Origin of the sequence: Lichenicoccus sp. (genome assembly GCF_965277665.1) — a bacterium.
Lineage (GTDB): Bacteria > Pseudomonadota > Alphaproteobacteria > Acetobacterales > Acetobacteraceae > Lichenicoccus.
This window is the reverse complement of sequence record NZ_OZ255835.1, coordinates 1,205,968-1,656,973: the sequence shown is the minus strand read 5'-3', so window position 1 is coordinate 1,656,973 and position 451,006 is coordinate 1,205,968. Positions and strand designations below refer to the sequence as shown.

Here is a 451,006-nt window from a genome sequence, read left to right as displayed (position 1 = left end):
GGCTTGCAGTTCCTGTCGGCCGGCCAGGCGGAGTGACCGTCCAGGCGTCCGGCGGCCTGACGAGAGGCACGCCGGCTCTGGGCTCTGGGCTTTAGGCTCGACCCTGAAACCTCAATGCTCACCATTCTGTGATTACGATAACGAGATAAGGTTGCGTTATTTCAATGATGCGCGTCGTCCCGGAGGTCGGCTCGGCCGCAGGTGCCACCGACAAGGGTGCTACCGGCTGCGATGTCGCCGGCCGCATGCCTTGTCTGGACGAGGGGAATGTCGATGAGCGAGCAGATGGAGGCGGTAGCTGCGATGCAGTTCAAGGTCGGCAATGCCGTCCGGGCCTGCCGCGACATCCCGCCCAATGTCGAGAAGGGTGACATCGGTTTCGTCGTCGCGGTGTATGCGGAGAAGCGCGACTACGTCGTCGATTTCGGGCATGGCCCGCTGAATGACCTGCGTGTGGAAGAGGACGCCGTGATGGCCGTGATCGACGAGCCGGGTACCGTCGCACCTGCGGACCCGCTCGCCGGCTTCGCCGAGCCTGCGCCGCCGGCTGCAAGGACCGGCAGTGAAGCCTCCGAGGGCAAGGCCCTGACCTATCTCAAGACCCGGCTGCTGAGCAATTTCTCCGGCGATCCGGGCCATATCGCGACCTATCGGATGGCCCTCACCGACATGCTGGAAGCGGTCTATAACCTGCGCTACATCCCGCCGGTCGAAGCCTGGTTCAAGCCGATCGATCCGTCCGAGCAGGCTGCGGTGTCCGCGTCGCGGCAGGCCGCTCCGGCCTGGGCCGGTTCGCCCGGTGGATCGTCCGGCGGATCGCCGGCGGTGCCCTCGCCCGGCGGATAGCCGGCGCTTCCCGCGCGGTACGCGTCGGCTTCGTAGAGCACGTTCCGATCGCGCTGCGCCATCGAGCGCCAGGCAGCGCCGGCGCCCGGTTGCCCGAGGTGGCCAAGGTCTCGTAGCGATAGCCGCCTGATCGCGTGCGAGGCGTGCCCGATGTTCATTGCCGGCAAGCTGCTGACCATGGCGCTGCTGCCGACCGCGCTGCTGGTCGAGTGCGTGGTGCTCGGCCTGCTGCTCAGGCGCTGGCGCGCCGGGCGGGTGCTTGCGGCGCTGGGCGCCGCGGGGCTCGCCGCCTGCCTGCTGCTGCCGGTCGATGGCTGGGCGATCCGCCCGCTCGAGGACCGCTTCCCGCAGGTTGCGCGGCCGCCGCCGACCATCGACGGCATCGTGGTGCTTGGCGGCGGCATCGACGACCTGACCAGCCTGGATCGCGGCACCCCGGTCCTGACCTCCGCCGGCAACCGGATCACCAGCTTCGTGATCCTGGCGAACCGCTACCCGAAGGCACGGCTGGTGTTCACCGGCGGCTCGGGCAGCATCGTGCAGGGCGTGAGCAACGAGGCACGCTATGCACGCGAGATGTTCGACCAGCTCGGCCTGGCGCCCGAGCGCGTCACCTTCGAGAACCGCTCCCGCACCACCTGGGAGAACGCCGTCATGACCGCCGCCCTGGTGCATCCCAGGCCCGGCGAGCGCTGGGTGCTGCTCACCTCCGCCGCCCACATGCCGCGCGCCGTGGGCGTGTTCCGCCGCGCCGGCTGGAGCGTGTTGCCGTGGCCGGTCGGCTACCTGTCGCGGGACCGGATCGCGGCCTGGCCGCAATCGCTCGGCGGCAAGCTGGCGACGCTCGACTGGGCGGTGCACGAGTGGATCGGCCTCGTCGCCTACCGGCTCGAAGGACACAGCAGCGCCCTGTTTCCGGCGCCGGTTCCCGGGCCGGCGGCGGGATGATCCCATGAGCCTGCGCGAACGCCGTCCCGCAGAGGCGCCGCCGGAAGCCGTTGCGCGCGAGGCCGGCGAAAACCAGGACGGGCTCGGCTTCCCGCGCCGGGCCTGGGCGATGCTCACGGTCGGGCTCGCGGTCAGCATGGCGGTGCTCGACGGGTCGATCTCCAATGTGGCGCTGCCCACCATCGCCGCCGGCCTGCATGCGCGCCCGGCCGCCTCGATCTGGGTGGTCAACGCCTATCAGCTCGCCATCACGGTCAGCCTGCTGCCGCTCGCCTCGCTCGGCGAGATCCTTGGCTACCAGCGCATCTATCGCGCGGGCCTTGCCTTGTTCGTCGCAGCCTCGCTCGCCTGCGCGCTGTCGCACTCGCTGCTGACCCTGGCGCTGGCGCGCGTCCTGCAAGGTTTCGGCGCCGCCGGGGTGATGAGCGTGAATGGCGCGCTGATCCGCTTCATCTTTCCGCACCGGATGCTGGGCCGGGCGGTCGGCTACAACACCATGGTGGTGGCGATCTCCTCGGCCGCGGGTCCGACCGCCGCCGCCGCCATCCTCTCGGTCGCGACGTGGCCCTGGCTGTTTGCGATCAACCTGCCGATCGGCGCCCTGGCGCTGGCGGTGGCCCTCGGCAGCCTGCCGGCGACCCCGCGCGCCGACCGCCGCTTCGATGCGCCAAGTGCCGCCCTGAGTGCGGCCACCTTCGGCCTGCTGATTGCGGCGATCGACGGCGTCGGCCATGCCGCCGACATCCGGCCGGTGCTCGCCCTGCTGGGCCTGACCGCGATCTGCGGCACCCTGCTGGTGCGCCGCCAGCTCGCGCGGCCGGCGCCGCTGCTGCCGGTGGACCTGCTGCGCATCCCGATCTTCGCGCTGTCCATCCTGACCTCGATCGCCTCGTTCGCCGCGCAGATGCTCGCCTTCGTCTCGCTGCCGTTCTACATCCAGGACACGCTCGGGCGCTCCGCGGTGCAGACCGGCCTGCTGCTCACGCCTTGGCCGCTCACCCTCGCGGTGGTGGCACCACTGGCCGGCCGGCTGTCCGAGCGCTACCCCGCCGGACTGCTCGGCGGCCTCGGATTACTGACGCTCGCCGCCGGCCTGCTGCTGCTGGCCGGCCTGCCGGCCCATCCGCACGATATCGCCCTGGCCTGGCGACTGGCTCTGTGCGGCGCCGGCTTCGGGCTGTTCCAGTCGCCCAACAACCGGACCCTCCTGCAGGCAGCCCCACGCGACCGCGCCGGGGGTGCGAGCGGGATGCTGTCGACTGCCCGCCTGCTCGGACAGACCTGCGGCGCGGCCCTGGTCGCGATGATCTTGGCACTCGCGCCCTCCACCGGAACCCGGCTGTCGGTCGAGGTCGCGGCCGGCTTCGCGCTGGTCGCCGCCCTGGTCAGCAGCCTGCGCATCATGACCCGGCCGGCACCGGCCGGGGCGTAGAGCGTGATCCATCCCCTATGGGACGCACGCAGGCCAAGGGCTTCGCCCCTGGACCCCAGCAAAGGCTTGCCTTTGCAATCTTTTTTTGAGGGGCGGGTCGGGGGGTGCCGGGCTCGGCACCTTGGCTGGTGCGCGTTTTGACCTTCGCTTCAGGGTATCGTGGGCGGCTGACGCAGGTTCCACAGACGCTGGTGCGTCACGACCAGGCCCTCCATGAGATGCCGGCGCGCCACGGTGGACTCGGTCTGGTCGCTGCTGAGCACGGTCTCTGCCAGTTCGAGCAGTCGCTGCGCGACGTCGAGTTCACCCTGCTCGCAGGCCTGATGCGCTGCGCCGAGGATGCGTTCGGAGAGTTGTCGCCCTTGCCTCGTGGTCGAGACGATGTGAGTGCCGGTCTGCGTCGCCATGCCCGGCTACGGAGCACGCAGCGCATCGGATGCGGCGCCGGCAGCCGGCGAACCTTACACCTGGTTCAGGCTTGGCCTTCGTTCAGGCAGCCAGGCGGCTGAAGGCGACCGGCTGCTGGTAGGGCAGGGTGTTCACCACGCGCACCTCGACGAAGGTGTCGGCGCTGCTCGCCGCGGGCAGATCCAGTCGCGCGGCGCCGTCGGTCCAGCGTAGCCCGCCCTCGGCGGCGTGCCAGCCTTCGAGCTGGATCGCCTCGGCCGGCATGACCGTATCGAGCAGGCCGTTCCAGTGCACGACGGTGCTGACCTGCACGCCGAGCGCACGGCGATCATCGACGAAGGGGCCGATGTTGATGGCCGGGATCGAGACGCGCGACAGCAGCTGGACTGGCCGGGCGCCGACCGGGATGTGGAAGATGTGGCGACCGCCATCGTTCCAGAGTGCCGCGATCTGCCGGCCGCCTTCCAGCCGCAGCCGCAGCCGCGGATCGCCGGTCAGTTCGAGCACCGGGCGCTGGTCCGGCCACCCGCGCGCGGCGGCGCGTCCATCCAGGCGTTGCCAGAGCGGCTCGACGGCGGCCCGGCTTGTCTGCACCGGCGCGCAGGACTGATGCCGCCTTGTGCTCTGGTCGTGGCTCTGGACCAGATCCGCGAGCGGCACCACGTCGGCTGCAGCCGCAGGTGCGAAGATGCAGCGGTTGCCGGTGTCCAGGTAGCTCTCGGTGGTCAGGCCCTCGGCGATCAGGATGCCATGCTGCTCGAGTTCGACGTGGTGGAAGCTGAACGCGCCGACCGAGTGGTCGACGAAGATGCTGCGGCCGTTGACCAGCATGCGGGCCGGCACCAGACCGCCATCGACCAGGATGCAATGCTCGGGGGTGACCAGCAGGTCGCGGTGCGGCACGCCGTCCGACAACGCGCCGGCGCGGAAGCGGACCGGGTGGGCGCCGGTGCGCCGTATCGCCGATCTGTCCAGGGTCCGGCTGCCGATCCACCGGATCGGCCGATACACGATGCGGCCGCCGGTCAGGGTCGCGACCATGTCGCGAACAGCGAGCTCCTCGACCGCCACCTCGCCCTGGTCGGTCAGGATGCGCGTGCCGGCGAGAAAGCAGGTGTAGAGCTCGGTGCCGCCGTTACCATCGCTTTCGACGCGAACTTTGCCGGGGCTGTTGAAGTCGTTGAAGGTGAAGACCGTCTTGCCGCCGCTGCTGATCGTCAGCGCCGTGCCGTTGACGCTGACGGTCTCGCCGCGGGTCCAGGCGAGCGACCCGATATCGATGGTGTCGGCCGCCCCGAACCCGGTGATCGATGCGCCGAAGGCAGTGCCGGCCACGTTCAGGTTGAGCGAGATCGGGCTGGTGTCACCGAAGACGATCGCGCCGGATCCGCCGGCGCTGTCGGTGATGGTCATGTTGGCGGAGCCGGTCAGGTCGTAGGTGTTGATGCCGGAGATGGTGTTGATGAACAGGCTGCCGCCCTCAACGTCGACCGTGCCGCTGCCACTGGCGGTTCCGCTAATCGTCAGCAGCCCCTGGTCGATGACCGTCACCCCGGTGAGATCCAGCGACGAGGCGCTGACGCTACCGGTGGTGCCGATATCGAGCGCACTGCCGCCGGCCGCGGTGATGCCGTTGGTGACGCTGAGCCGGCCCAGGACCTGCAGCGTCGGGCTGCTGCCCGTCCCGCCAAGGCTGAGGCTGTTGATCGCATAGGCCCGGTCGGTGTTGGTGATCACCACCGAGAACGGTCCCGTTCCCAGGATGGAGAGATTGCTGCCGGCGCCCGGCACGACGCCCGTCGACCAGTTGCCCGCGAGATCCCAGTAGTTGGTTCCGGTCGTGTTGCCGGTCCATGTGGTCGTCATGCTAAGCCCCTGGGACGCGAGCGGCCAGCGCGCGGCCTCGCCGCACGAGGGCGGCCGGGCCTGCGAATACAACCACGACACCAGACCCTAGCAGGACCCACGCCATTCTGCTACCGAAACATCCCGATCAGTCTGCGACCCGGGCCGGGCTGTTGAGCGCCTGTGACAGCATCGTCTGCATCGCGGCCAGAATCGCCACGGGGTCGCTCGCCTGGAAGACGTTGGCAGGATAGGGCGCACAGGCCTGCAGCGCCGCGAGCTCCTTGCTGGAAGCAGGCGGCTCCACATACTGCTTATCATTGGAGAGATAGAACGGGTTCGGCAGCGGCAAATATGGAGTGTATGGAACGAAGACGTTGAAGCCCTTGTTCCAAAACTGCGTGCAGACCTGCTCGTTGCCGGCACTCGTCATCGGGCCCATGACCCTGCTGCCGGGCGTATCCTCCATCCCGTCGGTCACGATGAACAGGTTCTTGCGCGCGGTGGCGGCGGTGGTGCCGTCACCGGCTGCGGCGACGTCGGCATTGAGCGCGCTTGCTGCCGAGGGAAAGTCGGTGTTGCCACCATTCGGCGCGAGATTGGGCGGCACGTTCTGCACCGCTGTCAGCGCCGTCGCGAGATCGTTGCCGGCTTCCCCGGATCCTGCTGCCGGATAGAGCGGCTGCATCGTGCTGTTGAACTGGTAGATGCCGACCAGGAACTGTCCCGGCGCCTGCTGCCTGGTCTGCAACGTCGTCACCACCTGGGCGGCAGCCTGCTGGACCACATCCAGCCGCAACGTGATGGCCGGCTTGAGCGAACGCGCCAGGCCGTAATAGTCGTTGCTGGGTTTGCTGGCATCGTTGTGACAGGCGAACGCGCACGGTGCGTTCGGCACGCTGCCATTGGAGCAGATCGCGGGATTGGTCCTGGAGATCCCGACGAAGCTGGCAGGCTCGATGCAGGCCGCCCCGGTATAGGCCGGATCGCAGACGCCGTTCGACTAGGCATAGGCCGACATCGGTTGCGCCTCGTTGGCACTCTGCGTGCTGCATGGCGTCGCTCGTTCGAGCCCCACAATATCGGTGGTGGTCGCGCCGATCAGCATCGAGGACGAGGTGTCGAGCAGCATCAGGACCTCGACATAGGAGTTCGAGATCACCGCGGTCGCGGTGCCACTGATCGGCCAGGTGCCGAGGTTCAACGGTCCGAGGAACGGCACGGTGACCGTTCCGGCATAGGTCGCAAGCGCGGTGAAGCTGCTCGGCGAGGGATTGTAGGTCACCGTGACCGTCGCCGATGCGCTGCCATGCACGGGGATTCCGAGCTGTGCTGCGAACCAGGCCTCCCGCCTGCTGCAGCGCCGCCGTCGAGACATTGCCGCCGCCATAGGCCGAGGCCGCTGCGCGCACCGCCTGCATCGCGCTAGCATCGACGGCAAGATCGGCCTGCGCGCGGGTCTGGCTGTAGATGCTGTAGTCGATGGCGAGCCCGACGATCATGGCGATCGGCGGCAGGGCAAGGGCTGCGATGACGGCGACGCTGCCGCGGTCCTGCCAAGCCATCAGTTGTAGCCGGCGCATTTGCCCGCGCCGCCGGCCTGGTTGGCGATATCGTACCGGGTGTACTGGTCGGTGTCGGCCGAACCCGGAGCGGCGCTGCGGATCGGCCAGTACCCGGAGGCCCAGAAGTCGAACGGACCGGATGCGACACCGAAGAACATTGGCGTGAACTGGTAGTCGACATCGACGACCAGGATCGGCGTGGATGTCGCGATGCCCAGCACCGGCAGCGAGATCAGGCTGGCGGCCGCACTGTTCGCGGAGGCAACCGCGATGGGGGCCGGACTGCAGCTTCGGGTGACCGGCAGGAAGTTGCCAAGGCCGTGCCCGGCATAGGCGACGCTCCAGACCAGCTGCGGTGTCTTGCTGCATGGCGATGCCGGTGATCCCACGCAGGCAGGGTCGATCGGCACGAAGTTCACCGAGGACATGACGACGTAGGTCTTGCCGGTCAGGCCGCCGCTGCGCAGCCAGGGCCGAAGCGGGATCGCTGGCGAGATGCAGCCGGGCCAGCGCGAAGCCGGCCTCCAGGTTCTGCGGCGCGTCGGCCAGCGCCCGGCGGAAGCTGGCTCCGGTGTGGGGCGGGCAGCCGCGCGCTCGGCCTCGATGGCGTCGTCGACAGCCGGAAGGTCGCGATGAACGCGGCGGCGAGGCAACCCCGCATGTCACTTTGGATGCCCCGATCTCCCAACCGTGCGGGAAGGTCATAATCTGGATTGCGCGCGGCCCGCGACATTCCGGCGCCGGGCAGGCGCACCGCCATGTCGCGGCAGGCCCCCACAACCTCAAGGTGTAAAACCCATCGCTTGACCAGATATGGTGCGAAGTGCAGCCAGGCTACCTATATATAGCTGGTCCCGCCAGCGAGTCGGGGCGGCTGACCGTGGATCCTTGGAGTGCCTGCATGGACGGACATCTTGCGACCCGACTGCATCCGGCGGCTGACCGGCCCGACCTGTCGCTGTCCCGGCTGGATGGTGCGTTCGGCGTGGCACCGCTGCAGGGCCGGGCGCTCGATCGCGGCATGGGCGAGGCCGTCGGCCGTCGCACGGTGTTCCGGCCGGAGGATGCGGACAGCTTCGGCCGTGTCGCCGACCGCGTGGCCGCGGGCAATGTCGCGCTGGTGGACCATGTCGGTGCGTCCGAACAGGCGCAGCTGCGCAATGCCATCGCCACCGGCGCATTGCTGACGTCGGGCCGCCACCTGCAGCATGGCGACGCGCAGCAGCCGACGCGCAACATGGAGGTGTTCACCAACTGCGCCACGGCGATCACCTCGTTTGCCAAGTTCTATCTGCTGCTGAACGGTTCGGGTGTCGGACGCGCCTATGACGACGAGCTGTGCGCGGTCGACTGGGCGCAGGCGCCGACGCTCCTGCTGCATCTCTCGCCCGACCATCCGGACTTTCCGCGCGGACGCGCCGGGCTGCACCGCTTCGGCGTCGAGATGCAGCTGCTGCCCTGGGGCATGGGCCTCGCGGCCTTCGACGCCGTGGCCGAGGCCCTGGTGCAGGACGTGCTGGCCTCCTGCCTGCTGACCGACCTTGCGCAAGCGCCCTCGGATGCGGTGCGGCACGTCATCGCCGACAGCCGCGAAGGGTGGGCGAAGGCGGTCGAGATCCTCGAGGCAATGGCATTCCGCGGTGAGGCGGACCGGACGCTGCTGCTCGATCTGTCGATCATCCGACGTGCCGGCAGTCCGATCGCCGGCATGCAGGGACGTCCGGCGTCCGGCCCGATCTCGCTGCTGCGCGGCCTGATGAACATACGCCGCCACGTCATCGAGCCCTCCCGCCGCAGGACGCAAGCGGCCGGCCAGGCTGGGCTGCAGCCCGAGCCCATACTAGAGCCGTGGGAGCAGGCGCTGCTGGTCGATCATTATCTCTCCGTCGAGGTGCAGGTCGGCGGCGCGCGCCGGGCCGCGCGCATGGCCACCAAGTCCTGGCGGGATGCCGGGGTGCTGCGCTTCGTGCGCTCGAAATCCGATGGCGGATTATGGACCGCGAACCACTCGGTGATGGTGGACCGCACCTTCTGGTCGTTGCTCGAGCCGACCGCGCCAGATGCGCAGGACAGCGCCCAGGACAGCGCACTTGCCGAGCACGCCGGCGCGGTGTTCGCCGAGGTGACGCGCTGCGCCTATGTCAACGGCGAGCCCGGCTTCATCAACGGCGACCTGCTGGAGGACCATCGCACCGGCACCGCCTGGGACAAGCCGGTGCATGCCGACGGGCGCGACTTCAGCTCGATCCGCTACCAGGCGGATGCGGCGGCGGACCTGCTCGCCGAGCTGTCGGCGCGGGCCAGCCGCTCGCGCTTCCCGGTCACCACCAATCCGTGCGGCGAGATCACCCTGCACGTCACCGGCGGCTATTGCGTGATCGCCGACTTCGCGCCGCTGCTGGCCTGTCCGGTCGGGCTCGGCGACATCGCACCCGGCGCGCCCGCGGCCGAGGTCGCGGCGCTTTGGGACGAGCGGGTCGCGGACTCGGTGCGGCTCGGCGTGCGCTTCCTGCTGCGGGCCAACCGCATGGATGCGCTCTATGCGGAGGAGGTGGCGCGCACCAACCGCATCGGCATCGGTCCCACCGGCCTGCACGAGTGGGCCTGGGTGCGTTTCGGCCTGGGCTTCCGCGACCTGCTGGACGAGGACCGGGCGGCGCCGTTCTGGCGCATGCTGGCCACGCTGTCGGCAATCGCCAAGGCCGAGGCCAACGCCTATGCCGCGGAGCTCGGCACCGCGCGTCCGGTCACGGTGACCACGGTGAAGCCGGCCGGCACCACGTCGAAGCTGTTCGGCCTGACCGAGGGCGCGCACCTGCCGGCGCGGCGGCAGTATCTGCGCTGGGTGCAGTTCCGGGGCACCCGCGATGCGAGCGCAGAGGGCGCCGGCGGCTGGCTCGATGGCACCGACCCGCTGCTGCCGGAATACGAGCGGCGCGGCTATCCGGTCCGTACGCTGCGCTCGTTTCCGGGCATGAGCATCGTCGGCTTTCCGACCGTGTCGCTGATCCAGCGCCTCGGGCTCGGCGATACGCTGGTCACCGCGCCGGAAGCCTCGCCGCAGGAGCAGTACCAGTGGCTGCGGCTCCTGGAGCGGCACTGGATCGGGCCTGTTCAGGGCAACCAGGTTTCCTACACGCTCAAGATCTATACGGACCGCATCGACCTTGCCGCGTTCCGCGAGATCGTCGCTCGCGAGCAGCCGCTGGTGCGCTGCTGTTCGGTGCTGCCGAGTCGCCCCGACAGCGAGCTCGGCTACGAATACCTGCCCGAGGAGGAGGTCTCGGCCGCGCGCTTCGCCGCCATCGCCGACGCGATCCATGACGAGGCGGCGCAGGAGGTGGTGGACTGGGCGCATCTGCAATGCGCCAGCGGCGCCTGCCCGATCTGATTTCCGCCGTCGGCCGATACAATCGGCAACGTGCATCCGGTGGTGTCTTGCTGCTTATGTCTCGCCGCTGAACCGGCGCCCGCGACCGGGCCGGCGTCATGGGGTAACACTCCAACGGCAGAGGGACGGTCGGACCGCTAGATGGACAAGCAGGCAGAACCAGTGGGGCGCGCAGAACCGGTGGGGCGGACCAGCACCGGGCTGCTGGATCGTCCGCCCGTGCGCAGCACCGGCTGGCTGCGGCCGGTGCTGCTGGTGGCGGCGCTGCTGCTGTCCGCTCTGCTGGTCTGGTGGTTCGCGGTCGGCCGTACTTCCTCCGGGCCGCAAGCCGGGCACGCCGCAGCCGCGGCTCAGCCGGTCGGCGCCGCCACTATCGCCACGGGCGCGTTGCCGGTCACCCTGTCGGGGCTGGGCACCGTCACGCCGCTGGCCACCATCACCGTGCAGACGCAGATCAACGGGCAGCTGCTGTCGGTCGGCTTCCACGAAGGCCAGATCGTACAAAAGGGCGACTTCCTGGCCCAGATCGACCCGCGCCCCTACCAGGCCGCGGTCGAGCAGGACCAGGGCACCCTGGCGCACGATACCGGCCTGCTGCACCAGGCCGTCTCCGACCTCGCCCGCTACAAGCTGTTGCTGGCCCAGCACAGCATCGCAGTGCAGCAGGAGGTCGACCAGGAGTATCTGGTCGAGCAGGACCGCGGCACCGTGCTGGCCGACCAGGGCATTCTCGCCACCGCGCAGGTCAACCTGTTCTATTGCCATATCGTGGCGCCGGTGACCGGCCGGGTCGGCCTGCGCCTGGTCGACCCCGGCAACTATGTGCAGACCACGAGCACTACCGGGCTGGTGGTGCTGACCCAGCTGCAGCCGATCTCGGTGATCTTCGTTCTGCCGGAGGACGACCTTGCCCCGGTCTGGCAGCAGCTCCGCGCCGGCCATACCCTGTCGGTGACCGCCTTCAACCGTACCAACCAGACGGCAATCGCCACCGGCACTTTGGACAGTGTCGATAACGAGGTCGACACCACCACCGGGACGGTCAAGCTGCGCGCCAACTTCCCCAACGCCGACCAGGCGCTGTTCCCGAACGAGTTCGTCAATGCCGAGCTGCTGGTGGACACGCTGACGGGCGCGGTGGTGGCGCCGGTCGCCGCCATCCAGCATGGCGCGCCGGGGGACTTCGTCTATCTGATCAAGCCCGACAAGAGCGTTGCCGTCACCGTGGTCAAGACCGGTGTCACCAGCGACGACAAGGTGCAGATCGTGTCCGGGCTGAAGGCAGGCGACCTGGTGGTGGTCGATGGTGCCGACCGGCTGCGCGACGGCGTCCCTGTCCGCATCACCGCGGACAGTTCCAACCCGTCATCGAACGTCAATCCCGGCAACGTCAATCCCGGCAACGTCAATCCAGGTCCGGGCGCGCCACCCGGTCAGGAGCCGGCGACGGCGACGCCCAAGGCCCCCGGACCTCACGCGCATCACAAGAAGCCGTCAGGTGGCGCACCGGCTGATGGCTCGGGTAGCCAGGCGCCAGGTGGCCAGTAGGCGCCGGCCATGAGCCCGTCGCGCCTGTTCATCCTGCGGCCGGTCGGGACCACGCTGCTGATGCTGGCGATCCTGCTGATCGGCATCGTCGGCTACCAGTTCCTGCCGATCTCGGCGCTGCCGCAGGTGGACTACCCGACCATCCAGGTCTCCACCTTCTATCCGGGCGCCAGCCCCGATGTGATGACCACGGCGGTGACGGCGCCGCTCGAGCGGCAGTTCGGCGAGATGCCGGGCCTCGACCAGATGAGCTCGAGCAGCTCGGCCGGCGCCTCGGTGATCACGCTGCAGTTCAATCTCGACCTGTCGCTCGATATCGCCGAGCAGGAGGTGCAGGCGGCGATCAACGCGGCCACCAGCCTGCTGCCGACCGGCCTGCCGGCGCCGCCGGTCTATGCCAAGATCAACCCGGCCGACACGCCGGTGATGACGCTGGCGGTCACCTCGAAGACGCTGTCGCTGACCCAGCTCGAGGATCTGGCCGATGTCCGCGTGGCCCAGAAACTGTCGCAGCTCTCCGGCGTCGGGCAGGTGTCGCTGGCCGGCGGCGAACGCCCGGCGGTGCAGATCAGGGTCAATCCACGCGCACTCGCCTCCTTCGGGATTGCGATCGACGACATACGCACCGACATCACCAACCAGAATACCGACCTGCCGAAGGGCAATTTCGACGGTCCCTCGCAGGACAGCACGATCAACAACAACGACCAGTTGCAGAGTGCGGAGGAATACCGGCGCCTGATCGTCGCCTACAAGAACAACGGCCCGGTGCGGCTCTCCGATATCGCCTCGGTGATCGACGGCGCCGAGAACACCGAGCTCGCCGCGTGGGCCAACCAGACGCCTGCGATCATCATCAATATCCAGCGCCAGCCCGGCTCGAACGTCATCGCCGTCGTCGCCGGGATCAAGGCGCTGCTTCCGAAGCTCAAGCTGTCGCTGCCGAGCGCGCTCGACATCCAGGTGCTGTCCGACCAGACCACCACGATCCGCGCCTCGGTGCGTGATGTCGAGTTCGAGCTCGGGATGTCGGTCGTGCTCGTGGTGCTAGTGATCTTCGCCTTTTTGCGCAACCTGCCGGCGACGCTGATCCCGAGCCTGTCGGTGCCGCTGTCGCTGGTCGGCACGCTCGCCGGGATGTACCTGTTCGGCTTCTCGCTCGACACGCTCTCGCTGATGTCGCTCACCATCGCCACCGGCTTCGTGGTCGACGACGCCATCGTCATGATCGAGAACATCGCGCGCTACGTCGAGGCGGGCGAGGCACCGCTGCAGGCGGCGCTGCGCGGTTCCAGCGAGATCGGCTTTACCATCATCTCGCTGACAGTCTCGCTGATTGCGGTGCTGATCCCGCTGCTGTTCATGGGCGACGTGGTCGGCCGGCTGTTCCACGAGTTCGCGATCACCCTTGCCACGACCATCATCCTCTCCGCCGTGGTGTCGCTCACCCTGGTGCCGATGCTGTGCGCGCTGCTCGTGCGCCACCGCCCGGACAGCACCCGCAACCGGCTCGACCTCGCCGCCGAACGCGGCTTCGACTGGGTGATCGGCCGCTACGACCGGGCACTCGGCTGGGTGCTGAACCACCAGGGGCTGACGCTGGTCGTCGCCACCGTCACCGTCGTGCTGACCTGCATCCAGTACATCGAAATCCCCAAGGGCTTCTTTCCGCAGCAGGATACCGGCGCCATCCAGGGGGTGACGGTGGCCGCCCAGGATATCTCCTTCGGGGCGATGGCGGAGCAGCAGCAGCGCCTCGCCGACATCATCCTGCGCGATCCCGACGTGGTGAACCTCTCATCGTTCATCGGCGTCGACGGCACCGATAAGACGCTGAACAGCGGCCGCATGCTGATCACGCTCAAGCCGTTCGGGCAGCGCACCGCCACGGCGACGCAGATCATCCGCCGGCTGAACCAGGAAACGCAGTCGCTCGCGGGGATCTCGGTGGCGCTGCAGCCGGTGCAGAACCTGACCATCGACAGCACCGTAGGGCGCGCGCAATACCTGTTCTTCCTGGAGAACCCGAACGGCGCGTTGTTCACCGAATGGGCGCCGCGCCTGGTGGATCAACTGGCGCAGAACCCGCTGTTCCGCGACGTGTCGAGCGACCTCTCCGCGAATGGCCGCCAGTTGCAGATGACCATCGACCGGCAGACCGCGGCGCGCTTCGGCATCACCCCGGCCTCGATCGACAACGCGCTCTACGACGCCTTCGGGCAGCGCATCGCCTCCACCCTGTACACGCAATCCAACCAGTACCGGGTGATCCTGAACGCCGACATGCGCGACGTGCGCAGCCTGCGAAGCGCCATATCGGCGATCTACCTGCCATCCTCGACCGCGACCGCGACCGGCGGCGTGGCACCGTCCCAGGTCCCGCTCGGCGCGATGGTGAGCCTGTCGGAGACCAACGGCCCGCTGCAGATCGAGCATCTCGGACAGTTCCCGACGATCTCGATCTCGTTCAACCTCGCCGACGGCGCGTCGCTCGACCGCGTTGTGGCGGCCATCGAGCAAGCCAAGCAGGCAATCGGACTGCCGGCGAGCTTCTCGACCGCCTACCAGGGCGCGCTGTCGGCCTTCCAGAAATCGCTCGGCAACGAGCTGCTGCTGATCCTGGCCGCAGTGGTTGCGGTCTATATCGTGCTCGGCGTGCTCTACGAGAGCTTCCTGCACCCGCTCACCATCCTGTCCACGCTGCCGTCTGCCGGCGTCGGCGCGCTGCTGTTCCTTCGCCTCGGAGGCTACGATCTCGACATCATCGGCATCATCGGCATCATCCTGCTGATCGGCATCGTGAAGAAGAACGCGATCATGATCATCGACTTCGCGCTCGAGGCCGAGCGCGTCGAGGGCAAGTCGCCACGCGACGCCATCCACCAGGCCTGCCTGCTGCGGTTCCGTCCGATCCTGATGACCACGCTGGCCGCCATGTTCGGCGCCATGCCGCTGATGCTGGCGACCGGCGCCGGCGAGGAGCTGCGCCGCCCGCTAGGCATCTGCATCGTCGGCGGCCTGCTGGCGAGCCAGCTGCTGACCCTGTTCACCACGCCGGTGATCTACCTCGCGGTCGACCGCGTCGGGGTCCGGCTGTTCGGAATGCACGCCAATCGCAATACCGGTGAGGCTCCGGCGGAATGACGGCAGGCCGTAGGCCAGGGGCTTTGCCCCTGGACCCCAGCAAAGGCTCGCCTTTGCAAACCGGGGTCTGGGGCCTGCGGTCCCAGTGGGTCAAGGGCAACGCCCTTGCGCTGACGTGAACATCTCCGCCCCCTTTATCAGCCGTCCAGTGGCGACCACGCTGCTGACGATCGCGATCGCGCTGGCCGGCATTCTTGGCTACAGCAAGCTGCCGGTCTCGCCGCTGCCGCAGATCGATTTCCCGACCATCATGGTGCAGGCGCAGCTTCCCGGTGCCAGTCCCGAGGTGGTGGCGACCAGTCTCGCGGCGCCGCTGGAGCGCCATCTCGGGCAGATTGCCGATGTCACCGAGATGACGTCGCAGAGCCAGACCGGGCAGGTGCGCATCACGCTGCAGTTCGGGCTCAACCGCGACATCAATGGTGCCGCGCGCGACGTGCAGGCCGCAATCAACGCGGCGCAGGCCGACCTGCCGACCAACCTGCTGTCGCAGCCGACCTACCGCAAGGTCAATCCGGCGGATGCGCCGGTGCTGATCCTGGCGCTGACGTCCAAGACGCTGACCCGCGGCCAGATGTACGATGCGGCCAGCACCGTGATGCAGCAGCAGCTGTCGCAGCTGTCCGGTGTCGGAGAGGTGGTCATCGGCGGTGCCGCGCTGCCGGCGGTGCGCGTCGAGCTGGATCCGCTGGCGCTGTTTCATTATGGAATCGGACTCGAGGATATCCGCTCGTCGCTGTCGAACAGCAATGCCAACACGCCCAAGGGCAGCATCGATCTCGGCGGCCATCGCTGGCAGATCACCGACAACGACCAGTCCAACCATGCCGAGGATTACAAGCCGCTGATCGTGGCCTATCGCAACGGCGACGCGGTGCGCCTGTCGGACGTGGCGCAGCTGCAGGATTCCGTGCAGGACCTGCGCAATCTCGGGCTGGCCAACGGCAAGCCGGCGGTGCTGGTGATCATCTTCCGCGAGCCCGGCGCCAATATCATCTCGACGATCGACGGCGTGCGCGCCGCGGTGCCGAGGCTGCAGGCGGCGCTGCCGCGCGATCTCGACATCACCTTCGCGATCGACCGCTCGACCACCATCCGCGCGTCGCTGGCAGACACGCAGCGTACGCTGATCATCGCGGTGCTGCTGGTGATCGCCGTGGTCTATGTGTTCCTGCGCAGCGGCCGCGCCACCCTGATCCCGGCGATTGCCGTGCCGGTCTCGATCATCGGCACCTTCGGGGTGATGTACCTGTTCGGCTACTCGCTGGACAACCTGTCGCTGATGGCGCTGACGATCGCCACCGGCTTCGTGGTCGATGATGCGATCGTGGTACTGGAGAATATCTCGCGGCATCTGGAGGACGGCATGCCGCGGGTGCAGGCGGCGCTGGTGGGGGCGCGCGATGTCGGCTTCACCGTGGTGTCGATCACGCTGTCGCTGATCGCGGTGTTCCTGCCGATCCTGCTCATGGGCGGCCTGGTCGGGCGGTTGTTCCGCGAGTTCGCGGTCACGCTGTCGGTTGCGATCCTGGTGTCGATGCTGATCTCGCTGACGACCACGCCGATGATGTGCGCGCTGTTTCTTCGTCCGGAGAAGGCGCGTACGGACGGCCGGGGGGGGTCGCTCAGGCTGGGCAGCCGCAGCCTGTTCCAGCGCGTGCAGGATGGCTATGCGCGGACGCTCGCGGTCGCCCTCGATCACGGCGTGCTGGTCCTGCTGCTGCTGGCGGGCACGGTGGCGCTGAATGTCTGGCTGCTGGTGATCATTCCGAAGGGCTTCTTTCCGGACCAGGATACCGGCCGGCTGATGGGCTCGCTGCAGGCCGACCAGAGCATCTCGTTCCAGCTGATGAGCAAGAAGTTCACGCAGATGATGTCGATCGTGCAGCACGATCCGGCGGTGCAGGACGTGGTCGGCACCACCGGGGCGGGCAGCGGCGGCGCGTCGGCGCAGACCAACACCGCCACCGTCTATGTCTCGCTCAAGCCGTTGCGCCAGCGTGACCGCATGCCGCAGGTGCTGGCCAGGCTGCGGCGCGAACTCGCCCACGTGTCGGGCGGCAGGCTGTACATGCAGGCTGTGCAGGATATCCGGGTCGGCGGCCGGCAGAGCAATGCCGCCTACCAGTACACGCTGCTCGGCGACGATGCCGACGAGGTGAACCAGTGGGGCCCGAGACTGCTTGCGGCGCTGCAGAAGAGCCGGGTGCTGGTCGATGTCAATTCCGACCAGCAGCAGGGCGGTCTGGAGACCAACGTGGTCGTCGATCGCGACACCGCCTCGCGGCTCGGCCTGACCATGTACCAGGTGGACAACACGCTCTACGACGCCTTCGGGCAGCGCTCGGTCTCGACCATCTACGACGCCGAGAACCAGTATCACGTGGTCATGGAGGTGGCGCCGCAATACTGGCAGCGTCCGTCGATCCTCAGGCAGATCTGGATCAGCACCTCGGGCGCGCAGGCGAGCGGTTCGGCCACCACCGCGCTGGCCGCAGGGTCGGTGACCGCCGGAAGCGCCACCGGGATTACCGCGGCCTCGGTGGCGTCCACGCCGCCGGTGTCGGCGTCGCTGTCGTCGAACTACGCCTCGTCGTCCAACAGCAGTGCTGCGCTGTCGAACAACGTCGTCTCGCTCGCCGCCACCACGAGTGCCACCAGCAGCACCGGTACTGCCAACGGCACCAGCACGGCGGCCAACAACGCGGTGCGAACCGCGGCGCAGGCGTCCCTCACCAGCACCGGCAACAGCAGTTCCTCATCCGGATCGGCGGTGGCGACCGCGGCGGAAACCATGATCCCGCTCTCGGCGGTGGCGCACTCGATCGCCGACCACACGCCGCTCGCGGTCAATCACCAGAGCGAGTATGTGGCGACCACGATCTCGTTCAACCTGGCACCGGGCAAGTCGCTGAGCGACGCCACCAGCGAGATCGACCAGGCGGTGCAGGGGATCCGGCTGCCGGCCGACCTTGCCGTCGGCTTTGCCGGGACCGCGCTGACCTACCAGCAATCGCTGGCCTCCGAGCCGATCCTGGTGCTGGCGGCGCTGACCGCGATCTACATCGTGCTCGGCGTGCTGTACGAGAGTTTCATGCATCCGCTGACCATCCTGTCGACGATCCCGTCGGCCGGCGTGGGCGCGGTGCTGGCGCTGATGCTGTTCGGCATTCCGTTCACCATCATTGCGCTGATCGGCATGATCCTGCTCATCGGCATCGTGAAGAAGAATGCCATCCTGATGATCGACTTCGCGCTCGCCGCCGAGCGCGAGGACGGGCTGGACAGCCGGGAGGCGATCTTCCAGGCGGCGGTGATGCGCTTCAGGCCGATCATGATGACGACGTTCGCCGCCCTGCTCGGGGCGCTCCCGCTCTGCTTCAGTTTCGGCGAGGGCAGCGAATTGCGCCAGCCGCTCGGCATTTCCATCGTCGGCGGCCTGATCGTGAGCCAGGCGCTGACGCTGTTCACCACCCCGGTGGTGTATCTGGCGCTCGACCGGCTGCGACTGCGCGGCCGGCACCCGCAGCCGGGACGGCTGCCGGCGGAATAGTTGCCTGATCAACGGGTTCCGGTTCGAGCGTCAGGGCCGGCTCGCGGCGCCGGCGCCTGTCCCGCCACGTCTGGCAGGGGACACCCCGCTCAGGCTTTAAGCCGTTACAGCGTAATAACAAACCAAACTGGTCAAGTAGTTCAGGCCTATCGTCAGCAAGTCGGTCTCGATTAAAAGACATTTCCGCGCAGTTTTCACATAAATATACCTTGAGGTGTCGGCTGCGTTCCATTACCAGTCTTTTTACGGCGAGTGCCGGACCACCCGAACATTAAATTGGAATCAACACATGGCTGGTGTAACAGTATCCGGCGGCGCCGGCGATACCATTACTTTGCCATTCGCATCGGGTCAGAATGCCGTACTGGCGCAGGCGCTGGCCGATGCAGTCACCCAGGCGGTCTCCGCCGGAACGCTGACGCCGGTGACCTACACGGGTGCCGGTCTCGCGCCGGGGATCGCCGGAACAGAGGACGAGGTCGTCATCAAGGCGAGCGGTCCGCTGTCGCTGTCGCCCGAGGCGGTCGCGGTGGTGGACACGGCGGCGAACTCGGTGCTGTTCGGCAGCGGCGCGCTCAACGAGACGGTGCTGTCGGGTTCCGGCGCGCTCACCTTCTTCACCCGCGGCGGCTCGGGCACGATCGCGACCGGCGACGGCAACAACCGCATCATCCAGAGCGGCACCAGCCCGTGGAGCATCAATACGGGCGCCGGCAACGACCAGATCTCGATCGCGGGTGGCCTGAATACGATCTCGGCCGGCACCGGCCACAACACGATCCTGCTCAACGGCGGCAACAACCTGGTCAACTCGACCGGCAGCGACACGATCACCGCCAATATCGGCAGTGACACGATCGCGGCCAGCGGCAACGGCCCGGTACGCGTCAGCGCCACCAACGCCGATATCACCTTCATCGGCGGCAATGGGGCAGCCACCGTGCTCGGCGGCGCCGGCACCGATACCATCTTCGCCACCGCGGGCGGCTACTTCCAGGGCGGCACCGCTGGCAACAACCTGATCGTCGGCGGCAACGGCCCGACCACCATCCTCGGCGGCGGCGGCGGCGACGTGCTGGATGCGACCGGCAGTGCCGGGACCAGCCTCTATGCCGCGAGCGGCAACGAGACGCTGGACGGCTCGCTCTCGTCGGGCAACGACCTGCTGCAGGCCGGCTCCGGTTCGGACCAGCTGACCGGCGGCTTCGGCCGCGACACCCTGATCGGGGGCACCGGCATGGACACCATGCAGGGCGGCTTCGGCAAGGACGTGTTCCAGTTCATCAACGGGGACGCCTCCAACGCCCTGATCGTGGACTTCTCCGACGTGAAGGGCGACAGCCTCAACCTCAAGGGCTTCGGCAGCGGCGAGGTCGGCTACGCCTTGCAGCATGTCCAGTACAGCCCGACCGGCGCGGTCGTCACCCTGTCCGACAACACCAAGATCACGCTGACCAACGTCTCCGACCTCACCAAGAGCAGCTTCTCCTGATGCGTGGGCAGCAGACTGTCTCGGCGACGGCGAGGGACTGAGGCATGGACGGTGGCATCGCCCTGGATGCTGCCGTCGACGCCGAAGCGGCTGCGTGCTTCGGCCGGGCGGACCCGGTCGAGAGCGCCGAGATCACCGGATGGTTCGTGGCGCCGGGCCACGGCCTGGTCAACGCCTTCATCGACGGCGAGAGCGCCGGCCGGGCGACGGTGTCGCCCCGGCCCGCATCCTCCGACGATGCCGCTCCGCAATGCGCCAGGGGCTTCACCTATCCGATCCCCTGGCACTTCCAGGACGGGCGCTCGCATGTGCTGTCGCTGGTGCTCGGCGACGGCACGCCGATCGAATGTCCGGCGCGTGGCGGCGTCACCCGATCGAACCTCCGCTTCCGGTTCGAGGAACCGAGTGGCGCGCGCCTGTCGCAGGGCCGCGACCTCGAGCAGGAACGCCGGCCGGAGCCGGAGCTGGAGCGTTCCGGGGAGCGCGCCGCGAACGCCGGGCTCGCCGATCCGTTTTCCGGCACCACCATCACCGGCTGGGCGGTCTGCCGGCAGTCGCCGCAGGACACGATGCGGTTGCGCGTCTTCGTCGACGGCCATGCCGCCGGCATCGCTACCTGCGATCGCCCGCATCCGGGCCTGCGCGCGCTCGGATTGCCGACAGAGACCGGCGGCTTCGCCTTCGAGATCCCGACGCGCTACCTCGACGGGCTGACCCACGCGCTGTCGATCCTGTTCGAGGATGGCAGCACCCTGTGCTTCATGGACAGCCACGGCCAGACCCGCGGCAAGCTCGACTTCACCGCCGAGCCGGTGACCTCGATCATGGGTGTCGTCGACGGCCTGCACGGCGACAGCATCAAGGGCTGGGCGGTGCGCCGGCACCACATGACCGGCGACCTGGAAGGCCATATCCAGATCCAGGTGCTGTGCAACGGCATCATCGTCAGCGAGATCACCGCCGAGCAGCAGCGAATGGATGTGGCCCGCGAGAACCGGTGCGATCCCGCGGTCGGCTTCGAGTTCAGACTGCCGGCGCAGTGCCGCCGCGGCCAGGAGTTCGAGTTCGTCTTCCGCGCCCTGCCCGAGAGCCAGGAGCTCGCCGGCAGCCCGCTGCTGGTCAAGCACCGCCCGGACGAGAATGCGGACGAATTGCGCGCGCTGATGCAGACCGTCGAGGATTTGTGCGCCAAGACCTTCAAGCTGCAGCGGCAGTTGCACGCCATGCTGCCGGTCGCGGAAGCCACCGTCGGCAACTACGACAACTGGGCACGACGCAACCTGGCCCGCCTGCGCGCCCGTGTCGCGGGCGCCACGGCACTCCCCGACGATGCGCCGCTGGTCTCGATCATCATGCCGACGCATCGCACCAATCTCGCGCACCTGACCGCCGCCATCGACTCCGTGCGCGAGCAGACCTACCGCCACTGGGAGCTCATCATCGTCGATGACGGTAGCGGACAGGCAGCGCTCGGCGCCTGCCTGCGTACCTACGCCGCGGCCGATCCGCGCATCACCTGCGTGCTCAGCAAGCGCAATCGCGGGATCAGCATGGCCAGCAACGTGGCCCTGCGCCGGGCCCGCGGCGCCTTCGTGGTGCTGTTCGACCATGACGACCTGATGGTCGACGTGGCGCTGGAGGAGCTGGTGCGCGAGGCGCTGCGCACCGGCGCGCGCATCGTCTATTCCGACGAGGACAAGATCGACGGGTTCGGGGTGCTCAGCGAGCCGAACCTGAAGCCCGACTGGAACTACCGCCTGCTGCTCGGCAACAACTATATCTGCCACCTGCTGATGATCGACCGGCTGCTGCTGCTGCGCGCAGGCCTGCTGCGCGCCGAGTATGACGGTGCGCAGGATCATGACCTGCTGCTAAGGCTCTCGGAGGCCTGCGATCCGGCGCAGATCGTGCACCTGCCGGAGATCCTGTATCACTGGCGCAAGAGCGCCTCCTCGACGGCGGAGTCCGGCAGCGCCAAGCCCTATGCGATCGAGGCCGGCCGGCGCGCCGTCGCCGACCATCTCGCGCGACGCGGCTTTGCGCACGGCACGGTCGCACCCAGCAGCAGCAGCACCAGCTACAGCGTCGACTGGGGGATCGCAGACGAGCCCGGCGTCACCATCATCGTGCCGTTCAAGGACCAGGTCGCAACCACCCGGCGCTGCCTCGAATGCCTGCTCGAGAACACCAGCTGGGCCGACTGGCGCGTCATTCTGGTCGATAACGGCTCGGTCACGCCGGAGGCGGCTGCGTTCTGTCGCGAGGCGGCGCTCGATCCGCACGTGGTCGTCCGGCATGTCCGCGAACCGTTCAACTACTCCCGCCTGAACAACCTCATGGCGCGCGAATTCCCCGCCGAGTTCTATGTGTTCCTCAACAACGACGTGTTCCTGACGCAGCCGGACTGGCTGCGCGTGATGGTCGGCGAGGCGATGGCCGACCCGAAGGCGGCGATCGTCGGCGCCAAGCTGATCTACCCGAACGGCACCGTGCAGCATGCCGGCGTGGTGCTGGGGGTGGGCGGCATCGCGGACCATGTCTTCCGCGGCATCCCGGCCGACCATGGCGGCTATCTCTATCGGGCCCGCTGCGCGCAGCGCTATTCGGCGGTGACCGGCGCCTGCATGCTCTGTCGCGGCGACGTGTTCCTCGATGTCGGCGGCTTCGACGAGCAGGAACTCAAGGTCGCCTTCAACGATGTCGACCTCTGCCTCAAGGTCGGAGCAGCCGGCTGGCATGTCATCTGGACCCCGGACCTGGTCGCCGAGCATCACGAGAGCCTCAGCCGTGGCGACGACATCTCGGCCGGCAAGGCGCAGCGTTTCTTCTACGAGAACCATGTCATGCTCGAGCGCTGGCACGACGTGCTGGCGGTCGACCCGTTCTACAATCCGCATTTCTCGCGCGACCACGGCATCTTTTCCAGCCTGCGGTAGAGCATCGATGGAGATGCTCGCCAAAACAAAGAGCTAGAGCTTTGTCTGTGAACCAGTGTGAACGGACAAGGCTCTAGCGGGAGCTTCCGCGCGCCAACTGAAAGGGCCACAGCCTATGGCAAAAGTCGCCTGCATGGTGATGCTGAAGAACGAGCGCACCCTGACCTCGCTGTTCATCGGCTACCACGCCGCCCTGTTCCGCCCGGAGAACATGTTCGTCTTCGATAATGGCAGCACCGATCCCGAGGTGCTGGCGGCGCTGGAGCGCCTCGAGGCGCAGGGCGGCCATGTCGAGCGCCGCTTCACCAGCGCCGGCGACTTCCGGCGCAAGGGCACGGTGCTCGGCGACCTGATCAAGCAGCTCGACCACGAGAGCGACTATGATTTCTACGTCCCGCTCGACTGCGACGAGTTCGTGGTGCTGCGCACCGGGGACGGCTTCACCGCCGAGCCGGACCGCATCCACGCCTATCTGGACGCACAGCGCGGTGCACGCGACATCCTGCACGTCACGCTCAACCTGTCCAACCTGCTCGGCACGCCGGACGGCTTCCGCCCGGCGCTGTACTCGAAGACGATCTACCCGCGCGACAGCTTCCTGCACATGGACCACGGCTATCATACCGGCGTCGTGCATGACGGCAGTTCGCCATATCGCGACTGCGACCTGGTCTATGCGCATTTCCACTACCGCCCGTACGAGGAGGTGGTCGAATTCGCGCGTCAGAAGCTGCGCATGGAGCTGACCGACGCGCAGATCAACGACCACGCGTTCCTGCAGGAATTCCGCGGCATGGGGCGCCACATGGTGCCCTACATCATCGGCGGCGCCGAGGCCTATTACCGCCAGTTCCGCAACGCCTCGCGGACGGTCGACTTTCCCGAACTCGAGCAGCATTTCGAGATCCTCGGGCTGGGCTCGCCGTTTCGCAGCTTCCGGCTGCCGGCGCCCTCGGTGGCGCCGGTGGTGATCGCGCCGGCGCCTCCGCTGCTGGTCGTGGACGAGGCCAGTATCGGCCGCGTGCGCGGCTGGGCGATGGATGCCGCGGCGCCCGAGCAGCCGTTGTTCCTGCGCTTCCTGGTGGACGGCACGCCGGTCTGGGAAGGACCGTGCGATCAGCCCCGCAAGGACGTGCGCGACGGTGGCCATCCGAGCGAGCGCGTCGGCTTCAGCTTCGCCATCCCCGCGGCGGCGCTCGGCCAGGGCAGCGATGGCGGCCACCGGCTCACGATCCAGGATCGCCGCGGTGCGCCGGTGCGCATGTCGTTCGAGCGCTGCGCGCAGTTCGAGATCGCGCTGCGCGACGCACCGAAGCCGGTCGTCGTGCTGCCGCCGATCGAGAGCCATATCGACGTCTTCCGCAACGGCCGCATCCAGGGCTGGGTGTTGCGCAATGCGGGCACGCCGGAGGGAGGCCGCCGATCCGGCGGATGCACCGTGGCCCTGGTGCACGAGGACCGCGTCGTGGCGCAGGTGAAGGCCGATCTGGTGCGACGCGATGTCGCGCGCGCCATGCTGGGCGAGGCGGAGTGCGGCTTCGTGATCGAGGTGCCGGGCTCGCTGCTGGCGCTGAACCGCAAGACCGTGCTGCGGCTGTTCCTGATGCCGGAATGGCTGGAGCTGAGCGGCAGTCCGTGTGTCGCAGCACCGAGCTTCGCCAACGCCGCCCAGGCCAGGGCTTAGGCGTGCCAGGGCTTGGACGGCACAAGGCTTGGGCGTAGCGGGGCTCGGGCGTAGCAGGGCTGGGGCATGACAGACACGCAGCAGGCTGCCATCGGCATCGGCATCATCACCTACAACCGGCTGGACAAGCTGAAGCGGGCGATGGAGGCGGTGCGGCGGCACACCTCGATGCCGTTCAGCCTGGTGGTCGCGGATGACGGATCGAGCGACGGCACCGCTTCATTCCTGGAAGCCGATGGCGTGGCGCGCATCACCGGCCGCAACATGGGCGTGTCGTGGAACAAGAACCGGCTGCTCTGGTTCATGACCAACACGCTCGCCTGCGACGGCGTGCTGTTGCTGGAGGATGACTGCCATCCGCAGGCGGATGGCTGGCAGCGGGACTGGATGGAGGCGGTGCGGCGGCATGGCCACATCAACCTGGCGGGCGGCTGGTTCGAGCAGCATTTCCGGTCCGGCAGCGGCCGCCCGGACGATCCGGTCGAGTGCCGCATGATCTCCGGCCAGTGTGTCGGCTACAGCCGGCGCGCGATCCAGCGCGTCGGCTATTTCGACACCCGCTATCGTGGCTACGGGCTGGGCCATGTCGAGCATTCCTGGCGCATGGTGTGCGCGGGCTTCGGCGGCCGGACCGACCCGGCCGACGCCGACACGCCGACCTATTTCCTGCTGCGCAGCGCGATCGGTGTGGATGGCGAGGTCAGCTCGCGCGACGATGGCTCGGTTGCGCGCAACCACGCGCTGTTCCATCGCATACGCCATGACGGCATGCATCGTTGGGCGTGGCGGACCGATGACGAGATGCGGCAGTTCCTGGCCGAGATGGATGCCGCCGAGGCGACGCTGCCCGAGATCAGCCCGTTCGACGCGGCACAAGTCACGCGGCACGGAGATCGGCATCGGCCGCACCGGGACGCCGCGTCGCTCCAAGACGGGGCGGGTCAAGACGGGTCGCTCCGGGCGACGCCAGCGCACCTGGTGGTGGACGAGGCGACCACGGCGCGGGTGCGCGGCTGGGCGATGGATCTGGAGCATCCGGCGGTGCCGCTGTTCCTGCGCTTCCTGGTCGACGGCGTCACCGTCTGGCAGGGCCCGTGCGGCCAGCCGCGGCCGGATGTGCAGAGGCTGGGACATCCGAGCCAGGCGGTGGGCTTCGACTTCGCCCTGCCGGCCAGCATCGCCGTCAAGGGACAGCGCGTGCTGACCATACGCAACGCTGCCGGCGCGTTGCAGCGCATGCTGGTGGACGCGCGGGCCTGCAGCGAGACCGTCCTGAGCCTGCCGGCGCCGCCTGGCCTGCCGCAGGCGTTCGGGCCGCCGCACGGGGCCGCGACCGGTGCGTGACCCCGGATTGCTGCGCTGGAGCCGCCGCCTGCTGCTCGGCACCGGAGGCTGGCTGGCGGCCTGCTCGACGGTCGCCGGGCGCATCGCGGCCCGGGCCGACACGCCCGCCGCGACCCCGATTTCGACACCAGGGGAGACTCCGCTGCCGGCGGCCCTGTCGATCGCCCCGCCCGGCGAGCGTCGGGTCGGCATCGGCTATGCCCTGTGGCATCAGGACGACCAGTGGCAGCGCGGCACGCACAAGAGCTGGGGCACGCCCGTCGAGGGTTACTATCGCTCGGACGATCCGGCGGTGCTGACCCGCCATGCCGGCGTGCTGTCGGGCGCAGGGGTCGATTTCATCGTCGTCGACTGGTCCAACGATCTCGCCATGGATGTCCGGCGCGCGGGCGGCCCGGCGACGCAGCGCTTCATCGAGCAGGCGACGGTCAGGCTGTTCGACACCTGGCGAACGCTGCCCCACGCGCCGCGCGTGGTGCTGATGATCGGCAATCCCGGCGCGCCGGCCGCGGTGCATGACGGCTCGCTCGCGGCCAAGGCGGACGAGGTGCATGCGCTGTTCGCGGCCGATCCGGCGCGCCGGGGCCTGCTGCTCGGCTATCTCGGCAGGCCGCTGCTGCTGGTCTATGTCAACACGCCGACGCCCTGGGGTCATTCCCTGCCGCCCTGGCAGGATGACCGATTCACGGTGCGCTTCGTGACCGGGTTCGTGACCCAGCAGCAGAGCCTGATCGCGGCGCCCGACGTGAGCCGCTACGGCTACTGGTCATGGGAGGATCGCGGCGATCCGACCTACTCGGTCTATGCGGGGCATCCGGAATGCATGACGGTGGTCGCATCGTGGCGCGGCACCGGCAGCCGCGGCCGCGACGGCGGCCGAACCTATCTCGGGCAGTGGAGCGACGCGCGCCGGATCGGCCCGCGCTTCGTGCTGGCGGGCACCTTCAACGAGTGGTGGGTCAGCGAACAGATCGACCCGCTGCACAGCAAGGATGTCGAGCCGTCACGCGAACTCGGCGCCGGCACCCTCAACATCCTTCGCCGGCAATCCGCGCTGTTCAAGCAGGGCGCATAGTCGGTCGTCGCTGGCTCAAGCCTGGCCGGTCACGCCTCCGCGGCCTCGAACATCGCGACGATGCGCGGCGCGAGGAAGATCCGGTTGCGGTCGTGGCGCTGGTACTGGGCCAGGATGTCGTGGCGCACCAGCGTCTGCACCGCCGTGTTGGCGGTCTGGAACGAAACACCGAGCATCTTCTGCGCCTGGCCGACGGTCACCACCGGCTGGTCGAGCACGAGTTCCGCGAGACGGTGCGCCTGGCTGTCCGAGCGAACCTGGGCGAGCCTGGTGTGCCAGGCGCGTGCCGTCTGCGTCATGTGGCCGATGCGACGCTCCGCCGCGGCACAGCTTTCCACCACCGCCTGCAGGAAGAAGGTGAGCCAGGCGTCCCAGTCGCCGCCGAGCAAAGCCGAGGACAGGCTTTCGCGAAAGCGCACGCGGTTGGCCAGGAAGATGTCCGAGAGGAACAGCGGCGGATAGCCGGCATTCAGGCTGATCACCGAAGGCAGCAGGAACGTAATGAACTCGTTGCCGTCGTCGAACGGCGCGATCGCCTCGATCTGCGCGCAGGCCAGCGCCGCGCGGACCAGCATCGGCAAGGTGCCTGTGCCGACCAGGAAACTTTCCAGATCCTGCAGCGCGTTGCCGATTTCCTGCGGCGGCGGCGGCACGACGCGCCACGGCCCGAGCCGGTAGCCGCCCAGCGTGATCGGCCTGCTGCGCAGCATGCCGGCATGCGCGGTGATGCGCTCGTTCAGTCGCCGGTGCATGCTGCACAGGGTCTCGATGGTGGGCTCGTGCTGCGTGCGGAGGTTCCCGTCATGCTGCTCGAGCAGGTTGAAGTAGTAGCCGACATGGTTCTCGGCCTGGCGCAGGTCGCGGGCGGGCGACGGGCTCGCATCGGCCTCGCGCGCCAGCAGCATCGCCAGCGTGGCGCTGGTGCCGATCAGCTGGCTCGCCGCGATCGCGTCGCGGCGGGCGTGCAGCTGGTGCAGCCGAAGCGGCGAGGGCAACGTATCGGCCTTGGCCTTCAACTGACCCAGCGCCCAGGCCGCCTGTTCGAGTTCCGGCAGCCATCCGCCGGGCGGCAGGGTGCGCGGCAGCGGTCCGGGCAACAAGGTGACCATGTTGTCCGAGACGCCCGCCGTCCTGACGAAGCGGCGGTCGTCGAGCTTGCGCTCGTCGAAGCCTGCATCGGTGCGCCTGGCGGTGTCGGGTGCTGCCTTATCGGGCAGGCGGCGCTCGGGCGAAAGATCGTCCCGCCGCCGGTCATCGAGCCGCATGGGGTTGGTCTGTGCAGGTCTTTGCTGCAGTGGCATCACGGTCATCCCGTTCTGTGGCCAGCCGCTGATGATGTCGTCGTCAAGACACTAATACGGTATTCTACAAAGTTGAACGTGATCCGACCTGCATCGCCGGATCAGGCTCGCCAATCGGCGGCGATATACTTTCGTTAATTGCAGGGCGGCCACGGATTACTGTGACTAACGGCCATGTCTTCGCAGGCCTGAACGCGAAATCCTGAATATCGCCAGCGCGGCCCGCTTGATACCTGCCGACAGCTTAGCCGCGAGAGACTGTAACTTTTTCGTGAGTCCAGACACGAAACGTTCTCGTTGGGAGAGTGGGGTGGGAGAGCAGGGGGCTGGGCGTCGGCAAGGGCAGGCTTACTTGACATCCTTCGCTGACGCCGCACCATCCGGCCCATGAGACGCATACCCTCCTGGCCGGCCGCCGCGGTCGTGGCCTGCCTCGCGGTTGCGCCCGCCATGACGCTCCCCGCCGCCCTGGCGCCAGCACGGGCGGCGTCGGTCCCGGCAGCACCGCCCGGTGGTGCCGTGCCGCCGATCCGGCTTGACTATGCGCTATACGGGCACGGCTTCCACGTCATGGATGTCACGGTCGACCTGCTGCTCACGCCGGACGCTTACAGCTTGCGCTTGAACGACCACACGGTCGGGCTGCTCGGCTTCATGCTGCGCGCCAACGTCACCAGCACGGCGCAGGGCCGGTTCGTCGGCGACGGCGTGCGGCCGGTGCGCTTCACCAGCATCGGCTATTCGCGTGGCGCGCAGCGGCAGACGCAGCTCGACTATGTCGACGGCAATCCCTCGGTGACGGTGCTGGCGCCGCCGGAGACACGGCGTGACCCGGTGCCGATCGCCCAGGCCCGAGGCAGCGTCGACACCCTCAGCGCGATCGCCGACCTGATGCGCAGGGTCGAGCGCAGCGGACGCTGCGACGGCAACGCCTTGGTGTTCGACGGCCTGCGGCTGACCCGGGCGCGTTCGCAGACCACCGGCCAGCAGACCGTGCCGCAGGATCATGGCGCGGCCTATGGCGGCACCGCGCTGCGCTGCGATTTCGTCAGCCAGCAGGTCGCGGGCTTCCTGCACAACGACGACGAGGCACAGCTGCACCGGCCGCAGCACGGCACCGCCTGGATCAACCGGGTGGTGGCGGGCGCGCCACCGCTGCCGGTGCGCATCATGTTCGAGCATCCCAAGCTCGGCCTGGCGACGATGGTGCTGACCCGCGTCGAGGCGGGGCCGCCCAGCCCGCCGTCACCGGGCGGCTAGAAGAGCCCGGGCGTGCCCCGGCGCAGCCGCGGTGCAGGCATGGGCCACCCCTCCAAAACGAGCAGTATACCGTAACGCATTGTGAAAGACGGCAAGCAGCCGGTGTTTGACACTCGCGCCCGGGGCCGGCTACCCGCAACGGGCCATGCACGCCACCGCCATCCTGCTCGCCGCCGGCCTCGGAACCCGGATGCAGTCCGCGCGTCCGAAGGCGGCGCACGCGTTGGCCGGTCGCCCGATGCTGCGGCATCTGATCGAGAGCTGTAGCGCCGTGTTCGACCGCATCGTGGTCGTGGTGGGGCCGGGGATGCAGGAGCTCGAGGCGATCGCGGCGCCGCATGCGGTGGTGGTGCAGCACGAGCGGCTCGGCACCGCGCACGCGGCGTTGCAGGCCGAGCCGCTGTTCGGCGACGGCGATGTCGCAGTGCTCTATGCCGACAACCCGCTGGTCACGCCGGCCACGCTGCAGCGCCTGCTCGAGGCGCGGCGCGCGGGTGGTACGCGCCTCGCGCTGCTGGCGATGCGGCCGGCCGATCCGGGGCGCTACGGCCGCGTGGTGCAGCAAGACGGGCAGGTCGAGCGCATCGTCGAGTGGGCCGACGCCGGGCAAGCCGAGCGCGCGATCGGGCTGTGCAATGCGGGTGTGCTGTGCGCCGCCGCCGCCGACTTCGCCGGCTGGCTGCGGGCGGTGCGTGCCGACAACGCGCGCGGCGAGTACTACCTGACCGATGTCGTGGCGCTGGCGGCGGCGGGCCGTGGCGGCCGCACCGGCGTGCGTGCCGTCGAGGCGCCGGAGGCCGAGCTGCGCGGCATCAACAGCCGGGCCGAGCTCGCCGAGGCGGAGGCCGCCATCCAGCACCGCCTGCGCCAGGCCGCGATGGCGGCGGGCGCCACGCTTGTGGCACCCGACACCGTGTTCCTCAGCGCCGACACGGTGCTGGCACCGGACGTCGTGGTGCATCCGCACGTGGTGTTCGGCCCCGGTGTCTCGGTCGGCGCCGGCAGCGAGATACGCGCCTTCAGCCACCTGGAGGGCTGCACGGTGGGCGAGGGCGCGCAGATCGGGCCGTACGCCCGGCTGCGCCCCGGCACGCGCGTTGGCGATGCGGCGCATGTCGGCAATTTCGTCGAGCTGAAGGCGGCCGATCTTGGCATCGGTGCGAAGGCGAACCATCTTAGCTATATCGGGGATGCCAGCATCGGGCCCGGCAGCAATATCGGGGCCGGCACCATCACCTGCAACTATGACGGCGTGTCCAAGCATCGCACCGAGATCGGCGCAGGCGCCTTTGTCGGCTCGAACGCGATCCTGGTGGCGCCGGTGCGCATCGGCGACGGCGCGCTGGTTGCCGCCGGCAGCGTCATCACCAGCGACGTCGAGGCCGATGCGCTCGCCCTCGGGCGGTCGCGCCAGGTCAACAAGCCGGGCCAGGCGGCGATGTTTCGCGAGAAGCTCGCGCGCGACAAGAAGAATAGGGAAACTCGCTGATGTGCGGCATCGTCGGCGTCATCGGGACGAATGTCGCGGCCCCCATCCTCTACGAGGCGCTGCGCCGGCTGGAATATCGCGGCTACGACTCGGCGGGCATCGCGACGCTGGTGAACGGCCATATCGAGCGCCGCCGCGCCGAGGGCAAGCTGGTGAACCTGGGTGCCGCCCTGGAGCGCGCGCCGCTGTCGGGCACCACCGGTATCGGCCACACGCGCTGGGCGACGCACGGCGCGCCGACCGAGGGCAATGCGCATCCGCACGGCACCGCGCTGGTCTCCATCGTGCATAACGGCATCATCGAGAACCACGCCGAGCTGCGCGCCGAGCTCGAGGCCGAGGGGCAGGTGTTCACCACCGAGACCGACACCGAGACGGTGGCGCAGCTGGTCGATCGCAACCTGCGCGCCGGCATGGCGCCGCGCGAGGCGGCGCACGCAGCCCTCGGGCGGCTGCACGGCGCCTATGCGATCGCGATGATCTTCGCCGGGCACGCCGAGCTGATGATCGGCGCGCGGCATGGCGCGCCGCTGGTGGTGGGCTTCGGCGAGGACGAGATGTTCCTCGGCTCCGACAGCCTGGCGCTGTCGCCGCTGACCCGGCGCATCGCCTATCTGCGCGACGGCGACTGGGTGGTGGTGAGCCGCACCGGCGCCGAGATGTTCGATCCCGAGGGGTGCGCGGTGCCGTTCGAGATACGCCGGACCGCGCTCGCCGGCGGCTCGATCGGCAAGGACGGCTACCGGCACTACATGGACAAGGAGCTGCACGAGCATCCGCTGGTGATCGGGCAGACGCTGCGCCGGATGATCGACCCTGCGACCCGCCGCGTGGTGATGCCGCCGCTGCCGTTCGACCTCGCGACCATTCCGCGCGCGACCATCACCGCCTGCGGCTCGGCGTTCTATGCCGGGTTGCTCGGGCGGCACTGGCTGGAAAGCGAGGCGCGGCTGCCAGTCGATGCGGACGTCGCCAGCGAACTGCGCTACCGCGACGCGCCGCTGGCCCCGGGCGGGCTGGCGCTGCTGATCAGCCAGTCCGGCGAGACCGCGGACACGCTGGCGGCGCTGCGTGCGCTGCGGGCCGGTGGCCAGCACATCCTGTCGGTGCTCAACGTGCCGGAGAGCAGCATGGCGCGCGACAGCGACATGGTGCTGGAGACGGTGGCCGGCCCGGAGATCTGCGTCGCCAGCACCAAGGCGTTCACCGCGCAGCTGTCGGTGCTGGCGTGCCTGGCGATCGCCACCGGACGCGCCCGTGGCAGCCTCACCGCCGAGCGCGAACTCGAGCTGGTGCAGGCGCTGCTCGACCTGCCGGGCAAGGCGGCCGAGCTGTTCGACCTGCGGGCCGACATCCAGCGCGCCGCCGCGATCGTCGCCGAGGCGCGCGACGTGCTGTATCTCGGGCGCGGCGCCTACTTCCCGGTGGCGCTCGAAGGTGCCCTGAAGCTCAAGGAGATCTCCTACATCCACGCCGAGGCCTATGCCGCCGGCGAGATGAAGCACGGCCCGATCGCACTCATCGACCGCACGGTGCCGGTGGTGGCGATCGCGCCGTCCGGGCGGCTGTTCGGCAAGACCGCGTCCAACCTGCAGGAGGCGCGGGCGCGTGGCGGCAGGCTGCTGGCATTCACCGATGCCGAGGGGGCGGCCGGGCTGCGCGGCATCGTCGAGGCGATGGTGGTGCTGCCGGAGGCGGACGCCTTCACCGCGCCGATCCTGCACAGCATCGCGGTGCAGATGCTGGCCTACGAGGTGGCGCTGCTCAAGGGCACCGACGTCGACCAGCCGCGCAACCTCGCGAAATCGGTGACGGTGGAATAGTGCCCGGCGGCATGCCGCCTGCCTTGCATCCAGTCGGTACGCCGTCGTCCCTGGTCATAGATCGGCTGGCCTGGCGCGACGGTGGCTTCACGCCGGGGACGCGCTGCATCCCCGAGGAGATGCCGGTGGCATTCTCCTACAACCGGCTGTCGCACGCGGTGATGATGGCGACGCCCGCCGACCTCGAGGATTTCGCCCGCGGCTTCTCGCTCAACGAGCGCATCGTGTCGGATCTCGCCGAGATCGAGGAGATCGAGCGCGTTGACCTGCCGGCGGGCGTCGGCATCGAGATGCGCCTGTGGATCGATCCCGGCCGCATGGCGGGGCTGGAGAGCAGGCGGCGGCGGATCGCCGGGCCGACCGGCTGCGGGCTGTGCGGCATCGAGAGCCTGAAGGAGGCGATCGCCGTGCCGGGTGATCCGGTGCCGGCCGGCCACGCGGTCGAGGCCGCCGAGATCATGGCGGCGATGGCGGCGATGCGGCCGGCCCAGGCGTTGAACCGCGAGACCCGGGCGGTGCATGCGGCGGGGTTCTTCCGGCCGGGGTCCGGCCTGCTCGCGCTGCGCGAGGATGTCGGCCGGCACAATGCGCTCGACAAGCTGGCGGGCGCCTTGAGCGTTGCCGGACAGGACGCGGCGGACGGCATCCTGGTGATGAGCAGCCGCATCTCGGTCGAGCTGGTGCAGAAGGCGCAGCGCATGGGGGCGACCATCCTGGCCGCCGTCTCGGCGCCGACCGCACTCGCGATCCGGACCGCGCAGGCGGCCGGGCTGACCCTGATCGCCGTCGGACGCGAGGACGGCTTCGAGCTGTGCACGCATCCGCAACGGATCCTCGGATCCGGCGGCACTTGAGCATGGTGCCCCGGGTGCCGGTGCCCCAGGTTCTGGTCCGGGGCGCCGGCGTGGCCGGGCTGGTCACCTCGGTCACCCTGGCCGAGCGCGGCGCCGATGTGACCTTGGCCGAGCAGGGGCCGCGCATCGGGTCGGGTGCGTCGTGGCAGGCCGGCGGCATGCTCGCACCCTGGTGCGAGGCCGAGACGGCGCCGGTGGAGATCATGCTGCATGGCGAGGCTGCGATCGACTGGTGGCTGGCGCACGTGCCGGACGCGGTGCGCGCCGGCAGCCTGGTACTGGCGCCGGCACGCGACCAGGGCGAACTGCTGCGGTTCGCGCGTCGCACCGACGGGCACGAGTGGCTCGATGCGGAGGCGATCGCAGCACTCGAGCCGGCGCTCATCGGGCGGTTCGGCCGTGCGCTGCTGTATCCGCGCGAGGCGCATCTCGACCCGCGCGCAGCACTCGCGGCCCTGGCGGCAAGGCTGCAGGCCACGGGCGGCAGCCTGCAGCTCGATGCCGGTGACTATGACCGGGCCGCGTTCACCCACGTCGTCGACTGCCGCGGCTTTGCGGCCCGGGCGACGGTCGCCGCCCTGCGCGGCGTGCGCGGCGAGATGCTGCTGCTGCGCTGCCCGGATTTTGCCCTGCGGCGGCCGGTGCGGCTGCTGCACCCGCGGCATCCGGTCTATCTGGTGCCGCGCGCGGACCATGTCTTCATGCTCGGGGCCACCATGGTGGAGAGCGAGCAGCAGGGCGGCATCACCGCGCGTGCGGCGATGGAACTGCTCGGCGCCGCCTATACGTTGCATCCGGCGCTGGCCGAGGCGGAGATCATCGAGACCGGCGCCGGGCTGCGGCCGTCCTATCCGGACAACATGCCACGCGTGCGCGTGCAGGAGGACGGCACCATCAGCGTCAACGGCATGCACCGGCACGGCTACCTGCTGGCGCCGGTGCTCGCCGCCGAGGTGGCCGGGATCCTTGGCTTGCAGGCATCCCTGGGACTGCATACTTGAGAGGCATATGCAGAGCCTGGAGACCGTGCATGCGCATCTTGGTCAACGGCGCGCCGCACGAGGTCGCGTCCACCACCCTGGAGACTGTCCTGGTCGAGCTCGGCTACACCCAGCCGCGGCTCGCGACCGCGTTGAACGGCGACTTCGTGCCGGCTGTGCGCCGGGCGACCCAGGCCCTGAATGACGGCATGCGGCTCGAGATCGTCTCGCCGATGCAGGGAGGCTGAACGGTGCGGCTCTATGGCGCCGCGTTCGCCTCGCGGCTGCTGCTCGGCACCGCGCAGTATCCGTCGCCCGACATCCTCGCCGAGTGCGTGCGGGCGGCCCAGCCGGCGCTGGTCACCGTCTCGCTGCGTCGCGAGGGCGCCGGGCCGGGTGCGAGCCGGGGCGCCGGCGAGGCGTTCTGGTCGCTGATCCGCGACCTCGGCGTGCCGGTGCTGCCGAACACCGCGGGCTGCCACACCGCGCGCGAGGCGGTCACCACGGCGCAGATGGCGCGCGAGGTGTTCGCCACCGACTGGATCAAGCTCGAGGTGATCGGCGACAGCGACACGCTGCAGCCGGACGTGTTCGGGCTGGTCGAGGCGGCCCGCATCCTGTCCGGGGACGGCTTCAAGGTGCTGCCGTACACCACGGAGGACCTTGTCGTGGCTGAGCGCCTGCTCGGGGCCGGATGCGAGGTGCTGATGCCCTGGGGCGCGCCGATCGGTTCGGGCAAGGGGCTCAACAACCTGTTCGGCCTGCGCGCCTTGCGCGCCCATTTTCCCGAGGTGCCGCTGGTGGTGGATGCCGGGATCGGGCTGCCCTCGCACGCGGCGGCGGCGATGGAGCTCGGCTACGACGCCATCCTGCTCAACACCGCGGTCGCCAGGGCGGGCGATCCGCCGGCGATGGCGCACGCCTTTGCGCAGGCGATCGAGGCCGGCCGCGCCGCCTTCCTGTCCGACCCGATGGCAAGCCGCGACATGGCGTCGCCCTCTACGCCGGTGTTCGGCCGGCCCCTGCTTGCATGAGCGGGCCTTGCACGAGCGTGCTGGCTTGAGCCTGCCGTCGCGCGCCTACCCGGTGGTGGACAGCGCCGCCTGGGTGCAGCGCCTGGTCGAGCACGGCGCGCGGCTGATCCAGCTCCGGGTCAAGTCGTCCGACACCGCCCATCTGCGGCAGCAGATACGCGCTTCCCGGCTGGCCTGCGTCGCCGCCGGCGCCACGCTGGTGGTCAACGACCATTGGCAACTGGCGATCGAGCAGGGGGTCGGCTGCATCCATCTCGGACAGGAGGATCTGGACGAGGCGGACCGCGAGGCGATCCGCGGCAGCGGCGCGCGGCTCGGCATCAGCACCCATTCGGACGCCGAGCTCGAGCGCGCGCTGGTGCTGGCTCCCGACTATGTCGCCCTCGGGCCGGTCTATCCGACGACGCTGAAACTCATGCCCTGGGCGCCACAGGGGCTCGACCGGATCGGCGAATGGCGCCGGCGCATCGGCTCGCTGCCGCTGGTGGCGATCGGCGGCATCACCCTGGAACGTGCCCCGTTGTGCCTGGCCGCCGGCGCCGACTGCGTCGCGGTGGTCTCGGACATCGTGGGACACCCCGATCCGCAGGCGCGTATGTCGGCCTGGGTGCGGATCCTCGATGACGAAACTCAGGAGGCCGGCACGTGGTCGTAGGTCGGGTCCAGCCGCGAGCGGAGGAAGTCGGCACCGGTGGTGGCCCGATAGCGTGCCACCATGCCGGGCTGCGTCAGCACCGGCACCACGGCGGCGTCCGGATTGGGATCGAGAAAGAACGCGATCGAGTAGCGCTCGCTGGCGGGCTGGCTGACGCGGTGCGGCGTCGAGACATAGACATCGTTACTCCAGCGCATCAGGCAGTCGCCGATGTTGCAGACGAAGCTGCCCGCAATGTGCGGCGCGTCGAGCCACGCGCCGTCGCGCCGCTGCACCTGCAGCCCGGCAACCCCGTCGACCGCGAGGATGGTCAGGTTGCCGTAGTCGGTATGGGTTCCGGCACCCGGAGCCGACTTGTCCGCGGTGCTGGCAGGATAATGCAGCAACCGCAGCGTCGCCATCGGCAGGTCCAGGGCGCTGTCGAAGAAATGTTCGGGCAGGCCGAGATCGAGCGCCAGCCCGCGATGGATCAGCGTGCCCAGCGACAGGCAGGAATCGTAGTACGACAGCATCAGCCGTCGGAAGTCCGGCTGGTCCGGCCACGCATTGTCACCACGGAACGGCTGCGCGCGCGCGGGATGCGCCGGTGGCAGCTCGAGCCCGATATTGAACGCCTCCTTCCGGTCCGGCGCCGCGCTCATGTCGAGCCGCTCGAGACCGAGTTCCACATAGCCGCGATTGTTGCCGGTGCGGCTATGCGCGAGCCGCCGCTTCTCCTCGATCGGCAGGGCGAAGAACGTCCGCGACGCGCCGAACATCGCCTGCATGGTGGGCTCTGCGATGCCGTGCCCGGTGACGTAGAAGAACCCGACCTCGCGGCAGGCGCGCCCGAGAGAAGCGGCGACGGCCCGGCGCTTGCTCTCGTCCGGCGACCGCAGCGGCGCGATGTCGATGACCGGGAGGGTCGCCGCCTGGTCCTGCGTCATGACCCGGTGACCAGCCTGCGCTGCTTCCAGTCGAACCGCATCGTGTCGAACAGGGTCGGCACCTGGTCCCAGGGCTCCTGCGGCCGCGGCACCGTATAGGCCGACACCGCGATCTCGTTTGGCGACACCTCGAGGCGCAGGAAGCCGAAGCGGTCGTCGTAGTAGCTGTTGAGCGTGACCCCGGACTGGCCGGGCACCGCATAGGGCGTGATCAGCGGCTGGCCGTTGATCTTCGCGACCTTGTGCAGGTTGTGGTAGCCGCCTTGCCCGGCCACGAAATACGGCGTCACGCCGCCGCCATCCACGTCGGCGATGCTGAAGCGCTGGTAGTTGTGCACATGCGCGGTGAACACCATGTCCGCACTCCGCCCGGCGCTGGCGAAGGAGTTCGCGAGCAGCGTCGCCATCGGCTTGCTGCCGGAATGGTACGTGTCGAGCGAGTAGATCGGATGGTGCAGGGCCACGATCAGCGCCCGGTCCGTCGGCGCCGCCTGCAGCTCGCCCACGAACCAGGCCGCCTGGTCGGCCTCGACGACGCCGCCTTCCGGAACGTTCGTGTACAGGCCGATGATCGTCGCGAACGGCGTGTTCAGTGTCCAGTACACGTTCGGCTGGATCATTGCCGTGCGCGACGCCTCGCCGGCGTCCGGCGAATGCGTGCCCGGCGTGGCCGCGCAGAAATTGCGCACGAAGGTGGCCAGCGACGGCAGCGGGTTGGTGCGGGTGCCGTCATCGAACACGTCGCCGTCATGGTTGCCGGGAATGCCGATGATCGGCAGCGGGTAGTGCGCGTAGGGATCGTAGAACTGCGGTACGTATTGCTCGGCCTGGCCGTCGAAATAGACCACGTCGCCCAGATGGTAGAAGAACGCCGGGACGCCGTACTGTCCCGAAACGCCGGCATCATGCTCCATCCCTGCGGCCACCAGCGTCTGCGGGTTGGGGTCCAGCACGCCACCGGTGTCGCCCACGACATGGAACGCCATGCCGCCGGCCTTTCGCGCGGCAGCGACCGCCTTCGGCACGATTGCCTCGAGGTCGAGCCGGAACGGCGACGCGCCCGTAGGCGCGGGCAGCGGCTGGAACGGGCTGCCCTTGAACAGGGGCGATTGCTGCGGATGCGGCGGGGCCTGCGAGGGACGGCGCTGGCCGAAGCCGTGCCCCGGATTTGGATGACGCGCCATGGTCGACCTCCGTGCAGATGCTGGCCGTCGGCGCCGCAGGCCGCGGCATTGACAGCGCAATCAGGCGCTCCATACCCTGTCCCTAACTAGGTAGCGAACGCCCGGCGGGCGCAGCAAGCCTGAACCGGAGGAAGTCATGTCCCACACCCTGCTGCGCCGCGCAGCCGTCGCCACATCTGTGATTGCGTCCCTGGCACTCCCCGCCCTCTCGGCCGGCCCCGCCTCGGCCCAGCAGCCTGCTGTGGTCGGCTACAGCGTCTCCACCCTGGCCAACCCGTTCTTCCAGGGCATGTCCAACGGTGTCGTGACCGGCATCAAGGCGCATCCCGACCTCTCCCTGATCGACACCAGCGCCAACGGCGACGCCAACACCCAGGCGACCCAGGTGCTCGACCTGATCAACCAGCACGTTGCCGCCCTGATCCTGAACCCGATCAACGCCAACGCGATCGTGCCGGTGGTCCGCCAGGCCAACAAGCGCCACATCCCGGTCTTCACGCTCGATCGGGGGGCTGCCTGCGGCAAGTGCCAGGTCAACTTCCTCGAGACCGACAACGTGGCCCTCGGCAAGGAAGGTGCGGACTTCATCGCAGCCCAGCTCCGCGCCCGCTACGGCGCGATCAAGGGCAACGTGGTGGACCTCGAAGGCCTGCTCGGCACTACCGCCGGCGACGATCGCGAACGCGGCTTCGCCACCGAGTTCGCGACATTGTCGTCCGCCAATCCTGGGCTGAAGCTGGTGGCCAGGCAGGCCGCCGACTTCGATGCCGACAAGGGCTTCAACATCACCACCCAGCTGCTGGCCGCGCACAACGACATCGACGCGATCTTCAACGGCAACGACGACAACGCGATCGGCGCGGTGCGCGCGATCCGCCAGGCCAATCGGTTCGTGCCGATCGGCGATCCGAAGCATATCGTGGTGATCGGCATCGACGGCACCGAGCAGGGCCTCAGCGCCATACGCAAGGGCCAGATGGACGCCACCCTGTCGCAGAACCCGCTCACCATGGCGGCACAGACGGTGAACTACATCGACCAGTACCTGCATGGCGACAAGTCGAAGATCCCGGCACACCAGTTCTGGCCGCACGTGCTGCTGACCAAGGCCAACCTCGACAGCCCGGACGTCAAGCAGTACGGCCTGTGGGGCGACCAGGTCGCGGCCCAGTAGAAGCGGCCCGGTAGAATAGGCGGCGACCGGGGGCGCCCGCACCGTGGCGACGCTGCTGGAGATGCGCGGCATCAGCAAGTCGTTCCCCGGCGTGCGTGCGCTGGCCGACGTTTCGATCACGCTCAAACGCGGCGAGGTGCTCGGCATCGTCGGCGAGAACGGCGCCGGCAAGTCCACCCTGATGAAGGTGCTGGCCGGCGCCTACCGCGCCGATGCGGGCCACGTGCTGCTGGACGGCGCCGAATTCACGCCGCGTGGTCCGCGCGACGCGCTCGATGCCGGGATCGTGGTGATCCACCAGGAACTCAGCCTGGTGCCGGACCAGACGGTCGCCGAGAACATCTATCTCGGCAACCTGCCGCGCAATCCGTTCGGCGTGGTGCGGCGCGCGCTGCTGTATCGCAACAGCCGCGCGCTGCTCGCCCGCGTCGGGCTCGACGTCGCACCCGCAACACCGGTGCGCCGCCTCGGCATCGCCCAGCAGCAGCTCGTCGAGATCGCCCGCGCCCTGTCCCGCGAGGCGCGCGTGATCGTCATGGACGAGCCGACCGCGACGCTCACCATCGCCGAGCAGCGCATCCTGTATGCAACGGTCGCCGCCCTGCGCCAGGCCGGCATCGGCATCGTCTTCATCAGCCACCATCTCGAGGAGATCTTCGAGATCTGCGACCGCGTCACCGTGATGCGCGACGGCGTCACCGTGGCGACCCGGCCGGTGGGCCAATGGGACGAGGCCGGCCTGATCCAGGCCATGGTCAACCGGCCGATCTCGGCGCTGTTCCCGCAACGGGTGGCCAGCATCGGCGCCCCGATGCTCGACGTCGAGAACCTCTCCTCGACCGGCCGCTTCTCCGGCGTGTCGCTCACGGTCCGCGCCGGCGAGGTCGTGGGCGTCGGCGGCCTGATGGGGGCCGGACGCACCGAGGTGCTCAAGGCGATCTACGGCGCGCTGCCCGACACCACCGGTAGCATCCGCATCGGCGGCAACATCGTGCGCATACGCAGCCCGCGCGAGGCGATCGCCGCCGGCATCGCCTTCGTGCCCGAGGACCGCAAGGGCGAAGGCCTGGTGCTGCCGTTTCCGGTGCGCGCCAACGTGGCACTCTCCACCCTCGGCAGGCTCGCCTGGCTGCGCGTGTTCAGCGCCGCCGGCCGCACCGACCGCCTCGCCGCCAACGCCGTGGACGAGCTGCGCATACGCACCCCGGGGATCGGCACCGTGGTCTCCAGCCTCTCCGGCGGCAACCAGCAGAAGGTCGTGCTGGCGCGGGCGCTGACCACCCACCCGCGCGTGTTCCTGCTCGACGAGCCGACGCGCGGCATCGATGTCGGCGCCAAGGTCGAGGTCTATCGCCTGATCGGGGAACTCGCGGCAGCGGGCGGCGCGGTGCTGGTGGTCTCGTCCGACATGCTGGAGCTGCTCGGACTCTGCGATCGCATCCTGGTGATGCGCTCCGGCCGGCTTGCGGGAGGCATCGAGCGCGAGGCGTTTAGCCAGGAGCGGATCATGGCGCTGGCGGCTTTGGGGTGATGGTGGCCAGTGAAGCCAAGGGGCGCTGCCCCTTTGACCCCGTCAAAGGCTTGCCTTTGAAATCCATTCTAGAAGGCTGACATGTCATCTACCGAGACGAAAAACTCGAAGGCGGCGCGCTTCAGCCTTGGCGGGGTTGGCCGGGCTCTGAACGAGCTGACCATCGTGGTCGGGTTCGTGGCGATCTCGCTGTACCTCGCGATCACCACGCCGGCATTTCTCAGCACCGCCAATATCCTCTCGATCCTGCTGGCAAGCTCGCTGATCGGCATCGTCGCGGTCGGCGAGACCTTCGTCATCGTCACCAGCGGCATCGATCTTTCGGTGGGCTCCGTGGTGGCGTTCACCGGCGTGATGACCGGCCTTGCCATCCACGCGCATGTCCCGGTGCCGCTCGCCGTGCTCACCGGCATCGGTATCGGCGCCTGCTGCGGCGCGTTCATCGCCTTTGCCATCACCGTGCTCAACATGAGCCCGTTCATCGTGACGCTGGCCGTCCTGGCGATGGCGCGCGGCCTCGCCTTCATCGTCACCAGCGGCAACACGATCTTCGACTTCCCCGACAGCTTCGACAATATCGGCGGCGGCAATCTCGGGCCGGTGCCGATCGCCGCCCTCATCGCGGCGGCCGTGTTCCTGCTCGCCTGGGTGGTGCTGTCGCGTACCGTGCTGGGTGCGGAGATCTACGCCGTCGGCGGCAACCGGGAAGCAGCCCGCCTCGCCGGCATCCCGGTCAACCGCACGCTCGCCATCGTCTATATCATCAGCGGCGCGCTCGCCGGCCTCGGCGGCGTGGTGCTGGCGGGACGGCTCGACAGCGCGCAGCCGATCGCCGCCGTCGGCCTGGAGCTCAACGCGATCGCCGCCGTGGTGATCGGGGGCGCCTCCTTGTTCGGCGGCAAGGGCAGCATGCTCGGCACCCTGCTCGGCGTGCTGATCATCGGCCTGATCAATAACGGCCTGACGCTCAAGAACGTGCAGCCGTTCTGGGTGCAGTTCATCCAGGGCGCGGTGATCTTCGGCGCCGTGCTGATCGACAGCCTCAACCAGAAGCGCCGCGGCCGGGTCTGACCGGCGCGGCCCCTCTTATTGGGTCGACGCCGGCGGCTTGCCGCCCGCAAGCTGCTTCGCGATGAACGCCCCCGGCGTCAGGCCCGCCGCCGCCGCTGCCTGGTTGATCTGCGCCACCGCATCGGGCGGCAGTGGGGCGTTGACCAGCACCTTGGACACGTCGGGCGGCACCAGGCGGGCGAACTGTCGGCCGGCCTGGTTCGAGAACGCGATCAGGGTGGCGCGCTTCTCCGCCCGCGTGAGGTCGGCGCGCGTGGCGACCACCGGGCAGTAGGCGGCGTTCAGCGCGGTCACCACGTCCGAAGCGGCCGCATCGGGGTTGTCGCGTCGCACCCGCGCGATCACGCCGGTGATGCCGTTCTGCAGGTTGCTGCGATCGGCGGTCGCCAGCATGCTGACGTCGGCTTCGGTGGCGAGCGCGCCGGGGATGGTGCCTTCGCCGATCTTCGGGCAGCCGAAGCTGCGGGCCGCGATGCTGCCGCCGAGCCCGACAGGGGCCGTGGCACGCAGGTCGCGCACGAAGCTCGATGTCGCGTTCGCGGGGGCGCCGTTGTGCCAGGCGGTGCGGATGTAGTTGGCGAGGTCGGCGAGCTCCTGGTCGCCCAGCGCGCCGCCGAAGCGCGGCATCGCGCCGTAGTTGCCCTGGCCCTCGAGCCCGGCCAGCACCGGGGTGATCGCATTGCCCGGATCGTCGCTGCGTATTGCGTCGTTGCCGGCGAGGTTCGGGATCGAGCCCTTGACCCCCAGGCCGCTCTCCTGGTGGCACTGCGCGCAGTTGGCGACATAGACCGCATGGCCGCGCGCGACTGACGGCCCGCGCTCCGCCTTGGCCAGCGCCGGGGCCGGACGGCCCGGGCGCGCCGGCGTGTTCTTGAGGTAGAAGACGATCGCGCGCACGTCGTCGCCGGTCAGGTGCGCCATGCTCTCATGCACGACGTCGCTCATCGGGCCGAACACCACGCCCCGGTGGGTGCTGCCGGTCTGCAGGAACTCTACCAGCTCGTCCTCGCTCCAGGCGCCGATGCCCCAGCGCGCATCGGACGAGATGTTCGGCGCCCAGAAGCTGTCGATGCGCGCACCGGCCAGGCTGCTTGCGTCGATGATGCCGCCCATGACGTTGCGCGGCGAGTGGCACTCGCCGCAATGGCCGGGACCCTCGACGAGGTAGGCGCCGCGGTTCCACTCGGCGGATTTCGACGCGTCGGGCTTGAAGTAGGCGGCGCGGAAGAACAGCGTGCGCCAGGCGAGCAGGCTCTCGCGTATGCTGAAGGGGAAGTTCAGCGAGACGTCGAGCCGCGGTGCATAGACCGGCTGCAGCGACATCAGGTAGGCGTGCACCGCATCCACGTCGCCACGCGGCATCCTGGTGTACGAGGTGAAGGTCATCGTCGGATAGACATACTCGCCGTGCTCGCCGAGACCCCGGTGCAGCACGTCCCAGAACTGCTCCTCGGTCCAGGCGCCGATGCCGGTCTGCTTGTCCGGCGTGATGTTCGGCGTCGCCATCCGGCCGAACGGCGTGTTCAGGATCAGGCCGCCCGCATAGGGCCGGCCGCCGATGGCGCTGTGGCACGGCATGCAGTCGGCCGCCTGCACAAGATAGGCACCCTTCCGGATCAGCGCCGCCGCCTGCGGATCCGACGGCATCGGCCTGGTCAGGATCGGGCCGTAGGTCGAGGACCCGGCGTTTGCCCCCTGGGGCGCGGCGGCTGCCACCTGCGGCGGCCCCGCCTGGGCCGATGCGGCCTGCGGTGGCGCGGGCGGATTGGCCGGCGGGCGCGTGTCGGGCCCGTGGCCGGGCGGCAGCGGCGGCGGGGCGTTCGCGGCGGCGGGGCCTGCGGCCGCATTGCCGTGCGCGCTTTGGTCCGGCTTGGCCACGGTGGCAGGCGCCGCCTGTGCCGGATCGGGCGTCAGAGTGTCGCCCTGGGTGGCATGCTGCGCCCGCGCCGCCTGCCACGGCAGCATGGCAAGCGTCGAGACGCCGCTGAAGAGGACGGTCAGCGCGCCCGGCAGCAGCAGCAGAGCGGACGCCGCGCGCCTGGCTCGCGTCAGCATGCTGGGCAGCTTTGCAGGCATCCGGAACTCCAAACCGACCCGGGCACGGCCTTTCGGACGCCCCGGTTAACGGATCAAGCTGCCACGAAACCCGGCCGGCCGCCATCCCGGGCCGCCGGGAGTGGCAGATCCGCTGCCGATCCGGGCCGCCGCTATGCTAGATCTTGAACATGCCGTGAAAACAGTGCGCTGGACGGAGATCGTGCATGGTGGTGACGGGTCTGGCGGCGATCCTGCTGGCGATCGCGGTGCTGCTGGTGATCGTGAGTGCGGTGCAGCCGCTAGCGGCCCGGCTGCACCTCCCCGAGACCGTGCTGCTGGCGCTGGTCGGCATCCTGATCGGGGGCGCCGCCGACCTGCTGCTGCGCACGAGCCTCACCAACGTCTTCGACGGTGCCGCGCGCACGGTGCTGAACTTCCCGGTCAACAGCCAGGCCTTCCTGCTGATCTTCCTGCCGATCCTGGTGTTCCAGGGCGCGCTGGCGATCGACGTGCGCCGGCTGTCGCACGAGATCGGCACCGTGCTGCTGCTCGCCGTGCTCGCCGTGGTGGTCAGCACCGCCACCATCGGGCTCGCCTTGTTCCCGTTCGCTGGCATGCCGCTTGCGGTCTGCCTGCTGCTCGGCGCCATCGTGGCCACCACCGATCCCTCCGCGGTGGTCGGCATCTTCCGCAGCATCGGCGCCGCGACGAGGCTGACCCGGCTGGTCGAGGGCGAGGCGCTGCTCAACGATGCCGCCGCGATCTCGATCTTCTCGATCCTGCTGGGTGCCATCACCGCCCACCACCCGGTGCATGCGGGAGCGGCCTGCTACGAATTCGCGTGCGCCTTCATCGGCGGGATGGGGGTCGGCGCGCTGCTCGGCCGGCTTACTTTGTTGATGATCTCGGCCCTTGGCGGCACGCCGGCGGGCGAGGTGACGCTGACCATCGCGCTGCCGTACATCGCCTACATCCTGTGCGACGACGCGCTCGGGCTGTCCGGCGTTGTCGCCACCGCGGCGGCCGGGCTCACCTTCTCGCTCTACGGCCCCTCGACGCTGCGGCCCTCGACCTGGCGGTTCCTCGGCGAATTGTGGGAACAGCTGGTGTTCTGGGCCGGCTCGCTGGTGTTCGTGCTGGCCTCGATGCTGATCCCGCGCCTGCTGGTCGGCCTGACCCGGTGGGACTGCGTGCTGATCGCGATCGCACTCGCCGCCGGGTTGTTTGCGCGCTTCGCGGTCGTGTTCGGCATGCTGCCGCTGCTGGCGGCAACCCGGCTCTCGCCGCCGGTGCCGCTGCCGTTCAAGGTCACCATGGTCTGGGGCGGACTGCGCGGCGCGATCACCCTGGCTTTGGCGCTGGCGGTGACCGAGAACCCGGACGTGCCGGTGCCGATCGCGCACTTCATCGGCATCCTGGCGACCGGCTTCGTGCTGACCACGCTGCTGGTCAACGGCACCACGCTGCGCTGGATGGTGGTGTATTTCGGCCTGCACCGCTTGTCCGCGATCGACGAGGCGCTGCGCCACCAGATCCTCGGCATCGGCCTGCGCGAGGTGCGCGACCGCGCGCGCAGGCTCGCCGGCGATTTCGGCTTCTCCGGCGACGCCACCCGCCCGGTGCTGGAAGCGCTCGATCGCCGCGTCGAGGAGGAGCGCGAGGCCAACACCTTCGATGTGGCACTCGGCGACCGCCAGCGGGTGACGCTCGCGCTGATCACCATCGCCAACCAGGAGCGCTCGATCCTGCTCGACCTGTTCCGCATACGCGGCCTGTCGCGCGGCGTGATGGAGACGCTGCTGCGCGGAGCCGACGCGATGGTCGACGGCGCCCGGCTGGAGGGGCGCTTCGGCTACGTGCGGGCGATCCGGCGCCAGTTGCGGCCGTCCTGGCGCTTCAAGCTGGCGCAATGGGTGCACCGCACGCTGGGTTTCGACCAGCCGCTGATGTACGCGATGATGGAGCGCTTCGAGCGGCTGCTGATCCAGCACCTGGTCTCGCTGGCGCTCACCCGCTTCATGCGCCGCAGGATCGAGCCGACGCTGGGCATGCGCGTCGCCGACATCGTCTCCGAGGTGCTGGAGCGGCGGCAGAAGCTGCTGCAGGACGCCATCGAGACCATGCGCCTGCACTATCTCGGCTACTCCGAGGCGCTGGAGAGCCGCATGCTGCGCCAGGTGGCGATCCGCCTGGAGGGCGAGGAATACGACATCCTGCTGGGCGAGAGCCTGATCAGCGAGGAGCTGCACCGCGAACTCGGGCGCGATGCCGAGCAGCGCCGTAAGCGCCTCGATCGCAGGCTCAAGTTCAACCTCAAGAGCGGCATCGAGGCGCGCATCAAGAGCGTGCCGGCGCTGCGCGGGGTGCCGGACGCGGTGGTGCACGACGTGGCGATGATGCTGTCGATCCGCTTCGTGGCCCCCGGCGAGGTGCTGTACCGGCGCGGCGCGCGCGTCGGCATGGTGTATTTCATCAGCGCCGGCGTGCTCGAGAGCCACGTCGCCGAGCACGACATCCGCTATGTCGAGGGCGACGTGATCGGCGCCGAGGAACTGCTGGCCGGGCGGCGGCTGCCGGCGACCGTGCGCGGCCTGCGCTTCGGCCATCTGCTGGCGATCCGGGCCCGCGAATTCGAGCGGCTGGTTGACGAGCATCCGGTCATCCGCCGCAACATCGAGCGGCTGGCGCGGCTGCGCGCCGGCGAGCCGGAGGCGCCGACATTGCTGCTGGCCCCGCCGGAGCGGCGGATCATTAAGGTCATAGCCATGCCACCAGCAGCGTGATGCTGGCGACCGAGAGCAGCGTCGAAATCAGGATGACGCGGCTGATGCTGGCCGCCTCGCGGTCGTAGAGCTTGGCCAGCATGAACGGGCCGGTGCCGGTCGGCAGGGCCGCGATCAGGAGCGCGCTGGTGCTCCAGGCCGGCGGCAGCACGATGCCCCGCCAGCGTTCGAGACCCAGCAGGCACAGCCAGGTCAGGCCCGGCTGCAGCAGCAGCTTGATGGCGACCTGCCGCACGATGCTGCCCGTCTCGGCCGGCTGATCGCCGGGAACGTGCGCCGGATCGGGCCGATGCGCCAGGAACAGCCCGATGGTGACCAGCGCGCACGGGCTGGCGGCATCGCCGAGCAGGGTCATGAAGTGCAGGATCGCCGGCGGCAGGTCGAGGCCGGCGAGGTCGAGCGCGAAGCCGGCCAGCGGCGCCGCCACCAGCGGGTTGCGGGCGAGCGCCCGGCCGACCCGGAGCAGGGTGGTGGCGAGGCCGGGTGCCGCTTGCAGATCGAACTCGATCAAGCCCAGGGCGATCGCAAACAGGCCGCTGATGGTCAGCAGGCTCGACATCAGCGCCGGCTGCAGTCCGGGTTGGCCGAACAAGGCGAGACAGAGCGGAATGCCCATGAAGCCGGTATTGGCGTAGCCGCCACCGAGGCCGGCGATGGCGCAGTCGGCGATGCGGTGGCCGGCCCGGCGCTCGAGCCCGAACGAGAGCGCGAAGCTCGCCAGCATTGCGGCCGCGAAGGCGTACAGGAAGCCGGGCGGCCCGGCGGTGGCGCGGGTGACGTGCGCGGCACCCACGAACAGCACGGCGGGGAGTGCGAGATAGACCACGAAGCGGTTCAGGCTGTCGGTGGCGCCGGCGCCCAGCGTGCCGCGGCGGCCGCACACATAGCCCGCCAGGATCAGGCCGAAGATCGGCAGCACCGCCGAGAGCACCAGTTCCATGCGGGTGCGCTCAGGACGCCTGTTGGCCGGCTGCGTTGGAGGCGTCCAGCAGGTCGAGCACCTCGCGTGCGGCCATCTCCGCCGGCGTGCCCGAGGGCGGCCGCAGCATCGCCAGGACCGCATCGAAGCCGCGGCGCTGGGCGCCTGCCGCCGCCGGATCGGTCAGCAGGTGCCGCACCACCCCGGCCAGCCGGTCAGCCCGGCACTCCTGCTGCAGCAGCTCGGGGACCAGCCTCTGCCCGGCCAGCAGGTTGACCATGGCGACATGCGGCACCCGGATCAGCCGCCGGGCGATGGCGGCGGTGAGCGGATTGACCCGGTAGGTCACCGCCATCGGCACGCCCGCCAGGGCGAGCTCGAGCGTCGAGGTGCCGGACTTGGTGAGGGCCGCGCCGCTGGCGGCGAACGCGTCGTGCTTGTCGTCGAGGTCGGTCACCAGCACCGGCTGCAACGGCCAGCGCCGCGCCGCCCGCCGCACCTGTTCGGCCACCACCGGCGAGGCCGCGACCACCGGCACCAGGTTGGGCATGTCGCGCGCGAGCAGGGCGAGCGTGCGGCCGAATACCGGCAGCAGCCGCGGCGCCTCGCTGCGTCGGCTGCCGGGCATCAGCATCAGCACCGGCGCGTCGGCGGCGATACCGTGGCGCGTACGAAAGCGCCCGGCGTTGCCGGTGGCGGCGCCCGACTGCAGCACCGGATGGCCGACGAAGCGCGCTTCCAGCCCGTGCCGCTGGAAGAAGGCCGGCTCGAACGGCAGCAGGCAGAGCAGCCGCTCCCACAGGCCGGGGAACTCGCGCACCCGGTGCTCGCGCCAGGCCCAGACCTGGGGTGCGACGTAGTGCAGGCGGGGAATGCCGAGCGGCGCGATCCGGCGCAGCAGCCGCAGCGTGAAGCCGGGGCTGTCGATCGTCACCACCAGGTCGGGGCGGCTCGCGGTGATCGCCCGCACCGTCTCGTCGAGCCTGCGCGACAGGGCGCGTAGGCGCGGCAGCACTTCCGCCAGGCCCATCACCGCGAGGTCGCGCATCGGGAAGAGGCTGTCCAGGCCCTGCTCGGTCATGCGCACGCCGCCGATGCCGGCAAAGCGCAGTCCCGGACGCCGGGCCCGCAGCGCCTGCATCAGGCGCGCGCCGAGCACGTCGCCGCTGGCCTCGCCGGCGACGATGAAAAGGGTGGTGTCCTGCACCCTCAGTGATCGCCGTACAGCTTGTCCGGCGAGATCAGTGGCCGGGTGATCTCGGCCAGGCCATCCGGCGTGGCTTCGAGGTAGAAGCAGCTGCGACGCCCGGTATGGCAGGCGACGCCGGTCTGCTCGACCAGCAGCAGCACCGCGTCCTGGTCGCAGTCGAAGCGCACCGCGACGACCCGCTGGGTCTGGCCGGAGCTCTCGCCCTTGCGCCACAGGCAGTTGCGGCTGCGGCTGAAGTAGCAGGCCTGACCGCTGGCGAGCGTCTCGGACAGCGCCTCGCGGTTCATCCAGGCCAGCATCAGCACCTCGCCGGTATCGTGCTGCTGGGCGATGGCGGCGATCAGCCCATCGGGGTTGAAGGCGACGCGGTCGAGGATCGGCCCGGGCGTCGTCACGCCGGTTCGACCGGCAGGCGCATCCAGTCGGGGATCCGGGTGTGCAGCGCGGTGCCGTCGGCCTGCAGGCCGGAATGCAGGTGCTCCAGGCGCAGCAGCGCGATGCCGAACCGGTCGCGCGAGGACCGCATCGCGCCGACCGCGACGCCGTCATGGGTGAGCACGGTGCCGGGCGCGGGCAGGGCGGTGTCCGACATCACCGGCACCAGCCGGCGCTTGAGCAGGCCGCGATAGCGGGTGCGCGCGGTGAGCTCCTGGCCCATGTAGCAGCCCTTGGTCCAGGAGATGCCGCCCAGCTCGTCGAAGCCGGCCTCGAGCAGCACGGTCTTCTCGCCCTCGCAGTCGCGTGAGCCGTCGGGCAGGCCGAGCAGCAGGCGGTGCCGGTCCCAGTCGGCGGCGTCCGCTTCCCACTCGCGCTCATTGGGCGACAGGATGCGCCAGCCGGCCTCGGGCAGCCGTGGATCGGGGGCGGCGATGCTGCCCGGGTCGAGCGGCAGCCGCCCGTCCCAGGCCGCCCCGTCCCAGGCTCCCACGTCCCAGGCCACGTGTACGTGCAGGTCGGTCAGCGACAGCGCGGCATCGGCGCGCAGCCGGTAGCGTGACAGCCGCTGCAGCAGCATCGGCGCCTGGGCGCGTTCGCAATCGAGCAGCAGCCTCTCGCCGTCCGAGAGGATGAAGAAATCCGCCAGCCACTTGCCCTGCGGCGTCAGCAACGCCGCCCATACTGCCGTCGCGGGTCCTGCCGTCGCGGGCATGGCCAGGGCCACGTCGTTGGAGACCAGCCCCTGCAGGAACGGGACGCGGTCGGGGCCGGTGACGGCGATCACCGCCCGATCGGCAAGGTGGGCCAGCTTGAGCATGTGCGTGAACTTGGCCTGCCTCCCGTGATGCGGCAAGGGCGCGTCCGGGCTGGCAGCCGCGCCGGATTGGCGCCCGGCTGGCCAAGCCCCCCGCTGGCTAAACATCGGGCGATGCAATAGAGCGACCCGGATGCGCGTCCTGTTCATCACCGCAACCCGGCTCGGCGATGCCGTGCTGTCGACCGGGCTGCTCGACCATCTGGTGCGGAGCTGGCCGCAGGCGCGCTTCACCATCGCCTGCGGCCCGGTCGCGGCCGGCCTGTTCGAGCGTCTGCCACGGCGCGAGCGCACGCTGGTGATGGCGAAGCAGCGGTTCGACCTGCACTGGCTGCGTCTGTGGCTGCGCTGCGTCACCACCCGCTGGGACCTCGCCATCGATCTGCGCGGCTCCGCGGTGACGCTGCTGCTGCCGGCGCGGCGGCGCAGGGTCATGCGCGGCGGCCGCCGGCCGGGCCACCGCACCCGGCATCTGGCCGCGGTGCTCGGCCTCGATCCGCCGCCGCTGCCGGTGGTCTGGACGGGCCAGGCCGACGAAGCGGCGGCCGCGGCCCTGCTGCCTGCGTCCCCTGTCGGGCCGCCCTTCATCGCCCTGGGACCGACCGCCAACTGGTCCGGCAAGGTCTGGCCGGCGCGGCACTTCGTCGCGCTGTTCCGGGAGATCGAGGCGGCGTTGCCCGGTGCGGTGCCGGTCATCGTGGCGGGGCCGGGCGAGGCCGAGCGCGCCATGGCGACGCGTGTGCTCGAGGCGCTGCCCGAGGCGATCGATCTCTGCGGCCGGCTGCCGCTCGCCGGGGTCGCCGCGGCGCTCAGGCGGTGCGCGCTCTTCGTCGGCAACGATTCCGGCCTGATGCATCTCGCGGCTGCAGCCGGAACGCCGACGCTCGGGTTGTTCGGGCCGTCCCGGGCCGAGGAGTATGGGCCGGCCGGCCGCTGCACCGGCTTCGTGCAGGCGCCGGGACCGTCCGGCACCGCCCCGATCGCCGACCTCTCGGTGGCGGCGGTGGCCGAGGCCGCCTTGTTGCTGCTCGAGCGCGCGGGCATGCTGGCCCCGGCGCTGGCCGCCCGGTGATGAAGATCGCCCACATCATGGCGGGCGCCGACGCCGGAGGTGCGGAGTTGTTCTACGAGAGGCTGGCCGCCGCCCAGCACGCCGCCGGCCATCAGGTGCTGCCGGTGATGCGCGCCAACCCTGCCAGGGCGCGCCGCCTGCGTGCCGAGCGCCTGGAGCCGTGCGAATTGCGCTTCGGTGGCCGTCTCGACCTGCTCACCGGACCACGCCTGCGCCGGGCGCTGCGACGCTTCCAGCCCCGGGTCGCAGTGGCCTGGATGAACCGGGCGGCCCGGCTGGCGCCTGCCGGGGACTGGGTGCTCGCCGGCCGGCTCGGCGGCTACTACGACCTCTCGTACTACCGGAGCTGCGACCACCTGATCGGCAACACGCTCGGAATCGTCGACTGGATACGCGCGCAGGGCTGGCCGGCCGCGCGGGTGCACCATCTGCCGAATTTCGCCGACGACCATGCGATGCTGGCGCGTGTCCGCCCGGACTGGCTGGCGCCCGGCAGCAAGCTGGTGCTGGCGCTGGGCCGGCTGCACCGCAACAAGGCGTTCGACGTGCTGATCCGTGCGCTGGCCGGTGTGCCGGACGCCGTCCTGGTGATCGCCGGCGAGGGCCCGGAGCGCGGCGCGCTGGAGGCGCTCGCGCGGCAGATCGGGGTGGCATCGCGGCTGCGCATGCCCGGCTGGTCCGATGATCCGCGCGCGCTGCTGGCCGGCGCCGACCTGCTGGTATGCCCGTCGCGGCACGAGCCGCTCGGCAACGTGGTGATCGAGGCGTTCTCGGCACGGCTGCCGGTGGTGGCGGCGTCGGTGGCCGGTCCGGTGGAGCTGATCAGCAGCGGCGAGGACGGCATCCTGGTGCCGCCGGAGGATGTGCCGGCCCTGGCAGCGGCGATCGGCGCGGTGCTGGGCGATGCCGGGCTGGCCGCACGGCTGGCCGCGGCCGGACGACGCAAGTTCGAGCGTAACTTCGCCCGCGCCCCGGTGCTGGCGCGCTGGGATGCGGTGCTGTCCGGCCTGGAGCACGCCTGATGTGCGGCATTGCCGGCTTCGTGTTCGCCGCCGACGCGCCGCGTCCGGACAGCGCAGCACTTGCCGCGATGACGCAGGCGCTGGCGCATCGCGGACCGGACGGCGACGGACATGCGATGGTGGGAAGGGTGGCCCTGGTGCACACCCGGCTTGCGATCATCGACATCGCGGGCGGCGACCAGCCGATCTTCGCGGGGCCTGCGGCCCTGATCGCCAACGGCGAGATCTACAACGACCTGGCGCTGCGCGCAGCACTTCCGGAGGTGCGTTTCGCGACCGGCAGCGATTGCGAGCCGCCGCTGCATCTGTGGCTGCGCGACGGCGCCGCCTCCATCGCGCAGCTGCGCGGCATGTATGCGATTGCGATCCACGAGCGCGGCACCAGCAACCTCACGCTGTCGCGCGATCCGTTCGGCATCAAGCCGCTCTACATCGCCGAACTCGAGCACGGGCTGGCATTCGCGTCCGAGCCGCGGGCGCTGCTGGAGTCAGGTCTCGTGGCGCGCCGTGGCGTGCGAGAGCAGGCGCGCGACGAGTTGCTGCAGCTGCAATTCACCACCGGACGCGAGACGATCTTTCCCGGGATCAGCCGCGTGCTGCCGGGCGAGACGATACGCATCGCCGGCGGACGCGTGCTCGACCGCACGCGCATCAGCGCCTTGCCGGAGGGACGCGTCGAGAGCATCGCCGAGCCGGCGGCGCTGGCGCGCCTCGATGCGGCGCTGGAGGACAGCGTGGCGCTGCACTGCCGCAGCGATGTGCCGTACGCGATGTTCCTGTCCGGCGGCATCGACAGTGCGACCGTGCTGCGCATGATGCAGCGGGTGTCGGACCAGCCGGTGCGCGCCTTCACCGCCGCCTTCGACGTGCGTGGCGCCGCCGACGAGACTGCCCGGGCCGAGGTGCTGGCGCGTGCGTGCGGCGCGCGCCACGAGGTGCTGCGCATCGACGAGGCGATGGTCTGGCGTCACCTGCCGGAGATCGTGGCCGCTTTCGACGATCCGGTCGCCGACTACGCGGCGATCCCGACCTGGCTGCTGGCGCGCCGCGCGTCGCGCGAGGTCAAGGTGATCCTGAGCGGCGAGGGCGGCGACGAGCTGTTCGCCGGCTACGGCCGGTACCGCCACGCCATGCGTTCGTGGTGGCGCGGCGGTCGCGGCATGCGCCGGCAGGGCACCTTCGACGGGCTCGGCGTGCTGCGCCAGCCGCCGCCGCACTGGCGCGACGGCATCGCCGCGATCGAGCTGCGGGTGCCGGCGCGCGGCTCGCGGCTGGCGGCAGCGCAGGAGAGCGACATCGCCGAGTGGCTGCCGCACGACCTGCTGCTCAAGCTCGATCGCGGCCTGATGGCGCATGGCGTGGAAGGGCGCACGCCGCTGCTCGATCCGGCGGTGGCGGCGGCGTCTTTCCTGTTGCCGGACGATCTCAAGGTGCGCGGCCGGATGGGCAAGTGGCTGCTGCGGCGCTGGCTGCAGACGCAGCTGCCGCAGGCGCAGCCGTTCGCGCCCAAGCAGGGCTTCACGGTGCCTGTCGGCGCCTGGATCGCCGGCAGCGGGGAGCGGCTGGCGGCCCTGGTGGCACGCCAGCCGGGCATCGCCGAGATCGCGGCACCCGAGGCGGTGCAGCGGCTGTTCCGGCACGCGACCGGCCGCCGCGAGCAGCACGCGGCCTGGACCCTGCTGTTCTATGCGCTCTGGCACCGCACCCACGTGCTGGACCTGCCCCCGGCGGGCGACGTGTTCGAGACGCTCGCGGCGTGATCAGCCGACAAATCCGGCCAGCCAGAAGCACAGCGCGCCCACCGCGGCAGAGGCCGGCAGCGTCACCACCCAGGCCACTACGATGCTGCGCGCGATCCCCCAGCGCACCGCCGACGCCCGTCGCGCGGCGCCGACGCCGACCACCGCGCCGATCACGGTATGGGTGGTGGAGACCGGCACCCCGAGCCAGGTCGCACCGAACAGCGCCAAGGCACCGCCGGTCTCGGCGCAAAAACCCTGGATCGGCTTGAGGTCGGTGATGCGCGAGCCGACCGTGCGCACGATGCGCCAGCCGCCGCTGAAGGTGCCGAGCGCCATCGCCGCCTGGCAGGACAGGATCACCCAGAGCGGCACGTGGAAGCCGCCGGCCAGCCGGCCCTGCGAGACCAGCAGCACGGTGATGATGCCCATCGTCTTCTGCGCGTCGTTGCCGCCATGTCCGAGGCTGAGCAGCGACGAGGAGACCAGCTGCAGCAGCCGGTAGCGCCGGTCGGCGGCGAACGGCGTCTCGCGCAGCGACAGCCACGCCGTTGCCAGTACCAGCCCGACCGCGAGCAGGAAGCCGATCAGCGGCGACAGCAGGATCGCGGCCGCCACCGTGTCCAGGCCGCTCCAGTGGATCGCCGCGGGTCCCGCCTTGGCCATCGCGGCGCCGACCAGGCCGCCGATCAAGGCGTGGCTGCTGCTCGACGGAATGCCGAAGATCCAGGTGATGACGTTCCAGGCAATGGCGCCGGCCAGCGCGCCGAACACCACGCGGGCATCGATGACGCCGTGCATCACCAGGCCGTTGCCGACGGTGTTGGCGACGTGCAGGCCGAACACCAGGAAGGCGATGAAGTTGAAGAACGCCGCCCAGAACACCGCGGTGACCGGACGCAGCACGCGGGTGGAGACCACGGTGGCGATCGAATTGGCGGAATCGTGCAGGCCGTTGAGGAAGTCGAACAGCAGCGCGGTGCCGACCAGCGCGACCAGGGCGACCGGTGGCAGCGATCCTGGATGCATGGCCGGCGTCAGACCTGCTCGACGACGATGCTCTCGAGCACGTCGGCCACGTCCTCGCAGCGGTCGACCACGCTTTCGATCAGGTCATACACCTTCTCCACCAGCAGCTTGTCGCCGGCGGAGGTGTCCGACGCGAACAGCCGGCGCAGCCCGAGGTCGCAGAGATCATCCGCCTCGCCCTCGGCCTCGCGCACCTTGACCTGCATGGCATTCAGCGGCTCGACATTGCGCGCGATCGCGTTCAGCAGCGGCAGGCTGTCGCGTATTTCGGTGGTGGCCCGCACCGCGCATTCGGCCATCGCGGTCATCTCCGGGCTCGGTGCCACGCCATAGAGCCGGATGCGTCGGCCGGCCTCCTTCATCAGGTCGATGGTGTCGTCCAGCGCCGTGGTCAGCTCCAGGATCTGGCTGCGGTCGAACGGCGTGATGAAGCTGCGGTGGATCGCCTGGATGGTCTGCCGGGTGACGTCGTCAGCGGCCTCCTCGAAGCGGCAGATATCGGCATAGTGCGCCTCGAGGTCGCCGCCGGAGAGCAGGTCCCGGAAGGCGATGGCGCCCTCCACCACATGCCGCGAATGCTCGCACAGCCGGGCGACGAACTGCTCGTCATGCGGCATCAGCGCGCGGAACGAGCGCAGGACGCGGGCCACCGCTCCCTGCCTGGCGGTCACGGCTCGGATCGTCCGGTCAAGGTCACGACATCCTGATCATGCGTCCACCTACGATAGCGGCCGGCCTTCCGCAAACCCTGCCTCAAGCACGGACAGCGCCCCGCTTGCACAGCACTGGCGTCATCGGATAAAACCGGTTAAACGTTTCACTTGGTTCCGGGGCCGATGGCTGTCCTCAAGCCCGCATCCATCCGCGAGGTCGCCGCTCGTGCCGGCGTCTCGGTCGCGACGGTCTCCAATGCGGTCCGCGGCCGCAAGCGGGTGACCCCCGAGGTGGCGGCCCGTGTTCACGAGGCCGTCGCGGCCCTGCACTACCAGGCCGATCGTGCCGCCGCGCAACTGCGAAGCGGCAAGGCGCGTGTGGTCGCCATCCTCGTGCCCAGCCTGGAGAACCCGTTCTTCACCTCGCTGATCGCCATCCTCGAGAGGCGGGCCCAGGCAGCCGGCTACGACATCATCGTCGCGAGCGCCGGGGACGACGTCGGCACCGAGCGCACCCGCCTGCTGGCCCTGTTTTCCTGGCGTCCTGCCGGCATCGTCATCCTGCCCTGCTCGGACACCTTCCCCTCGCGGCCCATCCTTGAGGCGGCCCATGTTCCATACGTCGTCGTCGACCGCCTCGCCGACGAGCCGGGCGCCGACCTGATCGCGGTCGACAACCATGCCGCCGCCGCCGCCGCCGCCCACCACCTGCTCGCCCTCGGCCACCGCCGGCTGCTGGTTGTCGCGAGTTCGCTCGCGCTGGCCAATATCCGGGAGCGCTGGGACGGAATACGCGCCCAGTGCCTCGATGCCGGAATCGGCGCACCCGAACTGCTCGAAGTCGGGCTCACCTTCGAGACCGTCAGCGGCGAACTCGAGCAATGGCTCGGCCGCCATGAGCGCCCCACCGCGATCATCGCGTTGACCAATTTCACGACGCTCGGCGTCATGGCCGCGTTGCGCGACACCGGTCTCGCCGTGCCGGGCGACGTCTCGCTGGTCGGGTATGACGACTATGCGTGGATGCGTGCCGCCTCGCCGCCGATCACCGCCGTACGCCAGCCGGTCGAGCTGATGGGCGGGCAGGCCTGGTCCTGCCTGATGCGGCGCATCGAGGGCGATACCGCACCATTCCAATCCATCCGTCTGGCCGGTGAACTGCAGCTTCGGCTTTCCACCGCACCCCTGCGCACGCGGGGCAATAACCGCAATCACAGGAAGAAGACATGAACAAGCTAGGGCTGCACGCGTTCGTCTGGACCGCCGGATGGAACGCCGATGACGCCACGCGCGCCATCGGTCGAACCGCCGAGCTCGGCTTCGACCTGATCGAGGCATCCGCCATGGATTATGCCGCCTTCGATGTCGCCGCGACCCGGCGCGCCCTGGAAGCGAACAGGATCGGCATCACCATGTCCTTCGGCCTGACCGACGACATGGACGTCTCGTCGGGCGATCCCGGACGGGTGGCGCATGGCGAGCGGCATCTTCTCGACGGAATCTCGCTCGCCCGCGACGTCGGCGCGACCCATGTCTGCGGCATCCTGTATTCCGCGTTCCGCAAGTACGACACCCCGCCGACGCAGGACGGCATCGCGGGGTCGGTCGAGGTGGTTCGCCGGGTTGCCGAAAAGGCGCAGGCGAGCGGCATCACGCTTGGCATGGAGGTTGTCAACCGGTACGAGTCCAACGTGCTCAACACCGCCCGCCAGGCCGTTCGGTTCTGCGACCGCGTCGGCATGCCGAACGTCAAGGTGCATCTCGACTGCTACCACATGAATATCGAGGAAGCCGACATTGCCGCTGCGATCACGCAAACTGGCGATCGGCTCGGCTATTTCCACACCGGCGACTCCCACCGCGGTTATCTCGGTTCTGGATCGATCGATTTCGGCTGTGTCTTCCGCGCCCTCGTGGCGTCCGGCTATGCCGGGCCGATCACCTTCGAGAGCTTCTCGTCGGCCGTCGTCGGCCAACCCCTCGAGGGCATCCTCGGCATCTGGCGTACCCTCTGGGACGACAGCCGCGACCTTGCTGCCCATGCCAAGCTGTTCACCGATGCACACCTGCACGCCGCCCGGCAGGCCTGGCGTCACGTCCCCGACGCCATCGATCCGGATTGACTCGGCCGCCGGCACGGTGCGAGATAATTGGTAAAACGTTTAATCAAACGGGAAACGGCCAAACTCCATGATCACCAGACGCACCCTTCTCGGCACCGCCGCCGGGGCCGCCTCGCTCGCGACGCTAGCGGGACGCCTTCCGGCGGTAATGCCGTGGTCGCCTTCGTCCCGGTGCCGTTCCTCGTCTTCGTGGTCGTCGCCGTGATCCTCGCGATCGTGCTGCGCCGCACGCCGTTCGGCATCTCGCTCAAGCTGACCGGTTCCAACCCCGAGGCGACGCGCTACTCCGCTTTCGACGTCGATGGTGTTCTCGTACGCGTCTATGCCGCCTCCGGCCTCCTTTGCTTTCTTGCCGCGACCCTGATGGTCGCCCGTTTCAATTCGGCCAGTGCGGTCTATGCAAAATCCTACCTGCTGGTCATCGTGCTCGCCTCGGTCCTGGGCGGCGTCGACCCGTTCGGCGGCTTCGGCGAAGTCAGCGGCCCGGTCCTTGGCCTCTTCGTGCTGCAGATGATCGCCACCGGCTGCAACCTCATGGGGTTCAGCGACTACCCAAGCTCGCAATCTGGGGCCTGATCCTGATAGCTGTCACCGCCCTGGGCGCCCTGCGTCGACGGTGACCGCCGGGCGATGGATTGCATACCGACAATCAACAAGCTCGTATGGAGGAAAACATGAAACGTCTTTTGCTGCTGGCGGCACTGGGAACCGTGTGGGCTCCCGCGGTCAAAGCTGCGACCATAACGGTAGCGACCGTCAATAACGCGCAGATGATCGTGATGCAGAAGCTCTCCCCGAACTGGGAGAAGCAGACCGGCAACCATGTGAGATGGGTGGTTCTTGAAGAGAACACGCTTCGGCAGCGCGTGACCGCCGACATCGCCACCAGGAGCGGCCAGTTCGACGTCATGACCATCGGTTCCTACGAGGCGCCGATCTGGGGAAAGCTACAATGGCTGGCTCCGTTGAGCGACCTTCCGGATCGCTACGACTACTCCGACATCTTCCAGCCGGTACGGGATGCCGTTTCATCGGGTGGCAAGATGTATGCCGTTCCATTCTACGCCGAGAGCTCGATGACCTTCTATCGGAAGGATCTTTTCGATGCGGCGCACGTGACGATGCCGGCGCAACCGACCTACGGCTTCATCGAAAAGGCAGCCGCGGCGCTGACCGATCGAAGCAAGCAGATCTACGGTATCTGCCTTCGAGGGCAGCCGGGGTGGGGCGAGAACATGGCCTATGTCAGCACGCTGGTGAACACGTTCGGCGGGCGGTGGTTCAACGAGAAATGGCAGCCGCAGCTCGAGACCCCGGCATGGCATCAGGCGGTCGAGTTGTACAAGACGCTTCTCACGAAATACGGCCCACCTGGGCTGGCCTCGAATGGCCATAACGAGAACCAAGCCCTCTACGGTTCCGGTCACTGTGCCATATGGATCGACGCAACCGCGGCCGCGGGCTACGTGTTCGATAAGAAGACCAGCAGTGTTTCCGACCAGACGGGTTTCGCGCCTTCCCCGGTCGGCAAATGGAGCGGCGGAACCGGATGGTTCTGGTCGTGGAACCTGGCGGTCCCGGCTTCGACCAAGAACATCGAAGCTGCGAAGTCGTTCGTCGCCTGGGCAACCTCGAAGGACTATATCGCGCTGGTCGGCAAAGAAGAAGGATGGGTCAATCTGCCTCCCGGCACGCGCAAATCGACCTATCAACATCCTGAATACATCGCCGCCGCGCCTTTTGCCGGAGTCACGGAAAAGGCCATCGAGTCGGCAAACCTGACGCGTCCCTCGGAACAACCGGTTCCCTATACCGGCATCCAATACGTTGCGATTCCGCAATTCCAGGCCATCGGCACGGCCGTCGGGCAGAATATGGCCGCTGTCCTGACAGGACAGATGACGGTCGACGGTGCCCTGGCAAAGTCGCAGAGCCAGACCAGATCGATCATGCGGCAAGCAGGATACAGGCAATAGAGCCGACCGGCGGATGGTCCCTCCATCCGTCGGATTGTCCCTTTTGATGGACCCTCCGATCGATGCCAGAATACCTGAAAAAGCTTTCGCTGACTGGACGTCTTGCCGTGGTCACCGGGGGAGTTCAGGGAATTGGTCTCGCCTGCGTCCAAGCATTGCTGGAGGCGGGGGCGCGGGTCGTCATAGCCGATCTCCCCTCGCCACGTCTCGCTGACGCCCAAGAGTCTTTCAAGGCGCTCGGTGCGCCGGTCGAGGCAGTGGCGATGGATGTCACCGATTCGTCCATGATCGAGGATGTGGCGGAGAGACTTTCCCGGGAGTTCGGAGAGCTTGACATCCTTGTCAACTCGGCCGGGATTGGCGCGAGTTCTCCAGGTGCGGAAGCCGTGACCGACGAGTTGTGGCGACGCCATATGCAGGTCAACCTCGACGGGACCTTCTATTGCTGCAGGAGTTTCGGAAAAAGGATGCTGGCGAGGCAGGCCGGGTCCATCATCAATATCGGCTCGATGTCCGGCGTCATTGTCAACAAGCCGCAGGCGCAGTCGTTCTACAACGCCTCGAAAGCTGCGGTCCATCACCTGACCAGGTCGCTCGCCGGCGAATGGGCGTCGCGAGGCGTTCGCGTGAATGCGGTCGCACCAACCTACATCGAGACGCCCCTGACGCTTCAGGGCGCGGAAAACCCGGCCATGATGTCGACATGGCTGGAGATGACGCCGATGCACCGGATGGGACAGCCCTGGGAGATCGCATCGGTCGTGCTCTTCCTGGCGAGCGACGCATCGAGTCTGCTCACCGGTGCAATCGTCATGGCCGATGGTGGATACTCTTGCTGGTAAGCGACCGGGCGCTCTATGGCGTGGCCGCGCAGCGAGGGGACGGCGATGCACTATGACCTGATCATCGAAGGCGGCGCCTGCATGCTGCCCTGGGGTGAGGTCGAGACCGGGATCGGCGTGCGCGACGGCCGCATCGCCAGCCTGTCGGCGGGTGCCGCGGACGCGGCGACCGAACGGATCGACGCGCGCGGCCTGCATGTGCTGCCGGGCCTGATCGACCCACACGTGCATCTGCGCGACCCCGGTGACGCTGCCATCGAGAGCATCCCGACCGGCACGAAGGCGGCGGCACTCGGCGGCATCACCACGGTGTTCGACATGCCGAACACCGCGCCCGCGATCACCAATGCCGCGATGCTGTTGTGGAAGCAGCACTACGCGTCGCGCGCGAGCTGGACCGATTTTGCGCTCTATGTCGGGGCCACCCGTGCCAACACCGAGGCGCTCTGCGAGTACGAGCGGCTCGACGGGGTGTGCGCGGTCAAGCTGTTCGCGGGCTCCTCCACCGGCGACCTGATGATCGAGGACGACGAAGGCATCGAGCGGGTGATGCGCCACGGGCGGCGCCGCATCGCCTTCCACAGCGAGGACGAATACCGGCTGCAGGAGCGCCGCAAGCTGTTCCAAACCGGCGATCCGTATGACAGCCACAGGCTCTGGCGCGACGAGGAGTGCGCCTTCCTCGGCACCAGGCGGATCATGGCGTTGGCCCGGCGCACGCGGCGTCCGGCGCATATCCTGCACGTCTCGACCGCCGAGGAGCTCGAATACCTGGAGGGCTACCGCGACATCGCCACCATCGAGGTGCTGGTGAACCACCTGACCCAGGTGGCGCCCGAATGCTACGAACGATTGGCCGGGCTTGGGGTGATGAACCCGCCGATCCGTGATGCGCGGCACTACGCGGCGAGCTGGCGGGCGGTGCGCGACGGCACCGTGGACACCATCGGCTCGGACCATGCCCCCCACTCGCTGGCCGCCAAGGCGAAGCCGTGGCCGGACTGTCCGGCCGGGCTGCCGGGGGTGCAGACGCTGGTGCCGCTGATGCTGGACCATGTGAATGCCGGCCGGCTGACGCTCGGGCGTCTGGTCGACCTGATGGCGGCGGGGCCGGCGCGGGTCTATGACCTGGTCGGCAAGGGCCGCATCGCCGCCGGCAACGATGCCGACTTCACGCTGGTGGACATGCGGGCGCGCCGGCGCATCGAGAACAGCTGGATCGTCTCGCCGATCGGCTGGACCCCGTTCGACGGCATGCTGGTGACCGGCTGGCCGGTGGCGACCATCGTGCGCGGCGAGGCGGTGATGCGCGACGACGAGATCATCGGCGCGCCACGCGGCCGGCTGGCGCATTTCGCCTCGTGAGGGTGGCCGCTGCCCTCGTGCTGGCGGCCTTGTGGACACTGGTGCCGCGGCCGGTTTCGGCGGCGCCCCCCGATCTGGGCGGGCTGGGCTACGCGCAGCGCCCGGGCAGCACGCTGCCGCTCGCGGCGCGGCTCGCCGAGAGCGACGGGCGCCCGACCACGCTGGGCGCGATGATCGGCCAGGCGCCGACCCTGCTGGTGCTGGGCTACTATACCTGCCCGAGCCTGTGCGGGGTGATCCGCGACGACCTGTTCGCGGCCCTGTCGGCGTCCGGGCTCGCGACTCCGCGCGACTACCATCTGGTGTTCCTCAGCATCGACCCGGCGGAGCGGCCCCGTGACGCGGCCCGGGCCCTGGCCGCCGATCTGTCCCGCGCGCCGACCCCGGGTGCGGCGTTGGGCTGGCATTTCGCAACCGCCGACGTGTCGGCGATCGGCTCGGTCAGCCGGGCGGTCGGCTATCACAGCCGCTACGACGTGTCGCTCAAGCAGTTCCTGCACCCGGCCGGCGTGGTGGTGCTGACGCCGGCGGGGCGGGTGTCGTCGTATCTGCTCGGGGTCGGCTACCAGCCGGCCGCCTTGCGCGCAGCCCTCGGCACCGCGCGCGAGGACGAGATCGGCGCGCGCGCCTCGCCGGTGCTGCTGCTGTGCTTCCATTACGACCCCGCGACCGGGCGCTACAGCCTCGCCATCGTCAAGCTGCTGCGGATCATGGGCGGCGTCACGATGCTGACGATCCTGGGTCTGCTGGCGCTGCTGTATCGCCGGCGCCCCAGCCCGGGACCTGAGCCGGGCGATCAGCGTGGCGCCTGATCCGCTTGACGAAAGCGGGCGGCTCCATTCGGATGCCGCGCCTGTTGATTGGGAGAAACCGATGGTGACGACAACTTGGCGCGCTTCAAGGTGGTGCGCGTTCGCCGTGCTGGTGCCCCTGGCCGGCCTCATCGTCCCGTCGCCGTCGCACGCCGCGCCATCCGGCTGGACGGCGTCGGGGTGCGGCCATGAGCCGGCGCCGCCGATGGTGGAGTCGGAGTCGGTCGAGAAGTACAACGCCAGCATCGACAGGGTCGGCGCCTACGACCGCGCGGCGCGCGCCTATAGCGCCTGCGTCAACCACCAGGCCGGCGGCGAGCAAACGGCGATCAGCAACGACGCCCGGGCGCGCATGGCGGTGATCAATGCCGGCGCCGCCTCGGTGCAGAAGCGCATCGCGGGCAACTTCGCTGCCCTGTCGGCCCAGTTGCACAGCGCCGGGCAGAAGCTCGGCGCGAAGTAGGAGGCGAGCCTGCTGCTACTGCAGGTCTGCCGGCCAGCGGGCGAGACGGTTGCGGTTCTGCTCCTCGCTCAACTGCTGTGAACCGTCATGCGGCCCCTGGGCCACCTGCGGCGGCAGGTTGGCCACCAGCTCCGGATGCGCCCAGCAATCGACGCGCCCGAGGCTGCGGGTGCAGTACAGCGGCGGCTTCGGCGGCAGCGCCACCGGCGCGCAGTAGCTGTCGCCCTCGTCGAGGCGCACCACCGAGCAGTCCCGGCCGGTGATGCCGGAATAGATCAGGTCCGGCACGCTGCGATGGAAGATCGCGACATCGACGCAGCCGCTCAGGCTTGACAGCACGGCAGCGCATCCGGCGCCCAGCCCGATGCAATGCAGGAGCCGTTGGATCGGGGTGCGGTGCGGCAGCGTCATCATCCGCCCATTTGCGCATCGGAAGGTAAAGGAAGCGTTGGCGGCCGCCCCGCGCGGGGTTCGGTTGCCGCCCTGGTGCCTCGCCGCTATGGTCCGCCGCGCCGCGGCGCGAGCGTGGCGCCGCGCGGGCAACGGGGATACGGCGACATTGGCCGACGACATCTTCAAGGAGATCGACGAGGAGTTGCGCGCGGAGCGGCTGCGCGCAACCGGGCGCCGCTACGGCGCCGCCGCGATCGCGGCGGTGCTCGTGGTCGCGGCCGGCGTCGGCTTCTGGCAGTTCCAGCTCTGGCGGCAGGGGCAGGCGGCGCAGGCCACCGCCTCGGTGTTCTTCGCGGCGATGCAGCAGGCCGATAGCAGCCGCGCCGCGGGTGGCAGTGCGGCGATGCGGGCGGTGCCGCTGTTCGAGCAGGTGCAGCGCGACGGGCCGGAAGGCTTCCGCACCCTGGCGCGCTTCCGGCAGGCGCAGATCGTCTGGGACGCGGGCGACCACAAGGCGGCGCTCGCCCTGTGGAGTGCTATAGACCAGGATGCCGCAGCCGATCCGGACCTGCGTGGCCTGGCCGACCTGCTGTGGGTGCAGCACCAGGTCGATGACGGCGATCCGGCCCTGCTGGAGTCGCATCTCGGCACGTTGAGCCGCCCCGGGGCGCCGTGGCGTCCGATGGCGCAGGAACTCGACGCGCTGATCGACCTGCGCACCGGCCATGTCGCGGAAGCGAGACGCACGCTCGCGATGCTGGGCGAGGATGGCGCCGCCTCCGAGGATCTGCGCAACCGGGCTGCCGGCCTGAACGAGACACTGGACGACACCAGGCCCGCGGACGCGACCGGGCCTGCCCCGAAGAAGAGCCCTGGATGAGCAGCCGCTGATGAGAAATATGGCCGATACCCGGGTTCTGTTGAGCCGCCGTCGTGCGCTGCTGGGCGGCGCGGCCCTGGCGCTGGCAGCGCCTGCCGCCGGCTGCGGCCTGTTCGACGAGGACGCGAAGCCGATCCTGGTCGGCCGCCGCGAGAACGTGCTGAGCGTCGGTGCCGGCCTCACCGTGGATCCCGCCGATACGCGTACCATCAGCCTGCCGGCGCCGGTTCCGGTCCCGTCCTGGCCGCAGCCCGGCCGGGTGCCGAGCCATGAGAGCGTGAATGCCGCCGTGTCGGGCATGCGGCCGGTCTGGTCGGCCAGGATCGGCGTGGGCGCGAACGGCGCCGGCGTGCTGGCGGCACAACCGGTGGTCGATGGCGGCCGGGTGTTCACCATGGATGGCGCCGGCGTTATCACGGCGTTCGCGCTCGAGAGCGGCGAGCAGATCTGGCGCACCCCGACCAAGCCGCGCAAGATGCGCTCGTCGAACATCGGCGGCGGCCTGACGGTCGCGGACGGCACCGTCTATGTGGTCGATGGCGTGGCCGAGAGCCTGGCGCTCGCGGCCCATGACGGCACCGTCAAGTGGCGCGTCGATGTCGGCACGCCGGGACGCTCGGCGCCCACCGTGGTGAACGGGCGCATGGTGTTCGGGACCATCGACGAGCGCTTGATCGCGCTGGAGACCGGCAGCGGGCGGCAGCTCTGGAACTACACGGCGACGCCGTCCGCGACCATCGTGTTCGGCCAGCCGGCCCCTGCGGTGGTGGAGAATGTGGTGCTGGCCGGTTTCGGCTCCGGCGACATCGCCGCGGTGCGGCTCGAGACCGGCGAGGCGGTCTGGAGCGATACGCTGGGTGCTGCCGGCGGCCGCAACTCGATCATGGATTTCTCCTCGATCCACGGCCTGCCGGTGATCACCGACGGCACCGCCTACGTCATCAGCATCGGACGCGTGCTCACCGCGCTCGACATGCGCTCCGGGCGGCGGCTGTGGGAGCGCACGGTCAGCGGCAAGGACGGGCTGGTGGTGGTCGGCGACTGGCTGTTCCTGCTGTCGACGGACGCGCAGCTCGCCTGTCTCGACCGCATCTCGGGACACGTCCGCTGGGTCAGCCAGTTGCCGCGCTTTCGCAACACCAAGACCCAGAAGGGCGCCATCGTCTGGAGCGGGCCGGTGCTGGCCAACGGCCGCCTGATCTGTGTCAGCGACTTCAGCAAGCAGACGATGATCAGCGTTGATGCCCTCAGCGGCGCGGTCGGGCCGGCCACCAAGCTGAAATCGACGACGGGGCTGACGCCGACGGTGGCCGCCGGCAAGCTGCTGCTGATCACCGATGACGGCCGATTGACCGCCTATGGCTGAAAGCCACGCCCCCGGCAGTGGGGGCGCACCCGGCAGTAAGGAGGCACCCGGCGGCGAGGCTGCGGGCCCGTCCCTGCCGGTGGTGGTCATCGTCGGGCGTCCCAATGTCGGCAAGTCGACCTTGTTCAACCGGCTGGCCGGTCGTCGTCATGCCCTGGTCGCCGACACCCCCGGGGTCACCCGCGACCGCAAGGATGCGCAGGCCATGCTGCGTGGCCGGCTGGTGCGGCTGATCGATACCGCGGGGCTCGAGGAGGCGGCGCCGGAGAGCCTGTATGGGCGCATGCGTGCCTCCTCGGAACTGGCGGTGGCGCAGGCCGACCTGATCCTGTTCTGCATCGACGCGCGCTCCGGCATCACGCCGGCGGACCAGCATTTTGCCAATTGGTTGCGTCGCCAGGGCCGCCCGGTGCTGCTGATCGCCAACAAGACCGAGGGCCGCGCCGGCGCCGCCGCTGCGATGGAGGGCTACAGCCTCGGCCTCGGCAGTCCGCTGGCCATCTCGGCCGAGCATGGCGAGGGCATCTCCGACCTGATGGGCGAGATCGCCGACCGGGTGCCCCCGGAGGTCGTGCCGGACGCGTCCGAGGACGTGCAGGAGCCGGAGGAGGGCGACGAGGCGCACGAACTGCCACCGCGTCCGCCGGGTCCGCTGAAGCTGGCGATCATCGGGCGTCCGAATGCCGGCAAGTCGACCCTGCTGAACCGGCTGCTCGGCGAGGAGCGCATGATCACGGGCCCGGAGGCGGGCCTCACCCGCGACAGCGTGGCGGTGCGGTTTGCCGACGCGATCGGGCCGATCGAGCTGGTCGATACGCCCGGCATGAGGAAGAAGGCGCGGGTGGATCTGCCGCTCGAGAAGATGTCGGTGTCGGCCTCGATCGAGGCGTTGAAGATGGCCGAGATCGTGGTGCTGACGCTGGACGCCACACTCGGCGTGCACGAGCAGGATTTGCAGATCGCCCGCCTGATCGAACGCGAGGGCCGCGGCTGCGTGCTGGCACTGAACAAGTGGGACGCGGTCGAGGACCGCATCACGACGCGCCGCGCGATCTCGGACCGCATCGAGTTCTCGCTGTCGCAGATGCGCGGCATCCCGGTGGTGGCGTTCTCGGCGCTGACCGGGGCCGGCATCAAGCGGCTGCTGCCGACGATCCGCGCCGCGCACGAGGTCTGGAACAAGCGGGTGCCGACCGGCGAGCTCAACCGCTGGTTCGAGGCGGCACTCGAGCGGCACACGCCGCCGCTGGTGGAGGGTAGGCGGCTCAAGCTGCGCTACATCACCCAGGCCAAGGCGCGACCGCCGACCTTCATCATCTTCGGCACGCGGGCGGAGATGCTGCCCGAGGACTACCAGCGCTACCTGGTGAACGGCCTGCGCGAGCACTTCAAGCTGCCCGGCACGCCGATCCGGCTGCTGTTGCGCGGCACCAAGAACCCGTACGCGGACAGCTGAGCCAGTCGCCCCTCAAGGCCGCAGGGCGCGCACGCTTCGCGGTGTCGATCACCTTCGCTGCGCACGGCATGCTGTTCGGCACCTGGGCGACGCTGATCCCGCTGGTCAAGGAGCGGCTGCGGCTCAGCCCTGGCGTGCTCGGCGTGGCGCTGATCTGCGGCGCGGTCGGCGGCGTGATCGCCATGCAGCTGGCCCCGCGCGCCATGCGCGTCATCGGTCCCCCGACCCTGCAGCGCACGGCCATGCTGCTGGGCTGCCTGATGCTGCCGGTGGCCGTGATGGCGCCGGGCGCCTGGCGACTGGGGGGCGCCCTGCTGCTGATGGGGGCCGGGATCGGGACGGTCGACCTGGTGATGAACGCGCAGGCGGTGCAGGTCGAGGCGCGCATGGGCCGCCCGGTGATGTCGGGTCTGCATGGGCTGTGGAGCCTCGGGGCGCTGCTGGGTGCGGCGATCGGCGCGCTGCTGCTGACGCTGCTGCCGCCGCCCTGGCAGGCGACGCTGCTGGCCGGCACCGCGTTCGTCGCGGTCCTGCTGGTGTCGGGGGTGATGCTGCCGATGCAGGACGACGCCCGGCCTCGCCAGGCCGCGAAGGCCCCGAGGCTGCTGTTGCGTCCGGTGCTGATCCTGACCGGGGCGATGATGGGTCTGGCGTTCGGCATCGAGGGGGCGCTGCTCGACTGGAGTGCGATCTTCCTGCGCGAGTATCACCATGTTGCAAAGGCGGCCGCCGGCCTCGGCTATGCGGCCTTCGCCGGTGCCACCCTGGGCGGCCGCCTCTGCGGCGACCGGGTGCGCGCGCGCCTGGGCGACCGGACGGTCCTGGCCGGGGTGACGCTCGGAGGCGGCTGTCTCGGCGTTGCCGTGCTGGCGCCGGTCGCCTGGCTCAGCGTGCTCGGCTTCGCCCTGACCGGGCTGGCGCTGTGCAACGCGGCTCCAATCCTGTTCAACGTGGCCGGCCGTCTCGGCGCCGATCTCGGATCGGCCGGCTCGACGCGCGCGGTCGGCGGCGTGGTCACGCTGGCCTATGCCGGCGTGATGGCCGCACCGCCCCTGATCGGCCTGGTGGCGCAGCAGAGTTCGCTGGCGGCGGCACTCGGCCTGGTGGCGTGCATGGCGCTCCTGCTGGGGGCCGCGGCGTTCACGCTGCCGGCGCGCGTCGCGTCCGGTTCTTGACACACTGCGCCCCGGCTTCTAAGTCCGCCTCCACCAGACACGTCGCTCCGCGAGGCTCGCGCAGCGGCGCATTGACCATTGGCCTTCCTCCGGAGGGCTGCGATTGAGGTAGTGGCACATGTTCGACAGCCTGTCGGGCAGGATGACCGGAGTGTTCGACCGCCTCCGCACGCGCGGCGCGTTGTCCGAGGCCGACGTGGCCGAGGCGATGCGCGAAGTGCGCCTGGCGATGCTGGACTCCGACGTGGCGCTGCCGGTGGTCAAGGACTTCATCAACCGGGTGCGCGAGCGCGCAATCGGGTCCGAGGTGCTGGAAAGCATCTCGCCCGGCCAGGCGGTCGCCAAGATCGTCAACGACGCCCTGGTCGAGGCGCTCGGCGGCGCCGGCGCGGTCCCGCTGAACCTCAATGCAGCCGCACCGGTGCCGATCCTGATGGTCGGGCTGCAGGGTTCCGGCAAGACCACGACGGCCGGCAAGCTCGGGTTGCGCCTCGGGGGCCTCGGCAGCCGCGAGCGCCGGCGGGTGTTGCTGGCGAGCCTCGATACCCAGCGTCCGGCGGCGCAGCTGCAGCTCGCGCAACTGGCGCAGCGCGCGGGGGTGGCCTCGCTGGCCATCGTGCCGGGCCAGACGCCGGTGCAGATCGCCGAGCGCGCGATGGAGACCGGGCGGCGCGAAGGCTACGACGTCGTCATCCTCGACACCGCCGGGCGGCTGTCGATCGACGAGGCGCTGATGGAGGAGGTGCGGCAGATACGCGCCGTCACCACGCCCGCCGAGACGCTGCTGGTGGTCGATGCGATGACCGGCCAGGACGCGGTGAACACCGCGCGCGCCTTCAACGAGGCGGTCGGCGTGACCGGCATCGTGATGACCCGCATGGATGGCGATGCGCGCGGCGGTGCGGCGCTGTCGATGCGCCACATCACCGGGGCGCCGATCAAGCTGACCGGTTCGGGCGAGAAGCTCGACGCGCTGGAGGATTTCCACCCCGAGCGGGTCGCCGGGCGCATCCTCGGCCTCGGCGATCTCGCCGGCCTGGTCGAAAAGGCGTCCGACACGCTCGACCAGGAGGAGAGCGAGAAGCTCGCCCTGAAGATGCTCCGCGGCAAGTTCGACCTTGACGATTATGCCGGCCAGATCAGGCAGATCAACAAGATGGGCTCGATCTCCGGCATTCTCGACATGCTGCCCGGCATGGGACAGATGAAGAGCCAGCTCGCGGGCCGCGATCTCGACACCTCGGTGCTCAAGCGTCACACGGCGATCATCTCGTCGATGACCAAGTCCGAGCGCCGCACCCCGGACATCATCAAGGCGAGCCGCAAGAAGCGTATCGCGGCGGGGGCCGGCGCCACGGTGCAGGAGGTCAACCGCCTGCTCAAGCAGTTCGACGACATGTCGACGATGATGAAGCGCATCAACAAGCTCGGCGCCAAGGGGCTGATGCGCCAGGGGCTGGGTGCGCTGATGCCGAAGGGCATGATGCCGCAAGGTGGACCGGGTCAGCGCCCGCCGCATCGTCCGCATTGATCGCCAAGTTCCCCGCACAGCCTTCCAAGTTTCAGGAGCCAACAGACCGATGAGCCTCAAGATCCGCCTTGCCCGCGCCGGTGCGAAGAAGCGCCCGTACTACCACATCGTCGTTGCCGACAGCCGTTCGCCGCGCGACGGCCGCTTCATCGAGAAGGTCGGCAGCTACAACCCGATGCTGCCCGCCGAGCACGAGGACCGGGTGCGCCTGGTCGGCGAGCGCATCAGCTACTGGCTGTCCGAGGGTGCGCAGGCGACCGACCGTGTCGCCCGCTTCCTCGGCAATGCCGGCCTGGCCGACAAGCCGGCCTTTCGCGAGCAGACCAAGCAGCCGCTGCCGAAGAAGAAGGCGCAGGAGCGCGCCGCCGCCAACGCCAGCGCCCCCGCTTGATGCACACCCCCTGATCCAGACCGGAGACACCAGAGAAGCGCAATGGGCGGGCAGCGTATCCTAATGGGCGTGGTGGGACGGCCGCACGGCGTGCGCGGGCTGGTGCATGTGCACAGCTACGCCACGGTGCCGGCCGACCTCGCCGCCTATGGCACGCTGCATGATGATCGCGGCGACGCCTGGACGCTGCGCTGGCAAGGCCGCGGCATCGGCGAGCTGACCGGAGCGGACGGGCAGGTGCTGCGCGACCGCGATGCGGCGCAGGCGCTGGTCAACCGCCGCTTGCATGTCGAGCGCGACCGTCTGCCGGCGCCGGCGCCGGACGAGTTCTACCTGGCCGACCTGGTCGGGCTCGCCGTCTTCGAGCCAGGTGGTCCGGCCGCGATCGGCACGGTGCGCGCGGTGCATGATTACGGGGCTGGATCGAGCCTGGAGATCGGTGGCGGCGACCAGGGCTTTCTGCTGCCGTTCACCCGCGCCTGCGTGCCGGCAATCGATATCGCGGCGGGCCGCCTGGTGATCGTGCGTCCGGACGAGATCGAGATACGCCCGGACGGCGACGAGTTCGGGGAGGCGGCCGAATGAGCTGGCGTGCCGCCGTCCTGACCCTGTTCCCGGAGATGTTCCCCGGTCCGCTCGGCCTCTCTTTGGCCGGGCGCGCGCTAGAGCGCGGCGACTGGTCGCTGCAGACGCACAACCTGCGCGACCATGGCCTCGGCCGGCATCGCGCGGTGGACGATACCCCGTTCGGCGGCGGCGCCGGGCTGGTGATGCGTCCGGACGTGGTGGACGCGGCGCTGTCGCAGGCGTTGCCGCCAGGCGACCGGCGCGCGGTGATCTACCTCACGCCGCGCGGCCGCCGGCTGACCCAGGCGGATGCCGGGCGCTATGCCGAGGGTGAGGGGGTCGTGCTGCTGTGCGGCCGCTACGAAGGCATCGACGAGCGGGTGCTCGACGCGCGCGGCATCGAGCAGGTCTCGATCGGCGACTACGTGCTGTCGGGCGGCGAGCCGGCGGCGCTGGTGCTGCTGGACAGCGTCGTGCGGCTGCTGCCCGGCGTCATGGGCAGCGAGCGCAGCGGCCTGGAGGAGAGTTTTGCCGACGGGCTGCTCGAATACCCGCACTACACCAAGCCGGCCGACTGGCAGGGCCGTGCCGCGCCCGAAATGCTGCTGTCGGGCAACCATGCGGCGATTGCGGCCTGGCGACGCGCCGCCGCCGAGGCCGACACCCGCGCCCGCCGGCCCGACCTGTGGGAGCAGTACGCCTCCCGCACCCGATTCAGCGCCTTGCCGATCACGGCTGCGCACCGTAACTGACCCTCGCGAGAAGGACCTTAGAGATGAACGTGATCCAGCAATACGAGGCGGAGCAGATCGCCCGCCTGACTGCCGCCCGCGCGGTGCCCGAGTTCGATCCCGGCGATACCGTGCGCGTGATGGTGCGTGTCGTCGAGGGCGAGCGGTCGCGTCTGCAGGCTTATGAGGGCGTGGTGATCGCGCGCTCCAACAAGGCGCTGGGCAGCAACTTCACCGTGCGCAAGATCTCCTACGGCGAGGGCGTCGAGCGGGTGTTCCCGCTCTATGCGCCGACGATCGCCGAGATCGTGGTGGTGCGCCGGGGCGATGTGCGTCGCGCCAAGCTCTATTACCTGCGCGGCCGCCGCGGCAAGTCGGCCCGTATCGCCGAGCGGGCGCGCGAAGTGCCCGCGCCTGCCGCCGCCAAGTAACGAGTGAAGGCCAGGGGCTTTGCCCCCTCGATCCGCTTCGCGGCTCAAGCCCATCAAAGGCTAGCCTTTGAAATCCTAGAATTTAAAGAATCGGGGTCTGGGGCCTGCGGCCCCAGCGGGACCAGGGCAGAGCCCTGGCCTTGCTTTTTCAGCCCCCCGCTAGCTTCGCTCCCAAGCGCAGCATGATGCCTGCATCAGGCTGGGCGCGGCCCCTGGAGGATCTGCCACGATGTCCGGCCCAGCCGAGACCCCGCTGACCCTGTTCGACAAGATCTGGCAGAGCCATGTCGTCGAGCGGCTGGGGGACGGCACCGCCATCCTCTATATCGACCGCCACCTCGTGCATGAGGTGACCAGCCCGCAGGCCTTCGAGGGGCTGCGGTTGAGCGGGCGCCGGGTGCGGCGGCCGGACGCGACCATCGCGGTTGCCGACCACAACGTGCCGACCAGCGATCGCAACCGGCCGATCGAGGAGCCGGAGAGCCGGCTGCAGATCGAGACGCTGGAGCGCAACGTCGCCGAGTTCGGGGTGCCGTACTTCCCGCTGCTGTCGGCGCGCCAGGGCATCGTGCATATCGTGGGGCCGGAGCAGGGGATCTCGCTGCCCGGCATGACCATCGTCTGCGGCGACAGCCACACCTCGACGCATGGTGCGCTGGGCGCGCTCGCCTTCGGCATCGGCACCTCGGAGGTCGAGCATGTGCTGGCCACCCAGACGCTGCTGCAGCGGCCGGCGAAGAACATGCTGGTTCAGGTCGAGGGCGCGCTTGGTCCAGGGGTGACCGCCAAGGACGTGATGCTGGCGATCATCGGCACCATCGGCACCGCCGGGGGCACCGGGCACGTCATCGAATTTGCCGGCTCCGCCATACGCGGCCTCGACATGGCCGGCCGGATGACGATCTGCAACATGTCGATCGAGGCCGGCGCGCGGGCCGGTCTGGTGGCGCCGGACGAGACCACCTTCGCCTATGTCGAGGGACGTCCGTTTGCCCCCAAGGGTGCCGCGTTCGCGCAGGCGGTCGCCTGGTGGCGCACGCTGCCGTCCGATGCGGGCGCGATCTATGACCGTGTGGTCGCGCTGCGCGCCGAGGCGATCGCACCGCTGGTCACCTGGGGCACCAGTCCCGAGGACGTCGTCGCCATCACCGGCGTCGTCCCGGACCCGGCGAGCGCGCCCGACGCGGCCAGGCGGGCGCAGATGCAGCGCATGCTCGACTATATGGGCCTGTCGGCCGGCCAGTTGATGACCGATGTGGCGGTCGATGCCGTGTTCATCGGCTCCTGCACCAACGGCCGCATCGAGGACATGCGCGCCGCCGCCGGCGTGGCCGCCGGACGCAGGGTGGCGCCCGGCGTGCGGGCGATGGTGGTGCCCGGCTCGGGCATCGTGAAGCAGCAGGCCGAAGCCGAGGGGCTGGACCGCATCTTCCGCAACGCCGGCTTCGAGTGGCGCGAGGCCGGCTGCTCGATGTGCCTCGGCATGAACCCGGACAAGCTCGCGCCCGGGCAGCGCTGCGCCTCGACCTCGAACCGCAATTTCGAGGGCCGGCAGGGTCCGGGCGGCCGCACGCATTTGCTGTCGCCGGCGATGGCGGCGGCGGCGGCGGTCACCGGGCGTCTGACCGATATCAGGGAGCTGATTACAGCCATGCCGTCATAGCCATGCAGCCATTCATCACCCTGACCGCGGTGGCGGCGCCGTTGCCGGAAGCCAACATCGACACCGACAAGATCATCCCGTCGCGGTTCCTCAAGACCATCAAGCGGTCCGGGCTCGGCCTGAACCTGTTCGACCCGCTGCGCTATCAGGACGGGGTCGAGCGGCCGGACTTCGTGCTCAACCGCGAGCCCTATCGCCAGGCCGGCATCCTGATCGCGCACGAGAATTTCGGCTGCGGCTCGTCGCGCGAGCATGCGCCCTGGGCGCTGCTGGATTTCGGCATACGCTGCGTGATCGCGCCGTCGTTCGCCGACATCTTCCACAGCAACTGCTTCAAGAACGGCATCCTGCCGATCCGGCTGCCGCGCGAGGTCTGCGACCTGCTGATGCAGGACGCGGCCCGGGGTGCCAACAGCCGGCTGACCATCGACCTCGAGCGCCAGGTGGTGGTGCGGCCGGACGGGCAGGAGATCGGCTTCGAGGTCGATGCGCTGCGCCGGCACCGGCTGCTCGAAGGCCTGGACGATATCGGCCAGACCTTGCAGCATGACGCCGCGATCGACGGCTTCGAGCGGCAGCGGCAAGCGTCGCAACCCTGGCTGCCCGCGATAGCCGTCTCCTGAGAGCTGGGCCGTCTCCTGACAACTGGAACCGCAATGGCCTCGAACAAGAAGCTGCTCGTGCTCCCGGGCGACGGTGTCGGCCCGGAGGTGATGCGCGAGGTCGGGCGGCTGGTCGGCTGGCTTGGGCGGCGGCGCGGCATCAGCTTCGAGATCACCGAGGACCTGGTCGGGGGCGCCTCGATCGACGCGTTTGGGGTGCCGATCCGGCCGCAGGTGGTGCAGGCGGCGCGCGACGCGGATGCGGTGCTGTTCGGCGCCGTCGGCGGACCGCAATGGGACCATGTCGGCTTCGAGCGGCGCCCGGAGCTGGCCATCCTGACCTTGCGGCGCGAGCTCGGCCTGTTCGCCAACCTGCGGCCGGCCCTGGTGCAGGATCCGCTGGTCGATGCGAGCACGCTCAAGGCCGACGTGGTGCGCGGCCTCGACATCATGATCGTGCGCGAGACCACAGGCGGCATCTATTTCGGCGAGCCGCGCGGCATCGAGACGCTGGCGGACGGCAGCAGGCTGGGCGTCAACACCGAGGTCTACAGCACCCACGAGATCGAGCGGGTGGCGCGTGTGGCGTTCGAGCTTGCCCGGAAGCGGCGGGGCGCGGTGTGCTCGGTCGAGAAGAGCAACGTGATGGAGAGCGGGCTGCTCTGGCGCGAGGTCGTCACCGACCTGCACCGGCGCGACTACGCCGACGTGAAGCTGTCGCACATGCTGGCGGACAGCTGCGCCATGCAGCTGGTGCGCAACCCGCGCCAGTTCGACGTCATCGTCACCGGCAACCTGTTCGGCGACCTCTTGTCGGATCTGGCCTCGATGCTGACCGGCAGCCTCGGCATGCTGCCCTCGGCGACGCTGGGTGCGGCGGATGCCTCCGGCCGCCGCCCGGCGCTGTACGAGCCGATCCACGGCAGCGCGCCCGACATCGCCGGACGCGGGCTCGCCAATCCGCTGGCGCAGATCCTCAGCTTCGCGATGCTGCTGCGCTATTCGTTCGAGCTCGAGGGCGAGGCGCGGATCATCGAGGAGGCCTGCAGCCGGGTGCTGGCGAGCGGCCTGCGCACCGCCGACATCATGAGCCCGGGCATGGCCCGGGTCGGCACCGCGGTGATGGGCGAGGCGGTGCAGCGGGAGCTCGAGAAACTGGCAGACTGACCCCGCGTGCCACCCGTCGCCGTCGACCGCCCGATGCATGACCACGCCATCCTCGCCCTCGGCCTGATCCTGCTGGTGGCTTCGGTGGTCGCCATGCTCTCGCGCCGAGCGCACCTGCCCTATAGCGTCGGGCTGGTGCTGGCCGGCATCGCGCTGACCCTGGCGCCGACCGGCATCGAACTCAGGCTGACCCGCGACCTGATCTTCGAGGTGCTGCTGCCGCCGCTGGTGTTCGAGGCGGCGCTGCAGTTGCGCTGGCAGCCGTTCCGCGCGGCGTTGCCGGTCACGCTGACACTGGCGTTCGCAGGGGTCGCGATCGCTGCCCTGGCGGTGGCCTGGGGCCTGCACATGCTGCTTGGCTGGCGCTGGATCGCGGCCGGGCTGTTTGGGGTCCTGATCGCGGCGACCGATCCGGTCTCGGTGATCGCCGCCTTCAAGGAGATGCGGGTGGAGCCGCGTCTCGGCACGCTGGTCGCGAGCGAGAGCCTGCTCAATGACGGGGCGGCGGCGGTCGGGTTCAGCGTGCTGCTGGCCATCCAGGGCGGGGCGTCCGGCGGGGTGCTGGCCGTCGCCGGCTCGCTGCTCTGGACGGTGGCGGGGGGTGTGGCGGCAGGCGCTCTGGTCGGGGGTGCGGCGCTGCTGCTTGCCGGCCGCACCGAGGAGCATCTGGTCGAGACGACGCTGACCGCGATCGCGGCCTATGGCTCGTTCATGCTGGCCGAACATCTCGGCACGTCCGGCGTGCTCGCAAGCCTCACGGCGGGACTGGTGGTCGGCAATGTCGGCCAGACCGGACCGATTTCGGCATCGACGCGCGAATGGCTGTTCGATGTCTGGGAGTTCGCGGCCTTCCTGGCCAACTCGGTGGTGTTCATCCTGATCGGCGCGCAGGGCGCTCGGCATCCGGGCGCGCTGTTGACCGGCGCCGCCGGCATTGCGATTGCCGTGGTGCTGCTGGGCCGGATGCTCGCGGTCTATCCGATCTGCCTGCTGTTCAGCGGCACCAGGTTGCGGGTCGATCCGCGGCACCAGCATGTGCTGGTCTGGGGCGGCTTGCGCGGTGCGCTCGCCCTGGCCCTGGCGCTTGCCCTGCCGGAGACGCTGCCCGAGCGCGGCGCGCTGGTGGCGGCGGCGTTCGCCGTGGTGGCGTTCTCGATCTTCGTGCAGGGCATGACGATGCCGTGGCTGATCCGGCGTCTGCACCTGCGTGCCGAGGAAGCCGCTTAGCCGAGGGTATCTCGAGGGACGGACATGAAAAAGGCCGGCGCTCCGGGGAGCCCGGCCCGTTCCGGCTGCGGCGGCCCTATTAGAACCCTTCGCGCTCCAGGCGCTTGCGCTCCATCTTGCGGGCGCGGCGAACCGCCTCGGCGGCCTCGCGGGCGCGCCGCTCGGAGGGCTTCTCGTAGTGCCGGCGGAGCTTCATCTCGCGGAAGATGCCCTCGCGCTGCATCTTCTTTTTCAGCGCCTTCAGCGCCTGGTCGACATTGTTATCCCGGACGAGAACCTGCACTGCGCCGTAAACTCCTTGATGCACGGCCGGCGGTCCGGTCGCGGTCGTAAACCGTCGCCCGCCGGATCGCGGGCTCCCTAAGAGGGCGGCGCTATAGCACACGGCTCCATCGTTGCACAAATCCTTCCCCGGCCTTATCCGCCCGGGTCGGGCCCGGCTGCAGGCGCGCGCCCGAGAGGCCGGGTTCATCGGACCAGGCGGCCAGGGCCCGGACCGGGGAACGCGGACCCGGGGAACGCGGACCCGGGAGACGCGGAACCGGGAGACGCGGGCCGGGAGGCGCGGAAATGAAGCAGCCGATGCTGACGGATCCTCACGACGAGGTAGGCGTGAGCACCGGGCCCTTCCGCCTTGATGAGAGCATCCCCGGAACACTGCGTGTGCAGACCGGACGCCCGCAGCTCACGATCGGGCTGCATGGCCTGGCCTGCCGCTGGGCGGTGCGGCTGGACGACGTCTGGGTGGAGGCGATGCGCGACCGGCCGACCCAATCCTACAATTTCGGCTGGTGGGACGCGCAGGTACGGCATTACGTGGCGCGCCCGACCACCGAGCAGTATTTCGGCCTCGGGGAGCGGTCGGGCGGAATGGATCGCGCCGGCCGGCGCTACCGGCTCAGCAATATCGATGCGCTCGGCTACGACGCGCGGAGCTCGGACCCGCTCTACAAGCACATGCCGTTCTTCATCACGCGCAAACCGGGGATCGGATCCTCCGCCGCCGGCCTCTGCTTCGGCGTCTTCTACGATACCTTGTCAGACTGCGTCTTCGACTTCGGCTGAGAGCACAGCAATTATCACGGCCCGTATCGGTATTTCGCGGCCTAGCATGGCGACCTCGATCTCTACGTGATCGCCGGCCCGACCCTGCCGGAGGTCGTGCGCCGCGTCACCTGGCTCACCGGCCGGCCGGCCGAGACCCCCGACTGGGCCCTCGGCTATTCCGGCTCTGCCATGCGCTACACCGACGCGCCCGATGCGCAGGCGCGCATGGCCGGCTTCCTTGCCGACCTGCGGCGTCACCGCATTCCCTGCAGTTCCTTCCACCTGTCCTCCGGCTACACCTCCATCGGCGACAGGCGCTACGTCTTCACCTGGAACCGGGACAAGTTCCCGGATCCGGAGGCCTTCATCGCCGGCTATGCGCAGGCGGGGGTGCGGCTGATCGCCAACATCAAGCCGGCGCTGCTGCAGGACCATCCGGCCTTCGGCACGGCGGCGGCGGCGGCCCTGCTGCTGTCGGATGCTAATGGCGTGCCGGTACTCGAGCAGTTCTGGGACGCGGCCGGCGCCTATCTCGACTTCACCAACCCGGCGACCATCACCTGGTGGCAGGGGCAGGTGACCGGGCAGCTGCTGGCGCGCGGCATCGCGGCGACCTGGAACGACAACAACGAGTTCGAGATCCGCAACCCGCGGGCGCTCGCGCACGGCTTCGGCCGACCGTTTCCCGCGCAGGAGATGAAACCGCTGCAGACCCTGCTGATGCTGCGCGCCTCACGCGCGGCCCAGGCCGCGCATGCGCCGGACGAGCCACCCTTCCTGATCTCGCGCGCCGGCGCCGCCGGGATGCAGCGCTACGCCCAGACCTGGTCCGGGGACAACGCCACCTCGTGCGAGACGCTGAAATGGAACATCCCCATGGGGCTTGGCCTGGCGCTGTCGGGCGTCTCCAACACCGGTCATGATGTGGGCGGCTTCGCGGGACCGCGCCCGGATGCCGAGCTGTTCATCCGCTGGGTCGGCTTCGGCATTTTCATGCCGCGGTTTTCCATCCATTCGTGGAACGACGACGGCACTGTGAACGAACCGTGGATGCATCCGGAGGTGCTGGAGGATGTGCGGCAGCTGCTGGCGCTGCGCAGCCGCCTGACGCCCTATCTCGCCGCCTGCCTGGCGCGCTACCGTAACGCCTACGATCCGGTGATTCGTCCGCTCTTCTACGAATTCCCCGATGACGCCCGGGCCTGGGAGGCGACGGACAGCTTCAGGCTGGGGGGTGCCCTGCTGGTGGCGCCGGTCGTGGCACCAGGGGTGCAGGCGTGCTCGGTCTATCTTCCCGCCGGCACCACTTGGCGCGATGGCTGGAGCGGTGAACGCTTCGGCGGCGGCATTTGCGTGCGCCGCGAGGCTCCGTTTGCGAAGCCGCCCTTCTTCATGCGCCACGGTGCCGCACCCGTATTGGAACAGGCGCTCCTGTCACACTAGATAACAGTGCTGATTGGAGAACGCATGGCTCTGCTCAAGATCGCCCGCATGGGGCATCCCGTCCTGCTCGGCCGCGCCGAACCGGTGGCCGACCCGACGGCACCGGAACTGCGCCGCCTGGTCCTCGACATGATCGAGACGATGATGGACGCGAGGGGCGCAGGCCTGGCCGCGCCCCAGGTGCATGTGCCGCAGCGGCTGTTCGTCTATCGGGTTCCGGCGGAGCGGAGTGCCGGCGCGGACGATCCGCCGCGCGAGACGCAGGTGCTGATCAACCCGGTGATCACGCCGGTGGGCGACGAGGAGGCACTAGCGGTCGAAGGCTGCCTGTCGATCCCCGGCCTGCGCGGCGCGGTGCCGCGCCCGGCGCGCGTGCATTATGCCGGACTCGACGGCGACGGCCGCCCGGTCGAGGGCGAGGCGAGCGGCTTCCTCGCCGTCGTGCTGCAGCACGAGAACGACCATCTCGACGGCGTGCTCTATCCGATGCGGATGCGCGACTTCACGCGGTTCGCGTTCGAGGACGAGATGATGCGGCACGGGATGCCGTCCGACGGAACGCCGGCCCAGGAGGTAGAGGCCCGGGAAGTAGAAGAATGAACCCGTTCGAGAGCGGCCTGCGCCTGTTGCCCGGTCTGTTCGCGCGTCAGCTGCCGGGACTGGTGGACGGCGCGTCGCGCGCCGCCGTCAGCGAGTTTCCCGGCCCGCTCGAGCGCAGTCCCGAGCGCGATGCGGCCCTGCTGGCGGTGGTGCCGCTGGTGGGCCGGCTTGGATGGACACCGGCCGCACTGCGGCAGGCGGCGGGTCCGGATGCCGATCTGCTGTTTCCGGGCGGCGCCGCGGAGATGGTCGAAGCGCACGCGGACCTCGGCGACCGGCGCATGGAGGCAGAAGCCGGCACACTCACCGAGACCCGGCCGAGCCGGCGCGTGCGTGCGCTGATCCTGCTGCGGCTGCAGCAGTCGGAAGCGGAGCGCGATGCGATCCGGCGCGGACTGGCCGTGCTGGCGCTGCCGGGCCACCGGCTGGCGTCTCTGCGCTCGATCGCGCGCACCGTCGATACGATCTGGCACGCCGCCGGCGACGTGTCGGTCGACCAGAGCTGGTACAGCAAGCGCGCGATCCTGGCCGCGGTCTATGCCGCGACGCTGCTGTTCTGGCTCCGCGACGGCAGCGGCGGGCCGGCGACCGAGTCGTTCCTGGACCGCCGGCTGGAGGGCGTCGCCCGCATCGGCCGCCTCAGGCGGGCGGTCAGCCTGGACCGGCTGCGACCCAGGGCGGCCTGACGCGGCGCCGCCCTGGGCTCAGGCGGCCAGGCGCGCCGCGACTTCTGCCGGGGGCATGCGTACCAGCGCCTCGTAGTCGGTGAGCAGCATTTCGGTGATCGGGCCCGGGGTGAACTGCAGCCCGTCGATCTCGCGCACCGGCGTGATCTCGGCGGCCGAACCGGCGAGAAACACCTCGTCGGCCTGCTGCATCTCGTCGGGCATGATCACCCGCTCGACCACCTGCAGGCCGCACTTGCGGGCCAGCGCGATGACCGTGCGCCTTGTGATGCCGTCGAGGAAGCAGTCCGGAATCGGGGTATGCAGCGCGCCGTCCATGACAAAGAAGATGTTGGCGCCGGTCGCCTCCGACACCTGGCCGCGCCAGTCCAGCATCAGCGCATCGTTGAAGCCACGCGCCTCGGCGGCGTGCTTGGACATGGTGCCGATCATGTAGAGCCCGGCCGCCTTGGAGCGGGTCGGGGCGGTCTCGGGATGCGGCCGCTTCCAGTCGGCCATGCCGAGCCGCACGCCCTTCATGCGGTCGTCGCCGAACAGATTAGGCCACGACCACGCGGCGATCATCAGGTGGATCCTGGTCTGCTGGGCGGAGACCGAAAGCTGCTCGGCGCCACGCCAGGCCAGCGGGCGGATGTAGCCATCGGTCAGTCCGTTCACCGCCAGCACCTGCCGGCAGGCCGCGTCGATGGCGTCCATCCCGAACGGGATCTCGAAGCCGAGGATGCGTCCGCTCTCGACCAGGCGCTCGGTGTGCTCGCGCAGCTTGAAGATGTTGCCGTTGTAGGACCGCTCGCCCTCGAACACCGCGCTCGCATAGTGCAGGCCGTGCGACAGCACGTGCAGCCGGGCGTCGCGCCAGGGGATCAGGTCGCCGTCCCACCAGATCTGTCCATCGCGGTCGTCGAACGGCACCAGCGCCATAAGTGTTGTCCTTGCGTCAAGGTGGGAGCTCGTCGGAACTAGAAGCCCCCTTCCATTAAGTCAATGAAGCTGTCTTAACTCGCGCATGGATTCCAAGCCGCACGGCCGCCTGCTGCCACCCTCCGCTGCTGTCTCGCGTGCCCACCCGCCAGCCGATCAGCCATCCGGCAACGGCGCCGGCACGGCGCTGCTGTTCCTGCGCGAGGAGCAGATGCGGCTGGCGCAGGACCTGTTCTTCCTGGCCTATCGCGACCTGACCGCGTCCGCCGACATCGTCCTGGAAGGGCTCGGACTGGGACGGGCGCATCATCGCGCGCTGCATTTCATCGGCCGGCGTCCGGAGCTGCCGGTCAGCGACCTGCTCGTCCTGCTGCGCATCACCAAGCAGAGCCTGGCGCGGGTGCTGGGCGAGCTGGTGCGGCGCGGCCATGTCCACCAGAAGACCGGCGCGCGTGACCGGCGCCAGCGTCTGCTCAGCCTGACCGAGAGCGGACGGCTGCTGGAGCGCCAGCTGTTCAACCGCCAGCGCGAGCGCATCCTGGACGCCTATCGCGAGGCCGGTGGACCGGCGGTGGAGGGCTTCCGCCGGGTCATGCATGCCATGATGGACGAGCAGACCCGCGCGCAGCTTGACCCGCGCGCGCCCGACATCATGCCGGCGGCGCATCCCGCCGTGCCTGCGCGCCCCCGCGACGTGCGCCGCGTATGAGTCTCTATACCTCGCCGGCGCCGGGTGCGGACGCGCATGTGCTGGTGGTGGATGACGATGCGCGCCTGCGCAAGCTGCTGCAGCGCTACCTCTCGACGCAGGGCTTCAGGATCAGCGTCGCCTCAGGCGCCGGCGAGGCACGGCAGATCCTGGGCTTCATGCAGCCCGACGCGATGGTGCTCGACGTGACCATGCCGGGCGAGACCGGGCTCGACCTGACCCGCGCGCTCAGGCTGGTCGGACAGACGCTGCCGATCCTGCTGCTGACCGCGCGCGGCGAGCCAGAGGACCGCATTGCCGGCCTGGAGAGCGGTGCCGACGACTATCTCGGCAAGCCGTTCGAGCCTAGAGAGCTGCTGCTGCGGCTGCGCGCGCTGCTGCGCCGGGTCGGTCCGCCGCAGCCCTCCGACAACCAGCGCCCGGTCGAACTCGGCAACCTGGAGTTCGATCCGGTGCGCGGCCTGCTGAGCGGGCCGGACGGCAATGTCCACCTGACCGGCGGCGAGAGCGCCCTGCTCGCGGTCCTGGCAAGGCGGCCTGGCGAGGTGCTGTCGCGCGAGGCGATCGCGCGGACCTTGGAAATGGACGAGGCCGGCGAGCGCGCCATCGACGTGCAGGTCACCCGCCTGCGCCGGCGCATCGAGCCCGACCCGCGCGAGCCGCGCTACCTGCACACCGTGCGCGGGCGTGGCTACGTCCTGAAGCCGGGCAACTGAGCGGCGATCGTCATGTCCGCCATCCAGGAGCCGGCCGGCGCCGCCAGGCTGACGGGCCAAGCGCCGCCGGAGCGGCGGCAGGGGCGCCGGCGGTGGCTCGGTGGGCTGGAGCGGCCGCTGCGCCGGGTGCTGCCGCGCTCGCTGCTCGGGCGGTCGCTGCTGATCGTGCTGATCCCGCTGGTGGTGACACAGGGCGTGTCGCTGCAGCTGTTCTATGGCAGCCATCTGGACATCGTCTCGCGCCGGCTCTCGACCAGTGTCGCCGGCGAGGTCAGCCAGACCCTGCTGCTGCTGGACCGCTACCGTCGCCCGGCGGATCAGGCCTGGATCATGGCGACCGCGTCGGACCAGTACCAGCTGGCCATGCGCCTTCGGCCGCGCGCGACGCTGGAGCGGCCGAAGCTGTTCAACATCATCGGGCCGATGGACGAGGAGCTGTCCGCGGCGCTGCAGGTGATCCGGCGGCCGTTCACCATGGACTGGCACTCCGACCCGCACGTCGTGAAGATCCATGTGCAGCTGCAGGGCGGCGTGCTGGATATCGATGCGCCGCGCAAGCGGCTCGATGTCGGGCCGATCTACCTGTTCGTCGCCTGGAACGCCGGCAGCGCGCTGCTGCTGTTCCTGGTGGCTGCGCTGTTCATGCGCATCCAGGTGCGCGCGATCCGCCGATTGGCGCGCGCCGCCGAGGCGTTCGGCATGGGCCAGGAGCAGGGCACGATCCGCCCCGAGGGCGCGCAGGAGGTGCGCAAGGCCGCCTCCGCCTTCAACCGCATGCAGGAGCGCATCCTGCGTTTCGTGGCGCAGCGCACCGCGATGCTGGCCGGGGTCTCCCACGACCTGCGCACGCCGCTGACCCGGCTGCGGCTGTCGCTGGCGATGGTGCCGCAGCATGGCGCCCTGCACGCGGAAGAGCTGGCGCCCGAGATTAGCGAGATGATCGCCGATGTCGAGGAGATGGAGCGGATGATCGAGGGCTATCTCGGCTTCGCGCGCGGCGAGGGCAGCGAGCAGTCGCGCCTGATCGACCTGCCGGCGCTGCTCGACGAGGTGGCGCTGTCGGCGAGCCGGGCGGGTGCGCTGTTCGTCCGGGTGCTGAGCACGCCAATGCCGGAGCTGATGCTCAGGCCGATGGCGATCCGCCGCGTGCTCGCCAACCTGCTCGACAATGCCCGCCGGCACGGCGGCCGGATCTCGCTGGTGGCGATGCTGGAGGAGCGGGCGGTGCAGATCGTGGTCGATGATGACGGGCCGGGGATTCCCGGCGACCGCCGCGAGACGGTGTTCCGGCCGTTCGAGAGCGGTGCGACCGGGGGCACCGGGCTTGGGCTGACGATCGCACGCGACATCGTGCGCGCGCATGGCGGCGAGCTGTCGCTGGAGAATTCGCCGATGGGGGGGTTGCGGGCCCGCATCAGGCTACCTCTACAAAACAGCCTTTGAATGCGCGGACCACGCGGGCCGCCGTTACGAGCCGGTTCCGCCGACTGTGTTGCCGGTGCCGCCGTGGCCGTAACCGTTGTTGGTGTTGCCGAGGCCGCCGCCGCCGAGGCTGCCACCGCCCATGCTGCCGAGCGGGGAGTAGCGGCCGACATTGCCGATCAGCTGCTGCATGAACGAGGTCTCGCTGCCGGGGGTCGGCGTCTTGCCGGACGCCATGGCGATCTCGCGGCCGTCCGCCTTGTCCAGCAGGCGCCGGCTGCGCAGCGTGCCGCCGGCATCGAAGCTGAGCACGACCACTTCCTGGCTCTCGACGCGCGGCAGCGCGGTCGGCACCGGTGCGGTCACCTCGCCGATATAGATCCAGGTATTGTCGTCGAATGTCGCGTGCGTCGTCGGCGAGCCGATCAGGGTGGCGACGTCGGCCTTGGTCGTGGTGCCGGGCACCAGCTTATTATAATCGACGCTCTCGATGATGATGCCGCGATTGGTCGGGATCGGCGCGAACAATCCACATCCGGCGAGCGGCAGGGCAAGCAGGGCCAGGGTGGCGAGATGCCGGGCGGCGAGAGACCGGGCGGCGAGAGACCGGGCGGCGAGAGACCGGGCGGCTTGGCTGGCCGGGACTTGCTTGGCGAACGGCCGCATGGCGATGTCTTCGTCCTGTACTGGAAGCTGCTGTGCGGTGCCTGATCGGCCGGGTGGTGTCAACACGGGGCCGTGCGAACGGCCGGCATGGCAAGCACCTGTCTTGCGACGAGCGCCGGTCTTGCGGCAAGCATTACGCATGTGGGCCAACAGGGGCGACCGGTCGCTGGCGCTGCAGCCGGATGCGGCGCTGCTGGATGCCCAATAGAGGTGTCACGCAAGAGGAGCGCTTGATGAGCCGGCCCGAATTTTCCCGCCGCGTGCCGCTCAACCGGATCGGCGCGCACGGCCTGGAGCAGGAGATCGAGGCGAGCGATGCCGAGCGGCTGGCGCTGGCGGCGCGGCTGCAGATCCCGGCGGTGATCTCGCTGCGCTGCCGCTACCGGCTCGCAGCACCTCTGGGTGGCGTGGTCGAAGCGCAGGGGGAGCTGCGCGCCGAGGTGACGCAGGTCTGCGTGGTGACGATGGAGCCGTTCGAGGCGGTCGTGCTGGAGCGCTTCACGCTGCGCTTCGTGCCCGAAGGCACCGAGGATGACGGCGTCGATCCCGAGGCGCCGGACGAGCTGCCCTATCTGGATGACGGGATCGATCTCGGCGAGACCGCCGCCGAGCAGCTCGCTTTGGGGCTCGATCCCTATCCGCGCCAGCCCGGCCTGCCGTCCGCGGCGCTGACCGAGGCCGATGCAGCGGCCGGCTTGGCGGGTGATCCCGGCGCGGAGCTCGCCGGCACCGGTCGCCCGCACCCGTTCGCGGCGCTGGCCCGGCGCGGGCCGGGGGATTCCGGCAGCGGCAACGACGCGTGACCGGCCGCCTGCTTGCGGAGCCGGACGCCGTCTGCTAGAGCCCGCGCCTCATCTTCGGCCGCAAGGTCGCCGAACGGCTGTCCGTGATGCCGTGCTGTTTCATCTCGTTCGGAGGGGCTCACCCCCATGGCTGTTCCCAAGAGAAAGACCTCGCCCTCCCGTGCCGGCATGCGGCGAAGCCACGAGGCGCTGCGCGTCGAGGCCCATGCCGAGTGCGGCAGCTGCGGCGAGCTGAAGCGTCCGCATCATGTCTGCGGCCATTGCGGCCATTACGACGGACGCGAAGTGGTCCAGGCCGGCAAGCCGCTGAAGGGCACCATTCGGATCTGACCGGAGGCAGGGTTGTCGGGCGCCATATCCTCGGGTGCTGCGGGCAACAGCCCGGGCGGCGTCCTGAACGGGGCGACAGGCCCGGCACCTTGTGTGTTCGATCTTGCCGTCGACGGCATGGGTGGCGACGGGGCTCCGGACATCGTCATCAAGGGCCTGGCGATCACCGCCGAGCGGCATCCCAGGGCGCGCATCCTGCTGATCGGCGACGAGGCGTTACTGGGTCCGATGCTGGCGCGCTCGCGGCGCGCGGCGTCGATCTGCACGCTCCGCCATGCGGGCAACGCCATCAGCATGGACGCCAAACCGACGCTGGCGTTGCGCGTGCGCAACTCTTCGATGCGGCTGGCCATGGATGCGGTGGCCGCCCGCGAGGCGCGGGGTGTGGTGTCGGCGGGCAACAGCGGTGCCATGCTGGCGCTGGCCAAGGTGGTCGTAAAGACGATGCCGGGCATCGACCGGCCGGCACTGGCGGCGCTCAGCCCGTCGGCGCGCGGCGATGTCGTGATGCTCGATCTCGGCGCCAACGTGGTGTGCGACTGGCGCAACCTGGTCGAGTTCGCGGTCATGGGCGAGGCGTTCGCGCGCACGGTGCTCGGCCTGCCGCAGCCCACGATCGGGCTGCTCAATGTCGGCGCCGAGCAGCTGAAGGGTGACGAGCGGGTGCGCCAGGCGGCGGACGTGCTGCGGTCCAGTCCGCTGGCGGCGCAGTTCCGCGGCTTCGTTGAGGGGCACGACATCACCGCCGGCACGACGGATGTCGTGGTGACCGACGGGTTCACCGGCAACATCGCACTCAAGACCGGCGAGGGGGCGATGCGCCTGGTCGGCGAGATGCTCAAGCAGGTGTTCAGCGCCAGCGCGGCGTCGAAGCTCGGCTACATCCTGGCCCGTCCGGGCCTGGAGCGGATGCGGGAATGGCTCAATCCGGCGCGCTACAACGGCGCCGTGCTGGTCGGGCTGAACGGGGTCGTGGTGAAGTCGCATGGCGGCGCCGACGCCGAGGGCTTCGCGCATGCGGTCGACGTCGCGATGGACATGGTGACGCACGGCTTCAACGAGCGCATCCGCGAGGGCCTGCAACGGATCGACCTGCAGGCCGGCCACGCCGCCACGTCGGCCGTGGCGCCGATCGCGGCAGCCGGCTGAGGCGGCGCGCGGCATGAACGGCCAGCCTCGCCTGGGTGTGCATCTGGTCGGCGTCGGCGGCTACCTGCCCGAGCGCATCGTCAGCAACCACGACCTCGCCTTGCAGGTCGAGACGTCGGACGAATGGATCCGCGAGCGCACCGGCATCCACCAGCGGCATCTGGCGGCGCCGCACGAGACCGCTGCCTACATGGGCACGCGGGCGGCGCAGGCGGCGCTCGACGATGCGGGCCTGCTGGCGTCGGACGTGGATGCCATCATCCTGGCTACCAGCACGCCCGACCAGGCCTTTCCGGCCACGGCGGCGCGGGTGCAGGCAGCGCTCGGGATCACGCGCGGCTTCGCCTTCGACCTGGCGGCGGCGTGCTCCGGCTTCATCTATGCCATGGCCACCGCGGACGCCTTTATCCGGATCGGGCAGGCGCGCACCGTGCTGGTGATCGGCAGCGAGGTGTATTCGCGCATCCTGGACTGGACCGACCGCGCCACCTGCGTGCTGTTCGGCGACGGCGCCGGCGCCGTGGTGCTGCGCGCCGGCGAACCCGGCACGCGCGGCATCCTCTCGACCCACCTGCATGCCGATGGCAGTACCGGCGACCTGCTCTATGTCGATGGTGCGGTCGGCCGGAGGGACAGACCGGGCACGATCCGCATGCAGGGCCGCGAGGTCTTCCGGCACGCGGTCGCCAAGCTGTCGGCCTCCGTCGACGAGGCCTTGGCGGCGAACGGGCTGGCGCATGCCGACGTCGACTGGCTGGTCCCGCACCAGGCCAACAAGCGCATCATCGACGCCATGGGGCGCAAGCTCGGGCTGCCGCCGGAGCGGGTCATCGTGACGGTCGACCGCCACGCCAACACGTCGGCGGCGTCCATTCCGCTGGCGCTGGCGGAAGGCATGCGCGATGGCCGCATCCGTCGCGGCGACCTCGTGCTGATGGAAGCGCTCGGCGGCGGCATGACCTGGGGCTCCGCGCTGGTCCGCATGTGACGCGGGGTGGGCCGGCGGTGCCCGGCCGGGCACCGCCCGTCGCGACTATTTCGTTCAATTGACGTGGGTTGTGTGGTTGCCTACGGTTTGCACATGAACACCGTGACGCGTGCGCACCTGGCAGAGCACATCTATACGCAGGTGGGGCTCTCGCGGAACGAATCGGCCGATCTGCTGGAGAGCGTGCTCGAACGGCTCGCCTTAGCGTTGCAGGCCGGAGATTCCGTCAAGATCAGCGGCTTCGGCACCTTCTCGGTACGCCAGAAGGGGCGCCGCATCGGACGCAACCCGAAGACCGGTGTCGAGGTGCCGATCCTGCCGCGCTCGGTCCTGGTGTTCAGGCCCAGCCAGGTGCTGAAGGCGCGCGTGAACGGCCAAGAGCCGGGCACCGAGGATGATGCCGCATGAGTGGCGTCGATGATCCCGGGCTCGGCGATCCGCATGACGGCCCGGGCCAGGCGCCATGGTCGGATGCCGGCACCGATGCCGGCCTGTTCGACCTCGAAGGCGGTGCGGTCGGTGGCCAGGAGACCGGATCGGCCAGGCTGAAGAAATCGGCGACCGCCTTTCGCACGATCAGCGAAGTGGCGGACGAGCTGCATGTCCCGCAGCACGTGCTGCGCTTCTGGGAGACCCGGTTCCCGCAGGTCAAGCCGCTCAAGCGTGGCGGTGGCCGGCGCTACTATCGCCCAGACGATGTCGGGCTGCTGCGTCGCATCGCCGACCTGCTCTACATCCAGGGCTACACCATCAAGGGGGTGCAGCGGCTGCTGCGCGATGGCGACGGCACCCTGCAGGGCGACCTGCCGCCGCCGGAGGTCGCGGACCAGGATGGCGACGATCCGCCGGCGTCGGGCCAGGAGGGCGCGGCCGTGCTGCCGCGGCATGAGCCTGCGCGACCGGTGCTGCCGCAGGCCGGCAGCCCGGCGCATGGTGGCGCGCGGGCGGTCCAGGACGCGCCGGCCGCCTTGGAGGCCGCCGCGCGCAGCCAGTCCCTGGAGATCGGGCGTCTGCGGACCGCGCTCGGCATGGTGCTGGCCGAACTGGAGAGCCTGCGCCGGCAGTTGCCGATCTGATCGCGGGCCCGTTGCGGTCGCGGCCGCGCACTGCTACATCGGCGCGGCCGCAGGAATGGCGGGCAGTAGCGCAGCCTGGTAGCGCATCAGTCTGGGGGACTGAGGGTCGTGGGTTCGAATCCCGCCTGCCCGACCAAAATTGTGGATTGCTTTCAGCGGGTTATCGCCCGAAAGGTTACTTCATGCTTCCGGTTAATTGGAAGTCGGAAGCACATTGAAAGCAAATCCGTCACTCAAGGTCGTCCGAGCATTTCGGGACGCCGCTGCGGGCCGCCTTTCGAATCAGTCTCGGGCTGGAAACGGTCCCTGGCAACGGTTCTGGTGCTTACGGCGCCGGTTGATCCTGAAGAGGGCTACTCTACCATCTGCAAGCGCCCGGGCCAGACTAGCCGCGAGGGGATGTTGGAAAGAAGGGTCGGTATGGCGACCGTCCTCTAACTCCTTCGCGCTGATGGAGATCATGCCCTGGAATTCGAGCAAGGCTGCCTCATGCTGATCCAGCGAGTTGCGGCGGCCATAGACGTCTGGCGGGCCAAACTTGCCGGTGGCGCCAGCCGTGTGTGTGACCGCGTAGCACCCTCAAAGAGAGCAGTTAGCTTGCGCTACTATCGACTAATGTTCGCCAACGCTGTGGCAGGTAGCCTGAATGGCGCCCCGGCCGCGACCCTAGGCAATAGCCTGCTGTCTTCGTGAGGCCTCTCCGTGTCGCCAGAGCATCAAGTCGAATTATAACTCTCAGCCGCACAAAACCTGCTTCCCAATCTATGCGAAAGTTCGTTACGAAACCGCAAGATATGGAGGTTGCCGTGACGCGCTGGTTGGCGATTTTTATAGCTATGACCCTCGCAGGGTGCAGCCATTTTGATTATGAAGCGGCACTGCAGAAGTGCGAAAGTAATCGCGTAGCTTTGTCACAAGACCAACCGAGCATGACCCAAGAAGACTATTGTCCCGGCATGGTCGATGAGGAGGGACGAACGGCAGCGGCTCAGGCAGAGGCAAGGCGTGCGCGCTTCCAGGCAGCAAGTCTCGCGTTTGGTGCCATCGCTGCGTCACGTCCTCAACCTGTATTCCAGGTTTACAACCCACCGCCGCCGCAGCAAGTCACGTGCAGTAGCTTCGACAATGGCAGTGGCTGGGCATCAACGACCTGCCGCTAGCTGATCGTTCGAAGGTGACCCTTCGGCTTTGCCACGTTCCCGATGTTACGTCGATGGGCCCCCGCTCCGGAGAGCCTCCCGAAACGCGCCTGGTCCCAGAAGTGTCGATAGGAGGCCTGAGCGCACTTTCTCCGAACGCACCGCCTGCGTACTCATGGCTTGGTGTGAGGACTTTGTCCCGCAGAATAAGCTGAATTCAAGAATTGTTCCTTCGAATTCGCGCTCGCCCGAGCGCTTAACGTCTCGGACGCCAGCATCTTGTCCTTTATCATTTCAACATACAGAACCTTATCACCATCACTGAGGTCTCCATCGAAAATGTCATTTATCGAAGCGATGGTGGCGCTCAGATAGAGCTTCTGCTTGTCCTGGACGGTGTCCGACCCAGCCATCACTGATGGGTTGTAGCAGATCCGGTGCATTATTATGTTCCAGATTGAGCTTCTGTTGACCCAGATCACGCGTCTTGTAGTGCGCCAGCTTCAGCGCCGATAGGTCTATACTTTGCCGCTCCCGGCCATAATCGAGCAGTGGCAGCAGGAGCTTTACAAACAAGCCGACGTTGAACAGCAACAGAAACACGATGACCGCGGCCTCGACATAGTCGCGCAAGCCGAGCTGCAGGACGATCGCGGCTTCCAACATCCACGGCACCGGCGCCCATAGCACCGCTCACGCGGTCGCCTAACGCACCGGTCCGCCGCTGTGTCAGGGTCGGCATGTACTCTGAGCGTTGCGGCCGGATGCCCGTGAGTGTTTTCCGATACTACGGAACTGACCTTCTCCTCCCTACCATCGGGCCGGACAGCAGATGCAGGCGGGTCGGGCGCATATGCGCCGGACGCGACCATCCGAGGGAGAGAAGTCGATGAGTTTCGAGGGAACGGCGGTCGCCACGTTCACCGACCATGCTGGCGCCGAGGCCGCGATCAAGCGGCTCACCGAAGCGGGCTTCGACATGAAGCACCTCAGTGTCATCGGCAAGGGCTACCACACCGAGGAGAAGGTGGTCGGGTTCTATACGACGGCCGACCGGGTGAAGTTCTGGGGCTCGCGCGGAGCGTTCTGGGGCGGACTCTGGGGCCTGTTCTTCGGCGGCCTGTTCCTCACCATTCCCATTGTCGGGCATGTCGTCGTGCTCGGCTACCTGGCCGCCACCGCCTTGTCCGCCGTGGAGGGTGCCGCGGTGACCGGGGGGATCGGCGCCATCGGGGCGGCCTTGTTCAGTTCCGGCATCCCCAAGGACAGCGTCGTGCAGTACGAGACCGCGATCAAGGCAGACGGGTTTCTGGTGTTCGCGCGCGGGACTGCGGCGGAGGTTGCCCACGCGCGGGACATCCTGCAGCTCGGCAACCCGTCGATGCTGGCAATCCATGACCATGCCGAAGGCGTGCCGGCGCGGCTCCCCCTGCTGCAGTCGCATGGCTGAGCCCGCTTGCTGCGTGGCCCCGTCGCGGCCATGACAAAAGCCGCGTGACAAAGGCGGCAGCATCAAGCGCTGCCGCGCCGTCGGATGCGATCGGGCAGGGCCTGGGCTGCTTGCCGCACGCGCCTGTGCAAGGGGTCCGATGCCGAAGCGTCCGGCGCTGATCCTGATCTGCGCCGAGCAGGGCTTCGCTGGTCCGTTCAGCGTTCGCGTCCTCGACATGGTGGCCGACGATATCGGCAGGTCCGCGCTGTTCCCGCTCGACGCCGGCGCCTTTGTCCAGGTCCAGGATGACAATTCGCTGCTCCTGACGTTGGCGCCCGCACGCCTGGTCGACGAACTCACGGCCAAGTACATGCATGCCCAGTTGTGCGCCGCTGCGTTGCATGGCTTCGCCGCCGAGAACGCGGCACGCATGGAGGCGGTGGCGAGTGCGCGCAACCAGATCCAGCGGCAACTCGCCGATCTGCAGGCGGTCGAGCGGCAGGTCAGGCAGGAGGAGATCACCGCGGAGATCATCGAGCTCGCTGCCGGCGAGACGGCAAGCCGGGAGCGAGTTTGAGTAGGCGGTGAAACCGCCTTCAACCCGGCCTTGGGACAAATCAGAATGACGATGGCGATACATCTCCGTCGGTCGCCTCTGGTCCGGAGCCAACGGGATGCCCTACGTGGCCGATTTGAACAAAGCAAACGAAATGACCGGGACTCTCGTCGGTGACGGACAATGCGTCACACTTGCCCACGCGACCGTTACGATACCGGCTACGGTCAAACGGTCCACGAGCGGCCTATCCGTTTCCGAAATGGACAGGGACACAAGCTCGATGATGGGGATCAATACTATGTTGTCGAATAGCATGAGGCCCTCCGTTCTGTGCATCGTTCTAATGGTATCCACCGCTGCCGCACCAGCACACTGCCCTAGCTTCATTGATGAGGCAGGCAGCAAACGTGTCATGAACAACGTCTCAGTATTCGATGGCCCCCCGGATCAAAAGGCAGATTTGATTGGTGACGGTTTGGACTCTCACGGCATGTGGCGATGGGAAGCTGACGACATCGATCCGTATCTCGTTTGCCGCTACAAAGACACTGCCAGGACCGTCACGTTCCATGCGGTTGGGGCGAGATACTGTTATGGTGGTTGGAAGCCGACCCGGGCCTATTGCAGATAGGGGAGACCGATGCGACGCAGTCCGGTATAAAGCATAATTTTACCGCCTTCTGCGACTGTTCATTTGCAGTGTGGCACGCACAACCGGCGTGGTTTCACCGCCCGTTGCGTCAACGAGCTTCGGCAAGATTAAAATCGATCGAGACGCGGCAGGAACGGCGGCGACGCGTTCCACAGCGCGATGACCGGGATGTCAGGGTGCGCGGGATTGTAGCGCAGGATGCTGAGCGAGGCAGTGGTGAGCGCCAGGTGCTCCGCCTCCAGCACCGGCGCCGCGATCCAGCGCGCCGCGAGCACGCAGGCGAACTGGCCGTGCGAGAACAACGCGACGTTGCCTTGTCCGCTGCGAAGCCGGGCGATCAGCCGGTCGGCCCTGGCCGCGACCTGCTCGGGCGCCTCCCCGTGCGGGCAGCCATCCTTGAACAGGTTCCAGCCGGCCCGGCTGCTGCGTATCTCCGACGAGCACAGCCCCTCGTAGTCGCCATACGCCCACTCCATGAGATCGGGCTCGATCTCGGCGGCGCCGCCCAGCCCGGCAAGGTCGCAGGTGCGGTGCGCCCGGATCAACGGACTGGTCAGGACGCGGCTGAACGCGATGGCGTCCAGCGCCGGCTGCAGGGCGCGGGCCTCATCCTCGCCGTGCGGCGTGAGCGCGATGTCGGTGCGCCCGGTATGCTGGCCGGATTGCGACCAGGCGGTCTCGCCGTGCCGGACGAGATAGAGGCATAACGGCCGCCGTTCCAGGCCGGCCATCCCCTCCAGCTTCCTCACCTCGAGATGCGATGTCCGGCTCGCCTCGGCCGCGACCGGCATCAATGCGCCTGCTGCTTCACCCGGACACTGCCCGGGGTGCCATATCCAGGCTGTTCCATGGCTGCGTCGTAGTCACCGCGCAGTGCCGCCCGGTTGCAGGCGGCACGATGCGACACCGCCTGTTGTGCGGCGCCGACATTGGCCTCGAGGCCGCCCCAGATGTGCAAGGCGGGCTGCTGGATCGCCCGCGCGTACGAGAACCCGAGCGACCACGGGATGCGCGCCCTGGCGAACGCGGTCTGGCGGTTGAGCGCGTTCAGCCGGGCCGAAGCCCGCTCGCAGGATTGGCCGCCCGACAGGAACACGATCCCGGCGACGGCAGGCGGCACCATTTCGAGCAGGCAGGCCAGCGTTGCATCGGCCACCTCCTGCATGGTGACCGGCTCGGCCGGCGGGCTGTCGAGGCCCGGCAGCACCATGTTGACCTTCAACACCAGGCCGTCGAGCCGGACCCCCTGCCGGTGCATCTGCTCGAAGACGCTGCAGAGCACGTGACGGGTGATCTCGCCGCATCGTGCCATGGTGTGGGTGCCGGTCATCAGGACTTCCGGCTCGATGACCGGAACCAGGTTCGCCTCCTGGCACAGCGCCGCATAGCGGCCGAGCGCATGCGCGTTGGCCTCGACGCCACAAGCCGTGGGCGAGCGGACGCCGACCGGAAACACCGCGCGCCATTTCGCGAAGCGCGCGCCCAAGGCGGAGTACTCCTGCAGCCGGCCGCGCAGCCCGTCTAGGCCCTCGGTCACCATCTCGCTTGGATGCAGCGCCAGCGGCCTGGCGCCGGTATCGACCTTGATGCCGGGGATGATGCCGGCGTCCGCCAGCACCTGCAGGAACGAGGTGCCGTCGCGCTTCCCCTGCCGGATGGTCTCGTCGTGCAGGATGACGCCGCTGATGCACTCCGCGAGATGCGGGGTGGTGATCAGCAGCTCGCGATAGCGGCGGCGGGTTTCCTCGGTCTGGTCGATGCCGGCATCCGCGAAGCGCGTGTTGCAGGTCGGCACGCTCTCGTCGATCGCCAGCAGGCCGCGGCCGCCGCCGACCAGCGCCTGCGCGGTGGCGACGAGGCCATCCGACGTCATGCGCGGGCGCTCCATTTCCAGTTCCTGATTTCCGGCAGGTCCTCGCCATGCTCGTCGATGTAGCGGTTGTGCTCGATGAGCTTGTCGCGCAGGTGCTGCTTCAGATAGGCACCCCGCGTGCCGAGATCGGGCAGCCGGTCGACGACGTCCTGCACGAGGTGGAACCGGTCCAGCTTGTTCTGCACGCGCATGTCGAAGGCGGTGGTGATGGTGCCCTCCTCCAGATAGCCGCGCACATGCAGGTTGCGGTTGAACCGGCGGTAGGTGAGGCGGTGCACCAGCGAGGGATAGCCGTGGAAGGCGAAAATGATGTGCTTGTCGCGGGTGAACATCGCGTCGTAGTCGGTCTCGCTGAGGCCGTGCGGATGCTCGCTGCAGGATTGCAGCTTCATCAGGTCGACGACATTGACCACGCGTATCCTGAGCTCGGGCAGGTGCTCGCGCAGGATCGAGACGGCCGCCAGCACCTCCAGCGTCGGCGTGTCGCCGCAGCAGGCCATGACGACATCCGGCTCGCCGCCCTGGTCGTTGCTGGCCCACGGCCAGATGCCGAGGCCCTGCGTGCAATGCACGATGGCCTGTTCCATCGTCAGCCATTGCGGCAGCGCGTGCTTGCCGGCGATGACCACGTTGACGTAGTGCCGGCTGCGCAGGCAGTGGTCGATGGTCGAGAGCAGGCAGTTCGCATCCGGCGGCAGGTAGGCGCGAACGATGTCGGCCTTCTTGTTGATGACGTGGTCGAGGAAGCCGGGATCCTGGTGGGTGAAGCCGTTATGGTCCTGCTGCCAGACATGCGACGCCAGCAGGTAGTTGAGCGACGCGATCTTGCGCCGCCACGGCAGCTCCAGCGTCACCTTCAGCCATTTCGCGTGCTGGCTGAACATGGAGTCCACGATCCGGATGAACGCCTCGTAGCTGTTGAGCAGCCCGTGCCGGCCGGTCAGCAGATAGCCCTCCAGCCAGCCCTGCGACTGGTGCTCGCTGAGCATCGAGTCGAGCACGCGGCCGCTGGGTGCGAGGAACTCGTCGTTGCCCTGGCGCTCCGCATCCCACTGCCGATCGGTGACCTCGAAGACGCTGCCGAGCATGTTCGACAGCGTCTCGTCGGGACCGAAGATGCGGAAGTTCGCCAGCGGCTCGTTGAGCGTCACCACGTCGCGCAGGAACTGCCCGAGCACCAGGGTGTCCTGGGCCGAGACCGCACCCGGCGACGGCACCTGCACGGCATGGTCGGCAAAGTCCGGCATGCGCAGGTCGCGCAGCAGCAGGCCGCCATTGGCATTCGGGTTGGCGCCCATGCGCCGTGCGCCCGACGGCGCCAGTTCCGCCAGCTCCGGGAGGAGGCGTCCGTCGGCGTCGAACAGCTCCTCGGCGCGGTAGCTGCGCATCCAGGCCTCGAGGTCGGCGACATGGCCCGGATGCGCGGCATCGACCAGGATCGGCACCTGATGCGACCGGAAGGTGCCCTCGATCTGCAGCCCGTCGATCACCTTGGGTCCGGTCCAGCCTTTCGGGGACCGCAGGACGATGACCGGCCAGCGCGGGCGGCTTGCGACATGCGTGGTGCGGGCGTGCAGCTGGGCCTGCCTGATATCGGCGATCGCCTGGTCAAGGACGCTTGCCATAAGCGCGTGCATCGTCGCCGGATCGTCGCCCTCCACGAAATAGGGCGTCCAGCCGCAACCGCGCAGGAACTGCTCGAGCTCCTCGTGATCGATGCGCGCCAGGATGGTCGGGTTGCTGATCTTGTAGCCGTTGAGATGCAGGATCGGCAGCACCGCGCCGTCCCTGATCGGGTCGAGGAACTTGTTGGACTGCCAGGCGGTGGCCAGCGGCCCGGTCTCGGCCTCGCCGTCGCCGATGACGCAGGCGACGATGAGGTCGGGATTGTCGAACACGGCTCCGAAGGCGTGGCTCAGGGAATAGCCGAGCTCGCCGCCTTCGTGGATCGATCCCGGCGTCGTGGGTGCGACATGGCTGGAGATGCCGCCCGGAAACGAGAACTGCTTGAACAGCCGCTGCAGGCCGCCTTCGTCCTGGCTGATGTCGGGGTAGATCTCGCTGTAGGAGCCTTCGAGATAGGTGTTCGCCACCAGCGCGGGACCGCCATGCCCGGGGCCCGCGATGTAGATCATGTCGAGGTCGTATTGCTTGATGACCCGGTTCAGATGCACGTAGATGAAGTTCTGCCCCGGGGTGGTGCCCCAGTGCCCGACGACGAGCGGCTTCACGTGCGCCTGGGTCAGCGGCTGCTTCAGCAGCGGGTTGGCATACAAGTAGATCTGGCCGACCGACAGGTAGTTGGCGGCCCGCCAGTAGGCGTCCATCCGGGCAAGCTGCTGCGGTGACAGCTCAGGCGGCTCGGCGTGGCGCGTCAGCTCGCGTGTGGGAGTGGTGGCATCCATATCGTTGATCCTCGGAATGGCGCGACGTGCCGGCAGCGGATGGCGCTGAAGTCTGACGGTCTGCATCTGAGGCTGCTGCCTGAGGAGACGATCTGCGCCGGGAAGCCGCTACCGTAAGCATCCATTCTAGCGCTGTACGCGTCATCGGCGCAGGATCGGAAACTACCCAGGCCGGATCGGTGCGCCGTCAATCTCGACTTCAGGGCGCGACCTCAGGGCGGGACAGGCGGTCGGCATCGAAGCGTATCGTGAGTATTTTCCACCTCTCGCGGCGCAAGCCGCGAGCCGCTATGCGCGGATCATGCCGCAAGCGTTGCCCAGACCAGAACAACCAGCGGCCCGGACCTTGCCTGCACCCGCGCCATGCTGATCGCGGGGGATATCGGCGCCACCATGACCCGGCTCGCCCTTGTGTCGCCGGAGGAGGGGCCGAGGCAATTCGTGGCCGAGCGGGACTATCGGAGTGCCGAGCATGCGGGACTGCAGGCGATCGTCGAGGCCTTCCTGGCGGAGGTCGGCGGCCATGCCACGACGGCGTGCTTCGATGTCGCCGGGCCGGTCATCAACGGCCACGCGCATCTGACCAACCTGCACTGGGATGTCGATCAGGACGCGCTCAGGGCGGGCCTGAAGCTGGCCGAGGTCAGTCTCCTCAATGATCTGGAGGCTGTCGCGTATGCCATCCCGCATTTGCTCCCGGAAGAGACCGCGGTCATCAATGCGGGCTCCGCCGTGCCCTTTGCGCCGATCGCGGTGCTGGCTCCGGGAACCGGTCTCGGTGAGGCCTTCCTGATCTGGAACGGGACCTCCTTCATCGCCTGTCCGTCGGAAGGTGGCCACGTCGATTTCGCACCGACGAACGAACATCAGGCCGGCCTCTGGCGATACCTCACCGAGCGCTTTCGGCACGCCGCCTATGAGCGTGTCTGCGCCGGTTCGGGCCTGCCCAACGTCTATGACTATGTGCGCTCGAGGGATCCGTCGGCAGAGCCTCCAGCCTTCGCGGCCGAACTCCGGGCGGCGCGCGACAGATGTCCGCTCATCGTGGACGCGGCGCTGCATGATGCCGACAACAATCCGCTTGCCGCCGCGACCCTGCGCCTGGTGATCGACGTCTGGGGAGCCGAGGCCGGCAACCTGGCCCTGAAGGTGCTGGCGACCGGCGGCGTCTATCTTGCCGGTGGCCTGCCGCCGCGGCTGCTGCCGCTGCTCCAGGATGGCGCGTTCATGCGGGCATTCTGCGCCAAGGGACGCTTCTCCGGCATGCTCCAGGCTGTCCCGGCGCATGTCATCCTGGTCAATGCCGGTCTCCTGGGCTCGGCCCTGTACGGCCTCGCACAGTCCGGGAAGTCTGCCGTGCGACAGTAACGGGTCGCACCGGTCGGTCTGTGAGTAGTTTCCGATGCTGCAGCGACATCAGGGTCAGGCGTAGGAAGCCTGTGCAGAGTCGCCGAAGCGCCGCCCGGTCATCCGGCGCGTGCGGATCCGGCCAGCCCCTGGAGAGCGCCATGCCGCAAGACGGTCAGCTACAGAAGTCTGTCCTCTGGGCCGCGCGCGAAGCGGTCTCTGTCGAAAACGACATCCTGGTTGGTTGAGCTCCAGGTGCGAAACACCCAGTCGGTGAGGATCGGGCGATGAGCATCAGGACGATTCTGGTCGTGCTGGAAGCGGATACGGCCGTCGAGGTGCTGCTCGACGGGGCGCTGGAAATCGCCGGGACGATGGAGAGCCACCTCGAGGTGCTTCTCCTGCAGAGCGATCCCGAGCAGCTTCTTGCGGACTGCGCGTTCACGCCGCTCGGATCGATCCCCATCGAGGCGGTCACCGCGGCGCGCGATGCCAGTGCGACTGCAATTCGAGACCGTTTCACGGCGTGGCGCGCGGCACGCGAGCTCCCGGTCGATATTGTCGACCACAAGCTGCGGACGACCTATGCCAGGTGGTCCAACTGGCAAGGTCCCGCAGAGATCGGACTGCTCCGTCGCGGACGTCTCGCCGACGTGATCGTCATGGCGGGGCAGCCCAGACGCCTCGGACTGAGCTCGGCGCTGATCGACACCGCGCTGTTCGACAGCGGCCGGCCGGTGCTGTTTCTCCCGGACAAGCCCATAGGGCCGCCGCTCGGGAGGGTCGCGCTGGCCTGGAACGATAGCTTGCAGGCTGTGCGGTGTCTGGCCTGCAGCATGCCGTTTTTGCACGAGGCGGAGAGGGTCTATGTGTTTTCCGTCGGATCTGCCGATGCCTTGCCGGGGCGCGACCGGGCCAGCATCCCGGCCGAGGATGTGGCCGAGGCGCTGAGCTGGCAGGGGATCAAGGGCACCCTCGTGCGCCTCGCGCCTCAAGCCGACGAGACCGTCGGGGCCAGGCTGCTGCGCGAGGTCGCCGAGCTTGACGTGGGCCTGCTGGCACTCGGGGCGTTCACGCATAGCCGGGTCCGCGAAGCGCTGCTCGGCGGCGTGACGCGGCATGTTCTCGACCACGCAACGATCCCCCTCTTGATGATCCACTGACCAAGTGGTTGGGACTTTGGTCGCTCCGCGATCCTCCACGGGTCAGCCCGCGATGCCCGTCGTCTAGGGGGGTAGAAGATGGCCGTCGCAGCGCCGCGCGAGACCGATGCATCGGGAGCATTGGATGGCTCGATCATCGGCCGGATCGGCGCGCTGCTCGCGGGTGCGGGGCGGAGCCTCGGGCGGTTCGATCTCCAGGATGGCGCCGGCGCGATCCATGTCACCCTGACACAAGGCGTCGATGTCGTGCGGTTCGAGGGCGCCAGCCAGTATCGCGGCCTGGCGGGGCAGTTCTCCGGGGCGATCAGACCGACCGCCGCATTGGGCGTCAGCCAATATGTCCTCGAATATTCGGACCCGGAATGCTGCGGCTGCAGCCTGTCGTTTACGGTCAAGGACAGCACCGGCGGGGTGCTGTCGGTGGTGCCCCCGGAGATCGATCGGCGCGATAAGGTCGCGCTTTTGCTGCCGGCTGACACCGAGGCCCGGCAGAAGGCCGACGACGCGAAGTATCTGGAGCAGGGTCAGGTCGGCCCGTGATGTCAGGCTCTGCACCGGGCGTCATGACGCGACGCGATCATAGCGCGTCGCCGGCGCAAGCGCCCGTCGTACGCATGGCGCACGGACCGAATGCCGCGATCTTCGACGTCGACGGCGTATTGCTGGCCTCGCCGCACGAGCGGGCCTGGCGGGAGGCGCTGGACGGGCTGGCGGATCCCGGGCTGTTCACGACGGCGCTCTACCAGGCTGCGGTGGCGGGCAGGCCCCGCGACGCGGGCGCCCTGTCCGCACTCGTGGCGCTCGGCGTGGCGGACGCCGCAGTTCAGGCTCCGGCCTATGCGATACGCAAGCAGGCGCGACTGCAGCAGCTTGTGCAGGCGGGCGCCGTCGCGGCGGTTCCCGATGCCGTCCGGCTCGTCTGTTCGCTGCACGGGCTCGGCTGGCCGCTGGCCGTCGCGTCCTCGTCGAAGAACGCGAATGCGATGCTGCGTGCGATCGTGGTCGAGCCGGGTCGCAGCCTGTTCGAGATGTTCGGCGTGAATGTTTGCGGACGCGACCTCGCGCATGGCAAGCCCGATCCGGAGATCTTCCTCCTGGCGGCGGCCGGCCTGAAGCTCGCGCCGCGGCAGTGCATCGTCCTGGAGGATGCGCCGGCCGGCATCGCGGCCGCGCGCGCCGGCAAGATGTGGTCCATCGGCGTCGCGCGGCTGGACGACGCCGCCGGGTTGCGGGCGGCGCACGCCGATCTGGTGGTCACCAGCCTGGACCAGGTTCCGGTGCAGGCTCTCGCGGACGGGACCCTTTGCCTGTGAGCGGGAGCGGGCTAGAAGCTGGCGCCGGCCTGGAGCTGGAGTCGACGGCCGGGCCGGATTGGGTGCTGACGGCCGATGGCTTCGATGCCCTGCGCGAGGGCGGCCTGGAGGCGCGCTATGCCATCGGCAACGGCCTGATCGGCGTCCGTGGCGCGCGTGCGGCCACGCGCGGCACCCGCTGGCTGGCGCCGCCGCGCACCTATGTCGCCGGCCTGTTCGATACGTCCGGCGCGCCATCCGCACCGGGCGAGGAACCGGTCTCCGCCGGACTGGTGCCGGCCGCGGACTGGCTGCATGTGCGCGTCCTGCTCGACGGCCACACCCTGCTGCGCCACCCGGCCGAGGCGTCCGGGCACCGCATGACCCTGGACATGCAGGGCGGCGCGCTGTTCAGCCGCTTTCGGCATGAGCATCGGAGCATCGATGGCGGGGACCGCCTGGTTCTGCTGGTGCGCACCGTGCGCCTGGCCTCGATGGCGGATCGCGCGATCGGTTTGCAGGTCATCGAGGTCGAGGTCCGATCCGGAAACGCCGAGATCGAGTTCGAGGCGTCGTTCGAGAGCGTCGAGCTGGGCCTGATCCCGGACCGCCTCAGCAACACTCTCGGAGAGTGGCGCACCCACACCGGCGGCCACCGCCTCGCGATCGCGACCAGCGCGCGACTTGCCATCGATGCCGGCAGCCAGCCGCCGTTCCGGTCGGGCGTGCTGCGCAACACCTGGCGATGGACCTGCCGGGCCGGCCAAAAGATTTGCTTCGAGCGCATGGTTGCGGTGGTGCGGTCGGACGTGCCCGAGGGCGATCCGGGCAAGACCGCCACGGACCGGCTGGCGATCGCCGCCGGCCTTGGGACGGCGGGGGTGATGGCGGCGCACCGGGCTGCCTGGGCCGCACGCTGGCAGTGCAGCGATGTCGAGGTCGGCGGGGATCCTGCCGCCCAGCAGGCCCTGCGCTTTGCGATCTATCATCTCGATAGCGCGGCGAACCCGCACGACGAGCATGTCTCGATCGGGGCACGCGCGCTGACCGGCGACGGCTATCGCGGGCATGTCTTCTGGGACACCGAGATCTACCTGCTGCCGTTCTACAGCATGACGTGGCCCGAGGCTGCGCGCGCGATGCTGATGTACCGGTATAGGACGCTGGATGGGGCGCGCGCGAAGGCTGCCGGCATGGGCTGGAAGGGTGCCTTGTATGCCTGGGAGTCGGCCGATAGCGGGCATGAGGCCACGCCGCGTCGTGCCGTCGCCGCGGATCACACGATCATCGATATCCTGTGCGGCGAGCAGGAGCAGCATATCAGCGCCGATGTCGCCTATGCCGTCTGGCAATACTGGCAGGCCACCGGCGACGAGGCCTTCCTGCTCGAAGCCGGCGCCGAGATCCTGCTCGAGACGGCGCGCTTCTGGTCCAGCCGCGCCCGGCTCGAGGCCGACGGGTGCAGCCACATCCGCGGCGTCATCGGGCCGGACGAGTATCACGAGCATGTCGATGACAGCGCCTTCACCAACGTCATGGCGCGCTGGAACATCGGCACCGGGATCGCGGTCGCGGCCCTGCTGCGCGAGCGCTGGCCGGCGCGCTGGGCAAGCCTGTCGGCCAAGCTCGGTCTCGCGCAGGAGGAGCTGGCCGGTTGGGCCGGCACGGTCGCGACCATCGTCACCGGCCTCGATCGGGCGACCGGCCTGTACGAGCAGTTCGCCCGCTATAACAGGCTCGAGCGGATCGACCTCGCGGAGTATGCCGGCCGCTCGGTCGCAATGGACGTGATCCTCGGACGCGACCGGATCGACCAGTCCCAGGTGGTCAAGCAGGCCGATATCGTCGCCCTGCTCGGCCTGCTGCCCGGCGAGTTCGCCGGCGCCACCGGGCTGGCCAACTTCCGCTTCTATGAGCCGCGCTGCAGCCATGGCAGCTCGCTCAGCCGGGCGATGCATGGCTTCGTCGCGGCCCGCCTCGGCCTGACCGATCTGGCGTTGCGCTATTTCCGCGAGATGGCCGACATCGATCTTGGCGACGCCCAGGTGGGCGGCGATGGCGGCGTGCATATCGCCGCCCTCGGCGGCCTCTGGCTCACCGCGGTGTTCGGCTTCGCGGGCCTGTCGCTGACCGAGGACGGCGTGGCGCTCGATCCGCAACTGCCGCCGGACTGGACCAGCCTTGCCTTTTGCGTGCAGTGGCACGGACGCGTCCTGCGCATCAGGATCGGCGCCGCAGATGGTGGCGTGGATGTCACGATGCGCGGTTCTGTCTGCATGGGCTTGCGCTTCGGCGGCACTGCGCATGTCCTGCAGCCAGGCCAGACGATGCATTTTGACGGCGGAACTCCTGCAGCAGGCAGCGTCGCCGGTCGCGCAGTATCGAGGTCTGCTGGGTCGGCGCCATAGTTTCCTCGGTGAATGTCACCAAGCGTGCGATCCGATCAACGCTGACAGGGTGCGGAAAAACCCGAGAACGATGCATTCGCTACGAGATGAAAGCAGGCCAGGGGCTTCGCCCCTGGACCCCATCAAAGGCGAGCCTTTGAAATCCTTTAATTTAGGAATCGGGGTCTGGGGCCTTTCGGCCCCAGCGGGACCAGGGCAGCGCCCTGGCCTTGCTTTTTCAGCGCCGGGAGCCACCGCGGTCGAGAACGATTTCGGGGTGCTCTGAGCGTATTCGCAAGACCGGATGCGTACGTCCCCGGACGCGCGCGGGTGCTGTCTTGACGACGCTTGCAATCACCGCGAGTGACCGCCCGGATGGCGTCGTGCGGGACGCGATGGTCACGGGGCGACGGACGGTCCACAACGAAACGTCGTTCGACCGGCGTGTGGACCGGCCGATCATGCCTCGGGCATGCGACCGTGCGACTTGGCCTGCAGCGTGGCGATGGTGTGGCGCGCGATCATCGCCTCCTCGTCGGTCGGGATCACCCATATCTCGACACGGCTCTGCGGCATGCTGATGCGGCCCTTGCCGGCCCGGTTGAGCTCCTCGTCGAGAGCGATGCCGAGCCAGGCGAGCTTCGCGCAGACCGCGGTGCGTATCTCGGGGGCGTGCTCGCCGATGCCGGCGGTGAAGACCAGCCCGTCGAGGCCGCCGAGGGTCGCGAGCATGGCGCCGGCCTGCTGGATGAAGCGATAGACGAACAGCTCGACCGCCTCGCGCGCCGCTTCCGTGCGGCTCCCCAGCAGCGTGCGCATGTCGCTGTCGATGCCGGAGACGCCGAGCAGGCCCGAGCGGCGATACAGCAGGTCCTCAAGATCGCCCAGCGAGAGCCCGCCGGATTGCTGCAGGTACAGCAGCACGCCCGGGTCGATGCTGCCGCAGCGGGTGCCCATCACCAGCCCGTCCAGCGCGGTGAAGCCCATCGTGGTGTCGAGGCTGCGCCCGTGGCGCATCGCGCACAGGCTGGCGCCGTTGCCGAGATGCGCCACGATGACGCGACCCGCCGCCAGCGCCGGCGCGTCGGTCGCGAGCCGGCCTGCGATGTACTCGTAGGACAGGCCATGGAAGCCATAGCGGCGCAGGCCCTGATGCTCGTAGCGGCGCGGCAGCGCGAGACGCGTGGCGACCGGCGGCATCGTCCGGTGATAGGCGGTATCGAAGCATGCCACCTGCACGAGGCCGGGGCGTGCCTCGGCAATGGCGCGGATCGGCGACAGGCTGTGCGGCTGGTGCAGGGGTGCGAGCGGCGTCAGCCGGTCGAGGGCGTCCAGCAGCCGGTCCGTCACCCGCTCCGGCACGCGGTGATCGGATCCGCCATGCACGACGCGATGGCCGACGGCGACAAGCCGGTCGGCGCCCAGATGGTGATCGACCCAGTCCAGCAGGATGCCGATCAGCGCCTTGTGCGATGGCGCCGTGTCATGCGGCCAGCGTTGCTCCGAGAGGATCGCCCCGGACGGATCGCGCGCCAGGAAATGCGGTGCGTTGCCGATCCCCTCGACCTGGCCGCGCGAGATCGGATTTGCTTCGTCGTTCGGCCCGATCTCGAACAGCGCGAACTTGATCGAGGACGAGCCTGCGTTCAGAGCGAGGACGGTATCGGCCATGACCAATCCTTCAAGTCGAGACCGCCCCGGTATTGTCGCTCGACCGGCAACGGAGACATTGTCTGCAACGACGACTACTTCTGGCGAACTCGCTCCAGTCCGTCGAAGTAATCAGCCAGCTCCTCTGGGGCGCCGCCAAAATGCAGATACGACTCGTTGAAGTCAGCGATAATCTGCAGGCCGGACAGGTCGATCAGGTTGAGCTTGTGACGCTCCATGACAATCAGCCCCTGCTTGCGGAAGTCCTGCAGGATGCGGTTCACATGAACCGCCGAGAGCCCCAGCGTATCGCCGAGCTCGGTCTGTGTCAGAGGGAGGGTGAAGGACCGCCCGTTCGTCAGACCAACCGCCATATGGCGCCAGAGCAGCTCACACAGCAGGTAGGCCACGCGACCGCGCGCGTCGCGCCGACCCAGCGAGACAATACGCTCCCGCAGCATGGCCTCTTCCTGCAAGGAGCTCCACCACAACGCTGCCGAGACCCGTGGATGATGAATGAACAGGTCCATCATGCTGTCGCGTGAGACCGGTGCAATCCGCACCGGTGTCAGCGTCGCGATCGAGTGGTCCATCGTCTTGAGCAGAAAGACGTGCAGGTCGCACATGTCGCCTGGAATCAGGAACGTGATGATCTGCCGACTGCCATCCGGCAAATCGCGGTAGCGGATCGCCATGCCCTCGATGAGGACGAACACGGAACGCGGAACCGAGCCCTCGCAGATGATATCGACGTGACCGGGAAAGCGCTCCTCCCGCGCGGTCAGGAGATCCAGCGCCGCGGTGTCCACGTGCGAGAGTGGCGCAAAATGCGACAGTTTGCGTGTCAGAGGGTTTCGGTCTGGCACCGGTCAGCCGCACATCGTCCGAAGCTACAACTTAAACGAGCAGGTTTCGATCAGCGCAGCAAGCCCCGATGCAAGCACGAACGAGTGTGAAGCCGGACCCCGACGCGTCGCCTTCGCATTTGCCGTGCGCAAAGCAATCAAGAGGCGATCTGCCGCAATGGATCCGGGGCCGCCGAGAGACTGCGCGCCACGGCCTGCAGCAACGATATCGACCTGACGCTGACGACGACGCTTTCGTCCGTTCCGGCCATCTCCCGCTTCACGTCGATGACCCCGCCGATCGCTTCCAGCATCTGCTCCTTGGCGATCACGCCGCGCTCGATCAGGATGAGGGCGACGCTTTCGCAGAGCATCAGGGCGGCCTGGCCATGTGGGTCGGGATCTGAATGCATGCAGAACACTACCACCGATTTGCAAGACAAGAACTAACCCAGGTTAGCTGCCGGTGTATCGCGTCGGTTTACACTTAAGTCTCGCCGCAACGGCCTGCGAAGCTGTGGGCATTCTGCGTCGAACCGCACTCTCTCGCCGGCGCGATACCCGCCCGGCACGCAAATCCGAAATTGCCGATCACACCGAGACGATGGAGAGCCGAGCGCATGCTGCGATACGAACGACTTGTAGGGAAGCGGGCCTCGGACCGTGCGTCCGCCACGCTGCCGCCTGACGCGCTGGGACTGCTTTCGGTCAGGAAAATGATTGACGGCCTGCTGCTCTCGACGCCGCCGAACCTTTCGGTCGGCCCGCCTCCGCCTGGGGTGCTGACCGGTCAGCCTCGGGCCTCCCTGGCGCTTCAGGAAGCCGGCCACGAGCCATCTGTCGCGGTTCGTTCACCACAAGATGGCCTGGCGCCACGGATCGAGCAGCAGGCGCGCAGCCTGGCTGGCGCCTATGCGGCGCGTCACGCCGATGCGGGGCGGGAGCGGGTGGTGCTGGAGGCCGCACTCTATCGTTTCAGCAGGATCTTGCTCGGGCTTGGTGCCGAAGACGCCGAACCGCATCCCGGCAGACCAGCGGTCCGGAGTGACGCGGCCGGGCGCCGGCTTGATGCGAGGCACGCGATCGACCGCCTGACCAAGCGGCAGCGACAGGTCATGGTCTCGGTGCTGGCAGGTCGGCCAAACAAGATTATCGCCGTGGAACTCAAGATCAGCCAACGCACCGTCGAGAACCATCGAGCCGCCGTGATGGCCAAGACCGGATCGCGGTCATTGCCTGGGCTTGCGAGGATGGCGCTGATTGCCGGGATCGAGAGCGAGATCGGGCCGGAGCCTTGCCCGGCCGCGCCGGCTCGCGCGCCGCATGGTCGAGATGCGGCGCGATGCCGATCCGCCGCCCGTGGGGCAAACGTCTCGTCCGGCCTGATTTCCAGCTTGGAACGCCTGTCGAAGCCCCTGTACTATTCGCCGGTCTGATTTCTGATCGACACAGTACTCTCCCCTGGTCTCCGACGCGATCCGCTCCGTTTCGGGCACAGTCATCATGCCGGCCCGCCCCGCGCGCGGGGCGGCCCGGCCGGTCAGCCCTTCAGCTTCTTCGAGCAGGCACTGTAGTAGCCGCCGCCCTTCTGGATCCACTTCAGCCCGCCATTGCCGGTGCCGGCCTTGTTGGCATGATACTGGTCGAGACAGGTATGCATGCGCGCCTTGCCGGCGGTCTCCTTGGCGTATTTCGCATCGACGGCGCTCGGGAAGGTCAGCGGCCCGGTCGCCGCGGCCGGCGCGGCGCCGCCGGCGCCGGATTTCAGGGCCGGCGCTACGGTATCGGCGGTCGCGGCCGGAGTGGCCCCGGCGGACGCGACCGCGCCGCACTCCTTGACGCGGTAGGTCTTCCAGGTCTCGCCGTTCAGGGTGCCGGCGGCCTTCGCCGCCTGATACTTGGCACTGCATTCCTTGGTGCTCAGCGCGTGCGCCGATGTCGCGGCGAAGCCCGAAAACGCCAGGGCGCCTCCGAGGAGCAGGCCTGAAGCATGAGCGCGCATGGTATGGGTCCTTTGCAAGGGGCTGCCCCCGGAAGGCGGTTTACTTGTTCAGGCCGCCGAGCCGCCCGATCAGGCTGCCGAAATCGAAACTGCCGGCATCGGCCCCGGAAGCGCTCCCGGGCGCTCCCTGGGGCGGCACCGTGCCCTGCGGCGTGGTGGCATCCACCGCATGCGGCAGGAAGTGTGCGAGCACCTGCGAGGCCATGCCCGCCGGCAGTCCGTGCTGCTGCGCCCAGGCATCGAGCTGCTGGGGAGGGAACACCTGGGAGATCTGCTCCGCCGAGATCGGCAGGTTGTGGCCGCTGCCGACCCAGCTCTCGGCCTGCGCACCCAGGCCGGACTGCTGGAACTTGGCGAGGATGCCCGCCGGACCACCGGCCTCGTTGATCACCGTCGAAAGCAGGCCACCGGCGCCCGATTGCGCGGCCTCGTGCGCGTTCGCATTGCCGCCGAGCATGCCGCCCAGCTGGCCCAGCAGGCTACCGAAAACTCCACTCATCGCCGTGTCTCCCTGATCGTTGTTTGCCTGATCGTTAATTGATGGACGTGACGCTTCAGCCCTTGGCGACACGGTCGAACGCCAGCAGCCGCTCCAGCACCGACGCCATGCTCTCGAGCGGGATCATCGTCGGTCCGTCGCTCGGGGCAAAGTCGGGGTCCTGGTGGGTTTCGATGAACACCGCCGCGACCCCGACCGCAATCGCGGCGCGCGCCAGCACCGGGGCGAAGTCGCGCTGGCCCCCCGAGGCGCCGCCGAGTGCTGAGGGCTGCTGCACCGAATGGGTGGCGTCGAACACCACCGGATAGCCCGTCTGCGCCATGATCGGCAGGCCGCGCATGTCGTTGACCAGCGTGTTGTAGCCGAACGAGGTGCCGCGCTCGGTGAGCAGGATGCGCGTATTCCCGGTCGAGGCGATCTTGGCGGCGACGTTGGCCATGTCCCACGGTGCCAGGAACTGGCCCTTCTTGACGTTGACCGCGGCCCCGGTTTCCCCTGCCGCAATCAGCAGGTCGGTCTGCCGGCACAGGAAGGCCGGGATCTGCAGCACGTCGACCGCCCGTGCCACGGTCCGGCACTGCTCGGCGGCATGCACGTCGGTCAGCACCGGCACCCCGTAGCGGCTTCGCACATCCGCCAGGATCTGCAGCCCGGCCTGCATGCCGACACCACGCGCCGCTCCCAGGCTGGTGCGGTTCGCCTTGTCGAAGCTGCTCTTGTAGATCAGGCCGATGCCGAGGCGGGTGCAGATCGCGTGCAGGGCACCCGCCATCTCGAAGGCATGCGCGGCGCTCTCGATCTGGCAGGGACCCGAGATCAGCGTGAACGGCCGGTCGTTGCCGACCACCAGCTCGCCGATCTGCACCGAGCTCATGCCAGCGCCTTCATACCAGTTGTCTCATACAAGCCTGGCCTTCCTCAGCGAGGCTTCGATGAAGCCGCGGAACAATGGATGCGGAGCGAACGGCTTGGACATGAGTTCCGGATGATATTGCACGCCGATGAAGAAAGGGTGCTCCGGGTATTCGATGATCTCGGGCAGCACCCCGTCCGGGCTGAGGCCGGAGAACACCAGCCCGGCCGCCTCGAGCCGTTCGCGATAGTGGATGTTGACCTCCCAGCGATGCCGGTGGCGCTCGGACACCGAGGTCGCGCCGTACGCCTGCGCCACCCGCGAGCCTGCCTTGAGCACCGCCGGATAGGCGCCGAGACGCATGGTGCCGCCGAGGTCGCCGCCGGCACGCCGCCGCTCCAGCTCCGGCCCACGCGCCCACTCCGTCATCAGCCCGACCACCGGCTCGTCGGTCGGCCCGAATTCGGTGGACGACGCGTCGGGCAGGCCGGCGAGGTTGCGGGCGCATTCGATCACCGCCATCTGCATGCCGAAGCAGATGCCCAGGAATGGGATGCCGCGCTCGCGGGCGAAGCGCACCGCCTCGATCTTGCCCTCGGAGCCGCGCTCGCCGAAGCCGCCCGGCACCAGGATGCCGTGCACGTCCTGCAACCGCTGCAGCGCGCCGGCCTGCTCGAAGATCTGGCTGTCCACCCAGTCGAGATGCACCCGCACGCGGCTGGCGATGCCGCCATGGATAAGCGCCTCGTTGAGCGACTTGTAGCTGTCGAGCAGGCTGGTGTACTTGCCGACCACGGCGATGCGCACCTCGCCTTCCGGATTGCGCATCGCATCCAGCACCCGGCGCCAGCCGGACAGGTCCGGCTCGCCCTCGTGCGGCAGTCCGAAATGGCGCAGCACCTCAGTATCCATGCCGCCCTCGTGATACGAGATCGGGCAGGCATAGATGGTGTCGACGTCGAGCGCCGGCACCACCGCCTCCGGCCGCACGTTGCAGAAATTGGCGATCTTGCGGCGCTCGGCTTCCGGGATCGGCCGGTCCGAGCGGCACAGCAGCATCTGCGGCTGGATGCCGACATTCTGCAGCTCCTTGACCGAATGCTGCGTCGGCTTGGTTTTCAGTTCACCGGCGGACGCGATCCACGGCACCAGGGTGAGGTGGACGAACATGGTGCGATCCGGCCCGAGATCGTTGCGCATCTGCCGGATGGCTTCGAGGAACGGCAGGCTCTCGATGTCGCCGACGGTGCCGCCGATCTCGATCAGCGCGAAATCCAGATCCGCGGTGCCGGCGACGATAGCTTCCTTGATCGCATCGGTGATGTGCGGGATCACCTGCACGGTGGCGCCGAGATAGTCGCCACGGCGCTCGCGCGCGATCACGTCCGAATAGATCCGCCCGGTGGTGGCATTGTCCGCGCGCGTCGCATGCACGCCGGTGAAGCGCTCGTAATGACCGAGATCGAGGTCGGTCTCGGCGCCGTCATCGGTGACGAACACCTCGCCGTGCTGGTACGGGCTCATCGTCCCGGGATCGACATTGAGGTAGGGGTCGAGCTTGCGCAGCCGCACCTTGTAGCCGCGCGCCTGCATCAAGGCGGCCAGCGCCGCCGAGGCGATACCCTTGCCGAGGGAGGAGACCACGCCGCCGGTGATGAATACGAACCGCGTCATGGGCGTTCGTCCTACACCGCGGCGGATCAGCCGTGAACCCTCGGCTCGGCGGCCGACGCCAGGGAGGGGACGGAATCCAACTTCATGATGCAGCGCAGCACCGCCTGCGCGGCGCGCTCGCCATCGAACAGCGCGCCGCCGACGGTGCCGGCGAGACCATCGGTGCGGCAGGCCTCGCCGGCGAACAGCAGCCGGCCGCCGCCGAGCGGCCGACCCAGCATCTCGCGCGATGCGGCGCGTCCGGGGCGGCAATAGGAATAAGCGCCCCTGAACAGCGGATCGGTGCCCCACGCGGTGACATATCCGCCGGCTCCGGTCACGGCACCGGGTTCCGCTTCGCACAGGATCGTTCTCGCTTCATCGAGCGCCGCGTCCGGCTGTCCCGCCCGCGACCAGGCGTGCCTGCCGCCGAAGAAGCCGGAGGCATAGCAATGGCCGTGCGGCCGCACCGAGACGAGCATGCCAGGCGCCCCGCGTCGCGGCACCCGCCGCTCGATGAGGGTCTCGTCGTCGAGGCCGGGCACCGGGTCGGGCACCGGGATGGCCAGCTTGCTGAGCAGCCCCATCGGCAAGCCGTCGAGAGCCTCGGCGGTCGTTTGCGGCAATGCCGGCTCGAAGGCGATGCGGTGCGCCCGCAACACCCCGGTGGACACGGTGACGATCACCGCGCGCGCCGTGACGGTGCCCCCGCCGGTCTGCACGACGCAGGGCTCGCCGTCATGCCAGGCGATGCGTTCGACGCCGGCATTCAGCCGCGCCGGGCCGACCAGCGGCCCGAGCAGGGTCGCGAGCAGCGTGCCGACACCGTCGGGCGGGCTGAGATTGTTGTCGTCGAGCAGGTTGCGGCGCCAGTCATGCAGGCCGAGGTCGGTGGCGTCGGCGGCGGCGATGATCGCGCCATCCCAGTTCTCGATGCTGGCGGTCCACGGGTCGTCGGCGCGGGCCGTTCCGGCCTCGGCCAGCGAGCAGTCGGGGCCGTCGGCGCGCGCCGTCACCAGCCGTTCCCAGGCCGCGCGCGACGCGTCATAGGCGGCCGCCTCGGCGCCCGTCGCGCGGCGACCCTCGACCAGCAGCCGCCGGCCGCCGCGGAAGGCCGGCCGCAGCGCGATGCCGCGCGCACGCGCGAGGCAGACCAGCGGGTTGCGGTCGGTCTGGTGCAGCCAGGTGGCGCCGGCATCGAAGCGCGCGCCGCCCAGGATCGCAGGGTGCAGTGTGTGGGCGCGGCCACCGATGCGGCAGTCGGCTTCGAGCAGCAGGCTGCGGCAGCCGGCCGCGTGCAGCACGGCGCTCGCGGCAAGTCCTGCAGCCCCCGCACCGATAATGACGGCGTCGTAGTCCGGACCGCTCCGGCCGGCTTTCGTCATCGTGTCAGTGCGTGGGCACCATAGGGCCGGTCGGCTTCGGCGGCAGCACCGGCTTCGACACCGGCACGGGCGCGTGCGTGGTCGCCGCCGGCGGTTGGGCCAGGATGTCGCGGCCGACGCCGGCGGTGCCGCGGTTGAGCACGGCGAGGGTGAGGGACAGCACCATGAAGATCGCGGCCAGCACCGAGGTGGTGCGGGTCAGCAGGTTGGCGGTGCCGCGCCCGGACATGAACGAGCCCATGCCCTGGGTCGAGCCGATGCCCAGGCCGCCGCCCTCGCTGCGCTGGATCAGCACGGTGCCGATCAGGGCCAGGGTCACGAGCAGGTGCAGGATGAGCAGGAAGCTGGTCATGGCGATCCGGTATGCATCACGCGGCGGGCAGGCCCGTCGTGGCGGCGATGATGGTCAGGAAGTCGGTCGCCTTGAGGCTGGCGCCGCCGACCAGCGCGCCGGCCACCTCCGGCACCGCCAGCACGCTCGCCGCGTTGGCGGCGTTCACCGAGCCGCCATACAGGATGCGTATGCCACGTCCGGCGGTCTCGCCCATCTGCCGGACCAGCTCGCCGCGCACGAAGGCGTGCATGGCGGCGATGTCCTCGACGGTGGCCACACGCCCGGTGCCGATCGCCCAGACCGGCTCGTAGGCAACCAGGCCGCCACTGCCGTCGGCGCCGCCGAAGCCGTCCGGCAGGCTGCCCTTGATCTGCCAGCCGACCGTGTCCTCCTGCTGGCTGCCGGCTCGCTGTTCCTCGCTTTCGCCGACGCAGACGATCGGGATCAGGCCGGCGCGCAGGGCTTCCACGGTCTTCTCGCGCACGGTCTCGTCGAGCTCGTTATGGTCGCGCCGGCGCTCGGAATGGCCGAGGATGACGTGCGTGGCGCCGAGGTCGCGCAGCATGTCGGGCGAGATGTCGCCGGTATGGGGGCCGTTTTCTGCCATGTGGCAGTCCTGGCCACCCCAGCCGACGCCGCTGCCGGCCAGGATGCGGGCGACGGTCGCGATCTGGGTGTAGGGCGGGAACACCAGCACCTCGGCTTGTGTCGGCGCATGTTCCACGCCTGCGCGCAGTGCCTGCGCCAGCGCTTGCGCGTCGGCGGTGAGGCCGTTCATCTTCCAGTTCCCGGCAATCACCTGGCGCATCGAGCAGTTCCCGCGACGATCGAGAGGCGGGGAGCGCGCTTCCGCTGGCGCAGGAAGGCACCCCACATGTCCTCGAGAAGCGGGCATAGACCATGCGGGAGTGCGGCTGGTCAATCTCGGGCGCCCTCCCTATGGTGCGCCCCCTGCTGACCTCCGAACGCCGGCTGCCGGATCCCGCATGATCACCTATTTCAGACATCTCTTCGTGGATTCCTGGGCCGGACGCGTGTTCGCCGTGCTGATCTTCGCGGCCTTCGTGCTCTGGGGCGTCGGCGACTTCTTCACCAAGCTCGGCGGCGCGCCCGACGCCGCGACGGTGGCCGCCGTCGGCGACCGCAAGATCGGCATCGACGACTTCAACAACGCCTTCCATGCCCAGCTCGACCAGGTGGCGCAGCAGACCGGGGCCGATGCCGCGCAACTGCCGGGTCCGGAGCGGGCGCAGATCGCGATGCAGGTGCTGCAGGGGCTGGTGTCGCGCGCCGAGGCGCTGCGCGAGGCGACCCGGCTCGGCATCGTCGTGCCGGACGACGTGCTGCGCCAGACCATCTTCGAGCTGCCGCTGTTCAAGGGCCGCGACGGGCGCTTCGACCGCGGCCACTTCAACGCCTGGCTGCAGCAGAACCGCCTGACCGAGGCACGGGTGCTGTCGATCTTCCGCGACGACCTCACGGCGAACGCCCTGGTCGAGCCGCTGCGCGTGGGTGCCCGGGCGCCCGCGGTGCTGGTCCGGCACGCCTACGCGTTCGCGGCACAGACCCGTACCGTCGATCTGGTGACGTTCCCGTTCGTGGCCCAGCCGGCGCCGGCCGCCCCCGACCAGGCCACGCTTGCCCGCTACTATGACAACCATCCGCAACAGCTCCGGGCGCCGGAATATCGCCGCATCAAGCTGGTGCTGCTGTCGCCGCAGACCCTGGCCCGTTCGATCGACATCCCCGAGGCCGACGAGCGCGCGCTGTTCAAGGCGCAAGGCAACAGCGGCTCGGTGCCGGAGAAGCGGTCCGTGCAGGTGATCACCTCGCCGACCGAAGCCCGCGGGCAGGCGCTGGCGACGCTCTGGCGCGGCGGCGCCGGCTGGCCGCAGATGCAGGCGGCGGCCGCGGACAGCGTGCCGGTCGCCCTCGACGACGCGGCGCTGGCCACCTTCCCGTCCCCGGAGATGGGGCGTCTCGCGTTCGCGGCCAGGCCAGGCGAGGTGGCGGGCCCGGTGAAGACCGAGACCGGCTGGGTGCTGCTCAAGGTCACCAAGGTGGACCCGGCGGTGACGCACAGCTTCGAGGACAGCCGCGAGACGCTGCACGACCAGCTGGCCGCCGCCCGCGTGCGCGACCTGCTCGCCGACCGGGTGCAGAAGCTGCAGGACGCGATTGCCGGCGGTGCGGGCCTCGACCAGATCCCGGGCGATCTCGGCGCGGTGGCGGCGGAGGGCACGCTCGACGCCCAGGGCAATACCCGGTCGGGCACGCCGGCGCCGCTGCCGGGATCGGCCGCCTTGCGCCAGGCGATCCTCACCGCCGCGTTTGCCCAAAAGCCAGGGGCTCCGCCCGAACTCAAGCAGGGACCCGACGATGCCGAATACGCGCTGGCGGTCGAACAGGTGACGCCGGCGGCGGCGCTGCCGTTCGCGCAGGCGCAGGACAAGGTGCGTGACGCGGTGCTGGCGGATGCGCGCCGGCGCGAGGCCGAGCAGCAGGCCGCCAGCCTGTTCGCCCGGGCGCGCCAGGCGGGCGGGCTGGCGATGCTCCCCGCCCTGGCCGGCCTGGTGCATGAGCCGGCGTTCGGACGCGGCCGGCCGCCGGCGGGGATCTCGCCGCAGCTGCAGCAGATCGTCTTCAGCCTGCCGGTGGGGCAGTCGACGATGGTGCGCGATCCGGACGGCTTCACGGTCGCCACCATCACCGGGCAGCAGCATCCCGATCCGTCCGGCAATCGCCTCGCCTATGACCGGCTGCAGGCCAACCTGGACGGCTCGATCGCCAACGATATCGAGGTGACCTATGCCACTCTGCTGCGCAGCCGCAAGCAGCCCAGCTTGAACGCCCAGGCGATCCGCAGCGTGGTCGGTCCCTGATGAGCGGGCCCCGATGAGCCGGCCCCGATGAGCGGGCCGGCGACGCGTGCGACCGGGACGGCCCCGGCGCAGATCGTCTTCAGCATCGAGCCCGCCGACCTGCTGACGCCGGTGGCGGCCTTCCTCAAGCTCACCGGCCGCCTCCCGGGTGCCAGGCGCAACGCCTTCCTGCTGGAGAGCATCGAGGGCGGTGCGGCGCGCGGGCGCTACTCGGTGATCGGGCTGCTGCCGGACGTGGTCTGGCGCTGCAACCAGGGCCGCGTGGCAATCCGGCGCGGCAGCGGCGGCTCTGCCCAGCGCGAGGGCGGCTTCGCGGAGACCGGCGAGCCGCCGCTGGCGAGCCTGCGCGCCCTGATCGACGGCAACCGGCTGGCGCTGCCCGAGGGCCTGCCGCCGATGACGGCCGGCCTGTTCGGCTATCTCGGCTACGACATGGTGCGCCAGATGGAGCACCTGCCGGACGCCCCCCCGGACGATCTGGCCCTCCCGGAGGCGGTGCTGCTGCGGCCGTCGCTGTTCGCGATCTTCGACAATGTCCGCGACGAGCTGACGCTTGCCGCCCCGCTGCGCGATGGCGCGCCACCCGCGCAGGGCGAGGCGCTGCTGGAACGGGCCCGGGTGGCACTGGCGCTCCCGGTGCCCCAGGCTTCTGACGCGGGGCCGCCGGTGTCCGGCGAGGAGACGGTCGCACCAGAGCCTTCCTCGAACTTCACCCGGGCCGCGTTCGAGGATGTCGTGCGGCGCATCCAGGAGTACATCGCCGCCGGCGACGTGTTCCAGGCGGTGCCGAGCCAGCGTTTCTCGGCGTCGTTCGCCCTCCCAGCGATCGCGCTGTATCGGGCGCTGCGGCGCATCAACCCGTCGCCGTTCCTGTTCCTGCTGGACCTGGAGGGCTTCAGCCTGGTCGGCAGTTCGCCCGAGGTGCTGGTCCGGCTGCGCGACGATACCGTCACGGTCCGCCCGCTCGCCGGCACCCGCGGGCGCGGCGCGACACCCACGGAGGACAGGGACCTGGCCGCCGAGCTGCTGGCCGATCCCAAGGAGCGCGCCGAGCACCTGATGCTGCTCGATCTCGGCCGCAACGATGTCGGGCGCGTCGCCGAGATCGGCAGCGTGCGCGTCACCGAGAGCTTCGCCATCGAGCGCTTCTCGCACGTGATGCACATCTCCTCGACGGTGCAGGGACGGCTCAGGCCGGGGCTGGATGCACTCGACGCGCTGGTCGCGGGCTTCCCGGCCGGCACGCTGACCGGGGCGCCGAAAATCCGCGCCATGCAGATCATCGACGAGATGGAGCCGACCCGGCGTGGCCCGTATGCCGGCTGCATCGGCTATTTCGGCGCCGACGGCACCATGGACACCTGCATCGGGCTGCGCATGGCGGTGCTCCACGAGGGCGTCATGCACGTCCAGGCCGGCTGCGGCGTGGTGGCCGACAGCGTGCCGGCGGCGGAATACGAGGAGACACGGCAGAAGGCGCGCGCGCTGCTGCGGGCCGCCGAGAATGCCCTTGGATTGACCGGGCCCAACACGACCACCACCTTGGTTTCATGATCCTGCTGATCGACAACTACGACAGCTTCACCTTCAACCTGGTGCACTATCTCGGCGACCTGGGAGCGGTGTGCGATGTCCGCCGCAACGACGCGCTGAGCGTGGATGCGGCGCTGGCGCTGCAGCCCGAGGCCATCGTGCTGTCGCCAGGTCCCTGCTCGCCGAACCAGGCAGGCATCTGCTGCGACCTGATCGCCGCCGCCGCCGGGCGCGTGCCGCTGCTCGGCGTCTGCCTCGGGCACCAGGCGCTTGGCCAGGTGTTCGGCGGCGAGGTGGTGCGCGCTTTGGCACCGATGCATGGCAAGGTGAGCCCGGTCCGGCATGCGGGCGGCGACGTGTTCGCGGGCCTGCCGAGCCCGTTCGAGGCGACGCGCTACCACAGCCTGGTGGTGCGCCCCGAGACCCTGCCGGAGACGCTGGTGCCGACCGCCTGGACCGAGGACGGCGTGCTGATGGGACTGCGCCATCGCGACCTGCCGCTGTTCGGCGTGCAGTTCCATCCGGAGAGCATCGCCTCGCAGCACGGCCACGCCATCCTGGCCAACTTCCTGGCGATCGCGCGCGGTTGCAACGATTCCCGGTCGCGGGCGGCCTGATCCGGCGAACTGCATGACCAGCACTTGCAAGGACGGCGACCTGGAGGACGGCCTGAAGCCGGCGCTGGCGCATGTCGCCGGCGGCCTTAAGCTGGACGAGGCGCAGGCCGAGGCGGCGTTCGGCGTGGTGATGGCGGGCGAGGCGACGCCGGCGCAGATCGGCGGCCTGCTGATGGCGCTGCGGGTGCGCGGCGAGACGGTGGCCGAACTGACCGGGGCCGTGCGGGCGCTGCGCCGCCGCATGCTGCGGGTGCAGGCGCCGCGCGGGGCGATCGATGTCTGCGGCACCGGCGGCGACCAGCACGGCACCCTGAACATCTCCACCGCGGTCGCCTTCGTGCTGGCCGCGTGTGGCGTGCCGGTGGCCAAGCACGGCAACCGCGCGCTGTCGTCGCGCGCCGGGGCCTCGGACGTGCTGGCAGCACTCGGCGTGCCGCCGGTGCAGGATGTGGCGGAACTGCAGGCGGAGCTGGCCGACCACGACCTCGCCTTCATGGCGGCGCCTGCGCACCATCCCGCCCTGCGCTTTGCCGCGGCAGTGCGCGCCGAGCTCGGCACCCGCACCCTGTTCAACCTGCTCGGGCCGCTCTGCAACCCGGCCTCGGTGCAGCTGCAGCTGATCGGTGTCTATGACCGGCGCTGGCTGATCCCGGTGGTCGAGACGCTGCGCCGGCTCGGCTCCGCGCGGGTCTGGGCCGTGCACGGGATGATCGACGGGGATCAGGCCGGACAGGGCCTCGACGAGCTGACCCTGGCCGGTCCGAGCTGGGTGGTGGCGCTCGAGGACGGCGTGATCCATGAGCTGGTGATCACACCCGCCATGGCCGGGCTGCCGCCGGCGCCGGTCGCGGCGATCGCCGGCGGCGACGGGCGCCACAATGCGCTGGCACTCGAGGCGCTGCTGCGCGGCGCGCGCGGGGCGTACCGTGATACGGTGCTGCTGAATGCGGCCGCAGCCTTGCGCGTCGCGCGCGGAGGCAACATGTTCCCGCGGACGATGCATGGCAGCGGGACGCCTGCGGCCGCAACCGGCGAAGCAGCCGGGGCGGCGGAGGCGGCTGTGCTTGTGCGCGGGCTGCGCGAGGCGGTCCGGGAGGCGGCCTGCGCCCTGGATGACGGCAGTGCGCTTGCGGTGCTGGAACGGTTGCGATGCAGGTTGAGGGACAGGGACCACCGGAGGTGATGGGCGCCGGATTGATGCACGACGCGTCCGACATCCTGGCGCGTATCTGTGGCCAGACCCGCGAGGAGGTCGCGCGGCGCATGGCGGGCCTGCCGCTGCGCGTGCTGAAGGCGCGGCTGCGCGATCTCGACGAGATGCCGCGCGGCTTCGGCCAAGCGCTGAAACTCAAGACCGCCGAGCGGCAGGTCGGGCTGATCACCGAGATCAAGAAGGCCTCGCCCTCCGCCGGCCTGATCCGGCAGCAGTTTGACCCGGCGGCGATCGCCCGCGACTACGAGGCCGCCGGCGCCGCCTGCCTGTCGGTGCTGACCGAGGGGCCGAACTTCCAGGGCCACATCGCGGATCTGCAGGCGGCGCGGGCCGCGACTTCCCTGCCGGCGCTGCGCAAGGATTTCATGCTGGAGCCCTGGCAGATCTACGAGAGCCGGCTGATCGGCGCCGATTGCATCCTGCTGATCATGGCGGCGATCGGCGACGAGCAGGCCGCCGACCTGCTCGGGCTGGCGCGCTCGGTGGATCTCGACGTGCTGGTCGAGGTGCATGACGAGACCGAGCTGCACCGGGCGCTGGCGCTGGAGACCACCCTGATCGGCATCAACAACCGCAACCTGCGCACGCTGCGGATCGATCTTGCGACCACGCTCGACCTGGCGCCGCAGGTGCCGCCTGACCGGCTCGTGGTGGCCGAGAGCGGCATCGGCTCGCGAGAGGACGTGCTGCGCCTCGCCGCCGTCGGCGCCACCTGCTTCCTGGTCGGCGAGAGCCTGCTGCGCCAGGCCGATGCCGGCGCCGCCGCGCATGCGCTGCTCGGGCCGATCTGAGGCATGTCCGCCGCCGTGGAGGAGACCGGGTGCCCGCGGCTGACGCATCTCGATGCCGCCGGGCGCGCGGTGATGGTGGATGTCTCGGACAAGCCCGACACCCGCCGCGACGCCACCGCGCGCGGCCGGGTGGTGATGCAAGCCGCGACGCTGCAGCTGGTCCTGGCGGGGCGGATGCCCAAGGGCGACGTGCTGGCGACGGCCCGGATTGCCGGCATCATGGCGGCCAAGCGCACCGCGGCGCTGATCCCGCTCTGCCATCCGCTCGCCCTCTCGTCGGTGGCGGTCGAGCTGGTGGCATCCGAGGATGGCACGGCGATCGAGATCGAGGCGCTGGCGCGGACCACCGGTCCCACCGGCGTCGAGATGGAGGCGCTGACGGCGGTTTGCGTTGCGGCGCTGACGCTTTACGACATGTGCAAGGCCGTCGACCGGAGCATGCGCATCGACGCCGTGCGCGTGGTGCGGAAGTCCGGTGGCCGCACCGATATCACCGAGCCGAGGCAGGAAGGGACGTCCCCGTGAACAAGTCTTCCAAGATACAGGGTGCCACGGCCGCCAATGCCTCGGCGGACCCCGCCGCCCTGTCCGACCCCGCTGCCTTGTCCGACATCGCGGGCGGACACGGGCGCAACAGCCCGGCCATGAGTACCGAGGAGCTGACCCGGGCCTATCGCGGCATGGTGCTGATCCGCCGTTTCGAGGAGCGCACCGGCCAGCTCTACGGCATGGGGCTGATCGGCGGCTTCTGCCACCTCTATATCGGCCAGGAGGCGGTGGTGACCGGGGTGCAGATGGCGCTCAAGCCGGGCGACAAGGTGGTGACCTCCTATCGTGACCACGGCCACATGCTGGCCGCCGGCATGGAGGCGCGCGGCGTGATGGCGGAGCTGACCGGGCGGGCCACCGGCTATTCGCGCGGCAAGGGCGGCTCGATGCACATGTTCTCGCGCAAGGAGAACTTCTATGGCGGCCACGGCATCGTCGGCGCGCAGGTCTCGATCGGCATCGGGCTGGCGTTCGCGAACCGCTATCGCGGCTCGGACGAGGTGTCGGTGGCGTATTTCGGCGAGGGCGCCTCGAACCAGGGCCAGGTGTTCGAGAGCTTCAACATTGCAGCATTGCAGAAGCTGCCCTGCATCTTCGTGATCGAGAACAACCGTTACGGCATGGGCACCAGCGTGGAGCGCTCGTCGGCGTCGCGCGACTTGTTCCGCAACGGCGAGCCGTGGGGCATTCCCGGCCTGCAGGTGGACGGCATGGATGTCGAGGCGGTGCATGACGCGGCGCGCCAGGCGGTGGCGCATTGCCGCGCCGGAGGTGGTCCGTTCCTGCTGGAGATGACCACCTACCGCTACCGGGGCCACTCGATGTCGGATCCGGCGAAGTACCGCACCCGCGACGAGGTCGACCAGATGCGCCGCGAGAAGGATGCGATCGAGCGGGTGCGGCACGCACTCCTCGGACAGGGGGTCGAGGAGCAGGCGTTGAAGACGATCGATGACGAGATCAAGCACATCGTGGCCGATGCGGCCGCCTTCGCGCAGTCGAGTCCGGAGCCGGATCCGTCCGAGCTCTGGACCGACATCCTGGTGGAGGCCTGATCCATGTCGACCCAGGTTCTGATGCCCGCGCTGTCGCCGACGATGACCGAAGGCAAGCTGGCGCGCTGGCTGAAGAAGGTCGGCGACCCGGTAGCGGCCGGCGACGTGATCGCCGAGATCGAGACCGACAAGGCGACGATGGAAGTCGAAGCCGTGGACGAGGGCACCATCGGGCGCCTGCTGGTCGAGGAGGGCACCGAGAACGTGGCGGTGAACGCGCCGATCGCGGTGCTGCTCGGCGAAGGCGAGGACGCGTTGGCCGCGGACGCGAAGCCCGAGGCGAAGCCCGCGGCCGAGAGCCCGGCGCTGCCCAAGGTCGCGGGCGCCAAGGAGATCGCCGATCGCGGCTCGGAAGCCCGCGAGCCGGACCTGGCCCGTGTCGAGCCCGAGCGGGAATGGGGCGAGACGAAGAGCATCAGCGTGCGCGATGCGTTGCGCGACGCGATGGCGATCGAGATGCGCGCCGATGACGACGTGTTCCTCATCGGCGAGGAGGTCGCCGAGTACCAGGGCGCCTACAAGATCAGCCAGGGCATGCTGGCCGAGTTCGGTGCGCGCCGCGTCATCGACACGCCGATCACGGAGCACGGCTTCACCGGCATGGCGGTCGGCGCGGCGCTGACCGGGCTGAAGCCGATCGTCGAGTTCATGACCTTCAACTTTGCCATGCAGGCGATCGACCAGATCATCAACTCGGCGGCCAAGACGCTCTACATGTCCGGCGGCCAGATGGGCTGCCCGATCGTGTTCCGCGGGCCGAACGGCGCCGCATCCCGTGTCGGTGCCCAGCACAGCCAGTGCTATGCGAGCTGGTACGCGCACGTGCCGGGGCTGAAGGTGGTGGCGCCGTATTCCTCGGCGGATGCGCTGGGGCTGCTGCGCGCCTCGATCCGCGACCCCAACCCGGTGATCTTCCTCGAGAACGAGATCCTGTACGGGCAGAGCTTCGAATGCCCGACCGACCCGGACTTCATCCTCCCGATCGGCCGCGCCAAGATCGAGCGCCCAGGCACTCAGGTCACCATCGTCGCCTTCTCGATCATGGTCGGCGTGGCACTCAAGGCGGCCGAGATCCTGGCCGGGCAGGGCATCGAGGCGGAGGTGATCAACCTGCGCACGCTGCGTCCGCTCGACACCGGGACCATTGTGGAGAGCGTCAAGAAGACCAGCCGGCTGGTGACGGTCGAGGAGGGCTGGCCGTATGCCGGCATCGGCGCCGAGATCGCGATGCAGGTGATCGAGCACGCCTTCGACTGGCTCGATGCGCCGCCGGTGCGGGTGCACGGGCTGGACGTGCCGCTGCCCTATGCCGCCAACCTCGAGAAGCTGGCTTTGCCGCAGCCCGGCTGGGTGGTCGACGCCGTGCAGAAGCTGGTCTGAGGTCCCCTGCCATGTCCGTGAACATCCTGATGCCGGCGCTGTCGCCCACCATGACGGAAGGCACGCTGGCGCGCTGGCTGAAGAAGGAAGGCGATGCGATCGCGTCCGGCGATGTCATCGCCGAGATCGAGACCGACAAGGCGACGATGGAGGTCGAGGCGGTGGACGAGGGCATCCTCGGCCGCATCCTAGTCGGCGACGGCACCGAGGGCGTGCAAGTGAACCAGCCGATCGGCATCATCGTCGAGGACGGCGAGGCGGTGCCGGACGCGGCGGCGCCGGCCGACAAGGAGGCGCCCCTGGCGCCGGCTGCCGAGGCGAGCACCCCGCCGGCGCCGCCGCCTTCGCTGAAGGATGCGGCGCCGGCGACGCACCAGGCGCCCGCCGCCGCTGCGGCGTCGCATGGCGGGGACAGGGTGTTCATCTCGCCGCTGGCCAGGCGCCTCGCCAGCGAGGCGGGGCTCGATCCGGCGACGATCTCCGGCAGCGGCCCGAACGGCCGGATCATCCGTGCCGATGTGGAGGCCGCCCAAAAAGCTGGCCCGACGCAGGCAAAGGCACCCGCCGCCGCCCCGGCGGCTCCCGCACCCGCGAAACCTGCTCCGGTGCTGATCACGGCACCGCACCAGAAGATCCCGAACAGCAACGTGCGCCGGGTGATCGCGCGCCGGCTGTCGGACGCCAAGCAGTCCATCCCGCACTTCTATGTCTCGATCGATGTCGAGCTCGACCGGCTGCTGGCGCTGCGCGCGGAGCTGAATGCGTCGTCGCCGAAGGAGGGCCCCGGCAGCTTCAAGCTGTCGGTCAACGACATGCTGATCAAGGCCGCCGCGGTGACGCTGCGCCGGGTGCCGCGGGTGAATGCGTCCTACACCGACGAGGCGATCATCCAGTACGACGATGTCGACATCGCGGTCGCGGTCTCGATCCCGGACGGGCTGATCACCCCGATCGTCACCAAGGCCGACGCGAAGAGCCTGTCGCTGATCAGCAACGAGGCCCGCGCGCTGATCAAGCGGGCGCGCGACGGCAAGCTGAAGCCCGAGGAGTTCCAGGGCGGCTCGTTCTCGATCTCCAACATGGGCATGTACGGCGTGAAAGCGTTCTCCGCGATCATCAACCCGCCGCAGGGCGCGATCCTGGCGGTGGCGGCCGGCGAGAAGCGCGCGGTGGTGCGGTCGGGCGACAGGATCGAGGTCGCCACCATGATGACCTGCACGCTGTCGGTGGATCACCGCGTCATCGACGGGGCGCTTGCCGCCGAGTGGGTGTCGGTGTTCAAGTCGGTCGTCGAGAGCCCGATGAGCCTGGTTGTTTAACGAGATGGCCGACACCAGCTTCGACCTCATCATCATCGGCGGCGGTCCGGGCGGCTACGTGGCTGCCATCCGCGCCGCCCAGCTCGGCCTGAAGACCGCCGTGGTGGAGCGCGAGCATCTCGGCGGCGTCTGCCTGAACTGGGGCTGCATCCCGACCAAGGCGCTGCTGCGCTCGTCCGAGATCAACCACCTGCTGCATAATCTCGGCGAGTTCGGCTTCTCCGCCGACAATATCCGCTTCGACCTCGACAAGGTGGTGCAGCGCTCGCGCGCGGTCGCCAAGCAGCTCGCATCGGGCGTCGGCCACCTGCTCAAGAAGAACAAGGTGACCGTGTTCGACGGCAACGCCGCACTCGATGGCGTCGAGGGCGAGCTGCGTCGGGTCAAGGTGACCAAGGAGGAAAAGCCCGACGTCGGGCTGACTGCGAAGAACGTCATCCTGGCGACCGGCGCCCGCGCCCGCGTGATCCCCGGCCTGGAGCCGGATGGCGAGTTCATCTGGTCGTATCGGGAAGCCATGGTGCCGAAAAGCATGCCGAAGCGGCTGCTGGTGGTGGGCTCCGGCGCGATCGGCATCGAGTTCGCCTCGTTCTACCGCAACATGGGCGCCGAGGTGACGGTGATCGAGGTGGCCGACCGGATCCTGCCGGTCGAGGACGAGGAGATCGGCGCGTTCGCCCGCAAGGCGTTCGAGAAGCAGGGCATGCGCATCCTGACCGGTGCGAAACTGGGTCCGTTGCTGAAAGAGAACGGTGCCGTGACGGTGCCGGTGGAGGCGGCCGGAACGAGCGAAAAGTTCATCGTCGACCGGGTGATCTCGGCGGTCGGCATCGTCGGCAATGTCGAGGGGCTGGGGCTCGAGGCCACCAAGGTGGTGGTCGAGAAGACCCACGTGCTGATCGACGCGTTCTGCGCCACGGCAGAACCCCACGTGTACGCGATCGGCGACCTCGCCGGTGCGCCCTGGCTCGCGCACAAGGCGAGCCACGAGGGCGTGGTCTGCGTCGAGCACCTGGCTGGCCGCGATGTGCATCCGATCGACTGGAGCAACATTCCCGGCTGCACCTATGCGCGGCCGCAGGTGGCCTCGGTCGGGCTGACCGAGGCGCGCGCCCGCGCCGAGGGGCACGAGGTCCGGGTCGGCCGGTTCCCGTTCATCGGCAACGGCAAGGCGATCGCGATGGGCGAGCCCGAGGGCATGGTCAAGGTGGTGTTCGACCGCACGACCGGCGAGCTGCTCGGTGCGCACATGGTCGGCGCCGAGGTCACCGAGCTGATCCAGGGCTACGTGATCGCGCGCACCCTGGAGAGCACGGAACAGGAGCTGATGCACAGCGTCTTCCCGCACCCGACGGTGAGCGAAACCATGCACGAGGCGGTGCTGGACGCCTACGGCCAGGTGATCCATTTCTGAACCTGGCCCCGCGGAGCAAAAATCGCCCATGTCGTCAACCCGGCTGCTGATCGACCATCGTTCGCCGGCAGTTTTGCGCCACCCGGAAAAGGCGCGCCATCCTGAGAAAGTGAATCGGCCGGACAACCCGATCCAGCGCAAGCCGGACTGGATCCGGGTGCGCGCGCCGAACCACCCGGTCTATCACGAGACCCGGGCGCTGATGCGCGAGCACAAGCTGGTGACGGTGTGCGAGGAGGCGGCCTGCCCGAACATCGGCGAGTGCTGGTCGCAGCGCCACGCCACCATGATGATCATGGGCGAGATCTGCACCCGCGCCTGCGCGTTCTGCAATGTACGCACCGGCCAGCCCGATGCGCTGGATGCCGGCGAGCCGGGGCGGGTCGCGGACGCGGTGGCACGGCTGGCCTTGCGCCATGTGGTGATCACCTCGGTGGATCGCGACGACCTGCCGGATGGCGGGGCCGCGCATTTCGCAGCCGTGATCGCGGCGATCCGAAATGCGGCACCGGGCACCACGATCGAGATCCTGACGCCGGACTTCCTGCGCAAAGCAGGCGCGCTCGAACGCGTCGTCGCGGCGCGCCCGGACGTGTTCAACCATAATCTGGAGACGGTGCCGCGGCTGTATCCGACGATCCGCCCGGGGGCGCGCTACTTCCAGTCGCTGCGGCTGCTCGACCAGGTCAAGCAGCTCGATCCGGCGATCTTCACCAAGTCCGGCCTGATGGTCGGGCTCGGCGAGCAGCGGCTCGAGATCCTGCAGGTGATGGACGACCTGCGCGTCGCCGAAATCGATTTCCTCACCCTGGGGCAGTACCTGCAGCCCAGCGTCAAGCACGCCGCCGTGGACCGGTTCGTGACCCCGGACGAGTTCGCGGACTATGCCGGCATGGCTCGCGCCAAGGGCTTCCTGCAGGTGAGCGCCACGCCGCTGACGCGGTCGTCCTACCATGCCGACGCGGATTTCGCCGCACTCCGGGCCGAGCGGGCGCGCCGCCAGGACGCGTGCGCCTGATGCCGACGCATGCCGAGCGCCGGCTGATCGCCTACCGGCCGGAGCAGCTGTTCGACCTGGTGGCCGATGTCGAGCGCTACCCGGAGTTCCTGCCCTGGTGCGTGGGCGCACGGTTGCGCAGCCGGACCCAGGACGAACTGGTCGCCGATCTCAGCATCGGCTTCGGGCCGTTCCGGGAGAGCTTCACCAGCCGGGTGACGCTCGACCGGCCGCAGTCGGCGCATGTGCGCTACGAGCGGGGTCCGTTCCGCTACCTGAACAACAAATGGACCTTCACCGAGCATCCGCAGGGCTGCCTGGTGGACTTCTTCGTCGAGTTCGAGTTCCGGTCGCGCCTGCTGCAGGCCGCGATCGGCGTGGTGTTCAACGAGGCGGTCAAGCTAATGGTCAGCGCCTTCCTCAAGCGGGCACGAGAGGTGTACGGGCCTCCGAGCCCGGTCACGGCGCCAGTCCGCGCCTGACGGGCTTTTCGAGACTGTTGCGGAACCGCCACGCCATAGTTTCGTTGCCTGGACGTGTCATCGCTCGCGACAAATATGCGTTTACAACCCGGTTTGCCCGGTCAGAGCGGTCGGGTCACCAGGCAGTAAGGGATTTATCGATGAAGTTCACTTTCAGTGCGACGGCCGCCGTGGCCATTCTGGTCGCCGCCCCGGCACTTGCCGCGCCGGCGATCGCCCAGACGACGTCGGATGCCACCCCGACCCCCATGCATCATCACCACCATCACATGATGCACGGCAAGCACCACATGATGTCCAAGAGCACCGGTGACTCCGAGGTCGAGAAGCTGAACGAGCAGAGCCTGCAGAACGCCAAGGCGGGCGCCGTTCCGGCGTCCAGCAGCAGCCCGGCGACCAGCGGCCCGGCGATGGGCAGCCCGGCGATGGGCAGCAACGGCGCGATGACGGCACCCGGCACCGGCATGTCGGCACCGACAACGTCCTCCGGCGCGATGGGCACGATGACGCCGGGCAACGCGCCGGCGGCAGCACCTGCCAACCCGCCCGCCGCGACGCCGGACGCGATGAGCCCGCCCAAGAACTGAGCCTGCGAGGCGCCCGGTTCTCCGGGCGGGTCGCCCGGACCAGAACACTCGATCGCACAGACGACGCATCCGTGGGCCCTGGCCTTCGGATGCGTCGTCACGTCACCGCAAATGGGCATCTCGCCTCAAGAGGCACGGGCCAGCAGAAGCCCCAGTGCGTGCGCGGTAGCCTGGGCACGCACGTCGGCACGATCGCCCGGGAACATCCGCCGGTGGGTCGTGGTCGCCTGCCCGGCGAAGGCGATGCCGAACCAGACCAGGCCCACCGGCTTGTCCGGGCTGCCGCCACCGGGACCCGCGATGCCGGTCACGGCGACGGTGCAGGACGCCCGCGTTGCCGACAGCGCACCCTCCGCCATGGCCTGCGCGACCGCGGCGCTGACCGCGCCGTGGCGTTGCAGCAACTCGGCCGGAACCGCGAGGCTCCGGTGCTTGAGGTCGTTGCAGTACGTGACGAAGCCGCCCAGCACGACGTCGCTGCTGCCGGCATGATGGGTCAGGCTCGCCGCGACCAGGCCGCCGGTGCAACTCTCGGCGGTGGCGATGGTGAGAGTGCGCGCGCGGTAGCGCTGCAGAACGTCGGCGGCCAGAGCGAGGGTGGGGTCGTCGAGCATCGCAGCGCCTTTATTCCACCAGGACCAGTCGTGCGCACCAGAGCAGCAGCGCGCCGAGCATGCCTGCGAGGACATCGTCGCCCATCACGCCCAGCGTGTCATGGCGCCGGTCGAGGCGGCCGATCGGCCCGGGCTTGGTGATGTCGAGCAGCCGGAAGATGGCGAACGCCGCCGCGCACCACCCGACCTCGCGCAGGCTCGGCGGCCAGGCGAGGTCGTGCGGCTTGGGGATGCCGAGCAGGGTGATCCAGAGCCCCGCGACCTCGTCGATCACGATCCAGCCATGGTCGGCGCCCCCGGAGGCGCGCGGGATCGCCCACAGGCCGGCCGCACAGGCCAGCAGGATGGCGAGGCAGAGCGACCAGGGATGCCGGCAGAGCAGGATGCCCGGGACGATCGCGGCCAGGGTTCCGAACGTCCCCGGCGCGACCCGGGTGAAGCCGCTGCCCAGGCCGCTCGCGAGCAGGACCGCGAGCCATCCCGCGCCGGCCCGCGGCCGGCGATCGGCGGCACTCAATGCAGCGGGCCCGGCGACGCCATGGCGAGGCGCGCCGAGGCGCCGGCTGCGGTTCTCTCGCGATAGACCGCCTGGCTCTCCAGCACGCGCTGCACGTAGTTGCGCGTCTCGGCGAACGGGATCTGCTCGATCCAGTCGATCGTCGCGTCCGAGGTGGCCGAGCCGTCCGCTCCCGGCCCGGTCGCGGCGATCCACTGCTGGACCCGGCTCGGGCCGGCATTGTAGGCGGCGATCGCATACGGCTCGCGGCCAGCGTATCGCTGCAGCAGCATCGACAGGTACGTGGTGCCGGTCTGCATGTTCAAGGCCGGATCGCCCAGCGCATCGGCGTCGACGGTGCCGCCGGAGACCATACGGGCGGTCGCCGGCATGAGCTGCATCAATCCCCGGGCTCCGGCCGGGCTGACGATGCCGGGGTCGAAGCTGCTTTCCTGCCGCATCACCGCCAGCGCCAGCCCCGGCGGCAGGGCGGGCGAGGCCGGCGGGGTGTACGGGATCGGCCAGCCGGACCCGGCCAGCACCAGGCCCTGTCGCCCGGCCGAGCGCGCGATCGCCACGGCCACGTCCGGCAGGCGGAGCCGGATCGCGAAGCTGGCGCCCAGCGCGTGGCCGGTTTCGGTCGTCGTCATCTGGTCGAGGCGCAGCAGGAACAGCCTGGCATGGTGCGCATCGCGGCAGGCGACCAGGAACGCCGCCGCCCGTGCCAGTTCCTGGCCGGCATAGGACACAGCGTCGCCGCTGCTCCAGGCCGGGTCGTGCAGCACGGCCAGTGCCCCCGGGAGCGCCCCCGGAAGCGCACCAGGAAGCGCACCATGAAGCGCTCCAACCGGCGCGTCCGCATGGCCTTCTGCCATCCTGGCGAGGGCGGCCTGGCCGTAGAAACTGGTCGGGTGGCGCGCGGCGGCCGCATAGGCGGTATCGGCATCGGCCGGACGCCCCGCCGCTTGCAGGGCCACACCGAGCCAGTAGAAGCCGCGGCTGCTGGTGATGACCGACCGCGAACCGGTCAGGGCGGTGAAGCGCGCGGTTGCCGCCGCGGGGTCATGCAGGCGGCGCAGCTCGATCCAGCCGGCGAGGAAATCCGTGTCGAGTCTGGCCGGCAGGGCTTCCTGGATGCTGTCGGTCGCGAGAGAGAGGGCGTCGCTGTCGCGATGCGCCGTCAGCAGGTCGCGCGCGAGCGCGTCGCGCTCGGTCCAGAAGGCAGGCCGCCGCACCGGCGCGGCTGCCTGTTCCGCGACCGGAGCATCCGCGTGCCACAGTGCCAGCGCCGCATCGTCCTGGTCATGCCGGCGCAGCCAGCGCGCAAGGTCGAACACCAGCCCCGGATCGCGTGCCGCCGCGCCGTGCAGGGCGGCCGCCAGACCGTCCGCGCCGGCGTCGCCGCGATGCAGCGCCAGCCGGGCAACGGCGAGCGGACGCAGGGTCGCAGGCAGGCGCCCGGCCTGCCGCTGTGCCGCGGCCAGCGCGCCGCCCCACTCCTGCCGGTCGAAGCGCCGCCACTGCTCCGCTGGGCCCGGCAGCGTTGCGAACAGCCGCAGGAACTCGGCTTCCTGCACCGGATCATCGAGCCCCTCGACCCAGTCCGCCAGGGCGGCAGCCACGATCGGCGCCGGCAGGTTCGCGAGCTCCGCCGGCATCGCCTGGCCGCCCGCGCGCGCCGCCGGCGGCAGTGTGGCCGCGGGCCCGGCGACCGCGAGCGCGCATCGCAGCAGCGTGGCCGGCAGCGTCGGCCGGTGCGCCCCGCAGAGCGCGCGGGCGACGGCATCGTCGGGCTCCGCCGCCAGCGCCTCCTGCAGCCGCTGGCCGAGCGGCCCGCGGCCCGGCCAGTCAGGATGGGTGTGCAGGAAGGCGTCGATCTCGGCGGCGCTGCCGCCATCCGGGATCTGCAGGCGCAGCCAGGTTGCAACCGCCGCATCGACCGGATCCGCCGACCCCGCTGCGTGTATCTGGGCTGCCTGCGCCTGGGCGCGTTGCGCGGTGGCGGCCTGCTGCGCGTTGCCGGGCTGGAGTAGCGACGGCGGCCAAGGTGGCCCGGATTGCGACATCGCCCCATGCACCGCGCAGGCCGCGAGCAGGCAGGCGAGGCCGGGCATCAGGAGCGTGCGCAAGACTGGTCGCATGGAGCAAAAAGGTGGGCTCAGAAGCGTCGCGGTTGCAAGTTCCAAGATGCGGCGGCCGCCGGACGTTCCAATCCCGACGACGCTGCTCTATCAAACGGCAAGCAGAGCATGATCGATCGGATCATGCTCTAGTGTCCGCCGCCGCGCCCGCATCATGCGCTTCGCGAGTCCGCGCGCCGTCGCCTGGAGGTTGCCATGTTCGAGGGGTCGATCACCGCCCTGATCACACCCATGCGGCCCGACACCAGCATCGACGAGCCGGCCTTCGAGGCGCTGGTCGACTGGCAGATCGCGCAGGGCACCAGTGCCGTGGTTCCGGCCGGCACCACCGGGGAAAGCCCGACCTTGACGCATGCGGAGCATCGCCGCCTGATCGACATGGCGGTGTCGGCGGCCGGCGGCCGGGTGCCGGTGCTGGCGGGGACCGGGTCGAACAGCACGGCGGAGGCGATCGAGACCACGCGGCACGCCAAGCGGGCCGGAGCCGCCGGCGCCCTGATCGTGACGCCGTACTACAACAAGCCGACGCAGGAGGGGCTGTACCTGCATTTCCGGGCGATCGCGGACGCGGTGGAGCTGCCGATCGTGATCTACAACATCCCCGGACGCAGCGTGATCGACATGGGCGTCGAGACCATGGCGCGCCTGGCGCGGCACCGCAACATCATCGGCGTCAAGGACTCGACGGCGAACCTGTTGCGGCCGCTGCAGATGCGTGCCGCCGCCGGTGCGGACTTCGTGCAGCTGTCCGGCGAGGACGGCACCGCGCTGGCCTTCCTGGCCGCCGGCGGGGTCGGCTGCATCAGCGTCACCGCGAACGTGGCGCCGCGCGCCTGCGCCGACATGCAGGCGGCCTGGAAGGCGGGGGACGTCGCGGGCGCGATGGCGATCCAGGACCGGCTGCTGGTGCTGCACGACGCCCTGTTTGTCGAGAGCAGCCCGGCGCCGGTGAAATATGCGGCAAGCCTGCTCGGCCGCGCCGGTGAGACCTGCCGGCTGCCGCTGGCGCCGCTGACCGAGGCGAGCCGCGCCCGGGTGCGCCGGGCGGTGGAGGAGGTCGGGCTCAACGCCTGACCGGAGTGATGGCTGAGAAACGCAAGAGCGGGCTGATCTCGCACGGCATGGCGGCGCAGAACCGCAAGGCTCGCTACGACTACACGATCAAGGAGACGGTGGAGGCCGGGATCGTGCTCAAGGGCCCTGAGGTGAAGAGCCTGCGGCTCGGCCGGGCGACGCTGACCGAGGCGTTCGCCGGCGAACGCGACGGCGAGGTGTGGCTGTTCAACTGCTACATCCCCGAATACCAGGGCGGCGTGCTGTCCCGCTTCGAGCCGCGGGCGCCGCGCAAGCTGCTGCTGCACCACAAGCAGATCGACAAGATGCTGGGGGCGGTGGCGCGCGACGGGCAGACCCTGATCCCGCTCGATATCCACTTCAACGAGCGCGGCGTGGCCAAGGTGCTGCTGGGTCTCGCCGAGGGCCGCAAGAAGGCGGACAAGCGCCAGGCGGTCGCGGCCCGCGACTGGCAGCGCGACAAGGCGCGGCTGCTGCGCGCGCGCGGATAGCCACCGGCGGACAAAGCGGCTAGGCAGCGGCTTGCAAACAAGCCGCCGGCCCGACGTAACTTTCGGAGTGCCGGCGGCGTAATGGCCATGCAATGACGAGGATGCGTCCGGGAATGAGAAAGTTTTTGCTGATCGCGGGCCTGGGCGCCGTGGCACTTGCGGCGCAGGTAACGGCCACACAGGCCGCGCGCGCGGATGCCGGGCCGCCGCCGCGCACCCGCGGCGTGATCACCGCGATGTCCGACACCACCGTCACCCTGAAGACCCGCTTTGCCGGCCCGGTGACCCTGAAGATCACCCCCGAGACCGGCTATGTCGGTGCCACCAAGGCCTCGCTCGCCGATGCGAAGCAGGGACGCTTCATCGGCGTCGCGGCCAATCCCGGTCCGGGCGGCACGCTGCGGGCCCGCGAGGTCACCATCTTTCCCGAAAGCATGCGCGGCGCCGGCGAAGGCCATTATGGCTGGGATCTGGGCCCCGAGGGCTCGATGACCAACGGCACCATCGGCACGGTGACCGGGTCGAGCGGGCGCACCATGACGGTGGACTACAAGGGCGGCAAGAAGACGATGACCGTGCCCCAGGACGCGCCGGTGGTCGATCTCGAGGCCGGCGACAAGAGCCTGCTGAAAGCCGGTGCGCACGTGGTGGCGTTCGGGCCGAAGAACCCGGACGGCAGCGTCGATGCGAAGCGCATCGTGGTCGGAGAAGACGGTGCCGTTCCTCCCATGTAGCCCGCAGCGGGGCCGGCGATGAACGCGCCGCCGGCGACCCCGGACGAGGGCGTCGTGGTGGAGCCGCGTAAGAGCATCGTGGTGGAACCGCGTAAGAGCATCGTGGTGCATCCGTTGGTGGTGCGCCTGACGCACTGGGTGAATGCCTTCGCTCTCGGCTGCATGGTGGCCAGCGGCTGGCAGATCTACAACGCCTCGCCGCTGCTGCCCTTCCGCTTTCCCGCCTGGGCGACGCTTGGCGGCTGGCTCGGCGGCGGCATCGCCTGGCACCTCGCCGCGATGTGGCTGCTGGTCGGCAATGCCTTGATCTACTTCGCCTACGGGCTGTTCGGCCGGCACTTCCGGCGCACCCTGCTGCCGGTCACCCCGGCGGGCGTGTTGCGTGATCTGAAGCGCGCGGTGAGGTTCAGCCTGCCGCACGAGTTCGGCGTCTATAATGCCGTGCAGCGGCTGCTCTACCTGGTGTCGCTGCTGCTTGGAGTCGTCGCCGTGCTGTCCGGCCTCGCCTTGTGGAAGCCGGTGCAGTTGCAGCTGCTCGACGACCTCGTCGGCGGCTATCCGGTGGTGCGCTGGATCCATTTCTGCGCCATGGCCGGGCTGGTCGGCTTCTTCGTGATCCATATTGCGCTGGTGATCCTGGTGCCGCGCACGCTGCCGTCGATGCTTACCGGCCGCGGGCGCCCGGCGGCCCATTCATGAGACAGCCGCCCGAGCTCTCGAACCGGTCCCGGCGCATGCTGCTGCGCTCGGGGCTGTCGCTCGGCGCGCTCAGCATGCTGAGCGGCTGCAACCTGGCCGACGGGGACACCGTGGACCGCGTGCTGTGGGCGATGTCCCGCTTCAACGACCGCATCCAGGGGTTGCTGTTCAGCCGCACCCGGCTGGCGCCGGTGTATGCCGCGTCGCAGCTGACCCGGCCGTTCCCGTTCAATGCCTACTACCCGATCGACAACGTCCCCGAGATCGATCTCGACCACTGGACGCTGGAGGTGTCCGGCCTGGTCGCCGACAAGACGCCGTGGACGCTGTCGCGGCTGCGCGCGCTGCCGCAGGAGGCGCAGATCACCCGGCTGATCTGCGTCGAGGGCTGGAGCGCCATCGGGCAGTGGCGCGGCGTGCCGATGCGGACCTTCCTGCAGCATGTCGGCGCCGACATGACGGCGCGCTATGTCGGCTTCAAGTGCGCGGACAAGTACTATTCCAGCATGGACATGGCGACCGCGCTGCACCCGCAGACCATCCTGGCACTGGAGACCGGGCCGAAGCCCGAGCCGCTGCCGCCGCAATACGGCTATCCGCTGCGCATCCGGGTGCCGACCAAGCTCGGTTTCAAGAACCCCAAGCATATCGCGGCGATCTACGTGACCAATACCTATCCCGGCGGCTACTGGGAGGATCAAGGCTACAACTGGTTCAGTGGCAGCTGAAACACCTGCTGCTGGCGATCCGACGCGCCCTTTCTCCGCTCCGCTGCTCACGGCCAGGCGGCCGCTCCGCTGCGGTGCTCGAAAGGTCACCCCGGCCGCGGCCTTTCAGGCCGCTCTCATCCAGCATCAGGCATTTTCAACAGCCTCTGGTGGACTACACGCTTCAGGCAGGCTGATCCAAGCGCGTCCGGAGATCCGACACTACGCTCTCGAACATCGCGGTGGTCAGGCGGCCGGTGTTCGTGTTGTAGCGCGAGACATGGTAGCTGTCGGCCAGCAGCAGGCCATCCGGCAGGGTCAGGATCTGGCCGTGCCGGAAGCGCAGGCGAGAGATCGGGATGCCGCAGGCTGCCAGCACGGCGCTGTGCGCCAGCACGCCCAGCGCCAGCACCGCGCGCAGCGGCCGGATCGCCTCCAGCTCCGAGCGGAGATACCGGTTGCAGGTGCGCACCTCGACCGGCTGCGGCAGGTTGGCCGGCGGCACGCAACGCACCGCATTGACGATACGGCAGTTGGCGAGTGCCATGCCGTCCTCGGGGTCGGCGCCATAGACGCCGGTGGCGAAGCCGAACTTGCGCAGGGTCTCGTACAGCAGGGTGCCGGCATAGTCGCCGGTGAACGGCCGGCCGGTGCGGTTGGCGCCGCGCACGCCGGGCGCCATGCCGACGATGAGCAGCTCCGACGCGAGCGATCCCCAGGATGGCACCGGGGCATTCCACCACTGCGGATGCTCCTGCCGGTTGGCCTCGCGATAGACCAGCAGCCGCGGGCAGAGCGGGCAGTCACGGGACGGCTGCTGCGGCTGGCCGGATGGCTCGGCCAGCAGCGTTGCGCCATCGACGCTGGACGTGGACGGGGTCACAGCGGCACGGCGTTGTCGGTGACGCCTTCGGCGGCGGCGGCACGCGGCGCCGGACGCGGCCGCGGCTCGGTCTGGCGGCGGGTGAACTCGGTGGCGATCTCGGCCAGGTCGAGGAACTGGTCGGCCTGGCGGCGCAACTCGTCGCCGATCATCGGCGGGCTGCTGCGGATCGTGGAGACGACGGTGACGCGCACGCCCTGGCGCTGCACCGACTCGACGAGGCGCCTGAAGTCCGCGTCGCCGCTGAACAAGATGGCGTGATCCGTCCGGGACGCCGATTCGAGCATGTCCACGGCGAGCTCGATATCCATGTTTCCCTTGACCCGGCGCCGGCCGCTCTGGTCGGTGAACTCGCGTGCGGCCTTGGTGACCAGGCTGTAGCCGTTATAGGCGAGCCAGTCGGTCAGCGGCTTCAGCGGCGAGTAGTCTTCCGTATCGAGCACGGCGGCATAGTAGTACGCGCGAACGATGTTGCATCGCGCCTTGAAGAACGCGAGCATGCTGCGGTAATCGACATCGAAGCCCAGGTTGCGCGACGCCGAATAGAGGTTGGCGCCGTCGATGAACAGGCAGGTTCGTTCGTCCTTACGGAATTCCATTTGGTTTTTGTCTCCTCCGGGATCATGCGGCAGGTCGATGAAGAAAGCGTTGCGCCGCACCCCGGCTCCGCCTGCACGCGCCTGCCGGCCTGTCGCACTCCCGTTCCCCGGCGAGCGGCGCCCGGCATTCCCGTGGCGCCCATAGCAGGGAACCGCAAATGCGCGGAAGGGCGGGGCGCCACCGTTACGCGACCGGTATGATCCTGGTCGCCGTCGGCGCCAATCTTCCCGGTCCGGGCGGCGGGCGGCCGATCACGGCCTGCCGGGATGCCGTCCGCGCGCTGGCGGCCCTGCCGGGGCTGCGGCTGGTTGCGGTCTCGAGATGGTATGGCAGTGCCGCGGTGCCGCCCTCCGGCCAGCCGGACTATGTCAACGGCGTCGTCATGCTGGAGCATGGGGCGGCCGGCCTGGTCACGCCGGAGGCCATGCTGGCGGCGCTGCATCGTATCGAGGACGCGGCCGGGCGGGTGCGCAGCGTCGCCAACGCGGCCCGCAGCCTCGACCTCGATCTCCTGGCGATGGACGCGATGGTCCGGTCGGCGTCCGATCCGATCCTGCCGCATCCGCGGCTGCAGGACCGGCTGTTCGTGCTGCAGCCGCTGCGCGACGTCTGCCCGGACTGGATCGACCCGCGCGATGGCCGCTCGGTGGCAGCGCTGATCGCGGCCCTCCTGCAAAAACCGCGGCAACACGGGTCCGGCCAGCATGGTTGCGCCACCCCCGCGCAGCCACTAATATGGGATATTCCACAAGGATGAGCGGAGGCTGGCCGCATGGCGCGCGTCACCGTTGAAGACTGCGTTGAGAAGATCCCGAACCGCTTCGAGCTGGTGCTGCTCGCGGCGCAGCGTGCGCGCAACCTGAGCCGCGGCGAGGAGATGACGATCGACCGCGACAACGACAAGAACCCGGTCGTGGCGCTTCGCGAGATCGCCGAGGAGACCATCTCGCTGACCCGCCTGCATCAGGACCTGGTGAAGTCGCTGGCGCGCGCGCCGGAGCCGGAGCCGGCCGACGAGGAGGTGCTGGACCTGATCCCGACCGACCAGAACATCTTCGGATTGCAAGATGTGTCCGCCGAGGAAGAAGCGGGAGCCATGGGCACCGAGCTTTCCCCGGAGGAACTCGAGGCCGCGATCGAGGCAGAGCTCGGCGGTCGTTCGCGGCGGTAAGGCATGATCCGGTCGATCATGCCCCGCTTGTTGCTCTAGATGCCCTGCTTGTTGCTCTAGATGAACGGGCCGCGCGAGCCCGACCGGTTCGGATCGGTGGCCCTGTCGCCTGATGGCCGCGGCTCGTCGCCCGGCCAAGGACCCCGGCCGCTGTTCGCCCCGGACGGTGCGCGCCTGCCGCCCGAGCTTGTGGCGGACCTCGCCGGCAGCGTTCCCGCCGGTTCCCCGATCGTGTTCGCCGCCGCGACCGTCGCCGAGGCGACCGGGGAAAGTGCCGCGGCCGCGATCGGTTGCGAGGCGCTGGTGCGGCGGGTGCTGTCGTGTGATCCGGCGGCCGATGTCGGGCTGATCGAGCAGGCCTTCGCGATCGCGCGCGACGCCCACGTCAACCAGAAACGCGACAATGGCGAGCCGTACATCATCCATCCGCTCGCGGTTGCCGAGATCCTGGCCGGCTTCAGGCTCGACGTGCCGTCGATCGTCACCGCCCTGCTGCATGACACCATCGAGGATACCGGCCTCACCTACAAGGTGATCTCGGACCGCTTCGGCAGCGCGATCGCCGACCTGGTCGACGGCGTCACCAAGCTGACCCGGCTGGAGCTGCAATCCGACCGCACCAAGCAGGCGGAGAACTTCCGCAAGCTGGTGCTGGCGATGAGCCGCGACATACGCGTGCTGATCGTCAAGCTCGCCGACCGGCTGCACAACATGCGCACCCTGCACTACGTGCGCCGGCAGGATCGCCGCGAACGCATCGCGCGCGAGACCATGGACATCTATGCGCCGCTGGCCGGGCGCATCGGCATGGACAAGGTCAAGACCGAGCTGCAGAACCTGTCCTTTGCGGAACTCGAGCCCGAGGCCAACTCGACCATCCAGGCCCGGCTGAACTACCTGCGCGGCCAGGGTGCGGATGTCATCGAAGAAGTTCGCAGGGAACTCACCCGGATCTGTCGGGATGCCGGCGTGCCGATCATCGAGGTCTTGGGCCGCGAGAAATCCTCCTTCTCCATCTGGGAGAAGATGCAGAAGCGCAACGTCGCCTTCGAGCAGCTCTCCGACATCATGGCGTTCCGGGTGCTGGTACCCTCGCGCGAGGCCTGCTACGTGTCGCTCGGCGCGGTGCACGCGGCCTATCCGGTGATCGCCGGCCGCTTCAAGGACTACATCTCGACCCCGAAGGCGAACGGCTACCAGAGCCTGCATACCGGGGTGACGCTGCGCCACCCGCGCAACCAGAAGATCGAGGTGCAGATCCGCACGCCGGAGATGCATGACGTCGCCGAGAACGGCGTCGCCTCGCACTGGGTGTACAAGCTGTCGCCGGGCAAGGCCGACGAGGAGGTCAGCCGCGCGGTGACCAGCCTGCGCCGGCTGCGCTGGGTGCAGGACCTGCTCGAGATCATCGAGAATTCGGCCGCCCCCGACGAGTTCCTCGAGAACACCAAGCTCGAGCTCTACCAGGACCAGGTGTTCTGCTTCACCCCGAAGGGGCAGCTCATCCAGCTGCCGCGTGGGGCGACCCCGGTGGATTTCGCCTATGCCGTGCACAGCCAGGTCGGCGATGGCTGCGTCGGTGCGAAGGTCAACGGCCGGCTGATGCCGCTGCGGCACGAGCTGCAGAACGGCGACCAGGTCGAGATCATGACCGCGCGTGGCGGCACGCCGTCGCCGTCCTGGGAACGCTTCGTCGTCACCGGCAAGGCGCGCGCACGCATCCGCCGCTATGTCACCCAGCAGCAGCGCGAGACGCATCTCGATGCCGGCCGGGCGGCACTGGCCAAGGCGTTCCGCCAGGAGGGCGTGGACGGCTCCGAGAAGGTGCTGGACGCAGCACTCAAGCAGCTCAAATGCGCCAGCCGCGACGATCTCTACGCCGCCGTCGGCACCGGCACGCTCGGGCCCAAGGAGGTGGTGCACGCCGCCTATCCCGACCTGCGGCACGGTGCGCGCGCGCCGCGCATGATCCCGGGCCTGCCGCGCCCCGACCTCGCGCGTCCGGGGACGACCGGTCGCGCCGGCAGTGGCGCTCCCCCCGGCAGCCTATCGCTGCGCGGCCTCGGCGCCGGCATCGCGGTGCATTTCGCCGGCTGCTGCCACCCGCTGCCCGGCGATCGCATCCTGGGCATCGTGGCGCAGGGCAAGGGCATCACCGTGCACACGGTCGGCTGCCAGACGCTGGAGAGCTTCGCCGCGACACCCGAGCGGTTCATGGATGTGGACTGGGACTATGACGCGATCACCCGCGGCAGCAACGCCGAGCCGCATGTCGGCCGGGTCAGCGTCATCGCCGCCAACGAGCCGTCGATGCTGGCGACCCTGACCAACGCCGTCTCCAAGCATGACGGCACGGTCGTCAATCTCAAGATCGTCAACCGGCAGCTCGATTTCATGGAGATCCTGGTCGATGTCGAGGTGCGCGACCTGCGCCACCTGTCCTCGGTGATCGCGGGCCTGCGCGGCGCCAGCGGCATCACCCAGGTGGAGCGCGCCAAGGCTTGAGCGCCGCGCGCCTGGAAGGGAATCGGGCGAGCCTGATGATCGGGATCGGGTCCGACCTGTGCGACATCAGGCGCATCGAGACGGTGATGCGCCGACACGGCGAGCGCTTTCTCGAGCGCGTGTTCACCGCCGCCGAGCGCGCCCGCGCCGAGCGCCGCACGCCGGCGATCCGCCCGGGAACCTATGCCAAGCGCTGGGCGGCGAAAGAGGCCTGCGCCAAGGCGCTCGGCACCGGCTTCTCGCAGGGCGTGTTCCATTCCGACATGGGCGTGGTCAACCTGCCGGGCGGCCAGCCGAGCCTGGCGCTGACCGGCGGCGCGCTCGCCCGGCTGCATAGGCTGCTGCCACCGGAGACGACGCCGCTGTTGCTGGTGACGATGACCGACGAATACCCGTATGCCTTCGCGCAGGTCATCATTTCCGCGATCTCCGGGAGCTGATCCGACTCCCCGGTGGCAGGCGCCGCCGCATTGCTTGACAGGCGGGAGCCGGGTCGGCTTCATCCGCCCGCCGCGGGGGGTTCTCGTAGGACACAGGCGGAACACACAGCATGGCCTTCACCAAATCATCAGTTCGCGACAAGGAAGGGCGCCGCAACAAGGATGGCGCCGGCTCCGGCACCTGGGACATGATTCGGACGCTGCTCTATGCCGGGTTGATTGCCATCTTCGTTCGCACGTTCCTGTTCGAATCCTTCAACATCCCGTCCGGCTCGATGATCCCGACCCTGCTGGTGGGCGACTACCTGTTCGTCGCCAAATACGAGTACGGCTATTCGCGCTTCTCGCTGCCGTTCTCGCCCGACCTGTTCGAGGGGCGGATCATGAGCCAGGTGCCGCATCGCGGCGATGTCGCGGTGTTCCGCTTCACCCAGGACACCTCGATCGACTACATCAAGCGCATCGTCGGGCTGCCCGGCGACCATGTGCAGATGCGCGGCGGCGAGCTGTATCTCAACGGCACCGAGGTGCCGCGCACCGACGAGGGTGACAGCGTCGCGTCTGACGAGAACGGCACCCGCATGCAGGGGCGCCGCTACGAGGAGGCCCTGCCCGGCAGCGCCGGCCATGGCCCGGTAGCGCACCAGATCCTCAAGCTGACCAGCGACGGTCCGTACAACAACACGCCGGACTACGTGGTGCCGGCCGGCTACTTCTTCGCCATGGGCGACAACCGCGACGACAGCGCCGACAGCCGCTTCATGGGCACCGAGCCGGAGGATCTCGGCTTCGTGCCGATGCAGAACCTGGTCGGCCACGCCAAGTTCATCTTCTTCTCGATCGATGAGCGGCATCCGCTCTGGCAGGTCTGGGAGTGGCCGGTTGAGATACGCTGGTCGCGGATCGTGAACTGGGTGCACTAGATCTTGGGCAGATGAGCGAGGCGCGCGACCGGATCGAGGCGTTGATGCATTGGCGGTTCCGGCGCCCCGAACTGTTGAGCGAGGCGCTGACGCATCGCTCGGCGGCGAACGTGCATGACAGTACGCGCGGCCGACCGGCAGCCCGCTCCCGGCGCGCCGCCTCCGGCACGCGATCGAACGAGCGGCTGGAGTTCATCGGCGACCGCGTGCTCGGCCTGCTGATGGCGGAATGGCTGATCGAGCGCTATCCCGATGAGCCGGAGGGCGAGATCGGCCTGCGCCATGCGCGGCTGGTGTCGCGCGCGGTGCTTGCCGGGATTGCCGCCGGCATGGGTCTGTCGGACGCGCTCGCGGTCTCCGAGCACGAGACGCGGGCCGGTGTGCGGCAGGCGGCGACCGTGCTTGCCGATGCGATCGAGGCGGTGCTGGGGGCGGCCTATCTCGATGGCGGCCTCGAGCCGGCCCGGACCTTCATCCGGTCCGCCTGGGCCGAGGCGATCGAGGCGCAGACGCTGCCGCCCAAGGATCCGAAGACCGCCTTGCAGGAGTGGCTGCTCGGGTGTCGCCGGCAGCTGCCGGTTTATGTCGTGGAGTCAGCTCTTGGGCCGTCGCATGCGCCGGTGTTCGTGATCCGGGTGACCGCCGCCGGATTGTCCGGCGTCGGCACGGCGAGCACCAAGCGCGCGGCGGAGAGTGCGGCGGCGGCCGACCTGCTCGGCCAGCTGCCGGCACGGGAGGGAATCGCGCCCGTACCGGGGGGACACCTGCCATGACCGCTGCAACCCGCTGCGGCTTCGTCGCCATCGTGGGCGCGCCGAATGCCGGCAAGTCCACCCTGCTGAACAAGCTCGCAGGCTCGAAGCTGTCGATCGTGAGCCCGAAGGCGCAGACCACCCGCTTCCGGGTGATCGGCATCCTGATGCACGACCTGTCCCACAAGGCGGGGCCCCAGGGAACGGGAGGCCAGGAGGCTGGAGGCCAGGTCCGGGCGCAGCTGCTGCTGGTCGATACGCCGGGCATCTTCCGGCCGAAGCGCAAGCTCGACCGCGCCATGGTCGCCGCCGCCTGGACCGGGTCGGACGATGCCGACATCACCCTGGTGCTGGTCGATGCGCGCGGCGGTGCCACGGAGGGCGTGCGCGAGATCGCAGCCAAGCTGCGCGGCAGCCCGCGCCGGCTGTGGCTGGTGCTGAACAAGACCGACCTGGTGCCACGCCCGCGGCTGCTGCCGCTCACCGCGGAGCTGGTGGCGCTGTTGCCCGTCGAGCGCACGCTGATGGTCAGCGCCCGCTCCGGCGAGGGTCTCGGCGACCTGCTCGACGACATGGCGCAGGCGCTCCCGGAGGGGCCGTTCCTGTATCCCCAGGACGACCTGACCGACCTGCCGGACCGGCTGCTGGCGGCCGAGATGGTGCGCGAGCAGATCTTCCTGCAGACGCACGAGGAGGTGCCGTATGCCGCCACGGTCGAGACCGAGAGCTTCCTCGAGCAGCCGGACGGCTCGGTGCGCATCGAGGCCACGATCTATGTGTCGCGCGCCGGCCACAAGGGCATCCTGATCGGCGACAAGGGCAGTCGTATCCGCTCGATCGGCGAGCGCGCGCGGCACGGGCTCGCCGCGCTGCTGGAGCGTCCGGTGCATCTGTTCCTCAACGTCAAGGAGCGCGCCGGCTGGGACGAGGAGCGCGCCCGGCTGCGCGCTATCGGGTTAGACGACCAGGGGTGAGGCGGCGCTGGGCCTGGTGCGCGAGGTCGCCCTTGCAAGTGGCTGTAAACGGCGCCTATCGCCTCGATCCGCTTGTGACGGCGGGGTCCGGGGGATATGAGGGGCGCCGCACGGCATGAAGGGCACCATTGCGGATGACTGAACCTTCAGGCGGCAACCTCTACCACCGCGTCCTGCTCAAGGTGTCCGGCGAGGCGCTGATGGGCGACGGCGAATACGGGCTGGACCCGAAGACGGTGAACGCCATCGCCGCCGATGTCAGGGATGTTTTCGCGTCGGGTGTGCAGGTCTGCCTGGTGATCGGCGGCGGCAACATCTTCCGCGGCATCGCGGCGGCCGCACGCGGCATGGACCGGGCGCAGGGCGACTATGCCGGCATGCTGGCGACCGTGATCAACGCGCTCTCGATGCAGAATGCGCTCGAGCATGCCGGCGTGCCGACCCGGGTGATGTCGGCGATCCAGATGTCGAGCGTGGCCGAGCCGTACATACGCCGGCGCGCGTCGCGGCACATGGAGAAGGGCCGGCTGGTGATCTTCGCCGCCGGCACCGGCAACCCGTTCTTCACCACCGACACCGCGGCGGCGCTGCGGGCCGCCGAGATGGATTGCGACGCGCTGCTCAAGGGCACCCAGGTGGACGGCGTCTATTCCGCCGACCCGCGCAAGGACCCCAATGCCAGGCGCTACCAGGAGCTGACCTATCTCGACGTGCTGGCGAACGACCTCAACGTGATGGACGCCTCGGCGATCAGCCTGGCGCGTGAGAACAAGCTGCCGATCATCGTCTTCAATATCCATGCCCAGGGCGCGTTCGCCAAGGTGATGCGCGGCGAGGGCCCGTTCACGCGTATCGTCGAGGCCCAGTAAGGCGGGTGCCCGGCATTTACCGCAGGGGCCAAAGGTTCCAGTAAGCATGACATGCCGGTCCTGAGCGGCAGCCCGGAGCCGCGCCGGCAGCGCGAGGCGCCGGAAGATTGGAGGAGAGCCGCGTTGGCCGCTGACCTGACTGCGCTGAAGGAAGACCTCACCCGCCGCATGGATGGCGCCCTGGAGACCCTGCGCCGCGACTTTGGCGGCCTGCGCTCCGGGCGCGCCAGCCCGGCGCTGCTGGAGCCGGTGCGGGTCGAGGCGTATGGCGGCGAGCTGCCGATCACCCAGGTCGGCACCATCGCGGTGCCGGAGAGCCGCATGATCACGGTGCAGGTCTGGGACCGCACGCTGGTCGGCGCGGTCGAGCGCGCGATCCGCGATGCCGGCCTCGGGCTGAACCCGATGGCGGACGGCCAGGTGGTACGGGTGCCGATCCCGCAGCTCACCACCGAGCGGCGGCTGGAGCTGGCCCGCGCCGCCGGCCGCTATGCCGAGAGCGCCAAGATCTCGGTGCGCGGCGTGCGCCGCGACGGCATGGACCAGATCAAGGGCTTCGAGAAGAAGAGCGAGATCAGCGAGGACGACAGCACTGATTGGGCAGCGGACGTGCAGAAGCTGACGGACAGCTACGTCAAGCGCATCGACGACGCTTCGGCCGACAAGGAACGCGAGATCAAGCAGGTCTGACGCACGTGTCGCAGGGTATTCCGATGCAGGTCGAGCGCCTGGACGAGCCGGCCCGGGAGGCGGCCCAGGAAGCGCGCCAGGAAGCGTCCCAGGAAGCGCACCAGGAGACGGCGCAACGCGGCGTGCCGCGGCATGTGGCGGTGATCATGGATGGCAACGGGCGCTGGGCGGCGGCGCGCCGGCTGCCGCGGCTGGCCGGGCACCGCGCCGGTGCCCAGGCGGTGCGGCGCTGCATCCAGGCGGCGATCCAGAACAAGGTCGGCTGGCTGACCCTGTATGCGTTCTCCTCGGAGAACTGGCGCCGGCCGGCCGAGGAAGTGACCGACCTCACCGGGCTGCTGCGGCACTATCTGCGCCATGAGCTGGCCGAGCTGCATCGCGAGGGTGTCCGGCTGCGGGTGATCGGCGAGCGCGAGCGGTTCGATGCCGACATGTGCCGCGAGTTCGAGCGGGCCGAGCGCATCACCGCCGGCAACACCCGGCTCAACCTGATGGTGGCGCTGTCCTATGGCGGCCGCTCCGACATCCTGCGCGCGACGCTCAGGGTCGCCGAGGCGGTGCGCGACGGCAGGCTCGATCCGGCGCAGCTCGACGAGGAGCGCTTCGGGCGGTTCCTCTACACCGACGGCATCCCGGATCCCGACCTGATGGTGCGGACCAGCGGCGAGTTCCGGCTGTCGAACTTCCTGCTCTGGCAGGCGGCCTATGCCGAGCTGGTGTTCCTCGACGTGCTGTGGCCGGATTTCGGGCCGGTGCACTTCGCCGAGGCGCTGGAGACCTATGCGCGCCGCGAGCGTCGCTTCGGTGCGCGCCCTGGCTGAGCGCCCGGCGACCCAGGGCCTTGCCGAGCACCCTGCGACCCAGGGCCTCGCCGGGCACCCCGCGGCAGCAGGCGCATGGCGCGATCTGCGCGTGCGCCTGCTGTCGGCGGCGGTGCTGGCCCCGGCCGGCCTGCTGTGCCTGCTCGATGGCGGCTGGGTACTGGTCGGCTTGACCGTGCTGGTGATGGCCGGTCTGGCCTGGGAGTGGGCCGGCCTGGCCCGGGTGCGGGCGACCTCGCCGGCCTGCGTGCTGCTGCTCGCCTGGCCTGGGGTGTCGCTGCTGGTGGCGGTTTCGTATGACTGGCTGGCCGGCCTGCGCATGCTGAGCGCCGGGTTTCTGCTCGGGCCGATGCGCGGCGGCGGCATCGTGCTGATCGGCCTCGCCGGTATGGCGCTGGTCTGGCTCAGCGGCATGAGCGCGCTCGGCGCCACGTCGCTGCTGTTCGTCGTGCTGGTGGTCTGGTCGAGCGACAGCCTCGCCTACATGGTGGGGCGGGCGGTCGGCGGTCCCAGGCTCGCGCCGAGCATCTCGCCCGGCAAGACCCGCTCCGGCGCCGTCGGCGGCCTGCTCGGCGCGATGCTGGCCGGCGCCGCGGTAGCCGGCCTGGCAACCGGGTCTGCCAGTGTCCTGCACGAGGCGCTCGGTGGCCGGATCGCGCGCGGGCTGCTGTTCGGCGGCCTGCTCGGCCTGGCGGCCCAGGCCGGCGATCTCGCGGAGAGTGCGCTGAAGCGGCGCTGCGGCGTCAAGGATTCCGGCCGGCTGATCCCCGGCCATGGCGGCCTGCTCGACCGGCTGGACGGGCTGCTCGCGGCCGCACCACTGGCCGCCCTGTTGTCGCTCGGCTGCGCGCCCGGGCAGGGCTTCTGGCAGGTCCGGCCGGCGCAACTCGGGCTGGTCGATGTGGGATCGGCGTCGCGTCCATCGCCGGCCGCCGGACGCCTGGAGAGCTGGCTTGGCGGCACGCATGGCCGCATCATCGGGAGTTTGCCGGGCCGCCCCGTGGGGAGTTTGCTGAAATGAAGACCGTCTCGATCCTCGGCAGCACCGGCAGCGTCGGCTGCAGCACCATCGACCTGCTCGGCCAGGCGCCGGAGCGCTACCAGGTCGAGGCGCTGGTCGGCGGCCGCAACGCCGCGCGTCTGGCCGAGCAGGCGATCGCGCTGCGGGCGCGGCATGCGGTGATCGCGGAGGCGGGGCAGCTCGACGAGCTGCGTGCCCGGCTCGCGGGCACCGGCACGACGGCGGCGGCCGGCGAGGCTGCGGTGCGCGAGGCGGCGGCGCGGCCGGTGGACTGGACCATGTCGGCGATCACCGGCGCGGTGGGCCTCGCACCCACCCTGGCGGCGATCCGCAATGGCGGCGCCGTGGCGCTGGCCAACAAGGAGGCCCTGGTCTGTGCCGGCGACGTCATGCTGCGCGCGGTGCGCGATGCCGGCGCCACCCTGCTGCCGGTGGATTCCGAGCATAATGCGGTGTTCCAGGCGATGGCCGACCGCCAGCATGCCGAGGTGGAGAGTATCGTGCTGACCGCGTCCGGTGGCCCGTTTCGCAGGGCCAGCCTCGACGAGATGGAGCAGGCGGGTCCCGAGGCGGCGCTGCGCCATCCGGTCTGGTCGATGGGGGCGAAGATCACCATCGACTCCGCCAGCATGTTCAACAAGGGGCTGGAGATCATCGAGGCGGCGCGGCTGTTCGGCCTCGAGGAGCACCGCATCCAGGTGCTCGTGCATCCGCAATCCGTGGTGCACGGCATGGTGCAGTACAGCGACGGCAGCGTGCTGGCGCAGTTGGGCGCACCCGACATGCGGGTGCCGATCGCGCACGCGCTGGCCTGGCCGCAGCGCATGCGCACCAATGCGCCGCGCCTCGACCTCGCGGCGGTGGCGCGGCTGGAGTTCGAGGCGCCCGATCCGGTGCGTTTCCCCGCACTCCGGCTGTCGCGCGAGGCGCTGCGGGCCGGCGGCGCCGCACCGGCGGTGCTGTCGGCGGCGAACGAGATCGCGGTCGCCGCGTTCCTCGCTCGGCGCATCGGCTTCCTCGATATCGCGAGGCTCGTCGAGCGCGTGATCCACGAAATCGGCGCACCGGCGGCGGATACGCTGGACGCGGTGCTACATTGGGATTCCGAGGCCAGGCGCATTGCCCGGGCCTGCCTGCCGACGCCGGGAAGCGGGTCCCGTGCGGCGTGACTGCTGCAAAGGGCCGAGGGCGATGATGCTGGGACAAGTCAAGCAATTCCTGGAACCGGGCCCCCTGGAACCGAGCCCCCTGGAACCCAGATCGTGATCCCGCAGGTGCTGCACACCCCACTGGCCTTCGCGCTGGTGCTGGGGATTCTGGTGTTCATCCACGAATTCGGCCACTACCTGGCGGCGCGCTGGTGTGGCGTGCATGTCGAGGTCTTCTCGATCGGCTTCGGCCGCCCGCTGCTGCGCTGGCACGACCGTGTCGGCACCGAGTGGCGGCTGTGCCTGTTGCCGATCGGCGGCTATGTCAGGCCGCACGGCTTCGAGGGACCCGGGGAGGCGAGCGCCGAGGCGCAGGCGAAGTGGCTGCCGGGGCGCACCTTCCACGACAAGCATGTGTTCTCCCGGGCGATCGTGATCATGGCCGGTCCGGTCTTCAACTTCCTGCTGGCCATCGTCCTGTTCGCCGGCCTGTTCGCCGCCGTCGGGCGTCCGAGCACGGCGCCGCTCGCGAGCATGCCGCCGGTCATCGGCGAGGTGGTGGCGGGCGGCGCGGCGCGGGCGGCCGGCCTGGTGGCGGGCGACCGGATCGAGCGCGTCGGGGCGACGCCGACCGGCAGCATCGTCGATGTGCAGCGGCTGGTTTCGGCCGCACCCGGCCAGCACCTCGTCCTGGTGGTCCGGCGCGGCGCCGGCGAGGTGACCGTGCCGGTGGTCGTAGGGGGAGGCGAAAAAACCGGCTCGGGCGTGATCGGCGTGATGTTCACCGCGCCGCCGGCCAAGCCGCTGCCGCTCGGGCGCGCGATCGTCGCCGGGGTCGAGGAGACCTGGTCGGTCAGCGTGCAGACGCTGGACGGCATCTGGCAGATGCTCACCGGCCGGCAGAGCACGGCGGGGCTCGGCGGCCCGCTGCGAATCGCGCAGCTCTCCGGCCAGGTCGCCGAGCTCGGGGTTGCCAGCATGGTCAGCTTCATCGCGCTGCTGTCGATCAATCTCGGGTTGATCAACCTGTTCCCGATCCCGGTGCTCGATGGCGGCAGGCTGGTCTTCTACGCCATCGAGGCGATCAGGGGGCGCCCGGTGCCGCGTCCGGTGCAGGAATTCAGCTTCCGCGCCGGCTTTGCGCTGATCGCCTGCCTGTTCCTGTTCGTGACCTTCAACGACCTGTCGCACTTCGGCTTGTTCCAGTGGGTTTCGCACCGGGTAGGTTGACGCGTTATCGGCGTAGGGTCCGGGTCGCGAAGGGTTTGGTTGCAGGGGCGCCGCTTGCGTTTGCGTGAGCATTGCGGCTAGTTCCCCGCGGGCGGTGCATGGCTGTGCCACGGGTTCCGGCAAGGAACCGGGACCGGCACCCGACCCGCCCGAGAGCAGCCGAGGCTGCTCTATCAAACGACGAGCAGAGCATGATCGCTTGGATCATGCTCTAGGGGGATGCCTGTCCTTGTCCGCTAGACGCTCCGCGCTGTTCACCTCCGCCTGCCTGATCCCGTTCCTGGTCGACGGCGCGGCTCTGGGCCAGCCTGCCTCGACCGCACCGGCCCAGTTGCCGCCCGACCAGGCGCCCCCCGACCAGGCGCCGCCGGACCAGGGCCGGCCAGGCGAGGGTCCGGCGCGGGTGCATCGGCGCCATGCGCAGCCGGCCCGCATCCATCGCAGTGCCGGGCTGCCGGCGTCCGGCGGCAGCATCGCCGCCATCGACGTACGCGGCAACGCGCGGATCGAGACCAGCACGATCCTGTCCTATCTGCTCGTGCAGCAGGGCGATGCGTTCAACCAGGACGAACTCGACCGGTCGCTGAAGACGCTCTACGCCACCGGCCTGTTCCACGACGTGTCGCTCACGCGCAGCGGATCGACGCTGATCGTCAAGGTGAGCGAGAACCCGATCGTCAACCGCATCGCCTTCGAGGGCAACCACGCCGCCAAGGACGACGACATCAAGAAGGTGCTGACGCTGCGGCCGCGCGCGGTCTATACGCCGGAGCTGGCGGCGCGCGATCGGCAGAAGATCCTCGACCTGTATGCCGGCAAGGGGCGGTATGCGGTCACCGTGACGCCGCAGATCATCCGGCTGTCGCACAACCGCGTCGAGGTGGTGTTCCAGATCAGCGAGGGCCAGCTCACCCTGATCCAGAAGATCAGCTTCGTCGGCAACAAGGCCTTCTCCGAGGCCCGCCTGTCGCAGGTGGTGACCTCCAAGGAGACCGCCTGGTACCGGTTCTTCTCGTCGTCGGATGAGTACAATCCCGAGCGTATCCAGTACGACCGCGAACTGCTGCGGCGCTTCTACCTGCGCAATGGCTATGTCGATTTCGATGTGTCGGACGCGACCGCCGAGCTCTCGCCGGATCGCAAGTCGTTCTACATCACCTTCACCATCACCGAGGGGCCGCGCTACCGGATCGGCAAGCTCGAAGTGAAGTCGACCCTGCGGCACGTGCCGGGCGACAGCCTGCGGCCACAGATCAAGAGCCTGGAGCATCAGTGGTACGATGGTGACGAGGTGCAGCGCATCTCCGACGCCGTGCAGGACGGCCTGCAGGCGCACGGCGAGCCGTTCGCGGTGGTCAAGCCGGAGATCGCGCGCAACACCGACAACCACACCGTTGACCTGCTGTTCGATGTGAGCGAGGGGCCGCGGGTCTATGTCGAGCGGCTCGACATCACCGGCAACACCATCACCCAGGACCACGTGGTCCGGCGCCAGTTCGACATGGCGGAGGGGGATCCGTTCACGCCGACGCAGCAGCGCCGGTCGAAGCAGTCGCTCGAGGATCTGGGCTATTTCAGCACGGTGAACGTGGAGACGGTGCCGGGCTCGTCGCCCGACAAGGTGGTGGTGAATGCCGCCCTGGCGGAGAAGCCGACCGGCGAACTGACCCTGGGCGGCGGCTACTCGACCGATGCCGGCATTCTCGGCAATGCCGGCATCCGGCAGAAGAACCTGGTCGGCAGCGGCATCGATGCCAGCCTGCAGGGGACGCTGGCGCAGTACGAGAACCAGGTCGATTTCTCGCTGACCGACCCGTATTTCCTCGGCCGCAACCTGGTCGCCGGCGTCGACCTGTTCAGCATCCAGACCGACAACCTGAACATCTCGGACTATTACGAGACCCGGCTCGGCGGCACCGCCCGCATCGGCTACGCGTACAACCGCTACCTGTCGCAGTCCTGGAACTACTCGCTGATCGACCGCCACGTCAGCAACATCAACACCGCCGCGAGCCTGTACATCCAGGACGAGGGTGGCTACTCGCTGCTGTCACAGGTCGGCACCACGCTGGCCTATGATCGCCGCGACAGCCGGCTGCAGCCGCACACCGGCTTCATCGTGCGGGTCGGCGGCGATCTGGCAGGCCTCGGCGGCAACGAGAAATACGTGCGCGGCAAGCTCGACGCCTCGTACTACATCCCGCTGGACCGGTTCACCAACAACCATGACTGGACGATCGCCATCGTGGCCGGCACCGGCTACCTCGCCGACTATTCCGGCGGCCGCCAGGACATCGTCGACAACTTCTATCTCGGCGGCGACAATCTGCGCGGCTTCCTCGATGGCGGCGTCGGCCCGCACTCGGTGCCCACCAACAGGTATCCGGCCAGCGACGCGCTCGGCGGCCGCTTCATCTATACGCAGTCCACGACCCTGAACTTCCCGCTGCCGCTCGGGCCCGACCTCGGCCTGTCCGGCCGCACCTTCGCCGATGTCGGCGGCCTGGACGGGGTGCGCACGATCCGCAGCTTCACGGCAGCCCAGGACCAGCCGCTCGCCGGCGACAACCTGTCGCCACGTGTCGCCGTTGGTGTCGGCGTGTCCTGGAAGAGCCCGTTCGGCCTGATCAACGTCGATATCGGCATACCCGTGGTGAAGCAGAAATACGACCAGACGCAGGTCCTCCGCTTCGGCTTCGGCTCGAACTTCTGAGGTGATGATGCTCCCACACACTGCCCTGCAGTCCCATGCGGTTCCCCGCTTCCTTTCACGCCGCCGCCTCGGTGCAGGCGGAGCCGCGCTGCTGGCGGCCGTCGTGGCGGTTCCGTTGCTGGCGGGCGTGAGCCCGGCGCACGCGCAGAGCGCCGGTTCCGGCCCGGGCTGGTTCGTGCCGAAGACCCAGTCGCCGGGCTCGGGCGCTTCCGGGGGCGGTGCCGGCCAGAGCGTGGTGCGCCGCCGCCCGGGCGTGATGCCGGTCGCGGGCCCCGGGGCGAACGCCATGGGCGACGGCGATCCGCAGGCGCCGGGCGCGCCGCAGACCCCCCCGGTGCTGCCGCTGCCGCCGATCCCGGCACTGTCCGAGATGGCGAAGGGTGCGGCGCCACCGAATGCGGTGATCGGCGTGCTCAGCGTGCCGGACGTGATGCGCCAGTCGGTGGCGGCGCAGCAGGTCGAGAAGATCCTCGGCGCCCGGCGCGACAAGCTCAACCAGGATGCGCAGAAGGAACAGGCGAGCTGGCGCGACCTGCAGCAGCAGATCCAGAACTCCAAGCTCAGCCAGGAGCAGCTGGCGACCCGCGAGCGGGCGCTGCAGCAGCGGGTGACGGCGGCGCAGCGCGATTTCCGCAACCGCAACCGCATCATCCAGGAGGCGGCGCAGGTCTCGCTGGGCCAGATCGAGCGTGAGCTGGTGCAGGTGATCCGCCAGGTGGCGGCCGCGCGTGGCATGAACCTGGTACTGCACCGCGAGCAGGTCGCGCTGAACATCAACGATTTCGACATCACCCTGCAGGTGTCGAACCAGCTGAATTCGACGCTGTCGTCGGTGTTCATCCCGGGCGACGGGGTCGATGCCGAGGAGCTGGCGCGCTCTGGCAGCTTCCCGACCACCGCCAACCCCGGTCCGCAGCCGGCGCCGCCGCCGGTGGCGACGGTCGCGACCACGCCGGCTCCGGCTGGCACGGCGCCGGGAGCGGCGGTGAAGAAGTAGCGTCGCATGGCAGCTTCTGGGCGCGGCACCGGCGACGAGCGGTTCTTCGCGCATAGCGGGTCGCAGTCCCTCGACGTGCTGGCGCGCCTCGCCGGCGCCGAGATCAGGCGCCCGGCGGACGGGCGCGAGGTCGGGCCGCTGACCGGGGTCGCCGCGCTGCAGGCTGCCGGCGCCGAGGAGGTCAGCTTCCTCGACAACCGGCGCTACCTGCCGCTGCTGAGCAACACCGGGGCCGGCGTGGTGATCCTGGGTCCCGCGTTCGCGGGCCAGGTCCCGCCGGGATGTGCGGCGCTGGTGACGCCGCAGCCGTATCTCGCCTGGGCGCGCATCGCCGCCTTGTTCCATCCGCGCCCGGCGGTAGCACCCGGCATCCATCCGACCGCCCTGGTCGACGACGAGGCGGGCATTGACCCGGCGGCCGAGATCGGCCCGTTCGCGGTGGTCGGCAGCGGGGCGCGGATCGGCGCCGGCAGCGTCGTGATGGCGCATGCGGTGGTCGGCCCGGGTGTGGTGATCGGCAGCGACTGCCGGATCGGCACCCATGCCAGCGTTAGCCACGCCCTGGTCGGCGACCGGGTCACGCTGTTTCCCGGCGTGCGCATCGGCCAGGACGGGTTCGGCTTTGCCCTCTCCGAGACCGGCTTCGTGAGCGTGCCGCAGCTCGGACGGGTGATCCTGCACGACGATGTCGAGGTCGGCGCCAACGCGACCATCGATCGCGGATCGGCGCAGGACACGGTGATCGGCGCCGGCTCGCGGCTCGACAACCTGGTGCAGATCGGGCACAACGTCCGCCTCGGACGGTGCTGCATCGTCGTCGCACAGGCGGGAATATCGGGCTCGACGGAACTCGAGGACTACGTGACCATTGCGGCACAGGCCGGCCTGATCGGCCATATCCGGATCGGCCGGAAGGCCCGCATCGGGGCCCAGGCGGGGGTGATGTCGGATGTGGACGCGGGCGCCGATGTGATCGGCAGCCCGGCAATGGCGTTCCGTGAGTTCTTCCGCAATGTCGCAGCCTTGAAGCGCCTGGCGCGACGGCCGGTGGCTGGCGGCAAGGCGGCCGGGGACCACCAGGGACCGGACGCCGACGGGTAGGCAAGTATGCGGTGGGGTCGCAGCAATGCTGCGCGGGAGTTGGGTTCAGCCTCGATGGACGGAACGGCACAGAACGACAAGACCGGCACTGCTGACGCCCAGAGCGTCGGCAACACCGCGCCGGAGACCGGGAGCGCCACCGTGCCCACGCAGGCCGGCGAGCGGATCGCCCAGATCGACGTGCACCAGATCATGGCGGCGATTCCGCACCGCTATCCGTTCCTGATGATCGACCGCATGGTGGACGTGGTGCTCAACCAGTCCGCCATCGGCATCAAGAACGTCACCTTCAACGAGCCGCATTTTCTCGGCCATTTCCCGGCCCGTCCGGTCATGCCCGGCGTGCTGATCATCGAGGCGATGGCGCAGACCGCGGCGGCGCTGGTGGTGCTGACGCTCGGCGACGCCTTCGAAGGCAAGCTGGTCTATTTCATGACCATCGAGAACGCCAAGTTCCGGCGGCCGGTGGTGCCGGGCGACCAGCTGCGCATCCATGTCGAGAAGGAGCGCAACCGGGGCAATGTCTGGAAATTTCGCGGCGTCGCCCGGGTCGATGGTGTTTCCGTGGCCGAGGCCACCTACAGCGCGATGATCATGCGCTGAGCCGGCCCGCCCTTTCCGTTCGGCCACCACCAGGAACATTCCCGGAAACATTTGGTGTCTTGGCGGCGCGTCCGGGTTGGGCGAGTTCGCTCTGATGTTGATCTCATCGATGAAGCATACCGACCACAGTCAGAACACCAGTGTCCAGGAACCGTCGACGCCGGCGGCCGGGATCCATCCGTCCGCCATCGTGTCGCCGGGTGCCGCGATCGGGCAGGGCGTGCAGATCGGCCCCTGGTGCAGTGTCGGCCCGGAGGTGACGCTCGAGGACGGCGTGCGGCTGGTGTCGCATGTGGTGGTGGACGGCCACACGCGCATTGGCGAGGGCGCGCTGCTGTATCCGTTCTGCACCGTCGGGCTGGCGCCGCAGGACCTGAAATATCGTGGCGAGCCAACCCGCTGCGAGATCGGCGCGCGCACCGTGATCCGCGAGAACGTCACCGTGCATCGCGGCACCGTCACCGGGTCCGGCCTGACCCGCGTCGGCCGCGACTGCCTGCTGATGGCCAACGCGCATATCGCGCATGACTGCGACCTCGGCGACCACGTCATCATCGTGAACAACGTGGTGATGGGTGGCCACGTGGTGATCGGCGACCATGCCCGCATCATGGGAGCGGCCGCCCTGCACCAGTTCGTGCGGATCGGCCGCGCGGCGATGGTCGGCGGCGTGTGCGGGGTCGAGGCGGACGTGATTCCCTATGGCAGCGTGCTCGGCAACCGGGCCCGGCTGGTCGGGCTGCACTGGGTCTGGCTGCGCCGCAGCGGCGTGGCGGCAGCCGAGATGCAGCATCTGCGGCATGCCTTTCGCACGCTGTATCCGCACGACGAGACCGGTGCCGGCGTGTTCGAGGAGCGGCTGGCCCGGGTGCGGGCGGAGTTTGCCGGTGATCCGCGGGTGGACGAGATCCTGGCCTTCATCGACGAGCCCAGCCGGCGCGGGTTGGTGCGGGTGGCCCGACGCGACCCGGGGGGCGCCGAGGAGAGCGAGGGCGCCTGACCACCACCGGACACGACGAGCCGCCTGGACTGGGGATTCTGGCCGGTGGCGGCCCGCTGCCCGGGCAGGTCGCCGCCGCGGCGCTGCGCGCCGGCTACCGCGTGTTCATCGTGGGGTTCGCGGATTTCGCCGAGCCGTCGGTGATCGCGCCCTGGCCGCACGAGGTGATCCGGCTGGCGGCGGCCGGGCAGATCCTGGCGGCGCTGCGCCGCCAGCGCTGTCGCGAGCTGGTGCTGATCGGCCCGGTGCGCCGCCCGTCGCTGCGCGACCTGCGCCCGGATGCGGAAGGCACCCGTATCCTGGCCCGGATCGGCCGCTCGCTGTTCGGCGGCGATGACGGCCTGCTCGGGGCGCTGGTGCGGGTGCTGGGCGAGGAAGGGTTCGCCGTGCGCGGCGCGCACGAGTTCCTGGCGGATGGCGTGGCGGCGGCCGGCAGCATGGGGCGGGTGGCGCCGGATGCGCGGGCGTTGTCCGACATCGCGCGCGGTGCCGCCGTGCTGCGCACGCTCGGCGTCCTGGATATCGGCCAGGGCTGCGTCGTGCAGGACAACCTGGTGCTGGCGGTGGAGGCCCTGGAGGGTACCGACCGCATGCTGGAACGCGCGGCGGGCTTGCTCCAGCCGGGGCCGGGGGGCGTGCTGGTCAAGCTGGTCAAGCCGGGCCAGGAGCGCCGTGCCGACCTGCCGACGATCGGGCCGCTGACGGTGGAGCATGCGGCGGCCGCCGGGCTGCGCGGCATCGCGGTCGAGGCCGGCTACACGCTTCTCACCGATCGCGTCGGCTGCATTGCAACCGCGGACCGTACCGGCCTGTTCCTTGTCGGGATCGATGGCAACCGCATCGACAGCAACCAGAGGCAAACGACATGAGCACGAACTACCTGCACACGATGGTCCGGGTGAAGCATCTCGATGCCAGCATCGCCTTCTACAAGCTGCTCGGCATGCGCGAACTGCGCCGCAGCGAGGTGCCGGCGGGCAAGTACACGCTGGTGTTTGTCGGCTTCGACGACAATGCGCACGGCCAGGCCGAGATCGAACTGACCTACAACTGGGGCGAGGATGACGGCTACGAGGTCGGCACCGGCTTCGGACACTTCGCCGTCGGCGTGCCGGACGTCGCCGCCGCCTGCGAGCAGGTCCGAACCGGCGGCGGCAAGGTGACCCGCGAAGCCGGCCCGGTAAAGCACGGCACCACCGTCATCGCCTTCGTGGAAGACCCGGACGGCTACAAGGTGGAACTGATCCAGCGTTAGCCCGATGAGGCAGAGGCTGTCTGTTCGCAGGCAGCCTCTCAGGGCGGCCTTGTCGCCTTCAACGCGGCATCGGCGCGTTCAATCGTCTTGATCAGGGTGTCGGCGGTGCGGCGGGCGAACGGGTCCTCGCTGGCCGCGAGACGGTCCGCCATCAGCATGGCCGGCGACAGGATGCCGCGCAGATCGTGGCGCAGCTTCGACATCGTGGCATCGCGCTGGACCACCGCCTGTTCCGCCGCCTCCGCCCGTCCGGTCAGCCGGTCGATGAGCGCCTGGTCCTCGGCGGTCCTGGTCGAGGGTGAAGGGGCACTGGCCATGGTCGCGGCTCCAGGCTGGCGGTTGACGCGGGATGCCGTGCGCGACTATAAGCCGCCGCTCCTTGGACCGCGTAGGGCATCCATCCCGCGTGCCCTCCATGGTGTCCGTTTCGGCCATCAGCAAGCGGTGCCTGGCCATCCACCTCAGGAGAGTGCCGTCGTGAAGCGCACCTATCAACCATCTAAGCTGGTCCGCAAGCGCCGTCACGGCTTTCGCGCCCGCATGGAGACGGTGGGCGGCCGCCGCGTCCTGGCCAACCGCCGCGCCAAGGGCCGCAAGCGCCTCTCTGCCTGATCCGGCGAGGGGTCACGGTTTGGAAGCCCGGCGCTGATGGCCTCGGCCGAGGTCCGGCTGAAGCGCCGGGCCGAGTTCCTGCGGGTCGCCTCGCGCGGCCGCAAGGCGCCGATGCCGGGACTGGTGCTGCAATGCCTGGCGCGCGGCGACGAAGCTCCGGCCCGGCTCGGCTTCACGGTGACCAAGAAGGTCGGCAATGCCGTGGTGCGCAACCGCACCAAGCGCCGTCTGCGCGAGGCGGCACGGCTGCTGCTGCGCGAGCGCGACCTGCGCGGCGTCGACCTGGTGCTGATCGGTCGCGACGGCACCCGGACGCGCCGGTTCGCGGCCCTGATCGACGATTTCGCGCGGGCGTTGCGCAAGGCCGGCGGCTGATGCTGGCGGCCGGCCTGCGCGCCGCGATCCGGGCCTACCAGCTGCTGCTGCGTCCGGTGCTCGGGCCGAACTGCCGGTTCGTGCCGTCCTGCAGCGACTATGCGATCGAGGCGCTGGCGGTGCACGGCACCTGGCAAGGATCGGGTCTGGCGGCGCGGCGGCTGCTACGGTGCCACCCGTGGTGCGCGGGAGGCCACGACCCGGTGCCGCGTGCCTGCTCATCCACCCCAACCCAGAAAAGCCCGGCTGCATCCTGATGGACAATAACCGCCTCATCCTGGCAGTCGCGCTGTCGATCGCGATCCTCGTCGGCTTCGAGTTCATCCTGCCGAAGCAGAACCGCCAGGCGCTGCATCACCAGGCGGCGCAGATGACCCAGGCGACGCCGCCGGGGGAGACGCCGGCGCCGCAGATCGATACGGCCTCGGCCGGCACGCAGCCGGTGGCGATCCCGGCGCCGGTGTCGGATCAGCGGGTGCCGATCGACGCGCCGCGGGTGAAGGGCAGCATCGACCTCACCGGCGCGCGGCTCGACGATGTCGTGCTGCGGGACTACCGCGAGACCATCCGGGCGAACTCGCCGCAGGTCCGCGTGCTCGAACCGCGCTCGGCGCCGCAGCCGAACCTGGTGCAGGTCGGCTGGAGCGCCGGCGCCGACAGCATGCTCAAGCTGCCGGACAGCCAGACCCGCTGGACCACCGACGGCCACAGCCTGACGCCGACCAGCCCGCTGACCCTGACCTGGAACAACGGCGCCGGCCTCACCTTCCGAGTGGTGTTCACCGTCGACCGCGACTTCATGTTCGGCGTCGAACAGTCGGTGCAGAACGCCACCGGACAGCCGGTCTCGCTGTATCCCTGGTCGCGCGTCAGCCGCGGCTACACGCCGGCGGTGACCGGCGGCTACCTGGTGCATGAGGGGCCGATCGCGGTGGTCGACGGACGCCTCGAGGAGATGTCCTACAAGACCGTGCAGAGCAACGCGGCCGGCGGCAACGGCGTCGGCTGGAGTGCGGCCCAGCCCGGCACCGCCGCCGGCGCGCAGCCTTCGGGCGCCCAATCTCCTGGCGCCCAATTTTCGGGAGCGTGGGCCGGCATCACCGACAAATACTGGCTGACGGCGATCATCCCGGGAGCCACGACGGCGGGGACCGCTAGCTACCGCTATGTCCCGAACAGCGGCGCCGGCACCTACCAGATCGACTTCCTGGCGAGCAGCCCGACCGTCATCGCACCCGGCGCCACCGGCTCCAGCAGCAGCCATGTGTTCGCGGGCGCGAAGGAGGTGCATCTGCTGGAGGGCTACCAGGGCTCGCTGCATATCGCGGATTTCTGGAAGGCGGTGGATTTCGGCTGGTTCGCCTTCCTGACCAAGCCGATCTTCTATGTGCTCGACTGGCTGAACACCGTGCTCGGCAATTTCGGCCTGGCGCTGCTGGCCTTCACGCTGATCGTCAAGACTCTGTTCTTCCCGCTGGCGACCAAGTCGTTCCGCTCGATGAGCAAGATGAAGCTGCTGGCGCCGAAGATGACGGCGGTGCGCGAGCGCTACAAAGACGACCCGATGGCGATGAACAAGGAGATGATGGCGCTCTACAAGACCGAGGGCGTCAACCCGGCCAGCGGCTGCCTGCCGATGCTGGTGCAGATCCCGGTATTCTGGTGCCTGTACAAGGATCTCTACGTCACCATCGAGATGCGGCACGCGCCGTTCTTCGGCTGGATTCGCGACCTGTCGGCGCCGGACCCGACCAACCTGTTCAACGGCTTCGGGCTGATCGGGTTCGATCCGACGCTGGTCTCGCCGATGCTGCATCTCGGCGTCTGGCCGATCGTGCTCGGCATCACGATGTTCATGCAGCAGCGCATGAACCCGCCGCCGCCCGACCCGACGCAGGCGCGGCTGTTCCAGATCATGCCGCTGATCTTCACCTTCGTGCTGGCGCGGCAGCCGGCCGGCCTGGTGATCTACTATTGCTGGAACAACACGCTGACGGTGGCGCAGCAATGGCTGATCATGCGCAGCACCAAGCTCGGGGGCGGCGGCGGCAGCAGGAGCAGGGAGGCGGCGCGTCCGGTGCGCAGCTGAGCGAGGGTCCGGCGGCCGCGGCGAGCGTCGATGCCGCGGATCGCGACGCCGAGCGCGTGGCGGCGCTCGAAACCGGGCGGCTGCTGTTTGCCGCCGAATGCCGGTTCTTCTATGCGGCGCAGCGCCTCGACCAGCTGCCGGAGCCGGGCCGGCCGGAGATCGCGTTCGCCGGCCGCTCGAATGTCGGCAAGTCCACGCTGATCAACGCGCTCACCGGCCACAAGGCCTTAGCGCGCGCCTCCTCGCAGCCGGGACGCACCAAGCAGCTCAACTTCTTCGATCTCGGCCAGCGGCTGACCCTGGTGGACATGCCGGGCTACGGCTATGCGGAGGCGGCAAAGGCGGTGAAGGAAGACTGGCAGGGGTTGATGTTCGATTTCCTGCGTGGGCGTCCGACGCTGCGACGGGTGGTGCTGCTGCTCGACAGCCGGATCGAGATCAAGGCGAACGACCTGGATGCGATGACACTGCTCGACCGGGCCGCGGTCAGCTTCCAGCTGGTGCTGACCAAGGCGGACGCGCCCAAGCCGGTGGCGCTCGCCGCCAAGCGGCGCGAGGTCGAGGCGCTGGCGCGCAGGCATCCGGCGGCACATCCCGAGGTGATCCTGAGCAGCAGCGAGGACGGCACCGGGATCGCGGAGTTGCGGGCGACCCTGGCCGGATTGGCGCTGCCGGTCCAGGCTCGCCTCTGATCTGGAGAGATCGGCCATGAGTTTGAGCGAAGCGGCGCTGAAGGCGGCACAGGAGCAGGCGGCGATCCTGGCGAGCGCGCTGCCGTACCTGCGCCGCTACGCCGGCGACACCATCGTGGTGAAGTATGGCGGCCACGCGATGGGCGACCCGGCTCTGTCGGAGGCGTTCGGCCACGACATCGCGCTGCTCAAGCTGGTGGGCGTCAACCCGGTGGTGGTGCATGGCGGCGGCCCGCAGATCAATGCGATGCTGGAGCGCCTCGCGATCAAGTCGAGCTTCGTGGACGGCCTGCGGGTCACCGACGCCGCCATGGTCGAGATCATCGAGATGGTCCTGTCCGGCTCGGTGAACAAGCAGGTCGCCGACCTGATCAACCGCGCCGGCGCGCTTGCCGTCGGGATCTCCGGCAAGGACGGCGGCCTGATCCGGGCGAGCAAGCTGCAGCGCACGGTGCGCGACCCGCACAGCCATATCGAGCGCGCACTGGACCTCGGCTTCGTCGGCCAGCCGGACCGGATCGATACGCGGCTGCTGTATGCCCTGTCGGGGTCCGGGCTGATCCCGGTGATTGCCCCGGTCGGCGCCGGCGCACAAGGGGAGACCTACAACATCAATGCGGATACGGCGGCGGGCGCGATTGCCGGCGCGCTGGGTGCCACCCGGCTGCTGATGCTGACAGACGTGCCGGGCGTGCTGGACGAGCAGCACCGGCTGATCGAGGAACTGTCCCCCGAACAGGCGCGGGCCGGGATTGCCAGCGGCATGATCTCGGGCGGGATGATCCCCAAGGTTGAGACCTGCCTGGAGGCGGTTGCCGCGGGGGCCAAGGCGGCGGTCATCCTGGACGGGCGGGTGCCGCACGCCTGCCTGCTGGAGCTGTTCACCGCGGCCGGCCCCGGGACCTTGATCCGCGGCGATAGCTGAAGCGGGTGGAGTGGCGCGCCCTACTGGACTCGAACCAGTGACCCATAGCTTAGAAGGCTATTGCTCTATCCAACTGAGCTAAGGGCGCGCAGGAGTACCCGAGGCGGCCCTGTCAGTGGGTCCAGTTCTGCAGGCGGTCGCTGCGGAAGTTATCGGCGTAGGCCTTCGGCCTGTGTATCCGCGCGACCGGGAGTTCGAGGTCGTAGGCGATCCCCTCGCGCTGCGCGTAGGCGACGGCCTCTTCCTGCGAAGGGAACTTCAGGCGGAGCTGGCTTTGCATGTCGCCGCTGCCGAACCAGCCCATCAGCGGGTCCTGGCGGCGCTGCTCGCTCTGCCCGTATTCGAGCACCCAGTCATGCGTGTTGGCCAGGCCTGACTGCATCGACGTCTTGGGCTGCTTGTAGATGCGCGCGCGCATGACGGCACGAACTCCCTGTCCATGATGGTCGGGGCGGCCGGACTCGAACCGGCGGCCTCGTGTACCCAAAACACGCGCGCTACCAGGCTGCGCCACGCCCCGCCGGCCAGGAGCAGCATGAAAGCTGCTCCATCCACTCGCAAGAAGACCATGATGCTGCATCCTGGTCCGGCGCGGACCCTATGGTCCCGGTCGCCACAAGGCAAGTCGGAGGACCCAACCGTTCCGGTCGCAGCCTCAGACAGCACCTTCGGGACGCGAGCGGGCGAGCGGCGGCACGAACAGCGGCGCGGTGTCCCAGGGGAACAGGATCCAGGTCTCCTGCGGCACCTCGACCACGAACATGTCGGTCGCCGGGCGGCCGGCGGGCTTGGCGTAGAGGCAGGCGAAATAGGCTTTCGGCAGGATGCTGCGCACAAGCTGCGCGGTGACCCCGGAATCCACCAGGTCGTCGATGATCAGGAAGCCGTCGCCGTCTCCGGCCGCCGCCGGCGACTTCAGCACGCGTGGCGCGCCGTGGGTCTCCTCGTCATAGGAGACCACGGAGATGCTCTCGATCAGCCGGCAGTCGAGCTCGCGACCGATGATCGCCGCCGGGATCAGGCCGCCGCGGGTGATCGCGACGATGCCTGTCCAGGGGCCGAGCGGCATGAGGCTTGCCGCGAGCTGCCGGGCGTCGCGGTGCAGCTGGTCCCAGGTGACGGTGGCGTAGCTTATGGCCATCGGCGGGGCGCCCGTATGGGAACAGGCGGCCGCATCAGAACAGGCGGCCGCCGTCCGGGACCTTGTGGTCCGGCCGGATCAGCACGACCTCGCCTTTGGAGTCCGGCATGCCGAGGGTGAGCACCTCGCTGACGAACGGGCCGATCTGACGCGGCGGCAGGTTGACCACGGCGCAGACCTGGCGGCCGATCAGCTGGTCGGGGGTGTAGTGCCGGGTGACCTGGGCCGAGGAGCGCCTGATGCCGAGAGCCGGTCCGAAATCGATCCAGAGCCGGATCGACGGCTTGCGGGCCTCCGGGAAGGGCTTGGCGTCGGCCACGGTGCCGACGCGTATGTCGATGCCGTAGAAACCGTCGGCGGTGATGACAGGCGCCATGCCGTCGGACGGCGCGCCGGTCGGTCCGGGAGACTCGGAGGAGGTGCCGCTCATGCAACCTTCTGGCCGATCGCACCGAATTTGCCAAGCCGGGCGACGCGCATGCGGCGGGAGGCCGGCGACGTCTCGGTCAGGTTTGAGCTGCTGCCGGTCTGGTGGACACCCGGTTTAGGGTGTTTCGCAGGATCGGAGGGTGCGGATCGGGCGGCGACGGTTCAAGCGGGAGGCGGAAGGTCAGGGGCAGGAAGGCCGAAGGGTGCGCGCGATCTCAAGACGTTCAGGGGACGTGCGGATGTGGCGGCGGTGATCGCCAGGATCCCGGTCGAGGCGCTGGTGCTGCTATCGTCAACAGGCTGGTGGAGTGTTGGGAGGAGTCGGCTTGTCTATGTAATGCACCTGCATTACATAGCAGGTGTGGAGGGGGAGGCCAGGGAGATGGCTGCGACGGCTCTTGTGCAGACCCGGATCGACCCGGCGATCCGCGACCGAGCGGCGGAAGTGCTCGACGGAATCGGTATGACCGTCTCGGACGCGGTGCGCATTTTGCTGACACGGGTTGCGAAAGAGGGAGCCTTGCCGGCCGGGCTGACGGTCAATGCGGTCGAACACGACGCATGGTTTCGCGGCGAGGTCGAGAAGGCGCTGCGGGAAGCGGCCGATCCGAATGTGCAGTGGATCCCGCATGAGGAGGTCGCTGCGGACTGGCGCAAGCAACGGGCCGAGCTGGTGAGGCGAGCCGGTAAACGACCTGCGTGAGGGTCAAATGGCTACCGGTTGCGGCGCGCGAGCGTGCAATCCAACTCGCCTTCATTGCGGAGCGTAATCCTTGAGCCGCCATCGATATGGGCGATATGATCGAGGTAGCGGTATAGCAGCTGGAGCAGCATCCTCAGATAGGGCGCGCCGGACGGATTGTCGGGACGCGCGAGCTCGTTGTCAGCGGCACACCCTACATCCTGGTCTATTTCGTGGCGGATGAGGCTGTGCAGGTCCTGCGTGTTCTGCACAGTTCACAGCAATGGCCGGAATAGTCTTACTTGAGAGAAGGCTGGCAGCGGCAGACACGATCATCTTTGTTGATCTCCCGCTCTGGATGCACTTCTGGCTTGCCGCCGAGCGCCAGATATCTGCCGCGCGAGGCGAGGATCGCAGTGACCCATTAGAGGGCTGTGACCAACTAGCTGTGACGAGAAGGTTGTTCGAGTTGATCTGGCGCGTGGATCAGGATCTCAAGCCACGACTTCAAGCAATGTTGGAGCGTCGTCCTGCTACAGCGGCTTACCACCACCTGACGACGATGGCGGAATTGGATGCTTTCGGCAGGAGCTGATGTCCGGTTCGGGTCGAAAGCAGCGGCCGTGCGCCTTAGGCGAACTATTGCGCGTCCGGCCCCGACATCATCTGAGGCGTCCGCCAGTTGCCAGAAAACCCCTGACGACCTCCGAGCATCTATGGCGACAAGAGCTCAACAGGAGGGTGTGCGGCTTGCCAAGCGACCCCAGCCCGACGTTCCACAGGGGCGTGGTTCGCGCGTCACAAGCGGGAACGCGACGTGGATAGCTGGCCACGCTGAAAATCTTGCCCCTTAAAACAATGACTTGGCGCGCTAAATGGCTCCCGGAGTAGGACTCGAACCTACGACCGAGCGATTAACAGTCGCTTGCTCTACCAACTGAGCTATCCGGGAATGGCGGTGGCCCGTATAGCGACGCGGCAGCAGGACGTAAAGCCCCGCGGACCGTCCGCGCCAGGCGCGTCCGCCGGACAGCGCCGACAGGAAGTGACGATGGCCGAGCATCCCGGGGCCGAGCATGCAGGTCCTGACGCCTTGGAGCGCCGCCGGCTGATGCTGGCCGCAGGCGGGGCCGGGCTTGCCGTCGGCGCGGCACTGGTCGTGCGCAACCAGATCCGCCACCCGTACAAGAACAAGCACGTGACCCCGGATGGACGGCCGCGCCGCCTGACCCTGGCGGCGACCGGTCCGCGCCACGATCCGGTGCTGCTGGCGGCGCGCGACCAGGGCCTGTTCGCGCGCTACCGTCTCGATATCGCCTATCCCGAGCCTGTCCTGTCGGGGCGCGACGCGCTGGATCAGGTGCAGAGCGGGCAGGCCGATGCCGCGGTCGCCTCCGCCCTGTCGTGGCTGCCGCGGCTGCAGGCCGGCCTCGCGGCGCGCCTGGTCTGCGGGCTGCAGGCCGGCAGTTCGCGCCTGCTGGTCGCCCGGCGGTCGCCGTTCCGACGCATCGAGGACCTGCACCGCCATGTCATCGGCATCGGCAACCTGGACAGCCCGGACCGGCTGTTCTTTTCCATCATGATGCGTCGCAAGGGGATGGACCCGAACCACGACGTGGAGTGGCGGCAGCTGCCGCCGGAGGGTCTCGGGCTGGCGCTCAGCGAGGGCCAGGTGCAGGCGGTGGCAGGCCATGATCCGGCGATCTGGCTGCTGCGCGACGGGCTGCATTTCGACGAGCTCGCCTCCTCGATGTCGGGCAGCTACAGCGTACGGGTCAGCCGCGTGCTGGGGTTGCGCAACACGCTGCTGCATGACGACCCGGTGGCCGCGGTGGCGCTCACCCTGGCGATGCAGGACGCGGCGCGGTGGGTGGCGATGCATCCGCAGGAGACCGCGACGCTGCTGGCGGCCGAGAGCCGGTCGCTCACCGTCGAGCAGTGCGCCCGCATGCTGAAGAGCGAGGGACGGTCGGTGCATCCGGTCGGCAAGGATCTACGTGATCAGGTCGCGCAATACATGGACGAGTTGAAGCTGATCGGGCTGACACCGGAAACCCTTGATTCAGCAGCGTTCGCGAAGAGCGTGACGGCGAACGTGCTCAAGGCCTGAGCGCTTTCGTTGCAGCAGACTGCGTCTCCGCTGCAACAAAAACACAATGCTGCCTTGTTGGTCAGGTCAAACCCTGTTCCGCGAACGTGCGTTCGCTATATTCGGGTCTGCACAGAGGCTGCGATTTCCACGATGGACATGGCTTGCACGGATGGCTCCGTACTACCGGCCGACGACAGCAGCAGCTCGTTTGAGCGCGAGACCGCCTGCGGCGTCCGCGCGGTGCGACGGGATGCCATCGCCGCCCTGCGGCTGCGCGAGCGCCAGGGGGTCGACGGCCCGTCATTGCTGGCCGACGCGCTGTGCGGCCCGCTTGCGGACCAGCTCGCCGTCGTCTCGTCCTTCGGCGCGGAGTCTGCCGTCCTGCTGGCGGTCGTCGCCGGGATCAACCCGGCGACGCCCGTCATCTTCCTGCAGACGGGCAAGCACTTTCCCGAGACGCTCGCCTATCGCGACCGGCTCGCGGAGCATCTCGGCCTGAGCGACGTGCGCGATGTGGCGCCGGACCAGGCCCGGCTGCGCAGCCAGGACCCGACCGGAGAGCTCTGGTACTATGATGACGAGGCATGCTGCGCGGTGCGCAAGGTCGGTCCGCTGGAGCAGGCGCTGCTGCCGTTCGCGGGCTGGATCACCGGCCGGAAGCGGTTCCAGGCCGCCACCCGGTCCGGACTTGCCGTGGTCGAGCAGGAGGCCGGCCGGTTGAAGCTGAACCCGCTCGCCGGATGGGATCAGCGCCGCCTGCAGGACGAGTTCGCGGCGCGCGCACTCCCGCGTCATCCCCTGGTGGACCAGGGCTACCGCTCCATCGGCTGCGCGGTGTGCACGCGTGCGGTGGGTTCCGGCGAGGACGGCCGCGCCGGGCGCTGGTCCGGTTCGGGGAAGGTGGAATGCGGTATCCATCGGGTGCCGGCCTGACCGTCGATCCGGTCTGTTCAGGCAGGGCCCGATTGATTATCAGGACCAGGCTGGCCGAGTGGTGGAATGGTAGACGCGGACGACTCAAAATCGTCTGCCGAGAGGCGTGTCGGTTCGAGTCCGACCTCGGCCACCAGCATGTTCCAAGGATGCTTGAAAACGCCTGATGCTGGATGAGAGCAACTCGCAGGGTTGCGGCCGGCCTGGCTTTTCGAGCACCGCAGCGCAGCGGCCGTTTGGCCGTGAGCAGTGGAGCGGAGAAAAGGCGGGTCGGATCGCCAGCAGCAGGCGTTTTCAAGTATCCTTGCCGCGGCGTTGCTGGCGCAGCACGTCCTCGATCCAGGCATTGAGCCGTAGCGTCGCGGTCTCCGCATCCTGGCGCGCCGGATAGGCATCGGGAAACCGCAGTGCCAGCCAGCGCCAGGCGACCAGCCGCTTGTGCCGCTTCTCGGCGTGTTCCAGCTCGTCGCGCGAGGCGCGTTCCGGCGAGGACAGCTTGCCGATGCCGGGCGGGATCACCGGCCGGCCGGCGGCATGGTCCGCGGCCCAGGCGGCAAGCCGGGTGATGCCGTTGTCGCGCTCGTCGATCGGGCACATCGCATAGGTCCAGCGCTGGGTCAGCTCGAGGCCGGAGATGCCCTCGAGCGCGGAGGCGACCGCGAAGGCCTGTCCCATGTCGGCAAGCCGGTAGTTCGGGTCGTCGCGGCGCAGCACCGCCCGGCGGATGCGCACCAGCACGCCGAACAGGCTGTCCGAGCCGATCTCGGCGGCCACCGCGCGCACGATGTCGGCGTCCGGCTGCACCAGCGGGCGCAGCTCGGCCTGCGGCAGCGGGGGGGCGGCCAGCATGGCGCGCACGAAGCTCGCACTGCCGGCACCGGCCAGCACCGCCACCACGCCGGTCTCGTGCCGGCCGTAGCGCCCGGCGCGGCCGCCGATCTGCTTGACCTCCTGGGCGGAGAGGTCGCGGCTCATGCTGCCGTCGAATTTTCGCAGGGCCGCGAACACGATGCGCCGGATGTTGAGGTTCAGCCCCATGCCGATGGCGTCGGTGGCGACCAGGATCTCGGCGTCGCCGGCATTGAAGCGCGCCGCCTCGGCCCGGCGCACCTCCGGGCTCAGCGCGCCATACACCACCGCGACCCGGCGGCCGCGCGCCAGCAGGGCTGCGCGCAGGTCGAGCACGTCGCGGCGCGAGAACGCGATCAGCGCGTCGCCGCGCTGCAGGTGGGCGAGCTTGACCGCCTCGTCGGCGGCGACCAGCGGCCCCTTGCGCTCGAGCGTGATCTCGTCGAGCGGGTCGTCGCACAGCGCGGCGATGCGGCGCACCATCGGGATGCAGTCCGGCGCCCCCAGCACGAACAGCTGGCGTGCCGGCGCCCCCATGATCGCGGCGGTCCAGGCGGCGCCGCGGTCCGGGTCGTGCAGCATCTGCGCCTCGTCGACGATGGCGACGTCGACAGGGTTGTGCAACGGACACATCTCGACGGTGGCAGCGAGATGCCGGCTGCCGGGCACCGGGATGCGCTCCTCGCCGGTGGAGAGCGAGCAGGGCACGCCCCGGGCGCCCAGCGCCTCGCGGAACTCGTGCGCCAGCAGGCGCAGCGGCGCCAGCGCCATGCCGCTCTCCGCGCGCGAGAGCGTGTCCAGCGCCGTGTGCGACTTGCCGCTGTTGGTCGGGCCGGTGACCAGGGTGATGCGGCGGGCAAGCGCGCGCGCGGTGCGGAAATGCGCGGCGTAGCGATCCAGCGCCGCGATCCGGGCGATCGCGGCGTTGCCGATCCGTATCCCCGTCTGCTGGGTCCGGCCTTGGCGTTCCCCGGCCTGGCGCGCCCCGGCCTGGTGCGCCCCGGCCTGATGCGCGGCACCGGTCTCGGACACGAGCTGCTCGCGCAGCCGGGCCAGCTCCGCCGGGTCGAACTCCCAGTGCTCGACGCCGTCGCGGGTGACGCGGCGGGCCACCGGCAGCCGGTTCTCCGCCACCAGGCGCAGGGCGGTGCCGCGGTCGATGCCGAGCAGGGCCGGAACATCGGCAAAGCCGACCAGGCTGCGCTCCCAGTCGCGCAGGCGCTGCAGCTCCGTGCGCCGGCGACGCCGGGCGGCGGCCTCGACCGCCTCGCGCTCGGCCCGGCGCTGCTGCTCGGTGCGCGTGGCCGCCTCGGCAAAGGCCTGATCCCCTCCGAAGGCCTCGGCGATCTCGCGGGCCAGCATGGCGTGCTGCTGTGGCGACAGCACGCGGCCGGCGCCGTCGAACAGCTCGGCGGCCACCAGCTCCAGCGCCGCCTCGGGGCTGTCGGCGGTGGCGCGGTAGCGGGTGGCGAGGATCGGCTCAAGGGCCGCCGCCAGCGCCGCGTCGTCGGCATCGGGATCGTCGATCAGCTCGGCCGCGAGCTGCGCGTCGGCGCGGGTGACCCAAAGCCGGCTGCCGCGCTGGCTGCGATCGATCAGGCGCGAGGCCCAACCCTTGCGGCGCACCTCGCACAGGGCGGCGCGCACGGTCTCGCGGCTGGCATGGTGCTCGCCGGAGAGCGCGCTTCCCGGTGGCAGCCGGCGCGCGACCAGGCGGATCAGGCGGGGCAGCTCGCGGCTCTGCACCGCGAAGCCGGACGCTTCGATCGCAAGCTCGGCGGGCGACCTGCCCTGGTGCAGTTCGGTCGGATCGGCGGTGGTCATCGTCATCTAATGAGGCACCGCGGCGCGAGACGCCAAGTGTCGCGCGGGATCGCCCCGATTCCCATCCTGCCGGCGCTGCATTAGGGTGCGCGCCCATCCCGCTGCCGTATCGAGCCCGCCCATGCATCCAGCGCCGAAGCCTGTCCTGCGCCCGGCCAATCCGCGCTTCGGATCCGGACCGTGCGCCAAGCGCCCGGGCTGGAGCCTGCACGCGCTGGAGAACGCTTTTCTCGGCCGCAGCCATCGCTCGGCGGAGGGGCGGGCGCGACTGGACGCGGTGATCCGGCGCTCGCGCGCGCTGCTCGGCATGCCGGATGGCTGGCGTCTCGGCATCGTGCCGGGATCGGACACCGGCGCGGTGGAGATGGCGCTGTGGTCGCTGCTCGGCCCGCGACCGGTCGATGTGCTGGCGTTCGAGAGCTTCACCGCCGCCTGGGCCCATGACATCGTGGCGCAGCTGGCGTTGCCGGAGGCGCGCGTGCTGGCGGCGGAGTACGGTGTGCTGCCGCCGCTGGCGGCGGTGGACTGGTCGCGCGACGTGGTGTTCGCCTGGAACGGCACCACCTCCGGCGTTTGCTTGCCGGGTACGGACGCGATCCCGGCGGCGCATGCGGGGCTGGCGATCTGCGATGCGACCTCGGCGGCGTTCGCGATGCGGCTGCCCTGGGACCGGCTCGATGTGGTGACCTGGTCCTGGCAGAAGGTGCTTGGCGGCGAGGCGGCGCACGGCATGCTGGCGCTGTCGCCGCGTGCGGTGGCCCGGCTGGAGGGCGCGCCGCCGCCACGGCCATTGCCCAAGCTGTTCCGGCTGACCAGCCCGGGACGTTCAGCAAGCGGGGGCCGCCTGATCGAGGGTATCTTCGCCGGCGACACCATCAACACCCCGTCGATGCTGTGCACCGAGGACGCGCTCGACGGCCTGCGCTGGGCGGACGGCATCGGCGGCCTCGAGGGCCTGATCGCCCGCAGTGCCGCCAACCTGGCCGTGATCGCGGCATGGGTCGAGCGCACCGACTGGATCACGTTCCTCGCCGCGGTGCCGGCGACGCGGTCCAGCACCTCGATCTGCCTGCGGATCGTCGCACCCTGGTTCGCGGCACTCCCGGCGGTGGAACAGGCGCGCGCGGCGCGGCACCTTTCCGGTCTGGTCGAGGCCGAGCAGGCGGGGTACGACATCGCGAGCTACCGCGACGCGCCGCCCGGCCTGCGCATCTGGGGCGGTGCCACCGTCGAGACCGCCGACATCGAGGCCTTGTTGCCGTGGCTCGACTGGGCCGCGGCCGAGACGCGGTTGGCGTTCGCTGGTAAGACCGCCGCCGGATGACCGACGACCTGCCCCCGAACCCGGCCTTGCTGCCCGCCGGTCTGCGCGACCTGCTGCCGCCGGACGCGGAGACCGAGGCGCTGTCCGTCGAACAGCTGATGGCGGTGTTCGCCTCGCACGGCTACGAGCGGGTCAAGCCGCCGCTGCTCGAGTTCGAGGACAGCCTGCTCTCGGGATCGGGGGCCGCCATCGCCGAGCAGACCTTCCGGCTGATGGACCCCTCGACGCGTCGGATGATGGGCCTGCGCCCGGACATGACGCCGCAGGTGGCGCGCATCGCCGCCACCCGCCTGACCAATGCGCCGCGTCCGCTGCGGCTGTCCTATGCCGGCGCCTGCATCCAGGTGCAGGGGGGCACCCTGATCGCGGACCGGCAGATCTCGCAGGCCGGGATCGAGCTGATCGGACCCGACCAGCCGGAAGCCGATGCGGAGGTGATCGCGGTGGCGGCGCAGGCGCTGGCGGCACTCGGTCTCGCCCGGGTCAGCTTCGACCTGACGCTGCCGTCGCTGGCGCCGATGCTGATCGAGGAGGCCGGCATCCCGGCGGCCGTGCGGCCGGAACTGCTGCGCGCGCTGGATCGCAAGAACGCCGCCGAGGTCAGCCATCATGGTGGCGCACTCGCGCCGGTGCTGAACGAGCTGCTGCTGGCGGCGGGGCCGGCGGCGCGTGCGCTCGCGGTGCTGCAGGCGGCGGATCTCACGCCCGGCGCGCGCGCCTTGTGCAACCGGCTCGCCGAGAGCGTCGCTGCCATCCTCGCGCGTGCCCCCGGCCTGCGGCTGACCATCGATCCGATCGAGTTCCGCGGCTGGCGCTACCATACCGGCCTGTGCGTGACAGTGTATGCGACGGGACGGCACGAGGAGCTCGGACGCGGCGGGCGCTATCTCAGCGGCGGCGGCGAGCCGGCCTGCGGGATCACCCTGCGTCCGGAGGCGCTGCTGCGCGCCGCGCCGGGACGGCCGCCCCGCGCGCGCGTGCTGCTGCCGGTCGGGGTCGCTGCGGCGGCGTCATCGGCGCTGCGCGAGGCTGGCTACGCCACGGTGGCGTGCCTGGTCCCGCACGCCGATCTCGCGGCCGAAGCCGCGCGCCTCGGCTGTAGCCACATCCTGCGCGCCGGCGCGGCGGTCGCCCTCCCTGTTGCCGCTTCTGGCGCGCCTTCTGGAGACTGAGCATGTCGAACGTCACCGTGATCGGCGCGCAATGGGGCGACGAGGGCAAGGGCAAGATCGTCGACTGGCTCGCCAGCCGCGCCGACATCGTCGTGCGCTTCCAGGGCGGCCACAATGCCGGCCACACGCTGGTGGTCGGCAACCAGACCTACAAGCTGTCGCTGCTGCCGAGCGGCCTGGTGCGCGGCAAGACCGGCCTGATCGGCAACGGCGTGGTGATCGACCCGCAGGCGCTGCTCGCCGAGATCGACCGGGTGCGCGCGCAGGGGCTGGACGTGACGCCGCAGAGCTTGCGCATCGCCGAGAACGCGGCGCTGATCCTGCCGGTGCACGGGGCCATCGATCGCGCGCGCGAGGTGGCGCGCGGCGAGCGCAAGATTGGCACCACCGGCCGCGGCATCGGCCCGGCCTACGAGGACAAGGTGGCACGGCGCGCCATACGCGTGTGCGATCTGGCGGAGCCCGAGACGCTCGACTGGAAACTCGACGAGCTGCTGCTGCACCACAACACGCTGCTGCAGGGGCTTGGCGCGCCGGTCTTCACCAAGCAGGACTTGATGGACTGGCTGATGGCGCTGGCGCCGCGCATCCTGCCATTCGCCGACCGGGTCTGGGAACTGCTCGACGAGGCGCGGCGCGCCGGGCGTCGCATCCTGTTCGAGGGTGCACAGGCGGTGATGCTGGATGTCGATCACGGCACCTATCCGTTCGTGACCAGCAGCAACACGGTGGCGTCCAACGCCGGCACCGGCAGCGGCGTCGGCCCGGCTTCGATCGGTTTCGTGCTCGGCATCGCCAAGGCCTATTCGACCCGGGTCGGCGCCGGCCCGTTCCCGACCGAGCTGTTCGACGAGACCGGGCGGCTGCTCGGCGAGCGCGGCCACGAGTTCGGCACCGTCACCGGGCGTCCGCGCCGTTGCGGCTGGTTCGATGCGGTGCTGGTGCGCGGCGCGATCCGCGTCGGCGGCATCAATGGCCTGGCGTTGACCAAGCTCGACGTGCTCGACGGGTTCGACGAGATCAGGATCTGCACCGGCTACACGCTGGACGGGATCGCGGTGCGCCACCTGCCGGCAGCACCCGCGGCGTCGCTGCGGACCCTGCCGGTGTTCGAGACCATGCCGGGCTGGAAGGAGACCACGCGTGGCGCCCGCTCGTATGCCGACCTGCCGGCGCAGGCGATCAAATATGTCCGGCGCATCGAGGAGCTGGTGGAAGCGCCGGTGACGCTGCTCTCCACCAGTCCGGAGCGCGACGACACCATCCTGGTGCGCGATCCGTTCGAGGGATAAAGCTGCTCCATCAAACGACAAGCTGAGCCTGATCGATCGGATCAGGCTCTAGCCCGCATAGTCCGAGAACCGGGGCTCCGGCATGCCATCGTCGCCTCGCAGCCAATCCACCTTGGCCCGCAGGTAGGCGGTCATCGCATTCAGGTGCGCGGCCTGCTGTTCCAGCCTGGCGACCTGTCGGGTCATGATCTCCGCACTTCGCTCGCGGGTCATCTTTCCCGACCGATGTTCTTCGCCCAAGGCGGAGATTTCCTTGAGTGAGAATCCCATCGACTGCGCCATGCGGATGATCCGGGCGATCTCGACATGTTCCGCGGTGAAGACCTGATAGGGGTTGCGGCCGCCCTTGCTGCCGGTCTGGGGCTCCAGCAGGCCGAGCCGTACGTAGAACCTCACGGTGTCGCTGCTCAGTCCCGTGCAGCGGGCAAACTCTGAAATCAGCATCCTTGACCCGTTGACCATGGACTTAGCTCCAGGGTTATAGCTCTGGTCGTGGGTCGTTGAGGAGAATGAAAATGATGAAGACCGCTTTGGTCACAGGTGCCTCGTCCGGCATTGGCGAGGCCACGGTGCGTCAGCTTCTGCGCGATGGTTTCCAGGTGTACGCAGCAGCACGACGCAAGGACCGCATGGCGCCCCTAAAAGCCGCGGGCGCCAGCGTGATCGCACTGGACCTGACGGATGACGGATCGATCGTGGCAGCAGTCGAACAGATCGCCAGGCAGGCTGGTCGGCTGGACGTGTTGGTCAACAACGCGGGCTACGGCGCCTACGGTGCGCTCGAGGACGTGCCCCTTGCCGAGGGCCGCAGGCAGTTCGAGGTCAACGTCTTCGGGTTGGCCAGGCTCTGCCAGCTTGCCTTGCCGATGATGCGGCAGCAGGGCGGCGGCAAGGTCGTCAACGTGACCTCGATCGGCGGCAAGGGCGGTGAGCCATTCGGCAGCTGGTACCATGCCACCAAGTTCGCCGTCGAAGGCATGAGCGACTGCATGCGGATGGAGCTGGCGCCGCATGGCATAGACGTCGTCATCATCGAGCCGGGGGCCATCCGGACCGAATGGGGTGGCATCGCCCATGACAGCCTTCTGATGTCGTCCGGCAATACCCCGTATGGTCCCTGGGCACGGCGACATGCGTGGTTGCTGGGAAGCGCCCTGACGTCGCGGTTGCCGTCGCCTCCCGAGGTCGTCGCCAGGACCATCGCCAGGGCGGTCGCTGCCCGACGTCCCCGGACACGCTACGCCTCCGGTGGCGGTGCGAGGGTATTCCTGTTCATCCGGCGCGTGCTGTCCGACCGCCTCTTCGACAAATTCATGTGGTGGGTGTCGCAGCGATCCGGTGGATCGGCACAGGTCGCGGCCGGATTGGCTGCGTGACCTGAAGGCGGTGGCGTCAGGGAGGCAGCTCGCTGTTCGCGAGCCTGTCGCAGAACTCCGCGAATTCACTCGCCGTCGCGAATGAGCTCTGCGTGCCCGGCCGCGTCACCGCATCCGCGGCGTAGCGCGCGGCGTGATGCAGCGCCTGCAGCTTGTCGTGGCCGCCGACATAGTGATGCGCAAAGGCGCCGATGAAAGCGTCGCCGGCGCCCGTCGTGTCCACCGCGCGGACCGCGACCGGGGCGATGCGTTCGGTCCCGTCCGGCTCGACCAGCAGCGCCCCGTCGGCGCCGAGTGTCACGATCACCGCGCCGATGCCATGCGCGAGCAGTCCGCGTGCCGCGTGCTCGGCCTCGTCGGGCGTGCGCGTGGGCAGCCCGGTCAGGATCGCGAGCTCGGTCTGGTTCGGCGCGAAGAAGCTGACGCCGGCGATGCGGTCCAGCGCGAGTTCGGGCGTCGCTGGCGCCGGGTTGAGCAGCACCGGGACCCTGTTGGCCCGCGCGAACGCGATCGCGGCATAGATCGTCCGCAACGGGACCTCGAGCTGCAGCAGGATCAGGCCGCAGCCGCGCAGATCGTCCGCGGCCGCCTCGACATCCTCCGGCCCGAGCGCGTCGTTGGCGCCCTTGACGATCAGGATGCGGTTCTCGCCGTTCGGCTCGACAAAGATCGGTGCGACGCCGCTGGACAGGCCACGCACGACACGCACATGGCGGGCGTCGATGCCGAGACCCTCGAAATTGCTCAGGGTGTTGCGCCCGAACAGGTCGTCGCCGATGCAGGTCACCATCAGTACGTCGCTGCCCAGCTTCGCCGCGGCGACGGCCTGGTTGGCGCCCTTGCCGCCGGGGCCCATCGCGAAGCGGGGTGCCGACAGGGTTTCCCCGGCATCGGGCATGCGGTCCACGTAGGTCACGAGATCGACCATGTTGCTGCCGATCACGGCGATGCGCCTGCTCATCATGCCTGCTTCCTGTCGCTGGATAATTGCTCGATGTGGGTTGCCATCCGGTCGGCGGCGGCGCGGTCGAGATATCCGGCGGTGAGCGAGAAGCCGGCCTCCGCACCCGGTGCGAGGAGGCGCACATTGCCCTTGCGACGCTCCGCCGCATAGCCTTCCGGCTCGCAGGTCGAGGGCAGCGAGAAGGCGGCGACCTTCTGGTCCGGGTCGTCGAGGATCCAGCGCACGCAATGCGGAAACTGCGCCGGCGCGTGGCTGAGCGCGAACCCGTCCCCTTGCGGACGGCGCAGCATGATGGCGGTGCGTCCGTCCGGTCCTCGCGGCAGGGCCTTGAGGTAGAAGACCTGCTCGGGATCGTAGCGCGCGGGTTCGTCGAGCTGCCGCATGCGTTCGGGTGAGCGCGCCAGCGTCTCGATGAAGGCGAGATAGTCCGGGTTCGGCTGCACATGCGCCGGCACCGCGCGCCGCACCTGGACATGCGCCGGCGTGAACGGCACCGGCTGGATGATGCGGCCGTGCGGCACGAAGGCGAAGTTGACATGCGCCATGTACATCAGCTCCATCGGCTTGCCGGAGCGGTTTTCGATGTGCATGCCGATCTCGAACAGGGTTGCGCGCTCGCCAAGGGCGACAAACGGGCGCGCCAGGTAGTGCGGGCCGAACCCCACCACATGCTCGTGCTCTCCGCCCAGGCGCAGGGTCAGGCCGTGCGCATCCTCGCCGAGCTCCAGCCAGGCATCGCCGAGTGTCGCGGTCGGGAACTCCCCGTGCGCCGCATGGTCGTCCTCAGGACCCGGGACGCCGTTGCGCAGCAGCCCGCTATGGAAGGCAAGGCAGCCATAGGTGCCCGCAATGCCTGACGAGGGCAGCGGCATCGAGAAGCCGCTCTGCATGGCGAGCGGCACGCCGTCGAACTCGGCCTGCCAGATGATCTGACCATACCAGGGCAGCAGGACCAGGCTGCCACGGGTGTTGCGCAGACGCAGCGCCTCGATGCCGCTCGCATAGCGGAACAGCGACGCGGTCAACGCGCCCGCTTGCAGCATCACCTGCTCATCACGGGTGGCGAGGCTGCGGTGCAGCGGAAGCGTTGCGAGGGTTCGTTGCATGCTCATGTCTTCCGCGTGCGCCAGGCGTTGAGCGCGATCGAGAGCAGCAGGAACGCGCCCCAGACGAAATCGACCAGGAAATTGCTGAAGCGCATCAGCTGCAGGCCGCTCGACAGCAGCATCAGGGCGACCAGTGCCACCGCGATGCCGGGTACCGAGCCGCGTCCGCCGGCCGGATTGGTGCCCCCCAGCACCGCGATCAGCACCGCCTCCAGCAGGTACGAGACGCCGTAGTCCGACTTTGCGGCATTGGTTCGGGACGACAGCAGAATGCCTGCCATGCTGGCGAGCGTGCCGCTCAGCACATAGGACCAGAAGATCGTACGCGCGGTGCCGAGGCCGGCGAACAGGGCGGCGCGGCGGTTGGTGCCGATCAGCAGCAGGTCCATGCCGAACGGCGTGCGCGCCAGCATCACGGTGACCAGCACGGCGATGACGAGGAACACCACCAGCGGAACCGCCACTCCGAACAGGCTGCCATTGCCGATATATCCCCAGGCCATCGGGTAGCCGACGATCGCCGGGCCGCCGGTCAGCACCAGGGCGAGCCCGGTGAAGATCTGGCCGGTGCCGATCGTCGCCAGGATGGGGGTGATGCGTACGCGCGCGATCAGCAGCCCGTTGACGGCGCCGCCGACCAGGCCGGTGGCCAGCGCCATCCCGACGCCGGCCAGCACCGGCAGCGTCGCCATGTGCATCAGCGCCGGGCCGTGCGCGCCGCCATAGGCGTGGAAGAACAGCCCGGCCAGGATGGCGGACAGGTTGGCCAGCCCGATCACCGAGAGGTCGATGCCGCCGGTCAGCATCGCCAGCATCATCGCAATCGACAGCAGGCCGAGTTCCGGCGCCTCGTAGGTGATGGACTCGAAGATGTACGGGCGCAGGAACTTGTGCGGGTTCAGCGTCGCCATCACCACGAAGATCACGACGGTGAGGATGGCCAGCTGCAGCAGGCTGCTGTCATATTGCCCCAGGCGGGCGCGGCGCAGGCGGGCTAACATGCTCCGGCTTCCCTCAGCCGAGACGCTTGCGGTCGCGCCAGGAGCTCGCGGCGGTCGCCGCGATCACGATCAGGCCGACCACGACGCGCTGCCATGTCGTGTCGATATGCATGATGATCAGGCTGTTGGTGACCATCACCAGCGTGAACACGCCGAGCACGGTGCCGAGCACGCTGCCACGGCCGCCGAAGATGCTGGCGCCGCCGAGCACCACCGCGGCGATGACGTCGAGCTCCATGCCGACCATGTCGTGCGGGTTGGCGATCCAGATCATCGAGCCGTGCAGCAGCCCGGTGAAGCCCGCGAGCGCGCCGGCAAGCCCGTAGATCAGCATGCGCGTGTTGCGAACCGAAAAGCCGATCCGGCGCGCCGCCTCCTCGCCGCCGCCGAGCGCATAGATGCTGCGTCCAAGCAGCGTGTGGCGCAGCAGCAGATGCACACCGACCGCGATGACCGCATAGACCAGGATCATCGCCGACAGGCCGAAATGCTGGCCGCCGCTGGTCACCTGCAGCAGGTCGGTGCGGGCGAATGCGATCAGGTGCGGTGGCATGCGGTCGATATTGATCTGGCTGGCGCCGACCGCGCCGAGCAGCAGGCCGCGCACCGCGGTTCCGGTGCCGAGTGTGACGATCAGCGGGATCATGCGCAGCGCGTGCACGAAGAAGGCATTCACCAGCCCGAGCAGCAGCCCGATCAGGGTGGCGGCGATGAACGGGAGTGCGACGCCGTCATAGCCGAGCGTCACCATGCCCTTGATGGTCAGATACATCGACGCGATGGCAAAAGCCGGAAACGAGACGTCGATGCCGCCGGACAGCATCACCATCAGCACGCCAAGTGCGAGGATGCCGGTGATGACGTTGGCGCGCAGCAGGCTGAACAGGTTGGCCGCGTCCCAGAAGGCGGGATTGACGCTGCCGATGACCAGCATGGCGACCACCAGCACGATGCCGACACCGAGTTCGGGTATTCGCACGGCCCGCTGCGCCAACGCCTTCACGTCAGCGCCCCGAGCCGGTCGGCGAGCGCGGCCTCGCTGGTGTCAGCCGCGGCGAGCATGTCGACCAGCCGTCCGCGATGCATCACCGCGATGCGGTTGCAGGTTGCCACGAGTTCGGGGATGTCGTCCGAGATCATCAGCACGGCCAGGCCGCGCTCGCCTGCAAGGTCGCGTATCTTGCGGTGGATGCTGGCCTTGGAGCCGACATCGACGCCAACGGTGGGTCCGTTCAGGATCAGCAGGGACGGGTGGCGCAGCAGCCAGCGCCCGATCACCACGCGCTGCTGGTTGCCGCCGGAGAGCTGCATCACCGGACGCGCGCCCGTGGGCGTGGCGATTGCCATCTCGCGCAGCATGCCGGCCGCCGCGTCGGCGGCGCGTCGGCGGCGTATCAGCCCGTAGCGGCTGAGGGCTGCGAACGAGCTCGCCAGCAGGTTGCGGTCGATGCTGGCAGGCATGAACAGCCCCTCGGTGAGGCGGTCCTCCGGGACGTAGGCGATGCCCCTCGCGATCGCCTGCTGCGGGTTCGCGAGCCGCGTCGCCCGGCCATGCAGGCTGATGCTGCCGCGATAGGTCGGGCGCATGCCGAACAAGGCGAGTGCGAGTTCGGTGCGTCCGGAGCCGAGCAGCCCGGCGACGCCGACAATCTCGCCCGGCATGATGTCGAGGCTGACATCCTCGAGCTCGCCCTCGACGGTGAGATGCGCCACGGCGAGCACGGGCGTGCCCCCGGTGGTTCCGCGGTCCCATCGATACGGCTCCTCGGCGATGTCGGAGCCGGTCATCGCGCGCGTGATGACGGCTTCGTCATAGTCCGCGATCGGGCCCGCGGTGACCACCTCGCCGTTGCGTATGACGGTGAGCCGCTCGCTGATATCGAGCATCTCGCGCATCTTGTGGCTGACGAACAGCACCGCGATGCCACGCGCCTGGATGTCGCGCACCACCGTGAACAGCCGCTCGACCTCGCGGCCGGTCAGCGCCGTGGTCGGCTCGTCCATGATCAGCAGGCGCGGATCGGCCATCAGGGCGCGCGCGATCGCCACCAGTTGTCGCCCGGAGGTCGGCAGGGTGTCGACGCCGGCCTCGAGATCGAGTGCCACCCCCAGGCGGCTGGCGGCGGTGCGGGCGTGCTCGCGCATGCGCCGCCAGTTAATGATGCGCCGGCGATCGCGAAGTTCGCTGCCGAGTGCGAGGTTCTCGGCAACGGTGAGGTTCCCGAACAGCGAGAAATCCTGGTAGATCACCTGCACGCCGTGCGCGATCGCCTCGCGCGGCGTGAGCCCGGCCATGATCCTGCCGTCGATCTCGATCTTGCCCGCGTCCGGCTGGTTCACGCCCGACATGATCTTGATCAGCGTCGACTTGCCGGACCCGTTCTCGCCGGCAAGACAGTGGATCTCGCCGGGCGCGATCGCGAGCGACACGTGGCGCAGGGCCTGCACGCCGGCAAAGCTCTTGCTGACGCCACGCAGCGCGAGCAGCGGCGGGGGCATCGGAAAGCCGCAGGCCAGGACTAGAAGTTGTACTGGCCCATGTTCGCCTTGGTGACGCCGACCCAGCCTTGGCCGAACAGCACGTTGGCCCGCTGCGGGTCGTTCGCCTTGAGATCGGTATAGCCGGTGAGCCCGATATTCAGGCCGGCCTTGATCGGCTGCTTGCTGAGCGCCAGCACGGCGAGGATGTTCATGGCGTAGCCGGCCACCGCCGGGTCCCAGAACTGGATGTATTCGATGTCGCCGTCCTTGAGATATTGCCCCGCCACCGAGACCAGCCCAGTGCCCGAGAAGAAGAGCTTCCCCTTCAGGCCGCGCTCGGCAATCAGGCGACCGGCGCCGGCCGAGGTCGGCATCGGCGCGCCCAGGATGCCGGTCAGGTCGGGATAGGTGGTCAGGATTTCCTTGAGCTTGTTGTAGTCGGTGGTGGCGTCGTCATACGTCTCGATGCGCTTCGTCACCTGCTGCATCTTCGGGTAGTGCTGCTGCTGGTAGGCGACGCCGCCATCGATCCACTCGTTCTGCGACTGCGAGGTCAGGCTGCCGACGGTTGCGATATACTTGCCCTGTTCGCCCATCTGCCTGGCCAGCACCTGCATCAGCTTGGCGCCGTAGGCGTGGTTGTCGAACGCCTCGACGTCGTAGTCGGTCGCCTGCAGGTTCGACGCCTCGTGCGAGATCACCACGATACCGCGGTCACGCGCCTTCTGCAGCACCGGCTCGACCGCCTCCACCGAGAACGGCACGATGCAGATGGCATCGACACCTTGGCCGATCAGCGTCTCGACGATCTGCACCTGGGCGGCGGCGTCGGCCTGGCTCGGCCCGACCATCCAGGTGTCGTGCCCCTGCTGCGCACCGAACTGCTTGACGCCGACGCGCATGCGGTCGAACCAGGCGATGCCGTCGACTTTGACCACGGTCGCGATCGAGTATTTCTTCGTCGCTTTGGCGGTGATCGTCTTCGGCACGCCGACGGTCGCGACGGCGGGGGTGTCGGCCCGGGCGGTGCGCGGCACGACCCAGCCGGCGGCGAGCGCCGCCGCGGCCAGGGAGGAGAAGTGGCGGCGGCTGAACTCGGTCATGGAACGTCTCCGGGTTGCTTTGCTTTGGCGCGGCTTCTGTGTCCGCGCCGGATGTGGACGGGTGCCCGCTTCGGCGGCCGGCGTCGTCAGGGGCCGGAGGCGTCGCCGGCGGGTGCCTCGCCGATGATCGCGATGCCGGAACTGGTTCCCAGACGCGTGGCGCCGGCTTCGATCATGGCACGCGCCACCTCCAGCGTGCGTATGCCGCCCGACGCCTTGACCCCCATATCGGGTCCCACCTCGGCGCGCATCAGCGCCACGTCGGCGCGTGTCGCACCTCCGGTCGAGAAGCCGGTCGAGGTCTTGACGAAGTCGGCCCCCGCTGCCTTGGCGAGCCGGCAGGCGGTGCGCTTCTCGTCGTCGGTGAGCAGGCAGGCCTCGATGATCACCTTGAGCACGGCGCCGCGGCAGGCGTCGCGAACGGCGGCAATGTCGGCGCCGACCGCATCGGTGCGGCCGTCCTTCAGCGCGCCGATATCGATCACCATGTCGATCTCGGCGGCACCATCCGCGACCGCCGCCGCCGCCTCGGCTGCCTTGATCCGGCTGGTGCCGGCGCCGAGCGGGAAGCCGATCACCGAGCAGGCGCGCACGTCGCTGCCTGCCAGCAGGCCGGCGACCGTTCTCACCTGCACCGGGTTCACGCAGACCGACTTGAAGCCGTGCCGGAGCGCCTGCTCGCAAGCGGTCGTCACCTGCGCCGTGGTCGCGTCCGGCTTGAGGATCGTATGGTCGATCAGGCTCGCGAGGCTCTTCGGATCGAAGCTCTGCGCCATCGTCTGCGTCTCCCGGCCGCATCGCCGTGTCTTCGGCTTGTTAGGATCGTCACATATGGTAGAAATCTAACATTGGCAAGTGCGGGAAGGCGGCGGGGGTTGGCAGATGGCATCGGCTCGGGGCGTCGTCAAATGCGGCTCGATGATTTGAGCGCGCTGGTCGGCGAGCGGGGATCGGTGCGTCTCGCCGAGGCGGCGCACCGGCTCGGCGTCTCCGCGATGACGTTGCGTCGGGACCTGGCAGGGGCAGGAGCAGGGGCCGGGGCCGGAGCTGCGGTCGAATTGCTCGGCGGCCACGTGATTGCGTCCTCCGCCGCCGCGCGCTCGCGCTACCGACTTGAGGACGAGACCGACAGCCATGCGCCGGCGAAGCGCCTGGCCGCCGAGCGGGCGGCGCGCCTGGTGGGGCGGGGCGACACGCTGTTCATCGATTGCGGGACCACGATGCCGCATCTGGTGGCGGCGCTGCCCAGGGATCTCGATCTCACCATCGTCTGCTACGCGCTGAACATCGCGGCACTGGCCGCGCAGGTCGCCGGGGCCCGTCTCTACCTGCTCGGCGGCCTGTTCCACGCGTCATCGGCCACGTTCACCTCGGATGATGCCCTGCGCGGCTTGCACCGGATTGGCATCAACAAGGCATTCCTCTCGGCGGGCGGCCTCGATGCCCGGCACGGCGCCACCTGTTCGAACTTCAACGAAGCGCCGGTGAAGCGTGCGGTGATCGGGCAGGCGCAGCACAGCGTCCTGGTGCTCGACAGCAGCAAGCTGGGGCAGGTGAAGCCGGTGCACTTCGCCGCCGCCGGCGCGTTCGGGCAGATCATGACCGAGCATGGAGTTTTGCCGCAGCGGGACTAGCGGTTTCGCTATGTCAGTCTCTCTTCGGGCAGACCGTGTTGCTGTCGATGTCGCCGTCACCGAAGAACACGCCGTCGTTCGCGACGGAACCCTCGGTGGCGAGCGTCTGCCCGGACGAGCCGGCGTTTCTGCATCGGGTCTGGTCTCACTTGCCATCATAGGTGATGCGATACACGGCGCCGCCATAGTCGTCGGAGACCAGCAGCGACCCGTCCTTCATCTGCTGCACGTCGACGGGCCGCCCCTGGTAGGTGTGGTCGGGCGTGAGCCAGCCGGAGGCGAAGACGGTCATATGGGCTGCGGTCCCGTCAGGCTTCAGCTTGGTGAACATGACACGGGCACCGATCGGCACCGTGCGGTTCCATGACCCGTGCTGGGCGCTGAAGATGCCGCCGCGATACTCCCTGGGGAACATCGTTCCGGTGTAGAACGACATGCCGAGATCGGCCGCGTGCGCCACCGTCTCGATCTCGGGGAAGACGATGTCGGCCGGCGGCGTCGTGTCCTTCCACAGTTCGGTGCGGATGTGGCCGCCACCGAACCGGGGATAGCCGAAATTCTGCTCGGCCCTGGTGGCGCGGTTGAGCTCCCCGGGCGGGATGTCGTCGCCCATGCCATCGACCTGGTTGTCGGTGAACCAGAGCGTCCTGTCGACCGGGTTGAAGTCCAGTCCGAGAGAATTGCGAAGTCCGTGCGCATAGACCTCACGACCGGTGCCGTCGAAGTTGATGCGGTTGATGGCACCCATGCCGGACTTGTCGTAGAGGTCGTACTTCTCCTTCGGCATGATATTGATCGGCTCGGCGGTTGCGATATAGAGCTTGTTGTCGGGGCCGACGCGGCAGACACGCGCACCGTGGTTGAACTTCGCCTCGCCGGGCGGGATGTGCTGGCCCTCCGGCACCACGTCGTGCTCCTGCGCATCGGCGCCGTCCACGGAATCGAACCGCATGACCCGGTTCAGCTCCACGACGAACATCGTGCCGTCCTTGGCAAAGCACACCCCGTTCGGGTCCTTGAAGCCGGCTTGCGGCTGCCGATCTGGGTCGTGGTACCGACGGCACTGACCGCCGCCGCGACGTTGTTGTTCTGGTCGCGCACCGGAGCCGAGATGCAGCGCAGGTCGGGGGCCTGCTTTTCGTCGTCGGTGGCCCAGCCGCGCTTCCTGACCAGTCCGAGATGGTCGCGGAAGATCGCCGCGTCGGTGATGGTATTCGGCATGCGCGCCTCGAACGCGATGAGTTTGATCATCTCGTCGAGCTCGGGGTCCGGCAGCCACGCGAGGAGGACCTTGCCGAGAGCCGAGCTGTGCAGCGGGAACCGCTTGCCGACCCACGACTTCACGACGATGTCGGAGTCGAACGGGACGCGGGCGAGATAGACCGCCTCGGTGCCATCGAGGATGCCGAGATGACAGGTCAGCCGCACCTCGCGTGCGAGGGATCGCAGCAGCGGCACCGCCTCCCGCTCGAGGCCGCGATGATGCGAGGCGCGGCCTGCGAGTTCGATCAGCCGGAGGCCGATCGCGTAGCCGCCGTCGGGGCTGGCCTTGAGCAGGCCGAGGTCACACAGCGTGGCGATCAGATGGTGCGTCGAGCTCTTCGGCAGTCCGAGCCTGGACTCGATCGCGGTGAAACCCAGGCCCGGCTCGCGGGCCAGCAGATCGAGCATCGATACCGCGCGGGCGACAGCAGGGGCCTTCTGACCCTGAACGTCACCGGTGACGCCGTTCTTTAGGCGGAACCATCGTTCGTAGCCTGGAAACGCTGCAGCCGGCGTGCCTGGGTCTCAAGCCGCCTCGGCTCGAAATCTCGCCGTTCGGACGCCCATGCGGGCGTTGCGGGCCGCGTTCTCCGCGAAGCACGCGGCAAGGAAATCTTAACGCCTGCGGTGCAGTCTTGTGGCCGCGGAGGTGAGGCTGCAGGCGAGGTTCGAGTGGTCAAGGCTGGACAAACTGCCGCCCCCACGCCGCCTGCGCCGGGCCTGATCGACGGCCGGTTCGCGGTGCTGCCAGGCCGGCCGAGCGGTCTGCTCGGTGGCGTTCCGGCCTTCGGCGCCGAAGATCGCCGCGGCCTCATCGCCGACGTCATCGCGCTGCAGGTGCAGCGCGGCGCGCCATGTCGCGCCCGGCTCGCCAGTACCATGCCGGTGCGCCACGAGAGCCTCTTGTCGCCGATCGCGCATGGCAGCCTCGGGAGCGACACCTGGATCATCACGACCATGCCGCAGGGTGCCGCGCTCACCTCGCTGGTGTCACCCTGGACCGGCAACGCCCTGCTGACGCATGTCCTGCGCCCGGCGGCGGCGGCGCTCGATCGATTGCATGCGGCCGGGCTGACGCACCGCGCCATCAGGCCGGACAACGTCTTCCTGGCTCCGGCCGGCCGGCCCATCCTCCTCGGTCCGGGCTGGGCGTCGCCGCCGGCGATGCATCAGCCGTCCGCCTGCGAGGCGCCGGAAAGTTCGGTCTGCGCCGCCAATGCGCGCGGGCACGGCACCTGCGCCGATGATGTCTATGCCCTCGGGGTGTTGCTGCTCGCACTGTGGCGACAACGCATGCCGCTTGCGGGGCTGTCCGGGCAGGATGTGCTGCGACGCAAGCTGGAACTGGGCAGCTATGCGGCGCTGGTCGAGGATGCGCGCCTGCCGCAGGGGTTCCAGGAGATCCTGCGCGCCATGCTGGCCGAGCAGCCGGCGGCTCGGCCGACGGCAGCCTCGCTGACCAGCCTGGACGGCATCCACGAACGCCGGGTCATCCGGCGCACCATGCTGCGCGCGAGCCGGCCGATCGTCGTCCAGGACCGCACCGTCTGGAACTGCCGCAGCCTGGCGCTGGCCTGTGCGGAGCAGCCGGCGGCGGCGCTCAACCTGCTCAGGCAGGGCCTGCTCGAGCAGTGGCTGAGGCGGCATGCGGAGGACGCCATCCTGAGCGGCAATATCGAGGAACTGCGGCGCCTGGACGGCTCGGTGGAGGGGCGCACCGCGTTCACCGACGACACGGCGATGATGCGGCTCGTGGCACTGCTCGATCCCGACGCGCCGCTGTCCTGGCGTGGCACCTGGCTCTGGCCGGACGGGCTGGGCGGGCTGCTTGCCGGCATGCTGGCGCAACCGGCGCTGATCGACCGGCGAGCGGCCGCCCTGCTCGTCGAGGCGCTGCTCACGCGTGAGATCGTGCCGCGCTGGCTGTCGCTGCAGATGGACCGGCCGCATCATCTCCTGGCCGCGATCCCGCCGCGTCTTGCGCGTGAGGCGCAGGTGCTCGATGCGGAAGGCCTGTGCCTGCTGGCGCTCTACCTGCTCAACCCGCTGCTGCCCTGTGCCGCACCGCTCTGCAACAAGACCGCTGCCGCCACTTCGGCTGACGTGATCCTGGTGCTGGAGGCGGCCGCCCCGGCCATCGTCGCCGGCCCGGCGGCGGCGACGCCGGGCCCGGCGCGGCCGATGATGGATGCGGAGATCTTCGCCTTCCTGGCCGCACGGGCCGATGACGGGGTGCCGGAGCCGAGAAGCCTCGCGGACGCGGGTTCGGATCTGCGCGACCTGGTCGCACTGGCGCGCTGCCAGAGGCAGGCCGGGTGCGGCCCGCTGCCGCGACTGGCAACGAGCCTGCTGCCTGCCACCCTGCCGAGGCTGCAGGATTGGCCGGGCACCAGCCGGCGGGAGCGCAGGATGCTGCTGCTGCGCGCGGCATCCGCTCGGGGCGACCTGCATGCCATGCTGGACCTCGTGATCGACCAGGCCGAGCGCGAGCATGACATCGCGGCGCGCGAGCGCGCCGTCCAGCAGGCGATCCTGCTTAGCCAGTCCCTCAACGACGAGGCGGCGGCCACACCGCGGCGGCAGGCCGCGTCGCGCAAGACGGCGCAGGAGACCGCCGCCGCTGCGGGCCTGGTCTGCATCATGGGCATGCTGCTGTTCGAGATATTGTCCTGACCGATGTCTGATCGCGCCGACTGCACCAGGGCCGACTGCACCAGGGCCGGCCGAGCCGGTGCGGCGGCATCGCGCGGCGCCGGAAGGCAGCGCCGACGATGAGCCGGAAGGCGAAGCAGGCGAGGCAGCCGCACAAAGTTGCCGGCTGGCGCTGGTGGCAAGGCATGGCGGCGGGGGTCTTGCTCACGGTCTCGCCAGGGGCGGCGCTGCTGCTGCTGGCCCTGGGAGCGCCGATCATCCTGGCACTGGTCGGCGAGAACGTACCCGGGCGCCCCCTCACGCGCACCGTCGCGCTGTTCACGGCCGCCGGCTCGGTCGAGACCTTGCGTCTGTTCCTGCTTGGCCCGCACGACCTCGCGACGAGTGTGGAGTTGCTGGCGCGTCTCGGCAGCCTGCCGCTGGCCTGGACCGCGGCCGCGACCGGCTGGTTGTCGAACGAGGCGGCGTGCGTCACCGCGCGCTGGATCACCGACCTGCGCGTGGCGCGCCGTCAGCGCGCCGTGGAGGGAGTACTCGCGGCACTCCGGACGGAGTGGAGCCTGCCGGACGGCTGACGCTTGGTGACAACACGAGAACGCCGCCCCGGGGAGCCGGAGCGGCGTTGTTTCACATCTTCAACGACCTGGTACCTGCCCGATCAGGCGGCCTGGTCGGTCATCCGCCGCGTGGTGACATGCGCCTTCATCGCCTTCTGCAGCTTCTCGAAGGCCCTGACTTCGATCTGTCGCACCCGCTCACGCGAGATGTGATAGACCTGGGACAGGTCCTCGAGGGTTGCGGGCTCCTCGTTGAGCCGGCGCTCGATCAGGATATGGCGCTCCCGCTCGTTCAGGGTGCGCAGCGCCTCGCCGAGCAGTGCCTTGCGGCCGGAGAACTCCTCATGCTCGGCGAGCACCTGCTCCTGGCTGTCACCTTCATCGACCAGCCAGTCCTGCCATTCGCCCTCGCTGTCCGCGCGCACCGGCGCGTTCAGGCTGTGGTCTGGCGCCGCCAGGCGGCGGTTCATATTGACCACATCCTGCTCGGACACCGAGAGCGAACGGGCGATCTGCCCGACCTGCTCGGGACGCAGATCACCGTCCTCGATCGCCTGCATCTGGCCCTTGAGGCGGCGCAGGTTGAAGAACAGCTTCTTCTGAGCGGCCGTGGTGCCCATTTTTACGAGAGACCAGCTATGCAGGATGTATTCCTGGATCGCGGCGCGGATCCACCACATCGCATAGGTCGCGAGGCGGAAGCCGCGCTCCGGATCGAAGCGCTTGACCGCCTGCATCATGCCGACATTGCCCTCGCTGATCAGTTCACTGATCGGCAGGCCATATCCGCGATAGCCCATTGCAATCTTGGCAACGAGGCGCAAATGAGACGTCACGAGCTTGTGCGCGGCGGCGGTATCTTCATGGTCGCGCCAACGCTTGGAGAGGCTGAGCTCCTCTTCCGGAGCCAGCATCGGAAACTTGCGGATATCCTGGAGATACCGAGAGAGATTCCCCTCGGGACCCAGGTTGAGGACGGCAGAGGCCACGGTTAGGCTCCTTTCGTCTGGTTGGACGCGAACCGTTGATGCCCATACGGCGCATCGGGCGGCCAGTTTCGCAGTCAGCCAGCATGGGCGCGGGTAAGGACTTCACGTCCCTGAGACCGCTCCCGCTGAGGCAAGCACGTCACAGGACGTCCGGACCGGCGGGGCGCCCGCTCGTCGGAATGGTGCAATGCATACAGGACCGCATTGGTCCGGTCAAGCCGATTGCCCTATGCGCTTCCTGAATTCGCCGTAATCTGCGCCTTGAGGGCGTGGAAATCCGCCGGCGGCTCGCTGCTGAAGCGGATGAACGCGCCGGTGGCCGGATGGGTGAAACCGAGACTTTGGGCGTGCAGCGCCTGGCGCGGGAAGTCGAGGGCGGCGCGTCTGGTGGCATCATCCAGAAGGCGGGCGGGTCCCGGCACCCGGCGCAGATAGACCGGGTCGCCGAGTAGCGGGTGCCCCTGATGCGACAGATGCACCCTGATCTGGTGGGTGCGTCCGGTGGCGAGCCGGCACGCGACGAGGCTGACCGCGCCGTGCAGGATCTCGAGGGTCCGGTAGTGCGTCAAAGCCGGCTTGCCGCCGCGCGCCACCACCGCCATGCGCTTGCGATCCCGCGGATCCCGGCCGATCGCGCCTTCGATCGCGCCCGCGGCCGGCGTCAGCATGCCCCAGCACAGGCCCAGATAGCTGCGCTCGATCCGGCGCGCCGCAAAATCGGCCGACAGCGCGGCCAGTGCCGCTTCTGTCTTCGCGACCACCATGAGGCCCGAGGTATCCTTGTCCAGCCTGTGCACGATGCCGGGGCGTCGCTCGCCGCCGATCCCGGGAAGGTCGTCGCCGCAATGCCCGATCAACGCATTGACGAGCGTGCCCGCCTGGTTTCCGGGAGCAGGATGGACGACCAGCCCGGGTGGCTTGTCGAGAACGATGAGGCTGTCATCTTCGTGCAGGATCGAGAGCGCGATCGCTTCCCCTTGCGGGCGGGCGGCGACGGCGGGCGGGAATTCCACGCTGTAGCACTGGCCCGGCCGCACCGGATCGGCGGCGTCGCGCAGGACGGTGCCGTTTCGCCGGACGCTGCCCGCCTGCATCAGGGCCTTGACCCGCGAGCGTGAAGCCGTGCCGATGGCGTCGGCCAGGAAGCGGTCGGTACGCTGGCCCGCCTGCGCCGCCGACGCGACCAGGGTGAACGGGACGACGTGACCGCCGGAGTGCTCCACCATGCCGGGTGCATAGCGGAACCGGAGCCGCTGTTGCCAGCGCAGCCGGATCGGACGGGAGGGATGCAGATGCGCGGATTGAAGGCCTTGCTCGCCACGGTCATTGCGATGGCACTGCTGATCGCCGCGGGCACCGCCATCCTGGTCGCCACCGTGATCAAGCGCCTCGTGCATCCGGCGGCCCCGATTGCCTCCAGCGCCAGCATGCCGGCGATCACGGTGCCGCTGGACCAGCCAGCCGGGACCCGCATCACGGGCGTGGTGCGGCAGTCGGACAGCTCTCTTGCCTTGTTGCTGAGCGGAGGCGGCAGGCCGGATCGGATCGTGGTGTGGGACGAGCCGGCCGGGCGGATTGTCGCCCGCGCCGACCTCGAACGCTGAACCCGGTTTCCCGCCGCAACGGGCTCTTGCGCCGGCCGGCGCGCTGCCGTATTGGCACGCCCGGCCATGTCCTGTTCGTCTAGAGGCCTAGGACACCGCCCTCTCACGGCGGTAACAGGGGTTCGAATCCCCTACGGGACGCCAGCGAGACCAGTCGCTTAGAGACCGTTTGAGAATGCGCTATGCCGAGCATAGAGCGCCGCATCGCGGCACGCCCGGCGTGGCTTTCGAGAACCGGAGCGAGTGGCCGTTGGGCCATGAGCACCCGAAGCGCAGAAAGCCGCGTCGCATTGCCGGCATAGTAGCATTATCAAACGGTCTCTTAGTAGATCCTCCTGAGCCCTTCATTCGAAGGGGACAGAGTGAGTACAGTGTGTCGGCGGAGCGTTAGTTTCTACGCATCCCGTGGTAGCAGGCCAGGACACGCGCACCGCGGCGCCAGCACTAGCTCTGTCGAAGGGTCGCCCACCTCTCAGCCAGCGCCTGAAGTGCGCCAACCGGGAGGGAGTGATGGACAAGGGGCCGGTATGGCGGCGGTCGTTAAGCTTCATCGCACTGACGCGTAGCACGGCCCGGGTCTCGTTCCATCGAACCTCAAGCCTGATCCAGGCGGCCTCCGGACGCTCGACATTGTGCAGCTTCGGAGTCTATCAGTCGAAGCGGCGGAGCCTCTCTGAATCCGATATGTGCAAGTCGTGCGAGGTGCTGGCGGCATGGCATGCCCGTCTTCGCCGCGACTCAGCGGCAAGCGGCGAAGCACTCATGAGACCGCGATGCCTGGCTCGGGCCTGCTCGGCAGTTGCTCAACGATGGGGAGGGCTTGCGCTGATGATCTTGATGAATATTAACGTATAATTAACTCCCGCCGAGCAGACATAGCCTTCTCAAGAGGACTCGTTTCGATGCAGTCATCGAGCTTGGTATCGGAAACAACAGGTCTTCGCTTCGGTCTCGGCGCCAAGCTGGGAGCCGGCTTCGCAGCTTTGACTTTGTTCTCGCTGCTGTTGGGCGGTCTCGCGATGAACCGCATGAGCGCTGTCGATGCCAAGAGCGCCGACGTCAGTTCCAACTACCTGCCCAGCGAAGAGCAATCGGCACAGTTGGGGCTCGCAGTAGGCAATGCTCGGCGACTGCAACTCCGCTACTTATTGGCGCAACCGGGCACTGCGGATGCCAAAGAGGCCATGACGAGGCTACAAGCCAGCGTGGATCAGGCCAACCGGGCACGCCAGAAGTATGACCGGCTCATCGACGCCGGCGCGGAGCGTCAGCGCTTCACCGCCGTATTCGACCCAAGCTGGAAGGACTTTCAGTCCGCACTCGCGGAATCCGAGAGGCTCAAGGATACGAAGCAGGATGCCGCCGCGCTGGACGTTGTGACAGGTAAGTCAGAAAGGGAATTCTACAAGCTCTCGGACTTTTCCGATTGGGACCTGGAATACAGTCTAAATGCTGGCTTGACCGCGGCCAATGAAGCTCGTGCTCTCTATGTCAGCACCTGGTGGCTGATTGCCGGTGCTATCGTGCTCGTGCTTATGCTCAGCAGTCTGACAGCCTTCGCACTTATCCGGCATATATCGCGGCCGCTTGTCGCCATGACTGAGGCAATGCGCAGTCTGGCGAACAAGGAGATGACGACGGCCATCCCATGTGTTGGGCGGGGTGACGAGATTGGCAGCATGGCCAGCGCTGTAAAGGTCTTCAAGGACAACATGATTGCAGGAGCCCGTCTGGCAGCCGATCAAGAAGCCGAACAAAGCGGCAAGGCCCAGCGCGTCATCCGTGTCGAGGCTTTAGTGAGCGGCTTTGAGAGCAAGGTCGGTCAGATGGTGGGCATGTTGGCCGCCGCCTCTACCGAGATGGAAGCCACCGCCCAGACGATGTCCACCACCGCCGTCCAGACCAACCAGCAGGCATCTGTCGTCGCCTCGGCTGCCGAAGTGGCGAGCGTCGGTGTGCAGACGGTCGCTGCCGCAGCGGAGCAGCTTTCGTCTTCAATTACAGAGATATCCCGCCAAGTCACGCAATCAGCCCGGGTCAGCGAGAAGGCAGTGGCTGACGTGCGCCGGACCGACATCGTCGTCCGCGCCCTGGCCGACGGCGCCCAAAAAATCGGCGACGTGGTCAACCTCATCACCAATATTGCTGGCCAGACCAACCTGCTCGCACTCAACGCCACCATTGAGGCCGCGCGTGCGGGCGATGCCGGTAAAGGGTTTGCCGTGGTTGCCTCCGAGGTAAAGAGCCTCGCGCAACAGACCGCGAAGGCGACCGACGACATCGGCAAACAGATCGCTGAGGTGCAGAATGCGACGGCCGAAGCGGTCGCGGCAATCCGGGGTATCTCGGTGGTGATTGAGGAGATTGGAGCGATTGCGACTATGATTGCCGCAGCGGTAGAGGAGCAGGGAGCGGCAACCGCCGAGATTGCCCGCAACGTCCAGCAGACTGCGGCCAGCACACGAACCGTTACCAGCAGTATTGCCGGTGTCAGTAAAGCCGCCAACGAGACCGGAACCGCCGCCGCCCAGGTGCTTGACGCTGCCGGTGATTTATCCAGGCAGGCTGAGGGTCTCTCAAGCGAGGTCGGCTGTTTCGTCACCGACATCAGGGCAGCCTGAGCGGAGTTCATAGCTAGCCGCCTCTGACAGGTTGTCTGAAGAGACTTGATCGTGTCTTCCGGCCGTCTCTGTGCGGGGAGCAGGCTGTCTCTACGGTGCGGGATCTGGCGCTCTGACCACCCCGCGGGACCACCATGCAGATGCAGCAAGGCGTCGGCGCGCCACCGCCTCCCTCGGACGCGCGGGAAGCAGGGCCAGTCCCGGCCACCCAGTATGGGATCGTCCCGGACGACAGGGCCTCACCCGCTCCCGACGCCGGAACGAGCACGAACCGTCACGCCACTCAGAACCTCGCCGTAACCTGAAACGACGCCGCGAGCGGCATGCCGGGATAGGCGGTGTAGTAGAACGGATTGTGGAACTGACCGGCGGTGTCGTTGAACTGGCCGTACAGATAAGTGTAGTAGTGCTGGTTGAAGATGTTCTGGATGTTGAGATCGAACAGCAGGTTCTTGATGTAGCTGTGGTGGATCGGCAGCCGGTATTTGGCATCCAGGTTGAACGTCGCAAAGGCGCCGAGCTTGAAGCTGCGGCTGGTGACGGTCGCCACGTCCAGGATCGGGTTCGGCTCGTTCGGCGGCAGGTCGTAGAGGGTATTCTGCTCGCCGGTGTACTGCATCCACAAGCGCAGGTCGATGCTGTCGCCGCGGGAGAGCACGTTCTTGGGCGTATAGTCGACGCCGGTGGTCGCGAGCCAGTTCGGCGCGTTGGCCAGTGGATCGCCCTTGAAGGCGTAGCCGAACTGGTCTTCGAACTGCGAGGTGAAGGCCGCGTAGCTCTCGAGGTATTTCGAGATGTTGTATGAGCCGGTGGCAAACATCGTGACTTGGGCGTTGATGCGCCAGTCGATGTTGGCTTCGAATCCTTTGAATTCCTCCGTGCCGTAATTGCCGTACTCGCTGACATTGTCGACGAAGTTGGTGTAGAAGCCGAGTGCCGCGCTCTCCTTCTGATAGTAGTAGTCCACGTTCATGTATAGGTCGGGGGTGTCGTAGCGCAGGCCGGCCTGGTACGAGTGCACGGTGACCGGCTTGGGCGCGTAGGTGGCGTTGGCAATCCCGGCCGCGCCACCGCTGATCGCGTAGTCGGTTGCCGGCGGATACAGCGTGCTGCGGCCGGTGCTGGCATACGCCACGAGATGATCGGGCAGGTCGTAGCTGACGCCGAGATAGGGCAGGGCGCGGCGGTAGTAGTTCTGCAGCCGGTAGCCCGCGGCCCCGCCATAGTTCCAGTTGTGGCTGACCACGGTGTCGATACCCTCGAGGCGCAGCGCCGGCTCGATATGGAGCTTGTTGTCGAGCAGGTCGATCCGGTCCTGCAGGTAGCCGGTGAAGACGGTGCGGGTGCTGCCGGCACAGAAATTGTCGGTGCCGCCATTGTCCCAGCAGAATGAGTTGTAGCCGTTGGTTTCCGGCATGTTGGGTCGGCCATAGACATAGACCTCGGACGAGTACCACTCCTTGGCGATGATGCCGCCGATCGTGATGTTGTTGTGCGGCAGGAAGATGTTGATCTTCGGCGCGATGCCGATCTCGTCGGTGTTGGTCGGGTTGTTCTCGTAGGCCTGCCCGGCGGCATAGCTGCCGAATGTCAGGGGATTGTAGGTGAACCGGCCGGGCTGGGTGAAGATCGTGCCGGAGGAGGGTCCGATCGGACCGTAGATCGTGTCGGTGTTCTGGAAGTTGGGGATGTAGGGCTCGCTGGGCCCGAGCACGTTCGGGTTGGTATAGGAGTCGAACTCGCTCTCCTGGGAGATGTAGAACGCCTTGATCGCGGCGAGCAGATGCTGCGAGATGTAGGTCTGGTCGCCGAGAATCACCGTGAGATAGTTATTCGACTCCCGCGTGTATTCCTCGTTCTTCGGGAAGTTGTAGAACAGGTTGCCGGCCAGCAGGCTGGTCGGAACCGTCTCCGACTGCACGTAGGAGAAGTCGTTGTTGTAGATCACGGTCGCACTCAGGCCCGACAACCCGTTATCGTACGGCTTGTCCGCCGAGAACAGCATGTTGCGGAACCGGCCATTCGTGTTCTCGATGAAGCCCGACGTCTCGCTCTGGTTGTATTGCAGCAGCGCCTTGAGGCCGCCCATGGACGCGATGCTGCCGGTGTTGGCCTCGAAGCCATATGTGTCGTAGCCGAAGCTGCCGATGCCGCCGGTCAGATCGACATAGGCGGTGTCGGTCGGCCGCTTGGTGCGGTAGTCGATGGTGCCGCCGAGCGCGTCGATGCCCTGCACGTCGGGGGCGGCCACGCCCGGATAGACATTGATGTTGCCGGTCTCGTTCAGGGTGATCGGCGCGCCGACATTGTTGGTCAGGAACGATCCGGTGCCCCCCGATATCAGGTCGTTGAACGGGATGCCGTCGAGGTCGCTGGCCAGCTCGCCCTGGCGCACGCCGCGGATCGACAGCTCGGCGAAGCTCTGTCCGAACCCGGACTGATACGAGTTCACCGAGGGCAGCTGCTTGAGCACGCTCTGGATCGAGCCGGACGGCCCCGGCGCCTGCACCTGCTTCTGGTCGAGTTCGAAGGCGGCAGAGGTGACGTTGCGCTGCCTGGACAGCAGCCGGCGCCGCGTCACCACGATGTTCTCCTGGTACTTCTTGGCAGGCTCCGCGGTGCCGTCGGTGCCGGAACCGACCGCGTTGCCGCCCGGGGCCGCGGCAGGGCCGTTGGCCGGCGGCGGCTGGGCATGCGACAGCACCGGCAACAGGCAGGAGATCAGGGCGGTGGCCGCCAGGAGAGCCGTTCTGCGCATGGTATCTCCTTTGAAATGGTCGGGCCGCGAGAGCCGTGCAGGGGTGCTAGCGGTGGGTGGCGGTGAACATCGAGCCGTCGCAGGTGATCCAGCCGCGGAACATGCCCTGGGTGTTGAACGGCGCGCTCACCCGACCCTTCGCGTCGAGCGCCACCAGCCCGGCGCCGATCCGATGCGGTGCCAGTTCTGTCTCGATCATGTGCCGTGCGGCGACATCGACCGGCTCGCCGAGATGCTGCATCCGTGCCGCGATGCCGTAGGCCGCGACGTGGCGGATGAAGAACTCGCCCTGGCCGGTGCAGGAGACCGCGCAGACGCCGTCGCGGGCGTAGGTCCCGGCGCCGATCAACGGACTGTCGCCGACCCGCCCGTCCGGCTTGTCCGTGTAGCCGCCGGTCGAGGTCGCAGCCGCGAGGTGACCGTTGCGGTCGAGCGCCACCGCGCCGACGGTCCCGTGCTTCTCGTTCTCGCTCGCCCCGGCCTGCGTACCGGCGGTCCGGTGCGCCTGCATCGCCTGCAGCGCCGTGACCCGGCGCCTGGTGGTGAAATAGGTCTGCGGCGCCAGCTCGAGTCCGGCCGAAGCAGCGAAGCGATCGGCGGCGGGACCGGCCAGCAGCAGCGCCTCCCCACGGTGCATCACCGCTCGCGCCGCGCGCACCGGATTGCGGATCGCGCGCGCCGCGCACACCGCGCCGGCGGCTCCCGTGCCGCCGTCCATGATCGCGGCGTCGAGCTCGTGCACGCCGTCGCGGTTCAGGGCGGCGCCGTGGCCTGCATTGAAGTGTGGGCTATCCTCCAGCAGCACGACGACGGCCTCGACCGCGTCAAGTGCTGCGGCACCCTCTGCGAGCAGGCTCCAGCCGCGACGGAGCGCCGCCTGCATCGTCTCCTGCGCCTCTGTCCAGTCCGCCTCCGGCAGGTCGCCCCGGGCCATCACGCCGCAGCCGCCATGCAGCGCGACTGCAATCGGCCGCTCCGGCGCGGCGCTCACGTCTTGCTGTCCAGGAGTGCGGCCGCCTTCGCGCGCAGGTCGGAGAGATAGGGCTGCGGATCGAGCCCGTTGCCGGTGGCATCAAGCAGGATGCGATCGCGGTTGCGGCTGCGACCGTGCCGGTGCACGTGCTGGCCGAGCCAGGCGGTCAGCGGCTCGTAGCGTCCCTCCCGCAGACCCTCGCTCACTGCGGCCTCGCGGCTGGCGGCGGCGAAGAACTGCGACGACATGACGTTGCCCAGCGTGTAGGTCGCGAACGAACCGACATAGCCGTGCGACCAGTGCACGTCCTGCAGCACGCCGCGGGATAGGTCGGGCACCGCCAGCCCGAACGCCGCGCGGATGCGCTCGTCCCACAGCGCCGGCAGATCCTCGACCTGGACATCGCCCGCCACCAGCGCCGCCTCGAGCTCGCAACGCAGCATGACATGCGCATCATACGTGAGCTCGTCAGCCTCGATGCGTATCAGCCCCTGCTGTGCCTGGTTGACCGCACGCCAGAAAATATCCACCTCGATGCCGGCGAGCTGCTCGGGAAAGCAGTCGCGCAGTGCCCCGAAATGCAGCTCCCAGAACTCGCGCGACCGGCCGACGCGGTTCTCGTACAGCCGCGACTGCGATTCATGCAGCCCGAAGCTGCTGCCGCCCACGGCATAGAGGTTGCGCAGATCGGTGGCGCCGATGCCGCGTGTCCAGCGCGTCGCCACGCCCTGCTCATAGATGCCGTGGCCGGCCTCGTGCCACAGCGCGAACAGGCCGCCCTTGATGGAGGTGTCGCAAAACCGCGAGGTGATGCGCACGTCGTCGCGGGTCATCGAGATCTCGAACGGATGCACGGTGTCGTCGACGCGCCCGCGCATGAAATCGTAGCCCATCCGTGCCGCGATCGCGCGCGCGAAGCGTCGCTGCCGCTCGACCGGGTAGGATTGCCGCAGGAAGCCGTCGACCGGCGGCAGGTCGCGCAGCTGCTCAAGCAGCGGCGCGATGCCGGCGCGCAGCGTCGCGAACAAAGGCTCGAGCGACGCCAGGGTCATTCCCGGCTCGTACTGGCTGAGCAGCGCGTCGTACGGATGCTCGCTATAGCCGATCACCTCGGCGAGCTCGCGCTGCAGCGCGAAGATGCGGGCAAGCGACGGCGCAAACACCGAGAAGTCGTTCTGCTCGCGCGCCACCAGCCAGGCCGCGTGCGAGGTGGTCTTGAGCTCCGCCATCTCGACCAGCAGGACCGCCGGCACCCGACGCATCGTCTCGAGATCGGCGGCGAAGCCTTGCAGCAGCCGGCGCTCGTCCGCATCGCCGCCCGCACGCTCCAGCGCCGCCGCCAGCGCGTCGCGCAGCCGCGGTCCGGTGGCGATGTCGCGTGCCAGCCCGGTCAGCGTCGCCACCTGGTTGCCGCGGGCCGTGCTGCCGCTGGCCGGCATGTGCGTGCGCGCGTCCCACGCCAGCAGGTTGATGGTGCACAGCAGATCGTTCAGCCGTGCCGTTTCCTCGGCGAGTGCCGTGTCCTGCATCAGTGGCACCTCCCCAGGCAGCATGCGGGCGGATCCGGGAACGGGCGCCGTTGCCGAAGCCGCTGTCGCAGGCCGGTGCCGCACCCGGCCGCGGGGCGGCGCGAAACATGCAAGAGCCGGCCCGGGACGTCGCTGTCCGGGCGCGGGAGAAGCCGAACCAAGATGCAATGCATGACGGGGCGAGCTCCTGCTGCGTCATAGCCTACTAGAACACTATGGGCCCGGCCTGTCGTTGGTCAATCGTTTTGTATCATCCTTGAGACGACCTTTTTCGTTGACGCAGCAGGACTTCGTTGACGCAGTAGCGGGCGCCGCAGCTGGAGGCAGCTGTGGTCATGGCAAATCCGTAATAGTGAGCTAGAACAAAACCGGCCGCCTTGCTGGCGGCAGCGTGGCCTGACGGCGGCGGTCGTCAGCAGCGATGCGTCCGCGCCACGGGCGCCGACCAGCCGCCGGTCGACTGCAGGGCGACATTCTCGATCCCGCGGGCGCGCGGATGGTCGGCCAGGAGCTCGGCGCCGTGCTGCTCGGCCCACGCTTGCGCCCGGAGCTGAGCCTGAGCCGCGCTCACTTGCCCCCGTCCACGCTGAGGGTCTGGCCGTTGATCCAGCCGGCGAAGTCGCTTGCCAGGAACAGCACCGCATGGACGATATCGTCGACGGTGCCGAGCCGGCGCATCGCGACAGATTCGACCAGGCGCTGCTGCCCGTCCGGTCCGTAGGATTCCCATTGTCGTTCCGTGGCCGGATTGGACCGGACGAAGCCGGGTGCGATGCTGTTCACCGTGATGCCGAACGGTCCGAACTCGTGCGCCAGCTGCCGGGTCAACCCGATCGCGCCGGCCTTCGCCGCCGCATAGGCCTGGATCCCGGTCAGGCTGATCCCCCGACCGGCGCCGCTGGAGATGCTGACGATGCGCCCGCGTCCTGCCGCCTTCATGTCCGGCGCCACCGCCTGCGCCATCAGGAACGCGCCGGTGAGGTTGACCGAAAGGATCGCCTGCCACTCCGCGGCGGTGACCTCCTCCGCCGGCTTGCCCACCTGGCCGCAGACCCCGCCCGCGCTGTGCACGAGAATATCGGCCGGCCCGAAGGTGTCGGTCGCCCGGCGGATGCTGACGGCGTCGGTCACGTCGGTGACCGCGATCCGCAGTGACCCTTCGGCGCCGGCCGCCGTCTCGGCCAGGCCGTCCGCGTTGACGTCGATGGCGAGTGTGCGGGCGCCGAGCCGCGCCAGCGCCTGGGCGATGCCGCGCCCGATCCCGTGTCCCGCGCCGGTCACCAAAGCACGCTGTCCCGCGAAACCGATCCGCATCAGCGTGCCTGCCGATCGGCCGGGAGCAGCGCTGCGAGATTGGTGCGGTGCAGCCGGCGCTCGCGGCGCTCGATCTCGTGGATCAGCGTAACCAGGCGGGCGGTGATCGGTGTCTCGATGCCGCAGGCAGCACCCCCTGCGACCACCGGCCCGAGCTGCGCATCCACCTCGGTCCGGCGGTGGCGGATCGCGAGGTCGCGCCAGATCCCGCTATGCGATTTCGCCGAGCGGCGGTTGAACGCGACCATCTCGTCGAAGGAGGCGTCGATCGCCTTGGCGTCGCCGCCGGGTGCAAAGGCGGCCGGATCGAAGCCGTTGAAGCCGCGTGGCTGAACGTCCTGCGCCAGCGCCACTGCCATCGCCTCGCGGCCGACCGCGAGCAGGACGGCGCGGTAGTCGGAGGAGGCAAGGATGTCGGCGATCGCATCATCGGTGATCGCGGTTGCGAACAGCAGCGCGCCGTAGGCCAGCTTGCCCCAGAGATAGCCTTGGATGTCGCCGGTCGTCATCGCCTCCGGTTCGAACGGCAGCAGCGTCTGGCGCAGAGCGGTCAGCCGCTCGCTGGCCCTCCCGTCCATCTCGCCGACCACGCAGGCGCCGCGTCCGCCGTACAGGATCCGTCCGGGTGCGAGATAGTCGGCGCCGAAATTGACGAACGCGCCCACCACCCGGTCCATGCCGGTGACCGCGCCGATCACCGGCTCGTTGAGCCCGTTCTGGAACGAGGCGACATAGCCCGCCTTGCTCAGATGTGGCAGCAGCGCGCGCGCCGCATCGGCCGTGTGATGCGCCTTCACGCAGAGCAGGATGCGGTCGTATTGGCCCTCGACCTGCTCGGGTGTCGCCGCGCGCACCGGCACCGCGAACTGCTCGATCGGCCCCTCGATGGCGAGCCCGTCCTGCTGCATCGCCGCGACATGGTCGGCGGCGCTGTCGACGAACAGCACGTCCTGTCCGGCGCGCACAAGGGTGGCGCCGATCGTGCCGCCGATCGCGCCGGCGCCCCAGATCAGGAGCGTCCCGCTCATGCCCAGCCGCTCTCGAGGAGTGCCCGCGTCTCCTCGACCGCGACCGCCCAGATGGCCAGCATGTCCTCGTCGCTGCGCTGATACAGGCCGCCGAAATTGCCGTCGCCCAGCATGTCCTTGACCTCCGGCGGCGACAGCAGCCGCATCCGGTCGAGATCGGTCATCGGCTTGGCCTCGGCTGGCCCGCGCAGGTTGCCGAGCCGGGTCCATGGGAAGTTCTCCATCCAGGAGGCGTGCGACGCCACCGGATCGACCTGCAGCACTTTCTGCATCGTCTTCGGTGCGTTCCACCAGTTGTGCAGGCGCACGCGGCAGCCCGGATGCTCGGCCACCCATTCCTGGATGGTGTTCGCGGCCGACGCGTTGCCGCCATGGCCGTTGCAGAGCAGGATGCGCCGGAAGCCGGTCCGGAACAGGCTCTCCAGCACGTCCTGCACGATGCGCAGATAGGTCTCGGCGCGCAGCGTGACGGTGCCGGGAAAGCTCGCGAAATACGGCGTCACGCCGAAGGCGAGCACCGGGAACACCGGCACCGGCAGCGTTGCCGTGGCGTCGAGTGCCACACGCTCGCTCAGGATGCTGTCCACCGACAGGCTGAGCTGCGCGTGCTGCTCGGTGCTGCCGAGCGGAACCACGCACCGGTCATCGGTTCGCAGGTAGTCCTCCACCTGCATCCAGTTCATCTCGCTGATCCGCATAGCAACTCCGGTCGCGTCCAGAGCAAGGCCGGCTCAACATGAGCCGGTAGGCTTGCTCTGCTACAGTGATCTAGGTTCGGGTACCAGATGGCAGGCCACCGCGCGTCCCGCCGCCGCCACGCGCAGTCCGGGCACCTCGGTGGCGCAGCGCGGCATCACCTCCGGACAGCGTGTCCGGAACACGCAGCCGGTCGCGGCCGCAACACTGCCGCTTGCCGCCACTTCGGTGACCTGCTGCGTCTCGGCCGATACATGGGCCGGCCGCAGCGTCGGCGCCGAGCCGATCAGCAGGCGCGTGTACGGATGCATCGGCGATGCGAACAGTGCCTCGCTGTCTCCGAGCTCGACAAGCCTGCCGCGATACATCACCGCCACACGATGAGAAATGTGGCGCACCAGCCGGAGGTCGTGGGCGATGAACACGATGGCCAGGCCGAGCTCGTCCTGCAGCGTGATCAGCAGGTTGACGATCTGCGCCTGCACCGAGACGTCGAGGGCCGAGACCACCTCGTCGGCGACGATGATCTCCGGGCGCACCGAGAGCGCACGCGCCATGGCGATGCGCTGCAGCTGGCCGCCGGAGAACTCGTGCGGCCGCCGGTGCAGCACCGAGCCGGGCAGCCGTACCCGCTCGAGCAGGGCCTGCATCTGCGCCTCGACCTGATCCGCCGGACAGATCCGGTGCACGCGCAGCGCCTCGCCCAGCATCTCGGCCACGGTCATGCGCGGATTGAGCGCCGCCAGCGGGTTCTGGAACACCATCTGCACCCGGCGATGGAAGCGGCGGCGTTCGGCCGGCTGCATCAAAGCCAGGTCGCGGCCGCGATAGAGCACGCGACCGCCGTCGCAGGTGTGCAGCGCGGTGAGGCAGCGCGCCAGCGTCGACTTCCCCGAGCCGGATTCACCGACGATGCTGAACGCCTCGCCGGGCCGGAACGCGAGGCTGACCGCGTCGAGCGCGCGGATGACCGGCGGGTGCACGCGTCGAGCCCGCTCGAGCAGCGACGCAGGCCGGCCGAACCGCTTGCTGACCCGTTCGGCCTGCAGGATCGGGGTGGCCGTGTTCATGCCGCCAGGAGGCCCGCGAGCTCGCGCTGGCGCAGGCAGGCCGCCTGGTGACCGGGAACCTGCTCCTCGAGCGGCGGCACCATGCCGGCGCAGACCGGTCGGGCGGCCGGGCAGCGCGGATGGAAGGCGCAGCCGGCGGCGCGGTCGGCGATCGACGGCGCGGTGCCCTCGATCGCCGCCAGGCGGGTGCGCGGCGCCGCCGCTCCCGGAACCGAGGCGAGCAGCGCGCGCGTGTAGGGATGGCGCGGCGCCGCAAACAGGCCGGCGACGCTGCAGCTCTCCACGATCCGGCCGGCATACATCACCGCCACGCGCTCGCACAGGCGCGCCACCACGCCCAGATCGTGCGTGACCAGCACGATGCTCATGCCGAGGCGATCGCGCAGCGACAGCAGCAGGCGCAGGATCTCCTCCTGCACGGTGACGTCGAGCGCCGTGGTGGGCTCGTCGGCCAGCAGCAGCCCGGGCTCGCTGGCCAGCGCGATCGCGATCATCACCCGCTGCAGCATGCCGCCGGAGAACTGGTGCGGATGGTCGTCGAGCCGGCGCGCGGCGTCCGGGATGCCGACCAGCTCGAGCAGCTCCACGGCCCGGGCGCGCCGCTGGCGGCGCTCCAGCACGGTGTGCGCGGCCAGGCTCTCGTCGATCTGCGTGCCCACCGTCAGCACCCGGTTCAGCGCCGCCGACGCATCCTGGGTGATCAGCGCGATCTCGCCGCCGCGCACCGCGCGCATCGCCTGCTCGCCCACGGTGGCGAGATCGCGTCCGCGCCAGAGCACCGCCCCGCCGAGCAGCACCCCGCGCGGCGGCAGGCGCATTACCGCGCGCAGCAGCTGGCTCTTGCCGGACCCGCTTTCGCCCACGATGCCCAGGATCTCGCCGCGCCCGAGGCTGAGACTGACGCCGTCGACAGCGCACGGTACGTCCCGCCCGGCGCCGAACCGGACTGTCACGTCGCGCAGTTCAAGCTGGGGTGGCACACCGCTCAACGGCGCACCCCAAGCAGCGTGCCGAGGCCGTCGCCGGTGAGGCTGAAGCCCAGTCCGGTCACCACGATGGCGATGCCGGGGAACACCGTCATCCACCAGGCGGTCGTCATGTAGTTCTTGCCGCCGGCGATGAGCGCGCCCCACTCCGCCACCGGCGGCTGCGCGCCGAGTCCGACATAGCCGAGGCTGGAGCCGAGCAGGATCGCCAGCGCCATGTCGGTCATCCAGTAGATCAGCACCGCGGTGACGGCGTTCGGCAGCAGGTGGCGGAAGATGATCCGGACCTGGCCGTAGCCCATCGCGCGCGCCGCCGCCGCGTAGTCCAGCCGGCGCTGCAGCTTCATCTCGACCATCATCAGCTGCGCGTAGAACACCCAGCCGACCAGCGCGGTCGCCACGTACATGTTCACCAGCCCCGGCCCGAGCACCGTCACGATGGCGATCACCAGCACCAGGAACGGAAAGGCGACGACCACGCCGACCAGCTGCACCAGCAGCGTCTCCGCGAACCCGCCGAAATAGCCGGCGAGCGCGCCCACCACAGTGCCGACCAGCAGCGCGGGCACGGTGGCGAACAGCGCGATCTGCATGTCGACGGCGTAGCCCCAGATCACGCGCGAGAGCATGTCGCGGCCGAACTCGTCGGTGCCGAGCGGGTGCAGCAGGCTGGGCGCACTCAACAGATGCGCGTAGTCGAACCGGAGCGGGCTCAGAGGGGCCAGCAGTTGCGGCACCGCCGCCAGCACGATGCCGACCACGAGGATTGCCGAGCCGGCCAGCAGCGAGCGTGGCCGCTGCCGCCTGACCGCCTGGGAGGCGGACGCCACGGCGCTCAGGATGCGGCCCTGGGATCGAGTGCGGCGGCAAGCAGATCGGTCAGCAGCAACGTCAGCACCACCAGGGTCGCGAGCGTCAGGGTGAGGGCCTCGATCACCGGGTAGTCGCGCGCGAACACGCTGTCGACCATGAGCCTGCCGACGCCCGGTATCGCGAACACCGTCTCGGTGATCACCGCGCCGCCCAGCAGCGTGCCGGTGCTGAGCCCGAACAGCGCCACGGTGGGGATCAGGGCGTTGCGCAGCACATGCCGACGCAGCACCAGCGCGCGGTCGAGCCCCTTGAGGCGGGCGAACTCCACGTGCGGCGAGTCCAGTACGTCGCAGATCGACGCGCGCAGGTTGCGCAGCAGGACCGCGGACAGGCTGAGCGCCAGGGAGATCGACGGCAGCAGCAGGTGCCACAGATGACCGGCGAGATCATCGCCGTAGCCGCCGACCGGGAACAGCCGCAGCCGCGCGGCCAGCAGCGTCAGCATCAGCAGCCCGACATAGAATGCCGGCATCGACAGCCCGACCTGGAACACGCTGCGCAGCAGCAGGTCGATCGGGCGGTCACGGTTCATCGCCGCCAGCAGGGCCAGCGGCACCGAGATCAGCAGCGCGATGGCCGCACTCATCGCCGTCAGCATCAGCGTGACCGGCAGCCTTGCGGCGATCAGGGCGCTGACGGGTACGCCCAGCGCGGTCGAGCGGCCGAGATCGCCATGCAGCAGCCCCGCGACATACTGGCCGAACTGCACCGGCAGCGGCCGGTCCAGCCCGAGCAGCGCGCGCTCGCGCGCGACCTCGGCATCGGTGACGCGGTCGCCGATCAACGCACTCGCCGGATCGCCGGGCAGCAGATGCACGAGCATGAAAGTCAGCACCAGGATCGCCAGCAGCGTCGGCACCACCTGCAGCACCCGCCGGAGCACCCGAGCCGCCGTCATCGCGCGAGCCACGTGGCGCAGAAGACGTTGTTGCCAAGCGGCAGCTGCAGGAAGCCGTGCACCGCGCGGCGGAGCACCACCGCATACGGCGTCTCGTACAGGCGCACGATCGGACCGCGGGCGAACAGCGCCTGGATCTGCGCGTACTCGGCGGCCCGCCGTGCGTGATCGAGCTCGTTGCCGGACGCCAGATACAGCCGCTCCGCGGCCGGGCTGTGCCAGCCGCTATGCTGCGCGCCGATGACCGGCGCATAGACAAAGTAGGAGGTGATCTCGCTGGGATCAGCGATGTCGTCGGTCCAGATGCTGACCCGCATCGTGAAGCGGCCCTGCCGATAGAGCTCGGTGATGCTGGCCATGTCGAGCTGCTGCAAATGCAGATCGACGCCGATCTCGCGCCACATCTCCTGCAGCGCGGTGCCGATCTCGATCTCGTCTTCGTTGCCGGCCAGGATCTGCATCGTGGCGGCGAAGCCGTGCGGGTAGCCGGCCTGGCGCAGCAGAGCGCGCGCCCGCGCGGGATCGTACCGGTCCGCGTCCGGGACATCGACATGCAGCGGGGTGGCGCGCGACATGTAGGAACTCATCGGCACGCCGATGCCGCGGGTGACGATCTGGTCGAGGCCGCTTCGATACACCGCATCGTTCAGCGCCTCGCGCACCGCCGGCAACGCGAGCGGGTTGGCAACGCCTCTCGCGAGGGACGGGCGCACGTTCAGCACCACGTAGTCGATGCGCGTCGACGCGAACAGGTCCAGGCGCAGCCGCGGGTCCGCCTGCAACTCGGCCACCCGCGAGAACGGGATCATTTCGGCGCCGTCGAGCTCGCCCGACTGCACCCGCAGGATCCGGGTTGCATCGTCCGGGATCACCTCGAAGCGGATGCCATCGAGGTACGGCAGCGGGCGGCCATCGGCACCCTCGCGCCAATAGCAAGGATTGCGCCGCAGCTGCATGGTCGCCCCGTGCACCCAGGAGGTCAGCACGAACGGGCCGGACGTCACGGGATGGGCTGAAAAGGCGACCGCCTTTTCGGCGTCGGTGGCGCCGGGAGCAGCCTCGAACTGCCGGCGTGGCATGATCGCGGTATTGAACACGGTGAGCAGCGACAGGATCGCCGGATCCGGATGGTGCAGCCGCAGCACGACGGTGCGCGGATCCGCAATGCGAACCTCGCCCACCGCGCCCAGCAGGGTGCTCCAGATCCCTTTGGCCGGGTCGCGGGCGCGATCGAGGGACCACTTGACGTCTTGCGCGGTGATTGCGGTTGCGTCCGAGAACCGTGTCCCCGGTCGAAGTGCCAGCGTTACCGTCAAGCCATCCGCAGAGACCTGCCAGGCCGACGCCAGCCCGGGCTGCACGCCGTGCCCGTCATCGGTCGGCAGCAGCAGGGTGTCGTAGAGGTTCGACAGGATCCAGATGTCGGTATTGCTGTCATTGAGCACCGGATCAAGCAGCAGGCTGTCGGCGTAGCGGCCGTAGCTGATGATGCCGCCACGGGTGATGGCGGGTGCCTCCGGCAGGGACGCGGCCGCGCGTGCGGCGGTGGGCAGGAGTGCCATGGTCAGAGCGAGGGCGCGCCAGAAGCCCAAGAGCATGCCCCTTTCTCGCTGATCGGCGTCCTATCCTGCTAGAACACTATGTGTCCCGGTTCTCCGAGGTCAATCGTTTTCGTCCCATGCTACGAGACACCTCGCTTGCGTGTCGTGAACGGGCGCACCGCTGAGGCAAATGCCTGTATAGCGCGCGCCAGCCGCCTCCGATATGATCAGCTCCGGAAAATATTTGTCTCAAGATGGTAGAACGCCTCTCCCTCCCCACCCGGGCCGACCTCGCTGCCTTCTCCGTCGATCGCGATCTGCCGGTCCCGCTCGGCACCCAGCTGCGCGGGCTGATCGAGTTCGGCATCGGCCTGGGCATTCTGCGTGCCGGCGAGAGGTTGCCGTCGGTGCGCGAGCTCGCCGATCATCTCGGCGTGGCGCCGATGACAGTGGCGCAGGTCTATGGCGAGATGAAAGCCGCCGGCGTGATCGTCAGTCGAACCGGATCGGGCACATTCGTCGCCGACCTGGCGCCGGTCGCGCGACGGGCGGCGCGGCACGATATCGGGCTGCACCGCGCCGTCGACGCGATGATTGCGCAGGGCCGTGCGCTCGGCCTGCGCGCCAGCGACCTCGCCGGCCTGATCGCGTCCCGGATGGGCGAGCCGGATCCGACCGGCAACCGGCCGGTGGTCGCCGTGGTCGGCCATTTTGCGCAGACCACGGCAGCCTACTGCGCGGAGATGGCGCAGGCGGTCGATGATGCGGCGGTGTTCGAGCCCACCACGCTGGCGATGATCGAGCAGGACGCCCAGGCGCGGAGGCGCGCGTCGCTGGCCGACCTCGTGATCACCTTCCCGCATCGGCGCAGCGACGTGATGGCGCTGCTGCCGGATCAGGTGGTGGCCACGATGACCTTCATCCCCGCCGTTGCGACCCGCCAGGCGCTGGCAGCCCTTGAGCCACGCACCCGGATCGGCGTCGTCTCGATCTTCCCCGAGTTCACGCCGCTGATGAAGGCTGGAGTGCGACGCTTCGCGCCGCATGTCGCCGAGGTCTCGGTGGCGCTGCACGACACGCCGGACCTTGCCCCGATGCTGCATCAGGTTGACGTGGTGGTGTACGCCACCGGGGCCGACGATCTCGGTCTCGCGGTGCCGGACGGCGTCGCGTCGTTCGAATACCGCCACACGCCGGATCCCGGTTGCGTCAAGCGCCTGATACGGCCGCTGCTGCACGGCGAGGCCAACGCCGATCGGGACGGGTGATCCCCGGCGCCGGCGGCTTGGAGGGAGGTCGCGGTCGGCTGGACGGTGCGACGACCGGATCGAAAAACCTCCCGCACCGACCGTTACACCGCATGTCATTTCCGTTACAAATAGGTCGAGGCAAAGGCCTGATTGTGATGGCGTGTCAATAAGTTATAGGAGAGGATGCACGAGATACCAGCCAATCAGCTAGAGAGTCTCGGATATGGGTTCGGCGTCGCAAGTCGTGTTCGCAATCTCTGCTGAGCATAGCGGCTCGACATGGGTTGGATACGTCCTCGGCAGTTCGAAGAAGTCGGCGTTCCTCGGAGAGTACTACAGGCTTTGGCATGACGGCCTGCGTGTGCCGTGCACCCTTTGTGCAGGGCGCGAGCTCGAGTCATGTGTCGCGCTGCATGATGCACAAACGCAGCCGCCGGAGGCGGCCTACGCATTCGCGAGCCGGCGGCTTGAAGGCAAGCTTCTCGTCGATACGTCGAAAGACCTCGGTTGGGTTGGCCAGTTTGTGAAAGACCCCGCGACACAGGCGTCCCTCGTCATCGTGGTCAGAGATCCCAGAGGGTGGATCGCATCCGTCAGGCGAAGACGACAGAATGCGCTTGCTGAGTTTATCGACTACTGGGTCAAGAAACACAACGAGCTCATGGACTTCGCCGAACGCTCCAACGTGTCGAGCCTGGTCGTCTGCTACGATCTGCTTGCGAGTTCGCCACAACGATACTTCAAGCAGCTGTTCAGCTTCTGCGGACTCGAGTTTGAACCGGCCAGCCTTGCATACTGGAACTATGACCATCACGCTATTGCGGCGAACGGGGCGAGTGACGCCTTGATCAAGCGCGCTTCTCTCAAAGCGCCGGCTCACTTCCATCCCGGCGACAAGCAATATTATGCACAGCATTCGCAGACGAATTTCCACGACCAGCGTTGGAAAGAGACATTGCCGCTTTCCGAGCAGATGGCGATAGAAGGTGACCCTGCAGTGCTTTCGGTTTTGGCGAGAATGGAGCTGCGGCTGACTGCGGAGGGGATAGAGCCATCGGGATCCCCGTCGAGCCTCGGCTCAATCCGGTCGGTTTCATCGTGATCGGGGGAGACGGCATGATTTTCGTCTGGGCGGAAGCCTGAGCGACGCTCGAGGGACGCTTATCCCCGCTGGCGCTTCGCCGCTGACAGGAGTTTCACCACATGAGCTTATGGTCAGAGTTCCTGACCCATCAAGGCCGTACCATTCACAAGTGGAAGCACTACTTCCCCGCATACGAACGACACTTCTGCCGCTTTGTCGACCGGCCGGTCACCTTCCTGGAGATCGGGTGTGGCCTGGGCGGCTCGCTGCAGATGTGGAAGCGTTACCTCGGACCTCACGCCCAGATTGTAGGCATCGACATCCGATCAGTCTGTGCGGAGTATCAGGAGGATCAGATTGCCGTGCGGATTGGCGACCAGTCTGATCCGGCTTTTCTCTCGTCGATTATCGACGAGTTCGGACATCCCGACATAGTGCTCGATGATGGGAGCCACGTCATGGCACATGTCTTGGCATCGTTCGGCTATCTGTATCAGCGTTGTGCTTCTGACGGCGTGTATCTGGTCGAGGATCTGCACACCGCGTACTGGGATGAATATGGCGGAGGCCTCGGTCGCGAGGGCACGTTCATCGAGCTATGCAAAGCCCTTATCGACGAACTCAATGCCGACTGGTCACGCGGCGCCCTGATGCCGACAGAGTTCACGCGCTCTACCCAATCCATGCATTTCTACGACAGCATGGCCGTGTTCGAGCGCGGGAGAACCTTGGGTAAGAGCGCTCCGATGTATCCCGCGTTACCCCAGGATTGAAAGGCCGCGGTGCAGCGCGCGACCACAACGAGGGGCTTGGGATGGTGGGTGCGACAGGGATTGAACCTGTGACCCCCGCCGTGTGAAGGCGATGCTCTACCGCTGAGCTACGCACCCATCCTGCTGCCGGGTCTTGCGGCGTGGGCGGTTTCTGGTGGATTTCAGGGTCATCGTCAAGTCCGGGAGGCCGGCACCAGGCGGCAGCAGGGGAGGCAACCATGACCCGGACGATCAGACGCATCGGCGTGCCCGAGATCACCGCCCAGAAGGGCCATACGCCGATCGTCTCGCTGACGGCCTACACCACGCCGGTCGCCCGGCTGCTGGATGCGCATGCCGATCTGCTCCTGGTCGGCGATTCCGTCGGCATGGTGTTGTACGGCATGCCGACGACGCTGCCGGTCACGCTCGAGATGATGATCGCGCACGGGCAGGCGGTGATGCGCGGGACCAGCCGGGCCTGCGTCATGGTCGACCTGCCGTTCGGTTCGTACCAGGAGAGCCCCGAAATGGCGTTCAGGGCGGCGGCGCGGGTGATGTCCGAAACCGGCGCCTCGGCGGTCAAGCTCGAGGGCGGGGCCGAGATGGCCGACACCATCCGCTTCCTGGTCGCGCGCGGCATTCCGGTCTGCGGCCATATCGGCCTGATGCCGCAATCGGTGCAGGCGGCGGGCGGCTTCCGCGCCACCGGGCGCAAACCGGACGAGGCCGAGCGGCTGCGTGCGGACGCGCGTGCGGTCGACGAGGCCGGCGCCTTCGCGCTGGTGCTGGAAGGCGTCGTCGAGCCGCTGGCCGCCGAGATCACCGGCTTCGTGGCGACGCCCACCATCGGCATCGGCGCGTCGCCGCAATGCGACGGCCAGGTTCTGGTGTCCGACGACGTGCTGGGCCTGTTCGCGGATTTCACCCCGCGCTTCGTCAAGCGCTATGCCGAGCTGGGTCGGCAGGTCGAGGCGGCTGCCGAGGCCTACGCCGCCGACGTCCGGGCGCGGCGCTTCCCCGGACCCGAACACTGCTTCGGCGTTGCCAAGTCGGGCTGATCAGCCGAGTGCCGTCGTGTCCTGCAGCGCGACCCCGGCCGCGATCATGCGCTGCCGGCCGACCGTGAGGCTGTCACGCCCGTCCGGCCCGGGGCTGCCGATGCCGCGGCAGGCATCCTCGAGTACGACCGCCTCGAACCCGCTCGCGACCGCATCCTCGGCCGACCAGGCGACGCAGTAGTCGGTCGCCAGGCCGCAGAAGAACAGGCGCCGAACCCCGCGCGCGCGCAGCCATTCCGCAAGGCCGGTCGAGGTGGCGCGGTCGTTCTCGGAAAAAGCCGAGTAGCTGTCTATCGACCGGTTGCAGCCCTTGCGCAGGATCATCTGCAGGCGGTCCTGGTGGAGGCCGGGATGCAGCGCCGCGTTCAGGCTGCCCTGGATCGCATGGTCGGGCCACAGCACCTGCGGGCCGTACGGCATGGCGACCACATCGAAGGGGGCTGCACCCGGATGCGCGCTGGCAAACGAGAGATGGCCGCGCGGATGCCAGTCCTGGGTGGCGAACGCGCTCCGGAAGCGATTGCAGAGCAGGTGATTGATCACCGGCACGATCTCGTCGCCGCCGACAACCGGCAGCTCGCCGCCCGGCATGAAGGTCGGCTGCACATCGATCACCGCCAGCATGTCGGTTGCCTGATCGATCTGAAGCATGCGGCCCTAAGCCTGTTCGAAAATGCGCGTCGGCGAGCTAGCGCAGGAGCATTCTCGAACGGGCCCTCAAATATCCTGGTGCGGTAGTGACAGGGTCGCCGCCATGGCGTCGGACACCCGGCGCGCGAAGGCGGTCGGGTCGCGCGGCAGCTCGCCATCCTGCACCCGGGCGAGGTCGAGCAGGGTGCGAGCCGCCTCGTCGACCGGTTCATGCCGTTCGATGCGCGCGACCAGGGCGCGGACCAGCGCATGGTGCGGGTTGATCTCCAGGATCGGCGCCGAGCTCGGCAGCTTCTGGCCGGAGCGGCGCATCATGCGCTGCAACTGCAGGTCGGGGCCGGCCTGCGAGGCCGACAGGACCACCGCGCTGCCGACCAGCCGGTCGGTGCTGCGGATGTCGGAGACGTCGTCCCCGAGCGCCTCCTTGAGGACGGCCAGCAGCGCGGTGACATCGGCCGCCTCCGCCTCGGGCGGATGCTCGGCGCTGTGCCTGGAGAGGTCGGCCAGCCCCTGCGTCACGCTGCGCAACGGCTTGTCCTCGAACTTGTCGAGCCGGTCGGGCCAGAACGCGTCCACCGGATCGGACAGCAGCAAGACCTCGATGCCGCGCGCGCGAAAGCCCTCCAGCTGCGGCGAGCCGGCCAGGGCGTCCTCGTTGTCGCCGATCAGGTAGTAGATCGCATCCTGCTCGGGCTTCATGCGGGCGACATAGTCCGCCAGCGACGTGAGGCCCTTGGGCTCATGCGTGCTGTGGAACCGCGCGAGGCCGGCAAGTTCGCTGCGGTGCTCGAAATCCTCCCACAGGCCTTCCTTCAGCACCGGGCCGAAATTGCCCCAGAAGACGGCATAGTTCTCGGCATCCTTGGCGCGCGTACGCAGCTCGCTGATGACGCGGTTGGTGACCGCCTTGCGTATGCGCGCCAGCACCGGGGTCGATTGCAGCATCTCGCGCGAGACGTTGAGCGGCAGGTCCTCGGTGTCCACCACGCCCTGCACGAAGCGCAGCCAGGGCGGCAGCAGATCGGCCTCGTCGGTGATGAACATGCGCCGCACATGCAGCCGCACCCGGCTCTCGCGCACGCTCTCGACCGGCTCGAACGGGCGCATCGACGGAATGAACAGCATGGCGGCGAATTCGAGCGTGCCCTCGGCGCGCCAGTGCAGGGTCGCCCAGGGCTTGTCGAACGAATGGCCGAGATGCTGGTAGAACTCGAGCAGGTGTTCCTCGGTGATCTCGCCCTTCGGCTTGCGCCACAGCGCCGTGCCTTCGTTCGCCGCCACCTCGTTGCCGTCGCGCTGGATGGTGATCGGCCAAGTGATGTGGTCGGCCCACTTGCGCACGATCGATTCCAGCCGGTACGGCTCGAGGAACTCGTCGGCATCGGACTTGATGTGCAGGACGATGTCGGTGCCGGGCGCCTCGCGCATCGCCGGTGCGATCGTGAAGCTGCCGCGTCCCTCGGAGGACCAGCACCAGGCCTCGGCCTGTCCGGCCCGTCGCGAGGTGACCTCGACGCGGTCGGCCACCATGAAGGCGGCGTAGAAGCCGACACCGAACTGGCCGATCAGGCTGGGCCGGTCGTCCGGGCGGTCCGCGCCCTCAGGCTGCGCCGCGTGGATCGCCTGGCCGAACGCGCGGGTGCCGGACCGGGCGATGGTGCCGAGATTCTGCACCATCTCGTCGCGCGTCATGCCGGCGCCGTCGTCGCTGATGGTAAGCAAGCGGGTCGCCTTGTCGGGATCGATGCGTATCTTGACGCCGTCCGGCAGCGCGCGGCCGGCGTCGGTCAGCGCCTCGAAGCGGCGGCGATCGGTCGCGTCGGCGGCATTCGCGACCAGCTCGCGCAGGAAGATCTCGCGGTCGGAGTAGAGCGCGTGCACGACGAGGTCGAGCAGGCGGCCGACCTCGGCGCTGAACTCGTGCTGCTCGGGCACACAGGACGCGGCCTCCGGGGCGGCCGCCGGCTGGGTGGTCTCCTGGTCGCTCATCGCTGATGCCTCCATGATCGAAATCGCCGCGCGTGCCGGCTCGCGGCGGTCGGTATGCGCGGAGTGCCGGTCATTTTCAACCGGCCGCACCATCCTGTGCCATGTAATCAGTTGTGCGCGACTGATCAGTTGTGCGCGACGGGGCGCCTCGCCGCGGCCAGCATCGCGACCGGCATCAGGCGATAGGCGGACAGGCTGCGTCCGATGCCTGCGGAGGTCGGGCCGGGCGCCTGCAGCCGGATGACGCGGCCGTAGCCGCCGAGCGGCGCCCCTGCCGGGCGGCTGACCGGGCGGCCGAAGCTGACGCCGGTAGCGGCTGTCGCCACCTGGACTTGCGTCGACATCGGGCCCGCCTGCGTGGCTGGCGCGTTGCCCGGGGACGCCGGCAGGCTCCGGCTCAGCGGCCCGCGCGCCGCGCGATGCGTCGGGGCGGCAACCTGCCTCCCGTCGATCGGCTCCGCCCAGGCTTCCAGCACGCGGCGCTGGTAGTCGGTGCCGAGCTCGGGTGTCTGCGAATGATACGCCGCCGCCGCATGCGGCCAGCTGCCGGTCTGGTGGAAGAGATCGGTCAGGAAGCTTGCCGCGTAGGCGGCGTTGCGCAGCGGGTCGAACGCCTCGTTGAGGGAGCGGAACGCCTGCGGATGGTACATGAGGTTGATCTGGGTGCAGCCGACATCCATCGACTGGATGCCGCTGGCCCGGTATCCGGCAGCGGCCGCGACCGCCTCCGCCCTGGTCGCGTAGTAATGCCCCTGGCCCTGCACGTTGATGGTCCAGGGCCAGGCCCTGACGCCACCTTGTTCGGCATCGTGGCGGCCGCTCTCGACCCGGCTGATGGCGTCGAGCAACTGGTTCGGCACGCCGGAGCCCTGCTCGGCTTGCAGGATGGCGTGCTGGCACAGCGCCGCGTCGTCGGCCGCCCAGGCGAGGGTCGGCACGAGAGCGAGCCACGGCAACAGGAGGATCCAGGAGACAAGCCGGCGCATGCCGGCACCCTGGAGGGTAAAGATTACCGAAGCGTTGATCGCCATGCACGGCCACCGGCGCAGTAATTTTGTGCATCGCAAAATAAGCGCTTGACGGCGCCGACATCCCGTCTTAGCGTCCTTCTTGCGGCCCGCCTTTGGCCGGCCGCATCTTGGACGTTTCCTCCCTAAACTTGGGCGGTGCTTCGGCACCGCCTTTTTTTTGCCATGGCTCCTGGCCGAGGGGCGGGGCGTCAGTCCGCCAGGAGCGTCGGCAAAATGCTCGCCAGCATTTCCAGCATGGCGCCCATCGTGGCCTGCATGTCGGCGAAGCGGGCGTTCCGCTCGAGGCTGGGCTCGTCCATGTAGAGGCCACGGCCGATCTCGACCTGCAGCACATGGATCCGGTGGGTCGGGCGACCGTAGTGCCGCGTCACATAGCCGCCCGCATAGGGGTCATTGCGGCGCACCCTGAAGCCGCGTTCGCGCAGGAAGCGCTCGGTGGATCGGGTCACGGAGGGGGCGCAGGACGTGCCGAAGGCGTCACCGAGCACGAAGTCCGGGTCCTGGCGATGGACGCCGGAGCGGTGCGAGCCGGGGCCGGGGCCGGGGACGACGCCGGACAGGGCGGTCCTGGAGAGCGTGGGCCCGGCGCGTGTCGACCCGCAGAGCGTCGGCCCAGACAGCGTGGGCCCGGACAGTGTGGGCCCGGACAATGTTGGCATCGAGTGCGCGTCGATCAGCAGGCAGACGCCGTGCCGCGCGATGGTGGCCTCGATGAGCGTGGCGAGGGCCGCGTGGTAGGGCTTCCAGCACAGGCGTATGCGCTGCTCGGCCTCGGCGAAGTCGAGCTTGCCGCCATAGATCGGCTCGCCCGAGGCAACGAGGCGGGCGATGGTGCCGAACCCGGCCGAGACGCGGGCGCTGCTGGTGTTGCACCAGGATGGCAGCGCGTCGCTGAACATGACCGGGTCGAGTTCCCACGGCTCCCGGTTGACGTCACAGAACGCGCGCGGAAAATCGGCCTGCAGCAGGGGGATGCCGAGCTCCGGCGCGCGCGCGAACAACTCGTCGACGAAGCTGTCCTCGCTGCGGCGCAAGGCCCTGAAGCTGAGGCGGGAGGAGGCCACGAAGTCGGCGGAGTAGTCGCGGCCGGAATGCGGCGAGGCGACCAGGAGCGGGGAAGCCTGCAGGTCCGGAACGGTGACGCGGAACGGCTGCACCGGCGCCAACTCCTGCACCGTCGGCGGGCTCTCACTCATGCGGACCGTCGCTCATTGTGCGAGTGTGCGTGACGCAGTGCGGCATGTCACTTGGCGGTGTCGTGACCGGAACAGCTTTGCGTCGCCCGGCACAGCCTTGCGTCGCGACGACACGCCTGGCTCGGGTTGCGGAACCCGCCGGGCACTTGTAGAAGCCACCGCAGCGGATGGGCGCGTAGCTCAGCGGTAGAGCACTGCCTTGACATGGCAGGGGTCACAGGTTCAAACCCTGTCGCGCCCACCATCCGTCGCTAATCATCTGGCCGCAGCTAATCATCTGAAACTCCGGCCGGTTTCGCCCGGCTTGCATCGAGTGCCGCTTGCAGGATGTAGGCGGCGGCGAGCTTGTCGACGATCTCGGCCCGACGGTTGCGGGTCATGTCAAGGTCCGCCACCAGGAAGCGGTTCACGGCACTCGACGACAGCCGCTCGTCCCACATCGCGGCCGGCAGGCCGGTGCGCTCGGACAAGGCGAGCATCCAGTCGCGCGCGCGCTGGGCCGCCGGTCCGAAACTGCCATCGAGGGACAGCGGCAGGCCGCAGACCAGAGCCCCGGCTCCCTCCCTGGTCGCGATCCGCGCCACCTCGACGGCGTTGGCTGCGAGCTTGCCGCGCCGGAGGCTGCCATAGGGCGTCGCCAGCATGAGCGAGACGTCCGAGAGCGCCAGTCCGATCGTGCGGGCTCCCGGATCGATCCCGAGCATGCGCTGCCCGGCCGGCAGAACGGCCCGCAGCTGTGGCATGTTGAAGAGCGGCATGGTCAGGGCTTATGGTCCGGACCGGCGCCGCTTGCCAGCGTGTTGCACGCGATCCCCGCACCCAGATCTTGCGAAAGTCCTGCCCGATGTCGCTTGATGCCGCGACCGTCAGACATATTGCCCGGCTTGCCAGGATCGGGATCGAGGAGGACGAGATCGTCCGGCTGCAGGGCGAGCTGAACGGCATCATCGGCTGGATCGAGCAGCTCGGCGCGGTGGATGTCGAGGGTGTGCAGCCGATGGCCGGGATCGAGCAGGCGGCGCTGCGGCTGCGCGACGATGTGGTGACCGACGGCGCCAGGCCGGAGGCGGTGCTGTCGAATGCACCGGGCCGCAACGGCCTGTTCTATACCGTGCCGAAGGTGGTCGAATGATGCTGAACGAGCTCTCGATCGCGGCCGGACTGCGCGGGCTGCGCGCCGGGGAGTTCAGCGCGGTCGAGCTGGCGACGGCGCACTTGGATGCGATCGCCGCCCTCAACCCGAGGCTGAACGCCTACCTGACGGTCACTCCGGACGCGGCACTGCGTGGCGCCGCGGCGGCCGACGCGGCGCTGGGACGGGGCGAGCACGCGGCCCTCGGCGGCATCCCGCTCGGCATCAAGGACCTGTTCTGCACCGAGGGCGTGCGCACCACGGCAGCCAGCCGGATGCTGGAGAGCTTCGTGCCGCCCTATGAGAGCACCGTGACGCAGCGCCTGCTGCAGGACGGCGCGGTGTTCCTGGGCAAGACCAACCTCGACGAGTTCGCGATGGGTTCGTCAAACACCAATTCAGCGTTCGGTCCGGTGGAGAATCCCTGGAAGCGGAGCGGTGATGACGCGGCACTCGTGCCCGGCGGCTCGTCCGGCGGGTCGGCGGCGGTGGTCGCGGCGCGCCTGGCGATGGGTGCGACCGGCACCGATACCGGCGGCTCGATCCGCCAGCCGGCGGCGTTCTGTGGGATTGTCGGGATCAAGCCGACCTACGGCCGTTGCAGCCGCTGGGGGGTGGTCGCGTTTGCAAGTTCGCTTGACCAGCCTGGCCCAATGGCGCGCACCGTCGAGGATTGCGCGATCATGCTGCGCTCGATGGCGGGTTTCGATGCCCGCGACAGCACCAGCGTGGACCGCCCGGTGCCGGATTATGCGGCGGCCTGCGGGCGCAGCCTCAAGGGGGTGCGCGTCGGCATTCCGCGCGAATATCGTGTCGACAACATGCCCGCGGAAATCGAGGCGCTGTGGCAGCGGGGCGTGGCGTGGCTGCGTGATGCGGGCTGCGAGATCGTCGACGTGTCGCTGCCGCACACCCGGTACGGGCTTGCCACCTACTATATCGTGGCCCCCGCGGAGTGCTCGTCCAACCTCGCCCGCTATGACGGCGTCCGGTTCGGCCGGCGCGTCGAGGCGCCGACACTGGACGGGCTCTACGAGGCGTCGCGCGCCGCTGGTTTCGGTTCGGAGGTGAAGCGCCGGATCCTGATCGGCACCTACGTCCTGTCGTCGGGCTACTATGATGCCTACTACCTGCGCGCGCAGAAGGTCCGCAGCCTGATCCTGCGCGACTTCACCGAGGCCTGGCGGACGGTCGATGCCTTGCTGACGCCGACCGCGCCGTCGGCGGCGTTTGCCCAGGGCGAGAACATGGACGACCCGATCAAGATGTACCTCAACGACATCTTCACGGTGCCGGCGAGCATGGCCGGGATGCCCGGTCTCTCGGTGCCGGCCGGGCTGGACCACCAGGGGCTGCCGCTCGGGCTGCAGGTGCTGGGCCGGCCGTTCGACGAGGAGACGCTGTTCGCGCTGGGTCGTGCGGTCGAGCAGGCGGCCGACTTCCGGGGCCTGCCGGCCCTTCACGCGGGACGCGCGTGATGGGCTATCTCCTGGAAGGCCGCGAGGCACCCTGGGAAGTCGTCATCGGCCTGGAGGTGCATGCCCAGGTCATCAGCCGGTCCAAGCTGTTCTCCGGTGCCTCGGCCACGTACGGCGGCGAGCCGAATACCCATGTCAGCCTGGTGGATGCGGGCTTCCCCGGAATGCTGCCGGTCATCAACCGGGAATGCGTGGCGCAGGCGGTGCGCACGGGCCTGGGGTTGCATGCACGCATCAACCTGGAGAGCCGTTTCGACCGCAAGAACTATTTCTATGCCGACCTGCCGACCGGCTACCAGATCAGCCAGTTCGCGCATCCGATCGTGGGCTCCGGCGTGATCGAGATCGAACTGGCGGACGGCAGCACGCGCGAGATCGGCATCACCCGGCTGCATCTGGAACAGGATGCCGGCAAGTCGCTGCATGACCAGCACCAGACGCAATCCTTCATCGACCTGAACCGCGCGGGCGTCGGGCTTATGGAGATCGTCAGCGAGCCGGACCTGCGCAGCCCGGAGGAAGCCGGCGCCTACGTGCGCAAGCTGCGCACGATCCTGCGCTATCTCGGCACGTGCGACGGGAACATGGAGGAGGGCTCGCTGCGGGCCGACGTCAACGTGTCGGTGCGGCATGCCGGCGAGCCGTTCCGCACCCGCTGCGAGATCAAGAACGTGAATTCGGTGCGCTTCGTGATGCAGGCGATCGAGGCCGAGGCGCGCCGCCAGGTCATGGTGTGGGAGGCCGGCGGCACGGTCGATCAGGAGACGCGGCTGTTCGATCCTGCGCGCGGCGAGACGCGCTCGCTGCGCAGCAAGGAGGACGCGCACGATTACCGCTACTTCCCCGATCCGGACCTGTTGCCGCTGGTCATCGACGCGGGCTGGGTGACGGATCTCAAGCGCGCCCTGCCTGAACTGCCCGATGCCAAGCGGAGCCGGTTCATCAGCGAGTACGGCATCCCGCGCTACGACGCTGGCGTGCTGGTGGCGGAGCAGGCCACGGCCGACTTCTACGAGACGGTGGCGGCCGGACAGGATGCGCGGCTGGCGGCCAACTGGGTGACCGGCGACCTGTTCGCGGCGCTGAACCGTACCGGGCGCAGCATCACCGACAGCCCGGTGTCGGCCGAGGCGCTGCGCGGGCTGCTCGGGCTGATGGCGGACCAGACGATCAACGGCCGCATCGCCAAGGACGTGTTCGAGGAGATGGTGGAGACCGGCGACGCGCCGGCCGACATCGTACAGCGGCGTGGCCTGCGCCAGGTGACCGACACCGGCGCGATCGATGCCGCGGTCGAGGCGGTGCTGGCGAGCAACGCCGACAAGTTGGCGGAGTATCGCGCGGGCAAGGACAAGCTGTTCGGCTTCTTCGTCGGCCAGGTGATGAAGGCGATGGCAGGCAAGGGCAATCCGGCCCTGGTCAACGAGGCGCTGCGCCAGCGGCTGGCGCGATCACCCTGAAGCGGGTCCGCGATGAGGTTTGACGGCGGTTGCGACAATGACTAGGAGTGGTGCGGCAAATGCCGTGCGATGAGCACGCTCTTCGGCGGAGGGGTGGCCGAGTGGCTGAAGGCGGCGGTTTGCTAAACCGTTGTACGGTGTCAAGCCGTACCGTGGGTTCGAATCCCATCCCCTCCGCCAGCACACTGTTCTCGGACGTTCACCAGCATCCTTAGAACCCGCAGAAGACCGCCAATTTCAGCCGTTGTGACCTCTCGGTTCGTTCGCCTCTAATCGCTGGCGTCCGTCCCCGTTCCCCGATACGATAGGGGAACGCATAGGGGTCGGGCAGATGCCCAAGAAGGCCGCCGGATTGACTGCGGCGAAGGTGAGCAAGGCAGCTGCCGGCAGGTATGTGGACGGAAACGGCTTGCGGCTGCTCGTGCGCGAGACCGGCGTGCGCTTTTGGATCTTCCGCTACACGCTCGCCGGCCGGACGCGGGAGATGGGCCTGGGCCGCGCTGGCTCCGAGCCGGGCGCCGTCCCCCTTTCCGAAGCACGCCAGACAGCCGGCGAGCTGCACCGGCTGGTGCGGAGCGGAGTTGACCCGCTTGCCCGACGCGTCGACGAGCGAGCCGCCGCAAAGGCGCTGGCGCAGCAGACCGCGATCCGGGGCGTCACCTTCGAGCAGGCCGCCGAGCGGTTCATGCTCGCCAACCGCGCCGGCTGGAAGAACGCGAAGCACAGCGCGCAGTGGACCAGCACGCTCAAGACCTACGCCTATCCGCACCTGGGCGACTTGCCGGTGGCGGACGTATTGACCGAGCATGTGCTCGCGGTGTTGACGCCGATCTGGACCAGCAAGGCGGAGACTGCAACCCGGGTGCGTGGTCGCATCGAGACGGTGCTCGACTTCGCCAAGACGACCGGGCTGCGTGCTGGCGACAACCCCGCACGGTGGCGCGGGCACCTGTCGAACGCCCTTCCGGCGCGCGCCGACGTGGCGCCCGTAGAGCATCATGCCGCCCTGCCGTGGAACGAGATCGGTGGCTTCATGGTGGATCTGGCGCAGCAGCCGGGCGTCGGGGCACTCGCGCTCCGGTTCGCGATCCTGACCGCCGCCCGGTCCAGCGAGGTGCTGGGCGCGCGGTGGTCCGAGATCGACGTGGACGCTGCGCTCTGGACGGTGCCGGCTACCCGGATGAAGGCAAAGAAAGAACATCGCGTGCCCCTCGCGCCGGCCGCGCTGGCGCTACTGGCGGACGCGGCGAGGCTGCGGCTGACCGATGGGCCAAACGCCTTCGTGTTCCCCGGCGCCGTGCCGGGCAAGGGCATGAGCAATATGGCGATGACGATGGTGCTGCGGCGCATGAAGCGCGGCGACGCGACGACGCACGGGTTCCGGTCGAGCTTCCGGGACTGGTGCAGTGAGGCGACCTCCTATCCCGGAGATATCGCCGAGGCCGCACTGGCGCATGTCGTCGAGAACAAGGTGGAAGCTGCTTATCGACGCGGGGACCTGTTCGCCAAGCGACGCGATCTGATGACGACTTGGGCCGACTTCTGCGGGCAGCCGCAGGCCCGGCCGGCGGTCAAGCTGGTGACGCGAACCGGCTGAACCCACCGAGCCGGGGCGGAACCTCGGCAACAAGACGGACCGACCGACGCGCGAACGTCGGCCGGTCCTGACCTCGGCATGGAGGGAACCCATGAACGAAGCTGGCCGGCACGCTGACACGCCGTTGCCGCCTTTTCCACTTGAGTATCTGGCGCTGCCGGATGAGGACCTGGCGGCTGCCTATTGGTGGTGGTGGGTGGCTGCCCAAGCTGAGGCAGTGGGCATATCGCGGAATGACATCACGCCGGAGTTTGAAGAAGCCATCCGTCGCAAGACCTGGCGGGCGGAAACGGAAAATATAACGAACGCAGGGATTGAGAAGATCCTGCATCTGCTAGCTAGGAACGACTTCGCCCGTTCCGGCGCGATGATCCGGAAACACCAGCTCGACCGCGACGCGCAAAAGGCCGCGCTCGACGAAGTAACCAAGAGCCGCAACCGGCAAAGTGACAATGGACGCAAGCCGCGACTAAACTCGCTGAACTCGCTGATCCTCGAGCATGTCTCGCAATGTCCGGCTTTATCGATCGACGAACTGCTGGATCGGCTGCGCAAGTTGGAGGCAGAAGGTAGCGACATCATCGATGAGATCGACGATGCCAAGCGGACCCTTTGGTGGCGGAACAAAATGGGTCCGGCGGTGGAGATAACCTTCACGGCTTTAAGCCAACGATTGTCTCGTGTTCGAAAAATAGTCCGATCTCGCTAACCGGTTAGCGAGTTTGCCGCCTGCTAAAGCGGCCGTGTTCAACATGCACGCGGAGTTATCCACCAATGGCCGATAGCGTCCTCGCCTACACAATAGTCGAAGCCTGCCGCGTCAGCGGCATCGGGCGAACGAAGCTCTACGCGGAGATAGCGGATGGCAAGATCGAGGCGGTCAAGGCCGGCCGGCGAACCCTGCTCAACGCAAAATCCCTTGCCGCTTACGTCGCCGCCTTGCCAGCCGCCGAGATCCGCGTGGGCCGCAAGGCTGCGGCCTGAACCGAAACCGCCAGGTCCCCGAGCGCATCGAAGAACTGGCGGGAGGATTGAAAGGCGGTGCTCTGCGGGCACTGCTTTATATCGGTCCGCCGCGCGTCGTTCAACGCCCGAGGCAGGCAACGGAGCCTTGCCCAATGCCATCCGCAACAAACACTACCGACCGAGGCGAAGCCGACACACCTGCTCCCGGCCTGGTCATTGACGCCTTCCAGCCGATGACCGTCGGCGCGCTGAAAGGCTTTGCCGACATTTCGATGGGAAGCGGGCTGCGGCTCCTTCGATGCAGCGTGTTCCTCAAAGACGGACGGAGCTGGGTTGCACCGCCGGCCCGGCAGATCGTCGGGCGCGATGGAGTAGCGCTAAGAACATCGGACGGCCGACCGAGATACGAACCCTGCGTCTCGTTCCGAGACCGCGCCACGGCGGATCGCTGGTCCGGAGCCGTGATCGCGGCGCTCCGGGTGGCATTTCCGGAGGCCCTGGCATGAGCGTGACATCCAGACATCTACCTTTTTTGGTGGCGACACTGGCGACAGGTGGAGACAGCGTTGATATCGTTAGGGGAAACCTGTCTCCAGTGCCTCCGCGAGTAGTGGCGACAGTGGCGACAAAACTGGACTTCGGCGCAGTGAACCGAGCTGCCCTCGCCGCATTGCCGGACCTGCTGGCGCGCTGGCTGCCGGACGGGCGCCTCCACGGTGCCGAATACGTCGCGCGCAATCCGCGCCGACACGACCGCAGCTCCGGCAGTTTCTCGGTCAACGTCAGGACTGGCCGGTGGGCAGACTTCGCGAGCGGCGACCGTGGCGGCGACGTGGTGAGCCTCGGCGCCTACCTGTTCGGCCTGACGCAGATCGAGGGGGGGCGACGGCTGGCGACGATGCTGGGCCTGCGCGGCGGGAGCAACCGGCATGGATGACAACAGCCACATCGCGCCCGATCCGTTCGCACCCCTGTCCCCTGGCGGCGTTGGCGAAGACGCTTCGACCAGTGCGAAACCCGCCGAGTGGTTGCCGATCATGCCGGCGCCGAGCGACCCGCCGCCAAAGCATCGTCACGCCGAGCATGGCATCGCATCGAGCGAGTGGATCTATCGCGGCGCAGGCGGCGCGGCCCTTTTCGCAATCTGTCGCTTCGATCTGCCCGGCGGCGGCAAGGTGGTTCTGCCGCTCTGCTACGGGACGCTTCGTGGTCGGACCCGCTGGCACTGGAAGGCCGCGCCGACACCGCGACCGCTCTACGGCCTCGACAGGCTAGCCGCCCGATCCAATGCGCCGGTGCTTCTGGTCGAGGGCGAGAAGACGGCCGACGCGGCGGCTGTGCTGTTCCCCGACATGGTGGCGATGACCTGGCCGGGCGGCGCGGCGGCGACCAAGCAAGTCGACTGGAGCCCGCTGCAAGAGCGCGACGTCACGATCTGGCCGGATTGCGACAAGCCGGGCTGGGATGCTGCCACGACAATCGCGACGCTGCTGAGTGCTGGGAACGCGGCGCCTGCCCGCATCGTCGCGATACCTTCTGCATGGCCCGATGCGTGGGACTTGGCCGATGACCTGCCGGCCGGCGCTTCCGGCGACATGCTGCGCGACCTGCTCGCCGACGCGCGGCCGGCTGTGCGTGATGCGCCGGTCCCTGCTGGTTTCATCCTGCGGCAAGATGGCGTGTTCGCGATCTCAACGAACAACGACCCGCCCCCGATGAGAATATGCGGTGCGCTGTCGGTGGAGGCGGTCACGGACGATGGCGCCGGTCACAACTTCGGCCGCCTGCTGGAGTGGCGCGACCTGAACGGCAAGCGGCAGGAGTGGGCGATGCCGGCGACCATGCTGGCCGGCGACGGCACCGAGTTGCGGGGCCGCCTGCTCGACCGGGGCCTGGTCATAGAGCCGTCACGCAAGCAGCGCGAGGCGTTGATGCGCTACCTCGGTTGCGCCGCGCCTGCGGCCCGCGTTCGCGTGGTTTCGCGCCTCGGCTGGCACGTCACGTCGGACGGCCGGATCTTCGTTCTGCCCGGCGGGGCAATCGGCGCGCAAGGCGAGCTGCGCGTGATGCTGCAAACCGACCGGCCAGACGCTATGCCACCGCTGGTGACATCCGGCACGCTCGAAGCCTGGAAGCGAGATGTCGCCGCGCTGTGCCTTGGCAACTCCCGCGCGATCCTGTCCCTGTCGGCCGCCTTCGCCGCACCACTCTTGCGGCTGCTCGACGTGGAGGGCGGCGGAATACATCTGCGCGGGCAGTCCTCGACCGGCAAGACGACGCTGCTGGGTCTGGCGGGTAGTGTCTGGGGCGGTGGTGGGCCGAACGGCTGGGTGAGGCGCTGGCGGGCGACCGACAACGGCCTCGAAGCCGTCGCAGCCGGGCATAACGACCTGCTGCTGTGTCTGGACGAGATTAGCGAGGCTTCGGGCGAGACGGTGGCGGCAAGCGCGTATCAACTTGCCAACGGTGGCGGCAAGGCCCGAGCGAGCCGGGATGGTGGCGCACGCAAGGCGGCGGAATGGCGGCTGCTGTTCCTCTCAACCGGCGAGACAAGCCTGGCGGCACGACTTGCCGAGACGCGCGGAGGCCCGAGGCGCGTCATGGCTGGGCAGGAAGTGCGCGTGCTCGACATGCCGGCGGACGCGGGCGCCGGGCATGGCGTGTTCGAGAACCTGCATGGCGAGGTGAGTGGCGCGGGGTTCCAGGCCCGCATGGACCGGGCTTACCGGCGCAACTACGGCACAGCCGGCCGCGAGTATCTAACCAAGCTGACCGCCGATCTGACCGACCTGACGGCAACGGCGCGCGAGGCGGTGCGCGCCTTCATTGCAGATCACATTCCGCCGGATGCGGATGGGCAGGTGCAACGGGCGGGCGAGCGGTTTGCGTTGCTGGCGGCGGCGGGCGAGACGGCGACCGTTCTCGAGATCGTGCCGTGGAAAGCTGGCGACGCGGAAGCCGCTGCGGTCCGGTGCTTCGGTGATTGGCGAGCCGGACGCGATGGCGGCGACGGGCCGGCCGAGGACGCCACGGCGCTTGCGCAGGTGCGGCACTTCATCGGCAAGCACCCGGCCCGTTTCGAGGACGCCGACGCAGGCCTTGGAGCGCAGCAGGTGGTCAACCGCGCTGGCTATCGGAAGAGGGTGGGTGGCGAACTCGTGTTCTGCATCTTTGCCGAGACGTGGCAGCGCGAGGTGGTGGCCGGGCTGGACCCGAAGGCGGCAGCGCAGGCGCTTGATCGCCAGGGCTTTCTTGTTCGGGACGGCGAGCGGCTGCAAAAGGAACATCGAGTCGGAGCGTCGAAGAGGCGGTTCTACACGGTGCTCGCGAGTATCATTGGCGACCACAAAGCCGATTCGCTTTGAGCGTTAGGCCGGACCTCTGGGCGAAGTGGCGCAAACAGGTCCCGGCCACTGTCGCCAGTGTCGCCAGTCTCATAGAGGAGGGTGGAGACAGGAAAAACCTATGTAGATCAACGTTGTCACCGGTGTCGCCACCTAAAACAGCGTCAGAGTATCCGCAAGAAGCCTTGCCGGCGGATGCTGACGACCTCGACCAGCCGGCGCATGTGCCATTGCCCGAAACCGACACCGCCGCGCGAGCCGACCTCAACGCGGCGCAGGAACGAGCCGTGAGCGGGGCGATGACGGCATCGCATACCTACACCTGCCTCACCTGCGGCGCCTGGGCTTGCTACGGCTTCGGGCCGCCGGGATGGGCTAAAGCCGGGTGGTTCTGTCACGAGCACAGAAGCCACGGCGAGAAGCTTCGGCGGTAAAGAAGCGCCGTCTCCATTCAACTCTCTCCGAAAGGCTGAGCCCGATCCTGCCAAATGCCCGAGCACGCTCGCCCAACTCTACGCCTGCACCGAACGCATGCACGTCGCCTGCACCCGCTGCGGGCTCGACGAGCACTGGCCGCTGGCCCAGGATATCGCGTTCCACGGGCCGCGCGAGCTGGACTGGGTGGGTGGCCGAGGCCCGGGCCGACGACTGCCCCCGGCGTGGCGAGACGCGGCCCTACGAGACGCGGCCCTACGAGCTGCGGCATCCGGTGCCCGAGCCCGGCGCGCTTCATGAACGGAGAATGAGCAACCATGGCTGAAGCCGATACGATCTCACGACCGACGGAATTCTGGCACACGCGCCATGTCTGTGGGCACTCGGTCGCCTGGAGCGACATCGACAGGGCTTTAGCAATGTCAGCCTATCCGTGTCCGTGGTGGGGCGGTGAGACTGGGCATACCAGGGTGCCAAAAGAGGAAAATATGGGATCGGATCTGGCCGGCAACCTGTTCTTCATCCGCGATCCGTCACAGGTGCCGGGGCGGATAGTGCTGCATCATCGTGCTGATGAGTATTGCTGCAACCCGGAAGCCTGAATGCGCGGCGGCGATGCGGCTTTGCCAATGGGCCTGTTGGTTGCGGCAGCCGGGAGAAGACCATCACCGTAATGGCTGGGTGCGTGTATCACGATCCGGGGCTGGCAGGATGAACCGTTCCTTAACCAAGCCGGCGCATCGTGCGTGCTCACACCCGAGCAGGATTGCAGCCCATGACCGAAGCTATGGTGCCGGTTCACCGTTCACCGAGACCGCGGTCCCCGATCATTCTTGCCCTTCTGGTTGGCCTCTCCGGCTGTGCCCACTCCCCCCTGGCCTGCGCTATCGGGCTGCCGGCCGATGACTGCTTGCCAGGCACGGCGGGCTACGAAAGAGCGCAAGGCATCCAGCAGGCGGACGATGACACCTGCCAGTCCTATGGGTTCGCTCTCGGCACCCAGGGCTACGCGGAGTGTCGGGAGAACCAGGGCAACCAGCGCTCGGAGCGGCAGCAGGCGGCACTAGCATCCCTATCGCAGGAGACGCGGCCTGCGCCGGCTCCGGTCTGGGTTCCAAATCGCCCGGTGAACTGCTCGAGCCAGACGTTCGGCACGCAGACCAACACCACCTGCTATTGAGGCGGCCGGCGGTCCTACAGAGCCCGCAGCCCCTCCACCCCCGCACGCACCACCGCGGCGTGATCGCCGGCTCAAAGTCATCCTCTCAGAGCCCCGGCATCTAGGGCCATTGACCCCACAACCGTTGGGCCTTTGGGCGACGGAGGTGGTTCTCCAACCGCAGATCCAGGGCCCGAAGCCCAAAAGCTGACAGACTACATAACTTACTAGTCTGGTAGTGATCGAACCAAGTTAGCTTGGTTGAAGTTATTGTATTGAACGACACAATCCCGCCAAATCGGAGGTCCAACGCTGGGTTTATGTGTGAAGGTACAGGCGGCAGATACATTGCCCGGAAGACTTTATCCTGAGCGATGGTGGGAAGGATACCTCCCCAAGCTCCTTTACCCTGCTCAGCCTCTGTCTTCTTGTACAGCACCTCCAAGGGTATTATGGGCAGGACAAGAAGCTCGTCATTGAAGATCCGCACGTTATCCTGGTCAACGTCACACTCGTGCGTGAGGACTAGCGTCAGGCCAAGAACGGTTCGAAAGGTTGGATTCAAAGGATCGGGAAGCGCAAATGCACAATTGCGCAACACAAGCCCAGCACCGACTGCTGTGTCTGGCGGTCCATAGAAACGGGCTGGGTCGGTCCGCATCGCGGAGACACAGGCACCTGTAGCACTCTCGATTGACACGGCAGATCTAAGCTACGACTTTAACTGAGTCCCAGAGCGCCTCCATCAAGACCAAATGCTGATTGCGTGTCAGCCCGACGGTCTCAGTCGCTGCAATCAGTGGCCGACCGTATAGTGCCCAAAGATCAAGCCTGCTGCTCATAAGTTGGGATGGAAGTTTCGTCCAGGCTGCTGTTCCCTCGGAGCCAAAGGCTGCGCCGGAAGGCACGTTTAGATTGATCAACGTCTGGCTCATGACCTTCTTTGCTCGGCAGCCGTTAGGCGACTTACAATCTTGGGAGGAAGTAGCCGAAAAAACTCAAGCTTTTCCACCTCGTGAGCTCTGTCAATCCAGCGCAATACTAAATCGATGTCCGACGTGGAGAAACCTTCGGCAGTATAAACGTCGATGTCACATAAAAGGGAGAAGTTTGGTGGCAGCGGTCCACCAACAAATCCTGGAGTTGCTATCCGCACCCCCACAGTCGACCCGTCAATATTCTTACTGTAGTTTAAGTTCACGGGTGATCGAAGTGATGTCTGACCGAGTTTGATAGTCAGGTTCGTATCTTCGATCGCAACGGCACCGTGTTTTTCGGGAACGAATACGTTAATGTAACGAAGGCCAAGCCTTATGAATTGGAGCCGTCGCATCTTGTTGACGATGTGTGCGACAACATCTGCCACCTCGGAGCGAAAGATGTCCCAGCCAGGATAGGTCTGCGTAACGTGATACGACAGGACCTTTCCGCCGATTTTGGCTGCTCGCAGACCATCATTCCGGGACAACTCAATGACTGGTTGATAGCGTAGCGCTGGGTCTAGATCGCGGATTGGCTGGGGAATATCTGCCACCGGAAGACGAGACTGATGGAACTCACTCCAAAAGTCCGCATCACTGAGCCGACCGACTGTAATTTCAGGCAGTTCAGGCGTCTCAAACCTCATCTCCACCAGAGCTTCAATAATGGCATCCGGTTCGAGCCGAACTCCATCGTGCTCTCGAGATGTCTTCACCAATGGCTCAGCCTCTCCAAGCGACCACCGCGACCGCCGCCAATCACGAGCTTACCATGACCGGATTCGGGTCGGGCGAGCAAATCTCACGAGCGTGTGAGCTAGGGATGGATTATCGCATGCAACCGGGGGGTCGCCCTGCGGAGATCGTGGTGATCGCGCTGCACCAGCACGCCCAGCACGCCCAGCACGCCCAGCACCCAGCACCCAGCAGGCAGCCCGGCCCGAGCAGTGCCCGGCCAGCGCCGAGCGCGCGCAGCGCAGCGACACGGTGATGCCCACCGGGCCGCCGGTCAGCACCGAAAGCCACACGTCGGCATTGATGCCGAGGCGCTCGATCCACGCTAGCATTGGGGCACCCCGCCTGAGATCGCGCTCCTGGCCAGCGCGTGCCCTCACCTGAAACTGAAGCCGAACCCCCTTTATTCTAGGGCAAATAGAGTGCCGAAAGCCGCCCGCGCCAAAGAGTTACGCCCGCGTCGCACGGCCGGCCGCATCCTCGCCGCTGCGGCAGTTGATGGCGGCGTCACCCCTGTCGCGGTCATGTTGCACGCGATGCGCCGGAGCTGGGGTATCGCGCAACGCTACCGCCGCTTAGGGGATGAGCTGGCGGAGATGGCTTACACTGGCCTAGCAGCGAAGCACGCTGCCGCCGTTGCCCCCTACTGCCACAGCAGACTGACCACGACGGTTGCTGCCGATCCCGAGATGCCGCCCGTCACGCGGATCACGTATTGCTGGGCCTCCGCGCAGGATGGCCCGCCTGAGCCAGCCTGACCGGCTGCGGCCTGTCAGATACGAAGGCGCACTCGACACACGCGATGGTTCAGGCGTTCCCGGGCGTGCTCCGCACGTGTTCACGGTCAACCAAGACAATTTGAGGGGAATGCAGAGGGGGACGAGTTGTCCTTCCCTACGTAAGTTACTGACAACGAATGTGCAGCGGCGGACATCCCCTCCGCCAGCAAGTTTCCTTATGTCCCTGTAAAGTCTATATTTCTCCTGAGAAAGCGGCGATTTACCCGCGATGCCACCTCACCTGATGATGCTTGCTGTTGGTGATCTCAGGCTGAGGAGCAGCTCGGCTCCGGAGACAGGAAAAACCTTCCAAGTGCTCTGCCACGGCGGCAGCCCGATTGTGGCTTGATTAAACATACGTTTCACTACGCCCTGCCTAGAGCCTGATCGTCTCAGGCTGAACCAGCCTGAGACGTGAATCAGTCTCCAGATCAATCTGGTAGAGCAAGTTTACCGGCTCAACTTGGGCCGGTCTTGCTCTAGGCTGCGGAAAGCACGTGAACAACCGCGTGCGCCACCAGGGCTTGAGTGCGGGCAAAATATTCGATCATGTGCGGCGCTTGCAGATGGGCTTCGAGCGCTTCGACGCTCGCCCATTTCTCGACGAGGACGAGCACATCGTCTCCGAGCGGCACCTGCAGGTCCCTGGGACCGGAAGCGTCGATCGTCGGCCCGAACTCGATGCAGCCATCCTCCGCACGTATTGCAAGTAGATTACGATGGATCGCGTGGAGAAGCTCCGCTCGCTTACCGGGCTGTGTCGTGACAATCGCGATCACGTTAATCATGATGATTTCCACAAATCGGGGGGAGAGGCCGGAGACGTTGGCTCCGGTCTGTCTCGGCAGAGCTCAGTTGCTCTGGGTGGTTTTCAGGTGCGCGTCAGGCGGCCGAGCGGTTCCACCCGCGGCCCTGATCACCGTAGGCGACCACGCCTGTCTGGGTTACCACCAGGGTGTCCTCGAGCTTGATCATGCCGCGACGCGGGTGGTTCATCGTGGTTTCCACCGACAGGACCATTCCCGTCTCCAGAGGCAGGTCCATGTCGTACCCCTCATACGTCACTGGACCACGGCCGCTGAGGCGCGGTGCCTCATGCCCGATGATCCCGACCCCGTGTGCCACGAAATGCAGCACGTCGCGGCTCGGTGATGCTTCCACCAGGGGATCCACCAGGGCAAAGATTTCTGCGCCCGTGCCACCTGCACGGATCGGCTGGCGCGCCACCTGCTGGATGGTCTCGATTTCCGCGAGAAGTTCTTCCAGCTCTGCGTCCGGTGTCCCGATGATCCCCATCCGGCAGAGATCGCCGATGTAGCCCTCGTAGCGGCCGCCGGAGTCGAGCGTCAGGATGTCACCGTCACGCAGGACCTGACCGGACGGTGCGCGGTTGAGACCGGTGCCTGCGCTGATCAGGCAATACTCGAAACTGAGCCCTCGAGCGCGTTCATGGTCGCGCAAGGTGCCGACGACGTCGTTCTTGGTCATCCCTGGGGCGAGCGCAGAGAAGGTTGCAAGCATCGCATCCACCACACGATCCGACGCCTGCTCGATGAGGTGCAGCTCGTGCGCGGTCTTGACGGCGCGCAGCCGTTCCAGCGGGAAATGCCCTTCCACCACCTGACCTGACGGAACCGCGGCCCGCAGCATGTCGGCCGCGTCAGCCGGCATGAAGGAGAACTCAATCCCGATCCGCCCCTCGATGCCGAGTTCCTGCAAGTGGCCCAGTGCGATCCGCATCGCCTGGGGTGCACCCCAACTGGTGGTGTCGACTTTCTCCATCCAGAAGCGGCCATTCTCCACCTCGGAGTTCTCCATGGCCTGCCCGACGTAGGAAGCCCGCTGCGGCCGCCCACGCGGATAGACAAGGATCGGCAGATAGCGGCTGACGCCGATGGCGTCGGAGTAGTCGGCGAAGAAGAACCTGTATCCACCGAGCAGGTACTGGATGTTGTGCTTGCTGGTGACCAGGAGGACATCGATGTCCGCCTGCGCCATCAGCGCGTCCAGCCGCTCGGAGTCGAACGGCAGGCTCTTCCTGAACTCTTCATCTGGCAACATGACGGGTCTCCTCGAAGCATCTCTATCGGTCGGGCGGGCATCGGATCAGCCGGTATATTCCATGATATGCAAGCCGGCGCCGCTCCAATCCGTGCAGTAGATCAAGCGGTTGGCGTCCACGAAGACGTCGGCAGAATGTAGAACGACCGGGCGGTTTGGCCTTGGATCCATCAGCTTCTTTGGCGCAGGCGGCACCAGGGCACCTACCTCGACCGGGCGATACTGATCGTGGATATCGTAGATGCGTACGCCGGCGTTCTGGTAGGTGGCGAAGATCATCTCCGAGCTGACGAAGGATCCCGGCCGGTTTTCGTGGATGTTGTGCGGACCGAAATGGCCGCCGACCTTGATGTAGTCGGCTTCCGCCGGTACCGGAAATGTGGCAATGCTGATCGGGTTGCTCCGGACACGGTTGTCGAACATCCAGATCGGCTTCGTGCCGTCCTCTGCGTTATCAAGCACGGTCTCGTCGAGAACCACCAGCAGGTCACGGTCGGGAAGCGGCAGGCAATTATGCGTGCCGCCGCCGAAGGGGGGCGCCCAGTTCTTGTGGACGAGCTGTCGCGGGTCCTCTCGGTCGGAGACATCCACAACAACCATGCAGCCATCCCGCCAGGCGCAATAGGCGGTGTCGCCATCGATGACGGCGTGGTGCAGCCCGTAGCGCCCGAGTTCCAGCGGCCAGTTTGTCACCTCGCCGGCGGCGCGGTTCATTCCCGGCAGCCAGAACCTGCCGGCGATGCGCGGGTGGGTCGGGTCCTGCATGTCGATGGTGATCAGGATGTAGTCGGTGAAGCCGTCGATCATTGCGGAAGCGTAGGCCCAGCGACCGCCCACAAACCAGATGCGATGCAGCCCGCGGCCATCAACCGGCATGAAGCCGATCTGCTTCGGGTTTTCCGGCGAGGAGATGTCATACACGGCCATGCCGGCAGACCAGTTGCGTGCCTGGGTGCTCTTGTTCCCGGCATAGTCGTTGGGACGCGGCTTGTAGTAGTTCCGCTCGTCGGCCATTTCCGGCTGCGTGAACATGTCGCGGGCATGCACCAGCAAGAGCAGGTCATCATGCACCTGCAGGTGCAGGCTCCAGGTGTTGAGCGGGTTCTCAAGATAGTTGACCGTCCGCGGATGCGTAGGATCGCGGACGTCGACGATGCTGAAGCCCCGCGAGCAGACATGCGCGATATAGGCATAGCCACGATGCACCATGATCTGCTGCCCGTCGGGACGACCCCCCTGATCGCTGAAGCCGATCATCCGCATGTTATGCGCGTATGTCGGGATGGGCAGGTCCGTGACAGTCATGAAGTCTCCCTGAAAAGGTCACCTGGGACAGCTGGGGTGGTGGTCAGAAGGCGACGGCCTGACCGTCCTTTCTTGGATCGGAGCCGCCGATGAACCCCTCCTCGGTTCGCAGCACGAGCTGTGCGCCGCCGAATGCGAACACCGCTTCTGGAGGTTCGACGACGATGTCGTGGCCGCGCGCGCGCAGCGCCTCGATGGCGGCGGCCCCCAGCCCCGGCTCGACGGCGAGGGCGCGGCCTTTTACCACCCGCCAGCGTGGTGCATCCGCTGCTGCCTGGGGGTTTTGGCCGTAGCCGAGGACCCGCATCGCCATCTGCAGGTGGCCCTGTGCCTGAATCGGACCACCCATGACGCCGAATGCCATCAGCGGTGTACCGTCCGGGTTCATCGCGAAGCCGGGAATGATGGTGTGGAACGGCCGTCGACTTGGGGCAACCTGGTTGGGATGCCCCGGGGCAAGGTCGAATGCGGCGCCGCGGTTCTGCAGGCTGATCCCGGTCCCCGGCACCACTATGCCGGAACCGAAGCCCATGTAATTCGACTGGATGAACGAGACCATGCGGCCCTGCGCGTCGCCGGCGGCGAGATAGACCGTGCCGCCGGGTTTGAGTGCGCCGTGCCCCGGATCGCCGGCCGAAGCAGGATCGATGAGGCGCGACCTTGACTGCAAATAGGCCGGATCGAGCATCTGCGTCGTCGTGACGTCCATCCGGTCGTGATCGGCGACATGGCGATACAGGTCTGCCAGTGCGAGCTTGGTGGCCTCGATCGCCAAATGGATGGTGTCGGGATCATCGACGGCGCGACCTGTGAAGTCGACATGCCGGAGTATGCCGAGTGCCGCCAGGGTGGCAACTCCCTGGCCGTTCGGCGGCAACTCGTGGACAACGCCGCGACCATAGGCGGTCGAGATCGTGTCGACCCAGTCGATCTCATGCCGGCCGAGATCCTCGGTGGTCAGCGCGGCGCAGTGCCGGGCCGCGAATTCCGCGATCTTCTCGGCCAGTTGGCCGCGATAGAAGGATTCACCCTCCGACAAGGCGATCTGTTCGAGGCTGTCGCCGAGCGGCCGGTTGGTGAACCGCTCGCCGGCCCGAGGCGCGCGTCCGTCGGGCAGGAAGCATTCTGCAAATCCCGGCTGCTCGCCAAGCAGAGTGCCGGCCCGCTGCCACAGCGTCGCGATCGCCGGAGAGACCTGGAAGCCCTCCCGGGCATAGGTGATGGCCGGCTCCGCGAGGGTATCAAGAGGCAGCGAGCCGAAGCGGCGTGCCAGCGCCACCCAGGCCGACACCGCACCGGGCACGGTGACGGAATCCCAGCCACGCTCCGGCATTGCCCGGTGGCCGGAAAACCTCCCCGGGTTCCAGGCTGCCGGCGAGCGGCCGGAAGCATTGAGGCCGTGCAGCGATTGGCCATCCCAGACAATGGCGAAGGCGTCGCTGCCGAGCCCGCATCCTGTGGGTTCGACAACCGTGAGGGTCATGGCGGCCGCAACCGCCGCATCGATGGCGTTGCCGCCCTTGAGGAGCATTCGCAGCCCGGCCTGCGCCGCCATGGGCTGGGAGGTTGCCACGATGTTGCGGCCCAGTACCGGCGCGCGCCCGGAGGGGTAGGGACGGTTGAAATCGATCTCGAATGTCACGACGGTATCATCTCAGCTCGCGCGTGCGGCAGATCGTGCGGCCCCCTGGCCGAACAGGACAGCACGCGACTGGTCGTTCACGTTTGGCGCAATATTGACGGCGTCTGCCTGCTCCCTGGCACGGCGCACCGCAGGACGCGCGGAGATCGCCTGGAACCAGCGCTTCACGTTGGGGAAATCGTCGAGATCCTGGCCCTGGCGGCCATAATCGAAGACCCAGGGATATGCTGCGATATCGGCAATCGAATACTCGCCCAGGATGAACTCGCGCGCAGCCAGGCGCTTGTCGAGGACACCGTAGAGCCTGCCGGTCTCGGTGACGTAGCGCTGGATGGCGTAGGGGATCTTCTCCGGCGCGTAGTGGGCGAAGTGGTGGTTCTGCCCAGCCATCGGCCCGAGGCCACCGACCTGCCAGAACACCCACTCCATGGCGGCCACGCGTCCGCGCGCCTTAAGCGGCAGCAAAGTGCCGCTCTTTTCGGCTAGGTAGAACAGGATGGCGCCGGACTCGAACACCGTCAGCGGCGCCCCATCAGCAGAGTCATTGTCGCGGATCGCCGGGATCTTGTTGTTCGGCGAGATCTCGAGGAAATCGGCCTGAAGTTGCTCGCCCTTGCTGATGTTGACGGTGTTCAGCCGATACGGCAGCCCCGTCTCCTCAAGGCAGATCATCACTTTCTGGCCGTTCGGTGTCGTCCAGAAGAAAAAGTCGATCATAGAGGTTCTCCATTCACGGACGGCCCTCAGGCAATGCGATCAGGCCGACCGGTGTTGATGAAGGTCCGGGACGGATTATCTACCCCAGATCTTCCGGTAGACGTCGCGGTAGCCGTTGCCCGGGTCGTAGACGTTCTGCGGGCCACCATCGGAGCCGATATCGGCCTTCGTGACGAGATGCGGCGGGGTGACGTAGCCGCTCAGCGGCTGCTTAGAGAGCGCGCGGTTGGCTTCGTCGATGGCCTGCCAGCCCTGGAGGTGGAGCGGCTCGGCAACCGTGGCGATCTGGTAGCGGCCGTCCCGGATCCGCTCGAACGCCGCCAGGCTGCCGTCGCCGCCGGCGATGTTCTGCGGAGCCTGGGTGGAGCTTCTGCGAGCGGCCAGGAACGACGGCGCCATGAAGTCGAAGAAGCCGTCATTGATGGCGAGAGTGTAGTTCCACTTGGTGCCGTAGCGCTGGAGCAGCGATGCGGTCATCTGCGGGATGCGCTCCGAGACCTGGGCCAGCGGCGTATCGATCGTGGTCAGGACGCTGCAGCCCCGGTATTCGCGGATGTTCGCCGCCATCGCGTTCGATTTCAGGACCGAGATCTGCTCGGTCGAGTCGGTAAAGATCACCACGTGGGCGGCACCATTTGAACCGGCCACCGCAAGCGCCGCGGCGACCCGTGCCACCCGGAGCGGATCGGTGGAGATGTTGGTGAACAGCGCAACGCCCGGCACATGGCCGGGCTTGATCGTTGAGTGCCAGCCGATCACCACGATGGCCGCCTTGGCAGCTCTTTCGAAACTCGCATGCTGCTCGTTGGCGTCGTCGTTATCGGCAATGATGACGTCGGGCCGCAGCGCGATCGCCTGCGCGAACGCTGCCGTGCGACCGGCAATGGAGCCAGCGCCGTCCAGGACGCGTAGGTTCCAGCCAATTGCTGCTGCCGCCTCGCGTACGCCGTCGCTGACGCCGAGCGCGCCGCCGTTGCGCTGATCCTCGGAGACCAGGATCACCCGCTTTCCCGGCAGCGCCTTCGGGCCTGTCGTCGGGCCATCCCATGGCGCCGACGGCGCCGCCGCCTTCTCCACAATCGATCTCGCCGTGGCAACGTCGAGCGGTTCTGCTGCCATGGGGGCGCCGGCCGGTGCCAGCGCGGCGACTACCGTCCCGAACAGGAAGAAGCGAATGCTAGTCGACATGAAGTCTCCGTTCAATTTGGTTGGATGACGGCGTTGACTGTGCTGGCTTCAACACTCGCAGTTTTTGGCCTGACGACCCGGCGGCGGCGCTGGCTGTAGCCGGCGATGGCAATGGAGACGAGCAGGGTGGCGCCGTTGAACAGCGGCTCGATGTAGAAATCGCCGCCGAACTGCTGGATCCCCGAGATGCCAACCGCAAGTACGATGACGGCGACGATGGTTCCCCACACATTGACGCGTCCCGGCTTTATGGTGGTCGAGCCGAGAAAAACCCCGACCAGGGCAGGCAGCAAATAGTCGAGCCCGACGCTGGCCTGGCCAATCTGCAGCTTCGCCGCGAGTATGACCCCGGTGATTGCGGTCAGGGTGCCGGAGGCAACGAACGCCAGGATCACGGTGCGCCGGACCGGAATACCGTTCAGCAGAGCCGCGCGCGGGCTGGCACCGATGGCATACATCGCGCGCCCGGCAGGCGTGTGCTCGAAGACGAGCCACTGCAGGATGCCCACGCCGAGCACATAGAAGGCGGTGATCGGTATCGGTCCGACCGACAGGGTGTCGATTGCGGTGAAGGCATCGGGAAGTTCGCCGACCACCTGCCGGCCGCCGGTGTGCCAGAGGGCCAAGGCGTAAAGCACGGTTCCCATGCCGAGCGTCGCAATGAAGGAATCGATCATTGCGATTTCGACCAGCAGGCCGTTCACCAGCCCAAGCGCCGTTCCCAGGAGAACCACGATCATCGCTGACAGATACCAGGGCAGTCCGAACCGAACCTGGAGGCTGATCGCCAGGATGTGCCAGAGCACGATGGCGTAGCCGATGGTGAGGTCAATCTTGCCGGTGATCATCGGGCAGAGCACTGCCAGCGCCAGGAGCGCGATCACCGCCTTGTTGTCGATCAGCACACTGAAATTCATCAGCGTCGGGAAAGAGTCCGGGAACAGTGCCGAGAACAGCGCGATCAGCGCCACGGCGAGGATCGGCAGGCCATAGACGGGCAGCAGCTTGCTGATGCGTTGGCCGGTCGACAGGGCGGCGAGATCGGCACGTGTGGGCTCAAGTGCATCGGATTTCAGTGACTGCACGATAAGGCCTCCGTGACTAGAACGGGTGGTGAGGCTTGGTCGCCATGTCGTTCGGCGCCGCCGCCATCGAGGCCGCATTGAGCAGCGATCCGGGCGTGAGTGCGGCTCCGGCAAGTTCGCCCACGATCTTACCGCGGCTGAACACGACAGCTCGCGGGCAGAGGGACGCCACCTCGAGGAAATCCGTCGAGATGACCACCACGGCGAGACCTTCCTGCAGGGCTGCGAGCAACAGCCGGTAGATTTCGCCTTTTGCCCCGACATCGACCCCGGCGGTCGGATCTTCGAGGATCAGCACCTGGCCCCTGAGATGGAGCCAGCGGCCGGCGACGACCTTCTGCTGGTTGCCGCCAGAAAGCGCCTCGATGCGCATCGCCGGATCGTTGGGGCTGAGCCGGACATACCGCCCCATGTCGCGTGCCCCGGCATACTCATCGCCGTGACGCACACGACTGAATGCGTGACGGCCGGCTGCCTGCGGATTGAGATAAAAATTCTCGCGGATGCTGAAGCCGGTGACGATGGACTCCGCCAGCCGGTCGCCGCTCACGAAGCGAATGCCTTGCCGCATAGCGCTGGCCGGGTCGGACAGCGTCGCCGCCTTCCCGGCGATGTGTACACTGCCCGCCTCGAGCGGCAGGATCCCGAACAGCATGCGGCCGATGGTGTCCTGCCCGGCGCCTCGCAGCCCGGTCAGCGCCAGCATCTCACCGGCCCGGATGGTCAGGCTGACCGGGCCTACCTCGCCGATCTGCGCACCTTCGATCTCCACCGCGATCGGTGCATCAGCCACAGCGGGCGCCCGGATGGTGCCCGTTGTGGTGCGGCCGATGATCATGTGGATCAGGGTCTCGGCCGATAAGGCTGCCACGTCGCTCTCGCCGACCATTCGGCCATCGCGCAGCACGACGACGCGGTCCGCGATCGAGAAGATCTCCTCGAGCCTGTGCGAAACATAAACCACCCCGACACCGCGGTCGCGCAGCATGCGAACGGCGGCGAACAGGCGAACGACTTCGTCCGCGGGAAGCGAGGCGGTCGGTTCGTCCATGACGACCACTTTCGCGTCGGTGCTCAGCGCGCGGGCAATCGCCACCAGCGAGCGTTCGGTGCGACCGAGTTGCGCCACTCGGGTGTCTGGATCGATGTTGAGCCCGAGTGCCGCGAGCGTCGCCACCGCGGCGGCGCGGGATTTCCTCCAGGAGATCAGGCCTCGCGAACGGGCGAACCCCCGCGTGAGACAGACATTCTCCAATACTGTCATCCATTCTATCAGGCCGAGATCCTGATGGATGAAGGCGATGGGCAGCTTGTTCATCGCGCCAGCGACAAGCTGCTCTTCGAAGAGGATGGTGCCATCCTCAAGTGCGTGCACGCCAGCAAGGATCTTGATCAGCGTGGACTTGCCGGCTCCATTTTCGCCAAGCAACGCCAGGACTTCGCCCTGGAAGAGGGAAAACGAGACGTCGCTAAGGGCCTTGCTACCGCCGAAGCTTTTGCTGATGTTGCGAACGCACAGAAGACGCTTTCTGAGCCGGGCTCCGGGAGTGTCTGGATTGCGGGCGACGACGGCTGTGGCATCTGTGCCAAGTGGTTGGACCGATTGGGCAGCCGGCGCAAGGTCACGCAAGACCTGATTGGGTGGTGACATCGGTCTCAGCCTCCGTCCGGAGTTAGTGTGAAGCTGCCGCGAGAGGCCAGATGACGCCCGGCAAGCGTCTTGTTGGATGCACAGCACGATGCCAACCCTAGCCAGCGATTTCTCAGACCGCAACGCGATCTCGCAGGATAAAACACTTTTTCGATAAATTGGTAGGCATCTGGGACAGCGGGCTATTGTCTGCCTAGGAAATTTGCAGACCCTTGCTCAAAACCTAGGCGAAATGCCGAGAGACTGGGCAGACCTGATAGCGGCGCATGTTCATCAGCCGGTGGTTGACCAGATCCGCGAGCGGCTTGAGCCTGCCAGGCAGCCACACACTGCCTGTCAATGGTGCTGAGCCGCGAGAAGGCGAATGCTGCTTCGTGCCGGGCAGGATGTGCTAGAAGGCGATGGGTCTATACCAAACGTAATCCAGACATGCGTCAGGTCGTTTCATGAGCCAGGCAAAGCCGTATCGAGCCGACACGGGGGAGCCCGGACTTGGCACGTCCGTGCAATCGCTTGCCCGCGGGCTGGAACTTATGGAGTTCGTCGTCTCGGCAGGTGAGCCGCTGCGGCTACGGGACATCGCTGCAAGACTGGGCTATGACCGTAGCACTGCCTTGCGGCTACTTGCGACACTGGAGACCTGTGGGTTCATTGCCAAGGATCCGGCTTCCAAGCTCTATTCGCAAGGCGCAAAGCTTGCGCGACTTCGCCGCTTCAGCCCGGCCCGTGGCTTGTTGATCGAGCGGATGCGGCCCTACCTCAACCGCCTGAACGAGGCGACCGGCATGACCACCTATCTCGGTGTGCTGGAGCAGGATCAGGCCACGATCATCGAGGTTGTTCCCGCCAAGCACATCATCTCCGTTCGTCAGATGCCTGGAGACACCGAGCCGCTCTACCGGGGTGCTGTCGGCAAGTCGCTGCTGGCCAACATCCCTGAGCAGCTGCAGCGAGGCATGGTGGAGTCGATGCGGTTCCAGCGATTCACCGCCCGGACCATCACCGACAAGCAGTCGCTCTTGCGGGAGCTCAGGGAAGTCAGAGCCTCCGGCCTCGCCTTCGACGAGGCGGAGGGCCATGACGATGTCTGCTGCATTGCCGCCGCTGTGCTCGATGATTCCGGCTATCCGCTGGCCTCGATCGGCATTTCCATGGTCAAGGCCATGTACCCCGGCGGCGCCCGCGGTCAGGCGACATGGATCGAAGTCGTTCGCGAAACAGCGTTTGCGGCGCGCCGGTCGGTCGTGCCGACCTGAGGAAACCTGGCTGCTGCTGGCGAAGAACCGACACCGACCGCGGCCAGCATCCTGCATGAGTCTGACCGCGTTTAGCGTCTGAAGGGTGCGGAATTGTCAGGATGGCGCGAACGGCTGAGTGCAAGCCGCACGGGCGATCAGGTCAGCGCACGCAGCAGATCGTCCAGGTCGAGCCGGCGCGTGAACATCGCCAGGGATCCATCCGGCCCCCGGGGCCAATTCTCGGCAGGACGGTCCTAATAGAGCTCCACGCCGTTTCCGTCGGGGCCGGACAGGTATAGCGCCTCGCTCACCCCGTGATCGGAGGCACCGTCCAGCGGGATGTCGGCGGCGACCACACGGCGAAGCGCGTCGGCGAGGTCGGCTCTGCTCGGGTAGAGGATAGCGGTGTGATACAGCCCCGTGGTGCCGGGCGCGGGGGCCGGACCGCCAAGGCTTTCCAAGGTGTTCAGACCGATGTGATGATGGTAGCCACCGGCCGAGATGAAAGCGGCCTGGCCACCAAGGCGCTGCATGACCTGGAAGCCGAGCACGCCGACATAGAAGGCTAGCGATCGATCGAGGTTCGACACCTTCAGGTGGATGTGCCCGATCCGGACGCCAGCGGTGATTGGCTCAACCATCATTGGAACTAAGCCCCTGATAGCTTGAGAAGCAATCCCGGCGACGCGCCGCCCCAGGCAGCGTGCATCCTCATAGTTCGTTCTCGCTCACCCGACGCGACCCGTCGCCACCAGCCAACGTGCTGGCACCGCAGGGACTACCGCCGGTGACCTCATGCAACGTCAATTGCCCCTGGGAGGAATAAGATCGCCGCACCTGCACCATTCCTTGATGGAACAGCATGAGTGTGGATCGGCATCAACGTCGCCATGCGGCCATATCGCGTACCGACACCGACAATGATGGCGTCGTAATATTACCCCTGGCATCTAGGATTTCGGCTCCTCGCTCATCAGCCAGACACCTGCCGCCGCAAGCATCGCCTCGATGCCGACTCGCAGAGTCGGATCGAGAACCGGCGCAAACTCCGGGGAGTGATTGACCGGCAGCTCGTTCAGCGTTCCAGCTTTCTCGGCCTTCTCGTATGCGACCGGATCAGTCCCGCCGACCGCCCAAAACACCCCAGGCACCCCCCACGCCGCGGCGAACAAGCCGAAATCCTCGCTCGCCGAGAGGGGCGCTGAGATCTCCTGCACGTCCTTGCTGCCGAACCGTCGCTCGAACTCGGCTGCGACCTTGGCCGTCGCGTCCGCGTCGTTGCGGGTCAGCGGCCGTGGAGGTCCTTGTAGGTCTTCTCCAGCAAAGCCAGAAGGTCGGGCGAGGGCTCGAGCAGGGCAGGTGCGGCAGTCTTGGCAGGCATCGGACGTCTCCTCTTAGCGTTTGCTCACGGCCGTTGGGTCAGGCGGCCAGACCGGATCGCACCGGCGCAGGCCCCAACTCGGTTGGATTAGCTCCATGATCTCCCGGCCGAGCTAAAGGGCTGCATCCGCCGGAAGCGCGTCGGGGTGCTCGACCAGCGCCAAGAGCTGCAACAGGTGTGTACGACGGGCCGGCGCGCGGTCTGCTGAACCCTCAGCACAGCGCAAGCACATTCGTCTCTCCCGATAGGTCTTGCGGGGCGGCCACGACCTGCGGCACCGCGTTCCTGGTCGTGTCGCGACGGCAAGCTTTGCGAATCCCCGCTTGCGGTTCCGTCATCTGCTCTCGTCCGGTCGCCAGCTGGCGACCGGGACCCGCCAGCCCCGGTAGATCACCACAATGCGAAGAAAGGTGCAGGCGGCGGTGCCTAATAGCATCGGGTAGAGTGGCGACGCACCGAGCATCTGCCCAAGCGAGACAATCCCTGCGGCTGCGAGTGCTGCCAGCGCGTAGAGATCGGCGCGTAAAACCGTGGGCACGTCGCCCGCGAGGACGTCGCGAAGGATCCCTCCGCCGATCCCCGACACCATGCCGAGCACCGCTGCCATCACCGGGTTGATGCCGTAATGGAGCGCCTTCTGCGCGCCCGTGACCGCGAACAGGGCGAGGCCGACGGCGTCGAAAAGCAGGATATCACGCTTGAACGGCTGCAATGCCGGGTAGACAAAGAAGGTCAACAGGCCACCAAGAACCGCGATCGCAAGGGTATGCCAACTCGCGACCGCGGCGGCCGGAACCGCGCCGCTTTGCACGTCACGCGTGATGCCTCCGGCGACCGCCACCACGAAGGAGAGCAGCAGCACGCCGAACAAGTCGAACCTTTTCTGCGCGGCGAGCCGGCCACCTCTGAGGCGAACACGAAAGATCCGAGCTAGAGCAAGACCGGCTCAAGTTGAGCCGGTAAACTTGCTCTACCAGATTGATCTAGAGACTGATTCACGTCTCAGGCTGGTTCAGCCTGAGACGATCAGGCTCTAGTCGGGCACGACCAATACCGTAACCGCGGGGGCGTGGATCATCGGCTACGGCGCGCGATGCAGAGGGCCGATGAGCTGGTCGGTAATCATCATCTGGCCAGTGACCGCGACAGCCCTGCCAACTTCCTCTTGCGCGGCGTGCATCGCCGCTACGCTACGGTTATGGTCGAGGCGTCTGCACGCCGCCACGCGAGGTGAGAGTTGACGGTCTTGCCGCCGGAGGACAGGCACCCGCCGTGCGTATCGATGCGTCTGCCGGGCCCTGGTAGCCGGTCATGGATCAATATCGGCCGGCGCTACGGCACAGTCCGGGACACCGGCAGGACGCCGGCAAACGCTCCCAGCCCTTCGTCGCATCCGGCTGCGAGCAGAAGGTCGAGTTGCCCGGCGCTGTCGATGCCGTCCGCGACAACGAGCAGACCAAGGGCATGCGAGGTGCGGATCAGCCCGCACAGGAACGCGACGTCACCCTCGCCGCTGTCGCACTCGCGCAGCAGCGCCGCGTCCAGCTTCACCGCGCCGAGCAGGCCGGCGAGGCACCGCCGGCGCAGCAGCGACAGGCTGGAGACGCCGCCGCCGAACCCTCCCATGATCGGCACGACACCAAGATCACGCAGGGCTGCGAGGGCGAACAGCAGGTCCGGGTCGTCGCCCTGCAAGGCGGTCTCGGAGAATTCCAGCTGCAGCCGCTCGGCCGGGAAATCCATCTCCGACAGAATGCCGGCGAGCGTCTGGTTCAGCAGGCCACTGCCGGACAGGCCGTCACTGATCCTGAGCGACACGTCGCATGGCGCGACACAAGGCCATCGCAGCGCCACCCCGAGCGCCTGCACGAGCGCCGCGCGCTCACGGGCGTGGCTGCGCAGGCTCCAGGGCGTCGGCGGTCCGATGGAAGCGACGAGCCGGCCGGACGCGGCGTCGATCGCGGTCACGCGCCGATCGCGCAGCCGCAACCGCGGCTGGCAGCACGGCTCGGGGATGCCGCGGCGCATCGTCGCCCGGCGCTTTGCGCGCGGATCCCCGCAGAGGCTCGCTGACACTGTCCCGCCATCCCCGTCCCGACTGCGTGCATCATGTCCAAAAAGAGTGACCAGGGCATAAACGCAGACCGGCGCACGGGCGATGCGGACCGCGAGGCGTCCGGGGTCAGGCCAGCCGAAGCTTGAGCGCGTCGGTCAGGGTGCGCGTATCGGCGGCGCCGCCAAGGTCGCGGGTACGTATGCCGCTTGTCAGCACGGTGTCGTTGATGGCGGTCTCAAGACGGTCGGCGAGATCCTTGCGGCCGACATGCGCGAGCATGATCTCCGAGGCCAGCAGCAGGGCCAGCGGATTGGCGACGCCCTTGCCGGCGATGTCGGGCGCCGAGCCGTGCACCGCCTCGAAGATCGCGGCGTCGTTGCCGATATTGGCGCCGGGCGCCATGCCCAGGCCGCCGACGAGGCCGGCGATCAGGTCGGACAGGATGTCGCCGAACAGGTTGGTGGTGACGATCACGTCGTACTGCCAGGGATCGAGCACGAGCTGCATCGCGCAGGCATCGACGATGCGATCATTCACCTCGACGCGTCCCTCGTACTCCTTGGCGATCTCGTAGCCGGATTCCAGAAAGATCCCGGTCAGCGCCTTCAGGATGTTCGCCTTGTGCACCAGCGTGACCTTCTTGCGGCCGTTCTTCACCGCGTAGTCGAAGGCGTAGCGCACGATGCGCCGGCATTCCGCGCGCGTATTGAAGCCCGACGAGATCGCGATCGCCTTCGGGTCGGGCCCGATCGGCAGGTAGTGTTCCATCGCGGCGTAGAAGCCTTCGAGGTTCTCGCGGATCAGCACGATGTCGATATTGTCGAAGCGCTGGCCAGGGATCAGCGTGCGGGCCGGCCGCAGGTTGGCGTACAGCTCGAATTCCTGCCGCAGCGTGACGTTGATCGACTTGAAGCCGCCGCCGACCGGCGTCGTCAGCGGGCCCTTCAGCGCCAGACCGGTGCGGCGGATGCTGTCCAGCGTGCGCAGCGGCAGCGGATCGCCGCTGTCGGCGACGGCGGCCATGCCGGCGAGCTGCCGGTCCCACTCGAACGGGGCGCCGAGTGCCGCGAGCACCTCGACCGTGGCCTCGACGATCTCGGGACCGATGCCGTCGCCAGGGATCAGGGTGGCGGGGATTTTTTCGCCAAGAGCATGGCTCATCTGCAGCATTCCTTTTCTGTCAAAGCGGCGCGCAGGCCGCCTGCAGCCAGGAGCAAGCGGCCGGGTCCAGTTCCGGTCCGATCTCCGACAGGACGCGGGCATGGTAGCGGTCGATCCAGCGTCGCTCCGGCTCGTGCAGCAGCGCCGTTTCGATCAGCCGCCGGTCGAACGGCGCCAGCGTCAGGGTCTCGAACTCCAGGAACATCCGCGTTTGCGCATCCGCGAGCGGGGCTGCAGCCTGCACCAGCAGCAGGTTCTCCAGCCGGATGCCGTAGGCGCCGGTGCGGTAGTAGCCGGGTTCGTCGGACAGTATCATGCCTGGCTCGAGCGGCACGCCCTGGTTGCGCGGATGGATGCTGCACGGCCCTTCATGCACCGACAGGAAGCTGCCGATGCCGTGCCCGGTGCCGTGGTCATAGTCGAGACCCGCCGCCCACAGCGGCGCGCGGGCCAGGCTGTCGAGGCGGCCGCCGGTGGCGCCCTGCGGAAAGCAGGTGGCGGCGATGGCGACATGGCCGCGCAGCACCCGGGTGAAATGATCGCGCACCGAAGCGGCCGCCGGGCCGGGGCCGCTCCATATCGTGCGGGTGACATCGGTGGTGCCGTCCGGATACTGCGCGCCGCTGTCGATCAGGTAGATCTCGTCGGCCTCGAGGGTGCGGTCGGTCTCCGGGCTGACCCGGTAGTGGATGATGGCGCCGTTCGGACCCGATCCGGAGATCGCCGGAAAGCTCTCGCCGCGATACAGCGGCGATGCGGCGCGGAAGGCGTCCAGCCGCGCCGCCAGTGCCATCTCGGTCAGCCCGACGCCGTGGCCGTCGAGCCAATGCAGGAAGCCGCACAGCGCGATGCCGTCGCGATGATGCGCGCTCCGGGCACCGGCGAGCTCGACGGCGTTCTTGCGCGACTTCGCCAGCAGCACCGGATCCGGCCCGGTGCCGACGGTCGCGCCCGCTGCCCGAAGCCCCTGTGCGAACCAGACCGCGCTGCCGCCGGCATCCACCCTGACGGTCTGGCCGGCCAGGGCCGCGATCTGGCCGGGCAGGGCCTCGGGCGGCTCGGCCTGCACGGTATTGCCGAGCCATTGCCGCATGTCGGCATCGAGCTTGGCCGGATGCATGAACAAAATGACGCTCTCGTCGTCGCGCAGGATCGCAAAGCCCAGGGCCAGCGGCGTGAACGGCACGTCCGCGCCACGGATGTTAAGCAGCCAGGCGACCGACGCCGGATCGGTCAGCACCAGGGCCTGCTCGCCGGCGGCGCGCAGCACGCCCGCGATCTGGTGCCGCTTGTCGGCGCTGTCGCGGCCGGAGAGTTCCAGCGCATGCGGCCGTGCCGGCTGCAGCGGCGGCGGCGGCCGGTCGGTCCAGAGCGCATCAAGCGGGTTGGGCTGCACCGGCACCAGGGCGATGCCGGCTGCCTTGAGCCGAGCCTCGAACCGGGCCAGCGTGTCGGGGCTCATCAGCCAGGGGTCGTAGCCGATCCGCGCCAGGCCATCGGCGTTCTCGGCGAGCCAGGCTTCCGGCGGATGCTCGATCAGGTGCTGCCGGCTCCAAAGCGCGCCATCGGTCTGTTCGGCCAGTTGGAGCGTGTAGCGGCCGTCGGAGAACACCGCCGCCTTCCCGGGCAGCACGATCGCCAGGCCGGCGCTGCCGGTGAAGCCGGTCAGCCAGGCCAGCCGCTCGGAGCCGGCGGCGACATACTCGCCGAGATGCTCGTCACCGCGCGGCAGGATGAAGCCATCCAGCCCGGCGGCGTCCAGGGCCGTGCGAAGCGCCTGCAGGCGGGGAGCATGATCCTGGGTCATCGGCGCGTCACTCCACAGAGACAGGGGGTCCCACAGAGCCTGGGGGCCACAGACTGGGGGGGCCCTGCGGGTCAGGGCCAGGCGGCGGGGCGATCAGCTTCTGCATGAACAGCAGGTCGAGCCAGCGGCCGAACTTGCGCCCGACCTGATGCAGCACCGCGGCCGGGGTGAAGCCGGCCCGCTCGTGCAGCGCAATCGAGACCTGGTTGGTCGCCTCAATGCCGCCGATCATGACATGCCTGCCGGCGGCGCTCGCGTCCGCCAGCAGGGCGTCGAGCAGAGCCGTGCCGAGGCCGAGGCCGCGCGCGACCGGGTGGACATACAGCGAATGCTCGACGGTGTGCAGGTAGCCCTCGTGCGGGCGGAAGCGGCCGTACGAGGCGAACCCGGCGACGCGCCCGCGATGCTCGGCGACCAGCACCGGGAACCCGCCGCCGACGCGCTCGCGCATCCAGGCCCGGCGTGCCGCGAGATCGACCGGAGCGAGGCTCCACAGCGCGGTGCCATGCAGGATCGCGTCGTTGGTGATGTCCAGGATCGCGGGCAGGTCCTGCTCGGTGGCGGAACGCACCGTCATGCGATGCGCACCGGCGCGCGACGGCGCAGCATCCCCGCCTGCGCGCGACGGCGCAGAATTAGCGTGGCCCAGTCACCCTCGCGCAGCACGCGCTCGAGCACCAGCCCCTGCCGGCGATGCGCCGCCAGCACCATGCGCACCTGGCTGCCGAGCAGGCCGGCCAGGATCGCCGTCCCGCCCGGGGCCAGCGCCGCGGCAAGGGATCGCGCCATCAGGCAGAGCGGGCGCGCCAGGATGTTGGCGAACACCAGGTCGTAGGGAACCGCGGCGCGTATCGCCGGCGTGCGCCAGCCATTGCCGAGGCGGCAGGAGACCAGCCGGTGCAACCGGTTCATCGCGGCATTCTGCGCCGCCACCCGCACCGACCAGGGCTCGATATCGACCGCCAGCACCGGGCGATGCAGCAGGGCGGCGGCGGCCATCGCCAGGATGCCGGAGCCGGCGCCGAGGTCGAGGATGCGGGCAGGGCGGCGATACGCCACGGCCTCCAGCGCCCGCAGGCAGCCGCGTGTCGAGCCGTGCTCGCCCGAGCCGAAGGCGATGCCGGCATCCAGCGTCAGGGTGAGGCGCCGACTGGCGGCCGCGCGGCCGAGATGGGTGCCGCGTATCGCGAAGCGGTGTCCGACTTGCTGCTCGGGGAACGAAGAATAGGTGCGGGCAAGCCAGCCTTCCGCCTCGGTCGGCTCCCGGCCGAGGACGGCGTCGATGCCGGTGGCGGCGCGGGCCAAGGCAAGGCCTGTTCCCAATGCCGGCTCGTCGGCGCCCGCGTCCTTGACGCCCTCGACGCGCCAGACGGTTTGGCTGTCGTCGGCCTCGAAGATGCCGACCGTGCCGCAGACGCTGGCCAGTGCCGCCTCGTAGGCCTCGACCGCGGCCTCGGGCACCGTCACATGCACGGTCTCCAGGCCCAGGGCGTGCCGTCGCCTGCTGCTCAACCCGGCATGCTCAGGAAGCCGAGGCCGCCGGCTCGACATAGCTGTCGAGCAGTCGCTTGAGGCCGGCATGGTCGAACTCGATCTCGAGCCTGTCGTCGACGGCGGAGCGCACGATGCCGTAGCCGAACTTCTGGTGGAACACGCGGGTGCCAACCGCGATGCTGCCCTGCCGCTTCGGGCGGGGCGGCTCCTCCCATGCTTCAAAGGTTGGGGCCTCCACCGTGCGCGGCCGTCGCGCGGCCAGCGGGAACTGGCCGCCGAACACCGGCGGTGCCGTCCGACGCTGCTCGCGGGCCAGGGCCGCCGAGCCCGCCTGCTCGACATGCTCCTCGGGCAGCTCGTCGATGAAGCGGCTCGGGATCGCGCTCTGCCAGTTGGCATAGATGCGTCGGTTGGCGGCGTGGCTGATGATCGCCCGCTTGCGGGCCCGGGTGATGCCGACATAGGCCAGCCGGCGCTCCTCCTCGAGCCCCTTGTTGCCGCCCTCGTCCAGGGTGCGCTGGCTCGGGAACACGCCCTCCTCCCAACCGGGCAGGAACACGGTGTCGAACTCCAGCCCCTTGGCGCCGTGCAGGGTCATCAGGTTGATGCGGTCGGCGCCCGCATTCTCCTCGTTCTCCATCACCAGCGAGACATGCTCGAGGAAGCCGCCGAGGCTCTCGAAATCCGCCAGCGCCCGCACCAGCTCCTTGAGGTTGTCGAGCCGGCCCGGCGCGTCCGGCGACTTGTCACGGTGCCACATCTCGGTATAGCCGGTCTCGTCGAGCAGGGCCTCGACGACACGGACGTGGGCCGCGTCAGAGGGGGCACGGGCCAGCGTCTCGCGGGCACGGGCGAAAGCCGCCATCAGCAGGGTGAGCTGCTCGCGCACCCGGCCCTTCAGCGTGCCGCGCTCGATCAGCCGCAGGGTCGCCATCGCCAGCGGCACCTGCGCCTCGCGCGCCTCGAGATGCAGCGCCTGCAGCGCCGCGTCGCCGACGCCGCGGCGCGGCACGTTGACGATGCGCTCGAAGGCGAGGTCGTCGGCGGGCTGGTTGAGCACCCGCATGTAGGCCATGGCGTCGCGAATTTCCGCGCGCTCGTAGAAGCGCAGACCGCCGACGACGCGGTACGGCAGCCCCAGCGTGATCAGCCGCTCCTCGAAGGCGCGGGTCTGGAAGCCGGCGCGCACCAGGATCGCCATCTCGGACAGCGGATGCTGGTCGCGCTGCAGCTGCTCGATGCGCTCGCCGACCGTGCGGGCCTCCTCGTCGCTGTCCCAGACCGAGGCCACCAGCAGCTTCTCGCCGCTGGAATCGTTCCGGCCAGGCCGCAGCGTCTTGCCGAGCCGGCCGCCATTATGCGCGATCAGGGCCGAGGCCGCCGCCAGGATCGGCGCGGTCGAGCGGTAGTTGCTTTCCAGCCGCACGATGCGGGCGCCGGCAAAGTCCTTTTCGAAGCGCAGGATGTTCTCGACCTCGGCGCCGCGCCAGGAGTAGATCGACTGGTCGTCGTCGCCGACGCAGCAGATGTTGGCACCCCCCGGATATTGCCCGGGAAATTGCGCCGGATCTTTCTGCGCCAGCAAGCGAAGCCAGAGATACTGCACCGTGTTGGTGTCCTGGTACTCGTCGACCAGGATGTAGCGGAAGCTGCGATGGTATTGCGCCAGCACGTCCGGCCGGGTGCGCAGGATGTCGGTCACGTGCAGCATCAGGTCGCCGAAATCGCAGGCATTGAGGCGCACGAGCCGGGCCTGGTAGTCGGCATAGACCAGCCTTGCGCGGCCGCCGGCGAACTCGCTGTCCTCGGCCGGCGTGATCCGCTCGGGCGACAGGCCGCGATCCTTCCAGCGCTGGATCACCCCCATCAGCCCCTGCGGCGGCCAGCGCTTGTTGTCGATCCGGTTGGCCTCCATCACCTGCTTGAGCAGGCGGATCTGGTCGTCGGTATCGAGGATGGTGAAACTCGAGGTGAGCCCGACATACTCGGCGTGCCGGCGCAGCATGCGGGCGCAGAGCGCGTGGAAGGTGCCCAGCCAGAGCCCCTCCGCCGGGCGGCCGAGCAGCTGTGCGACCCGCTCGCGCATCTCGCGGGCGGCCTTGTTGGTGAAGGTGACGGCCAGCACCTGGCCGGGAAAGGCCCGTCGCGACAGCAGGATGTGGGCGAAGCGGGTGGTCAGCACCCGGGTCTTGCCGGTGCCGGCCCCTGCGAGCACCAGCAGCGGCCCGTCCAGGGTCTCGACCGCCTCGCGCTGCTCGGGATTGAGCCGCCCGAGATAGTCCTCGGCGGGAGGGAACTCCGTGGTCTGCAGGGCATCTGTCACGCCGCTGGATATAGCCCGGGCGCCGGGTGACGCCAATCGGGGTGACCAGCCGAGAAGATCCTGTTGGTTGCTCTAACGGAACGTTATAGGCTGCTCCCGGGCGTTTGGGGGAGACGGCGGCATGGTCTGGGGGTTCTCCGAAGCCGGCGGCTTTCCGCTGTCTGGCCTGCTGCGTCGTGGTGTGCCGCCGGCTCGCGTGCTCCCAGCGCTTGCGCGCCCGGCGCGCCAGGACGAAGGGTCCCCGGCGCCCCTCGACCGGCCGTTCCCGGTGTTCGTGGCCAAGCCGGTGCTGCCGGCGCCGCCCGGCCACAACCGGGAAGCCCCGTTCGCCAGCACCGGCCCGCAGGGCCACCGGCGCCGGATGCGCGAGCGCCTGCTCGCGCATGGTGGTGCGGCACTGGCGGACTACGAGGTGCTGGAGATGCTGCTGTTCCTCGGCATCGCCCGGCGCGATACCAAGCCGCTGGCCAAGGCGCTGATCAACAGCTTCGGCTCGCTGGCGGCGGTGCTGTCGGCGTCCCCCGAGGCGCTGCAGCGGCAGGGCGGCCTGGCCCCGGACTGTGCGGCCCTGCTGCGGCTGCCCGAACTGGCGGCGCACCGGCTGTCACGTGCCGAGGCGCGGGATCATCCGATCCTGAACAACTGGGAGCGGCTGCACGGCTATTTCGAGACCGCGCTGACCGGCGCGATCCCGGGACAGCTCCGGGTGCTGTTCCTGGACAACCGCAACCGGCTGCTGGCCGACGAGGCGGTGGCGGAAGCGCCGGCGCCGGGCGAGGAGGACAGCGTGCGGGCGATCATGCGCCACGCGCTCGGCCTGCATGCGACGGCGCTGGTGGTGGTGCGCATCGTGCCGCCGCGCGCGATCGCCAAATCGGTGCTGGAGCGCGAGGCGGAGCTGTCGCGGCAGCTGTCGCGCGCCTCGGGGCCGCTTGCGATCATCGTGCACGACCACATGCTGGTGGGTGGCGAGAACTGGGTCAGCCTGAAGCAGAAGGGGCTGATCTAGGCCTTCACAACAGCTTGTCCAGCGTGATCGGGAGGTCGCGCACGCGCCTGCCGGTCGCGTTGAAGACCGCGTTCGCCACCGCGGCGCCGACGCCGGTGATGCCGATCTCGCCGATGCCATGCGCGCCGAGCGGGGCATGCGGGTCGGCGATGTCGGTCCAGATCACGTCGATCTCCGGCACGTCGAGATGCACCGGCACGTGGTACTCGGCCAGCGACGGGTTCATCACCCGCCCGCTGCGCTCGTCGAACTGCGTCTCCTCCATCAGCGCGAGGCCCAGTCCCATGATGATGCCGCCGCGGAACTGGCTGGTCGCCAGGCGTGGGTTCAGGATCCGGCCGACATCGAAGGAGCCGAGGAACCGCGACACCCGGGTCTCGCCGGTGACGGCATTCACCCGCACCTCGCAGAACTGCGCGCCGTAGGAGTGCATCGAGTATGTCCCCACCTCCATCGGCGGCGGCGCCTCCGCCTCGACCGACAGCGCCTCGAGCCCGGCGCGTGACAGGATCGAGGCATAGCTCTCGAACCGGTCGGTCTGCTCGCGATGGCCGAGGCCGCCGTCGCGCGCCTCCACCGCGTCCGCCGACAGGCCGGCCAGGGGAGAGTCGTTGCCGGCGCGCTGCAGCAGGTCGGCGACCAGCTTTGCACTTGCAGCCGTGACGGCAGCGGCAATCGAGGCGGTCTGCGACGATCCGCCCGCGATGGTGCCGTGCGGCAGGGCGGTATCGCCATACTCGAAGGTCACGTTGTCGATCGGCAGGCCGAGCCTGTCGGCACCGGCCTGCGCCTGCACGGTGGCGGTGCCCATCCCCATATCGTGGCTGGCCATCGCGATCCGCGCGTGGCCGTCGCGGGTCAGGGTGATGCGCGCGGCGCCGCCCGGCATGCGGTAGTACGGATAGGTCGCGGTGGCCATCCCCATGCCCACGAGCCACTCGCCTTCGCGGCGCGCACCCGGCACCGGGCTGCGCTGGTTCCAGCCGAAGCGCTCGGCACCCTTCGCATAGGCCTCGAGGAGGTGGCGCGACGAGAAGTCGTGGCCCGAGGTCGGATCTTGCTTCGGCTCCAGCCGGCGGCGCAGCGCGATCGGGTCGATCCCGACGGTCTCCGCCAACTCGTCCAGGGCGGTCTCGAGCGCGAAGGTTCCGACGGATTCCCCCGGTGCCCGCATGAACGTGTTGGCCAGCATGTCCAGGTCCGCCACCCGCTGCTCCAGCAGGAAGGTGTCGGCGGCGTAGAGGTGCCGGGCCGGAAAGGTGAACTGCTCGGGACAGTTGTTGTGCTCGGTCATGGCGACCGTGCCGGTATGGATCAGGGCCGCCAGCGTGCCGTCGGCGTTGGCTCCGAGCGCGACGCGCTGCCGGGTGAGGGTGCGTCCGCCGGCCACGCGGAACACGCCCTCGCGTGACAGCGCCACCCGCACCGGCCGCCCGGCCAGTTTCGCGGCGGCGATCGCCAGGACCTGGTGGCTCCACAGGCCCTTGCCGCCGAAGCCGCCACCGACGAACGGCGAGAAGATGCGGATGTGGCTCTCGGCGATGCCGAACACCCCCGCCAGCGTCCAGCGGGTCTGGTGCAGCATCTGGGTGGTATCGTGGATGACCAGGTCCTCGCCGTCCCACCAGACCGTGGCCGCGTGCGGCTCGATCGCGGCGTGGCTGTGGCGGGGCGTGTGAAAGGTCCGGTCGACCTTGAAGGCCGCGCCGGCCAGCGCCGCCTCGGCATCGCCGGCCTGCACCAGAGCGGGTTCGCCCAAGACGGAGTCCGGCTGGCGCGAACGCGTCGCTTCGTGCGCGAAGACGAGCCGGGCCGGCGCCGCTTCGTAGGTGACCTCGATCAGCGACGTCGCATGGTCCGCCTGCTCCTGCGTCTCGGCCAGCACGATGGCGACCGGCTCGCCGTTCCAGTGGATCGAGGCATCCTGCATGATCGGCAGGCTGCTGGCGCCGGCGGCGCGCGGGTCCGACATGAACGAGGCGGGCGGCTTGAGCCTCGGCGCGTTGGCGTGCGTCATGACGAACACCACGCCCGGCGCCGCCTCGGCGGCGGCGGTCGAGAGACTGGCGATCCGGCCGCGCGCGATCGTGGCGTAGCGCAGGGCGGCATAGGTCATGCGCTCGGCCGGCACCTCGGCTGCGAAGCGCGCCTTGCCGCGCACCTTGCGCGGGCCGTCGATGCGCGGCACCGAGGTGCCGAGCGACCCGTGCTGGCCGGGCCTGTCGCGTTTTGCGATCAGCGGGTCGGGCGGCGTTGCCGGTTGCAGCTTCGCCATCACGCCGGCGGCGGCCTGCTTGGCGGTGTCGAGGATGCTCATGGTGCGTTCCCTGCCAGGTCTGCCCCTGCCAGGTCTGCGAGCACGGCGGCGATGGTCCGCCGGGCCAGCTCGATCTTGAAGCCGTTATGGTGCAGCGGCGCGGCGTCGGCGAGTTCGGCTGCCGCGGCGGCGCAAAAGCTGGCCTCGGTCGCGGGCCTGCCACGCAGCGCCCGCTCGGCGGTCCAGGCACGCCACGGCTTGTGCGCGACCCCGCCCAGGGCAAGCCGGACATCGCGGACCGTGCCGTCCTCGGCCACGTCGATCGCCGCGGCCACGGAGACCAGCGCGAAGGCATAGCTGGAGCGGTCGCGTACCTTGCGATAGGTCGACCGGGCGGCGAACCCGAGCGGCGGGAGTTCGACCGCGGTGATCAGTTCGCCCGGCTCAAGCTCGGTCTCGATGTCGGGACGGCCCCCGGGCAGTCGGTGCAGGGCGACGAACGGCAGGCTGCGGGCGCCCGACCGGCCCTGCAGGTGCACCACGGCATCGAGGGCCGCCAGCGCCACGCACATGTCGGACGGATGCGTGGCCACACAGGCCGGCGAGGCGCCGAGGATGGCGTGGATGCGGTTGAAGCCGTCGATCGCATCGCAGCCCGAGCCGGGCGCGCGCTTGTTGCACCGTGACGCCTGGTCATAGAAATAGCCGCATCGCGTGCGTTGCAGCAGGTTGCCGCCGAGCGTCGCCATGTTGCGTATCTGGCCGCTGGCGCCGGCGAGGATCGCGCGGCTCAGCACCGGATAGCGGCTGCGCACCGCCGGGTGACCGGCGATCGCGGTGTTGCGCGCCGCCGCCCCGATCCACAGGCTGCCGTCGCGCTCCTCGATCCCGCCGGGTAGCCCGGTCACGTCGACCAGGACGGCCGGCCGCTCGATCGTCTCGCGCATCAGGTCGACGAGGTTGGTGCCGCCGCCGAGATATCTGGAACCCGCGTCGCCGCCCATCCGGATCGCGGCCGCCTTGTCCTCGGCGCGGGCGAAGCTGAACGGCGTCATTGAGCGGCCTCCGCGACCACGGGGCGCCGCGCATAGGTTTGGGCGATCGCGGCGACGATGCCGTTATGGGCACCGCAGCGGCAGAGATTGCCGCTCATCCGCTCGCGCAGCTCCTCCGATGTCAGGGTCATCTGGCTCGCCTCGAGATCGGCGGTCACCGCGCTCGGCAGCCCGTGCTCGATCTCGCGTGCCATGCCGATCGCCGAACAGATCTGCCCGGGCGTGCAGTAGCCGCACTGGAAGCCGTCATGGTCGATGAAGGCCTGCTGCAGCGGATGCAGCGTGCCATCCGCCGTCAGCCCCTCGATCGAGACGATCGAACGGCCCTCGTACTGCACCGCCAGGGCCAGGCAGGACAGGATGCGCTCGCCGTCGGCGAGCACCGTGCAGGCCCCGCAGGCGCCCTGGTTGCAGCCCTTCTTGGTGCCGGCGAGATGAAGCTGCTCCCTGAGCAGGTCGAGCAGCGACAGGCGCGGATCGGACGGAGCCGGGACGACCTGGCCGTTGATGGTGATGGGCATGCGAAATCCTCGGATGCGGATCGGTCGGACCCCGGGACCTGCGCGGCAGCGAGTGTTCCCGGCGAACGACGGTGAACGTTCTCGTCCGGGCAGGGTTTTCCCGTCACGGAAGCTGCTCCGGTGGGTCGCGAGCCTGGCCCTGATGAGGCGCCGCCCGCGTGAGCTGGCGCTCGATTTCGGCCAGCAGGGTGTGCGGGCTGTCGGCGAGCCCGTCGGCGCCGGCCGCCTCGAGTTCGGCGCGGCCGCCATAGCCCCAGAGCGCGCCGACCGCACGCATGGAGTTCGCGTGCGCCCCGCTGATGTCGAACCTGCGGTCGCCGACCATGACGCTGTGCGCCGCATCGATCGCCTCGGCCTCGATCAGGCGGCCGATCAGTTCTGGCTTCTCGGCGCCGCTGTCGTCCGGCCTGGCGCCATAGCAGCCATGGAAATGTCCGATCAGCCCGCGCATGCTCAGGATGCGGCGCGCCAGGTGTTCGGGTTTGGAGGTCGCCAGCAGGATGCGGCGGCCCGACGCGGCCAGGGCCTGCATGAACCCGGCAACGCCGTCGAACAGCGGGCTGTCCAGCATGCCGCTCGCCTCGTAGTTACGGCGGTAGGCCAGGACCGCCGCCTCGACGCGGTCGTCGCCGAACTCCGAGAGCAGTCGCGCCATGATGTCGGGCAGCGGTGGCCCGACCACCCAGTCGAGGTCGGCGCCCGCATCGAGCGTATGGCCGAGCTCGCCCAGGGCGCGTCGCAGGCAGGCGATGATGCCGTCGCGCGAGGCGATCAGGGTGCCGTCGAGATCCAGCAGCACGGCCTGCCGCGAGGGATGCCGGGGACGGGGGGTCACGCGACGACGGCCTGGTTCCGGGTGGATGTCATGCCGGCAGCGTAGCCGGTCCGGAATAGGAGGCGAAATCCAAACCGTTGCGTTATCGTATTTACCCTTGCGACCGCCGGAGCCTTGCCATGCCAGCCCGTCAACAGAAGACACCGCCACAGCCGGCCGCGGGCGAGGCGGCGGCGCCGGACGCCGAAGAGGCCACGGCGGACCTGCAGCTGCTGACGCTGCTGCTGATCCATGCGATGCCGGCGCATGAGGATACCGGGCGGCTGGCCCGCGAGGCGCTGGCCCGGTTCGGCAGCTTCGCGGCGCTGCTGGCGGCGCCGCTGCGCGAGCTGCAGGGGTTCGCCGGGTTCAACGCGCACAGCATGGCCGCGGTCCGGCTGCTGCACGAGACCGCGCTGCGCCTGGCCCGTGCGCGCATGCAGGGCGAGACGGTGCTGGACGATCCGGCGCGGCTGATCGCCTACCTGACCGCGGTGCTGGCGCGCGAGAAGATCGAGCAGTTCCGCATCCTGTTCCTGGACGGCCAGGACCGGCTGATCACCGACGAGGCGCAGGCGCGCGGCACCGTCAACCACACCCCGGTCTATCCGCGCGAGGTGGTGCGCCGCGCCATCGAGCTCGACGCGGCGGCGATCATCCTGGTGCACAACCACCCGAGCGGCGATCCGACGCCGTCGCGCGAGGACCTGGCGATGACCGCGCAGGTGGTGCAGGCCGCATCCGTGCTCGGCATCGCGGTGCGCGACCATGTCATCATCGGCAATGGCCGCTGGACCAGCTTCCGTGAGCAAGGGCTGCTGCAGGCGGACGCCTAAGCCTCCGAACCTTCACCTTCGTCCGGGTCGCCCGCTGCCAGCACCCCCAGCGCGTCGGCGAGCCCGAAGCGGCCGGGCAGCGCATCGCGCGCAAACAGGCGGTTGACGTGTCCCATCTTGCGGCCCGGCCGCGCCTCGCGCTTGCCGTACAGGTGCCCGAGCAGCCCGTCCGTCGCCATGATCTGCGGCCAGAGGGCGACATCGTCGGGGCCCACGAGGTTCTTCATCACCGCGTCGGAATGGCGCACGGCCGGTGGCAGCGTCAGGCCGGCGACGGCGCGTATGTGCATCTCGAACTGGCTGACCGGGCAGGCATCCAGGGTCCAGTGGCCGGAATTATGCGGGCGGGGGGCGATCTCGTTGACCAGCAGGACCCCCTGCGCGTCGAGGAACATCTCCACGCCGAGCAGCCCGACGAGATCGAGATGGGCGGCGATCCGGGCCGCCAACGACTGCGCCGCCGCCCGCCGCTCCGGACCCACCGGCGCCGGCGCCAGGGTGAGGTCGAGGATGTGGTTGCGGTGGTGGTTCTGCACCGCATCGAAGGTGCGGATGGTGCCGTCCAGACCGCGCGCCACGATGACGCTCAGCTCGGCGGCGAACGGCACCAGCGCCTCGGCGACCAGCGGGTGCGGCGCCAGCCGGTCGAAGGCTGCGTGCAGCGCCTGCGGGTCATGCGCCACCGCCTGGCCGCGGCCGTCATAGCCCAGGCGCGTGGTCTTCAGCACCATTGGCAACCCGAGACGGTCGGCCGCCGCGTCCAGCGCATCCCGGCTGGGCACCGCGTGCCACGGCGCCACCGGGATGCCGGCCGCCTCCAGCATGCGCTTCTCGAGGATACGGTCCTGGCTGGTGCGCAGGATCGCAGCCGACGGCCGCACCGGACGCAGCGACGCCAGCAGCTCCAGGCCGTCGGCGCTGATATTCTCGAACTCGAACGTCACCACCGAAACGGCATCGGCAAAGCGGCGCAGCACGGCCGGATCCGCGTGCGAGCCGAGCGTGATGGCGGCGCAGACCTGCGCCGCCGGCCCGTCGGCCTCCTCGGTCAGCACATGGCAGCGATAGCCGAGCCGGGCCGCGGCCAGTGCCGACATGCGGCCGAGTTGGCCGCCGCCGAGGATACCGATGACGCTGCCCGGCGGCAGCGCTGGTCCGATGACGCTGCCCGGCGGCAGCGCTGGTCCAATGACGCTGCCCGACGGCAGCGCTGGTCCGATGACGCTGCCCGACGGCAGCGCTGGGGCATGAGCGTCCGGGACGGCGCTCATGCCCCGCTATCGGGCTCGTCGGGCACCGAGGCGGTCTGCAGGGAGCGCCAGGCTTCCAGCCGGGCTGCGACGGCTTCGTCGTCGACGGCGAGGATCGAGGTCGCGAGCAGGGCCGCATTGATGGCGCCGGGCTTACCGATCGCCAGCGTTCCGACCGGCACGCCGGCGGGCATCTGCACGATGGAGAGCAGGCTGTCGATGCCGCGCAGGGCCTGGCTCTCGACCGGCACGCCGAGCACCGGCATCGTGGTCCAGGCGGCGCACATCCCAGGCAGGTGGGCCGCTCCGCCCGCCGCGGCGATGATCACCGACAGGCCGCGCAGGCGCGCCGTGCTCGCATATTCGACGAGGCGGTCGGGCGTGCGATGCGCCGAGATGATGCGGGTCTCGTACTCGATCGCGAGGGTGCCGAGCATCTCGGCGGCATGCGACAGCGTCTGCCAGTCGGACTGGCTGCCCATGACCAGGCCGACCCGGACGCGGCCGCGCTGACCGGTCTCGGCGCGATTGTCCGGCCCCGGCACGACGCCGTCGCCTGGGTCGAGATCACCGGCCTCGGGATGGTCGCCGGCGAACTCCTCCGTGGCCGGACCGCCCGGCGGGTAGTCGGCCGAGGCACCGGCGGCCTCGATCCCAGGGGGACGGACGGGAGCAGTGGATCGGTCCGGGATCATCGGGCGGCCTCCGGTCATGCGATGCTGTCCGGGATCAGCCGGCTTTCCAGCCACGCGATCTCGTCCTTCAGCATCAGCTTGCGCTTCTTGAGACGCTGCAGTTGCAGCTGGTCGATCGGCTGCGCGGCGAGGCGGCCGATCACCGTGTCGAGGTCGCGGTGCTCGCTGCGCAGTTCGTGCAGTTGTCGCAGCAGGGTATCGTGATCAGTCAACATGGGGACCTGCCATAGCATGCGCCGGTGCCACCCTCCATCAGCGAACCCACCCCGGGACGGCAGACCGCGGACCCCGGTTCCTTGGGAGGGAAGTCTCTTGGCCGGAGGTCTCCCAGGTGGAGTTTTTGCGTGGCGATACGGCCCGCTGCGGGACTAACGTTTGCGCAACCGGCCCCGGATCGGTGTCCGGCAAACCCAGTTCGGAGGCACCATGAGCGTGCAAGCGCGGATCGACAGCCTGAAGACCAGGCATGCCACCCTGGACACGCGCATCACCGAGGAGGACCACCGGCCGCAGCCCGATCAGGACGCGTTGAACCGCCTCAAACTGGAGAAACTGCGTGTCAAGGAAGAGGTCGAGCGCCTCAGCCGGGGCGCCTGAACCGGAGTATCCGTCCGGCGCCGCTCCATCAGACGACAGGCGGAGCATGATCGATCGGATCATGCTCCGGGCCCCGGACCGGCAGCGGCTGACGCAGTCGCGAGGCCGAAACTGGCTGTCAGGCGGCTTCCTCGTCCTCGGCGATAGGCAGCGGCTGCGGCACGTGCTGGCCTTCGCGGACCAGGCGCTCGTTGGCGGCGCCAACCATCATGTTGAGGTCAGTCTGGCTGCACAGCCCCAGGATCACCGGGTCGCGCGGCTTGATGTTGGCGCTGTTCCAATGCTGCTTGTCACGCACCTTGGCGATGGTGTCCTTGGTGGTGCCGAGCAACTTGATGATCTGCATCTCGGACAGCTGCGGGAAGTTGCGCAGCAGGAAGACGATGGCGTCGGGGCGGTCGTTGCGCTTGGCAACCGGCGTATAGCGGGCCCCCCGCGACCGCCGGGTGACCGGGTTGGTGACGGTCAGGATGCTCAGGCGAAGCGACGGGTCGGCCTCGCAGCGCGTGATCTCGGCCTGGGTGACCTGGTGGTTGGCGACCGGGTCATAGCCGACGATCCCGGCGGCGACCTCGCCGTCGGCGATCGCCTGCACCTCGAGCGGGTGCATGCCGCAGAACTCGGCGATCTGGGTGAAGGTCAGGGCGGTCTTTTCGATCAGCCATACCGCGGTGGCTTTCGGCATCAGGGGAAGCGTCATGGCACTGGTCCTATCGGATCGCGAGAAGGCCGCAGCACGCGGCAGCGTCTCTGACCGTGGTCCAGGATGCCGGCCGGCGCGCGGCGAGTGGACGGGATATGGGGCCGGCCCGCTCGGCCGGTCAAGTCATCTCCGGGCCGACGCGCAGCAAAAAGGGGCCGGTTGCCCGGCCCCTTCCTGATCCTGCCGTGAGCGAACGGCTCACGCCGCCTGCACGTCGCCTTCCGGCTTGCGATCGTTGGCCGGAGCCTCGCTGCTGCCCTCGAGCTGCGGGCCCGCGAAGGGTGCCGCGGTGCCGATCGTGATGCGACGCGGCTTCAGTGCTTCGGGCACCACGCGCTTGAGGCCGACATGCAACATGCCGTGCCGAAGGTCCGCCGCCTCGACGACGATATGGTCGGCCAGAGCGAAGCGACGCTCGAAGGCGCGGGCCGCGATGCCACGGTGCAGCACCTCGCGCTTCGGCTCGTCCTTGACGCGGCCGGAGACCAGCAGGGTGTTGTCCTGCGCGGTCACCTCGATGTCGTCGGGACCAAAGCCCGCGACCGCCATCGTCAGCACGTAGCTCTCGTCGCCGGTCTTCTCGATATTGTAGGGGGGATAGGACGGCTGTGTTGCCGCCTGGGCTGCCGTGTCCACCAGCCGGGCGAGACGATCGAACCCGATGGTGCTGCGAAACAGCGGCGCGAAATCGTAAGTCATGAACAACCTCCTGAGGAGCAGAGTTCCGGTGCGAGACCGCCATCATGGCCGGTCCCTGTAGTCACGTCTGGGTAGTCACGTTTGGGTAGTCACTTGGTCAGTCAAATCTGGTCACACGCCGGAGCCCCGATCGGGCACTCTGGCAGACCTTGAAATGGCAACCGCCGCCCCTTGCATCAAGGAGCGGCGGCTGAAAAATCCCTGCCGTTGAACCGATCACCCGGCCGGCCCGGATCAGGACTTGCGCATGCCGATCCCGGCGAACTTCTTGTTGAACTTGGCCACCTGGCCGCCGGTATCGAGCATGCGCTGCACGCCGGTCCAGGCAGGGTGCGATTTCGGATCGACATCGAGGCGCAGCGTGTCGCCGGCGCGGCCGTAGCAGGACTGCGTGGTGAACTGCGTCCCGTCGGTCATGACGATGTTGATCGCGTGATACTCGGGATGGATGCCGGATTTCATGGCCTGCCGCTTTCTCTGGAACGCCGCCGATACCGACCGGGGCGCGTATGCGGCGCGTATAGACGGTTGTGCCGGCAACCTCAACCGGAGCCCGCCAGGACGATCGTGATCTAGAGCAGCATCGGATCAATTGGAATCGCTTCGCGATGCCAAGTGTCGGATAAAGCTGCTCTACCAAACGACAAGCAGAGCATGATCGATCGGATCATGCTCTAGCGCGGCGCCTTCAGGGCATTATCGGTGAAATGCCGGACCGTCTCGTCGGCGATGTGCTTCTGCGCCGGGCTGAAGCTGTCATACAGGCTGCCGAAGGGTGCCAGCAGGTCGGCTGCATTACTGGCGTGGGTCTGTTGCACCAGCGCATAGGCCCGCAGGTCCTCGACCGCGTTCGCGCCGGCATTCTGCTGCTCGCGGCGTGCGTAGGCGGCGTCGAGCTGCACCGCCCCATGGCGCATCGCGCCGGTCAGCCGGCCCCAGAGCGGCTCCTGGGCCGTCGTGATATGCCAGGTCCGGTGCAGCGTCGTGATATGCGCCTCGAGCGCTTCCGCCTGCTGGCGGCCGAGCCGGCTGCGCATGCCGGACTGGCTCAGCGATGCCGCCGGGCGCCCCAGGCTGGCCTCAGCCGGCGACTGGGACGGCGCCAGTGCCGGCGCCTCCGTCTGCGCGGCGGCGGCGGATGCGAGCAGCGTGACCGGGGGTGCCAGCAGAGCCGGTCCGGCTGCCAGGAAAGCCAGCAGGGCCACGCCCGGGCATGCGGAGCGGCGTGACCAAAAAAGTCTGCGCATCATGAGCCTCAAAGCCTGTATCGGGGGGAATTGATGATCACCGGGGTGCTGCGCCGCATGTGTCGTGTCGGACACGACGCGACTTCATGGCGCGAACCGGCCGGTCCGTGAAGGAGGCACCCTGAGAATCCTCTCCATCCAGTCCTGGGTCGCCTTCGGCCATGTCGGCAATGCGGCGGCGATCTTCCCGCTGCAGCGCCTCGGCGCGGAGGTCATGGCGATGCACACGGTGCAGTTCTCCAACCATACCGGCTACGGCGACTGGACCGGCCAGGTCTTCACCGGCGCCGACCTGCGCGCCCTCGGGCAGGGGCTTGCCGCCCGCGGCGCGCTCGGCACGCTCGATGCGGTGCTGTCGGGCTATCTCGGCGACGCGGGGATCGGGCGAGCCATCCTGGAGATCGTCACCAGCGCGCGCGCCGCCGGTCGGCCGCTGCTCTATTGCTGCGACCCGGTCATGGGGGATGCGGGACGCGGCCTGTTCGTGCGGCCGGACATTCCGCGGCTGCTCGCGCAGGAGGTGGTGCCCGCCTGCGACATCCTGACGCCGAACCAGTTCGAGCTCGCGCAGCTGACCGGAATGGCCTGCGCGAGCCGCGTGGCACTCCTTCGGGCCGTGCGCCATCTGCAGCAGCGCATGCGTCCCCTCGGGCCGCGCATCGTGCTCGTCACCAGCGTCCGCCACCAGCAGACACCCGGCGATGCCGTCGAACTGCTGGCGGCCTCGCCCGCGGCCGCCTTCCTGCTGCGGATGCCGCGGCACCCGATCGCGGCCAACGGGGCCGGCGACCTCATCGCGGCCCTGTTCCTGTTTCACGTCCTCGCAGGATCCCGGCCAGGGCGACCCCAGTCTGGTCAGCCCCAGTCTGGTCAAACCGAACCGGGCCCGGACCTGCGCGATGCGCTGGAAAGTGCCGGCAGCGCCACCTGGGCAGTCCTGGAGCGGACGGTTGCCGACGACGCCCGCGAACTCAGCCTGGTGGCAGCCCAGGACCAAATCGTCCGGCCGACGCGTCGCTTCCAGGCGCTGCGGCTCGACCGGGACGGTCATATCGTCGGGTGATCCGGACCAGCGTGGCGGGAGCAAGGAATTATTAAAGATTTCGGCTTCAAGTGCGGCTGCGCTCCGCACAACCCTGCTCATGGACACATCATGACCACCGACCCGTCATCCGGCAGCACTGGCATCATCCTGGCGGGTCTCCGCCCGGTCAACATATCGGTCGGATTGCCGCAGGTCTTCGACACGGTGTTCGTGATCGACGTGGCCGAGCCCGGATCGTCCCCGGCGACGGCGACCCTGACCACGACGGCGAACGCCCTGATCATTCCGGCCGGCACCGTCGGCAGCATCAGCCAGGCGGGATACACGACCACGATCCACGGCACAGCGGCCGAGATCACCGCCGATATCGACAGGATCGCCTACAGCAGCAACTTTGCCGTCAGCGACAGCGTGACCCTCACCTTCACCGATGCCGCGGACCACAGCGCGTCCGCCGGCTTCGCCGTCGACGTGACCGCCACCAACACAGCCCCCGGCACGGCGACGGTGGCACCCTACGTGCGGGCCACCGCGGTCGGCCAGGTCGCCACCCTGACCGGCAGCAACCAGATCTACACGGCAAGTGCCGGGACCGACACCGTCACCGCCATGCAGTCCGGCAGCACCATCAATGGCGGCGGCGCTGGCAGCGTCCTGACCTTGTTTGCCGATGGCACGAGCTTCGGCTTCACCAACCATGGCGGCCATGCCCTGGTGGTCCAGAACGCGGGCAGCGGCACCATCGGCGGCGGAGCCGCCGGCAGCAGCCTGGTGGCCTTCCTCGATGGCGGACCCGTGCTCTACAAGGGCGATGCCGGCCAGGACATGCTGATCGGCGGCGCCGGCGCCAGCACGGTCGATGGCGGGCAGGCCGGGGCCCTCACCGTGTTCGGCGGCAGCGGGACAATGGTCCTGAACGGCGGCCACGATGCGGAAACCGTCGTCGGCGGCAGTGGCGCCGAGACCATCCAGGCGGCGGCGTCGGGGGGCGCCTATTTCGGCGGCAGCGGCGGCAGCCAGATGACGGCCACGGGCGCCGGCACCTTCCTCATCGGCGCGGTCGGTGGCGACGTGCTGACCAGCTCGGCACTCGGCGGCGACGGGCTGGTCGCGGGGGCCGGCAACGAGACCCTGAACGGCGGCGGCTCGCAGTACCAGAACCTGCTGTTCGCGGGCGCGGGCCGCGACCAGATCATGCTCGGCAGGGGCGCCGATACCCTCGTGGGCGGGTCCGGGACGGCAATGGTCGCGATGGGTGCCGGATCGGCGGCGATCTATGTCGGCAGCGGCCAGGAGACCTTTGCCTTCACCAACGGCGTCTCCGCCCAGGCGTATGACCTGATCAGCGGCTTCAAGGTCGGCACCGACCATCTGCAGCTCTCGGCCGGGCTCGGGGTCGTGGGCTACGCCTCCTCGGGTTCGACGACCGCGATCGCGCTGAATGACGGCACCCATGTGACCCTCCTGGGTGTCGCCGGTGCCACCGAGGCAACCTTGTTCACCTGACCCGATGCCCCCTGGTCTTGCGCAGGCCGGGTCTTGCGCAGGCCTGGCCTTCCGCAGGCCTGGTCTTGCGCAGGCTTGTGTCGCCGGCGGCTTTGGCCTCCTGATATCGTTCCGGACAAGGGGGCTGGCGACGTCGCCGCCGGGGTCCGGGCGCTGCTGGAGAAAGAAGCATGGCCTTGAGCGACCGTCATCTGCGGGCACCCGGCTGGGTGAGCGAGTTCCGCGGCTTCATCATGAAGGGCAACGTCGTCGACCTCGCCGTCGGCATCATCATCGGCGCTGCCTTCACCGGCATCGTGCAGAGCCTGGTGAAGGACATCTTCACGCCGATCATCGGCCTGCTCGTTGGCGGCATCGATTTCACTAACATCTTCTTCACCCTCAAGGGGCAGCATCTGCGGACCCTGGATGAGGCGCACAAGGCTGGCGCCGTTACCCTCAATGTCGGCCTGTTCCTCAATGCGGTGTTCCAGTTCCTGCTCGTCGGCCTGGTGATCTTCTGGGTGGTGAAGCTGCTGACCCGGCTGCATGTCCGCGAGGATGCCAAGCCGGCCGGCCCGACCGCCTCCGAGGCGCTGCTGGCTGAGATCCGCGACCTCCTGGCGAAGGGTGCCGCAGAACCGGTGCGAGTTCCATCGCCGCTGCCCTGAGACCCGGCTCCGATCGGCGAGGGGACATGACGCGTCGCGCAGCCATGCGGCATGCGCTGGCGCTGGCGAGCCTGTGCGGGACCATCGCGCTGGCCGGCTGCCGGTCCTCGGGAGTCATTGCCGGACCGGACACTCTGGGTGACGCGACCCGCGAGGTGGTGATGACCTACCTGATCGCGCACGGCATGGCGGAAAGCTACGTGATGTCGGGACGCGCCGATCCGGCGTCCCTGCTGGACCTGGTGCGCTACGATCATGCCGCCCTGGTGGCGCTGCGCGGCCACGAGCTTGGCCCGAACTGGACAACGCTGTCACAGGCACGCAGCGCCGTGCGCTCGCTGATGGACTACACCACGCGGATGGATGCGGACGGCGATCCGGCGCGTCAGCACCATAGCTGATCCGGCGCCCCGGACCCTACCGCTTCTGCACCGCATGCAGATCGCGCCGCAGCCGTTTCTCGCCGAGCAGCAGCAGGATCGGGGCGGCGATGAAGATCGAGGACGACGTGCCGACCACGATGCCGAACAGCATCACCCAGGCAAACCCGGACAGCGTGGCGCCGCCGAACAGGGCCAGCGGCAGGGCGGCCAGGAACACCGTGGACGAGGTGCCAAGGGTGCGGTTCAGGGTCTCGTTGATGGACAGGTCCACCAGTTCGCGCAGCGGCATCGTGCGATACTTGCGCAGGTTTTCGCGCACCCGGTCATAGACCACCACCTTGTCGTTGGTGGAGTAGCCCAGGATGGTGAGGATGGCGGCCACCATCACCAGGTCGAACTGGAACCGGCTAATCGCCAGGAAGCCGATGGTCTTGGTGAGGTCGAGCACCAGGGTGATCACCGCGCTGACGGCGAACTCCCATTCGAAGCGCACCCAGATATAGACCAGGATCATCAGCAGGCTGAGACCCAGCGCCAGCAGGCCGTTGCGGAACAGCTCGGACGACACCGAGGCGCCGACCGCATCCGCGCGCAGCACCTGCGCACCGGGTTGTGCCGCGATGATCCCGGCCCGGGTACGATCGACCAGCGACTGGGTGGCGGCCTCGCCCGCCGCATCCTTGCCCGACGGCGCGTCGAGCCGGATCAGTACGTCGTTGTCGGCGCCGAAGCGCTGCAGCCCGGCCGCCGGCACGTGGCGTGCCTGCAGGGCGGCGCGAATCGCATCGAAGTTGGCGGATCCCGGCGTGCGCGCCTCGACCACGATGCCGCCCTTGAAGTCGATGCCCAGCGAGAGGCCCGGATAGAAGAACAGCCCGATCGAGGCCAGCGACAGGAAGGCCGAGGTTGCCAGCCCGATGAAGCGCCCGCGCATGAAGTTGATGCGCGTGCCGTCGGGCACGAAACGGAGCAGCGGACGTCCGAGGAAGTGCGCGTTCATGGCAGGGTCAGACCGGTAGAAGGGCAGGGCGGGTGACGGCATACCAACGCACCATCAGCATGCGCGAGAGCAGCAGCGTGGTGAACAGGGTGGTGACGATGCCGATGGTGATGGTGAGCGCGAAGCCGCGCACCGGCCCGGTGCCGAACACGAACAGCATGACATGCGCGAGGAGGGCGGTCGCGTTGCTGTCGACGATGGTCGAGGTGGCGCGCTGAAAGCCGGTCTGCAGGGCGTTCAGCGGGGTGCGGCCGCGCTTCACCTCCTCGCGGATGCGCTCGTTGATCAGGATGTTGGCATCGACCGCCATGCCCAGGGTGAGCAGCATGCCGGCCATGCCGGGCAGCGTCAGCGTCGCCTGGAACAGCGACAGGATCGCCAGCATCAGGACCAGGTTGGCGATCAGGCACATGTTCGCGTACCAGCCGAACAGGCCATAGAACAGCCCCATGAAGGCGATCACCAGCACGAAGCCGACCGCGAGGCTGATCGCGCCGGCGCGGATCGAATCCGCCCCCAGCGACGGCCCCACCGAGCGCTCCTCGATCACCGCGAGTGGCGCCGGCAGCGCGCCCGCGCGCAGCAGCAGGGCAAGGTCGGTGGCCTGCTGGGCGGTGAAGCTGCCGGTGATCTGACCCTGGCCGCCGGCGATCACGCTCTGGATCACCGGGGCGCTGATCACCTTGTTGTCGAGCACGATGGCGAGCTGGTGGCCGACATTGGCGCGCGTCGCGTCGCCGAAGCGCCGCGCACCCACCGAGTTGAAGGTGAAGTTGATCGACCAGCCGCCGGTCTGGGTGTCCTGGCCGGGGGAGGCGTTGGTGAGGTCGGCGCCATCGACCTCGGCATGCCGGATGACCGCGACGCGCTGCGCCGCATTGTCCGCCATCGGCAGCATCTCGACGCCGGGCGGCGGCAGGCCGTTCGGGTTGGCGGTCGGATCGACCAGGTGGAAGGTCATCTTGGCGGTGGTGCCGAGCAGCTGCTTTACCCGCTGCGGATCGGTGACGCCGGGAAGCTGGATGACGATGCGATCGCTGCCCTGGCGGGTGATCTCCGGGTCGACCGCCCCGGTGGCATCGATGCGGCGGCGCACGATCTCGATCGACTGGGTCACCGCATCCTGGGCGCGCTCTCGCATCGCCGCCTCCGACAAGGCGACGGCGATGCTGCCGTCGGGCCGGGCGGCGACGGTGAATTCGCCCGGCGAGGCCTGCGGCAGCTTGCCCAGGCTGGCCAGGTCGCGGTCACGCTCGGACGGCACGCGCGGCGTGAAGGTGACGCTGCGGCTGCCCGCGTCGGTGGCGAGGTTGCGGTAGCCGAGCCCGGCGCCGAGCAGCTGCTGGCGCACCCCGTCGGTCAGCGCCTCCAGCCGTTCGCGGGTGATCGTCGGCATGTCCACCTGCATCAGCAGGTAGGAGCCGCCGCGCAGATCGAGGCCGAGATGGATCTGCCGCCAGGGCAGGTTCTTCGACGGGGCGGCGAGCAGGTTGGGCAGGCAGAGCAGCAGGCCGAGCAGGCAGACGCCCAGGACCGAGGCCGTCTTCATGCGGCTGTAGTACATCATGCTGAAGGAGGTGCTCCGTACGAGCTGCTGAAGAGGGTTGCCGCGCAACCGGGACCGGCTGCCGAGGAAGGTGCTCTGCAGCCGGCCGGGAACATGCCGACGTGCTTCTCGCGATGCAACTTCTCCTGCTACCCAGGCGGGGCGCAGGAGAGGGGCCGTCGATGGCGTTGCTGGGGTTCGGGTCGCGGCCGCGGGACGATGCCGGCGAGCGCCGCCTGCGGATCGGCGTGGTCGGGGCCGGGCATTTCGGCCGGTTCCACGCCCTGAAGGTCGCCGCCTCCGGCCGCGCGCTGCTCGCGGGCGTGCATGATCCCGATCCGGAGCGCGCCGCGCTGGTCGCCCGCGACGCGGGCGGGGTGCCGGTGCTCGGGTTCACAGAACTGCTCGGAGCCTGCGACGCGTTGGTGGTCGCGGCTCCCGCCGAGGCGCATTTCGACCTGGCGATGGCGGTGCTGCGGGCCGGTCGGCACGTGCTGATCGAGAAGCCGATCGCCTCCACCCTGGAGCAGGCGCAGGTGCTCGCCGAGACGGCGGCAGCGACCAGGCTGGTGCTGCAGGTCGGCCACCTGCTGCGCTATTCCGCCGAGCATGCGGCGATCACCGAGCGGATCACCCGGCCGCTCTATATCGAGGCGACGCGGATCGCGCCGTACAAGCCGCGCGGCACCGACGTCTCGGTGATCCTGGACCTGATGATCCACGATCTCGACCTGGTGCTGGCGATCGTGGACAGCCCGATCGAAAGCGTGGACGCGCTCGGCTGCGCGGTCAGCAGCGCGCACGAGGACATCGCCAATGCGCGCGTGCGCTTTGCCAATGGCTGTGTCGCCACCATCACCGCGAGCCGGATCTCGCTCAAGACCGAGCGCCGGATGCGGCTGTTCTCCGAGGAAGGCTACCTGTCGGCGGACTTCGCCGCCCGCGAGCTCACCATGATCGGACGCGAACGCGGCATGCCACTCCCCGGCACCGGCGGCTTCCGGCGCGAGGCGGTGAGCTGGCGCGAGCACGACACGCTGGCGGCCGAGCACGCGGCCTTTGTCGCCGCCTGCCTCGATGGCGCACCGGTGCTGGTCGACGCGCAGGCCGGCATCCGGGCGCTCGCGGCGGCGATCGCGGTGACCGACGGCATCGCCGCCTCACGGCGACGCATGGAGTTGTCCGGCTTGCTGACGGCGACAGCGTTCTGAGGCGTTCAGAACCCGACGAGCAGGAGGTCCAGTGACCGCGTGACGCTGTCATGCTCCGCGTCGAGCGAGCCGATCGACCGCTTCAGCTCGCTGCCCGGAATGGCGGCCAGCGCCTGCGTCACCAGCACGTAGCGGCCGCCCTCGATCTCGAACACCGGGTTCAGTTCGCTGATCGGTGACGATGAAGTGGCCTCCGGCAGCAGCGGCACGACGACCCGCGTGCTGAGATGCGTGAGCAGGTCGGCCTGGACGTTCACCACGTAGCCTGCGCCGCCGCCCGGCATCGGGTGGATGTCGAGACGCGCCATCAGAATTGGCGGTAGGCGGCCAGTGGCAGGCCCCGGACGGCGACGTGCTCGTTCCAGGCCCGGATCGCATCGCGGTTGTGTTCCAGCCAGCGTTGCCGGCGCATTTCGGTCACGGCCTCGGCGAGGCCGCGCTCGCAGGCCTGCGACAGATTGATCCCGAGTTGCCGGGCATCGTGCAGCAAGGCGTCCGGCAGGGTGACGTTCGTAGCCCGCCTGGTGGCGGTGAGGCTGGCGGAGCGGGGCATAGGATCCTCCCGGAAAGCGGATATCGTATGCGCATCTATTATGCGCACGCAAGCTGCGATCCCGGCCGAGCTTCACCCCGTGCTCGTGAGGTCCGCCCGCTTCAGCACGTCGATGAAGGCGCGCAGGCCGGCCGGCACGTGCCGGTGGCCGGGATAGTACAGGAACAGGCCCGGGATCGGCGGGCACCAGTCGTCGAGCACGCCGACCAGCGTGCCGCGGTCGAGGTGGGGGCGTGCCGTGGCTTCGGACAGGTAGGCGATCCCGAGGCCGCGCGCGGCACAGTCCGCCATCAGTTCCGGGTGGTCGAGGGTGAGCGGTCCCGGCACGTCGATGGCGATTTCCTGGCCATGCCGCTCGAACTCCCAGCGATACAGCCGGCCGCTCGGCAGGCGCAGGCGGATGCAGCGATGCTGCATGAGGTCGTCCGGCGTCAGCGGCGGCGCGCGGCCGGCGAGATAGGCGGGCGACGCCACGGCGCAAAAGCGGGTCTCGCCGCCGAGCCGGACCGCAATCATGTCCTGCGGCAACGCCTCGCCGAGCCTTATCCCGGCGTCGAAACCTTCCGCCACGATATCGACCAGCCGTCCGTCGGTGACCAGGTCGAGCGACATGCCGGGATGCCGGGCCAGGAAATCCGGCACCACCGCGCGCAGCAGCAGCCGGGCGGCGGTCTCGCTGGCATTGATGCGCAGCGTGCCGATCGGGCCGGCGCGGAAGTCGTCCACCGCCGCCAGGGCCAGGTCCAGGTCGCGCAGCACCGGCCGCAGATGTGCCAGCAGTCGCCGGCCGGCCTCGGTCGGCGACACGCTGCGCGTCGTCCGGTGCAGCAGTCGGACGCCGAGGCGCTGTTCGAGGCTGCGCATGGCGTGGCTCAGCGTGGAGGCGGAGAGGCCGAGTTCGTCCGCAGCCCCGCGGAAACTGCACTGGGTGGCGATCGCCGTGAACGCGACGAGCTCGTCAAGCGCGGGCCGCTCATTCATGGCCAAACTGCAGCAACCCATACCAATTTGCGCGACTAATAGCATGAACGGTCCAGGCTTACCTCTGTCGCAGAGGCAGCTTTGGAGTATTTGCACATGACCAGGACCTGGTTCATCACCGGCGGCTCATCCGGCATCGGACGCGCCCTGACCGAACAACTGCTGGATCGCGGCGACCGCGTGGCCGCGACCTTGCGCCGGACCGGCGCGCTGGACGACCTCAAGACGAAGTACGGCGATCTGCTGCGGGTGGCGCCGCTCGACGTCACCGACAACGCCGCGATCGTGCGCGTCATGGCGTGGGCCGTGGCAGAACTGGGCCGCATCGATGTCGTGGTCAGCAATGCCGGCTACGGGCTGTTCGGCGCCGCCGAGGAAGCCAGCGACGCGCAGATACGCCAGCAGATCGACACCAACCTGGTCGGCTCGATCCAGCTGATCCGCGCCGCCTTGCCGCATCTGCGCGCCCAGGGTGGCGGCCGCATCCTGCAGGTGTCCTCGGAGGGCGGCCAGATCGCCTATCCGGCGTTCGGCCTGTACCACGCGACCAAATGGGGCATCGAGGGCTTCGTCGAGGCGGTGGCGCAGGAAGTGGCGCCGTTCGGGATCGGCTTTACCATCGTCGAGCCGGGCCCGACGCAGACCGGGTTTCGCGCCGGCATGGTCAGCGCGCCGCCGATGGCGGTGTACGAGGACACCCCGGCCGGGGAGATCCGGCGCGCGGTCGGCTCGGGCGCGTTCGCTCTGCCTGGCGATGCCGTGCGGGTGGCGCAGGCGATGATCGACAGCGTGGACGCCGATCTCGCGCCGAGGCGGCTGGTGATGGGGCGCGGCTCCTACGAGCGCATCCGGGCTGCCCTCGCCCTGCGGCTCTCGGAGCTGGACGCCCAGCGGGAGATCGCGTTCTCGACCGACCGGGCCCCGTGACGTCTCAAGCTGATCGGGCGCGCTCGCGCAGCAGGTATTTCCGCATCTTGCCGGTGCTGGTCTTCGGCAACGGGCCGAACACCACCCGGCGCGGCGCCTTGAAATGGGCGAGGCTGGCGCGGCAGAACGCGATCAGCTCGGCCTCGCTCGCCGCCACGCCCGGCCGCGCGGTCACGAACGCGCACGGCACCTCGCCCCACTTCTCGTCCGGCATCGCCACCACGGCGGCTTCCAGCACCGCCGGATGCCGGTAGAGCACGGACTCCACCTCGATCGTCGAGATGTTCTCGCCGCCGCTGATGATGATGTCCTTGGAGCGGTCGCGGACCTCGACATAGCCGTCCGGATGGCACACCCCGAGATCGCCGGTATGGAACCAGCCGCCGGCGAAGGCGTCCCGCGTCGCCGCATCGTTCTTGAGATAGCCCTTCATCAGCGCGTTGCCGCGCAGCATCAGCTCGCCCATGCTGACCCCGTCGGCCGGCACCGGTTCGAGGGTGAGCGGGTCGGCGACCACCAGCGCCTCCTGGGTGACGTAGGTCACGCCCTGGCGCGCCTTCAGCACCGCCTGCGCGCCGGCATCGAGCGCGTCCCAGTTCGTGTTCCACTCGCAGGTGGTGCAGGGGCCGTAGCTCTCGGTCAGGCCATAGGTGTGGGTGACGGCAAAGCCGAGCCGCTCCATGCCCTCGATCACGGCCGCGGGCGGCGCGGCGCCGGCGGTCGCCACCTGCACCGCCGGCTCGCGGCGCGCAACACCGGGCGCGTTCAGGATCATGCCCATGACCACCGGGGCGCCGCAGAGATGCGTGACCCGCTCGGCGTCGAGGGCCGCGAGGATGGCGCCGGCCTCGACGCGGCGCAGGCAGACATGCGTGCCGGCGAGCGCGGTCACCGTCCAGGGGAAGCACCAGCCGTTGCAGTGGAACATCGGCAGCGTCCACAGATAGACCGCGTGGCGCGGCATGTCCCAGCTCAGCGCGTTGCCGATCGCGTTCAGGTAGGCGCCGCGATGATGATAGACGACCCCCTTCGGCCGGCCGGTGGTGCCCGACGTGTAGTTCAGCGAGATCGCGTCCCATTCGTCCGGCGGCAGGCTGCCCCTGAAGCCAGGATCGCCGCCGGCCAGGAAGCTCTCATACTCGATCTCGCCGAGCAGGTCGCCGCCGGCGGCAGCGGGGTCGTCGATGTCGATCACCAGCGGGCGAAGGTCCGGGGGCAGCAGGGCAAGTGCTGCCGCGATGGTCGCGGAGAATTCCCGATCGGTGATCAGCACCCGCGCCTCGCCGTGCTGCAGGATGTAGGCGATGGTGTCCGGCTCAAGCCTGATATTGATGGCGTTGAGCACCGCGCCCAGCATCGGCGCGGCGAAATGCGCCTCGAACAAAGGCGGCGTGTTCGGCGCCATGACGGCCACCACGTCGCCGCGTCCGATGCCTCGTTGCGACAGCGCGGCGGCGAAGCGGCGGCATCGTGCGGCGGTCTCGCTCCAGCTTGCGCGGTGATCACCATGCACCACGGCCAGGCGGTCGGGATGCACCGCTGCCGCCCGATCGAGAAAGCTCAGTGGCGAGAGCGGCACATGGTTGGCCGGGTTCTTGTCGAACTCTTCAAACTGCATGGCGTCCTCGAAGCGCCGCTGGCGGGCGTTGCGGCGATGATGAGCCTGCGGTGGCCGAACGGAAAGCCTGATCGCCGCACCAGGAATCCGGCGAGACTGTCCGGAACGATGGAGCATCGTGCCATGAGCGACATTCAGCCCAAACACCCGACGCTTGATCTTCCTGCACTGCGGACGCGCCGACCAGGATTTCGCCACTCGCGTTTGTGGCTGCGCGCATGGGTGGTGTCGTCGATATCGACGATCTCGTCCGCGCTTTTCCCCGACGCAGTGGGAGCCCGCCAAAGTTGATCCATTGCGGCTATGGTGGCAGGTGCGGAGCGCGACCTGCCGGTCCTCGCTCCGCGCCGATGCGGCCTCTTATTGCGCCGGCCAGACCGAGCGCACGGGCAGGACACTCATAGATTGCACCAGAGCGGTGCCACCGGTCGCAAACAGGCTCACACCGTTGCTGGTCGAGGCCGGAAACACCTGGGCCGTCAGCTGCGCCTGGCCGTTCTGGCCGAACACCTCGACCGAGGACCAGTCCACCAGGATCCGCAACGCGACCTGGCCGTTCGCATCCGGCGCCAGAGGCACCGTATAGCGTCCGGGGAAGTCCGAGCTGAAACTGGTCTGGCCGGAATTGGTCCGGTCGATATACAGCACGCGCGCCTTGGTATCGTAGCCGATGACGGTCTGCTCGCCGTTGGTTCCGGTATGGACCTTCAGGCCGAAGCTGGCGGCGTTGCCGACCTGGAACTGCACCGAGATGTCCGCAGTCTTGGCCTCATTGGTGGAAAACGGCAGCACCCTGATGCTGGAAAGCGGGTAGCCCTTTAGCGTATAGATCGAGGCGCCCTCGATCAAGGACAGCGTGCCGACCGGCTGCTGCGTGAGGCTGATCTTGCCGTTGACCGTCTGCAGCGCCAAGGCGCGCGGGATGCTATCTGCGCCGCGCCAGGGCGAAACCGGGATGGCGCCCGCATAGTTCCAGTTGTTCATCCAGGCAACTGCGATCTGCGTATTCTCGGGCAGTCCGTTCCAGGTGCTGGCGGCGTAGAAGTCGGGTCCGAAATCGACCCAGTTCGCCTCCTGCTTGGGGGTATCGGAGAACACCACGTCGTCGAAATCGAGATGGCCAAATCCGGCCTGGTTATGGTCGACGATCTGGATCTGGGCGGTCCTTCCGAGGTAACCGCTGACATCCCAGTTTCGCCACTCCAGGGTTTCGGTATTTGAACCCGTCGCGGTCGCGACGACTTTGTTATTGACCAGAAGATTGACGCCGACCTCGGTATCCGAAGCGGTGCCATAGGTGGCTGCGTTGTACGGCCAGTATCCACCGCCGATCAGGAAGTCGATATAGGGCTTGGAGATGGTGAAAACGGGGGAGGTTATGGTGCCTTCCGAGGCATCCCCGTCGATGAACGTGTTCACCAGGCGCTTGCCCTGGTATCCACTCACCGTCGTCTGGCCCGTCAGAGTTCCCATGGCCGGCCCGGTACCCACGAAATCACCGGTGGCGGTCCAGCCGATCGCGCTGTAGCTCGATTTCTCGAAATCCTGGAAAACCGTGCTTCCGGCTGGTGGCAGGTGATCGTAGATCTGGTTGGCGTCGGCCGTGAAGGTCGTGCCATCAAAATTGCCTAAGAAATATTGCGTTCCGGAGCCCGCCGTGATCGATCCGGGATTGGACCCGATCATCATCACCCACTTGGTGTTGTTCGCATTCCCATCGACCGGCAACCGGAACAGGTCAGGGCATTCCCAGGCGCCGTTGGTTGCATTGTACGGACCGAACGAACTCATGTAGGTCCAGTTCTTGAGGTCCTTCGACGAGTACAGCAGCAGCTTGTGCTCGGATGCGAGCGACGTCACCACCACCCACTTGCTTTGCCGCGCATACCAGAACAGTTTCGGATCTCGGAAGTTCGTGTACTGGTCTGCATAGGCAGTGGGCGGTGCAGCGATCACCGGGTCGCCAGCATACTGGGTCCAGGTGGTGCCTTCGTCCAGGCTGTAGGCGATCGACTGCGCCTGCGTTCCGGCACGGATCTGCGTCCCGTTCGCAAGGGTCTGGTCGATCGGATATTCACTTGTGTACATCGCGATCATCGCCGGATGACCGGGCGTGCCCAGGCCGCTGGTGTTGTTGGTATCGACCACCGCGCTGCCCGAGAAGAACTCCTGCGTGATGGCCCCGGCTGAATTCGTTTGAAACTGCAATGCCACCGGAAGCTGGGTCCAATGCAGCAGGTCGGTACTGACGGCATGTCCCCAGGAGAGGTTGCCGTCGGTGTTGCCGAGCGGATTGTTCTGATAGAAAAGATGGAACTTCCCATTATAATAGACCAGACCATTCGGATCGTTCATCCAGGTCTGTGCCGGCGTATAATGGAATTGTGGCCGGAATGGTTCCGTATAGGCCTGTGCCACGGCGTGCGATGCGGCCATTGTCAGTGTCGCCGTCATGGACGTGGCAAGCAGCAGACGCACCCTATCTGCTCCGCGCATTGTCTTTCCTCCGAAAGCGACCGGCTTTTTGCCGACCTTCTGCTAAGCGTGGCGGTATCTTCACGACCCATACCAAGCTTACAAGACTGTAATTGACACCATCGCGTGATCTCCTGCACGAGGCGGTCTACAACCGAATTATGGCTCCGGAACCAGGTCGGAAATCGAAGGTCGGAAGAGGGCGCTGCTTGCGCCGCACGAAGCCCGTATCATCAGGGTGGCGCAAAGCGTGTGGTGGGCGGGCGAATGGACGATTTGTCGATCCGTTGCGCGAGCAGGGCGCGGACGATCTTGCCGACCTCCTGCCCCCCGGGCGCGAGGACGAAGTCGTGCCGGCTCGACATCGATACCGGCCTCGGCCAGTCACTCGCGATCTTTCCCGCCCGCTCAAGCTTGGTGCGGAATCCGTATGGCCACCGACGAGGGCGATCCGGACATGACCCTGTCCAGCAAGATGCAGCGTCGCGGCTTTCGCCGCCCTGGTGCCTTTGAAGGGCGATCGTGGACCGGACTGAATCGGCACGCGCTGACGAGTCGCATCGCCTCCGCCGACCTACGGCACCTGTGGCTCCAGGCAGCGCAGCGAGGAAAAAAGAGCCAGATCCCGACAGCGCCCCCCGAAGCCGACGCGCCCTGAAGTCCGCCGCGCCGTCATTGCACGATTGTTCGCGCCGCCAAAGCCACCGAAACGACATCCGTTTTGTCGAAAACGACCACGCTCTGCCAGAAGCAAAGTGTCAAACTAGTGCTAGTCCGCCGCCTGCAGCGTGCCGTCCTCGCCGCCCAGGATCAGGTGCTGGCGGAAGAACGCAGCCACCGCCGGGTTGTGCGCGATCGAGACGATGGTGGTGCCGGGCAGCCGGCGCTTGAGCATGGCCAGCATCCGACCTTCGCTCTCCGGGTCCAGGCTCGCCGTGGCCTCGTCGAGGAACAGCCAGTCCGGCTGCGCCAGTAGCGCACGGGCGAGGGCAAGGCGCTGCTGCTCGCCGCCGGACAGCCGCATCACCCAGTTCTCGTCGGTCGTGTCGAGTTCCGGGACCAGCTCCGCAAGGTCCGCATCCTCCAGCGCCCGCTGCACCGCGTCCGGCGCCACCGCATGCTCGGGGTTCGGGTAGCAGAGCGCGTGCCGCAGCGTGCCGAGCGGAATGTACGGGCGCTGCGGCAGGAACAGGCTGCTGCCGGGAGGGCCTTCGATATGACCCGTCGCGAACGGCCAGATGCCGGCCAGGGTCCGGAACAGGGTGGACTTGCCGGCGCCGGACGGCCCGCTGATCAGGGTATCGTGGCCGGGGGTGAAGGTCGCGCTCAGCGGCATGCCGAGGTGCTGCCCGTCAGGCAGCGCGAGCGAGACATCCTGCAGCCGGTAGCCGTCGCTGCCCGTCCGGATGCTGATCCCGGCCGCATCCGCATTGCGGGCCGCCTGCACCGCGCGGTCGAAGGTGGCCAGACGACCGACGGTGGCGCGCCACATCGCCAGCGTGGTGAAGCTGTCGGCAAACCAGGAGAACGCGCCTTGCACCTCGCCAAAGACCTGGGCCACCTGGAAGAAGGTCCCGAGAGTCATCCGGCCGGCGAAGAACAGCGGACCGACGAGGAGATACGGCAGCACGACAGCCACCTGGCTGTAGGAAATTGTCGTGGCGTTCAGCAGCAGCATGCGGCGCAGCAACTTGATGAAGTTTGTTCGTATGGCGGTGAAGAGCTTCTGGAGCACGCCGTATTCCTCGTGCTCGCCGGCTTGCAACGCGATGCCCTCGGTGTTCTCGCGCGCACGCACCAGGCCGAAACGAAAATCCGCCTCGTAGCGCTGCTGAAAGAAGCGCAGCGCGATCAGCCGTCGACCGACCGCGTAGGTCAGCAGGGTGCCCCCGAGGCTGAACAGCAGCGCCACCCAGATCAGGCCGCCGGGCAGATGCAGGCCGAACAGCGCGACATGGCGCGACAGCACCCAGAGCACGATCACGTAGCTGAACAGCGAGACGATATTGCTCAACAAGCCCAGGGCCAGGCTCAGGGTATCGGTGGCCGGCCGCACATTGGCGCCGGCGCCGCAGAAGGACGCGATATCGTCGGAGAGCCGCTGGTCGGGGTTGTCGGTGCCGACGCCTTCCGGATCGCCGGTGACGCTGATCCGATAATAGGCGCGGTCGGCCAGCCAGCGCTGCAGGAAGTCGCCGGTCATCCATTTGCGCCAGCGTATCTGTAGATATTCGGTGACGAACAGGGCGAGGCAGCCGATCAGGATCTGCAGCAGCGCCAAGGCGAGGAAGCCCGGCATGATCCATCCGCTCGGTAGCCTGAGCCAGGTGAACATCAGCGCCATGAAGGCGTGCTGATTGCCCTGCTGTAGCGAATTGTAGAACAGGTTCGACCAGAAAGTCGTCAACACGCCGAGCTCGGTCTGCACGACCGACATCAGGCCGACCCCGATCAACAAGGTCAGCGCCAGCCGGCGCTCGCTCGACCGGAAGAAGTACGGCTTGAGCAGTCGCCAGCTATCGCCCAGCACCGGTCCGAGGTTGCGCATCAGGGACTATCCGATCCGGGCGGCCAGGATGAAGTCGTTCTCATGCAGTCCTCCCGCCGCATGCGTGTGCAGCGACACCCGGACATAGCCCCAGCCGAACCCGATATCGGGATGATGATCGGCGGCCTCTGCCAATTCAGCGATGCGGTCCACCAGCGCGAACGCTTCCGCGAAATCGGGGAATTTCCACTCCCGTTCGACCCGGTCGGGCTCGTGCAGCAGTTGCCAGCCCGGCACCTGCGGCAGCAGGGCTGCGATCGCGTCCGGGTCGAGTTTCGGCGTGCCCTTTCGGCAGGCCACGCACGGGCGGTCGGCGAGGGATGTCGTCATCGGGCAGTCCTCTTCAGGATGCGAGCTGCTCGCGCAGCACTTCGAGTTCGAGCCAGCGTTCCTCCGCCGCGCGCAGCGCCGCTTCCTCGCGGTCTAGGGCATCGGTGGCCGCCGTGAACGCCTGGGGGTCGCGGTTGTACAGGCCGGGATCGGTCAGCAGATGGCGCAGGCGCACGATCTCGCTCTCAAGCGCCGCGATCTTGCCCGGCAACTGTTCGAGCGCGTGCTTGTCCTTGAAGGACAGTTTCCGCGCCGCCGTGCCAGCGGCGGATGCAGCCGGCTCGCGCACCAGCGCCGACCCCGCGCCGGTGCGGTCGAGTGCGCCGCCGGCGATGCGTCCACCTTGCGCCAGCATGTCGCTGTAGCCGCCGGCATATTCGATCCAGCGCGCACCACCTTCCGCGGCCACGATCGAGGTCGCGACCCGGTCGAGGAAGTCGCGGTCGTGGCTGACCAGCAGCACGGTGCCGGGATAGCCGTCCAGCATCTCCTGCAGCAGGTCGAGCGTCTCGAGATCGAGATCGTTGGTCGGCTCGTCGAGCACCAGCAGGTTGGACGGCTTGGCCAGCGCGCAGGCCAGCATCAGCCGGCCGCGCTCGCCGCCTGATAGCACGCCGACGCGGGTGCGCGCCTGCTCCGGGCGGAACAGGAACTGCTTCATGTAGCCGATCACGTGCTGCTTCTCGGCGCCGACCTGCACCATGTCGCCGCCTCCGCCGGTCAGCGTGTCCGACAGCGTGGCATCCGGGTCCAGGCTGCGGCGCTGCTGGTCGAGGGTGACCACCGAGAGCGCGGTGCCGATGGCGATGCGTCCGGCGTCCGGCGTCTCCAGCCCGGTCAGCAGGCGCAGCAGCGTGGTCTTGCCGGCGCCGTTGGCGCCGGCGATGCCGAGCCGGTCGCGGCGGATCACGCGCAGATCGAGGTCGCGCACGATGGCGCGCCCGTCGAACGACTTGCAGACCCCCTCGGCCATCGCCACCAGCTTGCCCGACAGGTCGGCTGACCTGGCCTCGAGCCGCAATCCGCCGGGCGCCCTGATCGCATCGCGACGTTCCGCTCGAAGAGCAGCAAGCTCGCCGACCCGGCGCACATTGCGCTTGCGCCGGGCGGTGACGCCGTAGCGCATCCAGTCCTCCTCGCGCGCGATCTGGCGGTCGAGCTTGTGGCCGTCGCGCTCCTCCTGCGCCAGCACCTCCTCGCGCCAGGCCTCGAATTGCGCAAACCCCTGGTCGAGCCGGCGGGTAACGCCGCGATCCAGCCACACCACGCTGCGCGACAACGTCTCCAGCATGCGCCGGTCATGGCTGATCAGCACGATCGCGGACCGTAGCGAGGCCAGCTCGCGCTCCAGCCAGGCGATGGTCGGCATGTCGAGATGGTTGGTCGGCTCGTCGAGCAGCAGCACATCCGGCTCGGGTGCGAGCGTGCGGGCGAGCGCGCAGCGCCGCAGCTCGCCGCCGGAGAGGTGGCGCGGATCCTCGGTCCCGGTGAGCCCGAGCTCGTCGAGCAGCGCGGTGGCGCGGTAGCCGGGATCGTCGGGCGGGAGGGCTTCGCGCGCATAGTCCAGCGTGGTGGCGTAGCCCGACAAGTCGGGTTCCTGCGGCAGCGTCGCGATGGTGCTGCCGGGCTGGAGAAACCTTGTGCCGCTGTCGGGCAGCAGGCTGCCGTCGGCGATCTTGAGCAGCGTCGACTTGCCCGAGCCGTTGCGGCCGACCAGGCAGATCCGCTCGCCCGGCGAGACCGCAAAGCCGGCGCCATCCAGCAGCGGTCTGCCGCCGAGGGTGAGGACGATGTCGGAGAGCAGCAGCAGGGGTGGCGCCATGCGCCTGTTCTGGCGCGGCGGCGGGCTCACTTCAATGGCGGCCGGAAGCCCCGCCTGGAAGATGAGCGAAGTTTCAGCCGGCGCTGCGTGAGGGCGGAGCGGGCGAGACCAGCCTGATATCGGCGGCCCGGCCGTCCGCATGCTGGCCGATCCGGCGTGGCGTATAGGCGGAGGCGTCGCGGTCCGGCCGCGGCGCGGTCTGGCCCTCCTCGCCGATGCGGCCGAGCACCGAGACGAACGAACGGCCCCACGCCAGCGCGGAGGTGTCCCTGATCGCCTCCCAGCAGGCATTCCAGCGATCCTGCCGCTCCGGCCGACTCATGCGCAGCGCGCTGTCCAGCGCGTCCGCGATCTCGTCCGGATCGACCGGGTTGACCAGGATCGCGGCACCGAGCTGGCGCGCCGCGCCGGCGAACTTGGACAGCACCAGCACGCCCGGGTTTTCCGGGTCCTGGGCGGCGATGTATTCCTTGGCGACCAGGTTCATGCCGTCGCGCAGCGGCGTCACCAGGCAGATGCGGGCCTCGCGCATGTAGCCCGAGATGGCTTCACGGGTGCCGCCGCGGGCCATCAGCCGCAGCGGCGTCCAGTCGGGGTCGCTGTAGGTCGAGTTGATCGCGCCGGCCTCGCGTTCGAGATCTTCGCGCAGATCCTGGTAGGCCCCGACATCCTGCCGGCTCTCGGCGGCGATCTGCAGGAAGGTGGCGTGGCGGTGCCATTGCGGACGCGTCTCGAGCAGGCGGCGGAACCCGGACAGCCGGTGCCGCAGCCCCTTGGTCGGGTCCATGCGGTCCACCCCCAGGATCAGGCACTGCCCGTCCAGGCTGCGATGCAGGCGCTGTGTCTCGGGCGAGGCGAAAGCCTGCTCGGCCATCTGCGCGAACTCGCCGGGTTCGATCTCGACCGGGAACACGCCGACCCTGATCTGCCGGTTGCCGAGCTGCAGGCCGCCCCCGGCCATGCGCGCCGCACCCGCGATGCGCTGCGCGGACGCCGCGAAATTCTCCGCGTCGTTCGAGGTCTGGAAGCCGAGCAGGTCGGCCGCCAGCAGGTCGCGGATGAACAAGGCCGCCTCGGGGATGCTGCCCAGCATGTCCGGCGACGGAAACGGCGTGTGCAGGAAGAAGCCGATCGGCGCGGTCACGTTGCGGCTGCGCATCGCGGCGGCCAGGGCCAGCAGGTGGTAGTCATGGATCCAGATGGTGTCGCCCGGCCGCAGCATCGGCACCAGCATGTCGGCGAAACGCTCGTTGACCGCCCGATAGGCCTGCAGGCTGCGGCGGTCGAAATGCATCTGCTCCGGCAGCGAGTGCAGCAGCGGCCACAGCGTCGCGTTGGAGAAGCGGTTGTAATAGAGCTCGAGTTCGTCCGGCGTCAGGTCGATTGTGGCGTATTCGACATTGTCGTGCTGCACGAGATGCGGCTGCGTGACCGACGCCGCCTCGGCACCGGCGTTGCCGCTCCAGCCGAACCACAGACCCCCCTGGCGCTCCATCAGCGCATTCAATGCGACCGCGAGGCCGCCGGCCTTGGAGCTGCCGGTCGGGATCGAGACCCGGTTCGAGATCACCACCAGCCTGCTCATCCGCGACCCCCCACTCCGCGCCCCCACGACACCGGCTGCTTGTCACCCGGTATCCCGGCGCGTGCCCCGGAACGTCGCCATCATGTAGGCGCGGTTCACGTCGAAAGCACGTCGCTACCAAAAAATTGCGCAGACGCGCGGTTCACGTCCGCGCCGGGCGACCCGCATTCCGCGCGCCGTCCAGTGCGGCGAGGCGGGCCCGCACCTCCGGCGACGCGAGCACCGCGCCCACCGGATGCGCGAGCCGGCGGCGCCAGTTCGGATGCTCGTCGAGCGTCCCGGGCATGTTCGGCTGGTCCGGCAAGGCGAGGACGTCCTCCACCGGGATCATCACGATCTCGCAGGCCGAGCGTCCGACATGCGCAATGGCCGCATCCGCGAAGGCGGCGGCCTGACCGGGCGCCGGCTGGTCGAGATCCGCCGCGCCGCTGTCGCGCATCGCCCGCCAGATCTGCCCGCGCTCGACGTCGCGCGTGCGACGCTCGTGCGCGAGCGTGTCGGCGTCAGTGCCGAGCAGCCGGGCGCGCTCCTCGATGTCATGGCCGGCCCACCAGCCCGCCACCGGCGGCAGGTCATGCGTGCTGGTCATGGCAGTGGCCTGGCGGGTCCAGTGTCGCGGCGCGGTGAAGCCGTGCTCGTCGCGTTCGAACATCAGGATGCGCATGCCGTCGATGCCGCAGCCCTGCAGGCGCGCCTGGAAGCCTTCGGGCACCGTGCCCAGATCCTCGGCCAGCACGATCGCGCGGTTGCGCTGGCTCTCGAGCGCGATCAGCCGACGCAAATCCTGCTCCGGGAAGGCAAGGTAGCTGCCATGGTCGGCGGTCCTGCCCTCGGGGATCACCCACAGCCGGGCGATCCCCATGCCGTGGTCGATGCGAACGCCACCCGCGTGCCGCATCGCGCCGCGCAGCATCTCGATGAAGCCGCGATAGCCGTTCTGCCGCAGCCCGCGCGCGGAGAATGCGGTGATGCCCCAGTTCTGCCCCTTGATCTGCAGCAGGTCGGGGGGTGCTCCCACGGTGAGGCCGCGCAGCGTCTCGCCCTGCCGGCTCCAGCAATGGCTGCCGCCTGAATCCGTGCCGACGGCGAGGTCGGAGATCAGCCCGATCGCCATGCCGCCTTCGACCGCCGCCTGTTGGGCTGCCGCAAGTTCGCGATCGGCGCGGTACTGCAGCCAGGCATGGAAGCCGATCTCGTCGGCATATGTCGCGCGAAAGCCGGCGATCCCGGGCGCGTCCAGCGAGGCGAACTCCGCCGGCCAGTCCCGCCAGTGCCAGAGCAAGCGGTCGCGGCCCCAGATCTCGGCATGCAGCGCCTCGAACAACGCATGGGCTTCCAGCGCCTCGCCGGCCTGCTCGCGCCAGGCGGCGAACCCGGCCTCGTCGCGGGCTCCCGCTGCGTAGCTCCGGCGCAGTCGGGCCAGACGGTCGCGCGCCACATCCGGCCAGTCCACCAGCTCCAGGGGTTCCAGGCGACGCGCCTCGGCACCCGGATCGTCGGCTGCGATATGCAGAACGTTCAGCATGATGCGGCTCGACGGCGCGTAGGGGCTGAACCGGTCGGGATCGGCAGAGAACTGCGCATGAACCGGGCTGATCGCCAGGGCATGCGCGCCCTGCGCGGCACTTTCGCGCGCGAAGCCCGCCAGGGCGGCGTAGTCGCCGACGCCGCCATCGCCCGGCCGGCGCAGCGAGTAGAGCTGCAGGGCGATGCCCCAGGCCCGGATGTCGCACGCCCGGGCATTCTCGCGTCCGAGCGCATCCGAGACCGAGAAGCAGCGGTCGGGTGCCACCGCCAGGCAGATCGAGCGACCCGGCAGTTCGAGCCGGTGGTAGCCCTGCGTTGCGGGGGCGTCCATGCTGCTGCCGAGGATGAGGTCAGGCTCCAGGCGCCCGGCCAGCGTCTCACCGGTCTCGAGCGTCAGGCGATAGGTGCAGGCCTCCAGCGGCAGGCTGATGCGCTCGCCGCTCACGGCGGTGATCAGCGGCGGCAGCTCGCGCAACTCGCATCCGAGTTGTTCGATCCGCTCGGCGACGCTGCTGCCGTCCTCGATGCCGAGCCCGATGGCGGCCAGGATCAGACGCAGATCCTCGACCGCGACCTGATGGGTCTTGCCGAAGATGTCGTGCCACTGCGTGGCGACCCCGGCCTGTGCGCAGAGATGCTTCAGCTCCGCATCGGCCCCATCCTCCATACGCGGCTCGTCCATACGCTGTGCAGGCTCCAACCGCCCTTAGGCCGGTGTCAGGATGATCGTCGCGAGTGGCGGCAGAGTGACCTTGAGCCACGCCGGCTGTCCATGCGAGGAGCCCGCATGCGCCTCGACGCCGCCGCCGTTGCCGACGTTGGAGCCGCCGTAGCGCGCGCTGTCCGTGTTCAGGACCTCCTGCCAGTGCCCGGTCTGCGACACGCCGAGCTGGTAGTCGTGGCGCGGCACCGGGGTGAAGTTGCAGATCACCAGCACCGGCGGCTGCCCCCAATGGCCGAAGCGCAGCCAGGCATAGACGCTCTGGTCGGCATCATGCAGCACCACCCAGCGGAACCCGTCATGGTCGCAATCGCGCGCGTGCAAGGCCGGCAGGTTGACGTAGAGCCGGTTGAGGTCACCGACCAGCAGCTGCACGCCGCGAGACATCGGGTTGTCGAGTTGCCCCCAGGACAGGCCGGCATCGTGGTTCCACTCGCCCTCCTGCGCGATCTCGCTGCCCATGAACAGCAGCTTCTTGCCGGGATGCGTCCACATGAACCCGTAATACGCACGCAGGTTGGCGAAGCGCTGCCACCAGTCACCCGGCATCTTGGCGATCATCGAGCCTTTGCCGTACACCACCTCGTCGTGCGAGATCGGCAGCACGAACTTCTCGGAAAAGGCATAGACCAGGCCGAAGGAGATCTCGCCGTGGTGCCAGCGTCGATGCACCGCCTCCTCCTCGATATAGTGCAGGGTGTCGTGCATCCACCCCATGTTCCACTTGTAGTCGAAACCTAGGCCGCCTTCGTCGGCGGGACGGCTCACGTTCGGGAACGAGGTGCTCTCCTCGGCGATCAGGATCGCACCCGGCGCGTCCTGGTGCACCACACGGCTCAGATCCTGCAGGAAGGCGATCGATTCCAGGTTCTCGCGGCCGCCGTACTGGTTCGGCACCCACTCGCCCTGCTTGCGCGAATAGTCGCGATACAGCATCGATGCCACTGCATCGACGCGCAGCCCGTCCACATGGAAATGCCGCAGCCAGAACAGGCCGCTGGCGATCATGAAGCCGCGCACCTCGTTGCGGCCGAGATTGTAGATGTAGGTATTCCAGTCCTGGTGGTAGCCCTCGAACGGGTCGCCATGCTCGTAGAGCGGCGTGCCGTCGAAGCGGGCGAGGCCGTGGCTGTCGGTCGGGAAATGCGCCGGCACCCAGTCGAGCAGCACGCCGAGCTTGGCCGCGTGGCAGCGATCGACGAAGCGGGCGAACTGCTCCGGCGAGCCGAGCCGCGCGGTGGGCGCGAACTGGCTCACCGTCTGGTAGCCCCACGAGCCGCCGAACGGATGCTCCATGATCGGCATGAGCTCGACATGGGTGAAGCCGAGCTCGGTCAGGTACGGGATCAGCCGGTCGCCGAGCGTGTCCCAGCTCGGATAGCCGCCCCCTGGAGCGTCCGGGCCGTGCGGCAGCCAGGACATCGCATGCATCTCGTAGATCGACATCGGCGCGTCCGGCGCCTGCCGGGCCGCGCGTTCGCCCATCCATGTCTCGTCGGTCCAGACGAAATGGGGGTCATCGACGCGCGACGCGGTCTGCGGCGGCACCTCCGTCGCCCAGGCCACCGGATCGGCCCGCCACGGCAGCACGTCGCCGTGCGCCCCGACCAGCTCGTACTTGTAGAGCGCACCGGCGCCGACGCGCGGCACGAAGAGTTCCCAGACGCCGGCCGACTGGCGCAGGCGCATCGGATGGCGACGGCCATCCCAGCGGTTGAACGAGCCCACCACCGAGACCCGCTGCGCATTCGGTGCCCAGACCGCGAACCGGGTGCCGCGTACGCCGTCGACCTCCACCACGTGCGCCCCGAGGATGCTGCCCAGGTCGCGATGCCGGCCCTCGGAGATCAGGTAGATGTCGAGTTCGCCCAGCAGCAGGCCGAAGCTGTACGGGTCCTCGGTCTCGACCGCCGTTTCGCCGCCGGCCCCGTCGGCGACATGCGCGCGCAGCAGGTAGGGCTGCGCCGAGGTCACCGGGCCGGACCACAGGCCGTCCGGATGGATCCGGGTCAGGTCGCCGAGCACCGCCCCGCTGACCCGGTCGACCACCTGCACGCGGTTCGCGTCCGGCAGGAAGGCCCGCACGATGGCATTCCCGGGGGCGCCGCCCGCAGAACCGTGCGGCCCGAGCAGCGAGAACGGGTCGCCGTGCCGGGCCCTGACGAAGCTGTCGATGGCGCCGGGATTGGGCAAATGCGGGGCGGGGGTCGCACCGGATTGCGTGTGAGATGTCGCACCGAGGTGCGCGATGTGCTCAGCCATGATGGTTCGAACCATTCTCCAGCAGCCGGGTTGCGATCCGATCGAAGCCCGCGAGAGGGATCGTGATCCAGAGCGGCCTGTTGTCGGCTTCGTAGCGTATCTCGTAGGCGGCCTTTTCCAGCAGGAACATGTCGAGGATCGCGGCCTCGGCGTCACGCGTCACCCAGCGGTCCGGCGTCGCCTCCAGGACCTCCCGGTAGGCGCCGAGGAAGTCGTTGCCGGCATTGCGTCGGAACCGGTCCAGCAGGCGCGCATAGCGCTCGTTGGTGACCTCGGTGCCGCTTTCGAGGCGCGACGAGGCGGTCGCCCCGGCATAGTCGAACGACCGCAGCATGCCGGCGACATCGCGCAGCGGCGACGAGTGCGCGCGGCGCTGCTCCATCGACTTCGCCGGCTCGCCCTCGAAGTCGATCAGGTAGGCATCGCCGCCGACCACCAGCACCTGTCCGAGGTGGAAGTCGCCATGCACCCGGGTGCGCAGGCTGCCGCCACCGCGGGCGGCGAGGCCGCGCACCAGCGTCTCGATGGCGTCGCGCCGGTCGATCAGGCGATGGGCGAGCGCGGTCGTGTCGGCATCGAGGTCGCCGCGGCCGACGGCACCCCGCAGCGAGGCGATGGCGCCGTCGACCTGCTCCATGGTGCCGCTGGCCCATTCGTGCAGGTCGGCCTCGTTCACCACCTCCGGCCTGAAGGCCGGATCGTCGGTGGGGGCTGCGAACACCTCGTGCAGCTGCGCCAGCCGGCGGCCGAGGGCGGACGCGAAGCTCGCGTAGTTCGCATACGCATCCTCGTGCGCCGGATCGTCGGCCGCCGAGATGCTGTCGTCGGCGGCGCGTGCCAGGAAGTCGAGCGTCCAGCCCCAGCCATCGCCCTGGTTGCGCACGAAACCCTGCACCAGGACCAGGGTGTTGGGCGTGCCGTCATCATCGATGCGGGTGACCTCGCCATAGAGCGGCGGCGTGTTGGCGTAGCCGTGCTCGGTCAGGTAGCGGCTGATCTCGGCCTCCGGATGCACCCCGGCCACGACCTTGCGCACGATCTTGAGCACGAGCAGGTCATCGATGATCTGCGAACTGTTGGACTGTTCGGCCGACAGCCGGCGGATCGACAGCGTCTGCGGCAGCTCGATGTCGGCGAACCGGTCGGTGCGGCTGAAATGCACCGCGCCGCCTTCGATGCGCAGCACCGCATCGTCGCGGATCAAGGCCAGTGTCGAGCGGGTGAAGTCATCGGTGGTGAAGCCGTCGGTGATGAAGCCGACCAGCGCGCCACGGCGGACACGGCTCAGCGCGAGCTGGGCCGCGAGCGGAATGCAGGTCGCCTCGTCGACCACGCCGAGCGGCAGGCAGTAGCGCTCGGTGCGGTCGCCGATCCTGACCTCGATCTCGGTGAGCAGCGAGCGGTTGTCGCGCCCCGGCTGCAGCGCCGCCAGATAGGCGAAGCGCACGCCGGCGAGCCGCTCCGACTTCGAGGAAAACCAGCGCCGCTTGGGCAAGTACTCGGGCAGCACCTCGCGCTCGAGCAGGTGGCGCGCCGCCGGTGCGCCGAGCTCGCTGAGATCGTTTCGGACCACGATGGTCGAGAATTCCGGCAGCGGCGTCGGCGCCGGCGTGTGCCACGACGGCAGCGCCCGCTCTGAGGCCAGCAGGAACCAGTAGAAGCCGTATGGCGGCAGCGTCAGCAGGTAGGTGAGCTGGCCGACCGGCGGGAATGCCGAGCCGCCGACGATGTCGACCGGAACCCGTCCGGCGAATTCCACAAGGTCGAGCTCGACCGCCTGCGCCGCGCGCGAGAGATTGCTCACGCACAGGATGGTCTCGTCGCTGCCATCCTCGCCGGCATACTCGCGCAGGTAGGCGAGCACCTTGCGGTTGCCGGGATACAGGAAGCGCTGGGTGCCGCGTCCGAACGCCTGGTGCGTCTTGCGCACCGTCAGCATGCGGCGGGTCCAGTTCAGCATGGAATGCGGATCGCCGGTCTGCGCCTCCACATTCACCGCCTGGAAGCCGTAGATCGGGTCCATGATCGGCGGCAGCACGAGGCCCGCCGGATCGGCGCGCGAGAAGCCGCCATTGCGATCGACCGACCACTGCATCGGCGTGCGCACGCCGTCGCGGTCGCCGAGATAGATGTTGTCGCCCATGCCGATCTCGTCGCCATAGTAGATCACCGGCGTGCCCGGCATCGACAGCAGCAGCCCGTTCATCAGCTCGATCCGCCGCCGGTCGCGCTGCATCAGCGGCGACAGCCGGCGCCTGATGCCGAGATTGATCCGCGCCCGCTTGTCGCTGGCATAGGTCTCCCAGAGATAGTCCCGCTCCGAGGAGGTCACCATCTCCAGCGTCAGCTCGTCATGGTTGCGCAGGAACACCGCCCACTGGCAGGTCGGAGGGATCTCCGGGGTCTGGCGCATGATGTCGGTGATCGGGAAGCGGTCCTCGCGCGCGATCGCCATGTACATCCGCGGCATCAGCGGGAAATGGAACGACATGTGGCATTCGTCGCCATCGCCGAAATAGACCTGCGCGTCCTCTGGCCACTGGTTGGCTTCCGCCAGCAGCATCCGGCCCGGCGCGTAGCTGTCGATCTCGGTGCGTATCTTCTTGATGATCGCGTGCGTCTCGGGGAGGTTCTCGTTGTTGGTCCCCTCGCGCTCGACCAGGTAGGGCACCGCGTCGAGCCGCAGCCCGTCGACGCCGAGATCGAGCCAGAACCGCATCACCGAGAGCACCTCGTCGAGCACCTTCGGGTTGTCGAAGTTGAGGTCCGGCTGGTGGCTGTAGAAGCGGTGCCAGTAATAGGCGCGGGCCTCCTCGTCCCAGGTCCAGTTCGACTTCTCGGTGTCGATGAAGATGATCCGGGTGCCGTCGTACTTCTCGTCGGTGTCCGACCAGACATAGAAATCGCGCTCGGGCGAGCCGGCCGGCGCGCGCCGCGCGCGCTGGAACCAGGAATGCTGGTCCGAGGTGTGGTTGATGACCAGCTCGGTGATGACACGCAGGCCGCGCTCGTGGGCGGCGGCCACGAAGGTGCGCAGGTCGCTGATCGTGCCGTACTCGGGATGCACGCCGCGATAGTCCGAGATGTCGTAGCCGTCGTCGCGCCGCGGCGAGGGATAGAATGGCAGCATCCAGATCGCGGTGACGCCTAGTTCTGCGATGTAGTCGAGCTTCTGCAGCAGCCCGGCAAAGTCGCCGACTCCGTCGTTGTTGCCGTCAAAGAACGACTTCAGGTGGATCTGGTAGATGATCGCATCCTTGAACCAGAGCGGATCGGCGATCGGCGCCAGCGAGATGGTGTTGGTCTCGGCAGGCTGGACGGGAGGTGGCGCGGTTTCGATGCTCATAGTCGGGAACGGCCTTGCGCGGGGTGCTGCGATGGATCGGGGTGGTTCAGGAAGCGGGTTGCGCGCGCCAGAGCAAGTACGGCTGCTGCGGCGTCAGCGTGATGGTGTGGAACTTGCCGGTGAGCTGGAAACGGTCGCCGCCGATCAGGTCCTCGAGCTGCAGGGTCGCCTGGTCCGGCAGGCCCCACTTCCACAGCGGCAGCTCGACGCTGGCCTGCTGGGTGTTGTGCGGATCGAGGCTGACGAAGCAGAACACGCAGTCGCTGCGGTCGCGCGTCGCCTTTTCGTAGAACAGCACCGCGTCGTTGGCGGCCGGCAAAAAGGCGATCGAAAGATGCGAGCGCAGCGCCGGATTCTCGGCGCGTATCCGGTTCAGCCGGGTGATCTCGCCCACGATGTTGCCGGGGCGCTGCCAGTCCCAGGTCCGGATCTGGTATTTCTCGCTGTCGAGATATTCCTCCCGTCCCGGCAGGGCGGCGCCCTCGCAGAGCTCGAAGCCGCAATAGACGCCCCACAGCCCGGACATGGTGGCGGCCAGCGCGGCGCGGATCAGAAACCCGGTGCGTCCGCTGTGCTGCAGGAAGACCGGGTTGATGTCGGGCGTGTTGACGAAGAAATGCGGCCGGAAATAGTCGCGCGGCGCCTGCTGCGACAGCTGCGTGAGGTATTCGGTCAGCTCCGCCTTGCTGTTGCGCCAGGTAAAGTAGGTATAGGACTGGCCGAAGCCGACCTTCGCCAGCCGGTTCATCACCTTGGGCCGGGTGAAGGCCTCGGCCAGGAACACCGCGTCCGGGTAGCGCGCGCGCACCTCGCCGATCATCCACTGCCAGAACGCGAACGGCTTGGTGTGGGGGTTGTCGACCCGGAACAGCCGGATGCCCTGCTCGCACCAGTACAGCACGACGTTGGCCAGCCCGATCCACAGGTCCGGCACCGCGCCGTCGGCATAGAAATCGACATTGACGATGTCCTGGTACTTCTTCGGCGGGTTCTCGGCGTAGCGGATGCTGCCGTCCGGCCGCCAGGCGAACCAGTCGCGGTGCTCGCGCAGCCAGGGATGGTCGGGCGCACACTGGATGGCGAAGTCGACGGCGAGCTCGAGCCCGTGCGCCTCCGCGGCGTGGCGGAGGTGCAGGAACTCCGCAAGGCTTCCCAGCGCCGGATGGATCGCGTCGTGACCGCCCTCCTCGGAGCCCACGGCGTACGGGCTGCCGACATCGTCGGGTCCGGGCGTCAGCGTGTTGTTCGGGCCCTTGCGGTTGACGCGGCCTATGGGATGGATCGGCGGGAAGTAGAGCACATCGAAGCCCATGTCGCGTATGCGCGGCAGGTGGCGTTCGACATCGCGGAAGGTGCCGTGCCGGTGCGGATCGTCGCTCATCGAGCGCGGGAACACCTCGTACCAGCTGGCGAACCCGGCCCCGGTGCGCTCGGCATCGACCGGGATCGCGGCCGAGGCGACGAGGTGCGGGCGGTCGTCGGCCACCGCCATCAGGTCGGCGAGCCCGGGTGCGAGCAGCAGGTCGCGCTGCGATGCCTCATCGCCGGCCCCGGCTGTCTTGGAGACTTGCGCGGCGGCATCGATCCGACCCAGCGCCTCCACCAGCGCAGCGGCGGCGGCGCCGGGACGCGTCGACGCGGCGCGAACCATCGCGCGGCCTTCGATCAGCTCGAGCGCAATCGGCACGCCGGCGCCCGCCTTGGCGCCCAGCTCGTGTTGGTAGGTGGCGAAATGATCCCGCCATGCCACGACCCGGTAGCGGTGCAGGCCGCGCACCGCCAGCGGGAAGCTCGCGGTCCAGCGGTCGTTGCCCAGCAGGCGCATGCGCGTCTCCTGCCAGTCGGAACCGCCCGGGGCCTGCCATTGCAGGGCGGCGGACAGGATGTCGTGGCCGTCGCCGATCACGTCGGCCTCGACCTCGACCAGTTCGCCGGCGATCCGCTTGACCGGGAACAGGCCGCCATCGACCGCCGGCGTCACCGCCTCGATCGCCAGCCTGGCCGATGCGGCCGCGGCGACGGCGGCGGCGGCGTCCAGCGCCGGGTGCGGCGGTGCTGCGAGTGCGGCGGCCTCGAACACCCGGCTCTCGCCGGCGCCGAGGGTCACCCGCCGGCCCGGCAGCAGGGTGCTGCCATCCTCGGCGGCAAACGGCGCGAAGGCGCCCCCGACACCCGGCAGGAAGGCGGCCGGGTCGATGCCGGCCGGCCGGTCGATGGCGGCATTGACCAGCAGGATGACGGCCTTGTCGCTCCAGCGCGCATCCCCGGCCCGGCGCGCATCCCCGGAATCGGCGCGCAGCATCGCCTGCACCGGCTCCCCCGGCGAGGTGAGACGCCGGCCGGGTGCACCGGCCGCGATCCGACCGGCCACACCGGCCGCGGTGCGGGCTTCGGCACCGGGCTCCGCGATCCAGCCGAGGCCGCTGCCGAGACAGTAGCCCAGGGCGCGTTCGAGCGCCGGGCCGGGCGGCACCTGGTCCGGTGGGAGCGGCGCCACCGCCGGTGCGACCGGGCGCAGCAGCGCAAGCTCGTCGCCGAACCAGCGATCCTGCCAGTTCCACCAGGCGAGCGAGCAGGTGACGGCATCCAGACCGCAGCCCTGGAGCGTCGCGATCTCCTCCCAGGCGACATCGGCGGTGTCCGCGATCACGATCGCGGCGGCGGCGGCGCTGCGCAGGGCGGCAAGCAACGGCGCCAGCGTGCCGCGCGGCAGGTTCGCGAGCCCGCGCAGCCTGACGCCGCTGGCACCCGCCTCGGCCCAGCTGGCGATGGCCTCGCCCCACCAGGTGCCCAGGCGCCGCGCGCCGGCTTCGTCATGCAGGACCGGGCGTGCGAGATGCGGCGTGTGCAGGATGCGCGGATCGAGCACCTGGCCGCGATCCGGCGGCTCGAATAGGTCGGGTCGGTCGCGCGCCGCATCGCCATCGACGGCAACACAGTCGAGTGCCAGGTCGATGAGCAGCGGCAGCGGCGGTGCGACCCGTCCGCCGGTCAGCGCGACTGCAGCCGCGGCGATGGCCTGCCATGCCGCCTTCGGGCTGCTGAGCACACCCGCGTCGCCGCCGACCTGCAGCAGGTCGGGCAACAGGAGGTGCGTGGCCCCCGCATAACTGGCCGCATCGCGAGGCGGCGGGGACCCTGGCAGCAGCGCAATGCGCGGCGGCGATCGCAGGATCGGCTCGCGTGAGCTGGTCTTCTCGAACGAGTCCATGGCGCGTCCCGATTATTGACGCCCGGCCGGGGTGAGGTGCCGCAAGGCCGGGATCGTGTTGTCGTCGTGTCCCGCCTCGAGCAGGCGGACCACCCGGATCGCCGGCCCGACCGAGGCACGGGTCGGCGGGGGGCACGGGTTGGCTGGTGGCGAACGTCCCGTGGCGGAAGCCGGTTCCCTCGTTACGGGGCCGTCATTCGCAGCCAGCCGGTGGCGTTGGCGACGGCGGCTGGCAGCCGTGCCGTCTATTTCAGGCTGATGCCGCCGGTGACGGCCTGGTAGGTCGCAATCGCCAGCGTCAGCGGCTCGAACGGCTTGGTGATGACGAACGCCGGCTCGACCGTCTCGCCGGTCAGCAGCCGCTCCGGGTAGGCGGTCACGAAGATCACCGGCGCGTAGTGGTGCTTGAGGATGCGGCTGACCGCGGAGGTGCCGTCGCCGCCGAGGCCGAGATTGATATCGGCCAGGATCAGCCCCGGCCGGGTCTTCTGCGCGATCTTGACGGCATCCGCCTCGGTGGCGGCGACGCCGACCACCCGGTGGCCGCAGCCGAGCACGAGCTCCTCGATATCCATGGCGATGATCGGCTCATCCTCGATGATGAGGACGTCCGTCGCGGCCGAGGCGCGCAGGCGGTCGCGGGCATCGGCGAGCTGGACCCCGGCATCGGCGACATCCAGCCCCACGATCGGCGCCGCATCCTCGAGCGGCACCTCCTCGAGCGAGGTCAGCAGCAGCAACTGCCGCTGGCGCGCGGTCAGGCCTTCCTCGACCGCGCCGGGATCGACCAGTCCGAGCTCGAAACGCCGGGTCACCCAGTTATACAGGCCATGCCGCGCGGTGCGGTCGTCGGTGGGTGCGGACAGCAACTCGCGCAGGCTCTCGGCGACGAGCAGATCGCCGCGCGGTTGGCTTCCGGTCAGGGCACGCGCATAACGTCGGGCATAGGGAAGAGCGCGGATCAAGTCGTCGCGCCGCGTGGTGGCCATCAGGCGTCTCTTTCTGGGCAGGGTATGGTGTGGGATTGCAGCGTAGCACGCGAGCGGACGATGTCGGATCGAGCGACACCGCGCCAGGGAACGCAAAGACCGGGAACGCAGCGGCCGGAAACACCAGGACCAAGCATGCCGAGGCCGGGGATGCCATCCGGGGCCGGGCATTCCAGCGCGACATCTCGGCGCTGCTGCCGGACCTGCGCGGTTTCGCGCGGTTCCTGACGCGCGATGCCAGTGCCGCCGACGATCTGGTGCAGGACACTCTGGTCCGGGCCCTGGCGGCGCAGGCGCAGTTCCAGCCCGACACCAATCTCAAGGCCTGGCTGTTCACCATCCAGCGCAACGCGTTCTACGAACTGGCACGACGGCGGCAGCGCGAGAGCCGGGTGATGAGCGCCCGGATGCCGCCGCCGGACAGCGTCGCGCCGGCGGCCTCGCATCGCGCCGAAGTCGCCGACCTGCAGCGCATGCTGTTCATGCTGCCGCCGCTGCTGCGCGAAGCTCTGGTGCTCGTCGGGGCACAGGAGCTCAGTCACGAGGAGGCGGCCGCGATCTGCGGCGTCCCCGTCGGCACGATGAAGGCGCGCGTCTCGCGTGCGCGTAGCCAGCTCGCGCGGGCGGCCTCCGGGGAGGGTTGAACTCTGTCGCCGATGGGCGGGGTCGGCACTGGGGTCCTCTCCGGTGGCGAGGTGGGGCGTTCGTGTGGCGCTCTTGCCGCAGTGAACCTAGCGCGGTGACAGCGGAACGCAAAACCGCGCCCCGGACGATCCCCGGCAGGCTCCGTTTTTCGTGAATAAAACCGTGCGCGGCGCGTGCAACCGCCGCGAAATGCCGGTCATTGATGGGCCAGAACCGGAGACAAAGCATGCCCAACTGCTTCCACGATCAGGTCATCACCATCCTCCCCAAGCTGCGGATCCAGGCCCTCGCCCTGACGCGCAACCGCGCCGCCGCCGAGGACCTGGTCCAGGACGCCGTCTGCAACGCGCTCTCCGCCCAGGCGAGCTTCATTCCGGGCACCAACTTCGCCGCCTGGATGCACCGCATCCTGCGCAACCGCTTCATCTCCAACCTGCGCAAGCGCCGTGACACCACCGACATCGACGACGTGCCGTCATCGGTGTTCGCCACGGAGGCGCCGCACGAGGACCGTCTGGCCCTGAAGGACCTGGGCAAGGCGATCGGCCGCTTGCCCGCCGACCAGCGCGAGGCGCTGATCATGGTCGTGGTGCAGGGCATGAGCTACGAGGCGCTGGCGGAGTCCACGGGCTGCGCGGTCGGCACCGCCAAGAGCCGCGTGTTCCGCGCCCGCCGGCAGCTCGAGAGCTGGCTGATGGGCGAGACGCCCGCCAAGAGCGAGGGCCGGGCGGTGGCGGCCAGGGCGGCGCAGATTGCGCGCGAGGTCGATGCCCGTCTGAGGCAATCCGGCCGCCTCGGCGGGCTCGACGCCGCCCGTACCTGACCTGGGATGCCGAGCGGTGCAGTTCGGCCACATCCTGTGGCGGACGCACCGATCCGGGTGGAACCACGCAAGGATTGTGACGCTAGAAACTGGTTCGGCGATGCGCTGAGAGCCAGGATTGATCCATCTCGATGACCAAGGGCAAGGATGGTGAGCACAGGCCGGTCCGGCGCGGGAAACCGAAACCACCATCAGCCTTCGACCAGTGGCTCACTCGGGGGCTGCATGAATTATTCGACGACGTGGCGAGGGAGCCGATCCCGGAGGACCTGCTGAGGCTCATCGAGGACGACCAGGGCTGATGGTTATTGCCTCCGGGGAGAGTGTCGGACCGCGCCGGCGCGGCTCCGCTTTGGCCGCTGGTGCAGTTCCGGCGACGCGACGGCTCCTCGGCAACCTGCTCGGCACCGTCAGTACCCGGATGATCGCCGTCATCCTGCTGTCGTCGGTGCCGCTTGCGCTGCTCAGCGGCCTGGTGTCGTGGCACAGCTACCAGAGCGTCTCCGGCTACAGCAACGCGCGGGCCGAGGCGATGCAGCGGCTGTTCCGGGACCGTGCGCGCCAGGACCTCGAGCAAGGCAACCGGTTTCTCGCCGGCGTCTCGCGCCTCGGCGAACTGAACGATCCGTCGCAGTGTGGCGCCGCCCTCAGGGTTGCCCTGGCGACGCAGGATGGCCGCTATTCGGCGCTGGTGCTGTTCGATGCCGCCGGCCACCGGATGTGCGCAGCGGGCGCGGTCGCCGGGCCGGCGCCGCAGGCGAACACGATGGCGGCACGCCGGACGGGATATGACCTTGCCGGCGACGCCCCGGGTGGCGGGCGCGACATCACGATGCAGATCTCGCATCCCGGCGGCCAGGCGGGTCCGCTGACGCTGATCGCCGAGACGCATGTCGGCTGGTCGCGCGACGAGATCTTCGGCGGCGCTCACCAGATGGGGTTCCTCGAACGCGATTGGCCGGTGCGCGCCTGGTTGTTCGGCGGCGGCCTCGGGGTGGCACAGGTCGCGGTCCCCCTGTGCATCGATTGCGGCTGGACCGCGCCGCCCGACCTGGTCGCGATGCGGGTCCGGGCCGAGGCCGGCCACGGCGACGCCGTCGGATGGCATGGCACCTCGCTCGCGATCACCAGGCTGGCGACCAACCTCGACGTGCTCACCATCACCCAGCCGACCCGCGAGGAAGCGCAGGCGCTCAGCACCTTCATCATGCGGGTCATCGGCATCGTCCTGGTGCTGGGCGTAGGCCTGATCGCGGTCGCGGTCGGCGCCAACCGGCTGGTCGTGACGCCGCTGCAGGAGTTGACCGGCGCGGTGCTGCACTGGCGACGCGCGGGTGACTACCAGGCCCGCGAGATCCGCTACATGCCGATGGAACTGCACGAATTGTCGCATGCCTTCACCCAGGCGACACGCAGCCTGGCGCGTCACGAGGACGACCTGCGGGAGGCGGAGACCAAGCAGGCGCTGCTGATCAAGGAGATCCACCACCGGGTGAAGAACAACCTGCAGATCATCGCGTCGCTGCTCAACCTGCAGGCCAACCGCATCCGCCAGCCGGAGGCCCGCGCCGAATTCGCTTCGGCCCGCGACCGGGTCCGGGCGCTGGCGACGCTGCACCGCTACCTGTATTCCGAAGGCGAGTTGCAGACCCTCAACATGCGCTCCTTCCTCCACGAGCTGTGCGGGCAGCTGTTCCAGGCGATCGGCGAGCGCGAGGGACGGCGGATCCGGCTCGAGATCGAGGCGCCGGAGCTCGCGATGTCGACCGACCAGGCGGTGCCGTTGTCCCTGGTCGTGACCGAGGCGGTCAGCAATGCGGTGAAGTACGCCTTTCCCGACGGCCGCAGCGGCCATGTGCGGGTCAGCCTGGCGCCGATCACCAATGGGCGGGCCCGGCTTGCCATCGAGGATGACGGCGTCGGCATCCCGGCCGGCCGGGTGGAGACCGAGACCGGGATACGCGACGGCCTTGGCATCCAGCTGATCCGCGGCTTCGCGCGCCAGCTCGGGGCGCAGCTCGACGTCCAGGAAGGCTGGACGCGGGAAGGCGGCGGCACGCGCTACGTGCTGGTCTTTTCGCTCAATCCGGAGGCGTCCGAGGCGGAGCAACTCGGCGAGGACGTCGATGCCGGAGCCAGGTAGCGGGCGTTGCTTTTTCAGCACCCTGCCGGTCGGGCTGCGGTGCGGCCTTTCCGGAACCTGAATTGACCGTCATGAAAGCCGTGGATCGGGCAACAACCCGTGCGGGGCCTGTTCGGGATGCGACAGTCTGGCTAGATCTGCTGCGGCTGGACCTTGGGTGACATGCAAACAAAGCGATCGGCGACACGGGGCTGGATGCGGGCGCAGTCCCGGCTTGGGCGCCGGCAGGCGCTGCCGGTCATCGGACTTGGCATGGCGGGCTGCGCCTGCGCCGTGCTGCAGATGTGGTGCGTGGCCCTGATCCTCGCCGCGGCGCTCGGCGCGCAACCGGGCGGCGGCAGGCCGGACGTGCTGCTGGCCTTGGCGGGTTTCGCCGTCGCGGCGATCTTGCGTGCCGGAACCCAGGCCGCGGGCGAGATCGTTTCGGCCAACGCGGGCATGACGGCGCGCCGGCGACTGCGCGCGGCGGCGCTCGCCGCGATCCTGCGGGCGGGACCGGCGCTGCTGCGGGATCGGCACAGCAGCGCCCTGGCCGCGCTGCTGGTGGACCGCATCGAGGCCGTCGACGGCTTCTTCGCCCGCTGGCTGCCGGCGGCGAGCCTGGCGATGGCCGCCCCGGCGCTGGTTCTGCTGGCGGCATGGCTGGTGCAGCCGTTCGCGGCCCTGGTGCTGCTCTGCTGCGGGCTCGCGGTGCCGGTGATGCAGGCGGTGTTCGGCATCGGCGCCGCGGCCGCGTCGCGCCGGCAGTTCCAGGCGCTGGCGCGGCTGCAGGCCTATTTCGTCGACCGGGTGCGGGGGATCGCGACCCTGGTACTGGCCGGCCGCGCCGACGACGAGGCCGGACGGCTTGCCGTGGCGGCAGCGGATTTGCGCCGGCGCACCATGCGGGTGCTGCGGGTGGCCTTCCTGTCGTCGGCGGGCCTGGATTGCGCGCTCGCGGTGGCACTCGTCGTGATCGCCCTGCATGACGGCGGCCGCCTGCTGTCCGGCGCGCAGGCAACCGGCCTGCCGGCACCGGCGGATCCGGTGTCGGGAGCGCTGCCGGGGGCGCTGCCGGGCGCACTGTCGGTGGCGCAGGCGCTGTTCGTGCTGCTGCTGGTGCCGGAGTTCTTTGCGCCGCTGCGCGCCTTCGCGCTCGCCTACCAGGATCGGCTGCAGGTCGGCGCCTGTGCCGAGGCGCTGGCCGCGCTGCCGGACGCGTCCGGCGCATCGGCCGTCGCACCGGGCGTCTCTCCGGACCGTGCGGCTTGCGGCGGTGTCGCGGTGACGTTCGAGCATGTCGGCTACGCCTGGACCGAGGCACGCGGCCCGGTCCTGGACGGGCTCGGCTTTTCCATCGCCCCTGGCGAGACGGTGCTGCTGTCCGGGCCCTCGGGTGCCGGAAAATCAACGGTGATCGAGATCCTGCTCGGCTTCGTGCAGCCGCAGTCCGGCCGGGTATTGCTTGATGGGATCGACCTTCGGTCGCGGGCGCCGGACGCCCGCAGCCGCCTGATCGGCTGGATCGGCCAGAACCCGATGCTGTTCGCCGGCACCCTGCGCAAGAACATCCTGTTCGGGCGGCCGGATGCGTCTCCCGCGGCGCTGCAGGCGGCCCTGGCGACGGCGGCCCTGGATGAGCTGGTGGCGTCCCTGCCGGAGGGCCTGGACACCCGGATCGGCGAGGGCGGCTACGGCCTGTCCGGCGGCCAGGCGCAGCGGGTCGCCATCGCCCGCGCCGCCCTGCACGACGCGCCGCTGCTGCTGCTCGACGAGCCGACCGCCCAGCTCGATCCCGACACCGAGCGGTCCATCCTGGCCAGCCTGCGCGCGCTGGCCCGCAACCGCACGGTGCTGCTGGCTACCCATGCTGAGGCGGCGCAGCTCATCGCCGGGCGGCGCATCGAGCTGCCCATGCCCGCTCGCGCCCGCCTTGCCGTCGAAGACGACGCACAGCCTGATGCCGGTGCGCCGGTCCTGGCTGCCCGGGGTGCGGCATGAAGCCATTGCTGCTGCCGCTGTTGGCGATCCTGCGGCTCTGGCGCGGCCAGTCCGCGGCCCTGCTGGCCGGGCTCTGCGTCTCGATCGTGGCGCTGGCGAGCGGTCTTGCCTTGCTGAGCGCCTCGGGGCTGCGGCTGGCCGGGTCGGCGGTCGGATTGCTGCTGGCGTCCGGCCTGCTGCTGCGCGCCCTCGGCGCGGGGCGTGTGCTGCTGCGCTACGCGGAGCGACTGGCGACGCACGCGGCGACCTTCCGAGCGCTCGCCGACCTCAGGGTCTGGTTCTTCCGGCGGCTCGCCGGCAGCGCCGCCGGCGGTCTCGGATACCGCCGCACCGGCGACGTGCTGGGCCGCCTGGTCGGGGACGTGGAGGCGCTCGACGGCCTCTACCTGCGGCTGCTGGTGCCGCTCTGCGGCGTGCTGCTGGCGCTGCCGGTGCTGGCGATCGTCATCGGCAGCCGGAGTGTTCCGCTGGCGCTGCCGGTCTGCCTGCTTTTCCTCGGCGCGTCGCTGCTGCTGCCCTGGGTGGCTGCGCGGCGTTCGGTGCAGGCGGGGGTGCCGCTGGCCGAGGCGCAATCCGGCCTGCGCGTAGCGGTGCTGGACGTGGCGTCCGGCCTGCGCGAGATCAGCGCCTTCGGCGCCGGCGAGGACATGGCGGCGGTGGTCCGGCAGCGCGAGGGCCGGTTGCTGGCGGCGCAGGGGCTTCTCGCACGCAGCGGGGCCACGGCCGGCGCGATCTCTTTCCTGTGCGGACAGGCGGCGGTCCTGCTGGTCCTGGCCGCGGCGATCGGGCTGGGGCTGCCGCGCATCGGCGGTCTCGCTGCTGTCCTGTCGCTGTTCCTGGTGCTGGCCTGCTTCGAGGCGGCCTCCGGCCTGGTGCGCGCCGGCGTGCTGGCCGGGCACATGGCGGAGAGTGCGCGACGGGTGCTCGGGACCGGCTCCAGTTCGCTCGGTGCGCCGACGCGCCCCGGCACGGTCACGCCGCCCGCGGATGCGACGCTGCGCCTCGACGGCGTCGGCTATCGCTGGGCAGTGGAGCGGCCGCCGGTGTTCGACGGCCTCGGTCTGAACATTCCGCACGGCGCGCGCATCGCGTTCCTGGGGCCGTCGGGCGTGGGCAAATCCACCCTGGCCAGCCTGCTGCTGCGGGTCATCGCGCCGCAGGCCGGCCACATCACCTATGGCGGTGTCGACATCGCCTTGATCGATCCTGGACTGCTGCGGCGGCAGATCGCCTGGCTCAGCCAGAATACCCATCTGTTCGACGACACGATCAGGGCCAACCTGCTGCTGGCGCGTCCCGAGGCCGACGACGCGGCCCTGTGGGCGGTGCTGGAACAGGCCCGCATCGCCGATTTCGTGCGCAGCCTGCCGAACCGGCTGGACGAGTGGCTCGGCGAGAACGGCACCAACCTGTCGGGCGGCCAGGGGCGCCGGCTGGCGCTGGCGCGCACGCTGCTGTCGCCGGCGTCGGTACTGATCCTGGACGAACCGTGCGCCGGGCTCGACTCCGAGACCGAGCAGGCCTTCCTGTCCACCCTCAACACCGTGGCGGCCGGCCGCACCGTCATCCTGATCGCGCACCGGCTGACCGGGGTCGAGCGACTCGACCGGGTCTGGCGGCTGCAGCAGGGCCGCGCGGTGATTGCCGCCTGAGGTGAGTCTGGTGCAACGCGGTGGAACCGGGGTCGCGCCACCCAGGTCGCTCGGGAGAGCAGCTCTGCCCGACAATTGGCATCGCGAAGCGATACCAATTGATCGGATGCTGCTCTATGGGATCGGTGTCTTCGTTCTGTGGAAGAGATCATCCGATGCGTCGCACGCCTATCCTCGCCGCCGCCTGTCTGCTCCCCGCCTTCCTGGCTGGCTGCTCCTTCTTCGAGGGCGGCGCGCTGGGGCGTAAGTTCGTCGTGTTCTTCGCCGTGCGCTCGGCGACCCTGGATACGTCCGCCCGCGAGGTGGTGAGCCACGCCGCGGACCTGGCCGCGAACCATCCCGAGCTCAACATCCAGGTCGAGGGCTACGCCCAGGCGAACGGCAACCTGACCGCGGACGCGATGCTGTCGGACCGGCGGGCAGAAAGGGTCGCGGCGGCGCTGCGCGCGGACGGGATCGCCGCCAACCGGATCCAGATCAACCCGCGCTCGCCGTCCAACGAGGATCCCGGCATCGGCGCGCGCCGGGTCGAAATTGATTTTGGTAACTGAAGTAAGTTTAGGCGAGGGGCCTTGCCCCCTTGATCCGCTTCGCGGCTCAAGCCCATCAAAGGCGAGCCTTTGAAATCATTTAATGCAGGAATCGGGGTCTGGGGCGTGCCGCCCCAGCGGGTCAAGGGCAGAGCCCTTGTCTGAGGAACTGACAGACCTGAAAACCGAGGCGCCGAACTTCCGGCGTGATGGTGGCCGGGCGCTCGAGGTGCTGGCGCGGGTGTTCGGGTTTGCGGCCTTCCGGGGCCTGCAGGATGCCGCGATTTCGCAGGTGATGCGGGGCGGCGACGCGCTGGTGCTGATGCCGACCGGCGGCGGCAAGAGCCTGTGCTACCAGATCCCGGCGCTGTGCCGCCCAGGCATGGGGCTGGTGGTCTCGCCACTGATCGCGCTGATGGACGACCAGGTGGCGGCGCTGCGCCAGCTCGGGGTCAATGCGGCAGCGCTGCACTCGGAGCTGAGCCCCGAGGACGCACCCAGGGTGCGGGCGGATTTCGCGGGCGGCCGTCTCGACCTGCTGTACGTGTCGCCGGAGCGGCTGTTGTCGCCGGGCATGCTGGAACGGCTCGGCCGCCAGCAGATCTCGGTCATCGCGATCGACGAGGCGCATTGCGTATCGCAGTGGGGGCACGAGTTCCGGCCCGAATACCGAGCCCTGGCCGCACTCCCGGAGGCGCTTCCCGGTGTGCCACGCATCGCACTCACCGCGACCGCCGATCCGCGCACCCGCGCCGACATCCTGCATGCGCTGGCGATGCCGGGGGCGGAGGTGCTGGCGGCGAGCTTCCATCGCGCCAACCTCAACATCGCGGCCAAACCGAAGGCCGCCGAGCTGCGCCAGCTCACCGACATGCTGGCCCGGCACAAGGCGAGCGGCGGGGCCTCGATCGTCTATTGCGGCAGCCGCAACAAGACCGAGCGCATCGCGCGCAGCCTGCGCGAGCGCGACTGGCCGGCGATCGTGTTTCATGCCGGCATCTCGCCGCTGGAGAAGCGCGCGGCACTGGCGCGGTTCCGCTCCGGCGAGCCGGTGGTGGTGGTGGCGACGATCGCCTTCGGCATGGGCATCGACCGGCCCGACGTGCGCATCGTGGTGCATCTCGACATGCCGGACAGTCCGGAAGGCTACTACCAGCAGATCGGGCGCGCCGGGCGAGACGGCGAGCCGGCGCATACGCTGCTGCTGTACGGTGGCGAGGATATCGCGCGGGCGCGGCACTGGCTCGACGTGTCGACGGCGCCGCCGGCGCAGAAGAAGGTGATGGGCCAGCGGCTCGAATCGATGATCGGGCTGACCGACACCACCGGCTGCCGCACACGTGCCCTGCTGGCCTGCTTCGGCGAGACGCTCGGCCGTGATTGCGGGCACTGCGACAATTGCCGCACCCCGATCGCCACCTTCGACGGCACGCTGGCGGCGCAGAAGGCGCTGTCGGCGATCTACCGCACCGGCCAGCGCTTCGGCGCGCTGCACATCATTTCGGTGCTGCGCGGCAAGCAGACCGACATGGTGACCCGGCACCGGCACGACACGCTGCCGCTGTACGGCATCGGCCGGGAGCAGCCGGAAGGCTTCTGGCGCAGCGTCATCCGCCAGCTGGTCTCGCGCGGCGCGCTGCAGACGGGCGACGGGGAATACGCCACGCTGGCGCTGAACGAGGAGGTCGCGCGGCCGATCCTGCGCGGCGAGCAGAAGCTGATGCTGCGCGAGGACGCAGTTGAGCCGATTCCGGCCGGCGCGGGCAAGGCCCCACGCGAGCGGGGCGATGCGGGGCGGGAGGTGGCGGCCGCCGACCTGGAGCCGGCGGCGCTGCTGCGCTTCGAGGTGTTGCGCGACTGGCGCAAGCAGGAGGCGCGCACGCAGTCGGTACCCCCCTACGTCATCTTCCACGACAGCGTGCTGCGCGACGTCGCCCGCCAGCATCCCGGCGATCTCGCGGCACTCGGCCAGGTCAAAGGCGTCGGCGCCTCGAAGCTCGACCGCTACGGGGCGCAGGTGCTGGCCAGCCTGGCCGGGTGAGGCAGCTGCTCCCCGCTTGACCCGGCCTCTTGACCCGATCCGGCGCAGGCCGTCGAAATCCGCATCAAGCGGCGGGTCAACACCAAGCCGGCGGGGAATGCACAGGTCATGGCAAGCAGCAAGAAGATCCTGGCGATCGACCAGGGAACGACGTCGACGCGGGCCATCGTCTTCGATGCCGCAACGCAGGCGCTCGCCACCGAACGACGGGAATTCCGGCAGTTCTATCCCGAGCATGGCTGGGTCGAGCATGATGCGGAGGAGATCTGGCGACACGTGCTGGAGGTGTCGCGCGCGGTGATCGAGCGGGTGGGGGGTGCGGACGGCATCGCCGCCATCGGCATCACCAACCAGCGCGAGACCATCGTGGTGTGGGACCGGGCGACCGGGGAGCCGATCCACCATGCCATCGTCTGGCAGGACCGTCGCACCGCGGCCCGGTGCGCGGAACTCAGGCAGCAGGGTGCGGAGGAGCTGGTGCGGGCCCGCACCGGGCTGCTGCTGGACCCGTACTTCTCGGCCACCAAGCTTGCCTGGCTGCTCGACGAGGTGGACGGCGCCCGCGACCGGGCGGAGCGCGGCGAGCTCGCGTTCGGCACCATCGACAGCTTCCTGCTGTGGCGGCTGACCGGTGGCCGGGTGCATGCGACCGACATCACCAATGCCTGTCGCACCATGCTGTTCGACATCCACCGGCAATGCTGGGACGACGATCTGCTGCGGCTGTTCGGCGTGCCGGCGTCGCTGCTCGGCGCGGTGCACGACAACAGCTTCCTCTTCGGCGAGACCGAGCCGACGCTGTTCGGCCGCGCCATCCCGATCGGCGGGATGGCGGGCGACCAGCAGGCGGCGGTGGTCGGGCAGGCCTGCTTTGCCGCGGGCATGGCGAAGTCGACCTACGGCACCGGCTGCTTCATGCTGCTCAATACCGGCGAGGCGGCGGTCGCCAGCGAGAGCCGCATGCTGACCACGATCGCCTACCGGATCGGTGGCCGCACCACGTACGCGCTGGAGGGCGCGATCTTCGTGGCGGGTGCCGCGATCAAGTGGCTGCGCGACGGCATCGGCCTGATCACGCATGCCTCGCAGACCGACGACATGGCGACGCGGGTGCCGGACAATCACGGGGTCTACATGGTGCCCGGCTTCGTCGGGCTGGGCGCGCCGCACTGGGATCCGCATGCGCGCGGCCTGATCTGTGGCCTGACGCTGGATGCGACGGCGGCGCATATTGCGCGCGCGGCGCTGGAATCGGTGGCGTTGCAGACGCTGGACCTGGCCGAGGCGATGCAGCGCGACGGCGGCGGCCAGGCCCAGGCCTTGCGGGTCGATGGCGGCATGGCGGCGAATGACTGGTTCTGCCAGTTCCTGGCGGACATGCTGCAGGTGCCGGTGGAGCGGCCGCGCCATCTGGAGACGACGGCGCTCGGCGCCGCGTTCCTGGCCGGGCTTGCGGTCGGGGTCTGGCGGGATCTCGACGAGGTTGCGGCCACCTGGAGCCGGGCCAGCCTGTTCGAGCCGTCGATGCAGGTGGCACAGCGCGATCGGGTGGTCGCGGGCTGGCAGGACGCGGTACGGCGCGCCCTGCTGCGATAGGAGCGGATCCCGCTCAGGCCTGCGGCGGGGGCGAGCCACCGGGATGGAACACGACCTTGACGCAGTCATCCTTCTTGTCGCGAAAAGTCTTGTACAACTCGGGACCGTCCTCGAGATGGGTGCTGCGATGCGTGATCAGGAAGGTCGGGTCGATGGTGCCGTCCTGGATCAGCCTGGTCAGCGCCTCGAGCCAGCGCTTCACGTGGGTCTGGCCGCTGCGGATGGTCAGGCCCTTCTGCACCACGGCGGCCATGTTCACCGGGATCGGTCCGGCATAGACGCCGGGCACCGAGACGATGCCGCTCGGACGCACCGCCTGGATCATCTGCTCCAGTGCGTAGGGCCGCTGCGTGCTGGTCAGCTTCTCCTGCACCGTGCTCAGCAGGTTGAACATGCCGTGGCCGGCGCTCGCTTCCATGCCGACGCAATCGATCACCGCGTCCGCCCCTTCGCCGCGGCTGATCTCCTTGATGCGCGCCATGACGTCGTCCTGCGCGTAGTCGATGATGTCGGTGGCCCCGGCCTTGCGAGCGAGGGCGACGCGCTCCGGCACGGTCTCGATGGCGATGATGCGTGCGGCACCCATGACGGCAGCGGACTTGATGGCGAACAATCCGACCGGACCGGCGCCCCAGATGGCGACGATCTCGCCGCCCTTGATGTCGCAATAGGCAGCCGCCTGCCAGCCGGTCGGCAGGATGTCGGACAGGAACAGCGCCTGCTCGTCGCTCATGCCGTCCGGCACCTGCATCGGCGCCACGTCGGCCATCGGCACGCGAACATACTCGGCCTGGCCGCCGGCATAGCCGCCGGTCAGGTGGGAGTAGCCGAACAGGCCGGCGGTCGGATAGCCGAACTGCCTGGCCGCCATGTCGCCGTTGCGGTTGGACACCGTGCACGAGGCCCAGTTGCCGAGCCTGCATTGCCGGCACTGGCCGCAATTGATGTTGAAGGGCACCACGACGCGATCGCCCTTGCGAAAGCCGGTGATCGCCGAGCCGGTCTCGACCACCTCGCCCATGAATTCGTGGCCGAGGATGTCACCGCTCTCCATGGTCGGCATCTGGCCGTCCATGAGATGCAGGTCGGAGCCGCAGATCGCGCAACTCGACACCTTGAGGATGATGTCGCGGCTGTCCTCGATCGCCGGATCGGGAACCGTGTCGCAGCGTATGTCGCCTTTGCCGTGCCAGCACAGTGCGCGCATGACCTAAAACTCCCTGCATGCAAGCCTGCGCAACGCCGGGAAGTCGGGCCGGACTTGTGGATGGCCGCGGCCAACCGATCACGGTTTGACGACGTGTCGCTCAGCTTCCGTGGGTGGAGCGGACCGGGAAGCCCGCGGCGAGGCTGCTGCCGTCGGAGAAATGCAGCGTGACCGGCACGGTCCGGCCCGGTGCCACGGCCGGACCCGGCTGCTCGCACATCAGGTGATAGCCGCCTGGCGTGAAGCGCACGGTGGCTCCGGGCGGGATCTCGATCGCCGCCACCGCGTGCATGCTGGTCATGCCGGGCATCCCTGCCATCGCTCCGGGGGCCATCCCGCCGGGTGCCATCCCGCCCCCATGGCTCATGGTCCGCATCCGGACGGTCTGGTGCAGGGTCAGGGTGCCGCAGGCCGTGGCATCGGCGCCGGTCAGGGTCACAGCGTGCAAGCCGGCATTATGCAGCGAGAAATAGCCCGCCGCCGGCAGGCCGGGCAGCGCGCGAATCCAGGCATCGTCGAGGGTCAGGCCGGGGGGCGGGGCGGCGTGCGCCGCCCCGGGCAGCAGCGCCACGGGCAGCAGCGCTACGACCAGGACGCGAAGCAGCCCGCTTGGGTTCACGCAGCGCGTGGCTTGGGAGCCCGCATGAAGCGGCGCGCGAAGCGCACCAGGTTCGGCATCGTGGTGGGGCGCCGCAGCCTGCTGTCGTAGCCGGCGAAACGCCGGTCGTTCTCCTGCAGGCACAGGCCCATCAGCTCGCGCACGCTGATCTCCTCGCTGCTGACCGACTTGGCGCCGTTCACCGTGAAGTTGTTGTCCTGCACCACCTCGCGGCCATCGGCATCCATGCCACGCGCCAGACCGATCCGTTCCCAGCCGAGGAACACCCACACGGCGGCGACACGCAGCTCGAACAGCGGACGCTTCCAGATCGGCATGGTGCGCCGGTGCCAGGCGACCCAGTTCGCGAACAGCAGGATGTGCCGGCACTCCTCCTGCATCACCGGCTCGAACGTCTCGATCAGCTCGGGTGGGAAGAAGCCCGAGCGGCTGGCCATCTCGAACAGGCCGAAGGCGAAGAAGCTGTCGATGCACTCGCTGTAGCCGGTGACCATGTAGGCCCACTCGGCGTCGCGCGGGGCCTTGTATTCGGGTTCCGGCGCAAGCCGGATGCCGTAGCGCCCGACCATGCGGGAGAGCACCTCCTTGTGGCGGTTCTCCTCCCACGCATTGAGGCCGATCGCCTCGTGCAGCTCGGGATCCTTCAGGCTGTCCGCATACGCCTTCATGCGCAGCCTGGCCTTACCCTCGGTCTGCACGGCGATGTCCCAGATCGGCAGCGCGGTGATACGGGCCAGTGTCTCGTCGTCGAGCGCCGGCCAGTCGATCACCGACGGCTTGTACGGGTTGAAGGTCTCGTGGAACATCGTGCACATGGCGTGCTTGTGCGCGGCCGACCCCAGACGCAGTCGGCCCTGGTGCGGGCTGTGCCAGTGCCGCGCCCGATGATCGGCGGCTTCGATGATGGCGCTGCCGGGCAGCGGGGGGCTGTCGGGCCGGGTCACGCCGATCGACTGGCTCATGCCGTGGTCATTCCATCTCTATCGAACTGGTTGGAGTCGCAGCTTGCTCACAGCACGTTGGTCCGGATTGCGGCCCTTGTCAGCAGGCACACGCAGGCGCACCTGAACGGCCACGTTCAAACATCGAGGATCGCCGGCTTCATGCGCTGCCCGTTCTGCGGCCACGAGGATACGCAGGTCAAGGATAGCCGTCCGAACGAGGATGGCGCGGCGATCCGCCGGCGGCGGTTCTGCGCGTCCTGCGGCCAGCGCTTCACCACCATCGAGCGCGTCCAGCTGCGCGAACTGGTGGTGACCAAGGTCGACGGGCGGCGGGTGCCGTTCGAGCGCGACAAGCTCGCCCGCTCGATACGCATCGCCATGCGCAAGCGGCCGATCGACGAGGAGCGCATCGAGCGGATCGTCAACGGGCTGGTCCGCCAGCTCGAGGCCTCCGGCGAGGTCGAGATCGCCAGCAAGCAACTGGGCGAGCTGGTGATGGACACGCTGCGCGAAGTGGATGCGGTGGCCTATGTCCGTTTTGCCAGCGTCTATCGTGACTTCCGAGAGGCGCGCGATTTCGAGGCGATCCTGGGTTCGCTGCCGAGCCTGCCGATCGCGGGCGCCGAGCCGGGTGTCCTACCGAAGGAAACTGGACCCGCCGGGGCAAAGGCGCGATGAAGCGCGCATGAGCGATCACGAGACCTCCGCGTCCCCGCCCCCACAGGGGCGACCGACGACAGCGCGCGCGCCGAGGACGCGCCCACGCACCGCGGCGCGGGTGGGCGCCGTGCAGGCGCTGTTCCAGAGCGAGCAGGCGGGCGAGAATCCCGAGGCCGTCATCGACCAGTTCGTGCGCCACCGGCTCGGCGAACTGCCAGGAACCGGCGGCTACGAGGAAGGCCGCGTGCCGGAGGCCGACGTCGCGTTGTTCGGACGCATCGTGCGCGCCGCGGTGCGCGAGCAGGACCGGCTCGACGGGCTGCTGGTCGAGGCGCTGCCGCCGGAATGGCCGCTCGGCCGGCTCGATCCGGTGCTGCGTGCGCTGCTGCGCGCGGCGGGCGCCGAATTCACCATGAGCGACGGGCCGCCCGGCCGGGTCGTGATCAACGAGTATCTCGATGTGGCGCACGGCTTCTTCTCCGGCGACGAGCCGCGCATGGCGAACGGCCTGCTCGACGTGATCGGCCGGAGGCTGCGGCCGCAGGATTTCGAGCAGCGCGCGCCGGGGGGCAGTCCCGAGGCGACCGACCCGGCAGCCTGAGGGCGCGTCCCGGCATGCCCGGTTCGGGGCCGCCCGGCGAGTTCCGGTTCATCGAGCGGCATTTCCTGCCGCTGGCCGGCCCGGCTGCGTTGGCGCTGTCGGACGACGCGGCGGTGTTCGCACCGCCACCCGGACGGGACCTGGTGGTCTCTGCCGACGCCATGGTGCAGGGCGTGCATTTCCTGACCGGCGACCCGCCGGGCAGCGTCGGGCGCAAGCTGCTCCGGGTCAACCTGTCGGATCTCGCCGCCATGGGCGCGGCCCCGCTGGGCTACCTGCTGACGGTGACGCTGCCGCCTGCCATGACCGATGCCTGGTTTGCCGGGTTCTGCGCGGGTCTCGCGGCCGACCAGGCGGAGTTCGGCCTGAGCCTGCTGGGCGGCGATACCACCTCGACCACGGGGCCGCTGGTGCTGTCGCTCACCATCCTGGGCCATGTGGCGCCCGGCACCGCCTTGCGCCGCAACAAAGCCGCACCCGGCGACGGGGTCTGGGTGAGCGGCAGCATCGGCGACGCGGCGCTCGGGCTGGCTGCGCTGCAGGGTGGCCTCGCCGATCCCACGGGGGATCTCGCCGAGCGCTACCGGTTGCCGCAGCCGCGCCTGGCACTCGGGCGACAGCTGCACGGGATCGCGTCCGCCGGCATGGATGTCTCCGATGGGCTGGTGCAGGATTGCGGGCATCTCTGCAGGCAATCCGGCGTGGCGGCAGTGCTCGACGCGCCGCTTGTCCCGGTGTCCCCGGCGGCCCAGCAGGCGATCCGTTCGGCCGGGGAGGCCTGGCGCGCCACCTGCCTGACCGGCGGCGACGACTACGAGCTGCTGCTGGCGGTCCCGGCCGGTCGCGAGACGGCACTGCTGGCCGCCGCCGCGGCGACCGGAACCGCGATCACCCGTATCGGCCGCTTCGAGACGGGGGCGCCGTATGTGCGCGTGCTGGATGCGGCCGGGGTGGAGCAGCGTTTCGAGCGGGCCGGGTGGAGCCATCTCTGAGGCGCCAGTCTGGCTCTGAGGCGCCAGTCTGGCATGGCGGTTGCTCGGCTCGGCGGCTGTTCGGCCGGGCGTCTGTGGACCGGAACAGGAGGCTGCATGGACGACGACACGAGGCGGCTCGCGACCGAGGCTGCTGCCTGGCTGGGGATCGTGATCGAGCCGTCGCTGCTCGGCGGCGTGGCGGCCAGCCTGGAACTGCTGCGCCGGCATGCGGCGCGGGTCATGGAGTTCGAGCTGCCGCCCGGCGAGGAAGCGGCGCCGGTGTTCGCCGCCGAGCCGCCCGTGTCGTGACGGGCGAGACCGAAGCCCGTATCGCCGGCGTCCTCGATCGTATCGGCAGGCACGACCGCACGCTGAACTGCTTCACCACGATCCTTGCCGACGCGGCGCTGGCGGAGGCGCGCGCGCAGGATAAGCGACTGGCGGCAGGGGAGGCGGCCGGGCCGCTTGCCGGCATGCCGTTCGCGGTGAAGAACCTGTTCGACGTGCAGGGCATGGTGACGCTGGCCGGCTCGCGGATCCTGGCGGGCGGGCCGCCGGCGCCCCGGGACGCCTTTGTCGTGCGCCGGTTGCGGCAGGCGGGCGCCATCCTGGTCGGCTGCCTGAACATGGACGAGTTCGCCTACGGCTTCTCCACCGAGAACGCGCATTACGGCAGCACCCGCAACCCGCACGATCCCCGGAGGCTGGCCGGTGGCTCGTCGGGAGGCTCCGCCGCGGCGGTGGCGGCGGGCCTGGTGCCGCTCGCACTCGGGTCGGACACCAACGGCTCGATCCGGGTGCCGGCCTCGCTCTGCGGCGTGTTCGGCCTCAAGCCGACCTATGGGCGCCTGTCACGCAGCGGCGCCTACCCGTTCGTCAACAGCTTCGACCATGTCGGCCCGTTCGCCCGCAGCTTGCACGAGCTGGCGCTGGCGTACGACTGTATGCAGGGCCTGGACCCCGGCGATCCGGTGCAGGCCGCGCGTCCGGCCGAACCCGCTGGACCGGCCTTGCGCTCCGGCGTGGCCGGACTGCGGGTCGCCCGGCTCGCCGGCTGGTTCGCCGGAGGCTCCGACCAGGCGGAGCAGGCGGTGCGTCAGGTTGCGGACGCGCTGGGAGGGGCCAGCGACCTGGTGCTGCCGGAGACCGACCGCGCCCGCTCGGCGGCGTTCTGCATCACGGCGGCGGAAGGCGGGGCGCTGCATCTGCCGAGGCTGGCCATGCAGGCGCTGCAGTATGATCCCGCGACACGCGAGCGTCTGCTGGCGGGCGCCCTGCTGCCGGCGGCCGTGGTGGTGCAGGCGCAGCGGTTCCGCTCCTGGTATCGCCGGCAGGTGCTGGCCGCCTTCGACCACTTCGATGTGCTGCTGGCGCCCGCCACACCGTGTCCGGCGCCGCGGTTCGACGACCCCACTATCGAGCTCGGCGGCGCGGCGGTGCCGGCGCGCGCCAATCTGGGGCTGTACGCGCAGCCGATCAGCTTCATCGGGCTGCCGGTGGTGGCGGTGCCGGTCCTCGCACCCGGGAAACTGCCGGTCGGGGTGCAGGTCATCACCCGTCCGTTTGCCGAAATCCTCGGCCTGCGGGTCGCGGCCGAACTGGAGGCTGCCGGCGTCGCCGGCTGCAGGGAGCTGGATTATGTCTGAGCCACAGGTGAACGATCCGCCGGTGCTGGCCGAGGTCGAGGCAGTGTTCGCCCGCTACGAGCAGGCCTTGATGAGCAACGACGTCGAGACACTGGATGCGCTGTTCTGGCAATCGCCCGACACCGTGCGCTACGGCGTCGGCGAAAACCTCTACGGGTACGACGAGATCGCCGCCTTCCGCGTGGCCCGCCCCGGGGGCTCGCCGCAACGCACCGTGCTGCGCAGCGTCGTGACCAGCTTCGGACGCGACTTCGCCACCACCAGCATCGAATTTCGCCGCACCGGACGTGGCGGCGCTGCCGAGGGGGCAGTCGGACGCCAGAGCCAGAGTTGGGTCCGGCTGGCGGAGGGGTGGCGGATCGTGGCGGCACACGTCTCGCTGCTCGGCGCGGGAACCTTACCGCCAGGCCCGGGAGGGGACACGGCGTAGTTCAGGATACTTGTGCAAAGTGATCACAAGGCCGGCTCGGAGGGGAGCGGCTGTGGGGCGGGACCAAGCGCATCGGGCACAGAGGACGAGATAGACGCGCTGCGTGAACTCCTACCGGATCAGCAGATCCAACATAGCCTGACGCTGAGAGGACTCCTACGCTTCGTCGCTATAGTGCGGTCGAAGTCATAAGCGATGCATCGGATCCGGGAATCGATACGACTGTGAGACCAATGCCTAAGTATCGCTACTTAATCGGAGTGTTTTTGTGCCTCGCCAGTGGGGCGGCGCTGTCGGTGGCAATGGGACAGGACGCCAATTGAGACCTGCTAAACTACCATCTCTATAATGGCTTTGCCTTTCTTTATGGCCGTTTCAGTCGCGACCTGCTGCCGACCGGGATGCAGAGTTATCTCAACCCCGTGCTGGACGCGGTGTATGCCGAATTGGCGCTTGAGCCGCTACGTGCCGTGCCGCGGGTCCTCGCTGCGGTCACCGGACTCTGGTATGGGATGCTGATCTTCCTGACTGCCCGGTTGTCGATGCTGCTCTATTCGGAGCGGCTCCTTGCTGTTGCGGCTACTGCGATGGGCGTAACCGGGGCTGCGACAATCGCTCAGGTCGGCACGGTCACCGAGGAGATACAGGCCGCTGTCTTCATGCTCTCGGGGCTGCTCGTAATGCTGCATGGCTCGGCCGTGCGCACGATTGCTAGCGGCGGCCTGCTGTTCGGTATGGCTGCCGGGCTGAAATTGACGGCAGCGGCTTATGCGCCGGCCGCTTTGCTGGCGGCCATGAGCATGCAAGGCTCGATCCGGTTGCCGGGACGCGGGGTCGCTACCGCCGCCGTGTTCTCGTGCGGCTGGGTCGCCGGCGTGGTGGTCGCTGACGGCTGGTGGGCGTTGATGCTGGCCCGCCGGTTCAGCAGCCCAGTATTCCCGATGTTCAACGGTCTGTTCCGTTCGCCGCTATTTCCACCAGCCAGTGTTCTCGATGGACGTTTTTTCCGCATGATGCCGAGCAATGGAGCAATGGCTGTTCTACCTGATTTATTGGGCGGTGCATCCAGCAACCCTGGTCAGCGAGTTGCCACTGCGCGACCCAAGGTTGGCGGTGGCGTGCTGTCTTGTTCTCGCTAGCTGGTGGAAGCGGCCTCGCGATCTGGTCCCACGTGCGCTTCTGGTATCTTTCGGCATGGGGTATATTGCGTGGCTGACGACGAGCTCGATCCTGCGTTATGCCGTTGTGCTCGAAGCCGTCGGTGGAGTGCTGGCACCGCTGCTCTTGATCCGATTGATCAGCCCGCTGGCCGGCGCAAGACTCTTGGCGTTGGCGATGACTGTCGTGGTCCTGATAGCGACAAGGTATCCGGCCACGTTGCGCATCCCGTACGGGACCAGGACCCTACAGGCCAATGCCGTTGACATCCCGGTGCATACGCTACTGGTCCTGATCTTTCGCGCGCCGGTGTCCTACCTGGTGCCGCTACTACCCAGGCAGAAGGGCCTGCAGGTGATCAATGTCGGCGATACCGTGCTTGAGGCCCGTGGCTGGGGGCTGCATGACCGCATGCTCCGTATGATCGCGGGCCACGTCGGGCCCGTCCTGGTGCTTACCGCCGGCAATCCTCGTGGTCAATTTCCGGAACTGGGAGAAGTCGGCCTCAGCCCCATGCTCGAACATTGCTGCGCGATCGGCAGCAATTTCGCCCCTGTCGGCGCGGCCGCGCAGCTCTGCGTCGGTCGGAAAGCGGCGCCTCGTGTGCTTGCCAGTCCGTTCTGGGCACTGGCCGCAACCCATTACCGCAAGCTGGTCCAGATCGAGGATGCGTCACAGAGCCTGATCGGTGCGGCCTACCTCAAGGCTGCTGGTCCTGTAGCGCGCGGGACCCATTTCATCGACTGGGCCGACTTGCTGTGGAGCGGTGTCGGATCCAGCCATACCGCCCTGCCTGAGCATCTTGATGCCGGATCGCTCTACGTGTTGCCGCGGATCAGCCTGCTCGCCGCTGCAGACCGGCTCGATCCAGTGCGTGATCTTATCGCGCAAATCGATGGCGTGTTTGTATTGGCGCCAAATTGGCGAACATGCGCCGCTTGTACTGCCGCGGCGCCCCCGGTCGACTTGCGCAGCTATATCGTGCCTCTGTCGGTTGACGCGACGCGTATCTCGGCAGGCCGGGCTCAGGCGAGCGGCCTGTTGACAGAAGGGTGGTGGGCGCCGGAGCCGACCGGAATCTGGTCGCATGAACAGGCAGATCTGCTGGTTCCTCTGGCAGCGGATCTGCCTGAGCATGCAGCACTGATATTGGACGGGATGCTGTTCACGCCGGCCGGTGTGCCGACTTCCGGATCTGGTGGGTATCGGGTCCGCATCGAGATCGCCGGATATCCCGCGTCGCTGGTGGAACAGGTGGGCGTTCAGCATGGAGGGCTAGGCGCCATCGTGTTGCCGCTGCGGCGGGAGTGGTTGCGGCGCGAGGCGGATCATACCTGTCTCGCCCATGTTCGGCTTTCATTTCCTGATTCGCGAAGCCCGGCTTCTCTAGGTCTCAGTATCGACGGACGGCGACTTGGCATGTGGCTGACCGGTCTGCGCCTGATCGGCACGCCATGAAGTTGCTTAAGCAGTCCAGAGATAGGCCACCCAGCTTCCTCCCATGGCCAGGAACAAAGCCGATTCGGCATGAAGCACCCCTTCAGCCATCCAGACCGGGAGTGCTGAGAACCAGCGCCGGTTCCATGCCAATCTACGCTGGGTCATGCAGCGTTTCGTCAGCCGAGCAGACGCCGGAGACCTCGAATTGGTGCGGTCAGTCGCCATGAGGTCGACTCTCGCATGGCTGCGAGTTCTCGTTCCAGCTGCAGCTCACGCGGCGAGGGCGCCGGCATGCCGACAGCCTCGTGCATCCTCTCTCCGATCTCGGCCGGTTGCGCCGTAGGAGGCTCTTGCGTTGCTACTGGCTCTTGCCATGGACACGGCTGTTCTGCCATGGCGGCATCGGCAAGCTCCGGTGCTAGCCGTCGAGCCCGCCATGCAGTGGCGAACGGTACGTCGCCGGACTTGTGTTTCTCTGCCGACCAGCCCGTACGGGATAACGCCGCCTTGAAATATTCCTCGTTAAATCCGAGCTCCAGCCAACCGAAGTTGCGCATAGACCAGAGCGCATGACCATCCATGCTGATCCCCCAGGGGATATTATAGCCGGGGACGATTGGCTCCGCGCCAAAGATGATCTGACCTTCCGGCTTGACTGCCGTTTGCAGCGCTCGCAACAGGCGCAGGTGGTCATGGCAGTGGTGGAAGGACTCAAAGAAGAGGACAGCATCATAGGGCTCGGTTACGCTTTCGGCCCAAAAGAAATCCGCCTCCACGACCTCGATGTCGACGCGGTTCTGAGCAGCGCGATGGCACAGCATCTCGCAGAAGTTCGGTTCGATGTCGACAGCCGTGACCTGCACTCCGAGCAGCGCCAGCGTGATCGTCGTCTCCCCCCATCCTGGTCCGAACTCTAGCACGCGTGCGTTCGGCGGAAGGTCCATCATGCGCACCATGAAGGCGATCGCCAGAAGGTATTCGCCCGCGGTGGGAAGACTCTCAAGATAGTAAGGATAGGGTCGATCCCGATAGGCGGCCAAGTCGAAATGTGTGCGCTCGTTTTTTGGTGAATAGGGACGACCGCAAATTCGCTCATGCAGTCGCACCTGGAAGTCACGATATTCCTCGCTGAACGGATCGGCAGGCGCCTGACCTGAGAAGTCGCCCCGAAACGTCTGGAAGAACCGCCGCATTGCCTCGTCGCCCTGACAGGTTAGGACGTCGTTGCATTCCAAGATCTTCGTATTAAGCACATCTATGTCTACGATGGTGTCCAATTGACTTCCTCAATATAGCATTATCTGGTCGACCACCGATTACGGCGACAAGAAGGGCACCGAGGGCGCAAGGCGAGCAAGCAAAAAAACATCCTGTCGCCAGTCCGAAAGCTTGGCGACGAAGGTCGCGAGCGGCTCTTGATCTCGTCTGGCTTTACAGTCTCTGGTCGAGCCAGTTCCTGGCTCAGCCAGAGCCACCCGCCTCAGTATCCCACGATCACGCGATAGTCGCTATGCTCCGCGAACGCCCCAGCCCCGTTCGTCCACCTGGATGCACGGCCGGCCGTCCGCGCTGCAATGGTCCGCCTTCCCCAGCATGCCGCCCTTCTGCCATCCGTCCCGGGTGGCCTGCAGCTCGGTGATCTCCGCCTCGAGCTGCGCCTCCGCGGCTGGCGCCACGGTGCAGGCCGGGACCCGAGACGACGCCATCGACGCCACCGCCAGCTACGTCGCCACGGGCTCCGGTTCGGCCACCTTATTCAGGGGCACCGGCGCTGCACCGTAACAGGTCGTCAAGGGCGCCGCCGATGGCATCGACACACTGAACGGTTTCCGGCCGGCGTCCGACAGAGTGAACCTGTACGGCTAGGCGCCGGCCGACATCTCGGTAAGCGTCGTCGGTGGTTCGACGCTGATCGCGCTCAACGACGGCTTCCGCATCGAACTGGTCGGCGTGACCGATGCGCGCGGCAGCGTCCACGTCTAGCACAGCAGGGTGCTGAAGCAGCAACGCGAGGGCTCTGCCCTGGACCCCATCAAAGGCAAGCCCCTGAAATCTTTCTCCTAAAAAGAGCGGCTCTAGAGCCCGCACTGCTCCAAGACGGGCCCGCAGCGGGTCAAGGGCGGAGCCCTTGCGCTTGGTCTTTCCGCAGGCCTGCCAGTGGTAATAATCTGACGGAAGAGTCGTCCGGTTTTACCACCAGCCCTTCATTTGGCGACCCGATCTACCTGCCACTCGGGTCGTCAGTGTCAGGATCGGACCGCCAGGCTTTGAGATGCACTTTCGGCTCCGATGCCATCCGAACCCTGGCTTGCCGCGTCAGCGATGCCACTGCGCTGCCGTTTCTTTCGCGAAGGCACGGTAGGTGCGGAGCGGTCGCCCAAGCATCGCTGCCAGGCGCTCGACGCTGCGCGGCGTCGGCAACACGCCGATCCTCTGCCAGCCGTCGAACATGAGCGCGATGTCAAGAGCCATCGCCGGCGGCATGTGCCCGCGACTCTGCTGTTCGAAGAAACCCATGTCGTCGCCGCCATAGCCGATCGGCGTGCCGAGGACGTCCGTCCATATCGAAGTCACCCTATCGGCCGTCAGGACCTCAGGACCTCAGGACCTCAGGACCCGATATCTCTATGAGGTCGCGCGGCAGACTCCCAGCCGCATGGTCACGTCTCAGAAGCTCAAGCGCCGCGACATCTGCAATATCGCGAATGTCGACCATTGCGGCACCGACATTCCCGATGGGCATCGCCTACACGCCTTTCCCGAGCAGCGTCTCCTTGATCGCGTCGTTCTGGAAAAAGTAGTTCGGGCGCAGAATGGTCGCAGGGAGGTCCAGTGTCTCGATCATTCGTTCGCCGGCGTATTTCGCAGCCGCATGCGGCACGTCGACGAGCGCGTCAGCGTTGGCCATCGAGAAATAGACGATGCCTTTCAAGGCAGCGTCCCGTGCAAGCCGCAACGTCAGCAGCGCCCGCGTCAATTCATCGGCAACGACGGGGTTGAGAATAAACAGCGTGTCCACACCCTGCGGAGCAGCTCGCATAGTCCCGGGATCCAGCACATCCCCTTCGACCGCCCGCACTCCGGGCGGCAGTTGCGCCTTTGCCGGGTCCTTCGTCAGCACAACGATCTCGGCGCCCTGCTCCGCGAGCCTGCTGACGACCAGGCTTCCAATCTGGCCCGTGCCGCCGATAGCAAGGATAGTCATTCCAGCAACCCTGAATTGAGTGAAACGTCGTCGAGGCCCGTCGCCCTCATGACCCGAGGGCTGCCTTGCTGGCCACCAGATCGGCGAAGAAGGCGTGCAGCGAGCGAGGCTCGCGGCCCAGGATCGCACGCAGCGTGAACGGGTTGCTCCGCAGCCCGTGCTGGTCGTAATGCGCATACATCGCGGCGAGCTGCTGCTTCTGCTGGTCGTCGTAGGGCAGATGAGCCTTCGCGAACCAATCCTCGAAATCGGCAGCCACGGCCTTGATCCTGCGGCCTGAGACCTGGCCGGCGATCGCGGCCACCGCCTCGCGGTTCATCCCGCCATCGGCGCTCAGCTCAAAGGTGCCGTTGAGCAGCCGATCCTCGGTCAAGGCGATCGCCGAGACCTCGGCGACGTCCCGGTAGTCGACCCGCGCGATCGGGGAGATTGTCGAGAACGGTTCGGCCAGCACGCCGCTCTCGACGAGCTTCGGCCAGCCGGCAGCCAGGTTTTGATACAGCACCGCCGGGCGGAGCAGGGTGTAGTCGAGGCCTGACTTCAGCAGGGCGGCCTCGATCGGCCGCTTCGATGCGTGATTCGTCAGGTCGAGCGAGGGATGAATGATGGTGGAGAATACGATACGGCGCACACCTGCCTGCCTCGCCGCCTCCACGAAGCCAACCCCCATCTCGGCCTCGTCTTCCTGGAAAACCGGCGAAATATAGAACGCGCGCTCGACGCCTCTGAGCGCGGCCTCGAGCCCGGGACGGTCCCTCAAGTCGCCCAGAACGGTGTCGCCGGCGCCGTTGGCGCGTGCCTTCTCCGCCCCCTCCACCGTGCGCACGAGCGCCAGGGGATGGACGCCCCGGCTGGCAAGCGCCGGCACGACCAGCCCGGCGAAGCGGCCGGCCGCGCCAACGACAAGCGTGCTTCCCGCGTCATCAACCATCTGGATCTCCTAGCTGCTGACAACGATTAGGTTCAGCACTCAGCTGCCTTAAAGAAGAGATTGCTGCTGACTGTCGTGAATGGGACTGTTGAATGGATCGTCTGATGGCGATGGAGAGTTTCGTCCGCACGGTCGAGCGGGGCAGCTTCGCCGCCGCTGCCGCCGGCCGCGGATTGTCGCCCAGCATGGTCGGCAACCACGTGCGCTTCCTGGAGGCCCGGCTCGGTGCATTGCTGCTCAACCGCACCACCCGGCAGCAGAGCATGACCGAATTCGGTCGCGCCTACCTCGAGAGATGCCGGCGCATCCTGCTCGACGTGGAGGACGCCGAGCGGGTCGCCGACCTCGTCAGGCCCCCGCGTGGCCTGCTGCGCGTGACGGCGCCATTGTCACTCGGCACCACCATCATGCCCGGCATCATCGCCGCCTACCTGCGACGCTATGCCGAAGTCCAGGTGGAGCTCGTCCTGCAGGACCGCCGTCTCGATCTCCTCGCCGATGAGCTCGACGTCGCGATCCGGGCCGGCAGGCTGCCGGATTCAGGACTGATCGCCCGGGCATTGCCGCCGCTGAGCCTGGCCGTCTGCGCCTCGCCAGCCTACCTCACGGTGCATGGGCATCCCGGTACGCCGGCCGAGCTGGAGCATCATAACTGTCTCGACTTCACCTATGCCGGGGAGCCGCGGCTGTGGCGGTTCAACGGGCCGGAGGGCGAGATCCGGGTCCAAGTCAGCGGGACTCTGCGTGTCAATAACGGGATAGCCCTACGCGCCGCGGCTCTGGAGCATCTTGGCATCATCCTGCAGCCCGAAATCCTGGTTGCCGAAGACATCGTCTCGGGGCGCCTGATCCGCCTCCTGGCGGACTACGCCGTCCCATTTCTGCCCATTCATCTGCTGAGCCTCCCGGATAGGCATCCATCCCCGAAGCTCCGGAGTTTCATCGAGCTCGCCACCGAGATGTTCAAGTTGGCCGCTTGAACCGCGCGTGTGGTCGCTCTCGGCACTCCCTTCGGAACGGTCGGTACGCCGGTTTCAGAACATGCCGTAGGTCGGCGCCAGCCAGCCGAGCAGCGTGAGGACCAGGCCGGCGGCGCCGAGGGCCAGCGATGCCGTGAACAGCATGCGCGATGCTGCGATGACCGAAACCGTGGCCAGCACGATGGCGAGTTCGAGCGCCGCGGCGGCGTTGTCGTAGGTGTGGGTGCGTTGCAGGGCGACGTCCCGCGCCGCCGCAAAGGCGTGTGCACGGTCTGCGATCGCGCGCTTGCCGTCGCCTGGATCGGTCTCGTAATGGCTTTGTTCCTGGGCGAGCTGGTCCAGCACCTGCCGGCGCGCGATGGTGCCCTGCGGGCTCGACGGTGCATCCAACGTGGCCCCGAGTGCCGCCAGGTCGTGCGCGAGTGCCTGTCGGATCGACTTGCCCTGATATTGCGTCCAGGCGTCCGCGGCAGCGATGGAGTTCTCGTTGACCCTGATCTCGGCGTGCTTGGCGCCCTGCTCGCTGATCGCGAGGCAGGCCGCAAGGATCGCGACCAGCAGCGCCGCGTGCTTGTTGCCATGTTCGGCGGCATGGCCCGCATGCTCGTGATGCTCAAGCTGCTGTTCCAAGGATGGGCCTCCGATCCCGTCCGAGAAGGCCGGCGCGGCGTCCTCCCGGTTCGGCCCGAAGGATCGGCGGCACCTGGAGGTCCGGGCGGGAATCGAACCCACATTCGCGGATTTGCAGTCCGCTGCATCACCACTCTGCCACCGGACCTCGGGGCTGCCTGAAGCCGCCAATGACCGCCGTCCGACGCCTCGGGCGGAGCTATATCCGAGTTCGCCGGGATAATCCAGGCGCCGGGGAACGCCATCTCCCGGCAGGGCGCCGCGCTTTACGCCCTGTCGGGCCGCCACGTATGCTGCCGCTATGAACGATATCGATCCTGCCACGCCGTCCCCGGACGCCACGGCGACTGCCTGGCCAACCCGGCTGTTGACCGTTCCCGGAACGAGTGCGGCGTTCGCGAAGGCTGCCACGTTGGACAGAAGCAGCCCGGACCTGGCCCAGGCGCGCCATCGCATGGTCGACACCCAGGTGCGCCCGGTGCAGGTCAGCGACCCCCGGATCATCAAGGCGATGCGGGAGGTGCCCCGCGAGCGGTTCGTGCCGGCCGATCGCGCGGCGATCGCCTACGCGGACATCGGGGTGCCGCTTGCTGCGAGCCGGGTGCTGATGGAGCCGCGGATCATTGCACGCCTGCTGCAGTCGGCGGTGCCGCTCGGCGGCGAGCGCGCCCTGGTGGTGGCGGCGGGGACCGGGTATTCCGCGGTGCTGCTGGCGCGACTCGGCCTGTCCGTACTGGCACTGGAACAGGACCCGGCCCTGGCCGCCCTGGGTGCGGCCCTGAGCAAGGAGCTGGCGCCCGCGGTCCGGTTCGTCACCGGTGCGCTGCGCGACGGCTTCGCGGACGCCGCTCCCTATGACCTCATCCTGATCGACGGCGCGGTGCGCACCCTGCCGGATGCGCTGGCCGGACAGCTGGCAATCGGCGGCCGGCTGGCGACGGTGCTGTGGCCCCAGGGCAAGGTCGGCAGCGGGGTGCTGGCGGAACATTCGACACTCGGGCTGCGGGCGCGCCAGCAGTTCGATGCCTCGACGCCGTTGATCCCGGAACTGCTCGCGGCACCTCGGTTCAGCTTCTGAGCGGGGCTTCAGCGTCCGGGCGGGTGTGAAGTCGCGGCGCTGGCAGCGCCGTCGGGTTTTGTGGCACAGACCAGCGGACGGGTTCGATCGCGCGGGATCATGCGCGCTGGCTAGTGGAGGGCGGTATGAGTGTTCGCACCGGGATGGGGGCAGGGCTTGCGGCGATGCTGTGCAGCGGCACGGCGCTGGCGCAGAAATATGACGGCACCGGCGCTCCGACCTTCATTCCGCACACCCTGCAGGAGGCGCTGGCCGCTTCCTACCTGACCAACCCGCAGCTGCAGGCCGAACGGGCCGCTCTGCGGGCTGTCGACGAAAACGTGCCGACCGCACTCGCCGGATGGCGCCCGACGGTGACCGGCACCGCGACGCTCAGCTACAACCAGGGCCTCGCCTCCTACGGCGCGAACAGCCAGCTCCCGTCGGAATCGGTGGACAATCCCGGCTATACCGGCGGCGTCACCATCACCCAGCCGCTCTATGCCGGCGGCCGTACCACCTCGCAGACGCACCAGGCGGTCAACCGGGTGATGGCCGAGCGTGCCAACCTGATCGCCACCGAGCAGCAGGTGTTCCTCAACGTGGTCAGCGCCTATGTCGGCGTGATCCAGAACCAGCAGAACCTGCAGATCCAGACCAACAACGAGCGCGTGCTCGAAGAGCAGCTGCGGGCGACGAACGACCGTTTCCGGGTGGGCGAGATCACCCGCACCGATGTGGCCCAGGCCGAGGCGGCGCTGGCGACCGCGCGTGCCACCCGGCAGCAGGCCGAGGGCACGCTGCAGACCGCGAACGCGACCTACGTGCAGCAGGTCGGCATGCCGCCGGCGCCCAACCTGATCCCGCCGCAGCCGCTGGCGCTGCCGGTGCGCAACGAGCAGGAGGTGATGTCGGAGGCGGTCTCCAACAATCCCAATGTCATCGACGCGCTGTTCACCCAGGCGCAGTACAAGGACGCGGTCGACGTCGCGGTGGCGGCGCTGATGCCGAAGCTGTCCGCCGAGGCGTCCTACCAGCACGGGCTGAACCAGGGGATCAAGGGCTACACGACCGACCTCAAGACCGCCCTGCTGGACTTCCAGGTGCCGATCTATCAAGGCGGCGCGGAATATGCGGCGGTCCGGCAGGCCCGGCAGACCGAGCAGCAGTCCCGTCGGCAGGTGGACGTGCAGCGTCGCACGGCGCTGCAGAGCGGGGTCTCGAACTGGGAAAACCTGATCGCCTTCAGGGCCTCCATCGAGAGCAACCGCGCGGCGGTGCAGTCCAACATCGTGGCGCTGGACGGCGTCGAGCGGCAGGCAATCGTCGGCACCAGCACGACGCTGGAGGTGCTGCAGCAGCAGCAGACCCTGCTGTCGGCGCAGCTCGCCCTGGTGCAGAGCCTGAGCAGCATGGTAACCGCGTCGTACAGCGTGGCCTCGGCCATCGGGCGCCTGACCGCCCGTGACTTGAAGCTCAACGTGCCCATCTATGACGAGACGGCCTACTACAAGGCGGTGGCTGATCGCCTGTGGGGGCTGAACGACTACGCTGTCGGACAACCGGGACGCTGATGCATTGACGATCAAACCGAGAAACACGAAGGGCGCCGCAGAGACATCGGGAGATGATGATGGCTCCATGGACACCATCCTGGCCTCGATCCGCCGCATCCTGAACGAGGACGAGGCCACGCCGGCGGAGGCCGCGCGCGAGCGGCCGTCGGATGACGTGCTGATCCTGGAAAGCTCGATGCTGGCGCAGCCGGACGCTGCGGCGCCGGCGCCCCCGGAGCCAGCGCCCCCGGAGCCAGCCTCCCGAGGGCCAGCGCCACCGACGCCCGCGGCCGAGCCTGCGACGCCGGCGGCCGAGAAGCCGGCGGCTGTTGAGCCCGAGCCGGCGAAGCCGGATCAGCCCGAGCGGCGCGAGCCGGTGCTGCGGTCCGACACGCCGCTGGGCATCCCGCCGGTCCCGGCCGAAGCCGAAGTGCGGCCGAATGTCTTCACGCCACGCGTCGGGGCGGCGACCGCCGGCGGGCGGACCGGCAGTGCGCAGGACCGGGACCGGGCGGCTCTGGAGGGGCTGGTGGCGGCGCGCACCCGTGCCGCGGCGGAGCAATCCTTCGAGGCGTTGCACGCGGCGCTGCGCCAGGAGGACGAGGTGGCCGCCCCGCCGCCGGCCGACGCGCCGATGCTGCTGCGCTCGGGGGGCCCCAGTCTCGAGGATCTGGTGCGCCAGGAGTTGCGCGGCCTGCTGAGCGCCTGGCTCGACCAGCATCTGCCCGGCCTGGTGGAGGCCCTGGTGCGGTCGCAGATCGAGAAGATCGTCCGCCGCGGCGGCTGATCCGCTCTTCTAAAGGAAAGGATTTCAAAGGCGAGCCTTTGATGGGCTTGAGCCGCGAAGCGGATCGAGGGGGCAAAGCCCCTGGCCTTGATTAGTTGCGCCAAGGACGACCCGGTTCCGAGTCTTTCAGCAGCCTGCTAGGCTTGCTCCATGCTCGAAAAAACCTTCAAGCCTGCCGACGTGGAACCGTCGCTGTACGCGCTCTGGGAAGCGGGCGGCGGCTTCGCGGCCGACCCGGAGAGCGTCAGGCCGCCCTTCGCGGTGATGATCCCGCCACCCAACGTCACCGGCACCCTGCATGCCGGGCACGCGCTGGATATGACGTTGCAGGATGTGCTGGTCCGCTGGCGCCGGATGCAGGGTCATGACGTGCTGTGGCAGCCCGGGACCGACCATGCCGGCATTGCGACGCAACTGGTGGTCGAGCGGATGCTGCGGGCCGAGGGCACCGGGCGTGTCGAGATCGGCCGGGACGCGTTCATCGCGCGCGTCTGGGCCTGGAAGGAGCAGTCGGGCGGCGGCATCACCAACCAGTTGCGCCGGCTCGGCGCCTCGCTGGACTGGGGGCGCGAGCGCTTCACCATGGATGCCGGCCTGTCGGCGGCGGTGCGCGAGGTGTTCGTCACGCTGCACCGGCAGGGGCTGATCTACCGCGACCGCCGCCTGGTAAATTGGGACCCGGAATTCGGCTCCGCGATCTCCGACCTCGAGGTGGAGAGCCGCGAGGTGCGCGGCCATCTGTGGTATCTGCGCTATCCGGTGGCGGATGCACCGGGAACGTTCGTGACCGTGGCGACGACGCGGCCCGAGACCATGCTGGGCGACAGCGCGGTGGCGGTGCATCCCGAGGATGCGCGCTATGCCGGCCTGATCGGGCGCCAGCTGGTGCTGCCGCTGACCGGGCGGCGTATCCCGATCGTGGCGGACGCCTATTCCGATCCGGAAAAAGGCACCGGGGCGGTCAAGATCACGCCGGCGCACGACTTCAACGATTTCGAGGTCGGGCAGCGGCATGGCCTGGCGATGCCGCAGGTGCTCGACGGGCAGGCACGCATCGTGCTCGGCGATATCGCGGAGCAGTTGCGGGCCGCCCCCGGGGTGGCGGATCCCGGCTTCGTGCAGTCGCTCGACGGCCAGTCGCGGCAGGCGGCGCGTACTGCGATCGTCGCCGAGATGGAGCGGCTCGGCCTGCTGGATCGCGTCGAGGCGCATACGCATCAGGTGCCGCACGCCCAGCGCGGCGGGGCGGTGGTCGAGCCGCGCCTGACCACGCAATGGTATTGCGATGCCAAGCGCCTGGCCGGCCCGGCGATCGCCGCCGTGCAGCAGAACCGCATGCAGTTCGTGCCGCGCCAGTGGGAGAACACGTTCTTTGCGTGGATGCGCGACATCCAGCCCTGGTGCATCAGCCGCCAGCTCTGGTGGGGGCATCGCATTCCGGCCTGGTACGGGCCGGATGGCGAGGTGTTCGTGGCGCATGACGAGGCGCAGGCCCAGGCGGCGGCGGCGGCGCACTATGGCGAAGCTTCCGGGCTTGCGCATGCCGGGCTTGCGCATGTCGAGCTGTCGCAGGATCCGGACGTGCTGGACACTTGGTTCAGCTCGGCGCTGTGGCCGTTCTCGACCCTGGGTTGGCCGCAGCGGACGCCGGCGCTCGAGCGCTACTACCCGACTTCGGTCCTCGTCACCGGCTTCGACATCATTTTCTTCTGGGTGGCCCGGATGATGATGATGGGCCTGCATTTCATGGACGAGGTGCCGTTCCGCACCGTCTTCCTGCATGGCCTGGTGCGTGACGAGCAGGGCCGCAAGATGTCCAAGAGCCTCGGCAACGGCATCGATCCGCTTGAGATGATCGACCAGTACGGCGCCGACGCCTTGCGCTTCGCGGTCTGCTCGATGACCGGCCTCGGACGCGATGCGCGGCTCGGCCCGAGACGGGTCGAGGAGAGCCGGTCGTTCGTGACCAAGCTCTGGAATGCGGCGCGCTTCTGCGAGATGAACGGCGTGCGGCCTGACCCGGCGTTCGACCCGAGGGTGGCGCGGCATCCGCTGTCGCGCTGGATCATCACCGAGGCGCAGCAGGCGGCGGCCGAGATGAACGCGGCGCTGGAAGCCTTTCGTTTCGACGAGTACGCGTCGAGCGCGTATCGCTTCACCTGGAACAAGTACTGCGACTGGTTCCTGGAGTTCGCAAAGCCGATCCTGGCATCGGCGGCGCGGCCGGATGCCGGCGAGGTCCGGGCGGCGGCGGCGTATGTCCTCGGCCTGATCCTACGCCTGCTCAACCCGGTGATGCCGTTCGTCACCGAGACGCTCTGGGCGGAACTCGGCTACGGCGCGCGCGGCAGCCTGATCACGACGGCCTGGCCGCGCGCGGATGATGGCCTCAGGGATGACGAGGTCAGCCGCGAGATCGACTGGGTGGTGCGCTTCATCACCGAGATACGCACCGTGCGCGCCGAGATGAACGTGCCGCCGGCGCGCACGGTTCCGGTGCTGCTGCGCGATGCGCATGCGCAGACGGTGCTGCGCGCGCGGTCGTGGAGCGAGGCCATCGGCCGCATGGCCCGCGTCTCCGAGGTGGGCGTGCTTGACGGTGAGATGCCGCGTGGCGCGGCGCAGCTGGTGCTCGAGGAGGCAACCCTGGTGCTGCCGCTGGAGGGCCTGATCGATCTCGACGCGGAGCGCACCCGGCTACGTAAAGAGGATGACCGGCTGCTGGCCGAGACCGAGAAGGCGGAACGCAAGCTTGCCAACCCGGATTTCGTGGCACGCGCCAAGCCCGATGTCGTCGAGGAGACGCGTGCGCGGGTGCAGGGTTTCCGGAGCGATCGGGCGCGCATCCAGGCGGCCCTGCGACGCCTGGCTTAGCTGACCCGAGGCTTCACCGCAGGCCGTTATTGGCGGTCTCGGCCTTCGCCGGAAGCTGGGTCGGCACGATGGCGACCGGCGCGACCCCCTGCTTCGGCGTGAGGCCGATCTGCTTGGCTGTCGCGGGTGTGAGATCGACGACGCGGCCCTTCGGCACCGGTCCGCGATCCTTGATGGTGACGACGGCCGACTTTCCGGTCTGCAGGTCCGTCACCCGCGCCTTGGTCCCCAGCGGCAGCGCCTTGCTTGCCGCCGCATTCGAACGGGTGCTGAACCGCTCGCCATCCGCCATGTGCCGGCCCTGGAACCGGCTCGAATAGACCGACGCCTTGCCGACCAGCTTGTGCGGCGGGCGCGGCTCGGCGGCGTGGCCGGCGCTTGCCGCCGCCAGCATCAGGGCGGCGAGGATTCCGGCTTCGGTCGCGTAGCGCATGGCGTGCTCCAGGTCGTTCGACATGCAAACAGTCCGGAGCGGGATGGAGTTGCGTTTTTGCGACGGGCTCTCAATTTTGACGCCGGACCGTGTGGTGTGCCGGTGGTCACGGTCCGTCCAGGGTGACCACGAGAGGCACATGGTCGGACGGAAGCTGCGCGTCGCGCTCGGCCCGGTGCGGCCATGCCGACAGCAGGCGCTCGGCGAGGGCGGGCGACAACAAAGCATGGTCGATGCGCAGGCCACGGTCGCGTGGCCAGCATCCGGCCTGGTAGTCCCAGAACGTGTAGGCGGCCCCGGTCGGATGCAGCGCACGCAACGCGTCGGTCAGTCCCAGCCAGAGCAGGCTGCGGAAGCGTCGGCGGGTCTTCGGGCGAACCAGGGCATCGTCGTCGCTCAAGAGGCCCGGCGCCAGGTCCGCCGCGGTGGGACAGACGTTGAAGTCCCCGGCGAGGACGAAGTCCTGCTCCGACGCCAGCAGGGCTGCCGCCCGGGCCTGCAGGGCGTCCATCCAGTCGAGCTTGGCTTGGTAGCCGGCGTCGCCGCCGGAATTGCCGTTCGGCAGGTAGAGATTGCCGATGGTCACGCCACCGAGCGCCACCTCGACGTAGCGCGCCTGGGCGCCGTCCGGCAGGCCGGGCAACTGCCGGTGAATGACCTGCGGCGTCGCGCGGGTCAGGATGGCGACGCCGTTATAGCTCTTCTGGCCGACCACGACGCACTGGTAGCCGAGCGCCGTGAAGCGGGCCTGCGGGAAGGCCGATTCCTCGCACTTGATTTCCTGCAGCAGCAGGGCGTCCGGCTGCTCGCGCTGCAGCCAGCGCTCGACGTGCGGTTCGCGCTGCCGGATCGAGTTGACGTTCCAGGTTGCGAGCTTCATGGGCACGCGGCAGCTTCCGGGCAGCCGGGATCAGTCGATCGAGAAGCTGGTTCCGCAGCCGCAGGACGAGGTGGCGTTCGGGTTGCGCACGGTGAAGTGGGCGCCCATCAGGGCTTCGCTGTAGTCGAGCTGCGCACCGCCGAGCAGATCCAGGCTGACCGGATCGACGACCACGCGGGCCCGGCCGGTCCGGATCTCGATGTCGTCGGGCTGCGGCTCCGAGTCGAGCTTGAAGCTGTACTGGAAGCCGCTGCAGCCGCCCGCCAGCACGGCGACCCGCAGGGCCTGGGCGTCCGGCGCGGCCGCACCGGGCTGGGCGGCGACGATCTCGGCGATGCGGGACGCCGCCCGCTCGGACACCGAGAACCGGGAGTGCGGGGAAAGCTCGTGCGTGGCGCTCGCTGTGTCCATGGCTTCCAGATAGCGTGCGGGACGGCGTTTCCCAAGAGGGCGCGGCGCCGCTTCGTCCATCGGGGAGAGCCAGGCTGGGCGGGAGAGCCAGCCTGGGATTGATCCTGTCACAGTGGATGCTGCTCGAGGCGGTGCGCGACATCGTCCCGGTCGAGCTGGGCGTCACGGCCGGGCTCCGGCTGTGGCCGGCGCGCCGGGCGCAACCGGGCGATGTCTGCACGGATGCAGCCCTGGTGCTGGCGCGCCGGGCAGGGCGGCCGGCCCGGTCGCTGGCCGAGGCCCTGGCCTCGCGCCTGGGGGATGTCCCGGGTGTCGCGCTCGCCAGGATGGCGGGAGCCGGTTTCGTCAATATCTGGTTTGCCGATGCGGCACTCGAAGGCCTGTTGCCGCGCCTGCTGCTGCGACGGCAGGGCGCCACCGGGCCGGCGCTCGCGCCGCTTGTCGTACCGCTGGCCGGCATGACGCTCGACGACCCCTCTTTCAGGATCCAGTACGCGCACGCGCGCTGCCGCAGCGTGCAGCGGGCGGCCGCGGCCGATCCGGCGGCGGGCTGGTCGTCGAAGCTCGAACGGATGCGTGGCATGGCTCGCATCGGGCCGCTCCCGCCCGGCCCGAGGCGCGCCCTGGTCTGCGCGCTCGAGCACGGCGCCTGTCCGGGAGGCGACACGGCGCTGGCCGGGGACGCGCTGCGGCGCTGGCTCGACAGGCTGGCGGCCGCGTTCGAGTGCGTGTGGAACGACTCGGCCGGTCATGCGACATTGAGGGACGTTATGGTCCGGTTCCTGGACCCTGCCCGCCCCGATGCGACGCTGGTCGATCTTGCCCTGGTGATGGCAACGGCGGACGCGATCCGCGACGGGCTCGCACAGCTGGGACTGCGGGCGGCCGAGGAGATACGATGAACCCAGTCGAAGAGGATCGGGCGCTGGCCGAGGAGGAGGATGGCCGCTTCGGGTTGTCCGAGGCGCGGGGCCGCGAGGCGATGGACCCTGCCACGCGCCGGCTGGCGATGATCGCGGGCGGCATCGGCCTGTTGCTGGCGGTGCTGATCGGCGGCTGGGTCTTCGGCGGCAGGCAGGCCGGCGGCATTCCGGTCATCGAGGCGCCGTACGGCCCGGTGCGGCTGAAACCGGCGGATGCCGGCGGCATGCAGGCACTCGGGGCGCAGGCACCGCCGCCGGTCAATAGCAGCGGCGCGGAGGCGCTGGCGCCCGGGCCGGAAGCGCCGCGTCCGGAGGCCCTGCAGGCCGAGGTCGATGCCGCCCGGCGGGCCAGTGGCCTGGCGGTCGCGCCTTCGGCAGCCGCACCAGCCGCCCCACCCGGTACGCGAGCGGACAAGCCGGCCCCCCTGTCGCCCGCGGCACCCGAACAGCCGCCGGATCCGGGCAAATTGCGGACCGAGGCCACGCCCGACGCATCCCAGCCTGCCGAACGCGCAGTGCCCGGACACGGCCCGATTGCCATCCAGCTGGCGGCGCTCGACTCCCATGACGCGGCGCAGGCGGAACGCAAGCGGCTGGCGGATCATTATCCCGACCTGTTCAATCCGGCGCCCGGCGACGGCAAGAGCTTCGAGGTGTTGCGCGCCGAACATGACGGGCATCCGATCTACCGTCTGCGCATGCTCGGGTTCGGCAGCCAGGCGGCCGCCGCCGCCTTCTGCAGGCGCGCGCGCGCGCAGGACGTCGCCTGCGCCGTCGCCGATTTCTGAACCATGACCATCCCGCTCGCGGCCATCGTCGGACTGTCGGGGCCCGAACTCACTCCGGCCGAGGCCGATCTGTTGCGCGCGCATGCGCCGCTCGGCGTCATCTTGTTCCGCCGCAACATCGTCTCCAGTGCGCAGCTCGGTCGCCTGGTCGCGGCCGTGCGTGCGGTTCTGCCCGAGAATGGCCTGCTGATGGTCGACCAGGAGGGCGGACGCGTCGCCCGGCTGCGCCCGCCACAATGGCTTGCCCACCCGCCCGCCGCCTGGATCGGGCGCCTGCATGAACGCGATCCAGCCACCGGCGTGCGGGCGGCGTGGCTCACGGGCGCCCTGATCGGCGCGGATTGCCTGAAGGCCGGGTTCGACGTGGTCGCGGCGCCGGTGCTCGACCGCCACGTTCCCTGGGCGCATGACGTGATCGGCGACCGCGCGTTCGGCAGCGACCCGCGCGCCATCGCGATCCTCGGCCGGGCGATCGCCTGCGGGCTGCTCGCGGCCGGGGTGCAGCCGGTGGCCAAGCACGTGCCCGGCCACGGGCGCGCGGTGTCGGACAGCCATGTCGCGATGCCGGAACTCGATCGCATCGAGCCCGACGATCTCGAGCCGTTCCGCCTGCTGGCCTGGCTGCCCTGGATGATGACGGCGCATATCCGCTTCCGCGAGGAGGATCCGCACAATGCGGCCACCCTGTCACGCGCCATCCTGCAGGGCGTGGTGCGGCAGCGTCTCGGCTTCGACAACCTGCTGATGTCCGACGATCTCGCCATGCAGGCGCTGTCCGGGCCGGCCGGCGCGCGCGCGGCGGCGGCCCTGGAGGCCGGCTGCGATATCGCGCTGCATTGCTCGGGGGTGTTCGAGGAGACGGCCGACGTGCTGGACCGGGTGCGGCCGCTCGATGCGCCGGCACTGCACCGGCTGGCGGCGGCGCGGGCGACCGTGGCTCAGCATCGGCGTCCGCTCGATATGCGGGTGCTCGTCGCCGAACGCGAGGGCCTGCTGTGCTGACCTCTCCCGACGCACCCGGCGCCGCGACCGCGGATCATGCCGCCTCGTGTCCGATGCTGGTGCTGGACGGCTTCGAGGGGCCGCTCGATCTGCTGCTGGAGCTGGCAAGGGCGCAGAAGGTCGATCTCGCCCGGATCTCGATCCTGACTCTGGTGGAGCAGTATCTCGCCGTGGTCGAGCCAGGCGGCGCGACAGGCCGCGGCGTCCGGCTCGAACTGGCGGCCGACTGGCTGGTGATGGCCGCGTGGCTGGCCTGGTTGAAGTCGCGCCTGCTGTTGCCGCGGGAGGACGCGGCGGCCGCCGAGGGCGAGGCGGCGGCAGAGTTGCTGCAGGCGCGGCTGGCGGAGCTGGCCCATGTCGGCCGTGCCGCCGCCTGGCTGAGCCGGCGAGACCAGCTTGGACACGAGGTGTTCCGGCGGGGCGCGGCGGAGGAGCTGACGGAGATCGACCGTTCCGGGCTGGTGCTCGAGCTGCCGACGCTGCTCGGCGCCTACATGGCGGCGATGCGGCGCACGGCGAAGCGGCGGGTCTATCGGCCGAGGCCGCTGGCGTTCTGGACGGTGCAGGACGCGCTGGCCCGGTTGCGCATGCTGCTCGGTGGCGACCTGCCGAGCTGGTGCGCGCTGGAGAGCATGCTGCCCGACTTCATGCGCCATGCCGATCCGGGCCGCGCGGAGGCGTTGCGCGAACGACGGGCGGCGATGGCCGGGATGCTGATCGCCGGCCTCGAACTGGCGCGAAGCGGCGCGCTGGAACTGCGGCAGGAGCAGGCCTTCAGCACCATCCTGTTGCGTCGGGCGGAGCCCGCGATACCTGAGGAGACGGCGGAGCCCGCGTTAGCTCAGGAGACGGCGGAGCCCGCGATACCTGAGGAGACGGCGGAGCCAGCGATTGTTGGGGAGAGGGCAGAGCCGTCGGCACAGCAGGAGGCGGCGGAATGAGTGAGACGACGCCTGGACTAAGCAAGGCGGTGCGGCTGGCGGAGGCGATGCTGTTCGCCAGCAGCGAGCCGGTGCGCGAGCGTGCCCTGCTCGACCTGCTGCAGAGCCAGGACGCGCTGCCCGACAGCGAGGACCTGTCGGCGGCCCTTGGCGCAGTGCTGGAGGCACTCCGCGCGCACTATGCCGATCGCGCGGTGCAGCCAATGCAGGTCGCCGGCGGCTGGCAGTTCCGCACCGTGCCCGATGTCGCTCCCGCTCTCACGAAGGTCATGCACCGCCCGCGCCGGCTGCCGCGTGCGGCGATGGAGACGCTGGCGATCATCGCCTACCACCAGCCCTGCACCCGGACCGAGATCGAGGAGATCCGCGGCGTGTCGCTGAGCCAGACGACGCTGGACGGGCTGCTGGAGGCGTCGCTGATCGTGCCGCGTGGCCGCAAGGAGGTGCCGGGACGGCCGGTGCTGTGGGGCACCTCGCCGGCGTTCCTGGCGCATTTCGGGTTGCGCGACCTGCGTGACCTGCCAAGGCGCGAGGAGCTGCTGGTCGAGCTGCCGTCCGTCATGGCAGGGGAGGTGCCGGTTCCGGCGGGGGGAGAGGCGTGCTAACTCTCCGCTCCACGCGGCAGCTTATGGCGACGCGGCGCCGGAGAGACCCCATGACTGAGCACCGTGCGTGACTGGGCACCATGTTTGACTTCGCCGGGTCCGAGCTTGCGCTGATCGGCGTCGTCGCCCTGATTTTTATCGGGCCGAAGGACATGCCGACGGCGATCCGGGCGATCACCAACATCCTGAAAAAGGGCCGCAAGCTGGCCGGCGAGTTCCAGACCCACGTGGACGAGATGGTGCGCGACGCCGATCTCGGCGAGGCACGGGATTCGTTCCGCCAGCTGCGCGGCATGAACCTGCGCGGCCAGATCATGCGGACGCTGGACAATGACGGCACGCTGCGCCGCACCCTGAACGACAACCCGCTCGCGGCGGTACCGGCGGCGGCGGCTCCCGCAATTCCCGGTGCCGCTCCCGTTGCCGCCACCGGCGACGGCGCCATCTCCGGCCAATCGCTGCTCGGCACCACGGCGATGCCGGCTCCGTTCAATGCGCCCTATCACCCGCTGGACGAGGCGATCGAGTTCCCCGAGGCAAGCGATCCAGCGCCGGTCGTCATTCCGCCGCGCACCGCCGCGCGGCTTCGTCGCGAGCGGGCCGCCGCGCCGCCGCCCGGGTTCCTGCCGCCATCGGCGTCGCGGCCCCATGCGGGCCGCTACTAGAGCGGGGTCAGGCTTCCTTGAATCTGCGTGATGCTCTAGGTCCTGGGCCATGCCCGCAGACGGTCCCGTGACTGACGACGCCATCGACGACAAGCCGATGCCCCTGCTGGAGCATCTGGTCGAGCTGCGCCGGCGGCTGCTCTGGTCGGCGGTGTCGTTCGTGATCTGCTTCCTGGTCTGCTACCACTTCTCGGCACGCATCTACCTGTTCCTGGCGCAGCCGCTGGCAACCATCATGCGCCAGAAGGGCGAGCAGCCACATCTCATCTATACAGCGCTCTACGAGGCGTTCTTCACCTATGTCAAAGTGGCATTCTTCGGGGCAGGTTTCTTTTCATTTCCGGTGATTGCGAGCCAGCTCTGGATTTTTGTCGCACCCGGGCTGTATCGCAGCGAGAAGCGGGCCTTCCTGCCGTTCCTGATCGCCACCCCGGTGCTGTTCCTGCTCGGGGCCGCGCTCGCCTATTATTTCGTATTTCCATTTGCCTGGAGGTTTTTTCTCAGTTTCCAGTCGAACGGCAGCACCGACGGCTTGCAGATCGAGCTGCAGGCGAAGGTGAGCGAGTATCTCGCCCTCGTCATGAAGCTGATCATGGCGTTCGGCATCGCCTTCGAGTTGCCGGTGGTGCTCACTTTGTGCGCCAAGGTCGGGCTGGTGACCTCGAAGGGGCTGCGCCGCGTGCGGCGCTATGCCTATGTCGGCGCCTTCGTGGTGGCCGCGGTGCTGACGCCGCCGGACGTCATTACCCAGACCGGCCTCGCGGTGCCGCTGATCGCGCTCTACGAGATCTCCATCTTCACCGCCCGGCTGGTCGAGCCGAAAGCGGTGGTCGAGGAAGACGCCTGATGCATGACATGCGGGCGCTGCGGGCCGACCCTGCGGGCTTCGACGCCGACCTCGCGCGTCGCGGCTTGCCTGCAGCCGCGGCGCTGCTGGTTGTACGCGACGAAGCCAGACGGGGTGCGCTGACCGCCTTGCAGGATCGGCAGTCGCGGCGCAATGCCCTGGCCAAGCAGATCGGTCAGGCCAGGCGGACCGCATCCGACAGCAGCGCGCTCGAAGCCGAGGCGATCGCCTTGCGTGGCGAGATCGAGATGCTGGAGCGCGACGCGGCGGTGCTCGACGGCCAGATACGCGCGGCGCTGGCCGAGTTGCCCAACCGGCTCGACCCGGCGGTGCCGGACGGCGCCGACGAGAGCGCCAACGTGCTGGTGCATGAGCGTGGCGAGCGGCGTCATTTCGCGTTCGCGCCGCGGCAGCATTTCGAACTCGGCGAGGCGCTCGGCATGATGCAGTTCGAGCAGGCGGCGAAGCTGTCCGGCAGCCGATTCACCATCCTGCGCGGTGCGCTCGCCCGGCTGGAGCGGGCGCTCGGACAGTTCATGCTCGACCTCCATACCGGCGAGAACGGCTACCAGGAAGTCGCGGTGCCGGTGCTGGTCAACGAAGCGGCGATGTACGGCACCGACAAGCTGCCGAAATTCGCCGACCAGTCCTTCGTGACCACGGACGGACGCTGGCTGATCCCGACCGCCGAGGTGCCACTGACGATGCTGGCGGCCGGCGAGATCATCGACGGCGCCACGCTGCCGCATCGCCTGACCGCGCTGTCGAACTGCTTTCGCTCCGAAGCAGGGGCCGCCGGGCGCGACACACGCGGCATGCTGCGCCAGCACCAGTTCCAGAAGGTCGAGCTGGTGTCGGTGACGGCGCCCGACGCCAGCGACACGGAACATGAGCGGATGACGTCCTGCGCGGAGGGGATCCTGGACCGGCTCGGCCTCGCCTGGCGGCGCATGCTGCTCTGCGCCGGCGATACCGGCTTCGGCGCGGCGCGCACCTACGACCTCGAGGTCTGGCTGCCCGGTCAGCAGGCCTGGCGGGAGATCAGTTCCTGCTCCAATGCGCGCGACTTCCAGGCCCGGCGGATGCATGCACGCTTTCGAAACTCTGTCGGCGGGGCGCCCGAGTTCGTGCACACGCTGAACGGGTCCGGGCTGGCGGTCGGCCGCACGCTGATCGCGGTGATGGAAACCTGGCAGGCGGCGGACGGCTCGATCACCGTTCCACCGGCCTTGCGGGGCTACCTGCCCGGGCTGGAGCGGATCGCGGCCTGACCAGACATTGATCTAGCGTCCTGCCTCCGAAATTCGCACGCGAATTTTGGCGATAAGCAGGCCACTATCTTGTTGAAAAGCCTAGTGTCCACTGAGAACCAGAAGTCCTGCGAACTTCCAGTTCGGGACACTAGACGTCGTCGGCAAGGCGGCCGGTCAGGTCGTCGATGAACTGGATTGCGACGCGACCGGAACGGCTGCCCCGGGTGATGGACCATTCGTTGGCCTGCGCGTGCAAGGCGTCGGGCGCGATCGGCAGGGAGCGGGCGGCGGCGTAGGCGTCGACCATCGCCAGATAGTCGGACTGGCTGCAATTATGGAAGCCGATCCACAGGCCGAAGCGGTCCGACAGCGAGACCTTCTCCTCGGTGGCCTCGTTCGGGTTGATCGCGGTGCTGCGCTCGTTCTCGATCATGTCACGCGGCATCAGGTGTCGGCGGTTGCTGGTCGCGTAGAACAGCACGTTGGCGGGCCTGCCCTCGATGCCGCCGTCGAGCACCGACTTCAGCGCCTTGTAGTCGGCATCCTCGCGTTCGAAGGAGAGGTCGTCGCAGAACACCAGGATGCGGCGCTGCGACTGGTGCAGCAGGCCGAGCAGCACCGGCAGGCTGGCGAGGTCGTCGCGCTGGATCTCGATCAGCAGCAGCGTGTCGGCGATCTGCCGGTCCTGGTTCACGGCGTGGTGCACGGCCTTGACCAGGGACGACTTGCCCATCCCGCGGGCGCCCCACAGCATGGCGTTGTTGGCCGGCAGGCCGCGGGCGAACCGCGTCGTGTTCTGAACGATGAGGGTGCGCTGGCGCTCGATGCCCTGCAGCAGGCCGAGATCGACGTGGCTGACGGCCTCGACCGGTGCGAGCCTGCCTTGCTCCGGATGCCAGACATAGGCGGTGGCCTGGTCGAGCGGGTCGGGCACCGGCGGCGGCGGCGCCAGACGGTCGAGGGCGTCGGCGATCCGCCTCAGGAGGGACATGTCGAAGTCGGGCAATCGGTGATCCTACCGGTCGGTGCTGCTTGACGGGGCGGCGGCGAAATCTATGGTCCGCGACCTGAGGCGGCAAGGCTCGCGCCGCCACACCCAGCGAGCAGCACCAGGAACACCGAATTCATGAGCCTCTTTTCCACTCCCGCCTACGCGCAGGACGCCATTGGCGGCATGTTTGGCAGCCTCGCCGGCCTGAGCCAGTTCCTGCCCATCGTCCTGATCTTCGTGGTGTTCTACTTCCTGCTGATCCGGCCGCAGCAGCAGCGCCAGAAGCAGCTCAAGTCGATGGTGTCGGCACTCAAGCGCGGCGATCGGGTGGTCACGGCAGGGGGAATTCTGGGCACCGTCCAGAAGGTGCGGGACGGGGCCAACGAGGTCGAGGTCGAGATCGCGCCGAACGTCCGGGTGCAGGTGGTGCGCGACACCATCAGCACGGTGCTGCAGCCGAACGCGGCGAACGACGCGGCACCACCGGTCAAGGCGGTGAAGGACTAAGACCTGGTCGCCCGGCCGGTCGGTCCGGCCGGGCGTGTCCGAGCAGGCGGCCCGGCTTTCAGGCAGCCTTTAGCTGCGCCTCGGCGAACTCGTAGTTGGCGACCTTGTCGAGGAAGTTGGTCACGTAGTCCGGGCGGCGGTTGCGGAAGTCGATGTAGTAGCTGTGCTCCCACACATCGAGGCCGAGCAGGACGCGGCCCTCGCCGGTGGCGACCGGATTGGCGCCGTTCGGCGACTTGGTCACCTTGAGCTTGCCGTCCTGGCCGGCGACCAGCCAGGCCCAGCCGGAGCCGAACTGGGTGGTGGCGGCGGTCTTGAAGGCTTCCTTGAACTTCTCGACGCTGCCGAAATCCTCGGTCAGCTTGCTCTCGAGCGCGCCGGGGATGGCGCCACCGGTCGGCGACAGCGCCTGCCAGAACACGATGTGGTTCCAATGCTGGCCGGCATTGTTGAACACCGGCGCCAGCTCGGCATTGCCGTGGCTGTGCTTGATGATCTCCTCGAGCGACTTGCCCTGCAGCGCCGCGTTCTTCTCGACCAAGCCGTTCAGCGCGGTGACGTAGGCCTGGTGGTGCTTGTCGTGGTGCAGCTCGAGCGTCTCCTGGCTCATGCCACGGGCCGCGAGAGCGTTGTACTGGTACGGAAGGGGCGGCAGTTCGAAGGCCATGCTGGAATTCTCCTGAAATCGTGGCGCGTTACGACAGCCACTTAGCGTTTTGCGGCGGCGCAGGTTTGCTCGCCGCGTCGGACACGCCCCTTTGAGCTATGAACCCCGCCCGCGATCGTCAAGCGAGTTGCCCCCGGAACCGGCCGGCGTCATCTGACGGTCATGGCTGCCGATCCTTCCGCTGCCGGCCCCTCTGCTGCGAGCGAAATCGCGCGCATGCACGATCCCGACCGCTTCCTGACCGCCTTGTTTGCCCCGGCTGCGCGGCGCGAACGGTTGTTCGTGCTGATCGCGTTCAACCACGAGCTGGTCCGGGCGCTCGAGATGACGGCGTCGCGGGCCGCAGCAGGCCCGATGGCAGCGCTGATCCGGCTGCAATGGTGGCGCGACGTCATCGCGGGGCAGTCCGGCGGCCACGAACTGGCGGCCCCGTTATCGGCCCTGCTCGCCGCCGGAGCGCTGCCGCGCGACACCCTGCTGGCGCTCATCGAGGCGCGCGAGGCCGAGGCGCAGGGGCTCGAGACCATGCGGGCCTGGCGGGATGCGACGCTGGCCGGGGCGGGCGGCCTGCAGGTCGCGTTCGCCCAGGCGCTCGGGGAGGCGGATCCGGCTGTCCTGGATCGTCTGCGGGCGATCGGGGCCGCCTACGGCGCCGGCGCGACGCTGCGGCACCTGCCGGCCTTGCTGAAGGCTGGACGCGAGCCGCTGCCAATGGAGGCGCCGGCGGATACGACGGCATGGCTGCGGGAGGCCGGGCAGGGATGGCTGCGGCAGGCCGGCAAGCCTCGGCTGCCGCGCGAGCGCCGGGCGGCCGGGCTTATCAGGGTGCTGGCGTCGCGAGACCTGTCCCGGGACAGCACCGCCTCTGCGCGGCGCGGATTAGGCGACAGACTGGCCGTTGCTGGAGCGTTCCTGCGCGCCGCCGCCTGATGCTTCAGGCGCGCTTGCGCTTGCGCGGCGTCGGCAGCATCGGGGCCAGGAAGCGGCCGGTGTGGCTCTCCGGGTTCGCTGCGATGTCCTCCGGGGTGCCGACGGCGACGATCCGGCCGCCGCCCTCGCCGCCTTCGGGGCCGAGATCGAGCACCCAGTCGGCGGTCTTGATCACTTCGAGATTGTGCTCGATGACCAGGATGGTGTTGCCCTGGTCGACCAGCGCGTGCAGCACCTCGAGCAGCTTGCGGACATCCTCGAAATGCAGCCCGGTGGTCGGCTCGTCGAGGATGTAGAGCGTGCGGCCGGTGGCGCGGCGGGCCAGCTCCTTGGACAGCTTGATGCGCTGTGCTTCGCCGCCGGACAGCGTGGTCGCCTGCTGGCCGAGCTTGACGTAGCCGAGGCCGACGCGCTGCAGGATCGACAGCCGGTCATGGATGCGGGTGGCCGCCGAGAAATACGGCACCGCCTCGTCCACTGTCATGTTCAGCACGTCGGCGATCGACTTGCCGCGGAACTTCACCTCCAGCGTCTCGCGGTTGTAGCGGGCCCCCTTGCAGGTGTCGCAGGTGACGAACACGTCGGGCAGGAAGTGCATCTCGATCTTCAGCACGCCGTCGCCCTGGCAGGCCTCGCAGCGCCCTCCCTTGACGTTGAAGCTGAAGCGGCCCGGCTTGTAGCCGCGCGCCTTGCTGTCCGGCAGCTCGGCGAACCAGTCGCGGATCGGCGCGAACAGGTCGGTGTAGGTGGCGGGATTGGAGCGCGGGGTGCGCCCGATCGGCGACTGGTCGATGTCGATGATCTTGTCGAGCAGCTCCAGCCCCTCGATCGCCTCGTGCGGCGCGGGCACCTCGCCGGACCCCATCAGCCGGCGCGACAGCGCCTTGTAGAGCGTGTCGACGACCAGGGTCGACTTGCCGCCGCCGGAGACGCCGGTGACGCAGGTGAAGGTACCGAGCGGGAAATGCGCGGTGACATGCTTGAGGTTGTTGCCGCTGGCGCCGATCACGCTGACCTGGCGGCCCGGGTCCCGGGCGCGGCGCTGCGGCGGGATCTCGATGCGCTTGCGGCCGGAGAGATAGGCGCCGGTGAGGCTGTCGGGGTGTCTCGCAACCTCGTCCGGGGTGCCGTGCGCGATGACGTAGCCGCCCTCGTTGCCGGCGGCCGGCCCCATGTCGATCAGGTAGTCGGCGGCGCGGATCGCCTCCTCGTCATGCTCGACGACCAGCAGGGTGTTGCCGAGGCGCTTGAGCCGGTCGAGGGTGCCGAGCAGGCGCTCGTTGTCGCGCTGGTGCAGGCCGATCGACGGCTCGTCCAGCACGTAGAGCACGCCGGTGAGGCCGGAGCCGATCTGGCTGGCGAGGCGGATGCGCTGGCTCTCACCGCCCGACAAGGTCGCGGAGCCGCGCGACAGGGTGAGGTAGTCGAGACCCACATCGTCGAGGAAGCGCAGCCGCTCGATGATCTCGCGCAGGATGCGTCGGGCGATCTCGCGGCGCTGCGGGCTGAGCTGCGCCTCGACCTGGCTGAACCAGGTCAAAGCGCGCCGGATCGGCAGCTCCGACGCCTCGGCGATGGTGCTGCCGGCGACCTTCACGCAGAGCGCCTCGGGCCGCAGGCGGGCGCCGTGGCACACCGCGCAGGGCTTCTCGGCCTGGTAGCGCGAGAGTTCCTCGCGCACCCAGGCGCTGTCGGTCTCGGCGTAGCGGCGCTGCAGGTTCTTCAGCACGCCCTCGAACGGCTTGGTCACCTTGTAGGCGCGGCGGTCGTCCTTGTAGGTGAACTCCACATCCTCCCGGGTGCCGAACAGGATCGCGTCGCGCACCGCGGCGGGAAGGTCGTGCCACGGGTGCGCGGTGCTGACCTTGAAGTGCCGGGCCAGGCTCTGCAGGGTCTGGTCGTAATACGGGCTCTGGGCACCGTTCCAGGGCGCCACCGCGCCTCGGGTCAGGCTGAGTGTCTCGTCGGGGATCGCCAGCAGCGGGTCGAAGAAGCTCTCCAGGCCGATGCCGTCGCAGGCCGGGCAGGCGCCCTGCGGCGCGTTGAAGGAGAACAGCCGCGGCTCGATCTCCTCGATGGTGAAGCCGCTGACCGGGCAGGCGAAGCGCGACGAGAACGTCGTTCGCTTCGGCGCGGTTTTGGCGCCTTCTCGCGGGGCTTCCTCGGCATAGACCAGGCCGTCGGACAGGCCGAGCGCGGTCTCGAAGCTGTCGGCGAGGCGCGACTGGATGCCGTCCTTGACCACCACGCGGTCGACCACCGCCTCCAGCGTGTGCTTGAGCTTGCGGTTGAGGTTCGGCACGTCGCCGATGTCGTACAGGGTGCCGTCGACCTTGGCGCGGGTGAAGCCGCGGCGCTGCAGCTCGGCCAGCTCCTTGCGATACTCGCCCTTGCGGTCGCGGATCACCGGTGCGAGCAGCAGCAGCCGGGTGCCCTGCGGCATCGCCATCACCCGGTCGACCATCTGGCTCACGGTCTGCGCCTCGATCGGCAGGCCGGTGGCGGGCGAGTACGGGATGCCGGCGCGCGCCCAGAGCAGGCGCATGTAGTCGTGCACCTCGGTGATGGTGCCGACGGTCGAGCGCGGATTGCGGCTGGTGGTCTTCTGCTCGATCGAGATCGCGGGCGACAGGCCCTCGATCGAATCGACGTCGGGCTTGCCCATCAGCTCCAGGAACTGGCGGGCATAGGCGGACAGGCTCTCGACATAGCGGCGCTGGCCCTCGGCATAGATGGTGTCGAAGGCGAGCGAGGATTTTCCGGAGCCAGACAGGCCGGTGACCACGGTGAGCTGGTCGCGCGGGATGTCGACGTCGATGTTCTTGAGGTTGTGCTCGCGCGCGCCGCGCACCCGGATCGAAGCCGTCATACGCGGTTTCCTGTTTCTGCCGGTTCGTTCATACTATGTTCTTGTCCGCGGGGCTACTCTGAGACCCAGCGCCAGACCCAGCGCCAGGTAAGCTGACACGTGCAACGGGCCGCCTCCAGGCGTAGAGATGGGGGGCTAGATACAGACCAGCATGACCGCGCCCGACTGGGTCGGTCGATACGAAAGACAGGAAGTGACGATGGCCGGTAGCGTCAACAAGGTGATCCTGATCGGAAATCTGGGGAAAGACCCGGAAGTCCGCAATGCGCAGAACGGCACCAAGATCGTGACCTTCACGCTCGCCACCAGCGAGACCTGGAACGACAAGGCGTCTGGCGAGCGCAAGGAAAAGACCGAGTGGCACCGCGTGGTGGTGTTCAACGAGCGCATCGCCGACGTGGCCGAGCGGTTCCTGAAAAAGGGCCGCAAGGTGTTCGTCGAGGGGTCGCTGCAGACCCGGAAGTGGACCGACCAGTCCGGCGTCGAGAAGTTCACCACCGAGGTGGTGATCGATCGCTTCCGCGGCGAACTGGTGCTGATCGACTCCAACCGCGGCGGTGACGAGGCCGGCGGCCACGAAGGCGGCGGTGGCGGCTACTCGGCGCCGCGCCAGGTCGCGGGGCCACGCGCCGCCAACCCGGGACGCGGCGGCTCGCCGGCACCTGCGAGCCCGTCCGGTGGGTGGGATGCGCCCGGCGGCAGTGACCTGGACGACGAGATCCCCTTCTAGGGTGTCGCGAAGCTCACCCTGAAGACGCCCCGTAGGCTGTTCACGCGCAACGGCGTACGGGCTTCGTGCGGCGGCTGGCCGGTTCGCGAGCAACCGGTTGACGCGCATCCGGATGCCGTGGCCGGGTCAGCAGGCTTCAGTGCGCCGCGGCTTCGTCCGGCCTGACCTTCTCGGACTGCACGAGCATCACGCGCCACCGGTCATCCACCAAACGGAGCGTGCCGCTCTCGTACCAGGTCGTTGGCGCACGAAGCCCATTCGTCGTGATCGCGCCCTGGTTGATGTAGGCGATCGTGGCGAAATCGCGGTGGACCTGAAGCCTCGGAGCGGTGACGACCCACTCGTAGGCCACCTGTTTCTGCCGGAGCTCCCGCAGGCCTGCCAGAAGCTGGGCCAGCGACATGTACTGGCCGCGCTCGAAGACGCGGAAGTCGTCGGTCGTCAGTCGCCCGAGCTCGGCCTCATCGTCCGCCGCGAACGCCATGAACATCTGCTGCATGGTGTCGACAACCGCATTCCCGACCTGCGGCGGCGCCCCATCGCTCGCCGATGCAGGACCGTCTGTGAGCGCGGCCGTGACGGCGGCCGCCTGCCAGAACTTCATGTCCGCCTCCCTCTGGATTGGCCAGCCTGCCAGCTTGGCGCCTGATTTCAAGTCTGCCACTGGATATGTTGCAGCCCGTTCGACGGCTTCCTCGCCTCAGGGTGCTCGAGGGGCGACACGGATCGCACGATCAGCGACATCTTTCGCCCGGCAAACATCCTTCGGCCACGGCGGCGCTCCACCCTTCCGACCCGTGGTTGCGTATCTGGCGGCTCGGGTGGCGAGAGGACGCCGCCTGGGCTATTGATCGAGCCTCAGAACCCACTCTTCGAACGCCGAGTCCGGTCCGGGATCACCCTCCCGGGTTGGCGCGGCTGACGCGGCCTTGACATGACGGACCCGAGTTGAGCGACATCCCCGACCCCCCGGCCCCTGCCATCCCTCCCGAGCCGCCGTCCGACATGCAGCCGGTGACGATCGAGGAGGAGATGCAGACCTCCTACCTCGCCTATGCGATGTCGGTGATCGTCAGCCGCGCGCTGCCGGACGTGCGCGACGGGCTCAAGCCGGTGCATCGGCGCATCCTGTACGGCATGCGCGAAAGCGGCTTCACCCCGGAAAAGGCGTATCGCAAGTCGGCCCGCGCCGTCGGCGACGTGATGGGCAAGTTCCACCCGCACGGCGACAGCTCGATCTACGACGCCATGGTGCGCATGGCGCAGTCCTGGTCGATGCGGGTCAAGCTGATCGACGGGCAGGGCAATTTCGGCTCGGTGGACGGCGATTCGCCGGCCGCGATGCGCTACACCGAGGCACGCCTGTCGCGTCCGGCGATGTTCCTGCTCGACGACATCGACCGCGACACGGTGGATTTCCAGCCGAACTACGACGAGAGCGAGGTCGAGCCGAAGGTCCTGCCGGCGGCCTATCCGAACCTGCTGATCAATGGCGGCTCCGGCATCGCGGTCGGCATGGCGACCAACATCCCGACGCACAACCCGGGCGAGGTCATCGACGCGACGCTGGCGATGATCGCGGACCCGGCGATCACCCTCGACGAGCTGGTGAAGATCGTGCCGGGACCGGACTTCCCGACCGGCGGCATCATCCTGGGCCGCGCCGGCATCCGCTCGGCGTTCGAGACCGGCCGCGGCTCGGTGCTGATCCGGGCCCGCGCCGAGATCGAGGACATCCGCCGCGATCGAAAGGCGATCGTGGTCACCGAGATCCCGTTCCAGGTCAACAAGTCGACCTTGCAGGAGCGGATCGCCGACCTGGTGCGCGCCAAGACGGTCGAGGGCATCTCCGACATACGCGACGAGAGCGACCGCTCCGGCATGCGCATCGTCATCGAGATCAAGCGGGATGCGACCCCCGAGGTGGTGCTGAACCAGCTCTACCGGTTCACCCAGCTGCAGACCAGCTTCGGCGTGAACATGGTCGCACTCGACGGCGGCCAGCCGAAGCTGCTCGGGCTGCGCGACATGCTGGTCGCCTTCATCGCCTTCCGCGAGGAGGTGATCCTGCGACGCGCGCGGTTCGACCTCAACAAGGCGCGCGAACGCGGCCATGTGCTGGTCGGGCTGGTCATCGCGGTCGCCAATATCGATGCGGTCATTGCGCTGATCCGGGCAGCACCCGATGCCGCGACCGCGCGGGCGCAGCTGATGCAGCGCTCCTGGGAAGCCGGCGAGGTGGTGCCGCTGCTGGCGCTGATCCATGACGACGGCAACGTGGTCGAGGGCGGCCGCGTGCACCTGACGGAGGCGCAGGCGCGCGCGATCCTCGACCTGCGCCTGCAGCGCCTGACCGGGCTGGAGCGCGACAAGATCCAGGCCGATCTCGACGAGGTGGCGACCAAGATCAACGAGCTGCTCGACATCATCGCCAGCCGCCCGCGACGGCTCGAGGTGATGCGCGACGAGCTGCTCGCGGTGCGTGCCGAGATCGCGGTGCCGCGGGCGACCGAGATCTCCGACGTGGCCGGCGACCAGACCGACGAGAGCCTGGTCGAGCCGGGCCAGATGGTGGTGACCATTACCCGCGACGGCTTCATCAAGCGCACGCCGCTGGACATCTTCCGGGCGCAGAACCGGGGCGGCCGCGGGCGCACCGCGGCTGGCCGGCGTGGCGACGACATCATCACCCGCTCGTTCAATGCGCATACGCATCAGTGGGTGCTGTTCTTCTCGTCCGGCGGCAAGGCCTACCGGGAGAAGGTCTGGCGGCTGCCGGAGGCGAGCCCGACCGCCAAGGGGCGCGCCCTGGTCAACCTGCTGCCGGAGCTCGGCGCGGACCACATCACCACCGTGCTGCCGCTGCCGCAGGACGAGGAGATGTGGGAGAGCCTACACCTGGTGTTCGCGACACTGAGCGGCAATGTCCGTCGCAACCGGCTGAGCGACTTCCGCAATGTGCGCGCGTCGGGGCTGATCGCGATGAAGCTCGATGAGGGGGACCGGCTGATCGGGGTGGCGACCTGCCGCGAAAGCCAGGACGTGTTCCTGGCGACGCGACGCGGCCGCTGCGTGCGCTTCCAGATCAGCGACGAGACGCTGCGGGTGTTTGCCGGCCGCGACAGTTCCGGCGTGCGCGGCATCCGGCTCGGCCGCGGCGACGAGGTCAACAGCCTGTGCGTGCTGAACCATGTCGACGCGGACGTGGCGGAGCGCCTGGCGTTCCTGCGCATGGCCAATGCGAGGCGCCGGCTGGAGAATGCGGCGGAGGAGGTCGCGGCCGAGCCGGAACTGTCCGAGGACAGCGCCGAGGAAGCCGCACCGCCGGATGCCTCGATCACGCCGGAGCGGTTCGCCGAGCTGGAGGCCACCGAGGAGGTGCTGCTGACGGTGACCGACGGTGGTTTCGGCAAGCGCAGCTCGGCCTATGACTACCGGGTCAGCGGACGCGCCGGCCAGGGCATACGCAACATCGTGCTGGCACCGCGCAACGGCACCGCGGTGGTGGCGACGCTGCCGGTGCTGCACGGCACCGACGTCATGCTGGTGACCAATGCCGGACGGCTGATCCGGGTGCCGGTGGATCAGGTGCGGGTCACCGCCAGGCAATCCATGGGCGTCACGCTATTCAGGATGACCGAGGGTGAGCGCGTCACCAGCGTGTTCCCGGTCCTGGAGGACGAGGTCGCCGACGACGGCGCCGGGCGCGCCAGCGTCATCGAGGTGATCTCGGATGATGCGGGCCCGGATGAGGCACCGCCGCCGGAGCCGACCGATGAGTGAGCCCGACCAGCCGGCCGGCCCCCAGCCTGGAAACCATGTCGGGCTCTATCCCGGCACCTTCGATCCGATCACCAACGGGCATCTCGACATCATCGGTCGGGCCGTGCAGCTGGTCGAGCGGCTGGTCGTGGCGGTGGCGGAGAACACCGGCAAGCAGCCGCTGATGAACCTCGACGAGCGTGTCGCGTGCGTGCGCGCGGAAGTGGCGCCCATCGCGGCCCGGTCGGGGGTGCGGATCGAGGTCGTGGGGTTCGGCAACCTGCTCGTGCAGTGCGCGCGCCAGCACGGCGCCGGCATCATCCTGCGTGGCCTGCGGGTGGTCACCGATTATGACTATGAAGTGCAGATGTTCGGCATGAACCATCGGCTCGACCCGGGCATTGAGACGGTGTTCCTGATGGCCACCGAGCGGCATCAGTTCATCTCGTCGCGCCTGGTCAAGGAGATCGCGCAACTCGGCGGCGACATCTCGTCGTTCGTGCCGCATTTCACCCTGGGCCGGATCCTGGCCAAGCTCGGCTGATCCGGTCCCAGCGCTCAACAGAAGGGGCGCTCAACAGCAGGAAAGGGACACCATGTCCGAAACGAATTCGACGACCGCGGTCACCGGCGGCCACGCGGACGACCTGATCTTGGAACTCGAGAAGGGCGGTCGCATCGTGATCCGCCTGCGCCCGGACCTGGCACCACTGGCCGCCGAGCGGGTGCGCACGCTGAGCGCCGAGGGATTCTACGACAACGTGGTGTTCCACCGGGTCATCGAGGGTTTCATGGCGCAGGGCGGCGATCCGACCGGCACCGGCAGCGGCGGCAGCAAGCTGCCCGACCTGCAATCCGAATTCACCACGAAGGCGAAGTTCGTGCGCGGCGCCGTCGGCATGGCCCGCACGGCGCACCCGCACAGCGCCAACAGCCAGTTCTTCATCATGTTCGCGCCGGCACCGAGCCTGGACGGGCAATACACCATTGTCGGCGACGTGATCGAAGGCATGGAGCATGTCGACCAGATCAAGCGTGGCGCCGGGTCGAGTGGCATGGTATCGGGCCCCGACAAAATCGCCCGCCTGCGTCCGGCCGCCGCGGTCTGAACGCGGCTGGGCACACCCTGATGCGTGGCCGCAAGGTCACGCATGCGAGCCGGTAGCTCAGTGGTAGAGCATTCGACTTTTAATCGAATGGCCGTGGGTTCAAATCCCACCCGGCTCACCAAACACCCGTATCAAGCCTCCAGTATCAGCTCCTCCGCCGGGACGACCGGGCGGCCGAGATAGGCGGCCAGCACCGCAGCGGGGGGGCCGTCCATCCGCACCGCCCCCTGATCGAGCCAGATCACGCGGTTGCACCAGGAGGCGATGACCTCCGAGTTGTGCGTCGAGAGCACCAGGATCTCGGCCTTCCGCACCAGTTCCTCGAGACGCTTGCGCGCCTTGATCATGAAGCCGCTATCGCCGGCGAGGAACCATTCATCCATCAGCAGCACCTGCGGGTGGATTGCGGTCGCCAGGGCAAAGCCGAGCCGGACCACCATGCCCGAACTGTAGGTGCGCACCGGCATGTCGAGGAACTCGCCGAGATCCGCGAATGCCTGCACGTCGTCCTCGAGCAGCGCGATGGACCCCGGCGGCAGGCCGGCGTAGAGCCCGCGCAGGCCGATATTCTCGCGCCCGGTCAGGTCCATGTTCATGCCCAGGCCGGTATCGAGCAGGGTGTGCAGCTCGCCGCTGACGGTCACGTGTCCCACGATCGGCTCGTAGATCCCGGCCAGGGCGCGCAGCAGCGTGGTCTTGCCGGCACCGTTGCCGCCGATGAGGCCGAGCCGATCGCCGGGCCGCAGGCTGAAGCTGACCCCGCGCAGCGCGTTCACCACGACACGGTGCTGCCCATCCTCGCGCAATCTGGCCTCGCGCAACCTGCCCTCGCGCAGCCGGTTCGAGGCCGCCGCCGCGACGGTCTTTTTCAGCGAGCGCGCGGAGGCGTGGTAGAGCGGGAAAGAGATGTGCAGGTCCTGCACGGTGACGCCGGCCATCGGTTCAGACCCAGTAGGCGAGGCGCGCACGCACGCGCATGAACAGCAGCGACGCGAAGCCGCAGAACAGCAGGCTGAAGCCGAAGGCGGCGCCCCAGAGCGCCGGTGTCAGGGTGCCCCCGAGCAGCGGCCGCCGCACGATCTCGATCAGGTCGTAGAACGGGTTGAGCATCAGATATTGCCGGCCATGCGTGATCAGGTCGGGCTTCCAGATGATCGGCGTGATGAAGAAGATTATCTGCATGACGCTGGCGATCACCGGGCTGATATCGCGGAACCGCGCGCCCAGCGCGCCGAGCAGGAAGCACGCGGCGATGCCGTCGACCAGCCAGAGCAGCAGGCCCGGAACGATCTGCAGCGCGGCCAGGCTGGGCCAGACGTGGAAGACGCTGAAGACCGCCAGGATGACGACAACATTGTGCGCCAGCACGAGGAGGTTGCGTATCACGACGCGGATCGCATGCACGGTGAACGGCATGCGCATCGCCCGGATCATGCCCTCGGCCTGGGTGAAGCAGACCGTCGAGTCGCCGACCATGCCGCCGATGAAGCCCCACAGCACCAGCGACAGCGTCAGGAACGGCAGGTAGTCGTGCACGTTCATCTTGAACAGATAGGCGTAGATCACCCCCATCGAGCCGACCATGACCGCGGTGGAGGCGGTCAGCCAGAACGGGCCGAGGATGGACCCGCGATAGCGGAGTTTCAGGTCGAGCCAGCCGAGCTTCCAGCACAGGCGCCAGAGCAGCAGGCTGCGGCGGACATCATCGAGGGCGTGCGCGGCGCGGCGCGCCGGTGTCTCGGGCAGCAGATCGAGAAACGGCTCGCCGGCGCCGCGGGTGGGAGAGGCGGTCACGCGCATGCCTGTCATCATGGTGGGGATGGCGATAGAGCAGTGCTCCGGGCGGCGCAACCGGCGCCGGACCCGCGGGCGATGGCGCGCCAGGCGGCGAAGGTGCCCAGGGGCGGATTCGAACCACCGACACCGCGATTTTCAGTCGCGTGCTCTACCAACTGAGCTACCTGGGCAAACCGGCGCCAAGACATCGAGGTCAAAACGCTGGGGGCCAAGAGGCTGGGGCGATGCGCTCGCCGCTTGGTGGCGGAGGCTTTAACCCAGCCGGGACGCTTGATCAAGCCGGGTCCTGGTCGCCCGCGGGCAGCCGGTCGGCATCCTCGTCCTCCGGCTCCAGCCGCGTCGACGGCACCCGGTAGGTGCCCGAGAACCAACGACCCAGATCGACCTCGGCACAGCGCTTGGAGCAGAACGGCCGGGTCGTCGGCATGGCCGGCCGGCCACAGATCGGACAGGGTGCTGCAGCCGCCGGCGGGCTCGGATCATTCATGCGCAAGCGTCCAGGACAAGGCGGAGAGAGCGGGATCCATGTGCAGCGAGATGGGGACGCAAGCCGCGTGTGCAAACGCCTCCAGCGCCGCCGGATCACCGCGCAGCGCCGCGATGATGCCGATGCCGCCGCGCAGGGTGGCGACGCCGCGGTCTTGCCGGTCGCGCGCCTGCCGCAGGGCGTGCCGAAGTGCCGCCAGCCCGACGCCGTGTGGGCTGTGCAGCAGCTCGTGCAACGGCGGGTGGATGCGCGGGCGCAGGATCTCGGCAAACCCGAGGGCCGTGAAGCCGAGCAGGCGTGGCTGCAGCGGGTCGCGCCGCAGTGCTGCGGCAATGTCCGGCGCCAGCGCGGCGCGCTTGCGTGCGGCGAGGCCGGCCAGATCGACCAGGATGGCACCGGACAGGTTGCGCAGCCTGACCTGGTGCAGGAGCGGGCCGATCGCCGAGCGGTTGGCGGCGAACTGCACGGTCTGCTTCGGGCGCCGCTCCGCGGTGCCGGCGCCCAGATCCATGTCGATCGCCACCAGGGCCGGCGTCGGCCGGATGCTGGCCCGCATGCCGCCGGGGAGTGCCACCTCCGGCACGGCAAGCTGCGCGACGGCATCCTCGATCCGGTCGTCGAAGGCCCGCGGCACCAGACGCAGCCGCGCCCGCAGCGCCGCCGGCAGGGCGTGCGTCATGGCGGCAGCGTCCGACAGGATCGGGGCGTCGGGATAGCGCGCCGCCAGCCGCTCCAGCGCTGCCGGGCCGCGCGCCACCAAGCCGGGTGCCGCGCCATGCGATGCCGCCAGAGCCTGTTCCCGGTCATCGAGGATGGCGGAAAGTCGCGGGCCCTTGCCGCCCTGGGCGCTGCGGACAAGCCTGACGGCGACACGCTCGCCGTCGGCGCGGCCGGCCGCACCATCCCGGTCCGGCAGGAACGCCGAGACGTCGCCCATCCGGACGAAGGCGCCGGCCATCGCCGGCAGCGCCGCCTCGATCCGGCCGATGAACAGGTCGCCCACCCCGTCCGGCGCGCCGGGCCGGTCGAGCGCGTAGTCGAGCAGGCCGTCAGGCAGCGGACCGGCATCCTCGGCGACCGCCACCCGGATCTCGCCCGGGCTGCAGGAGGCGAGGATGCGCAGGCTCACGCCAGCACGCGATGGGCCCGCAGCAGCTGGGCGGTCTCGAACAGCGGCAGGCCGACGACGTTGGAATAGCTGCCCGACAGGAAGCGGATGTTGGCGGCGGCGTGCCCGTGCACGGCGTAGCCGCCGGCCTTGCCCTGCCAGTCGCCGGCGGCGATCAGGGCGTCGATCTGAAGCTCGGTCAGGCGGGAGAACGCGACGACGCTTTCCACCAGCCGCTCCGACTGGCCGCCGGCATGGCGCAGCACCACGGCGGTGATCACCCGGTGCCGACGGCCGGACAGCAGCGCGAGGCAGCCGCGTGCCTCGGTCTCGGTTGCGGCCTTCGGCAGGATACGGCGGCCGACTGCGACAACGGTATCCGCCGTCAGGACCAGGGCCTTGGCGGGACCGGCGGCCGCGCCGTGCAGCCAGGCGTAGGCCGCCTTGGCGCGCGCGATGCGCTCGGCGTACTGCCGCGGCAGCTCGTCACGATGCGGCGCTTCATCGACGGCGGGGGCCAGCACCTGGTCCGGGACGATGCCGATCTGGGCCAGCAGCGCCAGCCGGCGCGGCGACGAGGAGGCCAGGATGAGAGGGCCGCGCGAGACGCGGTCCGGTGCAGTCGGTTGCATTCGAAGGAGCCCGACCGGGACGTGCCGGCCCTACTTGAACCGGCCCTACTTGAACCGGCCCTACTTGAACCGGAAGGTGATGCGACCCTTGGAGAGGTCGTACGGCGTCATCTCGACATTGACGCGGTCACCGGCGAGGACCCGGATCCGGTTCTTGCGCATCTTGCCGCTGGTATGGGCCAGGATCAAATGCTCGTTGTCGAGCTTGACCTTGAACATGGCGTTCGGCAGCAGCTCCAGAACGGTGCCGCTGAATTCGATCATGTCTTCTTTAGACATCGCGTCCTTCTATCGGTCCATTGGTCAATATGATCTCCTGTCCAGGCCTGCCGGGCCTGCTCCGGACTGGAACAGGCAGACGGCGCGCCAGGGTTTGCGTGGGGTTTGCGAGGGCGGGAACATGATGATTGCAGCACGTTCGGTCAAGCTGCAGGGGGGCAGTCAAGCTGCAGGGGGGCGGTCAAGCCGCAGGGGGAGGTCAGACCGTCTCCGGTCATGCCCCGGGCGTCTGCAGCCGTGCGGCGACGCTCCGCGCATGCGCGTGCAGACCCTCCGCGTTGGCCAGCGTCACCGCCGCCGGGCCGATCACGTCCAGGGCCGCGGCTCCGGCCTCGATCCAGGTCGTGCGCTTGAGGAAGTCGTACACCGACAACCCCGAGGCGTAGCGTGCGGCGCCGCTGGTCGGCAGCACGTGGTTCGGTCCACCGACATAGTCACCGATCGCCTCCGGGCAGTCGCGGCCGATGAAGATCGCACCGGCGTGACGGACCGCGCCGAACAGCGGTGCGGGGTCCGCCAGCATCAGTTGCAGGTGCTCGGGTGCCAGGCGGTTGACCAGATCGGCCGCCTCCTGCAGCGCGCCGACCAGGATGATGGCGCCGTGGTCGCGCCAGCTGGCACCCGCGATCGCCGTCCGCGGCAGGCTCGGCAGGATGCGCTGCACCGCGCCTGCGACCGCATCGGCCAGCGTTGGGCTGTCGGTGATCAGGATCGATTGCGCCATCTCGTCGTGCTCGGCCTGGGCCAGCAGGTCGAGGGCGACGTGATCGCAGTCATTGGCTGCGTCGGCGACGATGACGACCTCGGACGGCCCGGCGACGCTGTCGATGCCGACATGGCCGAATACCTGTCGCTTGGCCTGCGCCACATACGCATTGCCGGGGCCGACGATGCGATCGACAGGGGCGATCGTCGCGGTGCCGTAGGCGAGGGCGGCGACCGCCTGCGCGCCGCCGATGCGGTAGATCTCGGTCACGCCTGCACGGCGGGCCGCGGCGAGCACCAGCGGGTTGAGCACGTCGTGAGGCGTCGGCACGCACATGGCGATCCGCCCCACGCCGGCGACGCGTGCGGGCAGCGCGTTCATCAGCACCGAGGACGGGTAGGCCGCCTTGCCGCCCGGGACATAGATCCCGACCCGGTCGAGCGGGGTCCAGCGCAGTCCGAGGACCAGACCGGCGGGATCGACGTGACGCAGGTCGTGGGGCATCTGCAGGCGGTGGAAGACCTCGATGCGCGTCGCCGCGAGGTCGAGTGCTGCGAGCAGCGCGGGATCGACCGCGCTGCAGGCCTGTTCGACCTCCGCGGCCGTGACGCGCAGGCGCTCCGGGGTCAGGGTGAAGCGGTCAAAGCGGCTGGTGTAGTCGCAGAGCGCCGCGTCGCCGTCGCGGCGCACGGTGGCGATGATGCCGGCGACCGGGGCGTCGACCGGCTCGGCGCCAACCAAGCGGGCCGCGAGCAGGGCCGCAAAGGCGTCGGCAAAGCCGGCGCTGCGCGCGTCCAGGCGCCTCATCGGCCGGTCGCGGCGATCCGCCCGGATGCGCCGTCACCCCCGGCGATGGCCGCACGGAACCGCGCGATCAGGGCGCCGATCGCCTCCGGCTGGGTCTTGAGCGCGGTCCGGTTCACGATCAGCCGGCTGGTCACGTCGGCGATCACCTCGGTCTCGCGCAGCCCGTTCGCCTTCAGGGTCGAGCCGGTCTGCACCAGGTCGACGATCAGGCGGGAAATGCCGAGCCCGGGTGCGAGTTCCATGGCGCCGTTGAGGTGCACGATGTCGGCATGGATGCCGCGCCGCGCGAAATGCCGGCGGGCGATGTTGGGATACTTGGTGGCGACGCGGACCTGCGACCAGCGCTGCGGGTCGTCCGTCGCGGCCATGTCCTCCGGCTCGGCGACGCTGACACGGCAGGCGCCGATGCCCAGCTCGAGGGGCGCGTAGATCTCGGCATAGTCGAATTCCATCAGCACGTCGGCGCCGCAGATCCCGATCTGCGCGGCGCCGAAGGCGACGAACGTCGCGACATCGAAGGGCCGCACGCGGATCACGTCGAGCCTGGCATTGTCGGTCTCGAAACGCAGGCGCCGGCTGTGCTCGTCGAGGCAGTCCGCGGCGGGGATGATCCCGGCGGCGGCCAGCAACTGGGCGGCGTCCTTGAGGATGCGCCCTTTGGGCAGCGCCAGGACCAGTGGCCTGTCGTCATCAAGGCTCGCCCGCGGCGGCCCGTCATCATCAGGGCTCGCCTGCGGCGCCAGGGCAGCGGCGGGGGTCAGGGCGGTCATGTTGGTTCCGGATCTGCTGCCGGGTCCGGCATGGATGACGATGCCGGTGGCACTAGCACCGCAAGCCTGCGGCCGGAAGGGTGCCGCGCGCCGGGCCGGTCCGACGAACGGCGCCGGCTTGCTACTCGCAGACGCGTTCGATCAGCGCGCCGCAGCCGGTCAGCTTGCGTTCCACCGCCTCGTAGCCACGATCCAGGTGGTAGATCCGGCTGAGCACGGTCTCTCCCGTCGCGGCCAGGGCGGCGAGGATCAACGAGAACGAGGCGCGCAGGTCGGTCGCCATCACCGGCGCACCCGAGAGCGCCGGCACGCCGCGTATGATCGCCGACGCCCCGTGCACATTGATGCGGGCACCCATGCGGTTGAGCTCCGGGACATGCATGAAGCGGTTCTCGAAGATCGTCTCGGTGACCATCGAGGCGCCTTCGGCCACCGAAAGCAGGGCCATGAACTGCGCCTGCATGTCGGTCGGAAAGCCCGGATACGGCTCGGTCATGACATCGACGCCGCGCAGGCCGCCGCTCCGGCGCACATGCAGCGAGCCGGTCTCCTGCGTCACCGTCACGCCGGCCTCCTCGAGCGCACGCACCACCGCGCCCAGATGCTCGACCTGGCCGCCCTGCAGATGCACGTCCCCGCCGGTGATGCCGACGGCACAGGCATAGGTGCCACACTCGATGCGGTCCGGCAGGATCGCGTGGGTGGCGCCATGCAGCCGTCGCACGCCGTCGATGGTGAGCTTGTCGGTGCCGACGCCGTCGATCCGGGCACCCATGGCGACCAGGCAGGCGACCAGGTCGCCGATCTCGGGCTCTCGCGCCGCGTTGATGATCTCGGTGCGGCCGTCGGCGATGCTGGCGGCCATCAGCAGGTTCTCGGTGGCGCCGACCGAGGCGAACGGCAGCACGATGCGGGCCCCGTGCAGGCCGCTCGGCGCCCGCGCATCGACATAGCCGGCCTCGAGCCTGATCTCGGCGCCGAGCGCCTCCAAGCCCTTGAGGTGCAGGTCGACCGGCCGGGTGCCGATCGCGCAGCCGCCGGGCAACGAGACGCGCGCCTCGCCGCAGCGCGCGAGCAGCGGACCGAGCACCAGGATGGAGGCGCGCATCTTGGAGACGATTTCGTAGGGCGCCTCGGTGGAGGTGATCTCGCCGCCGATCGACAGGCTGAAACTGTCGCCGCCGGCATCCTCGACCGCGAGGCCGTGCTGGAGCAGCAGTTCGGCCATCGTCGCGATGTCGGCGATGCGCGGCACGTTGCTCAGCACCAGCCGCTCGCTGGTCAGGAGGCCCGCGGTCAGCAGCGGCAGGGCCGCGTTCTTGGCGCCCCCGATATGGATGGTGCCATGCAGCGGGCGCCCGCCGCGTATCAGGAAACGGTCCATCAGGCTCTCTTCACGGTCTTGGGGTCAGAGTCTCGGAATCGCGACACCGCGCTGGCGCATGTACTTGCCGTTGCGATCGGCGTAACTGACCTCGCATGGACCGGCACCCTGCAGGAAGAGAAACTGACAGATGCCCTCGCCCGCGTAGATGCGGGCCGGCAGCGGCGTGGTGTTGCTGATCTCGATGGTGACCTGTCCTTCCCATTCCGGTTCGAGCGGGGTCACATTGACGATGATGCCGCAGCGCGCATAGGTCGACTTGCCGAGGCAGACCACCAGCACGTCGCGCGGGACGCGGAAATACTCGATGGTGTGCGCGAGGGCGAAGCTGTTCGGCGGGATGATGCAAACCGCATTGGTGCGATCGACGAAGCTGTCCGGCCTGAAGTCCTTGGGGTCGATGATGGCGCTATCGACATTGGTGAAGATCTTGAACTCGTCCGCGACGCGTGCGTCGTAGCCATACGAGGACAGGCCGTAGCTGATCACGCCGGAGCGCCGCTGCGTCTCCACGAACGGCTCGATCATGGCGTGCTCGGTGGCCATGCGCCGGATCCAGCTATCGGGCATCACCGGCATCGGCTTCGCTCCCTCGCAGGGCTGCATGCCCCCTGGTGTTTCGCCTGCGAAACTCGCACCGGAGTTCCGGCAATGGGCAGGTCACTATCCTATCGATGAGGCTCGCGTCCACGCGTCATTGGAGCGGGCGTCACGGTCCCGCAACCTGAGGGTGCGGCCATTCAGCTCTCGACACTGGTTGGCGGCAAGTCGCCGGCGCCGGCCTGTGGCCCAGCCGCAGTCTCGCTCCCTGTCGTCTCGCCCTCTGTCGTCTTGTTTTGCGGGGCGCTTCGCAACCGTCCTTGCTGTTTTCGACGACGCAGGTTCTCGCGCAATGCTGCCGCCTCCCTGGCTTCACGTCGGGCTTTCTCTGCCGGACCGCGTGCGACCGGCGGCTGCGGCCCGGTCACCGGCCGATCTGCCGCGGCATGCGGCAAAAGCACCGGCTCCGGGCCCCGGGGGGGCGAAAATTCGGACTTCTGGCGGATGCTCATGCGCCTGGGCATAGGCGACCGGACGGACCAGGATCAAGAACCTCGTCAAGGCCACTGCCGTGCACAAGTGTCGCCAGTCGGACCAGGACAAGGTCCGACACGGTTGAAGGATAACTGGATGGCGGAGCAGCAGCGCTGTGCCATAGTGACGGATGTGGAAGGAGGACAGCATGCCGACGGCGATGGACATGCATCGGGAAATGGTCGAACTCCTCGGAGGCTATGCGCTGACCGACAAGGACCGGGTCGAAACACTGCACGAGGCGTTGCGGCGGATCGCGGATGACTGCCTGGCGAACGAGGCCAATGCCGACGCGCTAGCGCGCATCCGCAGGCTGGCTGTCGCCGCTGTCCACGCTACGACGTACATCAGGGACCCGTTCGCCACGAAGCTTGCCGAGAGGCAGCACGTCTCGAGCGCCAGGTCGTTTTGAAGCGACGTCCAACGCCGGCGCCTGTCCCGATCCGACGCCGCCCTGCGGGACTTCGATCGGACACCGACAGGGCACGCCGGCGCAGGTAACTGACCCACTGGTGCTGCTGCAGGGACTCGAACCCTGGACCTCTCCCTTACCAAGGGAGTGCTCTACCACTGAGCTACAGCAGCGTCATCCGTACAGGATGGCGCGCTACCTAGCTTTTCGCAGGAGCAGGCGCAAGTGAATCGGCACCATACGCCTTCAGGAACAGGCGCACCGCCGCTTGCACGACCTGGTCGATCTCTTCGGGGGATGTGGTCTGCGTGAGTTGCAGGCGGCGCTGCATGGTGATGCGGGTCTGGCACAACGCAAAGAACTGCTCCGCGGCGATGGTCGTGTCCGGCACGTCGAGCAGCCCGGCATCGATGCGGCGGGTCAGCCAGCACTCCATGAAGCGGGTCGCCCGACGCGGTCCGGCGTCATAGAAGATCTCCGCCAGATGCGGGAATTTTCCGGCTTCGGAAATGATGATCCGGTACAGCACCAGGTTACCCGCCGAGAGGATCATATCCATCATGCGAAGACCGATGCCATGCAGCGTGATGGCGAGGTCGCTGTCCTCCTGCGCGATCTGGAAGATCGTCGCCAGGGTCTGCGAGGCCTTCAGCTCGACGAAGGCGGCGAAGAGGGCGGACTTGCTATCGAAATAGTTGTAGAGGGTGCCCTTGGAGACGCTCGCCTCGACGGCGATCCGCGACATGCTGGCGCCTTCATAGCCGCACTCGGTGAACACGGTCTCGGCGCCGGCAATGATCTGCTGGCGTTTGACCGCCGGCGGCTCATCAGGTGCCTGGTTCTGTGGATGCACCGCGGCGGTTCCCCTGGAGCATGATGCATACATCATGCTCTGCCTGAGAGTGAAATAGGGTAGCTTTATGAGTTGGTTGGCATCGCGGGGAAATTCCAACTAGCGTCATGTCGCTCTGGTGCCCTGCCTGCGGTAGCGCATGCGAGTTCGGAGCTGAGCAGGCGACTATCCCTCTGATATGGCTCGTGTCCATAGCGAGCCATGCAGCCTGACGGACTTCTGGTTCCGCAGACTGGCGACAGATGCAGGGCGGGCGACGGGCGCGTGGCGGGCTGTTGATCTCTCTGGTGAGCGGGGTCCCGGTTTGACGATCCGGGTAAAGCTTATAGGTTGTCAACGCTGACCGAACCGGTCGGTCAGTCGGCGCGGGGCGCCTGGGCCGGCAGGTCGGGCCTCGGCGTCCTTCGGTGGGGAGTTTCCGGGTGCGGAGCAGGGCGATCTCGGCGTGGGCGCGTGATTGGACTAGGGTGCCGAGGGCATCGGGGGCCAGCACGGCAACGGCATTGGCCGCGTTGCTCCTGCTGTCGGGTTGCGCGGTCGGCCCGGACTTCAAGCCGCCTAGCCTGTGGTCGCCGAGCAGCTGGCTCGGCGGCCGGCACTATGCTGCCGACACGCCGTCGACCGCCGGCGGCCGCCGCCGGCATCCCGCTGAAACGCGTGTCGCCAGCGTCCCTGTCGAGGCTCCTCCCGATCCGCACTGGTGGGACCAGTTCGGCGATCCCGAACTCAGTGCGCTCGAGGTCCGGGTGGCGCACGCGAATTTCGATGTGCGGCTGGCGACGATCAGGCTGGTGGAGAGCCGGGCGCAGTTGCGGGTGACCGCGGCGGCGCAGTGGCCGTCATTGACCGGTTCTGCGGCCTATACGCGCCAGCAGCTCAGCTCGAAGGAGGTCGAGCGGGGGCTGTCGGATGCGGTCAGTTCCGGCGGCCTGGGTGGCGTCCTGGGATACGGCAACACGAACGCGCTGCGCGGCGAGGCGGGTTCGATCAAGATACCGGCCCTGGACGAGTGGCAGGACGGCATCGACGCCTCCTGGGAGCTCGATCTGTGGGGACGGGTCAGGCGATCGGTGGAGTCCGCGCACGCAAGCCTGCAGGCATCCGAAGAGGATCGCCGGTCGGTCCTGATCACGCAGTTCTCGGAGGTCGCGCGCGACTACATGATGCTGCGCGGCGACCAGGCGCAGCTGGCGATCCTGCATGACAATCTCAGGGTGGCGCAGCAGTCGGTGACCCTGACCAGGCAGCGTTTCACCGGAGGGCTGACCACCGAGCTGGATGTCGAGAACGCGATATCCCAGGTCGATGCAACCGCCGCACAGATCCCGGACCTGGAGCGCCAGGTTGCCGAGCAGATCAACGCGCTCGGCTACCTGCTCGGCGAGCCGCCGCAGGCGTTGCGCGACGATCTCGAACGCACCGCGCGGATCCCGCCGGTGCCGCCACGCGTACCGGTCGGCGTGCCCTCGGAGCTGGCGCGCCGGCGGCCGGACATACGCGAGGCGGAGGCGCAGCTGCATGCGGCCACCGCCACGGTGGGTGTGGCGGTGGCCAATTTCTACCCGAAGGTGACGCTGAGCGCGGGATTGAATTTCGAGTCGCTCTCGTTTCGCGATCTCGGGTTCTGGAGCGCGCGCGCCTATAATTTCGGGCCGTCGATCAGCCTGCCGATCTTCCAGGGCGGCCGCCTGCGTGGGCAACTGCAACTCAACGAAGCACAGCAGCAGGAAGCGGCGATCAACTACCAGAAGACCGTGCTGCAGGCCTGGCAGGATGTCGACAACGCGCTGACGGCGTATGGGGCCGAGCAGCGGCGGCGTGATGCACTCGATCGGTCCGTGCGGTCCTACAAGCGTGCGCTCGATCTGGCGCAGCAGCAATATGCGCACGGGTTGCAGACATTCCTCAACGTGCTGGACGCCGAGCGCAGCCTTTTCAATGCGCAGGGACAGCTTGCCAGCAGTACCGCCATGGTCTCCTCCGACCTGGTGCAGCTCTACAACGCGCTCGGGGGTGGTTGGGAGGACAGTTACCCGCTGTCGCCTGGCCCACTCCCGCACGCCCAGGCGAGGGCCGCGACCGGGAGTTCTGCGGCGCCGTTGTGACGGCAATCGAGCTGCTGCCGGTTTGGTGGACACGCACCTCAAGCTGATTGCCAAGTTGGAGTAGAGGGGCTGTCTGGCGAGTGTAGTCCGACGCGCTGCCTGCAACCCTGCCAGTGCCGCCTCGCCCAGCCAGATCGTCAGACCACTACGCCGCCGTAGCCCGGCTTCAGGCTCGGGCCAGTTCTTGATCCGATATCCCTCCGTCGGACTGTAGTGGCGTCGAGTGGCGCTGTGCTTGAACGGCTTCCGGGCGGAGTAGCTGAGCTACGGCCCCGAGCTACCGCCTCCTCGCTATACTAATGCCAAGGTCGAATTGCACTCTTTAGCCCGCACAATAATTCTGCAACGCACAAGAAACCTCCTTGAGCAGTAAACATCCCATCAGTGAGGTGAGGTCGTTGACAGCCGTTCAAGACACGAGCAAGGTCGCGTCAACGAAGGGAACTAGAGTTCCAGATAATGAACAAAACCGGGGAAGTCTCCAGTCTGAAGGTTCCTGCTCTCGGGAAGGGTGTAGCGCTTCTGGAAGCGATCGCGCGCGAACCCGGCCTTGGGTTTACCGGCATTCAGGAACGGCTCGGCATGCCAAAGAGCTCAACCCATCATCTCATTTCCACGATGTGCGAACTTGGCCTGATTAAGCGGAGATCGTTGGGCGGCTACGCTTTGGGACTCAAGTTGCTTGAGCTTGCCGCTGTTGCGAGCGAGAGCAATGATCTTCAGCGGGACGCGATGCCGTTACTTCGCGAATTTGCACAGCAGGTCCAACTCACCTGTCATCTTGGTGTGCTTGAGCAGGGCGAGGCGGTCTATCTTGCTCGCGTCGAGGGTGCTCGGGACATCGTCGTCAAGTCTCATGTCGGCCAACGATTTCCTGTCAACTGCAGCGCTCTCGGCAAGAGCCTGATCGCATGGTTGGCCCCTGAACTGCTCGACGTTGTGATAGCGAACCTCGCCTTTGAAAAGCGGATGCCGAAGACGGTCACGAACGCGGCGGATTTTCGTCTTCAGCTCTCCGATGTTCGGCGTCGAGGCTGGGCGCTCGATGACGAGGAACAGGCGCCGAACTGCCGCTGCATTGCAGCACCGATTTGCGATCGCGACGGTGTCGTGGTCGCCGCAATCAGTGCGATCGGAACACTGGAGCAAGTTGAGGATAGACGGTTCGAGACGCTCGCAGCGCAAGTGATGGTCGCGGCGAGCGCCATTTCGGAAGCCGTTTACAGCACAGCCGCACAAGCAAAGGCGCCCCCGAGATTGCGAGCGACCGGAAAAAGGAGGGAGGGTCGTTGACCGTCGGATTGATCGGCTTGGGCGTCATGCGACGCCCGATGGCGGGACACTTGATCAAGGCGGGTCATCGGGTTGGTCTCGCCAGCCGCTCGGGCGTGCAGTCGGGCATGATCGACAGGGACGTAATAAGCGCAATTTCGCGCCGGGCTTCCGCGTCGAGACCGGTTGGATGCGCAGGCGCGTGCAGCGACGCCGGCCGCTCATGGCTGAGGCAGGTGCTTGCGGAGCGTCCGCCGGTCGTCGCCGCGAACGACTTCTACCCGACCCGCTGACGATCCTGCTGAAAAGGCACTGAAGTAATGCCGATCATACCATCAGGCTTGCCGATGACGCTCGACCGCCTGTCCGCTCACCGCGTTCTAGAAGAAGCTGTGACGCAGGCGCATACGCTAGGACGTCCGGTCTGCGTCGCGGTGACGGATGAACGCGGCGCGTTGCTGGCATTCACCCGCATGGATGGGGCGCCGGTCCGGAGCGTGAAGCTCTCCGAAGCAAAGGCCTATAGCGCCGCCAGACTTTGCGTTTCGACAGCCGCCTTCCACGAGCGCCTGACGCGCGACGACATGCCAGTGAGCTATTTTGCCGATCCGATGCTGACAGGTATGCCCGGCGGAGCCGTCATACGCGGCCAAGGCGGTGCAGCAATCGGTGGCATCGGCATCAGCGGCCTCGCTCCCGCCGAGGACCAACAACTCGCCGAAACCGCTGCTGCTGCTCACCAGATGAGGCAAGATCGATGAGAGAGAAGATCTACGTCACGCGGGCGATACCCCGCCCAACGATCGAAGCACTCGGGGCGGAGCACGAGGTCATCGTCAACGGTCAGGATCGGGCGCTCTCGCCCGACGAGCTCCGCCATAACGTTAAGGGCTGTGCCGCCATCGTATCGTTACTGACCGATCGCATTGACGGCCCACTTCTCGACGCAGCGGGACCGAGTTGCCGGATCGTAGCGAACTACGCGGTCGGGACGAACAATTTCGACATACCGAGCGCCATCGAACGTGGCGTCGCGCTGACCAACACGCCCGGCGTGCTCGACGATGCGACCGCGACGCACACGATCGCCCTGATGCTGGCAATGGCTCGTCGCATCCCCGAGGCCGAGCGTTTCCTGCGCGCGGGGGGCTGGGATGGGTGGAAGCCGATGTTCTTCATCGGTGCCGACGTCGACCGCAAGGTACTCGGTATCGCCGGAGCGGGCCGGATCGGACGCAACGTGGCCCGCAAGGCGCGTGGGTTCGACATGGAGATCATCTACAGCGACGTGGCGCCAAATCGCGCCATCGAGGAAGAGACCGGCGCGCGGTTCGTCAGCAAGGACGAACTCCTTACCCGATCGGACTTCCTGACGCTGCACGTGCCGCTTCTGCCGGAAACCCGACACTACATCGGCGCACACGAACTTGGGCGCATGAAGCCGACCGCCATCCTGATTAACGCCAGCCGTGGACCGGTCGTCGACGAGAACGCCCTTGTCGAAGCGTTGCGTGAGCATCGCATCTGGGGCGCGGCGCTGGACGTCTTCGAGGACGAGCCCGAGCTCGCGCCCGGTCTGAAGGACCTGCAGAACGTGGTGATCGTACCGCACATCGCCTCCGCGACAGAGCAGACGAGGCTGCAAATGGGCGAGATCGTGTCGCGCAACGTGCTGGCCGTGCTCTCGGGCAGACAACCTGACTCCTGCATCAATGCGGAGGCACTGACGCATCGCTCCGCGCCAAGTGCAGCCTCGTGACCGTCAGGGGAGAGGCGCCGGCCCCGGCCCTGCAGATGCAGTTCGGTGCGGCAAGAGGCGGGCGCATGGGGACTTCTCTCCGCAGGGACACTCAGTAGGAGTCTTGAGGAAGCCCGATCCACAGGCGTTGATGCAGACTGAATACAGAAACGCGGCCGCCGGCAAAGTCGAGCGGCACAAAATTAGAAAAGGGATGGAAACATGATCGGTGTCCGCGGCATCAGTAAGGGGTTGTTTGCTACGGTCGCATTATGCGGCCTTTCCTCGGTAGCCGTAGCGGCTGACGAGCCGACGATCGGCGTGGTCGTGCCGACGCTGGATTCACAGTTCTGGAACAGGGACGTCACATTCCTTCAGACAGGTGCAGCCCAGCTTGGCGTGCACCTCATCGTTCTGAACGCCGACAACAAGCCGGATCAGATGATCCAGTCGGCCCAGGATCTCGTCGCTCGCAAGGTCGACGGTATCATCTCGGTTGGTTACTGGTCCACCGCGCCCGCCACCATCAGGTTCGCCAAGCGTGCAAACATACCTGTCATCATCGTCGACACCTACCCCGCGTTCTCCCCGCAGACCGGAGAACACACCAACTACATCGCGTTCGTCGGACCGAGCGACCTCGACTCCGGCTATCACTTCGGCAAGGCGCTGCTGTCGGCACTCAAGCCCAGCCCGGACGGCAAGAAGGTGATCGGTGTCGTCAACGGAACGGCCGGCACGTCAGTGGCAATTGACCGCCGCAAAGGTCTCCAAAAGGCGATCGAAGAAGACGGCAATGTCAGAATCGTAGGCGAGGTCGACGGCAATTTCGTCCGCGATCAGGCACAGACGGCGTTCGAATCCCTCTACCAGGGCCATCCCGAGATGACCGGGGTCTGGTCGGGCAACGATCCGATGGCGATGGGCGTGATCGCGGCGTTGAAGAGCAAAGGCAAGGTTCCTGGCAAGGATGTCATCGTATCATCGATGGATCTGAACCCCGAGAATGTCGAGGAAGTAAAGGCCGGCGAGCAGCTTTACGATATTGGCGGCCATTGGGTCCAGGGCGGTATTGCTTTGGAGATCATGTATAACTACCTCCACGGCTTCAAGCTTCCCGCCGACCAAGCGACCATCAAGCTGAAGCTGCTGCCGATGACAAAAGCCGATGTTCCCCGCTTTGTGAGGGACTTCCCCGGCGGGCAGCCGAACTACGACTTCAAGGCCCACTCGAAGGTTTACAACAAGGACGCACCGTTGTCCCCGGCCTTCGACATACACTACTCGCAGTGACGATGCGACAGGACCGTCTCCCATGGGCCGTGGCGCGTGACATCACCTCTCGGTCCGGTCAACTCAGGCACGGTTGGGCCCGATGACACTCGTTGCGGTCGGTCTGAACAAGCGGTTTGGCCCGACCCGTGCGGCCAGCGATGTCTCGATCACGCTGCGCACGGGTACCGTTCATGCCATCGTAGGTGAAAACGGCGCGGGCAAGTCCACGACCCTGCGTATGCTGGGCGGCGTCGTGCGTCCAGACAGTGGCGAGATGATGTTGGACGGCGCATCCTATGCGCCGCGCTCCGCCTTCGATGCCACAAAAACGGGTGTGGCGCTGGTCCATCAGGAAATCACCATCAACCGCTCGTTGAGCATCGCCGAGAACGTCTTCATCGGCGACCTTCGCCTCCATGCGCGGCCGCTTGGTATCCTAAAGCGGGAGCAGATGGCGGCGCGGGCGCAGGCCGCCCTCGACCGCATCGGCGTCAAGATCTCCGTCACCGCCAATATCGAACGACTGAACCTTGGTGAACTGAAATGCATCGAGATCGCGCGCGCGATCTCGTCGAACCCCAAGACACTCCTGCTCGACGAGTCGACGGCTTATCTCGACCACCGGGAAGTGGATGCTGTGCTCAGCGTCATGCAGGAGCTGAAGTCCCAGGGCATGACGATCGGTTTCGTCTCGCATCACCTCAGCGAGGTCCTGGCCACGGCGGATGATTTGACGATCCTGAAGGACGGCCAGTTCGTCGGTTCCTATCGTGCTACGAGCATCGCGGCGAACGACATCCACCGACTGATGGTTGGACGCGATGTCCTGCAGGGTACCTATCCGCCACGCTTGCCAGCGGCCGCCTCCGCCGCTCCCCCCACCCTCCGGGCGAAGCAGGTCGCGGTCGGCCGGGAGCTGAACGAAATCAGTTTCGAACTCCGGCGTGGCGAGATCCTCGGGCTTGCCGGCCTGAAAGGCGCCGGAGCGGAGGCACTGTTTGCCGGGATCGTGGGCGACGAGCTCCTGCGTCGCGGCCATCTGCAACTCGAAGGCAAAGACTATCGCCCGAGTAATCCCCGCGCGGCCTGGCAACACGGCATCGCCCACCTCCCGGGAGACCGGGGCAATGAAGGCCTGATCACGTCATTCAGCGTGCTCGACAACCTGGTCATGGCGCGGCCGCCGGCGGTCGGTCCCTTCTTCTCCATGGCCCGCGCCCGCGTGACGTCGAATGACCTGATCAAGCAGATCGGCATACGCACGTCGAGTGCAGTAGCGCCCTGCCGTTCGCTGTCGGGCGGGAATATGCAGAAGGTCGTGCTGGGAAAGTGCCTCGCGGTCGACCCGAGGCTTCTCCTGCTGAACAACCCGACGCGTGGCGTGGACGTCGGCGCTCGGGAGGAAATCTACCGGCTGATGCGCCAGAAAGCGTCCGAGGGCCTCGCCATTCTTCTCTCGTCGGAGGACATGCCCGAACTTATCGGCATGTCGGACCGTCTCGTTGTTCTTCGGCAGGGCGTGATGGTCCACGAGTTCGACTCGCTGGAGAACGTGGAAGAGCATGACATCGTGCAATACATGGCGTGAGGCAGGACGATGAACAAAGCAATCACTGCAAACGCTCGAGGGGGCACCGCCCTTTCTCGTGAGGGCGGTCCAAGAGTTTCCTGGGTCGAAGTGCTGCGTCGCGGCTTCCCCCTCATCTTCCTGGTGATCCTGGTCGCCGTCTTCGCGATCATGTCGCCACGTTTCCTATCGCTCGAGAACCTTTCGACCGTCCTCGAACAGGGTACCGTGCTACTCGTCGCCGCTCTCGGCATGACCTTCATCATCATGGCCGGGTCGATCGATATCTCGGTGGGCGCGATCGTCGCCGTCTCGGCGCTGGTGGCAGCGCTGACGGCCAACAAGTTCGGCGCCCTGGCGATCATCCCTGCCGTCGCCGTCGGCGCGATGTGCGGATGCCTCAACGGCCTGCTGCTGGCGGTCGGCAAAGTGCCGTCCTTCATCGCGACGATGGGAACCATGGTCGTCTACCGCGGCCTCGTCCTCTACTTCACCCGCGGCGCGCCAGTTTCGATCGATGACGACGGGTTCCTCGATGCTTACTCCGGAATCACCTACGGCATTCCGCATGCGGTCATGATCGGTCTGGCTCTTGCGGCCGTGGCCTGGGCCATCATCAACTTCACCGTCTTCGGTCGCGAGGTCCGGGCAATCGGCGGCGGGGAGCGCGTCTCGATCCTGACCGGCATCCCCGTCACGCGCATCAAGATCCTGATGTATGTGCTGCTCGGAGCGTTGTGCGGCATGGCCGGCCTGCTGCAGGGCGCGCGCACCATGGCCGCCACATCCCAACTCGGTCTCGGTCTCGAACTCGATGTCATCGCCGCCGTGGTGGTTGGCGGCACGCCGTTGACCGGCGGTCTCGGCAGCATCATAAATACTATGCTCGGGGTATTGATCATCACGCTTCTTTCGAGCGGCATGAACATGGGTGGAGTCGATCCCTACCTTCAGAACATCATCAAGGGTATCGTGCTGATCACCGCGGTCTTCATCAATATTGATCGCAAGAAGATTGGAATCATCAAGTAGCGGCGATCGGCGCAACCGGCCGACGCTTCAGCAGCAACGAAAGAGAGTGCCACGATGGAATATCGCCAACTTGGCCGTTCCGGCCTCAAGGTCTCCGCCCTTACCCTCGGCACCATGACGTTTGGCGGCAAGGCGCGGTTCTCATATGTCGGCAATACCGACCAGTCCGGTGCCACCCGCATGGTCGACATCGCGCTCGACGCCGGTGTCAACCTGCTCGACACCTCGGACATCTACTCGAGCGGAACGGCCGAGGAGATTTTGGGCGAGGCAATCAGGGGTAAGCGCGGAAATGTCCTGCTGGCGACCAAGGCCCGATTTCCTATGGGACCGGGCCCGAACGATGCGGGACTGTCGCGCCACCATCTGATGCGTGCCTGCGACGCGAGCCTGAAGCGGCTCGGGGTCGATCACATTGATCTGTATCAGGTCCACGAGTGGGATGGCCTCACCCCGGTCGAGGAGACCATGGCGGCGCTGGACGCCCTCATCGCGTCGGGGAAGGTCCGGTATGTCGGCGTATCGAATTTCACCGGCTGGCAGCTCATGAAAGCCCTGGGAGCTGCCGATCGGGCCGGCAGCGCACGTTTCATCAGCCAGCAGATCCACTACACCCTGGAGTCGCGCGAGGCCGAATACGAGCTGGTTCCGATTTCGCTCGATCAGGGCCTGGGCATCCTGGTCTGGAGTCCACTCGCCGGCGGCCTGCTGTCGGGCAAATATCGCCGCGGCCAAGCCGGTCCGGAAGATGGACGCGACTTCGCCGGCTGGCCAGAGCCGCCGATCCGTGACGAGGTCCGGCTCTATGACATCATTGAAGTGATCGTCGAGATCAGCGAGGAGCACAATGTTTCCGCGGCTGAGATAGCCTTGGCCTGGCTGCTGCATCGGCCGGCGGTGGCGTCAGTGGTGATCGGCGCGAACACCGAGGAGCAGCTTCGTACCAACCTCAAGGCCGTGGATCTGCGGCTGACCGATGGCGACATGGAGCGGCTAAACGCCGTCAGCAAGTTACCGCTGCTCTATCCATATTGGCACCAGGCGATGACCGCAAGTGACCGGCTCGGTGCATTGGATCTTGTGCTGCTGGCGCAATATCTGCCGAAGGCCAACGCGTTTTAGCTCGACTTTGATCAATCGGGCGGGCTGTTGAACGGGGTGAGGTGACCGCGCGGTCGTGGCGGTAAGGCCAGTCCTAGCCGCCAAGAGACACCGCGATTGTGCCCCTGCCTGCCCGCTTCGCCGCGATCATCACCCTGACGGACATGCGACCGCAACACCGCGTTCGAGCCAAGCTGCGCCGCCGCACGATGCCGGCTTCGCGGCTGGAACCGAGAGGGTCCAGCGCCCGTTTTAATCGGCGGCGGGGAATTCGGTTGTCGCTGGATGCGGCCAGCCCCGTCAGCGCGACGGCGAACGATCTGGAGAGAGCAGATGGACCTGGGGCTCGCAGGCAAGACAGCGCTCGTATTGGGGGGTGGTGGCGGTCTCGGGAGCGCGATCGCACGCACGCTCGCCCGCGAGGGCGCGCAGGTGGCCGTCGCCGGTCGCAGCCTGGCGCCACTGGAAGCGGTCGTTTCCGCCATTCGCGCCGACAACGGCAAGGCGCTGGCGCTCGAGTGGGACCTCGGCGATCTCGCGCGGGTCGATGACCGGATCGGCCGCGTGGAGGCGGCGCTCGGGCCGGTCGACGTGTTGGTCAACAATACCGGGGGACCGCCGCCGTCCCCCGCAGCGGGGCAACCCGCCTCGACCTGGCAGGCGCAGTTCGAGGCGATGGTGCTGTCGGTGATCGCCATCACCGACCGGGTGCTCCCCTCCATGCGGCAGCGAGGCTGGGGTCGGATCATCACATCCACCTCTTCCGGCGTGGTGGCGCCGATCTCGAACCTCGCGATTTCCAATGCGCTGCGCCTGACGCTGCTCGGCTGGTCGAAGACCCTCGCGCGCGAGGTCGCCCGCGACGGCATCACGGTGAATGTCGTCGTGCCGGGCCGGATCGCGACCCCGCGCGTCGCCTTTCTGGACGACCAGAAGGCGCATCGAGAGAGCCGGGCGGCCGCCGACGTCGCCGCCGAGAGCATTGCCGCGATCCCGCTCGGCCGCTACGGCGAGCCACAGGAATACGCCAATGTGGTCGCCTTCCTCGCCGGCACGGCCGCGTCCTACATGACCGGCAGCGTCGTTCGCGTCGATGGCGGCCTGATCCAGAGCCTGTGACCAACGGAGCGCCCACGATGGCCGACGACCCCACCTTGGCCGACGACATTGAGCGGTTCGCACGCCTGCGCGCGATCAGCACGGCGACACTGACCACCGTCCTGCTGAAGCAGGGGCTCCGGAACGTGTTCATGCGCGGCACGCGGCCACTCGATCCTGGCAGCCCGCGCGTGGTGGGGCGCGCGTTCACGCTCCGGTTCGTCCCGGCGCGCGAGGACCTCGCAACCCCGGCCTCGTGGGCGTCGCCGGTCTCCACCCGTGCCGCCATCGAGGCGATGCCGTCCGGTTGTGTCGCTGTCGTCGATGCGATGGGCAATACCGACGCCGGGATCTTCGGCGACATCCTGTGCGGCCGCATGCGGCAGCGCGGCGTCGCGGCCCTGGTGACGGATGGCGCATTGCGCGACGTCAAGGGAGTGCGGGAGACCGGCCTGCCGGTCTGGAGCCGCGGTGCTGCCGCGCCGCCCTCGGTGAGCGCACTGACGTTCGTCGACTGGCAGAAGCCGATAGCCTGCGGCGGCGTCGCCGTCTTCCCGGACGATCTGGTGTCGCTCGACGAGGGCGGTGCCGTGCTCGTCCCGGCAGCACTCCTCGACGCGGTGATCGCCGAGGCGGTCGCACAGGAACGCATCGAGGACTGGATCATGGGCGAGGTGAGGCAGGGCGTTGCTTTGCCCGGCCTCTACCCGATGAACGAGGACACCAGGGCGCGCTACCTGCGGGAGACCGGCGGTGCCTGACGTCGTCTGAGAGGAGATGCGGTGCGGCTTGGTTTTGCAGGGCTCGGCCAGATGGGGCGTCCGATCGCGCTCAACCTCGCGCGCGCGGGCGAGGACCTCACGGTGTGCAGCCGGAGTGGGGGCGCCCTCGACGCCTTCAGCGCCCGCGGCGTCTGCGTCACCAGCCGCCCGGCGGATCTCGCCGGCGCCGATGTCGTGTTCCTCTGCCTGCCGGACGCCGAGGCGGTTGCCTCGGTGCTTCTCGGTGAAGACGGGCTCGCGCCACGTCTCGCGACAGGCACGCTGGTGGTCGATCTCGGCACGACCGACCACGCCGAGACGCTCTTGCTCAGCGAGGCCCTGCATGCGCGGGACATCGCATTCCTCGACGCGCCGGTCTCCGGCATGGAGGCGCGCGCGATCGACGGCACCCTGACGGTCATGTGCGGCGGCACGTTGGACGCGTTTGCGCGCGCGCTGCCGCTGCTGCAGCGGATCGGCCGGACGATCCTCCATATGGGACCGTCCGGCAGCGGCCAGGCGGCCAAGCTGATCAACCAGCTCCTGTTCGACATCAACGCGGCCGCCCTTGCCGAGCTACTGCCGTTCGCCGCCCGGCTCGGCCTCGACCCCGCGAGAATGGCCGATGTCGTCAATACCGGGACGGGCCGGAGTCACGCCTCGGAGTTCTTCGTCCCGCGCATCCTGCGCGGCCAGTTCTCCGACGGCTATCCGATGGCGGCGGCCTACAAGGACCTGGTCGCCGGCGCGTCGCTGTCCGCCCGGCTCGGCGTGCCGCTACCCGTCCTGGCCGCGGCAACCGCCACCTACCAGACGGCGCTCCGGCGCGGGCATGGCGGGGAGGACAAGGGTGCCATGATCCGCGTGTTCGAGGACCTGCTCGACGTCCGGTTCCGCGCCGCCTTGCCGGAAGGGTGAGACGACGGGTGAGACAAGGCGGGGGCTACGCGAAGGCGATCGTGACCGGGCTCAGCGACGGCACGATCTCGCCCGCCGGGTCGAGCACGCCGCCATCGCCCGGCACGAAGCGGCCGATCAGATCGTCCTGCTCGCTTGCGACGAAAAGGATATCGTCCTGCAAGGCCATGAAGCGCGGACCCCGCCCGGGGGCGCGCGTCCAGCCGAGCTGACGGAGGCGGCCGTCTGCGGCGTCCGTCGCGAAGGCCGCGATGCTGTCATGTCCGCGATTGGAGGCGTACACGATGCGTCCGTCCGTCGTCGTGGCGATCGCCGCCGCGGTGCTGGCGCCAGAGAAGGTGCCCGGGAGCGTCGGAATGACCGCGACCGGTTCGAGCCGGCCGGAGGCCCAGCGACACGTGGTCACCGACGAATTCAGCTCGTTCAGCACCCAGCACACCGGCCGACTGGGATGGAACGCCGCGTGGCGCGGTCCGGCGCCGGGACGCGACGCCAATACGGAGTGGAGCTCGAGCGTGCCCCGATCCGCGTCGAACGCGAACACCGCGACGTCGTCGTGGCCCTTGTCGGGCACCAGCACGAAGCGACCGGACGGGTCGAACAGGATCTGGTGCGGGTGCGATCCGGCCTGCTCGACGCGATGCGGACCGGGGCTGCCTGGCATCGGCGCGAGAAAGCTGAACGGCGCGAGCGACCCGTCATCCCCGATCGGCAGGACGGCGACCGAGCCGGAGCCATAGTTGGCGATGACTAGGTGCCGGCCGGACGGGGCGATCGCCTGGTGGACGACATTGCTGCCGCCGGTCGCGGCCTGTCCGAGCGGACGCAGCAGCCCGGTCGCCTCGTCGCGCGCGAACGCGCTCGCATAGCCGGCGTCGCCGTGTACGGCGTACAGCGTCCGCCGGTCTGGAGCGAGGACCAGGAAGGACGGGTTCACGAGGCCGGCCAGGTGCTGGATGCGGGTCCACGCTCCGGTCGCCGGGTCGATCGCGTGGACATCGATCCCGTCGCCGCGTGCGCCGCGCGTCGCGGTGGTGAAGCAGCCGATATAGGCGTAGCGGGGTGCTCGCATCGGTCAGGCCGTCGCCGGACCGGTGACGAGCGCCCGGATCCGATCCACGGCCAGTTCCGGCGCGGACAGGACGGGGACCGAGACCGCCTCGCTCACGGCGGCGAACGCGCGGGAGGTCGAGAAGTGCGCGAGCATGATCGCGTCGCAACCGACGAGTGCTGCTGCGCGCGCGGCGATCAGCCGGTTGTGTGCCTCCGCGTCGCCGCGCCGGAGTGCCGCCATCGCGCCATCCACCACGATCGTCTCGAGCGTCGCGGGACGGCCGCTCTCGGCCACGAAACGGTCGAACTCGTCCGTCATCGTCGCGACCGACGGCGCGAAGGTCGCGAGCATGCCGATCCGCCTGCCGTGCGCGGCCGCCGCCTCGAACATTGCCTGGTTCGGCTTGAGCACCGGAACCGCGCATCGCGCGGCCAGGCGGTCGACGGCGGGTCCGAACGCCGAGCAGGTGACGAGGATGCCCGCGGCGCCGAGGCTCTGCCCGTACAGACCGAACGCCACGAAGCGGTCGATCATCGCCTCGGAGAGTTCGGCTTCCCGCGCGCGATCGATCGTGAGCGCGTCATCGAGCAGGTTGACCGGTTCGGCCTCCGGCCAGCGCTGCGCGAAGGCGGACCGGATCGGCTCCATGGCCACCGGGGTCGCGTGCAGCAGGACGATGCGACAGGCCATGCGCGATCCTTCCACTGGTGCGGGAAAACTAACCGTCGCGACGCGTTTATCCAGGGCGCGCGGTTTCCGCCCACGACAAGGAGCATCATGTCGGCCACCACACAAGACGGCGCCGCTACCACACAAGATGGCGCAGCCCCGGGCATCACGTCGTCCGAGAGTTTCAGGACCAGCGTGAAGCGCAGCGCCGAGGCAACGCCGTTCCGGTTTCGTGACCTGCTTGCCCTCGACGACTTCGAGCGCCACGCGCGGCGCCACCTCCCGCCCATGATCTTCCAGTACGTCGCCGGTGGCGTGGAGACCGGAGCCGCCATGCGCGCGGCCTCGGGCGCCTACGAGCACTACCGCTTCCGTCCGCGGATGATGGTCGACACGGCGGCGCGCAACCAGTCGGTCACGCTGTTCGGCAGCACCTATCGCGCGCCGTTCGGGGTGCCCCCCCTCGGCGGTGCCGCCTTCGTGGCGTATCGCGGGGATCTCGTTCTCGCCGAAGCCGCCGCGCGCATGGGCGTCCCGATGATCCTGAGCGCATCGGCGCTGATCAGCCTCGAGGACGTGATCGCGCGCAATCCGGACGCGTGGTTCCAGGCCTACCTGGCAGGCGACCAGCTCCGCATCGACCGGCTGGTCGATCGCGTGCAGGGGGCCGGCTACCGGACACTCGTGGTGACCGCGGACACGCCCGTGTTGGGCAATCGCGAGCACAACATCCGCAGCGGCTTCAGCATGCCGATCCGCGTGACGCCGAAGGTCGCGGTGCAAAGCGCGCTGCACCCACGCTGGCTGCTCGGCGTCGTCGCACGCACCTACCTGCGGCACGGCGCGCCGCATTTCGAGAACACCGAGGCGGAACGCGGGCCGCCGATGATGTCGCGGGCGCTGCGCAACACGACCGCACGCGACAGGCTGTCGTGGCGTCATCTCGAGGCGATCCGCCGACGCTGGGATGGCAACCTGCTGGTCAAGGGCCTGCTCACCGTCGAGGACGCGGTTCGCGCGCGCGAATGCGGCGCGGACGGGATCATCCTCTCGAGCCACGGTGGACGGCAGCTCGACTATGCGCCGGCGCCGCTCGACGTGCTGGCCGAACTCGGGACTGAGAAGCGGGCGATGAAGGTCATCGTCGATAGCGGCATCCGGCGTGGCACCGACGTGCTGAAGGCGCTGGCACTCGGCGCCGACTTCGTGCTGGTCGGACGCCCCCTGATGTTCGCGGCGGCGATCGGCGGCGTGCCCGGCGTGCTGCACGCGATGACCATCCTGAAGGACGAGATCCATCGCGACATGGCGCTGCTCGGGGTGAACCGGCTCGACGAGCTGACGCCGGACTTCGTGCGTCGTGCGTGAGGTCGGCGTGATCCGGGCGATGCTGGCGCTCGTGCTCCGTCGCCCCGTCGACGAGGTGGTGCTGCCGCGCCTCGCCGGCGCAGGCCTGCAGGTCGAGATGGACTGGGCGCCGACCAGCGTGCTGCTGAAGAAGCTCGAAGCGGGCGAGCGCGCGGACCTGCTGGTCGTGACCGCCGAAGCCATGGACCGGCTGGCCGGGAACGGCACGATCGACCCGTCGAGCCGGATCGACCTGGTGCGCTCGCGCATCGGGATCGCGGTGCCGCGCGGCGCGGTGCATCCCGAGATCGACACGCTCGAGGCGGCCGTGCAGACACTGCTCGCCGCCCGCTCGGTCAGCTATTCGCGGGGTGGCGCGAGCGGCATCCATTTTGCGGCCGCGATCGAGCGGCTCGGGATTGCCGCGGAGATCAACGCGCGGGCGACGATCATCCCGGCCGGCTTCACCGCCGAACGACTGAATGCGGGGGAGGCCGACATCGCGGTGCAGCAGATCAGCGAGCTCATGGCGGTGCCAGGCGTCGAGATCGTCGGCAGCCTGCCCGGGCCGCTCGGAACCGCCGCGACGTTCTCGGGCGCGCTCCTGGCCGGCACGGCGCATGACGAGGCGGCGCGGCGCTTCCTGGCACTGCTCGACGACCCGCAGACGCGACAGGCCTACGCGGAGGCGGGGCTGGAAGCGCTTGCGCCGTAGGGCTGACGCCGCGTCCGCTCAGCAGCCTGCCCGCGCATCCCGTGTCGAGAGCCGTGCGAGCAGATAGTCAATCTCGGCGCGGGCGGTCGGGGTGAGCCGCGCCGCCGGGTTGCGCTGCGTGTCGGAGGCGATCAGGCCGCGCCGCGCCATCACGTATTTCCGCACCGCGAGCCCCACGCCCGGCTGCTGCTCGTAGCGCAGCAGCGGCAGGTGGGCGTCGAACAGGTCGTGTGCGTCGTCGCGTCGTCCGTCCGACTGCAAGCTGACCAAGTCGACCAGCATGTCGGGAAAGGCGTAGCCGGTCATCGCGCCATCGGCGCCGCGCTCGGTCTCGAAATCGAGGAACAGGCCGCCATTGCCGCACAGGATCGAGATCGGCCGGCCAGTACCGACCTGCTCCGCCGCCCGGAGCGCGCTGATCTTCTCGAGGCCCGGCCAGTCCTCGTGCTTCAGCATCACGCAGGACCCGTTCTCGTCGACGATGCGGCGGATCACCCCCGGCGACATCACCACCGAGAAGTTCAGAGGGTAGTCCTGGATCACCCACGGCACGCCAGGCCCGATCGCGTCCGCGGCCCCTCGATAGTAGGAAGCGATCTGGTCGTCCGTCCGCAGCGTGTTCGGCGGCGCGATCATCACGCCGGCGGCGCCCGCCTCCATCGACGCAAGCGCCAGGCCGCGCATGGCAGCGAACCCCGGCGCTGACACGCCGACGATGACGGGCAGCGCACCGGCAGCCCGGATGAAGCAGCGCGCCACGTCGAGCGCCTCGACGCCGTCGAGCTTCGGCGCCTCCCCGAGCACGCCGAGCACCGTCATCCCGTCGCTGCCGATCTCTCGGTAGAAGGCGGTCAACCGCTCGATCGAGGCGAAGTCGATCCGGCCGTCCGTGTCGAACGGCGTCGGCGCGATCGGAAAGACCCCGCGGGCGGTGTGGTCGAGCGGCATCGTCTGTCCTCGCGCTAAAGGTTCAGGGTCGGGCCGGCGGACGCCGGCTGGGGAGGCCCGCGCATTCCGGGATCGGCGTCAGGACATCGCGGCCGTCGAACCAGGCGATGACGTTGTCGATGGCGAGCTGGCCCATGCGGCCGCGCGTATGGTGCGTGGCGGTGCCCACATGCGGCAGCAGCACGACCTGCTCCAGGGCGAGCAGCGCATCCGGCACGCGCGGCTCGTCGGCAAAGACGTCGAGACCGGCGCCCAGGATGTCGCCGCGTTGCAGCGCCGCGATCAGCGCCGGCTCGTCGACGACCGAGCCGCGGGCGACGTTGATCAGCACCCCGTCCGGTCCGAGTGCTGCGAGGATGTCGGCATTGATCGCGTGGCGCGTTGCAGCCCCTCCCGGCAACACGACGATCAACGTGTCGCAGGCGGTCGCCAGCGACAGCAGGCTGTCGTGATAGGCATGCGGCGAGGCAGCACGCGGGCTGCGGGCGAAATAGGCGATCGGCACGTCAAAGGCCTCGAGCCGGCGGGCGATCACACCGCCGATGCGGCCCAAGCCGGCGATCCCGATCGTCCGGCCGCGCAGCGACGGCGAGTACGGAAATTCCGCCCCGTTGCGCCAGCGCCCCGCGCGCAGGTGGCGCTCGGCGGCCGGCAGTCGGCGCAGCGTCGCGAGCAGCAGCCCGACCGTGAAGTCGGCCATCTCGTCATTGAGCACGTCCGGCGTGTGGCTGACGACGATGCCACGCCGGACTGTCTCCCCGACGTCGATCGAGTCGTAGCCGACCGAGATCGTCGCGATCGTCTCGAGGCCGGGCAGGCGGTCCATCAGGGCGGCATCGATCCGCGTGCGACCGCGCGTGACGATGCCGCGCACGGTGTCGTCGCGGCCGACCGCGGCCGCATCGGCGGCTGCGACGAGGTCGAAGCGGGCACGCAACGCCGCCTGCTCGTGAGCGCCCATGTCGCCCAGTGTCAGCACCCTGACCTGCTCGCTCATCCCGATCACCCTTCGTTTTCTCGCAAATCTTTCAGCGGTCGACGAGCCGCGCCGGCACCGCGAACAGGATCAGCAACGCGGACGCGACGAGACAGGCCGCCACCAGGACCAGCCCGGAGCCGAGCGTGCCGGTCTGCGTCCTGAGGTACCCGATGATGGTCGGGCTGACAAAGCCGGCGAGATTGCCGGTGCAGTTGATCAGCGCGATCCCGGCGGCAGCAGCCGTGCCGCCGAGGAACGACGTCGGCAGCGCCCAGAACATCGGCAGCGCGGTGACGACGCCGATCACCGCCAGCACCAGGCCGGCCATCGCGAGTGTGGTGCTGGCACCCGCTTGCGTGCAGAGCACGAATCCGGTTGCTGCGAGGAGCACGGGTGCTGCGACATGCCAGCGCCGCTCGCGCGTCCGGTCGGCGTGGTGGCCGGTCGCGATCATGCACACCAGCGCCAGCGAGTAGGGCAGGGTAGTGAGCAGGCCGATGGTGAACGGGTTGCGCACGCCGGTCTGCCGGATGATCGTCGGCTGCCAGAAGCCGATTGCGTACGATCCCATCACGATCCCGAACAGGATCGCGCAGCACAGCCAGACACGCCCGCTGCCGATGACCGATCGCAGCGCCATGGTGGTCTTGGTGCGCGATTCCGCAGCAAGCGCCGATGCGAGCTGCGCCTTTTCGGGTGCACTCAGCCAGGTCGCGTCCGCGATCCTGTCCTGCAGGAACAGCCAGACGACACCGCCGAGCAGGATCGCCGGGAGCGCCTCGATCACGAACAGCCACTGCCAGCCCGCGATGTGCCAGGCGCCACCGAGCCAACGCATGATCCCGCCCGAGAGAGGTCCGCCGATGATGCCGGAGACCGGATTGCCTGCCATCAGCACCGCGACCATCTTCGCGCGCCGCCAGGACGGGAACCACAACGTCAGGTAGAGGATCATGCCGGGAAAGAATCCGGCCTCGGCGACGCCAAGCGCGAAGCGCACGCAGTAGAACTCGACCGGGGTGCGGACGAGCGCAGTTGCAGCCGAGATGACGCCCCAGGTGATCAGGATGCGGGCGATCCAGCGGCGGGCGCCGACGCGGCTGAGCACGAGATTGCTCGGCACCTCGAAGAGGAAGTAGCCGATGAAGAAGATGCCCGAACCGAGGCCGTAGGCGGCGTCGCTGATCCGGAGGTCGGCCAGCATCTGCAGCTTGGCGAAGCCGACATTCACGCGGTCGAGATATGCGACGATGTAGCTCGCGAACAGGATCGGCATCAGCCTAAGCGCGACCCGGTCGTAGAGCGCTGCGGTCCCGCCTTCGAACGGACGCATCAGCGGGCTCCCCTGCGGGCGTCCGACGTCATGGCCGAACGAGCAATTTGCCGCATTCCCATCGGACCCATGCGGTCCCAGCTTGTGCGGTCAGTCGATGTTCAGCGGCGTCGACAGGATTGTCAACAATCCGGCTCGCGTTATCCTCTACCGGGACAGGCAGCAGGTGGGCCATGAGCAACTCTTCCGAACCGACCGGCATGCGGCGCAGCCTCGCCCAGTACGGCGACGCCGAATTCTCCGTATTCCTGCGCAAGGCCTTCATCAAGGCGCTCGGCTACACCGACGACGCGCTCGACCGGCCGGTGATCGGCATCGTGGATACGCGGTCCGGCTTCAATGCCTGCCACCAGAACGTGCCCGACCTGGTCGAGGCGGTGAGCCGCGGGGTGATGCTGAGCGGCGGCATCCCGGTCGCGTTCCCGGTCATCTCCATCCAGGAGAGCTTCGCCTCTCCGACCAGCATGTACTTGCGCAACCTGATGGCGATCGACACCGAGGAGATGATCCGGGCGCAGCCGATGGACGCCGTCGTGCTAATCGGCGGCTGCGACAAGACGGTGCCGGCGCTGCTCATGGGGGCGATCAGCGCCAATGTGCCGGCGATCCTGCTGGTGACCGGCCCGATGCTCGCCGGCAGCTGGCGCGGCGAGCGGCTCGGCGCGTGCACCGACTGCCGGCGGTTCTGGGCACAGTATCGAGGCGGTGCGATCGACGCGGCAGCGATCGCCGCCGTGAACGACGAGCTCGCGCCGACGGTCGGCACGTGCTCGGTGATGGGGACGGCCAGCACGATGGCGCTCGCTGCCGAGGCGCTGGGCATGATGCTGCCGGGGGGTGCGGCGATCCCGGCCGTCCTCGCCGCGCGCCGGCGACACGCCGAGCAGACCGGGACACGCGCCGTGGCGCTTGCCGCCGAGCGGCTCACCCCGGACCGGATCGTGACGCCCGCTTCGGTCACCAACGCGCTGCGGACCATGCTGGCGGTCGGCGGCTCGACCAATGCGCTGATCCACCTGACCGCGATCGCCGGGCGCGCGGGAATACGGGTCGAGCTCGACGGCTTCGACCGGCTGGGCCGCGAGACGCCGGTGCTGGTCGATCTCAAGCCGACCGGGCAGGGCTACATGGAGGACCTGCACCGGGCCGGCGGCTTGCTACCGATCCTGCGCGCTCTGCGGCCGATGCTGTCGCTTGATTGCCTGACCGTCACCGGCCGCACACTGGGCGCCGAGCTGGATGACGGCGATGCGCCGTTCGAGCAGTCCGTGGTGCGGCCGCTCGCGGAGCCGATCTATGCGTCCGGCGCGATGGTGGTGCTGCGCGGCAACCTCGCGCCGGACGGCGCCCTCATCAAGCAATGCGCGGCCGACCAGGCGCTGCTCCAGCATACCGGTCCGGCGCTGGTGTTCGCCGACCTCGCCGATCTCGCCGCGCGCATCGACGACGAGGCCCTGGCGGTGACGCCGGATACGGTTCTGGTTCTGCAGAACGCCGGTCCCCGCGGCGCGCCGGGCATGCCGGAAGCTGGCTACCTGCCGATCCCGAAGAAGCTCATGCGCGAGGGCGTCAAGGACATGGTGCGGATCTCGGACGCCCGCATGAGCGGGACCGCCTTCGGTACGATCGTCCTGCATATCTCGCCGGAGGCAGCCGTCGGTGGACCGCTGTCGCTCGTCCGCACCGGCGACACGATCCGTCTCGATACCGAGGGACGACGCATCGACGTGCTGCTGGACGACGCCACGCTTGCCGCACGCCGGCGGGATCTCGCGGCTCCCAGCGGATCTCCTGAGGTCGCCCGCGGCTATCGGCGCCTCTGGGACAACGAGGTGCTGCAGGCGGATGGCGGCTGCGATTTCTCATCGTTCGTGCCGCCGGCGAAAACCGCCGCTCCCGCGTGGCCGAACCCGGGATGAACACCGGCGAGGACACGGCAGTGCTTCCGGCCCGGGAGCCCGCGTCCGCGCGCGTGCAGGAGATCGTCGGCGCTCTTGAGGAACAGATCGTGCTCGGATGGCTGATGCCGCGAGAGCGGCTGCTCGAGGACCGGCTGACGGCGCAGTTCGCATGCAAGAAGCACGTCGTCCGCGAGGTGCTGTCCGAGCTGGAGCGAATGGGACTGGTGCAGCGTGTTCCGAACAAGGGCGCCGCCGTGGTCATGCTGGAGCCCGACGCGGTGCGGCAGATCTATTCGGTCCGCGAAGCGCTTGAGACGCTCGCCGCCGAGCAGATCAGGCTCCCGGCCGACCGCCTCCTGCTCGAGGCACTCCAAGCCATCCAGGCGGACCATACGGGCGCCGTCGCGGCGCATGATCCGCGCAGCGCCTTCCGCGCCAACCTGGCCTTCCACGACCGGCTGTTCTGCGCCTGCGAGAATCCCTACCTCTCGAGCCTTATTCGCAGCGCGGCCCAGAAGGTGCATGGCGCCCGTTTCTATTCGGCGACGAGCCGCACCCATCTGCTGCGGGCGCGTGATGAGCACGAGGAGATGATCCGGGCGCTGGAGCGTGGCGACCGGGAAGAGCTGGTGACGCTCTGCCGGAACCATCTGGCTCCCTCCCGGGAGGCCTATCTGCGCGCCGTCGAGACGCGCTTTCGCAAGGGCGCCTGAGTACCCGGGCCGGCCGGACGGCGAACGAAGACGCTCATCGCCACCACTCCCGCCAGCGCCAGCATCGAGGCAATCACGAAGGCGCTGTTGTAGCCGCCGAGATACTGCACCGCAAAACCAGTGACGATCGGCCCGATGATCCCGGAGATGTTGCTCAGAAGATGGATGAAGCCGCTGACCGCGCCGACCCGGGTCTCGGGGACCAGCTCGTGGATCGTTGCCCAGCACGACTGCACCGAACTGGTCAGCAGCATGACCGCGGCTGCAATGAGCGTCACCGCGACGGCGGCGCCGTGCGCCGCGTTCACCGCGATCAGCGCCACGGCCGCGAGCGCCAAGGGAACGATCGTGGTGAGCTTGCGCGCGAGCAGTCGGTCCGACGAGCGACGATAGAGCGCGTCGGCGACGATGCCGCCCCCCACATAACCAACGAAACCGCACGCCCACGGAATCGCGGCGACGAAGGACATCTGTTTCAGGTTCAGGTGAAGCGCGCCGGTGAGATAGCTCGGCAGCCAGGAGAGAAAGATGTAGAGCGTGTAGTTGACCGCGAACATGCCCAGGCCGAGCGAGAGCGTGCTGGCGCGAAGCAGATAGCGGCCGAGCGGCAGGGCACGGTCGGACGGCGGCACCACCGGCACCGCGCGGCTCGCCGCCACCATCGCGACCTCTTCGCGTCCGACGCGCGCGTTCTGCTGCGGGAGGTCGGTGACCAGGAAGCGCCATGCCAGCACCCAGAGCAGGCCCGCCAGCCCGGTCAGCAGGAAGGCCACGCGCCAGCTGGAGGCGAGCATGAGCAGGCCGACAACCGGCGCCGCGATCGCACTGCCGACGGTCTGGCCGGAGAACGTGAAGCCGATCGTGCGCGCGGTCTCTTCACGCGGAAACCAGTTGGTGATGGTGCGATTGGTGGTCGAGTTCATCGGGCCCTCGGCAAAGCCGAACAGGGCGCGCACCACGAGCAGCGAGACGAAGCCGGTCGCAGCACCCGTCAGGGCGCTGAGCAGGGACCAGCCGGTCGCCGCCCAGATATAGACCCGCCGCGGCCCGTAGCGGTCGGCGAGCTGGCCGCCGACAAAGGCGAAGATGGCGTACCCGATGAAGAATGTGCTGAAGACAACGCCGAGCGACGATGGCGAGAGTGCCAGATCCTTGCTGATCAGGGGTGCCGCCACGCCCAGCGCGGCACGATCGGCGTAGTTGATGATGCCGGCGCCGAACAGCAGCGCGGCCACGACGAAACGGTAATTTCCGGACATCACGTGTGTTTTCCTGTGCGAGGCTTTCACAACTTGTCAGGGAAAGACGGGGTCCGATGTCCCTGGGCAAGAATTTGTTCGATGAGCTCCTGCGTCGCCAGCGCCTCCTCGCCCGTCACGCGCGGGTCGCGATCAGCCAGGATCGCGTCGAGGAAGTCGGCCAGCAATGCCCGATGGGCGTCGTGCGGGAAGTCCATGATCCCTGCGCCGCTGCCGGTTCCACCGTCGCCTTCCACCACCTCACCGGTTCCGTCGAGGCACCGTAGCTCGAGTTGCGACCCTGCCAGGATCGCGGAGCCGCGTGTCCCGATGATCTCGATCCGCTCCGGGCTCCCGGGATAGTAGCTCGTGGTTGCGGCCAGCATTCCGGGCGCCCCGTTGCCCAGGCGCAGCAACGCGACGGCATAATCCTCTGCCTCCATGCGATGCAGGCCGGTCGTCGCGATGTGCGCCGCCGTCACGCCCGAGACGCCGACGAGGGAGCGGAACAGATCGAGCGTGTGGATTGCCTGCGACAGCAGCACACCCCCGCCATCCCGGGCGAAGGTTCCGCGCCCTGGCTGGTCGTAGTAGGTCTGCGGACGCCACCAGGGCACCGTGACCCAGCCGGCGGCAATCTCGCCCAGGACGCAAGCGGCCAGGAGCTCGGCCAGGCGCTCGCTGCCTGGGCGAAAGCGGTGCTGCAGCACGACGCCAAGCCGGCACCCCGATACGCGCGCCGCGCACACCAGCCGGCGGGCGCGTGTCACCGAGGTCTCGAGGGGCTTCTCGACGAGCACATGCTTGCCGTGGCCGAAGCACTGTTCGGCAAGCTCGAGATGCGCCGACGGCGGCGTCAGCAGCAGCACAGCGGATACGCCCGGGTCGGTGATCGCCCGCTGCGCATCGTTGGTGACGGGAACGCCGTGGCACGCGGCGGCCGCCTGCGTCCGCGCCGTGCTTCGACTGACGGCCCAGCGTATCTCCACCCGATCCTCGAGTTCGAGCAGGCTCCTCAGATGCGGCTCGGACGCCGGTCCAAGGCCGATCACGGCAACGCCGATGCGGCTCATGGCAGCGGCCGCCCGCCCGGGAGGACCAGGCGCTTCGCGCGGGCCTGTGCCTCCAGCGCAAGACGGCACACCGCGAAGACATGCTCCTGCGCCATCGCGCTCTCACCGCGGGCAGCGACATCGGCTGCAAAATTGCGGAAGAACGTGATCGGCCGATCCGCGCACCCGAGATGGCGGACGCCTTGCCGATCCGTCAGGAACAGGTGATCCGAGCCGGCCCTGCCATCGAGATCAAGATACTTTCGCACCTCGATGCTGCCCTCGGTGCCCACGACGATCAGCCGACCATCTCCCCATCCCGGGAGCCCGTCCGGCGTGAACCAGTCCACCCGCACGTAGCCCATGGCGCGCTCGCTGCGCAGCACGATCTCGCCGAAATTGTGAAAGCCCGCGCATGGCAGCGGACCGACCGAAGCGACGGTACTGCTCGCGACATGCGTGTCCTCGCTGCCGGTAAAGACCAGGAACTGGTCGATCTGGTGCGATCCGATGTCGCACAATATGCCACCGAACGCGTCCGGCTCGAAGAACCAGGCCGGGCGGATGGCGGGGTTCAGCCGGTGCGGCGCCAGATTGACCGTCTGCACGACGGCGCCGATCGCGCCGTTCCGGACCAGCTCCAGCGCCGCCTCGACCGCCGGAACCTGGAAGCGCTCGGAGAAGCAGATGGAGAAGATCCGCCCGGTTTCCGCGACCGCCTGCACGACCGCATCGAGCTGTGCGACACCGGTCACGCCCGGCTTGTCGGTCAGCACGTCCTTGCCGTGGCGCATGGCCTCGATGGCGAGCGGCGCGCGGTTGCGAGGCACGGCGGCGGTGACGATCACGTCCACCGCCGGATCCTCGATGAGGCGGCGCCGATCCAGTACTGCGGCAAGATCGGGGAAGCGTTTGCAAAAGCCTTGCAGCACTCGCTTGTCGGTCGTATCGGGCCAGTACCCGGCGCACGTCATACCGGCTTCCAGCAGCCCCGCCGTCAGGTCATACACATGGCGATGGTCGAGGCCGATCACGGCGAAGCGGGTCATGCGAGGCGCTCCATCCGCTCGGCCGCGCCGATCGGGCCGCCCACAAGTGCCAGAAGCACGATCACGCCGGCGAACAGGATCATGCCGGTAAGCCAGAAGGCGCCGTTGAAGCGGCCGGTCGCGCCGACCACGTAGCCGGTGACGATCGGTGCGGTCACCCCAACGAGATTGCTGATCAGCGTGAACAGGGCCACCGCCGTACCCGCGTCCTGCGGCCGCCGTATAAGGTCGTTGCAGAGCGCCGTGTTGAGCGCGATGCCATTCGCCAGAAAGCTGACCGACACTGTCAAAGCCGCGACCAGGATCCAGGTGGCGCCGATGGCCGGGATCATCGCGACCAGCATCGCGGGCAGGAAGGAGGCGGCGACCACCCACTTGCGCGCTCCGTGCCGGAGCGCGTCCTGGCCGAGCCACCGATCGGACAGACGGGCGAGCAGGATGCTGACGACCACGGCAGTTCCGTAGATGATCGCGGTGTAGAGGCCGGATCGGAAGATCGCGATGCCGCGCTGCGTCTGGAGGAAGTTGGGAAGCCAGCTGAGCAACATGTAGGCCTCATAGACAAAGGCACCCTGGGCGAGGCCGAGCGCCCAGAGTGATTGGCTCCGAAGCAGCTGCAGAATGTCCCCCGATGCGTGCGACCCGACCTCCCGCTCCGCCAGGATCTGTGCACACTCTTCGCTCTCGAGCCAGCGGGTCTCCTGCGGATCTCTGATGAAGAGGAGCCAGACAACGAGCCAGACGAGGCCGAGCATGCCGGTGAACACGAAGGCGCCGCGCCAGCCGAAGTGCTGAACGACGGCGCCGACCGTCATGGCCCCGAACGCGGTGCCGAACCACTGCCCGAGCGACAGGGTGGATATGGCGAAGCCGTATTCGCGCCGTGGCGCCCATGCCCGGATCGCGCGGGTGCCGATCGGAAAATTGGCTGCCTCGCCGGCACCGAGACCGACGCGAGCGACGTAGAGTGCCAGCGGCGTGGTGACGATCGCGGTCGCCAGCGTGCAGAACGACCAGAAGCCGACGCTCACGGCGCCGCCCCGCCGATAGCCGAACCGGTCGATAAGCAGCCCGGCGGGAGCGAGGCAGATGATGTATGGCCAGATATGCGCCGAGAGCAGCCAGCCGAGGGCCGCCGGCGACAGGTGGAATCTTTGGGCAATGGCGTGCGCGGCGACCGACAGGTTTACGCGGTCGGTATAATTGATCATCGTCATGACGAAGAGCAGGAGATAGACATAATATCGCCGTCTGGGGATCGCTGCCGGGCGGCCTGCAAGTGTCTTGATCTGCAAAGCCTGTTCCTCCCGGAGGCCTGCCGAGGCGCCGTGATCAGCGGGCTGGCAAGGCTCCCAACCCCTGCATGTCCGCCGCCGTCACCGGGGCGCGTACGATGAACAGATAGGAGGCGGCGGAGATCACACCGATCACCGCACCCACCACCAACGCCAGCACGAATGAGCCGGTCATCTGCACGATGAGCCCGGTGACCGTGGGCGCCAGCGCGCCGCCCAGATAGCCACCGAAATTCTGCATCGCCCCGATCGAGGCGGTGCAGTTGGTCGGCGCGCCGACGGAACTCAGCGCCCAGGCGCAGGTGCTGGTCACGTACACGAGGAACAGCGAGGCAGAGATGAAGATGATGGCGAGCAGATTGCTCTCGACATAGGCCGCGGCGGCGGTGCATGCGGCAGTGCCGAGAAGCGCCACACCGGCCGGCAACTTGCGACTGTTCATCGGCGAGAAGCCGTGGCGCAGCAGCCAGTCAGCGAAATATCCGCCGAGCACGCTGCCGAGAACGCCCCAGAGGAAGGGGATGGACGCGGCGATTCCGGTATATTTCACCGTCATGTGCCGCTGGATCTCGAAATAGGCGGGTAGCCAGGCGCTGTAGATCCAGGTCAGGTAGATGCAGCCGAAATAGCCCAGGATCATTCCCCAGGTGGTTCGAAAGCGGAACAGGCTGCGCCACTCGCGGAACGTCACCTTCGCGCGGTGGCCGGGAGGGTCGCCCTGGATGCGATAGGCGTTCTCCTCCGGTGTCAGTGCGACGGAAGTCGGATCGCGGTAGCGCACGAACCACCAGCATGCGATCAAGAGTCCGACGACGCCCATGATGACGAACATCGCGCGCCAGCCGAAGCTGAGCATGAGGAAGGTCAGCAGCGGCACGCCGATCGCTGTACCAAGCGAGGAGGCGCAGTTGAAGATTCCCGTGGCCAGCCCGCGGTCGCGCGGATTGAACCAATCGCGCGCGACGCGTGCTCCGGTCGGGAATTGCGGCGCCTCGCCGATGCCGAGCAGGACCCGGGCGCCGAAGAACTGGCCGAAGCTCTGCACCAGTCCGGCGAGCACCTGCGCCAGCGACCAGAGTGAGAGCCCGATGGTCAGCAGCTTGCGCGGCCCGATCCGGTCCACCATCGCGCCTGTCGGGAGCTGAGCGAAGGCATAGGCCCAGAGGAAAGCGGAGAGCAGATACCCCATATCCGCAATCGAGAGGTGCAGGTCGCGGCGGATCAGCGGGTTGGCGACCGCGAGCGTGGCGCGGTCGATATAATTGACGGCGCCGGCGGCCACGAGCATGGTCAGCGCCGAACGTTGTGTGGCACGCAAGCGTGGCGTTGCCACCAAGCGGCCAAGGCCTGCGACTTGCATCATGTCCTCCCAGACGACCGCGCTTTGGCGGTTCTCTTGCTTCAATCCTGCTGCAAGCCACGGCCCTGCTGCAAGCCACGGCGGGCGCGACGCACGGATCACTTCACGTCATTGTCCGCGCGTGACGGCCACCGTTCCGACGCCGCTCAACCGTGCTTCGGCGTGGCCGCCGGGTGGCAGCGTCACGAGGCCGGTAAAGGATCCGGTCGTGACCAGATCGCCGGCGCGCAGTGACCGGCCGCCCGGGGCCGGTTGGTTCGCCAGCCACACCAGGAGTTCGATGATGTCGCCGGCAGGGTTGCTGCCTGCGTCCACGACACGAATCCCGTTGACGTCGAGCCGGGCGTGCACGGTCTTGAGCGCCGAGGCAGCCGGCATCGGGATGGACGAGCCGATGACCATGGCACCATGCGACTGCAGATCGGCCAGGAGCATCGCCGGCGCCATGTCGGGCCAGGCGGCGTACCGGCTGTCGACGATCTCGAACACGGCGAGCACCTCGCCCACCGCGGCGAGGACCTCGTCGCGGCCGCGCGGCTTGCCGACCGGTGGCAGGTCGCGCGCCAGGCGGAACGCCAGTTCGGCCTCGAGGCGCCAGAGCCGGAACGCGTCCCGCCCGATGGTTCCCCCGGACGGGTTCATACGGCTGGCGAACAAGGGCGCGCAGGTCGGCGCGGCCTGCGGCGACTTGCGCCCGACCTTCCAGCCGACAACCGGTCCGAGGGCCTCGGTGACCAGAGCCTGTACCCGGTAGGCGTCCCGCTCCGCCTCGATCGCCGGCATCCCCGCACCGCCGACCGGGACGCCGGTCGCGATCGCCTGCACCAGCATCGCCGCCAGGCGATCGGCCGGCCCCCCCACGCCGGGGCTCGTCATGCCGCCCTGCCGCGCCCCGCCTGCGTCTGCACCTCGCCGCCGCCACGTCCTTCGAGCACGGCCAGCGCCGCCGCGACGCCGCCTTCACGATGCGGCACACCGGCGCGCGAAAAGCCCATCTCGACACCGCTCAGCGCCGCCGCCAGGACCAGGCTGTTGCAGGCGCCGAGATGGCCGATGCGAAACACCGTCCCGGCGAGCTTGCCGAGCCCGGCGCCCAGCGACATGTCGCAGGTCTCGAGCACGACCTTGCGCAAATTGTCCGCGTCATGTCCGGACGGCATCAGTATGGCCGTCAGCACCGGCGAGTATTCGGCTTCCTCGAGGCACAGCACCTCAAGCCCCCAGACGCGCACGGCCGCCCGGGTGGCCGCGGCAAGGCGATGGTGACGCGCGAAGACGGCATCGAGACCCTCCTCGTGGAGGATGGCGATCGCCTCGCGCAGGCCGTACAGCAGGGTGGTCGCGGGCGTGTACGGGAAAAAGCCGCTGGCATTCGGCTTCAGCATTTCGGCCCAGTCCCAGTAGGAACGCGGCATCCGGTTCGTCCGCGACGCCGCGAGCGCCTTGTCCGACATGGCGTTGAAGCCGAGACCCGGCGGCAACATCAATCCCTTCTGCGAACAGGCGATCGTCACGTCGACCTGCCACTCGTCATGGCGGTACTCGGCAGAGCCGAGCGAGGAGATCGTGTCCACCATGAACAGCGCCGGGTGGCCGACAGCGTCGATGGCGCGGCGTATCGCGGGGACGCTGCTGAGCGCGCCGGTCGATGTCTCGTTATGGACCACCATGACGGCCTTGATCGCGTGCGTCCGGTCCTCCGCCAGCCTCGCCTCGATGGCATCCGGGGGCGCGCCGCGCCGCCAGTCGCCAGGGATGAACTCGACCTCAAGGCCCAGGCGGCCCGCCATCTGTCGCCACAATGTTGCGAACTGGCCGGTCTCGACCATGAGCACCCGGTCACCTGGTGAGAGCGTGTTGACGATGGCGGCTTCCCAGGCGCCGGTTCCAGACGAGGGATAGATCACCACCGGGCGGGAGGTCTTGAAGATCGACCGACAGCCCGCGAGCACCTCGCGTCCGAGCAGCCCGAACTCCGGGCCGCGATGGTCGATCACCTGCCGGTCCATGGCCTGGCGCACGCGCTCGGGCACCGGGCTCGGCCCCGGGATCTGAAGGAAATGCTGCCCAGACCTGGCCATCGATCGCACCCTGTTGTCTGCCTCGGACACTCTGCATTCAACCGAGGAGGTCGCAAAGTGCGCTTGCATTCACTTTTTGGGGATGCAAGGCTTACGCATCGACATCAGAGGACGGGGTTCTGGAGGGCGCATGAGTTCTGAGAGCCTGTTTGCAAACACCTGCTGCTGGCGATCCCCCGCTTTACAAGGCCGGGCGCCTCTCCTGCGCTCCGCTGCTCACGGCCATCAAGGCCGCTCCGCTCCGGTGCTCGGAAAGTCACGTCGGCCGCGGTCCTGCGGACCGCTCTCATCCAGCATCAGGCATTTGCAAACCGGCTCTCAGCGCGCATGAGTCGGGCGGTATTTGCCGACGGGTCGGAATCGTTCGCCTCGGTCGAGGCGGTGCCGGTCTCGCTGCATGCCGGGCTGCTGGTCAAGGTCCGTGACCATATCGTCGAGGGCAATGTCGCCGAAGGCGTACGCATCCCCGAACGGGAGCTTTGCGCGCTGTTCGGGGTCTCGCGTACACCGCTGCGTGAAACGCTCAAGGTCCTCGCGGCGGAAGGACTGGTCGAGCTGCTTCCTAATCGAGGTGCGAGGATCCGCCCGCTCAGCGAACACGATGTGAGCGAGCTCTTCGACGTGGTCGGCGGGCTTGAGGCGTTGGCCGGCCGGCTCGCCTGCGAGCAGATCACGGATGCGGAAATCGTCGAGATCGAGCGCCTGCATCACCAGATGTATGCGTTCTATCTGCGGCGCGACATGCCCGCCTATTTTGGCCTCAACCAGGACATTCACCAGCGCATCGTCGAAGCCGCCCGCAACGTCACCCTGCGAACTGCCTACGCCAGCTTCGCGGCGAGGGTGCGCAGGGTGCGCTACGGCGCGAACTTTGCCCGCAACCGCCAGCGCTGGGGTGAGGCGATGCGTGAGCACGAAGCCATTCTCGACGCGCTGCAACGCCGCGCCGGCGACGAGCTGAGCGACATCCTGTTCAGGCACCTTCGCAACAAGCGGGCGGCCGCGTTCGACCAGATGGCCGCGCAACGCGCGGGGGCGGCGTAATCTGCACGCAAAGAACATTATTTGCACTCAAGACGGGTGTGTTTTGCATGCACGCCCCCGAGATTCCGACCTGAAGAGCCCGTGACGAGGAGACAGACCATGCTGAGCCAGGTCCGGACCGGGTTGGAAGCGCGGCTGCGCGATGAAGTGGACGGCGAGGTCCATTTCGACGCGTTCACCCGTGGCCGCTACGCCACCGACGCCTCGCAGTACCAGATCATGCCCGCCGGGGTGGTCGTGCCACGCACGATGCAGGCGGCCGCGCGCGCGTGCGCCCTGGCGCGCGAGGCAGGAATTCCCGTCACCGCCCGCGGCGGCGGCACGTCGCAGAGCGGCCAGACGATCAATCGCGGCCTTGTGGTCGATGGCTCGAAGCATCTTCGCCGCATTCTCGAACTCGACGTCGCGAACCGGCGCTGCACGGTCGAACCGGGCATCGTGCTCGATGATCTGAACCGGCAACTGAAGCCGCATGGTTTGTGGTTTCCGGTCGATGTCTCCACGGCGTCACGCGCAACCATCGGCGGCATGGTCGGGAACAATTCCTGCGGTGGCCGCTCGCTCCGCTACGGCACCACGCGCGACAATGTCACGTCGATCCAGGCCGTGCTCGCCGACGGCACGCCGATGCATTTCGGTGAGGTCGAAACCGATCCCGCCAGTATCAACGACCCGCGCAGGCGCGACCTCACCGAGCAACTCCTGGCGATCGGCATGCGCGAGGCCGACGAGGTCGCCGCCCGCTTCCCGAAAGTGCAGCGTCGCGTCGGCGGCTACAATCTCGACGCGCTCGATCCTCGTCGCGGTTCGGTCAACCTTGCCCACATCCTCGTCGGGTCCGAAGGGACGCTGGCCTATTCCACGGCAGTGGAGCTCAAGCTGTCACCTTTGCTTGGCAGGCGTGCGGTCGGCGTCTGTCATTTCGGGTCGTTCCGTGCGGCCATGCAGGCGGCCCAGCACCTGGTGACACTCGGGCCGATCGCGATCGAGCTCGTGGACGCCACGATGATCCTCAGGGCGTTCTCAATCCCGGCAAGATCGTGCGGGCACCGCGCTTCGACGATCGCAGCCTGCTGCGCTATGCACCCGGTTACGTAATACGGGAGTTCCGGCCGGCGCTCGACTGGTCGGACTATCCGGGGGAAGCGGGCGGTCTGCAGGGCGCCGTCGAGATGTGCAACAATAACGGCGCCTGCCGGGCGCTTGCGGGCGGCGTCATGTGCCCGTCCTACCGCGCCACACGCGACGAGCAGCATGTCACCCGCGGTCGCGCCAACAGCCTGCGTCTCGCCTTGTCCGGCCAGCTCGGCCCGGATGCCCTGGCGTCCGATGCGATGGCGGACACAATGAGGCTCTGTGTATCCTGCAAGGCCTGCCGGCGCGAATGTCCGGCCAGCGTCGACATGGCGCGCATGAAGATGGAGGTGCAGGCTGCCCGCGCGGCGAAACACGGCTTCTCGCTGCGCGATCGGCTGGTGGGCTTCCTGCCCCGTTATGCCGCGATCGGTGGCCGCCTCGCGCCGTTGCTCAACCTACGCGATCGCCTGCCGCCGCTGGCGCGGCTGTCCGAACGCCTGCTTGGTCTCAGCGCGCGTCGGACGTTGCCGGTGTGGCGGCGCGATCGTTTCCGGCCGCCGCAGAATGCATCTGGCCCGGAGGGTGGTCCGGAAGTCGTGCTCTGGGCCGACACGTTCAACGCCACCTTCGAGCGCGAGACGATCGACGCCGCCCTCGTGACCCTGGTCTCGGCAGGCTACCGCGTGCACATCGCGCGCGCGGCGACCGGGTCGCGCCCACTCTGTTGCGGGCGCACGTTTCTCTCGACCGGCGATGTCGCACGCGGCCGCGCGGAGCTCTCGCGCAGCCTGGCGGCACTCGCCCCGTTCCTGCGGCGCGGCGTTCCGGTGGTGGGGCTGGAGCCGAGCTGCCTGCTGTCGTTCCGCGACGAGGCGCTGGCGCTGTTGCCCGGAGAGGACTCCCGCCGCCTCGCCGCTGCTGCCTTCCTGTTCGAGGAGTTCATCGTCGCGGAGGCGCGTGCCGGACGCTTCCTCCCGCGATTCGCCCCCGTCACACTGAATGCCTTGCTGCATGGCCATTGTCACCAGAAGGCGTTCGGCGCGATGGCAAGCGTGCAGGCGGCACTGCGCCTCATCCCGGGGCTCACGGTGGAGACGATCGAAGCGAGCTGCTGCGGGATGGCCGGCGCGTTCGGCTATCAAGCCGAGACCGCGGCGGTGTCGCGCGCCATGGGCGAGTTGTCGCTGCTGCCGGCGGTACGCGCAGCCTCGCCGGACACGCTGCTGATCGCGGACGGGACATCGTGCCGGCACCAGATCCGGGACGGTGCCCAGCGTGAGGCGGTGCATGTCGCGCGCATCTTTGCCGCCTGCCTCGCCGACGGCGCCCCGGCCATGGCGGCCCCGAGCCCATGAGGCGGAAGCAGCTGCGCCGAAGAGGCTCCGTTTGCCTCACAGGCCGGCAAACCAGGGGAAGCCCTGCTTCTCCCAGTAGCCGCCTCGATAGGTGTTCGTGACCTCCATCGCGGTGATCCATTTCGGGTTTTTGTAGCCAAGCTTGGTGGACATTCGCAGACGCAACGGGAAGCCGAACGGGTCGGTGATCGTCTCGCCGGCGTAATCCAGGGCGAGAATGGTCTGCGAGTGCAGGGCGGTCGCCATGTCGATGCTGCTGGGGTAGTCGTCGGCTGTCTTGAAGGCGACATACCTGGCCTTCAGGTCGGCGCCGATGCGCTTGAGGAACGTCGACAAGCGGACGCCGGACCATTCGCCGATATAGTCCCAGCCTTCGACACAGATGTGCTTGATGATCATGTCGGTCTGCGGCAGTGCGGCGAGTTCGGGGAGCGTCCAGGGTTTGCGGTTCGCGATGAGGCCGGACAGCTCGAGCTTCCAGCTGGCGAGATCGACGGGTTTGACGTCGATGACGTCGTAGTAGGCGTTGAATTTGGGCGGCCTGAGGACTTGGCTGGCGGGATAGGTGGGAGCGAGCTTCGTGGGGTCGAACAGCCAGGCCTGCACGCCGTCATTGAGACTGGAGATGGCGAGCAGCGCGGACTGCACGGACTCCGACCGCTTGACGTCGCAGCCAGTGAGCATGGACAGCGCCCCGAGGGACAAGCCGCCGCGGAGCAGCTTGCGGCGCTCGATGGCGCTCAGCAGCGGCTTGTGGTCGTCGAGGATGGCGGGGTCGGGGCGGTCGGCGGGACGGAAGGGGGACCTCATGGCATCTTCCCGTCTTGAGCGGAAGCCGGTTCGTCGAGCCGTCGCGTCTCGAGCCTCGGACCGCCGGACAGCATCGCCCACAGGGTCTGGGGAACCAGCAGCGCCAGCGCCACATGCACGATCAGGAAACCGACCAGGATCGTCATGCCGGCAAAGTGGATGATGCGAGCGAACTGAAAGCCGCCGAGCAGGGAAACGAGACCGGAAAATTGAACCGGCTTCCAGATCGCCAGCCCGGACGCGACCTGCATGACGCCAGCGAGTATGGCGACGATGTAGAGCAGCTTCTGCACTGCGTTGTAGGTGGTGAGGTCCTCGTGTGCGATCCGGAATCGCAGCGTATCGCGCACCGTGCTCACGATCTCGCGGGTGCGGATCGGCAGCAGGCGTTCGCGCAAGCGCCCGGTGGCGAGGCCGTAGGCGAGGTAGGCCAGGCCGTTGACCGCCAACAGCCACATGCCGGCAAAGTGGTAGTTCAGGCTGGGGGCGGCCCATTCACCGAGGCGCAGAACGCCGGGGAACAGGAAGCCCTTGATGATGGCATCGTCGTCGTAGATGCCCCAACCGGAGGTTATCATGACGATCATCGCGAGGGCGTTGAGCCAATGCATGACGCGCACCGGCCATGGGTGTAGCCGGCGGTCGCGTTGCGCCGAGGGAATGTCGGCCTGCATCTCTACCAGTGTAACCTCCAGCGGATCACGGGTCGTATTTCGAAGCGTCGCCAATGGCGGCTCAACGTTCTTGTAAGGGGATGCGGTTTTGTTGAAGCGGATGGTGGCGGTAGCCTGCGTGTGCGCGGCGCAGGCGGCTCTCGCGCAGAGCCGGACGCCCGGAGGGATGCCTCCGCCGAGCGGAATGACGTTGGAACAGTCGGCGGCGATGCGGTTTCCGCAGCGAGTGCGGGTGGGCACGCTGATCGGGCGCGAAGTCAGGCGGCCGGTGGCGAGCCAGCAGGCGCTCGGCCGGGTGCGCGACGTGGTGCAGGGCGCGGACCGGCGGATCGAGCTGGTCATACGCTACGGAAGCTGGCTGGGGATCGGCGGCCGGCTGATCGCGGTGCCGGTGGACGCGATGGCGTTGCTGGGGGACGTGGTGGAACCGGTCGCGTTCTCGGTCCAGCAGCTCGACGCGCTGCCGAGCTTCGATGCGACGGGCACTGAGCCGGTGCCGCGTAACGCGGAGATCAGGGTGGGACTGGCGAAGCCGTCGCACTGAGCGCCTGTTCATCGAAGGCCGGCCGGGGCGGAGCGGCGGCGATCGGCAAGGACGGCACGGCCGGTGCGGGACAGCACGGCCGCAAGACGCAGTGTCGTACGGAGCGTGCCGCGCCAGTTGCCGGCGACCTTGGAGGAGCCGGCGAGGCGGCAGCGATATGGGAGTTCGATTTCGCGGATGCGCAAACCGGCGTGGGCGGCGCGGAGTTGCATCTCCAGGTTCCAGCCATAGGTCATCTCGGTCATGCGGAGGCGCTCGAGGACTTCAATGCGAATGGCGCGAAAGGCGGACATGTCGCGATAGCGGGTGCCGGTGAGCAGGCGAGAGACGAGGCCGATCAACCAGCCGGCAAAGACCTGGTGGCGGCCCATGCTGCCGGGCTCGCGACCGGGCGCGGACCGCCAGGCCAGCACGAGGTCGGCCTCGTTGCGGAGCACGGGACCGATGATGGCAGAAGCGCGCTCGACCTCGTCGCTGCCATCGCCATCGAGGAACAGCACGATGGCCGCCCCGAGGCGGCTGGCCTCGGACACACCGCTGGCGCAGGCGCGGCCGTAGCCGCGGCGGCTCTCCACAATGACAGTGCCGCCTGCGGCCTCGGCTTCGGCCACGGTGTCGTCGCGGCTGCCGCCATCAACGACGATGGCATGGCTGACCACATCGCGTGGCAGGCGGCGAAGCGTGGGGCCGATGGCGCCCTGTTCGCGGAACACCGGAATGACAGCGGCGACCAGGTTCGGGTCCGCAACAGGCATCGGCTTACAGGCTCCAGCGCAGTCCGCAGCCCTGGCAGGGCTTCGGCGGATCGTCGCTGAGCAACTGGGCGCGGAAGTCGCGATAAGCGGGGCCGTTCCACATCTCGCGGATGTCCTGCTGGGTGGCGTCGCCGAGCGTGTAGGTGCCGTAGTCGCGGGCGGAGAACGGCGCGATGCAGCAGGGCAGCGCGCGTCCGTGGGCGGTGAAATACATCAGCGACCAGGGGCGGCGGCAGAGCGACCAGGGCTGCTCGTCATCGACCTGCTTGAGGCTGAGGCCGGGCTCGGTGGCGCCGGAGGCGTCGAGGGTGATGCCCAGCGTGCGGCCCAGTTCGGTGGCCTCGCCGATCACGGCCTGCTCCTCGGCCTGCATGCGTTCAAACAGCGAGCTTTCCGCGCGGGCCAACCCGACGCCGGTGTCGTCGAAAACCAGGCGCTGGAGGTGGACCTCGCCCACCCCCATGTCGGCCGCGAGGCGGACGAAGTCCGGCAGCTGCTGCACGGTCTCCTTCAGGCCGGTGAGCCAGAGCGAGACGCGCGGCGTTGTCGCGCCGATGGCCTGCTGATACTGCGTGAACTTGCGGACGTCGCGGACGATGCGGTCGAAGAAGTCCTTGCCGCGGACCAGGGCGTAGGTCTTCGCATCGGCGGCATCGAGCGAGACGCGAAGCTCGTCGAGGCCGGTGTCGACGAGTTCGCGGAATTTTCGCGGGTTGAGCAGGGTGCCGTTGGTGTTGAACAGCACATAGACACCGCGGTCCTTGAGGTAGCGCACCATCCGCGGCAGCTCGCGCACCAGCATCGGCTCGCCGACGCCGTGCAGCACGGCGCGCTGCAGTCCGGGAAGCTGGTCGACGATGCGCGTGAACAGCTCCCAGCTCATGTCCGCCGGCGGTTCGAGGGTCTCGAAGGTACGGGGGCAGGTCTCGCACAGCAGGTTGCAGCGATTGGTGACCTCCAGATACAGGCAGACGGGCGGCTTTCCCGCTTCGGTCGAGCGGGACCGATCGATCTGCTCGAAATAGCGGCTCGGGTCGTGGACCGGCGTGGACACGCCGTGGTTGTCGGTGCTCATGCGGGCAGGCTTCCTGTCGGAGTGCCGGTGGTTCCGAAGGGCAGGATGCCGCGCCGGATGTCGATGGCCGCGAGCAGGATCGCGGGGACGTAGACGAGGGACGGCCAGATGAAGAATTCGTGCCAGGGGTCGAGGTAGAGCACGAGCGGCGCTACCGAGAGCCACAGCAGGGAGAAGGCCGGGGCGAGTGCTGCGAACAGGCCGAGCCAGGGAAAGTACCAGGGGTAGTGCGGGCTGAGCACGAGGAAGACGGCGGCGGCGAGGCAGCCGGCACGGGCGGCGACAGAGACGGCGGCACCGCTGGAATTGCCCGGGTGGCGGGACAGACCGGTGGCGAGCGCCAGAGCGGCGAGACCCAGGGCGGAGAGCAGCAGGTAGATGGAGGTGGCGGCGGGCGGGAGCGGGCCGAGGCGCGTGAGGCCGGCAAGGAGCCAGATCCCGCTGCCGTCGCGCAGGCCTTCCTCGCCACCATAGGCGCCGAGGAACCCGAACGCACGACGCCAGCCGACGTCCAGGAACGGCAGGTAGAGCAGGACCATCGTCGCGACGAGGGCGGCGGGGAAGCGCCAGCGCCAGCGCCAGAAGGCGGGGACGACGGCGGCAGGGATGAACTTCACCAACACGGCAGCGCCGAGGGCGACGCCGCTCCAGCCGTCCTGGCCGCGCACGCGCAGCAGCAGGGCGAGGGCGAGAAAGCCGACTGCGGCGGCATCGACATGGCCGTTGCCGGCGAAAGTCCAGGCGGCAAGCGGGTTCCAGGCGTAGAGCAGCACTCGCGCTGCCGGGAGACCCGCGTGGCGCAGCGTGGAGACGAGGCAGGCGATGGCCAGGCATTCCATGAGAACCGCGGCGGACTTCATCGCCAGCGCGGTCTGACTGACGGAGGCGACGGCGCGGAACAGCAGCTGCGCGACCGGCGGATAGATGGTGGGGGCGTAGTCGCGGCGATTGACGTGCGGATAGATGGCCTCATCGCGGAGGGCGGAGAGCGCGGCATCGGCGGGAATGAAGCGGTAGGGATTGATGCCGGCGCGCTGGACGCGGCCGTCCCAGACATAGCGGTAGAGGTCGCTGGACAGGAACGGGGGAGCCAGCAGCGGGCCGGCACGCATCAGCGCGGCGACGACGAGGACGATGAGGAGCGTCCGGCGGCCGGTGCCGCGTCCGGGCGGCCGGCGCAGCACAAGACTGCAGGCGAGCAGAAAGACCAGGCCGGCGGCGGCCAGCAGCGCCACGAACCCGTTCACGAGCGGGATGGACCCGACGCTGGGGGCACCCGGGCGGTGCAGCGCCAGGCCGCACAGGATCAGGGCGACGATGAGGATGCCGAGCAGGGACAAGGCGAGGTCGTCGCGGCGGCAGGAGCTGGTCACGAACATGCCGCCGGAGGTCGGGGCAGGGTAGCGGCGAGGCCGAGGCGGTCGAGGCAGGCCCGGGTGGCGGGGGAGGCGAAACCGGGATGGACCGGGTCAGCGAGTGCCGCGCTGAGGCGGCCGAGGGAGGCAACGTCGTCGACGTCGTACCAGGGGGGAAGCTCGACGAGGTCGAGACCGAGGCAGGCGGCGCGGGCGCGCGTGGCGTCAGCGACGCCTGCGGTGCTCCAGGCGATGTCGCGGAACAGGCAGGCGTGCGGGCGTTTGAGGCCGAGGACGTAGTAGCCGCCGTCCTCGGCCGGCCCGAGCACGGCGCGATCGCCGGGCTCCGCCAGCAGGGCGGCGGTGCGGACGAGGAAGGCAGTGGGCAGGGTCGGGCCGTCCGAGTTCAGGACGCAGGCGGAGTCGTGGCCAGCGGCGAGAAGGTCGCGGACGGCGCCGAACAGGGAGCGGCCGAAGCCGTCGACGCCGTCGGGCATCGGGCCGGCGCCGTCGGCAAGCAGGAGCTCGGTGCCGGGGGCCATATAGCTGCGGAGCTCCTGTTCCTCGCCGGCGGGAGCGTAGGCCACGTAGCCAAGGATGGGCGCCTCGCGGGCCGCCAAGGCGACGTTGTCGGTGGTATCTCGCAGGAAGGCCCCGCTGAGGGCGGCCGCGGCGTGAGCCCCGATAATGGCGCCGAGGCGCGTCTTGGACCTTCCCGCGCGCGGGACCTTCCCCATGACGGCGATGGCGCAGCCGGGAGTGACGGTGGCGATGGATGCGTGCCGCAGGGATGTCGTCCGACCAGGGGTGCTGTCCTGTTGTTCGAGGCGCGGAGGGTCGAGGTTACAGTCGCTCCGTCGAAGATAGCTCATGAAGTCATGCCCGGCGACGGCGGCGCCCGCAGCCACCGCGCGCGTGGTGAGCGCTGCCCTGCCGCCATACGCCAGCAACGCCACCGCGGCCGTGACGATCCTCTCGCGCGCCTCCGGCCCGGCCCCAGCCGCTCTTGGTGCGTCCATCCTGCGAGCGTAGGGATCTGCGGATATCAGTGCGATGTCGAAAATCGTATCGCCGTTAATGAGGACGCCCATGATCGTCGTGACTGGAGCTACCGGCCAACTCGGACGGGCCGTCGTGGAAGGGCTGCTCACCCGCATGCCCGCGGACCGGATCGTTGCCAGCGTTCGCGACCCTGCGAAGGCGGCGGCGCTCGCCGAGAAGGGCGTCCAGGTCCGCGCCGGCGACTTCGCCCAGCGTGACGGCTTGGCGATGGCGTTTGCGGGCGCCGAGCAGGTGCTGGTCGTCTCCCCGGACCAGCTCGGGGAGACGGGGCGCCGGTTGAGCCGCACGGCGATCGAGGCCGCCCGCGCGGCCGGTGCGCGCCGTGTGCTCTACACCAGCCACATGGGCACCCACGCCCACTCGCCCTTCAAGGATCACGCCGCCATCGAGGCGTTCCTGGACGAGGCAGGGCTGCCGTTCACGTCGCTGCGGCACGGCTTCTACGCCGAGAGTGCCTTCCACCTTATCGGCCGCGGCTTCGAAGCCGGCGAAATCCGTGCGCCTGAGGACGGTCCGGTGAGCTGGACCGCGCGCGCCGACCTGGCGGAGGCGGACGCGATCGTGCTCGCCGAGGCAGGACGTCTGGACGGCATCACGCCCGCATTGACCGCCCCCGAGGCGTTCACCATGGCGGAGCTAGCCGCCATCGCGTCCGAACTGACCGGGCGCGAGATCAAGCGGGTGATCGTATCCGACAAGGAATGGCTCGACGCCAAGGTGGCAGAGGGCGCTCCTGCGCCAATGGCGGAGATGCTGCTCGGGGCCTATCGGAGCGCCCGGCGCGGCGACTTCGCCGTGGTCGATCCGACGCTGCAGACGCTGCTCGGCCGGCGACCGCAAACGATGCGTGACGTGCTCGCCGCCACCCTAAAGCGCGCGGACGCCTGATCGCAGTCAGCGGCGGCGTTCAAGCGGCACTCGGAATTCGCGGCCTCTCTTTGCTCAGCCCGCTTTGGCCCAAGCCACCGCGTCGGCTCCGGCGGGAAGGCGCATCGGGCATGTCGGATCCGTCGCCGCACGCCACACCGCTTCCGCCACGTCCAGCGAACGCGTGATTTCCTGCGTCGGCTGCTGCAACCTCGCAAAAACGTCTGCTGCCATGTCGGCATAGGCCTCGGGAACGCTCATTCCCATGCGGGCGCGGGCATTGTTGCCGAAGCCGGTCTCGGGGGCCCGGCCCGGAAGGACCAAGCGCGCGCGCACGCCGAATGGCTCCAGTTCGAGCGCCAGCGACTCGGTGAACGCGTTCACCGCCGCCTTGCTGGCCGTGTAGATCGAGAGCAGGTGCAGCGGCCGCAGCGTGACGGTTGACGTCACGTTGATCACCACGCCCGAGCGCCGCGCCCTGAACTGCGGCAGCACGGCCTTGGTCATGGCGATGGTGCCGAGCGTGTTCGTCTCGAACACCTCGCGGGCCATGTCCATCGACACGCCTTCCAACGCATTGAGCAGGCCGACGCCCGCGTTGTTGACCAGCACGTCGATCGGGCCGGCCGCCTGCACGACACGCGCGATGCTGCCCGCGTCGGTGACGTCGAGCGGCAGAATCCGAAGCCGGTCGGACCGGGGCAGCACGTCCTCGCGCGGCGTGCGCATGGTGGCGATGACCGTCCACTCGCGGTCGAGGAAATAGCGCGCTGTCGCCAGGCCGAAACCGGACGAGCATCCGGTGATAAGGATGGTGTTCATGAGAACTCCAATGCGGGGATCGCAGGGTGTAGGCCGGCTCACCCGGACCCGCTACCATCGCAAGTCCGAATTTCGTTGGCGTAAGTCCGCGCATGTCAGATCCGCTCACTCAGGTCGTCGGCTTGCTGCGGCCGAGCGCCGCGTTTTCCAAGCTGGTCGTGGCAGGTGGTGCCTGGGCCGTGCGCCGCTCGGAGGCGGGGCGCCCGTTTTACTGCGCGGTGCTCGACGGTTCGTGTCGGCTCTCGATCGCCGGACAGGAGCCGACCACCCTCGAAAGCGGCGACTTCGTTCTCGTGCCTGCGGCCTGCGATTTCGCCACATCCAGTCTCGAGCCGCCGCCGGTTGGTGTCGAGGCCGAGCGGGCCGAGACGAGCCCCGGCGTGTTCCGGCTCGGCAGCCAGGATGACCCACCCGACGTCCGGATGCTGGTGGGTCACTGCGCGTTCGGCTCGGACGATGCCAACCTGCTGGTGTCGCTCCTCCCGCAGCTCGTGCATGTCCGGGGGGAAGGACGACTGACCACGCTGGTCGAACTCATGAACGAGGAAAGCCGCGGCGACCGGCCCGGTCGTGACGCGGTCCTGGGGCGCCTGCTCGAGGTCCTGCTGATCGAGGCGCTCCGCTCGACCATGGGATCTGCACCGCCGCCGGGCCTGCTGCGCGGGCTCGCGGACGACCGGATCGCGGTCGCGTTGCGGCAGATGCATGCTCGCCCGACCCGAGCCTGGACGGTGGTCGAGCTGGCGCGGGAGGCGGCACTTTCGCGGTCGACTTTCTTCGAACGGTTCAGGCGCGAGGTGGGTGTCGCGCCGATGCGATACCTGCTGGACTGGCGCATGGCGTTGGCGAAGGACCTGCTGCGCCGGGAGAGAGCCGGTATGGGCCAGGTCGCCGAACAAGTGGGCTACAGCTCGGCAAGCACGTTCAGCGTCGCTTTTGCCCGCCATGTCGGGATGCCGCCGATCCTCTATGCGCGCGGGCAGCGCACCGGGTGAGGCGCGCCCAGACTTGCGTGCGGCTCAGACTTGCGTGCGGCTCAGACTTGCGCGCGGCTCAGACTTGCGCGCGGCTCAGCGATCTTCCTCGTGCTTCACGTCGCGCCAGAGCCGCTCCATGGCGTCCAGGTCCAATTCGGAGAACGACGATCCGGCAGCTTCCGCGGCCCGTTCCATCGCCTCGAACCGGCGGCTGAACTTGAGATTGGCCTGGCGCAGGCAGGCCTCCGGCTCCAGGCCGAGCTTGCGGGCGAGGTTGGCCACGGTGAACAGGATATCGCCGAGTTCGTCGGCGAGCCGGGCAGGATCGCTTGGATGATCAGCCTGGGGCAGCTCGGCGCGTAGTTCCGCGACCTCCTCGTCGAGCTTGTCGAGGACGCGCGGCGCGTCCGGCCAGTCGAACCCGACACGCGCGGCGCGGGCGCTCAGCTTGCCGGCGCGCGCCAGGGCAGGGAGCGTGGCCGCCACGCCCGCCAGGGCGCCGGAGACCTGCCGCCGGCGGCGCTCGGCAGCCTTGCCGGCCTCCCAGAAGCCGGGTGCCACGGCCTCGTCTTTGAACACGTGTGGATGTCTGCGGACCATCTTGTCGGCGATGCAGCGCGCCACATCCGCGTAGCCGAACAGGCCGCGCTCCTCGGCCAGGCGCGCGTGATAGACCACCTGCAGCAGCAGGTCGCCGAGTTCGTCCGGCAGGGCCGTGAAGTCCTCGCGGGCGATGGCGTCGGCGACCTCGTAGGCTTCCTCGATGGTATAGGGCGCGATGCTGGCGAAGTCCTGCTGCTGGTCCCAGGGGCAGCCGGTCACCGGATCGCGCAGGGCGGCCATGATGGCGAGCAGCCGCCGGGTCTCGTCCTCAGCGTTCATGGACACCTGATTGCCGTATAATGAATATTATGCCAACTCGACTGCAGCGCCCGATCGAGCCGGCGGACGCGGCGCGGTCAATTTACCCGCAAGGGTGCTGCGCTGTGGGTCGCGAGCACGGTATCGGTCTGGGGATCGAGTTCGATCAGCTTGACCTCGTAGCCCCACAGTTCGGCCAGGTGCCGCAGCGAGGCGCGGGCGTCCTGCTCGGCGAGCAGCTGGCCCGCCTGGGTGCGGTGCTCCAGACGGAGGCAGCGGTCTCCGGACAGGTCCAGGTCGACGATCTCGATGTCGGCATAGAAGTGGCTCGGGTCGTAGCTGCGCGCCAGCGCCCGCCTGATCTCCCGGTAGCCGGCCTCGTCGTGGATGTCGTCGACCAGCAGGTACGGCTTGGAGACGTCGTCGAGCAGGCGGAACATGCGGAACCGGCGCATCACCGCGGGCGACAGGAATTGCTGGATGAAGCTCTCGTCGCGATATTCCGACCAGGCATGCTTCAGGGTGCCGATGGCGTCGTTGTTGCCGGCGATGTCCGGGAACCAGCGCCGGTCCTCTTCGGTCGGATCCGTGCAGGCCCGCGCGATGTCGCTCATCATCGCATAACCCAGCGCATAGGGGTTGAAGCTGCCGCCGCCCGGACTGTCGAAGCCCGGCTGCGTGATCACGTTGGTGGTGGAGTGGATCACCTCGAGATAGGCGGCATCGTCGATGCGGCCTTGCTCGTGCAGGCGCGACATGATCTCGGAATGCACCCAGGTGGCGCAGCCCTCGTTCATCATCTTCGCCTGCGGCTGCGGGTAGAAATACTGGGCGATCAGCCGCACGATGCGTATCACCTCCCTCTCCCACGGCGCCAGCTTCGGCGCATGCTTCTCGAGGAAGTACAGCAGGTTCTCTTCGGGCAGCCCCAGCCTGCGGCGGCGCTCGCTCTGGCTGTCGGACGCAGCCACCAGCTTGCCGGTGGGCAGCGTCCGCCAGAGGTCGTTGAAGCTGCGCTCCTCGTGCTCGCGGCGCTCGCGGTCGCGCTGCTGCTCCGCCTTGAGGTCGATCAGCTTGGCGCCGGAATGCCGGTGCACGCCCTGGTTCTGCAGCGCGTGCGCGGCATCGAGGATGCGCTCGACGGCGCGCATGCCATGGCGTTCCTCGCACCGCGCGATGTAGGAGCGGGCGAATTCGAGATAATCCAGGATGCCCGACGGGTCGGTCCATTCCCGGAAGATGCGGTTGTTGCGAAAGAAATGGTTATGCCCGAAGGCGGCATGCGCGATCACCAGCGCCTGCATGGTGGCGCTGTTCTCTTCCATCAGGTAGCTGATGCACGGGCTGGAATTGATCACCACCTCGTAGGCCAGTCCCATCAGGCCACGCCGGTAGGCGTTCTCGTGGCCCACGAAGCGCTTGCCGAACGACCAGTGCTTGTAGATCAGCGGCATGCCATGCGACGTATAGACGTCGAGCATCTGCTCGGCGGTGATCACCTCGATGCGGTTCGGATAGATCTCGAGGCGCAGCTCCTCGTCGGCGATACGCTCGATTGCATCGTAGCAGTGCCGCAGCGTGTCGAAGCTCCAGTCCGCACCCTGGTAGAGCAGGCCGCCCGGGGCTTCGGAGCCCGGCCGCCCGCCGGCTGTCGGTGTATGCGGAACATGGTTCATGACGTCGCCTCCGCCCGGCGGGCGAACAGGTCGCGGAACACCGGGAAGATATCGCGCTTCTCGGCGACCTGGCGCATGACGAGCTGGTCCATGGTCTCCGCCACCCGCTTGTAGCCGCGCCAGAGGTCGGTCTCGCCACGGATGATCGCGCCGGAGCCGACAATCTCGATATACGCGTAGTACTGAACGGCTGGCAGGATCGTGTCCTGCAGCAGCAGGCAGGATTTCGGTGTGTCCGACGCGGAGTTGTCGCCATCGGACGCCTGCGCCACATAGATGTTCCAGGCCGAAGCCGGATAGCGCAGCTTCTGTATCTTGATCATCTCGTGCAGGGCCGAAGACACGATGGTGCCCCCGGTGCGGGGATCGGTGAAGAACTTCTCCTCGTCGACCTCCTCGGCGGCTTCGGCATGGCGGATGAACACCACGTCCACCTGCTTGTGCCGCCGCTCGAGAAAGACGTGCAGCAGCAGGAAGAACTGCTTGGCGAGGTCCTTCATGCGCTCGGTCATCGAGCCCGACACGTCCATCAGGCAGAACATCACCGCGCGGGTCGAAGGCTTCGGCGTCTGGGTGAACCGGCGGTATCGCAGATCGACCGGATCGACCCAGGGAATGCGGTTGAGGCGACGCTGCGCCAGCGCGAGGTCGGCCCTGAGCCCTGCCAGCTCCTCGGCGGCCCCCAAGGCGAGCGCGCCACCTGCATCAGGTTCGCCTTCGAGCAGCGCGATGCGCGCCTCGAGGTCGCGCACCGTCTCGGTCTTCGGACGCCGCAGTCCGATACGGCGCGCCATGGAGTAGCGCATGGTCCGGCCGAGATCGAGCTGCGACGGCGAGCCTTCGCTGGCGAGGCCGGCACGGCTGCTGGCCATGGTCTCGGTGGTGGTGATCTCGCGCTTGACCAGGTCTGGCAATTCGAGATCGTCGAAGAACAGGTCGAGGAACTCGTCGCGCGTGAGCACGAAGCGGAAGCTGTCCTCGCCACCGCCGCTCTCGCCGGCCTCCCCTGCCCCGCCGCCACCGCCGCCCTTGCCGCCGGGCGGCCGCTGGATACGGTCGCCGCGCGAGAACACCTTGTTGCCCGACAGCACCAGGTCGCGGGCACCCCCGGTGAACACCCGCTGGAAGCTCGGTTCGTGCAGCGCATCGGAGGGGATCGAGATCGCGCTGCCCTGGGCCACCTCGCGCAGCTTGCCCGAGGCCACCGCATCACGCGCCGCGCGCTGCACCGCGTCTCGGGCCTTGTTCAGAACCCTCTGGCGGTTCTCCAGGTTCTTGCCGTGCGGGTTGGGGCGACGATCAATGATATCCACTTGGGAGCGGGTTCCGACCTTAAGCTGACTGCTTGACGCGCATGTACCACTCCACGAGACGCCGGACCTGCCGCTCCGTATAGCCGCGGGCGATCATCCGCTCGACGAACTGGGCATGCTTCTTCTCGCTGTCGCCGTCCTTCTTGGAGCCGAAGCTGATCACTGGCAGCAGGTCCTCGAGCTGGCTGAACATGCGCTTCTCGATGACGTCGCGCACCTTCTCGTAGGAGATCCAGGACGGGTTGGCGCCGCCGTTCTGTGCCCGCGCACGCAGCGAGAACTTGACCACCTCGTTACGGAAATCCTTCGGGTTGGCGATGCCGGCCGGCTTCTCGATCTTGGTGAGTTCGGCATTCAGCAGGTCGCGGCTCATCATCTGGCCGGTGTCGGGATCCTTGAAGTCCAGGTCCTCGATCCAGGCATCGGCATAGTCGAGATAGCGGTCGAAGACGTTCTGGCCATAGTCGTGGTAGCTCTCCAGGTACGCCTTCTGGATCTCGTTGCCGACGAACTCCGCGTAGCGCCCGGCGAGCTCGGATTTCAGGGTGGCGAGATAGTTCGCCTCCACCTCGGCGGCGAACTGCTCGCGGCGCACCGCCTGTTCCAGCACATACATCAGATGCACAGGGTCGGCGGCGATCTCGGTCGGATCGTGGTTGAAGGTTCCCGACAGCACCTTGAAGGCGAACCGGGTCGAGATCCCCTCCATGCCCTCGTCCACGCCCGCCGAGTCGCGATACTCCTGCATGGTCTTGGCCTTGGGATCGGTCTCGCGGATATTCTCGCCGTCATAGACGCGCATCTTGGCGAACTGGGTCGAGTTCGGATGCGACTTCAGCCGCGACAGCACCGCAAAGCGGGCCAGCATCTCCAGGGTGTTGGGCGCGCACGGCGCACTGCCGAGCGCCGAGCCGCTGATCAGCTTCTCGTAGATGCGCGTCTCCTCGGTGACGCGCACGCAGTACGGCACCTTGATCACGCAGACGCGGTCGAGGAAGGCTTCGTTGGTGCGGTTGTTGCGGAAGGTCTGCCACTCGGCCTCGTTCGAGTGCGCCAGGATCACCCCGGTGAACGGGATGGAGCCGATATTCTCGGTGCCGACATAGTTGCCTTCCTGCGTCGCCGTCAGCAGCGGATGCAGCATCTTGATCGGCGCCTTGAACATCTCGACGAATTCGAGCAGCCCTTGGTTGGCGCGGTTGAGGCCGCCCGAGAACCCGTAGGCGTCGGGATCGTTCTGGCTGAAGCTCTCCAGCTGCCGGATGTCGACCTTGCCGACCAGGGCGGAGACATCCTGGTTGTTGTCGTCGCCCGGCTCGGTCTTGGCGATCGCAATCTGGCGCAGCTTGGACGGGTGCAGCTTGACCACCCGGAAGCGCGACAGGTCACCGTCGAACTCCTCCAGCCGCTTCAAGGCCCAGGGGCTGGCGATGCCGGTCAGCACCCGCCGCGGGATGCCGTAGCGCCGCTGCAGGCCGTCGGCCATGCGATCGACGTCGAACAGGCCGAGCGGGCTTTCGAACACCGGGCTGATCTGGGTGCCGGCCTTGAGCACGAAGATCGACTCGCGCTCCATCAGCGACTTCAGCCGCTCGCCGAGCGAGGACTTGCCGCCGCCCACAGGACCCAGCAGGTAGAGGATCTGCTTGCGCTCCTCCAGGCCCTGGGCCGCATGGCGGAAGAATCCGACGATCCGCTCGACGGTCTCCTCCATGCCGTGGAAGTCCGAGAAGGCCGGATAGACCCGGATGGTCCGGTTCATGAAGACGCGGCCGAGCCGGGCGTCCCGCGACGTGTCGATGGTGGTCGGCTCGCCGATCGCCTTCAGCATCCGTTCGGCGGCACTGGCGTAGCAGGACGGATCCTCGGCGCAGAGCTCGAGATAGTGCGCGAGGCTCATCTCGGTTTCTCGCCGCTCCTCGCGCATCAGGGTTGCAAGGGAGAAGACGTCGTCCAGAGGCGCCATCAGGGGGTCTCCGTAGCAGGAAGGAATACCGGGCGTTGCAGCGCCAGCAGCGGCTCTTGACAGGCTGGCATATGAGGCCGACGTTCCGGCGCGCCAGTGAAGCGCACACCTGTCGAGTTCTTGAACAGGATGCGTAATTCACGGCTTGCTTTCGCGCTCGTGCGCCCGAAAGCGTGAAGAGATTGCGTCGTCTGGCGCCTTGTGATGGGCACGCTCCTTCGCAGTTGCACCGGAAGATCAAATGTCAGGCGGCGGCATTTGCGAGGCTATCGCTGTGCACAAGCGCTATTCAACTAAATTGCACGTTCACTTCTCGTATTCCGCCGCGTCGCGACATGGCGTGGCTTTGCGATCATAGCCGGATCTGCATCCCATCGAAGGCCGCCTCAACCCCAGGCTGCAAATTCGATGCCATCCACCCCCAGTCCAGGTCGGTGCCCATGTGGGTGAGGATCGTGCGCCGGATGCCCAGACGCCAGGCCCACTGCGCGACCAGGGTGGGGTGTGCGTGCGCAGGATGTGGCGCGCGCTGGAAGCAGCCGACCACCCAGGTATCGACCCCCCGAAGCGCCTGCAGCGCCGGCTCGTCGAGTTCCATCACGTCGGTCGAGTAGGCAAAGCCGCCGATTCGCAGGCCAAGCGTGATGCTGCGGCCATGCACCTGCTCGAACAGCGCGAACCGCATGCCCTCGATGTCGGCCCGGCCGGGTGTCACCGGGCGCGGCACCAGCACCGGCCGGTAGAACCCGGGCGGCGACCACGGCCGGAAGGCGTAAGCGAACCGGCCCTCGATCTCGCCGAGCACCGCGCGCGTGCCGAAGACGTCGAGCGGCCGCCCGACGAGACGGTTCAGGCCCCGGATATCGTCTAGGCCGGCGACATGGTCTGCGTGCGCGTGGGTATAGAACAGGGCGTCAATCCGGCCGATCCCACAGGCGAGCAACTGCTGGCGCATCTCCGGGCCGGTATCGACCAGCACCCGCCGCCCCTCGTCGCTCTCGATCACGATCGAAGAGCGAGTGCGCCGGTTGCGCGGCTCGTCCGGGTCGCAGACGCCGTAATCGCCATGTCCGTCCGGGCCGCCCAGCATCGGCACCCCGGCCGAGCCGCCGCAGCCCAGGATCAGGACCCGCATGGCCTACCGCAAGACCGCAGCGCCGGCCGGGGGCGCCCCGGCGGCCGTCACGCCGCGCGCTGCCGCGCGCCGGAACAGCCTGAAGAAGTTGGCCGTGGTCAGATCGGCGAGCGCTGCCGCCCCCAGTCCCCGCACCGTCGCCAGCGTTGCCGCGGTATGCGCGACATAGGCGGGCTCGTTGCGTCGGCCGCGCCACGGCACCGGCGCCAGGTAGGGCGCGTCGGTCTCCACCAGCAGGCGATCCGCGGGCAGCGACGCGGCGATCTCCCGCAGGGCGTGTGACTTCGGAAAGGTCAGGATGCCCGAAAAGCTGATCGAGCCGCCGAGTGCCACGCCGCATTGGGCCAATTCGAGGCCGGAGCTGAAGCAATGCAGCAGGAAGGGAAAGGCGCCGCCGGTTTCATGCTCGTCGCGCAGGATGCCGATCATGTCGGCGTCAGCGTCGCGCGCATGGATCACCAGCGGCAGACCGGTCGCGCGCGCCGCCCGCGCATGCAACCGGAAGCTGTTCTGCTGGGCCGGACGCATCGCGGGAGCGCCGTGCCAGTAGTCCAGTCCCGACTCGCCGATGCCGATCACGCCCTCGCTCTCGCAGAGCGTCGTCAGCGCCGGCAGATCCGGCAACGCCTCCTCGTCGACATGGTCGGGATGGGTGCCGAGCGTACACCAGATCGCAAGGCCGGGGCGAGACCGGCGGGTGAGTTCGATCTGGCGCGGCGCCTCGGACAGCCGGGTGCCGATCGTGACCATGCCGGCCACGCCGGCCGCCGTGGCACGGTCCAGCAGGTCGGCGAGCTCGTCCGTCTCGAACCGGTCGAGATGACAATGACTATCAATCAGCGCCGTATCAATCAGGGGCGTATCAATCGGGCTCATCCGTCGGCCGGCTCGACATGACGCGGGAAGATGCCCACCGGCTGCGGCAGAAGCGAGCCGGCCGGCAGCCCGGTCGAAAGATCGGCGAGCCGGCGGGCACCAGCGGGAACGCCGAGCTGGTCCAGCATCGCCGCCATGCTCGACGGCATGAACGGCTGCAGCACGGTCGCCAGCGTGCGCAGCGTATCGACCAGCACGCGCAGCACCGCCGCCATCCGAGGCGGGTCGGTGCGCTTCAGCGCCCAGGGCGCCTGCCGGTCGATATAGCCGTTGCTGGCCCGCACCACGCGCCAGACCTCCTCGAGCGCCTCGTGCAGCGCCTGGCGGCGGATCTGCTCGCGCATCAGGCCGGGCAGCGCCGCGGCCTGCTCCAGCAGGGCCGCGTCGGCATCCTGCAGCGTCCCCCGCTTCTGTAGCACCGGCTCCGGCAGTCGGCCGTCCAGGTTGCGCGCCACCAGAGAAAGCGTGCGCTGGGCGAGGTTGCCGAGGTCGTTGGCCAGCTCGATGTTCAGTCGCCCGATCAGCGCCCTGCGGCTGAAATCGCCGTCGCTGCCGAACGGCACCTCGCGCAGCAGGAAGTAGCGCACCGGATCGACGCCGAACTCCGCGACGAGCGCCCGCGGTTCCACGACGTTGCCGACCGACTTGCTCATCTTCTCGCCGTCGATGGTCCACCAGCCATGTGAATACACCCGTCGCGGCAGCTCGAGGCCGGCCGCCATCAGGAAGGCCGGCCAGAACACCGCGTGGAACCGGACGATCTCCTTGCCGACCAGGTGCAGGTCGGCCGGCCAGTACGGCCAGCGCGCATTGCCGGGCCCGGTGTCCGGGTAGCCCAGCGCGGTGATGTAGTTCACCAGCGCGTCGCACCAGACATACATCACATGCGCCGGATCGTCCGGCACCGGCACGCCCCAGGTGAAGCTGGTGCGGCTGATCGACAGGTCCCTGAGGCCCTGGCGCACGAAGCTGATGACCTCGTTGCGGCGCGCCGTCGGCCCGATGAAGTCCGGGTTCGCGTCATAGTATGCGAGCAGCCGGTCCTGCCACGCCGACAGCCGGAAGAAATAGGACGGCTCGCGCACCAGCTCGACCAGGGCGCCGCTGGGCGCGGTGCGGCTGCCGTCCGGCTGCAGCGTCAGCTCGTCCTCGCCGTAGAAGCTCTCGTCGCGCAGCGCGTACCAGCCCTCGTAGGCACCGAGATAGATCTGCCCGGACGCACGCATCCGCCGCCAGAGGGCTGCACAGGCCTCCAGGTGACGCGGCTCGGTCGTGCGGATGAAGTCGTCGTACGAGATGTCGAGCGCGTCGGCCATCGCCCGGAAATCCGCCGACACCTGGTCGACGAAAAGCTGCGGCGGCAGGCCGGCGGCGATGGCGGCCTGCTCGACCTTCTGGCCGTGCTCGTCGGTGCCGGTCAGGAAGAACACGTCGTGCCCGTCGAGCCGGTTCCAGCGCGCCATCACGTCTGCCGCGATCGAGGTGTAGGCATGCCCGACATGCGGCGAGCCGTTCACGTAATAGATCGGGGTCGTGATGGTGTATCGCTGGGTCATGGTCTGCTCAACAGGCCCACTCTGCTCAAAAGGTCCAGGCCGGTCAGCAGCGACTGGCGCTTATCCAGGTTCAGGGCTTCGGTCTCGGTGCGCAGACCGGCCAGCTGGCTGCAGACCTCCACCCAAGGGTTGGTGACCCAAGGATTTGGCGTGCCCGTCGGACCGTCAATTGGAACGGCGCCCGACGCGGCGGGTTCTTCCGTCCGGACGCGACGACGCTCGTCGGCTCGCGCGGTTGCCGAGATGCGCTCCGACAGCAAGTCGATGAAGGTCGAGAAGCCGTTCTCGCGTCGCAGGATGCTGTCGGCGAGCTCATAGGCCCAGATGCCGGCCGGCCGCGGGCTGGCGTCGAGCACGTCCCGCGCCAGGCGGGACAGCGCCAGCCCGTCCTCGGCGGCGAGCAGCACCGCCCGACCCGGTGCGCCCCTGGCCAGCCCGACCAGGTCCTGTCGCTCGTCATCGGCCAGACCGGGCAGCAGCACCGCGAGCGCGCGCCGCATCGTCGCCGGGTCCAGCGAGGCCAGACGCAGGGTCCGGCAGCGGCTGCGCAGGGTCGGCAGCACGCGGCCGGCGGCGCTCGCGATGAGCAGGAACACGGTGCGCTCGGGCGGCTCCTCGATCAGCCGCAGCAAGGCGTTGGCGGCATTCCGGTTCGCAAGATCCAGCCCGTCGACGATGACCACCCGCCAGCCGCCCATGGCAGCGGTCCGGTGCAGGAAGCTTGCCACCGCGGCCACATCCTCGATCACGATCTCCTGGCGCAGGCGCTTCGGCCGGTCCTCGGTCGACCTGGCACTGGACGCCGTGCGCTCGACGACCAGCAGGTCCGGGTGGGTTCCGGCGGCAATCCGGCGCGATGCGGCCTCCGGCTCGCCACCGGCCAGGACAGTGCGCGCGATCCGGTAGGCCAGCGTCGCCTTGCCGACACCGCCCGGTCCGCTGATCAGCCAGGCATGATGCAGGCGCCCCGCGTGCCAGGCGCGCGTGAAGCTGGCCAGCGCGTCGTCGTGGCCGAACAGCGTCGTCGCCCCACGGGGCGCGCCGAACAGAGCCGTCGCCCCGCGGGGCGCGCCGAGCAACGTCGTCGCCTCGCGGGGCCCGGTGCCGCTCACTGGCGCCCGGGCGCCGCCGCCCCCTCCTGGAGCGGGCCATCCCGGAGCAGCGCCTGCACCGCCGCGACCATCCGGCGCTGCACCGCCTCGACCGGGTCGCCGGCGGCGATCAGGCGGCAACGCGCCGGATCCGCCGCCGCGATGGTCCGGTAGCCGGCGGCGACCCGCTCGTGGAAGGCTTCGTCGAGCCGCTCGTAGCGGTCGTCATCCTGCCCGCGCAGGCGCACCCGGCGACGGCCCTCCGCGCGCCGGACATCCAGCATCAGGGTCAAGGCGGGACGGACGTCGAGCAGCGCGGTCAGGCGGGCGATGAAGTCGAGCACCGCCGGGTCGCCCCGGGCAAGGCCGTAGCCCTGGTAGGCCAGCGTCGAGTCGGTGAACCGGTCGCACAGGACCAGCCGCCCTGACGCGAGGGCCGGCTTGATCGTGCTGTCGACATGGTCGATGCGGGCGGCGAAATGCGCCATCGCTTCGGCACGCAGGCTGAGGCCATGGTCGCGGCCGAGCAGGAAGCCGCGGAGCGCCTCCGCACCGGGCGCGCCGCCCGGCTCGCGGGTGCGCAGCACGCTGCAGCCCAGCTGCTCCAGCGCCGCCGCAAGCAGGGCGGACTGCGTGGTCTTGCCTGCCCCCTCGCCGCCTTCGATGGTGACGAGCAGCCCGCTCACTCCATCATCCGCCGCCGATGGAGTGCTCGATCACCGCGATGGCGCGGTTCGGCAGGCTGAGGCGCGGCACCGCGACGGAAGCGAACAGCGGGTAGGTCAGATCGGTCGGCCCGGCTCCGGACAGCGTCAGGATCGCCACCTGCGCCCCGGCCGCGACCGGCGCCGGCAGCGGGCTGGCATAATCGACGCGTATCTTGACATGGCTGCGCCAGCCATGCGGCAGGGTCAGCACGACGTCGTCCCGGGTGACCGCCGGCACCACCGGCTGGCGTCCGAGCCAGACCGGGACGGACTGGATGGTCTCGTATCTCGTGAACAGCTTCACGTCCTCGAAGTTGATGAACGCCCAGCCGAGCAGCCGCGCCCCCTCCTCGGCCCGCGCGCGGGACGAGGGCAGCCCGTTCAGCACCATGATGATGCGCCGGCCATCGCGCTCGGAACTCGCGCACAGGCCGAACCCGCCCGCGTCGGTATGGCCGGTCTTGAGCCCGTCGGCGAGCCCCTTATCCACCAGGACGTTCCGGTTGCCCTGGGCGATGTTGTTGAACTTATAGTCTTTTTCAGAAAAGTAGTGGTAGTATTGCGGGTAGTCCTGGATGACGTGGCGCGCCAGCGTCGCGATGTCCCGGGCCGACATGTGGTGGTCCGGATCGGGCCAGCCGGTCGCGTTGCGAAACTGCGTCTTGGTCAGGCCCATGCGCTTGGCCTGCTGGTTCATCAGCACGACGAACTGGTCCTCGGAGCCGGCGATGCCTTCCGCCAGCACGATGCAGGCGTCGTTGCCCGACTGGATCAGCATGCCGCGTATGAGGTCCTCGACGCTGATCTGGCCACCCAGCGGCACGAACATCTTCGAGCCCTGCATGCGCCAGGCCCGCTCGCTGACCGGCAGCGTCTGGTCGAGCTTCAGATGCTGCTCGGCGAGCGCCTGGAACACCAGGTAGGCGGTCATCATCTTGGTCAGGGACGACGGCGGCATCGGTTCGTCCGCCGCCTTCTGCAGCAGCACCGAGCCGGTATCGGCGTCGAGGATGAAGGCCCACCGAGCCTCGGTATCCAGCGGCCCGATCGGCGTGTCCGCAGGGGTGGCCACGACAGTGCCGTCGCCTTCGCCCTCCTCGGACGCATCGGCAGCCTGCGGCTTGGCGTGCGGATGACGGCGTGCCGCGGCACGCTGCAGCGGTATGAGCGTCGCGAGGATAGCAGCGCCGCCGGTCAGCAAGAATCGCCTGGAAGCCAACTGCCGTCCCTACTCTACAACAATACGCGCACCGGTTACCCCGGCCGTGAGGGCCTGGTCCAGTGCCGCGTCGGCCGCAGCTATGGTGGGAAGCGGACCGATGCGCACCATGAAGATCGTCGAGCGCCCGACGCCCTGCTGCCGGACGAACCCGCCGGTGGTCGCAGCGACCCGGTCCGCATAGCGGCGGCCGCTGAACTGTCCGGCGTCGATCCAGAGCTGGCCCGGATCGGCGCCCTGATCGGGCAGCGTGCGGGTGAGACCGCTGGTTCCGGACGCGGGGGCGTCATCGTGGCGTGCGGCTTCGGCCGCCGGCGCGGCCGGTGGCGCGCCGGGCATCAGCGACTGCTCGGCCACGTCGGCGAGCGGCGCCGCGATGACATCCGGCGGCGGTGCTCCCTGGACCTGCTGCAGCAGGCGGGCGCTGGCGGGCATGTCGAGCCGCACGCGCACCCGCCTCGGGAGGCCCGCCATGCCGAGCTCGGCTGCCGCGTGCGGGGTCAACGAGAGCAGGCGGCCGGGCTGCGCCGGGCCACGGTCATTCAGCCGGAGCGCGATCGTGCGGCCGTTCTCCAGGTTCTCGACGCGCACGATGACCGGAAGCTGCAGGGTCTGGTGGGCGCCGGCCAGGGCTCGCGGGTCGTAGGCTTCGCCGTCGGCAGTCAGCCCGGGGCGCCGCTCGGCCGGATCGATGGCAGCGATGCCGGTGGCATCGTAGGACAGCGTCTCCGCCGGATAGAACCAGCAGCCGGCCCCCTGCCACGGCGCGCCGAGGGTATAGCGCGCCGGCAGGCTCCGCGGCGGCGGCCGGTGATGGCAGCCGCCCAGCGCCGGGGCGGTCAGCAGGAGAGCGGCCAGGATCGTCCCTCTCACGTTGCCGCGGTTCCGAGCAGGCCGACCGCGAGGCCGTAGAAATCAGAGGGATTATAGCGCCGGATGGCGTCGAAATTGGCGTACACCATGAAGGCGTCGCCGACGCTGCCGTCGGGTGCCAGCACCGCGCCGCGTATGTCGGCGCGCGAGAAGCGGCTCCCGTCGGCACGTCGCACGCCGAGGGCGCTCCACGCGCCGAGCGTGCGCGGATGCAGGCGACCCAGGATCGCAGCATCCAAGCCGGGCGGCAGGCGCACCACCTGGCCCCAGGGCGCGCCGGGCACCCAGCCGACCTGGCGCAGGTAGTTCGCGATCGAGGCCAGGGCGTCCGGCTCGCTGGTCCAGATGTCCCGCCGGCCGTCGCCGTCATAGTCGACGGCGTAGCGCAGGAACGAGCTTGGCATGAATTGCGGCTGGCCCATCGCGCCGGCATAGCTGCCAAGCATCCGGCCGACCACGACATCACGCTGCTGCAGGATACGCAGGGCGCTCAACAACTCGGAATGGAAGAAACCGGCGCGGCGCCCGTCGAAGGCGAGCGTCGCCAGGGCGTCGACGACACCGAAGCTGCCGATCCTGGAACCGAAATTGGATTCCAGACCCCAGATCCCGACGACGATGCGCGGGTCGACCTGGTAGCGTTGCCACAGGGCGGTCAGCAGTTCCAGGCGGCCGGCGTACGCCTCGCGCGCCGCCAGAAGCTTCTGGTCGCTGAGCACGCGGCTGCGATACTGCGCCCAGGTCAGGGTGAACTCCGGCTGGTGCCGATCGAGTTGCAGGACCTTCGGGTTCGGTTCGCCGAGCCGGAGCGCCTCGTCCAGGATCGCGGCATCGATCCCCAGAGCGCGACCCTGCACCGCGATGTCGCGCAGGAATTGCCCGTAGGTCGCAGACGGAGCCGATGCCGCGGCATGTGCGCCAGGCATCGGGCCGGCGGCCACAGCCGCTCCGGACATTACGAGGAAACGACGCCGTATCATCCGTCTGACCTGCCACAGCCGCCGAGTCGGTAACAACTATGACGTGTGCGGCAGGCGCCGGAAATCAGGTCGGGGCAGGCGATGGTGTCGGCTCCGGGGCGGCGGGACCGGGCTCGGCTGTTGTGATGGCAGGTGCGGGCGTGATGGCAGGCGCCGGGAGCCGGCCTTCGTGGGCGCCGTAGAGCAGGAAGTGCAGGAACGGGTTGAGGCCGGCGGCGACAACATCGGGATACTTGCTCGCATACCAACTGGTATCGAAATACGGGTTGGGGTTGCGTCCCTCGCGAGCGCCGTTGTCGAAATAGTGACGTACCGGGTCGATCCTGGAGGCCGCGACGTCGGGATGCACCGCGCGATACCACTCGCTGTCGAAGATGAGGGCGTTGGTGTCGATCCTGGTGCCGATCTTGGTGGCCAGAGGATCAGCCAGGCGAATCGTCGTCCCCGCGGCCTTCCGACGACGCTGCGGCGCGTCGGCGCGAGCCGTCCTCGCTTGCCGGGCGCCCGGTTCGGGCAAGAGTCCGGTCGTTGCCGGTGGCGCCGGATCAGGCACGATAACGTGCGCAACAGCCACGTCCGGCCCAAGCGAAGCGATCGGGGCACTCCCCTTCGTTGCGGGCCGCGCGTCATCGCGCTTCAGCCGCTTGGCGTTGGCCATTGCATGAACGTCCTGTCCGGTTGTCGAGCACCCTACTCCAAAGGGCGTCCGGAAGCATGGCGTTGTTACGCGCCTAGAAGCGGTTCGAGCATCCGGCAGGCCAGCCCGCCTCGGCATGATCCAGAAATCGCGTGACGGCGCCGGCGACTGCCGATATTCAACGCGGCGATGCGGCGACGTGTGCCATTTCCTGGACACCTCCGTTATTGTTCGCGTTCACGACGTCTGACGGGACATGGAGGCCTGCCATCGCTGCTCGCCCTGCTATCGCTGGTCGCTCCGCTCCCGCCTCATGTCCTGTCGAGGCGCCCGGCTTGTTCCAGCCCGCTGGCTGCCCCGCGTGAGCCTGGATGGTCTTTCTCTCAGTTTCCGCCCTGCTCAAGTCTGCAGGCGCCTCTCCGCTCGCCCAGGCCGTCACGATCATTCTCGGCACCTTCATCCTCGAGGATGCGGCAACCGTGTTGACGGGCATCGAGGTGCAGTCCGGCGGCCTGACGGTCGCGGTGGCGTTGCCGGCGCTCTATAGCGGGATTGTCCTCGGTGATCTCGGCCTCTACGGCCTCGGACGGCTGGCGGCACTGGTGCCGCGCATCAACCGGCTGGTGTCCGCCGAGCGCCATGTCCGCGGACGTGAATGGCTCTCCGGCAAGGTTTTCAGGGTTGTCATGGTCAGCCGCTTCATCCCCGGCGCACGGCTTCCGACCTATACCGCATGCGGCTTTCTCAGAGCGGATTTCGGACGGTTCGTCATGGCGGCGGTGCTGGCGACGTCGGTCTGGACCAGCCTGCTGTTCCTGCTGTCGATGCGGGTCGGCGAGTTGCTGATGCAGCATTTCGGAGCGTGGCGCTGGGCCGGCGCCATCGGCTTCGCCGCGGCGGTGGTGGCGACAGGCCGAATCATCGCGCGGGTTCAGGACGGTTCGACATGAGCGAAGTCGCAGTCGGCGCCGCGGCAGCACCAGCGCCGCGCGAGATGTCGCGCTTCGAATACTGGCCGGGATGGCTCTTCTATACTCCCGTGGTGGCCTGGTGGATCATGCTGGGCCTGCGCCACGGCGATTTCAGCCTGCCGTCGGCGGCCAATCCAGGCATCTCCACCGGCGGCCTCTGCGGCGAGAGCAAGACCTCGATCCTCGACCAGGCCGGTCCCCATGCGGCCGCCTGGATCGCGCCCTACGCCTTGTTCAGGACCGGAGTGGACGACGGAGCGCGCGCGCTGCAGTTGCTGCAGGCCGCCGGGCTCGACTTCCCGCTCGTCGTCAAGCCGGACATCGGCTGCAACGGCACCGGCGTCCGGTTGCTGGAAGACCGCAGTCGGCTCGAGGCGACCCTCGCCGCCTTCGGGCGCGATGTCGACCTGGTGCTGCAGGAGCTGATCGCCTACGAGGGCGAGGCCGGGATCTTCTATGTCCGCAGGCCAGGGGGGGCGCCTGGGAGCATCACTTCGCTGACCCACAAGCAGGCGCCGATCCTGGTCGGTGACGGCCGGTCGAGCCTGCGCAACCTCGTCATGGCCGACAGCCGGACCCGGCTGGTGCCGCATCTCTACCTGCCGCGCCTGCGCGACCGCCTGCACGAGGTCCCGCAAGCCGGCGTTCCGGTTCGGCTGGTATTTGCCGGCAACCACTGCAAGGGCTCGATCTTCTCGAACGGCGCGTCCGATATCACCGCCGCCCTGACCGGCACCATCGAGCGGATCATGGCGGACGTCCCGAATTTCCACTTCGGCCGCATCGACGTCCGCTACCGCAGCCTGGCCGCGCTCCGCCGCGGCGAGGACTTCCGGATCATCGAGATCAATGGCGTCGGCTCGGAGGCGACGCATATCTGGGACGCCTCGACCAGTCTGCGGGAGGCCTATCGCGTGCAGTTCGCGCACTACCGCGAGGCGTTCGAGATCGGTGCGCAGATGCGCGCCAGGGGCTTCAGCAGCAGCGGGGTGCTCACCATGCTGCGCGACTGGCGCAAGCAGCGGCGCCTGATGGCGTCCTACCCGCTGAACGACTGAGACCTGATCAGTTGCCTGATCAGAGGCCGCCGGTGCCGAAGATGTACTGGCTGACCTGCTGCTCGAGGCTGGCCATCTCCTCGGTGTCATGGATGACCGCGCCGGGCTGCAGCAACCGCGACGAACGCCCGGGGGTGATCAGGAGCGCATTGGCGGAGGTGAAGCCGCTGCTGCCGATCCCGAGCCTGGTGTCCTCGGGCAGCTGGTAGCGGTCGTCGATCCGGAACGTCACCCTGGTCACGAACAGCTTCGGATCCAGGGTGATCCCGGTCACGAAGCCTACCGTGACGCCGGCCATGCGCACATCGGCGCCGTCCTTCAGGCCGTTCGCCGACAGGAACACCGACTGCAGGCCATAGCTCGTCGGTATGGCAGTCGCACCCCGGGTTTCCGCATAGGCATAAAAGCCGCCTGCGACCGCGATGACCAGCGTGCTGGCGAGAATCGCCGTGGCACTATGGCGCGCCAAGAGCGTCCGTCCGATCGACCAATGGCCCTGCTCCATCCTGCCGGGAGAGGCTGTACGGTCCGCAAGATAGCGGGTCAAGCCTGGCTGCTTGCGGCTCGACCGCCCCTCTGCTTGCGGCACGCGCGAGACTGCGGCAACAGGTGGCGGACACCGATCGGGACGATCTCCGAATGACCACCCTCCAAGCGCTCATCATTGCCATCCTGCAGGGGGTGACAGAGCTGTTTCCGGTGAGCAGCCTGGGTCACGCCGTCATCATCCCGGCGATCCTGCACTGGTCGATCGACCAGCGGAGCCCCGCCTTCCTGCCCTTCCTGGTGACGCTGCATCTCGGCACCGCGATCGCGCTGCTGGCCTATTTCTGGCGCGACTGGTTCGAACTCGCACGCGGCGCACTCGGGGGCGGTGACCGCGCCATGCAGCGCGAAAGCCGCCACATCCTCCTGCTCATCGTCCTCGCCACCCTCCCGGCGGTGTGCCTGGGCTTCCTGTTCGAGAGCTTCCTGCGGCGGCTGTTCGGCACCCCGCAGATCGCGGCGATCTTCCTGGTGGTCAACGGCGTGCTGCTGCTGGCCGGCGAGAAGCTGCGCGGGCGCAGCGTGGCGGCGAACCACCGCCCGATTGCGACCCTGAACTGGCGCGATGCGATCATCATCGGCCTGTGGCAGTGCCTGGCCTTCATCCCCGGGATCTCGCGCTCGGGGGCGGCGATCATCGGCGGCATCCTGCGTGGCATCGACCACCAGGGGGCCGCGCGCTTCTCGTTCCTGATCGCCACACCGATCATCTTTGCGGCCACGGCCGACCAGATGCTGCATCTGCACACGGCCGGTGCTCCCACGTCCAACTGGGCTCCGGCCGTGCTTGCCGCCATCGTCGCCGGCATCACGGCGTTTGCCAGCACCGCGTTCCTGATGCGCTACTTCCGCTCGCACGAGGACTGGGCCATGAGCCCGTTTGCGATCTATTGCCTGGTGTTCGGCGCCGGCAGCTTTGTCTTCCTGTATATCTGAGCCTGACCGGGATGCGTCGGCTGGCATCGAACTGCCTGAGCGCAATGATGGGCCTGCTGCTGCTCGGTGCCGCGCCGGCATCCATCGCGACCCGACCGATCTCCCGGCTGGCGACACCATGGTGGAGGCAGCGCTTCGAGGCGAAGCAGCGCGAGCTGGGCAAGCGCGTCGATCTGCTCTGGCTGGGAGACTCGATCACCCAGGACTGGGAGCGGACGGGGCCGGAGCCGTGGCGCAATTTCGCTCCGATCTGGCAGCGATACTATGGCGACCGGAATGCGGTGAACCTCGGCTTCAAGGGCGACAGCACCTGCCACCTGCTGTGGCGGCTTGAACATGGAGAGCTCGACGGGGTGCACCCGCGCGCCGTCGTGCTGCTCATCGGGGCGAATAATTTCGGGCACATCCACACCGATGCCGCCGCGACCTTTGCCGGCATCGGGGTAATCCTGGATCTGCTGCACGACCGCCTGCCGGAGACACGGGTCCTGCTCATCGGCGTGCTGCCGTCGATCCGGTCGCCATGGGTCACCACGAACACGCTCAGGCTCAATCGCGAGCTGTCGGGCTTCGCTGCCGCCAACCGCACGTGGGTGAGCTTCGTCGACGCCGCGCCGCTGTTCCTGCAGGCCGGGCGTGTCGCCCCGGATCGCTTCATGGACTCGTTGCTGACGCCGCCGGATCCGCCCCTGCACCCGACGGCGCAGAGCCAGGCGGCCCTTGCCGCCCTGATCGAGCCGACGCTGGCGTCGCTGCTGGGCGACCGCGAGCATCACTGAGCGCGATAGCGGCCTTTGCGGTTAGAGCCTGTTTGAAAACGCCTGATGCTGGATGAGAGCGGCCTGCAAGGCCGCGCCCGGCGTGACTTTCCGGGCACCGCAGCGCAGCGGCCATCTGGCCGTGAGCAGTGGAGCGCAGGAAAGATGCGTCGGATCGCCAGCAGCAGGCGTTCGCAACAGGCTCTTAGCGATCTGGTAACCTTTGGCGGCTAGATCATGGCCGAGCGAGCATTCGATGCTGCTTCGCATCCTCATCTCGGAAGGGAACGGCCCGCGGATGCGCCCCCACCTGTTCCTTGCAACACCCTGCTACGGCGGCGTCGTCACCCAGGGCTACATGCAGTCGGTCATCGGCGTGATGCGGCGCGCCTCGCAGGATGGCTACGACGTCACGCTGGGTTTGCTCGGGCAGGACGCCTTGATCACGCGCAGCAGGAACACGCTGCTCGCGCATTTCATGGCCCTGCAGCAGGCCACCCATATTCTCTTCATAGACGGTGATATCAGTTTCGATCCGGCGCTGGTGCATGGCCTACTGTCGTCGGGCAAGCCGTTCTGCGCCGCCTCCTACCCGCTCAAGAGCCAGTACTGGGATGCAGGAGCCAAGGCGCGCATGCAGCGCGGCGAGCACCCGGAAACGGCAGGACTGCGCTATGTCGGGGAGTTGTGCGTGGGCGCCGAAGCGGAACGCGACGGCGCGCTGGCGACCGCCATCTATGCCGGAACCGGCTTCATGCTGATTACGCGCGGTGTGGTCGAACAGATGATCCAGGCCTTCCCCGAAACCGAATATCGAACCATCCACAGCTACCGGGACGACGCCCTCGACAGATCTCTGCGGCCGTTCGCGCTGTTCGAGTGCATGATCGACCCGATGACGCATACCTATCTCAGCGAGGACTTCGCGTTCTGCAGGCGCTGGCGTTCACTGGGCGGTCAGGTCTGGCTGGATACGCGGTCCCGTCTCACCCATACCGGGCCGTCGGACTTCGCGGGGCGGCCCGACATGGTGTTCGAGGCAGGAGTTTAGCGCAGGCTCTCTTACAATAGGATAGAGCCACAGTTCATCGGCTGCTGCGTTGCCAGCAGGGCAAGCGCGCTGATGCGGCGTCGTGACGACCTGGCCAACCAGCCGGCGCCGTAGGTGGCGAAATTGCTCAACTGGCGGTACGAGAGAATCTGGGCACTCGCCAGTACCAGCACAGCGAGATGGATGCGCAGATCGGGCCTGTTCTGCAGTGCCGCAAGCGTGAGAGGTCCGGCGATGCCGTCGACATGCAGGCCGAGCATCGCCTGAAGTGTCGTGACGTCTGCAAGCGAGATGCCACGCAGCCAGATCGGCAGCGGCACCGCGACCAGCGCGGCCGCAAGGGCTGCGCCATCCGCGGCGTCCAGGCAGGACGGCTGCAGGCAGAGGCTGCGCAGGAAGATATTGACAGAGGTCAGGCAGCCCCGGTTCCAACCAAAGTCGAACACCATGAGATCGAGTCCGGAAGGCAGAATGGGGCAATGCATCGGCTGCCAGTACTCGTCCAGGGCGATCGCCTCGTAGGTCGCCAGCGGCAGTGCGCGCATCAGCGCCGCCGTCACCTTCGTGCTGGCGCCGAACCAGCGCTCCAGGGCAGGCGCGCCAACCCCCATGTTCGATCCGATCAGCGCGCCGACCCCGGTCTGCCCGCTGGTCCAGTTGCCGGAATCGCGCGGATCCGAGACATATCCGCCCTCTTCCGCCTGGGTAAACGCAGTGCACGCGGCAAATTCGGAAATCATGGCTTGACCTCTTGATTGATGGTCACGATCTGGGATTGCCCGGCCATTCGAGGATGACGAGCCCGTCGGCACCTTGTCCCCCTGCACCGGACGCGCCGCCGGAGCCGCCGCCGCCGGGCCAGCTCCCGGGCACGCCGCCACCGCCTGCGGTGTTGGCGTAGCCGGCAGACGTCCCGAAGCTGCCGCCACCGGCGCCCCCGATCGAGGTCCCCCCGGCGAGGTATCCCGGTTGGCCCGAGCCGGTCCCGGGATTGGACAAAGCGGCCAGCTGCAGGACAGCGTCGCTGCCTGGCGTGCCACCGCCGCCCGCTTGCCCGCCACCGCCATTGCCGCCATTGCCACCGCCGAAGACCGACAGGAGGCCGCCGAAGCCGCTCGGGGTGACGGCCGCGGCTGCGGTCGCGCCCGCACCGACGACCACCGCGTACGTCTCCCCCTGAACCACATCCAGCAGCACCTCGAGATAGCCGCCGCCGCCGCCGCCGCCGCCAGGCGCGCCCGCTGATCCCACACCGCCGGCGCCGCCTGCTCCCCATCCCCTGAACAGGATCTGCGACACGCCCACGGGGCACGCCCAGGAGTAGGTTCCTGCACTGGTCCAGACGGCGCGCGCGCGACGACCGGCGTTGGCGACGAACGCGGTGGTTGCCAGCAGCGTGCTGGCATCGCCTGCCGCGGCGGTAGGAGCGGTCGGCGTCCCGGCAAATCCCGGCGAGAGCAGCGGTGCTGCCTGCGGCAGCTTGACCGCGATGAACGGCGCGCCGGGCGCCACGCTGATCATCCCCGGCAGAACCGAGGATGCGCCGGAGGGTATGGTCACGTTCCAGAGCGGGACCGCACCGGGCGGAAGCACCCCGGCCGCGGTTGTGCCGAAGACGATACGTTGCCGAAGGATGCTCGCCTGCGGCTCGCCATCGCCGCCCGGACCGATGAGCGCCTGCGCAGGGTTGGCGGCGTTGTAGTATCGCACCGGAGCGTTGCCGGCGGCGCTCTCGGCTACCGCGCCGGAGATCAGGAACGCGCCCGGACCACCGAGCGCCACGACGACCGGCGACGTGTTGATGCCGGCCTTGACGAGCGGATCGCCATCCGGTGGCAGCGCGCCGACATATCCGGCATCGACCACGGTCGGAAAGGTAAGACTGCCGGCGGCCAGCGAGACCGCGAGCCCACTCGCCGGGGTGCATGCGAGACCGTCCGCATAGGAGCCACCGTCGCCGACGAGCATCTTGGCGAGATATCCGAGGCCGACCATGGTGTTGCGGGATTGCAGCAACTGGTCGGTGTCGAGCGCGATCGCGCCGGCATAGATGATCTGGCGGTCCATGTCTTGCACGATCCTTCGTATCTCGGATATCGGCCGCGATCTTCGGCTGCCGCGGCCGCGGCATCGTGACGACGCGTAATCAGCCGGTCAGGATCGCCGGGATGATTGCGGTCCAACCGATGGTGGCAATCGGCTGCGTGGCGACGATTGTCGCTAACACCTGTGCCGGCGTTGACGCGTAGGCGACCGGTACGACGCTGCCTGTCGCGACCAGATCGGCGTCACGCATCCCGAGCGCGCCCGAGGTCGGAATATAGCTTGTCGCGACGGATCCCGGCTCGATCTGCCAACATTGCGTCAGAAAGGCTCCTGGCTGCGTGGGGGAAGCTGTTGCGCCTATCCGCATGCGCACTGTGTTTCCGGGCGCCGCACCTGCCGTGATGCTCGCCGCGAGCCTCTGCCACACTCCTGTCAACGTCATGTCGGCCGGCACCGCGACGCTGGCGTTGCCGGCCAGGTCGACCAAGGACATGTGCGCCTCCGTCAGCCCCGAATCGGCCGGGATCAGAATCCAGACCGAGCCGCATGCAGGCAGGCCGCCCACGGCGACCGCGACGCCCGGACCGACCAAGCTGCTTGCGGCGCCGACGGTCAGGCTGAGTACCGGATCGGCGGGAACCAGAGCATTGCTCGTAGCCTGCAGGCTCCAGGTTGCGGCCGTGTCCGTGGCCTCGGTGAGCGATGTCCAGTTGCGGCTGTCGGTGATCAGGTTGAAGCTGCGGCCTTCGACGAGTGCTCCCTCGAGTATGCCGGACGCATAAAGCGGCCGCAGCGTCATCGGCGGTGCCATGACGATGTTCCCGCTCGCATCCAGATAACTTGCCGGGCTGCGACGGCTCGTGGACAGGCCGGACGTAAACGGCGCGGGCAAGATGACCATCAGGAGATATTGGAACCCCATCATGTCGGAGCCGTACAGAAGGGTTCCCGTGCCGTAGCCACCGCGACCCGCGGCGATATCGCTGGCGCTCGCATAGCCGCCGCAATCCGCGCCACAGGACGGTTCGATCATGACCGGGAGGACGCCGGTGAGATAGGCGACGCGGCTGCTGACCGCCAGCCGCGTGCCGCGCCGGACGAGCAGGTTGCCAAGGATCCTTGCCCGGAAGGGATCGTCAGCTTCGCCCGGATCGCGCGCCAGCGCCTGGGCAAAGAAGTCGCTCGCGATCAGGTCCAGGAAACCGCCCGTCGCCGTAGCGATCCGTGTCTGCAGCGCGGTGTCGCCGAGAAGGTCGAAACAGAACGACCAGGCGGTGCCGAGTCCGCTCAGCAATCCATCGAGAACCGGCGTTGCAGTTGGCAGAGGTGCCGGCGGAGACTGCGGGAACCATCCGGTCGGCAGCACCGCACGCAAGCGTCCGGCCATGTCGGCGGTCGTTCCGATCGGGCTGCCGAGCCCCGGGATTCCGCTCACGCGTCGCAGACCAGGATGGTCATAATGCCCGCACGAACGACGGCACCGGCTTGGCCACCGATGTCAGCAGCGAGGCCGTTCAACGTGACATCCGTCACATTCGAGATGCTGGAGGTTGCGTCGTAGGCCAGGCCGGCCACTCTCGAAATCCGGAGCGCCTGGCCGACCGGAAGCGCATCGACATAGGTGGTGACGGCAGCGCCGGCCGCCTGTTGCGCTGCGGCGGCCTGGGTCGGATCGACGACGGTGATCTGCATTGACACATCTGCCACGATCAGGAGCGGCCCGGTGACGGTGAAGGTCGATCCGACCGGCCGGATGGCGTCGATCGCAGCGGCGACTGCGGTGAGCAGCGAGGCCGGCGGCGAGCCGCTGCCGTCATCCACGATGACGTTGAAGTTGCCGGGCAGCACGGTACCCGCCGAGGTCATGTTCTCCTGGATGACGTAGCTCAAACCCTGCTGGACCGAGGCGATCGCATTGGCAACGGCCTGCTCGGTCGCCTGCGACCGGGTATTGACGTAGATCACGAACCTGGCACAGAGCGCCTGATCTGTCTCCGCTGGCGCGCCATTCGCGAACGCAACCGGATTGGTCACCGTGTCGATGCCGGGGATTGCGGTCCCAAGGATCGTGACGGAGCCCGCCTGTGCGTTGCCGAGCACGCCTGCTACGACGGCCTGTACCGGGACCGAGACCGAGGCAGTCCCCTGGGCACGCAGATAGGGACCACCGACGACAAGAAAACTCTGGGTTCCATCGCTGCTCTTGACCAGCGCGCCGGTCGGTACCGTTGCCGACTGCCCGACCGGGCTGAGCGCGCTCATGACCACGATTCCGGTTGCCGGGATCGCTGGCAGGCGGGTCAGCCCGAAATCGCCGACCCAGCTATCCGCATCGGTTCCCACACTTGTCGAAAGTCGCGTCATCGATAGGACCTGCAGGACCAGATACTGCAACCAGAGCGCTACCGATGCCGAGCTCTCCAGCAAGGCCCGCAGCAGCGACCCGACACTGACATCGAGCAGCGCCACGCAGGCTCCCTGGGCGCTTGCTGCCATATTCGCAACCAGCGTGGTGAAGTTTTGCAACGAAAGCTGCATTATCCGGCTCCTGGTAGGGCAATGGATGCCAGGGCACCGGTTGTCGCATCCTGATAGGAGATGGTTGCGAACGCCTCTCCTGCCATGCCGGCGGTAATCGTGATGACCGGCTCAGGTTGTTGCCGGACCGCCGTCTCCAGGGCCAACTGGCTCCTGATCAGAGCGGCGATCTGCTGGACGGAGACAGTCGCTCCGATCAGCGCCGCAAGTCCGGCGCCATAGTCTAACTGCCAGATATAAGCGCCGGGGTTGGTCAGCAGGCGCCTGAGCACACGCTGCTCCGTCCACGCAGCCTGGTCCACCGTCGCGAGATCCCCGCTGCTTCCGAGTTGAAGATCGCCGCCGATGACATGAGCGATATCGGCCACCGCTAGAGGTTCGGAGGCCCGGAACGGCCCTCCCCGGTCTGCACCCCGTCGTGAACATGGTGCTGCAGGCTGATGCCGCCCGAGACAATGTCGCCGCTTGCCGTCAGCGTGCCGGCGACGGTGATGTCGCCTCCGACGAACAGTCCGGCCTGTGTCAGATGAAGGTATGTTCCGCCGGAGAGAAAGAAGCCGATCTCTCCCGGCTGCACCGGCTGTGATGTGGCCGGGCTGACCGGAGCGGTCGCCGCCGTATCGAAAAGTCGGGCGACGACGACCGGATGCTCTGCGTCACCTTCCACGGCACTGAGCAGAACCTGGGTACCGACCTCGCTCGGGCAGGCGATCCTCAGGCTGCCGGCGGCGAGAGCGCCGTCGGGGATCCATCCGGTTTCCACGCCGTCCGGCTCGATGCTCACCTTGACCGCATGGTTGGTCGGATCGACGCTGGTGACGATGCCGTACCTGGGCTGACCGTTGCTGGCGGCATGTGCTGCGGAATGGAACTTGATTGCCTCGACCCAGTTCGACACGGCATGGCCTCGCGCTCTAAGGTGGGTTGCAGGTTTTCCGTGTCGCGTGACGATCAATGCGACGTTGGGGATGCGGCTCCAGTGGTAATAATCTGACCGAGGAGTCTTCGGACTTTACCACTAGCCTTTGGTTTGATGGGCCGCTTGAACCTGCCGCTCGGGGTGCGAGCGTCAGGATCGGACCACTCGCAGACGACAAGCAGAGTATGATCGATCGGATCATGCTCTAGTCAGCCAGTCCCTGTGCTGTCAGCCGCTGCACGAAGCCACCATGCATGGTCATCTCCCGCTCCAGCTTGGCGACGCGATACGTCCCATCCCAGGGCGCCCCCAGCCCGGTCATCTGGACAAGGCTGCGCGCCGTCGTGTCGAGATCGCCGGCCATCGTCGCGGTCAGTGTCCGCTGGTGTGACAGCACGGTGTTGCTGATGGCATTTGCCAGGGTCTGCGCCGTGTCGGCGGGAAGATTAGGACGCAATATCCTGATCGCACTTCCGCCGGAGACGGAGCTGCTGCCCGCCTGGACCTGAACGCGGGAGCGCTGCCGGCTGTTCCAGCTGGAGACGACAACCGGGAGGTCGCCGGCAAGCGCCAGATTGCGCTCGAGGCTCAGGGAAGAGACATTCAGGATCGGCGAGGCCTGCGTTGGACGACCTTCCTGGAACGTGATCTGCAAGGCCGCACTGGTGGCCGGCGGAGCTGTCCTGAAATTCAGGGTGAGGTCCTGCACCCACAGGTCGAACTGCTCGACCTGGGCGAGGCTCGAAAGCAGATCCCATGCCGTCCCGAACCGGGAGAACGGTGCCATCGATAGCCGGGCGTGCTCGATCTGGTAGTATTGGCCGATGAAGGTGGAGGTCTGGTCGACGGATGCAGTCAATCCACATCGGCCCGCGAGTTGCTGCGCGACTTCGCTGCTCGTGCAATTGAGGAAGGTCTCCGACACCGGCAGGTCCAGCAGACGTGCCGCGTAATCACGACCCTCGAGTGTCACCAGCCCGGAGACCGGGTTGCAATGGATCCGGTCGACACGGCCTGACAGCATTGTCTGCCAGCTCAACGCGCCCTCCGGGGCGCCGGGCGGCAGGAAGCCCATCTGCAGGGTGACATCCAGTGTCTCCGCATCGAACCAGGACGGGCCGCCGCCGCTGGTTTTTGTATCGATTGCGACCTGGATGAAAAAGTCGCCGGCCTGGGAGAGGTTGCTGCTCGAGATCTCCATGGATTGGCAGCCCGCAATGACCTGCCCCGACACCAGCAGCCGCGAACGCGGACGACGACATGTATCGCTCATTGCGACGGCAAGCCCCCGCCTGCCGCGCTGTCGAACGGCGGCAGGGAGAGCTCGCAAACGCCATGCAGGATCGGATCGCTCAGTCCGTTGAGGGACGCGATCCGGTTCCATTGGGTTGCATCACCGAGCTGCTGCGCGGCAACATGATAGAGGGTCGTATCTGCGACGCGTATGATGTCCATCCGGCTCTCATGCAAAGATCAGCGGGTCGCCTTGGGGCAAGCCGGCCAGCTGGTTCAGGTTGGATTGGCTACGATTGACGTAGCCGGCAGACTGGGTCATGGCGGCGAGCGACCCGGCATCCTGAGCGAGGCCGTCGAGTGACGGCTGGGATGTGCCCGCTGTCCCGAAATTCGCGCCGCCGGTCACCAGTCCGGCGCCGGTCATCGACAGGGCAGCCTGAAGCGCCGAGCCGCCAGCCGATAGTGCGTTGCCGACAAGGGCCAGCGTCTGGGTGGCTGTCGGTGCAGAGGCTGCCGCAATCACGACCTGCGCCTGCGAAAGCGACGAGCCGGCCGCGCTACCAGGCAACAAGGAAGCTGCGGTCAACAGATCATTGCTGATCGAGGTAGCGATCGCACCGGCGGTATCGTTGACCGGCGAGGTCGTCGACGGCAGGATCTCGGCCCGGATGCGGTATGAGATCACCGCCCCGCGATCCTGGATATCGTAGTCGAAATGCACGACGACGACGTTGAACGCATAGTCACCGAAGCTCAGTCCGACCAGATCACCATTCTGCCGGATCGCATCGACGACACGGGCCCGGGCAGCAGCCGACGGTCCGGTGAAGTAGCCGGTCCAGCTGATCGCGCCCTCATCCGGACCCATCGCGTCGATGATGCGGCCACCGCCCGGCAGGCGATGGATGCTGACCGCGTGCTGTCCACCGACCTTGATCCGCGCTGGCACCTCGTGGCCGTAAAACAGCACCGAGCCCAGGATCAGCGGAGCTTGCTCGAGTGTCGCCAGAAGTGTGTCTGCCAGTGCTAGTCCGAACCCTGCGCTCACAACGGCACGCTCGATCCGGTGAAGATCGGGAGCGCCTTGATATTGACCGCCGACGCGGAACGAGGCGGCAAGCTGGCGCCGCTGACCTGGGTCGCCGCCGCGATCCTGCCGAGCTTCCGACCGTCGATGATGATATCCCCGGTGAGGGCGATCGTCGTGTCGCCCTGGCCGCTCCCCGCGAAGCCGCCCGCGAGCCGCTCGGCGGATTGCGCCGCCGGGCTGCCGGGATACCGTTGGCTTGCGGCCTCTCGTCGTCCGCTGCTGGTGACAGCACCGACCTCATGACGGGGCAATGACGTCCATGCACCGGCGTCGGGCGCAGGCGCCCGGCGAGGCACACCCTTGGCACCTGTCAAGGCGGCAACTTGCCGTGCGGCGGCAGCAACCGCTTCAGGCTTGCCTGCGTCCGTCCTGGATCCGGCGGCAGACATCCACGTGTCTGATCGTCCGGTGCCAGGCGGTGCGGCATAGGCCCGATCGAGGCCGCGGCCCGTCCCGCGGCCGGACGGCACGATGCGCCTCGTCTGGGTCGCATTGGCACGCGCTCTGGCAGGCCGGTCGGCTGGCGTTGCCGTGAGCACGGCGCCGAGTTGCGGCAGGCGCTGCCTGGCGATCACGCCCGGCATCCCGCGCGCGATCGCCGCTCGCAACCCGCTCTCCGCCAGGACGACCTCTTCCGGATGAGGGTTTGTGGATTGCCGCTTCGCCAGCCCGGCAGCGCTTGATCGCGCCTGGAGTGCAACCTGCGCCGCACGTGGCGTCGAGGACGGGCGCGGGACGGCCTGCTGCAGCAAGCCCGGATCCGCCCGTGGCGGCCCCGCCGGCAACGGCCACGCACCAACAGCGTTTTCGGCCGGACGATCAGACGTGCTGATCCTGCGAAGCGCGCTGCTGCCTGGCGTGGGCGAGACGAGGCGAGCGAGCACGTCCCGCCCGGTCGGCACCGATGCGAAGGAGGCGCCGGCTAGCGCGGCTGGCATCTCCCCGGCGACCGGCCGGCGGCGCTTCGGAACGCCATTGCCGACATACCCGCCCGCCTGCACAAGTGCTGCTAGACCCGCCATTGTTGTGTCGGACGCATCTCCTGCTGACCTCAGGCTCCGGCGTATCGCGGCAAGAGCAGCGGTCGGCGACTCCGCTTCGGCAGGAAGGCTGGGGGAAACGGTCATGGGCGTGGCGTCCCTCCCGAGCACGCGGACCAGGGCTCAGAGCGGCTGGATCGCCCAACGCAGGGTGGACCAGTCGAACAGGCCGCCGTCGATCTCGCCGATGCAGACACAGCAGGCCAGTCGCCGCGCGGGCGACATGGCCATCACCTCCTGCCATGGCACCCCGTTGCGCAGCAGATACATCATCTGCTGCAGCAGGGAGTGCCGGCTCAGTTTTTTGCCGTATCGATCTCTCCGGCGTTCGCCGCATCCCCGATGACGTCGTCGGGATAGTGCGCCCTGGACAACGCATCCATGCCGACATTGCCGATCTTGCGGGCCAGTTCCCTGACCGCATCCTTGGATCGAGGCATGAGCACCGGCCTACCGTCGATGGCGTTGACGGAGCAGATCATCAAGGCGTAGCGCATCCACGCTTCGGACGATGCAGCGCTGCCCGCCGCCTCGAGCAGGTCCAGCATGTCGGCCGGAGTGGATGACTGCAGGGCGAAGCGCCTGCCGTCGCCGCTATCGATCTCACTGGGGAGCATCATCAGATCCTGTTCCGCTGGCTTGCAAAGAAGTTGATGGTCTGGGTCACGATGACCTCGGCCTTGTAGGTGCCGGAGTTGCTCAGGGTGAGCGCCACTCCGGTGAACTCATAGGTGCTGGTGGATCCGTCGGCCTCGCTCACGTACTGGTAGATCGTTCCGGACCCGATCACACCGGCATTCCAGAATGCTGCCTCGATCGCGACGATCAGGTCATCGAGCGCCGAAGATCCGCGGTCCATGTGAAACTGGCCACGCCAGCCCGCCGGCGTGTTGAACTCGACCGGCACGCTGTTGAGCGGATCGGACCTCTGCAACTTCACCTGCTGTTCCGCCTGGAAGCCCACGACATCACGCAGATCGATGCGGATGCCGTTCCACAACAGAACGACCTGACAGTCGCGGCCAATGCTATAGGGATTGCCCAAGGTAGATCCTCTATCGGTTGATCGCGGCAAGAGCCGGCTCGACGTTGACGGGATTGACGCATCCTCAGGCTATATGAGGCTAGGCGCCTGGCTCGATGTGATCGTGACGCTCTGGCCGCCCTGCAGATTGACGATGAATTTCTCGTTGATGCCCTGATACTGGATCTGCACGTCGGCCTGCACGTAGCCCAGCGCCGTGCGTGACAGTGGATTGTTGGACGTGCCGCAAACGACCGCGTACGGGATCGACCCGTCGACGGACCCCAGTACGCCCTGACCAAGCAGGTTCGACAGGAAACCGAGCAGGGTCGCCCGGATATTCGAGAGCAGCGTCGAATTGATCACGCTGCCGACATACAATCCCATACCGGCGGCCAGAGTCTGCGCGATGAAGTTCGTCATGCGCGTGTAGGCGTCGCCGGCGATCACCGGGTTCGTCGAACTGTTATGTCCGCACCGGATAGCCCAGTATGATCCTCCCGGCGCCGGGTTGCAGACCACGTCGATGCCCGCGGAGAACAAGGTCTGCAATTCGACCGAAGAATAGGTGGTTTTCTGCCCGCTGGCGGCAAGCCCGCTCTTCTGGCTGCCGATGATTCCGTACAGCTGCTTGTTGAGGCCGGATTGTTCGGGTGAGAGGTTCGCCAGGCAACCGGCGACAAATCCCAGCGGGCTGACCAGCCGCGTCTGAGTGTTCGACGTGTCGTACCAGAACAGCCAGTCCCCGAACATCATCTTGAGGCCATACGAGTCGATGCCGAAGCTCTGCTTGCTCTCGATGGCATTGGTGATCGTGTCGCCACTGGGACCGCACGCGATCATATAGATGCCCTCCTGCAGGCCGAAGCTGCTCATCGGTGTCCAGCAGGTCGGGTCGGTGCAGTCTGCCAGCAGGGCGAGCGCACATCCCTGCCCTCGCAATGCGAACATTCCGCTCCGGGTCAGCCCATCGCCCCCGACAAGGGACGCGGGGGAAATCCCGGCGACGCCGTCGGTTCCGCCCATCAGGCTCTGGTTGCCGACCAGCGAAGGAGCAGTCGAGCCCCCGGATCCGAGGGTTGCCACGCAAAGTTGCGAGGGCCCGCGCATCGGACCGGTTCCGACATTGACGGCTTGGGCGGCGTTGGTCCAGAACCCAGCCGGACCCAGGCTGGCGTCGATGTTGTCGAACACTTCCGGCAGCATCCCCGGAACCTGAAGCGACAGTTTCCAGCTATTGGCGTTCGTGCCGATGCTCAGTATCAGCGCAATCCGGTTGCCTTGGCTGCCGGTAAAGATCGCGGTCAGGAGCATCGGATAGTCGTTGCCGACGGCGCTGTAGAGCAACGCATAGTTCGCGGCGGTGTCGGTGCCATCCGTGACCCGTACCCCCACCAAGGCGGACGCGCCCTGGTCGACGGCGCAGGAGGCCGGCGTTCCCATGTCGAACGGGCGCACCATGATCGCACCGAAGATCGTGCTGTAGCTGGCAAGATCGGCGAACAGCACCGGCTGATTGACCGGACCCCAGCTTGCGGTGCCGACAATGCCGAGCAGGTCGCTCGGAGCACCGTTGAGGCTGAGGGTCTGAGGCGAGGCGATCTGCACATAGAGGTCGGGTACGACGAGCGCTGCCGTGTTCAGGCTGCCGGATTGGGTGATCTGCACCATGGTTCTGACGCCTCATTCAGCCGAGGCAGCGGGATGCTGCGGAAGTCGTGTGCGAACAACCAGGGACGCGTTGCCCCCCTGCAGGATCGCCGCGATCACCGCCGCATCCGTCAGCAGCTGTCCGCGCGAGTACGAGCCGAAGGCGTGCAGGACAACCAGCGCCTCTGGGAGCACATCTGGGAGGGCTTCGGTCATGGATCCACCTTCAGGAAATCAGGGTAATTGAGGGCTGCATGGAGCGAGCGATCGCCGCCGCGGTGGCAGCGGCGGCGGCGAGGCTTCTGTCGAGATCCGGCCCATCCGGCGTCCAGGTCGGCATCAGCCAACCCCCTTCAGCTAGTTCGTTCCAGGCATAGACAAGACCGATCTGCGCCGGGCAGGCCACGGCATTAGCCACAACGACCTGGATCAGCTGGACGAGGTGCGTTCCGACCTCGGACGCGGTCGCGGTCTCGTAATAGTTTGTCGGCGTGAGGCTGGGCGCGATCGGATAGAAGGGCTGGGGGTCGAGGATGAGAGGCCTCTGGTCCCATCCGGTCATCGCCGTGGGAACCATCGGGAAGCCGGCATTCACCCTCGCCATCCAGTCCTGCTCGGCCGCCAGCGCCAGGGACGAATAGGGCTGCGCCGAGCCATTCAATTCCGGCACGGCATAGGCTCCCGCCGCGTCGGCACCGACTTGCCGCGCCGCGCCGATATTGTCGTAATCGGCGAGAGCGGCACCTGACAGCCAGACGACATAGGGATTGCCGCCGCCCGCCGCCTGCACCTGGCTGCGCACCAGCGCGAGTGCTGCCGACACGCCGCCGACCGGCAAGCCCGATGTCTGAGCCGGCGACGCATCCAGAACCAGATAGAGCGGGCGGCCACCGGCCACGGTCATGTATCCGGGCTGCGTCATCATGGAGATGTCGCGCAGCAGGGATGGCTGGTCCTCGCCTCCCTCGCCCCAGTTTGATGTCTGACCGAGCATGCAGAACTGTAGCTTTGAGCGCAACGAACTGGACAAATACAGGCGCAGTGCCAGGCTGAGGGTGTCGGTCGGCTGGTAGCTGTCGAAGGCCCAGAAGGTCAGACCAGCCTGAACCGCTGCCAGTATCTCTGCGTCGAGCGTCGCCTGGGTTGCCAGCGGCCAGCTCGCGGCACCGGCATTGATCGTCGCATTCGCCGGCAGCCTGAAGTTGAAGGCGGCCGGCGAGAGCGCTGCCGCCACCTGCTCGTCAACCGCATTCGCAGGGTCATACCAGGCGTCGAAGCGGAATGCTCCCAGCGGCGGCACGACGAGCACCGGCGGAGGTGCCAGGCAACTGAAGCCGACCTCTCCCCCATCACCCAGCAACGTCCCTATGCCGAACAGCATCTGGGCGCCGGTCATCCTGATCGTCGTCGGATACTCGATCGTGTAGTTCAGGATCCGACGATACAGGCTGGCGTTCTGCGATTCGTCGGTCTCGACACTGCTGTGATAGGTCAGGCGGGCCACGGTGCCGTCGGGCAATCCGAACCAGTCCAGTGGCGACAGGTAGTTGTCGATGGCCGTGGCCAGGGCATCTCGGCCGCCCGGCGTCGGGCACCAGACCGAGACCATCAGCCCCTGCTCCTGGCGACGTGTCTCCATCTCGGCCGTCCCGCTTCCGGCGACCCTCGCCTGCAGCGACCGTTCCGGGGCAAGACTGATCACAACGCCCGCGCTGCTGGCGGAAGGGATCATCGCCGCAAGCGCCGCGGCGGCATCGGCAACGCTGTCATCGGCAGAGAGCGTGTAGGCGTACCCTATACCGTCGACGAGCAGCCCGGCCGTCTGGCCTGCCCCGCTCGTGCCGCCGAATGTCGCCTGCGATCCATCGATGGTGATGGTGATGGTCGGCGCCACGAGGCCGGTGGTCCGCCAGATCCTGGGATAGCGCGATGTATCGCGGGTCGAGTTCGGCCGGCTGAACACCGTCACATTCTGCGTGCCGATCTGCAGGTCGCTGTTCAGCGTCTTGTTGATCGGCCACCCGCGATAGATTTTTATCATGGCTCCCGTCACGCTCGGGACCGCTACGCCGCCCGGATAGGTCGCGCCGAGGATGAGCGAGCAAAAGGCCTCCTCGACATCGGATATGTCAGCCATGCCGGTGAGACTCCCAGTCGGTCGAAGCCAGCAGCACTGAACGGATCAGGTCGTCGCCAGGCCGGCCAGCAGCTTCCAGCCATAGGCTGTCAACTCGGCATTCATGATCGTGTAGCTCTGTCCGTTCTGATCCTGCAGCTCCAAGCCGATGCCGATCGTGATCCCGGGCATCGCTGGGAGGCAGACCTCGAAATAGGCCGCCCGCGTATCGCTGGGCAGCTTCGTGACGTCCTGTTCGCCTCGGCTCTTTGCCAACACGTTTGCCGGCCACCCGCTTGCCAGCACCGTATCCGTGGCGCTGATCTGGCCACCATAGGCATTGGTACCGGCTGTCGTTGCCGCTGCCGTATCGACGATGCCGAGGACGGCATTGCACAGCACGCACCACGCAGGCTGCAGTACCTGCACGCGGGAGACGAAGTAGGTCTCTGTGCCGACGAGCAGATCGCCTGCAAGCACGAGACCGGGATCAACCAGCATCAGGACGAAAGGACGTCCGGGCGGCGTCGGCGTCTCAAGGCTCAGATCCCTGCTGAAATCGAAGGCGCAGGTGAGCGTGGCCATGGGATCGGCCGACCCGATCGGGTCGATCGCCTGGGTCGGGCGATATTGCAGATAGTCGCCGCCGGTGATGGAGCCGCAGAGTGCGAGGCCCCGCGCGATGAGCGCCTGCAGCCTGCTCTGGTCCACGAGGCCCTCCTTGGATCAATTCAGGATACCGCGACCACGCCGCCATCGTTCCAGAGCTGGCCGCTGCCGGGCGTCGAGGCCGCCGCCGGCAGCGCCGGCATCACCACCGTGCTGCCGAACGTGGCAGGATTGGCCGACAGCACACCGCCGACCACCTGCAGGGCCACGCCCGTGCCGACCGGCCGGCCATCGGGTGTGACAGCAACGGTGCTGCCGCCCGGAAAACCAAAGACATCCGGCCCTTCCCGCAAGCTGTGAAAGAACAGGATGTTGGTCCCCATGCTAGTGGTGTAGGTGCGTCCCGCCGCGATCACGGCAGGCGATGACAACGGCCACCAGAGCAGCAGATTTCCCGCCGTCACCGCATCGAACAAGGCGGCGCACGCGAGCGTTCCCCAACTGGCCACAGAGGGTCCACTCGTGCCACCGCTGGTATCGAAGCAAGTGCCGTTCTGCAACGGACTGAAATGGATCTGGCGCCGTGCGTATCCCGGATCGACAGGTTCCAGCAGGGCGCCACCCTGGATCGTCAACCCGTAGCCGATCCAGCCCGAGAAAAAGCTCGGCATGGTCACTCTCCTGTCCATATAAGCCGTGCGGTCGGAGCAGACACTGTTTCTCCACAGGTCGGGGCCGCCACCTCGAGAAACCCGGAGCCAGCAGCTGGGGCCCCGTCTCCGGAAGTGGTATTTGAATTCCAGTCAAGCGCAGGCCAACAACTCTCCGACACTAGATGACAATACGACCACCGGCCGCCGCACCAGGATCGAGCGGAATGCCGAGGAAGGCCGCCAGCCTGCGTCGCCACTCATCGAAGAGGCGCACCCGGTCCATGACCTCCGTCCGGCTATGGGTCCAGGATGCCGCCTTGTCCGTGTCCAGATTGGCCGCCGATGTCGGCACCGCCTGCTCAAGCAGATAGAGCCAGGACAAGTACTGCCGAATGACCTGGAGCTCCTCCGGCAGCACGTTGGTCAGCCGGTATTCGAGGGTTCCGTAGGCCTGGAAGAAGCGCCACGATTGAGCACCGGATGCCGTGTTGCCGTAAGCGGGGTAGCCGCAGAACCGGCGTACATCGACGCGTTCCGCGTCGTTCAGTGCCGCATTCGATAGACTGCTGGAGCCTGACATGACTACTTCTCCTGCAGCTCGACTCCACGGGCGCGAAGCATCTCGATCTCCGCCGCGTCATCGACGATCTGGTCAGCCAGCCAGGCCCGGTGGGTCCCGTCCGCTTCGAAAAACCCGTGCGGGAACTTCACGCGCATCGCCGGAACGCCGCCTTCGCCGGCTGGCACTCCTTGCGGTGCCACCTGGAGCGCTCCGGGTCGCTTGGCCATCACAGGCTCTCGATGACGACGCCGCGCTTGAGGTAGCTGTTTGTCGAGGTCGGAATGATCGATGTGCTGGCGGTGGAATCTGTCGGCAGCGCGTAGCCTCCGATCCAATACCAGGACTGGGCGATGATCTGCTTCAGCCGGTCGAGCGGCTCGCGGGTTACCATGACGACGTTGTCCATGTGCTCGATCAGCGATTTTTCGGCGTCGGGGATGTCACGATGCCCCATGTCCTGGTAGTCGCCCTCGATCAGCGCTCCCTTTCCACAGACGATCGCCCGGTGGATCGCACCGGCGCCGAGGCTGGCCTGCTGCGGCGCCTCGGTCGTCGGCACGAAGCGGACGCCCAGCAATTCCACGATCGCACCGGAGTGATAGACCTCGGTGCCGTACGCACCGCGATACAGGTATTTGAAGTCACCATCACGGAACAGCCCCAGCATCTGCTGGTCATCAAGGTAGCAGTTGAAGGAGCCGTTGATCGGCGGCACGTTGTTCATGCGCAACGCCGCCACGGCTCCCAGAACCGTCTGGATGCCCAGCGTGTCGCCGGGCACATAGGAGACCGCGCCATAGGTTCCGGAAGGCGCCATCAGGGCCGCCGTCGTGAGCCTCCCGTTCGGCCTGAGCACGAGCGGAGCGGTGGAGGCGACAACGGCCTGGGCCAAGGTGCCGTCCGCCACGGCGACGTTGGTCGAGAACGTTAACGTTCCGGAAATGCCGTTCGGAGCGCTTGAGACATTCACCGCGTCAGCGACGCTGCTGCTCAACGTGTAGGCATTCGAACCGACGGTCACCGTCATCCCGGTCGTCGTGCCGACCGAGACAACCTGACCCAGGCTGCTCAGAACGTTCTGGAAGCCGCGTATATCGTCGACGCGTACCGTCGTCGCCGCCGAGCCGAGCGTCGTGATGACCCGGGTGTTGCCGCCGAGATAACCGCCGACGCCGCCCGCGGATCCGCCGAACAGGGCGTTTCGCGCGATGCGGTCAAGCGACTGCATCGCCTGGACGCCGTTCGTACGGGCGTTGGCAAGGAACTGGCTGGCAATGCCCACACCTTCGCTGACCATGTTCAGATCGATGGTGTCGCCATACTGGTTGATCGTCAGCGTATACTGCTCGACCGACCAGGTGGAAGGCGTCAGGCCGTTGTCGAAATTGGTGTTCGACGACGTCACCAGAGGCACGGTCACGGGCGTCTTCAGGCCCTTGCGCGTCTTGGTGACGGTCTCGCCGATCCGGTTGGGGAACACCTCCCGGTCGGCGATGGCGCGGAAGCTGAGCCTGGATTGCAGGCCGTCCTGGAACTCGCGCGCCAGAAAGCCCTGCTGGATGATCGGCTGCAACTGCTGCGGGAAGTTTTGAATCGCCATCGGGTGGGATGCCTTTGCTTTGCGTGCGGGGGATCAATTCCGATCCCTTGCCGGGCCGATCAAGATGGAGAGATGTCGTCTCGCGCGTCCGGCTCAGGACCCGAGGAGCCTGCCTCGCTCGGCCTGCCAGGCCTCTCGCGTCATCGTACGGGCATCCAGTTCCGCGGGTGCCGCCGGCGCCGGGGCGCGCAGCGTCTGCCCGGTCGTCCCCGTGCTGACACCCGATTGGCCATCGGCGAACAGATAGGGCTTCTGCTGTCGCAGCATCTCGATGAGCGCCTCTGCGCCAACGACATCCCCGGTTTCGCTCAATGAGAGAGTCGAGGTGTCGGCGAGCCGGAGCGCATCGAGGTCCACGATGCCCGCCTTGAGCGCGTGCGCCTTCAATTCGGACCGGATGATCCGTCCGGTGAGATCGGTGCGCAGCGAGGCCACTTCCTCGTCACGCTGCCGGTTGGCAGCCGCCACTCCGGCGTCGCGATCGCTCTGCGCGGCTCGCACCTGCTCGCGGTAGCGTACGAGGTCGCGTCTCAGTCGCTTCTCGTAGTCACTGGCTTCACGCGTCGGCTCTTTGGCCTCGACAGCCGGCGCTTCATCTGAAACGTCGATCGGTTCTGAGGTATGGTCGGACATGCAGCGTATCGCCTTCCTTGAAATTGAGATCGAAGCGTTGCAGCATCGGCTCAAGGGGAGCCTCATCGACCAGGTCACACGCTCGGTCCGGGCTCTTGAATCGAGGCACCTCAAGCCGAGGCAGGATCCGGTCCCGCCGCCACCCGACCAACCTTAGTAAAAAGTCGGTCACGATGGCCTTGCAGATCGTTGAGCGGTGCCACGATGTCGAATGCGGCTTGCCGGTCGATCACCCCGCTGGCAACCAGTGTCGCGACGGTGCTGGCCTGCGCCTGCCGGTCTGCGAAAGTCGTCGGAAACCAGCTCGGCCAGACCAGCGACAGCCCCGTCGCATCGAGATCGGCGTGATCCTTGCCGGCAATCCTGAGGCCGCCGCGGACGCGTCCGGTGGCGGCGCAGACCATGCGCATCAGCGCCAGCAGGCCACACTCGCCGTACGAAATCCGCAGCCGGTCCGCGAGCCAGATCAGGCCCTGGAACATCATCTCGATCGCACGGCCGCTTTGCGCGTTCGAAAGCCGGTCACCGTGGGCCCGGTTGCCGTGCATGGCCTCCAGTGCGATCGCGCGAAGTTCCTGCACATGCGCCAGCACCGCAGCGGCGGCATTGCCGTTGATCTCGAGCAGCTTTGCGTCACCCTCGGGCGGCAACGTCAACGCGCTCGACGCACCGCCTGACCGGACGGTCATGGCGACACCACCCAGGCCGGCGCCTGGATCCTTGAGGACCAGCGTTGGGTCCGAGCCGTATTTCAGCCCGCGTCCGGCCTGCGACAGCAGATAATCCGCCTCGATGACGGTGTCGATGGCAGCCGAGAACGTGCAGGCGCCGTCGGCGGGATCACGCTCGTAGCCTCCGTCCCCGGAGATATTGCGTATCCAGACAATCGGGACGAAGCCCAGGTCATGGACCACGCTGCGCTCCTGGTCCACCCGGCGTTCCTGCCCGGGCTGGTCGACAGGCACCGGCAGATACCAGGTCTCGGCTGTGTCGTCCCAGCAGCGCTCGAACCACATCTGCCCCGCCGCAGGGTCAACCCGGTAGCCCAGCGCCGCCAGATCCGTCGCCGCGACCTTGTAGCGCTCGGTGACACGAACCAGGCACCGGGGATCATTCCGGCTCCATTGCGGAGTGAGGAACCGCGTGCCCAGGACTTCGACGAACGGCCTGCGCTGCACCGCCCTGAGGAGCAAGGCGACCGAACCAACCGAACCCCGTGTCGCAGCGTCAAGCATGATGTCGTTGAGGTGTGTCTCGCGGATCAGATCTGCCAGCGCCTGTATCGTCCGCAGGTCAGCCGCACCGATCTCGGGCCAATGCCCTTCGCTGAAAAGCAGGGAGACGGAGTCTTCGACGACGACGCGGCAGAGGCCGGTTCTCACGGAAGGCCGCCGATCATCCAGCGGCACATAGTCTCCGGCCTCGCTGCGCTCCCGGGAGAAGGCGAACGGAAGCACATCGTATTGCCGTCCTTCAAGCACTGCCTCCAGGGCACCGAGACGATTGCTTCTTGCCGGCATGTCTGCGTCGCGCGGCATCCGGGCCTGGAGAGCTAGCCAGTCCATGAGATCAACGCTCCATGAATTGCAACACCGGTCTCGCTGTGACCGGCTGACGCAGAGTGCGGCCGAACAGGTAGTATCCCGTTGCGTCGACGAGGTGGTCGTGCCCGGAGGACTTGTCCGGCTCGTTTGTCCCGTCACGGTAGATGAGCCGTTCGTAGGCCTCGATCGAACGGACGCATCCCGGGTCGACGAATGCGTGCCGCGCCCCGTCCGCCGACAGGAACTGCCGGTTCACGACATTGGTGCGATCACGAACCGACGGATGCGAAGCCGTTGCCATCACCCTGAACCCGGCATGACGCAGGATGCCGATATCGGTCCGGCCCGCCGCCGAGCTTCGTCGCTGGGCGCCCGCTGGGTCCGGGTAGATCGTGATATGGTCCAGGGCCGGCTTCTGGGGATCAAAGCCCGGGCGTCCATAACGACGCGCCAGCTCGGCGGCGAGCTCGTCGGTATTCGATGTCGGCATCACGATCTCGTCGATTTGACACGCGATGTCCCCGTCTTCCTGCCAGACGCTTGCCGACATCGGGTTTATGTTGAAGTCCATCCCGACATGCAGCGGTCGGTTAGCGTCGTATTGCACTGCTTTGACGTTCTCGGCCCGGCTGAAGGCATAGATCACGCGTCCGGCATAGGTCTCGAAGCTGGCCTCGTACTCCTGCCTGAATGTCCTGGGATCGAGCTGTTGCCGGGCCGCCTCCACCTCCTCCGATGGCACGTTGCCGCCGCTGAGGGTTGTGAACATGAACGAGCGGTAGCCTGAGCCTCCGGCCCCCTGGCCGAGCATGTAGGCGTCACGAAAATGGTCGAAACCCTTCGGCGTTCCGACAAACAGGGCGTGACCACGTGCGGTCGACAACATCGGTCGGATGACCTCATTCCAGGCCTCGGGCCTGCAATCGGCCCATTCATCCCCGCCAAAGAACCAGAGGCCGGATCCCCGCAAATTCTCGAAAGCGTCCAGGCCGACCAGGCGGATGACATGTCCGGAACGAAGCCGCATCGAGCAGTCGGTCTCGTTCGGCGGGGCATGCAGCCACCGCCGCGGGATTGTCTTCTTCAGGCGTGCCCACATCACCCGCTTGGCCTGCAGGAACGTCGGTGCAGCGTACCAGATCTCGTTTTCGGTCCCGATGCTGTGCCGGACCGCGAGGCGCACCGCCCGGCGGATCTCTTCTGTCATCAGGAAGGTATTGTGGGTCGGCACGAGGCCCTCTGTGCAGAGATACAGGCTCGAGGGCGAATTGACCTGCAGACACCGCACCGGAACGCTTGCAACCGGATCGACCGAAACCACGCGCCGCGCGCCGCGACCTTCCACCTGCCAGCGGATCAGCATGCCGGCAGGACCGGCCACGAGCCCGGGGCAGTGACCGAGTGACCGGAGCAAGCTGACGATCTGCTCGGCCGCCGGGTTCCCCGCCGGTATCAGGCCACACCGCCTGGGATCTCCTGGAGCGCCGGCCAGCAATTCATCGAGTAGCCACCGCCGCTGCCGTATCGAGCCGGCCAGGCCGTCGGGCTGCAGCCGGGTGGGTCCGGGATGCTCCTCGAGCATGAGCGCGCGGCACGCCTCGATACGACAATCGGCGTCGGCACCGTTCTGCAGCATCAGTCTGATCTGCCTTGTCGTCACGAGCCGGTGGCCGAGTGCCCCCGTGAGGCGCCAGAGATGTTCGTCGTCGGCTACGATCTCGACACCATCATCGAGCATGATCCGGTTGCAGGGCCTCCCATGCATGACGCCGGTTGCGAAAACGACCCGGCAGGGGCGCCCATTCTCGTCGAACAGCTGATCTCCGGGCTGGACATCGGCAATCGTCGTCCATCCCGACCCGCAGCGCAGGCGCGTCGTCAGCGCCAGCGCCTTGCCGAAGCGTCGGCCGCAGACGGCGACCCGGAAGCGCGCGGCGTCGTCCCAGCCGGCCTGGTAGATCTCCCATTGCGGATCGGTCAGCGCCTGCCGGGCCGGGTCATGACTTGCGGGTTTGCCCGGACCGGCTCTGCCGTATGGTCGGGCCGCTCCTGGGTGGGTCATCGTCTGTCGCCATCTCCTTCAGCAACAGCATCGGATCCTCGCGTGCACCCACCGGCGCCCGTGTCGAGAATTTCTCCGGCTTGCTGCCCCGCAGCAGCAGCATCAGCAGGGTATCGCTGTAGCGACGCACCATCATGGTGCCCCCGGTGATCGGGTCCAGCACCGGCTTGCCGGAATTCATAATCGGCTGCGAAACACCTTCAAGAGCGCGGCGCCATGCCTCTGCCTCGAGCATGTCGGCGGCCTCGTCGAGCGCGTCCTGGTAGCTCACCGCAAACTCGATGTCCGACTCGAGAAGGACATTGAGCTGCCTGCGAGTCATCGTGCTGGCACGACAGGCTGCCGATGGGTTTCCGGTGACCGACAATGTCGCGAGGAACCGCCCGATGAGAGTAACGCTCTGGGTTGCAGCCGTGGTTGCCGGCCGTTTGGTTGTTATTCTTTTTGCACGGATCCGCGGACCCTTCGGCCCGGCAGGATGATCGTTCAGGCGTAGCGGACAGCGTTGATGCGCCGGCCACTGGAGCTGGTCGACGCCGTCAGGTTGCTCCGCATCGACGGACCGTCCTCGAAGCGCCGTACCAGCATCTCCCGTTTCAGCGCCATCGTTATCCTGTCGCGCAGCGTGTTCGAAACATGGCCCAGCTTGGTGAAGTGGCATGTTCCGCAACTCCAAACCGGGACACAACGCACGACGATGTCCTGCAGCGGAAGACCGGAGTATGCGAGTTCGGACCAGTGCAACGGGCAGACATCGGCCCGATGCCGTGCACCCGTGGCACTTTCGAGGCGAAGCAGGACGGGTCCGTTGTCGTTCAAAACATGGATGATGAAGATTGATCCGCCGCCTGCAACAATATCGCCACTGGTGATAGGCAGAGCCCCAAAGAGCATGACCGTTAATCCGACACGGGTGGCCGAAACGAAGAAGCCCGCCTGGCATCACTGCCGGCGGGCTCAACTTCTTCAGTATGGGATGTTTATAGTCGGCGCCGGGTCCAACGTCAACAACTAATTACGGTACCGCACCAAATACCGTCCCGGCTGTTTGCTTCTGCGCGGGTCCTACTTGAAGCTTTGGGTCATTCTGCGGCATCGTGCCTGGTCGAGCCTGGCATAGTGCTCAGCGAGCTGCTCGAGCAGGAAGATCATCTGCGCGGCAATCTTCTTGCGGCCGTTCACGTCCCTTGGCATCAGCTTGCTGGCGATCGCCGAGAATGAAAGTTCATCGATCAGCAGCAGCCTCAGTCGGACCTCGGCGCACAGCCCCAGCGCCTCCCCGACATCCCTGTGGCGGCCGCAGGCTGCGACCCGAGACAGCATCCCGGCGTGGATATCGGGCGCACGGCCGGTGCTTGTTGTTTCCGGATCACGGGCGCCCTGCACGCCAAGCACGTAGTCTCGATACCAGCGATCCGCTGCTGCGACGTGATGCGCTTCGATGTCGCCGGCCCGCAGCAACGCCAGGAGCGGACCAGTGAGACGTTGCACACCTGCGCTCACAGCCGAACCAGAGGCCTTCGCGAGCCTCTCCGGCGTCGCCCGGTGAGCGACATGGCCGTCGTAGGCTCGGTCGGTCGACATGGTGTCAGCCGACGGCATCGTGCGCAGTTCGCTGTCGATTTTCATCACCTGCCTCCTGATCCGGGCACCGTCCCGGCAAGCCGGTGCCGGAAGTGGCACTCGGTCGCCCTCGCCTGTGTGGATCGACTAACCCAACGGCGCCTGGAATGGCGGGAGGTCGCTGCAGATGGCGCTCCAGGTGATGGGATGCCCGGCCCGCAGCGGCTCAACGCCGGCCGCTTCGCGTGCTTCGGAACAGTGGCGACGCTGGGACTGGATGGCTAGCAACTTGGCACGACGCTGCGCGAAGCTGCGGCTGACGCCGAGTTGCTTCGCCGCGCAGCGTATTGTTGCTCCCTGGAAGTCGATCAGGCGCTCAAGCTTGACGTCGAGGTCCAGGGTCCATTTCAGGGAACGGGGCATGACAGCTCACTTTACCTGTTTTATGACGCGTTGCACACGCGAATGTGACAAAACCAAGCAGGCTGTACAAGCGAAATTTGCGGCTCACGCCAGTATTTGCGGTGGACATGGATCGATCGCTATTTCCAAGTAACAGTCACAACGGAACGAAGGACTATCCGTCTAGTCCCGATTCTCGTATCTCGACGCCCCTGGCCTTCGTTTTTTTGTCGAGGAATTGCGTCCTATACGGATGCAATACTGTCCCTGGAAGCTTTCTTTGATCGAAGTCCGAATTCGGACGACTGCTATGTTGTGTCGCTTTGCAGCTGCGCAGCCTAGTATTTACGGAAATGAGACTGGAATGACCCCGCCTGCGCCACGCCCGGGCAGCGGCATCGTGCCATCGACCGATCACCCTGGCGTATGTCTCCCGGTCGAACCTCAGCGATCGAGACAGTATAGGACGAGCTCTTGACCCGGTACGGGATGCCGACCAGGCGGTACGTGGAGTACGACGCAGCGCGCCAGCGTCGGCTCCGACGAGTGCCGGACTGGCATCCCGGAGACGCAACTCCCGTTGCTACTGGCTCCGCCCGCCACGCTGCATGGCGTCGCAAGCCGCGGCCACGCCGGCAGCCTGGCCCGGCGCGCTGCACAGACGGGTGGCGTCTGCACCGCAGATCTCCTTGCTGTTCTCGTAGTCGGATTCCAGCACGTCCTGTGCCAGCGCCTTGTCAGGATCCTTCGCTCTGATCTCCAGCGCCTTGACCTGATCTTCCGTCTTGTGCATGTCACGCAGCGAATCCAGGCAGGATCCGCCGGCGGCCGATGGCTGCAGCTTCAGGACCCCCAGCACCCGTACCAGCTGCTGGCGCGTGAGGTCGCCTCCACCCGGCCCCGGCTCATCGGCCAGCGCCACATGCGTAAGCCCCAGGAGCATCGCTGTCCCTGCCGCTCTGGCAGCCAAATCACGCATCATCATCCCCTGCTTGTCCTCCGGTCCATGCTATTTAGTCTCAACCGTGCCCCATCCTTTCACATTGCCTTAACCTTTCGATGCATCAATGCCCCACTTTCAATCGAGGTGGACCCACATGACCTTCTCCGTAAACACCAACACGGCGTCCATCGCCGCGCTGGCCTCGCTGCGCATGACCGCCAGCCAGCTGACCGAGACCGAGAGCCAGATCTCCACCGGCAAGAAGATCTCGACGGCCTCGGACGACCCGGCGATCTATGCCATCTCCCAGGGCATGAACTCCCAGATTGCAGGGCTCGCAGGCATCAGCTCCGGCCTGCAGTTCACCGCCCAGGTGCTGAGCACGGCCTCCACCCAGGCCACCAGCACCAGCACCCTGCTCTCCACGCTGGCCACCACCATCACCGAGGGCCAGACCCAAGGCCTGCCCCCGGACACGCTCAACGACAGCATCAACTCAACGCTCAAGCAGATCGACGCCAATGCCACCGGCGCGACCTTCGAGGGCGTCAATCTGCTCTCGGGCGCCGTCGGCAACGGGATCACCAGCACCTCGGTGAGCGCGGTGCAGGATCTGGTCGGCGACAAGTTCTCGCTCGAAGGCTCCAACGCCACGAGTTCGGGGCTCGGGCTCGCAGGCCTGAACGTGGCGCAGGCCGGGCTCGATCTCTCGATCGGCAGCACCGCGGGCGCGTTCAACGACTCCACCGGCCCTGTCGAATTGACATTGATCTCGTCCGCGCCCGGAGGCACCGCAACGACTGGAACCGCGCAGTCCCCCTACGTGACATCAAGCTACATTCTGAACAACGACAACGCGGCCGCCACTACCGTTGCCACGGCAATCGACACCGCTCTTGGCACGACCTCCTCGGCCATCAGCGCGACTGGAGCCTATAGTCTCAACTCCGGTACCGACGCTTATACAAGCAGCACGAACGCCAACGGTGACAGTGTCTACACAGTCACTGCCACCGGCAACACGCTGACCGTCGGCAAGGATGCCTCCGGCAACGCGACCTACTCCATCTCGTCCGCGGTCGACAGCAACGGCAACACCACAGCCAAGACGAATATCACCAGCGTCGAGACCAGCAGCGCCGAGACCAACAACACCACCAATCCCGCGGGTACCGCGCCGCTGCAAGTCGACCTCCTGATGAACGCCATCCAGAACTCGGGCTTCGGCGTGACCAAGGATTCGACCACCGGCGACCTCACGGTCAGCGGCGGCAACCTCAACACCACCGACCCGGGCAACGTCAGCACGGTCGGCGCCGGCACCGTCACCGCCGTGACCGGCGCCGACGTCGCCCTCGGCGCGGTCAATGCCGCGATCGCCAAGATGAACACGATCTCGGCCTCGCTCGGCTCTTCCACGAACTTGCTCACCGGCCTGCAGAGCACCGTCAGCACGCTGTCGGATGCCCTCACCACCGGCGTCGGCGCACTCACCGACGCCGACCTGTCTGCGGAGAGCGCCAAGCTGACGTCGCTGCAGACCAAGCAGCAGCTCGCCATCCAGTCGCTCTCCATCGCCAACTCGCAGTCCTCCTCGATCATGTCCCTGTTCCGTTGAGGTCCCGCCGGTCCGGCATGACAGCGACCGGACCGGCCCCCTTCTGGCACCCTCCTGATCGGAACGACTCATGGCCAATCCATACGCCCATGCCTCTGCTCCCACGCCGCCGCGCGAGGAGCAGGCCATGGCCTTCCGCCTCGTCAACCGCAAGTTGCGGCAGGCCGACAGCCCTGCGACCCGCAACGCCGCCCTCGGGCTCAACCACGAACTGTGGTCGATCCTGTTTCGCGACCTCGGCTCGGCAGACAATCGCCTGCCGCCCGTGCTCAGGCAGGACTGCACGACCCTCGCCCGCTGGTCGATGGCCTACAGCACGCGCGCGCTTCTGAAGGACCTGCCACTGGAACCGCTCGTCGCCATCAACGAGGACATGGCGCAGGGTCTCTCGTGATCCGGGGGCGGCTCAGCGCCGGTCAGCTCGGCAGGAAATCCGGCACCGACAGATAGCGCTCGCCGGTATCGTAGTTGAAGCCGAGCACGACGGCTCCTGCTGGCAGGTCCGGCAGCGTCTGCGCGATCGCCGCCAGCGTGGCGCCCGAGGAAATTCCGACCAGCAGACCCTCCTGCCGCGCCGACCGACGCGCAAACTCCCGTGCCGCCTCCGCATCGACCTGGATCACCCCGTCCAGCGCGTCCCGGTGCAGGTTGACCGGAACGAAACCGGCGCCGATGCCCTGGATAGGATGCGGAGCGGGCTCTCCGCCTGACAGGACCGGCGACAGGGCAGGCTCCACGGCGAACACCTTCAGCCGCGGCCAGTGCGGCTTCAGCATCTCGGAACAGGCGGTGATGTGGCCACCGGTTCCTACGCCGGTGATGATCACATCGATCCCGCCCGGAAAGTCGGCGAGGATCTCCTCGGCCGTCGTTTGGACATGCACCGCAATGTTTGCGGGATTCTCGAATTGCTGCGGGATCCAGGCATCGGTCGCTTGCGCCGCGAGATCATGCGCCCGAGCGATGGCGCCCTGCATTCCGAGCGCCCTGGGCGTCAGGTCGAAGCTCGCCCCGTACGCCTGCATCAGGCGCCGGCGCTCGACGGACATCGAGTCTGGCATCACCAGGATCAGCCGGTAGCCCTTGACCGCCGCCACCAGGGCAAGCCCGATCCCGGTATTGCCCGACGTCGGCTCGATGATGGTCCCCCCTGGCCTCAAGGCACCGCTGGCCTCCGCCGCCTCGATCATCGCGAGGGCGATCCTGTCCTTGATCGAGCCCCCAGGATTCGCCCGCTCGGACTTGATCCAGACCTCGGCATCCGGAAACAGCCGTGACAGCCGGATGTGCGGCGTGCCGCCGATCGTATCGAGAACGCTTGCTGCTTTCAATCATCCCTCCTGCAGGCCGCAGCGATCATCGCCCCGTGAACCTCCACGAGGGCGACCACCCCTGGCGCATCATGCCGTTGCACCCACCGCGCTCAGCCGCTCGACACGCATGCTGGCCATCCGCGACAGGACCGCGTCCCGGTCCGGCAGGCTGGGTCCCGGCTGTGCGAGTTTCGCAGCCGCGAACGCCAGAGCCATGCGAGCCAGCCGCTCAGGCTCCGCCTGCGCACGCAGCGCCGTCACCACGCCCGCTACCAGGGCGTCGCCGGCGCCGACGGTACTGGTCACCTTCAGCAAGGGCGGCCGGCCGAGCAGGGCGTGACGTTCGCTGATGAACAGGGCCCCCTCGGCGCCGCGGGAAACGATCACCAGCCCGATGCCGCGCCGGCACAGCATCAGCGCGGCCTGGACCATCTCATCGAGATTCCCGAATGGCCTGCCGACCCATTCCTCGAGCTCATGCTGGTTCGGCTTGATGGCCCAAGGCAGCGCGCCGCCTGTGGCCGCCAAGGCCTCTCGAAATGGCAACCCGCTGGTATCCAACAGGACCCGCGCGCCACGCGCATTGAGCTGGCCCACGAGGTCGCGATAGGTCTTGTCCGGCAGGCTCGGCGGCAGGCTCCCGGAGAGCACGACGATCATGCCCGGTTGTGTCTGGGTCTCCAGCACCGCGCGCAGCTCGTCGAGCCGGGCAGCATCCGGCGGCAGACCGGGCAGGTTGATGTCGGTGGTGTCACCCGTCGTCTCGTCCAGCAGCTTGATGTTCCGGCGGGTCTGCCCGGGCAGCCGGATGAAGCGGTCGATGATCTGCTTGCCGTCGAAGAAGGACTGGAAGGTCGGCGCGTTGATCTGTCCGAGGAAGCCGGTGGCAATGATGGGCGGCTCGCTGGAGTGCCGCCAGTCGGACAGGCAGGCTGCCACATTCACCCCTTTGCCGCCGGCCCGCTGCTCGGCGTGCGTGGCCCGGTGCACGGTCCCGGGCACCAGCTCGGTCAGATGCACGGTCTGGTCGATCGCCGGGTTGAGCGTCACGGTCAGGAAGGCTGGGGATGTCACGCGCGGTCTCCGATCCGGCAGTCGATGGCCTGGCGTCCGCTGCGCGGCGCGCCGTTTGAACTGATCTCGAACCGGAGCATAGTGCGGCATGGGTGCCGGAGAAAGTCGCCGTCATCGCCACATCGCCGGCAGCCCCGGCCACCACCGCCCGGCCTTGTGGCGGCGTCCGTGCTATGCCAGCCGTCATGCAGACCGAACCCCCTGTTCCCCTCGCCGTCCTCGTCGGCATCCAGGCGCCGGACGTCACCGATGTCGCGCACGAGGCCAGCCTCGAGGAGTTGCGCCGCCTGGTGAAGACGCTCGGCTACCAGGTTGCCGGCACGGTGACGCAGAAGCGCGAGGGCACCGGCGCCGCATCGCTGCTGGGGAGCGGCAAGCTTGCCGAGTTGGCGGCGCTGACCGGCGGCACCGGCATCGTCGGCTCGATGGCATCGGCGCCCAGGTCCAAGGCCAGGCAGCGCTTCGAAGCCGCGCCAGGAACCCGCATTTTGAGCGAGCCCGATCCAGACGCCAGTCGCCGACCCGAGTTCGTCATCGTCGATCATGAGCTCTCGCCGAGCCAGATCCGCAATCTCGAGCGCGCCACCGGCGCCCAGGTGCTGGACCGCACGGGCGTCATCGTGGAGATCTTCCACCGCCACGCCAACACCCGCGAAGCGAAGCTGCAGGTCGAGATGGCACGCCTGAACTACGTCGCCCCGCGCATGCGCGAAGCATCGGCGCGCGGCGGCCGCCAGCAGGGCCCGGGTGCCGGCGAAAGCACGCTGGCGCTCGACCGCCGCAAGATCCGCGACCGGGTCTCGGAATTGAGGGACCAGCTGGAAGCGGTGCAGCGCGACGGCGACCAGCGCCGCGCCGCACGTCGCGACCAGCTCCGGGTGGCGCTGGTCGGCTACACCAACGCCGGCAAATCCTCCCTGATGCGGGCTCTGACCGGCAGCCAGGTGCTCGTCGAAGACAAGCTGTTCGCCACCCTCGACACCACCGTCCGCGCCTTGCAACCGCAAACCCGGCCTCGCATCCTCGTCTCCGACACGGTCGGCTTCATCAGGCAGTTGCCGCACGACCTGGTGGCCTCGTTCCGTTCCACGCTGGCGGAGGCGCTCGAGGCCTCGCTGCTGCTGTTCGTCGTCGACGCATCCGACCCGACCTATGCGGCACAGCTGGAGGTCACCCGCACTGTGCTGCATGAGATCGGCGCGGATGCGGTGCCGTCGCGACTGGTGCTGAACAAGCTCGACCGGGTGGACGCCGCCGGCCGCGTCGCCCTGATGGAAAAGCATCCGGACGCGATCCTGCTCTGCGCCCACGCGCCGGACGACGTCAGCGCGTTGCGGGACACCATCATCGCCTTCTTCGAGGCAGCCATGGTGGAGGATGTGCTGGTGCT

Annotated in this window: 431 protein-coding genes, 13 tRNA genes and 2 pseudogenes (2 of these 446 running past the window's edge); 229 read left to right on the top strand and 217 right to left on the bottom strand. The window is 68.4% G+C overall.

The window, feature by feature from the left end; all coding sequences use genetic code 11:
- The 4 genes from ACQY4O_RS07575 to ACQY4O_RS07560 all read left to right on the top strand — a co-directional run.
- A protein-coding gene (locus ACQY4O_RS07575) for an ABC transporter transmembrane domain-containing protein (RefSeq protein ID WP_428375578.1) crosses the window boundary here: on the top strand, positions 1 to 36 show its final stretch. It extends 1,737 nt beyond the left edge of the window; the window shows 36 of its 1,773 coding nt (coding positions 1,738–1,773); its start codon lies off the left edge, out of view; it ends in the stop codon at positions 34 to 36.
- Positions 37 to 273: 237 nt separating this feature from the next.
- On the top strand, positions 274 to 846 hold the full coding sequence (locus tag ACQY4O_RS07570) for a hypothetical protein (RefSeq protein WP_428375577.1): 573 nt from the start codon (positions 274 to 276) through the stop codon (positions 844 to 846).
- A 150-nt stretch (positions 847 to 996) separates the two neighbouring features.
- Entirely contained in the window at positions 997 to 1,794 is a 798-nt protein-coding gene (locus tag ACQY4O_RS07565) for a YdcF family protein (RefSeq protein ID WP_428375576.1), read from the top strand.
- Positions 1,795 to 1,798: 4 nt separating this feature from the next.
- The gene (locus ACQY4O_RS07560) at positions 1,799 to 3,226 is read left to right on the top strand and encodes an MFS transporter (RefSeq protein ID WP_428375575.1); all 1,428 of its coding nucleotides are present in this window, start codon (positions 1,799 to 1,801) and stop codon (positions 3,224 to 3,226) included.
- A gap of 149 nt (positions 3,227 to 3,375) precedes the next feature.
- Here the strand turns inward: ACQY4O_RS07560 and ACQY4O_RS07555 are convergent, their stop codons facing one another.
- The 4 genes from ACQY4O_RS07555 to ACQY4O_RS07540 form a co-directional block, all read right to left on the bottom strand.
- Positions 3,376 to 3,633 carry a hypothetical protein gene (locus tag ACQY4O_RS07555; protein WP_428375574.1) on the bottom strand — a complete coding sequence of 86 codons (258 nt, stop codon included), beginning with the start codon at positions 3,631 to 3,633 and terminating at the stop codon, positions 3,376 to 3,378.
- An 82-nt stretch (positions 3,634 to 3,715) separates the two neighbouring features.
- Positions 3,716 to 5,500, bottom strand: coding sequence for a Hint domain-containing protein (locus tag ACQY4O_RS07550; RefSeq protein WP_428375573.1), 1,785 nt, complete (start codon positions 5,498 to 5,500; stop codon positions 3,716 to 3,718).
- A gap of 127 nt (positions 5,501 to 5,627) precedes the next feature.
- On the bottom strand, positions 5,628 to 6,377 hold the full coding sequence (locus ACQY4O_RS07545; protein WP_428375572.1) for a hypothetical protein: 750 nt from the start codon (positions 6,375 to 6,377) through the stop codon (positions 5,628 to 5,630).
- A 105-nt stretch (positions 6,378 to 6,482) separates the two neighbouring features.
- Positions 6,483 to 6,764, bottom strand: a complete 282-nt coding sequence (locus ACQY4O_RS07540) for a hypothetical protein (RefSeq protein ID WP_428375571.1) — start codon at positions 6,762 to 6,764, stop codon at positions 6,483 to 6,485.
- A 1-nt stretch (position 6,765) separates the two neighbouring features.
- On the opposite strand from ACQY4O_RS07540, the gene ACQY4O_RS07535 reads away from it, so the two are divergent.
- A complete protein-coding gene (locus tag ACQY4O_RS07535) occupies positions 6,766 to 7,053 on the top strand; it encodes a hypothetical protein (protein WP_428375570.1) in 288 nt (95 codons plus the stop codon).
- Here ACQY4O_RS07535 and ACQY4O_RS07530 read toward each other — a convergent pair.
- Complete coding sequence (locus ACQY4O_RS07530; protein ID WP_428375569.1) at positions 7,044 to 7,697, bottom strand: hypothetical protein; 654 nt, start codon at positions 7,695 to 7,697, stop codon at positions 7,044 to 7,046. The genes ACQY4O_RS07535 and ACQY4O_RS07530 overlap by 10 nt on opposite strands.
- Before the next feature lie 248 nt (positions 7,698 to 7,945).
- On the opposite strand from ACQY4O_RS07530, the gene ACQY4O_RS07525 reads away from it, so the two are divergent.
- From ACQY4O_RS07525 to ACQY4O_RS07485, 9 genes are all read left to right on the top strand, one after another.
- Positions 7,946 to 10,435: a recombinase gene (locus tag ACQY4O_RS07525; protein WP_428375568.1), complete on the top strand. Its 2,490-nt coding sequence runs from the start codon at positions 7,946 to 7,948 to the stop codon at positions 10,433 to 10,435.
- A gap of 141 nt (positions 10,436 to 10,576) precedes the next feature.
- Complete coding sequence (locus ACQY4O_RS07520; protein ID WP_428375567.1) at positions 10,577 to 11,983, top strand: efflux RND transporter periplasmic adaptor subunit; 1,407 nt, start codon at positions 10,577 to 10,579, stop codon at positions 11,981 to 11,983.
- A 9-nt stretch (positions 11,984 to 11,992) separates the two neighbouring features.
- Positions 11,993 to 15,127, top strand: coding sequence for an efflux RND transporter permease subunit (locus tag ACQY4O_RS07515; RefSeq protein ID WP_428375566.1), 3,135 nt, complete (start codon positions 11,993 to 11,995; stop codon positions 15,125 to 15,127).
- An 85-nt stretch (positions 15,128 to 15,212) separates the two neighbouring features.
- Entirely contained in the window at positions 15,213 to 18,680 is a 3,468-nt protein-coding gene (locus tag ACQY4O_RS07510) for an efflux RND transporter permease subunit (RefSeq protein ID WP_428375565.1), read from the top strand.
- 289 nt (positions 18,681 to 18,969) lie between these two features.
- Positions 18,970 to 20,172 (top strand): calcium-binding protein, encoded by a 1,203-nt coding sequence (locus tag ACQY4O_RS07505; RefSeq protein ID WP_428375564.1) that lies wholly within the window; start codon positions 18,970 to 18,972, stop codon positions 20,170 to 20,172.
- Between the two features lie 44 nt (positions 20,173 to 20,216).
- Complete coding sequence (locus tag ACQY4O_RS07500) at positions 20,217 to 23,108, top strand: glycosyltransferase (protein WP_428375563.1); 2,892 nt, start codon at positions 20,217 to 20,219, stop codon at positions 23,106 to 23,108.
- Positions 23,109 to 23,241: 133 nt separating this feature from the next.
- A complete protein-coding gene (locus tag ACQY4O_RS07495; RefSeq protein ID WP_428375562.1) occupies positions 23,242 to 24,792 on the top strand; it encodes a glycosyltransferase family 2 protein in 1,551 nt (516 codons plus the stop codon).
- Positions 24,793 to 24,858: 66 nt separating this feature from the next.
- Complete coding sequence (locus ACQY4O_RS07490; RefSeq protein ID WP_428375561.1) at positions 24,859 to 26,136, top strand: glycosyltransferase family 2 protein; 1,278 nt, start codon at positions 24,859 to 24,861, stop codon at positions 26,134 to 26,136.
- Positions 26,129 to 27,211: a hypothetical protein gene (locus ACQY4O_RS07485; RefSeq protein WP_428375560.1), complete on the top strand. Its 1,083-nt coding sequence runs from the start codon at positions 26,129 to 26,131 to the stop codon at positions 27,209 to 27,211. The genes ACQY4O_RS07490 and ACQY4O_RS07485 overlap by 8 nt, the downstream gene beginning before the upstream one ends.
- 29 nt (positions 27,212 to 27,240) lie before the next feature.
- Here ACQY4O_RS07485 and ACQY4O_RS07480 read toward each other — a convergent pair whose 3' ends face one another.
- Positions 27,241 to 28,476, bottom strand: a complete 1,236-nt coding sequence (locus tag ACQY4O_RS07480; protein ID WP_428375559.1) for a Fic family protein — start codon at positions 28,474 to 28,476, stop codon at positions 27,241 to 27,243.
- A 423-nt stretch (positions 28,477 to 28,899) separates the two neighbouring features.
- Between ACQY4O_RS07480 and ACQY4O_RS07475 the strand changes: the two genes are divergently transcribed.
- The 8 genes from ACQY4O_RS07475 to ACQY4O_RS07440 all read left to right on the top strand — a co-directional run bounded on the left by ACQY4O_RS07475 (position 28,900) and on the right by ACQY4O_RS07440 (position 36,607).
- Positions 28,900 to 29,772 carry a DUF3108 domain-containing protein gene (locus ACQY4O_RS07475; RefSeq protein ID WP_428375558.1) on the top strand — a complete coding sequence of 291 codons (873 nt, stop codon included), beginning with the start codon at positions 28,900 to 28,902 and terminating at the stop codon, positions 29,770 to 29,772.
- A 145-nt stretch (positions 29,773 to 29,917) separates the two neighbouring features.
- The gene (glmU, locus tag ACQY4O_RS07470) at positions 29,918 to 31,261 is read left to right on the top strand and encodes a bifunctional UDP-N-acetylglucosamine diphosphorylase/glucosamine-1-phosphate N-acetyltransferase GlmU (protein WP_428375557.1); all 1,344 of its coding nucleotides are present in this window, start codon (positions 29,918 to 29,920) and stop codon (positions 31,259 to 31,261) included.
- Positions 31,261 to 33,084, top strand: coding sequence for a glutamine--fructose-6-phosphate transaminase (isomerizing) (glmS, locus tag ACQY4O_RS07465; RefSeq protein WP_428375556.1), 1,824 nt, complete (start codon positions 31,261 to 31,263; stop codon positions 33,082 to 33,084). Before glmU ends, glmS begins: the two co-directional genes overlap by 1 nt.
- Positions 33,085 to 33,107: 23 nt before the next feature.
- Positions 33,108 to 33,938 carry a formate dehydrogenase accessory sulfurtransferase FdhD gene (fdhD, locus tag ACQY4O_RS07460; protein WP_428375555.1) on the top strand — a complete coding sequence of 277 codons (831 nt, stop codon included), beginning with the start codon at positions 33,108 to 33,110 and terminating at the stop codon, positions 33,936 to 33,938.
- A gap of 2 nt (positions 33,939 to 33,940) precedes the next feature.
- Positions 33,941 to 34,939 carry an FAD-dependent oxidoreductase gene (locus ACQY4O_RS07455; RefSeq protein WP_428378136.1) on the top strand — a complete coding sequence of 333 codons (999 nt, stop codon included), beginning with the start codon at positions 33,941 to 33,943 and terminating at the stop codon, positions 34,937 to 34,939.
- Between the two features lie 29 nt (positions 34,940 to 34,968).
- Positions 34,969 to 35,166 carry a sulfur carrier protein ThiS gene (gene thiS, locus ACQY4O_RS07450; RefSeq protein ID WP_428375554.1) on the top strand — a complete coding sequence of 66 codons (198 nt, stop codon included), beginning with the start codon at positions 34,969 to 34,971 and terminating at the stop codon, positions 35,164 to 35,166.
- A 3-nt stretch (positions 35,167 to 35,169) separates the two neighbouring features.
- Positions 35,170 to 35,952 (top strand): thiazole synthase, encoded by a 783-nt coding sequence (locus ACQY4O_RS07445; protein WP_428375553.1) that lies wholly within the window; start codon positions 35,170 to 35,172, stop codon positions 35,950 to 35,952.
- A gap of 7 nt (positions 35,953 to 35,959) precedes the next feature.
- Positions 35,960 to 36,607: a thiamine phosphate synthase gene (locus ACQY4O_RS07440; protein WP_428375552.1), complete on the top strand. Its 648-nt coding sequence runs from the start codon at positions 35,960 to 35,962 to the stop codon at positions 36,605 to 36,607.
- Here the strand turns inward: ACQY4O_RS07440 and ACQY4O_RS07435 are convergent.
- Entirely contained in the window at positions 36,583 to 37,533 is a 951-nt protein-coding gene (locus tag ACQY4O_RS07435) for an isopenicillin N synthase family dioxygenase (protein WP_428375551.1), read from the bottom strand. The genes ACQY4O_RS07440 and ACQY4O_RS07435 overlap by 25 nt on opposite strands.
- Positions 37,530 to 38,717 carry a metallophosphoesterase family protein gene (locus tag ACQY4O_RS07430; RefSeq protein ID WP_428375550.1) on the bottom strand — a complete coding sequence of 396 codons (1,188 nt, stop codon included), beginning with the start codon at positions 38,715 to 38,717 and terminating at the stop codon, positions 37,530 to 37,532. Before ACQY4O_RS07430 ends, ACQY4O_RS07435 begins: the two co-directional genes overlap by 4 nt.
- A 136-nt stretch (positions 38,718 to 38,853) precedes the next feature.
- Here ACQY4O_RS07430 and ACQY4O_RS07425 point away from each other — a divergent pair, with 136 nt between their 5' ends.
- The 3 genes from ACQY4O_RS07425 (at position 38,854) to ACQY4O_RS07415 (ending at position 42,493) form a co-directional block, all read left to right on the top strand.
- Positions 38,854 to 39,891: a sugar ABC transporter substrate-binding protein gene (locus ACQY4O_RS07425; protein WP_428375549.1), complete on the top strand. Its 1,038-nt coding sequence runs from the start codon at positions 38,854 to 38,856 to the stop codon at positions 39,889 to 39,891.
- Between the two features lie 43 nt (positions 39,892 to 39,934).
- Positions 39,935 to 41,422, top strand: a complete 1,488-nt coding sequence (locus tag ACQY4O_RS07420; protein ID WP_428375548.1) for a sugar ABC transporter ATP-binding protein — start codon at positions 39,935 to 39,937, stop codon at positions 41,420 to 41,422.
- An 81-nt stretch (positions 41,423 to 41,503) separates the two neighbouring features.
- The gene (locus ACQY4O_RS07415) at positions 41,504 to 42,493 is read left to right on the top strand and encodes an ABC transporter permease (protein WP_428375547.1); all 990 of its coding nucleotides are present in this window, start codon (positions 41,504 to 41,506) and stop codon (positions 42,491 to 42,493) included.
- A 15-nt stretch (positions 42,494 to 42,508) separates the two neighbouring features.
- Here ACQY4O_RS07415 and ACQY4O_RS07410 read toward each other — a convergent pair whose 3' ends face one another.
- Complete coding sequence (locus ACQY4O_RS07410) at positions 42,509 to 44,569, bottom strand: c-type cytochrome (protein ID WP_428375546.1); 2,061 nt, start codon at positions 44,567 to 44,569, stop codon at positions 42,509 to 42,511.
- A 185-nt stretch (positions 44,570 to 44,754) separates the two neighbouring features.
- Here ACQY4O_RS07410 and ACQY4O_RS07405 point away from each other — a divergent pair, with 185 nt between their 5' ends.
- A complete protein-coding gene (locus ACQY4O_RS07405) occupies positions 44,755 to 47,313 on the top strand; it encodes a cation:proton antiporter (RefSeq protein WP_428375545.1) in 2,559 nt (852 codons plus the stop codon).
- Here the strand turns inward: ACQY4O_RS07405 and ACQY4O_RS07400 are convergent.
- The 4 genes from ACQY4O_RS07400 to ACQY4O_RS07385 are packed head-to-tail and all read right to left on the bottom strand — an operon-like array spanning position 47,288 to position 50,697.
- Positions 47,288 to 48,253: an AEC family transporter gene (locus ACQY4O_RS07400; protein ID WP_428375544.1), complete on the bottom strand. Its 966-nt coding sequence runs from the start codon at positions 48,251 to 48,253 to the stop codon at positions 47,288 to 47,290. The two genes, ACQY4O_RS07405 and ACQY4O_RS07400, sit on opposite strands and share 26 nt — an antisense overlap.
- A gap of 10 nt (positions 48,254 to 48,263) precedes the next feature.
- Entirely contained in the window at positions 48,264 to 49,439 is a 1,176-nt protein-coding gene (lpxB, locus tag ACQY4O_RS07395; RefSeq protein ID WP_428375543.1) for a lipid-A-disaccharide synthase, read from the bottom strand.
- A gap of 2 nt (positions 49,440 to 49,441) precedes the next feature.
- A complete protein-coding gene (gene hisI, locus ACQY4O_RS07390; protein ID WP_428375542.1) occupies positions 49,442 to 49,837 on the bottom strand; it encodes a phosphoribosyl-AMP cyclohydrolase in 396 nt (131 codons plus the stop codon).
- Positions 49,834 to 50,697, bottom strand: coding sequence for a YgfZ/GcvT domain-containing protein (locus ACQY4O_RS07385; RefSeq protein ID WP_428375541.1), 864 nt, complete (start codon positions 50,695 to 50,697; stop codon positions 49,834 to 49,836). The genes hisI and ACQY4O_RS07385 overlap by 4 nt, the downstream gene beginning before the upstream one ends.
- Before the next feature lie 130 nt (positions 50,698 to 50,827).
- Between ACQY4O_RS07385 and ACQY4O_RS07380 the strand changes: the two genes are divergently transcribed.
- From ACQY4O_RS07380 to asnB, 3 genes are read left to right on the top strand one after another with little or no spacing between them, the layout of a single operon-like run.
- Positions 50,828 to 51,766: a glycosyltransferase family 9 protein gene (locus ACQY4O_RS07380; protein WP_428375540.1), complete on the top strand. Its 939-nt coding sequence runs from the start codon at positions 50,828 to 50,830 to the stop codon at positions 51,764 to 51,766.
- Complete coding sequence (locus tag ACQY4O_RS07375) at positions 51,766 to 52,788, top strand: glycosyltransferase (RefSeq protein WP_428375539.1); 1,023 nt, start codon at positions 51,766 to 51,768, stop codon at positions 52,786 to 52,788. The genes ACQY4O_RS07380 and ACQY4O_RS07375 overlap by 1 nt, the downstream gene beginning before the upstream one ends.
- Entirely contained in the window at positions 52,788 to 54,548 is a 1,761-nt protein-coding gene (gene asnB, locus ACQY4O_RS07370) for an asparagine synthase (glutamine-hydrolyzing) (RefSeq protein WP_428375538.1), read from the top strand. Before ACQY4O_RS07375 ends, asnB begins: the two co-directional genes overlap by 1 nt.
- Here the strand turns inward: asnB and ACQY4O_RS07365 are convergent, their stop codons facing one another.
- Positions 54,549 to 55,556 (bottom strand): anion permease, encoded by a 1,008-nt coding sequence (locus tag ACQY4O_RS07365; RefSeq protein ID WP_428375537.1) that lies wholly within the window; start codon positions 55,554 to 55,556, stop codon positions 54,549 to 54,551.
- An 8-nt stretch (positions 55,557 to 55,564) separates the two neighbouring features.
- Positions 55,565 to 56,227, bottom strand: coding sequence for a DUF47 domain-containing protein (locus tag ACQY4O_RS07360; RefSeq protein ID WP_428375536.1), 663 nt, complete (start codon positions 56,225 to 56,227; stop codon positions 55,565 to 55,567).
- Between the two features lie 165 nt (positions 56,228 to 56,392).
- Here ACQY4O_RS07360 and ACQY4O_RS07355 point away from each other — a divergent pair, with 165 nt between their 5' ends.
- From ACQY4O_RS07355 to ACQY4O_RS07320, 8 genes are all read left to right on the top strand, one after another.
- Entirely contained in the window at positions 56,393 to 57,439 is a 1,047-nt protein-coding gene (locus ACQY4O_RS07355) for a LacI family DNA-binding transcriptional regulator (protein WP_428375535.1), read from the top strand.
- The gene (locus tag ACQY4O_RS07350) at positions 57,436 to 58,332 is read left to right on the top strand and encodes a sugar phosphate isomerase/epimerase family protein (protein ID WP_428375534.1); all 897 of its coding nucleotides are present in this window, start codon (positions 57,436 to 57,438) and stop codon (positions 58,330 to 58,332) included. The genes ACQY4O_RS07355 and ACQY4O_RS07350 overlap by 4 nt, the downstream gene beginning before the upstream one ends.
- 27 nt (positions 58,333 to 58,359) lie before the next feature.
- Positions 58,360 to 58,908, top strand: a complete 549-nt coding sequence (locus tag ACQY4O_RS07345; RefSeq protein ID WP_428375533.1) for an ABC transporter permease subunit — start codon at positions 58,360 to 58,362, stop codon at positions 58,906 to 58,908.
- A gap of 98 nt (positions 58,909 to 59,006) precedes the next feature.
- Positions 59,007 to 60,308: an ABC transporter substrate-binding protein gene (locus ACQY4O_RS07340; RefSeq protein WP_428375532.1), complete on the top strand. Its 1,302-nt coding sequence runs from the start codon at positions 59,007 to 59,009 to the stop codon at positions 60,306 to 60,308.
- A 62-nt stretch (positions 60,309 to 60,370) separates the two neighbouring features.
- Positions 60,371 to 61,150 carry an SDR family NAD(P)-dependent oxidoreductase gene (locus tag ACQY4O_RS07335; protein WP_428375531.1) on the top strand — a complete coding sequence of 260 codons (780 nt, stop codon included), beginning with the start codon at positions 60,371 to 60,373 and terminating at the stop codon, positions 61,148 to 61,150.
- Between the two features lie 45 nt (positions 61,151 to 61,195).
- Positions 61,196 to 62,515: a dihydroorotase gene (locus ACQY4O_RS07330; RefSeq protein WP_428375530.1), complete on the top strand. Its 1,320-nt coding sequence runs from the start codon at positions 61,196 to 61,198 to the stop codon at positions 62,513 to 62,515.
- 2 nt (positions 62,516 to 62,517) lie between these two features.
- Positions 62,518 to 63,327, top strand: coding sequence for an SCO family protein (locus tag ACQY4O_RS07325; RefSeq protein WP_428375529.1), 810 nt, complete (start codon positions 62,518 to 62,520; stop codon positions 63,325 to 63,327).
- Between the two features lie 61 nt (positions 63,328 to 63,388).
- Positions 63,389 to 63,790 (top strand): hypothetical protein, encoded by a 402-nt coding sequence (locus ACQY4O_RS07320; RefSeq protein WP_428375528.1) that lies wholly within the window; start codon positions 63,389 to 63,391, stop codon positions 63,788 to 63,790.
- Positions 63,791 to 63,805: 15 nt separating this feature from the next.
- Here ACQY4O_RS07320 and ACQY4O_RS07315 read toward each other — a convergent pair whose 3' ends face one another.
- Positions 63,806 to 64,129, bottom strand: a complete 324-nt coding sequence (locus ACQY4O_RS07315) for a hypothetical protein (RefSeq protein WP_428375527.1) — start codon at positions 64,127 to 64,129, stop codon at positions 63,806 to 63,808.
- 160 nt (positions 64,130 to 64,289) lie between these two features.
- On the opposite strand from ACQY4O_RS07315, the gene ACQY4O_RS07310 reads away from it, so the two are divergent.
- From ACQY4O_RS07310 to ACQY4O_RS07250, 13 genes are all read left to right on the top strand, one after another.
- Complete coding sequence (locus ACQY4O_RS07310; RefSeq protein ID WP_428375526.1) at positions 64,290 to 65,063, top strand: hypothetical protein; 774 nt, start codon at positions 64,290 to 64,292, stop codon at positions 65,061 to 65,063.
- Positions 65,064 to 65,103: 40 nt separating this feature from the next.
- Positions 65,104 to 66,429, top strand: coding sequence for a PQQ-binding-like beta-propeller repeat protein (locus ACQY4O_RS07305; protein WP_428375525.1), 1,326 nt, complete (start codon positions 65,104 to 65,106; stop codon positions 66,427 to 66,429).
- The gene (gene der, locus ACQY4O_RS07300) at positions 66,422 to 67,885 is read left to right on the top strand and encodes a ribosome biogenesis GTPase Der (RefSeq protein WP_428375524.1); all 1,464 of its coding nucleotides are present in this window, start codon (positions 66,422 to 66,424) and stop codon (positions 67,883 to 67,885) included. Before ACQY4O_RS07305 ends, der begins: the two co-directional genes overlap by 8 nt.
- 41 nt (positions 67,886 to 67,926) lie before the next feature.
- Positions 67,927 to 69,060 (top strand): MFS transporter, encoded by a 1,134-nt coding sequence (locus tag ACQY4O_RS07295; RefSeq protein WP_428375523.1) that lies wholly within the window; start codon positions 67,927 to 67,929, stop codon positions 69,058 to 69,060.
- A 118-nt stretch (positions 69,061 to 69,178) separates the two neighbouring features.
- Complete coding sequence (ffh, locus tag ACQY4O_RS07290) at positions 69,179 to 70,591, top strand: signal recognition particle protein (protein ID WP_428375522.1); 1,413 nt, start codon at positions 69,179 to 69,181, stop codon at positions 70,589 to 70,591.
- A 49-nt stretch (positions 70,592 to 70,640) separates the two neighbouring features.
- A complete protein-coding gene (gene rpsP, locus ACQY4O_RS07285; RefSeq protein WP_428375521.1) occupies positions 70,641 to 70,982 on the top strand; it encodes a 30S ribosomal protein S16 in 342 nt (113 codons plus the stop codon).
- Positions 70,983 to 71,024: 42 nt separating this feature from the next.
- Positions 71,025 to 71,567, top strand: coding sequence for a ribosome maturation factor RimM (gene rimM / locus ACQY4O_RS07280; protein WP_428375520.1), 543 nt, complete (start codon positions 71,025 to 71,027; stop codon positions 71,565 to 71,567).
- Positions 71,564 to 72,301, top strand: coding sequence for a tRNA (guanosine(37)-N1)-methyltransferase TrmD (gene trmD / locus ACQY4O_RS07275; protein ID WP_428375519.1), 738 nt, complete (start codon positions 71,564 to 71,566; stop codon positions 72,299 to 72,301). Before rimM ends, trmD begins: the two co-directional genes overlap by 4 nt.
- Before the next feature lie 23 nt (positions 72,302 to 72,324).
- The gene (rplS, locus tag ACQY4O_RS07270) at positions 72,325 to 72,711 is read left to right on the top strand and encodes a 50S ribosomal protein L19 (protein WP_428375518.1); all 387 of its coding nucleotides are present in this window, start codon (positions 72,325 to 72,327) and stop codon (positions 72,709 to 72,711) included.
- Between the two features lie 229 nt (positions 72,712 to 72,940).
- Complete coding sequence (leuC, locus tag ACQY4O_RS07265) at positions 72,941 to 74,374, top strand: 3-isopropylmalate dehydratase large subunit (RefSeq protein WP_428375517.1); 1,434 nt, start codon at positions 72,941 to 72,943, stop codon at positions 74,372 to 74,374.
- 2 nt (positions 74,375 to 74,376) lie between these two features.
- Positions 74,377 to 74,997: a 3-isopropylmalate dehydratase small subunit gene (leuD, locus tag ACQY4O_RS07260; RefSeq protein WP_428375516.1), complete on the top strand. Its 621-nt coding sequence runs from the start codon at positions 74,377 to 74,379 to the stop codon at positions 74,995 to 74,997.
- A 33-nt stretch (positions 74,998 to 75,030) separates the two neighbouring features.
- Positions 75,031 to 76,143, top strand: coding sequence for a 3-isopropylmalate dehydrogenase (leuB, locus tag ACQY4O_RS07255; protein WP_428375515.1), 1,113 nt, complete (start codon positions 75,031 to 75,033; stop codon positions 76,141 to 76,143).
- 6 nt (positions 76,144 to 76,149) lie between these two features.
- A complete protein-coding gene (locus ACQY4O_RS07250; protein ID WP_428375514.1) occupies positions 76,150 to 77,370 on the top strand; it encodes a cation:proton antiporter in 1,221 nt (406 codons plus the stop codon).
- Between the two features lie 79 nt (positions 77,371 to 77,449).
- On the opposite strand, the gene rpsU is transcribed toward ACQY4O_RS07250, so the two are convergent.
- Positions 77,450 to 77,653 (bottom strand): 30S ribosomal protein S21, encoded by a 204-nt coding sequence (rpsU, locus tag ACQY4O_RS07245; protein ID WP_084440514.1) that lies wholly within the window; start codon positions 77,651 to 77,653, stop codon positions 77,450 to 77,452.
- A gap of 299 nt (positions 77,654 to 77,952) precedes the next feature.
- On the opposite strand from rpsU, the gene ACQY4O_RS07240 reads away from it, so the two are divergent.
- From ACQY4O_RS07240 to ACQY4O_RS07225, 4 genes are all read left to right on the top strand, one after another.
- The gene (locus ACQY4O_RS07240; protein WP_428375513.1) at positions 77,953 to 78,435 is read left to right on the top strand and encodes a hypothetical protein; all 483 of its coding nucleotides are present in this window, start codon (positions 77,953 to 77,955) and stop codon (positions 78,433 to 78,435) included.
- A 66-nt stretch (positions 78,436 to 78,501) separates the two neighbouring features.
- The gene (locus tag ACQY4O_RS07235; RefSeq protein WP_428375512.1) at positions 78,502 to 79,860 is read left to right on the top strand and encodes a TIM-barrel domain-containing protein; all 1,359 of its coding nucleotides are present in this window, start codon (positions 78,502 to 78,504) and stop codon (positions 79,858 to 79,860) included.
- Positions 79,861 to 79,884: 24 nt separating this feature from the next.
- Positions 79,885 to 80,460 (top strand): peptide deformylase, encoded by a 576-nt coding sequence (gene def, locus ACQY4O_RS07230; RefSeq protein WP_428375511.1) that lies wholly within the window; start codon positions 79,885 to 79,887, stop codon positions 80,458 to 80,460.
- Positions 80,457 to 81,146 (top strand): COQ9 family protein, encoded by a 690-nt coding sequence (locus ACQY4O_RS07225; protein WP_428375510.1) that lies wholly within the window; start codon positions 80,457 to 80,459, stop codon positions 81,144 to 81,146. Before def ends, ACQY4O_RS07225 begins: the two co-directional genes overlap by 4 nt.
- Positions 81,147 to 81,164: 18 nt before the next feature.
- Here the strand turns inward: ACQY4O_RS07225 and ACQY4O_RS07220 are convergent, their stop codons facing one another.
- Entirely contained in the window at positions 81,165 to 82,067 is a 903-nt protein-coding gene (locus ACQY4O_RS07220) for a branched-chain amino acid aminotransferase (protein ID WP_428375509.1), read from the bottom strand.
- 211 nt (positions 82,068 to 82,278) lie between these two features.
- On the opposite strand from ACQY4O_RS07220, the gene ACQY4O_RS07215 reads away from it, so the two are divergent.
- Genes ACQY4O_RS07215 through ACQY4O_RS07205 form a run of 3 tightly spaced genes read left to right on the top strand, consistent with a single transcriptional unit; the run spans position 82,279 to position 84,935 of the window.
- Positions 82,279 to 82,776, top strand: a complete 498-nt coding sequence (locus tag ACQY4O_RS07215) for a MarR family winged helix-turn-helix transcriptional regulator (RefSeq protein WP_428378135.1) — start codon at positions 82,279 to 82,281, stop codon at positions 82,774 to 82,776.
- Entirely contained in the window at positions 82,773 to 83,492 is a 720-nt protein-coding gene (locus ACQY4O_RS07210; protein ID WP_428375508.1) for a response regulator, read from the top strand. Before ACQY4O_RS07215 ends, ACQY4O_RS07210 begins: the two co-directional genes overlap by 4 nt.
- Positions 83,493 to 83,504: 12 nt before the next feature.
- Positions 83,505 to 84,935, top strand: a complete 1,431-nt coding sequence (locus tag ACQY4O_RS07205; RefSeq protein WP_428375507.1) for an ATP-binding protein — start codon at positions 83,505 to 83,507, stop codon at positions 84,933 to 84,935.
- A 24-nt stretch (positions 84,936 to 84,959) separates the two neighbouring features.
- Here ACQY4O_RS07205 and ACQY4O_RS07200 read toward each other — a convergent pair whose 3' ends face one another.
- The gene (locus tag ACQY4O_RS07200; RefSeq protein WP_428375506.1) at positions 84,960 to 85,580 is read right to left on the bottom strand and encodes an outer membrane protein assembly factor BamE; all 621 of its coding nucleotides are present in this window, start codon (positions 85,578 to 85,580) and stop codon (positions 84,960 to 84,962) included.
- A gap of 233 nt (positions 85,581 to 85,813) precedes the next feature.
- Between ACQY4O_RS07200 and ACQY4O_RS07195 the strand changes: the two genes are divergently transcribed.
- The 7 genes from ACQY4O_RS07195 to ACQY4O_RS07165 all read left to right on the top strand — a co-directional run bounded on the left by ACQY4O_RS07195 (position 85,814) and on the right by ACQY4O_RS07165 (position 90,062).
- Complete coding sequence (locus tag ACQY4O_RS07195) at positions 85,814 to 86,383, top strand: YceD family protein (RefSeq protein WP_428375505.1); 570 nt, start codon at positions 85,814 to 85,816, stop codon at positions 86,381 to 86,383.
- 126 nt (positions 86,384 to 86,509) lie between these two features.
- On the top strand, positions 86,510 to 86,713 hold the full coding sequence (gene rpmF, locus ACQY4O_RS07190; RefSeq protein WP_428375504.1) for a 50S ribosomal protein L32: 204 nt from the start codon (positions 86,510 to 86,512) through the stop codon (positions 86,711 to 86,713).
- 93 nt (positions 86,714 to 86,806) lie between these two features.
- Positions 86,807 to 87,862, top strand: a complete 1,056-nt coding sequence (gene plsX / locus ACQY4O_RS07185; protein ID WP_428375503.1) for a phosphate acyltransferase PlsX — start codon at positions 86,807 to 86,809, stop codon at positions 87,860 to 87,862.
- A gap of 13 nt (positions 87,863 to 87,875) precedes the next feature.
- The gene (locus ACQY4O_RS07180) at positions 87,876 to 88,850 is read left to right on the top strand and encodes a beta-ketoacyl-ACP synthase III (RefSeq protein WP_428375502.1); all 975 of its coding nucleotides are present in this window, start codon (positions 87,876 to 87,878) and stop codon (positions 88,848 to 88,850) included.
- A 93-nt stretch (positions 88,851 to 88,943) separates the two neighbouring features.
- Positions 88,944 to 89,258, top strand: coding sequence for an integration host factor subunit alpha (locus tag ACQY4O_RS07175; protein ID WP_428375501.1), 315 nt, complete (start codon positions 88,944 to 88,946; stop codon positions 89,256 to 89,258).
- Entirely contained in the window at positions 89,255 to 89,926 is a 672-nt protein-coding gene (locus tag ACQY4O_RS07170) for a MerR family transcriptional regulator (RefSeq protein ID WP_428375500.1), read from the top strand. Before ACQY4O_RS07175 ends, ACQY4O_RS07170 begins: the two co-directional genes overlap by 4 nt.
- Before the next feature lie 59 nt (positions 89,927 to 89,985).
- Positions 89,986 to 90,062: transfer RNA gene (locus ACQY4O_RS07165), tRNA-Pro, on the top strand.
- Positions 90,063 to 91,407: 1,345 nt separating this feature from the next.
- Here ACQY4O_RS07165 and ACQY4O_RS07160 read toward each other — a convergent pair.
- Positions 91,408 to 91,731 (bottom strand): hypothetical protein, encoded by a 324-nt coding sequence (locus ACQY4O_RS07160; protein ID WP_428375499.1) that lies wholly within the window; start codon positions 91,729 to 91,731, stop codon positions 91,408 to 91,410.
- 223 nt (positions 91,732 to 91,954) lie between these two features.
- On the opposite strand from ACQY4O_RS07160, the gene ACQY4O_RS07155 reads away from it, so the two are divergent.
- The 3 genes from ACQY4O_RS07155 (at position 91,955) to ACQY4O_RS07145 (ending at position 93,687) form a co-directional block, all read left to right on the top strand.
- The gene (locus tag ACQY4O_RS07155; RefSeq protein WP_428375498.1) at positions 91,955 to 92,515 is read left to right on the top strand and encodes a general stress protein; all 561 of its coding nucleotides are present in this window, start codon (positions 91,955 to 91,957) and stop codon (positions 92,513 to 92,515) included.
- Between the two features lie 139 nt (positions 92,516 to 92,654).
- Complete coding sequence (locus tag ACQY4O_RS07150; RefSeq protein ID WP_428375497.1) at positions 92,655 to 93,074, top strand: F0F1 ATP synthase subunit gamma; 420 nt, start codon at positions 92,655 to 92,657, stop codon at positions 93,072 to 93,074.
- Between the two features lie 97 nt (positions 93,075 to 93,171).
- The gene (locus tag ACQY4O_RS07145) at positions 93,172 to 93,687 is read left to right on the top strand and encodes an STY0301 family protein (RefSeq protein WP_428375496.1); all 516 of its coding nucleotides are present in this window, start codon (positions 93,172 to 93,174) and stop codon (positions 93,685 to 93,687) included.
- Between the two features lie 128 nt (positions 93,688 to 93,815).
- Here the strand turns inward: ACQY4O_RS07145 and ACQY4O_RS07140 are convergent, their stop codons facing one another.
- Genes ACQY4O_RS07140 through ACQY4O_RS07130 form a run of 3 tightly spaced genes read right to left on the bottom strand, consistent with a single transcriptional unit; the run spans position 93,816 to position 97,986 of the window.
- On the bottom strand, positions 93,816 to 94,499 hold the full coding sequence (locus ACQY4O_RS07140) for a histidine phosphatase family protein (protein WP_428375495.1): 684 nt from the start codon (positions 94,497 to 94,499) through the stop codon (positions 93,816 to 93,818).
- On the bottom strand, positions 94,499 to 95,581 hold the full coding sequence (locus tag ACQY4O_RS07135) for a class I fructose-bisphosphate aldolase (protein ID WP_428375494.1): 1,083 nt from the start codon (positions 95,579 to 95,581) through the stop codon (positions 94,499 to 94,501). The genes ACQY4O_RS07140 and ACQY4O_RS07135 overlap by 1 nt, the downstream gene beginning before the upstream one ends.
- On the bottom strand, positions 95,578 to 97,986 hold the full coding sequence (locus ACQY4O_RS07130) for a phosphoketolase family protein (RefSeq protein WP_428375493.1): 2,409 nt from the start codon (positions 97,984 to 97,986) through the stop codon (positions 95,578 to 95,580). The genes ACQY4O_RS07135 and ACQY4O_RS07130 overlap by 4 nt, the downstream gene beginning before the upstream one ends.
- A gap of 363 nt (positions 97,987 to 98,349) precedes the next feature.
- Here ACQY4O_RS07130 and glk point away from each other — a divergent pair, with 363 nt between their 5' ends.
- From glk to ACQY4O_RS07105, 5 genes are all read left to right on the top strand, one after another.
- A complete protein-coding gene (gene glk, locus ACQY4O_RS07125; protein WP_428375492.1) occupies positions 98,350 to 99,354 on the top strand; it encodes a glucokinase in 1,005 nt (334 codons plus the stop codon).
- A 266-nt stretch (positions 99,355 to 99,620) separates the two neighbouring features.
- Positions 99,621 to 100,496: a universal stress protein gene (locus ACQY4O_RS07120; RefSeq protein WP_428375491.1), complete on the top strand. Its 876-nt coding sequence runs from the start codon at positions 99,621 to 99,623 to the stop codon at positions 100,494 to 100,496.
- A 78-nt stretch (positions 100,497 to 100,574) separates the two neighbouring features.
- A complete protein-coding gene (locus ACQY4O_RS07115) occupies positions 100,575 to 101,036 on the top strand; it encodes a hypothetical protein (protein ID WP_428375490.1) in 462 nt (153 codons plus the stop codon).
- A 23-nt stretch (positions 101,037 to 101,059) separates the two neighbouring features.
- Positions 101,060 to 101,809, top strand: a complete 750-nt coding sequence (locus ACQY4O_RS07110; protein WP_428375489.1) for an HAD family hydrolase — start codon at positions 101,060 to 101,062, stop codon at positions 101,807 to 101,809.
- A 62-nt stretch (positions 101,810 to 101,871) separates the two neighbouring features.
- On the top strand, positions 101,872 to 104,196 hold the full coding sequence (locus tag ACQY4O_RS07105; protein ID WP_428375488.1) for a glycoside hydrolase family 65 protein: 2,325 nt from the start codon (positions 101,872 to 101,874) through the stop codon (positions 104,194 to 104,196).
- A gap of 438 nt (positions 104,197 to 104,634) precedes the next feature.
- Here the strand turns inward: ACQY4O_RS07105 and ACQY4O_RS07100 are convergent, their stop codons facing one another.
- The 3 genes from ACQY4O_RS07100 to ACQY4O_RS07090 form a co-directional block, all read right to left on the bottom strand.
- Positions 104,635 to 105,846, bottom strand: coding sequence for an acetate/propionate family kinase (locus ACQY4O_RS07100; protein ID WP_428375487.1), 1,212 nt, complete (start codon positions 105,844 to 105,846; stop codon positions 104,635 to 104,637).
- A 74-nt stretch (positions 105,847 to 105,920) separates the two neighbouring features.
- Entirely contained in the window at positions 105,921 to 106,634 is a 714-nt protein-coding gene (locus tag ACQY4O_RS07095; protein WP_428375486.1) for a Crp/Fnr family transcriptional regulator, read from the bottom strand.
- A gap of 194 nt (positions 106,635 to 106,828) precedes the next feature.
- Positions 106,829 to 107,092 carry a hypothetical protein gene (locus ACQY4O_RS07090; RefSeq protein ID WP_428375485.1) on the bottom strand — a complete coding sequence of 88 codons (264 nt, stop codon included), beginning with the start codon at positions 107,090 to 107,092 and terminating at the stop codon, positions 106,829 to 106,831.
- 294 nt (positions 107,093 to 107,386) lie between these two features.
- Here ACQY4O_RS07090 and ACQY4O_RS07085 point away from each other — a divergent pair, with 294 nt between their 5' ends.
- Entirely contained in the window at positions 107,387 to 108,106 is a 720-nt protein-coding gene (locus ACQY4O_RS07085) for a response regulator transcription factor (RefSeq protein WP_428375484.1), read from the top strand.
- Positions 108,107 to 108,210: 104 nt separating this feature from the next.
- Here ACQY4O_RS07085 and ACQY4O_RS07080 read toward each other — a convergent pair whose 3' ends face one another.
- The 7 genes from ACQY4O_RS07080 to tpiA are packed head-to-tail and all read right to left on the bottom strand — an operon-like array spanning position 108,211 to position 114,204.
- Positions 108,211 to 108,672 carry a hypothetical protein gene (locus tag ACQY4O_RS07080; RefSeq protein WP_428375483.1) on the bottom strand — a complete coding sequence of 154 codons (462 nt, stop codon included), beginning with the start codon at positions 108,670 to 108,672 and terminating at the stop codon, positions 108,211 to 108,213.
- 40 nt (positions 108,673 to 108,712) lie between these two features.
- Positions 108,713 to 109,243 (bottom strand): YidB family protein, encoded by a 531-nt coding sequence (locus ACQY4O_RS07075; protein WP_428375482.1) that lies wholly within the window; start codon positions 109,241 to 109,243, stop codon positions 108,713 to 108,715.
- Complete coding sequence (gene kdsA, locus ACQY4O_RS07070) at positions 109,227 to 110,045, bottom strand: 3-deoxy-8-phosphooctulonate synthase (RefSeq protein ID WP_428375481.1); 819 nt, start codon at positions 110,043 to 110,045, stop codon at positions 109,227 to 109,229. The genes ACQY4O_RS07075 and kdsA overlap by 17 nt, the downstream gene beginning before the upstream one ends.
- Positions 110,046 to 110,069: 24 nt before the next feature.
- Positions 110,070 to 111,698 (bottom strand): CTP synthase, encoded by a 1,629-nt coding sequence (locus tag ACQY4O_RS07065; RefSeq protein ID WP_428375480.1) that lies wholly within the window; start codon positions 111,696 to 111,698, stop codon positions 110,070 to 110,072.
- 26 nt (positions 111,699 to 111,724) lie between these two features.
- Complete coding sequence (locus tag ACQY4O_RS07060) at positions 111,725 to 113,062, bottom strand: flavin monoamine oxidase family protein (RefSeq protein ID WP_428375479.1); 1,338 nt, start codon at positions 113,060 to 113,062, stop codon at positions 111,725 to 111,727.
- 4 nt (positions 113,063 to 113,066) lie between these two features.
- Positions 113,067 to 113,414, bottom strand: coding sequence for a preprotein translocase subunit SecG (gene secG / locus ACQY4O_RS07055; protein ID WP_428375478.1), 348 nt, complete (start codon positions 113,412 to 113,414; stop codon positions 113,067 to 113,069).
- A 16-nt stretch (positions 113,415 to 113,430) separates the two neighbouring features.
- A complete protein-coding gene (gene tpiA / locus ACQY4O_RS07050) occupies positions 113,431 to 114,204 on the bottom strand; it encodes a triose-phosphate isomerase (RefSeq protein WP_428375477.1) in 774 nt (257 codons plus the stop codon).
- Positions 114,205 to 114,382: 178 nt separating this feature from the next.
- Here tpiA and ACQY4O_RS07045 point away from each other — a divergent pair, with 178 nt between their 5' ends.
- The 13 genes from ACQY4O_RS07045 (at position 114,383) to ACQY4O_RS06985 (ending at position 128,215) form a co-directional block, all read left to right on the top strand.
- Entirely contained in the window at positions 114,383 to 116,278 is a 1,896-nt protein-coding gene (locus ACQY4O_RS07045; protein WP_428375476.1) for a SurA N-terminal domain-containing protein, read from the top strand.
- Positions 116,279 to 116,305: 27 nt separating this feature from the next.
- Entirely contained in the window at positions 116,306 to 117,832 is a 1,527-nt protein-coding gene (gene trpE, locus ACQY4O_RS07040) for an anthranilate synthase component I (protein ID WP_428375475.1), read from the top strand.
- Positions 117,829 to 118,428, top strand: a complete 600-nt coding sequence (locus ACQY4O_RS07035) for an anthranilate synthase component II (protein ID WP_428375474.1) — start codon at positions 117,829 to 117,831, stop codon at positions 118,426 to 118,428. Before trpE ends, ACQY4O_RS07035 begins: the two co-directional genes overlap by 4 nt.
- A gap of 13 nt (positions 118,429 to 118,441) precedes the next feature.
- Positions 118,442 to 119,611 carry an anthranilate phosphoribosyltransferase gene (gene trpD, locus ACQY4O_RS07030; RefSeq protein ID WP_428375473.1) on the top strand — a complete coding sequence of 390 codons (1,170 nt, stop codon included), beginning with the start codon at positions 118,442 to 118,444 and terminating at the stop codon, positions 119,609 to 119,611.
- Positions 119,611 to 120,432 carry an indole-3-glycerol phosphate synthase TrpC gene (trpC, locus tag ACQY4O_RS07025; protein WP_428378134.1) on the top strand — a complete coding sequence of 274 codons (822 nt, stop codon included), beginning with the start codon at positions 119,611 to 119,613 and terminating at the stop codon, positions 120,430 to 120,432. Before trpD ends, trpC begins: the two co-directional genes overlap by 1 nt.
- Positions 120,433 to 120,435: 3 nt before the next feature.
- Positions 120,436 to 120,957 carry a cyclic pyranopterin monophosphate synthase MoaC gene (gene moaC / locus ACQY4O_RS07020; RefSeq protein WP_428375472.1) on the top strand — a complete coding sequence of 174 codons (522 nt, stop codon included), beginning with the start codon at positions 120,436 to 120,438 and terminating at the stop codon, positions 120,955 to 120,957.
- 119 nt (positions 120,958 to 121,076) lie between these two features.
- Positions 121,077 to 122,036: a pyruvate dehydrogenase (acetyl-transferring) E1 component subunit alpha gene (gene pdhA, locus ACQY4O_RS07015; RefSeq protein WP_428378133.1), complete on the top strand. Its 960-nt coding sequence runs from the start codon at positions 121,077 to 121,079 to the stop codon at positions 122,034 to 122,036.
- A gap of 3 nt (positions 122,037 to 122,039) precedes the next feature.
- Positions 122,040 to 123,416, top strand: coding sequence for a pyruvate dehydrogenase complex E1 component subunit beta (locus ACQY4O_RS07010; RefSeq protein WP_428375471.1), 1,377 nt, complete (start codon positions 122,040 to 122,042; stop codon positions 123,414 to 123,416).
- Positions 123,417 to 123,427: 11 nt separating this feature from the next.
- Positions 123,428 to 124,735 (top strand): pyruvate dehydrogenase complex dihydrolipoamide acetyltransferase, encoded by a 1,308-nt coding sequence (locus ACQY4O_RS07005; protein ID WP_428375470.1) that lies wholly within the window; start codon positions 123,428 to 123,430, stop codon positions 124,733 to 124,735.
- Between the two features lie 4 nt (positions 124,736 to 124,739).
- Positions 124,740 to 126,149: a dihydrolipoyl dehydrogenase gene (gene lpdA, locus ACQY4O_RS07000; RefSeq protein WP_428378132.1), complete on the top strand. Its 1,410-nt coding sequence runs from the start codon at positions 124,740 to 124,742 to the stop codon at positions 126,147 to 126,149.
- A 28-nt stretch (positions 126,150 to 126,177) separates the two neighbouring features.
- Complete coding sequence (lipA, locus tag ACQY4O_RS06995; RefSeq protein ID WP_428375469.1) at positions 126,178 to 127,167, top strand: lipoyl synthase; 990 nt, start codon at positions 126,178 to 126,180, stop codon at positions 127,165 to 127,167.
- Positions 127,167 to 127,628: a type II toxin-antitoxin system RatA family toxin gene (locus ACQY4O_RS06990; RefSeq protein ID WP_428375468.1), complete on the top strand. Its 462-nt coding sequence runs from the start codon at positions 127,167 to 127,169 to the stop codon at positions 127,626 to 127,628. Before lipA ends, ACQY4O_RS06990 begins: the two co-directional genes overlap by 1 nt.
- A 140-nt stretch (positions 127,629 to 127,768) precedes the next feature.
- Complete coding sequence (locus tag ACQY4O_RS06985; RefSeq protein WP_428375467.1) at positions 127,769 to 128,215, top strand: hypothetical protein; 447 nt, start codon at positions 127,769 to 127,771, stop codon at positions 128,213 to 128,215.
- Positions 128,216 to 128,340: 125 nt separating this feature from the next.
- Here ACQY4O_RS06985 and ACQY4O_RS06980 read toward each other — a convergent pair whose 3' ends face one another.
- Genes ACQY4O_RS06980 through ACQY4O_RS06970 form a run of 3 tightly spaced genes read right to left on the bottom strand, consistent with a single transcriptional unit; the run spans position 128,341 to position 131,454 of the window.
- The gene (locus ACQY4O_RS06980; protein WP_428375466.1) at positions 128,341 to 128,829 is read right to left on the bottom strand and encodes a CinA family protein; all 489 of its coding nucleotides are present in this window, start codon (positions 128,827 to 128,829) and stop codon (positions 128,341 to 128,343) included.
- A gap of 10 nt (positions 128,830 to 128,839) precedes the next feature.
- Entirely contained in the window at positions 128,840 to 129,346 is a 507-nt protein-coding gene (locus ACQY4O_RS06975) for a phosphatidylglycerophosphatase A family protein (protein WP_428375465.1), read from the bottom strand.
- On the bottom strand, positions 129,343 to 131,454 hold the full coding sequence (locus ACQY4O_RS06970) for a transglycosylase SLT domain-containing protein (protein WP_428375464.1): 2,112 nt from the start codon (positions 131,452 to 131,454) through the stop codon (positions 129,343 to 129,345). The genes ACQY4O_RS06975 and ACQY4O_RS06970 overlap by 4 nt, the downstream gene beginning before the upstream one ends.
- Before the next feature lie 195 nt (positions 131,455 to 131,649).
- Here ACQY4O_RS06970 and dapA point away from each other — a divergent pair, with 195 nt between their 5' ends.
- From dapA to ACQY4O_RS06945, 5 genes are all read left to right on the top strand, one after another.
- Complete coding sequence (gene dapA, locus ACQY4O_RS06965; protein WP_428378131.1) at positions 131,650 to 132,540, top strand: 4-hydroxy-tetrahydrodipicolinate synthase; 891 nt, start codon at positions 131,650 to 131,652, stop codon at positions 132,538 to 132,540.
- An 8-nt stretch (positions 132,541 to 132,548) separates the two neighbouring features.
- Positions 132,549 to 133,031: an SsrA-binding protein SmpB gene (smpB, locus tag ACQY4O_RS06960; RefSeq protein WP_428375463.1), complete on the top strand. Its 483-nt coding sequence runs from the start codon at positions 132,549 to 132,551 to the stop codon at positions 133,029 to 133,031.
- Positions 133,032 to 133,144: 113 nt separating this feature from the next.
- Positions 133,145 to 133,765: a DUF5666 domain-containing protein gene (locus tag ACQY4O_RS06955; protein ID WP_428375462.1), complete on the top strand. Its 621-nt coding sequence runs from the start codon at positions 133,145 to 133,147 to the stop codon at positions 133,763 to 133,765.
- Between the two features lie 18 nt (positions 133,766 to 133,783).
- Positions 133,784 to 134,464, top strand: a complete 681-nt coding sequence (locus tag ACQY4O_RS06950; RefSeq protein ID WP_428375461.1) for a cytochrome b/b6 domain-containing protein — start codon at positions 133,784 to 133,786, stop codon at positions 134,462 to 134,464.
- Positions 134,461 to 135,192 (top strand): molybdopterin-dependent oxidoreductase, encoded by a 732-nt coding sequence (locus ACQY4O_RS06945; protein WP_428375460.1) that lies wholly within the window; start codon positions 134,461 to 134,463, stop codon positions 135,190 to 135,192. The genes ACQY4O_RS06950 and ACQY4O_RS06945 overlap by 4 nt, the downstream gene beginning before the upstream one ends.
- A gap of 163 nt (positions 135,193 to 135,355) precedes the next feature.
- Here the strand turns inward: ACQY4O_RS06945 and ACQY4O_RS06940 are convergent, their stop codons facing one another.
- The gene (locus ACQY4O_RS06940) at positions 135,356 to 136,054 is read right to left on the bottom strand and encodes a uracil-DNA glycosylase (RefSeq protein WP_428375459.1); all 699 of its coding nucleotides are present in this window, start codon (positions 136,052 to 136,054) and stop codon (positions 135,356 to 135,358) included.
- The gene (locus ACQY4O_RS06935; RefSeq protein WP_428375458.1) at positions 136,051 to 136,653 is read right to left on the bottom strand and encodes an NYN domain-containing protein; all 603 of its coding nucleotides are present in this window, start codon (positions 136,651 to 136,653) and stop codon (positions 136,051 to 136,053) included. Before ACQY4O_RS06935 ends, ACQY4O_RS06940 begins: the two co-directional genes overlap by 4 nt.
- Before the next feature lie 158 nt (positions 136,654 to 136,811).
- Between ACQY4O_RS06935 and folK the strand changes: the two genes are divergently transcribed.
- The 20 genes from folK to gloA all read left to right on the top strand — a co-directional run bounded on the left by folK (position 136,812) and on the right by gloA (position 156,867).
- Positions 136,812 to 137,411 carry a 2-amino-4-hydroxy-6-hydroxymethyldihydropteridine diphosphokinase gene (folK, locus tag ACQY4O_RS06930; RefSeq protein ID WP_428375457.1) on the top strand — a complete coding sequence of 200 codons (600 nt, stop codon included), beginning with the start codon at positions 136,812 to 136,814 and terminating at the stop codon, positions 137,409 to 137,411.
- A gap of 15 nt (positions 137,412 to 137,426) precedes the next feature.
- Positions 137,427 to 137,825: a DNA-directed RNA polymerase subunit omega gene (rpoZ, locus tag ACQY4O_RS06925; RefSeq protein ID WP_321985422.1), complete on the top strand. Its 399-nt coding sequence runs from the start codon at positions 137,427 to 137,429 to the stop codon at positions 137,823 to 137,825.
- Positions 137,826 to 137,885: 60 nt separating this feature from the next.
- The gene (locus ACQY4O_RS06920; protein ID WP_428375456.1) at positions 137,886 to 140,330 is read left to right on the top strand and encodes a RelA/SpoT family protein; all 2,445 of its coding nucleotides are present in this window, start codon (positions 137,886 to 137,888) and stop codon (positions 140,328 to 140,330) included.
- Between the two features lie 32 nt (positions 140,331 to 140,362).
- Entirely contained in the window at positions 140,363 to 140,770 is a 408-nt protein-coding gene (gene acpS / locus ACQY4O_RS06915; RefSeq protein ID WP_428378130.1) for a holo-ACP synthase, read from the top strand.
- A 110-nt stretch (positions 140,771 to 140,880) separates the two neighbouring features.
- Positions 140,881 to 141,693: a signal peptidase I gene (gene lepB, locus ACQY4O_RS06910; protein WP_428375455.1), complete on the top strand. Its 813-nt coding sequence runs from the start codon at positions 140,881 to 140,883 to the stop codon at positions 141,691 to 141,693.
- A gap of 11 nt (positions 141,694 to 141,704) precedes the next feature.
- The gene (gene rnc, locus ACQY4O_RS06905) at positions 141,705 to 142,466 is read left to right on the top strand and encodes a ribonuclease III (RefSeq protein WP_428375454.1); all 762 of its coding nucleotides are present in this window, start codon (positions 141,705 to 141,707) and stop codon (positions 142,464 to 142,466) included.
- Entirely contained in the window at positions 142,463 to 143,419 is a 957-nt protein-coding gene (era, locus tag ACQY4O_RS06900; RefSeq protein WP_428375453.1) for a GTPase Era, read from the top strand. Before rnc ends, era begins: the two co-directional genes overlap by 4 nt.
- A 134-nt stretch (positions 143,420 to 143,553) precedes the next feature.
- Positions 143,554 to 144,288 carry a UMP kinase gene (gene pyrH / locus ACQY4O_RS06895; protein WP_428375452.1) on the top strand — a complete coding sequence of 245 codons (735 nt, stop codon included), beginning with the start codon at positions 143,554 to 143,556 and terminating at the stop codon, positions 144,286 to 144,288.
- A 123-nt stretch (positions 144,289 to 144,411) separates the two neighbouring features.
- On the top strand, positions 144,412 to 144,978 hold the full coding sequence (gene frr / locus ACQY4O_RS06890) for a ribosome recycling factor (RefSeq protein ID WP_428375451.1): 567 nt from the start codon (positions 144,412 to 144,414) through the stop codon (positions 144,976 to 144,978).
- Between the two features lie 5 nt (positions 144,979 to 144,983).
- Positions 144,984 to 145,799 (top strand): isoprenyl transferase, encoded by an 816-nt coding sequence (locus tag ACQY4O_RS06885; RefSeq protein WP_428375450.1) that lies wholly within the window; start codon positions 144,984 to 144,986, stop codon positions 145,797 to 145,799.
- Positions 145,759 to 146,820, top strand: coding sequence for a phosphatidate cytidylyltransferase (locus ACQY4O_RS06880; protein ID WP_428375449.1), 1,062 nt, complete (start codon positions 145,759 to 145,761; stop codon positions 146,818 to 146,820). Before ACQY4O_RS06885 ends, ACQY4O_RS06880 begins: the two co-directional genes overlap by 41 nt.
- Positions 146,817 to 147,989, top strand: a complete 1,173-nt coding sequence (gene dxr / locus ACQY4O_RS06875; RefSeq protein WP_428375448.1) for a 1-deoxy-D-xylulose-5-phosphate reductoisomerase — start codon at positions 146,817 to 146,819, stop codon at positions 147,987 to 147,989. The genes ACQY4O_RS06880 and dxr overlap by 4 nt, the downstream gene beginning before the upstream one ends.
- Positions 147,990 to 148,085: 96 nt before the next feature.
- Entirely contained in the window at positions 148,086 to 149,198 is a 1,113-nt protein-coding gene (gene rseP / locus ACQY4O_RS06870; protein WP_428378129.1) for an RIP metalloprotease RseP, read from the top strand.
- A 229-nt stretch (positions 149,199 to 149,427) separates the two neighbouring features.
- Positions 149,428 to 151,911, top strand: a complete 2,484-nt coding sequence (bamA, locus tag ACQY4O_RS06865; protein ID WP_428375447.1) for an outer membrane protein assembly factor BamA — start codon at positions 149,428 to 149,430, stop codon at positions 151,909 to 151,911.
- A 103-nt stretch (positions 151,912 to 152,014) separates the two neighbouring features.
- Positions 152,015 to 152,908 carry an OmpH family outer membrane protein gene (locus ACQY4O_RS06860; RefSeq protein WP_428375446.1) on the top strand — a complete coding sequence of 298 codons (894 nt, stop codon included), beginning with the start codon at positions 152,015 to 152,017 and terminating at the stop codon, positions 152,906 to 152,908.
- Positions 152,909 to 152,914: 6 nt separating this feature from the next.
- A complete protein-coding gene (gene lpxD, locus ACQY4O_RS06855) occupies positions 152,915 to 154,009 on the top strand; it encodes a UDP-3-O-(3-hydroxymyristoyl)glucosamine N-acyltransferase (protein ID WP_428375445.1) in 1,095 nt (364 codons plus the stop codon).
- Between the two features lie 54 nt (positions 154,010 to 154,063).
- On the top strand, positions 154,064 to 154,612 hold the full coding sequence (gene fabZ, locus ACQY4O_RS06850; protein ID WP_428375444.1) for a 3-hydroxyacyl-ACP dehydratase FabZ: 549 nt from the start codon (positions 154,064 to 154,066) through the stop codon (positions 154,610 to 154,612).
- A gap of 109 nt (positions 154,613 to 154,721) precedes the next feature.
- Positions 154,722 to 155,612, top strand: coding sequence for an acyl-ACP--UDP-N-acetylglucosamine O-acyltransferase (gene lpxA, locus ACQY4O_RS06845; RefSeq protein ID WP_428375443.1), 891 nt, complete (start codon positions 154,722 to 154,724; stop codon positions 155,610 to 155,612).
- Positions 155,609 to 156,481: an LpxI family protein gene (locus ACQY4O_RS06840; RefSeq protein WP_428378128.1), complete on the top strand. Its 873-nt coding sequence runs from the start codon at positions 155,609 to 155,611 to the stop codon at positions 156,479 to 156,481. The genes lpxA and ACQY4O_RS06840 overlap by 4 nt, the downstream gene beginning before the upstream one ends.
- Entirely contained in the window at positions 156,478 to 156,867 is a 390-nt protein-coding gene (gloA, locus tag ACQY4O_RS06835; RefSeq protein ID WP_428375442.1) for a lactoylglutathione lyase, read from the top strand. Before ACQY4O_RS06840 ends, gloA begins: the two co-directional genes overlap by 4 nt.
- A 38-nt stretch (positions 156,868 to 156,905) precedes the next feature.
- Here gloA and ACQY4O_RS06830 read toward each other — a convergent pair whose 3' ends face one another.
- Complete coding sequence (locus ACQY4O_RS06830) at positions 156,906 to 157,184, bottom strand: hypothetical protein (RefSeq protein WP_428375441.1); 279 nt, start codon at positions 157,182 to 157,184, stop codon at positions 156,906 to 156,908.
- 160 nt (positions 157,185 to 157,344) lie between these two features.
- On the opposite strand from ACQY4O_RS06830, the gene rpmH reads away from it, so the two are divergent.
- The 6 genes from rpmH to argB are packed head-to-tail and all read left to right on the top strand — an operon-like array spanning position 157,345 to position 161,560.
- Positions 157,345 to 157,479 (top strand): 50S ribosomal protein L34, encoded by a 135-nt coding sequence (rpmH, locus tag ACQY4O_RS06825; RefSeq protein ID WP_138324104.1) that lies wholly within the window; start codon positions 157,345 to 157,347, stop codon positions 157,477 to 157,479.
- A gap of 36 nt (positions 157,480 to 157,515) precedes the next feature.
- Positions 157,516 to 157,854: a ribonuclease P protein component gene (gene rnpA, locus ACQY4O_RS06820; protein WP_428375440.1), complete on the top strand. Its 339-nt coding sequence runs from the start codon at positions 157,516 to 157,518 to the stop codon at positions 157,852 to 157,854.
- Entirely contained in the window at positions 157,854 to 158,111 is a 258-nt protein-coding gene (gene yidD / locus ACQY4O_RS06815; RefSeq protein WP_428375439.1) for a membrane protein insertion efficiency factor YidD, read from the top strand. Before rnpA ends, yidD begins: the two co-directional genes overlap by 1 nt.
- Complete coding sequence (yidC, locus tag ACQY4O_RS06810) at positions 158,111 to 159,943, top strand: membrane protein insertase YidC (RefSeq protein ID WP_428375438.1); 1,833 nt, start codon at positions 158,111 to 158,113, stop codon at positions 159,941 to 159,943. The genes yidD and yidC overlap by 1 nt, the downstream gene beginning before the upstream one ends.
- Positions 159,862 to 160,635: a ribosome biogenesis GTP-binding protein YihA/YsxC gene (gene yihA, locus ACQY4O_RS06805; protein WP_428375437.1), complete on the top strand. Its 774-nt coding sequence runs from the start codon at positions 159,862 to 159,864 to the stop codon at positions 160,633 to 160,635. Before yidC ends, yihA begins: the two co-directional genes overlap by 82 nt.
- A 16-nt stretch (positions 160,636 to 160,651) precedes the next feature.
- Positions 160,652 to 161,560: an acetylglutamate kinase gene (argB, locus tag ACQY4O_RS06800; RefSeq protein ID WP_428375436.1), complete on the top strand. Its 909-nt coding sequence runs from the start codon at positions 160,652 to 160,654 to the stop codon at positions 161,558 to 161,560.
- An 11-nt stretch (positions 161,561 to 161,571) separates the two neighbouring features.
- On the opposite strand, the gene ACQY4O_RS06795 is transcribed toward argB, so the two are convergent.
- The 5 genes from ACQY4O_RS06795 to ACQY4O_RS06775 all read right to left on the bottom strand — a co-directional run bounded on the left by ACQY4O_RS06795 (position 161,572) and on the right by ACQY4O_RS06775 (position 163,077).
- Positions 161,572 to 161,648 (bottom strand) — tRNA-Arg (locus ACQY4O_RS06795).
- Between the two features lie 24 nt (positions 161,649 to 161,672).
- On the bottom strand, positions 161,673 to 161,978 hold the full coding sequence (locus tag ACQY4O_RS06790) for an ETC complex I subunit (RefSeq protein WP_428375435.1): 306 nt from the start codon (positions 161,976 to 161,978) through the stop codon (positions 161,673 to 161,675).
- A 25-nt stretch (positions 161,979 to 162,003) separates the two neighbouring features.
- Positions 162,004 to 162,080: transfer RNA gene (locus ACQY4O_RS06785), tRNA-Pro, on the bottom strand.
- Between the two features lie 135 nt (positions 162,081 to 162,215).
- A complete protein-coding gene (gene gpt / locus ACQY4O_RS06780) occupies positions 162,216 to 162,701 on the bottom strand; it encodes a xanthine phosphoribosyltransferase (RefSeq protein WP_428375434.1) in 486 nt (161 codons plus the stop codon).
- Positions 162,702 to 162,735: 34 nt separating this feature from the next.
- Positions 162,736 to 163,077, bottom strand: coding sequence for a tRNA-binding protein (locus tag ACQY4O_RS06775; RefSeq protein WP_428378127.1), 342 nt, complete (start codon positions 163,075 to 163,077; stop codon positions 162,736 to 162,738).
- 435 nt (positions 163,078 to 163,512) lie between these two features.
- Here ACQY4O_RS06775 and ACQY4O_RS06770 point away from each other — a divergent pair, with 435 nt between their 5' ends.
- The 3 genes from ACQY4O_RS06770 (at position 163,513) to ACQY4O_RS06760 (ending at position 164,407) form a co-directional block, all read left to right on the top strand.
- Entirely contained in the window at positions 163,513 to 163,833 is a 321-nt protein-coding gene (locus ACQY4O_RS06770; RefSeq protein ID WP_428375433.1) for a type II toxin-antitoxin system RelB/DinJ family antitoxin, read from the top strand.
- A gap of 119 nt (positions 163,834 to 163,952) precedes the next feature.
- Complete coding sequence (locus tag ACQY4O_RS06765; RefSeq protein WP_428378126.1) at positions 163,953 to 164,108, top strand: type II toxin-antitoxin system RelE/ParE family toxin; 156 nt, start codon at positions 163,953 to 163,955, stop codon at positions 164,106 to 164,108.
- Entirely contained in the window at positions 164,096 to 164,407 is a 312-nt protein-coding gene (locus ACQY4O_RS06760; RefSeq protein WP_428375432.1) for a hypothetical protein, read from the top strand. Before ACQY4O_RS06765 ends, ACQY4O_RS06760 begins: the two co-directional genes overlap by 13 nt.
- Before the next feature lie 281 nt (positions 164,408 to 164,688).
- On the opposite strand, the gene ACQY4O_RS06755 is transcribed toward ACQY4O_RS06760, so the two are convergent.
- A tRNA-Asn gene (locus ACQY4O_RS06755) sits at positions 164,689 to 164,764 on the bottom strand.
- A 99-nt stretch (positions 164,765 to 164,863) separates the two neighbouring features.
- On the opposite strand from ACQY4O_RS06755, the gene ACQY4O_RS06750 reads away from it, so the two are divergent.
- From ACQY4O_RS06750 to ACQY4O_RS06740, 3 genes are all read left to right on the top strand, one after another.
- Entirely contained in the window at positions 164,864 to 165,922 is a 1,059-nt protein-coding gene (locus tag ACQY4O_RS06750; protein ID WP_428375431.1) for an ABC transporter substrate-binding protein, read from the top strand.
- A 138-nt stretch (positions 165,923 to 166,060) separates the two neighbouring features.
- Positions 166,061 to 166,837 (top strand): phosphoadenylyl-sulfate reductase, encoded by a 777-nt coding sequence (locus ACQY4O_RS06745; RefSeq protein WP_428375430.1) that lies wholly within the window; start codon positions 166,061 to 166,063, stop codon positions 166,835 to 166,837.
- A 52-nt stretch (positions 166,838 to 166,889) separates the two neighbouring features.
- A tRNA-Leu gene (locus ACQY4O_RS06740) sits at positions 166,890 to 166,973 on the top strand.
- 158 nt (positions 166,974 to 167,131) lie between these two features.
- Here the strand turns inward: ACQY4O_RS06740 and ACQY4O_RS06735 are convergent.
- Positions 167,132 to 169,510, bottom strand: a complete 2,379-nt coding sequence (locus ACQY4O_RS06735; RefSeq protein WP_428378125.1) for a helicase-related protein — start codon at positions 169,508 to 169,510, stop codon at positions 167,132 to 167,134.
- Between the two features lie 121 nt (positions 169,511 to 169,631).
- On the opposite strand from ACQY4O_RS06735, the gene ACQY4O_RS06730 reads away from it, so the two are divergent.
- The 3 genes from ACQY4O_RS06730 to ACQY4O_RS06720 are packed head-to-tail and all read left to right on the top strand — an operon-like array spanning position 169,632 to position 173,298.
- Positions 169,632 to 170,834, top strand: a complete 1,203-nt coding sequence (locus ACQY4O_RS06730; protein ID WP_428375429.1) for a phosphoserine transaminase — start codon at positions 169,632 to 169,634, stop codon at positions 170,832 to 170,834.
- On the top strand, positions 170,831 to 172,006 hold the full coding sequence (locus ACQY4O_RS06725; RefSeq protein WP_428375428.1) for an ATP phosphoribosyltransferase regulatory subunit: 1,176 nt from the start codon (positions 170,831 to 170,833) through the stop codon (positions 172,004 to 172,006). The genes ACQY4O_RS06730 and ACQY4O_RS06725 overlap by 4 nt, the downstream gene beginning before the upstream one ends.
- A gap of 2 nt (positions 172,007 to 172,008) precedes the next feature.
- On the top strand, positions 172,009 to 173,298 hold the full coding sequence (locus tag ACQY4O_RS06720; protein ID WP_428375427.1) for an adenylosuccinate synthase: 1,290 nt from the start codon (positions 172,009 to 172,011) through the stop codon (positions 173,296 to 173,298).
- A gap of 48 nt (positions 173,299 to 173,346) precedes the next feature.
- Here ACQY4O_RS06720 and ACQY4O_RS06715 read toward each other — a convergent pair whose 3' ends face one another.
- A complete protein-coding gene (locus tag ACQY4O_RS06715) occupies positions 173,347 to 173,760 on the bottom strand; it encodes a MerR family transcriptional regulator (RefSeq protein ID WP_428375426.1) in 414 nt (137 codons plus the stop codon).
- A gap of 53 nt (positions 173,761 to 173,813) precedes the next feature.
- Here ACQY4O_RS06715 and ACQY4O_RS06710 point away from each other — a divergent pair, with 53 nt between their 5' ends.
- Entirely contained in the window at positions 173,814 to 174,674 is an 861-nt protein-coding gene (locus ACQY4O_RS06710) for an oxidoreductase (RefSeq protein ID WP_428375425.1), read from the top strand.
- 16 nt (positions 174,675 to 174,690) lie between these two features.
- On the opposite strand, the gene rbsK is transcribed toward ACQY4O_RS06710, so the two are convergent.
- The 7 genes from rbsK to deoC all read right to left on the bottom strand — a co-directional run bounded on the left by rbsK (position 174,691) and on the right by deoC (position 182,105).
- Positions 174,691 to 175,638: a ribokinase gene (gene rbsK, locus ACQY4O_RS06705; protein WP_428375424.1), complete on the bottom strand. Its 948-nt coding sequence runs from the start codon at positions 175,636 to 175,638 to the stop codon at positions 174,691 to 174,693.
- Positions 175,635 to 176,750: an aldose 1-epimerase family protein gene (locus ACQY4O_RS06700; RefSeq protein ID WP_428375423.1), complete on the bottom strand. Its 1,116-nt coding sequence runs from the start codon at positions 176,748 to 176,750 to the stop codon at positions 175,635 to 175,637. Before ACQY4O_RS06700 ends, rbsK begins: the two co-directional genes overlap by 4 nt.
- Positions 176,747 to 177,745: an ABC transporter permease gene (locus tag ACQY4O_RS06695; protein ID WP_428375422.1), complete on the bottom strand. Its 999-nt coding sequence runs from the start codon at positions 177,743 to 177,745 to the stop codon at positions 176,747 to 176,749. Before ACQY4O_RS06695 ends, ACQY4O_RS06700 begins: the two co-directional genes overlap by 4 nt.
- 13 nt (positions 177,746 to 177,758) lie before the next feature.
- A complete protein-coding gene (locus ACQY4O_RS06690; protein WP_428375421.1) occupies positions 177,759 to 178,748 on the bottom strand; it encodes an ABC transporter permease in 990 nt (329 codons plus the stop codon).
- The gene (locus ACQY4O_RS06685; RefSeq protein WP_428375420.1) at positions 178,745 to 180,244 is read right to left on the bottom strand and encodes a sugar ABC transporter ATP-binding protein; all 1,500 of its coding nucleotides are present in this window, start codon (positions 180,242 to 180,244) and stop codon (positions 178,745 to 178,747) included. Before ACQY4O_RS06685 ends, ACQY4O_RS06690 begins: the two co-directional genes overlap by 4 nt.
- Before the next feature lie 20 nt (positions 180,245 to 180,264).
- Positions 180,265 to 181,329 (bottom strand): autoinducer 2 ABC transporter substrate-binding protein, encoded by a 1,065-nt coding sequence (locus ACQY4O_RS06680; protein ID WP_428375419.1) that lies wholly within the window; start codon positions 181,327 to 181,329, stop codon positions 180,265 to 180,267.
- 86 nt (positions 181,330 to 181,415) lie between these two features.
- Positions 181,416 to 182,105 (bottom strand): deoxyribose-phosphate aldolase, encoded by a 690-nt coding sequence (deoC, locus tag ACQY4O_RS06675; protein ID WP_428375418.1) that lies wholly within the window; start codon positions 182,103 to 182,105, stop codon positions 181,416 to 181,418.
- A gap of 132 nt (positions 182,106 to 182,237) precedes the next feature.
- Between deoC and ACQY4O_RS06670 the strand changes: the two genes are divergently transcribed.
- Positions 182,238 to 182,963 (top strand): DeoR/GlpR family DNA-binding transcription regulator, encoded by a 726-nt coding sequence (locus ACQY4O_RS06670; protein ID WP_428375417.1) that lies wholly within the window; start codon positions 182,238 to 182,240, stop codon positions 182,961 to 182,963.
- Positions 182,964 to 183,108: 145 nt separating this feature from the next.
- Here ACQY4O_RS06670 and ACQY4O_RS06665 read toward each other — a convergent pair whose 3' ends face one another.
- The 3 genes and pseudogenes from ACQY4O_RS06665 to ACQY4O_RS06655 form a co-directional block, all read right to left on the bottom strand.
- A complete protein-coding gene (locus tag ACQY4O_RS06665; protein WP_428375416.1) occupies positions 183,109 to 183,942 on the bottom strand; it encodes a PQQ-dependent sugar dehydrogenase in 834 nt (277 codons plus the stop codon).
- Complete coding sequence (locus ACQY4O_RS06660; RefSeq protein WP_428378124.1) at positions 183,924 to 184,472, bottom strand: IclR family transcriptional regulator; 549 nt, start codon at positions 184,470 to 184,472, stop codon at positions 183,924 to 183,926. Before ACQY4O_RS06660 ends, ACQY4O_RS06665 begins: the two co-directional genes overlap by 19 nt.
- Positions 184,473 to 184,523: 51 nt before the next feature.
- Positions 184,524 to 184,643, bottom strand: a pseudogene (locus ACQY4O_RS06655) (helix-turn-helix domain-containing protein); the annotation flags it as partial.
- Positions 184,644 to 184,898: 255 nt separating this feature from the next.
- On the opposite strand from ACQY4O_RS06655, the gene ACQY4O_RS06650 reads away from it, so the two are divergent.
- Positions 184,899 to 186,899 (top strand): hypothetical protein, encoded by a 2,001-nt coding sequence (locus tag ACQY4O_RS06650; RefSeq protein ID WP_428375415.1) that lies wholly within the window; start codon positions 184,899 to 184,901, stop codon positions 186,897 to 186,899.
- Positions 186,900 to 186,997: 98 nt separating this feature from the next.
- On the top strand, positions 186,998 to 187,453 hold the full coding sequence (locus tag ACQY4O_RS06645) for a hypothetical protein (protein WP_428375414.1): 456 nt from the start codon (positions 186,998 to 187,000) through the stop codon (positions 187,451 to 187,453).
- A gap of 83 nt (positions 187,454 to 187,536) precedes the next feature.
- Here the strand turns inward: ACQY4O_RS06645 and rpoH are convergent, their stop codons facing one another.
- Positions 187,537 to 188,424, bottom strand: a complete 888-nt coding sequence (gene rpoH, locus ACQY4O_RS06640; protein ID WP_428375413.1) for an RNA polymerase sigma factor RpoH — start codon at positions 188,422 to 188,424, stop codon at positions 187,537 to 187,539.
- A 227-nt stretch (positions 188,425 to 188,651) separates the two neighbouring features.
- Positions 188,652 to 189,650: an RluA family pseudouridine synthase gene (locus ACQY4O_RS06635; RefSeq protein ID WP_428375412.1), complete on the bottom strand. Its 999-nt coding sequence runs from the start codon at positions 189,648 to 189,650 to the stop codon at positions 188,652 to 188,654.
- 66 nt (positions 189,651 to 189,716) lie between these two features.
- Here ACQY4O_RS06635 and ACQY4O_RS06630 point away from each other — a divergent pair, with 66 nt between their 5' ends.
- The 3 genes from ACQY4O_RS06630 (at position 189,717) to ACQY4O_RS06620 (ending at position 192,649) form a co-directional block, all read left to right on the top strand.
- Complete coding sequence (locus tag ACQY4O_RS06630; RefSeq protein ID WP_428375411.1) at positions 189,717 to 190,028, top strand: hypothetical protein; 312 nt, start codon at positions 189,717 to 189,719, stop codon at positions 190,026 to 190,028.
- A gap of 68 nt (positions 190,029 to 190,096) precedes the next feature.
- Positions 190,097 to 190,172: transfer RNA gene (locus ACQY4O_RS06625), tRNA-Glu, on the top strand.
- Between the two features lie 758 nt (positions 190,173 to 190,930).
- Positions 190,931 to 192,649 carry a methyl-accepting chemotaxis protein gene (locus ACQY4O_RS06620; protein ID WP_428375410.1) on the top strand — a complete coding sequence of 573 codons (1,719 nt, stop codon included), beginning with the start codon at positions 190,931 to 190,933 and terminating at the stop codon, positions 192,647 to 192,649.
- A 283-nt stretch (positions 192,650 to 192,932) separates the two neighbouring features.
- Here the strand turns inward: ACQY4O_RS06620 and ACQY4O_RS06615 are convergent, their stop codons facing one another.
- The 12 genes from ACQY4O_RS06615 to ACQY4O_RS06560 form a co-directional block, all read right to left on the bottom strand.
- On the bottom strand, positions 192,933 to 195,407 hold the full coding sequence (locus ACQY4O_RS06615; protein WP_428375409.1) for a TonB-dependent receptor: 2,475 nt from the start codon (positions 195,405 to 195,407) through the stop codon (positions 192,933 to 192,935).
- Positions 195,408 to 195,453: 46 nt separating this feature from the next.
- Positions 195,454 to 196,398 carry an isoaspartyl peptidase/L-asparaginase family protein gene (locus ACQY4O_RS06610; RefSeq protein WP_428375408.1) on the bottom strand — a complete coding sequence of 315 codons (945 nt, stop codon included), beginning with the start codon at positions 196,396 to 196,398 and terminating at the stop codon, positions 195,454 to 195,456.
- Complete coding sequence (locus ACQY4O_RS06605; protein ID WP_428375407.1) at positions 196,395 to 197,933, bottom strand: carboxypeptidase M32; 1,539 nt, start codon at positions 197,931 to 197,933, stop codon at positions 196,395 to 196,397. Before ACQY4O_RS06605 ends, ACQY4O_RS06610 begins: the two co-directional genes overlap by 4 nt.
- 388 nt (positions 197,934 to 198,321) lie before the next feature.
- Positions 198,322 to 198,480 carry a hypothetical protein gene (locus ACQY4O_RS06600; RefSeq protein WP_428375406.1) on the bottom strand — a complete coding sequence of 53 codons (159 nt, stop codon included), beginning with the start codon at positions 198,478 to 198,480 and terminating at the stop codon, positions 198,322 to 198,324.
- Complete coding sequence (locus ACQY4O_RS06595; protein ID WP_428375405.1) at positions 198,477 to 199,223, bottom strand: SDR family NAD(P)-dependent oxidoreductase; 747 nt, start codon at positions 199,221 to 199,223, stop codon at positions 198,477 to 198,479. Before ACQY4O_RS06595 ends, ACQY4O_RS06600 begins: the two co-directional genes overlap by 4 nt.
- The gene (locus tag ACQY4O_RS06590; protein ID WP_428375404.1) at positions 199,223 to 200,251 is read right to left on the bottom strand and encodes a ketopantoate reductase family protein; all 1,029 of its coding nucleotides are present in this window, start codon (positions 200,249 to 200,251) and stop codon (positions 199,223 to 199,225) included. The genes ACQY4O_RS06595 and ACQY4O_RS06590 overlap by 1 nt, the downstream gene beginning before the upstream one ends.
- Complete coding sequence (locus tag ACQY4O_RS06585) at positions 200,248 to 200,949, bottom strand: creatininase family protein (RefSeq protein WP_428375403.1); 702 nt, start codon at positions 200,947 to 200,949, stop codon at positions 200,248 to 200,250. The genes ACQY4O_RS06590 and ACQY4O_RS06585 overlap by 4 nt, the downstream gene beginning before the upstream one ends.
- Before the next feature lie 60 nt (positions 200,950 to 201,009).
- Complete coding sequence (locus ACQY4O_RS06580; protein WP_428375402.1) at positions 201,010 to 202,017, bottom strand: oligopeptide/dipeptide ABC transporter ATP-binding protein; 1,008 nt, start codon at positions 202,015 to 202,017, stop codon at positions 201,010 to 201,012.
- Complete coding sequence (locus ACQY4O_RS06575) at positions 202,014 to 202,970, bottom strand: ABC transporter ATP-binding protein (RefSeq protein WP_428375401.1); 957 nt, start codon at positions 202,968 to 202,970, stop codon at positions 202,014 to 202,016. The genes ACQY4O_RS06580 and ACQY4O_RS06575 overlap by 4 nt, the downstream gene beginning before the upstream one ends.
- Before the next feature lie 32 nt (positions 202,971 to 203,002).
- Complete coding sequence (locus ACQY4O_RS06570; protein ID WP_428375400.1) at positions 203,003 to 203,833, bottom strand: ABC transporter permease; 831 nt, start codon at positions 203,831 to 203,833, stop codon at positions 203,003 to 203,005.
- Between the two features lie 5 nt (positions 203,834 to 203,838).
- Entirely contained in the window at positions 203,839 to 204,774 is a 936-nt protein-coding gene (locus ACQY4O_RS06565) for an ABC transporter permease (protein WP_428375399.1), read from the bottom strand.
- Positions 204,771 to 206,336, bottom strand: a complete 1,566-nt coding sequence (locus tag ACQY4O_RS06560) for an ABC transporter substrate-binding protein (protein ID WP_428375398.1) — start codon at positions 206,334 to 206,336, stop codon at positions 204,771 to 204,773. Before ACQY4O_RS06560 ends, ACQY4O_RS06565 begins: the two co-directional genes overlap by 4 nt.
- Positions 206,337 to 206,569: 233 nt before the next feature.
- On the opposite strand from ACQY4O_RS06560, the gene ACQY4O_RS06555 reads away from it, so the two are divergent.
- The 3 genes from ACQY4O_RS06555 to ACQY4O_RS06545 all read left to right on the top strand — a co-directional run bounded on the left by ACQY4O_RS06555 (position 206,570) and on the right by ACQY4O_RS06545 (position 209,422).
- Positions 206,570 to 207,583 (top strand): GntR family transcriptional regulator, encoded by a 1,014-nt coding sequence (locus tag ACQY4O_RS06555; RefSeq protein ID WP_428375397.1) that lies wholly within the window; start codon positions 206,570 to 206,572, stop codon positions 207,581 to 207,583.
- A 205-nt stretch (positions 207,584 to 207,788) separates the two neighbouring features.
- A complete protein-coding gene (locus ACQY4O_RS06550) occupies positions 207,789 to 208,667 on the top strand; it encodes a sulfotransferase (protein ID WP_428375396.1) in 879 nt (292 codons plus the stop codon).
- Positions 208,668 to 208,768: 101 nt separating this feature from the next.
- Entirely contained in the window at positions 208,769 to 209,422 is a 654-nt protein-coding gene (locus ACQY4O_RS06545) for a class I SAM-dependent methyltransferase (protein ID WP_428375395.1), read from the top strand.
- Positions 209,423 to 209,464: 42 nt separating this feature from the next.
- On the opposite strand, the gene ACQY4O_RS06540 is transcribed toward ACQY4O_RS06545, so the two are convergent.
- Positions 209,465 to 209,539 (bottom strand) — tRNA-Val (locus ACQY4O_RS06540).
- Positions 209,540 to 209,640: 101 nt separating this feature from the next.
- Here ACQY4O_RS06540 and panB point away from each other — a divergent pair.
- On the top strand, positions 209,641 to 210,462 hold the full coding sequence (panB, locus tag ACQY4O_RS06535) for a 3-methyl-2-oxobutanoate hydroxymethyltransferase (protein ID WP_428375394.1): 822 nt from the start codon (positions 209,641 to 209,643) through the stop codon (positions 210,460 to 210,462).
- Here the strand turns inward: panB and pncA are convergent, their stop codons facing one another.
- From pncA to ACQY4O_RS06515, 4 genes are all read right to left on the bottom strand, one after another.
- Positions 210,463 to 211,113, bottom strand: a complete 651-nt coding sequence (pncA, locus tag ACQY4O_RS06530; RefSeq protein WP_428375393.1) for a bifunctional nicotinamidase/pyrazinamidase — start codon at positions 211,111 to 211,113, stop codon at positions 210,463 to 210,465. It lies immediately after the preceding gene.
- A 66-nt stretch (positions 211,114 to 211,179) separates the two neighbouring features.
- A complete protein-coding gene (gene htpG, locus ACQY4O_RS06525; protein ID WP_428375392.1) occupies positions 211,180 to 213,102 on the bottom strand; it encodes a molecular chaperone HtpG in 1,923 nt (640 codons plus the stop codon).
- A 125-nt stretch (positions 213,103 to 213,227) separates the two neighbouring features.
- Positions 213,228 to 214,133: a transglycosylase SLT domain-containing protein gene (locus tag ACQY4O_RS06520; protein WP_428375391.1), complete on the bottom strand. Its 906-nt coding sequence runs from the start codon at positions 214,131 to 214,133 to the stop codon at positions 213,228 to 213,230.
- A gap of 188 nt (positions 214,134 to 214,321) precedes the next feature.
- A complete protein-coding gene (locus tag ACQY4O_RS06515) occupies positions 214,322 to 215,329 on the bottom strand; it encodes an N-formylglutamate amidohydrolase (RefSeq protein ID WP_428375390.1) in 1,008 nt (335 codons plus the stop codon).
- 169 nt (positions 215,330 to 215,498) lie between these two features.
- Here ACQY4O_RS06515 and ACQY4O_RS06510 point away from each other — a divergent pair.
- A tRNA-Val gene (locus ACQY4O_RS06510) sits at positions 215,499 to 215,573 on the top strand.
- A gap of 25 nt (positions 215,574 to 215,598) precedes the next feature.
- On the opposite strand, the gene ruvX is transcribed toward ACQY4O_RS06510, so the two are convergent.
- Complete coding sequence (gene ruvX / locus ACQY4O_RS06505; RefSeq protein WP_428375389.1) at positions 215,599 to 216,087, bottom strand: Holliday junction resolvase RuvX; 489 nt, start codon at positions 216,085 to 216,087, stop codon at positions 215,599 to 215,601.
- An 86-nt stretch (positions 216,088 to 216,173) separates the two neighbouring features.
- On the opposite strand from ruvX, the gene gatC reads away from it, so the two are divergent.
- From gatC to ACQY4O_RS06450, 11 genes are all read left to right on the top strand, one after another.
- Positions 216,174 to 216,461: an Asp-tRNA(Asn)/Glu-tRNA(Gln) amidotransferase subunit GatC gene (gatC, locus tag ACQY4O_RS06500; RefSeq protein WP_428375388.1), complete on the top strand. Its 288-nt coding sequence runs from the start codon at positions 216,174 to 216,176 to the stop codon at positions 216,459 to 216,461.
- A complete protein-coding gene (gatA, locus tag ACQY4O_RS06495; protein WP_428378123.1) occupies positions 216,461 to 217,939 on the top strand; it encodes an Asp-tRNA(Asn)/Glu-tRNA(Gln) amidotransferase subunit GatA in 1,479 nt (492 codons plus the stop codon). Before gatC ends, gatA begins: the two co-directional genes overlap by 1 nt.
- Entirely contained in the window at positions 217,939 to 219,399 is a 1,461-nt protein-coding gene (gene gatB, locus ACQY4O_RS06490; RefSeq protein WP_428375387.1) for an Asp-tRNA(Asn)/Glu-tRNA(Gln) amidotransferase subunit GatB, read from the top strand. Before gatA ends, gatB begins: the two co-directional genes overlap by 1 nt.
- Positions 219,400 to 219,486: 87 nt before the next feature.
- Positions 219,487 to 219,579 (top strand) — tRNA-Ser (locus ACQY4O_RS06485).
- Between the two features lie 151 nt (positions 219,580 to 219,730).
- Complete coding sequence (locus tag ACQY4O_RS06480; RefSeq protein WP_428375386.1) at positions 219,731 to 220,996, top strand: tyrosine-type recombinase/integrase; 1,266 nt, start codon at positions 219,731 to 219,733, stop codon at positions 220,994 to 220,996.
- Positions 220,997 to 221,087: 91 nt separating this feature from the next.
- Complete coding sequence (locus ACQY4O_RS06475; RefSeq protein ID WP_428375385.1) at positions 221,088 to 221,705, top strand: hypothetical protein; 618 nt, start codon at positions 221,088 to 221,090, stop codon at positions 221,703 to 221,705.
- A 65-nt stretch (positions 221,706 to 221,770) separates the two neighbouring features.
- The gene (locus ACQY4O_RS06470; RefSeq protein ID WP_428375384.1) at positions 221,771 to 221,980 is read left to right on the top strand and encodes an excisionase family DNA-binding protein; all 210 of its coding nucleotides are present in this window, start codon (positions 221,771 to 221,773) and stop codon (positions 221,978 to 221,980) included.
- A gap of 568 nt (positions 221,981 to 222,548) precedes the next feature.
- Complete coding sequence (locus ACQY4O_RS06465) at positions 222,549 to 222,899, top strand: hypothetical protein (protein WP_428378122.1); 351 nt, start codon at positions 222,549 to 222,551, stop codon at positions 222,897 to 222,899.
- Positions 222,892 to 225,327 (top strand): DUF927 domain-containing protein, encoded by a 2,436-nt coding sequence (locus ACQY4O_RS06460; protein ID WP_428375383.1) that lies wholly within the window; start codon positions 222,892 to 222,894, stop codon positions 225,325 to 225,327. The genes ACQY4O_RS06465 and ACQY4O_RS06460 overlap by 8 nt, the downstream gene beginning before the upstream one ends.
- A gap of 731 nt (positions 225,328 to 226,058) precedes the next feature.
- A complete protein-coding gene (locus ACQY4O_RS06455; RefSeq protein ID WP_428375382.1) occupies positions 226,059 to 226,343 on the top strand; it encodes a hypothetical protein in 285 nt (94 codons plus the stop codon).
- Between the two features lie 308 nt (positions 226,344 to 226,651).
- Positions 226,652 to 226,921: a hypothetical protein gene (locus ACQY4O_RS06450; RefSeq protein WP_428375381.1), complete on the top strand. Its 270-nt coding sequence runs from the start codon at positions 226,652 to 226,654 to the stop codon at positions 226,919 to 226,921.
- A gap of 910 nt (positions 226,922 to 227,831) precedes the next feature.
- Here ACQY4O_RS06450 and ACQY4O_RS06445 read toward each other — a convergent pair.
- A complete protein-coding gene (locus ACQY4O_RS06445) occupies positions 227,832 to 228,596 on the bottom strand; it encodes a TIGR04255 family protein (RefSeq protein WP_428375380.1) in 765 nt (254 codons plus the stop codon).
- A 441-nt stretch (positions 228,597 to 229,037) separates the two neighbouring features.
- On the opposite strand from ACQY4O_RS06445, the gene ACQY4O_RS06440 reads away from it, so the two are divergent.
- Positions 229,038 to 229,373 carry a hypothetical protein gene (locus ACQY4O_RS06440; RefSeq protein ID WP_428375379.1) on the top strand — a complete coding sequence of 112 codons (336 nt, stop codon included), beginning with the start codon at positions 229,038 to 229,040 and terminating at the stop codon, positions 229,371 to 229,373.
- 500 nt (positions 229,374 to 229,873) lie between these two features.
- Here the strand turns inward: ACQY4O_RS06440 and ACQY4O_RS06435 are convergent, their stop codons facing one another.
- From ACQY4O_RS06435 to ACQY4O_RS06395, 9 genes and pseudogenes are all read right to left on the bottom strand, one after another.
- Positions 229,874 to 230,182 (bottom strand): putative quinol monooxygenase, encoded by a 309-nt coding sequence (locus ACQY4O_RS06435; protein WP_428375378.1) that lies wholly within the window; start codon positions 230,180 to 230,182, stop codon positions 229,874 to 229,876.
- A 94-nt stretch (positions 230,183 to 230,276) separates the two neighbouring features.
- Positions 230,277 to 231,455, bottom strand: a complete 1,179-nt coding sequence (locus ACQY4O_RS06430; protein WP_428375377.1) for a M24 family metallopeptidase — start codon at positions 231,453 to 231,455, stop codon at positions 230,277 to 230,279.
- A gap of 45 nt (positions 231,456 to 231,500) precedes the next feature.
- Positions 231,501 to 232,526 carry an LVIVD repeat-containing protein gene (locus ACQY4O_RS06425; RefSeq protein ID WP_428378252.1) on the bottom strand — a complete coding sequence of 342 codons (1,026 nt, stop codon included), beginning with the start codon at positions 232,524 to 232,526 and terminating at the stop codon, positions 231,501 to 231,503.
- Positions 232,527 to 232,589: 63 nt separating this feature from the next.
- A pseudogene (locus ACQY4O_RS06420) lies at positions 232,590 to 232,664 on the bottom strand (hypothetical protein); the annotation flags it as partial.
- A 139-nt stretch (positions 232,665 to 232,803) separates the two neighbouring features.
- Positions 232,804 to 234,402: a gamma-glutamyltransferase family protein gene (locus tag ACQY4O_RS06415; protein ID WP_428375376.1), complete on the bottom strand. Its 1,599-nt coding sequence runs from the start codon at positions 234,400 to 234,402 to the stop codon at positions 232,804 to 232,806.
- 12 nt (positions 234,403 to 234,414) lie between these two features.
- Positions 234,415 to 235,119 (bottom strand): glutathione S-transferase N-terminal domain-containing protein, encoded by a 705-nt coding sequence (locus ACQY4O_RS06410; RefSeq protein ID WP_428375375.1) that lies wholly within the window; start codon positions 235,117 to 235,119, stop codon positions 234,415 to 234,417.
- Between the two features lie 75 nt (positions 235,120 to 235,194).
- Positions 235,195 to 236,307: a substrate-binding domain-containing protein gene (locus ACQY4O_RS06405; RefSeq protein ID WP_428375374.1), complete on the bottom strand. Its 1,113-nt coding sequence runs from the start codon at positions 236,305 to 236,307 to the stop codon at positions 235,195 to 235,197.
- 11 nt (positions 236,308 to 236,318) lie between these two features.
- Positions 236,319 to 237,392 (bottom strand): ABC transporter permease, encoded by a 1,074-nt coding sequence (locus tag ACQY4O_RS06400; RefSeq protein ID WP_428375373.1) that lies wholly within the window; start codon positions 237,390 to 237,392, stop codon positions 236,319 to 236,321.
- A 16-nt stretch (positions 237,393 to 237,408) separates the two neighbouring features.
- Entirely contained in the window at positions 237,409 to 239,043 is a 1,635-nt protein-coding gene (locus ACQY4O_RS06395) for a sugar ABC transporter ATP-binding protein (RefSeq protein ID WP_428375372.1), read from the bottom strand.
- Positions 239,044 to 239,489: 446 nt separating this feature from the next.
- On the opposite strand from ACQY4O_RS06395, the gene ACQY4O_RS06390 reads away from it, so the two are divergent.
- On the top strand, positions 239,490 to 240,299 hold the full coding sequence (locus ACQY4O_RS06390) for an IclR family transcriptional regulator (protein WP_428375371.1): 810 nt from the start codon (positions 239,490 to 239,492) through the stop codon (positions 240,297 to 240,299).
- Positions 240,300 to 240,535: 236 nt separating this feature from the next.
- Here the strand turns inward: ACQY4O_RS06390 and ACQY4O_RS06385 are convergent, their stop codons facing one another.
- From ACQY4O_RS06385 to ACQY4O_RS06345, 9 genes are all read right to left on the bottom strand, one after another.
- Entirely contained in the window at positions 240,536 to 240,925 is a 390-nt protein-coding gene (locus tag ACQY4O_RS06385) for a VOC family protein (protein ID WP_428375370.1), read from the bottom strand.
- A gap of 306 nt (positions 240,926 to 241,231) precedes the next feature.
- Positions 241,232 to 241,498, bottom strand: coding sequence for a hypothetical protein (locus ACQY4O_RS06380; protein WP_428375369.1), 267 nt, complete (start codon positions 241,496 to 241,498; stop codon positions 241,232 to 241,234).
- A gap of 498 nt (positions 241,499 to 241,996) precedes the next feature.
- Positions 241,997 to 242,587 carry a trimeric intracellular cation channel family protein gene (locus ACQY4O_RS06375; RefSeq protein ID WP_428378121.1) on the bottom strand — a complete coding sequence of 197 codons (591 nt, stop codon included), beginning with the start codon at positions 242,585 to 242,587 and terminating at the stop codon, positions 241,997 to 241,999.
- Between the two features lie 407 nt (positions 242,588 to 242,994).
- Complete coding sequence (locus tag ACQY4O_RS06370) at positions 242,995 to 243,738, bottom strand: EAL domain-containing protein (RefSeq protein ID WP_428375368.1); 744 nt, start codon at positions 243,736 to 243,738, stop codon at positions 242,995 to 242,997.
- A gap of 106 nt (positions 243,739 to 243,844) precedes the next feature.
- Positions 243,845 to 244,879, bottom strand: a complete 1,035-nt coding sequence (locus ACQY4O_RS06365) for an isocitrate/isopropylmalate dehydrogenase family protein (RefSeq protein WP_428375367.1) — start codon at positions 244,877 to 244,879, stop codon at positions 243,845 to 243,847.
- Positions 244,880 to 244,898: 19 nt separating this feature from the next.
- Complete coding sequence (locus ACQY4O_RS06360) at positions 244,899 to 246,686, bottom strand: aminopeptidase P family protein (protein ID WP_428375366.1); 1,788 nt, start codon at positions 246,684 to 246,686, stop codon at positions 244,899 to 244,901.
- A 7-nt stretch (positions 246,687 to 246,693) separates the two neighbouring features.
- Positions 246,694 to 247,263, bottom strand: coding sequence for an N-acetyltransferase family protein (locus tag ACQY4O_RS06355; protein WP_428375365.1), 570 nt, complete (start codon positions 247,261 to 247,263; stop codon positions 246,694 to 246,696).
- Complete coding sequence (locus ACQY4O_RS06350; RefSeq protein ID WP_428375364.1) at positions 247,260 to 248,237, bottom strand: 50S ribosomal protein L11 methyltransferase; 978 nt, start codon at positions 248,235 to 248,237, stop codon at positions 247,260 to 247,262. The genes ACQY4O_RS06355 and ACQY4O_RS06350 overlap by 4 nt, the downstream gene beginning before the upstream one ends.
- Positions 248,209 to 250,503, bottom strand: a complete 2,295-nt coding sequence (locus ACQY4O_RS06345) for an ATP-dependent helicase (RefSeq protein WP_428375363.1) — start codon at positions 250,501 to 250,503, stop codon at positions 248,209 to 248,211. Before ACQY4O_RS06345 ends, ACQY4O_RS06350 begins: the two co-directional genes overlap by 29 nt.
- A gap of 121 nt (positions 250,504 to 250,624) precedes the next feature.
- Between ACQY4O_RS06345 and ACQY4O_RS06340 the strand changes: the two genes are divergently transcribed.
- A complete protein-coding gene (locus ACQY4O_RS06340) occupies positions 250,625 to 251,512 on the top strand; it encodes a JAB domain-containing protein (RefSeq protein ID WP_428375362.1) in 888 nt (295 codons plus the stop codon).
- Positions 251,513 to 251,516: 4 nt separating this feature from the next.
- Here the strand turns inward: ACQY4O_RS06340 and ACQY4O_RS06335 are convergent, their stop codons facing one another.
- The 4 genes from ACQY4O_RS06335 to ACQY4O_RS06320 all read right to left on the bottom strand — a co-directional run bounded on the left by ACQY4O_RS06335 (position 251,517) and on the right by ACQY4O_RS06320 (position 256,180).
- A complete protein-coding gene (locus tag ACQY4O_RS06335) occupies positions 251,517 to 253,829 on the bottom strand; it encodes a xanthine dehydrogenase family protein molybdopterin-binding subunit (protein ID WP_428375361.1) in 2,313 nt (770 codons plus the stop codon).
- Positions 253,826 to 254,824, bottom strand: a complete 999-nt coding sequence (locus ACQY4O_RS06330) for an FAD binding domain-containing protein (protein ID WP_428375360.1) — start codon at positions 254,822 to 254,824, stop codon at positions 253,826 to 253,828. Before ACQY4O_RS06330 ends, ACQY4O_RS06335 begins: the two co-directional genes overlap by 4 nt.
- Positions 254,821 to 255,345 (bottom strand): 2Fe-2S iron-sulfur cluster-binding protein, encoded by a 525-nt coding sequence (locus ACQY4O_RS06325; RefSeq protein ID WP_428375359.1) that lies wholly within the window; start codon positions 255,343 to 255,345, stop codon positions 254,821 to 254,823. Before ACQY4O_RS06325 ends, ACQY4O_RS06330 begins: the two co-directional genes overlap by 4 nt.
- Before the next feature lie 103 nt (positions 255,346 to 255,448).
- Entirely contained in the window at positions 255,449 to 256,180 is a 732-nt protein-coding gene (locus ACQY4O_RS06320; protein ID WP_428375358.1) for an HAD hydrolase-like protein, read from the bottom strand.
- A 119-nt stretch (positions 256,181 to 256,299) separates the two neighbouring features.
- Here ACQY4O_RS06320 and radC point away from each other — a divergent pair, with 119 nt between their 5' ends.
- Complete coding sequence (radC, locus tag ACQY4O_RS06315; protein WP_428375357.1) at positions 256,300 to 256,995, top strand: RadC family protein; 696 nt, start codon at positions 256,300 to 256,302, stop codon at positions 256,993 to 256,995.
- Here radC and ACQY4O_RS06310 read toward each other — a convergent pair.
- From ACQY4O_RS06310 to ACQY4O_RS06300, 3 genes are all read right to left on the bottom strand, one after another.
- Positions 256,992 to 258,266, bottom strand: a complete 1,275-nt coding sequence (locus ACQY4O_RS06310; RefSeq protein ID WP_428375356.1) for a 5-(carboxyamino)imidazole ribonucleotide synthase — start codon at positions 258,264 to 258,266, stop codon at positions 256,992 to 256,994. The two genes, radC and ACQY4O_RS06310, sit on opposite strands and share 4 nt — an antisense overlap.
- Positions 258,263 to 258,790: a 5-(carboxyamino)imidazole ribonucleotide mutase gene (gene purE / locus ACQY4O_RS06305; RefSeq protein ID WP_428378120.1), complete on the bottom strand. Its 528-nt coding sequence runs from the start codon at positions 258,788 to 258,790 to the stop codon at positions 258,263 to 258,265. The genes ACQY4O_RS06310 and purE overlap by 4 nt, the downstream gene beginning before the upstream one ends.
- 164 nt (positions 258,791 to 258,954) lie before the next feature.
- Complete coding sequence (locus ACQY4O_RS06300; RefSeq protein WP_138325869.1) at positions 258,955 to 259,155, bottom strand: YdcH family protein; 201 nt, start codon at positions 259,153 to 259,155, stop codon at positions 258,955 to 258,957.
- Between the two features lie 211 nt (positions 259,156 to 259,366).
- Here ACQY4O_RS06300 and ACQY4O_RS06295 point away from each other — a divergent pair, with 211 nt between their 5' ends.
- Entirely contained in the window at positions 259,367 to 259,537 is a 171-nt protein-coding gene (locus tag ACQY4O_RS06295) for a YdcH family protein (protein WP_428375355.1), read from the top strand.
- A gap of 118 nt (positions 259,538 to 259,655) precedes the next feature.
- Here the strand turns inward: ACQY4O_RS06295 and ACQY4O_RS06290 are convergent, their stop codons facing one another.
- The 4 genes from ACQY4O_RS06290 to ACQY4O_RS06275 form a co-directional block, all read right to left on the bottom strand.
- Entirely contained in the window at positions 259,656 to 260,237 is a 582-nt protein-coding gene (locus ACQY4O_RS06290) for a DUF1013 domain-containing protein (RefSeq protein WP_428375354.1), read from the bottom strand.
- Between the two features lie 201 nt (positions 260,238 to 260,438).
- The gene (locus ACQY4O_RS06285) at positions 260,439 to 260,939 is read right to left on the bottom strand and encodes an Hsp20 family protein (protein WP_428375353.1); all 501 of its coding nucleotides are present in this window, start codon (positions 260,937 to 260,939) and stop codon (positions 260,439 to 260,441) included.
- Positions 260,940 to 261,173: 234 nt separating this feature from the next.
- Positions 261,174 to 261,401 carry a 50S ribosomal protein L31 gene (rpmE, locus tag ACQY4O_RS06280; protein ID WP_428375352.1) on the bottom strand — a complete coding sequence of 76 codons (228 nt, stop codon included), beginning with the start codon at positions 261,399 to 261,401 and terminating at the stop codon, positions 261,174 to 261,176.
- A gap of 212 nt (positions 261,402 to 261,613) precedes the next feature.
- Entirely contained in the window at positions 261,614 to 262,144 is a 531-nt protein-coding gene (locus tag ACQY4O_RS06275; RefSeq protein WP_428375351.1) for a Spy/CpxP family protein refolding chaperone, read from the bottom strand.
- A 106-nt stretch (positions 262,145 to 262,250) separates the two neighbouring features.
- On the opposite strand from ACQY4O_RS06275, the gene pdxY reads away from it, so the two are divergent.
- From pdxY to ACQY4O_RS06255, 4 genes are all read left to right on the top strand, one after another.
- Positions 262,251 to 263,249, top strand: a complete 999-nt coding sequence (gene pdxY / locus ACQY4O_RS06270; protein WP_428375350.1) for a pyridoxal kinase PdxY — start codon at positions 262,251 to 262,253, stop codon at positions 263,247 to 263,249.
- Positions 263,250 to 263,339: 90 nt separating this feature from the next.
- On the top strand, positions 263,340 to 264,737 hold the full coding sequence (locus ACQY4O_RS06265; protein ID WP_428375349.1) for a hypothetical protein: 1,398 nt from the start codon (positions 263,340 to 263,342) through the stop codon (positions 264,735 to 264,737).
- 170 nt (positions 264,738 to 264,907) lie between these two features.
- A complete protein-coding gene (gene mscL, locus ACQY4O_RS06260) occupies positions 264,908 to 265,387 on the top strand; it encodes a large-conductance mechanosensitive channel protein MscL (RefSeq protein ID WP_428375348.1) in 480 nt (159 codons plus the stop codon).
- Between the two features lie 26 nt (positions 265,388 to 265,413).
- Positions 265,414 to 265,788: a hypothetical protein gene (locus ACQY4O_RS06255; protein ID WP_428375347.1), complete on the top strand. Its 375-nt coding sequence runs from the start codon at positions 265,414 to 265,416 to the stop codon at positions 265,786 to 265,788.
- Positions 265,789 to 265,804: 16 nt separating this feature from the next.
- Here ACQY4O_RS06255 and secF read toward each other — a convergent pair whose 3' ends face one another.
- Together secF and secD are read right to left on the bottom strand one after the other, a co-directional pair.
- The gene (gene secF / locus ACQY4O_RS06250; protein WP_428375346.1) at positions 265,805 to 266,770 is read right to left on the bottom strand and encodes a protein translocase subunit SecF; all 966 of its coding nucleotides are present in this window, start codon (positions 266,768 to 266,770) and stop codon (positions 265,805 to 265,807) included.
- 7 nt (positions 266,771 to 266,777) lie between these two features.
- The gene (secD, locus tag ACQY4O_RS06245; RefSeq protein ID WP_428375345.1) at positions 266,778 to 268,337 is read right to left on the bottom strand and encodes a protein translocase subunit SecD; all 1,560 of its coding nucleotides are present in this window, start codon (positions 268,335 to 268,337) and stop codon (positions 266,778 to 266,780) included.
- Between the two features lie 161 nt (positions 268,338 to 268,498).
- On the opposite strand from secD, the gene ACQY4O_RS06240 reads away from it, so the two are divergent.
- Complete coding sequence (locus tag ACQY4O_RS06240; RefSeq protein WP_428375344.1) at positions 268,499 to 269,527, top strand: Gfo/Idh/MocA family protein; 1,029 nt, start codon at positions 268,499 to 268,501, stop codon at positions 269,525 to 269,527.
- A gap of 5 nt (positions 269,528 to 269,532) precedes the next feature.
- Here the strand turns inward: ACQY4O_RS06240 and ACQY4O_RS06235 are convergent, their stop codons facing one another.
- The 3 genes from ACQY4O_RS06235 to ACQY4O_RS06225 form a co-directional block, all read right to left on the bottom strand.
- Positions 269,533 to 269,835 carry a CcdB family protein gene (locus tag ACQY4O_RS06235; protein WP_428375343.1) on the bottom strand — a complete coding sequence of 101 codons (303 nt, stop codon included), beginning with the start codon at positions 269,833 to 269,835 and terminating at the stop codon, positions 269,533 to 269,535.
- Positions 269,835 to 270,080 (bottom strand): type II toxin-antitoxin system CcdA family antitoxin, encoded by a 246-nt coding sequence (locus tag ACQY4O_RS06230; RefSeq protein ID WP_428375342.1) that lies wholly within the window; start codon positions 270,078 to 270,080, stop codon positions 269,835 to 269,837. Before ACQY4O_RS06230 ends, ACQY4O_RS06235 begins: the two co-directional genes overlap by 1 nt.
- Before the next feature lie 72 nt (positions 270,081 to 270,152).
- Positions 270,153 to 271,061, bottom strand: a complete 909-nt coding sequence (locus tag ACQY4O_RS06225) for a LysR family transcriptional regulator (protein WP_428375341.1) — start codon at positions 271,059 to 271,061, stop codon at positions 270,153 to 270,155.
- 96 nt (positions 271,062 to 271,157) lie between these two features.
- Here ACQY4O_RS06225 and ACQY4O_RS06220 point away from each other — a divergent pair, with 96 nt between their 5' ends.
- Positions 271,158 to 271,988, top strand: coding sequence for an SDR family oxidoreductase (locus ACQY4O_RS06220; protein ID WP_428375340.1), 831 nt, complete (start codon positions 271,158 to 271,160; stop codon positions 271,986 to 271,988).
- A 4-nt stretch (positions 271,989 to 271,992) separates the two neighbouring features.
- Here the strand turns inward: ACQY4O_RS06220 and ACQY4O_RS06215 are convergent, their stop codons facing one another.
- Together ACQY4O_RS06215 and ACQY4O_RS06210 are read right to left on the bottom strand one after the other, a co-directional pair.
- Positions 271,993 to 273,606: an acyl-CoA synthetase gene (locus tag ACQY4O_RS06215; protein WP_428375339.1), complete on the bottom strand. Its 1,614-nt coding sequence runs from the start codon at positions 273,604 to 273,606 to the stop codon at positions 271,993 to 271,995.
- Positions 273,607 to 273,966: 360 nt separating this feature from the next.
- Complete coding sequence (locus ACQY4O_RS06210) at positions 273,967 to 276,084, bottom strand: glycoside hydrolase family 32 protein (RefSeq protein ID WP_428375338.1); 2,118 nt, start codon at positions 276,082 to 276,084, stop codon at positions 273,967 to 273,969.
- 427 nt (positions 276,085 to 276,511) lie between these two features.
- Here ACQY4O_RS06210 and ACQY4O_RS06205 point away from each other — a divergent pair, with 427 nt between their 5' ends.
- Positions 276,512 to 276,739: a hypothetical protein gene (locus ACQY4O_RS06205; RefSeq protein WP_428378251.1), complete on the top strand. Its 228-nt coding sequence runs from the start codon at positions 276,512 to 276,514 to the stop codon at positions 276,737 to 276,739.
- A 111-nt stretch (positions 276,740 to 276,850) separates the two neighbouring features.
- On the opposite strand, the gene ACQY4O_RS06200 is transcribed toward ACQY4O_RS06205, so the two are convergent.
- The 9 genes from ACQY4O_RS06200 to ACQY4O_RS06160 all read right to left on the bottom strand — a co-directional run bounded on the left by ACQY4O_RS06200 (position 276,851) and on the right by ACQY4O_RS06160 (position 294,422).
- Positions 276,851 to 278,629, bottom strand: coding sequence for an ABC transporter ATP-binding protein/permease (locus ACQY4O_RS06200; RefSeq protein WP_428375337.1), 1,779 nt, complete (start codon positions 278,627 to 278,629; stop codon positions 276,851 to 276,853).
- A 6-nt stretch (positions 278,630 to 278,635) separates the two neighbouring features.
- Positions 278,636 to 278,959, bottom strand: coding sequence for a 4a-hydroxytetrahydrobiopterin dehydratase (locus tag ACQY4O_RS06195; RefSeq protein WP_428375336.1), 324 nt, complete (start codon positions 278,957 to 278,959; stop codon positions 278,636 to 278,638).
- A gap of 13 nt (positions 278,960 to 278,972) precedes the next feature.
- Positions 278,973 to 280,781 carry an ABC-F family ATP-binding cassette domain-containing protein gene (locus ACQY4O_RS06190; RefSeq protein WP_428375335.1) on the bottom strand — a complete coding sequence of 603 codons (1,809 nt, stop codon included), beginning with the start codon at positions 280,779 to 280,781 and terminating at the stop codon, positions 278,973 to 278,975.
- 73 nt (positions 280,782 to 280,854) lie between these two features.
- Entirely contained in the window at positions 280,855 to 282,366 is a 1,512-nt protein-coding gene (locus tag ACQY4O_RS06185) for an alpha,alpha-trehalose-phosphate synthase (UDP-forming) (RefSeq protein WP_428375334.1), read from the bottom strand.
- 142 nt (positions 282,367 to 282,508) lie between these two features.
- Complete coding sequence (malQ, locus tag ACQY4O_RS06180; RefSeq protein WP_428375333.1) at positions 282,509 to 284,575, bottom strand: 4-alpha-glucanotransferase; 2,067 nt, start codon at positions 284,573 to 284,575, stop codon at positions 282,509 to 282,511.
- 24 nt (positions 284,576 to 284,599) lie between these two features.
- Positions 284,600 to 286,876 (bottom strand): 1,4-alpha-glucan branching protein GlgB, encoded by a 2,277-nt coding sequence (glgB, locus tag ACQY4O_RS06175; protein WP_428375332.1) that lies wholly within the window; start codon positions 286,874 to 286,876, stop codon positions 284,600 to 284,602.
- The gene (treS, locus tag ACQY4O_RS06170) at positions 286,869 to 290,222 is read right to left on the bottom strand and encodes a maltose alpha-D-glucosyltransferase (protein ID WP_428375331.1); all 3,354 of its coding nucleotides are present in this window, start codon (positions 290,220 to 290,222) and stop codon (positions 286,869 to 286,871) included. The genes glgB and treS overlap by 8 nt, the downstream gene beginning before the upstream one ends.
- 46 nt (positions 290,223 to 290,268) lie before the next feature.
- Positions 290,269 to 293,433, bottom strand: a complete 3,165-nt coding sequence (locus ACQY4O_RS06165; protein WP_428375330.1) for an alpha-1,4-glucan--maltose-1-phosphate maltosyltransferase — start codon at positions 293,431 to 293,433, stop codon at positions 290,269 to 290,271.
- Positions 293,434 to 293,678: 245 nt separating this feature from the next.
- Positions 293,679 to 294,422 carry a response regulator gene (locus ACQY4O_RS06160; protein WP_428375329.1) on the bottom strand — a complete coding sequence of 248 codons (744 nt, stop codon included), beginning with the start codon at positions 294,420 to 294,422 and terminating at the stop codon, positions 293,679 to 293,681.
- A gap of 182 nt (positions 294,423 to 294,604) precedes the next feature.
- Between ACQY4O_RS06160 and ACQY4O_RS06155 the strand changes: the two genes are divergently transcribed.
- The 9 genes from ACQY4O_RS06155 (at position 294,605) to glpK (ending at position 305,832) form a co-directional block, all read left to right on the top strand.
- Positions 294,605 to 295,066, top strand: a complete 462-nt coding sequence (locus ACQY4O_RS06155; RefSeq protein WP_428378119.1) for a sigma-70 family RNA polymerase sigma factor — start codon at positions 294,605 to 294,607, stop codon at positions 295,064 to 295,066.
- A gap of 227 nt (positions 295,067 to 295,293) precedes the next feature.
- Positions 295,294 to 295,890: a sigma-70 family RNA polymerase sigma factor gene (locus ACQY4O_RS06150; RefSeq protein ID WP_428375328.1), complete on the top strand. Its 597-nt coding sequence runs from the start codon at positions 295,294 to 295,296 to the stop codon at positions 295,888 to 295,890.
- A gap of 131 nt (positions 295,891 to 296,021) precedes the next feature.
- Positions 296,022 to 296,192: a NepR family anti-sigma factor gene (locus ACQY4O_RS06145; RefSeq protein WP_428375327.1), complete on the top strand. Its 171-nt coding sequence runs from the start codon at positions 296,022 to 296,024 to the stop codon at positions 296,190 to 296,192.
- Positions 296,192 to 298,033 (top strand): sensor histidine kinase, encoded by a 1,842-nt coding sequence (locus ACQY4O_RS06140; RefSeq protein WP_428375326.1) that lies wholly within the window; start codon positions 296,192 to 296,194, stop codon positions 298,031 to 298,033. The genes ACQY4O_RS06145 and ACQY4O_RS06140 overlap by 1 nt, the downstream gene beginning before the upstream one ends.
- 162 nt (positions 298,034 to 298,195) lie before the next feature.
- Positions 298,196 to 300,013, top strand: a complete 1,818-nt coding sequence (cydD, locus tag ACQY4O_RS06135) for a thiol reductant ABC exporter subunit CydD (RefSeq protein ID WP_428375325.1) — start codon at positions 298,196 to 298,198, stop codon at positions 300,011 to 300,013.
- Positions 300,010 to 301,665 carry a thiol reductant ABC exporter subunit CydC gene (gene cydC, locus ACQY4O_RS06130; RefSeq protein ID WP_428375324.1) on the top strand — a complete coding sequence of 552 codons (1,656 nt, stop codon included), beginning with the start codon at positions 300,010 to 300,012 and terminating at the stop codon, positions 301,663 to 301,665. Before cydD ends, cydC begins: the two co-directional genes overlap by 4 nt.
- 155 nt (positions 301,666 to 301,820) lie before the next feature.
- Complete coding sequence (locus tag ACQY4O_RS06125; protein ID WP_428375323.1) at positions 301,821 to 302,216, top strand: OmpA family protein; 396 nt, start codon at positions 301,821 to 301,823, stop codon at positions 302,214 to 302,216.
- Between the two features lie 157 nt (positions 302,217 to 302,373).
- The gene (gene recQ, locus ACQY4O_RS06120; RefSeq protein WP_428378118.1) at positions 302,374 to 304,236 is read left to right on the top strand and encodes a DNA helicase RecQ; all 1,863 of its coding nucleotides are present in this window, start codon (positions 302,374 to 302,376) and stop codon (positions 304,234 to 304,236) included.
- A gap of 108 nt (positions 304,237 to 304,344) precedes the next feature.
- Positions 304,345 to 305,832, top strand: coding sequence for a glycerol kinase GlpK (glpK, locus tag ACQY4O_RS06115; protein WP_428375322.1), 1,488 nt, complete (start codon positions 304,345 to 304,347; stop codon positions 305,830 to 305,832).
- 13 nt (positions 305,833 to 305,845) lie between these two features.
- On the opposite strand, the gene ACQY4O_RS06110 is transcribed toward glpK, so the two are convergent.
- From ACQY4O_RS06110 to ACQY4O_RS06100, 3 genes are all read right to left on the bottom strand, one after another.
- Positions 305,846 to 307,039: a zinc-dependent alcohol dehydrogenase gene (locus tag ACQY4O_RS06110; protein WP_428375321.1), complete on the bottom strand. Its 1,194-nt coding sequence runs from the start codon at positions 307,037 to 307,039 to the stop codon at positions 305,846 to 305,848.
- Positions 307,040 to 307,139: 100 nt separating this feature from the next.
- On the bottom strand, positions 307,140 to 307,658 hold the full coding sequence (locus tag ACQY4O_RS06105; protein WP_428375320.1) for a copper chaperone PCu(A)C: 519 nt from the start codon (positions 307,656 to 307,658) through the stop codon (positions 307,140 to 307,142).
- Complete coding sequence (locus tag ACQY4O_RS06100) at positions 307,655 to 308,620, bottom strand: ferritin-like domain-containing protein (protein WP_428375319.1); 966 nt, start codon at positions 308,618 to 308,620, stop codon at positions 307,655 to 307,657. The genes ACQY4O_RS06105 and ACQY4O_RS06100 overlap by 4 nt, the downstream gene beginning before the upstream one ends.
- Positions 308,621 to 308,761: 141 nt before the next feature.
- Here ACQY4O_RS06100 and nrdR point away from each other — a divergent pair, with 141 nt between their 5' ends.
- From nrdR to ACQY4O_RS06060, 8 genes are all read left to right on the top strand, one after another.
- Complete coding sequence (gene nrdR / locus ACQY4O_RS06095) at positions 308,762 to 309,280, top strand: transcriptional regulator NrdR (protein ID WP_428375318.1); 519 nt, start codon at positions 308,762 to 308,764, stop codon at positions 309,278 to 309,280.
- Between the two features lie 7 nt (positions 309,281 to 309,287).
- Entirely contained in the window at positions 309,288 to 309,863 is a 576-nt protein-coding gene (gene nusB / locus ACQY4O_RS06090) for a transcription antitermination factor NusB (protein ID WP_428375317.1), read from the top strand.
- Between the two features lie 14 nt (positions 309,864 to 309,877).
- On the top strand, positions 309,878 to 310,855 hold the full coding sequence (thiL, locus tag ACQY4O_RS06085) for a thiamine-phosphate kinase (RefSeq protein ID WP_428375316.1): 978 nt from the start codon (positions 309,878 to 309,880) through the stop codon (positions 310,853 to 310,855).
- Positions 310,856 to 310,951: 96 nt separating this feature from the next.
- Positions 310,952 to 311,146: a DUF4089 domain-containing protein gene (locus tag ACQY4O_RS06080; protein WP_428375315.1), complete on the top strand. Its 195-nt coding sequence runs from the start codon at positions 310,952 to 310,954 to the stop codon at positions 311,144 to 311,146.
- A complete protein-coding gene (locus ACQY4O_RS06075) occupies positions 311,143 to 312,483 on the top strand; it encodes an AtzE family amidohydrolase (RefSeq protein WP_428375314.1) in 1,341 nt (446 codons plus the stop codon). Before ACQY4O_RS06080 ends, ACQY4O_RS06075 begins: the two co-directional genes overlap by 4 nt.
- A complete protein-coding gene (gene hpxZ, locus ACQY4O_RS06070; protein WP_428375313.1) occupies positions 312,476 to 312,913 on the top strand; it encodes an oxalurate catabolism protein HpxZ in 438 nt (145 codons plus the stop codon). Before ACQY4O_RS06075 ends, hpxZ begins: the two co-directional genes overlap by 8 nt.
- 401 nt (positions 312,914 to 313,314) lie before the next feature.
- On the top strand, positions 313,315 to 314,052 hold the full coding sequence (locus ACQY4O_RS06065; protein WP_428375312.1) for a hypothetical protein: 738 nt from the start codon (positions 313,315 to 313,317) through the stop codon (positions 314,050 to 314,052).
- Positions 313,937 to 315,529 (top strand): hypothetical protein, encoded by a 1,593-nt coding sequence (locus tag ACQY4O_RS06060; protein WP_428375311.1) that lies wholly within the window; start codon positions 313,937 to 313,939, stop codon positions 315,527 to 315,529. Before ACQY4O_RS06065 ends, ACQY4O_RS06060 begins: the two co-directional genes overlap by 116 nt.
- Before the next feature lie 158 nt (positions 315,530 to 315,687).
- Here the strand turns inward: ACQY4O_RS06060 and ACQY4O_RS06055 are convergent, their stop codons facing one another.
- From ACQY4O_RS06055 to ACQY4O_RS06035, 5 genes are all read right to left on the bottom strand, one after another.
- Positions 315,688 to 316,788, bottom strand: coding sequence for a class I SAM-dependent methyltransferase (locus tag ACQY4O_RS06055; RefSeq protein ID WP_428375310.1), 1,101 nt, complete (start codon positions 316,786 to 316,788; stop codon positions 315,688 to 315,690).
- A gap of 231 nt (positions 316,789 to 317,019) precedes the next feature.
- Complete coding sequence (locus ACQY4O_RS06050; protein WP_428375309.1) at positions 317,020 to 317,217, bottom strand: hypothetical protein; 198 nt, start codon at positions 317,215 to 317,217, stop codon at positions 317,020 to 317,022.
- A gap of 610 nt (positions 317,218 to 317,827) precedes the next feature.
- Positions 317,828 to 318,085 carry a hypothetical protein gene (locus ACQY4O_RS06045; RefSeq protein ID WP_428375308.1) on the bottom strand — a complete coding sequence of 86 codons (258 nt, stop codon included), beginning with the start codon at positions 318,083 to 318,085 and terminating at the stop codon, positions 317,828 to 317,830.
- 172 nt (positions 318,086 to 318,257) lie between these two features.
- A complete protein-coding gene (locus ACQY4O_RS06040) occupies positions 318,258 to 318,716 on the bottom strand; it encodes an SDR family oxidoreductase (protein ID WP_428375307.1) in 459 nt (152 codons plus the stop codon).
- Between the two features lie 46 nt (positions 318,717 to 318,762).
- A complete protein-coding gene (locus tag ACQY4O_RS06035) occupies positions 318,763 to 319,647 on the bottom strand; it encodes an NmrA family NAD(P)-binding protein (protein ID WP_428375306.1) in 885 nt (294 codons plus the stop codon).
- Positions 319,648 to 319,739: 92 nt separating this feature from the next.
- Between ACQY4O_RS06035 and ACQY4O_RS06030 the strand changes: the two genes are divergently transcribed.
- Complete coding sequence (locus tag ACQY4O_RS06030) at positions 319,740 to 320,627, top strand: LysR substrate-binding domain-containing protein (RefSeq protein ID WP_428375305.1); 888 nt, start codon at positions 319,740 to 319,742, stop codon at positions 320,625 to 320,627.
- Positions 320,628 to 320,681: 54 nt separating this feature from the next.
- Here the strand turns inward: ACQY4O_RS06030 and ACQY4O_RS06025 are convergent, their stop codons facing one another.
- Both ACQY4O_RS06025 and ACQY4O_RS06020 read right to left on the bottom strand, forming a co-directional pair.
- Complete coding sequence (locus tag ACQY4O_RS06025; protein WP_428375304.1) at positions 320,682 to 321,257, bottom strand: DUF4337 family protein; 576 nt, start codon at positions 321,255 to 321,257, stop codon at positions 320,682 to 320,684.
- Between the two features lie 74 nt (positions 321,258 to 321,331).
- Positions 321,332 to 321,405: transfer RNA gene (locus ACQY4O_RS06020), tRNA-Cys, on the bottom strand.
- Positions 321,406 to 321,669: 264 nt separating this feature from the next.
- Here ACQY4O_RS06020 and ACQY4O_RS06015 point away from each other — a divergent pair.
- The 4 genes from ACQY4O_RS06015 to ACQY4O_RS06000 all read left to right on the top strand — a co-directional run bounded on the left by ACQY4O_RS06015 (position 321,670) and on the right by ACQY4O_RS06000 (position 327,531).
- Entirely contained in the window at positions 321,670 to 322,335 is a 666-nt protein-coding gene (locus tag ACQY4O_RS06015; protein WP_428375303.1) for a protein-L-isoaspartate O-methyltransferase family protein, read from the top strand.
- Positions 322,336 to 322,460: 125 nt separating this feature from the next.
- Entirely contained in the window at positions 322,461 to 323,888 is a 1,428-nt protein-coding gene (locus ACQY4O_RS06010; protein ID WP_428375302.1) for a TolC family outer membrane protein, read from the top strand.
- Positions 323,889 to 323,955: 67 nt separating this feature from the next.
- Positions 323,956 to 324,657 (top strand): DUF2497 domain-containing protein, encoded by a 702-nt coding sequence (locus tag ACQY4O_RS06005; protein WP_428375301.1) that lies wholly within the window; start codon positions 323,956 to 323,958, stop codon positions 324,655 to 324,657.
- A 150-nt stretch (positions 324,658 to 324,807) separates the two neighbouring features.
- Positions 324,808 to 327,531: a valine--tRNA ligase gene (locus tag ACQY4O_RS06000; protein WP_428375300.1), complete on the top strand. Its 2,724-nt coding sequence runs from the start codon at positions 324,808 to 324,810 to the stop codon at positions 327,529 to 327,531.
- Positions 327,532 to 327,544: 13 nt separating this feature from the next.
- On the opposite strand, the gene ACQY4O_RS05995 is transcribed toward ACQY4O_RS06000, so the two are convergent.
- From ACQY4O_RS05995 to ACQY4O_RS05985, 3 genes are all read right to left on the bottom strand, one after another.
- Positions 327,545 to 327,988 carry a septal ring lytic transglycosylase RlpA family protein gene (locus tag ACQY4O_RS05995; protein ID WP_428375299.1) on the bottom strand — a complete coding sequence of 148 codons (444 nt, stop codon included), beginning with the start codon at positions 327,986 to 327,988 and terminating at the stop codon, positions 327,545 to 327,547.
- 82 nt (positions 327,989 to 328,070) lie between these two features.
- Positions 328,071 to 328,844 (bottom strand): exodeoxyribonuclease III, encoded by a 774-nt coding sequence (locus tag ACQY4O_RS05990; RefSeq protein WP_428375298.1) that lies wholly within the window; start codon positions 328,842 to 328,844, stop codon positions 328,071 to 328,073.
- A 30-nt stretch (positions 328,845 to 328,874) separates the two neighbouring features.
- A complete protein-coding gene (locus tag ACQY4O_RS05985) occupies positions 328,875 to 329,255 on the bottom strand; it encodes a HesB/IscA family protein (protein WP_428375297.1) in 381 nt (126 codons plus the stop codon).
- Between the two features lie 98 nt (positions 329,256 to 329,353).
- On the opposite strand from ACQY4O_RS05985, the gene ACQY4O_RS05980 reads away from it, so the two are divergent.
- The 8 genes from ACQY4O_RS05980 to serS all read left to right on the top strand — a co-directional run bounded on the left by ACQY4O_RS05980 (position 329,354) and on the right by serS (position 336,297).
- Positions 329,354 to 330,157, top strand: coding sequence for a hypothetical protein (locus ACQY4O_RS05980; protein WP_428375296.1), 804 nt, complete (start codon positions 329,354 to 329,356; stop codon positions 330,155 to 330,157).
- Positions 330,154 to 330,966 (top strand): SPOR domain-containing protein, encoded by an 813-nt coding sequence (locus ACQY4O_RS05975; protein WP_428375295.1) that lies wholly within the window; start codon positions 330,154 to 330,156, stop codon positions 330,964 to 330,966. The genes ACQY4O_RS05980 and ACQY4O_RS05975 overlap by 4 nt, the downstream gene beginning before the upstream one ends.
- 3 nt (positions 330,967 to 330,969) lie before the next feature.
- Positions 330,970 to 331,968 carry a beta-N-acetylhexosaminidase gene (nagZ, locus tag ACQY4O_RS05970; RefSeq protein WP_428375294.1) on the top strand — a complete coding sequence of 333 codons (999 nt, stop codon included), beginning with the start codon at positions 330,970 to 330,972 and terminating at the stop codon, positions 331,966 to 331,968.
- Positions 331,969 to 332,021: 53 nt separating this feature from the next.
- The gene (locus ACQY4O_RS05965; protein WP_428378117.1) at positions 332,022 to 332,909 is read left to right on the top strand and encodes a segregation and condensation protein A; all 888 of its coding nucleotides are present in this window, start codon (positions 332,022 to 332,024) and stop codon (positions 332,907 to 332,909) included.
- The gene (gene scpB, locus ACQY4O_RS05960; RefSeq protein WP_428375293.1) at positions 332,906 to 333,514 is read left to right on the top strand and encodes an SMC-Scp complex subunit ScpB; all 609 of its coding nucleotides are present in this window, start codon (positions 332,906 to 332,908) and stop codon (positions 333,512 to 333,514) included. The genes ACQY4O_RS05965 and scpB overlap by 4 nt, the downstream gene beginning before the upstream one ends.
- 80 nt (positions 333,515 to 333,594) lie before the next feature.
- Positions 333,595 to 334,179: a Sec-independent protein translocase protein TatB gene (gene tatB, locus ACQY4O_RS05955; protein ID WP_428375292.1), complete on the top strand. Its 585-nt coding sequence runs from the start codon at positions 333,595 to 333,597 to the stop codon at positions 334,177 to 334,179.
- 49 nt (positions 334,180 to 334,228) lie between these two features.
- Entirely contained in the window at positions 334,229 to 335,026 is a 798-nt protein-coding gene (tatC, locus tag ACQY4O_RS05950; protein WP_428375291.1) for a twin-arginine translocase subunit TatC, read from the top strand.
- Complete coding sequence (gene serS / locus ACQY4O_RS05945) at positions 335,026 to 336,297, top strand: serine--tRNA ligase (protein WP_428375290.1); 1,272 nt, start codon at positions 335,026 to 335,028, stop codon at positions 336,295 to 336,297. Before tatC ends, serS begins: the two co-directional genes overlap by 1 nt.
- A 130-nt stretch (positions 336,298 to 336,427) precedes the next feature.
- Here serS and ACQY4O_RS05940 read toward each other — a convergent pair whose 3' ends face one another.
- Positions 336,428 to 337,270: an ATP-binding protein gene (locus ACQY4O_RS05940; RefSeq protein WP_428375289.1), complete on the bottom strand. Its 843-nt coding sequence runs from the start codon at positions 337,268 to 337,270 to the stop codon at positions 336,428 to 336,430.
- A 135-nt stretch (positions 337,271 to 337,405) separates the two neighbouring features.
- Between ACQY4O_RS05940 and yajC the strand changes: the two genes are divergently transcribed.
- Positions 337,406 to 337,777 carry a preprotein translocase subunit YajC gene (gene yajC / locus ACQY4O_RS05935; protein WP_428375288.1) on the top strand — a complete coding sequence of 124 codons (372 nt, stop codon included), beginning with the start codon at positions 337,406 to 337,408 and terminating at the stop codon, positions 337,775 to 337,777.
- Between the two features lie 58 nt (positions 337,778 to 337,835).
- Here yajC and ACQY4O_RS05930 read toward each other — a convergent pair whose 3' ends face one another.
- Complete coding sequence (locus ACQY4O_RS05930; protein WP_428375287.1) at positions 337,836 to 338,444, bottom strand: superoxide dismutase; 609 nt, start codon at positions 338,442 to 338,444, stop codon at positions 337,836 to 337,838.
- Between the two features lie 162 nt (positions 338,445 to 338,606).
- On the opposite strand from ACQY4O_RS05930, the gene ACQY4O_RS05925 reads away from it, so the two are divergent.
- Positions 338,607 to 339,374, top strand: a complete 768-nt coding sequence (locus ACQY4O_RS05925) for a squalene/phytoene synthase family protein (RefSeq protein WP_428375286.1) — start codon at positions 338,607 to 338,609, stop codon at positions 339,372 to 339,374.
- 4 nt (positions 339,375 to 339,378) lie between these two features.
- On the opposite strand, the gene uvrA is transcribed toward ACQY4O_RS05925, so the two are convergent.
- Positions 339,379 to 342,243 (bottom strand): excinuclease ABC subunit UvrA, encoded by a 2,865-nt coding sequence (gene uvrA, locus ACQY4O_RS05920; RefSeq protein ID WP_428375285.1) that lies wholly within the window; start codon positions 342,241 to 342,243, stop codon positions 339,379 to 339,381.
- 199 nt (positions 342,244 to 342,442) lie between these two features.
- Between uvrA and ssb the strand changes: the two genes are divergently transcribed.
- Complete coding sequence (gene ssb / locus ACQY4O_RS05915) at positions 342,443 to 342,973, top strand: single-stranded DNA-binding protein (RefSeq protein ID WP_428378116.1); 531 nt, start codon at positions 342,443 to 342,445, stop codon at positions 342,971 to 342,973.
- A gap of 136 nt (positions 342,974 to 343,109) precedes the next feature.
- On the opposite strand, the gene ACQY4O_RS05910 is transcribed toward ssb, so the two are convergent.
- Complete coding sequence (locus tag ACQY4O_RS05910; RefSeq protein ID WP_428375284.1) at positions 343,110 to 343,577, bottom strand: nuclear transport factor 2 family protein; 468 nt, start codon at positions 343,575 to 343,577, stop codon at positions 343,110 to 343,112.
- Between the two features lie 344 nt (positions 343,578 to 343,921).
- On the opposite strand from ACQY4O_RS05910, the gene gyrA reads away from it, so the two are divergent.
- The 4 genes from gyrA (at position 343,922) to ACQY4O_RS05890 (ending at position 347,965) form a co-directional block, all read left to right on the top strand.
- Complete coding sequence (gyrA, locus tag ACQY4O_RS05905) at positions 343,922 to 346,756, top strand: DNA gyrase subunit A (RefSeq protein ID WP_428375283.1); 2,835 nt, start codon at positions 343,922 to 343,924, stop codon at positions 346,754 to 346,756.
- A complete protein-coding gene (coaD, locus tag ACQY4O_RS05900; protein ID WP_428375282.1) occupies positions 346,749 to 347,279 on the top strand; it encodes a pantetheine-phosphate adenylyltransferase in 531 nt (176 codons plus the stop codon). The genes gyrA and coaD overlap by 8 nt, the downstream gene beginning before the upstream one ends.
- Before the next feature lie 52 nt (positions 347,280 to 347,331).
- On the top strand, positions 347,332 to 347,844 hold the full coding sequence (locus ACQY4O_RS05895) for a peptidylprolyl isomerase (protein ID WP_428375281.1): 513 nt from the start codon (positions 347,332 to 347,334) through the stop codon (positions 347,842 to 347,844).
- Between the two features lie 46 nt (positions 347,845 to 347,890).
- Positions 347,891 to 347,965 (top strand) — tRNA-Lys (locus ACQY4O_RS05890).
- Between the two features lie 10 nt (positions 347,966 to 347,975).
- Here the strand turns inward: ACQY4O_RS05890 and ACQY4O_RS05885 are convergent.
- The 11 genes from ACQY4O_RS05885 to dcd form a co-directional block, all read right to left on the bottom strand.
- On the bottom strand, positions 347,976 to 348,782 hold the full coding sequence (locus ACQY4O_RS05885; RefSeq protein ID WP_428375280.1) for an ABC transporter ATP-binding protein: 807 nt from the start codon (positions 348,780 to 348,782) through the stop codon (positions 347,976 to 347,978).
- Between the two features lie 4 nt (positions 348,783 to 348,786).
- On the bottom strand, positions 348,787 to 349,644 hold the full coding sequence (locus ACQY4O_RS05880) for an ABC transporter permease (protein WP_428375279.1): 858 nt from the start codon (positions 349,642 to 349,644) through the stop codon (positions 348,787 to 348,789).
- A gap of 94 nt (positions 349,645 to 349,738) precedes the next feature.
- A tRNA-Phe gene (locus tag ACQY4O_RS05875) sits at positions 349,739 to 349,811 on the bottom strand.
- Positions 349,812 to 349,915: 104 nt separating this feature from the next.
- Positions 349,916 to 350,128 (bottom strand): DNA gyrase inhibitor YacG, encoded by a 213-nt coding sequence (locus ACQY4O_RS05870; protein ID WP_428375278.1) that lies wholly within the window; start codon positions 350,126 to 350,128, stop codon positions 349,916 to 349,918.
- Positions 350,121 to 351,257, bottom strand: coding sequence for a ribonuclease E/G (locus ACQY4O_RS05865; RefSeq protein WP_428375277.1), 1,137 nt, complete (start codon positions 351,255 to 351,257; stop codon positions 350,121 to 350,123). Before ACQY4O_RS05865 ends, ACQY4O_RS05870 begins: the two co-directional genes overlap by 8 nt.
- Entirely contained in the window at positions 351,254 to 351,868 is a 615-nt protein-coding gene (locus ACQY4O_RS05860; RefSeq protein WP_428375276.1) for a Maf family protein, read from the bottom strand. The genes ACQY4O_RS05865 and ACQY4O_RS05860 overlap by 4 nt, the downstream gene beginning before the upstream one ends.
- A 60-nt stretch (positions 351,869 to 351,928) precedes the next feature.
- Entirely contained in the window at positions 351,929 to 352,147 is a 219-nt protein-coding gene (gene infA / locus ACQY4O_RS05855; protein WP_321986608.1) for a translation initiation factor IF-1, read from the bottom strand.
- Between the two features lie 214 nt (positions 352,148 to 352,361).
- Positions 352,362 to 353,660 (bottom strand): histidinol dehydrogenase, encoded by a 1,299-nt coding sequence (gene hisD / locus ACQY4O_RS05850; RefSeq protein ID WP_428375275.1) that lies wholly within the window; start codon positions 353,658 to 353,660, stop codon positions 352,362 to 352,364.
- On the bottom strand, positions 353,657 to 354,430 hold the full coding sequence (gene hisG / locus ACQY4O_RS05845; protein ID WP_428375274.1) for an ATP phosphoribosyltransferase: 774 nt from the start codon (positions 354,428 to 354,430) through the stop codon (positions 353,657 to 353,659). The genes hisD and hisG overlap by 4 nt, the downstream gene beginning before the upstream one ends.
- 121 nt (positions 354,431 to 354,551) lie before the next feature.
- Positions 354,552 to 355,814, bottom strand: a complete 1,263-nt coding sequence (gene murA / locus ACQY4O_RS05840) for a UDP-N-acetylglucosamine 1-carboxyvinyltransferase (RefSeq protein ID WP_428375273.1) — start codon at positions 355,812 to 355,814, stop codon at positions 354,552 to 354,554.
- Positions 355,815 to 355,838: 24 nt separating this feature from the next.
- Complete coding sequence (gene dcd / locus ACQY4O_RS05835; protein WP_428375272.1) at positions 355,839 to 356,393, bottom strand: dCTP deaminase; 555 nt, start codon at positions 356,391 to 356,393, stop codon at positions 355,839 to 355,841.
- 643 nt (positions 356,394 to 357,036) lie between these two features.
- Between dcd and ACQY4O_RS05830 the strand changes: the two genes are divergently transcribed.
- On the top strand, positions 357,037 to 357,300 hold the full coding sequence (locus tag ACQY4O_RS05830; protein WP_428375271.1) for a hypothetical protein: 264 nt from the start codon (positions 357,037 to 357,039) through the stop codon (positions 357,298 to 357,300).
- 98 nt (positions 357,301 to 357,398) lie between these two features.
- On the opposite strand, the gene ACQY4O_RS05825 is transcribed toward ACQY4O_RS05830, so the two are convergent.
- Positions 357,399 to 357,473: transfer RNA gene (locus ACQY4O_RS05825), tRNA-Thr, on the bottom strand.
- 26 nt (positions 357,474 to 357,499) lie between these two features.
- Entirely contained in the window at positions 357,500 to 358,153 is a 654-nt protein-coding gene (locus tag ACQY4O_RS05820; RefSeq protein ID WP_428375270.1) for a TetR/AcrR family transcriptional regulator, read from the bottom strand.
- Between the two features lie 503 nt (positions 358,154 to 358,656).
- On the opposite strand from ACQY4O_RS05820, the gene ACQY4O_RS05815 reads away from it, so the two are divergent.
- The 12 genes from ACQY4O_RS05815 to ACQY4O_RS05760 all read left to right on the top strand — a co-directional run bounded on the left by ACQY4O_RS05815 (position 358,657) and on the right by ACQY4O_RS05760 (position 371,020).
- A complete protein-coding gene (locus tag ACQY4O_RS05815; RefSeq protein WP_428375269.1) occupies positions 358,657 to 360,258 on the top strand; it encodes an efflux transporter outer membrane subunit in 1,602 nt (533 codons plus the stop codon).
- Between the two features lie 459 nt (positions 360,259 to 360,717).
- Positions 360,718 to 361,551 carry an IclR family transcriptional regulator gene (locus ACQY4O_RS05810; RefSeq protein WP_428375268.1) on the top strand — a complete coding sequence of 278 codons (834 nt, stop codon included), beginning with the start codon at positions 360,718 to 360,720 and terminating at the stop codon, positions 361,549 to 361,551.
- Positions 361,548 to 361,823: an NAD(P)-binding domain-containing protein gene (locus ACQY4O_RS05805; RefSeq protein ID WP_428375267.1), complete on the top strand. Its 276-nt coding sequence runs from the start codon at positions 361,548 to 361,550 to the stop codon at positions 361,821 to 361,823. Before ACQY4O_RS05810 ends, ACQY4O_RS05805 begins: the two co-directional genes overlap by 4 nt.
- Before the next feature lie 54 nt (positions 361,824 to 361,877).
- A complete protein-coding gene (locus ACQY4O_RS05800) occupies positions 361,878 to 362,291 on the top strand; it encodes a GlcG/HbpS family heme-binding protein (RefSeq protein WP_428375266.1) in 414 nt (137 codons plus the stop codon).
- Positions 362,288 to 363,289, top strand: coding sequence for a 2-hydroxyacid dehydrogenase (locus ACQY4O_RS05795; RefSeq protein WP_428375265.1), 1,002 nt, complete (start codon positions 362,288 to 362,290; stop codon positions 363,287 to 363,289). The genes ACQY4O_RS05800 and ACQY4O_RS05795 overlap by 4 nt, the downstream gene beginning before the upstream one ends.
- Before the next feature lie 201 nt (positions 363,290 to 363,490).
- On the top strand, positions 363,491 to 364,561 hold the full coding sequence (locus ACQY4O_RS05790) for an ABC transporter substrate-binding protein (protein ID WP_428375264.1): 1,071 nt from the start codon (positions 363,491 to 363,493) through the stop codon (positions 364,559 to 364,561).
- Between the two features lie 82 nt (positions 364,562 to 364,643).
- Positions 364,644 to 366,131 carry a sugar ABC transporter ATP-binding protein gene (locus ACQY4O_RS05785; protein WP_428375263.1) on the top strand — a complete coding sequence of 496 codons (1,488 nt, stop codon included), beginning with the start codon at positions 364,644 to 364,646 and terminating at the stop codon, positions 366,129 to 366,131.
- Between the two features lie 9 nt (positions 366,132 to 366,140).
- Entirely contained in the window at positions 366,141 to 367,142 is a 1,002-nt protein-coding gene (locus ACQY4O_RS05780) for an ABC transporter permease (RefSeq protein WP_428375262.1), read from the top strand.
- A 54-nt stretch (positions 367,143 to 367,196) separates the two neighbouring features.
- Entirely contained in the window at positions 367,197 to 368,264 is a 1,068-nt protein-coding gene (locus ACQY4O_RS05775; protein ID WP_428375261.1) for an aldo/keto reductase, read from the top strand.
- 312 nt (positions 368,265 to 368,576) lie between these two features.
- Positions 368,577 to 369,362: an SDR family oxidoreductase gene (locus ACQY4O_RS05770; protein ID WP_428375260.1), complete on the top strand. Its 786-nt coding sequence runs from the start codon at positions 368,577 to 368,579 to the stop codon at positions 369,360 to 369,362.
- 17 nt (positions 369,363 to 369,379) lie between these two features.
- Positions 369,380 to 370,102: a ribonuclease activity regulator RraA gene (locus ACQY4O_RS05765; protein ID WP_428375259.1), complete on the top strand. Its 723-nt coding sequence runs from the start codon at positions 369,380 to 369,382 to the stop codon at positions 370,100 to 370,102.
- A gap of 21 nt (positions 370,103 to 370,123) precedes the next feature.
- Complete coding sequence (locus ACQY4O_RS05760; RefSeq protein ID WP_428375258.1) at positions 370,124 to 371,020, top strand: NAD(P)-dependent oxidoreductase; 897 nt, start codon at positions 370,124 to 370,126, stop codon at positions 371,018 to 371,020.
- Positions 371,021 to 371,045: 25 nt separating this feature from the next.
- On the opposite strand, the gene ACQY4O_RS05755 is transcribed toward ACQY4O_RS05760, so the two are convergent.
- The gene (locus ACQY4O_RS05755; RefSeq protein WP_428375257.1) at positions 371,046 to 372,092 is read right to left on the bottom strand and encodes a lactonase family protein; all 1,047 of its coding nucleotides are present in this window, start codon (positions 372,090 to 372,092) and stop codon (positions 371,046 to 371,048) included.
- Positions 372,093 to 372,095: 3 nt separating this feature from the next.
- Complete coding sequence (locus ACQY4O_RS05750; RefSeq protein ID WP_428375256.1) at positions 372,096 to 372,764, bottom strand: aspartate/glutamate racemase family protein; 669 nt, start codon at positions 372,762 to 372,764, stop codon at positions 372,096 to 372,098.
- An 87-nt stretch (positions 372,765 to 372,851) separates the two neighbouring features.
- Between ACQY4O_RS05750 and ACQY4O_RS05745 the strand changes: the two genes are divergently transcribed.
- Together ACQY4O_RS05745 and ACQY4O_RS05740 are read left to right on the top strand one after the other, a co-directional pair.
- The gene (locus ACQY4O_RS05745; RefSeq protein WP_428375255.1) at positions 372,852 to 374,111 is read left to right on the top strand and encodes an alpha-hydroxy acid oxidase; all 1,260 of its coding nucleotides are present in this window, start codon (positions 372,852 to 372,854) and stop codon (positions 374,109 to 374,111) included.
- Positions 374,104 to 374,805, top strand: coding sequence for a molybdate ABC transporter substrate-binding protein (locus ACQY4O_RS05740; protein WP_428375254.1), 702 nt, complete (start codon positions 374,104 to 374,106; stop codon positions 374,803 to 374,805). Before ACQY4O_RS05745 ends, ACQY4O_RS05740 begins: the two co-directional genes overlap by 8 nt.
- An 18-nt stretch (positions 374,806 to 374,823) precedes the next feature.
- On the opposite strand, the gene ACQY4O_RS05735 is transcribed toward ACQY4O_RS05740, so the two are convergent.
- From ACQY4O_RS05735 to ACQY4O_RS05725, 3 genes are read right to left on the bottom strand one after another with little or no spacing between them, the layout of a single operon-like run.
- On the bottom strand, positions 374,824 to 375,753 hold the full coding sequence (locus tag ACQY4O_RS05735) for a dihydrodipicolinate synthase family protein (protein WP_428375253.1): 930 nt from the start codon (positions 375,751 to 375,753) through the stop codon (positions 374,824 to 374,826).
- 22 nt (positions 375,754 to 375,775) lie between these two features.
- Positions 375,776 to 376,750 (bottom strand): 2-hydroxyacid dehydrogenase, encoded by a 975-nt coding sequence (locus ACQY4O_RS05730; protein WP_428375252.1) that lies wholly within the window; start codon positions 376,748 to 376,750, stop codon positions 375,776 to 375,778.
- Between the two features lie 31 nt (positions 376,751 to 376,781).
- The gene (locus tag ACQY4O_RS05725; RefSeq protein ID WP_428375251.1) at positions 376,782 to 378,065 is read right to left on the bottom strand and encodes an MFS transporter; all 1,284 of its coding nucleotides are present in this window, start codon (positions 378,063 to 378,065) and stop codon (positions 376,782 to 376,784) included.
- A gap of 173 nt (positions 378,066 to 378,238) precedes the next feature.
- On the opposite strand from ACQY4O_RS05725, the gene ACQY4O_RS05720 reads away from it, so the two are divergent.
- Together ACQY4O_RS05720 and ACQY4O_RS05715 are read left to right on the top strand one after the other, a co-directional pair.
- Positions 378,239 to 379,984, top strand: coding sequence for a dihydroxy-acid dehydratase (locus tag ACQY4O_RS05720; protein WP_428375250.1), 1,746 nt, complete (start codon positions 378,239 to 378,241; stop codon positions 379,982 to 379,984).
- On the top strand, positions 379,981 to 380,679 hold the full coding sequence (locus ACQY4O_RS05715) for a GntR family transcriptional regulator (protein WP_428375249.1): 699 nt from the start codon (positions 379,981 to 379,983) through the stop codon (positions 380,677 to 380,679). Before ACQY4O_RS05720 ends, ACQY4O_RS05715 begins: the two co-directional genes overlap by 4 nt.
- On the opposite strand, the gene ACQY4O_RS05710 is transcribed toward ACQY4O_RS05715, so the two are convergent.
- The 7 genes from ACQY4O_RS05710 to ACQY4O_RS05680 all read right to left on the bottom strand — a co-directional run bounded on the left by ACQY4O_RS05710 (position 380,637) and on the right by ACQY4O_RS05680 (position 388,754).
- A complete protein-coding gene (locus ACQY4O_RS05710) occupies positions 380,637 to 381,938 on the bottom strand; it encodes an MFS transporter (RefSeq protein WP_428375248.1) in 1,302 nt (433 codons plus the stop codon). The genes ACQY4O_RS05715 and ACQY4O_RS05710 overlap by 43 nt on opposite strands.
- A gap of 26 nt (positions 381,939 to 381,964) precedes the next feature.
- Positions 381,965 to 382,990: a Gfo/Idh/MocA family protein gene (locus tag ACQY4O_RS05705; RefSeq protein ID WP_428375247.1), complete on the bottom strand. Its 1,026-nt coding sequence runs from the start codon at positions 382,988 to 382,990 to the stop codon at positions 381,965 to 381,967.
- Positions 382,987 to 384,018 carry a Gfo/Idh/MocA family protein gene (locus ACQY4O_RS05700; RefSeq protein WP_428375246.1) on the bottom strand — a complete coding sequence of 344 codons (1,032 nt, stop codon included), beginning with the start codon at positions 384,016 to 384,018 and terminating at the stop codon, positions 382,987 to 382,989. The genes ACQY4O_RS05705 and ACQY4O_RS05700 overlap by 4 nt, the downstream gene beginning before the upstream one ends.
- Positions 384,015 to 385,235, bottom strand: a complete 1,221-nt coding sequence (locus ACQY4O_RS05695) for an MFS transporter (protein WP_428375245.1) — start codon at positions 385,233 to 385,235, stop codon at positions 384,015 to 384,017. Before ACQY4O_RS05695 ends, ACQY4O_RS05700 begins: the two co-directional genes overlap by 4 nt.
- Before the next feature lie 115 nt (positions 385,236 to 385,350).
- Positions 385,351 to 386,775, bottom strand: coding sequence for an MFS transporter (locus ACQY4O_RS05690; RefSeq protein WP_428375244.1), 1,425 nt, complete (start codon positions 386,773 to 386,775; stop codon positions 385,351 to 385,353).
- Between the two features lie 6 nt (positions 386,776 to 386,781).
- Complete coding sequence (locus ACQY4O_RS05685) at positions 386,782 to 387,549, bottom strand: 2-keto-4-pentenoate hydratase (RefSeq protein ID WP_428375243.1); 768 nt, start codon at positions 387,547 to 387,549, stop codon at positions 386,782 to 386,784.
- Positions 387,546 to 388,754: a pyridoxal-phosphate-dependent aminotransferase family protein gene (locus ACQY4O_RS05680; RefSeq protein ID WP_428375242.1), complete on the bottom strand. Its 1,209-nt coding sequence runs from the start codon at positions 388,752 to 388,754 to the stop codon at positions 387,546 to 387,548. Before ACQY4O_RS05680 ends, ACQY4O_RS05685 begins: the two co-directional genes overlap by 4 nt.
- Before the next feature lie 381 nt (positions 388,755 to 389,135).
- On the opposite strand from ACQY4O_RS05680, the gene ACQY4O_RS05675 reads away from it, so the two are divergent.
- The 3 genes from ACQY4O_RS05675 to ACQY4O_RS05665 all read left to right on the top strand — a co-directional run bounded on the left by ACQY4O_RS05675 (position 389,136) and on the right by ACQY4O_RS05665 (position 392,230).
- On the top strand, positions 389,136 to 389,798 hold the full coding sequence (locus tag ACQY4O_RS05675; protein WP_428375241.1) for a GntR family transcriptional regulator: 663 nt from the start codon (positions 389,136 to 389,138) through the stop codon (positions 389,796 to 389,798).
- 99 nt (positions 389,799 to 389,897) lie between these two features.
- On the top strand, positions 389,898 to 390,896 hold the full coding sequence (locus ACQY4O_RS05670) for an FAD-binding oxidoreductase (protein WP_428375240.1): 999 nt from the start codon (positions 389,898 to 389,900) through the stop codon (positions 390,894 to 390,896).
- Positions 390,839 to 392,230, top strand: coding sequence for a (Fe-S)-binding protein (locus tag ACQY4O_RS05665; RefSeq protein WP_428375239.1), 1,392 nt, complete (start codon positions 390,839 to 390,841; stop codon positions 392,228 to 392,230). The genes ACQY4O_RS05670 and ACQY4O_RS05665 overlap by 58 nt, the downstream gene beginning before the upstream one ends.
- A 36-nt stretch (positions 392,231 to 392,266) precedes the next feature.
- Here the strand turns inward: ACQY4O_RS05665 and ACQY4O_RS05660 are convergent, their stop codons facing one another.
- Together ACQY4O_RS05660 and ACQY4O_RS05655 are read right to left on the bottom strand one after the other, a co-directional pair.
- Positions 392,267 to 393,040 carry a molybdopterin-dependent oxidoreductase gene (locus tag ACQY4O_RS05660; protein ID WP_428375238.1) on the bottom strand — a complete coding sequence of 258 codons (774 nt, stop codon included), beginning with the start codon at positions 393,038 to 393,040 and terminating at the stop codon, positions 392,267 to 392,269.
- Positions 393,037 to 393,954, bottom strand: coding sequence for a cytochrome b/b6 domain-containing protein (locus ACQY4O_RS05655; protein WP_428375237.1), 918 nt, complete (start codon positions 393,952 to 393,954; stop codon positions 393,037 to 393,039). Before ACQY4O_RS05655 ends, ACQY4O_RS05660 begins: the two co-directional genes overlap by 4 nt.
- Between ACQY4O_RS05655 and ACQY4O_RS05650 the strand changes: the two genes are divergently transcribed.
- Positions 393,947 to 394,258 (top strand): hypothetical protein, encoded by a 312-nt coding sequence (locus tag ACQY4O_RS05650; RefSeq protein ID WP_428375236.1) that lies wholly within the window; start codon positions 393,947 to 393,949, stop codon positions 394,256 to 394,258. The genes ACQY4O_RS05655 and ACQY4O_RS05650 overlap by 8 nt on opposite strands.
- Positions 394,259 to 394,266: 8 nt before the next feature.
- On the opposite strand, the gene ACQY4O_RS05645 is transcribed toward ACQY4O_RS05650, so the two are convergent.
- The 4 genes from ACQY4O_RS05645 to ACQY4O_RS05630 are packed head-to-tail and all read right to left on the bottom strand — an operon-like array spanning position 394,267 to position 398,462.
- Positions 394,267 to 394,971 (bottom strand): glycosyltransferase family 2 protein, encoded by a 705-nt coding sequence (locus tag ACQY4O_RS05645; RefSeq protein ID WP_428375235.1) that lies wholly within the window; start codon positions 394,969 to 394,971, stop codon positions 394,267 to 394,269.
- 46 nt (positions 394,972 to 395,017) lie between these two features.
- Complete coding sequence (locus ACQY4O_RS05640; RefSeq protein ID WP_428375234.1) at positions 395,018 to 396,088, bottom strand: radical SAM/SPASM domain-containing protein; 1,071 nt, start codon at positions 396,086 to 396,088, stop codon at positions 395,018 to 395,020.
- Positions 396,085 to 397,467, bottom strand: a complete 1,383-nt coding sequence (locus ACQY4O_RS05635) for a glycosyltransferase 87 family protein (RefSeq protein WP_428375233.1) — start codon at positions 397,465 to 397,467, stop codon at positions 396,085 to 396,087. Before ACQY4O_RS05635 ends, ACQY4O_RS05640 begins: the two co-directional genes overlap by 4 nt.
- Complete coding sequence (locus ACQY4O_RS05630; protein ID WP_428375232.1) at positions 397,458 to 398,462, bottom strand: TIGR04282 family arsenosugar biosynthesis glycosyltransferase; 1,005 nt, start codon at positions 398,460 to 398,462, stop codon at positions 397,458 to 397,460. The genes ACQY4O_RS05635 and ACQY4O_RS05630 overlap by 10 nt, the downstream gene beginning before the upstream one ends.
- Before the next feature lie 70 nt (positions 398,463 to 398,532).
- On the opposite strand from ACQY4O_RS05630, the gene ACQY4O_RS05625 reads away from it, so the two are divergent.
- Positions 398,533 to 399,393 (top strand): NAD(P)H-binding protein, encoded by an 861-nt coding sequence (locus ACQY4O_RS05625; protein ID WP_428375231.1) that lies wholly within the window; start codon positions 398,533 to 398,535, stop codon positions 399,391 to 399,393.
- Between the two features lie 54 nt (positions 399,394 to 399,447).
- Here ACQY4O_RS05625 and ACQY4O_RS05620 read toward each other — a convergent pair whose 3' ends face one another.
- A complete protein-coding gene (locus ACQY4O_RS05620) occupies positions 399,448 to 400,236 on the bottom strand; it encodes an SDR family oxidoreductase (RefSeq protein ID WP_428375230.1) in 789 nt (262 codons plus the stop codon).
- Positions 400,237 to 400,286: 50 nt separating this feature from the next.
- Between ACQY4O_RS05620 and ACQY4O_RS05615 the strand changes: the two genes are divergently transcribed.
- Positions 400,287 to 401,189, top strand: a complete 903-nt coding sequence (locus ACQY4O_RS05615) for an AraC family transcriptional regulator (protein WP_428375229.1) — start codon at positions 400,287 to 400,289, stop codon at positions 401,187 to 401,189.
- A gap of 75 nt (positions 401,190 to 401,264) precedes the next feature.
- Here the strand turns inward: ACQY4O_RS05615 and mazG are convergent, their stop codons facing one another.
- The 13 genes from mazG to ACQY4O_RS05550 all read right to left on the bottom strand — a co-directional run bounded on the left by mazG (position 401,265) and on the right by ACQY4O_RS05550 (position 416,082).
- Complete coding sequence (gene mazG, locus ACQY4O_RS05610; protein WP_428375228.1) at positions 401,265 to 402,053, bottom strand: nucleoside triphosphate pyrophosphohydrolase; 789 nt, start codon at positions 402,051 to 402,053, stop codon at positions 401,265 to 401,267.
- A gap of 77 nt (positions 402,054 to 402,130) precedes the next feature.
- Positions 402,131 to 403,708: a SpoVR family protein gene (locus tag ACQY4O_RS05605; RefSeq protein ID WP_428375227.1), complete on the bottom strand. Its 1,578-nt coding sequence runs from the start codon at positions 403,706 to 403,708 to the stop codon at positions 402,131 to 402,133.
- Positions 403,705 to 405,021, bottom strand: a complete 1,317-nt coding sequence (locus tag ACQY4O_RS05600) for a YeaH/YhbH family protein (protein WP_428375226.1) — start codon at positions 405,019 to 405,021, stop codon at positions 403,705 to 403,707. Before ACQY4O_RS05600 ends, ACQY4O_RS05605 begins: the two co-directional genes overlap by 4 nt.
- 19 nt (positions 405,022 to 405,040) lie before the next feature.
- Positions 405,041 to 406,987, bottom strand: coding sequence for a PrkA family serine protein kinase (locus ACQY4O_RS05595; protein ID WP_428375225.1), 1,947 nt, complete (start codon positions 406,985 to 406,987; stop codon positions 405,041 to 405,043).
- 352 nt (positions 406,988 to 407,339) lie between these two features.
- Positions 407,340 to 408,122, bottom strand: a complete 783-nt coding sequence (locus tag ACQY4O_RS05590; RefSeq protein ID WP_428375224.1) for an MBL fold metallo-hydrolase — start codon at positions 408,120 to 408,122, stop codon at positions 407,340 to 407,342.
- Positions 408,123 to 408,125: 3 nt separating this feature from the next.
- Positions 408,126 to 408,998: a TatD family hydrolase gene (locus ACQY4O_RS05585; protein WP_428375223.1), complete on the bottom strand. Its 873-nt coding sequence runs from the start codon at positions 408,996 to 408,998 to the stop codon at positions 408,126 to 408,128.
- Entirely contained in the window at positions 408,995 to 410,554 is a 1,560-nt protein-coding gene (gene metG / locus ACQY4O_RS05580; RefSeq protein ID WP_428375222.1) for a methionine--tRNA ligase, read from the bottom strand. The genes ACQY4O_RS05585 and metG overlap by 4 nt, the downstream gene beginning before the upstream one ends.
- Positions 410,551 to 411,666, bottom strand: coding sequence for a DNA polymerase III subunit delta' (locus ACQY4O_RS05575; RefSeq protein ID WP_428375221.1), 1,116 nt, complete (start codon positions 411,664 to 411,666; stop codon positions 410,551 to 410,553). Before ACQY4O_RS05575 ends, metG begins: the two co-directional genes overlap by 4 nt.
- Entirely contained in the window at positions 411,663 to 412,331 is a 669-nt protein-coding gene (tmk, locus tag ACQY4O_RS05570) for a dTMP kinase (protein WP_428375220.1), read from the bottom strand. Before tmk ends, ACQY4O_RS05575 begins: the two co-directional genes overlap by 4 nt.
- A 4-nt stretch (positions 412,332 to 412,335) precedes the next feature.
- Positions 412,336 to 413,553, bottom strand: coding sequence for a D-alanyl-D-alanine carboxypeptidase family protein (locus tag ACQY4O_RS05565; protein ID WP_428375219.1), 1,218 nt, complete (start codon positions 413,551 to 413,553; stop codon positions 412,336 to 412,338).
- A 27-nt stretch (positions 413,554 to 413,580) separates the two neighbouring features.
- Entirely contained in the window at positions 413,581 to 414,444 is an 864-nt protein-coding gene (locus tag ACQY4O_RS05560) for a septal ring lytic transglycosylase RlpA family protein (protein WP_428375218.1), read from the bottom strand.
- Positions 414,441 to 415,424: a lytic murein transglycosylase gene (locus ACQY4O_RS05555; protein ID WP_428375217.1), complete on the bottom strand. Its 984-nt coding sequence runs from the start codon at positions 415,422 to 415,424 to the stop codon at positions 414,441 to 414,443. The genes ACQY4O_RS05560 and ACQY4O_RS05555 overlap by 4 nt, the downstream gene beginning before the upstream one ends.
- Positions 415,425 to 415,488: 64 nt before the next feature.
- On the bottom strand, positions 415,489 to 416,082 hold the full coding sequence (locus ACQY4O_RS05550) for a hypothetical protein (RefSeq protein ID WP_428375216.1): 594 nt from the start codon (positions 416,080 to 416,082) through the stop codon (positions 415,489 to 415,491).
- A 350-nt stretch (positions 416,083 to 416,432) separates the two neighbouring features.
- On the opposite strand from ACQY4O_RS05550, the gene ACQY4O_RS05545 reads away from it, so the two are divergent.
- Together ACQY4O_RS05545 and ACQY4O_RS05540 are read left to right on the top strand one after the other, a co-directional pair.
- The gene (locus ACQY4O_RS05545; RefSeq protein ID WP_428375215.1) at positions 416,433 to 417,011 is read left to right on the top strand and encodes a DedA family protein; all 579 of its coding nucleotides are present in this window, start codon (positions 416,433 to 416,435) and stop codon (positions 417,009 to 417,011) included.
- A complete protein-coding gene (locus ACQY4O_RS05540) occupies positions 417,008 to 418,090 on the top strand; it encodes a D-alanine--D-alanine ligase (RefSeq protein WP_428375214.1) in 1,083 nt (360 codons plus the stop codon). The genes ACQY4O_RS05545 and ACQY4O_RS05540 overlap by 4 nt, the downstream gene beginning before the upstream one ends.
- A gap of 19 nt (positions 418,091 to 418,109) precedes the next feature.
- Here the strand turns inward: ACQY4O_RS05540 and ACQY4O_RS05535 are convergent, their stop codons facing one another.
- Positions 418,110 to 418,559, bottom strand: a complete 450-nt coding sequence (locus ACQY4O_RS05535) for an MlaD family protein (RefSeq protein ID WP_428375213.1) — start codon at positions 418,557 to 418,559, stop codon at positions 418,110 to 418,112.
- 170 nt (positions 418,560 to 418,729) lie between these two features.
- Here ACQY4O_RS05535 and ACQY4O_RS05530 point away from each other — a divergent pair, with 170 nt between their 5' ends.
- The 3 genes from ACQY4O_RS05530 to ACQY4O_RS05520 all read left to right on the top strand — a co-directional run bounded on the left by ACQY4O_RS05530 (position 418,730) and on the right by ACQY4O_RS05520 (position 421,381).
- Positions 418,730 to 419,572, top strand: a complete 843-nt coding sequence (locus tag ACQY4O_RS05530; RefSeq protein WP_428375212.1) for an undecaprenyl-diphosphate phosphatase — start codon at positions 418,730 to 418,732, stop codon at positions 419,570 to 419,572.
- A gap of 11 nt (positions 419,573 to 419,583) precedes the next feature.
- Positions 419,584 to 420,351, top strand: a complete 768-nt coding sequence (locus tag ACQY4O_RS05525; RefSeq protein WP_428375211.1) for a GDSL-type esterase/lipase family protein — start codon at positions 419,584 to 419,586, stop codon at positions 420,349 to 420,351.
- 277 nt (positions 420,352 to 420,628) lie between these two features.
- Entirely contained in the window at positions 420,629 to 421,381 is a 753-nt protein-coding gene (locus ACQY4O_RS05520; protein ID WP_428375210.1) for a hypothetical protein, read from the top strand.
- Positions 421,382 to 421,392: 11 nt separating this feature from the next.
- Here the strand turns inward: ACQY4O_RS05520 and ACQY4O_RS05515 are convergent, their stop codons facing one another.
- The 29 genes from ACQY4O_RS05515 to ACQY4O_RS05375 all read right to left on the bottom strand — a co-directional run bounded on the left by ACQY4O_RS05515 (position 421,393) and on the right by ACQY4O_RS05375 (position 445,653).
- A complete protein-coding gene (locus tag ACQY4O_RS05515; protein ID WP_428375209.1) occupies positions 421,393 to 422,193 on the bottom strand; it encodes a glycosyl hydrolase 108 family protein in 801 nt (266 codons plus the stop codon).
- A complete protein-coding gene (locus tag ACQY4O_RS05510) occupies positions 422,144 to 423,448 on the bottom strand; it encodes a hypothetical protein (protein WP_428375208.1) in 1,305 nt (434 codons plus the stop codon). The genes ACQY4O_RS05515 and ACQY4O_RS05510 overlap by 50 nt, the downstream gene beginning before the upstream one ends.
- Before the next feature lie 79 nt (positions 423,449 to 423,527).
- A complete protein-coding gene (locus tag ACQY4O_RS05505; RefSeq protein WP_428375207.1) occupies positions 423,528 to 424,862 on the bottom strand; it encodes a phage head spike fiber domain-containing protein in 1,335 nt (444 codons plus the stop codon).
- A complete protein-coding gene (locus tag ACQY4O_RS05500) occupies positions 424,859 to 425,965 on the bottom strand; it encodes a baseplate J/gp47 family protein (RefSeq protein ID WP_428375206.1) in 1,107 nt (368 codons plus the stop codon). Before ACQY4O_RS05500 ends, ACQY4O_RS05505 begins: the two co-directional genes overlap by 4 nt.
- On the bottom strand, positions 425,965 to 426,333 hold the full coding sequence (locus ACQY4O_RS05495) for a hypothetical protein (protein ID WP_428375205.1): 369 nt from the start codon (positions 426,331 to 426,333) through the stop codon (positions 425,965 to 425,967). The genes ACQY4O_RS05500 and ACQY4O_RS05495 overlap by 1 nt, the downstream gene beginning before the upstream one ends.
- A 2-nt stretch (positions 426,334 to 426,335) precedes the next feature.
- A complete protein-coding gene (locus ACQY4O_RS05490; protein ID WP_428375204.1) occupies positions 426,336 to 426,863 on the bottom strand; it encodes a phage baseplate assembly protein V in 528 nt (175 codons plus the stop codon).
- 226 nt (positions 426,864 to 427,089) lie between these two features.
- Positions 427,090 to 428,085, bottom strand: a complete 996-nt coding sequence (locus tag ACQY4O_RS05485) for a hypothetical protein (RefSeq protein WP_428375203.1) — start codon at positions 428,083 to 428,085, stop codon at positions 427,090 to 427,092.
- Positions 428,086 to 428,153: 68 nt separating this feature from the next.
- Entirely contained in the window at positions 428,154 to 428,339 is a 186-nt protein-coding gene (locus ACQY4O_RS05480) for a hypothetical protein (RefSeq protein WP_428375202.1), read from the bottom strand.
- A 7-nt stretch (positions 428,340 to 428,346) separates the two neighbouring features.
- Positions 428,347 to 429,168 carry a hypothetical protein gene (locus ACQY4O_RS05475; protein ID WP_428375201.1) on the bottom strand — a complete coding sequence of 274 codons (822 nt, stop codon included), beginning with the start codon at positions 429,166 to 429,168 and terminating at the stop codon, positions 428,347 to 428,349.
- Positions 429,165 to 429,962, bottom strand: a complete 798-nt coding sequence (locus ACQY4O_RS05470) for a hypothetical protein (protein WP_428375200.1) — start codon at positions 429,960 to 429,962, stop codon at positions 429,165 to 429,167. Before ACQY4O_RS05470 ends, ACQY4O_RS05475 begins: the two co-directional genes overlap by 4 nt.
- Before the next feature lie 411 nt (positions 429,963 to 430,373).
- The gene (locus ACQY4O_RS05465) at positions 430,374 to 430,523 is read right to left on the bottom strand and encodes a hypothetical protein (RefSeq protein ID WP_428375199.1); all 150 of its coding nucleotides are present in this window, start codon (positions 430,521 to 430,523) and stop codon (positions 430,374 to 430,376) included.
- A gap of 23 nt (positions 430,524 to 430,546) precedes the next feature.
- On the bottom strand, positions 430,547 to 430,798 hold the full coding sequence (locus ACQY4O_RS05460; protein ID WP_428375198.1) for a hypothetical protein: 252 nt from the start codon (positions 430,796 to 430,798) through the stop codon (positions 430,547 to 430,549).
- A gap of 71 nt (positions 430,799 to 430,869) precedes the next feature.
- On the bottom strand, positions 430,870 to 431,295 hold the full coding sequence (locus ACQY4O_RS05455; protein ID WP_428375197.1) for a hypothetical protein: 426 nt from the start codon (positions 431,293 to 431,295) through the stop codon (positions 430,870 to 430,872).
- A gap of 69 nt (positions 431,296 to 431,364) precedes the next feature.
- Positions 431,365 to 432,945, bottom strand: coding sequence for a phage tail protein (locus ACQY4O_RS05450; RefSeq protein ID WP_428375196.1), 1,581 nt, complete (start codon positions 432,943 to 432,945; stop codon positions 431,365 to 431,367).
- A 12-nt stretch (positions 432,946 to 432,957) separates the two neighbouring features.
- Positions 432,958 to 433,140 (bottom strand): hypothetical protein, encoded by a 183-nt coding sequence (locus ACQY4O_RS05445; RefSeq protein ID WP_428375195.1) that lies wholly within the window; start codon positions 433,138 to 433,140, stop codon positions 432,958 to 432,960.
- Positions 433,141 to 433,150: 10 nt separating this feature from the next.
- Positions 433,151 to 435,061, bottom strand: coding sequence for a hypothetical protein (locus ACQY4O_RS05440; RefSeq protein WP_428375194.1), 1,911 nt, complete (start codon positions 435,059 to 435,061; stop codon positions 433,151 to 433,153).
- A gap of 45 nt (positions 435,062 to 435,106) precedes the next feature.
- Entirely contained in the window at positions 435,107 to 435,751 is a 645-nt protein-coding gene (locus ACQY4O_RS05435) for a hypothetical protein (RefSeq protein ID WP_428375193.1), read from the bottom strand.
- A 20-nt stretch (positions 435,752 to 435,771) separates the two neighbouring features.
- Complete coding sequence (locus ACQY4O_RS05430; protein WP_428375192.1) at positions 435,772 to 436,320, bottom strand: phage tail fiber protein; 549 nt, start codon at positions 436,318 to 436,320, stop codon at positions 435,772 to 435,774.
- Positions 436,321 to 436,480: 160 nt separating this feature from the next.
- Positions 436,481 to 436,882, bottom strand: coding sequence for a hypothetical protein (locus ACQY4O_RS05425; RefSeq protein ID WP_428375191.1), 402 nt, complete (start codon positions 436,880 to 436,882; stop codon positions 436,481 to 436,483).
- Positions 436,883 to 436,884: 2 nt separating this feature from the next.
- The gene (locus ACQY4O_RS05420; protein WP_428375190.1) at positions 436,885 to 437,064 is read right to left on the bottom strand and encodes a hypothetical protein; all 180 of its coding nucleotides are present in this window, start codon (positions 437,062 to 437,064) and stop codon (positions 436,885 to 436,887) included.
- 26 nt (positions 437,065 to 437,090) lie between these two features.
- On the bottom strand, positions 437,091 to 438,464 hold the full coding sequence (locus tag ACQY4O_RS05415; protein ID WP_428375189.1) for a DUF4043 domain-containing protein: 1,374 nt from the start codon (positions 438,462 to 438,464) through the stop codon (positions 437,091 to 437,093).
- Between the two features lie 93 nt (positions 438,465 to 438,557).
- Positions 438,558 to 439,097 carry a hypothetical protein gene (locus tag ACQY4O_RS05410; RefSeq protein WP_428375188.1) on the bottom strand — a complete coding sequence of 180 codons (540 nt, stop codon included), beginning with the start codon at positions 439,095 to 439,097 and terminating at the stop codon, positions 438,558 to 438,560.
- Between the two features lie 110 nt (positions 439,098 to 439,207).
- Positions 439,208 to 440,662, bottom strand: coding sequence for a phage portal protein (locus ACQY4O_RS05405; RefSeq protein WP_428375187.1), 1,455 nt, complete (start codon positions 440,660 to 440,662; stop codon positions 439,208 to 439,210).
- Between the two features lie 4 nt (positions 440,663 to 440,666).
- Positions 440,667 to 442,379: a hypothetical protein gene (locus ACQY4O_RS05400; RefSeq protein WP_428375186.1), complete on the bottom strand. Its 1,713-nt coding sequence runs from the start codon at positions 442,377 to 442,379 to the stop codon at positions 440,667 to 440,669.
- 259 nt (positions 442,380 to 442,638) lie between these two features.
- On the bottom strand, positions 442,639 to 443,070 hold the full coding sequence (locus ACQY4O_RS05395; protein ID WP_428375185.1) for a hypothetical protein: 432 nt from the start codon (positions 443,068 to 443,070) through the stop codon (positions 442,639 to 442,641).
- Positions 443,071 to 443,189: 119 nt separating this feature from the next.
- The gene (locus ACQY4O_RS05390; protein ID WP_428375184.1) at positions 443,190 to 443,597 is read right to left on the bottom strand and encodes a hypothetical protein; all 408 of its coding nucleotides are present in this window, start codon (positions 443,595 to 443,597) and stop codon (positions 443,190 to 443,192) included.
- 171 nt (positions 443,598 to 443,768) lie between these two features.
- On the bottom strand, positions 443,769 to 444,332 hold the full coding sequence (locus tag ACQY4O_RS05385; RefSeq protein WP_428375183.1) for a hypothetical protein: 564 nt from the start codon (positions 444,330 to 444,332) through the stop codon (positions 443,769 to 443,771).
- 81 nt (positions 444,333 to 444,413) lie between these two features.
- Positions 444,414 to 444,689, bottom strand: coding sequence for a hypothetical protein (locus ACQY4O_RS05380; RefSeq protein ID WP_428375182.1), 276 nt, complete (start codon positions 444,687 to 444,689; stop codon positions 444,414 to 444,416).
- A 562-nt stretch (positions 444,690 to 445,251) separates the two neighbouring features.
- On the bottom strand, positions 445,252 to 445,653 hold the full coding sequence (locus ACQY4O_RS05375; protein WP_428375181.1) for a hypothetical protein: 402 nt from the start codon (positions 445,651 to 445,653) through the stop codon (positions 445,252 to 445,254).
- 112 nt (positions 445,654 to 445,765) lie between these two features.
- Between ACQY4O_RS05375 and ACQY4O_RS05370 the strand changes: the two genes are divergently transcribed.
- Together ACQY4O_RS05370 and ACQY4O_RS05365 are read left to right on the top strand one after the other, a co-directional pair.
- Positions 445,766 to 447,229, top strand: a complete 1,464-nt coding sequence (locus ACQY4O_RS05370; RefSeq protein WP_428375180.1) for a flagellin — start codon at positions 445,766 to 445,768, stop codon at positions 447,227 to 447,229.
- Positions 447,230 to 447,299: 70 nt separating this feature from the next.
- A complete protein-coding gene (locus ACQY4O_RS05365) occupies positions 447,300 to 447,623 on the top strand; it encodes a flagellar biosynthesis regulator FlaF (RefSeq protein WP_428375179.1) in 324 nt (107 codons plus the stop codon).
- Positions 447,624 to 447,645: 22 nt separating this feature from the next.
- Here ACQY4O_RS05365 and cysK read toward each other — a convergent pair whose 3' ends face one another.
- Positions 447,646 to 448,560, bottom strand: coding sequence for a cysteine synthase A (gene cysK, locus ACQY4O_RS05360; protein WP_428375178.1), 915 nt, complete (start codon positions 448,558 to 448,560; stop codon positions 447,646 to 447,648).
- A gap of 69 nt (positions 448,561 to 448,629) precedes the next feature.
- Positions 448,630 to 449,616 carry a 1-phosphofructokinase gene (gene pfkB / locus ACQY4O_RS05355; protein ID WP_428375177.1) on the bottom strand — a complete coding sequence of 329 codons (987 nt, stop codon included), beginning with the start codon at positions 449,614 to 449,616 and terminating at the stop codon, positions 448,630 to 448,632.
- A gap of 185 nt (positions 449,617 to 449,801) precedes the next feature.
- Here pfkB and hflX point away from each other — a divergent pair, with 185 nt between their 5' ends.
- Positions 449,802 to 451,006, top strand: partial view of a GTPase HflX gene (gene hflX / locus ACQY4O_RS05350; RefSeq protein WP_428375176.1) — the 5' portion only. Its footprint extends 151 nt past the window's final position; only the first 1,205 of its 1,356 coding nucleotides appear in the window; the start codon lies at positions 449,802 to 449,804; the stop codon falls past the right edge of the window.

Coding starts and splice junctions, on each gene's coding strand:
- ACQY4O_RS07570 (WP_428375577.1), top strand. CDS start 274: ATGAGCGAGCAGATGGAGGCGGTAGCTGCGATGCAGTTCAAGGTCGGC.
- ACQY4O_RS07565 (WP_428375576.1), top strand. CDS start 997: ATGTTCATTGCCGGCAAGCTGCTGACCATGGCGCTGCTGCCGACCGCG.
- ACQY4O_RS07560 (WP_428375575.1), top strand. CDS start 1,799: ATGAGCCTGCGCGAACGCCGTCCCGCAGAGGCGCCGCCGGAAGCCGTT.
- ACQY4O_RS07555 (WP_428375574.1), bottom strand. CDS start 3,633: ATGGCGACGCAGACCGGCACTCACATCGTCTCGACCACGAGGCAAGGG.
- ACQY4O_RS07550 (WP_428375573.1), bottom strand. CDS start 5,500: ATGACGACCACATGGACCGGCAACACGACCGGAACCAACTACTGGGAT.
- ACQY4O_RS07525 (WP_428375568.1), top strand. CDS start 7,946: ATGGACGGACATCTTGCGACCCGACTGCATCCGGCGGCTGACCGGCCC.
- ACQY4O_RS07520 (WP_428375567.1), top strand. CDS start 10,577: ATGGACAAGCAGGCAGAACCAGTGGGGCGCGCAGAACCGGTGGGGCGG.
- ACQY4O_RS07515 (WP_428375566.1), top strand. CDS start 11,993: ATGAGCCCGTCGCGCCTGTTCATCCTGCGGCCGGTCGGGACCACGCTG.
- ACQY4O_RS07505 (WP_428375564.1), top strand. CDS start 18,970: ATGGCTGGTGTAACAGTATCCGGCGGCGCCGGCGATACCATTACTTTG.
- ACQY4O_RS07500 (WP_428375563.1), top strand. CDS start 20,217: ATGGACGGTGGCATCGCCCTGGATGCTGCCGTCGACGCCGAAGCGGCT.
- ACQY4O_RS07495 (WP_428375562.1), top strand. CDS start 23,242: ATGGTGATGCTGAAGAACGAGCGCACCCTGACCTCGCTGTTCATCGGC.
- ACQY4O_RS07490 (WP_428375561.1), top strand. CDS start 24,859: ATGACAGACACGCAGCAGGCTGCCATCGGCATCGGCATCATCACCTAC.
- ACQY4O_RS07480 (WP_428375559.1), bottom strand. CDS start 28,476: ATGCGGCTCGATGACCGGCGGCGGGACGATCTTTCGCCCGAGCGCCGC.
- ACQY4O_RS07475 (WP_428375558.1), top strand. CDS start 28,900: ATGAGACGCATACCCTCCTGGCCGGCCGCCGCGGTCGTGGCCTGCCTC.
- glmU (WP_428375557.1), top strand. CDS start 29,918: ATGCACGCCACCGCCATCCTGCTCGCCGCCGGCCTCGGAACCCGGATG.
- glmS (WP_428375556.1), top strand. CDS start 31,261: ATGTGCGGCATCGTCGGCGTCATCGGGACGAATGTCGCGGCCCCCATC.
- ACQY4O_RS07455 (WP_428378136.1), top strand. CDS start 33,941: ATGGTGCCCCGGGTGCCGGTGCCCCAGGTTCTGGTCCGGGGCGCCGGC.
- thiS (WP_428375554.1), top strand. CDS start 34,969: ATGCGCATCTTGGTCAACGGCGCGCCGCACGAGGTCGCGTCCACCACC.
- ACQY4O_RS07435 (WP_428375551.1), bottom strand. CDS start 37,533: ATGACGCAGGACCAGGCGGCGACCCTCCCGGTCATCGACATCGCGCCG.
- ACQY4O_RS07430 (WP_428375550.1), bottom strand. CDS start 38,717: ATGGCGCGTCATCCAAATCCGGGGCACGGCTTCGGCCAGCGCCGTCCC.
- ACQY4O_RS07425 (WP_428375549.1), top strand. CDS start 38,854: ATGTCCCACACCCTGCTGCGCCGCGCAGCCGTCGCCACATCTGTGATT.
- ACQY4O_RS07415 (WP_428375547.1), top strand. CDS start 41,504: ATGTCATCTACCGAGACGAAAAACTCGAAGGCGGCGCGCTTCAGCCTT.
- ACQY4O_RS07410 (WP_428375546.1), bottom strand. CDS start 44,569: ATGCCTGCAAAGCTGCCCAGCATGCTGACGCGAGCCAGGCGCGCGGCG.
- ACQY4O_RS07405 (WP_428375545.1), top strand. CDS start 44,755: ATGGTGGTGACGGGTCTGGCGGCGATCCTGCTGGCGATCGCGGTGCTG.
- ACQY4O_RS07400 (WP_428375544.1), bottom strand. CDS start 48,253: ATGGAACTGGTGCTCTCGGCGGTGCTGCCGATCTTCGGCCTGATCCTG.
- ACQY4O_RS07385 (WP_428375541.1), bottom strand. CDS start 50,697: ATGCTCAAGCTGGCCCACCTTGCCGATCGGGCGGTGATCGCCGTCACC.
- ACQY4O_RS07380 (WP_428375540.1), top strand. CDS start 50,828: ATGCGCGTCCTGTTCATCACCGCAACCCGGCTCGGCGATGCCGTGCTG.
- ACQY4O_RS07375 (WP_428375539.1), top strand. CDS start 51,766: ATGAAGATCGCCCACATCATGGCGGGCGCCGACGCCGGAGGTGCGGAG.
- asnB (WP_428375538.1), top strand. CDS start 52,788: ATGTGCGGCATTGCCGGCTTCGTGTTCGCCGCCGACGCGCCGCGTCCG.
- ACQY4O_RS07365 (WP_428375537.1), bottom strand. CDS start 55,556: ATGCATCCAGGATCGCTGCCACCGGTCGCCCTGGTCGCGCTGGTCGGC.
- ACQY4O_RS07355 (WP_428375535.1), top strand. CDS start 56,393: ATGGCTGTCCTCAAGCCCGCATCCATCCGCGAGGTCGCCGCTCGTGCC.
- ACQY4O_RS07350 (WP_428375534.1), top strand. CDS start 57,436: ATGAACAAGCTAGGGCTGCACGCGTTCGTCTGGACCGCCGGATGGAAC.
- ACQY4O_RS07340 (WP_428375532.1), top strand. CDS start 59,007: ATGAAACGTCTTTTGCTGCTGGCGGCACTGGGAACCGTGTGGGCTCCC.
- ACQY4O_RS07335 (WP_428375531.1), top strand. CDS start 60,371: ATGCCAGAATACCTGAAAAAGCTTTCGCTGACTGGACGTCTTGCCGTG.
- ACQY4O_RS07330 (WP_428375530.1), top strand. CDS start 61,196: ATGCACTATGACCTGATCATCGAAGGCGGCGCCTGCATGCTGCCCTGG.
- ACQY4O_RS07320 (WP_428375528.1), top strand. CDS start 63,389: ATGGTGACGACAACTTGGCGCGCTTCAAGGTGGTGCGCGTTCGCCGTG.
- ACQY4O_RS07310 (WP_428375526.1), top strand. CDS start 64,290: ATGGTCCGCCGCGCCGCGGCGCGAGCGTGGCGCCGCGCGGGCAACGGG.
- der (WP_428375524.1), top strand. CDS start 66,422: ATGGCTGAAAGCCACGCCCCCGGCAGTGGGGGCGCACCCGGCAGTAAG.
- ffh (WP_428375522.1), top strand. CDS start 69,179: ATGTTCGACAGCCTGTCGGGCAGGATGACCGGAGTGTTCGACCGCCTC.
- rpsP (WP_428375521.1), top strand. CDS start 70,641: ATGAGCCTCAAGATCCGCCTTGCCCGCGCCGGTGCGAAGAAGCGCCCG.
- rimM (WP_428375520.1), top strand. CDS start 71,025: ATGGGCGGGCAGCGTATCCTAATGGGCGTGGTGGGACGGCCGCACGGC.
- trmD (WP_428375519.1), top strand. CDS start 71,564: ATGAGCTGGCGTGCCGCCGTCCTGACCCTGTTCCCGGAGATGTTCCCC.
- rplS (WP_428375518.1), top strand. CDS start 72,325: ATGAACGTGATCCAGCAATACGAGGCGGAGCAGATCGCCCGCCTGACT.
- leuC (WP_428375517.1), top strand. CDS start 72,941: ATGTCCGGCCCAGCCGAGACCCCGCTGACCCTGTTCGACAAGATCTGG.
- leuD (WP_428375516.1), top strand. CDS start 74,377: ATGCAGCCATTCATCACCCTGACCGCGGTGGCGGCGCCGTTGCCGGAA.
- leuB (WP_428375515.1), top strand. CDS start 75,031: ATGGCCTCGAACAAGAAGCTGCTCGTGCTCCCGGGCGACGGTGTCGGC.
- ACQY4O_RS07240 (WP_428375513.1), top strand. CDS start 77,953: ATGCTGACGGATCCTCACGACGAGGTAGGCGTGAGCACCGGGCCCTTC.
- def (WP_428375511.1), top strand. CDS start 79,885: ATGGCTCTGCTCAAGATCGCCCGCATGGGGCATCCCGTCCTGCTCGGC.
- ACQY4O_RS07225 (WP_428375510.1), top strand. CDS start 80,457: ATGAACCCGTTCGAGAGCGGCCTGCGCCTGTTGCCCGGTCTGTTCGCG.
- ACQY4O_RS07220 (WP_428375509.1), bottom strand. CDS start 82,067: ATGGCGCTGGTGCCGTTCGACGACCGCGATGGACAGATCTGGTGGGAC.
- ACQY4O_RS07215 (WP_428378135.1), top strand. CDS start 82,279: ATGCGGCTGGCGCAGGACCTGTTCTTCCTGGCCTATCGCGACCTGACC.
- ACQY4O_RS07210 (WP_428375508.1), top strand. CDS start 82,773: ATGAGTCTCTATACCTCGCCGGCGCCGGGTGCGGACGCGCATGTGCTG.
- ACQY4O_RS07205 (WP_428375507.1), top strand. CDS start 83,505: ATGTCCGCCATCCAGGAGCCGGCCGGCGCCGCCAGGCTGACGGGCCAA.
- ACQY4O_RS07200 (WP_428375506.1), bottom strand. CDS start 85,580: ATGCGGCCGTTCGCCAAGCAAGTCCCGGCCAGCCAAGCCGCCCGGTCT.
- ACQY4O_RS07195 (WP_428375505.1), top strand. CDS start 85,814: ATGAGCCGGCCCGAATTTTCCCGCCGCGTGCCGCTCAACCGGATCGGC.
- rpmF (WP_428375504.1), top strand. CDS start 86,510: ATGGCTGTTCCCAAGAGAAAGACCTCGCCCTCCCGTGCCGGCATGCGG.
- ACQY4O_RS07180 (WP_428375502.1), top strand. CDS start 87,876: ATGAACGGCCAGCCTCGCCTGGGTGTGCATCTGGTCGGCGTCGGCGGC.
- ACQY4O_RS07175 (WP_428375501.1), top strand. CDS start 88,944: ATGAACACCGTGACGCGTGCGCACCTGGCAGAGCACATCTATACGCAG.
- ACQY4O_RS07170 (WP_428375500.1), top strand. CDS start 89,255: ATGAGTGGCGTCGATGATCCCGGGCTCGGCGATCCGCATGACGGCCCG.
- ACQY4O_RS07160 (WP_428375499.1), bottom strand. CDS start 91,731: ATGTTGGAAGCCGCGATCGTCCTGCAGCTCGGCTTGCGCGACTATGTC.
- ACQY4O_RS07155 (WP_428375498.1), top strand. CDS start 91,955: ATGAGTTTCGAGGGAACGGCGGTCGCCACGTTCACCGACCATGCTGGC.
- ACQY4O_RS07150 (WP_428375497.1), top strand. CDS start 92,655: ATGCCGAAGCGTCCGGCGCTGATCCTGATCTGCGCCGAGCAGGGCTTC.
- ACQY4O_RS07145 (WP_428375496.1), top strand. CDS start 93,172: ATGCCCTACGTGGCCGATTTGAACAAAGCAAACGAAATGACCGGGACT.
- ACQY4O_RS07140 (WP_428375495.1), bottom strand. CDS start 94,499: ATGCCGGTCGCGGCCGAGGCGAGCCGGACATCGCATCTCGAGGTGAGG.
- ACQY4O_RS07135 (WP_428375494.1), bottom strand. CDS start 95,581: ATGACGTCGGATGGCCTCGTCGCCACCGCGCAGGCGCTGGTCGGCGGC.
- ACQY4O_RS07130 (WP_428375493.1), bottom strand. CDS start 97,986: ATGGATGCCACCACTCCCACACGCGAGCTGACGCGCCACGCCGAGCCG.
- glk (WP_428375492.1), top strand. CDS start 98,350: ATGCTGATCGCGGGGGATATCGGCGCCACCATGACCCGGCTCGCCCTT.
- ACQY4O_RS07120 (WP_428375491.1), top strand. CDS start 99,621: ATGAGCATCAGGACGATTCTGGTCGTGCTGGAAGCGGATACGGCCGTC.
- ACQY4O_RS07115 (WP_428375490.1), top strand. CDS start 100,575: ATGGCCGTCGCAGCGCCGCGCGAGACCGATGCATCGGGAGCATTGGAT.
- ACQY4O_RS07110 (WP_428375489.1), top strand. CDS start 101,060: ATGACGCGACGCGATCATAGCGCGTCGCCGGCGCAAGCGCCCGTCGTA.
- ACQY4O_RS07100 (WP_428375487.1), bottom strand. CDS start 105,846: ATGGCCGATACCGTCCTCGCTCTGAACGCAGGCTCGTCCTCGATCAAG.
- ACQY4O_RS07085 (WP_428375484.1), top strand. CDS start 107,387: ATGATTGACGGCCTGCTGCTCTCGACGCCGCCGAACCTTTCGGTCGGC.
- ACQY4O_RS07080 (WP_428375483.1), bottom strand. CDS start 108,672: ATGCGCGCTCATGCTTCAGGCCTGCTCCTCGGAGGCGCCCTGGCGTTT.
- kdsA (WP_428375481.1), bottom strand. CDS start 110,045: ATGAGCTCGGTGCAGATCGGCGAGCTGGTGGTCGGCAACGACCGGCCG.
- ACQY4O_RS07065 (WP_428375480.1), bottom strand. CDS start 111,698: ATGACGCGGTTCGTATTCATCACCGGCGGCGTGGTCTCCTCCCTCGGC.
- ACQY4O_RS07060 (WP_428375479.1), bottom strand. CDS start 113,062: ATGACGAAAGCCGGCCGGAGCGGTCCGGACTACGACGCCGTCATTATC.
- secG (WP_428375478.1), bottom strand. CDS start 113,414: ATGACCAGCTTCCTGCTCATCCTGCACCTGCTCGTGACCCTGGCCCTG.
- tpiA (WP_428375477.1), bottom strand. CDS start 114,204: ATGCGCCAGGTGATTGCCGGGAACTGGAAGATGAACGGCCTCACCGCC.
- ACQY4O_RS07045 (WP_428375476.1), top strand. CDS start 114,383: ATGATCACCTATTTCAGACATCTCTTCGTGGATTCCTGGGCCGGACGC.
- trpE (WP_428375475.1), top strand. CDS start 116,306: ATGAGCGGGCCGGCGACGCGTGCGACCGGGACGGCCCCGGCGCAGATC.
- ACQY4O_RS07035 (WP_428375474.1), top strand. CDS start 117,829: ATGATCCTGCTGATCGACAACTACGACAGCTTCACCTTCAACCTGGTG.
- trpD (WP_428375473.1), top strand. CDS start 118,442: ATGACCAGCACTTGCAAGGACGGCGACCTGGAGGACGGCCTGAAGCCG.
- trpC (WP_428378134.1), top strand. CDS start 119,611: ATGGGCGCCGGATTGATGCACGACGCGTCCGACATCCTGGCGCGTATC.
- moaC (WP_428375472.1), top strand. CDS start 120,436: ATGTCCGCCGCCGTGGAGGAGACCGGGTGCCCGCGGCTGACGCATCTC.
- pdhA (WP_428378133.1), top strand. CDS start 121,077: ATGAGTACCGAGGAGCTGACCCGGGCCTATCGCGGCATGGTGCTGATC.
- ACQY4O_RS07010 (WP_428375471.1), top strand. CDS start 122,040: ATGTCGACCCAGGTTCTGATGCCCGCGCTGTCGCCGACGATGACCGAA.
- ACQY4O_RS07005 (WP_428375470.1), top strand. CDS start 123,428: ATGTCCGTGAACATCCTGATGCCGGCGCTGTCGCCCACCATGACGGAA.
- lpdA (WP_428378132.1), top strand. CDS start 124,740: ATGGCCGACACCAGCTTCGACCTCATCATCATCGGCGGCGGTCCGGGC.
- lipA (WP_428375469.1), top strand. CDS start 126,178: ATGTCGTCAACCCGGCTGCTGATCGACCATCGTTCGCCGGCAGTTTTG.
- ACQY4O_RS06990 (WP_428375468.1), top strand. CDS start 127,167: ATGCCGACGCATGCCGAGCGCCGGCTGATCGCCTACCGGCCGGAGCAG.
- ACQY4O_RS06985 (WP_428375467.1), top strand. CDS start 127,769: ATGAAGTTCACTTTCAGTGCGACGGCCGCCGTGGCCATTCTGGTCGCC.
- ACQY4O_RS06980 (WP_428375466.1), bottom strand. CDS start 128,829: ATGCTCGACGACCCCACCCTCGCTCTGGCCGCCGACGTTCTGCAGCGC.
- smpB (WP_428375463.1), top strand. CDS start 132,549: ATGGCTGAGAAACGCAAGAGCGGGCTGATCTCGCACGGCATGGCGGCG.
- ACQY4O_RS06955 (WP_428375462.1), top strand. CDS start 133,145: ATGAGAAAGTTTTTGCTGATCGCGGGCCTGGGCGCCGTGGCACTTGCG.
- ACQY4O_RS06950 (WP_428375461.1), top strand. CDS start 133,784: ATGAACGCGCCGCCGGCGACCCCGGACGAGGGCGTCGTGGTGGAGCCG.
- ACQY4O_RS06945 (WP_428375460.1), top strand. CDS start 134,461: ATGAGACAGCCGCCCGAGCTCTCGAACCGGTCCCGGCGCATGCTGCTG.
- ACQY4O_RS06935 (WP_428375458.1), bottom strand. CDS start 136,653: ATGGAATTCCGTAAGGACGAACGAACCTGCCTGTTCATCGACGGCGCC.
- folK (WP_428375457.1), top strand. CDS start 136,812: ATGCGCGGAAGGGCGGGGCGCCACCGTTACGCGACCGGTATGATCCTG.
- rpoZ (WP_321985422.1), top strand. CDS start 137,427: ATGGCGCGCGTCACCGTTGAAGACTGCGTTGAGAAGATCCCGAACCGC.
- ACQY4O_RS06920 (WP_428375456.1), top strand. CDS start 137,886: ATGAACGGGCCGCGCGAGCCCGACCGGTTCGGATCGGTGGCCCTGTCG.
- lepB (WP_428375455.1), top strand. CDS start 140,881: ATGGCCTTCACCAAATCATCAGTTCGCGACAAGGAAGGGCGCCGCAAC.
- rnc (WP_428375454.1), top strand. CDS start 141,705: ATGAGCGAGGCGCGCGACCGGATCGAGGCGTTGATGCATTGGCGGTTC.
- era (WP_428375453.1), top strand. CDS start 142,463: ATGACCGCTGCAACCCGCTGCGGCTTCGTCGCCATCGTGGGCGCGCCG.
- pyrH (WP_428375452.1), top strand. CDS start 143,554: ATGACTGAACCTTCAGGCGGCAACCTCTACCACCGCGTCCTGCTCAAG.
- ACQY4O_RS06880 (WP_428375449.1), top strand. CDS start 145,759: ATGCGCGCCGCGAGCGTCGCTTCGGTGCGCGCCCTGGCTGAGCGCCCG.
- dxr (WP_428375448.1), top strand. CDS start 146,817: ATGAAGACCGTCTCGATCCTCGGCAGCACCGGCAGCGTCGGCTGCAGC.
- lpxD (WP_428375445.1), top strand. CDS start 152,915: ATGGCAGCTTCTGGGCGCGGCACCGGCGACGAGCGGTTCTTCGCGCAT.
- fabZ (WP_428375444.1), top strand. CDS start 154,064: ATGGACGGAACGGCACAGAACGACAAGACCGGCACTGCTGACGCCCAG.
- lpxA (WP_428375443.1), top strand. CDS start 154,722: ATGAAGCATACCGACCACAGTCAGAACACCAGTGTCCAGGAACCGTCG.
- gloA (WP_428375442.1), top strand. CDS start 156,478: ATGAGCACGAACTACCTGCACACGATGGTCCGGGTGAAGCATCTCGAT.
- ACQY4O_RS06830 (WP_428375441.1), bottom strand. CDS start 157,184: ATGGCCAGTGCCCCTTCACCCTCGACCAGGACCGCCGAGGACCAGGCG.
- rnpA (WP_428375440.1), top strand. CDS start 157,516: ATGGCCTCGGCCGAGGTCCGGCTGAAGCGCCGGGCCGAGTTCCTGCGG.
- yidD (WP_428375439.1), top strand. CDS start 157,854: ATGCTGGCGGCCGGCCTGCGCGCCGCGATCCGGGCCTACCAGCTGCTG.
- yidC (WP_428375438.1), top strand. CDS start 158,111: ATGGACAATAACCGCCTCATCCTGGCAGTCGCGCTGTCGATCGCGATC.
- yihA (WP_428375437.1), top strand. CDS start 159,862: ATGGCTGATCATGCGCAGCACCAAGCTCGGGGGCGGCGGCGGCAGCAG.
- argB (WP_428375436.1), top strand. CDS start 160,652: ATGAGTTTGAGCGAAGCGGCGCTGAAGGCGGCACAGGAGCAGGCGGCG.
- ACQY4O_RS06790 (WP_428375435.1), bottom strand. CDS start 161,978: ATGCGCGCGCGCATCTACAAGCAGCCCAAGACGTCGATGCAGTCAGGC.
- gpt (WP_428375434.1), bottom strand. CDS start 162,701: ATGGCCATAAGCTACGCCACCGTCACCTGGGACCAGCTGCACCGCGAC.
- ACQY4O_RS06775 (WP_428378127.1), bottom strand. CDS start 163,077: ATGGCGCCTGTCATCACCGCCGACGGTTTCTACGGCATCGACATACGC.
- ACQY4O_RS06770 (WP_428375433.1), top strand. CDS start 163,513: ATGGCTGCGACGGCTCTTGTGCAGACCCGGATCGACCCGGCGATCCGC.
- ACQY4O_RS06760 (WP_428375432.1), top strand. CDS start 164,096: ATGGCCGGAATAGTCTTACTTGAGAGAAGGCTGGCAGCGGCAGACACG.
- ACQY4O_RS06750 (WP_428375431.1), top strand. CDS start 164,864: ATGGCCGAGCATCCCGGGGCCGAGCATGCAGGTCCTGACGCCTTGGAG.
- ACQY4O_RS06745 (WP_428375430.1), top strand. CDS start 166,061: ATGGCTTGCACGGATGGCTCCGTACTACCGGCCGACGACAGCAGCAGC.
- ACQY4O_RS06735 (WP_428378125.1), bottom strand. CDS start 169,510: ATGACCACCGCCGATCCGACCGAACTGCACCAGGGCAGGTCGCCCGCC.
- ACQY4O_RS06730 (WP_428375429.1), top strand. CDS start 169,632: ATGCATCCAGCGCCGAAGCCTGTCCTGCGCCCGGCCAATCCGCGCTTC.
- ACQY4O_RS06725 (WP_428375428.1), top strand. CDS start 170,831: ATGACCGACGACCTGCCCCCGAACCCGGCCTTGCTGCCCGCCGGTCTG.
- ACQY4O_RS06720 (WP_428375427.1), top strand. CDS start 172,009: ATGTCGAACGTCACCGTGATCGGCGCGCAATGGGGCGACGAGGGCAAG.
- ACQY4O_RS06715 (WP_428375426.1), bottom strand. CDS start 173,760: ATGGTCAACGGGTCAAGGATGCTGATTTCAGAGTTTGCCCGCTGCACG.
- ACQY4O_RS06710 (WP_428375425.1), top strand. CDS start 173,814: ATGATGAAGACCGCTTTGGTCACAGGTGCCTCGTCCGGCATTGGCGAG.
- rbsK (WP_428375424.1), bottom strand. CDS start 175,638: ATGATGAGCAGGCGCATCGCCGTGATCGGCAGCAACATGGTCGATCTC.
- ACQY4O_RS06700 (WP_428375423.1), bottom strand. CDS start 176,750: ATGAGCATGCAACGAACCCTCGCAACGCTTCCGCTGCACCGCAGCCTC.
- ACQY4O_RS06695 (WP_428375422.1), bottom strand. CDS start 177,745: ATGTTAGCCCGCCTGCGCCGCGCCCGCCTGGGGCAATATGACAGCAGC.
- ACQY4O_RS06685 (WP_428375420.1), bottom strand. CDS start 180,244: ATGCCCCCGCCGCTGCTCGCGCTGCGTGGCGTCAGCAAGAGCTTTGCC.
- ACQY4O_RS06680 (WP_428375419.1), bottom strand. CDS start 181,329: ATGACCGAGTTCAGCCGCCGCCACTTCTCCTCCCTGGCCGCGGCGGCG.
- deoC (WP_428375418.1), bottom strand. CDS start 182,105: ATGGCGCAGAGCTTCGATCCGAAGAGCCTCGCGAGCCTGATCGACCAT.
- ACQY4O_RS06670 (WP_428375417.1), top strand. CDS start 182,238: ATGCGGCTCGATGATTTGAGCGCGCTGGTCGGCGAGCGGGGATCGGTG.
- ACQY4O_RS06665 (WP_428375416.1), bottom strand. CDS start 183,942: ATGTTCGTCGTGGAGCTGAACCGGGTCATGCGGTTCGATTCCGTGGAC.
- ACQY4O_RS06645 (WP_428375414.1), top strand. CDS start 186,998: ATGAGCCGGAAGGCGAAGCAGGCGAGGCAGCCGCACAAAGTTGCCGGC.
- ACQY4O_RS06635 (WP_428375412.1), bottom strand. CDS start 189,650: ATGGTGGAGCACTCCGGCGGTCACGTCGTCCCGTTCACCCTGGTCGCG.
- ACQY4O_RS06630 (WP_428375411.1), top strand. CDS start 189,717: ATGCGCGGATTGAAGGCCTTGCTCGCCACGGTCATTGCGATGGCACTG.
- ACQY4O_RS06620 (WP_428375410.1), top strand. CDS start 190,931: ATGCAGTCATCGAGCTTGGTATCGGAAACAACAGGTCTTCGCTTCGGT.
- ACQY4O_RS06615 (WP_428375409.1), bottom strand. CDS start 195,407: ATGCGCAGAACGGCTCTCCTGGCGGCCACCGCCCTGATCTCCTGCCTG.
- ACQY4O_RS06605 (WP_428375407.1), bottom strand. CDS start 197,933: ATGCTGCCTGGGGAGGTGCCACTGATGCAGGACACGGCACTCGCCGAG.
- ACQY4O_RS06595 (WP_428375405.1), bottom strand. CDS start 199,223: ATGCGGATCGGTTTCGCGGGACAGCGTGCTTTGGTGACCGGCGCGGGA.
- ACQY4O_RS06590 (WP_428375404.1), bottom strand. CDS start 200,251: ATGAGCGGGACGCTCCTGATCTGGGGCGCCGGCGCGATCGGCGGCACG.
- ACQY4O_RS06585 (WP_428375403.1), bottom strand. CDS start 200,949: ATGCGGATCAGCGAGATGAACTGGATGCAGGTGGAGGACTACCTGCGA.
- ACQY4O_RS06580 (WP_428375402.1), bottom strand. CDS start 202,017: ATGAACACGGCCACCCCGATCCTGCAGGCCGAACGGGTCAGCAAGCGG.
- ACQY4O_RS06565 (WP_428375399.1), bottom strand. CDS start 204,774: ATGACGGCGGCTCGGGTGCTCCGGCGGGTGCTGCAGGTGGTGCCGACG.
- ACQY4O_RS06560 (WP_428375398.1), bottom strand. CDS start 206,336: ATGGCACTCCTGCCCACCGCCGCACGCGCGGCCGCGTCCCTGCCGGAG.
- ACQY4O_RS06555 (WP_428375397.1), top strand. CDS start 206,570: ATGGTAGAACGCCTCTCCCTCCCCACCCGGGCCGACCTCGCTGCCTTC.
- ACQY4O_RS06550 (WP_428375396.1), top strand. CDS start 207,789: ATGGGTTCGGCGTCGCAAGTCGTGTTCGCAATCTCTGCTGAGCATAGC.
- ACQY4O_RS06545 (WP_428375395.1), top strand. CDS start 208,769: ATGAGCTTATGGTCAGAGTTCCTGACCCATCAAGGCCGTACCATTCAC.
- panB (WP_428375394.1), top strand. CDS start 209,641: ATGACCCGGACGATCAGACGCATCGGCGTGCCCGAGATCACCGCCCAG.
- pncA (WP_428375393.1), bottom strand. CDS start 211,113: ATGCTTCAGATCGATCAGGCAACCGACATGCTGGCGGTGATCGATGTG.
- htpG (WP_428375392.1), bottom strand. CDS start 213,102: ATGAGCGACCAGGAGACCACCCAGCCGGCGGCCGCCCCGGAGGCCGCG.
- ACQY4O_RS06520 (WP_428375391.1), bottom strand. CDS start 214,133: ATGGCGATCAACGCTTCGGTAATCTTTACCCTCCAGGGTGCCGGCATG.
- ACQY4O_RS06515 (WP_428375390.1), bottom strand. CDS start 215,329: ATGAGTGAGAGCCCGCCGACGGTGCAGGAGTTGGCGCCGGTGCAGCCG.
- ruvX (WP_428375389.1), bottom strand. CDS start 216,087: ATGCCGCTCTTCAACATGCCACAGCTGCGGGCCGTTCTGCCGGCCGGG.
- gatC (WP_428375388.1), top strand. CDS start 216,174: ATGTCGCTTGATGCCGCGACCGTCAGACATATTGCCCGGCTTGCCAGG.
- gatA (WP_428378123.1), top strand. CDS start 216,461: ATGCTGAACGAGCTCTCGATCGCGGCCGGACTGCGCGGGCTGCGCGCC.
- gatB (WP_428375387.1), top strand. CDS start 217,939: ATGGGCTATCTCCTGGAAGGCCGCGAGGCACCCTGGGAAGTCGTCATC.
- ACQY4O_RS06480 (WP_428375386.1), top strand. CDS start 219,731: ATGCCCAAGAAGGCCGCCGGATTGACTGCGGCGAAGGTGAGCAAGGCA.
- ACQY4O_RS06475 (WP_428375385.1), top strand. CDS start 221,088: ATGAACGAAGCTGGCCGGCACGCTGACACGCCGTTGCCGCCTTTTCCA.
- ACQY4O_RS06470 (WP_428375384.1), top strand. CDS start 221,771: ATGGCCGATAGCGTCCTCGCCTACACAATAGTCGAAGCCTGCCGCGTC.
- ACQY4O_RS06460 (WP_428375383.1), top strand. CDS start 222,892: ATGGATGACAACAGCCACATCGCGCCCGATCCGTTCGCACCCCTGTCC.
- ACQY4O_RS06455 (WP_428375382.1), top strand. CDS start 226,059: ATGGCTGAAGCCGATACGATCTCACGACCGACGGAATTCTGGCACACG.
- ACQY4O_RS06435 (WP_428375378.1), bottom strand. CDS start 230,182: ATGATTAACGTGATCGCGATTGTCACGACACAGCCCGGTAAGCGAGCG.
- ACQY4O_RS06430 (WP_428375377.1), bottom strand. CDS start 231,455: ATGTTGCCAGATGAAGAGTTCAGGAAGAGCCTGCCGTTCGACTCCGAG.
- ACQY4O_RS06410 (WP_428375375.1), bottom strand. CDS start 235,119: ATGATCGACTTTTTCTTCTGGACGACACCGAACGGCCAGAAAGTGATG.
- ACQY4O_RS06405 (WP_428375374.1), bottom strand. CDS start 236,307: ATGTCGACTAGCATTCGCTTCTTCCTGTTCGGGACGGTAGTCGCCGCG.
- ACQY4O_RS06395 (WP_428375372.1), bottom strand. CDS start 239,043: ATGTCACCACCCAATCAGGTCTTGCGTGACCTTGCGCCGGCTGCCCAA.
- ACQY4O_RS06390 (WP_428375371.1), top strand. CDS start 239,490: ATGAGCCAGGCAAAGCCGTATCGAGCCGACACGGGGGAGCCCGGACTT.
- ACQY4O_RS06385 (WP_428375370.1), bottom strand. CDS start 240,925: ATGATGGTTGAGCCAATCACCGCTGGCGTCCGGATCGGGCACATCCAC.
- ACQY4O_RS06365 (WP_428375367.1), bottom strand. CDS start 244,879: ATGAGCCATGCTCTTGGCGAAAAAATCCCCGCCACCCTGATCCCTGGC.
- ACQY4O_RS06360 (WP_428375366.1), bottom strand. CDS start 246,686: ATGACCCAGGATCATGCTCCCCGCCTGCAGGCGCTTCGCACGGCCCTG.
- ACQY4O_RS06355 (WP_428375365.1), bottom strand. CDS start 247,263: ATGACGGTGCGTTCCGCCACCGAGCAGGACCTGCCCGCGATCCTGGAC.
- ACQY4O_RS06350 (WP_428375364.1), bottom strand. CDS start 248,237: ATGTCGAGCCGGCGGCCTCGGCTTCCTGAGCATGCCGGGTTGAGCAGC.
- ACQY4O_RS06340 (WP_428375362.1), top strand. CDS start 250,625: ATGGTCTGGGGGTTCTCCGAAGCCGGCGGCTTTCCGCTGTCTGGCCTG.
- ACQY4O_RS06335 (WP_428375361.1), bottom strand. CDS start 253,829: ATGAGCATCCTCGACACCGCCAAGCAGGCCGCCGCCGGCGTGATGGCG.
- ACQY4O_RS06330 (WP_428375360.1), bottom strand. CDS start 254,824: ATGACGCCGTTCAGCTTCGCCCGCGCCGAGGACAAGGCGGCCGCGATC.
- ACQY4O_RS06325 (WP_428375359.1), bottom strand. CDS start 255,345: ATGCCCATCACCATCAACGGCCAGGTCGTCCCGGCTCCGTCCGATCCG.
- radC (WP_428375357.1), top strand. CDS start 256,300: ATGCCAGCCCGTCAACAGAAGACACCGCCACAGCCGGCCGCGGGCGAG.
- ACQY4O_RS06310 (WP_428375356.1), bottom strand. CDS start 258,266: ATGAGCGCCGTCCCGGACGCTCATGCCCCAGCGCTGCCGTCGGGCAGC.
- ACQY4O_RS06300 (WP_138325869.1), bottom strand. CDS start 259,155: ATGTTGACTGATCACGATACCCTGCTGCGACAACTGCACGAACTGCGC.
- ACQY4O_RS06295 (WP_428375355.1), top strand. CDS start 259,367: ATGAGCGTGCAAGCGCGGATCGACAGCCTGAAGACCAGGCATGCCACC.
- ACQY4O_RS06290 (WP_428375354.1), bottom strand. CDS start 260,237: ATGACGCTTCCCCTGATGCCGAAAGCCACCGCGGTATGGCTGATCGAA.
- ACQY4O_RS06285 (WP_428375353.1), bottom strand. CDS start 260,939: ATGACTTACGATTTCGCGCCGCTGTTTCGCAGCACCATCGGGTTCGAT.
- rpmE (WP_428375352.1), bottom strand. CDS start 261,401: ATGAAATCCGGCATCCATCCCGAGTATCACGCGATCAACATCGTCATG.
- ACQY4O_RS06265 (WP_428375349.1), top strand. CDS start 263,340: ATGACCACCGACCCGTCATCCGGCAGCACTGGCATCATCCTGGCGGGT.
- mscL (WP_428375348.1), top strand. CDS start 264,908: ATGGCCTTGAGCGACCGTCATCTGCGGGCACCCGGCTGGGTGAGCGAG.
- ACQY4O_RS06255 (WP_428375347.1), top strand. CDS start 265,414: ATGACGCGTCGCGCAGCCATGCGGCATGCGCTGGCGCTGGCGAGCCTG.
- secF (WP_428375346.1), bottom strand. CDS start 266,770: ATGAACGCGCACTTCCTCGGACGTCCGCTGCTCCGTTTCGTGCCCGAC.
- secD (WP_428375345.1), bottom strand. CDS start 268,337: ATGATGTACTACAGCCGCATGAAGACGGCCTCGGTCCTGGGCGTCTGC.
- ACQY4O_RS06240 (WP_428375344.1), top strand. CDS start 268,499: ATGGCGTTGCTGGGGTTCGGGTCGCGGCCGCGGGACGATGCCGGCGAG.
- ACQY4O_RS06235 (WP_428375343.1), bottom strand. CDS start 269,835: ATGGCGCGTCTCGACATCCACCCGATGCCGGGCGGCGGCGCAGGCTAC.
- ACQY4O_RS06230 (WP_428375342.1), bottom strand. CDS start 270,080: ATGCCCCGCTCCGCCAGCCTCACCGCCACCAGGCGGGCTACGAACGTC.
- ACQY4O_RS06225 (WP_428375341.1), bottom strand. CDS start 271,061: ATGAATGAGCGGCCCGCGCTTGACGAGCTCGTCGCGTTCACGGCGATC.
- ACQY4O_RS06220 (WP_428375340.1), top strand. CDS start 271,158: ATGACCAGGACCTGGTTCATCACCGGCGGCTCATCCGGCATCGGACGC.
- ACQY4O_RS06215 (WP_428375339.1), bottom strand. CDS start 273,606: ATGCAGTTTGAAGAGTTCGACAAGAACCCGGCCAACCATGTGCCGCTC.
- ACQY4O_RS06205 (WP_428378251.1), top strand. CDS start 276,512: ATGGCCACCGACGAGGGCGATCCGGACATGACCCTGTCCAGCAAGATG.
- ACQY4O_RS06200 (WP_428375337.1), bottom strand. CDS start 278,629: ATGCGCAACCTCGGACCGGTGCTGGGCGATAGCTGGCGACTGCTCAAG.
- ACQY4O_RS06195 (WP_428375336.1), bottom strand. CDS start 278,959: ATGACGACATCCCTCGCCGACCGCCCGTGCGTGGCCTGCCGAAAGGGC.
- ACQY4O_RS06190 (WP_428375335.1), bottom strand. CDS start 280,781: ATGGCGCCACCCCTGCTGCTGCTCTCCGACATCGTCCTCACCCTCGGC.
- ACQY4O_RS06185 (WP_428375334.1), bottom strand. CDS start 282,366: ATGAGCAGGCTGGTGGTGATCTCGAACCGGGTCTCGATCCCGACCGGC.
- malQ (WP_428375333.1), bottom strand. CDS start 284,575: ATGGACGAGCCGCGTATGGAGGATGGGGCCGATGCGGAGCTGAAGCAT.
- glgB (WP_428375332.1), bottom strand. CDS start 286,876: ATGGCTGAGCACATCGCGCACCTCGGTGCGACATCTCACACGCAATCC.
- treS (WP_428375331.1), bottom strand. CDS start 290,222: ATGAGCATCGAAACCGCGCCACCTCCCGTCCAGCCTGCCGAGACCAAC.
- ACQY4O_RS06165 (WP_428375330.1), bottom strand. CDS start 293,433: ATGGACTCGTTCGAGAAGACCAGCTCACGCGAGCCGATCCTGCGATCG.
- ACQY4O_RS06160 (WP_428375329.1), bottom strand. CDS start 294,422: ATGGCCACCACGCGGCGCGACGACTTGATCCGCGCTCTTCCCTATGCC.
- ACQY4O_RS06150 (WP_428375328.1), top strand. CDS start 295,294: ATGCCCAACTGCTTCCACGATCAGGTCATCACCATCCTCCCCAAGCTG.
- ACQY4O_RS06145 (WP_428375327.1), top strand. CDS start 296,022: ATGACCAAGGGCAAGGATGGTGAGCACAGGCCGGTCCGGCGCGGGAAA.
- ACQY4O_RS06140 (WP_428375326.1), top strand. CDS start 296,192: ATGGTTATTGCCTCCGGGGAGAGTGTCGGACCGCGCCGGCGCGGCTCC.
- cydD (WP_428375325.1), top strand. CDS start 298,196: ATGCAAACAAAGCGATCGGCGACACGGGGCTGGATGCGGGCGCAGTCC.
- cydC (WP_428375324.1), top strand. CDS start 300,010: ATGAAGCCATTGCTGCTGCCGCTGTTGGCGATCCTGCGGCTCTGGCGC.
- ACQY4O_RS06125 (WP_428375323.1), top strand. CDS start 301,821: ATGCGTCGCACGCCTATCCTCGCCGCCGCCTGTCTGCTCCCCGCCTTC.
- glpK (WP_428375322.1), top strand. CDS start 304,345: ATGGCAAGCAGCAAGAAGATCCTGGCGATCGACCAGGGAACGACGTCG.
- ACQY4O_RS06110 (WP_428375321.1), bottom strand. CDS start 307,039: ATGCGCGCACTGTGCTGGCACGGCAAAGGCGACATACGCTGCGACACG.
- ACQY4O_RS06100 (WP_428375319.1), bottom strand. CDS start 308,620: ATGAGCCAGTCGATCGGCGTGACCCGGCCCGACAGCCCCCCGCTGCCC.
- nrdR (WP_428375318.1), top strand. CDS start 308,762: ATGCGCTGCCCGTTCTGCGGCCACGAGGATACGCAGGTCAAGGATAGC.
- nusB (WP_428375317.1), top strand. CDS start 309,288: ATGAGCGATCACGAGACCTCCGCGTCCCCGCCCCCACAGGGGCGACCG.
- thiL (WP_428375316.1), top strand. CDS start 309,878: ATGCCCGGTTCGGGGCCGCCCGGCGAGTTCCGGTTCATCGAGCGGCAT.
- ACQY4O_RS06080 (WP_428375315.1), top strand. CDS start 310,952: ATGGACGACGACACGAGGCGGCTCGCGACCGAGGCTGCTGCCTGGCTG.
- hpxZ (WP_428375313.1), top strand. CDS start 312,476: ATGTCTGAGCCACAGGTGAACGATCCGCCGGTGCTGGCCGAGGTCGAG.
- ACQY4O_RS06065 (WP_428375312.1), top strand. CDS start 313,315: ATGCAGAGTTATCTCAACCCCGTGCTGGACGCGGTGTATGCCGAATTG.
- ACQY4O_RS06060 (WP_428375311.1), top strand. CDS start 313,937: ATGGAGCAATGGCTGTTCTACCTGATTTATTGGGCGGTGCATCCAGCA.
- ACQY4O_RS06050 (WP_428375309.1), bottom strand. CDS start 317,217: ATGGCGTCGTCTCGGGTCCCGGCCTGCACCGTGGCGCCAGCCGCGGAG.
- ACQY4O_RS06040 (WP_428375307.1), bottom strand. CDS start 318,716: ATGACTATCCTTGCTATCGGCGGCACGGGCCAGATTGGAAGCCTGGTC.
- ACQY4O_RS06035 (WP_428375306.1), bottom strand. CDS start 319,647: ATGGTTGATGACGCGGGAAGCACGCTTGTCGTTGGCGCGGCCGGCCGC.
- ACQY4O_RS06030 (WP_428375305.1), top strand. CDS start 319,740: ATGGATCGTCTGATGGCGATGGAGAGTTTCGTCCGCACGGTCGAGCGG.
- ACQY4O_RS06010 (WP_428375302.1), top strand. CDS start 322,461: ATGAGTGTTCGCACCGGGATGGGGGCAGGGCTTGCGGCGATGCTGTGC.
- ACQY4O_RS06005 (WP_428375301.1), top strand. CDS start 323,956: ATGGACACCATCCTGGCCTCGATCCGCCGCATCCTGAACGAGGACGAG.
- ACQY4O_RS06000 (WP_428375300.1), top strand. CDS start 324,808: ATGCTCGAAAAAACCTTCAAGCCTGCCGACGTGGAACCGTCGCTGTAC.
- ACQY4O_RS05995 (WP_428375299.1), bottom strand. CDS start 327,988: ATGTCGAACGACCTGGAGCACGCCATGCGCTACGCGACCGAAGCCGGA.
- ACQY4O_RS05990 (WP_428375298.1), bottom strand. CDS start 328,844: ATGAAGCTCGCAACCTGGAACGTCAACTCGATCCGGCAGCGCGAACCG.
- ACQY4O_RS05985 (WP_428375297.1), bottom strand. CDS start 329,255: ATGGACACAGCGAGCGCCACGCACGAGCTTTCCCCGCACTCCCGGTTC.
- ACQY4O_RS05975 (WP_428375295.1), top strand. CDS start 330,154: ATGAACCCAGTCGAAGAGGATCGGGCGCTGGCCGAGGAGGAGGATGGC.
- nagZ (WP_428375294.1), top strand. CDS start 330,970: ATGACCATCCCGCTCGCGGCCATCGTCGGACTGTCGGGGCCCGAACTC.
- ACQY4O_RS05965 (WP_428378117.1), top strand. CDS start 332,022: ATGCTGGTGCTGGACGGCTTCGAGGGGCCGCTCGATCTGCTGCTGGAG.
- scpB (WP_428375293.1), top strand. CDS start 332,906: ATGAGTGAGACGACGCCTGGACTAAGCAAGGCGGTGCGGCTGGCGGAG.
- tatB (WP_428375292.1), top strand. CDS start 333,595: ATGTTTGACTTCGCCGGGTCCGAGCTTGCGCTGATCGGCGTCGTCGCC.
- tatC (WP_428375291.1), top strand. CDS start 334,229: ATGCCCGCAGACGGTCCCGTGACTGACGACGCCATCGACGACAAGCCG.
- serS (WP_428375290.1), top strand. CDS start 335,026: ATGCATGACATGCGGGCGCTGCGGGCCGACCCTGCGGGCTTCGACGCC.
- ACQY4O_RS05940 (WP_428375289.1), bottom strand. CDS start 337,270: ATGTCCCTCCTGAGGCGGATCGCCGACGCCCTCGACCGTCTGGCGCCG.
- yajC (WP_428375288.1), top strand. CDS start 337,406: ATGAGCCTCTTTTCCACTCCCGCCTACGCGCAGGACGCCATTGGCGGC.
- ACQY4O_RS05930 (WP_428375287.1), bottom strand. CDS start 338,444: ATGGCCTTCGAACTGCCGCCCCTTCCGTACCAGTACAACGCTCTCGCG.
- ACQY4O_RS05925 (WP_428375286.1), top strand. CDS start 338,607: ATGGCTGCCGATCCTTCCGCTGCCGGCCCCTCTGCTGCGAGCGAAATC.
- uvrA (WP_428375285.1), bottom strand. CDS start 342,243: ATGACGGCTTCGATCCGGGTGCGCGGCGCGCGCGAGCACAACCTCAAG.
- ssb (WP_428378116.1), top strand. CDS start 342,443: ATGGCCGGTAGCGTCAACAAGGTGATCCTGATCGGAAATCTGGGGAAA.
- ACQY4O_RS05910 (WP_428375284.1), bottom strand. CDS start 343,577: ATGAAGTTCTGGCAGGCGGCCGCCGTCACGGCCGCGCTCACAGACGGT.
- coaD (WP_428375282.1), top strand. CDS start 346,749: ATGAGTGAGCCCGACCAGCCGGCCGGCCCCCAGCCTGGAAACCATGTC.
- ACQY4O_RS05895 (WP_428375281.1), top strand. CDS start 347,332: ATGTCCGAAACGAATTCGACGACCGCGGTCACCGGCGGCCACGCGGAC.
- ACQY4O_RS05885 (WP_428375280.1), bottom strand. CDS start 348,782: ATGGCCGGCGTCACCGTGCAGGACCTGCACATCTCTTTCCCGCTCTAC.
- ACQY4O_RS05880 (WP_428375279.1), bottom strand. CDS start 349,644: ATGCGCGTGACCGCCTCTCCCACCCGCGGCGCCGGCGAGCCGTTTCTC.
- ACQY4O_RS05870 (WP_428375278.1), bottom strand. CDS start 350,128: ATGAATGATCCGAGCCCGCCGGCGGCTGCAGCACCCTGTCCGATCTGT.
- ACQY4O_RS05860 (WP_428375276.1), bottom strand. CDS start 351,868: ATGCAACCGACTGCACCGGACCGCGTCTCGCGCGGCCCTCTCATCCTG.
- infA (WP_321986608.1), bottom strand. CDS start 352,147: ATGTCTAAAGAAGACATGATCGAATTCAGCGGCACCGTTCTGGAGCTG.
- hisD (WP_428375275.1), bottom strand. CDS start 353,660: ATGAGGCGCCTGGACGCGCGCAGCGCCGGCTTTGCCGACGCCTTTGCG.
- hisG (WP_428375274.1), bottom strand. CDS start 354,430: ATGACCGCCCTGACCCCCGCCGCTGCCCTGGCGCCGCAGGCGAGCCCT.
- murA (WP_428375273.1), bottom strand. CDS start 355,814: ATGGACCGTTTCCTGATACGCGGCGGGCGCCCGCTGCATGGCACCATC.
- dcd (WP_428375272.1), bottom strand. CDS start 356,393: ATGCCGGTGATGCCCGATAGCTGGATCCGGCGCATGGCCACCGAGCAC.
- ACQY4O_RS05830 (WP_428375271.1), top strand. CDS start 357,037: ATGCCGACGGCGATGGACATGCATCGGGAAATGGTCGAACTCCTCGGA.
- ACQY4O_RS05810 (WP_428375268.1), top strand. CDS start 360,718: ATGAACAAAACCGGGGAAGTCTCCAGTCTGAAGGTTCCTGCTCTCGGG.
- ACQY4O_RS05800 (WP_428375266.1), top strand. CDS start 361,878: ATGACGCTCGACCGCCTGTCCGCTCACCGCGTTCTAGAAGAAGCTGTG.
- ACQY4O_RS05795 (WP_428375265.1), top strand. CDS start 362,288: ATGAGAGAGAAGATCTACGTCACGCGGGCGATACCCCGCCCAACGATC.
- ACQY4O_RS05790 (WP_428375264.1), top strand. CDS start 363,491: ATGATCGGTGTCCGCGGCATCAGTAAGGGGTTGTTTGCTACGGTCGCA.
- ACQY4O_RS05785 (WP_428375263.1), top strand. CDS start 364,644: ATGACACTCGTTGCGGTCGGTCTGAACAAGCGGTTTGGCCCGACCCGT.
- ACQY4O_RS05780 (WP_428375262.1), top strand. CDS start 366,141: ATGAACAAAGCAATCACTGCAAACGCTCGAGGGGGCACCGCCCTTTCT.
- ACQY4O_RS05775 (WP_428375261.1), top strand. CDS start 367,197: ATGGAATATCGCCAACTTGGCCGTTCCGGCCTCAAGGTCTCCGCCCTT.
- ACQY4O_RS05770 (WP_428375260.1), top strand. CDS start 368,577: ATGGACCTGGGGCTCGCAGGCAAGACAGCGCTCGTATTGGGGGGTGGT.
- ACQY4O_RS05765 (WP_428375259.1), top strand. CDS start 369,380: ATGGCCGACGACCCCACCTTGGCCGACGACATTGAGCGGTTCGCACGC.
- ACQY4O_RS05755 (WP_428375257.1), bottom strand. CDS start 372,092: ATGCGAGCACCCCGCTACGCCTATATCGGCTGCTTCACCACCGCGACG.
- ACQY4O_RS05750 (WP_428375256.1), bottom strand. CDS start 372,764: ATGGCCTGTCGCATCGTCCTGCTGCACGCGACCCCGGTGGCCATGGAG.
- ACQY4O_RS05745 (WP_428375255.1), top strand. CDS start 372,852: ATGTCGGCCACCACACAAGACGGCGCCGCTACCACACAAGATGGCGCA.
- ACQY4O_RS05735 (WP_428375253.1), bottom strand. CDS start 375,753: ATGCCGCTCGACCACACCGCCCGCGGGGTCTTTCCGATCGCGCCGACG.
- ACQY4O_RS05730 (WP_428375252.1), bottom strand. CDS start 376,750: ATGAGCGAGCAGGTCAGGGTGCTGACACTGGGCGACATGGGCGCTCAC.
- ACQY4O_RS05725 (WP_428375251.1), bottom strand. CDS start 378,065: ATGCGTCCGTTCGAAGGCGGGACCGCAGCGCTCTACGACCGGGTCGCG.
- ACQY4O_RS05720 (WP_428375250.1), top strand. CDS start 378,239: ATGAGCAACTCTTCCGAACCGACCGGCATGCGGCGCAGCCTCGCCCAG.
- ACQY4O_RS05715 (WP_428375249.1), top strand. CDS start 379,981: ATGAACACCGGCGAGGACACGGCAGTGCTTCCGGCCCGGGAGCCCGCG.
- ACQY4O_RS05710 (WP_428375248.1), bottom strand. CDS start 381,938: ATGTCCGGAAATTACCGTTTCGTCGTGGCCGCGCTGCTGTTCGGCGCC.
- ACQY4O_RS05705 (WP_428375247.1), bottom strand. CDS start 382,990: ATGAGCCGCATCGGCGTTGCCGTGATCGGCCTTGGACCGGCGTCCGAG.
- ACQY4O_RS05700 (WP_428375246.1), bottom strand. CDS start 384,018: ATGACCCGCTTCGCCGTGATCGGCCTCGACCATCGCCATGTGTATGAC.
- ACQY4O_RS05695 (WP_428375245.1), bottom strand. CDS start 385,235: ATGACGATGATCAATTATACCGACCGCGTAAACCTGTCGGTCGCCGCG.
- ACQY4O_RS05685 (WP_428375243.1), bottom strand. CDS start 387,549: ATGACGAGCCCCGGCGTGGGGGGGCCGGCCGATCGCCTGGCGGCGATG.
- ACQY4O_RS05680 (WP_428375242.1), bottom strand. CDS start 388,754: ATGGCCAGGTCTGGGCAGCATTTCCTTCAGATCCCGGGGCCGAGCCCG.
- ACQY4O_RS05670 (WP_428375240.1), top strand. CDS start 389,898: ATGCTGAGCCAGGTCCGGACCGGGTTGGAAGCGCGGCTGCGCGATGAA.
- ACQY4O_RS05660 (WP_428375238.1), bottom strand. CDS start 393,040: ATGAGGTCCCCCTTCCGTCCCGCCGACCGCCCCGACCCCGCCATCCTC.
- ACQY4O_RS05640 (WP_428375234.1), bottom strand. CDS start 396,088: ATGAGCACCGACAACCACGGCGTGTCCACGCCGGTCCACGACCCGAGC.
- ACQY4O_RS05635 (WP_428375233.1), bottom strand. CDS start 397,467: ATGTTCGTGACCAGCTCCTGCCGCCGCGACGACCTCGCCTTGTCCCTG.
- ACQY4O_RS05630 (WP_428375232.1), bottom strand. CDS start 398,462: ATGGACGCACCAAGAGCGGCTGGGGCCGGGCCGGAGGCGCGCGAGAGG.
- ACQY4O_RS05625 (WP_428375231.1), top strand. CDS start 398,533: ATGATCGTCGTGACTGGAGCTACCGGCCAACTCGGACGGGCCGTCGTG.
- ACQY4O_RS05615 (WP_428375229.1), top strand. CDS start 400,287: ATGTCAGATCCGCTCACTCAGGTCGTCGGCTTGCTGCGGCCGAGCGCC.
- mazG (WP_428375228.1), bottom strand. CDS start 402,053: ATGAACGCTGAGGACGAGACCCGGCGGCTGCTCGCCATCATGGCCGCC.
- ACQY4O_RS05605 (WP_428375227.1), bottom strand. CDS start 403,708: ATGAACCATGTTCCGCATACACCGACAGCCGGCGGGCGGCCGGGCTCC.
- ACQY4O_RS05595 (WP_428375225.1), bottom strand. CDS start 406,987: ATGGCGCCTCTGGACGACGTCTTCTCCCTTGCAACCCTGATGCGCGAG.
- ACQY4O_RS05590 (WP_428375224.1), bottom strand. CDS start 408,122: ATGCGGGTCCTGATCCTGGGCTGCGGCGGCTCGGCCGGGGTGCCGATG.
- ACQY4O_RS05585 (WP_428375223.1), bottom strand. CDS start 408,998: ATGAGCCCGATTGATACGCCCCTGATTGATACGGCGCTGATTGATAGT.
- metG (WP_428375222.1), bottom strand. CDS start 410,554: ATGACCCAGCGATACACCATCACGACCCCGATCTATTACGTGAACGGC.
- ACQY4O_RS05555 (WP_428375217.1), bottom strand. CDS start 415,424: ATGATACGGCGTCGTTTCCTCGTAATGTCCGGAGCGGCTGTGGCCGCC.
- ACQY4O_RS05550 (WP_428375216.1), bottom strand. CDS start 416,082: ATGGCCAACGCCAAGCGGCTGAAGCGCGATGACGCGCGGCCCGCAACG.
- ACQY4O_RS05545 (WP_428375215.1), top strand. CDS start 416,433: ATGGTCTTTCTCTCAGTTTCCGCCCTGCTCAAGTCTGCAGGCGCCTCT.
- ACQY4O_RS05540 (WP_428375214.1), top strand. CDS start 417,008: ATGAGCGAAGTCGCAGTCGGCGCCGCGGCAGCACCAGCGCCGCGCGAG.
- ACQY4O_RS05530 (WP_428375212.1), top strand. CDS start 418,730: ATGACCACCCTCCAAGCGCTCATCATTGCCATCCTGCAGGGGGTGACA.
- ACQY4O_RS05525 (WP_428375211.1), top strand. CDS start 419,584: ATGCGTCGGCTGGCATCGAACTGCCTGAGCGCAATGATGGGCCTGCTG.
- ACQY4O_RS05520 (WP_428375210.1), top strand. CDS start 420,629: ATGCGCCCCCACCTGTTCCTTGCAACACCCTGCTACGGCGGCGTCGTC.
- ACQY4O_RS05510 (WP_428375208.1), bottom strand. CDS start 423,448: ATGGACCGCCAGATCATCTATGCCGGCGCGATCGCGCTCGACACCGAC.
- ACQY4O_RS05500 (WP_428375206.1), bottom strand. CDS start 425,965: ATGCAGCTTTCGTTGCAAAACTTCACCACGCTGGTTGCGAATATGGCA.
- ACQY4O_RS05485 (WP_428375203.1), bottom strand. CDS start 428,085: ATGGAGATCTCGAGCAGCAACCTCTCCCAGGCCGGCGACTTTTTCATC.
- ACQY4O_RS05480 (WP_428375202.1), bottom strand. CDS start 428,339: ATGGACATCATACGCGTCGCAGATACGACCCTCTATCATGTTGCCGCG.
- ACQY4O_RS05465 (WP_428375199.1), bottom strand. CDS start 430,523: ATGATGTATCTGCTGCGCAACGGGGTGCCATGGCAGGAGGTGATGGCC.
- ACQY4O_RS05460 (WP_428375198.1), bottom strand. CDS start 430,798: ATGCTGGACCTGCTCGAGGCGGCGGGCAGCGCTGCATCGTCCGAAGCG.
- ACQY4O_RS05450 (WP_428375196.1), bottom strand. CDS start 432,945: ATGGTGCAGATCACCCAATCCGGCAGCCTGAACACGGCAGCGCTCGTC.
- ACQY4O_RS05445 (WP_428375195.1), bottom strand. CDS start 433,140: ATGACCGAAGCCCTCCCAGATGTGCTCCCAGAGGCGCTGGTTGTCCTG.
- ACQY4O_RS05440 (WP_428375194.1), bottom strand. CDS start 435,061: ATGGCTGACATATCCGATGTCGAGGAGGCCTTTTGCTCGCTCATCCTC.
- ACQY4O_RS05430 (WP_428375192.1), bottom strand. CDS start 436,320: ATGCCGAGCTTTTTCTCGGGCTGGATCGGCTACGGGTTGACGATCCAG.
- ACQY4O_RS05425 (WP_428375191.1), bottom strand. CDS start 436,882: ATGTCAGGCTCCAGCAGTCTATCGAATGCGGCACTGAACGACGCGGAA.
- ACQY4O_RS05415 (WP_428375189.1), bottom strand. CDS start 438,464: ATGGCGATTCAAAACTTCCCGCAGCAGTTGCAGCCGATCATCCAGCAG.
- ACQY4O_RS05410 (WP_428375188.1), bottom strand. CDS start 439,097: ATGTCCGACCATACCTCAGAACCGATCGACGTTTCAGATGAAGCGCCG.
- ACQY4O_RS05405 (WP_428375187.1), bottom strand. CDS start 440,662: ATGGACTGGCTAGCTCTCCAGGCCCGGATGCCGCGCGACGCAGACATG.
- ACQY4O_RS05400 (WP_428375186.1), bottom strand. CDS start 442,379: ATGCTCGATGATGGTGTCGAGATCGTAGCCGACGACGAACATCTCTGG.
- ACQY4O_RS05390 (WP_428375184.1), bottom strand. CDS start 443,597: ATGCTCTTTGGGGCTCTGCCTATCACCAGTGGCGATATTGTTGCAGGC.
- ACQY4O_RS05385 (WP_428375183.1), bottom strand. CDS start 444,332: ATGAAAATCGACAGCGAACTGCGCACGATGCCGTCGGCTGACACCATG.
- ACQY4O_RS05380 (WP_428375182.1), bottom strand. CDS start 444,689: ATGCCCCGTTCCCTGAAATGGACCCTGGACCTCGACGTCAAGCTTGAG.
- ACQY4O_RS05375 (WP_428375181.1), bottom strand. CDS start 445,653: ATGATGATGCGTGATTTGGCTGCCAGAGCGGCAGGGACAGCGATGCTC.
- ACQY4O_RS05370 (WP_428375180.1), top strand. CDS start 445,766: ATGACCTTCTCCGTAAACACCAACACGGCGTCCATCGCCGCGCTGGCC.
- ACQY4O_RS05365 (WP_428375179.1), top strand. CDS start 447,300: ATGGCCAATCCATACGCCCATGCCTCTGCTCCCACGCCGCCGCGCGAG.